Origin of the sequence: Staphylococcus simulans (genome assembly GCF_025561465.1) — a bacterium.
Lineage (GTDB): Bacteria > Bacillota > Bacilli > Staphylococcales > Staphylococcaceae > Staphylococcus > Staphylococcus simulans.
In genome coordinates this window covers 1,153,428-1,614,800 of record NZ_CP095100.1, presented here as the reverse complement: position 1 = coordinate 1,614,800, position 461,373 = coordinate 1,153,428, and the positions used below count along the sequence as shown (strand labels likewise).

The following is a 461,373-nucleotide window of genomic DNA, read 5'->3' as shown; positions in this document are numbered from 1 at the left end:
AAACAAATGTTGCCGGAAGTTCATGAATCAAGTGAGGTTTATGCGAAAACAAAAGATTATCATTTCTTTGGACAAGAAGTACCGATTGCGGGAATCGCAGGGGATCAGCAAGCAGCCTTATTCGGACAAGCATGCTTCGAACGTGGTGAAGTGAAAAACACATATGGTACGGGTGGATTCATGTTAATGAACACTGGTAAAGAAGCGATTCAATCGGATAACGGTTTATTAACAACAATCGCATTCGGCTTAGATGGCGAAGTGAATTATGCATTAGAAGGTTCTATTTTCGTCTCTGGCTCAGCTATTCAATGGTTGCGAGATGGTTTACGTATGATTAACTCAGCACCTGAATCTGAAAACTATGCAAACCGTATTGAATCAAGTGATGGTGTTTATGTGGTACCGGCGTTTGTTGGACTTGGTACACCATATTGGGATGCGAATGCGCGTGGTGCAGTATTTGGTATTACACGTGCGACTGAGAAAGAACACTTTATCAGAGCAACGTTAGAATCTATTTGTTACCAAACACGTGATGTGGTTGAAGCGATGATTCAAGACTCAGGTATTGAAGTGAAGAATATCCGTGTAGATGGTGGTGCTGTTAAGAACAACTTCTTAATGCAGTTCCAAGCAGATATTCAAAACATTACAGTAGAACGTCCTGAAATCAATGAAACGACTGCGTTAGGTGCTGCTTATCTTGCAGGACTTGCGGTAGGTTTCTGGGATAGTAAAGCAGAAATTGCGAACCGTTGGAAATTAGATCAAGCTTTCGAACCTGAAATGGATGAAAAAGAAAGAGAAAAATTATATAAAGGTTGGAAAAAAGCTGTAGAAGCAACACAAGTCTTCAAGCTGGACGACTAATTAGACGACTGATTTCTAACTATGTTATACTAAAGACAAGTTAATATCTATGACTCGAGAATGAGAGAACTGTTCACACCATTTTTAATGTATGGGATAGGTCTCTCATTTTTTAATTTATTTTGCGTTAAATTCGCATCTCGACTTGTCTCATGCATTCATAACAGAATATTTTAGGAGGCGTTGTTCAATGAGTTTATCAACATTAAACAGAGATGTAATTAAAGGAAGATTGAAAGAGGAAGACTATGATGTCGTTATCATCGGCGGCGGTATTACAGGTGCCGGCATTGCGTTAGATGCGGCAGACCGCGGTATGAAAGTGGCATTAGTAGAAATGCAAGACTTTGCGCAAGGAACAAGTTCTCGTTCTACTAAATTAGTTCATGGCGGTTTACGCTACTTAAAACAATTTCAAGTCGGGGTTGTAGCAGAAACTGGACGTGAACGTGCGATTGTTTATGAAAATGGTCCACATGTAACAACACCGGAATGGATGTTGTTACCGATGCATAAAGGCGGTACATTCGGTAAATTTACAACTTCTATCGGTTTAGCAATGTATGACCGTTTAGCAGGGGTTAAAAAATCAGAACGCAAGAAAATGTTGAACAAAAAAGAAACATTAGAAAAAGAACCATTAGTTAAAAAGAAAGGCCTAAAAGGCGGCGGTTACTATGTTGAATATCGTACAGATGATGCGCGTTTAACAATTGAAGTCATGAAACGTGCAGCGGAAAAAGGTGCAGATATTCTTAACTATACGAAATCAATGAATTTCACATACAATGACAACGAAAAAGTGAATGGCATTCAAGTGACTGACATGTTGACGGATGAAGCTTATACCATTCACGCTAAAAAAGTTATTAATGCCAGTGGCCCATGGGTAGATGAAGTCAGAGGCGCTGATTATTCTAGAAACAATAAACAATTACGCTTAACTAAAGGTGTGCATATTGTTATCGATCAATCTAAATTCCCATTACAACAAGCGGTTTATTTCGATACAAAATCAGATGGCAGAATGATTTTTGCGATTCCTCGTGAAGGTAAAGCGTATATCGGCACAACTGACACATTCTATAACAATGACAAAGCGTCACCACTACCAACACAAGAAGACCGTGATTACCTAGTCGATGCAGTGAACTATATGTTCCCAGGATTAGATATTACAGATAAAGATATTGAATCTTCTTGGGCAGGTATCAGACCATTGATTTTAGAAGAAGGTAAAGACCCATCTGAAATTTCACGTAAAGATGAAATCTGGGAAGGTAAATCTGGCCTATTAACAATTGCGGGCGGTAAATTAACAGGTTATCGTCATATGGCAAAAGGCATTGTGGACTTATTAGCAAAACGTTTACAACAAGACTTTGGTAAGAAATTCGGTCCATGCGAAACAAAACATCTGACAATTTCAGGCGGAGATGTCGGCGGCAGTGCGAATTTCGATCACTTTGTAGAAGAAAAAGTAGCTGAAGCAAAGAAATATCAAATTGACGCAAAAACTGCTGAAGATATTGCACAACGTTATGGTTCAAACGCAGATGAAATCTATAAAATTGCGCATACGGCACAATATCAAAACTCAGGATTGCCATTAGAAATCTATGCTGAATTGGTTTATGGTATTCAAAATGAAATGGTTTATAAACCAACAGATTTCTTAATCCGCAGAACAGGTATGTTGTACTTCGATATTGAAGATGTCTTGAAATATAAAGAAGCGGTTGTAGATGTATTAGCACAACTATTAAACTATGACGAAATTCAACGTTCATTGTATACAGAAGAATTAGAAGAAGCGATTAATGAAGCAAGAACTGCGAATAATCAACCTGCTGAATAAAGCAAAATAGAGTATCAAAATGAGTTGGGACGAAGTTCCAGCTCATTTTTGTTATCCTATTATTAAAGAGTGCAGTTTTTTTACTATTTAGGTAAATGAAAGCCTATTTCAAGAATTTGGGGTCTGTTTTATAATAGAAGGGTAAGACATCTAGTGAAGGCATCTTAGAATAATAAAAAGTTAGACGGGAGTGTAGTCAATGTGTCCTAACACATTTAAGGTAACAGTTGAAGATGGTACAAATATTGAAGTTAAATTAGATAAAGCGAATAAAACACGAATTGGTATTGTACATATTTTTCATGGTATGGCTGAACATATGGGACGTTATGATACATTTGTCGAATCGCTCAACCAACAAGGCTATGATGTGATTCGTCACAATCATCGAGGTCATGGTAAGGATATAGACGAAAGCACAAGAGGGCATTATGACAGTATTGAAAATGTTGCGGCGGATGCTTATGAAATTGCGCAAACGTTATATCCAGAAAGAGATGAACTGCCTTATATTGTGCTCGGCCATTCAATGGGATCGATTATTGCACGTAAATATGTTGAAATGTATCCTGATATGTCGCAAGGTTTGATTTTGACAGGTACAGGATTGTTCCCAAAATTAAAAGGGAAAATTTTGGCATCGTTAATGAAAATAATCACGATTGTATTTGGCAAACGCAGAAGACTCAGATGGGTCAACCGTCTAGCTTTCAGACCATTCAATCGAGGAATTCAAAACGTGCAAACTGAGAATGATTGGTTATCAACACAAAGAGAGGAAGTTGATAGATATTGTTCTGATCAGTATTGCGGATTCTTAGTCTCAAATCAGATTATTTATGAAACGCTGAATGAAATGATGAAAACCAGCACACCAAAAGAAATCAAAAAGATGAATGCAGATTTACCAGTCTTATTAATTTCTGGTAAAGATGATGCATTTGGAGACTATGGCAAAGGTATTCGCAGACTGGGTGTGGCAATGAAGAAAAATGGTGTAAAACACATTACGGTACAACTTTATCGTAATAAGCGACATGAAATTCTGTTTGAAGAAGACTATCATCAAACATGGAATAACATGTATGACTGGATTAAGAAAAATATCCTTAACAAATATAAGCAGGGGGATTAATATGAGCAACAATATAAAGCCCTTACTCGTTGTCATTGTAGGACCAACAGCGGTAGGGAAAACTGAATTAAGCATTGAAATTGCGAAAAAAGTTGATGGTGAAATTATCAGCGGTGATTCAATGCAGGTTTATAAAGGCATGGACATTGGGACAGCTAAAGCTACGCCTGAAGAGATGCAAAATATCCCTCATTATCTTATTGATATTTTAAATCCAGATGAATCATTTTCAGCATATGACTTCAAAGTTCGTGCTGAAGCATTAATTAAAGACATCACAGCGCGCGGTAAAGTTCCAATTATCGCTGGAGGTACGGGTCTTTATATTCAATCATTAATTTATAACTATCCATTTGATAAAGAAGAAGTTTCTGAAGAAACAGCACGTGCTGTACGTGAAAAGCTGGAGGAATTAGAAAGCTTGTCTAATGAAGCGTTACATCAATATCTCGCAAGCTTTGATGCGGAGTCTGCAGCGGATATTCACCCGAATAACCGTAAAAGAGTGTTGAGAGCGGTTGAATATTACTTAAAAACGAAAAAAAAATTAAGTAATCGCAAAAAAGTTCAACAATATACAGAAAATTATGATACATTATTAATAGGGGTAGAAACGTCGCGTGAAACTATGTATCAACGAATAAACAATCGTGTTGATCATATGATGAAAGCGGGTTTAATTAATGAAGTAGAGCAACTGCTGAGACAGGGTTTTACAAATTGTCAGAGCATGCAAGCAATAGGATATAAAGAGTTGATTCCTGCTATTGATCAAGACATTTCGATTGAACAAGCAGTTGACAAGTTAAAACAACACTCAAGAAATTACGCAAAACGTCAAATGACTTGGTTCAAAAATAAAATGAATGTGCAATGGTTTGATAGAGAGCAACAGCCACTTCCATTGATTCTAGATGACATTACTGCCCACATAAATAAAAAAAAGGAGAGAATGCAATCATGAATGATAAAAGCATCCAAGAGAATTTTCTACAAGGTTTTAAAGACAGCAAAGAGGAGTTAACTGTTTTCTTATTAAACGGTTTCCAAATGAAAGGAACAATTGTAGAATTCGATGACACCGTTGTGAACTTATTCTCACAAGGCAAAAATCATTTAATTTACAAACATGCGATCAGCACATTCACACAAGAACCATCAGTGGTTGAGTAATTTGTTCGTTTGTTTAATTCTAAAACCCAATCATCAGGAAAAAACATCATGTAACGGTTAGATTGCATATAATCTCACAATAGATGAATCATGTTGAACTGAGTTTTAGTACAAATTTATTTATTTAATTAATTGGTATAGGTAAAAAACACGAAGAGCAGCGTCTGGTATTAAGTGATACAACTTAATGCATAGTCGTTGCTTTTTTAATCATTCAATACATAAAAAGACCGTCTTATAATCATATAGTACATGGTTATAAGACGGTCTTTATTGTTCATTATAATAGTTCTTCGATATCTGATTTGATTTGACTTGGATTTTTTTGTGGTGAGAAACGATTGACTACATTGCCATCTCTATCTATTAAGAACTTAGTGAAATTCCATTTGATTTTACTATTGAAAAATCCATCTTGTTGTTCTGTTAAGTATTGATAAAGTGGATGTTGTTCAGGTCCGTTCACTTTAATTTTTTCGTGCATTGGGAAAGTTACCCCATAATTAATTTTACAATTTTGCATGGCTTCTTGACCGTTACCAGGTTCTTGCTTGCCAAATTGGTTACAAGGGAATCCTAATACGACAAAGCCTTGATCTTGGTATTGTTCGTAAAGCTCTTGCAAGCCTTCAAACTGTGGCGTAAAGCCACATTGACTCGCTGTGTTGACGATTAACATGACCTTTCCTTTGTATTGATCTAGTTGATAGGTTGTGCCATCGGTTTTTGTAACTTCAATATCATATATGCTCATGTTTTCTTCACCTCGATGTCCCAAACTTAACACATTTCGCCTGAATAGTCTTTAGATATGCTCTATGATAAAATGGAATAGATTACTAGTAGATTGAATAAACATTCAAAATGACCGTAAAATGAATTTAAGGAGGATACATTTTTGCCTCAAGAGAGAATATTTGATACAGAAGAAGCGGTAGAAAAAGCATTATTAATCGGGGTCGATGCATATGATGAAAAACAATTCGATTTCCGTGAAACCATGGATGAATTAAAAGCACTTGCTGAAACATGCCGATTAGATGTTTTAGGTGAAATTACACAACAAAAAGACCGCATTGAAGATAAATCGTATGTTGGTAAAGGTAAATTACAAGAAATTAAAGATTATGTAGAAATGTATGATGTCGATGTCGTTGTAGCTAACGATGAACTGACAACTGCACAATCTAAAAGTCTGAATGATAATTTAGGTATTAAAATTATAGATAGAACCCAATTAATATTAGAAATTTTCGCGATGCGCGCAAGCAGTAAGGAAGGTAAACTGCAAGTTGAATTAGCACAACTTGATTATTTAATGCCACGTCTGCAAGGTCATGGTAAAAGTTTATCTAGACTTGGTGGCGGTATCGGAACAAGAGGTCCTGGTGAAACAAAATTAGAAACAGACAGACGTCATATTCGTCGCCGTATGAATGAAATCAAACACCAACTTCAAACTGTAGTCGAACATCGTGAACGCTATCGTTCTAAACGTAGACAAAATCATGTGTTCCAAGTAGCTTTAGTAGGTTATACGAACGCTGGTAAATCAACTTGGTTTAATATTTTAGCGGATGAATCTACGTATGAAAAAGATATTTTATTCGCTACATTGGATCCGAAAACACGCCAAATCCAAGTGAATGATGGTTATCATTTAATTATCTCTGATACAGTTGGTTTTATTCAGAAGTTACCGACTACGTTAATTGCCGCATTTAAATCCACATTAGAAGAAGCGCGCGATGCGGATTTACTACTTCACGTCGTTGACGCAAGTAACGAAGAATATCGTACGCAGTATGATACGGTTAACCGTATCATTGGCGATTTAGATATGGATAAGATTCCACAAGCAGTCATCTTTAATAAGAAAGACTTGAACGAAGGACCAACCCCTGCGTCTCAATTGCCGAATGTATACGTTTCAGCACGTGATGAAGCGGATGAAGAAAAAGTAAGACAGTTATTAATAGACCAAGTAGAAAAACAAATGGAACCTTATGAAGAGACAGTTCCTGCAGATGATGCAGATCGTCTATACTTCTTAAAACGTCATACGTTGATTCATAAACTTGAATTTAACGAAGAAAATGAAAGTTATGAAGTAGAAGGTTATAGAAGAAAAGCAGAAGAAAATGGAGAGAAGTAAGCACCATGGATTTAGAACAAATTATTCAAGAAACAGAAACAGAATTACAACCTTATTTTAAAACAATTGAAGCTTGCGCTTATCGTAATCAAGCGAAAGTGTTAGATGCCTTTCACGCAGTGAAAGCGACAGAATCTGATTTGCAAGGGACAACAGGTTATGGTTATGACGACATCGGTCGTGACCATTTAGAAGAAATCTATGCGCATACGTTTAAAGCTGAAGATGCGTTAGTCAGACCGCAAATTATTTCTGGTACGCATGCGATTACTGTGGCTTTACAAGCCAATCTAAAACATGGTGATGAATTATTATATATTACCGGCAGTCCTTACGACACACTGTTAGAAGTCATCGGTGTCAATGGTAATGGTATCGGCAGTTTAAAAGAGAATGGCGTATTATATAACGAAGTCGCTTTAACAGAAGCTGGACAAATTGATGTTCCTGCAGTACTGAATGCGATAAATGACGATACAAAAGTGATCGCAATACAACGCTCTAAAGGTTATGATCAACGTCCATCGATTATGGTGGATGAAATTAAACGTGCAGTGGCTGATATCAAAGCAGAACATCCTGATGTGATTGTCTTTGTAGATAATTGCTATGGAGAGTTTGTAGAAGATGAAGAGCCGATTGAAGCAGGTGCAGATATCATGGCAGGTTCACTTATTAAAAACCCAGGTGGCGGTTTGGCACGTATCGGCGGCTACATTGTTGGTAAAACAAATTTAATTGAACGTTGCGGTTATCGTTTGACTGCACCAGGTATTGGAAAAGAAGCCGGAGCTTCTTTAACTGAGCTGCCAAGCATGTATCAAGGCTTCTTCTTAGCGCCACATGTGGTTAGTCAAAGCTTGAAAGGTGCATTATTTACAAGTTTATTTCTAACGAAATTAAACATGAATACTGTACCGGCATTTGATACACCAAGAACGGATTTAATCCAAACTGTTCAATTTGATACAGCAGAACAAATGATTCGCTTCTGCCAATGTATTCAAGCCGCTTCACCTATCAACGCACACTTCAGTCCAGAGCCAAGTTACATGCCGGGTTATGAAGATGATGTGATTATGGCAGCGGGAACATTCGTACAAGGTTCATCTATTGAACTTTCAGCAGATGGTCCAATCAGACCGCCATATGAAGCTTATGTTCAAGGCGGCTTAACGTATGAACATGTTAAGTTGGCAGTCACAAGAGCTGTTCAACAAATGAATGAAGAAGGTCTTATCTAAAATAAAGCAACCGACGCAATTTTGCGTCGGTTTTTTAATGAAAACACAGAAAAAATACTATAAAGTATATGAAATTTAAAAAATAAAAGATATAATAATAATGAACATGTGAGAGAAAAAGAAGGTACATGAATCAACGAAGTGGAGGAGAACGTTATGGTTCTGACTTATCGTACCTTATTATTTGTCTTATCATTAATGATGCTGTTGTGCTTTGAAGCAAGTAAATCTTTAGGACCTGTATTTTTCTATTCGGTGTTAGGAATATATATGGTAGCAGTTTCTTTCATTTTGTATAAACTTGGTAAGATAAAACGCAATAAAAGATTAAGATAGCAACAAAAAAGAGGCCAATCGGCCTCTTTTTTTATCCCTATTGTTTAGCACCTGTGTGCGTAGTGATTAATACAATTTCATGTATTGTTCGCGTTCCCACTCAGATACTTGTGTTCTATAGTAATCCCACTCAATTGATTTAGAGTTGATGAATTGATTATAAATGTGTGAACCTAAAGCATCTTTAACAATTTTGTTTTCACGCATTGCTTTTAATGCTGTGTAAAGTGTTGAAGGAAGATCTTCGATACCGATTGCTTCACGTTCGTCACGGTTCATTTCATAGATATTTTGGTTTACAGGTTCAGTAACTTTAAGTTTGTTTTTGATACCGTCTAAACCAGCTTCTAAGATTGCTGCTAAAGCCATGTATGGGTTAGCTGCTGGGTCAACTGAACGAACTTCTACACGTGTAGATAAACCACGTGAAGTTGGAACACGTACTAATGGAGAACGGTTTTTACCACTCCAAGCGATATAACATGGTGCTTCGTAACCTGGAACTAAACGTTTGTATGAGTTTACTAATGGGTTACATACAGCAGTGAATCCACGTGCGTTTTTCAAGATACCTGCGATGAATTGGTAAGCTTCTTCAGTCATTTGGTCACGACCATTTGGATCGAAGAATGCATTTTCTTTACCTTTGAATAAAGAAACGTTGAAGTGCATACCACTTCCGTTTACACCAAATAATGGTTTTGGCATAAATGTCGCATGTAAGTTATGTTTACGTGCAATTGTTTTAACAACAAGTTTGAAAGTTTGGATGTTATCACATGCAGTGATGGCATCTGCGTATTTGAAGTCGATTTCATGTTGGCCAGGCGCAACTTCGTGGTGGCTGGCTTCAATGTCAAAGCCCATGTCTTCTAATTCTAATACGATATCACGACGGCAGTTTTCACCTAAGTCAGTAGGAGCTAAGTCGAAGTAACCGCCATGGTCATTTAATTCTAATGTTGGTTCGCCATATTCATCTAATTTGAATAAGAAGAATTCTGGTTCAGGCCCTAAGTTGAAATCAGTGAAGCCTAATTCTTCCATTTCGTTTAAGACACGTTTCAAGTTAGTACGTGGGTCACCAGCGAATGGTTTACCATCTGTACCGTATACGTCACAGATTAAACGTGCAACTTTACCTTGACTTGCTGTCCAAGGGAAGATAACCCAAGTGTCTAAGTCAGGGTGTAAATACATATCTGATTCTTCAATACGAACGAAACCTTCGATTGAAGATCCGTCGAACATCATTTCATTATCTAATACTTTTTCTAATTGACTTACAGGTACTTCAACATTTTTGATTGTTCCTAAAATGTCAGTGAATTGCAAGCGTAAATATCTTACGTTTTCCTCAGTAGCAAATCTGCGGATGTCATCTTTTGTAAATGTACGTTTTGCCATGTTTTAAATCCTCCAGTGAATTATTTGATAAAACGAGATAGGTCGCCTCGATTTATCGGGATAGCTTCCTGTTGCGGTTTCTGTGTTGCTTCAACGATAACGTGTTTTCTGATGGCTTTTTCATCAGTAGACAAGTGTTGATCATCTTGATAAATGATTTGTTTGATTGCTTTTAGGTTAAACCCTTTTTCTAATAGGTGTTTGATTTCTAACAGGCGATCTAAATCATTCATCGAAAATAATCTTTTGTTACCGGGTGTTCTCTCTGGTTTAACGAGTCCATGTGCTTCGTAATACCGTACCTGTCTTGGTGTTAGCTCAGTCAATTGATTTACGACACTCATAGAGAAGACGGCCATGTTTCTGCGAAGTGCATCATTTGACATTTCTCCATCACCTCTATTTTTGAACTTGTTATTAACTTATCACAAATAAACCGAAATTACAAAAATATGTAAGGTTTCCTGACATCAGTATAAAAAGCCTTATATATCAAGGGTTCAACATGTCTTTTCTGATAATTCTAACAAATTAAAACACGAACCATTCAAAAATATTTCACATTTTCGTTCCGATTTACTGTGTTTTTACTTAAATAAGAGAGAATCTACTATGACTTTCTCTATGTAAAATTATACCTAAGTTGCGTTAGACATAAACATCTGACTAAATGAAATGTGAAATCAGACGTACTCAAGTACTGATATTTCAGTTGTTTATATGATGTCTTAAGCGATTATAAATGTTAAAATAGTTTTATCTTATTTATATTAAATGATAGACGTTTTAACTTACCATTAAATCAATGTAAGAGTTTAAAATGAATCGCAAGAATGGAGTTGAGACAATGATAGCCTTTTACGTACCAGGATTACTAGGTGATATATTGCTAGGCATATTTATCTTATTCACAATCTTGAATTTGATTGTTGCCTTTAATATCATCTTCTTGAAAAATAGGTCGACAAGTGCCACATGGGCTTGGTTGTTTATTTTATTTATCGCACCAGTGTTAGGTTTCTTCTTATACATTTTATTTGGAAGAGGCGTATCAAAGAAAAAGTTATACAAAGATTACAGAAAAGATATAGAACAATTTGATGATATTATCAATGAACAACGTTACCAAGTTCAACAAGATCAGATACAAAGTGATAATGAAATAGTTCAAAAACATCATGACTTAGTAAATATGCTGTTAACGAGACAACCTGCTTTCTTAACAGAAGGTAATGATATCGATGTGTTTGTCGATGGCCATAAATTATACGATCAAATGATTGAAGATATTAAAAAAGCGGAGTCTTTTATCCACTTAGAGTATTATGTATTTGAATTAGATGGTTTAGGCCATCGCATTATTGATGCTTTAGAAGAGCGTTTAGAAGCGGGTGTAGAGGTCTTATTATTATATGATGATATTGGCTCGAAAAAGTTAACCTTGCGCCAATTCAAGCGTTTTAGAAAGCTTGGTGGGCAAGTTGAAGCTTTCTTCGCAAGCAAACTGCCGTTAATCAACTTCAGAATTAATAACCGTAACCATAGAAAGATTGTTGTAATTGACGGTCAAATCGGTTATATCGGTGGTTTCAACGTTGGAGATGAATACTTAGGCTTAAGTAAAAAATTCGGTTATTGGAGAGATACACATGTCAGAATTAAAGGTTCTGCAGTGGATGCGTTAGAATTACGCTTTATGTTGGATTGGAATTCTCAATCTAAACGTCAAACGTTGCCATATAAACCTAAATACTTCCCAGTGAAAGAAGATGTAGGGGAAGCTTCTGTTCAGATTTGTTCAAGCGGCCCTGATGATAACTGGCATGAAATTGAATTCGGCTATACAAAAATGATTAACTCAGCTAAAAAATCGATTTATATGCAGAGTCCTTACTTCATTCCAGATAATTCTTATATCAATGCGTTGAAGATGGCCGCAAATTCAGGAGTAGACATTCACTTGATGATTCCTGATATGCCTGACCATCCGTTTGTATACTGGGCAACATATTATCATGCGGCAGAGCTATTAGACTCAGGTGTCAAAATCTATACGTATAATAATGGGTTTATCCATTCTAAAACGATGGTAATTGATGATGAAGTCGCTAGTGTCGGTTCAGCCAACATGGACTTCAGAAGCTTTGAATTAAACTTTGAAGTCAACGCTTTTATGTATAACAAAGAAATCGCTACAGAGTTACGTAAAGCGTTTGAACATGATATCACACTTTCAACAGAATTAACGAAAGCACGTTATGCGAATCGTTCATTCTGGATTAAAATGAAAGAGGGCTTCTCAAAACTGATTACACCAATTTTATAAGATAAGAAAAACTCGGAAGTGAGCTGTCTCATTTCCGAGTTTATTTATACTGTGTTATTTTCTTTTATTGTGTTTATCTCGATTCTGCTGGATGATAAATAAAATAAAACCGACGAGCATTCCCATTAAGATGCCAATAATTGCTGTGACTAGTAATGGAAACTCATATACATATTGCAAAATCAAGCCGACGATAATTGCGACTGCAACGGCAACAATCGTTACAATATTTTCTTTAATGGCTTGCATAGCGCGCCTCCTCATCAAATTCCTTGTTTCTATCATACCAAATTTTTGTGCATCAGAGAATTGACGCACCTATGAAAAAATAGGTATGATGAGTCGGTGATAACTTTAATCAAAGCAGGTGAAAATTTTTGAAACGTAAGTCTATGTCGTCAATCATTGTAATTGCAGTGATTGCTGTAATTGTTTTAGGTTTCCAATACTTTAATCATTCAGGTCCCTTTAAACAAAGCGGTGGAGAACAAGCGTCGACATCGATGGGGGATAAAGAAGCGGTTACTGTCAAACGTGTTATTGATGGTGACACCTTTATCGCAACAGATAAAGATAATCGTGAAATTAAAGTCAGAATGATTGGTATGGATACACCAGAAACAGTTAAACCTAATACACCTGTACAACCGTACGGGAAAGAGGCTTCAAACTATACCAAGAAGCATTTAAATAACCAAAAGGTTTATTTAGAATTTGATAAAGAGCCGAAAGATCAATATGGCCGCTATTTAGCTTATGTTTGGTTAGATGAGAACCATATGTTTAACGAAGAATTAGTTAAACAAGGACTTGCACGTGAAAAGTACTTTGCGCCGAATGGCAAGTACCGAGATGTGCTTAAAGATGCTGAACGAGAAGCGAAACAAAAACATTTAAATATTTGGAGTTAAAAAATAACGGACAAGCTGAATGTGCTTGTCCGTTATTTTAATTAAGGTTGATTGATGTAGCCCAGAATCTTTTCGCAATCTTGTTCAGTGATTTCATGTTTTGACTGCATAAATATATTGCGAATCGCATCTTTTAAGTCATGCTTAGAAGTTGCGGTCTCAACATATTTTTGACGTTCAGTCGGACCATCAATGATATTTACAGAACCGTCACTAAAGTATACTAAACCGACACTTGAAATTTTTTGATTGAAGTTCTTTTCGTAAGCATCTTTTAGTTCTTTAGAGTTCACAGAAGCTGTAAGGTACGGGTCATAGTCATAGAAATCAAAAGTGACACTGTTGCTTTTGACTTTTTCAGTGAACGTATAAATATCTTCTCTTGTTGACTGGAATTGACTTTGATATTGATCTGCGATGTAATGCCCGATAATTTGATCAATATCTTCTACATTTGTATCAATAGGTTTTTCAGGTTCAGCACTGAAATGATAAAATGTTTTTTCTTTCCAGTTCTTCACGTCGATATTTAACAACCCTTTATCTGTGATGACTACATAATCAAAAGTACGCAAGAAATCGAAGAGTGGATGTTTAACAGCAACATTGCCTGTTGAAACAATATGATAAAACTTAACTTCTCCATTTTCTTTTAAGCTTTGCATAACTTTCTCGATAGATTGTTTAGCTTTGCGTACACCATAATGATGTTGTTGTGTACCATCATTAATGATTTGATTTTTCAATGATGCGACTTCTGTACGTAAGGTGTTGACCTTGCTTACAAGTTGATTTTTTGAATAAATCTCTGTATCTAGTCGGTGCTGCATTAAGCTGCGTGATACAACAAGCGCAATGGCCAAAATCACGATGACAGCAACTAGAAGTAATATTAAATACATACCTATCATTCCTTACTCAATAAAAAGTAGTTAAATTTAAACATACCCTAATAATCTAACTCTTAGTGGTAAAAATCAATAATAAAGTCTTAACAAAATATTAATGTAACATTTATGACATATTATGATAATACTAAAAAAGTTCCAGACGAATATGTAGGAAATGTGTCTGGAACTTTAATCGTTAAATTCAATTTTAAGTGTTTGGTTTCAACTCAGCTTGGGAATCAATGAAATATCTTAAAAACTATTACGCTTTTGTATCTTGTAAGATAGATTTTTGTAAAGCGTCAAATTCCTCAAGCAGTTTCAATGCTTTTTTCGTTTGTGCGCTTGTAATAGTAATGAAAACTTTTCGTTCATCATCGATGCAGCGTTGCTTGCCGATGATTTTCATTTCCGTTAATGTGCTGAACGATTTATGAATTTCCATTAAACTGAAATTCATACCGTGTTTCACTTCAAGAAGAGGAATAAGTTTCTTTTGACGATCTAAAATGTGTTTTAAAAATAATAAATCGTTGAAACGTAAGTTATATTCCTGCTTCAAAGCTTTAATTAATTCTTTTCGATGCAATTCATAGTAAAAAATCGATTCTGTAGACTGTGTTTTTTCAGAATACATGATTTCACCTCGTGTTGTATTTATAATATCTTGCGTCTATATTATTATAATAAAAAAGTTATACTTTGAAAAGAGATATTCTTTAGTTTTAACTTAAATTATTGTATCTATTTTTAAAAATTCAATTAACGAATGAAAATAAAGTTTATAAATCCAATAGGGTTACTTGGTATAACAAAAGGAGTTTAAAAATTGTTCTCTATTATAAAGAATAAAACAGATTTATCAGACTTTTATAATAATATTCCTCCTAATGCAGTTATCGCATTAGATAATCATCCTATTTCTTATTATGTCTTAGACTGTTTGGCTGAACAGGAGAGACATGTTTCTGTTGTCACATTTTCCACTGATATTATGCAGTATGTGTGTCAAAATACTTTTTCAAATATTATTTTTGCGCCAGGTAAAGTGGATTCAAGCTTACATATTATTACTGGTGATACAATGGTGGAATCGTTTAAAACCCTTCAAATAGATGTCTATTTCTGCGCAGCGAGTTATATAGATGAACAAGGTAGTTTATATCAAGTGCATTCACAAATAGGGGCATTGCAAAAAACGTTGATCCAACAAGCGCGACACAGTTTTGTCGTTAATTATCCTGATTTTATAGAATCAAATCAGCGTTATATTCATATCGGATATGTAAATTAAATGATAGACAAGTAGTGAAACACACGCTAAAATGAATATGAATAGAGAGAAAATATAACCATTATTGTAAGCGCTTACTAGTAGGAGGTGTCAGAATGCAAAAGTCTAATAATGAAGATTTAAATTTCTTGGTTGATAGATTAATAGAGAATACCAATGATGAAATCAAATTTTTCGGAGAGACTGCAAAACTTTTATTCTTGAAAAATGAATTTATTATTAACGATACAGTAGATATTTGCGTAAAACGTAAGAACCTTACTAAAGTTTTAAAGAATATCCCAGATAATTATCGTATTCGATACATAGATTCAGAAGGGAATGTCAGTGAAAAATTAAGAGATACGAAATTCTCTCAACTAACACATTTAGAAGTAGAAATACATGGGCAAAGAATTATGACTATTTATATTTATGATGTACATAACAAAGAGTGGATGTTTAGATTCAACCACAACATTCGATTGCCTGAAAAACATATTTATTTCCATTCTTTACCTTGGGGCGTTGATTATATTAAACCAGAAATCGTTCTGATGTATGAGTTGCTGCAACCTTCAGTACATCGCAGTAGTTTTAACAACAAAGCTGTGATTGATGCATTGAGTTATTATCAATTCGTTATGTTACGCGTGGTCGTAGGTGAAGAACGTCTACATGATGCATTATACGCATCGTAAAAAGAACAAGAGCGTTGCTTAGTCGCAACACTCTTGTATTTTTATATCTTTAAATTTTAACTAAATATTGTTTAAATTCAGATTATTTTAATTGTAAATTTTCTTTCGCATGGGCACAACTTCCATCATATACTGCACGTACGGCATCGTCAGCATCCTTAACGCTGATACCGAACATCATTGAAATTTCAGACGCACCTTGGTTGATCATTTTCAGGTTAATATTCGCTTTTGCGAGTGCAGATGTAATCATATTGGCAGTACCGACCATTTGGTTCATACCTAAACCAACAACCATCATCACAGCTAAGTCGTTATCAATACCTAATTCATCAACATCACATTGTTTACGAATTTCATTTAACACTTTTGTTTCTTTGCCGCGAATTTGATGTGTTCGCATGATAATACTGACGTTATCAATACCAGAAGGCATATGGTCAAATGAGATATTGTAGTCTTCAAGTACTGATAATATTTTACGTGTGAAACCAACTTGTCTGTTCATTAAGTATTTACGTACGTTAATGACTGTAAAGCCTTTGTCACAGCTAATACCTGTAATCAAGTGGTCTGGTTTAATTTCACGGTCGTATCTGATGAAAGTACCTGGATCTTCAGGACGATTTGTATTTTTAATTACGACTGGAATACGTTCTTTTTGTACAGGTTGAAGGGCTTCGTCGTGGAAAACACTAAAGCCTGCATATGAAAGTTCACGCATTTCGCTATATGTTACTTCTTCCATAATTTCAGCGTTTTTGATTAAGTTCGGATTTGCACGATAGATACCTGAAACATCTGTAAAGTTTTCATACAACGTTGCGCGTACACCGCGTGCCAAGATTGCACCAGTGATATCAGAACCGCCGCGAGGGAAAGTGACAACATTACCTTGTTTCGAGTAACCGAAGAAACCTGGAACGATAATTTTTCCTTCAATTTTTCTTAGATTGTAAATTTTATCATAAGATTCTTCTAAGATTTGAGCAAATTGAGGCGTGTTGGTTACGGTAATACCTGCGTCTAAAGGAGACACATATGTAGTTGGAACACCTTGAGCGTTATTATATTGCGCGATTAAGCGAGCGTTAAAGTCTTCACCACAAGAAAGTAATGCATCTTTTAAACGAGGCGGATTGCTTTGGTTGGCTTTGATACGCTGTTCAAGAATATCATCGAATTCTGTTAAAATATTTTCGTCCATGTTTAAATCACGGATGATATCTGCATAACGTTCGATAATTTCTTCCTTTTTATTTTGATAATCTAATTTTGCTACACTTTTTTCATAAAGCCTAAGCAACAAATCTGTTGTCTTAATATCTTCAGAATGTCTTTTACCAGGAGCAGACACAACGATTATTTTTCTTTCGTCATCGCTATTGATGATGTTTAACACTTTCTGAATTTGGCTTGCTGAAGCGACGGAACTACCGCCAAATTTAGCTACTTTCATATTTAATCAACCTTTCTATCAATCTTAATAATATACTGCTTTGTTTTTTGGGTGAAAAATGGTAAAATTTCAACATATTCCAAATTTTTTGAACTTTACAATTTTGATGAATGAATTTATACTAAACCATAATCAAGTATTTTTCAATAGTACAGGTGTTTTTTTAGAACGAACAAACGGAGGAATGTAATTATGAAGAAGTTAAACATCGCTTTGCTCGGTCTGGGAACAGTGGGCTCAGGAGTAGTTAAAATTATTGAAGAGAATCATCAACAGATTAAAGATACGATTCACAAAGATCTTCACATCAAACATATTCTTGTTAGAGATAAAAAGAAAAAACGTCCCTTAAATATCAGTAAATACCATCTGACTGAAGATGTGGATGAAATCTTAAATGATGATGAAGTCGACATTGTGATTGAAGTGATGGGCGGTATCGAACCTACTGTTGAGTGGTTGAAAAAATCATTAAAACAGGGCAAACATGTGATTACTGCTAACAAAGATTTATTAGCGGTTCATTTACGCACATTAGAAGATTTAGCAGAAGAAAATGGCGTTGCTTTAAAATTCGAAGCCAGTGTGGCAGGCGGTATTCCAATCGTCAACGCAATCAACAATGGTTTAAATGCGAACAACATCAGTAAATTCATGGGTATTTTAAACGGTACATCCAACTTCATTTTATCTAAGATGACAAAAGAGGGCGCAAGCTTTAAAGAAGCTTTGGATGAGGCACAACGTTTAGGTTTTGCTGAAGCAGATCCAACCGATGATGTTGAAGGTATCGATGCGGCACGTAAAGTAGTCATCGTTACATACTTATCATTCAACCGAGTTATCAGTTTAGACGAAGTTAAAGTAACAGGTATTTCTGAAGTAACAGTAGAGGATATCAAAGCTGCAACAGCGCTTGGTTATAAAATTAAATTAATCGGTAAAGGTACATTTGATAATGGTGTTATTGAAACATCTGTTGCACCAACCTTAATCGATGAAAGACATCAATTAGCATCAGTTGAAGATGAATATAATGCGATTTATGTTATCGGCGACTCTGTTGGAGAAACGATGTTCTATGGTAAAGGTGCAGGTAGCTTAGCTACAGGTAGTGCAGTAGTCAGCGACTTACTAAACGTCTCACTACAATTCGAATCTAACTTGCATACTTTACCGCCGCATTTCGAATTGAAAACAGGTCATGCAAAAGAAATGATCGACGCAGATGAACCGACAAAATTAAAAGAAAAAGGTAGTTACTATGTTGTTTTACAAACAAATGGTGCACCGGTTAAACGAGTGGAAGAAGAGGTTAAAGCACAATTACCGCTTCACAAATCACTCAATGTCATTGAACGAGATGACAACACAGCAGCTGTCATTGTAAAAAGTATCAATGTTCCAGCTGATGAGATTTTAGCACAAGGCAAATATCCAGTGGAAAAAGTTTATCCAGTAGAAGGGGTTTAATTAAAATGAAAAGATGGCAAGGTTTAGTACAAGAATACAAAGCATATCTCCCAGTTAGCGACAACACACCGAATGTAACTTTAAATGAAGGCCAAACGCCGTTGATTCATTGTGATACATTATCAGACATGTTAGGTATTAACTTGTTTGTAAAATTTGAAGGTGCCAATCCGACAGGTTCATTTAAAGACCGTGGTATGGTCATGGCAGTCACTAAAGCAAAAGAAGAAGGTAAAAAAGTAGTGATTTGTGCATCAACAGGTAATACTTCGGCTTCTGCAGCTGCATATGCGGCACGTTCAGGCTTGAAAGCAATCGTAGTTATTCCTGAAGGTAAAATCGCTTTAGGTAAATTATCACAAGCTGTCATGTACGGTGCAGAAATTGTATCGATTGAAGGCAACTTTGATGAAGCGTTAGAAATTGTTAAAGAAGTTGCGAAAGAAGAAGGCGAAATTGAACTTGTTAACTCAATTAACCCATACCGTATCGAAGGTCAAAAAACAGGTGCATTTGAAGTAGTCGATCAATTAGGCGGCAAAGCACCAGATGTATTAGCCATCCCTGTCGGTAACGCAGGTAACATCACTGCGTATTGGAAAGGCTTCAAAGAGTTTAATGATAAACATCAAACAGGCTTACCGAAATTATTTGGATTCCAAGCGGAAGGTGCATCACCAATCGTACAGAACAAAGTCATTAAAAATCCTGAAACAGTCGCAACTGCGATTCGTATCGGTAACCCAGCAAGTTGGGATAAAGCAGTGAAAGCTTTGGATGAATCTAACGGCTTGATTGATAGTGTGACAGATGAAGAAATCTTAGAAGCTTATCAATTACTTGCTTCTAAAGAAGGTGTGTTTGCAGAACCTGCAAGTAACGCTTCAATTGCTGGATTAATTAAATTGCATAGAGCTGGTAAATTACCAAAAGATATTACAGTCACTGCAGTGTTAACTGGTAATGGCTTGAAAGACCCTGATACTGCCATCTCATTATTAGACAACCCGATTAAATCTTTACCAAATGATAAAGCAAGTATTATTAAATATATCAAAGGAGCTATACATTAATGGGAGAAAGTTTAAAACTTAAAGTTCCCGCTTCTACTGCCAATCTTGGCGTAGGCTTTGATTCAATCGGACTCGCATTAAATAAGTTCCTATATGTTGAAGCAGAAGTGAGTGCAGATGATCGATGGCACTTCCATCATAAAGGTGACAACTTGCATGGCTTACCGACAGATGAACACCATCTGATTTATCAAGTTGTACAGTTTCTTGAACAGAAATATGATATGTCAGTGCCGCCATTAGATGTCACTATGCGGAGTGAAATTCCTTTAGCCAGAGGACTTGGGTCCTCGGCTTCTGCTTTAGTTGCAGGTATTTATTTAGCAGATTTCTTCGGTCACTTACAATTATCAGAATTTGAAATGGTCGAAGCCGCAACAGAAATAGAAGGACATCCAGATAATGTTGCCCCTGTGATTTATGGTGGGATGATTGCTGGATTTTATAATCATGAAACAAAAGAAACATACATTTCTTCAATAGAACCTCCATACGTGAACCTCGTGATCACTATTCCAAGCTACGAGTTGAAGACACATGACTCTAGACAAGTTTTGCCGAAAAGCTTTGAACATGAACAAGCGGTTCAATACAGTGCCATCAGTAACACGATGTTAAGTGCATTGATGCAGCATGATTATCAATTAGCAGGTATGTTGATGGAAATGGATGGGTTCCATGAACCGTATCGTCAAGATTTAATCCCAGAATTTCAACGCGTTAAAGCGTTAGGTCGTGAATATCATGCTTATGCGACAGTTATCAGTGGGGCTGGTCCGACGATTTTAACATTAATTGATCCTTCTAAAAGCGGTAAATTAGTCAGAAGATTGAACAAAGAGTTGCCAGATTGTGAATCTGAATTAATTTCAGTCAATAAAAGCGGAATTATCGTTGAAAAAGTTTATGATTAATGAAGAAATGCGATATAATTTGATGGAATACGCTTGAAAGGAGCACTGCACATCAAATGAGCAGCTATAAAATGATAGTAATGGATATGGATGATACTTTGTTGAATTCAGAGAATCAAGTCAGTCCAGATACTGCAAAATATTTAATTGAATTACAAGATAAAGGATATCATGTTGTCTTAGCTTCAGGACGTCCAACAGAAGGTATGTTGCCAATCGCAAAAGACTTGCATCTTCATGAGCATGATAGTTATGTCATCAGTTTTAACGGCAGTCGTACAACACGTGTTAGAGATGGAGAGCTTGAAGCCGAACAAAGTATTTCTAAAAAAGACTTTGACCGTATTGTAGATTATTGTCGCGATAATAATATCTTTGTGTTGACGTATCAAGACGGTCATATTATCTATGAAGGTGAACATGAGTATATGAATATTGAGTCTGAGTTAACAGGGTTACCTATGCATCGCACAGATGATTTGAAAGCATTCATTCAAAATCCTGTTGCGAAAGTGTTGGGCGTAGACTACGAATCACATATTCAAGAACTCTCTCAAGCATTTGGCGGTGTGTTTAACGACCAAATCGATGTGACGACAAGTAAACCCTTCTTCTTAGAATTTGTACCGCATGGTGTGTCTAAAGGTAATGCATTACATGCGTTATGCGAAAAAGTAGGCATCGATATCAGTGAGACTATCGCATTTGGTGATAGTATGAATGATTATTCTATGATGGAAGAAGCAGGGTATGCTGTCGCAATGGGCAATGCACGTGATGCGTTAAAAGAAATCGCTGATTTTGTGACGTTAGATCATAACTCAGACGGTATTGTCTATGCCTTAAAGAAAATTTTATAGATTTAAATACAAAAGGAGACTTTCTGTTCAAGAGAGTCTCCTTTTGTATGCGATACATCTTATTTAGCTGTATGTGTCCATTCATGCATGCCATGGTTTCGTTTTACAAGAGCATAGATATTATCAGCAGAGTAGTCTAAGTTTGTATAGACTGTGATAATAAATGATGATTGTCCAGTTTCAAACGGTTCACTTAGGTAAACATCTTTTAAGTGTTCAAATAGAGGTACCATTTGATCATGTTCTAGACTTGGATACTCTCTTAAAGTTCTTTTGATAAGTCTGCCATTTTTTTCTTCAAGAGACTGAACGACAATCACAAAACGTTCATCTTCCTTCAAAACATCGTCAAATAAATTTGTTTGTCCTACCATGTTGTAACACCTCGATTTCTCGTCTTATTACTCCTATTATACTACATATCCATAAACGTTAAAATCTTAAAAGTTATAAGAAGAAACAAAAAAACAGATTGGCCAAAGCCAATCTGTCAGTGTGAATAATTATTTCACTTTATTAAATTCTTCGAAACTTCTTACATCCATTTCTTTCAATTTAACAGGTTTTGTTTTCTTAATGATTTTATGAACAATGAAAATAATAAAGAGCACTACAATCGGTACGAAGTCTTTAATTAATCCGCCGACATTCAAGTGAATCATATTTTCAAATGAACCACCGAATAACAAGAACACGAGTATAGCTAAAACAAGAATCGGTCCTAGCGGATATAACGGTGTTTTATAAGGTAAACGTTCATTAATATCTATACCTTGTGCTTTTAATCCTTTACGCAATCTGATTTGCGAGAAGATTGCGGCTGCCCATACGAAGATAACAAGTTGCCCTATAATACCAAGTAATGTGAAAATCGCATTCGCATGGAAGTTCGCTAAAATAATGACCGCCACAACAATTACGAAGTTTGTTAAGATGGCTGGAATCGGTAACTTTGTTTTACCATGCAAATAACTTAAGAATTTCGGCGCTTGTCGATCTGTACTAAGTGAGAACAACATACGACTTGTTGAATAGATACCTGAGTTAGCAGCTGATAATAGTGATGTTAAAATAACCGCATTGATGACAGAAGCTGCAAAGGCGATACCGACTCTATCGAACACAATCGTAAATGGACTTTGTGTTACAGATTCACTTTTATTAAGTAATAACGGTTCATTGTAAGGTAAAATCGCTGAAATGACTGCGATTGAAAGAACATAGAATAATAAAATTCTCCAGAATACTGATTTAATAGCACTTGGCATTGATTTTTTAGGATCATCTGATTCACCAGCTGTGACCGCTACAATTTCCGTACCACCGACAGAGAATCCAGCGATAAGCAGAACGCTTAAGAAACCAGAGATACCGCCAACAAATGGTGCTTCACCGACAGTGAAGTTTTTAAAACCATACGTATGACCGCCAAGAATACCAAAGATAGTTAAAACACCTATAATGATGAAAACGATAATCGTCACAACTTTAATAGCTGCTAACCAGAATTCCGCTTCACCGAAGGCTCTTACCGTAAAGATATTCAATAATAGTAAGAACGTGATAAATATTAAACTCCATGTAAGTGGAGAGAAGAACTTAAATGTGTCCCAATAGTACAAGACATTTGATGCGATAATAACATCAACGCTTGTCACAAGTGACCACATTGCCCAGTATAACCAACCGACTGTAAAACCAAGTGAGGGGTCAACGAATCGTGTTGAATAAGAACTGAAAGAACCTGATACAGGATAAAAGGTTGCAAGTTCTCCGACTGATGACATTAAGAAATATAACATGACACCAATAATCAGATACGCTGCAATCGCACCGCCAGGACCAGCTTGAGAAATGACGCCGCCCATTGCGATAAAGAGACCTGTACCGATTGCACCCCCGATAGCAATCATTGATATATGGCGAGAACTGAGTCCTCTATTCATTTTGTTTTCATCCATATGCGTTACCTCTAATCTTTAAATTAAAATATATGTACTCTATTCTAATTGTTTTTATACGACTAATCAATGACCTTTGATGCATTAAATCAAATATTTTAAAAAATTCAGAAAAATGACAGAATTTTGTTCATTGTGTCCGTTAAATTGACATAAATTCTTAGTTGATATAGTAAGAGCGTATTAGACAAAATAGAAGAAGAGGTGTATATTTAGACCCAACAATAAAAAAAGTGAACGTTACCGATTTGAATAGGTAAGTTCACTATCGTAGTTTCAATACATTATTTAGTTTCGCGGTGTAATGTATATTTGTTCAATCTTGGGCAGTATTTTTTCATTTCGATACGTTCAGGATTGTTACGTTTGTTTTTAGTAGTAATATAATTACGATCGCCGCATTCTGTGCAAGCTAATGTTACGTTTACGCGCAATGTAGACACCCTTTCTATTAAGTTATTAGCAATACTTACGCACTTAAATTTACCACAATCATGCATATCGTGCAAGATGGATAAAATAAGCAGCATAAGCTCAATGTATTCTATTGTATAGAAAAATTTACGATTAGTAAATAACTTTGCCTAAAAAATGAGCAAAAAGTATTGATAAAGATGGAAATTGTGTTATGATATAAATCGTAATAATTACGATTATGAACATTTACTATTAAGAAAGGTAGGAACTTTAATGGCAAAAAAATCAAAAGTTGTTAAAGAACAAAAACGAGAAGAACTCGTTGCTAAATATTACGCAAAACGTCAAGAGTTAAAAGCTAAAGGTGACTATGAAGCATTAAGAAAATTACCTAGAGATTCATCACCAACACGTTTAACTCGTAGATGTAAAGTAACTGGAAGACCTCGTGGCGTAATGAGAAAATTCGAAATGTCACGTATTGCATTCAGAGAACATGCACATAAAGGTCAAATTCCTGGCGTAAGAAAAGCAAGCTGGTAATTTCTAGTTTTTAGCAATCAATTTATCATAAAACACATTTCTTGAATGAAATGTGTTCTTTTTTGTGTATTTTTAGAGAGAATACACGCTTTTTTATGGTAAAAGTCGTAATGAGGTAGTATGATGTATATTGGACTTTTTGAGTTAGAGAAAATAAAGGGTAAGGTGTTAGATAGATATGAAAATTTTTGATTATGAAGATATCCAAATGATTCCTAATAAATGTATAGTGAAAAGCCGCTCAGAATGTGATACATCAATCCAATTCGGACCGCGTCGTTTTAAGATGCCGGTTGTTCCTGCAAATATGCAGACGGTTATGAATGAAAAACTTGCAGAGTGGTTCGCAGAAAATGATTACTTCTATATTATGCATCGTTTTGATGAAGCAGCACGTATTCCATTCATCAAAAAAATGCAAGATAAAGGATTATTCGCATCTATTTCTGTAGGTGTTAAAGATAATGAATATGATTTCGTTAAAGAAATTGCTGAACAAGGTTTAAAACCTGAATATGTCACAATTGATATTGCTCATGGTCACTCAGAACAAGTCATTAACATGATTCGCCACTTGAAAGAATATTTACCAGATTCATTTGTGATCGCAGGTAACGTAGGTACGCCTGAAGGTGTAAGAGAATTAGAAAACGCTGGTGCAGATGCGACAAAAGTCGGTATCGGACCAGGCCGTGTATGTATTACAAAAATCAAAACAGGATTCGGTACAGGCGGTTGGCAATTAGCTGCAGTAAACCACTGCAGTAAAGCAGCGCGTAAACCAATTATTGCTGATGGCGGTATCAGAACACACGGTGACATCGCGAAATCAATTCGTTTTGGTGCTTCAATGGTTATGATTGGCTCATTATTTGCGGCACATGAAGAATCACCAGGTGAAACAGTAGAACTTGATGGTAAATTATACAAAGAATACTTCGGCAGTGCTTCTGAATTCCAAAAAGGTGAGCGCAAAAACGTTGAAGGTAAGAAAATGTTTGTAGAACACAAAGGCTCATTAGCAGACACATTGAATGAAATGCAACAGGACTTACAAAGCTCTATTTCTTATGCAGGCGGTAAAGACTTGCTTGAATTAAGAAAAGTAGATTATGTCATCGTAAGAAACTCTATCTTCAATGGTGATAGAGACTAAGCTTTACCTTCTGGAGGTGTAGACGATCAGACGCACATTTTCATTTGTAGTCATCCTGTTACTTGCTGCTTTAATCATTCCTGTTAAAGAGACACCATGGATGATTGACATTCAAAATCAAGCAAAAGCCAAAATACAAGCAATCACTGCACAAGAAAGTGCCAATGAAACAGCACTTAAAGTGCCGGATAAGCAAGATTTTGCTTTAAATAACATTCAAATGAATATGACAAAAGAAGAAGTCGAACAGGCTTTAGGTAAACCTGAGCGTGTCAGCGCAAATGAATATGGTTTAAAATGGTACACATACCATAAGGATTACCATTCATTCGTAATGGTCAGTTATATGAATAATAAAGTGAATGGTATCTATAGCAATCAAAATGTTATCTCTTCTAAATCTAAAATCAAGTATGGTTCGCCGAAATCAGCTGTAAGAGATAGACTAGGCCAACCGATTGATGAAATGACGAAAGGTAATTATAGATACCAAATTACGAGCGATGAATATGATGTCTTTGATAAAGATGGTATTTATACGACCGTCTTTTATGACAAGCATGAAAATAATCAAGTAACAGGTGTCATGCAGATTAGTAAGGAAATGGAACATCGTTTAACTAAACCTTACGGTGCGCCATCGTCTTCACTTGCTCAGAGTTTTGAGATGCAAAACTTTGATATAGTCAATGCAGAGCGTGTTCAAAAAGGCTTATCTGTATTGAAATATAGCGATGCAATCTCTAATACTGCACGAAAACACAGTAAAGATATGGCTGACAACCATTATTTTGATCATACTAATCCAAAAGGAGAATCTCCATTTGATCGTATGAAAAAGGATGGCATTGATTATAATAGCGCGGGTGAAAACTTAGCGTACGGCCATCAAAATAGTATTTTCGCACATGAAGGTCTGATGAATTCAGAAGGACATCGAAAAAATATTTTACAACCAAGCTTTAAAAATTTAGGTGTCGGTGTTGATTTCAATGATGAACGACAGCCTTTCTGGACTGAAAATTACACAAGTTAATCAGCTTTAAAATAAAGGCAAAATTTCTGTATTCAGCAGAGATTTTGTCTTTTGCTTTATAAAGAAAAGATTAATTTATTCAGAAATTATTGATTAATGAATGATTTCTTGATTATAATAAGCACAAGCAGAAAAAAAGGTTAATATTTTATAATACATATTAAATGACTTGAAATCATAAAGGAAGGAGGGTGACTATGAATATTTCAGATATCGCATCTATGGCAAACGTATCAAAAAGCACTGTATCAAGATACTTAAATGGCGGATCAGTCAGCCAGAAAACTAAGGATAAAATAGATAAAATCGTGCAGGAAACAGGCTATTCACCTAATCAATTTGCACAATCTTTAAAAGCCAAACGTACATTCATGATTGGTGCGATTATTCCTAGACTTGATTCCTATGCGGCAAATCAGATTCTTGAAGGTGCAGATACTTACTTACGTGAAATTAAGTACCAAACCCTGATTGTTAATACGAGTCAAAGTATTGAACAAGAAATAGAAGCATTATATACACTAAATAAAAATAAAGTAGATGGTATTTTATTAATCGCCACACAAATCACAAAGCAACACATTGAAGCGATACAAGAAATAAAGGCTCCTGTTATATTAGTCGGGCAGTCAGATGAACATGTACCTTCTGTAATACAAAATGATTTTGAAGCGGGGCGTACTATTGGAGAATTATTTGGACAACAAAACTTTAAACGTATCGCATATTTAAGTGTCGATGAATATGATAAAGCAGTAGGTGTTGAAAGAAAAAAAGGTATATTGTCAGGTTTAAAACGATATAATCAAACGCCTGATGTTTATTACACAACTTTTGATTTACAACAAGCTGTAGTCGCTGCAAAACCGTTAGTGTCTCAATACGATGCATTAATTTGCGGGACAGATAATATTGCGTTAGGAACCTTGAAAGCTGCCCATCATCAACATATTCAAGTTCCAAATCAACTATCAATAGCGGGATTCGGAGGCTATGATACAACCTCTATTGTCACACCATCTCTTGCGACAATCAGCTTTCCCTATAAACAAACAGGTGAGAAAGCTGCCCAAAATTTAATTCGTATTATCAATGGTGAAGTGATTAAACAAATAGAAGTGATGGATTTTGAGTTTATTAAAAATAACAGTATTGACTTATCTGAAAGCAATGAGTAAAATGTTTGTGAAAGCGTTTTACTTTTATAGCGTTTTGGAACCGGTTCCAAATAGAAAGGAGTGATAGGATGGAATGGACACGCGAAGCAAGGTATCGAGGGTTATCTTCAATTACAAATGAAGAATTTGAAAGTATGACAGACAAAGTGCATCAATCGCCTTGGCGACAACACTTTCATGTTCAACCTGTTTCAGGATTGTTAAATGATCCGAACGGCTTCATTTACTTTAAAGGTCAATACCATTTATTTTATCAATGGTATCCGTTAGGTCCTGTTCATGGTTTGAAATATTGGTATCACGTTGTTTCTGATGATTTGATTCATTTTGAAAATAAAGGGCCAGTCGTCTATCCTGATACCACATATGATTCGCATGGTGCTTATAGTGGATCTAGTATACAAATTGAAGACCAGTTGTATTTATTCTATACAGGTAATCATAGGACAAAAGATTGGGAACGTGTACCTTATCAAATGGTAGCGACATTAAATGACGCGTTTCAAGTGAAGGACAAACAGCCACTCATTGAAGGTTCACCGCAAGGTTATACCGACCATTTTAGAGATCCGAAAGTTTGGCAGGAAAATGGAAATTATTATTTCGTGATTGGTGCACAAACTACAGCACAAACAGGGCGTGTTTTAATCTATCAAGGTGATACATCATTCAAGTTTCATTTACTCGGAGAAATTCAAACAGGTTTATCAGATTTCGGATATATGTGGGAATGCCCAGATTTATTTAAATTAGGAAATAAAGATGTGTTAATTTTTTGTCCACAAGGGTTAGAAGCAGATGGGATGAACTATCGTAATATCTATCAATCTGGTTATATCATAGGAGATTTTGATTTAAAGACTTTAGAAATGAAACATGATGGATTTGTTGAATTAGATCACGGTTTTGATTTTTATGCACCGCAAACAACTATTTCTAAAGAAGGCGAACGTGTCTTAATCGGATGGATGGGTTTACCAGACATTAACTATCCAACAGATGTTTATAACTGGGCACATTGTCTGACTTTACCGAGGGTATTGAAAGTTAAAGAGAATACATTAATACAAACGGTACATCCAGATGTAGAAAAGTTGAGAGTTCGCAGTAATGAAACAACAATGGATATCACTAATGACAACACTGTATTAGATTTGATTCAACCAGACCGTTCAGAAATCAACATTTCAATCGTTGAAAATGAAGCGGATGTATTAAGCATAGTTTTTTCTAATCAAGTCGAAGAAGCGGTTAAAATAACGTATGATAAAAATACAGGAGTTTTTGAACTAGATCGCAGCCAGAGTGGTGAATTACCAAACAATCAAGATAATCAAAAGAGAAGTGTAAAGTTATTTGATGCTTTAAAATCATTGAGAATTTTTATAGATACATCAAGTATAGAAATCTTCATTAATGAAGGTACACATGTGATGACGTCTAGACTGTTTCCTGTTGAACCATATCAATATTGTCAACTATCGTCAGAGTCAGGAACGGTCAAAATGGAAACGAAACAATATGAATTGAAAAGAGGGTAATCATGAATAAATTATATGCAGTTGGAGAAGCATTAATCGATTTTATCCCTAGTGAACGTGATGCGAAATTAAAAGAAGTGACACAGTTTTCACCGCAAGTCGGCGGTGCACCTACAAACGTCGCAAGTTGTGTCGCAAAATTAGGCGGCGATGCGGCAGTAGTTACACAAGTCGGTGATGATGCATTCGGCGAGAAAATAGAAGATAAACTCAAGGATGTTGGTGTCGATACGCAGTATTTGAAACAAACATCCACAGCGAATACAGCACTTGCATTTGTCAGCTTAACCGCAGCGGGAGAACGAGACTTTGCGTTTTATCGTAAACCTTCAGCAGATATGTTGTTGGAAGCGGATCAGTTAACAGATTTATCCTTTGATGAGACAGATATTCTGCATTTTTGTTCGGTTGATTTAGTAGATTGTCCAATGAAAGCAACACACCGCATGTTGATCGATCAAATGTTAGAAGCAAAAGGGACTGTTGTTTTTGATCCGAACTTACGCTTCCCGCTTTGGGATGATTTAGATGCATTACACCATACTGTATTAGAATTTATTCCTAAAGCACATATTGTCAAAATTTCAGATGAAGAATTAGAATTTATTACGCGTATTAAAGATAAACAAGCAGCAATCGATTCGCTTTTTAAAGGCAATGTAGAAGCTGTTATTTATACAGAAGGCAAAGCAGGTGCTGCGCTTTATACAAAAGAAGGCTTAATTGCAAAAGAAACTGGTTTTAACGTGGAAGTTTTAGATACAACTGGTGCGGGTGATGCCTTTATCGGTGCCATCAACTATCAGTTATTAACACATGGTAAGCACAAGCTTTTTGAAGAAAGGCATCAATTTTTAAAATTTGCGAATGCGGTCGGCGCATTAACAACTACTGCATATGGTGCGATAGAAAGTCTGCCGACAAAAACACAAACGACAACGTTTATGAGAGGTGAAAAGTAATGAGTGATAAGAAAATAGCAGAAGCGGTCATTCAAGCAGTGGGTGGAGAGGAAAATATTGAATCTCTTGCCCATTGTGCGACGCGTTTAAGAATCATGGTCAAAGATAATGAAAAAGTATATCAAGCAGAAGTAGAAGAAATTGAAAAAGTAAAAGGTGCCTTTTATAATTCGGGACAATTTCAAATTATTTTTGGAACCGGTACCGTCAACAAGATTTATAATGAAATTACACAATTAGGTGTAGAGGGCAGTTCGAAATCAGAGGTTAAAGAAGCGGGTGCCAAACAAGGCAATGCATTTCAACGAGCGATTCGTGTGTTCGGTGATGTTTTCGTACCGATTATTCCAGTCTTAGTTGCGACAGGTCTGTTTATGGGACTACGCGGTGTCGTAATGAACGACCAAATTTTAAGCTGGATGGGCATGACAGCTAAAGATATCCCACAAAACTTTATTTTGTTCACACAAGTGCTGACGGATACTGCCTTTGCGTTTCTGCCTGCATTAGTTGCTTGGAGTGCCTTTAAAGTCTTTGGTGGCAGTCCTGTTTTAGGTATCGTATTAGGATTGATGCTCGTAAACCCAGCATTGCCTAATGCGTATGAAGTAGGTGATGGTTCAGCAGAAGCTATTAAATTCTTTGGATTTATACCGATTGTCGGTTACCAAGGTTCAGTATTGCCTGCATTCTTCGTTGGTTTAATTGGTGCTAAGTTTGAAAAAGCATTGAGAAAACGTATTCCAGATGCGATTGATTTAATTGTGACACCATTCTTAGTCTTACTTGTGATGATTACTTTAGGATTATTTGTGATTGGTCCTGTATTCCATTCAATTGAAACAATTATATTGTCAGGAACAGAATGGGTACTTGCTTTACCATTCGGTATCGCTGGACTTTTAATTGGGTTCTTCCAACAAATTATCGTGGTTACAGGTGTACATCACATCTTTAACTTCATGGAAATTCAGTTGTTAGAAAAATTCCATTATAATGAATTCAACCCGATTATTTCAGCAGCTATGACAGCTCAAGCCGCAGCAGCTGTTGCGGTAGGACTTAAAACGAAAAAGGCTAAATTAAAAGCGTTAGCGTTACCTTCAGCATTTTCAGCATTACTTGGTATTACAGAACCTGCGATTTTCGGTGTAAACTTACGTTACTTTAAACCTTTTGTTTGTGGTTTGATTGGTGGAGCAGTAGGTGGGTTCTTCGCAGCACTTTTCCACTTAAAAGCATCAGGTATGGCGATTACTGTATTGCCAGGTATCTTATTATTCTTAAAAGATATTGGCCAATTGCCACTTTATTTATTAGTGTTAGTAATTTCATTTGCGACAGCTTTTGTATTAACTTGGTTCTTTGGATATAGTGATAAATTAGCTGAGGAGATCAAGGAAGCTAAATAATGGATAAACTGTTAATCACAAATTGTGGTTAACAGTTTTTTTAATAGAAAATGTTCGCAATTTTTGTGAAGCATCATGGCAAAAGAAAAGTTTAAAAGTTATAATCATTTCGAGTATTGAAGAAGATCAAAGGAGTGCAAAGATGCGAAAATTAGTCATTATTATCCATCCAGATATGGAAAACTCAGTAGTTAATCGTATGTGGAAAAATGCTTTGATAAACGAACAAATTGATGTGGTCGATTTATATGAATTGTACCCTGACAGAAACATTGATGTTGCACGCGAACAAGAAAGATTAATGAGTTACGATACAATAGTATTCCAATTTCCATTATATTGGTATAGTAGTCCGCCATTATTGAAACAATATCAAGATGAAGTATTTTTATTTAATTTTGCATATGGTCCAGAAGGAACGAAACTTCGTGATAAAAAATTTGCGATTGCGACGACAGTTGGCAGTTTAGAAGAAGATTATTCAGAAGAAGGTTCGAATCGATTCACGTTAGACACATTACTTTCACCATTCGTTGCGACTTTTAATTATATCGGTGCCCAATATAAAGGACACTTTGAACAATATGGTACAGTGAATCATGCGACGAAAAACGAATTGATTGAAGGCAGCAAGCACTATATAGAATTTGTGAAAAAGTTGTAAATAAAAAAGCTGAGATCGTTTTTTGATCTCAGCTTTCGTTTAATTAGAATAAATACTCTCCAAACTCTAAAGGTTCAATGTATTTGCCGTCTTTATCAAACACACGCATGTTACCGCCAGAGATTTCATCAATAAGTAAAACTTCACCAGTTTTTTCATCGCGACCAAATTCTAATTTAATGTCGTAAAGTTCTAAACCTTTTTGTGCAAGTTCTTCTTTAATGATGTCTGAAATTTTTACTGTTAATTTAGCAATTTCGTCGTATTCACCTGGTTTTAAGATGTTTAACGCTTCAAGACCTGCTTTGTTGATGAGTGGATCTTGTCTTTCATCATCTTTTAAAGTCATTTCTACATATGCGTTAAGTGGTGCGCCTTCTTCGATATAGTCACCGTATCTGCGGATAAATGAACCCACTGCGCGGTATCTGCAAATAACTTCTAATCCATGACCGAATACTGATACTTTTTTAACACGCATTTGACGATCTTCAATGTTTGCGTCGATATAATGTGTTGGAATGCCAGCAGCGTTGATTTTTTCGAAGAAATAACTTGTCATTTTAAGACCAGCTTTACCTGAACCCTCAACAGTTAAGCCAACTTGGTTTTCACCTGGATCAAATTTGCCATCTTTTCCTGTCATATCATCTTTGAAGAAAAGAACAATTTCACCATCTTTGTCTTGATAGACATCTTTTGTTTTACCTTTGTAAATTAAATCCATTTCATCTCACTCCTCAAGTATTACTCATGTTTAGTATAAGTGAATTTCTCTTTTATATAAATACAAAAGTATGAAAATATGATGGCATTGCTGCATTTTAAACTAAAAAGCAAGGTGCATGCAAGGCTAAAGCTGCTTTAAGATGCAAATTGTTTATGCACAGTATAAGAAATAACAGAATGGAGATAAACAGACCAAAATAATTAAAACACCCCATAATGTCTATGAATTTTGGACATTATGGGGTGTTAGTAGTTTACTAATCTAATTTGAATCTAAATAATTTGTCACGAACAAAAATTAAGAAGAGATGATATGCCTATGAACAGATACGATTGCCTACAGCTCTCTAAATAGACCTACAACTTTACCTAAAACAGATACATGTTCTAAATAAATAGGTTCCATTGTACTGTTTTCAGGTTGTAATCTATAACGATGTTTTTCTTTGTAGAAGCGTTTTACAGTTGCTTCATCATCTTCTGTCATAGCTACAATAATATCACCGTTTTCTGCGATAGTCTGACTTCTGACGATGACTTTATCTCCATCTAAAATACCAGCTTCAATCATACTGTCTCCAACAACATTTAAAATGAAAATGTCGCTGTTATGTGTTGATGTAAAGTGTTCTGGTAATGGGAAGTATTCTTCTACATTTTCTACTGCTGTGATTGGGACACCGGCTGTGACTTTACCAATAACTGGTACATGGATAGTACCTTCGATCTCAGCAGCATCTTCAATTTGGTCGCTGACAATTTCAATTGCGCGTGGTTTTGTAGGGTCACGACGAATATACCCTTTGCTTTCTAATCGTGATAGATGCCCGTGTACAGTAGAGCTTGAAGCAAGTCCGACTGCTTCACCGATTTCTCTGACACTTGGCGGATAACCTTTTGTATGAACGACTTGTTTTATATATTCATAAATTTCGCTTTGACGCTTCGTAAGTTCAGTCATTTATATGCACATCCTCTTCTAGTTTGTTCTTATTATATCACGTTAATATAGCCTTTACAAACATTTGTTCGTAAAAGTGTTGACACCGAACAATCGTTCTGATATTGTTTAAATACAAACAAATGTTCTAGGGGTGTTCGAATAATGATTAGGAAATATCAAACTAGTTTTTTACTATATACAGCAGTATTGTTAATGTCTTTTATGTTAGTTTCAGCGTTTTTAATCGGTGCAGAGCAGTCAAGTAATGAGGAACAAGTGTACGAAATGACAGATCATACACTTCCAACTAAGGTAGAACAAAAAGCCGAACATGAGCAACAATATATAGAACAGGGCGAACAAAATAACAGACCTATCGTCGCAACTGTTCACTGATTTAAAAATAAAGTGTATTGATTATACTGCTAACACGATGTGTTCTATGGTGTAAGGTTGCTGTAAGTGGGAATAAGTTTAGTAGAACATATTGATTTTATTTTGAGCGATTGTTTGCTAAGATAAATAATCATCAGACTAATGGAGGTCGATAGCATGGCAGATCAACATAAAGAAACAATTAACCGTATTAATGAACTTTCTAAGAAGAAAAAAGAAGAAGGCTTAACAAAAGAAGAAGCGAAAGAAAGAGCAGAGTTACATCAAAAATATCTTGAAACATTCCGCGAAGGTTTCAAACAACAAATTGAAAATACAAAAGTATTAGATCCTGAGGGAAATGATGTAACACCAGAAAAATTAAAACAAGTACAACGTGAGCAAAATAAAAGACAATAAAACTCAATATACTACAATAAATGTAGAGCTTTTAGAACAGAATAATTGATGTTCTAAAGGCTCTTTTTTCATGAAAATGTATATTTTGATTGTTTTAATCACTTTTATTATATTTGATAGCGATTTCATGAGGACAATAAATGTTAAACTTAACTGATTTAATGTATAATGGCATAAAATCATGCTGTATAGAAAGGAAGTTTTATTGATGTTCGATAAAAGAGATGAGCTTGCAATCAATACAATCAGAGCATTGAGTATTGATGCAATTGAAAAAGCAAATTCTGGTCACCCAGGATTACCGATGGGTGCTGCACCAATGGCATACACATTATGGACAAGACATTTGAACTTTAACCCTAATTCAAATGAATACTTTAACAGAGATAGATTCATCTTATCTGCAGGGCACGGTTCTGCATTACTTTACAGCCTATTACATGTATCAGGCAGCTTAGAATTAGAAGAATTGAAACAATTTAGACAATGGGATTCTAAAACACCAGGACATCCTGAGTTCAGACACACACAAGGTGTCGAAGTAACTACAGGTCCACTTGGACAAGGTTTCGCAATGTCAGTAGGTATGGCAATGGCAGAAAACCACTTAGCAGGTAAATTCAACAAACCAGATGCTGAAGTCGTAAATCATTACACTTATGTTTTAGCTTCTGATGGTGACTTGATGGAAGGTATTTCTCATGAAGCAGCTTCATTAGCAGGTCACTTACAATTAGACAAATTAATCGTGTTATACGATTCAAATGATATTTCACTTGATGGTGATCTTGATAAAGCATTCTCTGAAGACATCAAAAAACGCTTTGAATCATATGGTTGGAACCACATCTTAGTTAAAGATGGTAATGATTTAGAAGAAATTAATAGTGCCATTGAAAAAGCTAAAGAACAAAATGGTCCAACTATGATTGAAGTTAAAACAGTTATTGGTTACGGTTCACCAAATAAATCAGGTACACATGGTGTACATGGTGCTCCACTTGGTGATGATGAACGTACATTAACATTAGAAAACTATAAATTGGATCCAGAAAAACGTTTCTACGTTCCGGATGAAGTTTATGATGTCTTCAATGAAACTATGTTGACACGTGCAACTGAAAACGAAGAAGCATGGAAAGCTTTAGTTGAAAAATACGCAGAATCTTATCCAGAATTAGCACAAGAATTCAAAGATGCGATTGCTGGTAAATTACCTGAAAACTATGAAGCAGAATTACCAGAATTCGAAGTCGGTTCAGAAAGTGCTACACGTGCAGACTCAGGTGAAGTCATTCAAGCACTAAGCAAATCTGTACCTTCATTCTTCGGTGGTTCAGCAGACTTAGCTGGTTCAAACAAATCAAATGTTAAAGATGCACCAGACTATGATCGCAATACACCTGAAGGTAAAAATATTTGGTTCGGTGTTAGAGAATTTGCGATGGCAGCAGCTGTAAACGGTATGGCAGCACACGGTGGAGTAAATCCTTACGGTGCGACATTCTTCGTGTTCAGTGACTATCTAAAACCAGCATTAAGACTTTCAGCAATTATGGGTCTTAACTCAACATTTATCTTTACACATGACTCAATCGCTGTTGGTGAAGATGGTCCAACTCACGAACCGATTGAACAATTAGCAGGTTTACGTGCAATTCCTAATATGAATGTGATTCGTCCAGCAGATGGTAACGAAACACGCGTAGCTTGGGAAGTTGCATTAGAGAGTGAACAAACACCAACTTCATTAGTATTAACACGTCAAAACCTTCCTGTATTAGATGTTTCTAAAGAAACAGTAGAAGAAGGTGTACGTAAAGGTGCTTATGTAGTATATGAATCTGAAGAAAATCCAGAATATCTTGTATTAGCTTCTGGTTCAGAAGTAAGCTTAGCAGTAGAAGCAGCAAAAACTTTTGCGGATAACGGTAACTCAGTACGTGTTGTTTCTATGCCGAACTGGCATGCATTTGAACAACAACCAAAATCTTACCAAGATGAAGTTATCCCACCAACAATTAAAAAACGTTTAGCGATTGAAATGGCTTCTTCATTAGGTTGGCATAAATATGTCGGCTTAGAAGGCGAAGTACTTGGTATCGATCGTTTCGGCGCAAGTGCACCAGGCGGATTAGTTGTTGAAAAATATGGCTTCACTAAAGAAAATGTTTTAAAACTTTTGAATAACCTATAAGTTTTGAATTAAGATAAAGATAAGAGCTATTCTACAATTGAAACACCCAAAATAGCGGTTAGCGTTTCAATGAGCTAGGAATAGCTCTTATTCTTATGTTTTAGTATCGATTCAACTTGAAAAGATGAAATTATTTTAGTAAAATGCTAAAGGATAAAGAAAGTGGGTGAGACAATGGCAACTTGGATAGCAATTTTATTAATCATTGCTGCACTTATCATCGGTTTAGTTGGTGGATTCTTCCTAGCAAGAAAATATATGATGGATTATCTTAAAAAGAATCCTCCTATCAACGAAGAGATGTTACGTATGATGATGATGCAAATGGGCCAAAAACCATCTCAAAAGAAAATCAATCAAATGATGACGATGATGAACAAAAACATGGATCAAAAAATGAAATAATCAGTATCTATAAAAAGAAAGTTGTGTGCAGCGGCATATAGCTTTCTTTTTATTTGTATTTATACTTTTTCAATCGTTTTGATATGGAAATATAGACACAAAATGATATACTATGAAATGATTTCGCAGGATAGACTTAATGTAGAAAAGAAGGTGTCACGGTGTTATATCTTATATTCTCAGTCGGTGTCGCATTTTTAATGAGTATCGGCGTTATTATATTACGAATGAAAGCACAACAATATCCAGTCAATGAGAAGAAACTCATATTGCCGCCGATTTTTATGTCTACGGGTGCGCTGATGTATGTTATTCCTTATTTTAGAATTACAGGACTTGAAGCACTTGAAGCAATGGCAGTTGGGTTGATGTTCTCAATTGTATTGATTTGGACATCTCGTTTCGAGATAAAGGGCAAAGAGATTTATATGAAACGTTCGAAAGCCTTTCCAATCATTTTGATTTCCTTGCTAGTGATTCGTACTGTTATGAAACTTGTCATCAGCAGTCAAATTGATCCAGGTCAACTCGGCGGTATGTTTTTCTTATTGGCATTTTCAATGATTTTACCATGGCGAATTGCGATGCTGATGAAATATAAAAAATTAAGAAAACAAATAGCTGATTGATGGATAATAGTAAATAAAACAATAAATATAATTTAAACGATGTTTTGCAATGATTGGTAAAGCATCGTTTATTTTTATTTTGGGTAAGAAATAAGCATAAAGAGAGGTGACTCGGAGTGAAACTCAAACATGTTATAGGTATTATTTCAGCGATTATTGCTGGGATGGTGTATACCTTTGCGAAATTTCAAAAGCTATATAAGTAGTCAATGATGAACGTCTATTCTCTATAAAGGGATGGACGTTTTGTACTATAATCAATAAAAGAGGTGATTAGATGAAAATCATACATACTGCCGATTGGCATCTAGGTAAAATTTTAAATGGGCAATCTTTTTTAGAGGACCAACGTTACATTTTAAACCAATTTATTGATGCGATGAAAGAAGAACAACCAGACGTCATTGTCATTGCAGGTGACTTGTATGACACGAGCTATCCAAATAAAGAAACAGTTAAATTATTAGAAGAAACAACAAGAACTTTAAACTTAACATTAAATATTCCACTTATCATTATTAGCGGTAACCATGATGGCAGAACACGATTGAATTATGGAGCTAGCTGGTTTGAGCATACGCATTTATATATTCGCACCAATTTAGACCGCATTGCAGAACCGATTACGATTAATGGTGTGAATTTTTATATGTTGCCATACGCAACTTTAGGAGAAATTCAGCATTTCTATCCAGAAGAAAAATTGAAGTCCTACGATCAAGCAATTCAATGTTGTTTAAAACATATGACAGCACAATTAGACTCTAATCAAACTAATATATTAGTCGGTCATCTGACTGTTTCAGGCGGCATAAAGTCAGATTCAGAACGTGAGTTATCTATTGGAACAGTTGAAGAAATATCGGAAAATGTTATGAAGCAATTTGATAGCGTACTCTTAGGCCATTTACATCATCCATTCAGTATTCAATCAGATTTTGTTCATTACAGTGGCTCACTCTTACAGTACTCATTTTCAGAAACGAAACAAGCAAAAGGTTATCGTAAATTAACTGTAGATGAAGAAGGATACATTGAATCTATTTTCATTCCACTCAAACCATTGAGAGAATTAGAAGTCGTTGATGCCACTTATGAAGAAGCAATTCAAGAAAATGCACAAGTTAAAAATAAAGAAAACTACATCCATTTCAATTTAACTCAACTTTCACATGTTAATGATCCGATGATGAATTTAAAACAAATCTATCCTAACGTATTAGCACTATCTAATCAGAGTCGAACGTTTGAAGTACATGAAACACAAAATGCGATTAAACAAATGACAGATAAAGAAATTATTGAGGATTTCTATGAAAGCATGACACAAAAATCATTAAGCAAAGTACAAGAACAAAAAATTAATGACTTGTTAAATCGCATGAATCGAGGTGAAGAAGCATGAGACCATTGACATTACATTTAGAAAACTTCGGGCCTTTCTTAGACGAAACAATAGATTTTTCTAAACTAGAGGATAACGAACTGTTTTTAATCAGCGGTAAAACAGGTTCAGGAAAGTCAATGTTATTTGATGCGATTGTCTATGCTTTATTTGATGAAGCTTCTTTAGAAAGCAGAAAAGGCAAAGAGCTTAGAAGCCATTTCGCAGATGGTAAATCACCAATGGTTGTCACATTTGAATTTCGATTGAAAAATCGTTTATTTAAAGTCGTCCGACAAGCACCCTTTGTGAAAGAAGGAAATAAAAACGAGACAAAAGGCGAAGCACTAATTTACGAGTGGAAAAATGACGGCTATGAACTTATAGAAAGTCGAATCAGACAAGGAAAAGAGTATCTGATCAGATTATTAGGCGTTAATGCCAGTCAGTTCAGACAGTTATTTATTTTACCGCAAGGTGAATTTAAAAAGTTTTTATTCTCTAAAAGTTCTGAGAAACAAACAATTTTACGTACATTATTCAACACAGTACGTTTTGACCACCTAAAAAAGCAACTAGAAGAAGAGATTAAAGATGAAAAACATCAAATTGAATTACGTTATCAAACAATTGCGCAACATTGGCAAAATGTAGATACTTTTGAAGATGAACATTTAGAAAATTTGAAAACAACACCAAGTATTCAAACAGATAAATTGATGTTGTATATCCCAGAATTTGAAACAACAGCTGAAACATTATTAAAACGACTGACAAAACAAAAAGAAAAAGAACAAAATGAATTTGAAAAAGCAGATGCTACGTATCGTAAAGCACTTGAACTGAATCAAAATATCAAAGCATTACAACAAGAACAAGAAAAGTATCAAAACTTAACAAATGAAGTACAACATATTGAATTGTTAGAAACACTTTTAAAACAAATGAGAGAAGTGCGTCCTTTACATCAAATTTTGACGACACTTGAACAATCGCGTGAAGATTACACACAAACGCAAGAAAGATCCGAAAATTTAACTAAACAGTTAAAACAAATTGAAACGCAATTAGAAGAAAGTAAACAACAGTTAAAACAATTACAAGAAAATCAATCACAAATCGAACAAGCACAACATTTTATAAGTGAAACTCAATATTTTTATAAAAATGCATCTCAATATCAAAGTGCTTATAAATTAATCGATGAGCTGACAGTTGAAGTGAAACAACTAGAAGATGCATTAAATGAACAACAAGCACATTTAAAACAACTTGATTCAAGTCATGAAACAGTTCAACCGGATTACGAAAAAGTAAATCAACTAACACAGAAACTGTTTGAAATTGACAATGAAATTAAAGCAGCTGAACAATATCAAACTGCCTTTACGACATATCAAAAGCAAATACAAAATATTGAACGGCTAAAAACAAAGCAAGAAGAAAATCAAACGGCCTTAAATGAACTAGAAGAAAAAATCAAAGCATTCAATACACATCAGTTAGAATTAGACAATCAAGAAACAATGATTCGAAAATTACAATCTATGTTAGAACCTGGTGATCAATGTCCAATTTGTGGTCATGAAATTACATCACTGTCAGATCATGTAGATTACGAACAATTAAGAGCTTATCGACATGAGCTTGAAAACTTACAAAAACAAAGAGATGAATTAAAAGCTAAAGCAGCCGAATTCAATACAGAAATAAAAATCGAGCAACAAGCAGTCAATACGTTTGAAGAAACACATGGCACTGAAAAAATCAAAGTGGATATAGAAGCATTAAGGGAGCAATATAAAGATACAGAAACCATAAAACAACAACAACAAAAAGCTAATGCTGAACTTGAAGAGAAAATAAAGCAAAAACAACAAACTAAAGAAGCAATTCAGTCATTACAGTTAAAAGTAGCCAATCAACAAGCAGAATTGACGAACCAGCAAAAACTGATTAAAGCGTTTGAATCAAATACTGAATATAAAGATGTAGTGGCATTTAAAAATGATTATGAAACTAAAGAAAAAGAAGTCCGTCAATATGAAACACAACAGACAAAGTTAACTGAAAAAATAAGAGAGCTTGAACAAAACTTTGCATTAAAACAAAACTCGCTTCAAAGTGTTAATGAGCGTCTATCAGAACTCTCAGAACAAATCAAAAATCAAGAAACACAGTCTAATAAAGAAATGGAAACGCTAGGTATTCAATCACCAGATGAAGTGAAAAATGTTCTGGAAAAAATGAGTGAGAAAGCATCTATTGAACAAGAAATTAAAGATTTCCGTGATGCTCAAGTTAAACTAGCCAGCCAAATTGAGAATTTAAAACAATTGATACAAGGACAACCTGAACCAGATTTAGAAAGTTTGGAAGCGCAACTTCAAGAGGCGAAAGAGAAGTTAGATGTGCAAACGCGACAAGTGAATGAACATGAATTCAAAATCCAATCTAATCAAAAAGAATTTAAGGCGTTAAAAGAGAATATAACAACGTTACAGCAAGAATTAGCTGATCAAGAAGAGATTTTCAGACTTTCAGAAATTTTATCTGGAAAAAATATTCAAAAATTAACATTAGAAAACTTCGTGTTGAGATATTACTTAAACTTGATTATTGATAATGCGAATAAACGTTTCTTCCAGATGACAAATCAAAGGTATAAATTGGTGAGAAGTGAAGCGGTGTCAGTAGGTTACAGTGGATTAGATATAGAAGTCTTTGACTGGTATTCTAATAAATCACGACCGATTAGTACATTGTCAGGCGGAGAATCTTTCCAAGCTGCATTAGCCTTAGCGTTAGGCTTAAGTGAAGTGGTACAACAAGAATCTGGCGGTATTACGTTAGAAGCTATCTTTATCGATGAAGGATTTGGAACGCTAGACCAAGAAACGTTAGAAACAGCATTGGATACATTGATTAATATTAAAACATCAGGTCGAATGGTGGGGATTATTTCTCATGTCAGCGAGTTAAAACAACGCATTCCAAGTATTTTACAGATTCATTCAAATGGTTATCAAAGCCATGCAGAATTTAGATTTCAATAAAAAAAGCAATGCCACAGTTATTAAAATTGCGGCATTGCTTTTTATTTTGTGCTAAATCTTATTGATCAGATGGGTTATTCTGTTTTTGAAGTAAGTCTCTGATTTCAGTTAATAAGATTGTATTTTCTTCTGGTTCTTCTTCAACTTCTTCTTTCTTCATCATAGTGTTAGCTACTTTGACGAATAAGAATAATGCAAAAGCGACGATTAAGAAATCAATAATCGATTGAATAAATAAACCATATTTAATACCGAACATTGACCAGTTTTTCGCAAAATCTACTGTTCCGAAAATCAAACCGATTAACGGCATAATAATATAAGTGACAAGTGATGTAACAATCTTATTGAATGCAGCTCCCATTACTACTGCGACAGCTAAATCTAATACATTTCCTTTAAACGCAAACTCTTTAAATTCTTTAAACACGAGTATGTCCTCCTAAATTTACTAAAGTTAATTATACATTAATGTTTTAAGTAATAAAATACATTTTTTTAGATGTTGGATTTTTTACTAATAGTAAGCGTTTGCTTAAAAAAAGTTAAAAATTCTTAGTTTTTTATCTGGTAAGAGGGTATGTTAAAGTAATGTATAATTTCAATGTAAGAAATCAAGTTGTTTATTGCTCAATGTATTTTTAATAAAATTGATTTTTATACGATTGTATAATCAATTTTCCTAAATTTGCCTATACAACTTGATTTTGTTATGATTATACTTGGTTTTTCACTAAAATGATATTTTGTTATAAAATATCAAAAGCATATCATTGACAACAAAATAAATCAGAAAGGGAGTAATTGATTATGGATTCTTCTCAAAGAGGTAAGAAGCTCTCACCAGTCTTTATTTACGCTTCAATTATTGTACTTATTGTAGTACTCGCTGGTGCAATCTTCCCATCACAGTTTGATCATGTAACGAATACAATCAAACTATGGATTACCGATAAATTGGGTTGGTATTACTTAATCTTAACTACAATCCTAGTATTCTTCTGTGTTTTCCTTATCTTCAGTCCAATTGGAAAACTGAAACTAGGTAAGCCTAATGACAAACCTGAATTCAATACGATTTCATGGTTTGCGATGTTATTCAGTGCCGGTATGGGTATCGGTTTAGTATTCTATGGTGCAGCAGAACCAATGGGACATTTTGCGGCGCCGCCAAATGCGAAACCTGAAACAGCTCAAGCCTATACTGAAGCGTTACGTTCTACGTTCTTCCACTGGGGCTTCCATGCATGGGCAACTTATGGTGTAGTAGCATTAGCACTTGCTTATGCACAGTTCAGAAAAGGAGAACCAGGTTTATTATCTAAGACTTTACGTCCTATTTTAGGAGATAAAGTAGATGGACCTGTGGGTACTATCATTGACGTATTAGCAGTCTTCGCGACTGTTGTTGGTGTAGCAGTATCATTAGGTATGGGTGCACTACAAATCAATGGTGGTTTACATTACTTATTCGGCCTTCCAAACAATGTTTGGGTACAAGGTATTATTATCGTTGTTGTGACTATCATGTTCATCGCATCAGCATGGTCTGGTATCAGTAAAGGGATCCAATACTTAAGTAACTTAAACATCGGTTTAGGTACAATTTTAATGATTGTTGCATTAATTATTGGTCCAACTGTTCTAATCTTAGACATGTTGACAAGCTCAACAGGTAGCTTGTTGAACACATTCTTAGCCAACAGCTTTGATACAGCAGCATTAAACCCACAAAAACGTGAATGGATGTCAGGTTGGACACTATACTATTGGGGCTGGTGGTTAAGCTGGAGTCCATTCGTAGGTGTGTTCATTGCGCGTGTATCTAAAGGACGTTCAATTCGCGAATTCGTTTCAGGCGTGCTATTAGTACCAGCATTAGTCAGCTTCATTTGGTTCAGTGTGTTTGGTGTACTAGGTATTGAAACTGGTAAAAAACACAAAGAAATCTTTGAAATGTCACCTGAGACACAATTATTCGCAGTATTTAATCACTTGCCTTTAGGCATTATATTATCAATTGTTGCGTTACTATTGATTGCATCATTCTTCGTTACTTCTGCAGACTCAGCTACATTCGTATTAGGTATGCAGACTTCTTATGGTTCATTAGAACCGGCATCATACATTAAAGTAACTTGGGGTGTTGCGCAATCATTAATCGCGTTCATCTTGTTATTCTCAGGTGGAGATACAGGCTTGAACTCACTGCAAAGTGCAGCGATTATCAGTGCCTTGCCATTCTCCATTGTGATCATATTAATGATGATTGCCTTCTACAAAGATGCGAACCGTGAACGTAAGTTCTTAGGCTTAACATTGACACCTAATAAGCATCGTTTAGAAGAATATGTGAAATATTCACAACAAGATTATGAAGAAGATATTCTAGAAAAACGTAAAGTACGTCAACAATCACAAAATCTTGATTCTTAATTGAATTTTAGATGCGTTGTCTTTCAATTATTAAATTGAAAGGCAGCGCATTTTTTATTTTATTTAGGCTAAATAAATGAAAATTATTCTCAATACATAATAGATACTTATTACACGAAGTCGATATGATAAGATATACTTATACATACTGATTATAAAACAAAAACAATGAACATTTGGTTTTTAATGAATATCAGTTGTATTCGCTATCATATCAATATACAATCTAAGTAAAGGCATAATATTAATCAGGGGGGATTTAGATGTCTTCTAACTTAAAAGAGCAAGCAAAGAAAACGTTTACTTTAAACGACAATACGTATACTTTTTACGATTTGCAGTCATTAGAAGAACAAGGTTTAACTAAAATCAACAAATTGCCATATTCAATTCGAGTACTATTGGAATCGGTATTACGCCAAGAGGATGGCTTCGTAATTACTGATGACCATATTAAAGAATTAGCAAAATTCGGTGATGGCGCTGAAGGTGAAGTACCATTTAAACCATCTCGTGTTATCTTACAAGACTTCACAGGTGTACCAGCAGTTGTTGACTTAGCTTCATTACGTAAAGCAATGGATGATGTAGGCGGCGATATTAATAAAATTAACCCGGAAGTACCTGTAGACTTAGTTATTGACCACTCAGTACAAGTAGACAGCTATGCGAATCCAGATGCATTACGTCAAAACATGAAATTAGAATTCCACCGTAACTTCGAACGTTACCAATTCTTAAACTGGGCAACAAAAGCATTCGATAACTACAATGCTGTACCACCAGCAACAGGTATCGTACACCAAGTTAACTTAGAGTACTTAGCTAACGTTGTACATGCAAGAGATGTAGATGGTGAAACAGTAGCATTCCCAGATACATTAGTCGGTACTGACTCTCATACGACAATGATCAACGGTCTTGGCGTATTAGGTTGGGGTGTCGGCGGTATTGAAGCTGAAGCAGGTATGTTAGGTCAACCTTCATACTTCCCAATCCCAGACGTAATCGGTGTTCGTTTAGAAAACCAATTACCACAAGGTGCAACAGCAACTGACTTAGCTTTACGTGTAACTGAAGAGTTACGTAAAAAAGGCGTAGTTGGTAAATTCGTAGAATTCTATGGTCCTGGTGTTCAACACTTACCATTAGCTGACCGTGCTACAATCGCTAACATGGCACCTGAATACGGTGCAACATGTGGTTTCTTCCCAGTTGATGAAGAATCATTAAAATATTTACGTTTAACAGGCCGTACTGAAGAACAAATTGAATTAGTTGAAGAATACTTGAAACAAAACCATATGTTCTTCGATGTGGAAAAAGAAGATCCTTCTTACACAGATGTTCTTGAATTAGACTTATCTACTGTAGAACCTTCTTTATCAGGTCCTAAACGTCCACAAGACTTAATTAAATTAGGCGACATGAAACAAGAATTCGAAAAAGCAGTGACTGCACCAGCAGGCAACCAAGGTTTCGGATTCGACGAATCTGAATTCGATAAAGAAGCAACAATCGAATTCGCAGATGGCCACACTGCTAAAATGACAACAGGTGATATCGCTATTGCGGCAATCACTTCATGTACAAACACATCTAACCCATATGTAATGTTAGGTGCTGGTTTAGTTGCGAAAAAAGCAGTTGAAAAAGGCATGAAAGTACCTGAGTACGTGAAAACATCACTTGCACCAGGTTCTAAAGTTGTAACTGGCTATTTAGATGATTCAGGCTTACAAGAGTACTTAGATGCATTAGGCTTTAACTTAGTAGGTTATGGTTGTACGACATGTATCGGTAACTCAGGTCCATTATTACCAGAAATTGAAAAAGCAATTTCAGGCGAAGACTTACTTGTAACTTCTGTATTATCTGGTAACCGTAACTTCGAAGGTCGTATCCACCCATTAGTAAAAGGTAACTACTTAGCTTCACCACCATTAGTTGTGGCATATGCTTTAGCAGGTACCGTAGATATCGACTTACAAAATGACCCAATCGGTCAAGACAAAGATGGCAACGATGTATACTTAGATGATATCTGGCCATCAATCAAAGAAGTTGCTGATACTGTTGAAAGCACTGTTACACCTGACTTATTCCGTGAAGAATACTCAGATGTATACACAAATAACGAAATGTGGAATGAAATTGAAACTACGGATCAACCATTATACGACTTTGATCCTAACTCAACTTATATCCAAAACCCTACGTTCTTCCAAGGTTTATCAAAAGAACCAGGAAAAATCGAACCGCTTAAAGATCTACGCGTGATGGGTAAATTCGGTGACTCAGTAACAACTGACCACATTTCACCAGCGGGTGCAATTGGTAAAGATACGCCAGCAGGTCAATACTTGCAAGAAAATGACGTACCAATCAGAGAGTTCAACTCATACGGTTCTCGTCGTGGTAACCACGAAGTAATGGTAAGAGGTACTTTCGCAAACATCCGTATTAAAAACCAATTAGCGCCAGGTACAGAAGGCGGCTTCACAACTTACTGGCCTACAGGCGAAGTAATGCCAATCTATGACGCAGCAATGAAATACAAAGAAGACGGTACTGGATTAGTTGTCTTAGCAGGTAACGACTACGGTATGGGATCTTCTCGTGACTGGGCTGCTAAAGGTACAAACTTACTAGGCGTTAAGACAGTTATTGCACAAAGCTACGAACGTATCCACCGTTCTAACTTAGTAATGATGGGTGTATTACCGCTTCAATTCCAAGACGGCGACTCAGCTGACAGCCTTGGATTAGATGGTACTGAAGAAATTTCAGTAGATATCGATGAATCTGTAAAACCACATGACAAAGTTAAAGTAACTGCTAAAAAAGAAAATGGCGAAACAATCGAATTCGATGTAATCGCTCGTTTCGATTCACAAGTTGAATTAGACTACTACCGTCATGGCGGTATCTTACAACTTGTATTACGTAATAAATTAGCAAATGCGTAAGGCATCAACCTTATTTTGATAGAACTTGATGTGAGGCTAAGATGGTGTGAAACTGTCTTAGCCTCTTCATTTTGTGCTATGATAAAACATGGAATGAGAATAGAAAGTGTGGCGTAAAAATGATATACAGTATTACTGAAATAGAAGCAAGATACCAAGAAACTGATAAAATGGGATTTATTTATCATGGGAACTATGCGACATGGTTTGAAGTTGCTCGTACAGACTATATAAGCAAGCTTGGCTTTAATTATGCCGATATGGAAGCGCGTGGCATCATTTCTCCAGTCACGCACTTAGATGTGAAGTTTATTAAACCTGTGACTTATCCTGAAAAAGTAAGAATAAAAACATGGGTAGAACGCTATTCACGTTTACGCTCTTTATATCGTTATGAAATTTATAACGAAAAAGGAGAAATTGCGACAACAGGTTCAACTGAGCTGATATGTATGACAGAAGATACGCATACACCGATTCGTTTAGATCGTTATTTCCCAGACTGGCACGAAGTCTATCAAGAAGTAGAAAAACGAAACAAAGCTGGCGAACAATTTGAAGTGACTGATGGGATTCAATAATTAAATGAACGCAAAAAACTGGGACATATGAATGCCCCAGTTTTATATGTGTTTAGAGATGCTATTAAAATTTGAAAGTAATTTCATCTTTGTCATCAACATCGATAGTTATTGATACATCTTCAAAGTACCATAAGTCTTTTTCGGCAATAATGATGTCTACACCGTCATAGTCTTGTTCAAATCCAATTTCAATGGGTTGATCATTGCGGTTATCAATATTGAATGCAGGGCTGAAACCTTGTTTGATTTGAGGTTCTCCGCCATAACGCACAAAGATGTGAATGGCTTTTCCTTCTTGAGGTAATTCAAACTCATCTTTGAACCAGTTGATTGCTTTATCTGTCAATTTCAATTCCATGGTAAAACTCCTCTCATTATTACCAAATATTATGCTGCATATAAAGATTTATATATAAGAGTATAACCGTTATAACACCATGATTAACCTTAAATGCTCAATTTCTTTAAAAAGTATAGAACGGATTTGACAAAATTTTGTATAGTTATAAAAAAACCGGAACACATTTTGTCCCGGTTTGTGATTTACATCCATTTAATTTTAGGCTCTTCACCTTTGAAGATTCTTATAATATTTGTACGGTGTCTGATAATCAATAAGACAGCAACGATGATGCTGACACCTAATAAGATATAATCTTGAATAATGAGTGATCCGATGACACAGCAAATAGCTGCGACGATACTTGATAAGGATACGTATTTAGTCAGTTTTAATGTAATAAAGAAGATAGCTGCTAAGATTAAGAGTAAAATCGGAGCAACACCTAATACGACACCCGCACTGGTTGCGACAGCTTTTCCGCCTTTGAATTTAAGAAAGACTGGGAAAACATGTCCGACTATCGCAAATACACCGACAATCATACCATGTGTAAAGAACTCACTGATAGGTCCTGTCGTATGGATTGGGAACCATAGTGGAAAGAAAACTACAATAAAACCTTTAAATATATCTAAGAAAGTTACAGCAAATCCGGCTGGTCGTCCTAACACACGAAAACTGTTAGTAGCACCGGTATTACCGCTTCCATACTGTCTTATATCTTTTTTGAAAAATAATTTTCCGATTATGATACCGCTTGGGAATGAACCTACTAAGTAGGCGAGCAGCAGCATGAGTACAATCATCATTGACTTTGACACTTCCTTTATTGACGATAACGTTATTTTACCACACTCCAAGGCTTTGAAGTGGACTGTTCTGTTATTTTCACGACACATTCTCGTTATATATAGTTTAAGCGACAATGTTCGATTTTCATAGTAACAAAATCTTTTATCGAAAGAAATCTTTTTTCGTTAGGTTGTAAAATGTTATCGTATGCAAATCAATTTCTGACTTGCATTTTGATTTGATTTAAGTAAGAATGTTTATTGTAATGTTTTATAAACGAACGTACGTTTGTAGGAGGCGAAGAATCGATTGACAACAAATAAACGACAAAACTATTCGGACGATTCTATTCAAGTACTTGAAGGATTAGAAGCAGTCCGTAAAAGACCAGGAATGTATATTGGGTCAACCGATAAACGTGGTTTACACCACTTAGTATATGAAATCGTAGATAACTCAGTAGATGAGGTATTGAACGGTTATGGTAATGAAATCAAAGTGACTATCAATAAAGATGATAGTATCACAATAGAAGATAACGGACGCGGGATGCCGACAGGGATTCACAAATCTGGCAAACCGACAGTCGAAGTTATCTTCACAATCTTGCATGCCGGCGGTAAGTTCGGCCAAGGCGGCTACAAAACATCAGGCGGCTTACATGGTGTAGGGGCTTCCGTAGTTAACGCATTAAGTGAATGGTTAGTCGTTGAAATTTATAGAGACGGCTCTATTTATGAACAGCGTTTTAATAAAGGGGGATTACCTGCCACTGGTTTAGAGAAAAAAGGAAAAACACGTAAAAAAGGAACGAAAGTAACGTTCAAACCTGATCCAGAAATCTTTAAATCAGCCACATCATTCAATTTTGATACATTAAGCGAACGCCTACAAGAATCAGCCTTCCTTTTAAAAAATCTAAAAATCACTTTAACAGACTTACGTTCTGGTAAAGAAAGAGAAGAAATTTATCATTATGAAGACGGCATCAAAGAATTCGTGTCTTACGTCAACGAAGGCAAAGAAGTTTTACATGATGTTGCGACGTTTTCAGGAGAAGCCAATGGTATCGAAGTCGATATCGCTTTCCAATACAATGATCAATATTCTGAAAGTATCTTAAGCTTTGTCAATAACGTACGTACTAAAGATGGCGGTACACATGAAGTCGGATTCAAAATTGCGATGACACGTGTGTTTAATGATTATGCGCGTCGCATTGGTGAATTAAAAGCTAAAGATAAAAATTTAGATGGTAATGATATTCGTGAAGGCTTAACAGCGATTATTTCTGTCCGTATTCCTGAAGAGTTATTACAATTCGAAGGACAAACGAAGTCTAAACTAGGTACGGCGGAAGCAAGAAGTGCAGTAGATAGTGTAGTCGCAGAGAAACTACCTTTCTATTTAGAAGAAAAAGGACAATTATCTAAATCACTTGTCAAAAAAGCAGTGAAAGCACAACAAGCCAGAGAAGCTGCACGTAAAGCACGTGAAGATGCACGTTCTGGTAAAAAGAACAAACGCAAAGATACTTTATTGTCTGGTAAGTTAACACCAGCACAAAGTAAAAATACAGAGAAGAAAGAACTGTATCTTGTAGAGGGTGACTCTGCAGGCGGTTCCGCTAAACTCGGTCGTGACCGCAAATATCAAGCTATTTTACCATTACGTGGTAAGGTTATTAATACTGAGAAAGCACGTTTAGAAGATATCTTCAAAAACGAAGAAATCAACACTATCATTCATACGATCGGTGCAGGTGTAGGAACTGAATTCAAATTAGAAGACAGCAACTATAATCGTGTCATTATTATGACCGATGCCGATACAGATGGTGCACATATTCAAGTTTTATTATTAACGTTCTTCTTTAAATACATGAAGCCGCTTGTACAAGCAGGCCGTGTCTTCATTGCCTTGCCTCCACTTTACAAATTAGAAAAAGGCAAAGGTAAAGCGAAGAAAGTAGAATATGCCTGGACAGATGATGAACTAGAAAATCTTCAAAAACAATTAGGTAAAGGTTTCAGCTTACAACGTTATAAAGGTTTAGGTGAGATGAACCCTGACCAATTGTGGGAAACTACAATGAATCCGGAAACGCGTACGTTAATTCGCGTTAATGTTGAAGATGAAGTTCGTTCATCAAAACGTGTGACGACGTTGATGGGTGATAAAGTTGCACCACGTCGTGATTGGATTGAACGACATGTACAATTTGGTATGCAAGAAGATCAAAGTATTCTAGAAAATGATGAAATCGAAATTCTAGATCAAGAAGCATACGATGAGGAGGAAGTAAATTGAGCGAAATCATCCAAGACCTTTCGTTAGAAGATGTCATTGGCGACCGCTTCGGCCGCTACAGTAAATACATCATCCAAGAACGTGCCCTCCCAGATGTCAGAGACGGTTTAAAGCCGGTACAACGTCGTATATTATATGCGATGTACTCAAGCGGCAATACATTTGATAAAAACTTCCGTAAGAGTGCCAAAACAGTCGGTGATGTTATCGGACAATTCCACCCTCATGGCGACTCTTCTGTTTATGATGCGATGGTGCGTTTAAGTCAAGACTGGAAATTGCGTCATGTGTTAATTGAAATGCATGGTAATAACGGGAGTATCGATAATGACCCGCCAGCTGCGATGCGTTATACCGAAGCGAAACTCAGTCAACTTTCTGAAGAATTATTACGCGACATCAATAAAGAAACAGTTTCGTTTGTGCCGAACTATGATGACACTACAACAGAACCGATGGTATTGCCTGCGCGTTTCCCTAACTTATTAGTGAACGGTTCCACAGGGATTTCTGCAGGTTATGCGACAGATATTCCGCCGCACAACTTAGGTGAAGTCATTAATGGAACTTTGAAGTTCATTGATAATCCAGATATTACAGTGAATCAGTTAATGAAACACATAAAAGGGCCTGATTTCCCGACTGGCGGCATTATTCAAGGTGTCGACGGTATTAAAAAAGCATATGAAACAGGTAAAGGACGTATTGTAGTTCGCTCTATGGTGGAAACTGAAACGTTACGTAACGGCAGACAAGAATTAGTAGTGTCTGAAATTCCCTATGAAGTGAATAAAAGTGCATTAGTGAAAAAGATTGATGAATTGCGTGCAGATAAAAAAGTGGATGGTATTGTCGAAGTACGTGATGAAACAGACCGTACGGGATTACGTATTGCGATTGAATTGAAAAAAGATGTTAATAGTGAAGCGATTTTAAACTTCTTATATAAAAATACTGATTTACAAATCTCTTATAACTTCAACATGGTCGCAATCAGTGAAGGACGTCCTAAACAAATGGGCATCCGCCAAATTATCGACAGTTACTTGAATCACCAAATTGAAGTTGTGACGAAACGTACGCGCTATGACTTGTTCCACGCTGAAAAGCGTATGCATATTGTTGAAGGCTTAATGAAAGCTTTATCTGTGTTAGATGAAGTCATTGCGATTATCCGCGGATCTAAAAACAAACGTAATGCGAAAGATAATTTAGTCGCAGAGTTTGACTTCACTGAAGAACAAGCAGAAGCTATTGTAACATTGCAATTATATCGTTTAACAAACACTGATATTGTGGCGCTTGAAGCGGAACATAAAGAATTAGAAGAGCAAATCAAAGGCTTACGTCATATCTTAGATAACCACGATGCTTTATTAAACGTGATTAAAGATGAATTGAAAGAGATTCGTAAACGTTTTAAATCAGAACGTTTATCTCGTATTGAAGCAGAGATTTCTGAAATTAAAATCTCTAAAGAAGTGATTGTGCCGAGTGAGGAAACAATTTTAAGTTTATCTAAAGATGGTTACATCAAACGTACTTCAATCCGAAGCTTCAATGCGAATAAAGTAGAAGAAGTCGGATTAAAAGAGGGCGACAGCTTATTACGTTACGTAGAAACGAATACGCAACATATCGCTTTAGTCTTTACAGATAAAGGCCGTTATCTCTACTTACCGGTGCATAAACTATCTGATATCAAGTGGAAAGACCTTGGTCAGCATATTTCACAACTTGTGCCGATAGAAAATGATGAACGTGTCATTGATGTCTTTACTGAACCAGATTTCAAACAAGAAGCGGATTATTTAATGGCTACGAAAAACGGTATGATCAAGAAAAGTGAGTTAGGTCTGTTTAAGACAACACGTTTCAATAAACCGCTGATTGCGATGAAATTAAAAGATGACGATGTAGTGATTAATGTGATGCGTATTGAAACACCGCAATTACTCTCAGTCATTACACATACAGGTATGTCATTAACTTATAGTTCTGATGAATTATCAAGTACTGGTTTACGTGCTGCAGGGGTGAAATCGATTAACCTTAAAGATGAAGACTATGTAGTGATGACACAAGTCGTACATCCTGATAATACGATTTTAATGGCAACACAAAGAGGTGCAGTTAAACGTATCGGCTATCAAGTGCTAACAGAAGCTAAACGTGCACAACGCGGTATTAAACTGTTGAAAGAACTAAAAAGCAAACCGCATCGTATCGTAGGTGCTGATGTGATTGAAAATCCAGCTGCGACGTATACATTGTATTCAAACAAGGATACTTTCACAGGTACTGTCGGAGATGTACATTTAACAGAACAATATACAAATGGCTCATTTGTGGTTGATGTAGATAGCTTCGGAGATGTTGAAGCATTATCTGTATCAGATATGAGTGAACCTGAAGCATAAATTTAATGAAGTAAAGCTGTTCAAAAAAGGGACGTATATCCCTTTAAATTTGAACAGCTTTTCTTTGTGAAGGATAAGGTTTTTCAAAAAAATATAGTCAGATAATTGCTAAGATGATAAAATATAGAGTAAATCAAATGAAATAACAAGTGGTAGCACATTCTTTTAGAATCCTGCCTCTTGGTATTTTTTTTATTTAAGTGGTGTATATTGAAGAAAGCAGTCGATATATTCCATTGTTATGTATCAGATATACATAAATATTTAACAGAATATGAGGTAATAAATGTGAAAGATTTTGATAGTTTAGTACCTGGTTGGTTTAAAGCATTTGTTGAAGTAGGGAATGACCTGATTTGGTCACAATACTTAATCGGTTTACTGCTGACTGCAGGACTTTTCTTTACAATCAGCTCCAGGTTTATACAGTTTACGTCATTTGGAGAAATGTTTAGAGCGTTAGTGGAAAAACCTGAAACATTAGATAGCGGTGAAAAAGGGATTTCACCTTTCCAAGCTTTCGCAATCAGTGCAGGGTCTCGTGTAGGTACGGGTAATATTGCCGGTGTTGCGACTGCAATTGTCTTAGGTGGTCCTGGTGCAGTCTTTTGGATGTGGGTCATCGCGTCTATCGGTGCTGCCAGTGCGTTTGTAGAATCCGTTTTAGCACAAGTTTATAAAGTGCCTGATAAAGCAGGCGGTTTTCGTGGGGGACCAGCGTACTATATGACAAAAGGTTTGAATCAAAAATGGTTAGGTGTCTTATTTGCGGTATTAATTACGATTACATTCGCTTTTGTGTTTAATACAGTACAAGCCAATACCATTGCAGAATCATTGAAAACACAATATCATATCAGCCCAGTCGTAACAGGTATTGTCCTTGCAGTATTAACAGGAATTATCATTTTCGGTGGTGTAAGAAGTATTGCAACATTGTCTTCATATATCGTTCCGATTATGGCAATTATTTATATTGGTGTGGTATTAGTCATCTTAATCATGAACTATGACCAAATCATTCCAATGATTTTAACAATCTTCAAGAGTGCCTTTGGGATTGAACAAGCGACTGGCGGTGCAGTCGGTGCGGCAGTATTACAAGGGATTAAACGTGGTTTATTCTCAAACGAAGCCGGTATGGGTTCTGCGCCGAACGCGGCAGCAACAGCAGCTGTACCACACCCAGTAAAGCAAGGTTTACTTCAGTCATTAGGTGTATTCTTCGATACAATCTTAGTATGTACTGCAACAGCAATCGTTATTTTATTATACGGCGGTTTACAATTCGGTGAAGGTGCACCACAAGGGGTTGCGGTAACACAATCAGCATTGAACGAACATTTAGGCAGTGCAGGCGGTATTTTCTTATCTGTCGCAATTACATTGTTCGCATTCTCATCTGTTATCGGTAACTACTATTATGGTCAATCTAACATTGAATTCTTATCTTACAATAAAACGGTGTTATTTATTTTCAGATGTTTAGTTGTATTATTAGTCTTCTTTGGTGCAGTCGTGAAAACAGAAACAGTATGGAGTACTGCGGATGTCTTCATGGGCTTAATGGCAATCGTCAATATTATTTCTATCATTGCCTTGTCTAACATTGCACTGGCTGTGATGAAAGATTACCATGACCAACGTAAAGCTGGTAAGAAACCGATCTTCAAGCCAGAGAACTTGGAAATCAATTTATTTGGTATTGAATGTTGGGGCGATCCAGCTAAACAATTATCACGTAAAAAATAATAAATAGAGTATGAGTTGAATAAGAGATTCAACCATTTGCTTCCCTTATCACACACATCAGGTGTTGTTGATAAGGGATTTTATTTTTTTAGAAGTATAAAAAATGACAAATTATTGTATTTCTAGAGAAGAAAAACATGAAATAATAAAAAATAGTCCAAGTATGTACAAGGATATGGTAAAATAATTTCTAATTCAGCGCTATCAATAGTGAAATGGGCTATAATGAATAGGATAGAGTATTGAGGAGAAAAGGTGATCTTCATGAGCAGCTACGTGATAGAGAAAGCATTAAATAATAACGTCATCATCTGTAAAGATGAAACACAACAGCACGAAGTCGTTCTTATCGGAAAAGGTATCGGTTTTAATAAGAAAAAAGGGATGCGCTTATCTGACAAAGCAATGATTGATAAAGTTTATAAATTAGAACATAAATCTGAACAAGAACATTATAAAGCATTAGTAGAGATGGCTGATGATGATGTTTTACAATCAATTATTGAAGCGATTGATATCATCACGAAAGCGGATCGCTCAGTTGATGATAATGATTTAGTCGTCGCGTTAACGGATCATATCTTGTTTGCGTATAAACGTATCAAACAGCAGCAATTTATTAAAAATCCATTCTTAATTGAAACGAAACAGCTATACCCTGAATCATATCAAATTGCGGTTCAAGTGATAGAGCATTTAAACGGCTTGTTAGATATTGATTTTCCAGATGATGAAATCGGCTTTATCGCGTTACATATCGCAAGCAGTAAAGATGATTTAACTTTAAGCGAAGTAAGATTGACGAATGAGATTATCAATAAAAGTGTTCAAATTATGGAACATGATTTAGGTTATACAATTGATACAAGTTCGATTATCTATCAACGCTTTATCCGCCATATCCAATTCTTAATCAGACGCTTGCAAAAAGGTGAAACTATTCAAGTCAATGAAGATTTCGGAAACATGTTGAAAGCGCATTATCCCGTGTGCTATAATATAGCTGTTAAAATCATTAAAATGATGCAGCAGCATCTTGAAGTTCCTGTCTATGAAGCGGAACTCTCGTATCTGACGTTGCATATTTATCATTTTGCGAATAAAAATCAAAATCATAACGTGTAACTAATTCGATTAGGCATGAGTCATGAAAGTTGGTCGTACTTCCAGCTTTTATTACTCATGCCTTTTTTCTTTGCTGCTATGTCGCTAGGTGATGTTTACAACTTTATAAATTTAGGAGGAAACTTTTATGTGGAAAAAGTTTTTCGGTCAATTGCAACGTATTGGTAAAGCGTTAATGCTTCCTGTTGCGATCTTACCGGCAGCGGGTTTACTTTTAGCATTAGGGAACGCCTTTCAAGGCGATGCGCTTCAAAGTTTACTGCCTTTTATTAAAGTAGAAGGTGTTCAAAACGTTGCGAAAATGATGGAAGGTGCCGGTGGGATTATCTTTGATAACTTGGCCATTATCTTCGCATTAGGTGTCGCAATCGGGTTGGCCGGCGGAGATGGTGTTGCAGCTATCGCAGCATTCGTCGGTTTTATTGTATTAAACAAAACAATGGGAATGTTCTTAAATGTAACACCTGAAAAAGCAGCAGATGCTGCAAAAGGTTTTGCGACAGTATTAGGAATTCCGACACTGCAAACGGGTGTGTTTGGCGGTATCATTATCGGGGCTTTAGCGGCCTGGTGTTATAACAAGTTCTATAATATCTCGCTGCCAAGTTATTTAGGATTCTTTGCAGGGAAACGTTTCGTACCAATTATGATGGCGACGTTATCATTTATTTTAGCGTTTCCAATGGCGATTGTTTGGCCATTTATCCAAGGCGGCTTAAACGCATTCAGTGAAGGTTTATTAGCATCAAATACAGGATTAGCTGTATTCTTATTCGGTTTCATTAAACGTTTATTGATTCCGTTTGGTCTACACCATATTTTCCATGCACCGTTCTGGTTTGAATTCGGTTCATATAAAAACTTAGCTGGTCAAATCATTCATGGTGACCAACGTATCTTTATCGAACAAATTCGTGATAACGTACCTTTAACTGCAGGTAAATTCATGCAAGGTGAATTCCCAGTTATGATGTTCGGTTTACCAGCAGCAGCACTTGCGATTTATCAAACAGCGAAAAAAGAAAATAAAAAAGTGGTTGCTGGTTTAATGTTATCTGGTGCTTTGACATCATTCTTAACAGGTATCACTGAACCTTTAGAATTCTCATTCTTATTCGTAGCACCATTATTATTCTTCATTCATGCAGTGTTAGATGGTTTATCATTCTTAATTCTTTACTTATTAGATGTGCACTTAGGTTACACATTCTCTGGTGGATTTATCGACTTCTTCTTACTCGGTATCTTGCCGAATAAGACACAATGGTGGTTAGTTATTCCAGTTGGATTAATTTATGCGGTTATTTACTATGTTATCTTCCGCTTCGTCATCCAAAAAATGAACTACAAAACACCAGGTCGTGAAGACAAAGAGATGCAGACATCTACAGTTTCAACAAATGAATTACCATTCAAAGTGTTAGACGCGATGGGTGGCGAATCTAACATCAAACACTTAGATGCATGTATTACACGTCTACGTGTAGAAGTAAATGACAAAGCAAAAGTAGATGTACAAGGTTTGAAAGATTTAGGTGCTTCAGGTGTGCTTGAAGTCGGTAATAACATGCAAGCGATCTTTGGTCCGAAATCAGATCAAATCAAACATAATATGCAACAGATTATGGATGGTAAAATCACATCTCCTGAAGAAACTACAGTGATTGATGAAGGCGATGCAACAACGAAAGTAGCGCAAACAGGTGACGCAGTGATTTATGCACCGATTACAGGTGAATTAGTAGATATTACAGAAGTACCAGATAAAGTATTCTCTGAAAAAATGATGGGCGACGGTATCGCAATCAAACCAGATAATGGTGATGTTTATGCACCATTCGACGGTACTGTGAAAATGGTCTTCCCAACAAAACATGCGATTGGTATTGAATCAGAAGATGGCGTGGAATTATTGATTCACTTCGGTTTAGAAACTGTTAAACTTGAAGGTCAAGGTTTCGACATCTTAGTTAAAGAAAACGATAACTTCGTTTTAGGCCAACCTTTAATGAAAGTCGACTTAGATTACATTAAAGAACATGCTGAAAGTACGATTACACCAATCGTCGTTACAAATTTAAATGATCGCACATTAGAAGTGTTACAACATGGCCATGTTAACCATGGTGATAAAGCAGTCTTAATTAAATAGAAACAGCTACACAGAAACAACACCTTAGACACTTTAATCGATGCGTCATGCACATTGAGCACGAGCTATGAAACTCTAGGAGGTTTCTAGCTCGTGCTTTTTTTATACAAGGAGGTTATCTATGAAACAGTTATTCAAATTCTTTTTTGGACAATTACAACGTATTGGTAAAGCCTTAATGCTGCCAGTGGCGATTTTACCTGCAGCTGGGATCTTACTGGCGTTCGGTAATGCGATGCACAACGAACAAATCTTACACTACGCACCTTGGATGGAAAATCATTATATTCAGATGGTCAGTCAGATTATGGAAGTATCTGGTCAGGTCATCTTTGATAACTTGCCATTACTCTTTGCGATGGGAACAGCACTTGGTTTAGCAGGTGGTGATGGTGTTGCTGGTATTGCGGCACTAGTCGGTTATTTAATTATGAATGCGACCATGGGTAAAGTCGTAGGTATTACAATTGATGATATTTATTCTTATGCTGAAGGGGCTAAAACGTTAGGACAATCAGCAAAAGACCCGGCACATGCTTTGATATTAGGCATACCGACCTTACAAACAGGTGTATTCGGCGGGATTATTATCGGGGCTTTAGCAGCGATATGTTACAACCGCTTCTACAACATTCAACTTCCTCAATTTTTAGGATTCTTTGCTGGGAAACGATTTGTACCGATTATTACATCATTAGTCGCAATCGTGACAGGGATTGTTTTAAGTTTTGTATGGCCACCTGTTCAAGATGGCTTAAATAACTTATCTAATTTCTTATTAGGTAAAAACTTAGCTTTAACGACATTTATTTTCGGGATTATTGAACGTTCACTTATTCCATTTGGTTTACATCATATTTTCTATGCTCCATTTTGGTTTGAGTTCGGACATTATACAAATGAAGCGGGTAACTTAATTCGTGGTGACCAACGTATTTGGATGGCACAATACCAAGATGGTGTGCCATTTACGGCAGGGGCTTTTACCACAGGTAAATATCCATTTATGATGTTCGGTTTGCCAGCAGCAGCGTTCGCGATTTATCGTCAAGCGAAACCAGAACGTAAAAAAGTAGTCGCAGGTTTAATGTTATCAGCAGGGCTTACAGCCTTTTTAACAGGGATTACAGAACCATTAGAATTCTCATTCTTATTTGTAGCGCCGATTCTTTATGTTGCACATGTCATTTTAGCAGGTTCTTCATTCTTAATTATGCATTTATTAGGCGTTAAAATCGGTATGACCTTCTCAGGCGGTTTTATTGATTATATTTTATATGGCTTATTATCATGGAATCGTTCCAATGCGTTATTAGTAATTCCAGTCGGTATTTGTTATGCAGTTGTGTACTACTTCTTATTCACATTCTTAATTAAGAAAATGAACTTGAAAACACCAGGTCGTGAAGATCAAGAAGTGACACAAACGAACGTGTCAGTGAGTGAATTACCATTTAAAGTATTAGATGCGATGGGTGGTAAAAACAACATTAAACATTTAGATGCATGTATTACACGCTTACGTGTAGAAGTGAATGATAAGTCTCAAGTGGATGTTCAAGAATTAAAAGATTTAGGAGCATCAGGTGTCCTTGAAGTCGGCAATAATATGCAGGCGATTTTCGGACCGAAGTCAGATCAAATCAAACATGATATGCAACAGATTATGGATGGCAAGATTACGTCTCCAGTAGAAACGACAGTAACAGAAGATGGTGATGCAGAAACAGCAGAAGTTGTAGCTGAGGGCGGTGCAGTAATTTATGCGCCGATTACAGGTAAAGTCGTTTCGCTTTCAGAGGTGCCTGACCAAGTCTTCTCTGGCAAAATGATGGGAGACGGTTTTGCGATTCAACCATCTAAAGGTGAAGTCTACGCACCATTTGATGGTACAGTGAAGATGATCTTCCCAACCAAACATGCACTGGGTTTAGAATCTAAAGACGGCGTAGAATTATTAATTCATTTCGGCTTAGAAACCGTTAAATTGGAAGGCCAAGGCTTTGATATTTTAGTTGAAGCAGGGGATAAAATTGTACTGGGCCAACCGTTGATGAAAGTAGATTTAGATTATATTGAGAAACATGCGGATAGTACTATCACACCGATTATCGTCACAAATCAAGAACAACCAGAAATAGAGTTGGTTCATGAAGGTGAAGTGACACATGGGGATAAAATCGCTATAGTCAAACCATAGTAAATCAAACACAAACTGGTGTCTAAATTTTTTTTAGGCATCAGTTTTTATTTTTAGGGTTAGGGGTAAAGAGTAGCGTTGAAGGGAATGATAAATAAAAAGTTTCTTTTTTTACAAAATAGCGATAAAATATGATTAATCAATAGCAAGGAATGGTGAAGTACATGGAAAATAATGATAAACCGAAGCGTTTTTCGCTGAGTGAAACACGGTTTATGAGATTTATCGGAGGCAAGAACTTGATGTTCGGTCTTCTGATGTTGATTATGATTGGATTAACAATATTTATATTTGATAAAGTATCGTACATATTCCACCCGTTTGTGATCATATTCAATACGATTGCAGCGCCGGTTATTTTAGGTTTGATCTTATTCTACTTGTTAAATCCAGTTATTCAATTTATGGAACGTTATAATATCCCAAGACTATGGGGGATTATTATTCTGTTTTGTTTCGCTGCAGCGGTGATTGCGTTAGTAGTTAATTTACTAATTCCAGTCATTAGCGACCAAATCAAAACGTTCGCGCATAACTTCCCACGTTATGTAGATAAATTTAATGAAATGGTTGATCAAGTAACCAGCTGGTCGCATTTTGCGGGTATGTCTGATTTCTATACGCAAATTCAAGATCAGCTTGATAAAATAGCGAAGAAAGTACCGACAATGGTTTCAGATTTCTTTGATGGTTTCGGAACGAAGATTATGTCAATCGCTGAAGCGGTTGTGAATATTGGTGTGGTTATCGTCACAACACCATTCGTACTCTTCTTCTTCTTAAAAGATGGTCATCGCTTCAAAGCAGGTTTAACAAAAGTGATGCCACCGAAATATCGTCAAGATGTGCATGAAGTAATTGAAAGCATGAGCTTACAAGTAGGTTCATATATCCAAGGTCAAATCATTGTATCATTTTGTATCGGTATCTTACTCTTTATCGGTTATTCGATTATCGGTTTAGATTACAGCTTAGTTTTAGCGAGTATTGCGGCAGTCACTAGTGTGGTTCCTTATTTAGGACCAACCATCGCAATTTCTCCAGCTATTATTATGGCATTGATTACATCACCGATTATGTTAGTAAAATTAATTGTTGTGTGGACAGCAGTTCAATTTATTGAAGGTCACTTTATTTCACCTAACGTTATGGGTAAAACATTAAAGATTCATCCTTTGACAATTATCTTTGTATTATTATGTGCAGGTAATTTACTTGGTATTGTGGGTGTCATTCTCGCAATTCCTGGTTATGCGGTCATTAAAGTGTTAGTCACACACTTATTCGGTATGTATAAACGTCGTTATAACCGTTATTATGGTCAAGATTCAGGACCTTATGAAGTTGCTGATGATGAGTGGGCAGATAATCCGAATAATCAATTGAAGTAAAGTAACGTATAAGGCATGACACTTTTGTTAGGTGTCATGTCTTATTTTTTTGGTGCTTTGACATATAGTTATGTGGTAACATTTTGGTATATTATAAATCATTTCATGAATTGCTTGAAATGGTGTGAGGAATTGAGGGAAACAATGTCAAAACAATTAAAAGGTCGATTAATCACCGGTGCGAAAATTGTGTTTGCGACTGTTCTTTTTATCTTAGTTGTGACGACTTTATACAAAGAACTCTCAACCATGAACTTTAAAAAATTATTTGTACTGTTTGAAAAATTGAATCGTGTTGAATTAACGAGTCTGTTAGTTGCTGGTGGCTTATCTATATTATTATTAAGCCTGTATGATGTGACGATGGTACGGACTTTAAAATTGAAAATGTCTTTATTTAAAGTATTGCGTGTCAGCTATATTATCAATGCGTTGAATTCTATTATCGGATTTGGAGGCTTTATAGGTGCGGGTGCACGTCTATCAGTCTATAAACCTTACGTGAAAGATACGAAAACGTTATTGCATTATATTTCATTGGTTTTATTATCGATGTTGACTGGTTTAAGCATGCTGTCGATTCTAGTCGTGACCCATGTATTTAATGCGAAACATTTACTGAATGATTATCCAGTAGTACATGTTTTACTCTATGTGGTCGCATGTTTCTTGCCTGTATTTATCTTTATCACAATTAAAAAACCAGTAGAACCGTCTCGTCGTTTTACAGGTGTCTATTTAACACTAGTGTCAGGTGTGGAATGGTTAGCCGCAAGTTTTGTACTCTATTTTGCATTACGGATTGTCAACTTAGATGTGTCATTCACATCATTTGTCGGTATCTTTATTATTGCGGCGATTGCCGGGTTAATCAGTTTTATTCCTGGTGGTTTCGGGGCATTTGATGTCGTGATTTTAGTCGGCTTGAAGCACTTGAATTTACCAGAAGAAAAAATTGTCTTAGCGTTGATGTTATATCGTTTTGCGTATTATATCATTCCAGTGATTATTGCGTTAATCTTATCAATGTTTGAATTCGGTACTTCAGCTAAACGTTATATTGAACAATCGAAGTACTATACACCAGCAAAAGAAGTGACTTCATTTTTATTTTCATATCAAAAATCCATCACTTCTAAAATTCCATCGCTTTCTTTAGCGGTACTGGTCATGTTTACGAGTTTAGTCTTTATCTTAAATAACGTCAGTATTATTTATGAAGGCTTATATGATCCGAACCATATGTTTTATTATATTGTGGTGACGATTCATACGAGTGCTTGTTTAATTCTGATGTTGAATGTTCGCGGTATCTTTAAACAAAGCCGCAGAGCCATATTATTTGCGATGGTTTCTATCGTGTTGATCTTTGTGATTACAGTGTATACGAATACCTCATTTTTATTAATTACGTGGTTGCTTGTGGTATTTGGTTTATTGATTTATGCCTTTATGAAAGCACAAGTCTTAAAACGTCCGATTCGTTTACGCCATATAGTTTCAATGCTGATTATTAGTATTATTATGTTGACACTGAATCACTATATGATTGTCTTTGTATTAGATGCGGTAGATGCTTACCGTATTGAAGTAGATAACTCAATGTTACGTTATTACTTATGGTTGACCATTCTTGTGGTTATTATTATCGTGACGTTTATTGTCTGGTTATTTGAAAATGCATATCGTAAAGATTATCCAGCCAATGATATCGAACAGTGTGAAGCGATTATCGAAAAATTCGGAGGCAACTATTTAAGCCATTTGCTTCATAGTGGAGATAAAACAGTGTATATGGATGAATCAAAAGAAGCGTTTGTGATGTATCGCTTTAAACTTAATTGTATTGTGGTATTAGGTGATCCGATTGGTAACCCTAAACGATTTAATGATTTGTTTGAATCGTTGTACCATTATGCTAGAGATTTGGGTTATGAAGTGATTTTCTATCAAGCGACAAATCGTCATATGCCGCTATATCATGATTTTGGTAACCAGTTCTTTAAATTGGGTGAAGAAGCGGTCATTGATTTAACAACATTTACAACTTCTGGTAAAAAACGCAGAGGATTCAGAGCAACGTTAAATAAACTAGAAGACCAAAATGTCCATTTTGAGATTATAGAACCGCCATATACAGATGAATTCCTTAAAGAGTTGGAAGATATTAGTGATCAATGGTTAGACGGCAAAAATGAAATGCATTTCTCAGTCGGCCGTTTCACACATGATTATTTATCTAAAGCACCGATTGGAATTCTAAAAGAAGAAAATGGCCGTGTCATCGCATTCTGCAGTTTAATGCCGACGTATTACAATGATTCCATTTCAGTAGATTTAATTCGTTGGTTGCCAGATGTAGATTTACCGTTGATGGATGCGCTCTATCTGCATATGTTGTTATGGAGCCAAGAAAAAGGCTACAAAGCATTTAACATGGGTATGGCGACCTTATCCAATGTCGGTCAAAATGAATACTCATATTGGAATGAACGTGTCGCAGGTAAAATCTTTGATAACTTTAATACGTTATATCGCTTCAGCGGTTTAAGACGTTATAAAGACAAATTCAAACCAGAGTGGGAACCACGATATTTAGTTTACTCAAGACACAGTTCCTTATGGCAAAGTATGATTAAAGTGTTGTTAGTGATTCGCTCTAAACACTAGTTGAACCGTTTCATACTGCAAGGTGCATATAAAGATCGAGGCCAAAAAAGGTCTCGGTCTTTTTTTAATGGTTTACGATTAAACGTATGTAAACTTTGTTATCCAAATATTTTATTTTAATCCAAAATTCAGAAAACTAAGAAAAGTCTATTGACATTGTCTGAATTTCAGTCTATACTCTGAATAAATTAATAAAAAAACTTATCAAGAATGGTGGAGGGACTGGCCCTACGATACCAGGCAACCTATTTAAGTTAGGTGCTAATTCCAGCAGGTGAAGACCTGAAAGATAAGCCCGTAGCGAGTCTATCTTTTTCAGGTAGGCTCGTTTTTTACATTTAAGGAGGAAATGAACATGACAAATGATTTTAAATTCGAAACGTTACAATTACACGCAGGACAAGAGGTAGATGAAGCATCGCATTCGAGAGCGGTACCGATTTATCAAACAACATCTTTCACATTTGATGATACACAACATGCGGCCAATTTATTCGGCTTAAAAGAATTAGGTAATATTTACTCACGTTTAACAAACCCGACAGTAGCAGTGTTTGAAACACGTGTAGCAGAACTTGAAGGCGGTGTCGCTGGGGTTGCGGTAGCTTCAGGTATGGCTGCAATCACATATGCGATTCAAACTGTTGCAGATGCAGGTGATCACATTGTCGCAAGCTCTACGTTATACGGTGGTACACATACATTATTTGCACATACGTTACCTAAATTCGGTATTGATGTTTCAATCGTAGACAGCAAAAACTTTGATGAAGTTAAAAATGCGATTAAAGAGAATACAAAAGCACTTTATATCGAAACAATCGGTAACCCTGAAGGTAATGTTGAAGATATAGAAAAGTTAGCAGAAATTGCACATGAAGCGGGTATTCCATTAATTGTTGATAATACATTTGCTTCTCCATACTTAATCCAACCAATTAAATACGGTGCGAACATTGTGGTACATTCAGCGACTAAATTTATTGGTGGTCATGGTACTTCAATGGGTGGTGTTGTCGTTGATGGCGGTAACTTCGATTGGACACAAAACGATAAATTCCCAAGCTTAACAGAACCTGATCCATCTTATCATGATTTAGTGTTCACTGAAGCGTTCGGACCAGCTGCTTTAGCATTCAAAGTCAGAACAACATTATTACGTGATACAGGTGCAGCACTTTCTCCATTTAATGCTTTCTTATTACTACAAGGTTTAGAAACATTATCATTACGTGTTGAACGTCATGTTGAAAACGCAGAAAAAGTTGCGAAATTCTTAGAAAACCATGACAAAGTTGAATGGGTTAAATATGCAGGCTTACCATCAAGCGAATACTATGATTTAAAAGAAAAATATTTACCTAAAGGTGCAAGCTCTATTTTCACTTTCGGTGTCAAAGGCGGTTATGACGCAGGCATTAAATTTATCGAATCTTTAGAACTCTTCTCTTTACTTGCGAACGTCGGCGATGCGAAATCATTAGTGATTCATCCGGCTTCTACAACACACGCACAATTAAATGAAGAAGATCAATTGAAAGCAGGTATTACACCTGAAACAATCCGTGTGTCTATCGGTCTTGAACATATTGATGATATTATCGCTGACTTAGAAAAAGGATTAGACGCGATTTAAGATGTTGTTTATTGATAGCGTTCCGATTCTGCCTGTACTAAAAACAGAGCAAATCGAATTTAAAGAGAAGCGTATACCTGAAGGTTTGAATTTATTGATTGTTAATTTGATGCCGGTGAAACAAGATGCTGAAAGACAGTTGCTGAGACTGCTTGGTTTGACGAGCCACGCAATTAATGTTGACTTCATCTATCCGGTTACTCACAAATCGCAGTCTGCTTCTTATAATCATGCAGAACAGTATTATAAAACGTTTGAAGCTGTCAAACATCGCCATTACGATGGCATGATTATGACAGGGGCTCCTGTAGAACATCTTGATTTCTCTGAAGTCTATTACATCGAAGAATTAAGAAAGATTTTTGATTGGTCGAATACACATGTGAAACAACGTTTGTTTATTTGCTGGGGTGCGCAATTTGCTTTGAATTATCGCTACGGTATTCATAAGCGAATGTTTAAAAAGAAACTCACTGGAATTTATCGCTATCATATTTTACAAGCACATCCTGCGTTATCTGAAATACCAGAATACATTATTCCGCAATCTAGAGGTTCTTATATGGATCCAGGAGAAGTCATGGAAGAAGAAGACTTAAATGTGATTACGTATAGTCCGTATACGGGTATAGACTTTATCTCTAATCGCAATCAAACAGATTTATTTATCGGCGGTCATTTTGAATATGAGAATGATACGTTGTTAAATGAATTTAAACGCGATAGTGATAAGTCTAAAGAAACCGCAGTTAAACCTAAAAACTACTTCAGAGGAGATTCTCTAGACTTGTTGCCAGCCCATTGGATTTCTTATGCGCAACAATTATTCCAAAACTGGACGGATATGATGTATGCATCGCGTTGGTCAAATGCAGACCAAACAGCAGATTCAATTCTAAAACAAAATAAAGCATAGAAAAAATGCGCAAGTCTGTCATCAATCATTATGATGAGCTTGCGCATTTTTATATGATAATCAGCTTATGAGTCTTTTCGTTGTTGTTTGATGGCTTCACGTTGTGCTTGTTCTTCTTGATAACGTTCTGGATTCTTTTTATAGAAGTCTTGATGATATGTTTCTGCTTCATAGAATGTCGCAACAGGTAAAACCTTCGTCGCAACAGCTTTATCTTTGTTGATAGTTGATTTTAATGACTCGATATATTGTTCAGCGGTTTCTTGTTGGTCTTCATTAGTATAGAATATAGCTGTACGGTACTGTGAGCCTCGATCTTGATATTGACCTTCAGCGTCGGTAGGATCGATGACTGAAAAGAAAATCTCAAGTAATTTATTGTATGAAATTAAGGCAACGTCGTACTCTATTTTAACGGTTTCTAAATGACCGGTTTGACCTGTTTTAACTTGTTCATACGTGGGATGATCAACAGTGCCTCCCATGTAGCCGGATGTAACTTTTTCAACACCATCAAAGGTATCGAAAGGTTTAGTCATGCACCAAAAGCATCCCCCGGCAAAATAAGCTGTATTGATATTCATTCAATCTATCCTTTCTTTTTATGGGACCTTAGTACCATTTGCTTAGAAAATACTTGATTTTTAAAAGAAAATTATATAACTTTAGTATGTATTAATTATATTACATAGGCTGTTAATTTTGAAGTATAAGGTTGGTTAAAATGACAAATGAAACGAATAATGACAATTATAAACGAAGCAGTGGCGAACAACCGCTTCCGAAACGCACCAAGAAACGCATGCGCAAACTTCCGTTTGTGATTTTAGGTATCTTAATTGTATTTATTATTATGGTTGTATATGCGGTGTCTGGGTATAGAAGCGGTATTAATTATGCGAAAAAACATAATTCGAATATGAAAGTAGAAAAGTTTAACGGTCCTGTTAAAAACGACGGTAAGATTTCTATTTTACTCTTAGGGGCAGACAAATCAGATGGCGGTAAATCTAGAACAGACTCTATCATGGTAGCACAATATGACTATATTCATAAAAAAATGAAAGTGGTCTCTGTGATGCGTGATACATACGCAAAAATTCCAGGATATAGAGACTATAAAATTAATGCAGCCTATTCATTAGGCGGTGCTGAGCTTTTAAGAAAAGCTTTGGTTGAAAACTATGGTATTAACCCTGAATACTATGCGGTCGTGGATTTCGAAGGTTTCGAGAAAATGGTCGATGAGTTAGCTCCTGATGGTGTTCCGATTGATGTAGAGAAAGATATGTCAGAATTAATTGGTGTCTCACTGAAAAAAGGGCATCATAATTTAAATGGTAAAGAGTTATTAGGTTATGCACGTTTTCGTCATGACCCTGAAGGTGACTTTGGTCGTGTCAGACGACAACAACAAGTGATTCAAGCGTTAAAACAAGAAATGACAAAACCAGGTGCGATTTTCAAATTACCTAAAGTCGCAGGTATTTTACGTGGTTATCTGAATACAGATATTCCAGACTCTGCGTTAATTCAAACGGGTATGAACTTCGGTATCCGCGGTGATAAAGACGTGAAGACATTAACGGTTCCGATGAAAGGGACTTATCAAGATATTCAAACACCTGAAAGCGGCAGTGCGTTAGAAGTAGATAAGCCTGCGAATAAAAAGGCAATTGAAGAATTTTTAAATGACAACAGCAATGATAACAGCAACAAGAAAAAAGAAGGACAAAATTAACAGTGCAGTACTTTGGTTCATATTGATGGAATATATGGATTGAGTAGAAAGCAGTCGGCATATAGGTGTCGGCTGTTTTTTTACGTTTAAAGCGGTGTGGGTGGTCTGTATGTGTGTGTAGAGTGGATAGAGATGTGAAGGTGAGCTATAGGTATAAGGGTGTAGTGAGAAGAGAATTGTTTTGATGTGAAACGAAGGAAGTTAAGTAAAGGAGAGGTAAGTAGTAAAGAGGATAGAAATAGATGAGAAGTAAAGGTGAAAGAGGAGATAGAGAGGTAAAATAAGAAAGGTGAGAAGCGGTTAGTGTTAATGATTAACTGCTTCTCACCTTTTTTTATTATTGGTCTGATTTTCTAACGCCGCCGACACCGTAATGTGTTGGTTTCATTTCTTCTAATACTACACTGATAGCGTTGCGATCAGCATTTGTAGTTTTTTCTACAGCATCTGTTACTTCTTTCACTAATGCTTTTAATTGTTCGTCTGTACGACCTTCGATTAATTTAATGTTTACTAATGGCATGAGAACGCCTCCCTTGTTTGATGTAAGTTTATTATACCACTAATGTATCGAAGAGATTAGGAATATAATAATTTTTAAAATAGAACATTTGTTCTCTTTAGTATTGAATAAGAACAAGTGTTCGTATATACTAAAAGTATCAGAAGCGGGGGTGTTACAATGTATGATTACCATTTATTAGAGGATAGAGATATTTTATGTATTGACCAAAAAAGCTTCTTTGCGAGTGTATCGTGTATCTCAAAAGGTTTAGATCCTTTAAAGACAAAGCTTGCGGTGGTCGCTGATACAAAACGACAAGGTTCTGTTGTATTAGCAGCAACACCGCCATTAAAAGCCATCGGTATAACCACAGGTTCAAGATTGTTTGAAATTCCGCACCGCAATGATATTTATATTATTAATCCCAGTATGCGTAAGTATCTGGACGTTTCGATTATGATTTCTAAAATTGCTTTGCAGTATGTACCACCTGAAGATTTGCATCAGTATAGTATTGATGAATTTTTTATGGATGTGACAGACAGTTATCATCGCTTCAGTAGTACCGTCCATTCATTTTGTATCAAATTGATGAAAGAAATTTATGAACAGACACAGATATACTGTACAATCGGTATCGGTTCAAATATGTTGCTGAGTAAACTTGCGATGGATATTGAAGCAAAACATAATGATAATCGCATTGCGGAATGGCGCTATCAAAATGTGCCAGAGAAGTTATGGAATATCCAACCGTTGCATAAGTTTTGGGGGATCAATACACGTACCGAAAAGAAATTGAATAAGCGTGGGATATTTACGATTGGTGATTTAGCACATTATCCTTATCAATACTTAAAACGAGATTTCGGAATTAAAGGGATTGATTTACATCTGCATGCACATGGGATTGATCAAAGTAAAATACGGGAGAAACATAAAATTACCAATCCATCGATTTGTAAGAGTCAGATATTAATGCACGACTATACGTATGAAGATGCGAAAGTCGTCATGCAAGAGTTAATTGAAGATGTAGCAATGCGCGTTAGATTACGTAAAATGCGTGCACGTACTATTCATTTTTCTTTTGGTTATAAAGATGGTGGAGGCGTGCATAAACAGTTCACATTAGACGAACCGACAAATTTGGAAAAAGAGATTTGGAAAGGCGTAGAAAAGTGGGCAAATCAATTATGCGAAAAAGAGCTGCTTTATCGCACGCTCAGTGTTTCATTAACACAATTTGTGCCTGAAGGTATTCAACAATTAAATCTATTTGTAGATGAGTATGAAAGAAAACGAAGTGAAGCTTTAGCGAAAGCAATTGATCAACTACAAGAAAAATATGGTAAAGGTATTGTTTCAAAAGCCATCTCTTATACAGATGCTGGTACGAAATACGGACGCTTAGGTCTTATGGCAGGCCATAAAATGTAAAGAAAGCTCCCTATAAAGCTTGATGTATGCTTTGAAGGGAGCTTTTAATGATTTATAGACTGTAAGTATCGAATTCATTTAAGGCTTTAATGCCAAGTTCACGATCTTCAGGCGTTTTAAAACTGATGCGTAATGCACCATAGATATCTTCTCTGACTTCCACAATATTAATGTTACTTATAGAAATATTATGTAAACTTAGTATAGATGTTACTTTGCTGATCATACCAGGTTCGTCAGGGATGTCGACGTATAATTCGTAAGAACTAGACACAGCACCTGGTTTTTTCGCAGGTAACTGATTACGGTACTCACGTGCTTGTTCGAAAAATTGATAAATACCTTCGTTATCGTCATTTTTGATTTGTGAAGCGAGTAGGGCGAGTTGTGTTTGCCATTCTTCGATACCAGATAAGATATATGCTTTATTCTCATGCATAATATCGCTCCACATTTCAGGACTGCTGCTGGCAATACGTGTGATATCTCGGAAACCACCAGCTGCTAACTGTTTAATTAACGGGGAATCTTGATCATGATTTAAACTTAAATTGACTAAAGATGCTGCAGCGATATGAGGAATATGACTGACAATACTCGTCACAAAATCATGTTCTTCAGGTGATGTAGCAATGACTTTTGCGCGTGTGGCTTGGAGTAACTGTTTAATTTCTTCTGAAGCTGCATCGTTGTCTTTTTCTGAATGCACCAGCATGTAGTAAGCATTTTCGAATAAATTCTTTTTAGCGTTTAAGATGCCTGATTTGTGGCTGCCGGCCATTGGATGTCCTCCGATCAAGTGAATGTTCTCTGCTAGTAATTGTTTTTCAAAGGCTTGAATTGTCCCTTTAGTGCTTCCAGTATCTGTAATGATCAACCCAGGTTTTGTAGACAAATTTGTAAGAGTCTTTAGATATTGAACGGTTTGTTGGACAGGTGTTGCATAAATGATAATGTCTGCTTTTGCTACTGCTGCTTCATAATCTAATACTTTTTCATCAATAATCCCAATAGATAGGGCTTTATCAAGTTGACTTGGATTAGAATCATAGGCGATGATATTGACATCATCATGAAAGTACTTGAAATTGGTAGCTAAACTGCCTCCGATTAAACCTAAACCAACAAATAAAATATTTTTAGTCAAAAGACTCACCTCTGTCTAAATTTTCAGAATAGCGATATTATAGTGTATATTTTCAAATGGTGCAAGGTCTTTCACTTATCTATTTCGATTTCTATTTGGAAAATTAATCGGTACAATAAGAGTAAGGAGGGGTCTTTTATGTCAAAAAATATTTTTGAAACTATTAAAACATTAACCGAAATTCCAAGCCCATCAGGTGATGCTTATCAAGCTATAGAGTATGTGCAATCTTTTGCGGAGGATTTAGGGTATCCGACTTATGTGACAAATAAAGGTGCATTGATGATTACAGTTAAAGGTGAAAATGATGTAGATCATCGTTGTATTACTGCACATGTAGATACTTTAGGCGCAATGGTCAAAGAAATTAAAGAAGATGGTCGCTTAGGTATTGAGTTGATTGGCGGTTATGCGTTCAACGCAATTGAAGGTGAATACTGTACGATTCATACAGATTCAGGTAAAAACTATACAGGCACTATTTGTTTACATGAAACTTCAGTTCATGTTTATAAAGACAACCATAATATTCCACGAGATAAAGAACATATGGAAATCAGAATTGATGCGGTAACACATAATGAAGAAGATACACGCCAATTAGGTATTGAAGTAGGGGACTTTGTAAGTTTAGATCCTAGAACAATCATTACAGAGAATGACTTTATTAAATCTCGTCATTTAGATGACAAGGCAAGTGTTGCGATGATTATGGATTTCTTAGAAGACTATAGCAACAATGATAAAACATTGCCTTATACGACACACTTCTTTATTTCAAATAATGAAGAAATTGGTTATGGTGCGAATGCGTCAATTCCAGGTAAAGTGAATGAATACATCGCATTTGATATGGGTGCGTTAGGTGATGGTCAAACGTCAGACGAATATACAGTGTCGATTTGTGCTAAAGATGCATCAGGACCATATCATAAAAAATTACGCCAACATCTTGCACAATTGGCGAAAGAAAATAATATTCCATACAAAGTTGATATTTATCCTTACTATGGCTCAGATGCTTCAGCTGCGTTACGCGCAGGAGCAGATATAAAACACGGTTTATTTGGTGCGGGTATCGAATCTTCACATGCGTTAGAGCGTACGCATCTTGATTCAATCAAAGCGACACAGCGTTTACTTGAAGTCTATCTTTATTCAGAAATGGTTGAAGATTAATTCGAAATAATTAGAATTTTTGAATTTATGTGTTGACATCTTAAAAAAGAGCGTGTATTATTCAAAGTACATTGCAAACGACGTTAGAAGTAAACGTAGCTTATATGATTTGTAGCACACAGAAAACTGATGGTTGATGTAAATCAGTACAACATATAATGTGAATTGGGCTTTTAATGTGCAAGATCAACAATTTAAATAATGAATAAGAACATGAAAATGTTGAACTAAGGTGGCACCACGGTAACGCGTCCTTATCGGAAGAGCGTTATTGTGGTGTTTTTATATTGAGTTAAAAAGAAAAAGAGAAATACAGTGAAGAGATAAAATGAAGTAGTTAAGCAGTTAGAGTAAATTCAGAAAGTTAGTGGTTGATGCAAACTAACCTCGCTGCCTAATGAATTGGGTTTTGTTGGAAGCTGACAATTCAATCAAGTATGAGTGGGTCATCAAACTGATGGCTAATAAAGGTGGTACCGCGCCAAAAGCGTCCTTGTTACAACAAACAAGGACGCTTTTTATTATGGGAGGAGAATTAACATAATGGATGTAGTATACAAGAGATTAAATGCTGATATTACCCCTGAAGCATTAGCACAATTAGCAGAGCGAAAAATTATTTTAGAAAGTGCAAGTCAAAATAAAACTAAAGGTCGTTATTCAGTCGTTGCCTTTGATATATACGGTGAGGTGATATTGACTGAAGATGAACTTACAATAAAAACACCAGAACAAACAATCACAGAAACGAAACAACCTTATCAAAGACTTAAAGATTATGTTCAAAGCTATTACGCAGAGATTGAAGAGGACTTATTAAAAGATCTACCATTTATTTCAGGATTTATCGGCTCATGTAGTTTTGATTTAGTCAGACATGAATTTCCAGTACTAAAGAAAAGACAAGTTGCTGATAAACCAAATCAAACTGACGTTCATTTATACATGATTGAAAATGTATATGTATTTGATCATTATAAAGAATACTTGTATGTGATATCTACAAACTTATTCTCAAATGAACCGTCTGAAGCGATTGAAAAAAGAGTAAGCCAACAAATAGATGCTTTACAAAATGTTAAATTGTATCAGCCGGATACTTCTTTTGTGCCAAGTCAAAAAGATATTATTCCGAATATTCCGGATAATCAATTTATTCAAAATATTTCGAAATTTAAACAGTTAATTACTGAGGGAGATATGTTCCAAGTTGTCCCTTCAAGAATTTATCGTTATAAACATGAGTTCGGCGATAAATTACATGACTTATCTTATCAACTGTATCGTAAGTTGAAACGTCAAAATCCAAGTCCATATATGTATTACTTAAATATCGATGAACCGATTATCGTCGGAAGTTCACCTGAAAGTTTCGTCAAAGTTAAAGGTAATGAAGTTGTTACTAATCCAATTGCCGGAACAATCAAAAGAGGACAAACATCTGAAGAAGACGAAGCTAATGCACAGCAATTGTTAAGTGATGAAAAAGAGTTAAGTGAACATCGTATGTTAGTAGATTTAGGAAGAAATGATATTCATCGTGTCAGCAAGACAGGCACATCTAAAATTGAACGTTTAATGGAAATTGAAAAATATGAACACGTGATGCATATCGTTAGTGTCGTAACTGGGCAGCTAAATGAAAAAATGTCACCTATGGACATTATCGCAAGCTTATTACCAACAGGCACGGTATCAGGTGCACCAAAACTCAGAGCAATTGAACGTATCTATGAAGCACATCCGTATAAACGTGGCGTTTACAGCGGTGGTGTCGGTTATATCAACTGCAATCACGATTTAGATTTCGCTTTAGCGATTCGTACGATGTTAATTGATGAGACGTATGTAGATGTAGAGGCAGGATGTGGTGTTGTATATGATTCAATACCTGAAAAAGAATTAGAAGAAACGAAACTTAAAGCGAAAAGCTTATTGGAGGTTACACCATGATATTAATCGTAGATAATTATGACTCATTTACTTATAACTTAGTGAATATCGTAGCAGGTTACACAGATGTCGTGGTGAAATACCCTGATGATCCGACAGTCTTTGACTTACAACCAGATGCGGTGATTATTTCACCGGGACCTGGTCATCCTGAAGATACAGACGACTTAAATCGTATTATTAAACATTTTGAAGACTTGCCGATTTTAGGTATCTGCTTAGGTGCACAGGCCTTGACATGTTACTACAAAGGACATGTTATCCAAGGTGCCAGTGTCTTACATGGCAAGATTGATACGATGCACCAATTAAAACCGACAGTCTTATACGAAGGGTTGCCTGAAGCATTTAAAATCATGCGTTACCATTCGCTCATCAGCGATTCAGAAACATTCCCAGAATCATTAGTTATTACAGGAGAAACAACGGATTGTATTCAATCTTTCGAACATCAAGATAAACCACATTATGGTATCCAGTATCATCCAGAATCTTTTGCGACTGAACATGGAACTGAGATTATTCATAACTTTATTAAACTCGTTGAGAAAGGGGCTAGCAGCCATGACACTTATTCAAAAAATCCAAACACAACCGAACTTAACGCAACAAGACATTAATACATTTATCCAAACGTTAATAAACCCGGATATTGATAATGAAACAAAAGCAGAATTGTTACGTGATTATACTGCTCGCCCATTAAATCAAACAGAAGTCACTTATTTAGTAGCAGCAATGATTCAAACGATGTATCCTGTACAACCGGTTTACCCTGGTGCTATGTGTGTATGTGGTACAGGTGGCGATAAATCAAACAGCTTCAATATTTCAACAACCGCTTCTTTCATCGTCGCTGCAGCAGGTGTCAACGTACTAAAACACGGCAACCGCAGTATCACATCCGCTTCAGGCAGCAGTGACTTACTCAATAAAATGGGAATCGCTAGTTCGCAAGTTGCTGATGTTGAAACAAGAATGCAAGAAACAGGTTTAGCCTTTTTAAATGCGACAGACACGTATCCGGTCATGAAATATATCCAACCGATTCGCAAAATGTTAGAAGGTCCAACCATCTTTAACATCTTAGGACCTATGATTCATCCATACAAATTAGAGTATCAAGTCGTAGGGGTTTACAATCCAGAGTTTGTGAAACCAATGGCTGAAACACTCTATGATTTAGGTCGAAAACGTGCCATCGTGTTACACGGCGCAAACGGAATGGACGAAGCGACATTATCTGGAGAAAACATTATTTATGAAGTGAACCAAGAAACAGGTATTACGTCTTATCATTTAAATGCTGAAGATGTGGGCTTAACACCAGCAAGTAATGAAACATTAAAAGGCGGCACACCTGCAGAAAACTTAGAAATTACCTTAAATATTTTAACTGGCAAAGATCATTCAAGTAAACGTGATGTCGTGGTATTAAATGCTGGTATCGCATTATATGTTGCGGAAAAAGCAGATTCGATTCAAGAAGGTGTGACATTAGCACAACAATTAATCGATGAAGGTAAAGCTTTTGCTCAATATAAAAAAACAGGAGGGCAAGTGTATGACTATATTGGATGACATTGTTGAATATAAGAAATCGTTATTAGAAGAAGGGTACTATGATCGTTTATTACGTACACTTCCAGTAACCAATGTTAAATATAAAAAGAAATTAAGTGAACGTTTAAAAGAACGGAGTCATTTATCAGTCATCGCAGAAATTAAATCTAAAAGTCCTTCAGTTAAGAAATTACCTGATCGAGATTTGACACAACAAGTTAAAGATTATGAAGCCTACGGTGCACAAGCAATTTCTATCCTGACTGATGAATATTATTTCGGCGGCAGTTATGAACGCTTAAATAAACTTACAAAAGAAACGACATTACCTGTATTATGTAAAGACTTTATGATAGAACCGATTCAAATTGATGTGGCATATCGTGCAGGTGCATCCATCATTTTACTCATCGTCAATATTTTAGATGATCAACAAATGCATGAACTTTATCAATATGCGAAATCTTTAGATTTAGATGTGTTAGTAGAAGTACACAGTAAGCAAGAATTAGCGAGAGCTTATCAACTTGCGCCAGATATTATTGGTGTAAACAACCGTGATTTAACACGTTTTGTGACGAATGTCGAACATACTAATGAAATACTAGAGAATAAAAAAGATGGTTATTACTATATTTCAGAAAGCGGCATTCATACACAAGAAGACGTCGAAAAAATTGTGGGTTCAGGTATAGATGGCATCTTAGTTGGTGAATCACTTATGAAGTGTGATGATTTATCCCAATTCTTACCAAGCTTACAGCTAAAAAAGGAGCAGTAAGATGTTCTTAAAATATTGCGGGTTTCAATCAGAAGACGATGTTACACGAGCCATAGAGAATGATATAGATGCGATAGGCTTTATCCATTATCCCAAAAGTAAACGTCATCAAAGTATAGAAGACATTGCACAATTAACAAAACTTGTACCAGAAAAGATTCATAAAGTAGTAGTGGTCGTTAATCCAACAAAGGAAATTGTTGCAAAACTTATAGAAGAAACAAATATTGATACGATTCAATTTCACGGACATGAAGATGTTGCACTATTACGATGGTGCAACTCACAATATCCTGGCATTCAAATATACAAAGCACTTCCAGCAAGTTCTGAACTAGTTGAAGCCATTGAAACTTATCGAAACGAAGTAGATTTATTTATTATCGATACACCTTCCATCCATTATGGCGGCACTGGTCAATCATTTGATTGGCAATTACTGAAACAACTCTCAGATGTTCCGTATTTAGTGGCAGGCGGTATGGATTTAGAGAAGATTCAACAATTCGAACAACTCGATATTCAAACAACAGGATTCGACATCGCAAGTGGCATTGAAGTAGAAGGTCGAAAAGATCCACAAGCAATGAAACAAATTTCAAATTATATTAAGGAGAGAGATAAAAATGACGAACGAAACAACACAACCCATTCAAACTGAAGTAGATGAACTTGGATTCTTTGGTAATTATGGCGGACGCTATGTCCCAGAAACATTAATGCCAGCGATTCAAGAATTAAGACAGGCTTATGATGAAGCTAAAAATGATCCCGAATTCCAACAAGAATTAGATTACTATTTAAAAGATTATGTAGGACGTGAAACACCTTTAACTTATGCGAAATCCTATACAGAAGAGTTAGGTGGCGCAAAAATTTATTTAAAACGCGAAGACTTAAACCATACAGGCGCACATAAAATTAATAATGCTTTAGGTCAAGCCTTACTAGCTAAACGTATGGGCAAACGTAAATTGGTTGCTGAAACAGGTGCAGGCCAACATGGTGTAGCCAGTGCAACCGTAGCAGCACTCTTTGATATGGAACTTGTGGTTTTCATGGGTGAAGAAGATATCCAACGTCAAGCATTGAACGTATTCAGAATGGAATTATTAGGTGCCAAAGTAGTGTCTGTGACAGATGGTCAAGGTACATTATCGGATGCGGTGAACAAGGCGTTACAATATTGGGTCAGCCACGTTGACGATACACACTATTTATTAGGTTCAGCATTAGGACCAGATCCGTTCCCAACAATGGTTCGTGATTTCCAAAGTGTCATCGGCAATGAAATTAAATCACAAATTTTAGAAAAAGAAGGTCGTTTACCTGACGCAGTAGTTGCATGTGTAGGCGGCGGTTCTAACTCAATTGGTACGTTCTATCCTTTTGTACAAGATAAAGACGTAAAATTGTATGGTGTAGAAGCTGCAGGTGAAGGTGAAGACACAGAAAAACATGCTTTAGCAATCGGTAAAGGCTCTGTTGGTGTCTTACATGGTACGAAAATGTATCTATTACAAGATGACAACGGTCAAATCGGTTTAGCACACTCTATTTCAGCGGGTCTAGATTATCCAGGTATTGGACCTGAGCATAGTTACTACCATGATATTGGTCGTGCGGAATACCCAAGTGCATCAGATGAAGAAGCGATGGAAGCTTTAATCAGATTTACGAAAGCAGAAGGCATTATTCCAGCAATTGAAAGTGCACATGCCTTAAGTTATGTAGAAAAATTAGCACCGACAATGGGCAAAGATGAAATTATTGTTGTTACTGTTTCAGGTCGAGGAGATAAAGACATGGATACAATTCGTAAATATACACAAGAACGAGGTGAAGGTCATGAGTAAACTATTTATTCCTTATATTATGGGTAACAAAAAATTTATTGATAATTTAAAAGTCTTACAAGAAGAAGGGGCAGATATTGTTGAAATCGGCCTACCATTTTCAGATCCTGTCGCAGATGGTCCAACAATTATGGATGCAGGCAGTAAGGCAATTAAAGAAGGTATGAGTGCACGCGTGATTTTAGATGAGCTTAAAGCACATAAAGATGAATTACAAGGGTCTAAATATGTCTTAATGACTTACTATAATGTAATTTTACATTATGGAGAAGCAGCATTTTTAGAAGACTGTGAGGCAGCAGGTGTATACGGTTTAATTATTCCGGATTTACCATTTGAACTTGCAGAACAACTCAAAGCACGTTTCCCTGATCGCAAAGTTAATATCATCTCATTAATTGCTATGACCGCTTCAAACGAACGTATTGAACACATCGCAGCACATGCTGAAGGATTCATCTATACTGTAACAATGAATGCGACAACTGGAGATAATGGAACGTTCCACCCAGAATTACAACAAAAAATTGCATTCATTCAAGAAAAAGCAAATGTACCTGTTGTAGCAGGATTCGGTATCAGAACACCAGAACAAGTCGCAGAAGTGACACGTTTCGCTGATGGTGCAGTCATTGGCAGTGAAATCGTCAAACGTTTCGCAAATGACGAAGAAGCAACAACAAGAGGTTACTTACAAAGTATTCGTAAAGCATTAGATGAAAATAAAACAACTGCACAATCATAAAATGTTTTTTTAAATCAGGGTCTGTCTCAGACTCTGATTTTCGCTTTATATATAGTGGTTTTGATAACGGTTTGACACGTGTGCGTGTTATGATAGATAAGCAAGGTTATTACACAAGGTACTTACTTAAAGGCGAACCAGAATAGTTGTAAGAAGTTGAATTCTTGCTTAACATACATAATAAAACAACAGAAATGAAAGGTTTCAATTTTAGTTTTCCTTTTGGGTATTGTATAATAATGAAGATTGAAAATTGATACCAATAAGAAATTAAAAGATAGAGAATACGAATTAGGAGTTATTGAAATTATGAAGTTTACCAATTTAACTACAGCTGAATTTGGAGATTTTACAGATAAAATGCCGTATAGCCATTTTACACAAATGGTAGGCAACTATGAGTTGAAAGTTGCAGAAGGTACAGAAACACATCTTGTCGGGGTGAAAGACAAAGATGACAATGTCATTGCAGCATGTTTACTTACAGCTGTGCCAGTAATGAAATTCTTTAAATATTTCTATTCAAACCGTGGGCCGGTCATTGATTATGATAATAAAGAATTAGTCCATTACTTCTTTAGAGAATTAAAGGCATATGTTAAACAATACAATGCATTATACTTAAGAGTAGATCCATATTTACCATATCAATACCGTAACCATGATGGTGAGATTACAGGAAATGCCGGTCATGATTGGATATTTGATAAAATGGAACAACTGGGTTATATCCATCAAGGCTTTACAACTGGCTTTGATCCGATTATTCAAATTCGTTTCCATTCTGTATTAGATTTAAAAGATAAAACACCACAAGATGTTTTAAAAGGTATGGATAGTCTACGTAAACGTAATACGAAAAAAGTAAAACGTAATGGTGTTAAAGTCCGCTTCTTAGGTGAAGATGAAATGCATATTTTTCGTAAATTTATGGAAGATACTGCAGAAGCGAAAGACTTTGATGATCGTGAAGACGACTTCTATTATCACAGACTAAAACACTATAAAAATCGTGTCTTAGTACCGATGGCTTACATTGATTTTGAAGAGTATATTAATGAATTGAACGCTGAACAAAAGAATTTAGAAAAAGAAATCAATAAAGCTGAGAAAGACTTGAATAAGAATCCTGAGAACCAAAAAGCTGCACGCAAAAAAGAAAACCTTGAACAACAATTAGAAGCACATCATCAAAAAGTTGCTGAAGCGCGAGACTTACAACAAAAACATGGTAATGAACTACCGATTTCAGCTGGATTCTTTATTATTAATCCATTTGAAGTTGTTTATTATGCAGGTGGTACTGCGAATGAATACCGTCACTTTGCGGGAAGTTATGCAGTGCAATGGGAAATGATCAACTATGCGATCAACCATGGTATCGATCGTTATAACTTCTATGGTATCAGCGGCCACTTTACTGAAGACGCTGAGGATGCAGGCGTTGTGAAGTTCAAAAAAGGATTTAACGCAGATGTAATTGAATATGTTGGAGACTTTATTGCACCGATTAATAAGCCGATGTATAAACTTTATACAACGCTTAAGAAAATCAAAGATAGATAAACATAAGGTAGAAGGGAAATAAAGAAATGAAATTTACAGAGTTGACAGTTAAAGAATATGACAATTTTGTGCAGAATCCATCGCTAGAAAGCCATTATTTTCAAACGAAAGAAAATATCGGCACAAGAGAAGCAGACGGTTTTGAAGTTGTATTATTAGGGATTAAAGACATCGACAACCGTGTGATTGCAGCAAGTTTATTCTCTAAAATTCCTACAATGGGAAGTTATGTTTATTATTCAAACCGTGGTCCGGTCATGGACTATAGCGATTTAGGTCTTGTAGAGTTTTATTTACGTGAGTTAGAGAAATACTTACGTCAGCATAATTGCTTATATGTGAAATTAGATCCATATTGGATTTACCAAATTTATGATAAAGACGTAAACCCATTCCCAAGTCGTGAACAAAATGATGCACTTGTGAACTTATTTAAATCACACGGTTATCATCACCATGGCTTCACAACAAAATACGACACTTCAAGCCAAGTGCGTTGGATGGGTGTCTTAGATCTTAAAGACGAAACACCAGCCTCTCTTAAAAAACAATTTGATAGCCAACGTAAACGTAATATCAATAAGTCAATTAATTATGGGGTAAAAGTTCGTTTCTTAGGTGAAGACGAACTAGATAAATTCTTCAAGTTATACCGTGAAACTGAAGAACGTGCTGGTTTCGTTTCAAAAACAGATGAGTACTTCAAAAACTTCATTGAGTACTATGGTGATAAAGTATTAATCCCATTAGCTTATATTGATTTAGATGAGTACATCACATCGCTACAAGAGTCTTTAAATGATAAAGAAGGCCGTCGTGATCAAATGATGGCGAAAGAAAATAAATCTGATAAACAATTGAAGAAAATCTCAGAGTTGGATAAACAAATTGAACATGACCAAAAAGAATTGCTGAAAGCGAGCGAATTGCGTCAAACAGATGGTTCAATTTTAGATTTAGCTGCAGGCGTTTATTTCGCAAATGCTTATGAAGTGAACTACTTCTCTGGTGGTTCTTCAGAGAAATATAATCAATACATGGGACCTTATATGATGCATTGGTTCATGATTAACTATTGCTTCGAACATGGTTATGATCGTTATAATTTCTATGGTTTATCAGGTGATTTCACTGAAGATAGTGAAGACTACGGTGTGTACCGCTTCAAACGCGGCTTCAATGTACAAATTGAAGAATTAATCGGAGATTTCTATAAACCAATTCAAAAAGTGAAATATTGGATTTTCAATACGTTGAATAACATCCGTCAAAAAGTAAAAAAATAAATGCTTTTATAAGAAGCAACCTAACATAATAAAAAACGTGCTTTCCTCATCAAATTTTGAAGAAAGCACGTTTTTTTGAATTAATTAGTGCGCAAATGCGTCAAAGACATAGTTTAAACCGATTAATAGGAAAGTGAAACCAACAAAGAAAGCGATTAAAAATGCACCTATTAATGGATTGAACAATAAAATGATACCTGCGATAATACCAATGATATTAACGAGTAATGAAAAAAAGTGATATACCTTATTTGTACGCTCTACTGGTGTCACAGTAAAGACACCTAATGCAGATGAAAAGATAAACCAAAATGCAAGCATATAAATAATTGCGACTTGACCTACATTAGTAAAAACAATAAATAAAATACCGAAAATAATATTAAGAATACCAAGTATCATTAACCAGCCGCTAGCAATACCTACAAAAGCTTTTGTTAAACGTCTGAAGAATAATTCAGCAATACCATTAAATATGAAGAAAATCCCGAATAACCAAGTGATGACTGTTAAGTTTTCGACAGGGAAGCTCACGCTTAAAATTCCAATCAATGCGAATAATAAACCGATGATTAAACTTGACCATCTAATGTGATTAGTAGACAATTTTAACACCTCTTTCATGAATTATATACATTAGTATATACCCTTTAACGAAAAATTACATGTTAAAAAATTCATAAATAGTTAAAATAAGATGATAATCAACAAAAGAAGTAAATTGTATAATTAAATGGTGTTTAAAGTGAAGTTAAATAGAATACTCCTTACTTAAAATGGTAAGAAGACATGCAAATATACATAGATGCACATAGAGAGAAGGGATAAATAAGCGATACTAGGGAGGTTAAGTGACTTAAAATAAACCTCAAAATATAAAAAAACGTTATATAAAGCAAGTCAATACACCAAGAACTATTAGGTTCATGCTGAGCATAGTTGTCATTAACCATTTGAACTGAGTATTTGAGCTTTTTTGGAAATCGTCAAACTTTGTATCAAGTTTAACAATTCTACCATCTAATGCATTAAATTTATCATCAATTTTTTGATCCAGCATGTTAAACCGTTTATCGATTTTAGCATCAAGTGATTAATGTATACAGTTATTTAGCGATAAATAGCTAAAAATTAAGAGGTTTAGTTGTTTGGAAAGCTAAATGACTGTAAAAGATAGAATTAAATATATTTATGTTATGTAAACTAATTAACGTTATTGTATTTAAAATCATTGCATATAAGGATTGACTGAGTATGTTTAGATATTGGTGTTTAAGCATTATAAATACTGTTATTAGAAAATTTGAATGCTGAGAGAGCTTCTGTATTGCATCGAGAATTAACATTACGGATAATCATACAGATGACGCTAAGTAGTTATAATTAAAATGGTATGATTAACGATGTTTAAACTGGATTGATTTAAGTAATGTCAAAGATGGATAATGTGAACGTAGATAAGGTATTTATTATAAAATAAGATGCTGAGAGACGCTCTGAGCTGCAATGAGAATTAGATATGATGGACAAATACCAATGGCGTTACATAATAGCAATTAGAAATGACTAAGCTGATTTATAATAATGAGATATGCGATTTGAACTTAGATTTGTAGTTTGAATAAATTAATATGAAGATCCACGGTAATTAAGATAAGTCAGTTCAGCTTAAAATGAATTATAGATTTGTTAGTTAATGACTGTATGCAGAAAATAACATAAGTTAGCAAAACTGAATATATGGTAAATATGACCATAAAAGCGAGGTAGCTGTATGTAACTATTCTTTTTGTTCTTTTAGTTTACATAATATATATTATAGGAAGTTATGTATTGAGCAGAAGAAGTGGTTTTACCTATACTCTATTGTGTATGTATTGATACTTTTGTTGTTATGTTTATGTTGCTTGGTCATGATTTGTAACTTGTGTTTGAGTCTTTGTTTGATTTAGTTTGAACTTCCTCAAATTCTAAACCAAAAAAGCTGTTTTTATGTATTTTAATTTAGGTAAATTCGTACATATAGCAAGTTATGGATTTAAGTATGTAAAAAGCTTTGATTAAGCATTGGTCATTAATTGAATCAGCTGATCTGTCTCTAGTTTACATAATCTAAGATATTACATAAATAGTATCCAGATACCTTTTTGTACCTGGATACTATATGAGTAATTTAATCTTCATTATAAGCAGCTATGAGTTCTTTAGTATATGAATGACGTGATTCATCAAATAATTTTTTTGTTTTGAAGTCATCTACAATTTGACCGTTTTGAATGACAATCATTCGTTCAACAATTTGATTTAACATTGCTATATCATGAGAAATAATGATCATTGTTGTTTGTTGTTGGTTATGGATGGCTTTAAGCTTTTCGACTAATTTTTGTTCAGCAACAACATCTAAACTTGATGTGATTTCATCGCAAATTAAAACATCAGGCTGCAACATAACCGTTCTTAATACATTAAATCGTTGTAATTGCCCCCCACTGACTTGATCTGGATAACGCGTTAAGAGTTGGCTATCTAAGTCTAATTGTGACATTAAAGGTAATACAACTTGGTCAAATGAGTGTTCAGCATTCGCATAGTATTTTAAAGGTTCTATTAATGATGCTTTAATCGTTAACTTTGGATTGAAACTCTGTGTCGCTTGTTGAAAAATTGGCAAGATACGAGGCGAATTAATATCTATTGTGCCTTGAACAGGCGTTAATTCACCTAGAATCAAGTTCATTAATGTCGTTTTACCAGAGCCTGATTCACCGATAATCCCTACTAATTCGCCCTTTTGAATATTGAGATTAATGTTATGAAGAATATCTGCTTTGTCATACGCAAAACTGAGATGTTTAATTTTAATCATGCGTATCTTCCTTTCGTATTAAGCGACTTCTCGCATTTAACAAGTGCTTTGTATATCCAGCAATATTACCTTCTTTAAATTGCGATATAGGTCCACTTTCAATGATGGTTCCATCTTTAATAACATTGATTTCATCCGCATATTGAATCACATGTGTTAAGTTATGTGTGATTAACAGTAAAGTTGTATTGTGAGCTTCAGCTAAGTGCTTAATCAGCTTCATAATACGTTGGCCATTTAATACATCTAAGGATGCGACAGGTTCATCCGCAATAATTAAATCAGGTTCTAACATTAAAACACTCGCAATATACAATCGTTCTAACTGTCCACCTGATAACATGAAACGATATTTAGATAAGATATTATTGCTGTCTAAATTCACCCAATTCAAGGCGCGTTCAATATGTTCTAATGCTTCTTGTTTAGAAACAGCATAATGCGTACGATATATGGCACTTAATTGTTTGCCAAGACGGGTGTGATTATTAAAACTATGCGCATAATCTTGTGAGATATACCCAATTTGTTTACCTAATAATGGTTTAATAGATTGAATGGGTTGGTTCTCAAAATAGAATTGATTATAAGATACTTTTAATTCTCTAGGCGTTTGACCGATTAATGCACTTGCGGTTAAGCTTTTGCCTGAACCACTTTCACCGATTAATACATTCACTTTACCTTCTATAATAGACAAGTTTAAATGCTGTATTAAGGGACGTTTCTGTTGATCGGTGATATTCAAATTATTCAATTGCATCAAGGTTTTAGTCATGAATATCCCTTCTTTCTGAGATACGGTCTCGCAATGCATCCCCTGCCAAATTAAAGAGCAAAATAGTAATGGAAATCAATGTTGCAGGTGCTAATAACATAATCGGATGTTCAGTAAAGAAATCTCTACCAGCCGCTAACATCGCACCCCATTCTGGTGAAGGTGGTTGTGCGCCTAACCCTAAGAATGAAAGTGATGAAATATATAGGATGATTTTACCAATATCTACAATCATCAAGACGATTAATGAAGGAAGCACTTGCGGTAATAAGTGTTTAAAGATAATTACATAGCCTGGCACATGGAAATAACGGGCTAGTTTAATATAATTTTTGTCCATCTCTGTATTTACAATCGTACGCGTTACTCTCGTATAAGTCATCCAGTTAATGATTGTAATGGCAATGACTAAATTCCAAATACTTGGTTTAAAGAAACTCGCAAATGCAATCATTAAGACAAAGTCAGGGATACCTAAACCAATATCAATGATTCTCATAATAATGGTGTCTAAGATACCTTTGCGATAACCCGCAATCAAACCTAGCGGTACACCTATTATTACGATTAAAGCAATTGTTAGCAGTGTAATCGCAAGTGTATAACGTGCACCTATCACGAGTCGCGCAAATAAATCTCTGCCATAATCATCAGTCCCAAGCCAGTGTTGTAGGCTTGGATTTTGTAATGCATCGTTTAAATGTACCGTTAATGCTTGGTTACTTGTTACTGTAAATTGAAGAAGAATGAGTAAAAGCAAATAGATAGCGAAAATATAAAAAATGATATTATGTTTCGTCAGTTTCATCATTGTTTCACTCGCCCTTCTCTTCTGCGTGACCATAAAGATTTAGGTTTCAAATGTTTATAGCGTTGTGTCGGGTCTAAGAATAAGATAATGATATCCGCAATCGCATTTCCAATTACCACAAAGGCGCCTATCATTAATACAGCGCCTTGAACGACAGGATAATCTCTCGAACGAATGCTTTCAACTAAGAAATAACCGATACCCGGTATATCGAATAAATTCTCGATTACAACAGTACTTCCGATTAAACCGCCAATAGACATACCGATAATAGAAATCACGGGTATCAAAGCAGGTTTGAAGATGTCTTTAAATAGAATATAACTTTCTGACATGCCACGTGCACGTGACGCTTTCACTTCCCTGCTTCGATATAAATCGATTAAAGTCGAACGCATTAAGCGAATGTGATACGCACTTAAACCGATACTTAACGCGATAATAGGCAAAATATAACCAGCAGGCGTATCAATACCAGCTGCTGGTAATAGCTCTAATTTTTGTGCTACGAAATAAATCAGTAACATTCCTAAAAAGAATGAAGGAATTGAAACAAAAGCTGAAGTTAACACACGAATGGTACGATCAATCCAAGTGTGATAATAAACAGCAGCTAACGTTCCAAGTGTTAAAGATAATAACAACGTAATCAATAATGTACCAAATGCGATAGTGAGTGTGGGTGGTGTGAAGAATAATAGTTCATTCAGTACTGGCTCCTGTGTTTGAATACTCGTGCCGAAGTCCAAACGTAAGATATGTGTAAACCACTCCCACCACTGCACAATTATCGGTTGATTTAATCCTAATTGTGCTCTGGCTTGTTCAATTTTGTCATGAGATACATTCGCAACATCTAAATGCAGCATTTTATTGACTGGATCACCAGGCGAAAGTTTCATCAATATAAATGTAATAGTAGAAAGGACAAATAATACTAAGATCATTTGTCCTATTCTAGAGAGTAAGTGTTTAATTATCATTTTCGTTTATCTACCTTTTCATCAATCAGGTAAATACCTTCTGGTGTCGTTTGAACATTTTCGACTTTTTGGTTCATCGCATTGATTTGGTCATTATAAAGGATATAACTATTTGGAATATCTTGCTTTGATACTTCTAATAATTCATTTGTTAAGTGATGACGCTCATTTTTATCTACAGTATGATTCAATTGTTCAATCAATTGATCTACTTTGTGATTATGATAAGCGCCCTTATTCACTGCACCATCTTTTTTATATGCCATATTAAAGAAGTAACCTGTATCTCCTCTAGGAATCGTACCGAAACTATACATAGAGGCATCCCAATCTTTTTTGTTTTTCAAGAAGCCTTCAATATCATCTACGTTTTGAATTTTAATTTGAATATGTGCTTTTTTCGCATCAGATTGAATGACTTGTAAGATTTTAGTCAGTTCAGGTCTGCCTGAATAAGATGAAACATTCAATTTTAATGGATGTTTCTCTGAATAGCCTGCTTTTTCCATTAGTGCTTTGGCTTTAGAGATATCTTGTTTCGGAATGGCTTTATCTTTAATAAAATCTAGTTTTGTATTGAACGGACCATTGGCTGGTGCTGCATAATGATCAGCGACTTTATCACTGATTTGTTGGCGATTAATCACAGCATCTAATGCTTCTCGCACGTCTTTAGTCATTTTAGGACTTGTGTGGTTGTAAAGTAATAGTGATGTTCTGAAACCTGAAGTATTTTCTAGTTTTGCTTTATCTGATTTTTTGACGCTGTTGATTTTATCTACAGGTACATTAGTAGTGACATCCGTACGGCCAGAGAGTACATGTTCTGTTCTTGAACTGCCATCTTCATTAAAGGTAACTTTCATAGATTTTAATTCTGGTTCACCATGCCAATAATCTTTATTTTGATTTAAATTGATTTGTTGTGTTCGTTTGAAATCTTTAATGGCATATGGGCCTGTGCCGACAGGTGTTTGTTTGATATCTGTTTTGGATTTTGTATCATAAATAGCGGTAAAAGGACTCGCAAGTTCGGAAATCAACTCTGGATACGCACCTTTAGTCTTAATCGTTACTTTTTGGCCTTCAGCTTTAATAGATTCAATAGGTAATGTTGCTTTCAGTAGGTCGCTTTTTTTCAAACCTTGCTCTAAGCTATCTTTGACAGCTTGTCCTGTTAAGGCATGTCCATTTTGGAATTTAATGCCGTCTTTTAAGGTGAAAGTTAATGTATCATCAGATGGTTGGTCGTATGATTTAACGAGGTGTGGTTTAATTTCACCTTTCGTTGTTGTTTTAAATAATGTTTCAGCCGCTCCAATTGTAACAGGAACATCTGTATCATACGGTGCAAGTGTTGTCGTTTTTAGAGGGAGTTCGACTTTTAATTGGTCATCAGCTGATGAGGAACCTCCGCTATTACTGCATCCAGCAAGTATGACTGCACCTGCAGCAAGTGATGTAAGTAATCGTTTCATGAAAGACATCTCAGTTAAAGTTATGTTATGTAAGTTTAAACATCATCTTTTGAGATGCTGTTCACTTCCTTTCTATCTATAGGCATTATTGTTTAATTATAATACGTAAATATTCATTTTAAAAGAAGAGTGCGTTGGCGCTATAGTATAAACAAAATAAAACAAGACTGCTTAGAAAACAGCCTTGTTTGTTATAAATATATTTATTTATTTCTGCGGAAACCATGTATGCGTGAACGTCTGCCTTCATGTTCATGCAGCTCTTTTTGAAGACGTTTTTCTAAACGGCGACGTCTGAAGTCGCGTGTGAAATACCAGACTAAGAAACTTTCAATTAAACTGATAATTGCCATAAACGCAGCATACCCTAATAATGGCTGATAGGTGATATCAAAAAAGTTTGGCAAGAAGAATGCAAGCACGCCTAGTACTACAAATGTTAATACTGCAGGTGCTACCCATTTACTTAAAGCGAGTCCGAAAAAGACAGTTACGATTAATACTGCTACAATCGTAATCCATAAATAATTCGGCATATCAAAAATCGTCATATACTTACTCCTCTCATTTCTATGAGAATTTAATCGTTTGCTTTATACATATTGTACAGTAAAGTGATTAAAACATGAAATAAATCAAAGCTTGTGCTAGATGCTTTCATGAATCGCTTGATGTATAATTTACTCATAACAATTATTAAGATTGCAGGAGGAATTCTATATGAGCCAAGGATTACCATTAAGAAAAGATATTCCTAAGCAAGAGAAATGGGACTTATCGGATTTATTTGAAAGTGATGAAGCATTTTATCAAACATTAGAAGAAGTATTAAGTGATACACTTGCGTTCAATAAGACGTTTGAAAATCATTTAGATTCAGTAGAACAAGTGAAAGCAGCATTACCTCGATTTGTAGATTTATTAGTTCAAATTGATCGTTTAGGTAATTACGCGGAAATGTATCACAGTGTAGATACTACTGATCCGAACCGTCAAAAATTGAGTGCTAAACTTAGTACATCATACGGAAAAATTGCGAGTCAACTTGCTTTTGTTGAGTCAGAAATTCTCGCATTATCTGATGCGCAAATCGACGAATTGATTGCTGATACACCTTATCCGCATTATTTAAAACAATTGAAACGTCGTAAACCACACCAATTGTCATTCGAGGTGGAAAAAACATTAGCAGCTTTATCACCGACATTTAGTGCGGCTTATGATATGTACGGTATCACTAAAATGTTGGATATTCATTTTGAGCCATTTGAAGTAGATGGTAAAACATATCCATTAGACTACCCTACTTTCGAAAATGAATATGAAGATAATCCTGATACAACATTCAGACGTAAAAGTTTTAAACATTTCAGTGAAGCTTTACGTAAATATCAACATACGACAGCTGCGATTTATAATACGCATGTACAACAAGAGAAAATTGAAGCGGATTTAAGAGGCTATGATTCAGTCATTGACTACTTGTTGGAAGAACAAGAAGTGACAAGAGAAATGTATGACCGTCAAATTGATGTCATTATGAGTGAATTAGCACCTGTCATGCAACGATATGCGAAATTACTTCAAAAAGTACATGGTTTTGACCATATGAAATTTGAAGACTTGAAAGTCTCTATTGATCCATCATACGATCCAGAAATCTCAATTGAAGATTCTAAAAACTATATCTATAATGCATTAGGTATTTTAGGCGATGACTACTTGAACATGGTACAAGCTGCTTATGATGATCGTTGGATTGATTTTGCGCAAAATAAAGGTAAAGAAACAGGTGCTTATTGTGCAAGTCCATATGCTTCTCATAGCTATGTCTTTATCTCATGGACTGGTAAAATGAATGAAGCCTTTGTATTAGCACACGAATTAGGACATGCAGGTCATTTCAATCTTGCACAAAGTCATCAAAACTTCTTAGAATCAGAAGCGTCTATGTACTTTGTAGAAGCACCATCTACTACCAATGAAATGTTAATGTCGAACTATCTCTTTGAAAGTAGTAATGACCCTAAATTTAAACGTTGGGTAATCGGTTCTATTATTTCAAGAACATACTATCACAATATGGTGACGCACTTATTAGAAGCAACGTATCAAAGAGAAGTTTATCGCTTAGTAGATGCAGGTGAAACATTAACAGCCTCTACACTTAATGATATTACACGCAAAGTTTATCAAGACTTCTTTGGTGATGCAGTTGAAATTTCTGAAGGAGCAGAGTTGACTTGGATGCGTCAACCACACTACTATATGGGACTCTATTCTTATACGTATTCTGCTGGTTTAACAATAGGTACAGTGATGTCACAACGTATTAAAAACGAAGGACAACCTGCAGTAGAAGATTGGTTGAATACCTTGAAAGCTGGCGGCAGTTTATCACCTGTAGACTTAGCAAAAACAGCAGGTATTGATATTACAACAGATGCCCCACTGCGTGAGACAATCAGTTATATCAGCAGTCTTGTAGATGAACTTGAAGAATTAACAGAAGAAATTAACCAACAATCATAAGAAAAGTTCATATCAAGCATTATATATTGTTTAGATACACAAATAAAACAGGGAGAACGCTCGCATTGAGTGTTCTCCCTGTTTTTATATTTTTAGACCATTGATTCGTAAGCTTCGCCAGTAATATAGTAGTAAATATTTTCAGCGATATTTGCGATATGGTCTCCCATACGTTCTAAATGTCTTGCGGCTAAATGGGCTTGCCCTGCCACAAATGGATCATTATCGATTAAATAAGTTGTATTTACGATGTCTTTATATAAATCGTCAATATCTTTATCTCGTTCGATAATTTCAAGAATTAAAGTTACGTCTTTATTTTTAAATGCTGTATCTAAATCTTTCAGCATAAGCAACCCTAAATCACCCATTGTTTTTAAACGCGTTAAAATGTAATGATCAGTGATTTTTACACGTTTACGGATTTTCGCAATGCTTGCGGCATTATCACCGATTCGTTCAAATTCTGATGCGATTTTTAATGCAGCAATCATCATACGTAAATCTGTCGCAATCGGTTGTTGTTTTGTGATTAACATCACAACTTTTTCATTGATTTCATCTTCTAATTGGTTAATATCCAAATCACCTTTAATGATTTGGCGAGCGAAATTTCGATCTTCTTTATTTAAAGATTGAACCGCTTTTTCGATACTGAAGTAGACTTTAATTCCCAAAGCACGTAAATCTTTGATTAAGTCTTTTAGTTGCTCTTCATAATGCTGACGGATAACAGTCATTAACCGAAACGTCCTGAAATGTAGTCTTCTGTTTGTTTGTCAGAAGGATTAGAGAAGAGCTTATCAGTATCATCGTACTCGTTTACGTAACCATTTAAGAAGAATGCTGTTTTGTCTGAAATACGTGCTGCCTGTTGCATGTTATGCGTTACCATGATGATAGAATATTTTTGTTTTAATTCTTGAACCAATTCTTCAACTTTTAATGTTGAAATCGGGTCAAGTGCTGATGTAGGTTCATCCATTAAGATTACATCAGGTTCGATTGCTAAACATCTAGCGATACATACACGCTGTTGCTGTCCACCTGATAAACCATATGCGTTTTGGTTTAATCTGTCTTTTAATTCATCCCAGATTGCTGCGCCGCGTAATGATTTTTCAACGATTTCATCTAAGACTTTCTTGTCTTTGATGCCGTGGATTTTTGGACCATATGTGATGTTATCATAAATTGATTTCGGGAATGGGTTCGGTTGTTGGAACACCATACCTACGTTTGTACGTAATTTTTCAACAGATTGTTTATTGCTGAAAATATCGTTGCCGCGGTAAAGAATTTTACCTGCTGTTTTAACACTTGGTACAAGTTCTACCATTCTGTTTAATGTTTTGATATACGTTGATTTACCGCAACCTGAAGGTCCGATAATCGCTGTGACATTGTTTTCTAAAATATCTAAGTTAATATTTTTTAATGCGTGGTTTTCACCGTACCATAAGTCTAAATTTTGAGTTGAGTAAACAATTTCTTTGTTTGTATCTGTTTCAATTTTAGACGATTCATTAGAGTATGATTCTACTTTAATTGTACGTTCTGACGCGTGGCTTTGTAACTCTTCATTTAGCTTTGCCTTGTCTTGTCCTTGTTTTCTGTCTTGAACTTTTTCCATTCTGTCAAAACTCCTTTGATCAATTATTATTCGTGAGCTTCAATTTATCAATTAGTATTTTTTACTGAATTTATTTCTTAAGAATATCGCTAAACCATTCATCGCTAGTAACAATACAAGTAAAACGATGATGCCGGCTGATGCGACATGTTGGAATGCTTCTTGCGGCATTTTTGCCCAGTTGTAAATTTGAATCGGCATTGCTTGGAACATATCGAAGATACCAGTTGGTAAGCGTAATAAGATTGTTGGGATACCGATTAAGATTAATGGTGCTGTTTCACCTAATGCACGTGATAACGATAAGATGAATCCTGTTAAGATACCAGGTAATGCAGCTGGTAAAACAATTTTGTAAATTGTTTGCCATTTGTTGCCGCCTAATCCATAACTTGCTTCTCGTACTGATTTAGGTACAGCACGAATTGCTTCTTGGCTTGATACAATGATTACTGGCAAAATCAGTAATGACATTGTTAAAGCGGCTGCAATGACTGATTTACCTAGTGATAAAGATTCAATTCCCATACCACGAACGAAAATCGTAAGTCCTAATAAACCGAATACAACTGAAGGTACACCAGCTAAGTTTGAAATACTGATTTTAACGAAACTTGTGAATGCATTATCTTTCGCATATTCTTCAAGATAAATCGCTGTACCTACACCTAAAATAATTGAGATAGGAATGATTGTAATCATTAACCATAATGTACCAACTAATGCACCTTTAATCCCTGCCATTGAAGGCATTGAAGATGAGAAGTTCGTAAAGAATGATGGTTTTAAATAAGGAACCCCTTTGATTAATGTATCGATTAATAATGCTGCTAGCACAATAAGTCCGATTAAAGTACAAGCGAAGAATACCCACTTCAACACTTTGTTTTTAGTTAAACGAGATGATAATTTCTTTTCAACTTGTTGTTGGTTAACCAGCGCTCTGCTGCTGCCACTTTGGTTTGTAGTTGTTGTAGTCGCCATCTTAATACTCCTCTCTGAAACGTTTTGCAATCCATTGAGAGATTAAATTCATTACAAGTGTGAAAAGGAAAAGCGTAAATCCTACAGCGTAAATACTGTAATACGTATCAGATCCGAATGTTGCATCACCTGTTGCAACTTGTACGATATAACCTGTCATAGTCTGAATTGAACCAGTTAAATTAAATGTTGCATCTGGTGTACTACCTGCTGCTAAAGATACAATCATTGTTTCACCGATGGCTCTTGAGATTGCTAAAACAATTGAAGCGACAATCCCTGAAATGGCTGCGGGTAAAACAACTTTTGTCGCAACTTCAAATTTTGTTGCGCCTAATCCTAATGCACCTTCACGAATTTTGTTCGGTACTGATGCCATCGCATCTTCACTTAAACTTGTGATTAATGGGATGATCATAACCCCTACGACTAAACCTGGTGAAATTGAGTTGAAGCTTCCTAATTCAGGGAAGATACTACGTAACATTGGTGTTACGAATGTTAATGCGAAGAAACCAAACACAATTGTTGGGATCCCTGCTAAAATTTCAAGTACAGGTTTAATAATTTTACGCATTCTGTCTGATGCATATTCGCTCAAATAAATCGCTGCGCCTAATCCGATAGGTACCGCAAAGAGTGTCGCAATGACAGTAACTTTCAACGTACCAAATATTAATGCCCAAATACCGTATTTCGGGTCGCTAGAGAATGGGTTCCACTCTCTTGTAAACAAGAATTCTACGATAGATACACGTGTGAAGAATGTAATAGTTTCTGTTAATAGAGTAAATAAGATACCAATTGTTGTAAGAATCGATATCACTGCGATAACCGCTAAAACAATAGGAACAAGTTTGTCACTGACACCTTTTTTGTTTCTTTGGTTATGAGCAATCATTTCTCTAACGTTGTGTTGAGATTTCATAATTCCCTTCTTCCTTCCCTTGGAAAAATAATAAGTGTTAAACAGTTTGATTGTGTGAATAAGTCTTAAAACAAGCGCACCCGAGACACAGCTCGGGTGGACAAGTGCTTATGAGATGCGAAACTTAAGTTGAAAGTTTCACTGCTAATGGAAGTTTAACTTGAGTACTGCTGTGATTATTTAGTTGAATCTTCTAGTTTTTTAAGTTGATCTTTGTAGTCTTTTTCAGGTAATGCTACATAGCCAGCTTTTTCTGCTGATTTACCTTTATCTTCTAAGATAAATTTGATGAATGTGTTAAGACCTTTATTGTCTTTAAGTTTTTTGTCGTTAGTGTATACATATAAGTCACGGCTTAATGCGTAAGAACCATCTTGGATAGATTTCTTAGTTGGTTCGATTGCTTTACCGTCTTTACCTTTGATTTTAACTTCTTTTAATGAATCTTTGTTTTGCTCGTAGAAGTTGTAACCAAAGTAACCTACACCGTTTTTGTTATTTTTAACTGATTGTACGATAACGTTTGTATCTGCGTTTTTCTCAGCTTTGATATCTTCTTTGTTCATAACTTCTTCACTGAAGAAATCGTAAGTACCATGTGATTGGTCTGGTGAGAATGCTTTGATTTCTTTAGCTGGGAATTTAGGGTTAACATCTTTCCAAGTTTTAGCTTGACCAGAGTAGATTTTTTTCAACTCATCAACTGTTAACTCTTTAACGAAATCGTTATCTTTGTTGACTGCGATTGTTACACCGTCTTTAGCGATCTTCCATTCAGAGTATTTGATGCCTTTTTCTTCTAATTTCTTTTTCTCTTCATCTTTGATTGGACGTGAAGCGTTTGAGAAATCAGTTTCGTTATTGATGAATTTTTCAAAACCGCCACCTGTACCAGAAGTACCTGATGAAACCGTAACGTTCGGATATTTTTGAGCAAATTTCTCATTTAAAATTTCAATAATTGGTCCTACAGTTGAAGAACCGTCACCTTTAACTTCGCCTTTGACTTCTTTATCCTTGCTATCTCCGCTGTCGCTGCTACCGCCGCCGCTGTTTCCACATGCGCCTAATAATAATGAAGCACCAATTACTGTAGTTCCTAAAACTTGCCATTTTTTCATGATAAGAAATCCTCCTAAAATAAACATTTGAGCGTTATGATTTTTTTGTTTGCTCAAGCTGTATGTAATTACTTTCAACACCTATATTACAGACGGATTGTTAATTACAAATAGAGGAATTGTAAATATACAGTGAATGAGAAATCAGATTAAATTTACAATCTTTACAAAGTTTACAAATGCATAATAAACCGCGTCATATCAACGTTTTAATATTTCGTTAATATGCCCTTCATAATTGCTCAATGGAAATTAGATTGAAAATTTCTGTAAAAAAATTTGAAAAAAGGAGAAATAAATTGCGTGGCTTTGATTTTGAATGTAAAAATCGCTCTTTTAGGTGCTTATTTTACAGTGAGATTACAAAAAATAGAAAAAACTAGGATGCAGTGCACCCTAGTTTCAATGTTTTTCATATTATTAAGATTGGTTTTCTGATTCAGCAATCGCTTCCCCTTTTTTGGTTAAGCTGATTTTGCCTGTTTCAATGTTAATGATTTTCTTCTTATATAAATGACCGATTGCACGTTTGAATGACCCTTTACTCATATTGAACACTTCTTTGATTGCTTCTGGACTTGATTTATCCCAAAACGGCAGTTCTCCATCATATTCTACAAGTAAATCAAAAATCACTTGGCCATCATCATCAAGACGTTCATGAGCCAATGGTAAGAATGAACCATTCAACTCGCCTTTTTCATTATGACCAATAATTCTCACATTGACTGCTTCCCCTAGTCTAGGTTCTGATTTTCTTTCGCTTTCATGTACAAAGATTTTATAACCATCTTTAGATAGTAAGAAACTTCCAATCTTTAATACACGATAGGCACGTGCTTCGATAATATTGTTTTGAAGTGAATCATCATGTACAGGTGTGTACATTTGACTGACGATCGTTTCTGAAGCGAGACGCGCAAACATTTGTCTCTCACTATCGATTCTTAATGTCGCAAGCACTTCATCGCCGTTTTGCGGCCATAATGATTTAACTTTTGGTAAATCTTCCCATGGGATTAAAACTTCACGAGGAAGTCCTGCATCTACTTTCGCACCATCGCGATCTGTTTTTAGTACTTTAACATAGTCATATTTGGTTGTTGTGATGTCTGGCATGTTTTGAGTCGCAAATAATTCGCCAGAACGGTTTGGGTAAATAAAGAAACTATATTCTTCACCTATTTCCAGGTCATCCTCTTCATTTACTTCTGATTGATTGAGTTTCACTTCTTCGCCATTTGGGCCTGCTAATTGGTATGTTGAACCATTCAAACCGACTACTTTGAGAAATTCAATTGTACCGATAATATCGTTATCTTTTAAAGCCATAATAACTCCTTCCACTTTCTGTATTAGGCATATTATAACACGGTTAACATTTTTATAGACAGAACTTCTATTGATTCTTTCTATAATATAGATGAATTATGTTTGTTTAACCGCCATATATCGAAAGAAACGTATTTGTGTGGTATAATTCATGCGTTAGAAATATCAATTAATGGAGGAAATTCATGTTACAAGTTACTGATGTAAGTTTGCGATTTGGCGATCGTAAATTGTTTGAAGATGTAAATATCAAATTTACAGAAGGTAATTGCTATGGTTTGATTGGCGCAAACGGTGCAGGTAAATCTACTTTCTTAAAAATACTTTCTGGTGAATTAGATTCACAAACAGGTCATGTTTCAATGGATAAAAACGAAAGACTTGCGATTTTAAAACAGGATCACTTTGCTTATGAAGACGAGCGCGTATTAGATGTTGTGATTCAAGGTCACGAGCGTTTATATGAAGTGATGAAAGAAAAAGACGAAATCTATATGAAACCAGACTTCAGTGATGAAGATGGTATTCGTGCTGCAGAATTAGAAGGCGAATTCGCAGAAATGAATGGTTGGAATGCTGAAGCAGATGCAGCAACATTATTATCAGGTCTAGGCATCCCTGCTGATTTACATGATAAAAAGATGTCTGAATTAGAAAACAACCAAAAAGTAAAAGTATTATTAGCTCAAAGTTTATTCGGTGAACCTGATGTTCTTTTACTTGATGAGCCTACCAACGGTTTAGATATCCCTGCAATCAGCTGGTTAGAAGATTTCTTAATTAACTTTGAAAATACAGTTATTGTAGTTTCCCATGACCGTCACTTCTTAAATAACGTATGTACACATATTGCTGATTTAGACTTCGGTAAAATCAAAGTGTATGTCGGAAACTATGACTTCTGGTATCAATCAAGTCAACTTGCTCAAAAAATGGCGCAAGAACAAAACAAGAAAAAAGAAGAAAAAATTAAAGAATTACAAGACTTCATTGCACGTTTCTCTGCGAACGCTTCTAAATCTAAACAAGCAACAAGCCGTAAGAAACAATTAGAAAAAATCGAGTTAGATGATATTCAACCATCATCTCGTCGTTATCCTTTCGTGAAGTTTTCACCAGAACGTGAAATCGGTAATGACTTATTATTTGTAGAAAACGTATCAAAAACAATTGACGGTGAAAAAGTCTTAGATAACATTTCATTTACAATGTTCCCTAACGATAAAGCTGTACTTGTTGGAGATAGCGAAATTGCGAAAACAACATTACTTAAAATTTTAGCTGGAGAAATGGAACCAGATGAAGGTACAGTTAAATGGGGTGTGACAACTTCACGTACGTACTTCCCTAAAGATAACTCAGAATTCTTCGATGGTGTGAATATGACATTAGTCGACTGGTTAAGACAATATGCACCTGAAGATGAACAAACTGAGACATTCTTACGTGGTTTCCTAGGTCGTATGTTATTCAGCGGTGAGGAAGTGAAGAAGAAAGCAAGTGTCCTTTCAGGTGGAGAGAAAGTACGTTGCATGTTAAGTAAAATGATGCTTTCAAGTGCGAATGTTCTCTTAATGGATGAACCAACAAACCACTTAGACTTAGAAAGTATTACTGCAGTCAACGATGGATTGAAATCATTCAAAGGTTCAATCATCTTCACATCACATGACTTTGAGTTTATTAACACAATCGCAAACCGTGTGATCGACTTAAACCCACAAGGTGCCCTTTCTAAAGAAATCAGTTACGAAGAGTACCTAAAAGAAACTGGTGTATTAAGCTAGAAATTATGCAGAGGTTAGGTGAAAAATCCTAACCTCTTTTTCTATGTTTAATCCCTACAGTTCCGTCTATATAGAGTATATAGCTAAAAAATTGATAATAGACGATGAAAAAAACAAAGTATAAATTACACTTAATTAGTAAATACTTTCGGAATTTAGGCTTTTTTCAGTAAATTTCCAAAAATCATATATTTCTGGTTTACATCTCAATGGTAACTATGTATAATGTGATACATACTAATTAATTGAATAGTTTTTTTGATGAGGCGCATCAATCATAAGTACTTGCCACGCCTACTGTCTGTTGCAGTTGGTAAGGAAAGGGTGAGATGCCGAAATAATCATAAATGCAGAGTTATGATTGTTGGACTTTCAGGTTAAGAGCTAAGGGTCTGTCATTATTATCAAATAATGGAGTGCATCACTTGTATATAAATTTACGAGCAAGTTCGCATTCCGGACTTGCTCTTTTTATATATGTGATTCTCCCCTACTATCGAGGAGGATATGTAAAGCAATGAAGAGAAGTGTTTTAAAATTCGGCGGTTCGTCTGTCAGCGATTTTACGAAAATTAGGAATATTGCTGAAATGCTGAAAAATAGAATTGAAAATGACGAACAACTTATTGTCGTGGTCAGTGCAATGGGAAAAACAACTGACCAATTAATGGAAAATGTAGCTGCGCTGACCAGCGAACCAAAACAACAAGAGCTTGCCCTCTTATTAACAACTGGTGAACAGCAAACTGTTTCCTACTTGTCTATGGTGCTAAACGATATAGGCGTTCAAGCAAGAGCCATGACAGGATATCAAGCCGGAATTAAAACAGTTGGACATCATCTCAAAAGCAGGATTGCAGAAATCAACCCTGATACTTTTGATAAAGCATTTGAAACGCATGATGTACTTGTTGTAGCCGGGTTCCAAGGTATCAATGATGAACTTGAATTGACTACGCTTGGCCGAGGTGGTTCGGATACGACAGCAGTTGCATTAGCAGCAGCCAATCAAACACCATGTGAAATTTATACAGACGTTGACGGTGTCTATGCGACTGACCCTCGTATTTATAAAGATGCCAAACGTTTAAGTGTAGTTTCTTACGAAGAAATGATGGAAATGAGCGCACTGGGTGCTGGGGTTTTAGAAACACGCAGTGTCGAACTCGCAAATAACTATAACATTCCATTGTATTTAGGAAGAACGTTATCAAATGTGGAAGGAACGTGGATTATGTCACAAACAGAAATACTAGAGAAAAAAGCAGTAACGGGCGTAGCTTTAGATAGCAAAATGATGCATGTCACTATCAGCTATCCCCTATCTGATAATAAACTCTTAACAGATTTATTTACTTTACTTGAAGAAGGACAAGTCAATGTTGATATGATTTCTCAAATCGTCAACCTTGAAGGGTTACAGCTCTCATTTACAATTAAAGATACTGATTTGACACAAATCAAAGGTATTTTTAACAAATTGTCAGAAAGTTATCAAGCTTTAGATTATAATTTAAATGATGCCTACGCAAAGATTTCCTTGATTGGATCAGGTATGAGAGATATGTCAGGTGTCGCATCGAAAGCTTTCATCAGTTTAATTAATGCAGGTATTCCGTTCTATCAAACAACGACATCTGAAATCAGTATCTCTTATGTTATCGATGCTGATAACGGAGAACGTGCAGTCAAACAACTTTATGAAACATTTGATATTTAAAAGTTGGAAAGCAGCAAGAATCAGAAACTCAAGAAAGAATTAACGACTTTCTTAAATAATAATATGGAGTGAATTGAATATGACAAAATTAGCAATCGCAGGTGCAACAGGTTTAGTAGGAAGCAAAATGTTAGAGACAATCGATCGTAAAAATATTCCATTTGATGAGCTTGTATTATTTTCTTCAGCAAGATCAGCAGGAAAAGAAATCGAGTTTCAAGGTAAAACATATACAGTTCAAGAACTAACAGAAGACGCTGCAAGCGAACATTTTGATTATGTATTGATGAGTGCTGGGGGCGCTACAAGTGAACACTTCTCACCTATTTTTGAAGAAGCGGGAGCCATTGTTATCGACAACTCAAGTCAATGGAGAATGCACGATGATATCGATTTAGTCGTACCAGAAGTCAATGAACCTAAATTTACAAGAGGTATCATCGCAAACCCTAACTGTTCAACAATCCAATCAGTGGTACCTTTAAAACCATTACAAGATAAATATGGTTTAAAACGTGTTGCTTATACAACATATCAAGCAGTATCAGGTTCAGGTTACGCTGGCCGTGAAGATTTATTAAATGGAGAAAAAGGAGAAGAACCAAAAACTTATCCTCATCCTATTTATAACAACGTGTTACCTCACATTGATGTCTTCTTAGAAAATGGTTATACAAAAGAAGAACAAAAAATGATTGATGAGACACGTAAAATCTTAAACTTACCAGACTTAAAAGTAACAGCAACTTGTGTGCGTGTACCTGTACAAGACAGCCACAGTGTTGAAATGGACGTTACTTTAGATAAACCAGCGACAGTAAAAGAAATTCAAGAACTATTTGAAAACGATGATCGTGTTGTCTTAGTAGACAATCCAGAAAATAATGAATATCCATTGGCTGTTTATTCTACTGGTAAAGATGAAGTCTTTGTCGGTCGTATCCGTAAAGACGATTCATTAGATAATACATTCCATATTTGGGTAACATCAGATAACTTACTTAAAGGCGCAGCATTGAATACAGTCCAAATTTTAGAACAAGTTTTATCAATGAAAGGAGTTTCTTAATATGAGTCGTTTATTTGAAGGAGTTGGGGTAGCTCTTACGACCCCATTCACAAATAATGAAGTCGATTATCAAGCATTAGAGAAACATGTTAATTATTTATTAGACAATAATATTCAAGCGATTATTGTAAATGGTACAACTGCAGAGAACCCTACTTTAACTGAAGATGAAAAAGAAAAAGTATTAGAAGCAGTTATTAAACAAGTGAATGGCAGAGCAACTGTTATTGCTGGTACAGGTACAAACTCAACTAAAAAATCTTTAGATGCTTCATTACGTGCTAAAGAATTAGGTGCAGATGCAATTATGCTGATTACACCTTACTACAATAAAACAAGCCAACGTGGTTTAATCGCCCACTTCACTACAGTGGCAGATGCAGTAGAACTACCTGTTGTTTTATATGATGTACCATCAAGAACAAATATGAGAATTGATGTAGAAACAATGGTTGAGTTAGCGAAAAATCCTTATATTGTAGCATTGAAAGATGCGACTAATGATTTTGAACATCACCGTGCGTTAAAAGAACGCTTAGACTTATCTGAGTTCTCATTATATAGCGGTAACGATGACAATGTTGTACGTTATTACGCTGAAGGCGGCCATGGTGTAATTTCAGTTGTCGCAAACGCGATTCCTGGTGATTTCCAAGCACTTTATGAAAAAGCAAAACGTGGCGAATCTATTGATAAAGATTTCGAACCAATTAACCGTTTGTTAAATGCGTTATCAGTAGATGTTAACCCTATCCCAATCAAAGCACTTACTGCTGTTGAAGGATTCGGTAACTACGAAGTACGTTTACCGTTAGTGACTTTAGAAGAATCAGACCGTAAACAACTTGAAGAAGCATATGCCAAATATAAAGCAGGTGAACTTTAATGAAAATTTTGTTAATCGGATATGGTGCAATGAACAAACGTGTGGCACGTTTGGCTGAAGAGCAAGGACATGAAATTGTAGGTGTTATCGTTCCAGATCCTGAAAATGACTATCCCTACCCTACTTATTCACAAATCAGTGAAGCAAAAGATGCTGAAGTAGCGATTGATTTCTCTAATCCGGAATTATTATTACCGTTATTAGACCAAGATTTCAAATTACCAGTTGTTGTAGCTACAACGGGTGAAAAAGAAAAAATTCAAGAAAAACTACAAGCATTAAGTAAAGACATGCCAGTCTTCTTTAGTGCAAATATGAGTTATGGTATCCATGTCATGACAAAATTATTAGAAGTTGCCGTACCACTTTTACAAGGTTACGATATCGAATTAATCGAAGCACATCATAATAAAAAAGTAGATGCACCAAGTGGTACATTGATTAAATTGTTAGATGTTATCAAAGATATTAAAGAAGTAAATCCTGTCTATGATCGCTCACAAACAACTGAACGTAGAAAACCTGAAGATATCGGAATTAGTGCTGTTCGTGGCGGTACAATTGTTGGTGAACATGAAGTATTGTTTGCTGGTGTCGATGAAACGATTGAATTAACACATCGTGCACAATCAAAAGATATCTTTGCGAACGGTGCAATTACAGCCGCTGAGCGATTGGTTTCTAAACCAAATGGGTATTATACATTTGATAATTTAAATAATTAATTAAACAAAGGAGAGGTTTTTACCATGGCAAAAGATTTAACAGCTGAGGAGATTATTCAATATATTAGTGATGCGAAAAAATCAACACCACTAAAAGTTTATATTAACGGAGCGTTCAAAAACGTAGAATTCCCTGAATCATTTAAAGTATTCGGCGGAGAAGATTCTAAAGTGATTTTCTGTGAAGCAGATGACTGGGATAAATTCTATGACGAATATCAAAACTACATTGAAGATGTAGAAATTGAAATGGATCGTCGCAACTCTGCGATTCCACTAAAAGATTTACGTCATACAAACGCGCGTATTGAACCAGGTTCATTCATTCGTGAACAAGCGATTATCGAAGATGGTGCAGTTGTGATGATGGGCGCAACAATCAACATCGGTGCGGTAGTCGGCGAAGGTACGATGATCGACATGGGTGCGACATTAGGTGGTCGTGCAACAACAGGTAAAAATGTACATGTCGGTGCAGGTGCTGTATTAGCAGGTGTTATCGAACCACCAAGTGCTTCCCCTGTTGTAATTGAAGATGATGTATTAATCGGTGCCAATGCAGTTATCTTAGAAGGCGTTCGTGTTGGTAAAGGCGCAATTGTTGCTGCAGGTGCAATTGTGACACAAGACGTTCCAGCCGGTACTGTAGTTGCAGGTACACCAGCGAAAGTAATCAAACAAACTTCTGAAGTTGAAGATTCTAAACGCGAAATCGTATCTGCTTTACGTAAATTAAATGACTAATCAAAAACCAGACGTTAACAACTATTAAATAAATCAAAAAAGGCGTATCGTGTGCGTTTTGCAGAGCCTCACATACGCCTTTTATACATATTATTAAGTAAGACAAAAGGAAGGATATTATGACACAAACTGAATTAGAATTTGTAACACAACATCGTCGCCATTTACATCAAAACCCAGAACTAAGTTTGGAAGAATACGAAACAACGAATCATATCATCGCTTTTTTAGAATCTATCGGCGTACCTTATGAACGTCCTTTAGAAACAGGTGTCGTTGCACACTTAAAAGGTAACGGTAATCATACAATTGCGTTTAGAGCCGATATTGATGCTTTACCGATTGATGAAGAAAATGACATCGACTTTAAAAGTTCAAAAGCAAATGTGATGCATGCGTGTGGACATGATGGCCATACAACTGCCCTACTCTTATTTGTCAGACGATGCAAAGCTTTATTTGACAAAGGCGAATTACCGCAAAATGTAGTGTTTATTTTTCAACCTGCTGAAGAAACAGGCGCAGGTGCTAACCGTTTGATCAAAGCTGGTGCATTTGATCATCATCCAATCGAAGCGGTTTTTGGTATCCATGTTATGCCGTTTAATGATGAAGGCACTGTAACAATTATGAATGAAGAAATTACTGCGAGCGCTACAGAATATCGCTTCTTCTTAAAAGGACAATCTAGCCACGTTGCGAATAAAGAACAAGGACGCTCATGTGGTGAAGGTTTAATCCATGTATTAAACCAAGTGAGTCAAATTCAACAATATCATTTGAATGGTTTACAAAGAAATATAGTTCATATTGGTCGTTTTAATGCTGGTGAAGCGATTAACACAGTCCCTAGTCAAGGTTACTTAGAAGGTACAATTCGTACGTATGACACAAACGATCTACAAGCAGTAAAAGACCAAATGTCTAAAATTGCACAAAGTGTACAATTATTATTTGGTGTTAATTGCGAAGTGAAGTTTGAAGAAGGTTACCCACCTACTTTTAATGACCCTACTTTACATGATGGTGTCGTTAAAGCTTTAAAAGATGCGGACTTTAATGTAGTAGAATTAGAAAAACCTTATTTATTCGGTGAAGATTTCAGTTTCTATAGCCAAATTGCGCCAAGTTACTTTGCTTTTGTCGGTATTCGTAATGAAGCAAATGACTGGGTACATGGTTTGCATACACCGAAACTTAACTTCGACGAAGCACAATTAATCCGTATTGCGGATTATTATGAAAATCTATTATTCCAATATGGCAAGGAGGTTTCTTCATGACAGCAATTTGGTCGGTAAACCGTCAACAATTTATAGATAATGCGAAAAAAGTACGTCATAACCAAAATTTAATGGCCGTTGTGAAGAACAATGCTTATAACTATGGGTTAGAATTTTCTGTAGAAGCCTTTTTAGAAGCTGGCATTGATACATTCAGCACAACTTCACTTGCTGAAGCTATTCGTGTCAGAAAAATTGCGCCAAATGCGACGATTTTTTTAATGAACGCTGTTTATGATTTTGATGCGGTAAGAGATAATCATATTCACATGACCCTGCCCTCTTTAACTTATTACTATCAATATAAAGAAGAGTTACAAGGTATCCATGTTCACTTAGAATTTGAGAACTTACTTCATCGTTCTGGGCTTAAAACCATACAAGAAATTAAAGAAGTACTTGAAGATCATGCGAATAACCAAAATGAAGATCAGATGATTATCAGTGGTTTATGGACACATTTTGGTTACGCAGATGAATTTGATGTTCCTGAATATGGTATTGAAAAACAAGCGTGGGTTGACGTTGTCGATGCATTACTTTCTGAGGGATATCATTTTGATTTAATTCATGCACAAAACAGTGCTTCATTTTATCGAGAAGAACAACAACTTTTACCGCATCACACGCATGCACGTGTCGGTATTGCTTTATATGGCTCAAGACCTTACAGCAGCTTATCAGAAGACGTTATCAGTCAATCACTTACTGTTAAAGGTAATGTGATTCAAGTCAAAGATGTAAATAAAGGTGACTATTGCGGCTATAGCTTTGCGTATGAAGTCGAACAAGATCATACAAAACTTGCGGTTGTTGATATGGGTTACGGTGACGGTATTTTAAGAACCAGAGCTAAACACGAAGCCATTATTAATGGTAAACGTTACCCTATCAAAGCTTTGATGATGAGTCATATGTTCGTTGCGGTTGATGAAACCGTTACTGCACAAGATGAAGTGATACTATATAATGAAGATATGCGTATTGATGAATATACGTTTAAAGGTGTCGGCGCGAACTCTGAACAATTAAGTGCGCTAAACCATGATTCTTTGATAAAGGAGATTCGATAAAATGGTTGTAGAATATAAAAATGGTAAATTAACAATGGGTGGCACAAGTTTAGAAATGATTGCTCAAAGCTTCGGTACCCCACTGATTGTTTATGATGAGGACCAAATCCGTAATCAAATGCGCAGATATAAAGAAGCATTTGAAGCTAGCGGCCTTGATTATAATATTTCATATGCTTCAAAAGCATTTACTTGCCTACAAATGGTTAAGCTTGTACAAGAAGAAGGATTAAGCTTAGATGTTGTATCTGAAGGTGAACTTTATACTGCTTTAGAAGCCGGTTACGACCCAGCAAACATCCACTTCCATGGTAATAACAAAACAAAACACGAAATTCGTTATGCATTAGAAAGTAAAATCGGTTATTTCGTGATTGATTCTTTAGATGAAATCGAATTAATTAATAGATATGCATCAGAAACAGCTGATGTTGTACTACGTGTAAATCCTGGTGTAGAAGCACATACCCATGAATTTATTCAAACGGGCCAAGAAGATAGTAAATTTGGTTTATCTATTCGCTATGGTTTAGCAGATCAAGCGATTGAAAAAATTCAAAATAGCGATAAATTAAACTTAAAAGGTATCCATTTCCATATTGGTTCTCAAATTGAAGGCACAGAAGCAATGATTGAAACAGCTAAAATTGTGATTAAATGGTTAAAAGATTTGAATTTAGAAGTGGATTTACTAAATATTGGTGGCGGCTTCGGTATCCGTTATGTTGAAGGTGATGTCAGCTTCCCTATCGAGTCAGGTATCAAAGAAATTACAGATGCTTTAAAAGATATTGCGAAAGAAGCAGATTATCCACTACCAACAATTGGTATTGAACCAGGACGTTCTATTGTGGGAGAATCTGGTGTAACGCTTTATGAAGTCGGTACAATTAAAGAAATTCCTGGTATTAACAAATATGTATCTATTGACGGTGGTATGAGTGATCACATCCGTACAGCATTATATGGTGCAAAGTATGATGCCTTATTAGTTAATCGTGATGAAGAAGCGGACGATACAGTCACTATCTCTGGTAAATTATGTGAGTCTGGCGATATTATTGCGCGAGATGTGAAATTACCTTCATCTGTTCATCGTGGCGATTACCTTGCGATATTATCAACAGGTGCATATCACTACTCTATGTCATCTAACTATAACCAAATGCAGAAACCTGCAGTCTTATTTGTGAAAGATGGTAAAGCAAGAGAAGTTATCAAACGTCAATCACTACGTCAATTAATTATTAATGATACAAAAGTAAAATAAATCATAAATGTAAAAAACGAACTGAGATGAGATCAGTTCGTTTTTTGTATTATACGAGATTTACTAAATTAACAGAAGAAAAATCACTCTTTTCCAAGAAACAACAATGTATCATTATCTTAATTTTCCCTTCCGTTTTATATTGGGGATAAAGCCAAAAAAGGAAAAAGACAAAGAAAAAAACACTTTACAAAGTGTAAAGTGTTTAATAATCAATAAAAGCCATCTATTAATTATAGTTTAACAACGTTTGCAGCTTGAGGACCGCGGTCGCCTTCAACTACTTCAAATTCTACTGATTGACCTTCTTCTAATGATTTGTAACCTTCTTGGTTAATTGCTGAGAAGTGTACGAATACATCGTTTTCTCCTTCAACTTCGATAAAACCGAATCCTTTTTCAGCGTTGAACCATTTAACTGTACCTTGTTTCATAATTTGTGAAACCTCCAAGACTAAAATTCAATATGCTTATTCGCATATTACAAAAAATACTTACGATAATTAGAGTATTGTAAAACCACAAAAGTAAATCTTGATATCTATATCATTCTAATCACTTTTCAACAGTCTTATGTATATGCTGCAGGTGGATTAATAACTGTTCATGACTCAATATAAATCTTACGATACCACCCTTAGTTGCAGATCACGCAAAAGCAATGTTATCGGTATGTTCTATATGTGTTTGAGCTAAATATTCTTTGCAATATGGAATAAAACTATTGCTTAAAACCCATTATAGTGCATTCCCCATATCATTGCAATACAAATAGTAAAAAATAATTAGTCAATAATTGGGAGGTCGTAATATACTTCGTTATTATATAATACGATAAAGCTATAAAATATTTGCATATCTTCATCGCAATCTTCACAAAACCCCATATCACAATTATTGTAGAATGCATAAATGTTGTACTTACCTTTTATGAAATTATCAAACTTCATTTTAGACAAACAAATCAGTTCTCTGTATTTTTTAAGCATATCCTCATATTGTTCAAATTGAAATTGTTCATAGATATTATCGCGCCAATCATCGAACAACCACCATCCCTCATAGTCAGCTCTGATTATATTGACTGTCCACACTTTAAAATCCCCTTTTTAGAAAATCATTTCTCTTTATATTCTTAACTATTGAAGAGATAATTTCAAGAAATGTGTTTGTATTTATAGATATTGGGTTGTGTAGTAAATATTAGTTTTTTGCCCTGAAAATTCGTATAATAAAACAAAGAGGTGATCTTATGCAACGTAGAAAAATTCAAGTATTTGGACAAGTACAAGGTGTCGGATTCCGTTATTTTACTGAACGCCTTGCACAAAAATATCATATTACAGGAACAGTACAAAATGTTGAGCAATATGTAGAAATATATGCCCAAGGTGAAGAACAAGAACTCGAACAATTCACACAAGCGATAATCGAGGGTGCTTCCCCTGCTTCCAATGTCACAGACTACAACATTGAACATCTAGATACAGATTCATCTTTAGAAAGATTTAGAACTATTTAAAAAGGAAGATGTAAATTGAGATATTATATTTCTCGAATTTATGGAACACTTGTAGGTGTTCCAGCTGCTATTGTCGCTTGGCTCACAAGTATTTATGCATTCGATATATTATTTGTATATGATTTAGGAATTGGTATTGCAGCATTCTTTGCTTTTTACCTTCCTACTCAATTTTTCACATCCAAAAAATATTTAAATGAAATAGGATTAACACGAAGAGACTTTAGATTTGTGCGTCACCATTTAAATAATGCGCAAACAAAAGTTAGAAAACTACTAAAATCCTTTATCAATGTGCGATCAATAAAAGATTTCAAGCAAGTTAACGAAATTCATAGGTTAGCACGAACGATATATTTTACGGTGAGACAGCAACCACAAAAGTTCTTTATTGTTGATAGCTTTTTCTATTCGCACTTAGACAATGCGTTGAACTTGATTGAAAGCTATACAAGATTGGCAAAAATGCCAGCAAAATCTAAAGAAGAAAAACAAAAGTTAGAACAAACACGTATTACCTTAGATGAAGTTAAAAGAACTTTAGTTGCTGATTTAAAGCGATTAAATGAAGAAGACTATACACGTCTTGATGTTGAAATGGAAATGAATAAAATAGAGCAACAACGTCACTTACAAAGAAAGGAGCATGATTAATGGCTAACGAAAATGAAATGCCGACACATCCAGAGTTACAGAGCCAGATTTCAAATGACCAGACACTCATGGAGGCTAATAAAGATTTCACGCCAGAACAACAAAAGAAAATTCAAGAGTTGGCAAATCAGATTGAACCGATGAATTATGACTCACTGATGAAATTCGGTTCTAATGCACAATCTAGTATGTCGACTTTCGCACATAAAATGCTGACTGAAGTAAAGTCTAAAGATACAGGCCCTATCGGAGATACATTAAATCAATTAATGGTAAAACTTAAAGAAGTACAACCCGATGACTTTAAACAAGAAAAAGATTCTTTCATAAAGAAAATTTTTAAACGCGCTAAAGCTTCTGCGAATGAAATTTTCTCAAGAATGCAATCAGTTGGCTCTCAAGTAGACCGTATTTCTGTTGAATTAAAAAATCATAAAGATGGATTGAACAGAGATATTCAATTATTAAACGGTCTATATGATCAAAATAAAGACTACTTTGAAGAACTTAATCTTTATATTGCAGCGGCACAAGAAAAGAAACAAGCAATCTTAGAACAAGAATTACCTGAGAAAAGACAAAAGGCATATGAATCAGGCAATCAAATGGATATTCAAGAAGTAGCTGATTTAGAACAATTTGCGGATCGTTTAGATAAACGTATCTACGATTTACAGTTATCTAGACAAATATCACTACAAACTGCACCACAAATTCGTATGATTCAAAATGTGAACCAAACACTTGCCGAAAAAATTCAAAGCTCAATTTTGACAAGTATTCCATTGTGGAAAAACCAAATGGCTATTGCGTTAACATTGATGCGTCAACGACAAGCAATGTCAGCCCAACGTGCAGTTACTGATACTACCAATGACCTGTTAACTGCGAACTCAGAGTTGTTAAAACAAAATGCAGTGGATACTGCTGTTGAAAATGAACGTGGAATTGTTGATATTGAAACATTAAAATCAACACACGAGAATATTATTGAAACAGTTGAACAAACATTGCAAATTCAAGCTGAAGGTCGTGAAAAACGTCAACAAGCTGAACAAGAATTGCAACATTTAGAAGCGGATATGAAAGACCGCTTATTAACAATGAAAGAAAATAAAGTACAATAACAAACAAAAACGATTATCTCCCCTACCGTTTTGGTGAAAGATAATCGTTTTTTCTTTTGTATGATTGAACAATATTAATTTTTGGGTAAGTATAACGAGATAAGTTCAAAGGAGTCTGGTAACTAATGACACGACACTTCAATAAAGGTGTTTTGTTTTATCATCAAGCTGCAGGTCAAGGCAACCTGTATAAATCTATTGGACAAGTAACAGAAAGCTTAGTTCAAATGTGTGATGATTTAACAATTAAATTAAGTAAAGAAGAAGGAGATATTAAAAAGTTTTGTGATACTGTAGCACAAAATGATGACCATTCATATGATATCTTCTTTATCTTAGGCGGCGATGGTACAGTTAATGAGTTAGTAAACGGCGTCGTAAAAAATGAGTTGAATATTCCTATCGGCATTATTCCAGGCGGAACGTTTAATGATTTTGCTAAAACATTAAATTTGGCTGCTAGACCTGTACAAGCAGCACAACAATTGCTTGAAGCTAAAGTGAAATCTTTTGATGTATTAGATATTAATGGTCATATTGCGTTAAACTTTGCCGGAATCGGTATGATGGTAGAAAATGCAGAAAATGTAGATTCAAACAGTAAGAAAGTTTTTGGTAAGTTAAGTTATATCTTTACTACTTTAAAAGTAATTGCTGATCCTGAAACCTATAAATATGAAGTTAAAGCAAATGGTGAAAGTTATTCAGGAGAAACATCCATGATTCTCATCGCAAATGGTAATTTTGTCGGTGGAAGCAGAATTCCTTTAGAAGACTTATCCCCTTGCGATGGTAAAATGAATATCTTCCTATTCAAAAATCATAATATGAGTTTAATTAAGGATTTCTTCCACGTGAAAGACAGTATGAATTGGAATGATATCACTGAGAATATCACATTAGTATCCACTGATGAAGCAACTTTAGAAACGACTCCAAATACTAAAATGGACATTGATGGAGAAATATTATTTGATACGCCTGCTGAAATTAAATTGTTAAAAGACAAAGTAAAACTATTGTATGTAGATATAGAAAACGAATAAGAATAGAAAACGGGAGTGTACGTATGGTTTGTACACTCCCGTTCTAGATTTATAGAATTATTCTTTTTCGTAAACGATTGGTTTTTGATTTTTTGCGCCTAAGCTGATTAAGTACCCGATAATTACAGCTACAATCGCAATTGGGAACCATTCTAGGCTGTTGCTAGCAAGTGGTAATTTGCTCCAAGCTCCAAAATGAATCCATTCTTTAGCAACCGCTACACTAATTAATGATGTAATTGTAATCACAATAATTGTAAATTGTTGGACGATTGGTTTCATTGGAACAAATCGTGCCATCAAAATTAATAATACAGTTGTAATTCCGATTGGATATAAAATCATCAATACTGGAATTGAAAGTTGAATAACTTGGTTTAAACCTAAGTTAGCAAGTACTAAACTGATACCAGTAAAGCCTAATACATAAGCTTTGTAAGAGATTTTAGGGAAAATACTATTGAAGTATTGACTTACTGATACTACAAGTCCACATGCTGTTGTTAAACAAGCAAGTGCAACGATGATACCTAATAAGTATTTACCAAATTCACCATAACCAGTTCCGGCAATTGTAGTCAGTAAGTATGTACCGACGTTTTGGTCATGTGCTGCTAAATCTTTTAATTTCTCTGGAGATACAACCATATGGTTACCGATATAACCTAGAGAAATATAAATGAACATTAAACCAGCTGCTGCAATTACACCTGCCATTGCTGTTTGTTTGAAGATTGTATCAGCATGTGTCACTCCTGTTGCTTTAACTGCATTTACTACAATCATAGAGAAAGCAATTGCGGCAATTGCATCCATTGTAAGGTAACCTTGTGTAAAACCTTGAGAGAAACCAGTTAATGTTGATGTATATGCTTCTGTACCATGGCTAGATGGATTACCACCGAAATCCATAAATCCTTTGATAATCATAGCAATGATTGTAATCAACAATGCTGGCGTTAATAATGAACCGATACGGTCTACCATTTTACCGGGACTCAAACAAAGATATAATACTACTGCGAAATAAATAACTGAGAAAATAAATAACGCAATTGGGCTGCTTGTATTAATGATCGGTGTAACAGTCATTTCAAATGATGTTGACGCTGTACGTGGAATTGCGAACAACGGTCCGATTGTTAAATAAATAGCCACTAGGAATACTACTGAGAAAATAGGTGATATTTTATTAAATGATCCGATATAACCTTGTTTATCTAAAGCACCTACTACCACACCTAATAACGGAAGCCCGATTCCCGTTAATACAAATGCGAGAATAGCTGGCCAGAAATAATGACCGCTATCTAGTCCTAAGTTTGGTGGGAAGATAAGGTTTCCGGCGCCAAAGAAGATGGCAAACAAGGTAAACCCGATAATCCATGTGTTTTTATTCATTTTGATGTGCTCCTTCTGTTACTATAAATCTTAAATATTGCTTTATTTTAGCATAATGCACTAGGAATTGCCATATAAACTTTCAGAAAATTTAAAAAGTATCACGCGAAATTTGTTACATAATCAGTGAAATATGTCATTTTACTAATTTTAAAACAAAATAATACGCATACAATCAACAAGATAATGTCTTATTGTGTTTTGTATGCGTATTGTATAAGGTCTTTAGACAGACTTCAATAATAGTTTTTTCAATAAAGGTGAAAGTTGACTCGGTAAGTTCTCAACACCTTCTACAAATAAAGCGTATTGTCCATAAATATTATGGATGGTACGTTCAATATCTTCGGTAATTTCTTCTTGACTTAAGAATACGTTAAATATCTCAACACCATATTTTCTAGCTTCTTCAACAGCTTCGTACGTGTCAATAATACCATCTTGATCGTAATTATATGCTGAAGGTTCACCATCAGAAAAGATGATTAAAAATTGTTGGTGATGCGGTCTGCTTAATAAGCGTTCACTTGCAATTCTGATTGCGACACCATCCCTATTATCATCTTGTGGCGTTAATTCCATTATTCTAGCGCTGTCTTTTGAACCGATAGAATAATTATAATTGATAATTTCATCAATAATATTAGGTTGCGATTTGTCATCAGCATCAAATGCATCCTCATTAAATGCTAAAACTTCATGTTTTACATTCAGTTTTTTCAAGGTTTCATGGAATAATACGACACCTTTGATTGTTTCTTCCATTTTATCAATCATACTTGCTGATGCATCAACAAGTAATGTGAATGTCGCATCGAAGGAACGACTTAAATCTTGTTTTTTATAGAACATTTTATATTGGTCATCAATAAACCAATTGATTAAGTCTCTTTGTAAACGTCCTTTAGTAAGGTTATGACGTTCATCAACTTGTTCACGTTCTATCGTTTTTTCAATGATTTGTGTTAAATCCTTGATTTCGTATTGTACTTCTCGTTCTACTTCGTGATATGCTGCACGATCCTCAGCTGTTATTTCCGGCACATTCCATTTAATTTCCACATTTTCATTGATACCTTTTAAGGCAAAAGGTTGTGATGAAGCACCTGTTTGGCCACCCGACTCATTATCTATGGTCTCATTTGATCCTTTACCCTTTTTAGTCATCATATCTGTCATATCATCAGAAGCATCACCTTCACGTGCGTTGTCATTATCACTGACAGCTTCACTGTTCTCGCCTTCATGGAGTTCCATTTCTAGGTAAGAACCACCTTGCGATTTAGAGTCTTGTGCTTTGGTGTCAGCTTCAGCTGTCTCGATGTCATCATCTTCATCTGTGTCATCTTTACCGTCAACATTTGCTGCATCCACACGTTTAAGGTCATCGAAAGTTTCAGCTTGGATTTCTTTATAAACTTTACGTGGAATGTAATAATACTCATTTAGCATGTCTTCATCTAATAAGTCATCAAGCTGATACATAATACGTTCAGCTAAGAACTTATTGTCTTCTGATGTGTAGTTCATAAAGAAATTAGGCAGATACATATACATACTTTGTAAGATTGGATCTAAATCAGGTCTAATACTAGGCACTTCATAAAAGTCTTCAGTTAATAGTGATTTCTCTAAATATAAGAAGATTAAATCAGTATAAGTTGTTTTTGTGCGATAAACACTGATTTGTGACTCAGTATAGTTAAGACGAATTTGTTTGCGCAAAGCGATTGCATCTTTCATACTTGGGCGAATTTTAACAATCGCATTTAGCACACGCATATCTTCTAATAATTTGAAGACTTGTTTAAAGAAGCTTGGATGTTTAAATTCTTGATTATCTAGTACTTCATTCACAATAAATTCATCCATTAATCGATAACCATAGGTCGCAAGTAAAACATCTGTCTTTAGTCCAGTAATTTCAATATGACTTGGACGGTGTGTCCAGAAGACACTAGCGATTAATTCATTATCAATCGGATCATAATAAGGGAATTTTTGAATTTTGACATGCGTTTGATTATTTTCCAAAAGTAAACGTGCAAGGTCTTGCAACATCATCACTTTTTTAGCGTCTAAGATTTCATCATTAAACTTGATAAATCGATTGGTCATAAAAATCCCTCACTAAAAGTTCAATTCTATTGCATTAATAATCGCTTGTTGTTCACGTTCATCTTCTAACTTGTCAATAATCGCACGTTGGATTGCACGTTCAATCGGCATGACTGTTGCTAAATCACTCATATCAATCAATGCACGAATACTTGCAGCTTCTTCAGAAATTTGCCCTTGTTTTGTCATAGTACGTAAGTCTTCATTAAATGCGACAATTTTTGAAATAAGTGCATCATCGTCTAAGCGGCTTTGTTCTTTAATAACTGTTTTTAATGTTTCGCCATCAATATAGTCGACGTGAATAACAACGAAACGGTTTTTTAATGCTTCGTTCATCGGTAATGTACCTACATAACCTTCGTTAATTGCTGCAATGACATTAAAACCAGGTTTTGCTTTAATAATTTCACCAGTAAACGGATTTGTAAGACTGCGACGATAGTCTAGCACACCGTTTAAGATAGGAAGTGTTTCAGGTTTCGCCATATTGATTTCATCAATGTATAGAATGTGTCCTTCTTTCATCGCTTGGATAACAGGCCCATCAATAAAGACAATTTCTTGATTGCCATCTGGACTTGTTTGGATAGTTTTGAAACCTAGTAAACTTTCAGCGTCTAAATCAACAGAACAATTGACTTGATGCATTGGAATATTAATATCTTCACTTAATGATTCTGCGAGTTTCGTTTTACCTGACCCTGTTGGTCCTTTTAATAAAATGTTTTTATTTAAGCGCATCATTGCATATGCGTCACCAAATACTGTTTTATCGGCATTAATATACTGATGTTGTGCCATTTAAAATTTCTCCTTTTCATACATCAAAAAATAGACCGAGGCACATCATTGTGCCCAAGTCCCTAATCGAATATTTAATTCAAATTGCTTATTAAACTTCTTTAAAATACTCTTTATAATAACCGCCAACTTTACCTGAGTTATCAATGATTTGATAATATTCTTCAGTTTCGTTAACGACATCGTATTGTTTTCCAATAGTCAACATATCAGATACTGTAAATTTTTTAGCGTCTGTATGCAGTACTTCTACCTTTTTAATTGGTTGTTTGTCTTTCCATTCTTCGTGTAACATATGTTCACAATCCTTTCTGTGCAGGTTATGCTTTTTCTAAAGTTAAGATGAATGACAATCCACTATTTTCTGTAATACGAACTGATTCTGAATCTTGTTGTTCAAGTGTTTGATATGGAATGCCAATTGTTTCTAGCTGTTGGACCGCATTGCGATATTCTTGTTTAGATTGCGTACTAAATTCGATTTGTTCGACCGAACCATATTCTGGTAAATTGATTGATTCTGTAGCTTGGAAGATGTGTAATTCTCCACCTAAGCCGCCTTCTCCAATTCGAAATACTTGTACTTTAAAGTCATCATCTGTAGTCGGTGTGTATTCAGCAAAATGATCAAGGCCGAATACTTTAGATAAAATCGATGAAGTCAGCAACATTTCGTTAACTTGAACAATCACTGGTCCAAGTCCTTGGATTTGGTGAAGCGGATTCACCGTACCTTCATCGGTAGGCATACCTAATGGTACACCACTATTATTTTCATTAGAATAGATATCAAAGAATTGTCCGTTACCGTCTTTAAATTCAAAATGTTTATTATTATTCATTTCAGTAACGTCACCATATTTGATTTCATTTTGGTCTAAAATTGATTGATACTCTTCTAATCCTAAATCTGATGGTGTTCTTAAACCGACACTTAAGACATGATTATTTTCTGTCGAATAGTTTGGTACTTCAATAAAGTGTATTCTTGTACCCGGACTTAAAAATGCATCACCAAAACGTACTGCATTTTTTGAACCTTGTCTTTCATAATTCAATCCTAAAATATCATGAAATAAATAAATTGATTGTTCTAGATTTCGAGTACCTATTGTGACACTTCGTAAACCTGCCATTTTACCCACACCTTCTTTTGTGATTTCTCATTCATTATAACTTAAATGAAGTGGTTTTTGTATGATGAAGTGTTCAATGAATGAATTCAGTCAAAATAAGGTATAGTAATAGTATATAGGATTAGAAAAGGCATGTTTGATCTGAAAATTTGGATCAAAGGAGATGATTAATAATGCTTACTTTCTGGATATTATTCGCTTTAACGATACTTGTAGCAGCGTACTCCGGTATTAACTATTTCACAGGTCGAATTAAAGAAAATGCGAAGTTTAAAAAGCAACATTTCGGAGTTTTATGTATCGTATTTGTCATCCTTGCGATTATAGAACTTGTCGTTTTCAATATGTTATAGAATTAAAAGCAGCGATGATTGATTTAACTCATTAAAATCAATCACGCTGCTTATTTTTGTTTCTAAATTCAAAAATCAACATAAAAATACGACGGCAAAACTGCCGTCGTATCAAGGTCTGTAATATGATTTACTTTATAGATTAAGATTCTAATAATAAATCTTCAGGGCTTTCGATAAGCTCTTTGATTGTTTTCAAGAATCCTACTGCCTCTTTACCATCAATAATTCTGTGGTCGTAGCTTAAAGCAAGGTACATCATAGGACGGTTCTCAATTGTATCTTTATCAATCGCGATTGGACGCGTGATGATTGAGTGCATACCTAAAATAGCTGCTTGGCTTCCGTTAATGATTGGTGTAGACATCATTGAACCGAAGATACCACCGTTTGTGATAGTGAATGAACCGTTCATTAAATCACCAAGTGATAATTTGTTGTCGCGTGCTTTAACTGCTAAGTCTGCGATTGAACTTTCGATTTCTGCGAAGTTTTTCTTATCACAGTCACGTACGAATGGCACGATTAAACCATTATCTGTAGATACCGCAATACCGATATCATAGAATTGTTTAGTAATCATGTCTTGTCCATCAATTTCAGCATTCACTGCAGGGTATTTTTTCAATGCTGCAACGGCTGCTTTTGTGAAGAATGACATGAAACCTAATTTTGTTCCGTCATGATCTTTGATAAATTGTTCTTTTTTACGTTTACGTAAGTTCATCACATTTGTCATGTCAACTTCGTTGAATGTAGTCAGCATTGCTGTGTTATTAGATACTTCTAATAATTTCTTAGCTGCTGTTTGTTTACGACGAGACATTTTTTCGCGAATCACTGGTTTGTTTGGTGTGCTGCTTTGTGGTTTAGCTGGTGCTTCTGATTTCGCTGGCTCAGCTTGTTTTTGGTTACCTTGTTGTTGACGATCAATGTCATCTTTACGTACAACATCGTTACCTTTAGAAGCAACTTCTGCTAAGTCGATACCTTTTTCACGCGCATATTTACGTGCAGATGGTGTTGCATTGACGCGTTGGTCACTAGAAGCACTTTCTTTTTCTTCTGATTTGTCAGCTTCTGCTGGTTCAGATTTTGATTCTGATTTGTCTTCAGATTTTGGTGCTTCTTCTTTTTTGTCATCAGATGAAGCTGAAGATGATGAACTGCCGCTGCCTTCCCCTACAGTTGCGATTGCTTGTCCTACTTCAACAGTATCACCAGGTTCTGCTAAGTGTTCTTGTAAAACACCTGCTTCTTCAGATACAACTTCAACGTTGACTTTATCTGTTTCTAATTCGACAACAGCTTCACCTTTGTCTACTGAATCACCTGGATTCTTCAACCATTCAGCTATTGTACCTTCTGTAATAGATTCTGCTAACTCTGGAACTACGATCTCAGACATACTAATTTCCCCCTAATTTTTGTTAAGACTCTCTTCGATAATAGATTTTTGAACGAGTTTATGATTTTCTCCGTCACCTTCAGCTGGCGCAGAACGTTTAATACGACCGCTATATTGCAATTCGTATTGATCGCTAGCGATATCACTTAAGTAAGGATATACGAACAACCAAGCACCTTGGTTTTGCGGTTCTTCTTGAACCCATGCAATTGTTTCAAGGTTTGGTAACTGATCAATAACTGCTTTGATTTCGTCAGCTGGGAATGGATATAAGCGTTCTACCGCAATCAATAAAATCGATTCATCCGGTTCTTTTTGCAGACGTTCCTTCAAATCAATAAACATTTTACCTGAAGCTAAAATCACTTTTTTGACTTTGCTTGCTTCATGCTCTTCTGGCAAGATAGGTTCGAAATGGCCTTGTGTAAATTTATCGATTGTGTCAGCTACAGTTTTATTTCTTAATAAACTTTTCGGTGACATGACAACTAGTGGACGCATTGCATCAGTATCCAAGCTTGCTGCTTGTGCACGTAATAAGTGGAAATAGTTACTTGAGCTAGATAAATTTACGACAGTCGCGTTATTCTCAGCTGAGAGTTGTAAGAAACGCTCTAATCTTGCTGATGAGTGCTCTGGACCTTGTCCTTCATATGAATGTGGTAAGAACAATGTTAGACCTGAGCGTTCGCCCCACTTCGCATAACTGCTGAATAAGAAGTTATCGAACATCATTTGTGCCATATTCGCAAAGTCGCCGTATTGAGCTTCCCAGATATTCATAGTACCCTTGTTTTCAACATTGTAACCGTATTCGAAGCCTACAACAGCTGCTTCAGATAGCGGTGAGTTATGAACATCGAATGATGCACGTTGATTTGGTACATGTTGTAAAGGCACATATTCTTCGCCAGTATCAGGGTTATGCAATACCGCATGTCTGTGACTGAAAGTACCACGTTCACTGTCTTGACCTGTTAAACGAATTGGTGTGCCATCTTGCATGATTGTCGCAAATGCAAGTTGTTCAGCTTGTGCCCAATCTACTAAACCATCTTCTTTTTCAAATGGTTCTCTACGTTTTTCTAAAACTTTGTTCAGTTTTTTCAAGACTTCAAAACCTGTTGGATATGTTAATAATGCATCATTGATTGATTTCAATTCTTCGAAATCAAATTGACGATCATCAGGTTGAAGCGGTAAGTCAACATTGTCCGGTTTAGACATATCTTGTGTTGTTGTTTTATCATTTTTATCGATTTTATCATGTGCTGCACGTAGTTCTTTTTGAACATCATCTAAGATGTCATTCTTTTCATCCTCAGAGATAATGCCTTCTTCAACCAATTGGTCACCATAAATGTGATCTACAGTTGGATGCTTACGGATGGCATGATAAGGAATTGGGTTTGTAATAGATGGTTCATCCATTTCGTTATGACCATAACGACGGTAACCGACTAAATCGATAACAACATCTTTGTTGAACTCTTTTCTGAAGTCCATTGCAATATCAATTGCTTCAATTGTTGCTTCAACATTGTCTGCATTAACATGCATAATCGGTACATCATAACCTTTAGCAACATCAGTAGAATATGTTGTTGAGCGACCATCTTGTGGCTCTGTAGTGAAACCGATTCTGTTGTTAGTAATCAGATGCAATGAACCGCCTGTTGAATACCCCTCTAAGTTGCCTAAGTTCATTGTTTCAAAGTTGATACCTTGTCCTGGATAAGCAGCATCACCATGAATTAAAATCGGCATAGATTTGCTGAAATCTGTTTGTACTTTGCCGCTTTGATGACGGTCATCTTGTACAGAACGTGTTTTACCTAATACAACCGGTGACACGATTTCTAAGTGACTTGGGTTGTTTGCTAATGAAATGCGTTGTTCTATACCATAAGTGTCTGTTGTTTTCGTACCGCCTAAGTGATATTTAACGTCACTTGTCCATGCTGAACCTGAAGTTAATTCTAGACTGCCGTCTTGTGGTAGGAACTTCATTGGATCAGTATGCATGAATTCAGAAATCATCATTTCATAAGGTTTTTCTAACACATGTGTTAAAACGTTGAGGCGTCCACGGTGTGCCATACCTATTTGAATATTTTGAATTTCTTCTTTAGCTGCACGACTTAAGATTTGTTGCAGCATTGGCACAAGGGTATCTACACCTTCAATAGAGAATCGCTTTGCCCCTACAAAGTTTTTATGAAGATATTTTTCGAAACCTTCAACATGTGCTAATGTCTTGAATAATTCTAGCTTTTGGCTTTTATTTAAGTTTGCTTTATATGGCGTTTCAATACGTCGCTTGAGCCAAGCGCGTTCTTTATTGTTGTTAATGTGTGTGTATTCAAAAGCAATCGGCCCTTTATAACGCTTTTCCATGCGTTGGATTGCTTCGTAGGCATTGTCATAAATATCAGAAAAATGATCTGACACAATGCCTGAAGAAATTTGCTCTAAATCTTCTTTTGTTAAATTGAAATCTTCAAGTGTCAATCTAGGAACATTTTTACGTTCTGGTCGATTGACTGGATAAATATCTGCCTGCAGATGCCCATATTGTCTGATGTTATCGATTAAACGCATAACTTGTTTAATTGTCATATCATCAGAACTTGATGAAGGTGCTGCAGCCACCTCTCTGTTGTCATTGTTAATTGTACTAAATAGAATTTGTAAATCTTCAGAGACAGAAGTTGGATCTTGTAGATATTGATCGTATAAATCAATAATTACCCCTAAGTTAGCTCCGAAATTTACAGGTGCTTCACTAACCTGTGTATATTTCGTCATATTACTCCCTCCACAATATATTGAAACGCTTACAAATAAATAATATCATTAAATGTTCACAAATTAAAGGGAGAATGACGATTTGATGGCATGAAAAAGAGCCGATATGACGGCTCTTTATACACATATATAACCTTAAATATAATATTGTACAATAATAGACGAATTATCATTAAAATGTAATTATACGTTGAAGGTAATTTTGAATGTTGTAAACATATCAACTTCACTTTCAACTTGAATCGTACCGCCATGTAAATTCACTATATTTTGAGCAATCGATAATCCTAAACCATTACCTCCACGTTGTCTAGAACGTGATTTGTCTACGCGATAAAAACGGTCAAAGATAAAGTCTAAGTCTTTTTTAGGAATGCCTGAACCATGATCGGTAATTTCAATAGTTGCTTGTCTATTTTTAAGTGCAGTACAAATTTCTATTCTTTTCTCTCTTGTATCATATTTAATCGCATTATCCAAAAAGATAAGCAATACTTGTTCAAGTTGATAACGATTAATATTCAGCCATATTGGTTTCACTGACGGTGTAAATGTAAAACTATAATCAGGATGTAATTGTTTGAGAGATTTTAGTCTAGATTTAATCTCGTCATTCACATCAACAGGTTCTACATCTAAAGCATCTTTATAGGTTGATTCTTTCGTTAATAGTAACAGCTCTTCTACTAACTTGGTAATACGATTCATTTCTTCGATTGTTATATCTAATGATTCTTCTAAAATTGCTGGGTCTTTCTTACCCCATCGTTGGATAAGATTTAAGTGACCTTGAATGATTTGAAGCGGTGTTCTCAGTTCGTGTGAAGCATCTTCTACGAACTGGCGTTGTTGATCAAATAGTTCTTCAATTTGAATCATCATATCGTTGAATGTATCAATCAAGTCAGTTGTTTCATCGTATTCAGTCGGTAGTTCTAATTTTTCCTGGAAACCATCTCTACGGATTTTACGCATTTTGTTAGCCATAATTGTAATAGGTTTTGCGATTTGTGCAGAAAAGATATAACTGATAGTGGCAGTAATAATAATGGCAATAATACCAAATAACACCGATAAGATGATTAATGAATGCATAACACTATCATAACTTGCGAGCGAATGGATAATCACAGAATAACCATGAAACTTTTCAGTTTCGACTGGATGAGAAACGATTAAAAAGTTTGCATCTTTAATACGTTGCACGTAAACACTGTGATACTGAGAAGGTTCAATACCTTTTGTGCTATTAATAAAATCACTCATAGTCGATGTTTCGGTTATCTTTTGTTTGTCATTATCAAACAGAATCACTTTTTGGAAATTACCAAGTGATGCGTTTAAATCTAAAGGTTTAATATCAACCAAAGATTTCGTCGCAAGTAAAGCTGAAACGTTATCAGCACTTTTTTCTGCATCATTAATTTCACTGTCTCTTAAAGTAATGCTCAAAAAGTAAATGATGACTAAGCTGAAAATGAAAACAATCAAAAACGTAATACTCGTAGTAATTAGCATCCATTGAGTTTTTAATTTTCGTTGCTTCATTTGCGTATCACATAACCGACACCACGTACTGTTTCGATTACCTTTTCTTTACCAAACGGTTTCAATTTATTTCTCAGATAACGAATATAAACATCCACTACATTGGTTTCTACTTCGCTGTCATAACCCCAAACATGATTTAATATTTGTTCACGTTGTAAGACATGATTTAAGTTTTCAGAAAGCAATTGCAACAAGTCATATTCGGTTTTAGTTAATTCAACCTCTTGACCATCAATCGTAACACGAAAGGCTTCTTTATTAATTTGAATACCTTTAATGTCGATGATATCTTTAGCTGGTTGGCGTCTTAATGTTGCACGAATACGTGCTAATAGTTCTTCGATATCGAATGGCTTTACGATATAATCATCTGCACCATAATCTAAACCTGCTACTTTATCATATGTATCACCTTTTGCTGTGATGATAATAATTGGAGTAGATTTGACTTCACGTATTCTCTTACATATTTCTAAACCATCCATATGTGGCAACATCAAATCGAGTAAGTACAGATCATATTCTTTTTTTAATGCTGTTTCTAATCCTTCTGCACCATCATTTTCAATATCAACTTCATAATTCTCATGTACTAATTCTAATTCAATGAATCGAGCTAAGTTTTGCTCATCTTCTACGATTAATATTTTTGTCATTGAAAGCACCTCAATCATGATTTTATCATAATCAAAACGTTTAAGAACGAATGAAACGAATCAAATGATTAATTGTGACAAAAATATGGAGTTGAATAAAAAAGTGAAATTATTTTTGATTTCTAATTGACAACCATTCTCACTAATGTATAATAGTAATTGAAAATGATTATCAATCACAAATGAGACATCCCCCCCACATTTCGTTCTTAATTGGATTGGTCATTTTCGATTTATCCCCTTTTATATATGCCCGTAAATACTGACGTTACACTAAAAGTAACGTGACATACTTAACCGATTCTCAATTAAGCAGAATCGGTTTTTTCTATTATAAATTAAAAAAAGTGAGATTAAGCAGCACTTAATCTCACTTTAATTCTCATTTAGCAAAGGCTTTGAATTTACCTTTGAACAATAATGATACAGATAAAATACATACAGCACCTGCAAGCACGCCTGCAATGACATCAGTAGGATAATGTACACCTAAATAAATTCTAGACATACAAATCATCGCAATCATGAAGATGCAGAATGAAGTCATCATCACACGAGGTGTCCCGTGTAAGTAATGGCTTGAAATTGCAATCAAGCTACCGAAGAAAGATGTAGAACCTTGCGCGTGACCACTTGGGAAACTATAGCCGCCAATTTCTACAAGTCTTAATTTAGTAGGACGCTCTCTATCAATTGTGTTTTTCATAATTGGATTAGAGATACTTGAAACTGCCATCACAATCGCAAAGAATAAAGCTTCTATTTGCATTTTACGCATTAATAAAAATGCGACAACACAAAGTGAAAGGCAGATCATTGACCATACTTCGCCTATCCAAGTTGCACCCATAAAAATACTAGTTGTAATGATGCTGTGTGAGGCATAAATAAAATCATAGACTTCTGTATCAATCCAATTACCGATTCTATTTTGATGGAACACAGCAATCGCGCTGAATATCAATGTAAATACTAGAATCAGTGAAATTCTTTTAGCTCGACTCAACTCAGCTTTCCCTCGTTTCCTTTTGGTTTGTATCTTTAAGAATCTTGTCTAATAAATCTTCTTTAGTAAATAGCTGGTGATAGTTCGACATTTGTTGTTCAATAGTTGAACGATTATTTTCAATCTCTTTTAACGCATCCATGAATTTTTGTTGAGAAGCTTTATCTTCTGGTAATGTTTGCGCATACCCTTTAGATTGGAAATATTTTGCATTATCAATCTGATCGCCACGAGACTGGTCTAATCCTAATGGAATCAGCAACATAGGAATGTTTAATGTTAAGAATTCATAAATTGCATTAGCACCTGCTCGGCTGACTACCATGTCTGTAATCGCGAGTAAATCTGTTAATTCACTCGTCACAAATTCAAATTGACGATAACCTTCTTTTTGAATAGATGAATCAAGTAGTCCTTTACCAGTTAGATGAATGATTTGATAATCTTTTAATAATTCGTCAAGATTGCGTCGAATTAAATCATTAATCGTTTTACTGCCTAAACTGCCGCCCATGACTAATAACACTTTTTTCTCAGCGTTAAATCCTGTCAGTTGATAACCTTTTTCTTTGTTACCCTGTTTTAAATCATCTCTAACAGTTGCACCAACAAAATCTGCTTTTGCTTTTGGCAGATATTTTAATGTATCTTCAAATGTTGTATAGATTTTATTTGCGAATTTTAGAGAAATTTTATTCGCAAGACCTGGAGTGATATCTGATTCGTGAATAATCACCGGGATATTTAATGAACGTGCCGCGATGACTACAGGTACAGATACAAATCCTCCCTTAGAAAAAAGTAAATCTGGTTTTTGTTTCTTTAAGATTTTACGTGCGTCTAAAATTCCTTTGAGTACTTTAAATACATCCTTGATATTTTCAAATGATAAATATCTGCGTAACTTCCCGCTGGATATCGGGAAGTATGGTGTATTTGGTAATTGTGATGAAATCATATCTTTTTCAATTCCATTTTTAGAACCTACATAAAAAGTTTGGTAACCTCTTTCATTCGCAATTGGAATCAAACTTAAATTGACTGAAACATGTCCGACTGTTCCGCCGCCAGTAAATGCAATTTTCGTCATGATAAATACCTCTATTCTTATTTTAAAATTCTATAATAGGCATAGAATGATTCTTCCTTATCGTAAGGAGGATAATTTAAATTGGCTTCGCCTGCTTTATGAAAACCAAATTTTTCAAATAAGTTTTGCGCGCGTTGATTCGCAGCATACGTATCAGTGAGTAACACATCAACGCCGTGATCTAACGCGCGTTCAACAGCAAAGTTAAATAATGCTGTTGCTGCGCCTTTATAATTAGCAGAACCTGCAAGTCTATGAATGACATAAGCATTGGTTCTATCTATCGGCCATTCTAGTTCATCATACCATTTTGATTGATTTTGGTCGATAACAATATAACCATAAATTGTATTCTCCTCTTCTAATACAAATAATGATTTATTTGTAATATCTTCCTCAAAATGCTCTAGTAATGGATAGGCTTCATCCCATTGTGGATTATTATCTTCTGCCATAATTTTTTTGGCTTCTTCTGTCAATACGGCTACCGCATTTAAATCTTCTTGTGATGCGTTTCTGATCATAAATTGTGCCCCTTTATTTTAATTTTTTGATTAAAGTATCTAACATTTCATCATCTTTATTCGCTTTATCTACTAACTTTTCTGCGAATTTTTGATTCGTTTCTTTATCAAATTTGCCTGTTACTGGTAATTGATTATCTTTTTGGAAATCTTCAACTGCAGATTTGAGTTTTGCATCATAGTCATTGTTTTCTTTTCCAACTTGATAATTCAAAGCTTTTAAGCCGATTTTTATAGATTTGACATTTTTATCTTGATCGCCTTCTTTAAACACTTTGTCATCAGGAATCATTGATAATGATTGATACTTAGGAGATGCAATTTCGACATCTGGTTTGATTCCTTTACCATGGATATAAGTACCGTGTGGTGTTAACCATTTCATTTCAGTATATTTTAATAACGAACCATCTGAGTATTCTTGTGTGGTTTGTACAATACCTTTACCAAATGTCTTTTCACCATAAACCTTCGCTTTATTATAGTCTTTCATTGCGCCAGTAAAGACTTCAGAAGCACTGGCTGAACCTTCATTGACAAGGATAGATACTTTCATATCTTTTGCTTCTTTTAATGGATCGGTCGGAGTATTCACCGATTCTATTTCTTTCCCTTTTTGCAACTTCACAACCGGTTTATTTTTATCGATGAAGATATTCGACATTTTAACGGCTTCATTTAATAATCCGCCTGGATTATTACGTAAATCTAATACAATTTTTCGTACGCCTTGTTTGTGTGCTTTCATAATATTAGTTTTCAATTCAGCGGCTGTATCTTCTTGGAATTTATTAATCGTGAAGACACCAACATCGCCTTCTTTTTTGTATTCAACACTTTTAACGTGGATTTTTTCTCTTTTGATTTTAATGTTTTGCTCTTGGTTGGCACGCTTAATAGTTAACGTAACTTCAGTACCTTCTTTACCACGTACCATTTTGACTACTTCTGTCAGTGACTTACCTTTAATAGATTTCCCATCTACTTTAGTTAAAACATCTTTGGGTTGTACACCTGCTTTTTCTGCAGGAGATCCTTTCATGGGGCTGGTTACACTGATTTCTTTATTACGTTGCTGCATTTCAGCGCCGATACCTACGAAATCACCTGAAACGTCTTCATTAAATGATTTGGTTTCATCTTTTGTCATATATTGTGAATAAGGATCTTTTAATGATTTAACCATACCGTTAATGGCAGCTTCAGATAATTTTTCTGAATCTTGTTTTTTATAGTAATCATTGGCTAATGTTTGATATGTACTTTCAACTTTACTGAATGATTTTCTTTGTGAGTCGTCTAGCCCTGAAAATTTGTGTGCTATCGCGATTGTCGCAAAGACTGTAAGGATAATCGTTAACAACAATGCGAGTATACTAAATGTGATGAATTTCCATCTTTTAATTTTAAAAAACTTAGGTGCCTTTTTTGAGTCTTGTTCATCTGAAGGTTGATTAGTTTCATCATTATGTTGTGTCACTCGGATATGCCCCTTTCTTAAATTACGTTGATGTGCATAAATAAGTTCTAGTTTGAATGGATAATTCATTTTACCAAATTCAGCACGTTCATCAACTTATATATGGCTATATAAAAAATAAAAGGGCTGGTGCCTCACACCAACCCTACGTCAAAAATTTAAAATTTTAACCATTCCTGATATTCATCAAATAAGTCATCAAATACATACATTGGTGAACTGATAGAAGCTTCAGTCTCTATATAGTCAGACAATGTATGAAAGTCTGACTCATGTTTTGGAAAAGCTAAATCATCAAAAATCTGTTCTGCTAATTGACCTTTTTCATCAGGTCTGCCTCGCACAGTAAGCGCAAATTGATAAAATGAATAATCTTTCATTAACCCATTGTCACATCAATTACTTTTGTTTCACTTTTAACTAATTGATCTTGCGGGTGGATATCGATTTTATCTGCTTGATCTGTATTAGTAATAATAATTGGTGAAATGACTGATTTAGCGTTATTTCCAATATAGTCTACATCAAATTCAACTAGTGGATCTCCAACTTTTACTGTATCGCCGCTTTCAACTAATACATTGAATCCTTCACCATCTAATTGAACTGTATCTAGACCGATGTGAATTAATAATTCTAAACCGTTATCAGCTTTTAAACCTAACGCATGTTTAGTTGGGAAGATATTGTCAACTTTACCTTCAATTGGTGAAACAACGACACCTTCGCTTGGATTAACACCGAAGCCATCACCCATCATTTTTTGCGCAAATACTGGGTCTGGAATATCTTCGATTTTAACGTATTCACCAGAAATCGGTGCATAAACCTCGATTGACTTATCTACTTTATCCTCTTTGCCAAATAATTTTTTAAACATATTATTTCTCTCCTTGGTTCTTGAAATGTGGAATCAAATCACCATATCCAAGTTCTTCTAATTTATCATAAGGAATAAATTGTACAGCAGCTGAATTGATACAATATCTTAATCCGCCTGTTTCTTTTGGTCCATCATTGAAAACGTGACCTAAATGACTGTTTTCAGAACGTACTTCAGTTCTTACCATACCAAATGACTTATCTACAAGTTCAATGATATCATCGTCACTTAGAGCTTTAGAGAAGCTTGGCCAACCACAATCAGAATGAAATTTTTCTTCTGAAGTGAATAGTGGTTTGCCTGAAAGTTTATCGATATAGATACCTTTTTCGAAATGATTCCAATATTCATTTTGGAAAGGAGGTTCTGTACCATTTTCTTGAGTAACAAGATATTCCATATCTGTTAATTCATTTTTACTTTTTTTAAGCATTTTGCTCCCCCCAATGTCTTTCTATAAAGTCTTTTCTTCCTGAACCTTTTTGATACTGTTCATAATGCATTGGATTCTTTTTATAATAATCTTGATGATAAGATTCTGCTGGGTAAAAGTTTTTATATGGTTTTACCGGTGTGATCACAGGTTTATTAAAAATCATTTGTTCGTTTAACTGCTGGATTTTAGATTGTGCAGCTTTTTCTTGTTCTTCGTCATGGTAGAAAATGACCGGTTGGTAACTTTCACCGCGATCGAAGAATTGTCCACCATTATCTGTTGGATCGAACGTCTTGAAATAAACATCTAATATATTTTCAAATGAAGTGATTTCAGGATCATATTCAATTTGTACTGCTTCAACATGTCCTGTTGTGTTCGTACATACTTCTTCATAAGTTGGATTTTCTACGTGGCCGCCACTGTATCCTGAGACAATATTCTTAATACCAGGATATGATGTGAATGGTTTTACCATACACCAGAAACAACCGCCAGCTAATGTTGCATATGCCAAAATATTACCTCCATTCGGCGTTTAGTCAATTCTAAATTTATCATGACTGCACTTTATTTTCTATTAGTTTGCTTTAACCCGATGATTTTCATGAGAATTATCGATTATTGACGCAAGACAACGAATCCTACTGCACCTTGTCCAGTATGTGTTGAAATAACTGGTGTTGTCGTATTGATTTCAACTTCAGTATTATTTTCTTCAATCGCAAATTGTTGTTTAAACTTATCTACAAAATCTAATGCATTTGCATGAGCTAAGCCGATTTTTTTAATCGAATGATTTTCAATGAACTGAGCAAGCTCTTTTTTAATAATTTGAATACTCGACTTTTGCGTACGTGCATTATGAAGGATTTTGATTTGTCCATCATCAAGAATGCCCACTGGTTTTAAACGCATCATATTACCAATCATACCTTTAGCTTTACCGATACGTCCGCCTTTAATCAGTTGGTTTAATTGTCCAATCACTACAAAGAGTTTGATATTGCTTTGTAAATGTTTTAATTTTTTAAGAATTTCTTCTGTTGATAACCCTTCGTTATTCCATTCAACAATATGTTCCAGTTGGAAACCAAGGCCGAATGAAATGGATTTTGAATCAATAACTGTAACTTTTGAATCAGTCATTTGACTAGCTTGATACGCAGTTTGATACGTACCGCTTAATCCAGATGTCATATGAATACTAATGATTTCTGAGCCGTCTTTTCCTAATTCATCGTACATTTCAATAAATTTACCAATAGGAGGTTGGCTGGTTTTGATATCTACATCTTCTTCTATTAACTCAATTACACGTTCAGAAGAAATGTCTTGTTGGTCGATATAAGATTTGCCTTCAATCGTTAAATTAAGAGGAATCACATGAACATCGTGCTCTTTTAGATATGATTGAGGTAAATCTGTTGTTGAGTCTGTGACAATTTTTTTACGCATTTCCATACCTCCTATTACTTTTTACGAACAAGATGTAAGAACGTGTGCGGAATTTTATTGCGTTCATCTTGTTCTCCTTTAACTGAAGATTCAACTTCCCAATCTTCAAAAGTATAAGGTGGGAAGAACGTATCTCCTTGGTATTTATCTTCAATGACAGTGATGTACATGTCATCTACTTTATCGATAAATTCTTCAAACAATGCTTGGCCGCCGAAAATGAAGACATGGCCAGGCAAATCATAAATATCCTCAAAATTGTGTATGACATCTACACCTTCAGGATGAAAAGATTCATCACGTGTTAAAACGACGTTACGTCTGTTTGGAAGCGGTTTGCCGATAGATTCATATGTTTTACGGCCCATTACGAGTGTATTGCCAGTACTTAATTTTTTGACATGTTTTAAATCATTAGGCAAATGCCATGGTAGTTGGTTATCCTTACCGATTACTCTGTTTTGATCATGCGCAACAAGAATAGAAAGCGTCATATTCTTATCCCCTTTCAAAAATTCTAATTGTTTTTATACAGCGATAGGTGCTTTAATACCTGGGTGTGATTGATAATTTACAATCTCCAAGTCTTCATATTGAATATCAAAAATTGAACGATCTGTATTGATTTTTAATTGAGGTGGTTCGTAACTTGAACGACTTAATTGTTTTTTGACCGCATCGATATGATTAGAATAGATATGTGCATCACCAATCGTATGCACAAACTCACCGACTTCTAAGCCGCATTCTTTTGCTACTAAATGTGTTAGTAAACTATAACTTGCGATATTAAATGGAACTCCTAAAAATACATCTGCACTACGTTGATATAATTGGCAACTTAGTTTGCCGTCTTGTACATAAAACTGGAACATCGTATGACATGGCGGTAATGCCATCGTATCAATTTCTGCTGGGTTCCATGCAGATACGATGTGACGTCTAGATGTAGGGTGAGTTTTGATTTGTTCGATGACTGTAGCAAGTTGATCATAATGTTGACCATCTGCACCAACCCAATCTCGCCATTGCTTACCATATACATTCCCTAAATTGCCGTGTTTTTGCGCAAAATCATCATCGTTTAGAATGCGTGATTTAAATTTTTCCATTTCTTGTTGGTAAGCTTCGTTGAATGCTTCATCTTGTAATGCTCGATGTGCGAAATTCGTCATGTCCGGTCCATGATAATCTTCTGATTCAACATAGTTTTCAAATGCCCATTCATTCCAAATATTATTGTTGTATTCTAGTAAATATTTGATATTTGTGTCGCCTTTCATAAACCAAATCAGCTCAGTCGCAATCAACTTAAAGAATACTTTTTTAGTTGTTAATAAAGGGAAGCCTTTACTTAAGTCATAGCGTGATTGATGACCGAATTTTGAAATGGTACCAGTACGTGTACGATCATCGCGTTCGTTCCCGATAGCTAAAATTTCCTTACATAGGTCATGATATGCTTCGTCGAATGAATTCATACCTATCTCCTCCTCAAATCGTATGTATCTCCAATTATAAAAAATGGGACAATTGATGGACTGAGTCAGCCATCAAATATTGTCCCGTACCTTCGATTATGAAATCAATTCAAATTGATTAACAGTTTTCATCAAACATATCTTTGATATCCATACAGATATCTTGAATATCGCGTCCCTCAATATATTCACGAGGCATAAAATGTTTTAATTCTGTACCTTTAAATAAAGCGAAAGAAGGACTTGAAGGTACTTGTTGTATGAACTCTCTCATTTCTTGTGTTGCTTCTTTATCTTGACCTGCAAAGACAGTTACTTTGTGATCAGGCTTTTTATCATTTTGCTCAGCAACTGCTACAGCTGCTGGACGAGCTAATCCAGCTGCACAACCACATACTGAATTAATAACAACAAATGTAGTTTCCTCAGCACCTACATTGTCCATATATTGATCAACTGCTTCTGCAGTTTCTAAACTTTCAAAACCATTTTGTGTTAACTCGCTACGCATACCTTGTGCGAGTTCTTGCATATATGCTTCATACGGATTCATAATATACACTCCTTGTTCATTTATAGTTTATTTTACATGAAATAATCAGAAATGTAATCTAATTAATTTGTTGATTCATCCTAATTCCGCTTATTTATTACGGTTAGCAATTTGTTTCCAAACAGATCCTAGTGCTTCGTCACCTTTTTCAATACGAGAGATGGCCATTTGAATCTGTAACTTCACTTCGTAAGCGTCATCATCTTCATGTGCTTTCAAAGCTGGTAATTGTGCTTCGCCACCTTCATCAAAAATAAACATCGCGGCACGCCAACGCACAATCTTTTGTGGATCATCTAAAGCTTTCTCCATTTCTGGTAAAGCTGCTTTAAATCCTAAATCACTTAATCCATCTCCGGCAGTTCGGCGTACACCAGGATTTTTATCCTGTAAACCTTGGTACATATATGGAAGAACTGACTCATCTTCTACCATACTTGCTAGCACAATAGCTTCGCGTCGAATTGGAATTTTAGGATGGTTTAATGCAGCTTCGATAAGAGGATAATCTTCTTTGGTTGGTGTTGGGAAAGACTTCAACATTCTAAGTTGCGCTTTCCAATCTTCTGCCGCATTAAATTCATCAACTGTCACATGTTGATAGTGTGCTGTTGGAACCACAATATCTGTATTTAATGCTTCTTGTTTTAATTCATTAAGTTTATTTTCAGGATATAGTGCGACAAGTTCTTCTTCAACATTATCCATAACTTCTTCTAGTTCGCCATAACGCGTACCTAAATCTTCCCACTTACGCATAAATACTACATTGTCATCATCTTTTTGTGCTGCTAGCATTGTATCGACAAAGTAGTCTGGTAATTGTCTGCGTTCTTCATCCTTAGTGGTAGTGAGTTTAATCTGATACGGGATACCTTTAAATTTGAGCACTTCCGCTTTAATTTCGCCGAAATGTTCATCAGGTGCAGGTGTATCATTTGTTTCAGTTTCAGATTCATTACTAATTGCAGCTGTAATATTAGGCAATAACGCTTCCCAATCTGCTTTTGGTGCTTTATCCACAGCTAAAAAGTCGATGACATGGAAAATGGATTTAACACCATCAACCTCTAAAAGTCTATTGATAAAATCAGGTTGGCCTTCTTTTACTTTTGTATAAGTGGAGGATTGATTGTCCTCTCTTTTCTTATTCAATACCACTTTCATGGTATTCGGACTTGGTGTCGGTTCAATACGAACGATTTCCATCAAAATAACCCCCAATTATTGTAGTTCATTACCAAATTGCTTGATTTGTTTACCTACTGAACATTCGTAAATACAAAAATGATGTGCATGTGTTTTTCCTTTTGTTTTACGATTATATGTTTTTAATTCACAATTTTTGCAGTAAGTGCTTAATAAATCATCTATGGAATCAAGCGCTCTTTTTTCGGATTTTGAAAAAATAATCGTCACTCCCTTTACATAATTAATAACACCTTAAATGGTTTAAGGACGATTAATTTAGCCTCATTATATCATGCGACACGGTTAACTTCATCTCTCTACTTTGTAGTTGTAACTAAATGGCTATTGCATTTAATGTACGATTTCTATAGAATATATGAGTTGAGTTGCGGTTTCTAAACACCCGCATTAACAAAATTTAGGAGGTTAATTATGTTTTACAATGAAATATTAGGTATTATTGCCTTTCTAGTGACCTTTACATTAATGGTCGCAATGTATCGTTTGTTCGGTAAGCAAGGTTTGATTGCTTGGGTAGCTATCGGAACTGTAATTGCTAACATTCAAGTAATTAAAACTGTAGACATCTTTACGATTTCTGCGACTTTAGGAAATGTAATGTTTGCGTCTATTTATTTAGCGACGGATATTTTAAACGATATCTATGGACGTAAAGTAGCTAAAAGAGCAGTATGGATGGGCTTTAGTTCATCATTAGTAATGATAATTTTAATGCAACTATCATTACATTTTATTCCCGCTCCAGAAGATATGGCACAAAATGCGCTAAGTACAATTTTCAATATAGTACCTAGAATCGCGTTAGGTTCGATTATCGCTTATATCATCGGACAACATATCGATGTCTTTATCTTCAATGCGATTAAAAAAGTATTCAAGTCAGATCGCACATTTGCAATTCGTGCATATGGGAGTACGACATTAAGTTCTATTATTGATACTGCCCTTTTTGTAAGTATCGCGTTTATTGGTTTGCTGCCAGCAGGTGCAGTCTTTGAAATCTTTATTACGACTTACTTCTTAAAACTACTTGCTACAATCTTTAATGTGCCATTTGGTTACTGGGCTAAATCAATGTACCGAAAAGGTAAAATTCAATCCACAGATGAAGGTTACTGATTAAGGGTATAGATAATATAATATTTTGATTAAGGATGGAATGATGTATGGCTAAAATATTTTTTGATGCAGCAGTTAAAGGTAATCCAGGACCAGCATCTATTGCAGCAACAATTATTGAAGAGAGTAACCATCAAACTTTCACGCAAGATATCGCACCTACTGACAATCATTCAGCAGAATGGCAAGCTTTTAATTTTGCCTTAGACTGTGCATTAGAATTAAATGTATCTACAGCATTAATTTATACCGATTCTAAGCTGATCACTGACAGTTTAGATAAAGGCTTTGCTAAGAATGAGAAGTTTAAAGGTTATTTAGTTGAAGCAGCGAAGAAAATGAAAGCATTTGATTTATGTCTGATTGATTGGATTCCTAGAGCACAAAATAAAGAAGCCAATCATCATGCGCAACAAGCGCTCTATCAGCAATTAAAATAAAAGAAGCGGGAGGACGTCTCCACAGTTATTAACTGTGAAACGCCCTCCCGCTTTTGTTTTGAATGATTAAAATGGTAAGAATTCTCTTTCAATAAATTTCTTAGACACTTTCAAATCGTGAGTATCTAAGACATTGAAAATATCAATGAAATCCAGATGATACTGCATTTGATTAAATAATGCTGTTACATCTAATGGTACATTAGTGTGGATTTCTGCAAGTTGTTTTGAAAGTTTCAAATCATCTAATTGGCTGATGATTTTCTTTTGTTGTGCCGGTGTCAATTCGTCAATGTGATTGATAACATTTTCTACAGACTGATATTTTAAGATTAATTTATGTGCTGTTTTTTCACCAATTCCTTTGACGCCAGGATAACCATCAGCGGTATCTCCCATAAACGCTTTGATATCGATGAGTTGAAGCGGATGTAATTGATATTCTTCTTGATAGCGTGTTAAATCATAACGGTTATAAATATTAAATCCTTTTTTAGTCAACCAAACTTCAACATTAGGATTTATACATTGTAAGATATCTTTATCTCCTGTAACGATATAAACTTCGTTATCCTCTGATAAATTTCTGCTTAATGTTCCGATAACATCATCGGCTTCATAATTTTTAACTCCAATATTAACAAACCCAAGTGCGTTTGAAATATCTTGAACTAAATCGAATTGTGGTATCAATTCATCAGGCGGTGCTGGTCTATGTTGTTTATAATCTGCAAACATTTCATTTCGAAATGTTTGTTGCCCCATGTCCCAACATACAGCGATATGTGTCGGTTGAATATCATCTATCGCTGAAAAGATGTGACGAACAAACCCTTGTACGCCATTAGTCGGAACTCCGTTTGAATTTCTCATGAATTGATGATGAATGCTTGTAGCATAGAAATGGCGGAATAATAACGCCATTCCATCTACCAGCAATACTTTGTTTGTCATACTACTTCCTCTTTCTAAGTTAAATAATTTCTTTTAATTGACGGTTAGCCGCATCAATTTGTTGAATCAAGCTATTATCAATTTTAACGCTTAATAATGCGCTTGCTTGTTCATGTATTTCATTTGAAATCTCATTTAATTGTTGATCTGCAATCTTGCCCATCTTAGACACTTGTTGTTCTAACTCTTGTCGTAATTGGTTAATGTTGTTTTGCAACAAGTCAACCGTTTCCATTGTGATTTGCTCTTGTAGTTCTTTTTGTGCTTTCAGTTGCAACAAACGCTTTTTCGTCAATTTTTTCGGAAGATGTTCGAACATTTCATTAAAATCAATATGCATCGTTGTAATTTTATCTTTATCCATTTCAATCTCAAAGTGTGGCTGCAATAAAATATGCAATTGATTCAATTGCTTAACAATAGGTGCAAGTTGATCTTCCAGTTGCTTATTAAAGAATTTTTTAATACGTTCAGCAATTAAAGTTTGTTCCATATACAATCTGCCATGGATTTGTTCAAGATATGTTTTAACTGCATCACGTTTTTCAGCATCAAAGTCATTGTTTTTAGTCATTTGCCCGTTGAATACTGTACGAACTTCATCAAACAATTGAATTTTTAAGCGTTCATTCAAGTGATATACTTGATCTTCAACTTCGTTATAAACATGTTGTTTAGTCGTTTTTAAAGTCGTATTTGGAATCGCGCCTTTTTGTTCAATCTTTCTTACTTCTTGTTGACGCGTTTCCATTTCTTCACGGTTGTTTTGATAGTCTTCTGACATTTGTGTATAAGAGGCACTAATTTGTTCAAGTTGCGCTTTCATTTGTTGTTGTAAAACAACCTTAGATTCGACCTCCGCAAAGTAATCTAGACTATCTTTTAGTTTATTTAGCCCTTCATCGCCCTCTTTTAATGCACGTCGACTAGAAACACTATAAATATCAGCAGGCATATTTACTTGTTGTAATGCATCGCTGACATAATCTTCCACAGCTTCTAAATCTTCTGTTGATTCTGCTAAATCTACTGCATTAATAATCATCTTGAATGTTTGATTTTCATTGAGTTGATTCATCTCTTTCATATACTCAATAAATGCTTTGTCGTTATCAGTGAATGAATGATTGAAATAGCTTACGTATAAAATCAAATCAGATGATGTTAATATTTTTTCTGTTTCATTAGAATGACGTTGGTTATTTGAATATAGACCTAAAGAGTCTACAATAATTTTATTTTTCAACCAGTCTATCGGTAAGTTTAAATGAACAGTTTCCACAAACGCAGCATATTCATCTTGAGCACTCCACTTTTTCACTTCATCCTGACTGATATCGTGATGGTAACCATCTTGAATCATATTTTGGTATAAATCTAATTGTTCTTTAACCGCATTAACAAAAGCAAGTTGTTCTTTCTTCAATGAATGTTTTAACTCTGTTGTATCTGTTGCTTTAAAGTCCTCTAAACTCTCAAAGTGGAATTTTTGAGATTCAACTAATTGATTTAATTCCGCGAGTAATTGAGGTGCTTGTTTTAAAGTGATTGCACTTGAATTACCATATGAGAGCTCTGTTGTTGCTGCTGTAGTAGGATTTGGTGAACTTACTAAATAATTTTCACCTAGTAACGCATTGATTAAGCTGCTTTTACCAGCACTGAATGTACCGAAGACGCCGATTTTCACAATTTGTTGATCCATTCGTTCAATAGCAGCCTTTAAATCAGATTTGGTTTGTTCAAATAAAGGAACAGGATCAATGATAGCGATACCTTGCTTAATTGTTTCAATATCGATATCAGATTTTAACTCAGTTTTTTGTTTAGTTTGGTTCAGTTGTTTTTTCGGTGTTTCTAGCTCTTCTTTTGTATATGTGATTTCTGTACGGTCAATCAATTTATCTAATGAATCATCTAAGTGAATATAATAATGTTGATAATTTCTTGTGATGAGTGATTCACGCAGCTTACGTAACTCAATATATTTTTCATAATCATTTTGATCCGTCTCTTCTTCATCGTCGACATGTTGTGTTTCAGCATTTTCAATAGCACGTTTTAATAGAGGTTCAGATTCTTTTTTAATAAATCGATGAATAGCTTTAACGACATCGTCACAGAAGTTTAATACATAAGCATTACTGATACTCATTTGTTCTTGGTATAAATCTGTGACAAGTGAGGATGGTATTTCATAATGCTGATTTAAAATAGATTGGTTGACGTCTGTTTGGTTGATGAAGCGGGTTAAGAATGACATATCTTCTCGCATAGGCTGTCTGATTTGTTGATTTACAATATCTTGTAACGCTGTCATTACATTTTGTAAACGCTCTTCCCTAGCTTCTTCAGTTTTCTTTTTCTTATTAAAGAAACCGCCAACTTTGAAGGTTTTTACTTGGCTTTCTAAGTAGAGACGAATCTTTTCACGCATTTCATGCGGCATTAAGTATGCGTTTTCTAAAATGTTTTTGCGTTGATAATTTAAATATTTATAGAGCTTATCTGGATCATTTAACAACTGTGCTTCTTCACTAACAGATTGATTCTGTTGGAAGTTTAAATAAGCTTGGTCAAATTGTGAAGCATCAATATCTAAATTTGCTAAAATATCCTGCATTTCAGCTTGAATATATGATTTTTGGTCTTCGGTAATAAACTGTGTGATTCTTTCAATATAGTCTTCCATAGACTCGCGATGTGTATCTTGTTCGATTAAGAAATCAGACAGTGCATTAATTTGATTTTCTGGGTGGTCATACTTAGAAACATAAAATGTTTTCAGAAGTTCTAAGTCCCATTCATCTACCGCGTGCTGAATATTTTGTTTGAAAGCATCGAATGAAAGCTCTTCATCATTATGTTTATCGATTTGATTTATTACGAAGACTACTGGGATGCCTGCATGATTCAAACGTTTCATAAATTGGAAGTTCATTGCGGATTGAACATGGTTATAATCTACTGTATAAAAAATAATATTGCTGGTAAACATGAATTGTTCTGTTGATGCTTGGTGTAATGAAACGTTTGAGTCTACACCTGGTGTATCTTGTAAGGTGAATCCTTTTTTGAATTTATCAGATTCAAAACGAATTTCTACAGACTCTACATCCCCATTTTGTCTGTTTAATTGCTTCACTTCATCATAATTATTCAAGCGTGTATATTTTTGACCTTCTAAGTTTGCGATAATTTCACTTTTATCAGCGACACTGACGATTGCTGTGTTGCTGGTTGTCGGTACAGGTGAACTTGGTAAGATTTCTTGTTCTAGTAGTAAGTTGATTAATGTAGATTTGCCTGCTGAAAAGTGGCCGACAAATGTTAATGTGTATTGATCTAGATAAACTTTTTTAATGACTTGGTTGATAATATGGACCAAATCTTGATGGTTTGATTTTTCGACTTCTTTTTTTAATTTATATAAAATATCTAATTGGTTGTTACTCGTCATAGATTATGTACCCCTTTATAAATAACATTGCTTTAATTGTATACTAAAAGCGCTTTACTCTAAAGGATTAAAATCGATGTTGCGGAGAATAAAAAAGATGCATCTGACTGATATTTAGTCAAATGCATCATAATTTTAAAGACCTGGATTATTCGCATGCTTAATTTGTAAGTAGCGAGATAAGCTGTAAACGATAATTCCAGCCCAAATAAAGATAAAGGTAACGAATTGATTTGTATCAAAAGGTTCTCTGTAAATAAAGATACCTAAAATAAAAATTAATGTCGGACCGATATATTGAATGAATCCCATTAATGATAAAGGAATACGTCTTGCACCTGCAGAGAACGAAATTAATGGAATCGCTGTAATAGCCCCTGAGAACAATAGCCAGAATGTCGGCATGTTGATACCAATGGTTGTTTGATGTGAGATCCATAAATAAACGATATAAATCAAAGCTGCTGGCGTTGTAACGATACATTCAAATGTAATACTGCTTAAAGCATCAATCGGTACAATTTTCTTAAGCAGGCCATAAAATCCGAATGACACCGCTAAAATAATCGAAACAACCGGAAACTCGCCGATTTTTAACGTCATGTATAGCACGCCAATAAAAGCAAGGAAAATTGCTAACCATTCTAACTTATTGAATTTTTCTTTCATAAAGATCATCGCAAGTAAAATGCTGACAAGCGGATTAATATAATAACCTAAACTCGCTTGGAGTACGTGATTATTATTAACCGCCCAGATAAATGTGCCCCAGTTTATTGTAATGATATAGCCGGCTAGAATAATAGCCCAAAGTTGTTTGGTTGTTAAGGCTTTAATGCCACTTATAAATTGTGAACCTTTTCCCATTGCCATGATTAATACAACCATAAAAATCATGGATAAAATAATACGATAAGCGAGAATTTCAAACGGACTGATATCATTGAGCAACGACCAATAAATTGGTAATGTTCCCCAAAGGATATAGGCAATTATGGAGTATACTATGCCGCGTTTAAATTCTTGATTCATCCTAGTCACCCCAATTTTTCAAACTATTTACTTTTTCTTAGCCCAATATTGATAATACGTACATTCTATATAACCATTGAAGAGCTTTCTACGTTTTGTTGCTTTTTGTTGTGTTAAAAATTCAAATTCTTTATTACTTGTTAAAATGTACTCTGATAAGTTTTTGTGCTGACGCATCAACTTACCAAGATAGCGATACATTTCTTCAACTTCTTCTCTATCACCAATACGCTCACCGTATGGCGGGTTACCGATTAATGCGATAGGTTGATCGGTATGGATATCTAAAGTATTCACATCTTTGACACCGAATTGAATGACTTCACTCAATCCTACTTCTTCAGCGTTACGTATCGCAATGTCTACCATTTCAGGATCAATATCATATGCATAGACTTCAACTTCTTTGTCGTAATCTGCTTGTTGATCTGCTTCGTCACGCAATTGTTCGTATAGATCATCAGGCATGATATCCCATTGTTCTGAAACGAATGAGCGGTTAAAGCCAGGCGCAATATTTTGTGCAATTAAGCATGCTTCAATTGCGATTGTTCCTGAACCACAGAATGGATCGATTAAAGGTGTGTTGCCATCCCAGTTAGCTAAGCGAATCAACGCAGCAGCTAATGTTTCTTTGATTGGCGCTTCACCTTGTGCGAGTCTGTATCCGCGTTTGTTTAAACCTGAACCAGAAGTATCAATTGTTAAAAGTACTTCGTCTTTATGAATTGCGACTTCCAAAGGATACTTACTTCCTGTTTCATCTAACCATCCTTTATGTGCGTAGGCATCTTTTAAGCGTTCAACAATTGCTTTTTTCACGATTGCTTGAACATCAGGTACACTATGAAGCGTTGATTTAACACTTCGACCCTGTACTGGGAAATTACCATCTTCTGTAATGATTGTTTCCCAAGGTAATGCTTTGGTTTGTTCGAATAGTTCTTCGAATGTTGTTGCTTTAAAGCGTCCCATGACTAATCGGACTCTGTCAGCAGTACGCAGCCATAAATTACTTTTGGCAATTGCAGTTTCATCGCCTTCGAAAAATATTCTTCCGTTTTCCACTGTTGTTTCGTAGCCTAATGCGTTAACTTCTTTTGCAACGACAGCTTCAAGACCCATTGGACATACGGCTAATAATTGATACATATGCGTTGACCTTCCTTCTATTTTTGTTGATTTACTTTATTATTGTAGCAAATTTTGAAGCGGTAATATATGTGTAGTAAGCGAGATATCAAATAAAAAAGCTCTCCAATCTTGGAGAGCTGAACTAGTGAGGATATTTCTATAAGCCATGTTCTGTACCTTAGTACTGATAACGTGCACTAGTAGTCACTCGTACGCCGGTGGTAACCATCTGTCTGGAATAAGTATTTACGCACACTTATTCCCTCATTTATACGTTGAATTCCGCTAAATAAGTGCTCCTACCAAATTTGGATTGCTCACTCGAGGGGTTTACCGCGTTCCACCCTTTACATTTCTGTAAAGGCTCCGTCACTGTGGCACTTTCAAGCTACTTTAATCATATCCAAAAGACTTAGATTATTTCACTGCCGTCTATTAGCCTTGACTTATTGTTTCATCAAGCACGAACACTACAATCATCTCAGATTGTGTGAGCATGGACTTTCCTCTATATTGCTATAGCGATTACCCGAAATATCACTTCTTAAAATTATAGCATGGTTCTTTGTCTATGGTAAAGCTAATCCGAAAAAGCACAACTTTTCAGACTTCGAGCCATAAACTTAGAATAACTATTTTCCAAATACTGCTTTTTCTAAATTAGAGATACGTTTAAGAATATCTACATTACTAGAATTTGTGTTTGAAGAAAAACTTTTGTTTTCTTGTGGTCTAGAAGTAGCTACACGTAAACGTAACTCTTCAAGTTCTTTTTTCAACTTATGATTTTCTTCATTTAATTTAATTACTTCATTATTCATGTCTGCCATTTTTTGATAGTCTGCGATGATGTCATCTAAAAATGCATCTACTTCTTCCCTTCTATATCCACGTGCAAGGGTTTTTTCGAAGTCTTTCTCATAAATATCTTTTGCTGATAATTTTAAAGATACATCTGCCATTTTTTCTCCACCTCATTCGAAACTTTCTTCAGACCACTGTATATCACTGATGAATGTATTGATTTCATCAAACGTTACAACATCATAAGTATAGTTTGTTTGTTCTGCAAAATCAACTAACATCCGCTTAAAGAACTTTGGACTCGCTTCTTGTTCTTCATCATAAATTAGAACAGTCATATCAGTATGGTCTAGGATAAATTGATCTGTTTGTTTGAATTGAAAGGGCCCTTCGTAGGGTGCGTGATGCACTGAATCATGAAAATCAGCTTTTTCAATAATTTGTTGATACTTCAACTGATTTTGTTCATTCCATCGTTCTGTATGATTTTGAAAAGGTGTAATCACACCGAGCTTTAATTCAGGATACTCTTGTTGCAAGTCAAGCACCACTTCACCTGTCCACATTTCAATTCCTAATTGTCCTTGTATCAATACCCATTCTAAACCTTCCTCAACCAGATTTTGCAATTTATTTTTTAAAAATAATTTAAGGTATTTTACTTCAGGTGCATCATCTTTAAATATATTTAATTCATAGGATTTATAGCCGGTAACATATGCTGTTTTAACCATATTGCGTTTCACTTTCCTTTAAATAGTTTAAGTCATAGTTCACACTTTTCAGTTTATCCATAAAGAGTTTCCGGCTTGCTGAAGCATAATGACATTCGACAGAAAGGCGTTCTAAATTTTCTTTGAGTATTTGATACTTCAACTGATTCATGTATGAAAGCGCAATGATATTTTCTGCATAACCATCCAATTGGTTCAACAAATCATCGATGTGATAAGCAAAAGGCATCACCTCGTTTTTGAAATCATATGCCTTACCTGATCTAGCTTCTTCATATCTTTGTTTCATAATATAGGTTTGTTCTATTAATGTTGAGATAATGGTATACAATCACATTTCGCCTCCCTCACAATTAAATTATCATATATTGATAAGTACGTCATTTCAGAAAACCTTTAAATCCCTATGATAAAAGGGTTCAATATTGTTAAATAGCCTGATTAACGTTAAAATAAGTGACATATACACAAACCAATGTTTGCTTAAATACTAAAGGAAGGTTTTTAAGTAAGCTTTGTATTGATATAAGTTTCGAGAGTTTGCATCTCACTGTAAGTTGTGTATAATTATTACGGTTTAAAAACCTGTTGGTGTGGTGAAACAAATGAATTATCCAAATGGTAAACCATTTAATAGAAATAAGACTAAAGTTGGACGCACAAACCCATTCAATTCAAGTAAAATCAAGTATGGCGGACGTGGGATGACTTTAGAAAAGGAAATCGAATTATCAAACGATTACTACCTTTCTACAGGTAAAGCAGTAATACACAAGAAACCGACACCCGTTCAAATCGTAAATGTTTCTTATCCTAAACGCAGTAAAGCTGTGATTAAAGAAGCATATTTCCGCACCCCATCTACAACTGACTATAACGGTATTTATAATGGCCGTTATATTGATTTTGAAGCAAAAGAAACACAGAGCAAGACGTCTTTTCCATTACAAAATATTCATGAACACCAAGTTGCGCATATGAAATCATGCTATGAACAAAACGGAATTGTATTTTTACTAATTCGTTTTAAAGCATTAGATGAAGTTTATATGCTGCCTTATCGTTCCTTTGAAAACTTTTGGCAAAGACATCAAAATAACATCAGAAAATCAATTACAGTTGAAGAAATAAGAAAAAATGGTTACCATATTCCTTATCAGTATCAACCACGATTGAATTACCTCAAAGCCGTTGATAAGTTGATATTAGATGAAAGTGAGGACCGCGTATGACGGAAAGAAAGAAGACTTCTCATTCTAAGAATGGAAAGTCTGGTAAAAAACAGAATAGGAATATTAAGAGGACAATTATTAAGATTATTGGCTTCATTTTAATTGCGTTTATTGTCTTAGTCTTAGTTGGTGTTCTTTTATTCGCTTACTACGCATGGAAAGCGCCAGCGTTTTCTGATGCAAAATTAAAAGATCCTATACCAGCAAAGATTTATGATAAAGACGGTAAATTAATCAAGACACTTGATAACGGTCAAAGACGTGCGCACGTGGACTTAAAAGATGTTCCGCAAAATATGAAAGATGCCGTTCTAGCTACTGAAGATAATCGTTTCTATAAGCATGGTGCTTTAGACTATAAACGTTTATTCGGTGCGGTCGGTAAAAACATTACTGGCGGATTCGGTTCACAAGGTGCATCAACATTAACACAACAAGTTGTTAAACGTTCATTCTTAACCGATCAAAAGTCGATTGGCCGTAAAGCACAAGAAGCATACTTATCGTATCGTTTAGAACAAGAGTACAGTAAAGATGAGATTTTCCAAATCTACTTAAACAAAATTTACTACTCTGACGGTGTTTATGGGATTAAAGCAGCAGCTAAATATTACTTCGACAAGGATTTGAAAGATTTAAATTTAGCTGAGGAAGCGTACTTAGCAGGTTTACCTCAAGTACCTAACTTATACAATGTATATGATAATCCTAAAGAAGCGGAATCTCGTAAAGATACTGTATTATACTTAATGCATTATCATAAACGTATTTCTGAACAAGATATGAAAAAAGCGCAAGATACACCAATTGAGAAAAACTTAGTTAAACGTAGTGCTGATGATCGTGCAATTAAGCCAGATAATAAAGATCCTGAGTATAACTCATATGTGAACTTTGTGAAGTCTGAATTAATGGCACATCCTGAGTTCCAAGACAAAAATCTTGGCGACTTAATGAATAGTGGTATTAAGATTTATACTAATATGGACTCTAGCGTTCAAAAAGCATTGCAGAACCGTATTGATAACGGCAATTACTATAAGAACGAAGATCAACAAGTTGGTTCAACAATTGTTGACAGTAAGAGCGGTGGATTAGTCGCAATTTCTGGTGGCAGACACTTCAAAGATGTTGTCGACCGTAACCAAGCAACTGACCCTCACCCTACTGGTTCTTCATTAAAACCATTCTTGTCTTACGGACCAGCAATTGAGAATATGCAATGGGCAACAAACCATGAACTTCAAGACGAATCAGAATACATGGTAGATGGTACTACATTCAGAAACTATGATACGAAGAGTCATGGTAATGTCACACTTTATGATGCATTACGTCAAAGTTTCAACATTCCAGCATTGAAAGCTTGGCAACAAACGAAACAAGATGCTGGTCAAGACGCACCTAAGAAATTTGCAGACAAAGTTGGCTTGAAATATGAAGGTGAAATTGGTCCTTCAGAAGTACTTGGTGGTTCATCATCTGAATTCTCACCTACTGATTTAGCTTCTGCTTTCGCAGCGTTAGCTAATGGCGGTGAATACAACCAAGCACACGGTATTACTAAAGTTGTTGATCAAGAAGGTAATACTACAGAGTTTGATCACAAACACCACAGAGCTATGCATGATTACACAGCATACATGCTTTCAGAAGTACTAAAAGGTACATTTGAAGCTTGGGGTTCTGCTTATGGTCATGGCGTATCTGGTGTTAACTTAGCAGCCAAAACTGGTACAGGTACTTATGGTTCAGAAACTTACCAACAATACAACTTACCTGATAACGCAGCGAAAGATGTATGGATTAACGGTTTCACTCCTAAATACTCAATGTCAGTTTGGATGGGCTTCAATAAAGTTAAAGAATATGGTCAAAACTCATTCGTTGGTCATAACGAACAAGAGTATCCACAATACTTGCTTGAAGATGTGATGTCAGATATCAGTCCTAGAGACGGACAAGACTTCCAACGTCCAGCTTCAGTTAATGGTTCAAGCAAATCTGACTTATACGTTGCTAGCAACCCTGACCACAATACTACAAACCGTAAAGTAAACGGTAATGGTACTACTCAAGGCGGCAGCAGTAATAGCAACAATAGTCAACAACAAGGTTCAAATAACAGAAGTCAAAACTTTGGTAACAATAACCAACAAGGACAAAGCAATAATCAACAACAAGGCAACAACAACCAGCAAGGCGATAATCAAAATGGCAATGCATTATCAAGATTCTTTAATCTACATGCCATTTTCAATAATAAAGCTTCATAAATAATAAAAGTGCAGTGACTCAAATTTCTGAGCACTGCACTTTTTTCTATACTTAATAATATGAAAAGACATGTTTGAACAAGAAATTCAAACATGTCTTTTATCATTTTCATTTAAATTATTAGCGTTTTTGATGTGCTTGTCTTGCTTTATACGCTGCGTTCATTTTAATGAGTTCACTGATGAGTGTTTTCATCTGACGATAACCCATAAAGTGATGTTTTCGTTGATGAATATAATCAAATCGTTCTTGGAAATTAATGGGCACAACTGGATAAGTTTCTAATTTATCGTAATCAATTGTTTCAACATTGTTAATCTGACAAAAATAGTGTTCGATTAAAGTTAAATATTCATCAAGTAACGCTTTTCCTTGGTCTGATGTTAATTGTTTCTTTTTCGCAAAGACATCAATTTGGGCTTCTAAAGCTTCAAAATCAGATTTTGTAATCAAAAAATCACCTCTTATGCTTTAGCTTCTTTTCTTAGTTTTTCACGATATCGTTTCTGCCCTTCTCTACAATCATCGAATAAAGGACAAATATCACATTTCGGTGCACGTGCCAAACAGTGATAACGTCCAAAGAAAATCAGTTGATGATGACTTTGATTCCATCTTTCTTTTGGAATAATTGAACACAGGCGCTCTTCTACCTCTTTGACGCTGTCTTTCCATCGATTAATACCTAATCTTTTAGAAACACGTTCTACATGTGTATCAACTGCTAACGCTGGTACACCGAATGCGACACTTAATACAACATTCGCAGTTTTTCGACCAACACCTGCAAGACTTTCTAAATCTGTACGATTATTAGGTATTTTGCCATCAAATTTATCGATAAGTGATCGGCATAGCTTTTGAATGTTTTTGGCTTTATTACGATATAACCCAATTGAGCGAATATCTTGTTCCAGTTCTTCTAAACTGACATCCAAATAATCTTGTGGTGTTTTATACTTTTTAAATAACTCACGTGTTACTTTATTAACTAATACGTCTGTACACTGTGCAGATAGCAACACCGCAATGGTTAATTCAAATGGATTATCATGTTTAAGCTCACATTCTGCATCTGGAAACATTTCATCAATGACATCTATCATACTTAATGCCTTTTTCTTACTTAACATTATGATTCCTCCTGATTCAACCAGTCAAATTTCGGAATGCTTTTGACTGTATGTTTCATTTGCGGTGTATGGTATTGACTACTGATCTTTTTAGAGTCCTCCACTGTTTTAACGTTGTTTTTCTTCCAATTTAATAGGATTCTATCAATGTATTTAAAGCTCATTTTTTCTTGACTCAATGCTTCATTCACCGCAGCTTGAATCACTGAAATATCATGGTGATCAACGTCAATCCACTGATTTAATGTATCAATTTCAATGGGTGATAAAGGACGGCCAAATGCGCTTTCAATCATTTGGAATAATGACTTAAAGGACTCTTGGTTATTCATTTCACGTTGTTGTGTTTCTTGGGATTTTAAAATTTTACTGAAAGATTGATAAAAACCATCTAGATTCATAAATTCAGCAAAACGTCCTTCTTCATCTTTTTGTACTGTTAAATCTAATAAGTCTAATTGAATTAGACGCTGAATAACACCTGTCACTTCACGTTCCTTCATCGTTGTACCTTTACTAAGATATGAAATAGAAGGTTGTTTATTTGAATGCTCATATTCATAAATTAATTTTAATAAGATGATTAAATCAGTTTCTGATAATCCCATGTCAGCATAGTGATCGAGTAATTCTCTTCTAATAACAACGGGGCGTTTTCTAAGTAATTCTATATCCAAAGTGACCCTCCTTTTTTGATATTTTACCTATTGAAATGGTCCAGTCATCGTTTACACACATGACTGGACCCATTTATTTTTCATTCAAATCATAGAATTGTTTATGGATATAAACGGTTTAATAAGCGTGGGAATGGTGCTGTTTCTCTAACGTGTTCTACGCCAGAAATCCATGCCACTGTTCTTTCTAAACCTAAACCGAAGCCGCTGTGAGGTACTGAACCATAACGACGTAAGTCTAAATAGTACTCATAGCTTTCTTTATCTAAACCATGTTCTTCGATACGTGACTCTAATAATTCTAAGTCATTAATACGTTCAGAGCCGCCGATAATTTCACCGTAACCTTCAGGTGCGATTAAGTCAGCACATAAGACTGTGTCTTCATTGTCTGGATTTGGCTGCATATAGAATGGTTTGATTTTTGTAGGATAATTTGTGATAAATACTGGTAAATCATAATGGTTTGCGATCGCTGTTTCATGCGGTGCACCAAAGTCTTCACCCCACTCGATGTCATCAAATCCTTCTTGTTTTAAGTATTCGATTGCATCATCATATGTGATACGTGGGAATGGTGTTTTTACTTTCTCAAGTTTAGAAGTGTCTCTGTCTAAGATTTTAAGTTCTAAGGCACAATTCTTAAGTACAGATTGAACAACATGAGCAACGTATTGCTCTTGTGCTTCTAAACTGTCGTCGTGGTTATAGAAAGCCATTTCGCCTTCAATCATCCAGAATTCGATTAAATGACGGCGTGTTTTAGATTTCTCAGCACGGAATGTCGGACCGAATGAGAAAACTTTACCATATGCCATTGCTGCTGCTTCTAAATAAAGCTGACCACTTTGTGATAAGAAGGCATCTTCATCGAAATATTTAGTGTGGAATAATTCACTTGTACCTTCTGGTGCACTTGCTGTTAAAATTGGTGGATCAATTTTAACGTATCCGTTATCGTGGAAGAATTCGTATGTTGCACGAATAATTTCATTACGGATTTTCATCACTGCATGTTGTTTTTTAGAACGTAACCATAAATGACGGTGATCCATTAAGAATTCTGTACCGTGATTTTTTGGTGTGATTGGATAATCATGTGCTTCATGAATAATCTCAATAGATTTAACTTGCATTTCATAACCTAAATCTGAACGATTATCTTCTGTAATTGTACCTGTAATGTACATTGATGATTCTTGATTTAAGTTTTTAGCTGTCGCAAATGTATCTTCATCTACTTCAGATTTCACTACGACACCTTGCATGAATCCAGTTCCATCACGTAATTGCAAGAATGCAATTTTACCGCTAGAACGTTTGTTTTGAAGCCAAGCGCCAATTGTGACTTCTTGACCAATGTAGTTCTTTGCTTCTTTGATTGTAGTCTTCATTATTCAAACTCCTATACTTCTTTTTGACATTTATTAGAGAATTAATGATTGCTCGAAACTTCTAATTTTATCAAGTTGCTTTGAGCATTTGATTAACTTTTAACCCGTATATATTTTATCAAATAAATGCGTTTTCTTCTAGTTGATAAACTCTATTGTGCGGTTAATCGCTTTAATATTTTACTGAACTTTTGCAGATTACCGATTTGCTGATTGAATGCTTTTAACGTATGCATAAAGAAATGCTGATAATTACTTTTGATTAAGCGGTCATCAAAGGAAACAATGATGCCTTTATCATTTTCGTTTCGAATTAAACGCCCTAATCCTTGTCTGAAACGAATGACTGCATCAGGCAGCACATAGTCTTTAAACGTGGAGACAAACTCTGAATCCATCAACCAGTATTTCGTATTGTTCTGATTCATAAACGGCAGTTTTGCAATCATGACACATTTAATGCCGTCACCTTGAAAATCAAAGCCTTCAAAGAATGTTCCTGTTCCTAATAAGATTGCTTTATCAAAGCTGTTGAATTGTTGCGCTATTTTATAGTTTTGACTATTGTTTTGCTGTGACAAGATAATGTAATCTTCAAAATCAGGTAAGTCATTTAATAATTCTTGAACATGATACATCATTTTGTAACTTGTAAAGAGCACTAAACATTTAGATTCAGTCATATTTACATATTCAGTAATATAACTGACAATCGCGTGCTCATATTTTTCTACATCACGATAATGATAAGGCTCAACATCATTTGGAATAAAGATAGTTGCTTTATTTTGGTTATCAACTACATCGTCAATAATATACGTGTTGAATTCAGCATCTTGGTTAAACCACTTTTTATAAGCTTCAAAGGATCCATTAAAAGTTAACGTGCCTGAAATAAAAGTTAAGGCATTAAACTTGTCTAAAATTTGATGTGAAAGTATATCTTTCACCTTATAATCCTTCACATAAATCGTAATCGTTGATTTCTGTTCTAAATTTTTAATGGATAAAAAGCATGTGTGATCTGCTTTTAAACTTTGTTCAATCGCACGGAAGTGGTCATTGATGTACAGTAAATGTTTACGAATTGATTTGATAGTTTTATGACTCATGCCATTAAAGTATTCTAACGTTAAGTTCAATTTATGGATAATCTCATGGATATCTTTTAATATCGGCGCTTTATCAAATTGATTTACAAAATGAATCTTATGATTATCATCATCATGAATCGTAGAATCATGGATAATATCGAAGATTGTCGTAAATAATTGTTCATTCAATTCATGAATATCATTTACTGCGGTTTTAAGTCCAAAAACATCAATCGGTGGAATATCTAATCTTTCTAAGATACGTTTTTGTTCAAGACGATCTACTGCCTTTAATAGTTTTTCATTTTCAGTCTTACCGATTAAACCTAGTTGATATTTAATATCTGAATAGCTGAGTTCATTTGTGACTTGGTCTAATGCATAATCTGGTAAGCGATGTGCTTCATCGATAATACAGTCTTCAAACAATTGATAAATACTATTTTCTTGAGAAGCATGTATTAAATGCGCATGATTTGTTATACCAATTTGGATATTTTGTGCATTACGTTTTAAGAAATTATAGTAATGAATATCATGACGGACCGGCACATAAGTTTCAGCTTTTTGCTCTAAATACATCTTTTGTCCGCCTTTAAGATTAAGCTCTTGAATGTCCCCTGTTTCTGTGTGGGTAATCCATATCAACAACTGCATTTTAAGTAAAGTTACATCGTAGTTTTGTGTTTCGTCTTTAAGGATTTGACTGATGAGTCCTAAAGAAATATATTCACGTTTACTTTTGATAATCGCCGCATTGATACGGTAACCAAGTACTTTTTCTAGTGTAGGTATTTCATGTTCTAATAACTGATTTTGCAATAACTTAGTATTTGTTGAAATCATGACATGTTGTTTAGTTTCAATATTATACATCAGTGCTGCAATTAAATACGCAATAGATTTACCTGAACCTAAAGGTGCTTCAATCAATGCTTTATCATTATGCATGAGTTGATCTAAAATAATTTCTGTTAAATAAAGTTGCTTTGGTCGATATGTGAACCCCAAAGCGTCAATGACCTTTTTATAAAAGTCTTCAGTTGAACCTTCAAAATCAATGGAAGGTGCTTTGAAATCGACTTGTTTTCTGTAAATGATTTGTTCAAATTGAGCGTATTGATTATCTAATGGCTGATCGCCATGATGTCTAACCATTTCAAACAATACATCATGTAACTGATATTTTAAATCTTTGCTTAAGTAATAAAGTTGTTTCAATGTATCAGTCGGTAATGCGTTCAATACATTAAAAGCTTTAACCATTAATTTTGCTGTAGTAGCCGCATCTTCATCAGCGCGATGAGCATTATTCAGTGGAATATTATGATTTTCTGCTAATTCACTCAGCTGATAGCTTTTATCCATTGGAAATGCAATTTTAAACAATTCTACAGTATCAATCGTTTTTCTAGGATGATAAGTAATATTACATTTTCTAAATGCATTTTTTAAGAAGTTCAAATCAAAAGAGACATTATGTGCAACAAACACACAATCCTTCAAGACTTCATAAACTTCATCTGCAATTTCATGAAAGTATGGCGCTTGTGTTAACATAGCGTCTTCGATTGACGTGAGTGCCTGAATGAAAGGCGGAATTTCTAAGTCTGTCTTTATTAAAGAGTGGTATGAGCCGACAATTTCATAATTACGTACAAATGTAATACCGATTTGGATGATTTCATCATAATCCTTCTGGTTACCTGTCGTTTCTAAATCTACCACTGCATAAGTAGTTTGACTCACACGATCGCCTCCTTTCTATAAATCTATATCTGCACTCATTAAACGGTGGTTTGTACCTGCTTCATCTACGACTAATAAGAAACCATCTTTATCGATATCTATCGCTTGACCACTGAATTGTTCATCATTTTCTGTGAATTTCAATGTTCTATGCCAGATATTCGAGTGTGTTCTATATTCGTCTCTAATAGATTCAAATGGTACGGTTAAGAATTGAATATAACGTTTTTTCATATTTTTTAATAATGTATCTAAAAATGCATAACGGTCTACTTTTTGATCGGCATGTTCAAAAATGCTTGTGGCACGATGTGCAATCTCTTCTGGGAATTCGTCTGCATGTTGATTCATATTGATACCGATACCACATATAACAGCTTCTATACCATCACTGTTTGCGGACATTTCCGTTAAAAAACCACATACTTTTTTCGAACCGATATAAATATCGTTCGGCCATTTGATTTCAACTTTATCGTTTGAAAATGGTTGGATAGATTCGCGAATTGCTAAAGCCATAAATAAATTAAATGTAGTGATTAAAGAAAAAGGAACTTTAGGACGAAATACTGCACTCATCCATAGACCTTTCCCTTTTGCTGAGTCCCAAAAACGGTTGAAACGGCCACGCCCTTTCGTTTGTTCATTACTCAACACTAACATTGCGTTTTGATGGCCAACCATTTTTTGTTTCGCAGCAAGCTGTGTCGAATCAATCGTATCATAAACATAGACATCATCGAAAAAACCTTGTGCATCCACAATTTGTTCTACAATTCCAGGATACCAAGTATCCGCAAGCTGTTCTAATTGATGGCCTCTATGATTAACAGAGTGAATAACACACCCTTCTGCTTTTAATTGATCTATAATTTTTTTAACAGCAGTTCTCGAAATTTGTAAATGTTCTGCTATCATTTGACCAGATATATATTCTGGTTGATTATCATATAACATTTTAACGACATCTTGACTATATTTAGACATTTGCTTTCACCCATTTTATGATTTCACTTTGTTCATTTTGCAACTCATGATTGATAATCGCACATTCTATTTTTCTTAGTATATCTTTTAACCATGGGCCGCCTTTTCGATTTAATGTTTCTAATATGATTTTACCATTGATAGCGATATCACTTCTTTTAGAAATCACTAAGTCCTTGTCAATCTCTTTAATTGATTCTTGATTTATTATTAAAGGATGACCTAAATAAATCCTGTTTTCATTCAGTGTTTCATGCATCGACAATATATAAGATAATACAGGCAAGCCGTAGTCGTAAACTAAAAGACGCAATGCTTTTTTATCTGAAAGTGTTTCTAGCTTTTCAAAAATACTACAATACATTTTTACCTTCTTTTTCATATCGTTACTAATTTTTAGTTTTGCTAAAGCACCATTATTTTCAGGTTGTTTAAACATCATTACCGCAAGCATTAATTCTAATGAAATTGGTTCGCAAATATGAATGTGTGACATCTTATAATTTTTGAAAAATGGCACATAATCAAAGAAATTCAGTTCAAGTAATAATGGATAAACGTGTGCGACATCTTTACCATTTAGTAGTTTCGTTAACTCTACTATGATTCTTTCGATGGACAAATAGGCAGTATCAGCCATACGGTTTTTCATCGCATTGTATGTGGCATCATCTATGTCAAACCCTAATTGCGATTTAAAGCGTAAGCCTCGTAGTATGCGCAAAGCATCTTCAGTAAAACGCTCTTCTGCAGGGCCTACTGTAACAATTCGTTTTTGTTTAATATCTTCATATCCGCCGAAATAGTCTCTAATGGTAAAATCAGTATCCATCGCAATCGCATTCATTGTAAAGTCCCTACGCTCTACATCTTTATATAAATCACGTACAAAATAAACTTCATCTGGCCGTCTATGGTCTTTGTATTCACCTTCGGCACGATATGTGGTTACTTCATAATTTTCATTTTGATAAACAACGTTAATCGTTCCATGTTCTTTACCAATTGGAATCGTATGATCAAATATGGATTCGATTTCATCGGGAGAAGCGCTAGTAGTAATATCAATATCGTGAATAGGACGGTTCATTAAATAATCACGGACCGATCCACCGATAAAATAGGCTTCAAATCCATTCTCTTGTATTTGGTTTAAAATAGGTGCAGCTTTTAAAAATAAGTCTTTATTCATGATTTTCCTCTAACATTTGGTTGTAATAATATTCATATTGATCTGCGATTAACTCAGAGTTGAAACGTTCTGTCACGTCTTTCAACATTTGTTCGCGAACACGTTGATACAACGTATCATCCGTTAATAACTTAATCGCATATTCACTCGCTTTATCGCTATCTCCAATATCAACAATAAAGCCTGTTTCTTCATGTTTAATCACTTCTTTAATACCGCCAGCCGTTGAACCGATGGGTACAACACCTGTTTTCATCGCTTCTAATAAAGTTAAACCAAAACTTTCCTTTTCACTTAATAAGAGTACTAAATCAGACATTTGATAAAATTGATTTACAAATTCTTGTTTTCCTAAAAACATGACATCATCTTCAATATCTAGTTCACGTACTAAACGTTTCATTTCCATTAACTCTGGTCCATCACCTAGTAATAGTAATTTCGATGGTATTTGATCATGCACTTTTTTGAAAGTCTCAATAATCGTATCAATACGTTTGACTTGTCTAAAGTTCGAAACATGAATCAATACTTTCTCATCAGGTTTGATACCATAAACTTTTTTCAATGCATCGTCTCGTTTTGTCGGAAAATCAATTTCTCTGACAAAGTTATAAATCGGTATGATTTCTTTATCAGTACCGATGATTTCTTGCGTTTGATGTGCTAATGATTTACTTACACTTGTTACAACGTCACTATTTTCAATACCGAATTTAATCGCATCTTTAAGAGAATGATCAAAACCAAGCACTGTAATATCTGTACCATGCAAAGTCGTCATGATTTTGACGTCTTTACCAGACATTTGACGTCCTAATATGCCGCAAATCGCATGAGGCACTGCATAATGCATATGTAGGATATCTAAATCATATTCACGAATTACAGATGCGATTTTTGTACTTAAACTGATATCATAAGGTGGATATTGAAAAACTGCATATTGGTTTACTTCTACTTGGTGGAAAGTAATATTTGGAAGTGGTTTTCTAATACGAAACGGTAAGTTTGAAGTGATAAAGTGGACATCATGCCCTCTTTCAGCAAGTGTTATCCCAAGTTCAGTTGCGATAATACCTGAACCTCCCATAGAAGGATAACATGTAATTCCTATCTTCATTTCAAACCGACTCTCCTTTATCTCTCTATATAGTTTTATTTACGTTCAAAACGATCTTTATCTCGTGTATTAAATTTATGCATTGTTTCATCAAAACTTTCGGTCATATCGATATCTAAAGAATTTGCGATACACAATAAAACGAACAGGTTGTCTCCGAGTTCAGCTTTAATCGTATTTTCCTCTTCAGTATCTTTCTTTTTCTTTTCTCCATATACATGGTTGATTTCTCTAGCAAGCTCCCCGACTTCTTCTGTTAAACGTGCTAAATTCGCAAGGGGTGAGAAATAACCAGCTTTAAATTGGCCGATATATGCATCGACTTCTTTTTGCATTTCTGACATAGTTTTCATGCATTTCATCTCCTTACATCTTAACTCCTAGTATATCTTATATTTTTTTATTATGCATTTTAAGTGCAATCTCAACAAAATAAAAAACCTTGCTGCGAGAGCAAGGTTTCATTACTTTATTAAATTAATCGCTTGAGCGTGCAATTAAGATAAATCTTAATAATTCTGCAACTGCAACAGCTGTTGAAGCTACATATGTCATTGCTGCAGCACTCAATACTTTGCGTGCATGTTTATATTCTTTGTCATTAACGATATGCAATGATTTGATATTATTCATCGCACGTTTACTTGCATCAAATTCTACAGGTAATGTGATGATTGAGAACAACACTGCAAATGCCATTAAGAAAATCCCAATCCATAACGCTGTAGAACCGATTGCCATTTGCATCGAAGTTAATACGATACCTGCCATAATTAAAATGTATGACAAGCTGCTACCGATATTAGCTAATGGGAACAATGCGTGTCTGAATCTCAAGTAGAAATAACCTTGAGCGTCTTGAATCGCATGCCCTACTTCGTGTGCCGCAATCGCTGTTGCAGCAACACTTGGACGATTGTAGTTCGCAGGAGATAAACGAATTACTTTTTTAGTCGGGTCATAGTGGTCTGATAAGAAACCTTGACCTTCTAGTACTTCAACATCATTGATACCATTGGCGTGTAATATTTCTTCAGCCACTTCTCGTCCAGTTTTACCACTTGTCGATCTGACTTGTGAATATTTTTCGTAGTTAGATTTAACTTTATGTTGTGCCCAAAGCGGCAAAATCATTAATATTGCAAAATAAATTATCATACTTACTAAAGACAAAATGCTCACTCCTTTATAACATTATTTTACTGAGAACGTAAACTTTGGTCAATTAATTTGCGTCGTATCAAAGGTTTTAAATAAAAATATAAAATGATGCATAGCGTACTTAATATAAACGCAATATATGCAACAAGTTCTAAATGCGTATCGATAAACGGATAGTATGGAAACTGCATAAAGACATAGTCTATTAAGTCATTATGGAATATCCAAATAATCGCAATGAGACCTGCACCTAAAGTGATTTTGAAGCGTGGATAAAATAATATGGCCTCAAATGCCATGATGCCATGTGACACTAATAACATCATCCCGCTGATTGTAATTTCATCGTATTGATAAAATAAAATCAAATTCATGATAACAGCCCATATACCATACTTGTTGAGCGTCATAAATGCTAATGCTTCTATGATAGAACACTGTTTATTCAACAAGAACAACAAAATGACAATACACAAAAAGAGCGAAGCTGTGGGACTATCTGGAATAAATATCCAATAATACCATGCAGCTTCTTTTAACTGACTGCCATACCATATGTAACCGTAAATTGTACCTAAAATATTACAAACTAAAACTAATAAAAGAAATGGGCGTGCATATAACGCCCATTTCCACCACTGCAAGATACTCATCGCTTTCATTCCTTTGTTGGGAAATTATAAGATTTCGCTTTAATCGTATTTAATAAGTGAGACAGTCGATAGAAGTATTCAGGATCATTGATTTGCAAGCTTAAATCTATTGTATTTTGTAGACGGTGAATCAATGATAATTCAGCCTGCGGTGTCGTTGTGACCGCATGCAGATCGCTCAAATGAGACGTATATTCTGGTGAAGTTAACAATTGTGCTAATAAAATTTCATCAATACGTATATCTCTTTTAGGGATATGAATTTTGATATCCAACACAGGCTTATCGTATGCGACAAGACGGAAGATTTCATTGGTATTATGATACTGCTTCTGATCAAGCGTAAGTTTAATTCCAATACTTGAGGTTTCATTCACCGCAAGTTCAAGTGTATTGCGATGTGATAATGGTTCATCTACAAAATATACGCTCTCTAAACGCTGAATATCAGACTTGATTAAATTCAATACCCATACGCTGATCCTAGATTTAAATCCATATTGAAAGAGTAAATAATCAATCAAGTTTTTCTTCTGCAGATTTAAACTTTCATAATCTCTCATTAAAATTCACCAACACCTTAATCGTATTGCAGTCGTTCAGCTTCTTGTTGCCATTCATCATTGTTTGGATCAAGTTCTAATAATTTAGGTAATAATTGTTTAGCTTGTGCAATTTGTCCTGTTTCAATTAAGAAGAAGTAATAATCTCCTAAGAAATCAGGATTATTTTCAAATGTAGGATAAGCGAGATCGAAGAAATGCTGCGCTTCTTTATCACGTTCTTCTGCCCCTAACGCATAAGCTAAGTTCCACATAAAGCGAGGATCTAAATCGTCTTCGCTCGCATATTGTAAGAGTGCGATAATCGATTCATTATCTTCTTTAGTACGATAATAGCTGCTAAGTTCAATTAAAGGTTCTTGATAAGCGTTATCTACTTCTAATGCGTTAAGTAAGAGTTTTACCCCTTTTTCAGCATCTCCTTGATCTAATTCGAGTTTACCTGTTGATAACATTAGCTCTTTGTAGAAAACATTAAGTCGTAAACCTTCGTGACCGACTTCAATGGCTGACTTATAATCTCTTTGATGTAAATAAAGCTGTTGGAGATAAAAATAGCCTTGAATGTAATCAGGGTCTTTTTCCATTAATGTGCTCATAATTTTAATGGCTTCTTGAACTAATTCATTTTTTTCATATGCTAATGCTTTCTTCATATAGTCTTCTGGGGTCATGTCTTGCTCATGAATGTCGTCATATAGTTTAATTGCGTCGTCATAGTTACCGCTTTGTAAAGCACTATCTGCAAGTCGCGCATACAAGTTGACCCCGTTTACCATATATTCACCAGTTTCTAGAACTGTTTCATATTCTGCAGACGCACGTAAATATTGCCCATCGAAGTACATCAATTCAGCAAGGGCGAAATGCAGAACGGGATCATTCGGTTCTAACTCAATCGCTTCTTGGACTTTATCAATGGCTACTTCAAGCATATTAATTTGTTGATATAAATCTGCTTCTAACATTAAACGTTCTGTACTCAGGTCTGCTTGGCTCAAATATTCTAAAGCTTCATCTGTCTTATCCTCAGAAATCAATCCATCAATGAAATAAATCAATAATTCTGGTTCGTTTGGATATTTATTGTATAAGGCTCTGAATACTTCTAAACCTTGAGGAGTTAAACCATAGTTATAGAGTGTTTCTCCTAACATGAATAATGTATCGTCATCAGCTGTTGAAATTGCTTGCTCAACTCTGCTGTCTAAGTTATCTATTTTTTGCAGATGAATATCATCAATTAATTTTTGTGTATCTTCCATACTTTCAAATTATCCTTTCTGTGCTATCGATTTAAGTAAAGGTAAGAATTCTGGGAATGAAGTGTTGACTGAATCGAATCGTTTGATGTGAAGCGGTTCAGTTCCTAATAGTGACGCAATTGCCAAGGTCATTCCAATGCGATGATCAGTGTAAGAACTTACCTCTGCTGCATGTTCGAATGTAGATGGATGAATCACAAAACCATCATTGGTTGGATGAACTTCAAAGCCGAGTAAGCCGAGTTCATCTGAAGTTGTTTCAATTCGATTCGTTTCTTTGTATTTTAACTCTTCTGCATCTTTAATCACGCTTGAACCTTGTGCTTGTGTACATAACAAAGCAACGATTGGAATTTCATCGATTGCGCGTGTAATTAATTCGCCTGATATGTCGAGTGGTTTTAAATCGGGTGTGTATTTGATGCGTAAAGAAGCTGTAGGTTCCGCCCCTTCTGTCACATTGAAAATTTCAATGTTCGCATTCATTTTTTGTACTATATCTATAATACCAGAACGTGTCTCATTCATTCCTACATTATGAATTGTAATATCGCTGTCTGGTGTAATTAATGCTGCAACAATAAAGAAAGCAGCTGATGAAATATCACCCGGCACTTTAAAATCTCTGGCTTGAATAGAATCAATCGCACGTGGTGTCGTTTCGATTGTCATACCATCAGTTTTAATCGGTATTTGATAATGTGCAAACATGGTTTCCGTGTGGTTGCGTGTAATACCTATCTCGTGGATTATAGAAGACGCATCAGAAAATAAGCTCGCAAATAGAATGGCACTTTTAACTTGTGCACTTGCTACTGGCATTTTATAATCGATGCCTTTAATTTGTCCTTTATTGATAATTAAAGGTGTATAATTGCCATCAATACCGCGAATTGCAGCGCCCATCTCAGTTAAAGGATCAATGACTCTGTTCATAGGTCGTTTGCCGATAGATTCGTCACCAGATAATACAGAATCAATTCCTAATCCACTAAGTAATCCAGCCATGATACGTGTCGTCGTACCTGAATTACCCGTATACAAGGTTTGATGTGGTGTAACGAATTTTTGATAACCTGGAGAATTTACAATTACTTTATCATCTTCAACTTTAAACTCAACACCAAGTTGGCGAAATATTTGAATTGTACGTAGGCAGTCTTCTGCCAATAAAGGTTTATAAATAGTTGATTGTCCTTCTGCTAATGAACTTAACATAATCGCACGGTGTGTCATAGATTTATCACCAGGTACTTCTATTTCACCGCGTAAAGGACCTTGAACATTGATTTCTTCAGTTTTACTCATTAGTTTCACTCACTTTAACAGGTTTTGTAGTTGTTCAAATGCATTTTTGAGCACAGTATTATCAATATGTGTCACCACTGGTTTGCCAATTTCAGACAAGAGCACCATCTGAACGCCATTTTGATCGTTTTTCTTATCTTTTAACATTAAATTTAATAAAGGTTGGAATTCAGCATTTAAAACAACATTAAGCGGATATTCCAATTTTTGCATATAATCTACGAAGTGTTGGATATCATAATTTGTGTCTAAAATGAGATTAGAAACAATGAATTGATAAATGATACCAATCATTACTGCGTGACCATGTGGTATTTTCTCATGATATTCAACCGCATGTCCAAAGGTATGACCAAGATTTAAGAATTTGCGTTTCCCTTGTTCATGTTCATCAGCAACAACGATATTCAGTTTTGTTTCAATACCTTTAAGTAAGAAATCATCTAATTGGTTAAGTTCTGATAATGCAGTTATATTTGGATAAGCTGCTTCAATTTCTCTTAGCGCACTTTCGCCGTTCAATAATGCGTGTTTATATACTTCAGCGTAGCCACTGCTGATTTCAACATAAGGTAATGATGTTAAAAAGTCTAAGTCATATATAACAGCTTTAGGACGATGAAAAGCACCTACTAAGTTTTTACCTTGAGGCGTATTGATACCTACTTTACCACCAACGCTTGAATCATGTGCAAGAATGGTTGTTGGTACTTGTATAAAATCTACGCCACGTAATAATGTTGCAGCTACAAATCCGGCAAAATCTCCAACCACGCCTCCCCCGATAGCGACTATACATGTATTACGTGTGATACCTGTTTCTAAAAGTTGTTCAAGCACAGACTCATAAACAGAAAAGGACTTCGTTTGTTCGTTTCCTTTTACTGAAATCATATGTGAAATCTGATTTGATTTGATAGCTGAAGTTGCTTGTTCTATTTTGGTTGGATGAAAACTTGCTACATTTTTATCAACAATGAAAGCGACATCTCTGTATTGTGACAAAAAAGTACTTAAATGAGTCATTGCATCATGCTGAATAATAATAGGATAGTTATTGTCTTGATATGTTGTCATCAGTTGCATCTTAATCACCTTTGATTTTAAAATTCAATGTTACGTTGTCTGCGTTCTTCTACTTGTGCTTGAAGTTGTTCCATATAGTTTGATTGGAATTCTTCTAATAATGATTTCGTAATTTCAAATGCTACTGCATGTTCACAAACGATACTTGCTGCTGGTACGGCGCAGCTGTCTGAACGTTCAATTGTAGCTTTGAATGGCTCTTTTGTTTCAATATCTACAGAAGCTAATGGTTTATAAAGAGTTGGGATAGGCTTCATCACACCGTTGACTACAATCGGCATACCATTGCTCATTCCGCCTTCTAAACCGCCGAGATGGTTCGAAGCGCGTGTATAGCCTGTTTCTTCATTATAAAGAATTGGATCTTGGATTTGACTGCCTGGTTTTTCGGCTGCTTTAAATCCTTCGCCGAAGCTTACACCTTTAAAGGCATTGATACCGACTACTCCTTGAGCAATTCTGCCGTCTAATTTACGATCGTAATGAACATAACTGCCGACACCGACTGGCATATGATCAACAATTACTTGTACGACACCACCAAGTGAATCGCCGTCTTTTTTAGCTTGATCGATTTTATCTCTGATTGCTTGTGCTTTTTCTTCATTGATAACACGAACATCATTACTATCTTCATGAGATTTAATTGTTTCCAAATCATATTCAGCGTCATCTTTGATACCACCGATTTCAACGACACGGCTATATATATCAATACCTAATTGTTTTAATAAAATTTTACATAAGGCACCGACAGCTACACGCGCAGCTGTTTCTCTTGCAGATGAACGCTCTAAGACGTTTCTTAAATCACGATGATTGTATTTAATACCGCCGACAAGGTCTGCATGACCAGGTCTTGGTTTTGAAATTTTACGTTTCATTTGTTCTTGTTCTTCTTCAGAAATAGGAGCAACACCCATAATATTTCTCCAATGTGTAAAGTCGTCGTTTGTCACTACAAAAGTAATTGGGCTTCCTAATGTATAACCATTACGCACACCAGAAACAATCTCTACTGCATCTTTTTCAATTTTCATTCGACGACCACGACCATAACCGCCTTGACGTTTAAACATTTCTACGTTGATATCTTCAGCTGTTACAGCTAAATTAGCTGGAACGCCCTCAACAATTACAGTCAGTTGCGGTCCATGGGATTCTCCAGAAGTTAAAAATCTCATTATGCAATCACTCCATTTCAAATTAGTAATAATAAGTATACCTACTATCATAGCACACGTGAAATATGGACAGAAACAATTAAAATGATTTAATTGTAAAATTTTTCTGACTATTATAGCGGGTAAAAAATAAAACCAGACTGAATAAGTAATTCAATCTGGTTTACATTGGATAAAATGAATTTAATTTGTATACTCTATATTATTATTCGTATAACCATTCTTCATTGTTGGCTGTGTAAACACTTAGTTCATTAGGTTCGAACCATAAGCTGATTTCTCTTTTCGCAGATTCTGGAGAATCTGAACCATGAATAACATTTCTGCCTACAGTTAAGCCTAGGTCACCTCTGATAGTACCTGGTGCTGCTTCAGTTGGATTTGTTTTACCAATCATATTTCTGGTTACTTCTACTACATTTTCACCTTCAACTACCATCGCAAATACTGGTGCTGAAGTAATAAATGAAACAAGACCTTCGTAGAATGGTTTATCAGCATGTTCACCGTAATGTGTTTCTGCTAATTCTTTGGAAACAGTCATAAATTTACCGCCAACGAGTTTTAATCCTTTTTTCTCTAAACGAGTGATGATTTCTCCAACGATATTACGTTGAACACCATCTGGTTTAATCATTAGAAAAGTTCTTTCCATTTCGCAAATCCTCCTGAAAATAGATGTGTATTTTTATGAATCTAAATAAATACATTTTTAGTTTAACAGTTTATTTAAGCGCTTTCAATATTTTGTGATTGTTTTTTATACATTTCTAGATTCCATACGCTTAATTAGTTTTTTAAACCATGTTGTAGCTGTGTTTTCTTCTAATTCATCTAACAAACGTACTGCTTTTTGTAAATAATGACGACTCACTTGCTTAGATTGGTCGATGCTGTCAGATTGTCTAATATAATTAACACAATAAATAAAATCTTCTTTTGGGCTATTTGGTTGTAATGCATCAATCTTTTGTTTGAATGATGGATTATTTCTGATTTCTAATAGCACTGGTAACGTTATATGACCATTCATTAAGTCGCTGCCAACTGGTTTACCTAGTTGTTTCTCAGTACTTGTAAAGTCTAGAATATCATCGACAATCTGAAAACTCATTCCAATATAATGTCCGATTCTTTTCATTTTATTAGCCGTTTTAGTATCTGCATGTGCAGATAATGCACCTAGTTCTGTCGCTAATTGAATCAACAAAGCTGTTTTGCGGTTAATTCGACGTAAATAATTTGTGACAGGTTGGTTGGAGTTGAATTGATCTTGGAATTGGAAGAGTTCCCCACGACATACATCTACAATAGCATGTGATAAAATTGTATGTATTCTTTTGTCTTCAATTGATGCAATGTGTTTTAATGCTAAAGCTAATAAGTAATTCCCTGTTAATATCGCTGTATCTTGATCCCATTTTTTACTGATAGTCAAACGGCCTCTGCGTTTATCACTTTTATCAATCACATCGTCATGCACTAAAGTTGCCATATGAATCAATTCTAACGAAACAGCAATCTTATAAGTATCTTTGTTTCTAGGTGAATCCCCATATTCACTGCTTAAAATAACAAAAGACGGACGCACACGTTTACCGCCTGATGAAAGTAAATGGTGTGCCGCCTCTTCTAATACAACATTATTGCTTTTTATTGTGTCCTTCAGTTGTCTTTCAATTTTTTTAACTTCTCTATTAATGTTCAGCTTATCCACATTAATCACCTTTTGCTGTTTCTTTTTCCTTATACCCTAAATGCATTGCGGCAACTCCGCCAGTGAAACTTTTAACTTCAATATCTCTGAACCCTGCTAATTGGAACAGCGCTTTAAGTTCATCACGATCTGGGAAGTTGAAAGCTGACTGTTGAAGCCATTCATATTCTTCTTTAGATTTAGCGAAAAACTTACCGAAAATCGGCATAACAAATTTAAAGTATAATTGATAAAGTTGTTTGAAAACTGGGATTGTAGGTTGGCTTGTTTCTAAGCAGACCACCATGCCACCTGGTTTTAAAACACGGTTCATTTCTTTAAGTGCAATGACATAATCAGGGATATTTCTTAATCCGAAACCAATTGTTACGTAATCAAATTCATTATCATCAAAAGGTAATTCCATGGCATCGCCTTGTACAAGTTGAATGTTAGCCATATTTTTAGTCTTTTCTTCTCCAACTTTTAACATGTTTTCACTGAAATCTAGACCAATGACTTCACCTGTAGGACCGACAGCCTTGCTTAATGAAATTGTCCAGTCCGCTGTACCGCAACAAACATCTAATGCTTTGCTGCCAGGTTTAACTTGCATTGATTTCATGACGCGTTTACGCCATACTTTGTGCTGTTCAAAACTGATAATATTATTGAGTCGATCATACTTAGTGGAAATGTTTTGAAAGACTTTGTGCACTTTTTCTTTATCTGCTTTATTTTTAGCCATATATATTACCTCTACTTTATTTTATATTACTGCGCAATTCATTAAAAATAGCTTCGAGTTCTGTTTCACTATAATCTTTAAGATACGCTGGATAATTTTCTGAAGCGTATTGAATTAAACTATCTTTTGCGTTGCTTAATTCAACATTTGGATTGAAATGCTGGATGGTAATTGCAGGGAAAATAGTTTCAATATATCGAACTGCGTCTTTTATCGCGTCATGAGAAAGCGTTTTGTAATGCAAAGCGGTTTTTAATTCGTTTACTTTAATGATTGCATTGCTCATAGCTTCTAGATATTCTGAATCATTGATAGATGCTGTCAACGTATAAAAATGTGCACTGATCAAATCCCCTATCAGAATCGCATTTTTAGAAAGATGACTACTCGTGATTGAATCAAGATGACTCATGGATGTATCAATTGCGAGGCATGCTAATTTTGCGTCAGGCAAAATATCTTGCGCATCAAGTACATGAGCCAATTGATGATTATACTGAATTGGTTCATGACTATGTATACCATTAAGCTTACGATCTATTTGGTTTTTTAATGTACTTAATGTTGAATCCATGTCTGCACCTCACGTTATTAATCAATAATCATCTTAACATTATATATAGAAAAATAAAATCACTTTTGTTCAACTGCTTGCAATATCTAGCAATTTCAGTCGTAAAAGTAATTCAATGAAAAAGTATGTAATAAAAAGAAAAGCCCCGAAAAGGGCTTTTCTGTTAAGTATTGAATTCATTATTTAACTGCATCTTTTAAAGCTTTACCAGCTTTGAATGCTGGAACTTTGCTTGCTGGGATGTCGATTTCTTTACCAGTTTGCGGGTTGCGACCTTTACGGGCTGCACGTTCGCGAACTTCAAAGTTACCGAAACCAATCAATTGTACTTTTTCACCGTTTGATAGTGAGTTTTGAATTGATTCGAATACAGCATCAACTGCTAAACCAGCTTCTTTTTTAGTTAATTCAGCTTGTTCTGCAACAGCATTAATTAAGTCTGTTTTGTTCATTATGAGTCACCTCCCAAGGGTTTGCTAATGATAACTTAATATCATTATGCTATGACTTTAACACAACGGCTCTTACTATCGCAATTATTTATAAGCATAAAACCGCGATTTATAAGGTTTTTTAGCCACCTATGTGTAAATATACAATAATAGTAAATTAATTTAATTTCTATTCTGACTTTTTGTCTCTATCCATTAATAATTTTAAACTTTTCTCTAATGGCACATTTTCAAACAATACGCCATATAATGCAGATGTTATCGGCATATCAATGTGTTTTTCTTTAGCTAAATTATGCACAGATTCAGTTGTATAGAACCCTTCAGCAACCATGTTCATTTCTGAAAGTGCTTCTTCTACTGTTTTACCTTGGCCGATTTTATACCCAAGTGTATAGTTTCTTGAATGCGTTGAAGTACAAGTTACAATTAGGTCCCCGATACCGCCGAGACCTAAAAACGTCATCGGATCTGCGCCAAGTGCTTCCCCTAATCTGCTGATTTCAGCTAATCCACGTGTCATTAAGGCTGCTTTAGCATTATCGCCGAACCCCATACCAGCTACAATACCACTAGCCACGGCAATAATGTTTTTTAAAGCGCCTCCTAATTCTACGCCAACCAAATCGTTATTCGTGTATACACGCAGATATTCATTCATAAATAAATCTTGTGTTAATTTACTGATTTCTGGGTCTTTAGAAGAAGCTGCAACAGTTGTTGGTTGTTGAATAACTACCTCTTCCGCGTGACTTGGTCCAGATAATACAGCAACACCGCCATTATGTTCTGGCGCAACAGAATCTTCAATCATTTCTGATACACGTTCGAATGTTGAGTTTTCAATTCCTTTTGCGACATGGATAAACACTTTTTTTGAATCTAATTTCTCATCGATTTGTTTAACTACTTCTCTAATAGCTTTTGTTGGTAGTGCAATCAGATACGTATCTGAAAAATTGACAGCTTCTTCTAAATCAGAAGTGGCTTTAATTGTCTCTTCTAATTTAGCTTCGTTTAGATAGCGTGAATTTGTATGATAAGTATTGATTTCCTCAATGCTTTGTTTATTTTTACCCCACATTAAGACCTCGTGACCGTTTTGTGCGAGTACATTCGCTAATGCTGTACCAAAACTGCCCATACCAAAAACGGCAACCTTACTCATATACTTCATCCTTTCAATACTAATTTCGTTTTCTTGGAATTATTTTGATTGGTGTTCCTTCGAAACCAAATGCATCTCGAATCTGATTTTCTAAGTAGCGTTTATATGAGAAGTGCATTAGTTCTTCATCGTTAACAAATACCACAAATGTTGGTGGTTCAATAGCAACTTGTGTTGCATAGAACACTTTTAATCTGCGACCTTTATCAGTCGGTGTTGGATTCATTGCGATAGCATCTGTGATGACTTCATTCAATGTTGAGCTTTGAACACGTTTTTTATGGTTTTCGCTCGCTTCATTGATTAATGGGAACAATGTACGTAAACGTTGTTTTTCTTTCGCAGAAACAAATGCGATTGGTGCATAATCTAAGAATTGGAAGTTTTTACGAACTTCGTCTTCGAATTTTTTCATGGTTTTACTGTCTTTTTCAAGCGTATCCCATTTATTTACTACTATAACAATAGCTTTACCCTCTTCGTGTGCATACCCTGCAACACGCTTGTCTTGTTCAATAATACCTTCTTCAGCATCTAAGACAACAAGTACGACATTAGAGCGCTCTATGGCCTTTAATGCGCGTAATACAGAGTATTTCTCTGTTGATTCATATACTTTACCTTTTTTACGCATACCTGCTGTATCAATTAAGACATAATCTTGTCCTTCATAAGAATATTCTGTGTCAATGGCATCGCGTGTTGTTCCGGCGATATTAGAAACAATAACACGATCTTCCCCAAGAATTGCATTGACTAAGCTGGATTTACCAACATTAGGACGTCCGATTAAAGATAATCTGATAGTGTCTTCATCATAAAGATCATCGCCTTCATCTTTGAAGTGTTTAGCTACTTCATCTAACAAATCCCCTAAACCAAGTCCATGTGAACCTGAAATTGGGAATGGTTCTCCGAAACCAAGTGCATAGAAATCATAAATGTCTGCTCTCATTTCTGGATTATCAACTTTGTTGACAGCTAAAACGACAGGTTTATTTGTTTTATAAAGCATCTGCGCAATCATTTCGTCAGTTTGCGTTAATCCTTCACGTTGGTTAACCATGAAAATAATAACATCTGCTTCATCAATTGCGACTTCAGCTTGTGCTCTGATTTGTGTTTGGAATGGTGCATCAGATAATTCAATACCGCCTGTATCAATGATATTGAAGTCATGTGTCAACCATTCACCGCTAGAATAGATGCGGTCTCTTGTAACGCCGGGTGTATCTTCTACAATCGATACACGCTCTCCGACAATTCTATTGAATATTGTGGATTTACCGACATTCGGTCGACCTACAATAGCAATAACAGGTTTAGTCATAAGCTAACTTCCTCTCTTTCATATATCTAGTTAATTTTATCACATGGCTTATTTAAAGCAAAAGAAATTTAGGCAATAAAAAAGTCAAGACTGTAAAGTGTGAAGTTAGGACACTTACTACAGTCTTGACTGATGTTAGCGAATTACTTATTAAAATTTAAGGTTTTTCAATTTGTCGCCGAACATTTCACCTAATGTTGGGTTATCATTATCTTCTTCTTCATGTTTACCTTCAACATAGTCACGTGATTCGTCATCGTCGATTTGAAGTACTTCTTCTTCAGCTGGTACAGCTGCTTTGATAGAAAGTGAAATTCTTTCATTTTCTTCATCAACGCTTAGTACTTTCACAGTAACTGTTTGGTTAGGTGCCAGTACATCGCTAGGTTTAGCGATATGTTTGCGACTGATTTCTGAAATATGAACAAGTCCTTGAACGCCAGCAGCAATTTCTACAAATGCGCCGAAGTCAGTTAATCTTACCACGCGACCTTCAATAACTGAATCCGCATGGATTTCACCTTTAATACTTTCGAATGGGCTTGGTAAAGTATCTTTAATTGAAAGTGAGATTCTTTCTGAGTCTCTTTCAACAGATTTTACTTTTACTTTAACTTTTTCGCCCACTGAAACAACGTCTTCCGGTTTATCAACGTGTTCGTGAGAAAGTTCAGATACGTGAACTAAACCATCAACACCGCCGATATCTACGAAAGCACCAAAGTTAGTTAAACGTGCGATTGTACCTTCAATTACATCGCCTTCATTAAGAGATTCTAGTAATTCAGCTTTTTTAGCTTCATTACGCTCTTGTTCAACTGCTTTACGGCTAAGGATGACGCGATTATTTTCTGGATCAAGTTCTTCAACACGTAGTTCTAAAACTTGTCCATCAAAGCTTGAAAAGTCTTCAATGAAATCAGTAGAAATTAATGAAGCTGGGACAAACCCTCTTTGTCCTACGTCTACAACTAAACCGCCTTTAACGACTTCAGTTACTTTTGCTTCGATAATTTCGTTATTTTCTTGTTTCTCTTGTAAATATTGATAAGACTTCTCTTGTTCTAATTGACGAATTGAAAGGATATATGCACCTGTTTCATTTTCTTCGTCATTTTCTACCTTAGTCACATAAGCTTCTACCGCATCTCCTTCTTTGACAACCTCATTTGGGCTATCAATATGATGAGTAGATAATTGACTAATCGGTACAATACCGCTAAATTTGCCACCGTCGACATCAACAATCACTTGTTTTTCTTCGACTTTTTGGACTTGTCCAGAGATTTTATCTCCTTCTTTAATTTCATTAATCATTGATTCATTGAATTCTTCAGTCATCTTGTATGCCTCCTTGTACACTACATAATTATAACATCTTACAAACTGACAGAATTGTCAAGAAATTCACCTCTATTCACAAAAAGTGAAGAATTCTCTCAAGTTCTGCAGTAAAAAAGTATTATTTTTACGTTCCAATGTACGTATTTATTCTCACTATAATATATACCACAAAAACTCATTTATTATTCACAGTATGGCATAATTATTTGAATCTGTTAGCATCGCCATAGAATGATTATGAATTTTTATAATCAAATTAATATAATTAACATCAGCCTAACATCTGAAATTATGACTGCTTGTTTTGTGTTTCACTGATAAGTTGATTAATTACTTCAGCTACTTCTTCGATAGATTTTCCAGTTGTGTTCACAGTAATTGCATCATCTGCTTGACGTAATGGAGATATTTCACGAGACATGTCGTAATCATCACGTGCTTTGATTTCTTTTTTTAATTGATCTAAAGAGGAAGGAATTCCGCTTGCTTCATTTTCTTTTTGTCTGCGTTCAGCACGTTCATCAACAGATGCAATCATATATACTTTTAATTCAGCATCTGGTAACACTACTGTGCCAATGTCACGTCCATCCATCACAATCCCTTTCTCAGCAGCTAATTGTTGCTGTACTTCAACCGCAAATGTTCTAACTGGTTCTTTAGATGCTACGTAAGAAACATTTTGTGTGACTTCGTTAGAACGTAAGAAATCTGTAATATCTTCATCGTTTAACAACACACGTTGACCTTTCACATCATCATAAACCAATTTTAATGTTACATTTTCAATAAGAGATTGAAAGTCTTCTGGTTTACCTTCTTTTAAATATTTATAGGTAATTGCACGATACATCGCGCCTGTATCTACATAGATCATAGAATGGCTTTCAGCAACCTTTCGTGCAATGGTACTCTTGCCCGCTGCTGCAGGGCCATCAATAGCTATATTAATTAAACTCATATCTAGAAAACCTTCCCTTGTCGTTTATTCATATTTATTTTATCATAAAAACGTATTATAGAGATAGGAGCGATGACATTGAAAAAGATTTTAGTCATGCATACCGGTGGTACAATCAGTATGTCTGAAGATGAAAGCAATAAAGTAGTAGAAAATGAAGAAAATCCCATTTCAAAGCACCATGATATTATCAAACAATATGCAGACGTTACTGAGATTAATCCTATTAATCTGCCGTCTCCCCATGTGACAATTGCAGATGTTGTTAAGCTCAGGGATGTTATTGAAGAAAACAGCAAGCATGATCAATACGATGGTTTTGTAATTACACATGGTACAGATACTTTAGAAGAAACAGCATACTTATTAGATTTAATTACACAAACTGACAAACCTATTGTAATCACAGGTGCAATGCGCTCCTCTAACGAAATCGGTTCAGATGGATTGTATAATTTCATTTCAGCACTTCGTGTGGCTGCTTCAGATGATTCATCTGATAAAGGTGTAATGGTTGTATTTAATGATGAAATTCACACTGCGCGAAATGTAACTAAAACACATACATCAAATACGAATACTTTCCAAAGTCCTAACCATGGACCATTAGGTGTATTAACAAAAACGAGTGTACAGTTTCACCATAAACCGTACAGACATAAAATTTTAGATAAAATCAATCCGAAATTAGATGTACCTATTGTTAAAGCTTATATGGATATGCCGAGTGATATTTTCTTGTTTTACAGTGAAAGAGCAGTTGACGGTATTGTAGTTGAAGCCCTTGGGCAAGGTAATTTACCCCCTACTGCTTTAAAAGGATTAATGGCTTGTTTAGATAAAGGTATTCCTGTAATCCTGGTATCAAGATCATTTAACGGTATTGTTGGTCCTATCTATGCTTACGAAGGCGGCGGATACGATTTAGCACAAAGAGGCGTCATCTTTTCAAACGGTTTGAATGGTCAAAAAGCACGTCTTAAGCTCCTTGTTGCGATGAGCAATCATTATGATAAAGAACAACTTAAAGCATACTTTGATGCACAAGTATAATTGGATATAACTAAAAACCGAGAAGAAGCTAGTACTGTTTCTCGGTTTTTTGAGTATTGAATTAAGATTCAAGCGGTGTTTGTTTTTTAGCAACAATATTTTGTGCAATAATGCCACCGTGGAACTTGCCATTTTCAATGAAAATAGTATTTGCATCATTACCAGCTGCAATAACACCTGCAATATAGCAATTTTCTACATTTGTTTCGTAGGTTTCTCTATCATACACAGGTGCAGTACCGAATTCATTTGTATTAATATCGATACCAATCGTTTGTAAGAAGTCATAGTCTGGATGATAACCGATCATCGCAAAGACATAATCGTTAGGAATTGTATAAGATTCGCCTTCTTGTTCAAATGTTAGGCTATCCTCATCAATCTTAGTCACGTTTGCATTAAAATGCATATCGATTTTTTCATGTCTTACTAATGATTCGAAGTTAGGTAAAATCCATGGTTTGATTGCTGATGAATAATCTGAGCCACGGTAAAGTACTGTCACATTTGCACCTGCTTTTTCTAGTTCAAGCGCCGCATCAACTGCTGAGTTTTTACCTCCAATAATCACAACGTTTTGGTCAAAATAAGGATGTGCTTCTTTGAAGTAATGGAAGACTTTTGGCAATTTAGCACCCTCTACTTCCAATTCGTTATGTTGACCGTAATAGCCTGTCGCAACAGTCAAGAAACGACATTGATACGTATCTTTAGTTGTTGTAATTGTGAAGCGTTTACCCATTTTTTTAACTGTAAGCACTTCTTCAAATGCATGAATATTTAATTGATGATACTTAACAACTTCTCTATAGTACACCAACGCTTGATTTCTTCTTGGTTTATACTCTTCAACGATGAATGGTACATCGCCGATACTTAATTTATCACTAGAAGAAAAGAATGTTTGATGCGTAGGGTAATTATAAATAGACTCTACAACATTCCCTTTTTCTATTACTAATGTTTCAATTCCTTTTTTCTTTTGTTCAATCGCAGCACTTAACCCACAAGGTCCGCCGCCGATAATGATACTTTCTACTGTTTGCATACAGTTGACCTCCTTCTTCACACCCCTAATATTATATCAGTCATACAAATTTTTAAAAGGTATTCATCTTTTTTCATCTAAGAAAGATTAGAAATTGTGAAGCATTAATGAAAGAAAAAACCTCACTACCATTTTGTAGTGAGGCTACTATCATTATTGTGGAATAACTAGTTGTTGTCCATTTGAAATATTATTGTTGCTTAAACCATTTGCACGTTTGATTTTTTCAACATTTTCTGGTGTACCTTCACCATAATATTGGATTGCAATTCTATATAAGTTTTCTTTACCGTATACTGTATGTGTTTGGCCACCTTGATTATGTTGTTGTGCTTGTTGCGCTTGTTGGTTTTGGTTGTATTGATTGTTTTGTTGACCTTGCTGATTTTGATTATATTGACCGTTTTGGTTTTGTGCAGCGTTTTGTTGTTGATCATAAGCATTTTGGTCTTGATCTTGTGCTTGTGATTCGTCAGTTGCTTCTGAATCTGAAGCGGCATGATGTTTAGAATGATCGTGTTTTGCTTTATCAGATTTTTTATCTTTGTTTTTGTCTGCTGCTTTTTTATCTTTATCTTCATTTTTATCTTTATTTTTGTCTTTATCCGATTTTTGTGCAACTTTGTTGTCGTCTTGTGCTTTATGACTGCCTTGTTCTGTTAATGCTAAACCAGCAAAAATTGCGATAGCTGCGATTAATAATAAGCCTAAAAGTAAAGGAAGTAATTTTTTTAATCCGCCTTTATTCTTTTTAGGAGGTTCTCCGTCATTGCCAGCACTGCCGTTTCCGGAACTACCATTGCCAGAACCGCCATTACCTGCGCCTCCGTTTCCAGTACCTGCATGCGCTGATTTGCTTGCAGCAGCGCCTCCAGCTACACCAGCCGCACCGGCAGCTGCAGCTTTTTTACCAGAGTTGTCTTTTTTCGCAGTGTCTTTCTCTTTAGGTTGTTCATCAGCTTTTTGTTTTTCGGCCTTTTTCTTATCAGAATGTTTTTGAGCGGCTTTACCAGCAGCAACGCCTCCAGCTACACCAGCTGCACCGGCAGCAGCAGCTTTTTTACCAGAGTTGTCTTTTTTTGTTGTGTCTTTCTCTTTAGGTTGCTCTTCAGTTTTTTGTTTTTCATCTTTTTTCTTATCAGAATGTTTTTGAGCAGCTTTACCAGCAGCAGCGCCTCCAGCTACACCAGCTGCACCAGCAGCTGCAGCTTTTTTACCAGAGTTGTCTTTTTCAGTATTTGTGGGTTCTTCTTTTTTGATATCCTTATCTTTCTTATCTTCTTTAGTTTCAGAAGCTTTTTCATGATTTTTTTCTAAATCTTTACCGATAATACCGCCGCCAACACTGCCTGCTGCTGTACCTGCATCTTTTTTCTTGCCGTTTTGTTGACCTTTTACAGTTTCAGAAATATGACCTTTTGACTCTTTTTTCGTTGGTTCTTCTTCTTGGCTATGTAAGTCATTTGGTTTTTCTGTTTTTTCTTCACGTTGATGTGTTGCAGTAGCACGTCTTCTTTGACGTCTTTTATGCGCGTTTCTCGGTGGGAAATGTTGTTCCTGCTTTTCTTTTATAGGTTCTTCTTGATGATTTGTTTCTGTGTCAACTGACTCGTCTAAATGATCAGGCTTTTTATGAGATGGTTTAGGATCAATCGATTGACGGTTGCGTTCAAAATCATCTTTGAAATTGTTGTTTGACAACGTCATCATCCTTTCTATATTAAAAATATTTTTATTTACATATGTAGTGTTCATACCCTAAATGAAGAGGTTGAAAAACACATCTTGTAAGTTAATTATAACTTGCAATACATACTAAGCAAAGAGAATTATACCCTATCTGCAACTTGTTTTTCAAAATAAAGTATCCATTTAACTACGTTGTCACAAGTTTATATTATTTCTACTAATATCTCTAGGATGTAAGTGGTTATTCACTAACCATAACATTAAATCAAAGGATAATGATTAATATTAAGTAAATATTTGGTTTAATTTTTCTAAATAATCCATTTTTCTTGCGACTTTCTTTTTATTTAATACATTTATAGGTTGAATTGTATTATCATTGTCACAACATTTTTCTGTCGGAGTGATCGTTTCTCCGAAATATGACATTAAATAATGACGTCTGCAAGTTGTTAAGTTTTTGTATCCCATCATGGTTAATAACCCTTCTTTTTTGCGTTGTTCTGAGATTGAGAAAATCGTTTTTATTTGTTCGATTGTATATTGAGTTGCTAAAACATCAAGAATTTCTGCCTTTTGTTCAGGTAAGTTGGCACCTTGATCAAATGCATCAATATCAGCTTCAGTTATGATATCCGCAAAAAGAATAGTTTCTAATAAGAAATAGTCGTCTGGTTGATAAAGACTGATAGCTTGGCTAAGTTGTCCATCCCTTCCGGCACGACCAATTTCTTGAAGGTAACTTGAAGGGCTGACCGGTAAATGATAATGAATGACTGTGCGGATATCAGGTTTGTTAATTCCCATGCCAAATGCACTTGTTGCGACAATCATAGGAATTTTATTTTGTATGAATTGTTGTTGTACAGTTTGTCTTTCTTGATATGATAAATCACCATGGTATATGCCGGTAAGGTAACCTTCATCATAAATCATTTGCGCTAGTTCCCTACACTTTTTCTTTGAAGATACATAAATAATAGTTGGTCCTGAATGTTCTATGAAAGATTTTAACCATTCATTTTTCTCGGCGTTATTTTCAAAGTTGAGATGAGATAACATAATATTATCTCTGCTCATTTTGGTTTTGACCACCTTCAATTTTGTCTGTACGATATCTTCTATATCCTCTTGTAAATGTAATGGTGCAGTCGCAGTCAGTGCGAGCAATGTCGCTTTTGGAAATTTTTTAGTGATTCTGCCAATTAACGCGTAATGCGGTCTGAAATCATAACCCCACTCTGTAATACAGTGTGCTTCATCAAGCACAATCATACCTAAATCTATCGAATCAATCCATTTAATATTATCTTGATGCAAGATGAATTCAGGACTTAAAAAGATAAACTTTGATGATTTCAATTGTTTTAAATTCTTCATCTTTTCTTCATAACTCATACCAGAGTGAATGTAACTGACAGAACGCTCTCCGTTCTTTCGCATCTGCATAACTTGATCATCCATTAATGAAATTAGAGGAGAAATGATAAGTGTGGGTTTTTGTTTAATATAAGTCGGCAGTTGATAGCACAAACTTTTACCACTACCAGTAGGTAAAATGCCTAAAGTGTGCTGATGATTCAATACATTTTCGATAATAGGTTTTTGACCTTCTTTAAATGAATCAAAGCCAAACCATTTTTTTAAAGCTTCTTCCAGCATCAAATCCCCTCCCTCGCTAATATGGTAATCGCAAGTTTAATTTCGAAATAGCTCATATTAGGAAACGCTGCCTTAAAATTTCGTAATCGTTCTTCTTGGCGGTCAATATAAAATGTTTTAAATTCATTTAAATCTTCCTTATCCAAATACAAGCTGTAATCAGTAAAATATCCTTTAATATATAGCTCAATGATATGGTCTTCAATTGTATTTAATTTTACGCCTTCTTTTTGTGCAATTGCTTCTAACGATAAACCGTCATTTACTAACTTTAATGTATCTTTAGTATTGATAGAAAGCGCAGGTAAGATAATAGCTTGGTGCAAGGTAGGAAAAGTCTCTTGATCTTCCAATAAATGCATCATCTCGACTAAATCATTCATTTTAATGATGGCTAACTCTGACATTTTTAAATTTTCGATTAAGCTGACTTGTTGGTTCGTATACATGACTTCATCATAACCTTGTAAGAAATAATGCAATATAGAACGCGGCTGTGCTTGGTTTAATAGTTCGAAAAGCTGATATATCTCTGTTTTAAATGCATCTAAGCTTTGCTGTGCTTCAAGCTTAAAATAAATAGTTTTTACTCGCTTTTGTACTTTACTGATTTCTGAAACGGGTATAAAAGAAAGCGTGTGATGTTGTTTGAATGAAATGGTTTGTATTAACAACTGCAAAACTTGAAAAGTCTGTTGGATACTTTCAAAGGTATAACGTGTTGAAACTTTTAACGGAATTGATGATAAATCTTCGTTATTCTGATGATAGATTCGTTCGAATGACGTATATTTTAAATCAGGTTGACTATGATATAATGATAAAAGTTGTTGGCTACATGCATCAAAGTAGGTTTGATGCGTTTTAGCACCAATCAGTATATTGTAGATACTTTTGTCAGTTTTATAATGAAATGCATGTTTTTTTATGTATTGAATTATTTCGTTCAAATCCATCATCACCTATGACTTATAGTATTGAAAAAAGATAAACTGGTGTTAAAATATAAATTACGTTATCAGTGTAGCATTTTTAGAGAAGGAGGCGAAGTAAATTGGCTAAATATACGATTGTAGATATGGATACATGCATTGCTTGCGGCGCATGCGGTGCTGCAGCACCTGACATTTATGATTATGATGATGAAGGTATTGCTTATGTTATCTTAGATGATAATGAAGGGACAGCGCCTGTTCCAGAAGAATTATACGAAGACTTAGAAGATGCAGACGAAGGTTGCCCAACAGATTCTATTAAAATTGCAGACGAACCGTTTGATGGTGATGCATTAAAATTCGAATAGTATCAATCGTGAGACCAGTTGGCTGTCTTCGCTCAACATAGATTGATAAAACAAGACAGATGATGTCTTAAAAAATCCCCCGGAAAAATATTTCCGGGGGTTTTTTAGTTTGTTATTAATAACGCAGTGCTTTCTTTAATCGTTTATATAACAATAAGAAAACGATAGATACTACGATACCTTTAATAATATTGAACGGTATAATACCAGATACTATTATGATTTTTAAGTTTTTCATGACATCGCTTAAGTTCATAATCATACCGTAAAGCGGTAATAATACGAAGTAGTTTAAAACACTTAATACCAATGTCATGACGATTGTACCTACAATGAGGCCAATGATGATATTGAAGCGGCTTTTAACCGCTTTGCTGACATAGTACGCAGTTAATAATAAACTTACTGCTGCTACAAAGTTTGCTAAAGGCCCAATTGGATCTCCCATGTTAAATAAGAAATTCAATAAGTTTTTAATCAATTCGACGATGATGCCTGCTATAGGTCCAAAAATAAAGGTTGCTAATAAAGCAGGTACATCACTAAAATCTAAAGTTAAGTACGGAGGCAAAAATGGTAAAGGAAATTTGATAAACATCAAAATAAAAGCAATTGCACTCAACATACTTATGACGATGAAACGTTTGTTGTTTTGTTGATTCATAAAGGCTCCTTCCATTCATCTACGTGAATAGGAGGATTTCATTGCACAACAAATAAACCCTCCATCTTCTCCCATCCAGACTATACTGTCGGCTCTAGAATCTCACTAGATCAGCCATATCTATCAATCGATAAATACAGGTCGCAGGCTTAAATTACTGCCGGTTGGGAATTGCACCCGACCCCGAAGATGAATTTCATTAATATTTTATTTTCCTATTTATTGTAGCCGATTTATCTTAAAAGTTCAATCCGATTGCTTAACTAGGAAAATAAAAAAACTTGGGCGTTTCGCCCAAGTTAAATGATTATGCTTCATGATGATGTGGTTTTGGTAATTTAATAATGAAAGTCGTGCCTTTACCTAATTCACTCGTTAAATTAATTGTACCTTCTTGTGCTTCAATAATCATACGACTGATGAATAGACCAAGTCCTGTTCCCTCTTTGCCGCGTTTTCTAGAAGCATCTACTTTATAGAATCTATCGAAAACTAATTCTACATGTTCAGGTGCAATACCACTGCCAGTATCTGAGATATATAAAATATCGTAATTATCATCTTCGCCAGTTGTGATTTTAATGGAATCTCCAGGACCAGTATATCTTGTCGCATTATCGACTAGGTTTGTAAGTACTTGTTCCATTCGATCCGAATCATAGAACCATAATTGGTTGTGTGTCTCTGGCGCGAGATCTATATCAATTTCTAATTCACTTGCTTGTTGACGATATTTCAACTGCATGCGATCAAGCAATTGGCTGATAGGTTGCACTTCTTTGTGAATAGATAAGCCTTCAGCATCCATTCTCGCAACATTTAACAACTCATTGACTAATCGATTCAAACGTTGTGTCTCATCTAAGACAATAGAAAGCGAATCTCTAATTTCTTCAGGTTCTGAAACTACACCGTCTACAATCGATTCCGTATAACCTTGCAATAAGGCAATTGGTGTTCTGAGTTCATGTGAAACTGTCGCAATAAAGTCTTTTTTCATTTGATCCAGTTTGTGTTCATTTGTCATATCTCGAATGATTGCGACAATACCACTGCTGCCGTTTGGTTGGAATTGATCAATATAACTCATAATTACCACATAATAACGGTTATTGACTTCATATTCTTCAAACTGTGTTTCCTTATCTGTGAAAGTATTATTCATTTGTTCAACGAATAATGCTTTGTTTTCTCCATCAAGCTCATTTTCCATTTGCTGAGCGAGTTGGTTAGATAGGATGATTTCCCTATTTTCATTAATACCCAATACACCTTCAACCATCGAATTGATTAAACTTTCTCTAATATTTTTAGAAGCTGAGATTTCATCAATATGACGTTGGATTTCATTGCTCATCAGGTTGAATGAGTGTGCGAGTTCACCTATTTCATCTTTTGTATGAATATCGTTCACTAAAGAATAATTGCCTTTAGAAACGCCGGTTGCTTGGGTTCTGAGTTGGCGAAGCGGTTTTGTGATTCGTGATGATAAGAAGAATGCGAATACAGTGGTCACGATTAAGAAAATAACCGCTGTAACAAGTATGATAATGGTAATAACATTATTTGTATCATCGATGCTTTTTAGGTCTTGGTAAATAAAGACTGCACCATTAGGATGTGTGTTATCAACTTTTGTTGGATATCCTACTAAAACATACGTATGTTTTTGACCATCAACAGTCATTTTAATATGTTCAGATGCTTTTTGTTTATTGTCAAATACTTGCGCAAAGTCTTTATCTTTTTGAATCACATCCATCATTTGTTCTTTGAATTTTGAATGTGAGTTATAATATTCATCCTTTTTATTTTTCATTATAATCAAACCGCTTGGGCCTTCGATAAGCATTTTACTATGTTTGATAGCTAATGATTTATTATCTGACTCCTCTAGCAGATTACTGATACGATGTGCATCGTTGACTAAAGAATGTTCAGTATCTTGCGTATAATACTGTTGGATGAATGTGATTAATGCAGCACTAAGTAAAATTAAAACTGTCGTTACTATTAAAATAATAGTTAACCACAGTTTTATGACGACATTATTGAGTCGTTTCATCGTTGTTGTCGACCTCAAATTTATAACCAACGCCCCATACAGTTTGAATCATTTGAGCTGCATCTTTTGAGACACGGTTTAATTTTTCTCTGAGTCGTTTAACATGAGTATCTACAGTACGCAAGTCTCCATAGAACTCATAATGCCAAACATCTTTTAATAATTGTTCACGGTCGAATACTTTGTTAGGTGTTTTCGCTAAGAAAATTAATAATTCGTATTCTTTAGGTGTTAAATTGACTTGTGTACCATCTGCAAGTACACGGTGTGCATCATTATCAATAACCAAATGCTTAAATTCGATTAAATCTCTAGCATGTGGTTCATTTTGATCTGAAGTTGCTGTTAGCGTGCGTCGTAATAAAGCTTTTACTCTAAGTACGACTTCTCTTGGAGAGAATGGTTTGACGATATAATCATCTGCACCTGATTCAAATCCTTCTACACGGTTCGTTTCTTCCCCTTTTGCAGTTAACATAATGATTGGAGTTTCTTTGTACTCTCTCAAACGGTTTGCAACTTCAATACCATCGATTTCGGGAAGCATCAAGTCTAACAAGATACAAGCATAGTCATGATTTAAAGCTAAATCTAATGCTTCTTTGCCGTCTCGAGCTTCTTCGATATCAAAAGATTCTCGTTCTAAATATAATTTTAATAGTCTGCGAATTCTTTCTTCATCATCAACGACAAGAATTTTTGTCATAATTTTATGTACCTCCCATATGAGCATTCAACAATAGTTGTCCAATAAGATAGACAGACAAGTCCTAAAACATCATAAACATCATGAATGATTTCCTGTATTGATAAAATATCTGTCATAACTTTCTCGGATTTAATAATTTGAGTATCGTCTTCGTATTTTTATTATATATAAAGGTTGTAAAAAAAGACGATTTTTCACTACAAAGCATATTATAACATAAGCATATATCAACAAGTTAATTGTAACCTTGTGAATAAAAATAGATTAACATAATTTGTGCATAATTTCACAAACTTTTATGCTGTTGCTACAAGTTTTAACCATTTGCGGCTAAATTGCGAAGTTTTTTTACTTCATGTGGCGTTAAGACACGTCCTTCTCCAGCGTTCAAGCCTTTTAATGTCAGACCACCCATTTCAATACGCGTCAATTTTGTTACTTCATGACCGAAATGTTCGAACATACGACGTACTTGTCGATTTCTACCTTCTGAAATTGTAATTTCAACAAGTGTTGTATTTTTTTCTTTATCTTGATTTTTAATTTTAACTTCTGCTGGATGTGTTTTTCCGTCTTCTAATTGAATTCCTTTTTCAAGTTGTTTCACTTCATCGCGCATCAAATAACCTTTTAATTTAGCTACATATTTCTTTTTAATTTTATAACGAGGATGTGTCATTAAGTTTGTAAACTCGCCATCATTAGTTAAGATAAGCAATCCAGATGTATCGTAGTCTAAACGGCCAACTGGATAAATACGTGTTTCTAAGTCTTCGAAATAATCAGTTACGACTGTTCTGCCTCGATCATCAGATACACTTGTGATAACTTGTGCTGGTTTGTAGAATAAAATATAAAGTTTGTCTTCTTGTTCTAATTTAACGCCTTCAACTTCAACATTATCTGAAGGTTTTACTTTAGTACCTAATTCAGTTACAGTTTCCCCGTTCACTTTAACTTTACCTTCTGTAATTAATGTTTCTGCTTTTCTTCTAGACGTATAACCGCTATTTGCGATACGTTTTTGTAATCTCTCTAATTCTTTACTCATTATTATCTCCTTTTTGGTTAATTAAATTGTTGAAGAATGATTCTATTTCTTCTTCCTCTTCTTCGGTCGTTGGTAATTCATCTATATTTTTCATGCCGAATACATTTAAGAATAGCGGCGTAGTATATAATTGTTGGCTTCTTGAATTGTCTTCATCTTTAGCTTCGATTAACCCTCTAGCAATCAATGTTTTGGCAGCACCATCAGAATTAATTCCTCGTATGACTTCAATATCACTTCTTGTGACAGGTTGGTTGTAAGCAATGATTGAAAGGACTTCCATGGCTGCTTGAGACAGTTTCATATTAGATTGTTGCTTCACAAGTTGTTCGATATAATCAGCTAATGCTTGTTTAGTTGTCAGAACTAATGTGTTTCCATATTGATGAATCATGAGTCCGGGTGATTCATAGTCAGCTACTAATGCAAGCAATTCTTCCTCAGAGATATCTAATATGTCTTGCAGCTGAGTTATTTCTAACCCCTCATCCCCTGCTGTATATAATAAACCTTCTAATATTCCGATTTGCTTAAGCGCCATAATTTACACCTCGAGTTATATTAATGTCTGCGAATTCTTTATCTTGTGTAATTTGAATAATGCCTGATTTAGACAATTCTAAAATTGCTAGAAAATGTGTAACGACATGCTCTGTTGTCTCTTTAAAAGTGAACAAACTGAAGAAATTAAATGACGTTGCTTTTGCCAAACGTTCAGACACTTGTGTTGACGCTTGTTCAATCGTAAATGTTTCTTTTTGGATAGTAACTTGTCTCGGCGTGTCAAATGAAGCTCTAGTCTTGATACGTTGATACGCCATAATTAATTCAGTCAGGTCAATCGTATGGTTTTCATCCCATAATTCTGCAGTTTCTAAATGACTTAAGTCAGTTGGATGTTTACTATAGTACTGTTCCCTTTGAACTTTCATTTCATTTAGAAATTCAGTATATTCTTTGTAGTTTTGATATTCTATTAATCTTCCTACTAGATCTTCACGAGGATCGTCTAAGTCTTCATCTTCTAGATCTGGTTGTTGCGGCAATAACATTTTGCTTTTAATCATAAGCAGCTCTGATGCTACAACTAGGTATTCACTTGCAATATTAATTTCTAATTGTTTCATCGCATGAATATAATTCATATATTGTTCGGTTAAAGCTTTCATGGGAATATCATAAATATCAATTTCATATTTATGTATCAAGTGTAATAATAAATCGAGCGGCCCATTAAAAGCATCTAGTTTAACTTCGTACATCCATTTGTATCTCCTTTAATTGCAAGTCGCATTTGTCATTCAGTACAATATTATACATCAATCATTATAAGAATTAAACGAGAAACAAGGAGCGCTTAACAGATGAAACAAGCATTAATCGAGTTTTACTATCAGTTCCACACTAAACAACATTATTTTTTGTGCCATGATATTTTAGAAGACGCATGGAAAGCTCAATCTCATTTCACGAAACAAGACGCTGTTGTGAGTTTAATTTTGTGTGCGACCGGATGCTATCACTATAGACGCGCAAATTATAAAGGTGCACATACATTATTTAATCGTGCTTATCGAGTTGCTCATGCGAATTATGCTAAATTAGATCAATTAGGATTAGAAAGCAGAAGTTATCTAATGTTATTACGTGAGTTAATTGAAAGTACTAATCAGGAGCTACTATTTAAACCAGTAGAATTACCTTTACTATCAACAATGAAAAAACAAATCAAACGCATTTATCCTGATTATGCAATTATGCATCAAATTAATACACTTCCTTATATCTGCGACCATCACTTGTTAAGAGATCGTCATGAAGTTGAACAAGCAAGATTAGAAGCATTAAAACAAAACCAATTGAAACATAAAAAATAGTGCATGAACCAAATGATCATGGCTCATGCACGTGGATGGAATTCGTTGTACATTTTTCTGATTTGAGATTTCGAAACATGCGTATAAAGTTGTGTAGTTGAAATATCAGAATGTCCTAACATCTCTTGAACTGCTCTTAAATCTGCCCCATTTTCTAGTAAATGTGTCGCAAATGAATGACGTAATGAATGGGGTGTCAGCTTTTTAGATATATTGGCTTGGACACCGTATTGTTTAATGAGTTTCCATATTCCTTGTCGTGATAAAGGTTTGCCGTGCATATTTAAAAAGAGTACGTCCGTAACTGTACGCTTTAATAATTGCGGACGAACAGTTTCGATATACTTTTTCAAATAATCAATCACCGTTTCACCTAAAGGGATAATCCGCTCTTTGCTTCCTTTACCGAATACGCGGACAAAGCCCATAATCAGATTGACATCCTCGACTCTGACATGAATCAACTCTGTTACACGCATACCCGTTGCATAAAGAAGCTCTAGAATAGTTCTGTCACGATAGCCGTTGTTTTTTCCTAAATTCGGCGTTTCTAACAACGCTAAAACATCATCGACATCTAACACATCTGGTAATCTGCGTTCATATTTCGGAGTTTCAATTAAAACTGTCGGGTCTTTTGCGGCATAGCGTTCTCTGAGCGCAAATTGATGGAAGCTTCGAACAGTGGAGATAAAGCGTGCGATTGATTTTGCGGAATGACCCTCATCGTGTAAATATCCTAAACATTGTTGAATCGTTTCTCTATCAATAAAATCTATATGTTTAACCTTTTTTAATTCTAAATAGGCTTTATATTTATTTAAATCACGACGATAGGCGCCAATGGTGTTAACACTTAAACCTTTTTCAATTTGGATGAACTTTAAATATTCCTCAATAATATTTTGAAAATTCGTTTCCAATCCGTTCACCTTCTAACCTAAACTAACTCTCTTTTTTCTTTTGTTGGCACTCACGACAAATACCATGAAATGTCAAACGGTGGTCTAAAATTTTGAAATGAAATTCAGATTCTACTCTTTCTTCGACTTTTGGCAATAAGTCTTCGACAATTTCTTCAACTTTACCACATTCCATACATACAAGATGGTGATGGAAGTGCTTTTCGCCTTCTTTTTTCAAGTCGAAACGTGAAACGCCATCGCCAAAGTTGATTTTATCGACGATTTTAAGTTCAGCAAGCAGTTCTAAAGTACGATAGACAGTTGCTAAACCAATTTCTGGTGCTTTGTCTTTTACTTTTAAATAGACATCTTCTGCACTGAGATGATCTTCTTCGTTTTCAATAAGCACTCTTAACGTTGCTTCACGTTGTGGAGTTAATTTGTAGGATGATTTTTGTAACTGTTGCTTCACGCGTTTTAAACGTTCTTCCACGGAAGCCTCACTCCTCTACTAATAATTATTATCATTGTAATGTAACTTAATGACTCATTTATAAATTACCAGTATTTGAGGCAAATTGCAACACATTCTCATTTGTTATTTAGAATGATTATAATGTGATAATACGTGTTGTAACGCGATTAAAGTTTTGGCATCTTCAATTTTATGATTTTGTACTAAATCATTGATTTCATCGAGACTCAACTCTACTTGTTCAACAAATTCATCTGGGTCTAGATGGACCTCGCCTTTTACTAAATCGTCAGTGAAATAAATAGCGATTTTCTCATTTGCGAATCCAGGAGAGGTATAAATATCAGCAATTAATTCTAAACTATTCGCTTTATAACCTGTTTCTTCCTCTAATTCTCGTAAAGCTGCTGATTTTGGTTCTTCCCCTTTTTCTAACTTGCCTGCTGGGATTTCTAACAATACTTGTTCAATCGGTTTACGATATTGTTTAACGAAAACTACTTTGTTTTCGTTAGTTAATGCACATACTGCAACTGCACCTGTGTGATTAACAATTTCACGTTTTGAAGTCTTGCCATTTGGTAATTGTACTTCATCTACATCTACTTCAATAATTTTACCTTTGTAGATAGTTTGTTTATTTAATGTTTTCTCTGTTAAATCCATTTGAATCACGTTCCTTTTAACTATATTGAAATACTGATAAACTAGCAGTGTTAGACAATTAAAGTGTATCGAAAGGAGTCACAACATGCAAAAGAATGTTTTGAATAGCGGTTTAGAGATTTCTGAATTAGGTTTAGGGTGTATGAGTCTTGGTACAGAAAAGAAACATGCACAAGCCATTATCGAACGTGCCATTGAATTAGGAATAACATATTTTGATACAGCAGACATGTATGACAAAGGCATCAATGAAAAGTTAGTAGGAGAAATTTTGAAACCGTATCAAAACTCAGAAGATATCGTTATCGGAACCAAAGTCGGTAACCACCTTCAACCAGATGGTACGACATTTTGGGATCCTTCTAAGAAACACATCAAAGAAAGTGTCAAACAATCATTAAAAAACTTAGGTGTCGATCAAATAGATTTATATCAATTACATGGCGGAACAATTGAAGATCCGCTTGATGAAACAATCAGTGCTTTTGACGAATTAAAACAAGAAGGATTAATTCGTGCCTATGGTATCTCTTCTATTCGCCCTAATGTTATTAAATATTATTTAGAGCACAGTCAAATTGACACTTGGATGGCACAGTATAATTTGATTGATAATCGTCCTGAAGATTTAATTCAACAAGCACATCAAAAAGGTGTTAAAATGCTCGCGCGTGGACCATTATTTAAAGGATTACTGACAGCTGAAAGCAATACAGCGTTAGACCAAAAATTTGCGGATGGTATTTTTGATTATAGTTATCAAGAACTTGGCAGTACAGTCGCATCGCTTAAAGAAATTGAAAATAATTTATCAGCACTCACTTTCAATTACTTATTAACACAAGACGTTTTAGGTTCAATTGTGGCAGGTGCTAGTAGTGTTGAACAACTAGAAGAAAACGTGAAGAATTATCAAACACATGTGGATTTAACACGTTTACATGCCGCAAAAGAACGCGTAAAAGATTTACATTATACAAATCATCTCAACTAAACCACTAAATCATAAATAGGAATATAAATGAATAAGACTTGTCATCTCCTCAAAATAACGTCACGTTGTTACTGAGAACTATTTTGGACGGATATGACAAGTCTTTTTATTATGAGTTTTTATTATTAAATAATTGCGGTGCCAACCTTTCAAGTGTTCTTGGTGATAATTGATAGATTTTCAAAAGTTTGTGCAACCATTTAGGGCGATTAACTTCAGCCTTTCCTTTTAACATCGCAGAAATGATATCTCTCGCTAGTACATTAGGATCTAACATAAACTTATCAACTTGTGCAGCATAATTTAGTGTAGGATCTGCTTTAGCATGAAATGGTGTACGTATCGGTCCTGCATTTACTACTGTCACTTGATAATCTGGCTGTTCCAATCTTAATGTGTTTAATACTTGATTAAATCCTGCTTTACTTGCTGCGTAGTGACCACTTGCTGTTTGGATAGAAAAAGCTGCTAAACTACTGACACCGACTATAAAAGGATGTTGTGTAAAATAAGGTGCAAGTTGAGATAATAATAAGTTGAAATGAAGGACATTAATGGTATACGTTTCTATCATTTCCTGTTCACTATGTTGCAGTATAGGTTTAAAATATCCCAACCCTGCACTATGTATAAATCCATCGATTGGTTTTGAAAATGTGAGTTGATGAATATCTGTTGCATCATTTAAATCACAATACTTTGAATCTAATAAGTGTTGATTGACTGGAAAATGTGTTTCATTAAATTTTTCTATGTTTCTTACTAGTAAAGTTACATGAGCACCTTTGGCTAAAAGTTGTTGCGTAAGTGCATAGCCAAGTCCACTCGTGCCTCCTGTTACGATAAAATGCTTTCCTATTATCTGTTGCATTATAATCCTCCGCTCTGTATGAGTTGTATATCCGTTGAAATTATAGCCTCAAATTAACATTGTTGTGCAAAATGATTGATATTGCTATGATAAGTGTATCAATTATCAAAATATAGGGAGTGCTATTCAAAATATGAAAATTGTATTCTATGGTTCAGGCAACATGGCTCATGCTATTTTTGCAGGAATAATTGCATCTGAAGTAATCGATCCTAATGATATTTATATTACAAACCGTTCTAATGAAGCGGTCTTAAAAGGCTATGCTGACGAATTAGGCGTTAATTATAGTTATGATGACGCCGCATTATTAGCAGATGCTGACTTTGTCTTTTTAGGAACGAAACCCTATGATTTTGAAGCATTAGCTGATAGAATCCGTCCATATATTACAGATAAAAATAGATTTATTTCCATCATGGCTGGTATCTCGATACAGTATATCAGAAAACAACTTGACCATGATAACCCAATTGCGCGTATTATGCCTAATACGAACGCACAAGTCGGTCATTCAGTCACAGGTATCAGTTTCTCAGAAAACTATAAGCAAGAAGATAGAAAACAAGTTATTGATATTGTCCATGCGTTTGGTTCAGAAATTGAAGTTCAAGAAGATGCGTTGCATCAAGTCACTGCGATTACTGGCAGCGGCCCTGCTTTCTTGTATCATGTGTTTGAACAATATGTAGAAGCGGGTGTCAGACTTGGTTTAGATAAAGAAGAAGTTGAAGAATCTATACGTAACTTGATAATCGGAACTGGAAAAATGATTGAGCGTTCTGATTTAAGTATGGAACAATTAAGACAAAACGTGACTTCTAAAGGTGGAACGACGCAAGCAGGCTTAGATGCTTTAGCTCAACACGATATTGAAAGTATTTTCGAAGATTGCTTCAATGCGGCAGTAAAAAGAAGTAAAGAGTTATCGAACGACGAATAAGTTAAAATTGATAAAAGAAATGCTGAGACAGTTAAATTATCTGCCTCAGCATTTTTATATTTCAAACGCATCAAAGTCTCTTACGAATTTAAATTTTAAATGTGGATAATGCTCTTGTAATTCAGCATACAACACATCGATATCACTCAGGTTATAACGGTTACTAATATGATTCAACAATGCTTGTTTCGCATGAGAATCTTCTAATAGTTTTAATACATCTGAAATATGGCTATGATGATGACTATCCGCTAATGTTCTATCACCATCAATATATGTAGCTTCATGAACAATCACGTCAACATCTTCAGCAAGTAAATATTCATTTTTACAAGGCATGGTATCGCCGAATATTGCGATTTTAGGACCTATTTTATCTGAACCTTTAAATTGTGATGAGTCATAAGTTTGATTGTTGAATACAAAAGTATTTTGTTCTTTGACTTCTTGGTATTTTGGTCCTGGTTCCATACCGATAGCTTTTAATGCAGCGACATCTATTTTACCAGGTGTGGTTGGTGCTTCAATACGATAGCCGAATGATGGTACACCATGATTCAAAGCATATGCACTGATTGTAAAACCTTCGTGATGGTAATGTAATTGTTCATCAATTTCTATAAATGTAATTGGATAATTTAATTTAGATAATGAGGCTTGTAATGTCATTTCAACATAGCTTTTAATACCTCTTGGCCCAATGATTGTTAAGGGTTTATCTTCCCCGCCTTGGAAAGAACGGCTTGTTAATAAGCCGGGTAAGCCGAATATATGATCACCATGCATATGGGTGATGAAAATATGGTCTACTTTTCCGAGTTTAATCGAATGATGCAAGATTTGATGTTGCGTTCCTTCTCCTACATCGAATAGCCATATTGAATTTGAATAGGGTTCTAAGTTGAGCGCTATTGCTTGTGTATTGCGTTCTTTGGTTGGCAACGCCGCTCCAGTACCTAAAAATGTAATTTCCATTATAACGCTCCTCTCTACACGTTAGTGTACCATATCTAAAATGACAAACACGAAGAAATTTAAGCATAAATGTGTTACATTAATTCTTCATAGTTTATAATAATAGCATATCTAATATAGAATTGAGGTTTTGAATCTTGAGTAATAAAAGAAAGCATATACCATGTTTGATTACAATTTTTGGAGCAACTGGTGATTTAAGTCATCGAAAGCTGTTCCCTTCACTATTCCATTTATACCAACAAGATAATTTAGATGAACATGTTGCAATCATTGGTATTGGCCGTCGTGACTATTCGAATGAGCATTTTCGCAACCAAGTTAAGTCATCTATTCAAGCTCATGTAAAAGATACAAAACACCTTGATCAATTTATGGAACATGTATTTTACTTCAAACATGATGTCAGCGAAGAACAAAGCTATGATGATTTATTGCAGTTTAGTAATCAACTCGATTCAGAATTCGGCTTACAAGGAAATCGTCTATTCTACTTAGCTATGGCCCCTAATTTCTTTGGTTTAGTTACGGATTACTTAAAATCATCTGGTTTAACTAAGACAAGAGGATTCAAACGCCTTGTAATTGAAAAACCATTCGGCAGTGATTTGGCTTCAGCTGAAAAATTAAACAAACAAATTAGAAAATCATTTAAAGAAAATGAAATTTACCGTATTGACCATTATCTTGGTAAGGACATGGTACAAAACATCGAAGTGTTACGATTTGCGAATGCGATGTTTGAACCTTTATGGAACAATAAATACATTTCAAATATTCAAGTGACTTCATCTGAGATTTTAGGTGTTGAAGACCGTGGAGGGTATTATGAATCTAGCGGTGCATTGAAAGATATGTTCCAAAACCATATGCTTCAAATGGTAGCGTTGTTAGCGATGGAACCGCCGATCAGTTTAAATAGTGCAGATATCCGTGCGGAGAAAGTAAAAGTGTTAAAGTCGTTGCAACCATTGGATTCTGAAGCGGTTCGTACAAACTTTGTACGTGGTCAATATGATGCTGGTGAAATTGATGGCAAGTATGTTAAAAGCTATCGTGAAGAAGATCGTGTCAGCGAAGACTCAATCACACCTACTTTTGTTTCAGGTAAAGTCATGATTGATAACTTCCGTTGGGCTGGTGTACCATTCTACATCCGTACTGGTAAACGAATGAAACGTAAATCTATTCAAGTCGTGGTTGAATTTAAAGAAGTACCTATGAATTTATATTACGAAAAAGATAAGCATTTAGATTCCAACTTATTGGTTATTAACATCCAACCTAATGAAGGTGTTTCTATTCATTTAAATGCGAAGAAGAACGTACAAGGTATTGAAACTGAACCAGTTCAACTATCATACTCAATGAGTGCACAAGATAAAATGAATACCGTTGACGCCTATGAGAACTTATTGTTCGACTGCTTAAAAGGTGATGCAACAAACTTTACACACTGGGAAGAATTAAAATCAACTTGGAAATATGTTGATGCAATTCAAGAAGAATGGGATCAAGTTGAACCTGACTTCCCTAACTATAAATCAGGTACTAACGGTCCATTAACAAGTGAATTGTTATTAAGTCGTGATGGATTCCACTGGTGGGACGATATACATTAATATCAGTTTAAATTTATGAAGACAAGACAGTGTCACAACATTGATACTGTCTTGTTTTTTTAACGTCTTTTTGTAGGAAAGTCATAGAAGAATACGGTATAATATAGGACAATAGTTATTTTAGGAGTGAGCAGTTTGGACGTTATCAAGCAAATACAACAGGCCATTGTTTATATTGAGGACCGTGTTTATGAGCCTTTTCATTTGCAAGATTTAAGCGATTACGTTGGCCTTTCTCCCATGCATCTAGATCAGTCTTTTAAAATGGTTGTCGGCTTATCTCCTAGTGAGTATGCAGAAGCTAGAAAATTAACGAAAGCAGCTGAAGATGTGATTGTAGGGGCTTTTCGTTTAGTAGATATCGCTAAAAAGTATCATTATGAAGATACAAATGATTTTGCTAATGCATTTAGTGATTATCATGGCATTTCCCCTATTCAAGCAAAGTTGAAGCAAGATGAGTTGAAAATGCAAGAAAGATTATATTTAAGAATAGCAACAACGGATCGTCCACCTTATACGTATAGATTAGAAAAATCTGAGGATCACGCATTAGTCGGTTATGCTAAATTTGTGAATACAGAGGACTTAAGCAATCCATTTCTTGTTGCTGATTTTTTAGAGGATTTATTAGTAGATGGTAAAATTAAAGAACTTGAACGTTATAACGATGTAAGTCCTCATGAACTATTTGTTGTAAAGTGCCCACTGGAAAATGGTGTTGAATTGTTTATAGGTGTACCAAGCGAACGGTACCCCGCTCATTTAGAAAGTCGATTTTTACCCTCTAGACAATATGCTAAGTTTAATTTACAAGGTGAGATTGATTTTGCGGTCAATGAAGCATGGCACTATATTGAAACAAGATTGCAGCTGACGTTGCCTTATGAAACTGAAGCTTTGTATGTAGAGGTTTATCCATTTGATATTTCTTTCGACAATCCTTTTACAAAAATTCAATTATGGTTGCCTGTTGATTTAGATGAATAATTAAAGTGAAAAGCACACTATCAGAAATGATAATCTGATAGTGTGCTTTTTATAGATTTATAAAATTATTTTTCTTCAGCCCAATGTGTATGGAATGTACCTTCTTGGTCTTTACGTTGATAAGTGTGCGCACCGAAGTAGTCACGTTGTGCTTGAATTAAGTTTGCTGGTAAGTTTTCTGAACGATAGCTGTCAAAGTAATTAATGCTCGCAGCAAATCCAGGTGTAGGAACACCATTTGCAACACTTTCAGCAACAACATCACGTAATGCTGATTGATAATTTGTTACGATATCTTTGAAATAAGGATCTAATAATAAGTTTTGTAATTCTGGATTATTATCATATGCCTCTTTAATTTTTTGTAAGAATTGTGCACGAATAATACAACCTGCTCTCCAAATCATAGCTAAATCGCCAAGTTGTAAGTTCCATTCGTTTTCTTCACTTGCTTTACGCATTTGCGCAAAACCTTGTGCATATGAACAGATTTTACTCATATAAAGCGCCTTACGGATTTTTTCTAAGAACTCATCTTTATTACCTTCAAATTTTGGTGATGGGCCAGTTAATTCTTTAGAAGCAGCGACGCGCTCATCTTTCATTGATGAGATAAAGCGTGCGAATACAGATTCAGTAATAATTGTTAATGGTACACCTAGTTCTAATGCATTAATAGAAGTCCATTTACCAGTACCTTTTTGACCTGCTTTATCCATTACTTTTTCAACTAATGGGGAACCGTCTTCATCAAGTTTGTTGAAGATTTCACCAGTAATTTCAATTAAGTAACTTTCAAGTTCGCCTGCATTCCATTCTTTGAATGTATTTGCGATTTCAGTATGTGACATATGCAATGCATCTTTCATTAATGCATAACTTTCAGCGATTAATTGCATGTCAGCATATTCGATACCATTGTGTACCATTTTAACGTAATGTCCTGCACCGTCTGGACCAATGTATGTTACACAAGGCGCACCATCGTCAGCTTTAGCAGAAATTGCTTCTAAGATATCAGCAACTTTGTCATATGCTTCTTTTTGACCACCAGGCATGATTGAAGGACCAGTCAATGCACCTACTTCTCCTCCTGATACACCTGTACCAATAAAGTTAATGCCGCTTTCTGCTAATGCTTTGTTACGACGAATCGTATCTTGATAGTTTGTATTACCACCATCGATTAAAATATCACCATCATCTAATAATGGTAATAAACCTTCGATTGTCGCATCCGTTGCCGGACCTGCTTTAACCATTAAAAGAATTTTACGTGGACGTTCAAGTGAATTCACAAATTCTTCTAAAGAATAAGTTGGGTGAATATTTTTGCCTTTTGATTCTTCGACCATTGTGTCAGTTTTTTCTTTTGAGCGGTTATAAACTGAGACTGTATAGCCACGAGATTCAATATTCCAAGCTAGGTTTTTACCCATTACGGCTAAACCGACTACACCAATTTGTTGCGTCATATTACTTACCTCTCTTTGATAAAATTTTCTATTTTATTGTATCACAATTAGCGTTCCTGCTCACTTATTCAAGCTTAAAATCAATCGCTAGTTAATTCTACAATTTTAAGTAGTTGTTCAGCTAATAAATTTAAAGATTGAATTTCCATTCTTTCTTCAGTTGTATGGATATTTTGATATCCGATACCAATAATCACAGTTGGAATACCTAATGCGTTGATAATATTTCCATCAGAGCCGCCTCCGGCAACCACTGTATTTCCACTTAATCCTAAACTTTGTGCACTTTTTACTGCATATTGTGTCACTTTAGCATCTTCAGCTACTTTAAAACCTTGATAACTTTTACTTGTAAATACATCAGCACTGCAACCATAAGCTTCGGCAGTTTCCTCAAATACTTGTTTCATATGGTTGATTTGGGCTTCGATTTTGTTATTGTCATGTGATCTGGCTTCTGCATGTAATGTGACTTCGTCAGCGACTATATTCGTTGCTGAACCGCCAGTAAAACTACCGATATTGGCAGTTGTTTCATCATCGATTTTACCTAACTTCATTTTACTGACTGCTTTCGCCGCAATATTAATAGCACTTACACCTTTATCCGGTGTGCTGGCATGTGCTTTTTTACCATGAATTACTGCACTAAGTTTCATCTGTGTAGGTGCGCCCAATACAGTTGTTCCAATTGGTGCACTGGCATCTACTGCGTATCCAAATTGTGCATCTAATAATTCAGGATTAAGCGCCTTAGCACCTAGTAAACCAGACTCTTCACCTACTGTGATAACAAATTGAATTTGGCCATGTGGGATTTGATTTTCTTTTAATACTTGAATTAATTCAAGTAAAGCAGCAATCCCTGCTTTGTCATCTGCGCCTAGTACAGTTGTACCATCTGAATAGATATATCCATCATCTTTGATGATAGGTTTAATGCCAATACCAGGTGCAACTGTATCCATATGACTTGTAAAATAAATTTTTTGGGTTTTATTGTGATTTTCTGTTGCCGCAAGTGTACAGATTAAGTTGTTTGCACCTAAGTCGGGCTGTTTACCTGCATTATCTTCTTTTACTGTTAAACCTAAACTTTCAAATTTTTCTTTGAGAATTGGTTGAATGATTTCTTCATGACCTGTTTCTGAGTCGATTTGTACCAATTCTAAAAATGTTTCTAGTAAACGTTGTTCGTTAATCATGTTCTAACCCCTTCCTATACTATGTTTAGTGTATACGATTTATCTGCTTTGTAAAACATATATGTTCTAAAAAATAGGTTAAAATCATGATATAATAATTTGTAAGCGTCAAGTTGAAAACATAACCATATTGATTTAAAATAAAGTACTATATTTATAATTAAGAAGAAAGTTTATCTGGAGGAGAATAACGTGTTTAAAGGCAAAGTCTCAAAAGTTGTTATCATCGTTATGTTGGTAGCAGTAATCGTTGCACTGATATTATCAAGTTTAGCACCATTGATGCAGTAATAAAAAATGAGGATGATCTGTAAAAAAGATCACCCTCGTTTTTTTATATTTCATCGTATAATTTTAACGATCCAAAATGAGATTTAATTTGTAAATAACGTTCTAGTTCACTAACAATTTGTATTTCGTTTGCACGATTGATTAAGGCTTCTTTCGACTGAGGCAGAGATTGATCATAAAGATCAATATGTAAATCATAAAGTGAATACAGACGCATCGCAGTATAATCATTACTATTAACGTTCTTAGCTATTTCAGCAAACAAATTACCTAAACGGTGCATCATTTTATCTTCTGATTTTATATTCTTCAGTAGGTGTTCAATACGCTCTATTATTTCCAATTGTTCTTCTCTCATATCAAAATAATGATAATAAGAGTTTTCGTTACGAACAAAGTGATTTTTTACGTCTCTGAACGCATAAGATTTCGCTTTTTGGATTTCGAGTTCAATGTTTTTGAGTGGCACATCTACTGGATAATCTAAATCAAAACATGATTTACTGAATGCATTGAAAGTCTCAGTAAACTGTTTCTCTATTTTATGTTTATATTCTTTTAATTGTTTATCTAGACTTGGCATAATTAAGTTCATAATAAAAGCGATACCTAAGCCAACGATTAACAGTAAAACTTCATTGATAAATAAATGTAAATCAATAACTTTAGCATTAAAAACATGTAGCAATATAACGCAACTTGTAATAATACCTTCTTGTACCCCTAATACTACTGTTAAAGGTATAAAGAATAAGACGATTAAACCTAATACAATTGCATTTTGACCAAGCAAACTAAAAACGATAGATCCTAATATCAATATAAGAATACAGGATACAAAACGAGAAACAATTGCTTGTAGGGAATGTACTTTTGTATGTTTAATACATAAAACAACTAAAATGGCACTTGAAGAAAAATTATCTAAACCAATTAATTTGGCAATAATTATTCCAAGTGCCATTCCTACAGCAGTCTTTATCGTTCTAAATCCTATTTTATAGGGATTAAAACGCATCATCTGCTTTACCTCTTATCGTTCTTCACAATATTTTTCGAATAAATTTTGAAGCTGTGTAATAACATCCATAATGTCATGGCCTTCTATTTGATGACGTTCAATCATTTCAGCAATTTTACCATCTTTAACTAACGCAAATGATGGACTTGAAGGAGCATAACCTTCAAAATAATCTCTCGCTTGTTGTGTCGCTTCTTTATCTTGTCCTGCAAAGACTGAAACTAAGCGATCAGGTAGTTTATCATAATGTAATGAATGTTCAGCAGCTGGACGTGCAATACCTCCAGCACAACCGCAAACTGAGTTAACCATAACAAGTGTAGTACCGTCTTGTTTTAATACAGCATCTACTTCTTCAGGCGTTGTAAGTTGTTCATAACCTGCTTTTTCTATCTCGTTACGTGCTTGTTCTACAACATCGTTCATATATAAATCGAAATTTAAATCCATATCGAAATCACCTTTCAGTTCTTAATAACGTTCTATTTTATTCTACTAATTAATTTAGTAATCTTCAACAGGATTAACTTTAACATTAAGAACAGTTTAATAAATATGCGTATGTTCGATTGTAAATTGTTCTACTCTATTTTTGATTGTGTTCATGAAACGACCAGCTTGTAAGCCATCTAAAATACGATGATCAATCGAAATACATAAGTTCACCATATTACGAATTGCAATCATATCATCAATCACAACTGGTTTTTTTATAATGGATTCTACTTGTAAAATCGCAGCTTGTGGGTGGTTAATAATGCCCATCGAAGAGACAGAACCGAATGTTCCAGTATTATTTACAGTAAAAGTTCCACCCTGTAAATCAGCTTGTGTTAATTTATTTTGACGTGCTTTTTGAGCTAATTCATTAACTTCGCGTGCAATTCCCTTAATTGATTTTTCATCTGCATTGTGGATGACTGGTGTATATAATTTATCCTCTACAGCTACTGCAATTGAGATATTGATATCCTTATGAACTTTAATTTCAGAGCCTTGCCAACTACTGTTTAACATTGGAAACTCTTTTAATGCTTCTGCAACTGCTTTAACAAAGAATGCGAAGAATGTTAAATTATAACCTTCTTTTGCCTTAAATTGCTTTTTATGATGATTTCTAGTTTTCACTAAGTTTGTTGCATCAGCTTCTACCATCATCCATGCATGAGGAATTTCTGAAACACTTTGAACCATATGTTTAGCAATCGCTTTACGCACACCATTCACAGGAACAGAATCAGCTGGAACAGTTGATTGTTCTGTAGATGCAGAAGGTTGGATATTTTCTTTTTCAGCAGGTTTATTTTGAATTGGTGTTGACCCAGCTTGAGTTGAGACAGCTTCTGGGTGAGCAATTACATATTCAATATCTTTTTTTGTCACACGACCTTCAAAGCCTGTCCCTTTAACTTGTGATAAATCAATTTGATGTTCAGAAGCTAGTTTAAATACAACAGGTGAATATCTACCATTATTTAGTGGTTTATCAGAGGTAGCGCTCTTAAAATTTTGTTTAGATTCAGATTGGGATTCTGTTGATGTATTTTCATTTTCGGATTTTTCTGTAGTTGCTGTTGATTCTAGTTTTGAATCAGATTCTGAACTCTCATCTGATGAACCTTCAGCTTCAATTTCACAAATTGGTGTCCCGACACTAATAGTTTCCCCAGCTTCAACTAGGATTTTGGTAATTGTACCAGCTTCAGTAGACGGTACTTCCGCTGTTACTTTATCTGTAATAACCTCACAAATAGGCTCGTATTCTTCAATAGTATCGCCGACTTCTACTAACCATTGTTCAATTGTACCTTCATGTACACTTTCTCCGAGTTTCGGCATTTTGATTTCCATTTGATAAGCCTCCTATAATTTAGAAACGCGCAAGTTCTAACATTTTTGCTTTGATTTTATCTGGATTCATCATGAATTCATCCTCTAATGGTGGCGAGAATGGCATAGATGGCACGTCTGGACCAGCAAGACGCATGATTGGAGCATCTAAATCAAACAAGCAATTTTCAGCGATGATTGCTGATACTTCTGACATAATGCTGCCTTCCAAATTATCTTCAGTTACAAGTAAAATCTTACCTGTACGTTTTGCACGTTCAATAATCGTTTCTTTGTCTAATGGATAAACTGTACGTAAGTCGACAACTTCTACATCTATACCTTCTTCTGCTAAAACATCTGCAGCTTGTAAGCTGTAATTAACACATAAACCATAAGTAAAGACTGTAATATCATTGCCTTCACGTTTTACATCCGCTTTACCTAGTGGGACTGTATAATATTCTTCAGGTACTTCCTCTTTAAGTAACCGATACGCTTTTTTATGTTCGAAATAAAGTACAGGATCATTCGATTCAACTGAAGCTAATAGCAGACCTTTCGCATCATATGGTGTAGATGGAATAACGATTGTTAATCCAGGTGTAGATGCAAAAACACTTTCTATACTTTGAGAATGATATAAAGCGCCATGTATACCTCCACCAAAAGGTGCACGAATAGTGATTGGTGAACTCCAATCATTATTTGAACGGTAACGTATTTTTGCAGCTTCACTCATAATTTGGTTAGTCGCTGGTAAAATATATTCAGCAAATTGAATTTCAGCAATTGGGCGCTTACCTAACATAGATGCTCCGATAGCTGTACCAACGATATTTGATTCGGCTAATGGTGTATCGATGACACGTTCAATTCCGAATTTTTCTTGTAAGCCTTGAGTAACACCAAATACGCCACCTTTTTTACCGACGTCTTCTCCTAATACAAATACATCAGGGTCTTTTTCCATAGCCTGATAAATTGCTTGTTTGATAGCTGCTAAATAAGTGAGTTTAGCCATTATTCAAGCCCTCCTTCTTCGTAAACAAATGTATATGTTTCACTTGGATCTGGATAAGGAGAAGCTTCTGCTTCTTTTGTTGCTTTGTTGACGATTGATTTATTTTCTTTTTCAATTTCGTCGAACCAAGCTTGATCCGCAATGCCTAAATCCATCAGATGTGCTTTAAATTTAATATTGCAATCTTGAGATTTTAAGCCTTCTCTAATTTCAGGACTACGATATTGGTCATCATCATCAGAAGAATGTGCAGTCATTCTAGTACACATTGCTTCTAATAAAGTAGAACCCTCGCCACTTAATGCTCTTTCGCGTGCTTCATGCATAGCTTTATACATTGCAATTGGGTCATTTCCATCTACTCTTTCTCCGTGGATACCATATCCAAGCGCACGATCAGAAAGTTTTTCAGCAGCATATTGTAAGTGTGATGGGACTGAGATTGCATATTCATTGTTTTCAATCACACAAATAAATGGTAATTTTTGAACCCCAGCAAAGTTTAGTCCCTCATGGAAATCGCCTTGGTTAGATGTTCCTTCACCTAGTGTTGCCATAGCAATATTAGGTTTGCGATCCATTTTTAATGCTAAAGCTGCACCTACACCTTGTAATACTTGCGTGCCTACTGGTGAACTTTGTGATAAAATATCGACAGATTTTTTACTGTAATGTGAAGGCATTTGTTTACCTCCAGAGTTGATATCTCCTTTTTTACCAAAAGCTGACATCATTGTTTCAGCAGGTGTAATACCGAGATATGTGATTAATGCTAAATCACGATAATAAGGTGCTGAAACATCTCCTTTTTCCATCGCAAACGCCATACCGATTTGTGCTGCTTCTTGACCTTGGCAACTAATTACGAAAGGAATTTTGCCTGCACGGTTTAAGAGCCACATTCTTTCATCTAATTTGCGGCCAAGATCCATCCATTTATACATTTCTTTTAAATCATTTTCGGTCAGACCGGCAGATTTATAATCCATCATTTTCTATTTCCTCCTCATATTACGCATGAACAGAGCGTTTTGCTGCTTTAAGTCCAGCTTCCATTAGAACTTCTGAAAGTGAAGGATGTGCATGTGTTGTTAGTCCTAATTCAAGCGTAGATCCATTCATAAATTGTAGTAAAGCAACTTCGTTGATTAGTTCTGTTACATGTGGACCTATCATACTTAATCCTAATACAGAATCTGTTTCTTGGTCTACTACTACTTCACAAAAACCATCTTGTTGATTAGCATCTTCAATCACAGCTTTACCAATAGCTTTAAAAGGAACTTTAAAACTACGTGCTTTTTTATAATCTGCGGCTTTAGCTTGTTCTACATCCATGCCGATTGATGCGATTTCAGGATAAGTATAAACACATTTTGGAATTGCATTATAATCAACTGGAATTACTGAGTCTTCAAACATTGCTTCTACTGCAGTTGTCCCTTCTTTAGAACCAGCGTGTGCAAGTTGTAATTTACCGATGCAGTCTCCAGCTGCATAAATATGTTGTTCTTGGGTTTGTTGTTTGTTATTAACTTCAATAAAACCTTTTTCGTCTAAATTAATTTTTGTATTGTTTAAGCCGATATCCTCTGTATTTGGTTTGCGACCTACTGCTAATAAAATTTTATCTACTTGCAGTGTTTCATTTTCTAGTTTGATTTCAGCTGAATCATCACTAATTTGAATTTGGTCTTCAGATAATTGAACATTTTCACGAATCTGCACACCTCTATCATTCAGGTGTTTTTTTAATGTTTGTGTAACTGATTTATTTTCACTAGGTAAAATGCGTTCACCTGCTTCTATAACTGTTACATCAACACCAAAATCATTTAATAATGAAGCAAATTCCATACCAATAACACCGCCGCCAATAATAGCAATGGACTGAGGAAGCTCTGTCATTTTTAAAATGTCATTGCTTGAAAGTACAACTTGGTGATCAAATGATAAGAAAGGTAATTCCGCTGGTCTAGAACCTGTCGCGATCAGCACATAATCATTCGGAATAAGTTCAGATGTACCATCTTCGTATTCAACAGATATTGTACCTGGTTGAGGTGAAAAAATTGATGAACCCAGGATACGTCCAGTGCCGTTGTAGATATCGATATGGTTGTGCTGCATTAAGTGCTTAACGCCAGTATACATTTGTTTAACAATATCATTTTTTCGTTCATATACTTTATTATAATTCAAATTAAATTGTTCTGTTTCAATACCATATGCCGCAGCATGTTTAACTGTATGTAATACTTCAGCTGACTTTAACAAGGCTTTAGTCGGAATACATCCTTTATGCAGACATGTACCGCCGAGTAATTGATTTTCAACAATCGCGACTTTTTTGCCCAATTGAGATGCGCGGATGCCTGCGACATAACCTGCAGTGCCACCACCTAGAATAACTAAATCATATTGTTCTTCTGCCATGATTGATCTCCTAACTATATATTTTTACTTCTTCGCGTAAATTAACTGCTTCATAAACTTGATTTGCAAGAGCTTCCATCTCTAACTCGCCTGGATATACACTAACAGGAGCAATCCATTCTACATATTCTTGAATTTTATCCGTGATGAGTTGACTGTGTGCAATTCCGCCTGTTAAAAGAATTTGATCGATATCGCCTTTAAAAATAACAGCCCTTTCGCCAATTGTCTTCGCAATTTGATAAATCATTGCATCTAAAATTAAATGAGTTGTTTTATTTACGCTATATTCATTCACTAACTGTTTCATGTTATTAGTAGAACATAAATTAACGAGTCCTGCTTTCTTGCTAATAAAGTGTTGAAGTGCTTCAGGTGAATACCCACGCTCAACTCCAAATTGATAAAGCATATCATTCGGAATTGTGCCAGCACGTTCCGGACTCATTGGACCTTCGCCGTATAAGCCTTCATTCACATCCACAACTTTACCTTGTAAATGCGCACCTACTGTAATACCTCCACCCATATGAACCACAATAACATTGACTTTGTTATAAGGCTTTTGAATGGACTTTGCATATTGACGTGCAACTGCCTTTTGATTTAAAGCATGAAAAACACTTCTACGCTTAATATCCTTTATACCTGTTATCCTTGCGATATCAATTAATTCATCAACAACTACAGGATCAACAATAAATACAGGTATATTTAGTATTTCTCCTAATTTATACCCTATAATCCCACTTAAATTGGAAGCATGTACACCATATTTGAAAGATCTTAAGTCTTCATACATTTTAGAATTCACTGTATATGTACCGCCAGCTATGGGTTTAAGTAGACCGCCTCTACAAGCTATCGCATCGATACTTTGCATCCCTGGAGTCTTTTCTTTTATAAATGATTTTATGGAATCAATTCGATATGATTCTTGATCAAGTAAAGGCTTTTGTGAGATGTTCAAATCATGATGAATCGTTTCCATTGAAACACAATTTTCATCTTGATAAAAGCCTATTTTTGAAGAGGTACTACCTAAATTTATGACTAAAATATTGGTCATATATTTCACCTGCTTTATATTGCATTCATGATGCAGTATTCATGTTTTCTCAAAACTACCCTTTATATTTTACCTTAATCTAGTATTCAATTAAAAGTAATCCCCTATAAAAGTAATGACTTGTTACCCTCAAATAGTTATTTTGCAGTTTAAATCTCTAAAAACAAAATAAAAATACGACTTTCACTGACAAATGAAAATCGTACTTTTAATTCATTAGCCTTAAACGTTATAGAAACCTGAATATCACATAATAGATTTGTATGTCATGATTTAATTTTGATACAAAAGATTAGTTATGACGAAAACCTAATATGAGTCTGAAAATGATGGATAACATAACTATGGCTATTCCAACAATTGAGAAATTGAATAGATTAGTAGGTTTCATTATAGAAGAAAACACCCAAGTTCCTAACGGCATAAATAGTATTGCAACTGAAAATATAATCCCAAAAACTCTTCCTAAATATATGTCTTCAATATTTCTTTGAGTATATGAAAAAATTTGTATGTTAAACATTGTTAAAAATAAATTGAAAATTAATGGTATGAGTAGAATCACAAAATAGTTATGTAGTAATAAGTATACAATTGGGCAAACACTTAATGAGGTTCCTGAAATTCCTAATAAAGTCATCAATTTCTGAATTGGTAGATCTTTTTTGATATTCTTATTATTTATGCGCCAATTATTTCACCAATAGCTTCAGCAGTTAAAAATGAACCATATAAACCTATTGCTATATCAGGAAATATTTGATTACTAAATGGCAGTAGTAAGTTATAAGCTGCAAGAAAAAGTTTACAAGTACAGAAAGTACAACTATCAAAAAAATCTCTTCATGGTGCAATAAATATTTAAAACCTGAAATTAAATCGTTAAAAGGATTTATTTGAAATATCTTTGCTTTTAAGAAAAATCGTACTATATTCTGAGGAATTGATACTATTATTCATGAAAATAGGAACAGAAATGAATTTACTCATCCTGTTCCTATTTAGTAAAAAGTTAGATTTCAATGGAATTTTTCATATGTCTATTTTAATGTATGCAGTGCCAAAATAGCTGAATTAACTTTGTTTTGTATAGAATCTGCTCGAGACGTTAAAACAATCGGGAATTTCGATCCTAAAATTAAATTAGCCGTTTGGGCATTTGCAAAATAAGTTAATGATTTATAGAGTGTGTTGCCGACATCAAGATGTGGAACAATCAACGCGTCAACATCACCAGCGATTTCAGATTCAATACCCTTTTCAATTGCACTTTCTTTATCAATCGCGTTATCAAAGGCGAATGGTCCTTCAACCTTTAAAAAATTATGTTGTTTAAAGTGTGCGGCAATTTCTGCAGCATCTACTGATGAAGGAATTTTGGTTGTGGGATGCTCTAATGATGATAATAATCCCACATTTAAACATTTATAACCAATATTCTTCGCAAAGCTTTCAATATTTTCAATCATATGAATACGATCATCTATGCTAGGCTTTACATTTAAAGCAACATCACTAATGATTAACATTTTGTGATATGAAGGAATATCGAAACATGATACATGATTTAAGAAACGTCGTTCATCCATAAATGACTTATGTTTTAGTACAAAAGATAAGATTTCTGATGATGGTAAGTTACCCTTCATTAAAACATGAGTTTGTTCTGAGTTTAAATCATCTGCACACTTCTTAAAGACATCCTCACGCTCGTGAAATGTTCGTAAGTGTATACGACTTAATAAGTCCCCTTCTATATTAAAAGAACGTATTAATTCAGTTGGATCTTTAGTACCGTAGAGCGTAACATGGCATTTTGTTTGTTTAAGCAATTGTACAATCGCAGCTATTGTTTTCTCGTCATTCGCAAATAAAACACCAATGTTACCTTGTAACTCTTTAGTATTAGAGATCAATGTTTCGAATTCCATAGTTAATCTCCCCTCATTTCAAATAGATTACAGCGCATGATTTTGCTCTATCATTTCTTTAGCATTTTCTCTTGTCAATTTCGTCACATTAGCACCAGAAATCATTCGTGCAACTTCATCTATACGATTTTCTCCAATTAATTCTTCAACATGTGTTGTTGTTCTATCATCTTGTGATGCTTTGCTGATTAGTAAGTGATGATCACTCATAGATGCTACTTGTGGTAAGTGTGAGATACATATAACTTGAATATATTCAGAAATTGCACGCATTTTTTCAGCCATTTTTTGAGCTGCAATACCAGAAACACCAGAATCAACTTCATCAAATAGTATAGCAGTTTGACCTCTAGATTTAACAAAAATACTTTTTAAAGCTAACATGATACGAGATAATTCTCCGCCCGAAGCAATTTTAGCCAAACTTTTAAGTGGTTCCCCTTTGTTAGGGCTGATTAATATTTCTATTTTTTCTATACCCTCTGCATTCGGTTCATCTAAAGGTTTGAATGAGATTTCGAGATTGGCATCTTTCATTTGTAAATTTTGAATTTCTTCTACAATATGATCTCTTAGTTCACGCGCCACTTTTCTTCTTTCTTTTGAAAGCATTTGACCTTCTTTATTTAATTGTTTTTGTAACTGAATAATCTCTTCTTTTAAGTTTGCTGTACTTTGCTCATAATTTTCTATTTTGTTAATCTCATCATCTAGTTTAGCTTGATACTGAATTAAACTAGAAATATCTTTACCGTATTTTCTTTTAAGATTATTTAGTAAATTCATACGAGATTCTAGTTCATTTAAATACTGTTCATCAAATTCTGTATTTGATAATTCATCATACAACTCATGCTTAGCATCCTCTAACGTATAGTAAAATTGGTCGACTTGCTCTTTAAGTTCGGTGAACTTTTTAGGAATAATTTCATCAATGTTCGCAAGTTGCAGACTCAATTCATATAAACGATCCGGGATAGCTTGTTCATCTGTTAAAGTTGCATGTGCAGCATTTAAAGCCAAACTTAAATTTTCAGAATTCTGAATGCGTTTAATATCAGCTTCAAGTTGTTCAACTTCGCCTTCTTGTAAATTGGCTTCAGATAGTTCATCAGCTTGGAACTTCATTAGATCTAACCTTTGTAATAAAGCTTGATCAGCAGATTCCAACTCATCGAGTTCACGTGTTTTATCTTTAAAAGTTTGATACGTATTTTGATATTGTTTTAAAATATCATCATATTTGCCATCTGAATATGAATCAATCAGTTGAAGATGGTACTTTTGTTTTAACAGTGATTGTGTCTCGTGTTGACCATGGATATCAAGTAATTCTTGCATAATTAAACGTAAATCATGCAATGTTACTGTTTGGTTATTTACTTTGCACAAACTTTTACCTGAACTGAAGATCTCCCTTTTAACGATTAAGAAATCTTCATCAGCATCAACTTCTAATTCGTTCAAGGTTCTAATCACTTCGGGATTATTATCAATATCAAAGATACCTTCTATGGTTGCTTTTTTTTCGCCATGACGAACAAAATCTGAAGATGCACGCATGCCTATAAGTTGTCCAATAGCATCGATGATTATAGATTTCCCTGAACCTGTTTCACCGCTTAATACGGTTAATCCGTTTCCAAAGTTAATTTCTAATTCATCAATGATAGCAAACTGTTTAATTGTTAGTGTTTGTAACATGGCTTATCGCTTCCTTATAACAAATTAAAAATACGTGTTTTGATAGCATTTGCAGCATCCTCATCGTGACAAATGAGTAAGCAAGTATCATCACCACAAATAGTGCCGAGTACTTCATCCCAATCGATTTGGTCTAAGATAGCACCGATTGATTGAGCATTACCTGGAAGTGTTTTTAATACTAATAAATTACCTGTACCCTCAATATTTACAAAGGAATCCATTAAATAACGTCCAAGTTTCTCTAACGGATGGTATTTTCTATCATTTGGCAAACTATAAATATATTGACCTGTCGGTGCAGGTACTTTGATTAACTGTAATTCTTTAATATCTCGTGAAACCGTTGCTTGTGTCACATTCAGATCAAATGAATTTAAACGTTTTACTAATTCATCTTGAGTTTCAACCTGCTCAGTGGATATGATTTCTCTAATTTTTATGTGTCTTACTGATTTTTTAGCCACTTTTCTTACACCTCAAATTACGAATATTTATACATTCATAGTATCACATGTTCAAACAAAATGCTTTTATTTTCTTCTTATATCGCTTATTAATATCCAACAATAGTGCATATTTATAAAAGTTCATAAATAGAAATAAGCTAAGTCTAAATTGAATATTAGGACTCAGCTTATAATTTTAGTGATCACGTTTATAGAACAACTGTGTCAGACTTTCAAGCTCAGTTGTATCATATTGTTTATCAGATAATTGTTTCAAACATTGGTTCGCTTGCTCAACGTGATATTGAAGTCGTTGTTCTGTTTTTTCTAGACCAAGTAAAGTCACATAAGTGCTTTTATGATTTTTCTCATCGCTGCCAACAGGCTTACCTAATTTTTCAGCATCTCCATAGACATCGAGTAAATCATCTTTAATTTGGAAAATTAAACCTAAATGTTCACTATACTTATCAAGAATCTCGGATACTTCAGTATCAACTTTTGCGATTGTTGCTGCGGCATTGATTGCGAAAGACAGTAAAGCACCGGTTTTTTCACGATGGATTTGTTGTAAAGTCTCTAAAGATATTTTTTTATTTTCACTTTCCATATCTAATGTTTGTCCGCCAATCATACCTAAATGACCACTCGCATCAGAAAGTTGGGATGTTAAAGCTACTTTAGTTTCAGCATCAATTGCATTATCTGTGCTTATTAAGTTAAAAGCTTTTGTTAATAACGCATCCCCAGCTAATAATGCTTTCCACTCACCGTATACTTTATGATTTGTTAATTTGCCTCTACGATAATCGTCATCATCCATAGCAGGCAAATCATCATGTATGAGCGAGTATGTGTGCACCATTTCTAACGCTAATGCGGTACGAATACCCTTAGTGTAAGTATGGTTTTTAGACAGCATTTTTAAAGTTTCTAATAATAGGACTGGTCGTATACGTTTTCCTCCAGCTTCAAGAGAATAACGCATACTTTCTTCTAAATTAGTGCCGAGAGCTGAATCAGGAATTGTTTCTAGTAATTGTTGGTTGATTAGTTCAATCATTTTATTCATTTTCATTCTCAGCTGATGTCTCAGCTTGTTCTCCATCATTAGATTTCATGAGTTCATTTACTTTCTTTTCAGCATTTTTCAATGTTTCATCACAAGATGCTGAAAGCTTCATTCCTCTTTGATATAAGTCTAATGCTTCTTCCAAAGAAACTGTTTCATTATCTAATTTTTTTACGATGTTTTCTAACTCTTCCATCATATTTTCGAAACTTTGCTCATTACTCATCTTTATTGCACCTAACTTTCTTAACTATTGCATCAACTTCGCCATCTTTCATGGTTAAACTGATGTGGTCATTAGTTTTTAATGATTGCGTACTTGTAATAACTTGTTCATCTTTATTGACAATCGTGTAACCGCGCAACATTGTATTGGTTGGACTTAAATTATTTAAATTTTCTAATCGCTGTGTCAACATCGTTTTAGCATTACTCAAAATATTATTTATTGATTTGTTTAATACCTTATCAAGTTGAGATTTGTTTAAAATAGCTTGTTGCGTATGTTGTTTTAAATCTCTAACGTTTATGCGACTGTTTAGCAAATCAATACGTTGTCGTAAATGAGTCAAATGATTAGTCATCGCAAGACTTAGTTGTTTTTCTAATTCATCTCGTCGTTGGATTTGTTGATCATACAACAACGATGGCTGTTTAAATTTATAATAAGAAGCTACATGTTCTAAATGTTTTTTCTTATTATTAATTAATTGGACGATGTGTCTGGATAGACTTAACTCTATTTGTTTGATGTATTGTGTCAGCTCAACTTGATCAGGTGTTGCAATGACAGCAGCTTGAGTTGGTGTAGCAGCCCTTACATCAGCTACAAAATCGCTTAATGTGAAATCTGTTTCGTGACCTACTGCTGAGATAACAGGAGTTTGTGTATTAAAGATTGCTCGTACTACATCTTCTTCATTGAAATTCCATAAATCCTCAATAGATCCTCCACCACGTCCTAAAATGATGACATCTGCACCAAGAGTATCAGCATATTGTAATTTTTCTACAATATCATTTTTAGCTTGTTCACCTTGAACTAATGTACTAATTTGAATTTGTTCTACTAATGGAAATCGACTGTTTATTGTAGAGTGAATATCTCGTATTGCCGCACCTGTACTCGCGGTAAGCACTGCAATTTTTTTAGGGAACTTAGGTATCGGCTTTTTGTGGCTCATATCAAATAAACCTTGCTTAGTTAAGGCCTTTTTAAGTTCTTCTAGACGTTGATATAAGTTGCCAATTCCATCTAAATGCATTTTATTTACATAAATTTGATAATTCCCACGTCTTTCGTAAACACTCACGCGTGCTTCTATTAAAACTTCATCACCTTCTTTGGGTGTGAAATCTAGTTTATTAGCTTGTGCTTTAAACATCATAGCGTTTACGACGCTATTATTATCTTTTAAATTAAAATATAAGTGACCGCTACTATGACGTTTAAAGTTAGATAATTCACCTTTTAATAAAACCGATTGCAGATGCGGATCTTGGTCGAATTTATATTTGATATATTTAGTTAAGGCTGTAACGCTTAAATAATCGGACATACTTATCACTCTATCCTATTGATTTAAATTACTTAATACACCGTTGATAAAACGATAATGGTCTTCGTCACTAAATTGCTTAGCAAGTTCAACAGCTTCGTTAATAACCACTTTTGGTGGTGTATCACTATGCTCTAGTTCAAAAGCTGCAATTCTTAAAATGATACGGTCTGATTTCAATAAACGAGAGATTTTCCAATCTTTTAAATTCTCTTGGATTTTTTGATCGAGTACAGGTTCATGATCTTTTACGCCTGATACTAACCAATGAATAAAATCGAATTCTAAATCTGGGTAATCATCTTTAATAAAATTAATGGCTTCATCTATAGATAAATCTGTATTCTTCATTTCAAGTTGAAACAGTGCTTGAAATGCTTGGCTTCTTGATTCTTTACGACTCATTGAGCGTGCTCCTTTGTTACTTATTTCTTGTTATTTTCAACTTCAATATGCGTAATATGAACGTTGACTTGTTTAGGAACTATAGTTGTCATATTGCTGAGGGAATTGAAAATTGTTTGTTGAATTTTCAATGCTGTTTGAGAGATGTTGATACCATACTTAAACTCACAGAATACATCTATATAAATTCCATCTTCTTTTGTTTCAAGTTTAATACCTTTAGTTAAATTTTTACGATTCAACTTTTCAGGTGAAGCATTTTTGATTTCAGCAAAGTGTCCAGTTAATCCATCTATTTCAGATGTTGCAATACTTGCAATTGAGATTAGTACTTCTGGAGAAATTTCTACTCTGCCTAAATGTGCATGTGTATCTTCGGATACTTTAACCATGTGAATGCCTCCTTCTTAATCTTCTTTCATAATATCATTTTGCTCTAAGAATTTAGTGCTATATTGTCCACTATTGAAAATTTCGTTTTCTAATAAACGAATATGGAATGGTATTGTAGTGTCTATGCCTAATACTAAGAACTCGCTTAAAGCACGTAGACCTGCCATAATTGTTTCTTCACGTGTAGGTTCATGCACAATTAATTTAGCAACCATAGAATCGTAATAAGGTGGAATAGTATAGTTTGTGTAACAAGCTGATTCTATTCTTACTCCGTAACCGCCTGGTGCTAAATATTGTGTGATTTTACCTGGTGATGGCATAAAGTTTTTATAAGGGTTTTCAGCGTTAATACGAAATTCCATTGCATGACCATTGATTTTAATATCATCTTGAGTGAAAGGCAATGGCTCACCCATAGCAACTAATAATTGTAATTTGACTAAATCAATCCCGGTTACCATTTCTGTAACAGGGTGTTCAACTTGAATCCTAGTATTCATCTCCATGAAGTAATATTCATCAGTATCTAAGTCATAAATATATTCAATTGTACCTGCATTTTCATAGTTTACTGCTTTAGCAGCTCTGATAGATGCTTGACCCATTTCATGTCTTTTTTCAGGAGTTAATATAGGTGACGGTGCTTCTTCGACAAGTTTTTGCATTCTTCGTTGAATTGTACAGTCACGTTCTCCTAACTGAATCACATTACCAAACTGGTCACCAATAATTTGGAATTCGATATGACGGAAATTCTCAATGAATTTTTCAAGATAAAGTCCGCCATTACCAAAGGCAGTTTCTGCTTCTTGTTGTGTCATTTTGTAACCATTTTCTAATTCTTTTTCATCTCTAGCTACACGAATACCTTTACCACCACCGCCTGCAGTAGCTTTAATGATAACGGGATAACCGATTTCTTCCGCTGTTTTTTTAGCGTCTTCGATTGAATCTACTAGTCCGTCACTACCTGGAACAACTGGTACGTTTGCGTTAATCATTTCATCTTTGGCTACGTCTTTGATCCCCATCTTTTGAATAGATTCGTAACTTGGACCAACAAACTTAAGTTGACACGCTTCGCATAATTCTGCAAAATCCCCATTTTCTGCTAAGAATCCATACCCAGGATGAACTGCATCGCATCCAGTAGAAGTAGCAATAGATAAGATATTTGGAATGTTTAAATATGAATCTTTAGATTGTGTAGGACCCACACAGTACGCTTCATCAGCAATTTGAGTATGTAGTGCTTCTTTATCCCCTTCAGAATAAATTGCAACTGTGTGTAACCCTAAGTCTTTACACGCTCTGATGATTCTAACGGCAATTTCACCGCGATTGGCAATTAAAACTTTTTTCATAATTATTTCACCTTAAATAACGGTTGGCCATACTCTACCATTTGTCCGTCTTCAACTAAGATTTCAGTAATTTCCCCAGAAACTTCTGCTTGAATCTCATTAAATAACTTCATAGCTTCTAAAATACATACTGTTGAATCGTTTGATACAGTATCCCCAACTTTTACATAAGCTTCTTCTTCTGGTGACGGTGATTTATAGAATGTTCCCACCATTGGTGCGTTAATTGTTTTCCCCTGATCAGCTTCTGAATTTGCAGCAGAAGAAGCTTCGCTGACAGCTGAATCATTTTGAACAGGTGCTGGCGCAGCTGCTTGTGCAGGGAAAGCTTGTTGAGAAATTTGTGGTGTAATGATTTCTCTTTCTTTTTCTTTCTTTAAATTAATGATACTTCCCTTGTTATCTTCTATATTAATTTCAGTAAGATTTGAATTATCTAGTATTTCAATTAATTCCTTGATTTCTTTAAAATTCATAGTACTGCTCCTTCAGATTGTTTTTACTCTTCTTGTATATTTTACTTGACTGAAATTATCAATTCAAGCATATCACTGTAACTTTAAACTTTCTCATAGTGTAATTTAACGATAATAAAATAAAAGAACCCCTTTCATTCATCGAATCCATCAGCATAAAATTGCTGATAATCATTAATGGATAGGATGTCAGAAAAGGGGTGATTTAAAATTTAGGCTCTTGAAACGTAACTGCCGTCGCCAGTGTTGATTACGAGAACGTCTCCTTCGTTAACGAATAGAGGTACGTTAAGCGTATATCCAGTCTCTACTGTAGCTGATTTAGTTGCACCAGTTGCAGTATCACCTTTAATACCAGGCTCAGTTTCTGTTACAGTAAGCTCAACAGTTTTTGGTAATTCAACACCAATCGTTTCGCCTTCATAAGTTTGGATTTGAACTTCCATGTTTGCTTTCAAGTATTTTAATGCTTCTTCTAAATAATCTCCAGGCAATTCAGTTTGTTCAAATGTTTGATTGTCCATAAATACATGAGTGTCACCATCTGCATATAAATATTGCATACGGTGGTTTTCAATCATTGCTTGTTCTACTTTTTCACCTGCGCGGAATGTTTTTTCTTGAATTGCGCCAGTTCTTAAGTTTCTTAATTTAGAGCGAACAAATGCTGAACCTTTACCTGGTTTTACATGTTGGAAATCAATAACTTTCCAAATACCATTATCAACAGATATTGTTAAACCTGTTTTAAAATCATTAACCGAAATCATTCAGTTTCCTCCTCATATACGCTTTCATTATAAAATAATAAGGTCTTTTGTGCATTTAGTAAAGACTTCATTACCATTTTCTGTGATTAAGATGTCATCTTCTATTCTGATGCCACCCAGTCCCTCTATATAGATACCCGGTTCTACCGTTACGCAATTATTTGGAACTAATACATAATCAGATTGTTTTGCAAGCATTGGTTGTTCATGAATTTCTAAACCAATACCATGACCTGTTGAATGTCCGAAATTATCTCCATAACCGTAACTTGCGATAATATCACGTGCGATAGCATCTGCCTCTTTACCTGTCATTCCTGCTTTAATTTGTGCGACTGCAGCTTTCTGTGCTTCTAATACAATATTATAAGCTTCTACTAGTTTAGGATCTGGTTGGCCAATTGCAAAAGTACGTGTGATATCAGATACATAACCATTATAATATGCACCAAAATCTAAAGTGATTAACTCGCCTTCTTCAATCACTTTATCGCTTGCTACACCGTGTGGTAAAGCACCTCGATATCCTGAAGCAACGATCGTGTCAAATGAAGGACCGCTTGCTCCTAATTTTAACATTTTACTTTCTAATTCAGCTTTTAATTCTTGTTCAGTCATTCCTGCTTTTGCGATACTTAAAATATGTTCATACGTTTTGTCTACAATATCTGCAGCTTTTTGAATCGTATCAATTTCTGATTGATCTTTAATAGCTCTGATATCTTCAATTACATTACCGACACTTTGATATTCAACGTCTGAATCATTTAATTGTTGGAATGTATCATAGCTTACGATGTGCCCTTCAAATCCTGCATATTTCACTTGGTTTTGTTCGAGAACATCTTTAACTTCGTCAATTAAACCTGCAGAACGATTCACAATTTCAAATTCAGAAGCTTGATTTGTAGCTTGATCGATATAACGGAAATCCGTGATCAAGATGCGACGCTCAGGTGTAATTACTAATGCACCGCTCGTACCAGTAAACCCTGATAAATAACGGCGGTTGTAATCAGATAATACAACTAACGCATCTAAATTTTTTTCTGAAATAATTTGATTTACTTTTTCAATTCTAGACATACATACTCCTCCTATGTCATTCTTAATCATGTAATTTTATGGAGCTGTGATAGTGACTATATCACTTTTATTATAACCAAAGTTTATCACAAAGCGCATAGAACTATAAGCTTTTATACCTTATATCAAAGAAGAATTCCCAAAAAGTATAAGAAAATTAAAGTGCAAACTGAAATATAAGAATCTGAGAACTAAATATGATAAAATATTGCTATAATATTTGCTTTTGAATTAGGAGAAGGTTATGAAAAAGAAATTTATTTCGATTATTGGAGCAACGATTTTACTAACGGGCTGCGGGAGTCAAAACTTAGGTCCACTTGAACAAAAAACTACTAAATTAAGAGATGATAATCATCAATTAAAATTAGAAAACCAAGAACTAGAGCAAAATATCAGTGATTTAAAAGATAAAGAAAAACAACTCGGCGCTGATAAAAAGAATACTAAAGAAGCAGCACAAAATAGCATGAAAACCAAAAATGCTAACGCGACATCAGATTACTATCAAAAAGTGACTGATACATTAAAGGATTATCACAAAATTGAAAGTGATGTCCAAAAGAATAAACGAAAAGAAGCTGTGGTCAGCAAACTCGATAAAATAGTCACTGATTTACAAAGTGCACATGATAAATACAAAATCGATCTTGAAAAAAGTAGTATGTCTGATAAAGATAAATCTGATAATAAAAACATTGAAGAACTTAATAATAAGTTGGTCAGTGCATTTAAAACTATCAGAGATGGTTACTCTACAAAAAGTGATAAGAAAATAAAACAAGGCCAACAAGAATTAGCACAAATTAAAGTTAGTAAAACTAATTCATAAAGCAAGAAGTATTGAAAGGTGAAAACATGCGTAAAGTATTATTTTATCTCATATTATTAATTGCGCTTATCGGGTTAATATTGAACTTAGATTCAATATTATTTTCCCTTGTAAGAACGATAATTAGCTTAGCTATTATCGCAGGTATTGCTTACTTACTGTATTTCTTCTTCTTTTTAACAAAAGATCAAAGGAAATATAAAATAGCAAAATGGAAATATAGAAACCGTCGTAAATAAAAATGAAATCCCCTGACCACCGTTTAAATAGAGGTTCAGGGGATTTTACTTATTTTCTATAAGTCCACTCTTCAGATTTGTATTTTTCTGCAAGTTCTTTTACTTCAGCTTGTTGTTCTTTAGTAAGTTCTAATGGTTTAAAGTTAATATTCAACCCTTTTTGGAATCCTTTTTCAAATGCTACTTCCATTTCTTCAATCGAAATTGTTTTATCCGAAATATCATTTATCGCAACAGCTTTATCTACAAAAGCTTGCTTCATTTTATCTTTTAAGCGGTCATTTTTAAAGATAAACATATCAAATAAGTCATCAATATCAATATCTTTTAAAATAGAACCATGTTGAAGAATAACGCCTTTTTGTCTAGTTTGTGCGCTACCTGCAATTTTTCTTCCTTCTACGACGAGTTCATACCAGCTTGGAGCATCAAAGCAAACAGAACTTCTTGGTTGTTTCAATTTTTCTCTTTCTTCTTTACTTTTAGGAACAGCAAAATAAGCGTCGAAGCCTAATAACTTAAATCCCTCTAATAAACCTTGTGAAATGACTCTGTATGCTTCTGTAACTGTTTTAGGCATATTAGGATGAGACTCAGGAACGATTACGCTATATGTTAGTTCTTTATCGTGTAACACGCCTCTTCCACCTGTTTGTCGTCTTACTAAGCCATAGCCTTTTTCTTTGACCTTTTCAATATCAATTTCTTTCTTTAATCTTTGGAAATAACCAATAGAAAGCGTTGCTGGATCCCATGTATAAAATCTGATGACAGGATCGATTTCACCTCTGGATACAAAGTTTAATAAAGCTTCATCCATAGCCATATTATAAAATGGGTCATGACTGCCCGAATTAATAAAATTCCATGTTTCTGTCAATTTTAAAATCTCCAATCACCTTGTATTTAACTATATGTATGTATATTACCATACATACAGCATATTTGATTAATATTCATGGCTGGATTTTCATCAGTAAATATTAAATCTGATTTGCATTTTTGTACAAAATGAAATCTCGGTTCATTTCTGAGAAAAACTTTTTGATAAATGAGTGAAACAGTCTTATAATTGTAGTATCGGTAAATATAGGAGGAAGCAAGATGAATAGCTTTTGGATAATCATTTTAGCTGTTTTAGTTATTATTGCTGTATATATGTTAATCCAATTTTTCATCAATAAAAGAGCTGTAACAGAATTAGATCAAGAAGAATTCCATAAAGGTTTACGTAAAGCTCAAGTGATTGATGTAAGAGAAAAAGTTGACTATGATTATGGCCATATTATTGGTGCCAGAAACATTCCTATGACGCTTTTTAGTCAACGATTTAAAGGTCTAAGAAAGGATCAGCCTATTTATTTATGCGATGCCAATGGTGTAGCAAGTTATAGAGCAGCGCGTATTTTAAGAAAAAATGGATATAGAGATATCTACATGCTTAAAGGCGGTTACAAAAAATGGACCGGGAAAGTTAAATCAAAAAAATAGCATTATAATTAAAATGTAGCAGCGATGAATTGTCATTGCTGCTTTTTTCATGAAGAAAACCCTCGTTCATTAAAAACGAGGGTTTAATCATTATTGATATTAAAGTTTTTCTTCGTGTAAGTTTTCGAATTTCAAGACTGGATGTCTAGCTGCCTTAGTCTCATCAAGTCTATCGATTACTGTATTATGAGGTGCTTCAAGCACTTTATCTGGATCTTCTTTTGCTTCTTCAGCGATTTGAATCAATGCATCACAGAAGTAATCTAATGTTTCTTTAGATTCTGTTTCTGTAGGTTCAATCATCATACCTTCTTCCACATTAAGCGGGAAGTAAATTGTAGGTGGATGAACACCGAAGTCTAATAAACGTTTCGCCATATCCAATGTACGAACGCCTTCTTTTTTCTGCTTAGATCCACTTAATACGAATTCGTGTTTACAATATTGGTTATATGGAATTTCAAATGCATCTTTCAGACGCGCTTTAATGTAGTTGGCATTAAGCACTGCTGCTTCTGAAACTTCTTTAAGACCAATGTTACCCATTGTTCTAATATACGTATAAGCACGTAAGTAGATTCCAAAGTTACCGTAGAATGGTTTAACACGACCGATAGAATCTTTAATATCGTTGTCATATTTATAAGTATCGCCATCTTTGATTACCATTGGTTTTGGTAAGAAGCTAGCAAGTTCTTTTTTAACTCCAACAGGACCTGAACCTGGTCCACCACCGCCGTGAGGCCCAGTGAATGTCTTGTGTAAGTTCAAGTGAACAGCATCAAAGCCCATGTCTCCAGGTCTTACTTTATCCATAATCGCGTTTAAATTTGCGCCATCATAGTATAATAAGCCGCCAGCATCATGAACAATTTTTCCAATTTCCATAATGTTATGTTCAAAGATACCTAAAGTATTCGGGTTTGTTAACATAATTGCTGCTGTATTTTCATTAACAAGAGTTTTTAAATCTTCTACGTCTACTTCGCCGTTTTCATCAGATTTAACTGTAACTGATTTGAAGCCAGCGAAAGCTGCAGAAGCAGGGTTTGTACCATGTGCTGAGTCAGGTACAATGACTTCATCACGGTGACCTTCACCATTTTTTTCATGATAAGCTTTGAAAATCATTAATGCAGTCCACTCACCATGTGCACCTGCTGCAGGTTGTAATGTTACTTCATCCATGCCTGTAATTTCTTTTAATTCTTCTTGTAAGCTATGAATGATTTCTAAAGAACCTTGAATTTGAGATTCTTCTTGTAATGGATGTGCTTCAGCAAATCCAGGAATACGTGCTACTTTTTCATTGATTTTAGGGTTGTACTTCATTGTACATGAACCTAAAGGATAGAAACCAGTATCTACACCGAAGTTCTTGTTAGATAACTCAGTATAGTGTCTTACTAAGTCTAATTCTGATACTTCAGGGAATTCTGCTTTGTTTTTACGGATGAATTTATCATCTAATAATTCTTCAACTGCATTTGTATCAATCTCTTTTTTCGGAAGAGAGTATGCATATCTTCCTGCTCTTGAACGTTCGAAAATTAATGGACTTGATTTACTGACCATTAATCTCACCCACTTTCTTCACAAAAGTATCAATTTCATCTTTTGTTCTTAATTCAGTGACAGCAACTAGCATTGCATGTCCCATATCGTCATTGATTTCAGTTAAATCGAAACCGCCAATAATGCCCTCTTCTAATAATTGACCATTTACTTCTTTAACAGGTTTGTCCAACTTAATAACGAATTCATTATAAGATGTACCTGGTAATACTTCTACACCTGCTTTTTCAAACTCTTTCTTAGCATAGTTAGCATTTTCAAAGTTTTGTTCAGCAATATCTTGAATACCTTGTTTTCCTAGAGCTGACATAGCAATTGAAGATGCTAGAGCATTTAAAGCTTGGTTTGAACAGATGTTTGAAGTTGCTTTATCACGACGGATATGTTGTTCACGCGCTTGTAGCGTTAATACGAAACCACGGTTTCCATGATCATCATTCGTTTGACCAACTAAGCGACCTGGGATTTTACGCATTAACTTTTTAGTTGTTGCGAAGAAACCACAGTGTGGTCCACCGAATTGACTTGGAATACCAAATGGTTGTGTATCACCTACAACAATATCTGCACCGAATTCACCTGGAGGTGTTAACAAGCCAAGTGAAAGTGGATTTGCATAGACAATAAATAATGTCTTTTTACTTTTAATAAATGATTTAACTTTTTCTAAATCTTCGATAGAACCATAGAAGTTGGGATACTGAACAGCAACAGCTGCTGTATCTTCATCAATAGCTGCATCTAATTTTTCTAAATCAGTTACAGTACCGTCTAGATCAACTTCTACAATTTCATATTCACTTCTAACTTTTGAATATGTGTGAAGTACTTGTAATGCTTGATAATGCAAGCCTTTAGATACAACAATCTTATTCTTTTTAGATTGACTTAATGCTAAAATACATGCCTCAGCAAATGCTGTGATTCCATCATACATAGATGAGTTTGCAACATCCATACCTGTTAATTCACAAATTAAAGTTTGGAATTCAAAGATTGCTTGAAGTTCCCCTTGTGAAATTTCTGGTTGGTAAGGCGTATAAGCTGTATAGAATTCTGAACGTGAAATCATAGCATCTACAACAGCTGGTGCATAATGGTCATAAACACCCGCACCTAAGAATGAAGTATGATCTTCTTTTGTAATGTTTTTATTAGCAACTCTGCTAAGACGTTTGAATAAAGTAGTTTCATCTTCTCCATTTGGAATATCTAACTCTCTATCCAATAAAATTTCTTTTGGCACATCTCCAAATAATTCTTCAATTGAGCTTGCGCCGATTGTTTCTAACATTTCTTTTTTGTCTTTTTCAGTTAATGGTATATAACGATGACTCACCACTGCCACCCCTTCATTAAATTATTTACTGATTTGATTTTTCTTGACAATTTTAGCTTTGACTTGACGTTTTCTTACTTGAACGATGACTTCTTTGCCCATTTCGAATTCATCACGGTCAATCATTGCTAATGCAATGCCTTTTCCAGTTGCTGGCGATTGCGTACCAGATGTAACTTGCCCAATTTTGTTACCTTCTAAGTCTAGCACATCATAGCCAGTTCTTGGGATACCTTTTTCGATCATTTCTAAACCAACTGATCTAAGTTTTGCTCCATTTTCTTTTTGATCTTTTAACACGTCTTTACCAATGAAGTCTGCTTCAATCAATGGTTTAGCAGCAAATGCAATACCACCTTCATAAGGTGTGATATCTTCTGATAACTCTTGTCCATGTAGAGGTAAACCTGCCTCTAAACGTAAAGTATCACGTGCACCTAATCCAGCTGGTTTTAAATCAGCATTTTCTAAAAGACCATCCCAAATATCTACGACGTCTTTAGAGTCGCAATAAATTTCAAAACCGTCTTCACCAGTATAACCTGATTGAGATAAGATAACATTTTTTCCAAAGATTTCAACATCTTTTTTGAATTCGAAAGGTTTCATTTCAGAAACATCTACATCAACCAAGCTTGCAACATAGTCGCGTGCTTTTGGTCCTTGAACTGCTAATTGACCGTATTGATCAGAAACATTTTCAACATTTACATCAAATTTGTCTGAGTGAGATTTAATCCACTCATAGTCTTTATCTGTATTTGCAGCATTAACCACTAATAAAAATTTATTATCATCTAATTTATAAGTGATTAAATCATCAATCACGCCGCCTTTTTCATTGCAAAGTGCAGTATATTGCGCTTTGTTATCTGATAATTGATCTGTATCATTTGAAAGCACATATTGAATGAATTCTGATGCTTCTTTGCCTTCAATTAACACTTCGCCCATATGGCTGACATCAAAGATTCCCATAACTTCCCTTACTGCGTTATGTTCTTCTTTGATACTAGAAAATTGAACAGGCATTGCCCATCCACCGAATTCAACAATTTTTGCTCCGCTTTCAATAAAACGGTCGTATAATGGTGTCTTTTTTAAGTCGTTTGACATCTTGCAACCCCCTATATGTGATTAAATATTAAAAACAGGATAGCAAAGCCAATTGCTATCCTGTAGTTACCTTCAGGAATGCGTCACAGTATTATCCTTTTGCCTGAGAGATTCGATATAACATCTTGCACCTTCGGCGATGAATACAAGCTAAAACACAAATAATGTTTTAGATAATTCATTCTCTCCAATACTGATCATTCGCTATAATGATATTCATCAAATTTTGATGTAATAAACTCAAATCATTGTCTGTATCCATTCTGCTGAATGCGATTTCATTATATCGTGAAACCCTTGATAAATACAACCTTTTTAATTCATCGAATGCTTTATTTGCAGCGTTAGGTCGATTACTATCGTTTTTAATTCTATCGTATATAAGTTGAATGCTTGCATCTAACCAAATTATAAATTTATAGTGGGATAAAATTTCCATAGAATCAGGGCTTTCAATCACACCCCCACCAGTAGAAATGATGTCATATTCATTAATAGCTTCCTGTAAATATTGTGTTTCTAATTTTCTGAAGCCACTCTCCCCTTTTAATTCAAAGATTTCAGGGATTGTTTGATGTGTTCGCAATTCGATAAGTTGATCTAAATCAATAAAGCTCTTACCTTCTTTTTCAGCGATATATTTTCCTAATGTTGTTTTGCCCGTTCCCATAAATCCTATAAAAATAATGGGTTCTTTTTTAACTTCCTTGTTTTTCATATTTCTCATCCTTCTCAACAATTTGTTCTAGTTGTTGTTTGTAGTAGATGTTAAGGTTGTGTATTGTCTTTAATTTTAAGCTATATTGATAGCTATAGGAAGTCAAAATAAGAATAAAAATCATAAAAATTATTGTTGTAAACGGTAACAGGTAACCTTTCAGATTATAAGTATAGTACTTTGTAATATTTTTCTTTGTTTTCAATCAGAGTCATTTCCACCTTTAAGTATTTATCGTCAATTTTTGTTACTTTGAAATCACTTATATCCTGTATCAGCGTTATATTTCCACGTGAATTTATATTTTTATAAATTTTCCGATTAGAAAAGATATACGCTGTTTGTTTGCTATCTTCTTGTAACGTTATGCGTCTATTACTGACATTGATTTTATCTATTGGTATATGTTTAATCTCTCTAGATATGTCTTGTGCAAAAAATTCATAGTGAATCAAAGATGCATCATCCATGTGTTTATTTAATGTTTTTACAGATTTGAATAAAGGTGGTATTAGACTCATTGTAATTGAAAAAATACATAACGCAAAAATCATTTCGATGAATGTAAAGCCCTTAATTCTTTTTTGATTTAACTTTAAAACAGTAGTGACTATCAGTTTCATTGCTTTTAATACAAATAGATTGTTCAATCTTTTCAATGGTATAATGCTCCAGTTGTATCCCTTGTTGAATTTCATTTATGTTAAAACGATTAATTATCGTTATTAATGTGCGATACATATCTGCTTTTTCAATTTCTTTACGAAACTGTAAATGCTGATTAATTAATACAGGTAAGAAAATCAGAAGTAAAGTAATGATAAGAGAAAACGAAGTCAATGCATCAAGCATAAAAAATCCCTTGATATAATTTTTACTACGATGTCTTTTCAATTCTTAAACTTCCTTTCTCAATATGGAAAATAAAGCGAAATGTTGTTTGATTAAACTTAATGTAAACAGATCCAAACCGATTAAACTCACCTTCTGGACTAATAACAACAATATCCATATTGTTACTTCTTACTATTTCTCCTTTTGTGATTGTTATATAACTTACTTGATGATTTTGATTTATTACTTTGATTCTATTGCTGCCACGATTAAAAAATAGTATAACATCATCATGATTTTTAATAGCAGTAGATTTCATGTATATTATTTGCGCAGCAAGATTTTTAGCTAATAATTCATTTTCCACGTCTTTTAAATGTGTTGGGCTTTTAACATTTAAACTTAGATATGTTAAAAGGCTAATAATCGCAAGAACTAGCAAAGTTTCAATCATAGTAAAAGCTTTCATGACTTTTGACTAACGGTAGCTTCGCCGTCGCTGATTGTAATCGTTTTTCCAGATTTACATGTTTTTTGACCTTCTTTTAAAAATCCTTCACTAACTAATTCATCGACTGAAGAAGGCGCTCTATTTTTATTCAGAGTAAAAGCTTCTATTTGGCTATTCACCATTTTTTGTTGTGCTTCACACCCAGTATCTTGAACATGCTTAGATTGTTTAGCGATATTTGGAATAATGAGTATCAATAAAACGCTGATAACTAAAAGAACTAAAAGCATTTCTAGTAAAGTAAATGCTCGTAAATATTTATGTTTTAAGTTTTTGACAAGGTTTTTCATAGGTTTCTCCTTCTTTGTTATTTGATGGATTGAAGCATGTCGAACATTGGCAACATAATGACTAGATAAAGTGAAATAATTAGAAATCCTAGCAATAAAAAGATAACTGGTTGAATAAACTTTATTTGTTTGTTCATTTGACGCTCGATTTGACTTAGAAGAATCTGTGCGTAGATGCTTAATTCTATATCAATTTTTCCGCTCTTTTCACCTTGTTCAATAAAATGAATAAGTTCTTCTTGAAAACAACCAACTGCTTGTAAAATTTCAGGTAATCGCATCCCTTTTTCAATATTTTTAATCATGAAATCACCAAGGTAATTTAAAAACAAATCAATCTTCTGTTTTGTGTAAATATTTGATATCTGCTGTAAAACAATACCATTTCGAAAAAATAACGATAATTCATTTGTAATTTGATAAGTTTTAAAGAGCTTGTAGTAGGTGTTGATGAATGGGAGTTTAATAATAAATTTGATACGTTTTTCTATTGGCAGCTTTCTTATATATTGGAATAGAATTAGGAAAATTATTGATAAAAATGCAATAAGGGAAAGAATGATGTGAGGAAAATGTTGGATTGTATAATTGAGTATCTTTAAAAGCGGAGACAATTGAATGTCCATTGTGGTATATATTTGTTGGAATTCAGGTAGTATAAAATAATTGATACCAAACAGCATGCACATAAATACACCTATTAGTATCACAGGATATTGAATTGTTTTGATCAAGCGCTGTTTTGATTCGCATTTCTGTTTTAGAAATGTATATGACTCAGTTAAGCTGTCAGACAGCCTTCCGAACTTTTCGGAAAAATATATTTGAGTCACAATAGTTTGAGGATAGTTTAGAAACGAGAGGATAAAATGACAATTCTTACCATCTTTTAAAGATTTTATAATCGTATGGCGCGTTTCTTTATCTTTATAATCAATGTGCATATTCAAGAATTCAAATGATTCTATCAAAGTAAATCCATGATCAAGTAATATTTTCAATCTGTTTAATAATATGAGTTGATCTTTGTCACTTATTTGTTTCTTATTACGAATCTTGGAATTAAGTATATCTTTTAAACACTTCTTCACAAATAACGCCTTCTTTGTTCATCTGACTAAGTACTTTGCTTAATTTTATAAAATGTTTGGGCAGCATATGATTGTTTTTAAAAAAGTATTGAATATCTGATTGATATAATGTCTCATATGCTAGTTCACGATGTCCTGATTGATTTGTAACTAGCCTTTGATTTGATATTAAGGCTATGGCTTGTTGCGCCTCTTGCGGTGTTATGCCCATTTCTAGTAAACGTAACAAGGCACCCTCGCAATCATTAGAATGTAATGTAGACAACACCAAATGTCCGCTTAATGAGGCTTGAATAACACATTTAGCAATAGATGCTTCACGAATTTCTCCGATAAGGATAATATCTGGATCACATCGTAAAATAGCTTTGAAAGAACTTTCATAGTTGATACCGGCTTTTTCATTTACAGAGATTTGAGTTATCCCAGGAATCCTCTTCTCTACTGGGTCTTCGACTGTAATAATGTTTAGGTTTAATTTTTCTTTCGCAAAAGAAACCATTTCATACATCATAGTACTCTTCCCTGAACCCGTTGGACCTGTAAATAAAATTAAACCTTGTTTTTTATTCATTAAGTGATGAAAGTGTTTTGGACCTTCACATTCAAATTCTTGAGTAAAATACTGTGGGGAAACTCTAATAACGCAGCTTTCCATTCCTAATGAGAGCGGCAAAGTAGATACTCTTAAATTGTAAAGCATTTGATGCTTGAAAGTTGTTTGGCCACTTTGTGCTTGGTGATAAGTAGAAACATCCAAGCCAGATAAGAACTTCATAAAAGTAAGTAACTTCTGATACGTTGTAATCTCAATGGATTCATAATTTAATAACATATCATTAACTCTGAACTTAATAAGTACGGCATGTTCTATTGGTATAAAATGAATGTCTGATACGCGTTGTGCGATTGCGTCGATTAAAATTTTTTCAAATAGCCTTTTCATAAAAAATCACCTCCTACATATACAAACGTAGGAGGTGAGAATATTACTTTTAAATTTTAGCCGTGTAGATAAGGATTTAATTGTTCACCTTCTACAGTGGTAGAAGGGCCATGTCCTGGATATAACGGTAGATCATCTTTTATAGTGAAAATTTTATCTTGTATAGAGTCTACTAATGTTTCGTAGTCTCCACGATATAAATCTGTTCTTCCGATACCGTTATTAAATAAAGCATCTCCAACTAATGCGAAATCATCAAAGATAAAAGTGAGCCCTCCTGGTGAATGACCAGGTGTATGCATGACTTCGACATTGAATCCTTCGATATCATGTTTACCTTCATCGAGTGCAATAGGTTTTGCATGACTTGTAATAGGCTTTAAACCATATTGACTGAATTTTTCAGAACCATTTTTTGCAGGTTCAGTAAGAAAATCAAATTCTTCTTTATGAAGATAAACAGGCACATCATAGTGCTCCAACACTTCGTCTAATGCACCGATATGATCAAAGTGCGCATGAGTTAAAATGATTGCTTTCAACGGTTTGCCAATAGATTTAAGTTTTGAAATAATCTCTTGTCCATCACTTGATGGATCTACAAGTAAAACACTGTCTTCATTTTCTATAAAATAAGTGTTTGTATCCGCTATACCTAAAGTTAAAAATGAAATTTCCATTATTTTTCACCACTATTTTTGTCTAATTGTTTTTGAACAGAGACCAATTTATCATTCATTTTTCTAGATTTGTCTCGACGGTCATCTATTCTTATATTAGTACATACCCTGTCTAGACCTTTATCAAAAGGCAGTTCATGAATTACTTGAACGACATGCAATAAGTCTTTCAAATCACCTTCTATTAGGGTATTCATAGGTGTTAGTTGGTAATCAATGATACCTTGTTCTTTGAATTCTTTTAATTTTGTTTGAATTTCTGCAATATATTTACTTACACTTGGACCTTCTGTTCCTACTGGAATTACGACTACGTCTACGATAGCCATTATTCAACACGCTCCTCTTCAATCACATATGTTTTTATTAAACCTGCAGCACCAGTAATGCCGGCATCGTTTCCTAATTGTGCTTTCACAATTTCAGTGCCGTTTTGTGCAGGTGTAAAAGTAAGGTTTCTATATTCAGTTTTAATATTTTCAATTAGAATATCTCCTGCTTCAGACATTCCGCCGCCTAGGATAATATATTTCGGGTTGCTCATTACACTGATGATACTGCATGCATAAGCGATATAGTTTGCAACACGTTCAGTAATAAATAAGCAGAACAAATCACCTTTTTTAGAAGCATCGAAAACATCTTTTGCAGTGACTCTATCTTCTTTAATGAGCTCTAAAATCGAAGATTTAATTGTAAGTTTAGGATGATAAAATTTAACTAAGTTAACTACACCTGTTGCTGAAGCAACAGTTTCTAAACAACCATTTTTACCACAATTACAAGCAAACCGTTGATCAAAGTCTACTCTGAAATGACCAATTTCAGCACCAGAACCATTATGACCGTGGACTAACTTACCATTTGAGATAATACCGCCACCTACTCCAGTGCCTAATGTAATGGCTACAACATCATCTGCATCATGACCTGCACCCTTATGTTTTTCACCTAGTGCCGCTGCATTAGCATCGTTGTCAACAAAAATCGGGAAACTTACAAATTGTGAAAGAATCGCTCGCACGTTAACATCCCCAGGCCAGTTTAAATTTACTGCTCCATGAACAATACCTGATTCGAAATCAACAGGTCCTGGTACACCAATTCCCAATCCAATAACATCTTCCATTTTTAGACTTAGTTCATTCATTTTTTGTACAAACGCACTGTAAATAGATTTAAGTAAAACGACACCTGATGGATCACTGATATCAGTTTGTATCGACCATTTAGTGATTCTTTCAAGTTTGTTATCAAAAATTCCTAGTTTACATGTAGTTCCACCGACATCGGCTGCCAATATTAAATTTCTCATTACTTATTCATCCTTCTTTGATTGATTATTAAGATACACTTGATAAATGCGTCCTTAGAGATAAGTTGATATTCAAATAGCTCTCTAATTTCTTGTTCCATCATTTCATACATGTCGTGTTTATCTTTAAAGTAAATTATAAACCCAAATTGTTTAAGTAACTGTTGTACGTCGTAAAACGTGTTAATTTGACGATTCATTTTGTTTTTCCAACTCTTTTTTTAGATACTTATATTTTTCATTATGAGGATTTGATTTTACTGCAACCTTTATATGTTTAAGTGCCGATTTTTTATCTCCTAATGAACGATTAGCAATTGCTAGTTCATAATTTAGAACGCCAGAGTTAGGGTAATGTTTTAATCCGCGTTCCCATGTTGAAATTCCTTCAGCTTTTGAATCTTTTGTTGCTTTTAACAGACCACTTAAATAATATGTATAATCATCTTCGTAGCCTTTATTCATAGTATGTTTAATAAGCTCTTCAGCTTTGTTGTAATTACCATTGCTCATCTCTTCACTTATTAATTTATCATAAATATTATCCTCTTTAATAGTGAATGTTCTTATTAACAAGATAATCAATAGTAAAATACCGACACCAAGTAAAATCCAAAATAACTTTCGATCTTTATTAAAATAATAACCTATAAAAGTAGCTAGTAATCCGCCAATAAATCCACCTAAATGTGCGTAGATATTTACATTAGCCATAAATAATGAAAATACTGTTAATAACGCTAATACACCAACTAATTGTAATAGCATTTTTGGTGTATATTGTTTACTAAGATACATAATTGCGAATAGACTGCCGATCAAACCGAAAATTGCCCCACTAGCACCTACTGAAATCGAGTTTGTGTCCAGTGCTAAAGATACAATGTTACCAAAGATACCAGAGATGAAATAAATCCCTAGCATTTTCCAATGACCAGCAATGGCTTCAACAAGTTTTCCGAAGATAAACAATGAAAGCATATTCATCAATATATGTTCAAAGTTAAAATGAATGAACATAGATGAGATTAAACGGTATATCTCTCCATGAACTACATTAAAATGAACTAAACCGCCCCAATCTAATAAACTTCTGTTTGTAAATGCATTGATGATCAAAAACATAAACAGCCAAATTATTATATTAATAGCAATAAGCGAGTATGTGACTGGAGCAAATTTCAACATATATTTTTCTATAGGATTGTTACTATAAAGTCGTTTCTTGTAGTAGAGTGATGTTTTATCATTTTGACGCGAATAAAGCTTAGCTATAATAGGGTTCGGCAAAGTTTTTAATAAATCTTGTTGGTTTCGAATGACATTAAAATTCATGTGAATAGGATGAACTTCATTCAAGTTCTCATAAGTGAAGATTTTTTCAGTTAAATAATTGAAAGTCACATATTTTGGAATGAATCCTGTGTATTCACTAATTTCGTTTTGATGTTCTAAAACTCTGCTTTTGTCAAAACGTATTTCTTGAGAGCTGCTTACTCCAGTTTTAACAATAATAAGTTTTTTCTTATTTTTATTGGATAGCCAAACTTCTGTATCATTTTTACTGATATGTGCGATTTCGTAGTTGAAGTATTTAACATAATAATAAATTAATTTCCAAAATTGTTTTTCTATATTCATGGTGCCTCCAGTTTAACTAGTTTTAGCAATGATCAGACGTTCAACGACTTCATCATGTGCTTCTGGTTTAAATGTATTATCGATTTGTGTATCATACACTAGGCTTATTGTTTCTGTACGATGTTGATTTAAAAACTTATCGAAATAACCCCCGCCATAGCCGATTCTATAGCCTTCTTGGTTAAAAACAACGCCTGGTACAATTAATAAATCTAATGAATTTGTGCGCTCTGTATCGGCATCAACGTATTGGATACCTTTTTCATCCGTGCTTAATTGGTTTAAATCATTTAGTCTTTGGAATGTCATACGTTTAGTTTCATAATCAGTTGCTGGTACAAAAGGGATTTTTCCTTGACTGATGATTTCTTTAATAATCGGAAATGTATTAACCTCATGTTCCATAGACAATACAATGCCAACCGTTTTTGCGTTTCTAAAAGCGTCAGTCTTTAATAATTGTTCTTTTAACCATTGATCAGCTTTTTCTTTGTTGAGATTGTTAATATTTTTCATCTTCTGCAAAACTTGTTTGCGAAGTTCAGATTTTTTCATGATAACACCCCAATATTTTCTATTTGAATTAATATTTTCATTATAACGTTTATCTGCATAAGTGTCATTAGACTTAATATTTGAAGGTATATAGAAACAAAAAAGCTGATACTCGATGAGTGAGTATCAGCTGAAAAATTATGATTTTGATGATTTCTTTTCTTTACCGAAATAATAATTGATAATGTCGCGACCTAAATCTCCACCTTGTAACCATGGTTCTGGAACGGGTTGATTAGTATAGACAATTGAGAAAGCTAATTTAGGATTATCTTTAGGGGCATAACCGATATAAGTTGAGTTAACTCTTGGCTTTCCGTCTTGGAATACTTCTGCTGTTCCTGTTTTACCAGCAGATGGTACGACTGTGTCATGGAAACTCTTATATCCAGTACCTGGTTCCTTATTAAATGCCATATCAAACCCTTTTTGAACTTGTTTAATTTCATCAGGTGAGTTGTTAAGACGATTCAATACATTACCGCGTATTTTATGTTTAACCGGTCCTAAACTATCTTTATCTGTTGCTTTTCTGATTTCAAGACCAACGTGTGGTGTAATTCTATAACCGTTATTCGCAATCGTAGAAACATATTGTGATAATTGTAATGGAGAGTACGTATCATACTGACCAATCGCAAGGTCTAAGTAGTTACCGCTGTTTGAATCTAATTTTTCTATTTGACCTGCAACTTCATTAGGCAAGTCAATTCCTGTTTTAACACCTAAACCTACTTGATTTAGTCCTTTACGTAATTTTTGACCTGCATCTCTAATATCGTTTGGTAATGCCATATTATAATGATATGGATCTTTCGCTAGTTTTAAAGCTGTTTTAAACATGTATACGTTTGATGAATGCATTAATGCCTCTTTATCGTTAATATCTACTTTTCCATTTTGGTTGAAGTAAGAACGTTTTGTAAGCCCACCTTGGAAATGTAGAGGTTCATCAATCATATGTTCTCCTACATGTATGGCTTTGTTTTGATAACCTGCTAATAAAGTTCCACCTTTAACAGATGAACCAACCGTATATTGAGAAGTAAAGTTACCAATATCATAATCTGTCATGGAACCATCTGGCTTAATTTGCTTACCAGCCATAGCCAAGATATCTCCATTATTTGGATCTTGCACTACAATGAATGCATTATCCATGTTCTTAGCACCTTCACCACGAAGTTTATTAATTTGATGTTCTAAAGATTCTTCTACTTTCTTTTGTAAGTCAATATCTATTGAAAGTACTAAATCATCTCCACGTGAACCTGGATTAACTACTTCTGCATTCGTTATTTCTCCTGATTTATCAGTTGTGTATTTCATTTCTTTCTTTTTACCACGTAATACATTTTCATATTGATACTCTAAATATGATTTACCAACTCTATCATTTCTTGAATAGCCTCTTGATAAATAGTAATCAGTTAGTTCTTTTGGTATACCTTCTTCTGATGTTGAAACACTTCCGAATAAACCTCTGAGTACATCTCCATAAGGATATTTACGATCCCAATCCATAGATGTATTTACACCTGGTAATTTTGAAAGTTGTTGTGACACAGCAGCATATTCTTTATTGCTGACATCATCCTTTTTAATAGTTTGAGGATTTAGTGTTGAACCTGACATCATTTCACGATAAATTGCTAATACTTGTAAGTCTTTGTCAGATAAATCATCAAGTTGTTTTTGCTTGATTTTATTATGCAATTCTTCATCGTACTGTTCTTGTGAAATTTCCCCTTCACTAAGCATCTTATCTTCTTTTTTCATCATGTCTGAAACTTTATCAGGATGTAATTGAATCCAGAAGTCTTGTTTATCTCTTTTGGTAATACGATCAGTATCCATTTTTATTAATTTAGATAAGCGTTCTGCTACGTTGAGTATATCTTTTTGTGAAGTCTTTCTACCTCTAGTATATGTAATAGACTTTTTAGAAGCATTATCAACAAGAATTTTACCATTACGATCTAAAATTCTTCCTCTTGGGACAGATTCATTTACCGTAATATTTTCATCATTTTTAATGAGTTGCTTGTAATGAGAACCTTGTGCAATTTGTAAGTAACCCAATCGTAAAACAATGATTACAAATACTACGACAACGAGACCGAAGAAGAATCCGATTCGTTTATCCATCAGATTCCTGATTTTTTCATCATTCGTTTTTTCCTTTAATCTTTTTAGCAATACAACCTACCTCAATTCAACAGTTCTCTAAACAAATGATATATGAAATCGGAACTTTTTTCTATAATTTGCATAGAAAACCAAACATAAATTTAAGATTTCTTCGTAAAAGAAGTGAAAATCAAATGAAACAATAAAAAAACAGCAATTGGATAACCAATTGCTGTTAAAGTTATAATTTAACTTTTCGTGGGTATTAAGATTATTTAGTTGCAGCGTTGTATAGCTCGTCAACTTTTTCCCAGTTAACAACGTTCCAGAATGCATTGATATAATCTGGACGTTTGTTTTGATATTTAAGATAGTAAGCATGTTCCCAAACGTCTAAGCCTAGGATAGGAGTTTTGCCTTCAGTAATTGGGTTGTCTTGGTTTGCTGTAGTAACGATTTCTAATTTACCGTCTTTATCTACTACTAGCCAAGCCCAACCTGAACCAAATTGTCCAGCAGCTTTTTTAGCAAATTCGTCTTTGAATTCGTCTAAAGAACCCCATTGTTCTTTAATTTTATCAACTACTGTACCTTTCTCTTCAGAGTTAGGTGAAAGGATTTGCCAGAATAATGAGTGGTTTAAGTGACCACCACCATTATTACGGACTGCAGTTTGGATGTCAGATGGTACACTATCTAAGTTAGCAACAATTTCTTCGATTGATTTGTTTTCTAAATCAGTTCCTTCGATTGCTGCGTTTAATTTTGTAACATAAGTGTTATGGTGTTTGTCATGGTGAATTTCCATCGTTTCTTTATCGATGTGTGGTTCCAATGCATCAAACTCATATGGTAAATTTGGTAATTCAAAAGCCATAAATAATCATCCTCCTAAATTGTTTTCATATTTACTATATCAAGTCGTTAGATACCTTACAATTTTTATGCTTATAAAATAAAGAAGTATCTAATTAATATGAACTCTTTCCTCTATATATTTATCCTGAAAGTAAAGAGTTAAACATTATAAACTGATATAGTTACTAAATTTAATGGTTACTGACATTTTTCACAAATGCCATAAACTTCAAGCTTGTGTGTGTGAATTGTAACATTAGGAAGTTGTTTCCTAATTGCGTCCATCGGACAGTAGTCAATTACTTTCGTGTCTCCGCAAATTTCACAAATGAAATGATGATGGTGGTGATGTGTACAAGCAATTCTAAATTTCATTTCACCATCTAGTTCAGTATTTTCGATAATTCCTAAATCTTTAAACAAATACAAATTTCTATAAATTGTATCGAAAGATATTCCAGGATATGCAGTATCCATAGTTTGTTGGATTGTTTTCGCACTTACATATTTGTTTTCCTTCACGAAAATATCGATAATCTTTTTTCGTTTATCTGTATATTTATGACCGTTATCTTTTAATAATTTGATAGCATCAGTCGTATTCATTTAACTATCTCCTTTTTTTACCCTAGTACGTAAAGTCTGAGTGAACATTGTAGCTACTAAAATAAGTACTAATAATACTACAATAACCCCACCTGGTGATAAATTTAAATAAAAAGCAATTACTAAACCACCAATAACAGATACTTCTCCAATGATAATACTATAGAGGATTAATTGTTTAAATCCTTTTGTCATTCTCATTGCTATGGCCACTGGTAAAGTCATCAATGCACTTACAAGTAAAATACCAACTACGCGCATAGATGCTGAAATAACCATGGCTACAATGATAATGAATAAGAATTGAATCCATCTTGGTATACCAATAACTTTACTATATTCTTCATCAAATGAAAGGATAAAGAGTTCTTTATAAAATAACATAATGAAAAGTGTTACAAGTACAGCAATGGTCAAAACAGTAATCATATCACTTAAAGATACAGCACTGATTGATCCAAATAATAAACCTACTAACTCTTGGTTAAATCCGTCTGCAAGTGAAATAAAAATGGCACTTAAGCCAATACCTGCACTCATAATAATCGGTATCGCAATTTCTTGATAGTTTTGATAAGATGTTCTTAATTTTTCTATTAAAAGTGCACCGACTACCGCAAACAATATGCCACCCCACATAGGATTTATAAAGATAAATATCGGTGATAATGTGGTTAAAAACATTCCGAAAGAAATACCGCCTAAAGTTACATGACTTAATGCGTCAGCAATCAAAGAGAGTCTGCGTACTACGATAAATGCACCAATAAATGGTGCAATAAACCCAATCAAGATACCACTTAAAAGAGAATAGCGCATAAAATCGAAATTCATTAATGCTTCAATCATTAGTTACAGCACTCCCTTTCATGTTGATGGTCAACAAATTTAATTGGATAGCCGTAAATTTTTGATATTTCAACTTGATCTAGCGACTTAAACTCTTGTGCAGGACCATGGAAATGTAAATGTCTATTTAAGCAAGCAACTTTTGTTGCAGTATCCACGACAACTCCGATATCGTGTGTAACTAAAATAATAGTGACACCTTCATTTTTTAATTGCTCTAGTGTTTGATAAAACTCACTGACATGTTTAGCATCAATACCATTAGTAGGTTCGTCTAAAATAAGTACTGATGGGTCTGAAATCAATGCTCTTGCGATTAACACGCGTTGTTGTTGTCCACCTGATAATTCAGCAATGTTTTTGTTTAATAAGTGTTCAATATTTAAGCGTTTTAGGATGTTTTTAACTTTTTGTACATCCTTTTTATTAAACCATTGAAAAAGGTGTTTTTGTTTTGTTAATCCACTTAAAACAACTTCTTTTACACTAGCAGGAAAACCTGAATTAAATGCTCTTGCTTTTTGAGATACATAGCTGATTTTCAACTCTGATAATTTTCGTTGGTATTTCTGGCCATCAATATACATCTCACCGCTTTGAAGTGGAAATAAACCTAGCATAATTTTTAATAATGTAGATTTACCTGCCCCATTCGGTCCGACAATTGCCAAGAAATCACCTTTATATATTTTAATGTTTATGTTTTCCAGTACTTGTTTGTTTCCAAAATAGTAATTTATATTTTTTAATTCAAAAACTGGGGTAGACATATCTTCACCTCGCTATAAATATAACCTTGAATAAATAATATGTAAATTGTAATGCTTACGATTGAGCATGTAAAATTAAAAGACAAAGTAAGCTTTGTCTTTTAATTACATAATTACTCTAATAGAATTATTCACTCATAATGATATTCTTCATATCAGGATTGAAAGTTTGACTTTCCAACATTTCAATCTCATGTTTATATGGTGGTTTTTTATTTTTCTTATCTTCGCCTACAAAAGGTGTTTCTAAAATTTTTGGAATGTTTTCGAATACTTCATGATGAACAATATAATTCAATGCATCAAATCCGATATGACCAAAACCGATGTTTTCGTGACGGTCTTTATGTGCACCGACTTCATTTTTACTATCATTAACATGAAGTACTTTAATTCTGTCTAATCCAATTATTTTATCAAATTCCTCAAGTACACCGTCGAAATCATTTTTGACATCATATCCTGCGTCATGTGTGTGGCAGGTATCAAAGCAAATTGATAGTCGTTCGTTATGATTTACGCCATCTATAATTTGTGCTAATTCTTCAAATGTACGACCTACTTCAGATCCTTTACCGGCCATAGTTTCTAATGCAATTCTGACATCATTTTCATTTGTTAGAACTTCATTTAAACCTTCAATAATTTTTTTAATGCCAGCTTCAGAACCAGCTCCTACGTGTGAACCTGGGTGTAAGACGATGTCTTTTGCACCGATTGCTTCGGTACGTTCAATTTCTTTTTGTAAAAATTCAACACCTAAATCAAAGACATGGGGTTTTTGTGTATTTGCAATATTAATAATATAAGGTGCATGTACAACGATATTAGAAAGACCATATTCTTTCATTGCTTCGTGTCCGGCTTCAATATTTAGTTCTGAGATATCTTTTCTTCTTGTGTTTTGAGGTGCACCTGTATAAATCATAAATGTTTTTTCGCCTAATCTATGTGCTTCTTCTGCTGAACCCAGCAGCATTTTTTTACCATTCATCGGAACATGAGAACCAATTAACAATCTGTCCACCTAACCTTTACTTATTTTTTCTTTGTTGTCTGTTTTGACGTTTACTGTATTTCTTACGTTCTTGACGTTTTAAATTTTCTAATTCTCTCTTGAACTTTTTCTTATACCCTGGCTTTACTTTTTTCTTATTACCGCGCTTAACTTGTTGTTTCACTTGAGTAGTTAAGTGATCATCTTTGTTTTTACGTGTTTGTCTTGTATTATGCGCTTTGATTTCTTTTAGTTCACCATTTTTTATATCAACATCTTGGAATTTATAACCTTTTTTCTCAATCTCAGCAATTAAATATTCTTCATCGGGCGTATATAAAGTAAATGCTTCACCTTTATATTGGCCTCTACCAGTTCTGCCGACACGATGAGTGAAGAAATCGATGTCTTTAGGAACATCATAGTTAATTACATGACTGACACCTTCGATATCAATACCTCTTGATGCTAAATCACTTGCGATTACAAACTGAAAGTCTAAGTTGCGGATGCGTTTCATTTGTTGTTTTCTTTCTCTAGGACTTAATCCGCCATGAATCATACCGATTTTTAAGCCTTCTGCAGTTAATGATTCTGCTAATTCATCAGCATTTTCTCTGCTGTTACAGAAAATAAGGCATAGATATGGATTGATAATATCAATCAAAGCTTTAGTTTTATCTAATTTTGATGAACCTTTTGTCGGTATTAAGTAAAAATCAATATTTTTCTTGTTTTGTGTTTTACTATCTACTTCAATAAGTTCTGGTTGATTTAAATATTTATTTAAGAACGGATGTAGAGATTTTGGAATCGTAGCGCTGAATACAGCGATATGTGCACTGTCATCTAAACGTGCTGCGATATGGTCGACGTCTTCAATTAAACCTAAATCAATCATTAAGTCAGCTTCATCTACAACTAAATACTGAGCTAAATGTGCATGTAATGTGCCGTCCTTTGATAAATCATTGATACGTGTTGGTGTTCCAATGACTAATTGAGGTTGCACGTTACAACGTTGTTTGTCACGTGCAAAATCAGTTCCCCCAATAAATAAAGTGACTTTAACTTCATCTTTAAATTGTGCTAAATGATGTGCTGCATTATAAAGTTGTTGTGCTAATTCTCTAGTTGGTGCAACGACAATAGCTTGGGGTTCTTGAATTGAAGTATCAATTTTTTCCATTAATGGTAACAAGAAAGCATGAGACTTCCCAGTACCCGTTTGTGATTGTCCGATAATATTTTGACCTTTGATAATTTTAGGGATTACTCTTTGTTGGATTTCAGTTGGCTGATTAAAATTCAAGTCAGCTACAGCATCTATAAGTTGTGGACTTAAATCAAATTGTTCAAATGGGTGTTGTGTGGCCATTAAAATCCCTCCTTTTTAGTTTTTTATACATAATTAAATGGATCTGTATTTAAAGTTGAAGCTTCAATAGTAAAGTTATCATTACTAATCCATTCTTTAAGTAATGATTTTAAACCTTCTTTCATAACATATTCACTATAATGATTGATATCGATTAAGTTATATCCTTCTGTTTCAGCATCTAATGCGTCATGATGTTTAATATCACCAGTGATAAATACATCTGCACCTTTTTGATGTGCGAATTTTTCATAACCAATACCAGAGCCACCAATAATTGCTGCTTTTGAGATTACTGAGTCTGGATTCCCAGTGAAACGGACGCTTGGTATGTCTAATTGTTTTTTAATAGTCATTGCTAATGATTTTAAAGTTGTTTGTTCTGGTAATTGTCCTATCATACCTAAACCGCGTTTTACCGTTTTAGTTAATGGAATAAAATCATATACCGGTGTTTCATATGGATGTAGTACATTAATACAATCCTCTGCTTTTGTACGTTCGTACTCTTGAATCATGAATTCAACTTTTACTTCTTCTACTGTTTCGATTTGATCCAACTCACCGATATGAGGATGTGCATTCTCGACAGGTTTAAATTGTCCAGAACCTTTAGTAGAAAAGAAACAGTATTCATAATCACCTTCAGATGCAAAACCTTCATCATTCATTTTATTTTTAAATGTCTCTACATTTTCTTCAGGAATAAACACTTGGACTTTATAATAATTTGTTTGTTGAGGTTCTAAAATTTCAGTATGTGTAAGTCCAATTTGCTTTGATAGCATCGCATTGACACCAAAACGATATACATCTAAGTTTGTATGCAAGGCAATTAATTGGATATTGTTTTGTATCAAACGACGAATAATAGCGCCATAACCTTGTTCATTGATGCTTTTAACACCTTTAAAGATAAGTGGATGATGTGCAACAATTGTATTAATGTCTTTTTCTATTGCTTCATTTACCACTTCCATTGTACAATCTAACGCCGTCAGTATACCTGTGATTTCTTGTTGTTTGTCCCCGATTAATAAGCCAACATTGTCCCAACTTTCAGCAGAAGAAAAAGGAACATGCTGATTTAAAATATTTAGTAACTCTGAAGTTTTCATGATAACACCTCTTGAATTAATTTGATCTCATGATTAATTTCTTCTAAGCGGCTTTGATGCTTGTTCTTATCCAAGTGTGATTGGATATTTTTTAAAGCTTCTAATTCTCTATTCCATTTTTTAATGAATAAAGCTGATTTAGAATTCATTAAAATTGGACCGAATTTCAACTCTACTTCTTTTAATTCTTTATGACCATATTCTGCAATAACTATTTCATAAATATGGCCCTTTTCTTCCATAATCTCTTCATCAATAATATGGTAATCCAATTGCATTAATGTACGTCTTAAAGTAGATGTTTGAATATTACTTTGTAACGCTAAACGTGGCTGATTCATTAGCTTTTCTTTTCCATTTTGGAGTATTTCTGCAATTAATGGGCCACCCATTCCACATATTGTAATAGTATTAACGTTATTTGTTTTTTCTAGGACATTTAATCCATCTCCCAGTTTAACATCAATCCTATTTTGCATGCTATATTTTTTAACGTTATCTAAAGCAGCTTGATATGGTCCTTTTACCACTTCTCCAGCAATAGCAGAAGTACATAATTCGTTTTCTATCGCATAGATTGGCAAATATGCATGGTCTGAACCAATATCTGCCAATACATCACCAGTTATATATTTACTCACTGCAGTAAGTCGTTGGTTTAAAATCATCACTTTGGCTCCTCTAATAAAAGAGCGAGACAATAAGCAAGATATTCGATTGACTGTAGGTCTTTACATGATTCCTTGCCTTCGTCAGCCAAACATTATCAGCTCATTGTCTCGCTATTTTTACTTAATTAATCCATAAAGTCTTTAAGGCGTTTGCTACGGCTTGGATGTCTTAGCTTTCTAAGTGCTTTAGCTTCGATTTGACGAATTCGTTCTCTTGTAACACCGAATACTTTACCAACTTCTTCAAGTGTTCTTGTACGTCCATCATCAAGACCGAAACGTAATCTTAATACGTTTTCTTCTCTATCAGTTAGTGTATCTAAAACATCTTCTAATTGTTCTTTCAATAACTCGTACGCTGCGTGATCAGATGGGCTTTGTACTTCTTGGTCTTCGATGAAATCTCCTAAGTGACTGTCATCTTCTTCACCAATTGGTGTTTCTAAAGAAACAGGCTCTTGTGCAATTTTTAAGATTTCACGTACTTTTTCTGGTGGTAAATCCATCTCTTCACCAATTTCTTCTGGTGCTGGATCACGACCTAAATCTTGTAGTAATTGACGTTGAACACGAATCAATTTATTAATTGTTTCGACCATGTGTACTGGAATTCTGATTGTACGTGCTTGGTCAGCAATAGCACGTGTAATTGCTTGACGAATCCACCATGTTGCATACGTAGAAAATTTGAATCCTTTACTGAAGTCGAATTTTTCTACCGCTTTAATTAAGCCCATATTTCCTTCTTGGATAAGGTCTAAGAACAACATACCGCGTCCTACGTATCTTTTAGCAATGCTGACAACTAAACGTAAGTTTGCTTCTGCTAATCTTGCTTTAGCTACTTCATCACCTTGTTCGATACGTTTTGCAAGTTCAATTTCTTCTTGGGCGTTTAATAAATCAACACGACCGATTTCTTTTAAATACATACGTACAGGGTCGTTGATTTTAACACCTGGAGGTGCACTTAAATCATTAGGATTAAGTTTTTCGTCTGTATCAGAACTGTCTTTTTCATTAATAAGATTTATATCATTATCATTTAATTGTTCAAAGAACTCGTCCATTTGATCAGAGTCCATATCGAAGTTTTGCAGTTTTTCTGCTACTTCTTCATGGCTTAAATGACCTTCTTTTTTCCCTTTATCTAATAATTGTTTTTTTACATCTTCCAAAGTTAATGTCGGATCGATGGTTTGTTTTTTTACTACTTTCACTTGGTTTTCAGACATAAAAAGGCCTCCCGAAATTAATATAAGCACACAATGCGTTACTTAAATAAAACTCTTTAAATATATATTAACAATTTTAATACATTCGTTTTTGATTTAAAGCGACAATCTTTTGCAAATAATACTTTTGCAGTTCTGAATCACCAATACGTGTAGCCTCTCGTAACTTCTGGTTTAATGACTCAGAGGTCTCTTCATCTCTACTGCTAACAATAATTTGAATATACTCATCAATCTCATGTTCATATGGATTGTTATTGAGTAAAAGATTGTCTAATGCAATTAAAGTTTCTCTATCTATTTCTTCATCACTATATAATAATGCAGTACTCAGATTATAATATTCATTTTCAGCATAGTAGTCGTGCAAAATATTAAATATACGCTTAAATTGCTGATTTGTAAAGTCATCTGCTTCTACACGCTGACTATGTTCAAGAAAAATGTCTTTATTAAACATAAAATGTTTTAATAGTTTACGTTCAGCATCTTCTTGTTTTGAATATTTTTTTTGATTAACTTCTGGAACTGCAGCAGATATTTGTTGAAATGAATGTTGGTTATGTCTTGACACTTCATTATTTAGACTATCAAAACTTACTTTAAACAATTCAGAAACGTCTTGCAATACTTTTTTCTGTAAAATCCCTGATTGCATTAATGAAACATCGTTCGTTATCTCTTTAAGGTATTGTTCATAAGCCATGTCGTTATTTTCGATTTCGTCTTTATATAAATTGACTTTATACAATACAAAAGCACGTTTTTCATGTTCCACGTATTTTTTAAAAGCATCTTCCCCATATTTAGTAATATACTCATCTGGATCCATTTTAGAAGGAAGTTGAATAACAAAAACATTCAGACCTTGCTCTAGTAAGTGCTGCCCAGTTTTAAGTGTAGCTTCTTGTCCTGCAAAATCGCCATCAAATAGTAATGTGACATTTGATGTTAGTTTTTTGATGAACGCTATGTGTTCTTGGGAAATTTGTGTTCCCATACTTGCCACAACCTGTTTAACCCCAGCATTGTCAGCTTTAATAACATCCATAAACCCTTCTAATAGTATAATTTCATTTTTTTGACGTATAATACGTCTTGCTTTGTCAACGTTATATAAAAGTCGTCTCTTTTGAAATATAGGTGTTTCCGGACTGTTTAAATATTTAGGTTCTTGATTTTTGTATGTTCTTCCCGAATAACCTACAGTTCGTCCTTGTGCATTATGCAAAGGAAACATAATTCTATCTCTAAATCGATCATAATAACTAAAGTTTTCTTCATTGCGAGATAATAAACCGGCTTCATACGCTAGCTCAATATCATAACCTTTCTTTTGCAAGAAATCATGACAAAAGTGAGAGTTGTCGGGTGCAAAACCGATTTTTCTGTCTTTTAACAGTTCTTCAGTGAAACCTCTAGACTTCAAATATTTTAAAGGCTCTTCCCCTTCCACTGTTTTCATCAGTACATAATGATAATATTCTTGCATAAGTTCATGCATTTTAATCATCATTAAGTCATCAGAAGCGATTTGGTTTTGCTCATTATTTTGTCCAACATCTACTTTTATATTTACCCTTTCTCCAAGGGCTTTAACAGCATCGACAAACGAAATACCTTCTATCTCTTGAGTAAATTGAAAAACATTACCGCCCTTTTTACAACCGAAACAATGACAAATTTGTTTGTCCTCCGAAACAGTAAACGAAGGTGTTTTTTCATCATGAAAAGGACACAAACCAATATAATTGCGCCCTCTTTTCTCTAATTTCACGTATTCACTTACAAGGTCAAGAATATCTGTTTTATCTTTTATTTCATTTATTACTGATTGCTCTATTCTCACCATAACCACCTGTATACATTAGTCTTATTATTATATCATTTTCTATAAAAAATAAAAGTTATTAGCTCAATAAGAAATACGCTGAGTTTAAAACACCAGCGTATTGTATTAGGCTTACTTATTCATTTTATTTTGTTCAATTATATACATGATATCATTCGCTGTTTCTTCTATAGCTTTGTCTGAAACATCAATCACAGGACAGCCTATTCGATCAACTATTTTATCAAAGTAATCCAATTCTTCTTGAATACGTTGCCCTGTAGCATAACGTGCTGAATCTCCAAGCCCGAGTTGTTTCAATCTTTCTTTACGGATTTTATTCAACTTTTCTTCACTGATTTTTAATGCAATACATTTTTTTAGATCTACTTCAAATAACCCTTCAGGCGGATTGATTTCAGGAACGATTGGGATATTCATAACCTTATAACGCTTATGTGCTAAAAACTGTGATAAAGGTGTTTTTGAAGTACGTGAAATACCAATTAATATAATATCAGCTTTAGGTAAACCTTTCGGATCTTTACCATCATCATATTTAACTGCAAATTCAATCGCTTCAATTTTTTTGAAGTATGCTTCATCTAGTTTATGCACTATACCTGGTTCATAGTATGGTTTTTCATCGATTTCATCAATTAAAATATTCATTAATGGTCCCATGATATCGACATGTTTTATATTTTTTTCGGCTAATTGCTGTTCCATATATTCTTTAATGTCAGGTTTTACAAGCGTGAAAACAACAATATTCATTTCGTTTTCTTTCGCAACTTCCATAACTTCATCAACATTCTCTAACGTTTCAATATATGGATAACGTACAATCTGACTTTGGAAATTTTTCGAGTTAAATTGAGAAACACAAGCTTTTGCAACTTGTTCGGCTGTTTCTCCCACCGAATCAGATGCAATTATTATTTTTATCTTTTGCATTAAATCCTACTCCTACTCATCGAAAATTGATACAAATAATTTTGTTATCGTGGTTTTTGAAATGCGCCCGATGACTTCCAACTTACCATTATCTTTACCACGAACTATCGGCAGAGAATCAATTTCTTTTTCAATCATAAGCTGTGCAGCTAGTACGACCAAATCATTTTCTAAAACGTGTGTTAAATTCGGCATACGTGTCATGATAACACTGACTGGCATCGTATGTATATCCTCGCCAATCATGGATGCTCTGAGTAAGTCTTTTCTTGAACAAACTCCAACAAAATCATTATTTGTATTCACAATAAATAACGTGCTGACGTCTTCAAGAAAAATTGTACATATTGCCTCATAAACAGAAGTATCGCCTTTTAAGACAATCGGCAAAGATTGATAGTCTTTAACAACATATTGACGTAATTTTTCTGTTAATAATTGATTTGTTGATTTACCAGAATAAAAGTATCCTACTCTAGGTCTAGCTTCGAGAAACCCAGACATTGTCAAAATAGCTAAATCAGGTCTAAGTGTCGCTCTAGTTAAACTTAGTTGTTCGGCAATCTTTTCACCGGTAATCGGCCCATTTTGCTTTACTATTTCGATAATTTCACTTTGCCTACTACTCAGTTCTATATGTCTTCACCCCTTCACACTTACAATTTATATTATAACTGTAATTGTTTTGGTCTACAAATCTATATAAACACTTGCCTTTAATTTTCGGATGCATTAGAATTAGGTTTGAAGCGAGTTAAGGATGGTGCGAGCTTAACAATTAAATTGGCCTAACAACTTTTATAATCTAAGCGAGTGTCTACACTAATTTGGGTGGAACCGCGGGTTATTACGAATTTCAATGAGAAATGAGATAACTCGTCCCAAGATTTCGAAATGTTTATTTCGTTATCTTGGGGCGTTTTTTTATTATTAAAGAGGAGTGTTATTTATGGCAAAAGATATGGAATCAGTAGTTCAGCTAGCAAAACACAGAGGTTTTGTATTTCCAGGCAGTGAGATTTACGGTGGTTTATCAAACACTTGGGATTATGGTCCATTAGGTGTTGAATTAAAAAATAATATTAAACGTGCATGGTGGAAAAAATTTATTTCACAATCACCTTATAACGTTGGCTTAGACGCAGCAATTTTGATGAACCCTAAAGTATGGGAAGCATCAGGTCACTTAGGTAACTTTAATGACCCTATGATCGACAACAAAGATAGTAAAATTCGTTACCGTGCAGATAAATTAATTGAAGAATATATGCAAAATGAAAAAGGTGACGAAAACTTTATCGCAGATGGTTTAAGTTTTGATGAAATGAAACGTATTATTGAAGAAGAAGGTATTAAATGCCCAGTAAGCGGTACTGCTAACTGGACTGATATCCGTCAATTCAACTTGATGTTCAAAACTTTCCAAGGTGTAACTGAAGATTCAACTAACGAAATTTTCTTACGTCCTGAAACTGCACAAGGTATCTTTGTCAACTACAAAAACGTCCAACGTTCAATGCGTAAAAAATTACCATTTGGTATTGGTCAAATCGGTAAATCATTCCGTAATGAAATTACACCAGGTAACTTCATTTTCAGAACACGTGAATTCGAACAAATGGAATTAGAATTCTTCTGCCGTCCTGGTGAAGAAATCGAATGGCAAAATTATTGGAAAACATTTGCTGAAAAATGGTTATTAGACTTAGGTCTTCAAAATGAAAATATTCGTTTAAGAGATCATGACCAAGATGAGTTATCTCACTACTCTAATGCAACTACAGACATTGAATATAAATTCCCATTTGGTTGGGGCGAATTATGGGGTATTGCAAGCCGTACAGACTATGACTTGAAAAAACATAGTGAATATTCTGGTGAAGATTTCAGATACCATGATCCAGAAACAAATGAAAAATTCATCCCATACTGTGTTGAACCTTCTTTAGGTGCTGACCGTGTGACATTAGCATTCTTATGTGATGCTTATGACCGTGAAGGTGTTGAAGGCAGTAAAGATGAACGTACAGTATTGCACTTCCACCCTGCTCTAGCACCGTATAAAGCAGCAATTTTACCATTAAGCAAAAAATTATCTGAAGAAGCAATTAAAGTTTACGAACAATTAAGCGAAAACTTTACAGTTGATTTTGACGAATCGCAATCAATTGGTAAACGTTACCGTCGTCAAGATGAAATTGGTACACCATATTGTATTACATTTGACTTCGATTCATTAGAAGATCAACAAGTCACAGTACGTGAACGTGATACTATGGAACAAGTTCGTATGCCAATCTCTGAATTAAACGATTTCTTAGCTGAAAAAGTTAAATTCTAATATTAAATAAATAAGGGTATATCGCGAAATTGCGATATACCCTTATTTTTCTATCATTTTTTCTGGTTATTGGACTCTAAACGATGCAATTGATTTATTAATTTTTGACTTCTGAAAAACACACCCGCATATTCCCGGTATAACATGATAAGCAAATCAGACATCTCATCTACTATATCCTGATGAATATTAACTGAATTCATTTTATCTATAGGCAGTTTTTGAAGTACATCCAATAAATAAAGCGTTTTATTAGATATAGGAACTGCTCGTTCATCTCTATACAAATTTTCCTGAGCAATCACACCATGATATTTAAAACTGTAGCCACATAAATTTGCTTGGTTTGTATCGCCTGAGATAATATCTTGATTGAATGCGATAGTAAAACCAAAGTCAGGCATTTTTTTTAATAAAACAATAACGGACATCAGTTGGGCGCTGTAACCTTTTTCAACTCTGTTCAAGCAAAAGTGTAAGAGTTGATAATTAAATTTAGAAATTTGTTCTTCGTCCATAGATTTGTCAATGATTTCAGCACAAAGTGCAGCATAACTGCTCTCATAAATATCTAAACGAAGTTGATAATTTTGACTGATAACATCAACTGAATTAAGTATGCCTAGACCACGTAATTTAGCATAGATAAACAGGCCATATACAAATAATTGTGTATTAGCCTGCATACCTGTTCTACTTTTTTTAGCACGTTTGACCATCAAAGGAATCTTCGCGCCACTTTCGCTTAGGATGGTAATAATTTTATCTGATTCGCCATAATCGACTGTTTTAATAATAATTCCTTTTTGTTTTACTAACATAAAAGGTACCACCGACCTTCTAGTTTAATCTTGATCCTCTATATAGCCCATTTGGCGAATAAAGTTGATTTTATTACGCCAATCTTTTTGTACTTTTACCCATAAATCGAGATACACTTTTGAACCTAATAGGTTTTCGATATCCAATCTCGCACGTTTTCCAATTTCTTTTAACTTTTTGCCGCCTTTGCCGATGACAATTCCTTTTTGTGAATCTCTTTCAACAAAAATTGTAGCTTCTATACGAACTTTATCTTCAGATTGTTTAACCATTCTATCAACGTTAACACCTATTGAATGTGGAATTTCTTCGCTCGTTAAGTGAAGAATTTTTTCTCTTATTAATTCACCTACCACAAATTGTTCAGGGTGGTCAGAAATTTGACCATCTGGATAATATTGAGGCCCTTCTGGTAAATATGATTTAAGTACTTCGATAAAGTGTTCAACATTTAAACCTTCTAATGCTGACATTGGAACAGTTTCAGAGAAGTCCATATATTTTTGATATGATTCAATAATAGGCATGATTTCATCAGGGTGTACTAAGTCAATTTTATTGATAACAAGGAATACTGGAGTTTTGACATTTTTCAGCATTTCCATAATATATTCATCACCGCGACCAATCTTTTCATCAGCGTTAACCATGAAAATGACTGCATCTACTTCTGATAAAGTATTTTTAGCAACTTTCATCATATAGTCGCCTAATTTATGTTTGGGCTTGTGAATACCTGGTGTATCAACAAAGATAATTTGTGCATCATCTTCAGTCATAACACCTTGTATTTTATTTCTAGTTGTTTGTGCTTTGTCTGACATAATTGCGATTTTATGCCCAAGTACTCTATTCATAAACGTAGATTTACCTACGTTAGGTCGGCCTATAATTGAAACAAAGCCTGATTTATGTTCTGTCATATATTCAAATCCTTTCCTGAAAAACCTAGCGGCAGTAATTCGGCGACAGTCGTTTCAATCATATCGCCTTTATGGTTTGTTAAATAAATCGGCATGTCGTCATCACATAGTTCATTAATAACTTGACGACATGAACCACATGGTGATGAAGGCTTATCAGCATCTACTGTGACTGTTAAAGATTCAAAGTCACCTGGTCTATAACCTTGACTAATTGCTGCAACTAAACTTGAACGCTCTCCACAAATTGCTTCGCCATACGCAGCATTTTCCACATTTGCGCCGAAAAATTCTTTGCCATCTTTAGTTCTTAAATAAGCACCCACCTTAAAGTTGCTGTAAGGTGAATAAGAACGTTTTTGTGCTTCTCTTACTTTTTCATAATGTTCTTGAGTATAAGCCATTTTTATCTCTCTCCTTTATAATAAGTTAACGATGTAAGGGATAAAGATAATTAGACCTATAATTACTGCTGCGATAGATATTAAAAGCACACTTAGTGCTGCGATATCTTTAGCATATTTAGCAAAAAGTTTATAATCATCCGTTACAAGGTCAACTACATATTCAATTGCGGTGTTAATTGCTTCAAATGCTAACACTAGAAAAATTGTTAAAATAACCGCAATCCATTCCATGCGGGTAATATTGAAGTAAAAAGACGCGCCAATGACTAAAAAGCCAATTGCGATATGCCATAAAAAGTTACGATCTTTTTGTAGTATGGTCAACAACCCTTGAATGGGATACTTAAAACGATTCATAGACTATTCTCTTGTTAAGCCATAAGCATCTAAAATAGATTTTTGTCTTCCAAACATTTCTTTTTCGTCGGCTTCATTCATATGATCATAGCCAAGTAAATGTAAGAAGCCATGCAAACTTAAAAAGCCGAGTTCTCTCTCAAAGGAATGTCCATACTCTGCAGCTTGTTCTTTTGCAACATCTGCGCAAATGATAATGTCACCTAGTACACGAGGGATATCTAAACCCTCAATTTCAGGTTCATCTTCTTCTAACGCAAATGAAATGACATCAGTAACTTTATCTTTATCTCTATAGTCTCTATTAATTTGTTGAATTTCTTCTTTATCAACAAATGTAACTGATAGTTCTGCATCTTCTTCAATATTCTCTTGTTCTTTCGCAAAGTTTAATAACTTTTCAATCTGGTCATACCATTCTTCTTTTACTTCATCCGTATGATTTGAAAAATCAATCGTGAACATGGCGTTTATTCATCTCCTTCATAACGGCTGATAATTTTACTTACTAATGGATGACGTACAACATCACTTTGGTCTAATGTTTGTACACTAATGCCTTTAACGCCTGATAAGCGTTTAACAGCTTGTTTTAATCCGCTTTTAATACCTCTCGGCAAGTCTACTTGAGTCATATCACCCGTTACGACCATTTTTGATCCAAATCCTAAACGTGTTAAGAACATTTTCATTTGGGCATGCGTCGTATTTTGCGCTTCATCTAAAATAACAAATGCATCGTCAAGTGTACGTCCTCTCATATAGGCTAATGGTGCAACTTCAATGATACCTCTTTCAATAAAACGCGCTGTTTGCTCAGGTCCCAGTACCGTATGAAGACCATCGTATAAAGGTCTTAAATAAGGGTCTACCTTTTCTTTTAAGTCGCCTGGTAAGAAACCTAATGATTCGCCTGCTTCTACAGCGGGGCGAGTCAGCACTATTCTTTTTACGTTACCTTGACGCAATTCTTTAGCAGCATAAACAACAGCTAAGAAAGTTTTACCAGTACCAGCTGGTCCAATACCAAAGACTAAATCATTATGCTTCATCGCATTCAGATATAAACGTTGACCCATTGTTTTTGCACGAATTGTTTTACCATAAGCATCTTTAGTAATTGCTTCATCGTATAAATCAACGAGGTGTTGGATAGATCCTTTCTCTGCCATTTTAATTGCTGCTTCTACATCTTTAAGATTAATTGATACGCCTTGATCAATTACTTTTAAAAGGTTTTTTATTACAGCTTCTGCTTTTACAATTTCTTCTTGTTGTTGCCCTTTTACAGCTATTTCTTGCCCCCTAGCATGAACAATAACATTGAAAGCTTCTTCTATTGCTTGTAAGTGTTCATCGTTATTACCTATTAGTGCTTGGGCTTGATTGATATCGTCAATAACTATTATTCCTGGCATACATTAACTCCTTTTCATTATTATCGCTTTTCAGCATATTTTTTAATAAGATGCAGAATATAATGGTTAACGGAAACTACGGACTTAGTTAATAATTTCCACATATTCATACAATCATTATATCATGTTCTCGCTGTTTATTAATCCAATAAAGTTTAGCTTGCATAAAAGAAAAATGGATTGGATGACATAAAATTATGTCCATCCAATCCATTAAATTTATTGTAACTGTTTCGGCTTTTTAAGTACTTCTGACCAAACAAAACCATTTAGTATTTCATCTTCATCAAAGCGTAAATCTTCATTAGTTCGTGTGCTTGTTTGATTAAACTTATTTGCGAATAGTTGTTTGAGTCTTTCTTTTTTAGCACGTTCTGAAAGATATTTATCACTAATGATTGCTTGAGCACGACGTTCTAATATCTCAATTTGCTTTTGTTTCTCTAAATCCATTTGAGAGCGTAAATCATGTAACTCATTATTTAAAGAATCATTCAGTTGTTTTGTTAATACTTGCTCTTTTTGATTTGAATCGAGTCTTGGTTGAGATGATTGCTCGCGCGTTTGTCTCGGTTGAGATGTACGACGGTTCGGACGTGTAGTTTCTTCTGGTTTAGGTGTGTGATCAGGTTGAGAAGATGGCGGCGTACCTTCTAATTCTTTTTGCATTTCCTCAAACTTTTCACCTAATTGTTCAAGAAACCCTTTTTGTTGTTTACGCTCAGTCGTAGGTTGTCTTCTAGGTTGTGATGATTTTGGTTGATTTTGTTGTCTCTTTTTATAATTTTTATCGTTAATTGCTGATATTAATGAGATAACAACACTAACGACAAATATTATTAGACCGATATTCATTTAATCACCTCGTTTACTTGTCTGGTGACTCGTTATCATTTGGTTGCGTACGTTTATTGATAGACTCACGCATACCTGTATCAGCTTCTATGTTCTTCAAATTATAGTAATCTTTAACTCCGATATTACCTTTTCTTAGAGCTTCAGACATTGCAAGTGGAACTTCAGATTCTGCTTCCACAACTTTCGCACGCATTTCTTGTACACGTGCTTTCATTTCTTGTTCAGATGCAACTGCCATTGCACGACGTTCTTCTGCTTTAGCTTGAGCAATATTTTTATCTGCTAATGCTTGTTCAGTTTGTAAGTCTGCACCGATGTTTTTACCGATATCCACATCTGCGATATCAATAGATAAAATTTCAAAGGCTGTTCCTGAATCTAGACCTTTACTTAATACAGTTTTTGAAATATTGTCTGGATTTTCTAAAACAACAGTATGATGTTCACTTGAACCGATTGTTGAAACAATCCCCTCACCGACACGTGCAATAATAGTCTCTTCACCAGCACCGCCGACTAAACGAGAAATGTTTGCACGAACTGTGATTCTAGCTTTAGCTTTTACTTCAATACCGTTCATAGCAACACCTGTAATAAATGGCGTTTCAATAACTTTAGGGTTTACTGACATTTGGACAGCTTCTAAAACGTCACGGCCTGCTAGGTCAATCGCTGCGCCACGTTCAAAAGGTAAGTTGATGTCAGCACGTTGTGCAGCAATATTTGCATCTACAACGCGGTCTACATTACCACCTGCTAAGTAGTGTGATTCTAGTTGGTTAGTTGTAAGGTTTAAACCAGCTTTATGTGCCTTAATTAATGGCGCGATAACTTTACGTGGTGAAACACGTCTTAAACGCATTCCGATAAGTGTGCCAATGTTTACTTTGACACCGGCTGCTATTGCAGAAATCCATAAACCGATTGGTACAAATGAAAATAAGATTAATAGAGCAATGACTGCAATAATAACAATGATTATTAACGGTACTAACATAGTAAGTGCCTCCTAGTATTATGTGTTTTTTGGAATCTCTCTGACAACTACTCTCGATCCTTCAACTTCAGTTACTTTGACTTCTACATCTCTTTGTATAAATGTTCCATCTGACACTGCATCTATGCGTTCATCATTTAATGAAATCATTCCTGCAGGTCGTAATTCTGTTAAAGTGATTGCAGTTTGTCCTACTAGATTAGAGCGGTCATCGTGTGAAGTATAGCCAGCTTCAGACCTTGTCGAATCTCTGAGTATAACTTTTTCAAATAACGAAATCTTTTTGTTATATCCTTTCACTAATATCACCCATTCTATAATAGTCAGTATTAAAGCGATTATAACATTGACTAACATCCAAAGAATGTTTTCACCAAGCATAATCATACTTACTGTGATGAGAATCATGCCTATAATGCCGATTACTGCACCAATAACAAACAATTCAATGACGAGCAGTATCACACCTATAGAAAATAATCCAACAGAAATTAAGGAAACTTCTCCTTGTATCAAATAGCCTAAAAATAGTATTAATAAGGCTAGTGCAGCAAGAATGCCTGGAAAGTTAATACGCTTGGAATAGAGTTGATAAAGAAAACCTAAAAAGATAATACAGGTTAAAATTAATGAAATAAATGGACTTGTTATAAAATCGCTGATTTGATGTAGTGTGGAATTTGAACTTGCCTGAAATACCGAAATATTATGTAGGATTTCAGCTTGGTATGACATAGATTCACCTCGCTCTCAAGGTTCATTATACATGATTACTTAGTGTAATTATAGGATTATCGTTTTATTTTAACATCAATAGAAAAATTATATTATGTAGCATCAAAACATAAGAAAAAACCCTAAGTTTTACATAATTGTAAAACTTAGGGCTGTTTAAACTGCATTATATAATAATTAATTGTTTGTTGAGGGAGTCAACAGACTTAATAATTATTTGAATTTACGTTTACGTGCAGCTTCTGATTTCTTTTTACGTTTAACACTTGGTTTTTCGTAAAATTCACGTTTACGTACTTCTTGAATTGTACCGCTTTTAGAAACTGAGCGTTTGAAACGGCGTAATGCATCTTCAAGTGATTCGTTTTTACGGACTACTGTTTTAGACATCTGTATTTCCCTCCCTCCAAATAACAACGGAACTTTAAAATTCGTTTGCATAGTTTTTTATAAACCATGCAATGCTAATTATAATATATGTGGTTGATGCGGTCAATTAGAATAATTAATTTTTTGAACCTTACACAATAGCTGTAAATTCACTGCTATTTGTTGCATGATCAATCACACGAGTAACATAACCTTTATTTAAAGGATAACCTGCTTCTGTGATTTTCACACGTACAAGTTCTCCGATAAGCGAATCATCGCCTTCAAATTCAACTTTCATGTAGTTATCTGCATAACCCACTAATGTACCTGGTTTTTCACCGTGCTCTTCTGGAATTACTTCTAATACTTTTTGATCAAAGTGAGAAGCATATTCTTTCGCTAATTGGTTACTTAATTCAATTAGTTTATGAACACGTTCATTTTTTACACTTTCATCAATTTGATCATCCATTCTAGCTGCTGGTGTCCCTGTTCGAGCTGAATATGGGAAAACGTGTAATTCTGAGAAGTGATGATCTAAAATAAAGTCATATGTTTCTTGGAATTCTTCCTCAGTTTCACCTGGGAATCCTACAATCACGTCACTAGTGACTGCTAAACCTGGTAAAGCATCATGTAACTTCATCAATCGTTCTGAGAAGTGTGCCATTGAATATTTACGTCTCATGCGTTTTAATACTGTATCTGAACCAGATTGTAATGGCACGTGTAAGTGACGTACGACTTTATTTGAATTTTTGATTACATCAATGACTTCATCAGTTAATTGACTAGCTTCGATTGATGAAATACGAATTCTTTCTAATCCATCTACTGATTCTAAATCACGTAATAATTGTGCTAGGTTATAATCTTTCAAGTCTTGACCGTAACCACCTGTATGAATACCAGTCAACACAATTTCTTTATAACCAGAATTTACTAATGTTGTTGCTTGTTCTACTACTTTCTCAGGATCTCTTGAACGCATTAAACCACGTGCCCATGGAATAATACAGAAAGTACAGAAGTTGTTGCAACCTTCTTGGATTTTTAAAGAAGCACGTGTTCTATCAGTGAAATATGGTACATCTAATTCTTCATATGTACGATTTTTCATGATATTGCCTACACCGTTAATTGGTTGACGTTCAGCTTTGAACTCTTCAATATAACCTAACAACTTCGTTCTATCCTGTGTACCGACTACAACGTCTACTCCAGGGATATCCATGATTTCTGCTGACGATGTTTGTGCATAACATCCTGTAACACAAACGACTGCATCTGGATTTTTTCTGATAGCACGTCGGATGACTTGTCTACTCTTCTTATCTCCTGTATTTGTAACTGTACATGTATTTATAACAAAGACATCGGCATTTGTATCAAATTCAACTCGATCATAGCCGGCATCTTTAAATAATTGCCAAATTGCTTCAGTTTCATAATGGTTTACTTTACAACCTAAAGTATGAAAAGCTACTGTTGACATTTATTTCACCCCATTAATTCTTTTTCATAACTAATTGCACTAAGCGCATAAAGCGGAGCCGTCTCTGCTCTCAAGATTCGATGACCTAGGCCGACTATGTAACTATTATTTTTGAACATTTCAATTTCATCAGGACTTAAACCGCCTTCTGGTCCAAAAATAATTAATACACGATCTCCTTTGCTGAATTTTTCGAGTGCGCGTTTAAACTCACTCATCTCGCCCTCTTTTGCTGCATCTTCATAAGCGATTAGTACATAATCATATTTATCTATATTAACATATACTTTCTTTAAATTCGATACAAATTCAATAGTTGGGATTACAAGACGATAACTTTGTTCAGCTGCTTCTTTGACAATTTTATTCCATCGTGTCAATTTTTTATCTGCTTTACTTTGATTTAGTTTTACAACAGAACGATCCATTTGTACTGCAATAAAGTGAGAAGCACCTAATTCCGTAGATTTTTGCAGCAACCACTCATATTTATCTGCTTTAATTAATCCACTGCATATTGTTACTTCTATAGGTAATTCAGTATCATTTGGTTGTTCTTCTAATAATTTAAATTCAACGCCTTCATTATTTATAGTTGTAATCTCACAGAGATAAACTTTTAAGTCCTCGAAGGTTACGATAATTTTAGCCCCGACTTGACGACGCATGACATTTGAAATGTGATGTATATCGTCTTTGTCAGTAATAAAAAAACGCTGACTTTCATCAGCGTTTTGATTTATAAAATATCTTTGCATATTATTTGCTCTCTTTCTCTCCAACGATACAAACCCAACCGTTGTCGTGATTAATTGAAATGATATTAAAACCAGTACGCTTCATATGTTCTATAATTTCATTGCTCTTCTCTTCAATGATACCAGATGTTATAAATAAACCATCTTCATTTAGAGTATTATAAGCGTCATCTATCATTTCTTCAATAATATGCGCCAATATATTTGCGATTACAATATCATATTTATCTGTTTCGCCTTGTAATAAATTACCGGTTGTTGTTTCAATTGAATCAGCACAAGCATTTTTTATGAAATTTTCTTTTGCTACTTTTATAGCTAGTTCATCCAGATCTAAAGCTTTGATACGCTTAACACCTAATAATGAGCAAGCAATACTTAAGATACCTGATCCAGTACCAACGTCAATCACAGTATGTTTTGGTTTTACATATGTTTCAATCGCTTTTAAACACATGCTAGTTGTAGGATGATCTCCTGTACCAAAAGCCATACCTGGATCTAGTTCAATACATAATTCTTCATTATTTTCTTTATCATATTCTTCCCAACTTGGCACAATAGTAAAGCGTTCTGAAGCTCTGAATGGATGGAAATAATTTTTCCACTCATTCTCCCAATCTTGTTCTTGAAGTGATTGTTCAGAATAGCTAAACATATTTTCATTTAAAGTATCAATCTTCTTGATAGCACTTAAAATATCTTTTTTTAGTTCATCTGAGTATTCTAATTCGTTGAAATATGCTTTAATTCTTACACCACGTTCAGGATAATCACTAGGATTCAATTCATATATTTCGCCAAATTTATCCTCTAAGTTTCCTTTTAAATCTTCTGAGTCTTCTATCACTACACCGTTTGAACCCAAGTCTTCTAAAATGTTTGTACTTGCATCTTGTGCTTCATGATTTACTACAATTGAAAGTTCCACCCAGTTCATTATTGTTATTCTCCTTTAAAGAATCTACGTGCGCGTTCTTTGAAATTAGAAGGTTGTTCTTCAATTTCTTCACCGCTAAGTTCCGCAAATTCTCGCATTAATGATTTTTGTTTTTCACTTAATTTAGTTGGAGTCACTACATTAATGTTCACAAACAAGTCACCATATCCATAGCCATGAACGTTTTTAACACCTTTTTCTTTCATACGGAATTGTTTTCCGTCTTGAGTACCTTCTGGAACTGTTAAAATAACTTCACCATCTAATGTAGGCACTTTAACTTCATCACCTAGAGCTGCTTGTGGGAAGCTGATTTTCAAGTTATAGAAGATATCATCACCTTCACGGATGAATTTATCAGATGGTTTAACTCTGAATACAACATATAAGTCACCTTGTGGTCCACCGTTATGTCCTGGAGCGCCTTCACCGGCTAAACGAATTTGTTGATCAGTGTCTACACCTTTTGGTACTTTGACTTTGATTTTAACGTTTTTAGTTTGTGTGCCTTTACCGTGACAAGTTGGGCATGGTTCTTCAATTTCTTCACCTGTACCATTACATACTGGACAAACTTTTTCAGTTCTTACACGACCAAGTATTGTATTTTGTTCTACAGATACGTGTCCTGCTCCATTACAATAGTGACACGTTTTCTTTTTAGAACCTGGTTTTGCACCTGAGCCGTCACAAGTTTCACATTTTACTTCCTTACGAATTGAAATTTCTTTTTCAGCACCAAAGACTGCTTCTTCGAATGAAATAGTCATAGTGTATTGTAAGTCGTCCCCTTTACGTGGTGCATTTGGATCACGTTGTGCACCACCGCCTCCGAAGAACGTACTGAATATGTCTTCGAAACCGCCTCCGAAGCCACTGAAGTCTTGACCGCCGAATCCTTGGCCGCCAAAGCCGCCTTGTGGTCCGTTATGACCAAATTGATCATAGTTTGCGCGTTTATTCTCATCACTTAGCACTTCATAAGCTTCAGTAATTTCTTTGAACTTTTCATCTGCGCCTTCTTCTTTATTAATATCTGGGTGATATTTTTTGGATAATTTACGGTAGGCTTTTTTTATCTCGTCCTTTGACGCATCTTTACTGACACCTAAGACTTCATAATAGTCTCTTTTTGCCACTGTAATCTCTCCTTATCTTTCTGCTAGTTTAGAATCATTATACCTTTTAAAGTATAGTTGGTTAAATAATAAAAAGTCAAAGCCAATGTACAATTGACTTTGACTTAAATTTTTAAGAAGCCGCTTTTTTCTTTATTTAGTTAAAGCTGCTCTTTTGAGAAAGCATGCACTTATTTATTATCTTTGTTGTCGTCGTCTTTAACTTCAGTGAAATCTGCATCTTCAACATCACTGTTGTTAGAAGCATCTCCACCTTGTTGTTGTTCTTGAGCTTGTTGTGCTTGTTGGTAAACTTTCATTGATAAATCTTGAACGACTTTTTCAAGTTCTTCTTTTTTAGCTTTGATATCTTCTAAATCGTCGCCTTCAAGTGCTTTTTTCAATTCTTCTTTTTTGTCTTCAGCTTGTTTTTTATCGTCTTCGCCGATATTGTCAGCTAAGTCTTTTAATGTTTTTTCAACTTGGAATACTAAGCTGTCAGCTTCGTTACGTAAGTCACTTTCTTCACGACGTTTTTTATCTGCTTCTGCGTTTTGTTCAGCATCTTTAACCATTTGATCGATTTCATCATCTGAAAGTGCAGAGCTTGATTCGATTGTGATATTTTGCTCTTTGTTTGTACCTAAGTCTTTAGCAGTAACGTTTACAATACCGTTTTTATCGATATCAAATGTTACTTCGATTTGTGGTACACCACGTGGAGCTGGTGGAATATCAGTTAATGAGAAGCGTCCTAATGTTTTGTTATCTGAAGCCATTGGACGTTCACCTTGTAATACGTGAATGTCTACTGCTGGTTGGTTATCTGCAGCTGTTGAATAAACTTGTGATTTTGATGTTGGGATAGTAGTGTTACGTTCGATTAATGTGTTCATACGACCACCCATAATTTCGATACCTAATGATAATGGTGTAACGTCTAATAATACAACATCTTTAACATCACCAGAGATAACGCCACCTTGGATAGCTGCACCCATAGCTACAACTTCATCAGGGTTAACACTTTTGTTTGGTTCTTTGCCGATTTCTTTTTTAACTGCTTCTTGAACAGCTGGAATACGAGTAGAACCACCAACAAGGATTACTTCATCGATATCTTTGCTTGTTAAGCCAGCATCTTTTAGTGCTTGACGAGTAGGTTCCATTGTACGACGAACTAAATCATCTGAAAGTTCTTCGAATTTAGAACGAGTTAGAGTTAATTCTAAGTGTAATGGACCACTTTCTCCTGCAGAGATGAATGGTAATGAAATTTGAGTTTGTGATACACCAGATAAGTCTTTTTTAGCTTTTTCAGCTGCATCTTTCAAACGTTGTAATGCCATTTTATCTTGTGATAAATCAATGCCATTTTCTTTTTTGAATTCTGAAACTAGGTAGTCAATGATTACTTGGTCAAAGTCGTCACCACCAAGTTTGTTGTCACCTGCTGTTGATAATACTTCGAACACGCCATCGCCTAATTCAAGGATTGAAACGTCGAAAGTACCGCCACCAAGGTCGAATACTAACACTTTTTCGTCTTGATCAGTTTTATCTAAACCGTAAGCTAAAGCAGCTGCAGTTGGTTCGTTGATAATACGTTCAACTTCTAAACCAGCAATTTTACCAGCATCTTTAGTAGCTTGACGTTCAGCGTCATTGAAGTAAGCTGGAACAGTAATAACTGCTTTATCTACTTTATCTCCTAGATAGCTTTCTGCAGTACTTTTTAAGTTTTGAAGAATCATTGCAGAAATTTCTTGTGGAGTGTATGATTTTCCATCAACGTCTACTTTGTGGTCTGTACCCATTTCACGTTTGATTGATTGAATAGTATTAGGGTTTGTGATCGCTTGTCGTTTAGCAACTTCACCTACTTGAGTTTCACCATTTTTGAAAGCTACAACAGATGGTGTTGTACGTGCACCTTCTGGATTTTGGATTACTTTTGGTTCGTCGCCTTCTAAAACAGACACGCATGAATTTGTTGTACCTAAGTCAATTCCGATAATTTTACCCATAACTAATAATTCCTCCTAATAACATTTGTTGTATATTTCATCAGTTATATTTATTGATTTACTTTAACCATTGAAGGGCGTAATACACGCTCCTTCAATTTATAACCAGTTTGAAGCTCTTGTGTAACTTCGCCTGATTCATATGAATCATCACTATCTTGCATAACAGCTTGATGGAAGTTTGGATCAAATTGTTGTCCTAAAGCTTCTATTTTCTCAAGACCGTTTTCTTCTAATGCGCGTAATAAGCTTTCATAAACCATTTGTACCCCTTTTTGCAGAGATTTAAATGATTCGTCTTCACCTTCTATTTGTAACGCACGTTCAATGTTATCAATAGTCGGCAAGATATCCGTTAAAACACTTTGAGCTTGATATGTTTTTAATGTTTGATTTTCTTTTTGAATACGTCTCTTATAGTTTTCAAACTCTGCATACAGACGTAAATATTTTTCTTCTTGTTCTTTTAACTCATCTTTTAGTTGTTGGATTTCATTCTCTTCTTGATTCTCTTCAGAACCATTTTGAACGTTTTCGGTATTCTCAGTTGATTGAGTATCTTCTTCAGTATTTGAATTTACAGTTGCATTTTCGTTCTCAGCAACTTCTTCATTGTTAACTGATTGATCTTTTTCTGCCATTTTCTGTCCTCCAATACATTTCAAAACTATATTTTATATAGTAATTGAATTACATTTTGATAACGCATAGCGGTCGGTCCAATAACAGCTATGTGTCCTTTAAGATGTTCATCAATATGATAATCACTCATCACAATTGAGATGTCCTCTAGGTCATTATCAATTTCTTTTCCTATTTTAACATCGATTCCAGAATGATTATCTTTTTCGAACAGTTTCAATATCTTATTGGACTCTAAATATTGAAGAATTTGTTGTATTGAATTCACATTCTGCTCATTCAATGTATCAATTAAATTTGATTTACCACCAAGGTAGATGTCTTTCTTGCTATCATTAACTCTTTGATAAAGTAAATCTGTTAATTGATGAATTGTTGTGATGTCGCTCGAATGTTCCATTGCTTCATCAACAAAACTTTTATTGTTATAAAGTTCTTTGATGTAATTCGCTATTTGAATTAAACGCGCTTTAGAAATCTTTTCGTCTACTGCTAATTGAATATGTTCAACATTTCCTGTTTCGAACACAATTACCATAATAACCAAATTAGCGGTTGCGTTAAACAAATGAACATCGCTGATTAAATCTTTTGATTGATTTGGTTTCATTACCAACGTAGTATACTGTGTAAATAATGACAATTCATTCGCATACACACTTAGTGCAGCAGATAAATTAAAGTTATATTCCATTAACAGTTTATTTAAACGTTGGTTATTCGTTTCTTTTAGAGGAGAAGTATTTTCCAACAGTTGGTCTACATAATATCTAAAACCCTTTAATGAAGGTGACCTTCCTGATGATGCATGAGATTTTTCTACTAAACCAAATGATTCTAATTGTTTCATTTCATTTCTTATAGTAGCTGGACTCACATCAACATTATGTCTCTCAATAATTGTTTTAGAACCGACAGGTAGACCATAATCCACATAATCTTCAACAATGGCATTTAAAATGCTCAATTGTCTATCTGTAATCATGTTTCCACCTCATTAGCACTCTCTTCTTCCAAGTGCTAATTATAATTTATCAAATTGGTCAAAGTAAGTCAATGTTAAAGCCTTGACCTCTTAAAATTAATCTAATAAGAATGCTTCAAAGACTTCATTACCAATAACTTTACCTCGATCAGTCAATTTAACAGCGTTATTGTCATTAATAATTAAGCCCTTTTTACTTAGGTCAGTAAGTGCCTCAGCATAGATTTGATCAATGTTTTCATTGAATTTATGATTGAACACAGATTTATTTACCCCTTGATTCATTCTTAAACCTAAAAACATCTGTTCTTCCATTTGTTCGCGATGAGTGGGTGTTGTTTGATGTAAAATAGGACGTTCGCCGTTTCTAATCTTCTTAATATAGTGATTAACAGGATTGACATTTGAGTACCTTATTCCATGAACGTATCCACTGGCACCTGCTCCGAAGCCATAATAACCTTCGTTCATCCAATACACTTTGTTGTGTTCAGATTCATGACCAGGTTGACCAAAATTTGAAATTTCATATTGATGCATTGAAGATTGATTAATTTTATCAAGTAATAGCTCATACATTTCTTCCCCTACATCTTCGTTTGGAAGTTTTAACTTTCCTTTTCTATATAAATTATAAAATTGAGTTTTAGGTTCAAGAATTAGACCGTAACTTGAGATATGATTAATATCCATTGATAACGCAATATCTAAACTGTCTTCAAATTGTTTAAGTGTTTGACCAGGAAGATGATACATCAAATCAAGACTGATAGAGTTAATCTGGTATTGATTAGCGAGCTCGACAGCATTGTATATATCTGCCGTATTATGTGTACGCCCAAGTACTTTTAATAAATCTTGGTCAAACGTTTGAACACCCATTGAAATGCGATTGACGCCGTAGTCTTTTAAAAGTTTAATCTTCGATGGTGTAAGTTCATCTGGATTTGCTTCAAAAGTATATTCTCCTGAAATAGTAAAGTGCTCATTGATAGCTTTTAACAAACGCTCTAATTGTGACTCATTTAACGCTGTAGGTGTGCCTCCTCCTACAAACATTGTTTTTAATGTGCGATTGTCAGCTGTTTTAAATTCTTCAATTAAGCAATCTAAATACTCATCAACTGGTTGATTTTGTATAAAGTATTTATTGAAATCACAGTAAGTACAAATTCTGACACAAAATGGAATATGAATATATGCACTTTTAACTTTCATATTTTCGCCTCGCTTTTAGGACAAAATTCAAAATAAAAAGCTGGGACATTAGAGTCCCAACCTTATTATTAATCTTCATCCATTTTTAATACTGCTAAGAAAGCGTCTTGAGGTATTTCAACATTACCTACTGCTTTCATTTTTGCTTTACCTGCTTTTTGCTTTTCTAATAATTTACGTTTACGGCTGATATCCCCACCATAACATTTCGCAAGTACATTTTTACCCATTGATTTAATATTTGTACGGGCAATGATTTTATGGCCAACTGCAGCTTGTACGGGTACTTCGAATTGTTGTCTAGGGATTAACGTTTTTAATCTTTCAACAAGCGCTTTACCGCGTTCATATGCAAATTCTTTATGAACAATAAAACTTAAAGCATCTACTTTTTCGCCGTTTAATAAGATATCCATTTTAACTAAATCACTTTCTTTATAGCCGATAAGTTCATAATCAAATGAAGCATAGCCTTTTGTATTTGATTTAAGTTGGTCGAAGAAATCAAATACTACTTCTGAAAGTGGAATTTCATAAATAATATTGACACGAATATCATCTAAATAGTCCATATTGATAAATTGTCCACGCTTACGTTGGCATAATTCCATAACGGCACCTACATAATCATTCGGTACCATCATTGTTGCTCTAACGTAAGGCTCATAAATTTCATCAATTTGATCTCTCTCAGGCATTTGTGCTGGATTATCAACGATTTTTTTCTCACCATTTTTTAGAATACATTCATAAATTACAGATGGAGCTGTCGCAATTAATTCGATTCCAAATTCTCGTTCGATACGTTCCTGAATAATTTCCATATGCAGCATGCCTAAGAATCCTGTACGGAAACCAAAGCCTAAAGCTTGAGAAGTCTCAGGTTCGAATTCTAGTGATGAATCATTCAGCTGTAATTTTTCTAAGGCTTCTCTTAAATCATTGTATTTTTTATTATCAATTGGGAATAAACCACAGAACACCATTGGATTCATTTTTTTATAACCTTTTAATGGTTGTGCTGCTGGGCGTTCTGCATGTGTGATAGTATCCCCTACACGTGAATCATCCACATTTTTGATGCTTGCGATGATGTAGCCAACATCTCCAACAGTTAGTTCTTCGACTGGAAGTTGTTTAGGTGTGTTAATACCAACTTCGGTTACCTCGAATTCTTTACCAGTCGCCATCATTTTGATTTTGTCCCCTGCTTTAACTACGCCATCCATAATTCGAATTGAAGAAATAACACCTCTATAAGCATCATATTCAGAGTCGAAAATTAATGCTTTTAATGGTTCAGAAGGATCGCCTTCTGGTGGTGGTACGACTTCAACGATTTTTTCTAATATTTCTTCAATACCAATATTAGATTTAGCACTTGCTAAAACAACATCATCTTGATCTAAACCAATAACATCTTCAATTTCTTGTTTAACACGTTCAGGATCTGCAGCTGGTAAATCAATCTTATTCACTACAGGAAGTAATTCTAAGTCATTATCAAGTGCAAGGTATACGTTTGCCAGTGTTTGTGCTTCGATACCTTGTGCAGCATCTACAACTAAAATAGCCCCTTCACATGCTGCTAAAGAACGAGAAACTTCATAAGTAAAATCGACATGCCCTGGTGTATCAATTAAGTGGAAAATATAATTCTTACCATCTTTAGCTTCGTATTTTAATCTAACCGCATTCAACTTAATAGTGATACCGCGTTCTCTTTCTAAATCCATTGAATCTAATAATTGTGACTGCATTTCTCGTGTTTCAACACTTTTAGTGTTTTCTAAAATTCTATCAGCCAACGTTGACTTTCCATGGTCAATATGGGCAATGATAGAAAAGTTTCTAATATTTTCTTGTCGGTTTAACCGTTCTTCATTATTCATTCTATCTACTCACTTTCATAATATTCAAATAGAGCATTATGTATGATATTCTTTGATATAATAACGTGTTTGCCCCATAATTGCAACTAATGGCAATTTCATGTACATTTTACTGACAGACTCTATTTTACTGTAAATCATCGCTTGTTAAAAGCCTCATTGAAAATAAATGATTGCAGTTTAATAGTACATTTGATAAAATGTTTCTTGTTGTAATCAAATATTTATTTGATGATCATAGATCACTTTTAGGAGGTGACATTCAATGCCAAATATTAAATCTGCTATTAAACGTGTTAAAACAACTAACAAAGCTGAAGCACAAAACATTTCTCAAAAAAATGCTATGCGTACTGCAGTTAAACGTGCGAAAACAGCTATCGCTGAAAACGCTGAAAACAAAAATGAATTAGTACGTATCGCTGTGAAAAAAGTCGACAAAGCTTCTCAAGCTAACTTAATTCACTCAAATAAAGCTGACCGCATTAAATCAAAATTAATGGTTGCAGCTAAATAATGAAAAAGTTCAAGCATCTGCTTGAACTTTTTTTATATGGATAAAATAAAGAGTTCTAATATAAGCTGTTTGTCCATATACGAAGATTTTAATTTATAATCAGTTTCAGCACATGCATTCATAATATTCATCAAGTGCTTCAAATCATACTGTCTAGATGCTCTCAATGCTAATTTCACTCTAAATGGATGGACACTGACAGTTTTAGCGATTTGAGCTTGTGAATAACCTTTTTTAGCTAGAATTTTGCATTGATAATATAACCTGAAATTACTAGCAATCAAAGCCAACAACTTAATTGGTTCTTCTTTTAGAGTAGTTAAATCATTCACTAAATGCACTGCTTCAGTTTTTTTTCCTTGTTGAATATAATCTGTTAATAAGAAAACGTTCTGCTCTAGGCTTCTATTTACAATTGTCTCAACATCTTGTTTAGTTATAGTTGGACGATCTCCTAAATATAAGATAATTTTTTCTAACTCTTGTTTAACTAAGTTAAAATTTATACCTGTTAAATCAATAAATAAGTTCAAAGCATCTTGTTTAATATCCTTATATTGTTCATTTAAGGTATGCTTAATCCAATTTTTAAGCTCATCTTCAGACATTTGCTCGATTTTAACCAGTTTTGTATATTTTTTTAAGCTTTTAACAAGCTTTTTACGCTCGTCTAGCTTAGGATTATAAACTTCAAATATAACCAATGAAGGACCATCATATTTTTCAATAAATTCCTGCAGTTGCTCTATATTATGATTTAAATCTTTATTACCTCTATCACCTGTAAAGATATAAGCGTTTTTCACAATAACAGCCTTCAAGTCAGAGAAGAACGGTAAAGTTAAAGCTTCTTCAATACATACACTGATTTCAGTTTCATTTAAATTAAAACTTGCATAATTGAATTCATCTTTTTCACCTTGCAAATACTGTTGTGTAAGTTCTTGCGTTTTCTTTTCTATAAGCTCTGGAACTTCACCATAAATAGTAATAATATTATTTTCCACAACTTGCACCTCTCAAAATTAGCATACTTAAGTATTATATCATTTGTCCGATAGTCAGACCATTTATAATTATTTTTCAGTTTCCACCTCAATTTCCTTATTTAATTTGAAAGTCACTTCCCCATTGTTTTGCGTATTGTATAACTTAGTACCTACTTTTTTTAATCTATCTACTACAGATTTATTAGGTAATTTATATACGTTGTTTTGCCCGCTCGATATAATACTATAAGTAGGATGAATAGTATTTAAATATACTTCACTATTACTTGTTTTACTGCCATGATGTCCTACTTTCAATATATCTATTTTCGGAAGTTTATAATTCGATAGCAACTTCTGTTCATTTTTTATTGTCGCGTCTCCAGTTGTTAATATGTTATATGTCTTAGTTTGTATCAAAGCTATTATTGAATGATCGTTTAAATCCTTACTTTGAGTGATTGCCGTATTATAAAATTTTATTTTATTATCTCCTAGTTTAATCGAAGAAATACTATTAACATCTAATAGAGTGGTTTTATATTTATGACACAAGTCTTTTAATTGCATTAATGTGTGAGTGGGATAACTTTTAAAATTAATGATTAAGCGTTTAATGTGAACATGGCTAATTATATAATCTAATTCACCGATATGATCAGCATGTGGATGTGTAATAATGACATAATCTAACGAAGAAATACCCCTTTTACGGAGGGTTGGAAGCACATGAAACTTGCTGATAGAATGAGAAGCATTTGCATTCTTGGTACTAAAATCAAAGAGCTCATTTTCGTTTTGTGCCTTACCTCCTGTGTCTATTAATATGCGTTGTCTAGCTCCTGTTTCAAATAAAAAAGAATCTCCTTGTCCAACATTAAGTGCTGTAAATCTTAAATGTGGTAATGATGCTGAATAAGTAATAATGATACTTCCAAGTATAAAAATAACAGTAGATTTTTTTATTTTGCCATTTGTAGTTAACGTAAGCATCAATACGAGCCAAATAAGGGTACCAGCTAAAAGTAAGCTGTTCATTTCCCCTATAAACCATCTATAGCATGTTAAATGCTTGAAAATCGGAATTAAGAGCGTGTCATGTAACCAATAACTAAACGAGATTATTTGATTTAATAACAGATTTGAACCAAAAAATTGATAATAGAAAAAAGTTAAGATAGCAATGGGAAATAGAATGAATGAATAAAATGGTATAAAGATGAAGTTAGCAACAAAACCAATCCACTGAATCTGATTAAAATGAAACGCACTCACTAAAAATGATCCGATTTGTGCTATGAATGTCATTGCATACATAGATTGTATAGTTGTTGATGTTTTTAAAATTGGAGCGCATAACATAATGAAAAAAGTGATTAAGAATGAGAATTGAAATCCAATATCAAAAACGATATCAGGATTGGTAACACATAAAAAAAGGAAGACTGTTGCTAGTATGTCTAATAATGATTGATAGAATCTTTTTGGAATAATCATGACTAAGGACATACAAAGTATTGCTCTTAAAGCGCTCGGTGCAAAATTAGTATAATAAGCAAATAAAAACAATACGAAGATAATAAAAGTCTTTGTAATAAAAAGAGGAATAGAGAAACGATTAAATACAAAGTAAAATATAGATGCTATTACAACGACATGTGAACTACTTACGGCCAATAGATGATAAATGCCGATTTCTTTATCAAGTTCAATTGCACCTTTATCAATATAACTGACATCCCCTGTAATCATTGCATAAGTATTTTGCCAGTATGGAGAATATGATTTTAAGCGAGTTAATGAAAAAGCCTTGTGTTTTTCAATTATTGAATGAACGGAATTTGACTCGATAGCAGTGCACGATTTCGTATTAAATTTATTTACCATAAGTGAAATCGTGTCGTTAAAATCCGAATCAACTTTTAGCTGCCCTTCTACAATACAATTTAAGTTTGAGGGTAACTTTTTCAATTCAATTAAATGACTTTTTTGCTTTGGAAAATAGAAAAGTTTGACTGAATGATTTTGTAATTTTGCTATCCCTTCTACATATTTTTCGTTTTTAACCTTTAATTGAGTAATTTCAATGCGATTATTCAAATGACTATGAATCTTAAACCACTTTAAATCTTGAATATTAGACTTTATATGGCTAGAGAAAATTTCATAACTTATTATAGGTTGACATAATATCAATATGGTTAATAATATTGGTAGCTTTCTTTTGTATAACATTAAAAATAATAAGCCGGCAAGAATGTATGCAAGCGGCTTATTATATATCAATAAGATGCCTTCTAAAAATGCAAGTGCGATATATATCAAATATGAATCACTTCTTCGTTAAGAATTCTGCAACTTGATCGGCATCAAATGGTATTTTTTTATATTCAATCCCTGATTGTTTCAGTAATTTTAAAGCATAATCATGGTTATGGTAATCTTTAGCATAGTAGATTTTCTTAATACCTGCTTGAATAATAGATTTCGTACAGTTCAAACATGGGAAATGTGTGACATATATCGTTGCTCCTTCAGTTGAAACACCCTGTTTTGCACACTGAAGAATCGCGTTCATTTCTGCATGTATTGTTCTTATACAATGTCCATCTTCCATTAAACAACCTTCGTCAATACAATGTACTTCACCTGCAACTGAACCATTATAGCCACCAGCTATGATTCTATTATCTTTCACTATAGTAGCCCCTACAGATAATCTTGTACATGTTGAGCGAAGAGATAACAAATGGCTTTGAGCCATAAAGTATTCTTCCCATTTAATTCTTTCCACACTTTGAACCTCCTTTGTCTTATAACAATACTATTTTATTACAAATCTGCACAGTAATAAATCAATATTGTTAAACTGTAAAATATTCTTTTAACTTCTCGAACGATTTTTCTCCGATACCTTTAACATTTTTCAATTGATCCACACTATTAAAAGGTCCTTTTGTTTCTCTAAATTCAATGATCGCCTTTGCTTTAGAAGGCCCTAAGCCGTTCACAGTAGTTAATTCATTTTCTTTGGCACTGTTAAGGTTAACTTTCGTTTGTGGTGATTTATTAGTGCTTTGTGTACTAGAGGTGCTTATGCTACTATTTGTTGTTAGATTTTGACCTTTTTCTGGTATGAAAATCATTTTTTGGTCAGTTAATTTCTCCGAAAGATTGATAGTTGTTAAATCAGCCTTGCTCGTTAGCTTTGCTTTATTTAACACATCTTTTATACGTTGATTATCTTTCATTTCATAAATATCAGGGTGTTCAACAGCTCCTTTAACATCTACCACTACTACTTTAGTTTTTCTATTTGCTTCAGTTTCTGTGTCGGCCTCTTTGTTTGATTCTCTCTTATTTGAAAAATTTTGTTTGTCATTATCTAAATGAGAGTTGCTCACATTTTGAGCAGTTGATTCTATTTCTTGGTTACTACTATCAGAGTGTAGTTTCATTAAAATAAAAGCAAGCACAATAACTGCAATAACCAATAACCATGAGAAATGCTTATATTGGTTATAGTAGTGTTTTAACTGTTCTAACATAAAAAATTCACTCCTTTATCTTTTAAACGTTTAAAGGAGTGATTTTTCTTCTTTTATTTTTTAACTATGAAGAATAAGCGATCGCTTTGTTCATCATGATTTTTAATATCAAAGTCATAAAATGTATGAATGTGGCTAAAACCAACTTCATTAAGCATTTCAATATATGCTTGTTCGCTGAATGTTTTTTGAAAATGCTCTTCATCAAAACGTCGATAACTTCCATCGTCTTGTTGTTCAAAGAAAGTCATATAATGCCATACACTGTCAGGTAAATCACCTTGAATTGCTTCCCATGCTAAAAAGATATGTTCAGTTTCATCAATATATGTTTGATTTGCAAATAGCGTATTCATTTTAAACTTTGAGTGGACATCAAAGATAAATGTTCCATCAGTATTTAAATGGCGATATACATGCTTAAATGTTTCAATAACATCATGTTGATCAGTAATATAATTTAATGAATCACACAATATAGTAATGACATCAAAATTTTGACCTAATTCAAAATCTGTCATGTCACCCTCAATCCATCTAACTGAATCAGACTTTTGGGAAGCAACTGCGAGCATATCACTACTTAAATCCATTCCTGTTACACTTTTAAAATCAGTTAATAACGTCGTCAAACTACCAGTACCACAGCCAATATCCAATATACTAGTTCGCTTAGAAGTTGCTTGTCGTATAATTTCTAGCCATTGATTGTATGGTTGATCTTGTGTAAGCTCATCATAATATTGGCTAAAGCCTTCATACTGGCTCATTTAATAAGCTTCCTCATATGTTTTCATCGGTGCATCTCTATAAAGTTTTTCAATGTTATAATAGCCGCGTTCATCTTTATGGAAGATGTGTACGATAACACCAGATAAATCTAATAAAATCCATCTTGCTTCGTTTAAACCTTCAAACACTGAAACATTAATACCTTCTTTATCTGCAGCTTCTTTTACCGCTCTACCGATTGCTTGTACTTGACGTTCATTATTACCATGACAAATAACAAAGTAGTCTGCCATATCATGAATACCTTCTAAATTAAGTGAAATAACTTCTTCTGCTTTTTTACTTTCAACTGCTTTAATCGCTATATCTAAAATTTGTTCTACTTGCATTTAATCATCCTTTATTCTTTCATCACTGAAATTATAGTAGTTTAAACAATCAATCGTCGCTTTGTACACACTGATATCTTTACCAATTAAAAATAGCACTGTTCTTTTAGAGATTTCATAAATTGTTTGATCTAAGTTGCCTGGTTGTTCTGCCATTCCTCTAATTTCTTCAACGCCTGGTATTTCTCTTTTTGGTTCAATATAGTCCGCAATAAAAACCAATTTTTCTGTTTTTGTCATTTGTGCACGACCAGTCGTATGATAGTGAATAGCAGCTAATACTTCTTCATCAGTAATACCATACTTCTCTTTCATAATAACCGCACAGACTGGGCCATGTAAAATTTCTGAACCATAACTTAATAAATCTGGGTCTAAATTATGCTGACCTACAATTTGATACATATATCCTAAATCATCATATTTTGAAAAGTCATGTAAAACACCAGCAAGTTCAGCTTTTTCCACGTCCCCTTTATGGATTTCAGCTAAATGTTTTGCTGTCTCAGCTACTCTTAATGAATGTTTATATCTTTTCTTTGGCAGTTTTTCTTCAACTAGTTTGATAGCTTCTTCAATTTTCATATAATCGCTCCCTTCTGATATATGATTCAACCTGTTTAGGAACTAGAATTTGTATTGATTCACCTGATTGTACACGGTGACGAATCAATGATGAACTGATATCAATTCTAGGTATCCTTACAGCTATCATGTCTTCTGATACTTCCTGTACTTCTTTTCCTCGATTGACAACAACAAATGTAACAATTTGTTTAAGTTCATCAATACGATACCAACGTTCTAATTGTTCGTATTGGTCTGTGCCGATAATAAAGAAAAGTCTTGAATCAGGATGTTCAGATTTAATTGCATTTAGTGTGTCGTAAGTATAACTTTGACCTTGTCGTTCTATTTCATCCAAGCATACCTCACCAAATCCTAATTCTTCTGTAGCGATCTCTAACATCTTTAGACGATGTGTTGTGTTTAATTCAGAATTATGGCTTTTAAGTGGTGACATGTAACTGGGTAAAAATAAAAAACGATCTGGTTTTAATTGATGATACACTTCACTTGCTACAGCTAAATGTGCTGTATGAATTGGATTGAATTGGCCCCCGTATAATACTATTGATTGCGTCATTAATTAAGGTAATTCAATTTGCTTATTTTCTTTTGATTCTTTGTATAGAACAATCATAGACCCAATTACTTGTACCAATTCACTATTTGTTGCTTCACTTACAGCTCGTGCAAGTTCACTTTTATCATCCATATTATTTTGTAAGATATGAATTTTTATTAACTCTCTATTTTCTAAAATTTCATCTAGTTGCTCAATCATATTTTCATTTAAACCAGCTTTTCCAATTTGAAAAGTAGGGTTCACATGATGCGCTTTACTTCTTAAAAATCTCTTTTGTTTTCCTGTAAGCATTTAATTTCTCCTTTTTAATTGTTCGATTACTGCCGTTTTCATCGCCTCAGTATCAGCTGTTTGACCTGTCCAAATTTTAAAACTTTCAGCACCCTGATTAACAAACATATCCAAGCCATTATATATAGGATTACCTTTTTCTTCAGCGAGTGCTAATATCGGCGTTTTGGATGGAATATAGACGATATCACTAACAAGTGTGTGAGGTGCTAGGTTGTCTAATGATATCACTACATCTTTATTTTTATTCATTCCAGCAGGTGTAGTATTTATGACAATATCAAAACGATCCAACATTTTTTCAGCATCACTTAGCGTTAATTGTTCTACAGATAAATCCCAAGTATCGAATCTGCTCATTGTACGATTCGCAACAGCTAAAGGTGTTGTAACAATCTCATTCAATGCGGCTGCTAAACCTTTACTAGCGCCACCTGCTCCTATTAGCAATATTTTTGCATTTTCTAGTTTTGGATATACTTCTTGCAACCCTTTAACATAACCAATGCCATCAGTGTTATAACCTAACCAACGACCATTTTCAATCTTCACTGTATTAATAGCGCCAATTGTTTCGGCATGTGAATCTATTTCATCAAGGTAAGGTATAATGTTTTCCTTATGCGGAATAGTAATATTAAAACCATCCAATTGTTTTTCATTTATAATTTCTTTGATTAAATGAAAATGTTTTGGTGGAATGTTTAATGCTTCATACGTGTCATTTCGCTTTAACGCTTTAAAATTTGCGTCGTGCATAATTGGAGATAACGAGTGGTCTATAGGATGACCGATTACTGCAAATTTCATAACTATCACCTGCTACATGATTGAATTTCTCAATACAACATCAACTGATTTCGGAACTCTGACAATAACTTTTGCTCCAGGTCCAATTGTTATAAAACCTAACCCTGCAATCATTACGTCTCTCTTCTCTTTACCCGTTTCCAAGCGTACTGCTTTCATTTCGTCTAAATTAAAATCATCTTTATTACTTGGTGGTGCTAATAATTTACCGAGCTGAGTACGCCATAACTCATTGGCTTTTTCAGTTTTAGTCCGATGAATCGGCAAATTATTAGAAAAATAACAAACCAGTGGGCGTTTACCTCCAGAAACGTAATCGATTCTTGCTAATCCTCCAAAGAAGAGTGTTTGTTCTTCGTTTAATTGATAAACACGTTGTTTTACTTCTTTATTAGGCATAATTTGTTTAAGTTCTTTTTCAGAAACATAATGTGTCATTTGATAATCTTGTATGACACCAGGTGTATCGTACATAAATGAATGATCGTCTAATGGAATATCTATTAAATCTAAAGTTGTTCCTGGGAATCGTGAAGTTGTTACTACATTCTTTTCACCAACACTTTGTTCAATCAGTTTATTGATTAATGTAGATTTTCCAACGTTGGTTGTGCCTACGATATAAACATCTTCTTGTTTTCGGTGTTGTTGGATAGCTTCTAATAAATCTTGAATGCCGTATCCTTTTTCTGCAGAAATTAAAACAACATCTTCCGCTTCCAGCCCATATTTTCGCGCGGATTTTTTCAACCAATCTTTAACACGGCGTTTATTAATTTGTTTAGGTAATAAATCAATTTTATTCGCTGCAAGAATCACTTTTTTATTCCCTACAATACGCTTTAAAGCATTTATGAAGGAACCTTCAAAATCAAAGATATCTACAACATTGACTACAAGTCCTTTTTTATCTGCAAGATGATTTAATAAGTCCAAGAAATCTTGGCTATCCATACCCACATCTTGAATCTCATTATAATTTTTTAATCTGAAACAGCGTTGACATATCACATCTTCTTTATGCAGATTGTGCGCTGGCACATAACCTGGTTTCTTTGGATCATCGGCTTGTAAAGTCGCACCGCATCCAATACATTTCGTTTCTGTCAATCAATTTTCCTCCCATTTAATATAGCCTTTTCTTTTGTATCTGTGTAATAAACGTCTTTCAATAATTCGATTGAATTTCGTGATAAATCCATCAGTTTTTTTAACAGGAACAACCATAACAGTATACATGCCACGTCTATTACCGCCAAAGACATCTGTCATCATTTGATCGCCAATAACAACAGTCTCTTCAGGTTTTAATCCCATACGTTCTGATGCATGTTTAAAGGCTTTTCCCATCGGTTTTTTAGCTTCAAAGATATAGTTGACTTTGAGTGGTTGGCAGAAACTAGATACTCTGCCTTGATGGTTATTTGAAACCACTGTCACTTTGATACCTTTTTCATTCAACATATTAAACCAATGAATGACTGCCGGTGTCGGATCAGCTTCGTCCCAACCTACTAATGTATTGTCCAAATCCGTAATAACGCCTTTGATTCCGTTTTCTGCTAACTGATCAAAGTCTATTTCATGGATTGATTTAACATAAGCATTCGGCATAAAATTCCTACTTAAAATTCCCATTACATTAATCCACCTTATCTTTATAATGATTTTAACATTTGGAGTACAGTTTCACTTGATGTTTTCGCTGCTTCTCCAATGAATTCATCAAACGTAATATTTGCTTCGCCATTCGCTAAATCTGATACTGCTCTTGTAATAATAAACGGTGTGTTAAATTGATAACATGTTTGTGCAATTGCTGCAGATTCCATCTCTACAGCCATAGCTTTAGGGAAATGTTCTTTAATGTATTCACGTTGTTTAACTTCACCGATAAAACTGTCGCCGCTGACAATCATACCTAAGCGACCTGTTAAGTTTTGTTTCTCAATAACAGCTTGTGCTAATTCTGCTAAGTTATCATCCGCTTCATACTCAATCGGCATATTCGGAATTTGTCCCAATTCATAACCAAATGCCGTCGCATCCGCATCATGATACATCGCTTCTGTTCCAATTAAGACATCACCCACATTCAACGAGTGATCCAGCGCCCCTGCAGAACCTGTATTCAAAATTGCCTCTGGGGAGAATTGTTGAATAAGTAAAGCAGTGGAGATACTTGCGTTAACTTTACCGATACCGCTTAACGTCAAGACGACTGCTTTATCATTAATTTTACCTTTATAAAATTTTACATGAGCAATGGTAACTTCTTCTAAACCCTCAATATGTTCTTTTAATATCATTATTTCTTCTTCCATTGCGCCAATGATTCCTATCATTGCCATTTCCCCTTTCAAATGAACTATCAGTGATATTTTATCATAATTTGTCTAGTGCAACGACCAAAGACCATGTTCACCACGATCATCACATAAAAAAGGTTGGCGCTTTACTTTTGTCCATTTGAAGCAAGCTTCAAACAAAAGTATCACCAACCCTTTGTTATCTATTTATCATAAAGCGATATCAGCCTTTGTGATAAATGATTATTGTGATTGAATATTAGTAATTTTCACTTTCATTTCTGCACCGTTTGGAAGTGGTACACGAACTTCGTCTTCTAGGTGTTTACCGATTAAACTTTTTGCAATCGGTGATTCGTTTGAAATTTTGCCATTGAATGCATCTGCTTCTGCAGACCCAACAATTTGATACACTTCTTCATCGCCATCCGGCAGTTCAACAAATGTCACAGTTTTCCCGATTTGTACCACATTGTTATCGCCTGTATCTTCAATAATCAATGCATTGCGAATCATGTGTTCAATACGTTGGATATCTTGTTCAATGAAGCCTTGTTCATCTTTCGCTGCATCATACTCAGAGTTCTCAGATAAGTCCCCGAAAGAACGTGCAACTTTGATTTTTTCTACGACTTCAGGTCGTTTGACAGTTTTTAATTCTTCAAGTTCTTGTTCTAGCTTTTCAAAACCTTCTTGGGTCATTGGATATTGTTTTTGGTTTTCCATATTTTCATCTTCCTTTACTCAAGTGTTACTGTTGATTTTGTATTAATGATTGGATTTTTGTCGTCATTATATCGATAGCAACTTTATTGCTGCCGCCTTCAGGGATAATAATATCCGCATAACGTTTAGTCGGTTCGATGAATTGATTATGCATCGGACGTACGACAGACATATATTGATCAATGACAGATTCCATAGAGCGACCTCGCTCTTTCGTATCACGCATCAAGCGTCTTAAGATACGTAAATCTGCATCGGTATCGACATAAATCTTAACATCCATTAAATCACGTAATGTTTTGTTTTCTAGTGCAAATATTCCTTCTACGATAATAACATCTTTCGGTTGAAATGCAATGGTTTCAGGGCTTCTCGTATGATTGACATAATCATACGTGGGTACCTCTACAGGTATACCATTGCGTAAATCGATTAGATTTTGAATCAATAAATCATTATCGAACGCAAACGGATGGTCATAATTCGTTTGTAAGCGTTCTTCAAATGTTAAATGTGATTGGTCTTTATAATAGTAGTCTTGTGCAATTAATGCAACACTATGACCTTCTAAATTATGCAGAATTTCGTTTGTGACTGATGTTTTACCTGATCCAGAACCGCCTGCAATGCCTATAATGGTAGTGGCTTTCATTATCCTATTTCCTTTCGCATCATGTTGTTTGGATAAATATCATGATCCACTTTAAATTGAACAATTTGAAGTGGGTGACGTGCAGCATCTAATGCATTGCCTTCTTCGTCATAAATCGCTTCGACGACTTGTGTAAAGTTATCGATTTCAGGACCGAAGAATTCAATTTCTTGTCCAGGTTTAAAGTGATTACGCTGCTGAATTGTCGCCATTTTTGTTTCTTTGTCATAGTCTAACACTAAACCGCAGAAATCATATGGTGTTTTCTTATTAGATTCATTACCGAACATTTGTTGTTGATAACCTGGTGTGCCTTCAAAGAATGAAGAAGCAGTGTCTCTGTTAGCACATTTATCTAATTCTATTAACCACTCTGGTTTAATTTTAAAGTTGTCAGGGTCTGCTGCATAAGCATCAATCACTTTACGATAGACAGAAACAACAGTCGCAATATAGTGAATTGATTTCATACGTCCTTCGATTTTAAGTGAATCAATACCGATATCCATCATGTTTGGAATAGATTCGATTAACTTCAAGTCTTTAGGACTCATCGCAAATGGAACGACTTCTTCTTCTTTATAAAACAAGTCTAAGTCGCCATCTTCATCGACTTCTAATAAGTCATAATCCCAACGACAGCTTTGGCAGCATCCGCCGCGGTTAGAGTCACGTGCTGTCATATGATTACTTAAAGTACAGCGGCCGGAATATGCGATACACATTGCGCCATGGATAAAAGCTTCGATTTCGATATCTACTTTTTCTTTCATCTCTTTCATTTCCATTGCGCCTGTTTCACGTGCAAGTACAACACGATCTAAACCTTCTTCTTTCCAATACTCTACTGCTTTATAGTTACTTAGTGATTGTTGTGTTGATAAATGAATTTCAAGTTTAGGTGCGACACGTTTACATGTTTCAATAATCAATGGGTCCGCAACAATAATTCCTGTTGCGCCTGTGGCTTCTAAATTTCTTAAATAATCTTCTAAACCATCCATATTTTCATCATGCGCGATGATATTTGTTGTGACATAAATTTTTGCACCGTATTGTGATGCGAATTCAACGCCTTCTTTGATTTCTTCCATTGTGAAGTTATCAGCATTAGAGCGGAGTCCATACTCTTGTCCGCCTAAAAAGACTGCGTCTGCCCCATAATGTACAGCAATTTTCAGTTTTTCCAAGTTACCTGCAGGTGCAAGCAACTCTGGCTTTTTCACTTGGCGTTTAGGTTGTGTTTTTACTTCTTTAACTTGAGTAACCAAGATTTTTCCTCCTTAATAAACGGTATGTTTGAATAAGAATCCTTCATCGAATGGTCGATGGTCTGGTTGAATGGCTTCAATCGGATCAACGAGCATGAATTTTTCATCTTCATAAGCTTCAGGGTCTTCATGATATAAATCAATGGCTTCTCTATATTGTTCTGTACATACGTTAATATATTCTTCTGTATGTAATACACCATCAATTTTCAAGCTGTCGATGCCCGCTTCAAGCAACGGCTCTAACTCTTCAATCAAACAGATATCATTCGGTGACATAATATGTGTGCCGTTATAATCTTCAAACACAGGATATTGATTTTCGCGTTCTTCATCGTATAACAATAAATCCTTGTCTGTTTCATTACGTTTTATCTTCATTTGTCTGTCTTGGAATGTATAATAATTGCCGAGCAGCATACGTTTTGATTGGAACATACATGTCATACCATGGACTTGTACTTCAATTTCAACATCCGCATGTGCTTTAATGTTCAAGATTTCTTCTAAATTCAATTCGCGCGCAAGTACAGCACGTTTCGCACCACGTTTACACCAGTAATTGCACTGGAAGTAGTTTGTGACTAATGCTTCAGCGTCCCAGTTCAAAGCAATCGGGTCTTGTTGTGCTTTAACATACATCACGACTGCCGGGTCACCGAAGATAATGCGATCTACTCTGATTTCGTGTAAGAAATCAATATAATCTTCTACAGCGTTTAAGTGATAGTTATGAAAAATACCGTTAACAGCCGCATATGCTTTTTTACCATGTGCATGAATGATATCGACCGCTTCTCTCATCGCAGTACGATCAAATTCACCTGCTAAGCGTAAACCGAACTTTTGTTCGCCTATTACAAAAGCATCAGCACCTTTTTCAATTAAAGTCTCAATATGTGCGACTGATTTAGGTGTCACGAGTAATTCTGTCATTTCGAGTCTCCTTTTACGGCTATTGCTAAACCGTCTTCTATATCTAAAAAGTTTGTTTGATATGCTTCGTTATCATTTAACCATGCGTTGAACTTTTGAATCTTCTTCACCATTTGTTTAATATTCCTGCTGCGAACCACATCAATATCAGCAACAAAATCATGATATAAAATGTTATCAATGACGACTAAACCGCCTTCTCTAAGCATGGGGGTATACAGTTCAAAGAATTTCTTTGTTTGTGCTTTTGCCGCATCGATAAATATCATATCGAACAGTGTATCAGAGACTTGGTCAAATGTTTCTCTCGCATCTCCATAAATCATATGAATTTGCGTTTGATATCCAAAGTCTTCAATGTTTTGTTCAGCTTGTTGATACATGTTTTTATCACGTTCAATCGTCCATATATGCACAGAAGGATCAACAGACGCAAAATGCATAGCGCTATAGCCAATAGCAGTACCGATTTCTAAAATACGCTTAGGCTGATGGATGCGTATCAACTGTTTGATCATATCTAATGATAAAGGATGAATAATCGGTACCTCATGTTCTATCGCATAAGGTCTTAATCTTTCTAATGGATGGGAATGCTTTTGTGATAACGCAACTAAATAACTTTCATTTTTGCTCATATTTCTCTTCCTTTATCCATACAATGTACAAAAGAATAAAAATAAATCAGTCGCAGTTTGACTGATTCTTATATCGCTGTTGCACATATCATTATTTAACTTTACATATTTTACCATAAAACCTATTGAATATTAAGTACTCAGAATGAATATCTGCAAAATACTTTGTTATGAGTCAAGTGAAAATTGGATTTCGAGGCACGAAAAAAGCGGAGGATAACCTCCGCTTCATAACTGCTCATTTATTCCATTTCAGTGTTAACGATTTCTTCAATCATGTCCCACTCTTCTTCAGTTTCAACTGGTAAGAATTTACCGCCGTCACCAGACTCATCTGGGACATTGATCATCGGAATTAATTCAATCATATCATCGTCGTCTGACGCTTCGCCTTCTTCAGCTAAAATGACATATTCTTTGTCAAATTCAGGATGATAAAATTCTAATACTTTACGATAAAGGACTTCATTGCCTTCTTCATCGAATAAAGTTAATAATTCCTCATCGTTATTGATTTGTAATTCCGCTTCTTGATTTTGATTTTTCTCTGACATAAATAACGCTCCTTTTACGGTAAATTAAAGTGAATCTAAATAGCCTTGCAAGATAAACACAGCTGCCATTTTATCGATGACCTTGCTGCGTTTTTTTCTAGAAACATCTGCTTCTAACAATGACCTTTCAGCTGCCATTGTACTTAGGCGCTCATCCCACATTACCACTTTAAGATCTGGTAATGCTTCAAGGAGTGCTTCTTTGTATTTTAACGAAGCTTCGCCTCTAAATCCAATAGAATTATTCATGTTCTTCGGTAATCCTATCACGACAGTATCTGCATCCTCTTGTTTGATGATAGCTGCCAAGCGGTCTATACCTAATTCATTTTCTTCTTCATTGATTCGGAGTGTATCTAAGCCTTGAGCAGTCCAACCCATTAAGTCGCTCACAGCAACGCCGACTGTTTTGCTGCCAACATCTAATCCGATAATTTTATGTGATAACATTGATTATTCTTTATCTGATACCTTCAAATAATTAGAAACAAGTTCTTCCATGATATCATCACGATCGATACGTCTGATTTGATTTCTTGCTTCGTTATGACGTGGGATATACGCAGGATCTCCTGAAAGTAAATATCCTACAATTTGGTTTACTGGATTATAACCACGTTCTTCAAGGGTACGATACACATTAGTCAGCACGGATTTAACATCATCTTTTGGTACTTCTTCAATATTGAAACGCATTGTTTTATCAAAATTGTTCATTTTACTACACACTCCTTCTACTATAGTAGGCTGATACATCCTCTATTCTACATGAGAGTGCAAGGAGATTATAGTGATTTAATGTAGTTTTTAATGAATTGTAATGCATCTGTTATCTTACTTGGCTCGCTGCCGCCGCCTTGTGCCATATCTGGACGACCGCCGCCTTTACCGCCGACAACAGGTGCCATTTCTTTAATAATGTCGCCTGCTTTGACTTTATTTGTCTCTGATTTCGGTACCGTCGCAACTAAAGCAACTTTACCACCGACATCACTTGCTAAAATAATGACCGCATCTTGTAATTTAGATTTGAAATCATCCATAGTTTGTCTTAAGGCTTTCGCATTGTCTGCTTCTACTTGTAACGCTAATACTTTCAACCCGTTAATGTCTTCAACTTGATCATCTAAGCTGCCCATTTTTAGTGCAGTGATTTCTTGGTTACGTTGTTCTAATTGTTTGTGTAATTGTTTTTCGCTGTCAATCACGTGCGTTACTTTTTCAGCCACTTGTGTATCGTCTTTAGCTTTCACTAAGTGTTTCACTTCATTGAATTTATCTTGGATACCTTCAAGGTATAAGAATGCTGCTTTACCTGTTAAGGCTTCAATACGTCTGACACCAGCACCTGTACCTGATTCGCTGACAATTTTAAATAAACCGATTTCTGATGTGTTTTGAACATGAATACCGCCGCATAATTCAATTGAGAATGGTTTCATATCTACAACACGGACAATATCGCCATATTTTTCACCGAATAATGCCATTGCACCTGAAGCTTTGGCTTCTTCAATCGGCATTTCTTTGATTGAAACATTGATGCCGTTCCAGATTTGTTGATTGACACGACGTTCAATTTGTTCTAATTCTTCTTTAGTCACAGGACCGAAATGTGAGAAGTCAAAACGTAAACGTTCGCCTTCAACGAGTGAACCTGCTTGATTGACATGGTCACCTAACACTTCTTTCAGCGCAGCATGTAATAAGTGGGTTGCACTATGGTTTTTCGTAATAGCACGGCGTTCTTCTTGGTTAACTGAAGCGTCGACTTGTGCGCCTTTTGTGACTTGACCGAATTGCACGATACCTTTATGCAAGTTTTGACCATTTGGTGCTTTCGTTACTTCAGTCACTTCAATTTCGAAGTTGTCATTGCCGACTGTACCTTGGTCAGCCACTTGACCACCTGAAACAGCGTAGAATGGTGTTTGTCTTAAAATAAAGTAAACTGTTTCACCCGCATCTGCTTGTTCTACCGCTTCGCCATTATAAATTAAGTCTGTTAACTCCGTTTGATAATCTGTATGTGTATAACCGACAAATTCACTATCTGTCGTAATATTTTTCAACACTTCACTTTGAATCTGCATTGATTGTGAATTTTGACGTGCTTGACGTGCACGATCTCTTTGTTGCTGCATTTCTGTTTCGAATGTCACCATATCGACACTTAAACCTTCGTTACCAGCGATTTCTTCAGTCAATTCAACTGGGAAACCATACGTATCATATAATTTGAACGCATCTTCACCTTTAATCATTTTATCGCCTTTTTTAGCTGTTTTGATAAATTGATTTAAAATTGCTAAGCCTTCTTCTAATGTTTCGTGGAAACGTTCTTCTTCAGATTTAATGACACGTTTAATGAAATCTGCTTTTTGTTTTACTTCTGGATAGTAAGGTTCCATAATGTCTGCCACTGTATCGACAAGTTCATACATAAATGGTTTGTTGATATCTAAAGATTGGCTGAAACGAACTGCACGACGTAATAAACGACGTAAGACGTAACCGCGGCCTTCATTTGCTGGTAAAGCGCCGTCACCGATTGCGAATGCGATGGTTCTGATATGATCCGCAATGACTTTGAATGCAACATCTTGCGTAGCATCTTGTTGATATTTCTTACCTGAAATTTGTTCAACTTCTTCAATGATTGGGATAAATAGGTCAGTTTCATAGTTAGTACGTACATTTTGCGCAATCGATGCCATACGTTCTAGACCCATGCCGGTATCAATGTTTTTATTTGGAAGTGGTGTATACGTATGATCTGGATTATGGTTGAATTCACTGAATACTAAGTTCCAAACTTCTAAGTAACGTTCGTTTTCGCCACCTGGATACATTTCTTCAGCCGGATCATCTTGACCATAGTCTGGACCACGGTCATAGAAGATTTCTGTGTTCGGACCTGATGGACCTTCACCGATATCCCAGAAGTTGCCTTCAATACGAATAATACGGCTTTCATCTAAACCGATGACATCGTGCCATAAATCGAAAGCTTCCATATCTTCAGGGTGAATGGTCACGTATAATTTTTCAGGTTCCATACCCATCCAACGATCACTAGTTAAGAATTCCCAAGCAAATTCAATCGCTTCACGTTTGAAATAATCACCAATAGAAAAGTTCCCTAACATTTCAAAGAAAGTATGGTGGCGTGCAGTAAAACCAACGTTTTCAATATCGTTTGTACGAATCGCTTTTTGCGCGTTCACGATACGTGGTTTTTTTGGAATTTCTCGTCCATCAAAGTATTTTTTTAATGTCGCAACACCTGAGTTGATCCATAATAATGAATCATCATCAATCGGTACTAAAGGTGCAGAAGGTTCGACCATATGTCCATTTTCTTTAAAGTAATCAATGAAATTTTGTCTGATTTCACTCGCTTTTAATCGCTTCATAAATAACTCACTCCTAATATACATATTTAAAACATTGCCGTATAGGTTCTTTCACAAAATAAAAATGCATTCATCCTCAAAGGGACGAATGCATCGCGGTACCACCCTAGTTATGCAGCAAATTATCCTGCATCACTCTTGTTCTTATACGGACTGACATAAAGTAGCGTTCAGCAAATGATGCGATACCTTACACCACCCGGTACCTCTCTTAGGCATAACGATTTGCTTACTCGGCTTTATGCGAATTAATTTTATTTTAGTCTGACAGACTTTAAAAGTCAACATATATCATACTTCACACAACACTTTATTCATGATTAAAAGTATAAGGTGTGACCTTACCCATACCAATCATCGGGTCAATTTCATAAATCGTTGCTTCTGTTAATTCTACGAGTTGTTGTGCAGGTGCTGAGGTTGTTTTGTCATTTGTTTGTTCATCTGCTTGTTCCTCATTTGTTTCACTCTCATGACCGAAGTAATCTCTGAGCAATTGTGCGAGTCTCGTCATACGAACTTGGCCATGGGTCTTCATACCGATGTCAAAGGCTTGGCTGTCACCAAGAAAAACTAAAGATTGTTTGGCACGTGTAAGTCCTGTATAGATAATCGGACGCTGCAACATGCGATAATATTGTTTTACAATCGGCATAATAACAATTGGAAACTCTGAACCTTGTGCTTTATGAATGGAAGTGCAATAAGCATGTGTTAACTCCATCATATCTTGTTTGGTAAATGTAATTTCATTGCCTTCAAAATCGACGACAAGTATATCTTTATTTAATTCGTTTTCACGTGCCCAGAAGATACCGACAATCACACCGATATCGCCATTGAAAATATTATCATTAGGACGATTCACAAGTTGTAAGACTTTGTCGCCCTTTCTAAAGACCGCTTCTCCGAACTCAATCTCTCTTGCATCTTCAGCTTTAGGATTCAAGATATCTTGTAATACTTTATTTAAACGCTTAATGCCGGCACTGCCGCGATACATCGGAGCCAAGACTTGAATATCGCTCATATCGTAGCCTTTTTTAACAGCAGAACTCACCACTTTATTGACTACATCTGGTATTTGTTCAGCTGTACAAGGAATAAAGCTGCGATCGTGGAATCGCTCAGTAATGTCTATCGGCTGACCTAATTTCATTTTATGTGCGAGTTCAATGATACTAGAACCATCTTGTTGACGGTAAACTTCAGTTAAATTAACACGTGGAATGACTTTCGCATCAATTAAATCTTTAAACACTTGTCCTGGGCCGACTGATGGTAATTGGTCTTCATCTCCGACTAAAATGATTTGTGCATCAATCGGTACTGCATTCAAGAACTGATGAAACAACCATGTATCTACCATTGACATTTCATCAATAATGATGAGCTTAGCAGTAATTTCATTTTCTAAGACATCTTCAGGCTTGGTATCTTGACTCCAGCCGATTAAACGGTGGATAGTCATTGCTTCAAGTCCAGTCGATTCTTGTAAACGTTTGGCTGCACGTCCTGTAGGTGCAGCAAGCGCTATCGGATAATCATCTTCTTGGTAATCGTCATAGGATAAGGATAAACCATGCGTTTCCGCATAGAGTTCAACGATGCCTTTGATAACCGTTGTTTTACCGGTACCTGGACCACCTGTCAGCAGCATGACTTTTGAATTAATCGCTGTTTCAAGTGCTTCTTTTTGAGAAGATGCGTAGTTGACTCCATTCATTTCCTCGATTTCACCAATATTGATTTGTAAGTCAGATTGTTCAATATTCTCTAATTTAGCTTGATGTGACGCAATACGATACAGGTTCTGCACACTTTTGACTTCTGAATAATATAAGCTTGGGATAGAAAGTGTTTCATCCGCTTCCACCAACTTACTTTCTTCTGTCAATTCAAGTATCATTTTTTCTAACATACTGGCATCTATCGTTTGGTCATATCCCTTGCTTAACATCTCTAACGAAGTTTCTAATACATAATCTTTAGGTAAAAATGTATGACCTTGTTTAATACACTCTTCTTCTATCGTATAAAGCAGACCTGCTTTTAAGCGTTCAGGGGCATTATATTCTATGCCTAAATTCTTAGCTAAAGTATCTGCTTTATGGAAACCGACACCACGTACATCATAGACAAGATCATATGGATTTTTCTCTATCGTTTGTAAGGTGTCACTTTGATAAACTTGATAGATGCTCATCGCTAATTTCGGACCGAAGCCTAAATCATGAAGTCTGATCATAATTTTTTCTACTTCTTGATTACTGTAGATTTGATCTGCGATTTGACTTTGTTTCTTTTTAGATAAATTCGGTACATCTTCTAAGACTGAACGATCATCTAAAATTTTATTGATGGTATTTTCACCAAGTGTATTTACGATATTTTCAGCCGTTTTCTTACCGACACCTTTAAATAAATCACTTGATAAGTAACTGATAATCGCATCTTTTGTTTGCGGTACTTCTTTTTCGAAAGTTTCAGCTTTTAATTGTTTGCCGTATCTAGGGTGTGTCACAGCTTGACCTTTGAAGGTATAAACATCGCCTTCAGCAATTTCAGGAAAGAACCCCACAATTGTAGGCATATTATCAAAATCTTCATTGGTTTCAATCGGATCTACTTTTAATACGGTATAGAAATTATCTTTATTTTGAAATAAGATTGCTTCTACTGTTCCTTTGACCATCGAATAGTCAAACAATGTAGGGTTCTCCAAATTTATTCCTCCTCTGCATCAAATTGGGTGAATGTTTTAAGTGCATGCTGACTTAATAAATGTTCTGGATCAATCTCTATTGCTTTTTCAAAGTATGGGATTGCTTCATAGATTTCTTCAGTAAACATATAACCCGCTAAACCACGGTTATATAATGCGTCTGTATGTTTGGGATTTATATTTAACACGGTATCTAACTGTTTGACAGCTTGATCAAACAATTCTAAATGGCATAGGACTAAACCGTATTGGAATTGAATTTCTTCATCTTTATTTTGATCTAATTCTGCAGCACGCATAAGGAAAGGTAATGCAGATTTATAGTCACCTAAGTTATTAAATGACATCCCTATCATATAATTGGTATCCGCTTCATCGACACCTGTTTTGAGTGCTTGTTGATAAAGTTTAATCGCATCATTAAAACTTTCTGCATTATAATAAACATTAGCTAAATTATAATAAATCGCACCGTTGTTCGGATCGATAGTTAAAGCTTTTTGGAAAAATTTCTCAGCTTTTTCAATTTCACCTGCTTCCGCAAGCAGAATACCTGAATTAATGTAGTTTTCAATGTCTTCAGGATGTGCATCAATATTTTCAAACAGTGCTTTTAACGCTGTTTCAAATTGACCTTCTTTAATTAACTGATAAATTTCTTCTTGTTTCATGCTTAGTCCTCATTTCTTTCTTATTCAACTCTTTATTTTATCAGAAAAACTTGAAACTATGTAAAAAAGAGACTAGGAAAGTCCTAGTCCCTGATTAAAATTTAGACAACATATGTGAGTTGACCTTCATTTTTATAAACATCATCAATTGTTGCGCCACCTAAGCAAACGTCGCCATCATATAATACAACGGCTTGTCCAGGTGTGATTGCACGTACTGGTTCATCAAAATCAACACGGATTTGATCATCACCGATTTGTGTCACTGTCACCCCTGTATCTTTTTGACGATATCTAAATTTTGCGGTACAACGATAACCTTGTGATAAGTCGATATCGTTCACAAGTGAAACGTCAGAAGCGATCAAATAATCACTGTACAATGCATCATGATGGAAACCTTGTTCTACATATAACACATTATCTTCAAGGTTTTTACCTACAACAAACCATGGATCTCCATCGCCGCCGATACCTAGACCATGACGTTGACCGATTGTGTAATACATTAAACCGCCGTGTGTTCCCATTTTTTTACCGTTTAATGTGCGCATATCACCAGATTGTGCTGGTAAATAATTAGATAAGAAATCTTTGAAGTTTCGTTCACCGATAAAGCAGATTCCTGTCGAATCTTTTTTCTTCGCAGTTGCTAAATCTTGTGCTAACGCGATTTCTCTGACTTCTGATTTCTCCATGCCGCCAAGTGGAAACATTACTTTTGATAGTTGTTCATGTGTCAGTTGATTTAAGAAATATGTTTGGTCTTTATTATTATCCACACCACGCAGCATTTCTACTGTGCCATCTTCATTGCGTCTTACTTGTGCATAATGGCCTGTCGCCACATAATCTGCACCGAGTTTCATAGCATGGTTTAAAAATGCTTTGAACTTAATTTCTTTATTACACATCACATCAGGATTTGGTGTGCGTCCTTTTTTATATTCATCTAGGAAGTAAGTAAAGACTTTATCCCAGTATTCTTTTTCGAAGTTTACCGCATAATACGGTATACCGATTTGGTTACAAACAGCAATCACGTCATTGTAGTCTTCTGTCGCGGTACAAACGCCATTTTCATCAGTGTCATCCCAGTTTTTCATGAAAATACCGATGACGTCATAGCCTTGTTCTTTTAAAAGATAGGCAGTCACTGAGCTGTCTACGCCGCCAGACATTCCTACTACAACACGAGTATCTTGGTTGCTCACGCTTATTCCTCCTTAAATTTCAAATAAATTTTCTGTATTTCTGCTACGATATATTTAATGTCACGTTCAGTTGTTAATTCGTTAAAACTGAAGCGGATAGATTGTTTTGTTCTAGGGTCGTCATCACCATACATGGCTGCTAAGACATGTGATGGTGTAGTTGAACCTGCAGTACATGCAGAGCCTGATGAGACTGCAATATTCGCTAAATCAAGCAAAGTTAACATCGTTTCCACATCGATGAATGGGAAGTACAAGTTCAAGATATGTCCTGTTGTATCGGTCATTGAACCGTTCACTTCAAATGGAATACTGCGTTCTTGCAAGTTAACTAAAAATGTTTCTTTAAGATTCATTAAATGAATGTTGTTTTCATCACGATGTTCTGTAGCTAATTTTAATGCTTCAGCCATTCCCGCAATTTGCGGTACATTTTCTGTTCCTGCACGACGTTTTGTTTCTTGTTCACCGCCAAGTTGTGAAAATTGAATAGGTGTCTTCGGTTTAACTAACAATGCACCGACACCTTTAGGTCCACCGAATTTATGTGCTGTTATACTCATTGTATCGAATTTAAAATCATCAAATTCAATCGACAGATGTTCAACTGCTTGTACAGCATCCACATGTAAATAAGCATCATGTGCTTTAACGATGTCTTCTATATCATACATCGGCTGTACGGTACCTACTTCATTGTTCACAAACATGATAGAAACAAGAATAGTTTCATCACTCATAGCTGCCTTTAATTGTTCTAAATCGATGATACCTTCACGATCAACATCTAAATACGTAACGTGAAAGCCTTCACGCTCTAGTTGTTCAAATACATGCAAGACAGAATGATGTTCAATTTTTGATGTAATTAAATGCTTTCCTTTATGTTGATTAGCATATGCTAACCCTTTAATCGCAGTATTATTAGATTCAGTTGCCCCACTAGTGAAAATCACTTCATTAGGCGTTGCGCTTAATAATGACGCAATTTCTCTACGTGATGCATCTAAATATTGTCTGGCATCTCTACCTACACGATGAATGGATGAAGGATTGCCATAATGCTTCGCATACAATTCCATCATCTTATCAATTACTTCTTCTTTTACTGGAGTTGTTGCTGCATAATCTGCATATACTTCCATTTGTCAGACACTTCCTCACAATTTTATCAATGTTCCAATTCTAGCACCAACACTACAATTTTTCTAGTACTCTGTTCCACAAATATTATAACATGCAAAGCACATGCTTTAAGCAATAAAATTCTTTCTAATATTTGTTCTTGTTATAATTAATATATCATTCAAAACGAGGAGGTCTTTATGTGAGTGAAATTAAAGTTTCTGCACTCAATTTAGTACCTGTTAAATCAGGTGAAGATGAGAAGCAAGCCATCGATAATATGGTGGACTTAGCTCAACATCTAGATGAATTAGGATATGAACGATATTGGATTGCAGAACATCATAACGCTCCGAATTTAGTGAGTTCTGCGACAGCGTTATTGATTCAACACACATTAGAGCATACGAAAAACATCCGTGTCGGTTCAGGCGGTATTATGTTGCCAAACCATGCACCATTAGTCGTAGCTGAACAATTCGGTACATTAGAAACAATGTTTAAAAACCGAGTCGATTTAGGCTTAGGCCGTGCACCGGGTACAGATATGATGACAGCGAGCGCATTACGCAGAGATCAACATAATGGTGTTTATGCGTTCCCTGAAGAAGTTGCACAACTACAAAAATACTTCGGACCAGAAAACCAACAAGGCTACGTACGTGCATATCCTGCTGTTGATAAAAACGTTCCGTTATATATTTTAGGTTCTTCTACAGACTCTGCACATCTCGCTGCAAGAATGGGCTTACCTTATGTATTTGCTGGTCACTTTGCACCGCAACAAATGAGAGAAGCTATGTCCATTTATAAAGAATTATTCGAACCATCTGAAGTATTAGACAAACCATATATGATTGTATGCTTGAATGCGATTGTTGCTGAAACAGATCAAGAAGCTGAAAAATTAGCAACAACATTAGCACAAGTTACAGTGAGCATTACACGCGGTAGAATGGAACCGCTGCAACCACCAATTGATAATTTAGCAGATGTGCTTACTCCTGCAGAATTACAAATGGCAAAAGGTCGCTTAGGCGTTTCATTAGTAGGTTCAGAAGAAACTGTTAAACAACAAATCGAAAAATTCATGGATATCTACGGCGAGTTTGATGAATTGATGGCAATTAGTTATATCTATGATCAAGAAAAACAAAAAGAATCATTCGAACGCTTGCAACGTGTTATGAAACAAGTTCGTAAATAAATATATATACGTTGATTAGTATTTTGGTTAAAACACAAATAACGGGCAGAACCATTTAAGATTCTGCCCGTTATTTCTATTTATTGATTGATAATTATTTATCTTTATTGAATTTATCTTTTAATTTGCCAGCTGCATCTTTTGCTTTGTCTGCAGCATTGTTAATTTTTTCATCAACTTTACCTGAAGCTTTATCTGCTTTACCTTCATTTTCTAATTTTTTATTATCAGTAGCATTACCTACTGTTTCTTTAACGTTGCCTTTTGCTTGTTCTAATTTGTCTTCACCTTTATTTGCCATAATCGATTCCTCCAATTATTTCAAATCTAGTTATATTATATGAATACCACATGTGAATTTGAATAAACATATCCATATTACGCATTAAAAAATGCAGTCCAACAACCTGTAGTTGAACTGCAATACTTATTAAATATAGAACATGTAATTATCGCGTTTATCAGTATCGTTAAAGTCTGCTAAATATTTTAACGTTGTGCCATCTAATACTTCTCTGACTGCGTCTCTCATGCGCAACCAAAGTTCTTGTTGTGCTGGCGGTTCTGAATCTATACTTTCAACGAATGAAATCGGACCTTCAAGCAGGCGAATAATATCTCCGGCTTTAATTTCATCAGCTGGGACACGGAGTTGGTATCCACCTTTAGCACCGCGTACACTACGAATTAATCCGGCATTTCTTAAAGGTCCTACTAATTGTTCTAGGTATAGATCACTTAATTTATTTTCTTCTGCAATAGTTTTTAACGATACGCAACCTTGACCTTCCCTCTTAGCAAGAGAAATCATTAAGGTTAAGCCATATCTCCCTTTTGTTGAAATTTTCATTTTATTACCTCGCTTAATCCGATTTTATTTTATTCAATTCTAGCATTTTTTACGTTAATATAGTAATAGAAAGGTGTGACTCTATCTTGACTAACGAACCTTTAGCATCTAGAATGCGTCCGCAAAACCTAGATGAAATCATATCACAACAACACTTAGTTGGTCCAAAAGGTATCATTAGAAGAATGGTTGAATCCAAACGACTGACTTCAATGATTTTTTATGGACCTCCTGGTATTGGAAAAACCAGTATTGCGAAAGCCATCGCAGGTTCTACACAGTTTAAGTTCAGACAATTAAACGCTGTGACAAATACCAAAAAAGACATGCAAATGGTGGTTGAAGAAGCGAAAATGTCTGGTCAAGTCATTTTACTGCTTGATGAAATCCATCGTTTAGATAAAGCTAAACAAGATTTCCTGTTACCTCACTTAGAGAACGGAAAAATTGTACTTATTGGTGCGACAACATCCAATCCGTACCATGCGATTAATCCTGCTATTCGTTCACGAGCACAGATATTTGAACTCTATCCTCTGACAGAAGAAGATGTTGCTGTAGCATTAGAACGCGCTTTAGCTGATGAAGAACGCGGTCTTGCTTCCTATCATGCAACAGTTGATCATGATGCAATGCAATACTTCTCTACTCAAAGTCACGGTGATGTGCGCAGTGCTTTAAACGCCTTAGAACTTTCAGTACTAAGTGCTAAACCTGATGAGAATGACAAAATTCACGTTTCTTTAGAAGATGCCAAAGATTGTATGCAAAAAGGCAGCTTTGTCAGTGATAAAGATGGTGACATGCACTATGATGTCATGAGTGCTTTCCAAAAATCAATTCGAGGCAGTGATACTGATGCCGCATTACATTATCTTGCACGACTGATTGAAGCAGGAGATCTCCCAACCATCGCGAGAAGATTACTAGTGATCAGCTATGAAGATATCGGTTTAGCATCCCCTGGTGCCGGGCAACGTACACTCGCTGCCATTGAATCTGCAGAACGTTTAGGATTTCCAGAAGCACGCATTCCGCTCAGTCAAGCAGTTATTGAATTATGCTTATCACCTAAATCAAATTCAGGTATCAAAGCCATTGACGCTGCTTTATCTGATATTAGAAAAGGTCATGTCGGCCAAGTGCCTAATCATCTTAAAGATGGTCATTATAAAGGCGCTAAAGAATTAGGTCATGCAATTGGTTATCAATATCCGCATGATTCTGAGAATGGCTTTATACCACAGCAATATCTGCCGGATAAACTTAAAAACAGACATTATTACCATCCTAAAACAACATCTAAAACTGAACAGCAACTTAAACAAATCTATGACAATATTACTAAGCAGCAAAACAAGCGTTAATTAAGGTTGATAGAAGAATCGTAGTCAGTCTACGATTCTACATCAGCCTTTTTATTTTTGGTTTTTATCTTTGATTCTAGTCACAGGTATATCTTTTAAGACATCGTTGATGACATAACTTGCACAAATTAAGCCTACTACACTTGGCACAAATGCATTTGAAGATGGTGGCATTTGACCTTTACGCGTTGCCGCATTTTTATCGCCGACTGTTTCTTTAACATCTTCTCTGATGACGATTGGACTTTCATCTGAAAAAACAACTGGAATCCCTTTTTTAATACCTTCTTTTTTCAATTTTTGTCTAATTATTTTTGCGATAGGATCTGTATTCGTTTTAGAAATATCGGCAATTTGGAAACGTGTTGGATCTGTTTTATTTGCAGCACCCATACTAGAAATGATTTTAATGCCGCGTTTCAAACATTCCTTCATCAAATGCACTTTATAAATAATTGTGTCGCTCGCATCAATAATGTAATCAATATCATAATCATTGAACAGTTGTTCATACGTTTCTTCGGTATAGAACATATGTAAAGAAGTTACTTTACAATCTGGATTGATTAATTTGATACGTTCTTCCATCAATGTCACTTTACTTTGACCGATAGTCGTTGTAAGTGCGTGTAATTGACGGTTCACATTAGTAATGTCCACATCATCTTTATCAATTAAAATGATATGGCCGATATTTGTCCTAGCTAAAGCTTCTGCTGCAAAAGACCCAACGCCCCCAACGCCAAGTACTGCAACTGTTTGTTGTTTTAATAAATCAAGTCCCTCTTTACCGTATGCCAATTCATTACGTGAAAATTGATGTTTCATCAAATCTATACTCCTTTAATCTAACTTTACTACCATATACCATTATAACAAATTTAGATAATATTATTTCGTGAAAAAAGCCAAACTTTGAAAAGAAAATAAAAAAAATACGTAGGACCGAAGTCCTACGTACGATAGAATCCGTTGTACCGTAGTTATTAGAGCTTGATCATTTTGGCCTGCTAATTACAGGTGGGTGCCCTGTTTCTTGTTTTGCAAGTCCTCCTTAAGAGGCGTGTGCGCTGCAAGAAAACCTATTGGACTCCCTGATCAAAGAGTGTTAGGTCAAAATACATACAGCAAACTACGAGTATTTCAGACGACTATCTTATACTTAGATATTACCACATAAAATGGTAATTGCAAATATAAACACTCTCAAAGTGTAATTTTTCTATTAATGACGAATGCGCAATGCTAATTCTTCTAATTGTTTATTAGAAACTTCACTTGGTGCTTGTGTCATTAATGATACAGCTGACGCAGTTTTAGGGAATGCGATTGTATCACGTAAGTTTGTACGTCCTGTTAATAACATGACGAAGCGGTCAAGACCTAATGCGATACCGCCATGTGGTGGTGCACCATATTTGAATGCATCAAGTAAGAAGCCGAATTGATCTTGTGCTTCTTCTTTTGTAAAGCCTAAGACTTCAAACATTTTTTCTTGAATATCACCATTGTGGATTCTGATTGAACCGCCGCCTAATTCATAACCGTTTAATACGATATCGTACGCTTTCGCTTGTGCTTTTTCTGGTTCAGAATCTAATTTGTCTAAATCTTCATCTTTAGGTGATGTGAAAGGATGGTGCGCTGCTACATAGCGTTTTTCATCTTCATCATATTCAAGTAACGGCCAATCTGTTACCCATAAGAAGTTTAATTTATCTTCATCAATTAAGCCTAACTCATGCGCTAATTTTACACGTAATGCACCTAAACTTTGTGCGACAACACTTGGTTTATCTGCAACAAATAATACTAAATCTCCTGCTTCTGCATCTGTTAAAGATTTTAATGTTTCAACATTTTCATCTTCAAAGAATCTTGCGATTGGTCCGCTTAAGCCATCTTCAACAACTTTGACCCAAGCTAATCCTTTTGCGCCATAGATATTCACAAACTCAGTTAATTTATCAATATCTTTACGTGTATATTTGTCTGAAGCACCTTTCGCAACTAATGCTTTTACTTCTCCGCCTTTTTCTACTGTATCTTTAAAGACTTTGAAGTCCATTGTTTCTCCTAGTTTTGAAACATCCAATAACTCCATGTCAAAACGTGTATCTGGTTTATCAGAACCATAACGTGACATAGCTTCTGCGTATGTCATACGTGGGAATTGTTCAGTCAATTCAACACCTTTAACATCTTTTACAACACTTTTCAGCATGTCTTCACCAAGTTCCATAACATCTTCTTGATCTACGAAACTCATTTCAATATCGACTTGCGTGAATTCAGGTTGTCTGTCTGCACGTAAGTCTTCGTCACGGAAACATTTTACGATTTGGTAATATTTATCGAAGCCGCTGATCATCAATAATTGTTTGAACAATTGTGGTGATTGCGGTAGCGCATAGAATTTACCTTCATGCACACGAGATGGTACTAAATAGTCACGTGCACCTTCTGGTGTTGATTTAGTTAAGAAAGGTGTTTCGATATCTAAGAAACCTTCTTTATCTAAATATTCATGAATTGCGCGTGTAATGTGGTGACGCATTTTAATTGTTTGCGCAAGTTCTTGTCTTCTTAAATCTAAATAACGATATTTTAAACGGATATTTTCATCCACTTGTTGTGAATCATCATTTATTGAAAATGGCGGAGTTTGTGCTTTGTTGATGATATTGATTTTATCAACTTGTACTTCAACATTACCTGTTTTAATTTTAGGGTTTACAGTTTCAGGATCACGTTTTGTTACTGTACCTTCAACTTCAATCACGTATTCAGAACGGATAGATTCTGCAACTTCTAATGCCTCTTTAGAAAAGTCTGGGTTGAAGACGATTTGTACATAGCCTTCACGGTCACGTAAATCAACAAAGATTAATCCACCTAAGTCACGACGATTGTGTACCCATCCTTTTAAAGTGACGTGTTGTCCTAAAAGGTCTTCCGTTACAAGACCACAATAAGTTGTTCTTTTACTCATAATTACTCTCTCCTCTTATTTCGCTTTCTTCTCTTCAAAATATGAAACTAAATCCGTGAGTTGAATCGCTTCTGATTCTCCGCTCTCCATATGTTTGATATTGATATTTCCATCTTCAAGTTCTTGGTCGCCGATTACAATCGTATATTCAGCTCCTACACGGTTCGCTTGCTTCATTTGACCTTTAATTTTACGTTTCAAGTAATCTTTATCTGCTTTAATACCGTGATGGCGTAAATCATTTAATAATTTAACTGCGTAACGGTCCGCTTTCTCACCCATCGTTACAATAAATAAATCTAAATGATCTTCATCTTCGATTTCGATACCTTCTTCTTCTAACGCCAGTAGTAAACGTTCAATGCTTAATGCGAAACCAATACCTGTTTGTTTTGGTCCATCTAGTAATTCTAATAAACCATTGTAACGTCCGCCGCCGCAAAGTGTTGTGATTGCACCATCATAATCTGGACTGTCAATCATTAATTCAAAAGCCGTGTGTGTATAATAATCTAGACCACGAACTAAGTTTGGATCTTCCACATAAGGAATACCTAATTCATCTAAATAACTTTTAACTTGTTCATAATAAGCTTTTGATTCTTCGTTTAAATATTCTGTGATGCGTGGTGCAGTTTTAACCGCTTCTTTATCTCTATCCACTTTACAATCCAAAATACGCATTGGATTCGTATACAAGCGAGATTGGCAGTCACTACAGAACGTATCAATGACAGGTTCAAAGTGCTTAATTAACGCTTCGTTATATTCCTTACGAGAATCAAAGTCACCCACACTATTAATCACAAGTTTCAAGTGTTTTAAACCGAATGATTCATAGATATGCATTACCATTGCTAAAATTTCAGCATCAATACTTGGATCTTCGGCACCGATTGCTTCTACACCGAATTGATTAAATTGACGATAACGCCCTTTTTGTTTACGTTCATATCTGAACATCGGACCATTATAGTAAAGTTTAATCGGTTGGTTCGGATCACCTTGCATTTTATTTTCAATGTATGAACGAACTACTGCTGCAGTACCTTCTGGTCTTAATGTAATACTGCGATCACCTTTATCTTTGAATGTATACATTTCTTTTTGTACAACATCTGTTGAATCGCCGACACCTCTTGCGAATAAGTCAGTGCTTTCAAAAATAGGTGTGCGAATTTCTTTATAATTATAAAGTTCCATTAATTCATCTAATTTTGTTTCAATATATCTCCATTTTCTGCTTTGATCAGGCAGAATATCTTGTGTACCACGTGGGATTTTAATCATATCGTCACTTCCTTTTAGAAATAAAAAAGCCCCTTGTATGATATCACTATCACACAAGGGACGAATTTTCCGTGTTGCCACCCTAATTGAACTGTATAGCACAGTTCCACTTTAAACATTTAACGTATGTTGTACGGAAGATAAACAGTAACTATTTACCTTCACCTCTTCTTGTGTTCAATAATGACAAAATTACTCTGAATAATCTTTCAGCCTAGGATTATTTCTCTTGTATCATTTCGTAATGTCTATTCAAGAATCGTAACGGTTTTAATTATTTTATTCAGATACTATCATAACGATTTTAAGCATTGATTGCAACTATTTAAGCTGAAAAATACATACGCAAACCATCAACAATAGACTGTTCTAATATTTGACGATGCAATTTATCTCGTATCATCATCTCATCTGTTGGATTACTGATATACCCTAGTTCAATTAACACAGCTGGTATTTTAGATTGACGCAATACTTGATAATTTTCCTGTCTTGCACCTTTTGGTGACAGCAAACCTTTTTTCTGTATACTCATACTTAAAACTTGTGCTAAATCTTCTTGTTTTTTCTTGTACCAATATACTGTTGCGCCATTTGCTTCAGGAGACTCCAAAGCGTCATTATGTAAGCTGATAAACGCATCACCTTTAAGATTTCTATCTTTCAGTTTGACGTAATTATCATTGTCACGCGTCATTTTAACAGTTGCGCCTTCTTGCTCAAGTTTCTTTTTTAACTCCAATCCAGTTTTTAAAGTATAAACTTTTTCTAAAGATTTATACTTAGTGCCACTGGCTGCTCCCTGGTCACCACCGCCATGACCAGGGTCCAGTACAATCACTTTGCCTTTTAACGGCTTAGCATTCGGATCATTATCTGGCGGAATATCTAAATCCGTATGCCATCCAGCCACCCATCCTTTTTGCTTGCCATTACTCGTTTCAACATAAATCCATTTACCTTTTTTATCAAGTTTATGGAATGTTTCACCTTTTTCAGCAGGAAAAATCTCAGGATAAACGGCGTTAGGACCCGTTCTTAATTCTGCATCTTCTTTCATTGTTACACTATCATCATGTTTATCTTGATAATTGGCAACGAGAATTATCGTAAATACAACAATAATAATTAAGAGTGCAGCAATGAGTACGGGAATCGGTTTAAGTCTATGCTTTTTAAACCACCGTTCTATTCGGTTCATATCACTTTGCCGTCCTGACTTTCATAAATAATCGTCACAGAACCGTCATTTGCGATATCCACTAACATATCAGTACCGAATTCACCTGTCTTAACTTCTAAGTCATAAGTACGTAATGTATCGTTCAATGCTTCGTATAAGCGATTTGCTTCATCTGGAGATTTAGAATTTGAAAAGCCAGGTCTATTGCCTTTTTTAACATCAGCATATAACGTGAATTGAGATATAGATAATATCTCACCCCCGATTTGCTGCACATTCAAATTCATTTTTCCTTCTTCATCTTCAAAGATTCTTGCATTGGCTATCTTTTTTGCCACTGCTTGCACATCTGCTTCAGTCGAATCTTTACCTACACCAACTAACAAACATAAACCTTTTCCAATTTGATTATTTAACGTTTCATTTGTTACAGATGCTTGTTTGACACGTTGTACTACTACTCTCATTTATATACACCTCAGTTAGTTCCAAACTCTTGTTACTGTATAGACGTCTCCTAGTTGTTTAATACGTTCTACGACTTTAAATACTTCGTTGACGTTTTTAACCATCACACTTAAATTAATAATAGCATTTTTTTCAACATCAGATTTACCTGATACTTTAACTAAATTACTGTCAGTTGCGTTAACCGCTTGTAGTACTTCATTAAGTAATCCGTTGCGGTCATAGGCAGTGACTTCTAAATCAACTTGATAACGTTGTGTAGAGTCTTTAGATTTCACCCACTCTACGCTGATCAAACGTTCTTTTTCATTTCGGATATTCGGACAATCTGTACGGTGTACTTTAATACCATGTCCTTTAGTAATATAACCTACAATATCGTCACCTGGAATCGGATTACAGCATTTAGATAATTTGATCAATACGTTTTCAATACCTTCAACATAAACACCGCTGTCTGTGGTGATATTGTCTTTAATCGGTACAGATTTTGTGACTTCTTGCGCTTCATTCAATGCACGTTGCTTGTCAAGAATACGTTGTTTTTCCGTTAACTTGTTAACGATTTGTGATGATGTCACACCGCCAAAACCTACTGCCGCAAATAAATCATCTTCATTTGAGAAATTATATTTTTGATTGACGATATCTATATTCGCTTCTGTCAATACTTCATCAACTTTAAAGCCTTGTTCCTTAATTTCCGCTTCTACCATAAACTTACCTTTTTCAATGTTTGAAGAACGGTCTTGTTTTTTGAAGAAGCTTTTAATTTTGCTTTTTGCACTGGAAGAACGAACAATTTTCAACCAGTCTCTGCTTGGTCCATAGGAATGTTTGCTTGTTCGTATTTCAACAATATCTCCAGTTTGCAATACGTAATCAATCGGTTCGATTTTACCATTGACCTTTGCACCGATCATTTTGTTGCCGACTTCACTGTGTACGGCATAGGCGAAGTCAATCGGAACTGCACCATAAGGTAATTCAATCACATCACTTTGTGGTGTGAAGGCATATACTTTATCACTTTGTAAATCGAACTTCAATGATTCCATAAATTCTTGTGCATCATTCGCTGTTTTATCCGCTTCTGCCAAGTCTTTCAACCATGATAGTTTCTTAGCATAACTTGAATTATCATCAGTGACTTTCTTGCCTTCTTTATAAGCCCAATGCGCCGCAACCCCGTGTTCAGCAATTTCATGCATTTCATGTGTTCTGATTTGAATTTCTAAAGGATCGCCATTAGGACCTACAACAGTGGTATGCAACGATTGATACATGTTTTGTTTAGGCATCGCAATATAGTCTTTGAATCTGCCAGGCATCGGTTTCCATAAAGTATGTACTAAACCTAATACCGCATAACAATCTTTAATTGAATCAACAATAATACGCACTGCTAATAAATCAAAGATTTGATCGAATTGTTTCTTTTGTTTCATCATTTTACGATAGATACTGTAAATATGTTTAGGACGGCCGTTAATCTCACCTGAAATATGCATTTTATCCATTTCAGCACGTATATTGTCTATCGCGTTCGCAATATAAGCTTCACGCTCACTACGTTTTTTCTTCATGAGATTGACGATACGGAAGTACTGTACACCATCGATATAACGAAGCGCTATATCTTCAAGTTCCCATTTGATTGTATTAATCCCTAAACGGTGTGCAAGCGGTGCGTAAATCTCTAATGTTTCTTTAGAAATTCTAATTTGTTTTTCTCTCGGCATCGCTTTTAAAGTACGCATATTATGCAGTCTATCTGCTAATTTAACTAAGATAACACGTACATCTTTGGCAATCGCAATAAATAACTTTCTATGGTTCTCAGCTTGTTGTTCTTCTTTAGAACGATATTTGACTTTCTTTAATTTCGTAACCCCTTCAACAATCATGGCTACTTCATCGTTAAACATCGCTTTTACGTCATCAAATGTGTAAGGAGTATCCTCAATTACATCATGTAAGAAGCCTGCAACAATAGTCGGTCCGTCAAGATGCATCTCAGTTAAAATACCAGCTACTTGAATCGGGTGCATAATATAAGGCAAACCATTTTTTCTGAATTGGCCTTGATGCGCTTCATATGCGATATGATAGCTTTTCAAGACATGTTCATACTCCTCTTTGGATAAGTAGGATTTTGCTTTATATAAGACTTCATCTGCGCTGTATGGATATTCATTATTCACATTAGACACCCCCACATCTTCTTTTTAAGTACATTTTATTTTATAAACTGCTTGTCAGTTTGTTTGAATATTTCGTATTTCGACAATAGTTATATAGGTTACCAGCCTATTTTCAACTCGTTCCTTTTATCACAACTTACATTTATATTAAATAATATATCTATTCTACTATACATTGACAGATAATTGAACCACTATACTTCGACGTATTGTGTGAACTTTCGCAATTATCTTGTCAGTGTCGTTTACAAGCTTACCTTGTAGAATTAACTTTTATTTTAAAAACAAAAAACAAATTTTGCAAATAAATAAATGTATCGCTTACCCTTCACTAGTAAGCGATACATTATTTTACTCATCATATGAAATTAAGCTTAATACTTCGTAGTCTTTAATCTTTTCATAACCATGTAAATATTTTAATTCGATGATAAAGGCAATACCAGCCACAATACCTCCTAGTTCTTCAACGAGTTTGATTGTAGCTTCAATCGTGCCGCCTGTCGCTAGCAAATCATCAGTAATTAAGACGCGTTGTCCTGGTTTAATAGCATCCTTATGCATAGTTAAAACGTTAGTACCATATTCCAAGTTGTACTCATATTTGATGACTTCTCTAGGAAGTTTGCCTTCTTTACGTACTGGTGCAAACCCAATTCCCATTGAATACGCTACAGGACAACCGATGATAAAGCCACGTGCTTCAGGACCTACAACGATATCTACTTCTTTTTCTCTAGCAAATTCAACGATTTGATCTGTCGCATAACCATAAGCTTCCCCATTATCCATAATCGTTGTGATATCTTTGAAATTGACGCCTTCTTTAGGCCAATCTTGTACTTCTGAAACATATTGTTTTAAATCCATTTATTTATTTCCTCCTAATTACTTAGCTAGCTGTTCTTTAATCCAAAGTTTCACCTTTGAAAAGTCATCATATAACAAGAATTTCTCAACATCTATCCGTTTAAGTCTTGCTTGATAAAGCTTACTAGAAGTAATGTCCTTTTTATCTACATTTTTATTCACTTTAATTATACCATGATTATTCTCAATAAAATCTAATTCATTAAAGACTTTGAGCATAAATATCAATAAAGGCGGTTTGATTTTTAAATAGTTGCATAACTGCATTCCATCTTGTTCTAAGTTGATTTCATCTTTCAAAAATAAGGCTTTATAGCACGCCTTAAAATGGTTCATTTGCGGCATGCCGTCAAAATAAATAGAGTGTTGATGGTTCAACTCTAAAATAATTTGACTGGCTTGAATTGACTTTAATGTTTGTGCCATGGTTTCTAAATCCAATGGTAACTCTTTAAAGATATATCTGTCATAAACTTGTTCAATTATATCTCCATAGAAATATTGATGTTCATGTGCTTTTTCAGCCTGTGCATTGATAATTTCTGCAGTCGATGCATTATCATGCATCTCATGTTGACGTGCTTTGCCTCTGAAGTCTAAAATTTGCAGCTGTTCTGAAGCCATATCTTGTACCATGAATTGAGGTGATTGATTACCATTCCATTCATTTATTTGTAAGGTCCCGATTAAATTTAAGGGCTCGTTCGGTTCTAGTTGGTGTGCATATGCACCATTTTGCCAATAAAGGGCTTGTAACTTAGAATCACCTAGTGTCATTTTTAAATGTTTGCCTTCTTGACCAATCCCTTTAGATTGTTTGACTTGAATCCCATCTAATTCAAACACAGGACTAGTAAAGTCTGTACCGAATGGTCGTAACTTTTCAATATCTGAAATATTTTTAACCGTAATATCAGATTCGCTTAATACTAAATCTACTTTTTTCCTAGGTGTTAAATCTTCGTGTTTTGCGAGTTCTGCCATATGAGCATTTAACGCTGTTTTAAGCTTTTCTATATTTTCAATTGGTAAAGTCATTCCCGCTGCCATATGATGCCCACCGAATTTTGAAATCAATGGTCTTTCTTTATCTAGCATCTCATACATTGAAACTTGTTCAATACTGCGTGCAGAACCTTTCGCAAAATCTTGTGCAGTATCAATGTTTAGAATGATCGTCGGCAAGCCATATGTTTCAACAATTCGTGAGGCAACGATGCCAAGAACACCTTCATGCCAATTTTCTTGGGCAAGGATTAAGAAGCGGTTTCCAGCTTCTACTTCCGCTTGTGCCATTTCAAGTGCTTCGTCTGCAATCTCATGAACAATATCTTTTCGTTCTTGATTAAAATGTTCAACTTGCTCAGCTAAGAATTCCGCTTCTTCCGCACTTTCACACATTAACAATTCCGCTGCTAAACTTGCATCATCTAGACGGCCTACTGCATTCAAACGCGGTCCTATTATAAAACCAATCGTTTCTTCGTTTATCGCGTCGTTATACCCTGCTTGACTTAGCAGCGCTTCGATGGCAACTGATGGATGATTGTTCATCACTTTTATACCTTGTTGTACAATAGCTCGGTTTTCATCTGTTAATGAGACCAAATCAGCAACTGTACCGATGGCTGCCAAAGCTGTAAATTCAGGTGCAGGATGATCAAGTAATGCTTGAGCAATTTTTAATGCGACCCCTGCACCGCTTAAGTATTTAAATGGATAGTCAAAATCTGGATGCATCGGATGCACAATCGCATAAGCTTCCGGTAACGTTTCACCAATTTCATGGTGATCTGTAATAATCACATCTATGTCTAATTCTTTAGCCACTAGCATTTCATGATGACCTTGGATACCATTATCAACTGTAATAATCAAATCGATACCTTCATCCGCCGCATTTCTAAAGGCTGCTTCATTTGGTCCATATCCTTCAGTAAATCGATTTGGAATATACCATCCGACTTCTGCACCAAGTTCTCTTAATGCACTGACTAATATAGATGTAGATGTTACCCCATCAGCATCATAATCTCCATAAACTAAAATACGTTCTTTTTTATCAAGTGCTTGATTGATACGTTCGATAGCTTTCTTCATATCACTTAACGCATAAGGGTCATGCTGAATTTGAGATGGTTCTAGTAATTGTTTGATTTCAGAAGACGCTATTACACCTTTGCTTTGTAATATTTTTTGTACGATAGGTGTAAGCTTTAATGCTTTAGCGTCATCTGATGTGATTTCTGATATATTCGATTGTAAATCCCATTTATACTTAGCTTTAATCATATAACGACTTCCCTCTTTTCCAAATGTCATTATACAGAAGAACTCATAAAATAAAAAGCAACTTCTACCAAACATAGCGTTTTACATCATAAAAAAACTCCCAGACTAAAAAGTCCAGGAGTTAATACTCTCGTTCTATTAAACCAGAATTTTATCTTCGTTTTTACGTTTTTCACGATAAACGACAAGTTTATGATTTGGTGCTTTTTTAAGCTGTTGTTTTTTCATCATGCCCCATAAAGGTACAGCGATGAACACAGATGAGAATACACCAGAAACTAAACCAATTAATAATGCAAGTGCAAAGTTGAAGATACTTGATGCACCGAAGATTAATAATGCGACTACAACAATCACAACTGTTAATACAGTGTTGATTGAACGTGTCAGTGTTTGTCTGATTGAACGGTTTACAATTTTGTCAATCTGTTCTGGTTTAGTAATCACCCTGATTTTATGCAAGTTCTCACGTACACGGTCAAATGTAACGATTGTATCGTTAATAGAGTAACCGATAATTGTTAGAACTGCTGCGATAAATGTTACATCTACTTCAATTCTGAACAAGCTGAATACCGCAACAATCATAAAGGCATCATGCAGTAATGCGATGATAGATGATAAGCCCATTCGCCATTCGAATCGTAATGAAATGTATATAATCATACCGATTGATGCGTAAATCAATGAAAGTAATGCGTTTTTCGCAATTTCTTGACCAATCACCGGTGAAACTGTGTTAACAGTAGGTTCATTACCGAATTCTTTTTTCATCACATTTTTAACTTTAGCAACTTCGTCTTTGCTCAAATCATTTTTAAATTGAACAGAAGCGCTATCGTTATTACCAGATAATGAAATACGGTCAGGCTTCATATGCGCTTTGTCTAATTGTTTTGTAACGTCTTCTTGTGTAATCTTATGATCTGCTTTCATATCAACACGTGTACCACTTGTAAAGTCGATACCTAAGTTTAATTTGAATATAAACAGAATCACTACACCAGCAGCAATCACAATACCACTGAACCAGAATAATGGTTTCGCAAGTTTCATGAAGTTCCAATGATCATAAGGTGTTTTTAATTGATACACATCAATACCTTCATTGATATCATGTCTATCTTTCTTCTTAATACCAAATAACCAGAAACTTTTCTTGAAGTAATTTGATTGTACTAACAATGATAATAAGATACGTGTTAAGAATACTGCTGTCACGAAACTCATTAAGATTGCGAGTAATAACATCGTAGCGAAACCTTTAACCGCACTTTCACCAAAGAAGAATAACACAGCTGCCGCTAAGACAGTTGTTAAGTTCGCATCTAAAATCGTAATAAAGGAACTCTTATTCGCTTTGTGGAAAGCTTGTTTCAATGTTCGTCCGATTCTCAACTCATCTTTAATCCGTTCATACATGATGATGTTCGCATCAACCGCCATACCGACACCAAGTACCAGTGCCGCTAAACCTGGCAATGTAAGTACACCATGAATGAAGTTGAAGGCTACTAAAGTTAAGTAGATATATGTTGTTAATGTAATTACGGCAATAATACCAGGTAATCTGTAGAATCCTACCATAAATAAGTAAATGACTCCGACACCTAATAATGAACCGAAGATTGTTTTATCTAATGCATCTTGACCGAACTGTGCACCTACAGAGTTAGAGTAAATTTCTTTAAGATGTACTGGTAAAGAACCAGAGTTCAATAAGTCAGCAATTTGTTTTGCTTTTTGAACGCCTTCTTCGCCATTAAATCCACCAGAAATTTCTACACTGTCAGAGTTGATAGGTTGATCAACTGACGCTGCTGAAACATATTTCGGGTCTTTTTTCTCTTTTTCTTTTTGGTAACTATCGCCTTTTTCGTAGTCTAACCAAACAACCATCACGTTTTCTTTACGTTTTGAAATCTCTTCTGTGACTTTCTTGAATTTTTTACTATCTTTCAATTTGAAAGTAACAGCCGGTTGGTTGGTATTCTGTTTAAACTCTTGTTTTGCAGAACCTTGAACTAAATCCTTACCTGTTAATTTAACGTTATCGTCTGAGTCACGAATCGTTAAATTCGCTTGTGAAGATAAAATGTCTCGAGCTTCATTTTGGTTTTTAACACCAGCAAGTTGTACTCGAATACGGTTATTATCTTCAACAGTAATCTTAGGTTCAGATACCCCTAAGACGTTGACCCTGTTTTCTAACGTTTTGGCTGTGGCTTGAACAGCCTTATCGTCTATCTTATCACCCTTTTGTAATGGATTAACTTGGTAAAGTACCTCAAATCCACCTTGAAGGTCCAAGCCTAAACGAACGTCTTTAATTACATTCTTGTAAGTTGCTGCCATGCCAGCAAAAAGCAACACAACAAGTAACAAGAATGCAATTATTCTACTGTTTTTCTTCACATGAACACCTCATTATTTACTTATGTAAATAGCATACTTGATTTTTCAAATGAACTGCAAGCTAAAACCAAACGTTTCGGTTTGTTCTTACACTGCACTTCAATTGAATGAACCTATATAGCTTACTACATCCTTACTCAGCTTTCAAAAATTCGAACAATACTTTGTGTGATGCATAGCGTGTACAATTGATTAAAATCAACATTAAATCACGTTAATACTATGCAAAACCTTATAAAATCGTATTCCAATATTGAATTATACACGCTCCTACACTAATTTAAAACAACTTTTCATGCATTTAAAGTAATTCAAACAAAATTAAAACATCCTAAAACAATCTATATCGGATCGCTTTAGGATGTTTATTGGGTTAATCTATGTACAGGTAATTCGCTTACGCTTGCCTATACTATGTCATACTAACATTAATTAGTCTGGATTAACTTGTTTTACAGCACCTTTTTCAAATGTGATTTGAGTGCCTTTGTCGTTAACTGAAATGACAACTGTTGTTTCATCAACTGCACGTACGACACCTTTGATGCCGCCGATTGTTGTAACGTGTTGTCCTGATTCCAAACGGTTCACCATTTCACGGTGTTCCTTTTGACGCTTTTGTTGTGGTCTGATCATGAAGAACCACATTAAAGCTAATAATGCAATAGGTAAAATAAGACCGGTTAAATTCACAAACATTACTCCTTTAATTAAAAGTTTTTAGGATTTTCTTCATTCAATCCATATTGTTCAAAGAATTCCTCTTTAAAATCTAAAAGACGATCCTCCCGAATGGCCTGTCTGATATCCTCCATTAATTTTAACAGAAAATATAAGTTATGATAAGTAGTTAGGCGTATACCAAAAGTTTCTTCTGCTTTTATTAAATGACGCAAGTAAGCTTTTGTATAGTTACGACATGTATAACAATCACAATTTTCATCAAGCGGACTTAAATCGTCCGCATATTTTGCGTTTTTAATAACCACACGACCATTAGAAGTCATACATGTACCATTTCGTGCTATACGTGTTGGTAATACGCAATCAAACATATCCATACCACGAATACTACATTCGATTAAAGCATCTGGTGAGCCGACACCCATTAAATAACGTGGTTTATCCTTAGGCATGAATTGTTCAGTAAATTCAACCATGTCATACATGACTGGTTTAGGTTCACCCACAGATAATCCGCCAATCGCATAGCCAGGAAAATCTAACTTCACTAATTCTTCAGCGCTTTGCTGACGTAAATCTTTATATTCTCCACCTTGGATAATTCCGAATAAAGCTTGGTCTTCTGGTCGTTTATGTGCTTTCAGACAACGCTCTGCCCATCTTGTTGTTCTTTCGATAGAGTCTTTGACATATTTATATTCAGCAGGCATTGGCGGACATTCATCAAATGCCATCATAATATCTGAACCTAAATCATTTTGAATCTCTGTCGCTTTCTCAGGACTCAAGAATAATTTAGAACCATTTTTATGATGTCTGAAATGAACACCTTCTTCTGTGATTTTACGTAAATTACTTAAACTGAATACTTGGAAACCACCTGAATCGGTCAGAATTGGGCCGTTCCAATTCATAAATTTATGCAAACCACCCGCGCGTTTAATAATGTCATTACCGGGTTGCAACCATAAATGGTATGTGTTGCCTAGAATGATTTGTGCATTAATTTCCCTTAGTTCTTCAGGACTCATAGTTTTAACGGTAGCTTGTGTTCCTACTGGCATAAACATAGGTGTTTCAAATGAACCGTGCGGTGTATGCACGATTCCTAACCTTGCACCGGATTGTTTACATGTTTTGATATGTTCATAAGTTACTGCAGGCATAACTTTTTCACGACTCCCTTAAATAATTAACATTGCATCACCAAAGCTGAAGAATCGATATTTCATTTCGACAGCTGTTTGGTATGCATTTAAAATATATTGTTTTGAACTGAATGCTGAAACTAACATGACAAGTGTGGACTTCGGCAGATGGAAGTTCGTAATTAAAGCATCAATAGCTTTAAACTCAAAGCCTGGATAAATAAAGATATCCGTCCATCCGCTTTGTGCTGTAAATTGGTCATGGTCTCTGCGAATCGTTTCTAATGTTCTTGTTGATGTGGTACCAACTGAAATAATACGATGTCCTTTTTGTTTTGTTTCATTTAACAAATCAGCTGTAGCTTGAGACATCTGATAATATTCACTATGCATTTTATGATCATCTATATTATCAACGCTGACAGGTCTGAAGGTACCTAAACCGACATGCAATGTTACAAATGCAAGGTTCACTTGTTTCGCTTTTAATTGTTCTAACAGCTCATCTGTAAAGTGTAAGCCGGCTGTTGGTGCAGCGGCAGAACCTGTTTCCTTCGCATAGACTGTTTGATAGCGATCTGGATCATCTAAACGTTCTTTGATGTAAGGCGGTAATGGCATTTCACCTAGTTCATCTAAACGTTCTTGTAAAATACCTTCGTAATATAAACGCATAATGCGTCCGCCTTGTTCTAATTCCTTAATACATTCTGCGATGATTTTCCCTTCACCAAATGATAATTTTTGACCCACTTTGATACGTTTCGCAGGCTTCAATAATACTTCCCAATCATTACCTTCGATTTGTGTCAGCATCAACATTTCTACTTTAGCTTTTGTATCTTCTTTTAAACCAAATAAGCGCGCAGGCATGACTTTAGTATCGTTTAAGACAAGCGTGTCACCTGGATTAAAATATTCAATAATGTCTTTAAAATGACGATGTTCAATGTCGCCATTCTTTCTATTTAATACTAATAAACGACTTGTATCTCTATCTTTTAACGGCGTTTGTGCGATTAGTTCTTCCGGTAAATGATAATCAAACTCTTCAATATTCAAAATTGTCCCTCTTTCCATGTTCAGTGCCAAAGTGTTCATAAGCTAGGGGTGTCGCTTTTCTTCCTCTCGGTGTGCGTTCTAAAAAGCCTTTTTGAATTAAGAAAGGCTCATAGACATCTTCGATTGTAATGCGTTCTTCACCGATAGAAACAGCGATTGTGTCTAAACCGACAGGTCCCCCATTATATTGATTAATAATACAGCGCATCATTTTATGGTCGATATAATCTAAACCATAATCATCCACTTGTAGAAGTTGTAATGCACGTTTTGTTGTTTCAATATATATTTTGTCGTCTTCATTGACTTGTTGGAAATCTCGAACGCGTTTAAGAAGACGGTTGGCAATACGTGGTGTACCTCTACTACGTTTCGCAAGTTCTGCAGCACTCTCTTCATCAATTTCTGTACCTAGTACTTCTGCAGTTCGCTTAATAATATCTTCTAGTTCACCCTCGTTATAAAACTCCAAACGTAAATGAACACCAAAGCGATCACGTAAAGGGCCCGTTAAGCTGCCGGCTCTTGTCGTTGCACCTACTAATGTAAATGGAGGCAAATCAATACGAATACTGCGCGCTTCTTCTCCTTTGCCGATCACGATATCTAAATAGAAATCTTCCATTGCAGGATATAAAACCTCTTCAACTACACTGCTTAAACGATGAATTTCATCAATAAACAAAACATCACCTGGTTGCAAACCTGAAAGGATTGCCGCTAAATCACCAGGTCGTTCTATTGCTGGTCCAGTGACTGTTCTGATGTTTACACCCATTTCATTCGCAATGATGTTTGACAAGGTTGTTTTACCAAGTCCAGGGGGGCCGAATAATAAAACATGATCTAATGGCTCCTCACGCATCTTTGCTGCTTTTATAAAGACTTCTAAATTAGCTTTAATTGATGCTTGACCGATATATTGTCTTAGTAAATGTGGTCTCAATGATAATTCAAAAGAATATTCATCATCATGGACCGTTTGATCTACCATTCTGTCATCCATTGTGTCCCCTCCTTTTGACTTATTTTTAAGAAACTAATATTTTCAAACCTGCTTTAACCGCTTCATCCACTGATTCAAACTGCTCTGTACTCAATTTCTTTTCAACTTTTTTCAATTCACGCTTAGAATAACCTAATGCTTCTAATGCAAGCAAGGCTTCTTCTAGGACTGGTGAATTGCCGGATACAGTTGTATCAGGTTGCTGTAATAAAGTATCTGCACTTTCATCTGTGATTTGAACTTTACCTTTTAAATCTAAGATGATTTGACGTGCGGTCTTCTTACCGATACCTGGGAATTTTGTTAAATACGCTTCATTTTCATTTTCTATACCGATTTTCACTTCATTAGGCGTACTTGCAGCTAAAATTGCCAATGCCGATTTTGGACCAATACCTGTCACTTTATTCAAGCTTAAAAACATTTCTTTTTCTTCTTCTGATATAAAACCATACAACAACTGTGCATCTTCTCTAACAACTAAAGACGTGTAAATTACTACTTCTTGTTGAAATGAAGATTGAAAACGATAAGAGTTCGGTGTTTGGATTTCATAACCGACACCATTCGTTTCCACCACCACGTGTGTTGGGAACAATTGTGTTAATTGACCTTTAATATATGCGTACACGCCGTCACTTCCTTACATTGACATACTGATTATTTCTACTTTATAAACATTTTCAATGTTTCGTAATGCAAAAATCACATCTTCAATCGAAGTCTGACTGCCTGCAGTATTTAAAGACAATGTGATTGTTGCTTTATCTTCCATCGGAATACTTTGATGAATCGTTAAAACAGACATGTGAATTTGAGAAATCGTATTAAGAACTTGTGCAAGCATACCAACCTTATCATGTACATAAAGAATGATAGTGAATTCTCTTGTATCTTCTACCTTTTCATCAATTGGAAAGATAGTATCTTTATACTTGTAAAAGGCACTACGAGATAAACCGTATTGTCTGACTGCTTCATAAATAGACAAATGCGGATTTTCTTTTAATGCATCTTTAATTTGCAATGTTTTAATGACAGACTCTGGAAGTACATCTTCTCGTATCAGATAGAACTTTTTCACTTGTTTATCGTTCACTTAGACACCTCTATTCAACGAATTCAAATTCTCCGCCTAAAATTCTTACGATATCTCCATTTTTCGCACCACGTTCTCTTAATGCATCATCAATACCCATTGAACGCATTTGACGCGCAAAACGTCTAACTGCCGGGTCACTATTGAAATCAGTCATATGGAACATTCTTTCAATTGCTTTACCGCTGACCACAAATGCTGCATCATCATCACGTGTAATTGTGAATGCATCTTGTGATGGTGTGTGTTTGTATAATACACGGTTCACACCTAATGCTTCATCATCTTCTTTAGAGAAATCAACATCTTTATACTCTTCTAGTTTATCAGCAATCGCATAAAGTAATTGATCAAGGTTTTCTCGTGTATAAGCAGAAATTGGAATAATCTCTACATCGTCACCAACTTCAGACTTAAAGAGTTCTAAATTATTTTGTGCGTCTGGCAAGTCCATTTTATTTGCGACGATGATTTGTGGACGATCTTCTAAACGTTGACCGTAAGATTTTAATTCATTGTTAATAGTTTGGTAATCTTCATAAGGATCTCTGCCTTCTGATCCACTCATGTCAATCACATGTACAATGACTTTAGTTCTTTCGACATGACGTAAGAATTGATGTCCTAAACCAACACCCTCTGAAGCACCTTCAATTAATCCAGGTAAATCAGCCATAACAAAGCTACGACCGTCAGGTGTTGAAACAACACCTAAATTTGGTTTAATCGTTGTGAAATGGTATGCTCCGATTTTAGGCTTTGCTTTTGAGACTGTTGAAAGCAATGTAGATTTACCCACACTTGGGAAACCAACTAAGCCAACATCTGCCATTAATTTTAATTCTAATGTGACTTCAATTTCTTCACCAGGTTCACCATTTTCACTGAAATCAGGTGCTGGGTTTCTTGGTGTTGCAAATCGAGAGTTGCCTCGACCGCCACGTCCACCTTTAGCGACAACGGCACGTTGTCCATTTTCTACTAGGTCAGCGATGACTTCATCCGTTTCAACTGCTTTAATAATTGTGCCTGGTGGGACTCTTAATACTAAATCTTCCGCATTTCTACCATGCATGTTACTACTTTGGCCGCCTTCACCACGTTTGGCTTTGAATTGGCGTTGATATCTGAAATCGAGTAATGTACGTAACCCTTCGTCTACTTCAAAAACTATAGATGCACCGCGACCGCCGTCTCCGCCTGCCGGGCCTCCGAAAGGAACATATTTCTCTCTTCTATATGCAGTGATACCGTTACCGCCATCGCCTGCTTTTAATAATATTTTAACTTGATCGACAAACATGTTTCTCACCTCTTTTATATATATTTTCTAATGCAATATCTAGATTATTATATCATTCTTTATGTACGCTTAGAAATAAAGACAAAAATAAAACACCAGAAGTTAAACTTCTGGTGTTGCGTCAACAAAAATTACTCAGCTGCAGCGTATACTGAAACTTGTTTTTTGTTACGGCCTTTGCGTTCGAATTTAACAACGCCGTCAATTTTAGCGAATAATGTGTCATCGCCGCCGCGACCTACATTTTCACCAGGGTAGATTTTAGTTCCGCGTTGACGGAATAAAATTGATCCACCTGTTACGAATTGTCCGTCAGCACGTTTAGCGCCAAGACGTTTAGATTCAGAGTCACGTCCGTTTTTAGTAGAACTTACCCCTTTTTTCGATGCGAAGAATTGTAAGTTTAATTTTAACATCTGGATACACCTCACTTATAATTTAATTTTATATTATCGTGGTACTCGTCTTCAATAGTTTGAAGTGATACGAGCATTGCTTGCAAAATCAATTGCGCTTGTTCATCGTTTACGTTTACACTTCTGAGATGGAAATAGCCTCCATCATCGTCATAATCTATGTCAGGTCTTTCAGATGTTAATCCGAGGATAGCATTGACACTTCCGAATAAAACCGCTGAAGCGCCAGCACAGACAATATCATGACCATACTCGCCATGTTCAGCATGACCATCCATGATGACATCTGTTACTTGACCCTCTTCATTAAACGAAACGTCTATCTTAATCATGATTAAGCGTTGATTGCGTCGATTGTTAATTTAGTGTATGGTTGACGATGGCCTTTTTTACGTTTATAGTCTTTACGACGTTTGTAAGTAAATACAGTGATTTTCTTACCGCGACCTTGTTTGTTTACTGTAGCTGTTACTGTCGCACCTTCAACTGTTGGCGCACCAACTTTGACTGCGTCTCCACCTACAAATAAAACTTTGTCAAAAGTGAAAGTGTCACCTTCGTTTACATCTAATTTTTCAACGTAAATTTCTTGACCTTTTTCTACTTTAATTTGTTTACCGCCTGTTTCGATAATAGCAAACATACTTTGCACCTCCTATAAAATAAGTCACGCCATATATAGGTGATACACTTGGTATACTTAAACCTATATTTGAGCGGTTGTATGTAGCTATAAACTACTCAACTGCTAAAGCTTACCATCCCTAAGCTTTCCTGTCAATTGGCAAATCTAATTTTTTGATTAATTTTTTAATCAAGCTAAAAACAATCACCAATAACAGTAAATTTACGAAAGCGGTTGGTAATAATCGGAATAATAAAAAGTCCCAAAGATTAAATTTAATTAATCCTAACAAACCATAAATTAATGCTTGGTAAATTTCAAAGATGATTGTAAACAGCCAAACACCAATGAATACCATCGTATGATCTCGATAGTATACTTTGAAAAAGAAATCCATCAAAATCACAAACAATAAATAACCAAATGTATTTAAACCATAGATTGTTCCATAATATAAATCAGTAGTTAATCCGAAAATTATCGCAAGTACAACTGCGATACTTGGTTTTTTATAGATGGTAATAATCAACAAATACATCAGCAATAAATGCGGTACGAAGATAATCCCTCTTCCACCGATTTGCATCGGTATCACTAAAGCGATTAATGAATCAAGATAGAACAATACAGCCCCAATTAAAAAATAGTAAAACGCACGCATTATTCATCACCGCTTTCATCAGGAAGTGTTTTCGGATCGCGTTGTGCAACATAAACATGATCTAAGTCACTTAAATCTGCCGCTGTTTTTACTCTCACTTCTTTTGAAAGCCCATATTGATCATTTTCTACTTTAGTAACTTCACCGATATATAAGTTGCTTGGTATTTGATTCGCTAAACCACTTGTCACAACTTTATCGCCTTTTGCGATTTTATCCTTATTATCAATATCACTGATAACTAATTCATTTGTTTTTCTATCATAATGGTTAATCAACCCGAAGATTTTTTTAGAATCATGTTGAATATTAACTGAAAGTTTACCATTACGAGATGAAGTTGAAAGCAAATCTACTTGAGCAGAAAACTGATTGACTTTGACAACTCTGCCGACTAACCCTTCAGCTGTAATAACAGCTTGGTTTTGTTTGATTCCGGCTTTTTTCCCTTTATCAATAATCGCTTTATTCATCCATTGGTCTGGATTTCTAGCAATCACTGTTGCGCTGAGAGGTTCGTATTTAGAGATGTCTTTAATATCTAATTCTTTACGAAAACCTTCATTTTCCGCTTTCAATCTCTCATTTTCTGCCTCTAATTGTTTGATTTTATTTTTATCCTCTTTTGATGTTTTTCCATTGAATAAACCGTCAATTGAACCTGTTACTATATGTAATGGATAAGATAGTACGCGTTGAGGAACGGACACGGTATCACCGACATATTGTTCCACAGGCGATTGGTGATGTGATCTGATCGATAACCCTATTAACGATATAAATAGAATCAGGGAACAGAAAATAACAATCAATTTGTTATTTTTAAAAAACTTGGACAACCTGAACACCTCTATTAACTCAATTTTTCATATCTCACTATATTTTATATTATTATACACCTTAGTTAAAGTGCCAACTGTACCTGGCAAAAAATACTTAAAAAAAGAGCATCAGCAATTCATTTGAAATCGGCTGATGCCCAAAAAATATCTTCATTTTATTTTAATTAAAAATCAGCTGTAAATGTTCATATACACTATCTAAGTCTGAATCATTATTTCTTGTTGCTGTCTTCTTTTTCATCTTCTTTATACAGGGTTTCTTCTTTTCTCCAGTTCTCAAACAGCTTTTGCGCTTTTGATTGTTCAGCAGCGTTTTTTCCATTTGTTTGTTTACTCATTAAAGAACACCAAACCTCTCTATCAATGATTCAACACAAGGGTAACGTAAGACTGTATTATTTTCAAGATAATGCACTATAGAAACAACTCGATTTATTTAAAATAAGCTACAGGGTGCATTTGTATATTTTGCTGCATCGCTTGTAAGTCTTGATGCAGTTCAATTTCTGTTGCGTAAATACGTAATTCATCAGAACCGAATTTGTACATGATAAATTGATTGCCACGTTGCCCAATTAAATAATTATCATTATAGCCCATTCTGCTTAATCCGCTGACATCCATAAACTCTTCTTTATTCAACATGTTAAAGATGTTCTTAGTCTGACTTGCGGGCATATTATTCAAAATATCATTTTTTTCTACAACATAACGTTGGCCAGGTTTGAAATCTTCAATTGGTACATTACCGCCTTGATAAGATGAATAGGTAGTTTTATTGCTGATTGGATTCCATTCTTGTTCTTTTAAAAACGGTGCATATTTCAACGCAAAAAAGACAATTACAATGATGCATCCGACTGCTATAATATTTTTAATGATGTTAAATAGAAAACGCATCCTCACACCGTCCCATTCTTAATGATTTCATTGTACGCTTTTTTACGAGAATTTTCATCAGACTAGAGAACGACACTTGATTTAAATCCCAAGACCGATGCATCCACAATACATTTCAGTTACACTATATGTAAAGGAGTTGCAGCCATGTCAATTTTAACAATTATTTTACTCGTATTATTGATTGGTCTACTCTTCAGAGTAGGTGTTTCATTACTACGTTTTATCATAAAAATTGCGATTTTCGCTTTAATTATTTATTTAGCTTATCAAGGGATTATGTGGATTCTGAACTATTTTCAAATGCATCCATTTTAAATCAAAGCATATTTACTACATTCCGATAACACCTTCATGTCGTGTTATCGGTTTTTTAATCATCAAAATACCCCGCTTCAACCAAACTCAAATACTTCGCATCTCCAATAATTATATGATCAAGCAATTCAATGCCAAGCACTCTGCCACACTCTTGCAATCGTTTTGTTGTATGAATATCTTCTTTTGAAGGTGTCACATCACCAGACGGATGATTATGTACCACAATAATCGCATTGCTCGACCACTTAATAGCTGCTTTAAATACCTCTCTAGGATGCACCACAGAAGAATTCAAAGTTCCTACAAAGATGACTTCATGACGAATTACAATATTCTTTGAGTTCAAAAATAATACCTCAAACTGTTCATGTGTTAAATGCATCATCCTCGATAAAAAATAATCCGCCGCATCTTGGGGTGAATTAATTTTTACTTTCTCTTTTTGATCCGGCGCATTCATTCGTTCACCTAGTTCAAACGCTGCCTTTAAAATCACCGCTTTATACATGCCGATACCTTTCACATCCATCAAGTCATTTAAAGACAATAGTTTTAAATCTTTAAGCTTTGTTGTTAAATTTAATAAATCTTGCGCAACTTCGACACTAGACCGCCCTTTTCTGCCAGTATTAATCAATATGGCAAGCAACTCGGACTCAGATAAGTGTTGCGCTCCTTTAGCTATAAGCTTCTCTCTAGGTTTATCACAATCAGGTAAGTGTTTTATATTCAAAACGAAACCTCCGTTTAATAAAAGTGAAGTATAAATAATAAGTTAGGATAAAAGATAGAAATAGTTAAAAAGCTGATAAAAATAAAGGGGATAAGTGGCTCTTCTAATATTGTACGCTTCGTGAACAAACGAAACATTATCATAAATAAACCACCAATAATAAAAGTCATACAGAATATCATGAGGAAAAATAAATAAGGAAAGACGAGACTGAGTAAAGTGAAAATTAAAATGTCTCCGTACCCTATCGCATGAGGTGCAAGTATAAATAAAATGTGAAGCAAAATTACAATAACAATTTGTGTTATAAACACCTTTGGCGCTAAGGCTATGACAACTATAATAAAAATTAAAACAAAGTGGACGGGAATCGTATGTGTATGCATATCATACAGTGCAGCAACGAGCAGAAATAAATATAAAGCAAGAAATAATGCAGAAGATGGGTAAATTACATTGAAAACAAGCAAACCGATTGGCAATAACGCAAATAATTCACCAATAACATGTAATTTAGAGAGTTTGTGCCTACAATACCGGCATTGACCTTTTAATATCACAAAACTAATAATCGGAACTAAATCATACCATTTTAAATCACGATAACACGTTTCACATTTTGAACGTTGTTTCATATAACTGAAGTTTAACGTTTTAACAAAACACAGTTGATACAAAAAACTTTCAAGCACTGAAGTGATTAGGACAGCTACAATAACGTGCAGAAGCTTCACCTACTTTCTGAAATATCAACGTTATTATACGTGCTAGGAAGGTCATTTTCAAATAGTATGTATAAAATATTTTATTTTAAGTTTTTACGAACAAACACCATATATAATTGTCATTTTTACATGCAGAAAACATTAAAAACTCCTTCTGAAATGGCCGTGAATAAACGTCATCTCAAAAGGAGTTTAGTATTTAATATTTAATTAAAGCCATTAAGCTTCAAAGTTCACTTTTGCTTTCACTTCACTGATGAAGTATAAGCTGCCAGTAATAACCAATGTATCGCCTTCATAATTCTCTACAAAGTCTACATAGTCATCAATTAAAATTGGATCAAAATGTTCTGCTTCATTTGCGATTTCTTCTTTTGGCTTCGCACGATAGAAATCAAAGTCTGTGATATAAACATGATCTGCAATTTGTCCTAAATCTTCTAACATATGATGAATTGGTTTGCCGCTTACAGCTGAGAACAAAATATCAACCTTATCTTTATGATAATAATTTTGAATTGTACTCACTAATGCATCGATGCTTTCATTGTTATGAGCGCCATCAATAATCATAAGCGGTTTTTCTTTAACTTCTTCAATACGCCCTGTCCAGCTGACTTCTTCCATAGCTTTAATCATTTTATTGAAGTCTAACTGAATTTGTCCCGCTTCAAACATCACAATTAACGCTGTAATCGCTAAAGCTGCATTTTCTTTTTGATGTTCGCCAAGCATATGCAACGCTATGTTTTCTAATTCATAATCTTTAAAGCGATACGTAAATTCATCTTCTTCTGAAACAACAGAAATATCTTTATCCAACTCATAAGCAGGCGCTTGTTGTTTTTCTGCATATTCGCTTAAGTATTTTAAAGCATCATCTTCTTTAACAGAATAAACAAACGGCGTATCCGCTTTAATGATATCACCTTTATCTTTAGCAATATCCAAATAAGTTGAACCTAATAAATCTGTATGATCTAAACCAATGCTCGTTAGAATTGTCAAAATAGGTGAAAATACATTTGTCGAATCATTTTTAATACCAAGTCCTGCTTCAACAATCACAAAGTCTACAGGTCGGATCGCGCCGAAGTATAAGAACATCATCGTTGTTATAATTTCAAATTCAGTCGCTGTTCCATATTCAGTTTCCGCTTCCATCTCTTCACTTACCGGCTTCACACGAGCAACCAGGTCAACGATAACATCATCGCTGACTGGCGACCCGTTTAAGCTGATTCTCTCATTGAACGTTTCAATATAGGGTGAAGTAAATGTACCGACATCATAACCATTCTCGACAAGTGCAGCACGTAGATATGCGACTGTAGAACCTTTGCCATTTGTTCCGCCGACATGGATGCCTTTAATGTTTTGTTCTGGATGACCTAGGCGTTCTAGCATCCACTCCATGCGTTTTGTGCCTGGTTTGATACCAAACTTATTTCTTTCGTGTATCCAATATAAGCTGTCTAGGTAATTCATTATCAGGACTCCTATGCTTTTAATTGTTCAATTCTAGCTTTGACGCTATCATATTTTTCTTGATAATCTTCTTTTTTGGCACGTTCTTCATTGATAATTTTTTCAGGCGCTTTATTAACGAAGTTTTCGTTTGATAATTTTTTATCGACACGATCAAGTTCGCTTTGCCATTTATCTAATTCTTTTTCTAAACGTGCAATCTCTTTATCCATATCGATTAAACCTTCTAATGGTAAAATCACTTCACCTGCACCGACTACAGAAGTCATTGCTTTATCAGGTGTTTCGATATCTGTTGAAATGATTAACTCGCTTGGGTGGCCGAAGCGGTCAATGTAATGTTTATTTTCTTCAAGCATTTGAGTGATTTCCGCATTTTTCGTTTTAATATAAATCGGAATTGCTTTTGAAAGCGGTGTGTTCACTTCTGAACGAGCTTGACGGACAGCTTTAATAATTTCTACGACATATTGCATCGCTTGTTTACTGTCTTCATACATAAATTCAGTTTGAACTTGTGGCCAAGCGCTTGTCACAATTGTTTCACCTTCATGCGGTAAGTTTTGCCAAATTTCTTCTGTCACAAATGGCATATAAGGATGCAACATACGCATTGTACGGTCTAATACATAAGATAAGACTGAACGTGTAACTTGTTTTTGCGCTTCGTCTTCACCATTCATTGGAATTTTACTCATTTCGATATACCAGTCACAGAATTCATCCCAAATAAAGTTATATAAAGCACGTCCAACTTCACCAAATTCATATTTATCACTTAAGTCAGTTACCGTTTTAACTGTTTCGTTTAATCGCGTTAAAATCCATTTATCAGCAAGTGATAAGTTTTGAGATAAGTCGATATCTTCAAATTTGAAGTCTTCACCAATATTCATCAAGCTGAAACGTGCAGCGTTCCAAATTTTGTTAATGAAGTTCCAAACTGATTCTACTTTTTCAGTTGAGTAACGTAAATCGTGACCTGGAGATGAACCTGTAGCTAAGAAGTATCTTAAGCTGTCTGCACCATATTGGTCGATAACATCCATAGGATCTACACCGTTACCTAATGATTTACTCATTTTACGGCCATCTTCCGCACGAACTAAACCATGTAATAATACATCGTTGAAAGGACGTTGATCTGTAAATTCTAATCCTTGGAAAATCATACGTGCAACCCAGAAGAAGATAATGTCATAACCTGTAACTAATGCATTAGTTGGATAGTAGCGTTCAAAATCTTTTGCTTCAGTATCTGGCCAACCAAGTGTTGAGAATGGCCATAAAGCACTAGAGAACCATGTATCTAGTACATCTTCATCTTGTGTCCAATTTTCAATATCTTCTGGTGCTTCTTCTCCTACATAAATTTCGCCTGTTTCATTATGATACCAAGCTGGGATTTGATGACCCCACCATAATTGACGTGAAATTGTCCAGTCACGGATATTTTCCATCCATTGATTAAATGTATGTTCAAAACGTTCAGGTACAAAATTCACACGATTATCTGTTTTTTGATTATCAAGTGCACGTTTTGCTAGAGGTTCCATATTTACGAACCATTGTGTAGATAAGTAAGGTTCTACGATGGCACCGCTTCTTTCAGAATGTCCAACAGCATGTGTGTGATCTTCAATTTTAATCACTAAGTCTTCTGCTTTTAAGTCTTCTACTAATTGGTCTCGACATTCGAAGCGGTCCATACCTTCGTATTTACCAGCTTTGTCGTTCATTTTACCTGATTCATCCATGACGATAATAGATTCAAGGTTATGTCTTTTACCTAATTCAAAGTCATTAGGGTCATGTGCTGGTGTTACTTTCATAGCACCACTACCAAATTCAACGTCTACATATTCATCCGCTAAAATTGGCAACTCACGACCGACAATCGGCAAAATAACTTTTCTGCCAATAACATCTTTATAACGTTCATCATTAGGGTTAACGACAATTGCAGTATCCCCTAACATTGTTTCAGGACGTGTTGTAGCAATTTCAATATATCCTTCGCCATCAGCGTAAGGATATTTAAAATGATAGAATTTACCTGGTGTGTCTTCGTGAATAACCTCAATATCTGAAATCGCTGTTTTCGCAACAGGGTCCCAGTTGATAATACGTTCGCCACGATAAATTAAACCTTTGTTATACATATCTACAAAGACTTTTTTAACCGCTTTACTTAAACCTTCATCTAATGTGAAGCGTTCTCTATCATAATCAAGTCCAAGACCTAATTTTGCCCATTGTTGACGAATAAATGAAGCATATTCTTCTTTCCAGCTCCAAACTTCTTCTAAGAATTTCTCACGACCTAAGTCATGTCTTGAAATACCTTGTTCTTGTAATTTTGCTTCAACTTTTGCTTGTGTCGCAATACCCGCATGGTCCATACCAGGCAGATACAATGTATCGTAACCTTGCATACGTTTCATACGTGTTAAAATGTCTTGTAACGTTGTATCCCAAGCATGACCTAAATGTAATTTACCAGTTACATTCGGAGGTGGGATAACAATCGTATACGTTTCTTTTGATGTGTCTCCGTTAGGTTTGAAATAGCCTTTCTCTACCCATTCTTGATAGCGTCCAGCTTCAACCTCATTCGGATTGTATTTTGGTTTCATTTCCATAGGACAATTCCTCCTTAAAATAAAAAACACCCGTTCCTATACATAGGACGGATGTTCCGTGGTACCACCTAAATTCAACATAGTTCATCTATATTGCACTTCATAATGATTAACGCTCAATACACGCTTTAACCTACTGTACTGTTCAGCTAAAGATCTAAGCGGGCTACCTTCAACAGCATCAATTATGTATTTTCACCAACCATACATTCTCTTTGAAATTAATCAACTGTCTACTCTTCCCGAAATCATATTCTCTACTAATTTATAGTATAATAGAACTCTAAAATAAGTCAATGCGAAGGAATGAAATTTTATGAATGAATGTGCATTCAACACAACTGATCCACTCTATATTGAATATCATAATAAAGAATGGGGTCAGCCGCTTTATGATAGTCAAAAATTATTTGAACTAATGGCTCTAGAATCACAACATGCGGGACTTTCTTGGTTAACGATTTTAAAGAAACGTTCTGCATATCGTGATGCTTTCTATCAATTTGACCCTCATAAAATTGCACAAATGACAGAAAAAGATATTGATGAACTCATGGAATTTCCTAATATCGTTCATTATAGAAAGAAGTTAGAAGCAATTGTCAGCCAAGCAAAAGGCTATATTCAAATTGAAAAAGAACATGGCAGTTTTAGTGATTTTCTGTGGTCATACGTTGATAATCAGCCGATTGATTTGCGTTATCGTTCATCTAAAGACCGTATCACCGTTGATGAACGTGCTAAAAAAATGTCTAAAGACTTAAAGAAATATGGCTTTAAATTTATGGGTCCTGTAACGATGTTTTCATTTTTAGAAGCAGCAGGTCTCTATGACGCCCACTTGATTGGTTGTCCTTATAAGCCATCAAAACAGTAGGAACACGGTTGTGTTCCTATTTTATTTTAAAATTTAAAATTGTCGTAAAATTCTCTCTATTTTATGCTAGAATATCAACTATATTAAATTTTAAGGGGGCATTTTATGGAATGGTTAAAATTAATAGGTATTCTAGTTATTATTATCGGATTCCTATTTAAGTTTGATACGATTGCGGTTATTTTAGCTGCTGCAATTGTAACCGGACTTGTATCCGGTATGGATTTCTTTGAAATATTAGACGTCCTCGGCAAAGCTTTTGTCGATAATCGCCTGGTATCTCTTTTCTTATTAACCTTACCTATGGTTGGTTTAATTGAACGATTTGGATTAAAAAAACAAGCAACCGTATTAATCGGAAAGGTTAAATCCATGACCAGCGGACGTTTATTATCCTTATATTTATTAATTAGAGAAATTGCAGGACTCGCTTCCATTCGGATCGGAGGTCATCCTCAATTCGTACGTCCGTTAATTAATCCGATGGTTCAAGGGGCATTGAAAACAAAATATAATTTAAAACCTGAACAAATCGATGAAAAAGATGTGGAGAAAATTAAAGCAGAAGCTTCGGCTATGGAGAACTACGGTAACTTCTTTGGCCAGAATTTATTTGTAGGTGCTGCTGGCGTACTTTTAATGGTCGGTACATTTAATTCACTTGATATTAAAGTCAATGCGGTCAGTTTAGCGCTTGCTTCTGTACCAATCGCAATCATCACAATTCTGATTGTCGTAGTTAAAAATATTTTGTTAGACCGTTACTTAGAACGTAAATACAGAAACAAGGAGGATCAAGCATGAGTCAACATACATTAGATACTATCCTTGAGTTCTTTTATATTTTAATTGGTATCCAATTACTTTATACAGCCTACCGTGTATTGCGAGATCCAAACAAAGAAAAACGTATTGGCACTGCACTCTTTTGGGTATTGCTTGCGATAACATTTATTTTTGGACCGTATATACCAAACGTAATCAATGGTGCACTTATCTTGTTAATGGGACTATTAACATTAACGCGTCAGGTTACTATCAAAAACATTGTGGACGTTACTGAGGAACAAGGTAATCAAGGCGCTGAACGTTTTGGCAATAAACTCTTTTGGCCAGCAGTTGTTTTAGCTGTTGTAGCTGTCATCATTTCAAACTGGACACCTCTTGGTGGCGCTATTGGCTTAGGAATTGCTTCAGTTGTCGGTTTGATTGCTGCGTATTTCATTATCAAGCCTAAAGCAAAATACATGTTATATGACAGTGATAGATTGACACAACAAGTTGGAACAGTTGGTATCTTACCGCAATTCTTAGCAGCATTAGGAGTACTATTTACAGTCAGCGGTGTTGGAAAAGTGATTTCTAACGGTATTTCAAGTTTCTTACCTGAAGGCAATCACTTAATTGGCGCCACTGCGTATATATTAGGTATGGTCATTTTCACAATGTTGATGGGTAATGCATTTGCAGCTTTTACTGTTATTACCGCAAGTATTGGTATTCCTTTCGTCATTGCACAAGGTGCTGATCCTGCAATTGCTGGTGCACTAGCGATGACTGGTGGTTTCTGTGGTACTTTATTAACGCCAATGGCCGCAAACTTCAATACATTACCTGTTGCTTTATTAGAAATGAAAAATGAATTCAGTGTCATCAAAGCACAAATCCCAGTGGCTTTCATATTAATCTTAGTACATATCGGATTAATGTATTTCTGGGCATTTTAATAAACAGATAAAGGAGAAGATAACATGAATATTTTAGTTACAGCTTTTAATCCGTTTGGTAAAGAAAAAACAAATCCAGCTTTAGAAGCAGTGAAGTTATTACCAGAAACAATCGGTGAACATACGATTACGAAATTAGAAATCCCTACTGTATTCAACGAATCCGTTGAAGCTATTAAACAACAACTTAAAATTGAAACATATGATGCGGTACTTGCTATTGGACAAGCTGGCGGCAGATTTGATTTAACACCCGAACGTGTCGGCATTAATGTAGATGATGCAAGAATTGCAGATAATAAAGGTAATCAACCCATTGATGAAGTTATTCAAGAAGATGGCGCACCTGCTTACTTTTCAAATATGCCAGTAAAACGCCTGACACAAGCGATTAAAGATGCAGGTGTTCCTGCTTCACTTTCAAATACTGCAGGAACTTTTGTATGTAATCATGTACTCTATCAATTAGGATATTTGCATGCGACTACTTTCCCTTATATTCAATTTGGTTTTATTCATGTACCGTTCATTCCTGAACAAGTCACGAATAAACTGAATACACCTTCTATGGCGCTAGATACTATTGTTAAAGGGTTGGAAGCGGCAATCTCAGAGTTATCAGCAGATAATCGTGATGAAACTATCGCATTAGGTGAAACACATTAATTTAATAAGATGTATACAAAATAACCGCCTCATCGGGCGGTTATTTTCATGTGCTACTTATTCAGTTTACGCTCAGTATAGCTTAAGAAATATTTTATGATTGGCGCGATTAAGAATAAAATGAAGAAAATTCTAAAGATATGGAAACTAGAAATGATGGCTACATCAGCATGTGTTTCCATCGCAACCAAGACAATTTGACTCATACCTCCGGGTGCTGCACCTAAGAATAAATCATTTAACGGCATATGATTAAAGAGTGATATTAAATAGACCATGACACCAGCTAATAAGATGAGCATTACATTTTGGAAAGCAATAGCAACTGCCACGCGTCCTTTTAAATCATTCATTAATTTAGAAATTTGAATACCGATTCTAATCATATAGGCAATCTGTGCTGCCGCAATTAAATAGTTATCCAGTGAAAATGTTTCATTCGTAAACATGTTCCAAGCAATTAATACCACAATTGGAGCCAGCAATTGCTTCGTTGGAAAATTAATTTTTGCCATTACAAAGTAAACGATCGCAATAGCAACAATCAACAATACGATTTGTCCAATATTCAACACGTGAGTGAGCGGTTCAAGTTCCACCAATTTACTGCTAGATGCTTCTCCGCTTCCACTCGACATAAAATAAGACATCATTGGAACCAAGATGACTACGAAGATAACACGTGAAGTCTGTGTTAAACTCACTACTAATATATTGGCACGCTTGTCTTCCTCAGCCATAATTAACATCTGGCTTAATGCTCCAGGAATAACACTTAACAATGCTGTTTCATTATTTACTTTTGCAATCTTTTTAAAGAAATATGCAATCAGTATTGCCATCCCCAACAGCAACACTGTTACTAAAACAATAGATAACCAGTTTTGCGTAATATCATTTAAAACCGTCCGTGTAAATGTGGATCCAATTTGTACCCCTAGTAAAATTAAACCCAACTGACTGAGCCAAAACGGCCATTCTACTTCCAACTTGAAGACTCGGATACAAATGATACTTGCGATTATAGGACCAAACATATAAGGCAGCATGATATTCATTGCAGATAGAATCAAACTGATAACGATTGCTAGTAATAATACGATAATATTATTACGCAATTTTTTATTCATTGATTACCACTACCCTTATCCCACTACTTTTCATTCATTATCATCATAACACGCTTTATACGAAAGTTATAAGAATTGATTTCTAACCGATATTATAATCGTTCACAAAAATAATTTATACAAAAAGAGAGTGAGACACCTAGAATTTGATGTCTCACTCTATAATTAAGTGAATTTATATTATTTATTTGTGACGCGTTCAAATGCTTTATCAAACGCTTCAATTGTTCTCTCAATATCTTCTTTTGTATGCGCAGTAGATAAGAATGTACCTTCGAATTGAGATGGTGGTAAGAAGACGCCTTCTTTAGCCATTTCACGATACATTTCTGAGAAGAGTTTCAAGTCACTTTGGTTTGCTTGAGCAAAGTTAGTCACTGGACCTTCATTTAAGAAGTAACCAATCATTGAACCTGCTCGGTTAACTGTTAATGGTACATTATGTTTTTTCGCAACTTTTTTCAAACCTTCTTCTAAAATATCTCCAAGTTCATTGAAGTATTCGTAGCTTTCTGGTGTAAGTTGACTCAATGTTTCATAACCACTTGTCATTGCTAATGGGTTACCTGATAATGTACCTGCTTGATAAATTGAACCAACTGGCGCAATTTTATCCATAATTTCCGCTTTACCGCCGAATGCACCGACTGGTAAACCGCCACCGATTACTTTACCTAAGCAAGTTAAGTCAGGCATAACATCGAAGTAACCTTGTGCACAGTTATAACCAACTCTGAAGCCAGTCATAACTTCGTCAAAGATTAATAATGAACCATACTCATTCGTGATATCTCTTAATCCTTGTAAGAAACCTTCAATTGGTGGAACAACCCCCATATTACCTGCTACAGGTTCTACAATCACGCCGGCAATGTCATCGCCATACATTTCAAACGCTTGTTTAATCGCATCTAAATCGTTATAAGGCACTGTAATCGTACTTTTTGCTGTTCCTTCAGGTACGCCAGGAGAATCTGGTAAACCTAAAGTCGCAACACCAGAACCCGCTTTAATTAAAAGTGAGTCACTATGACCATGGTAGCAGCCTTCAAACTTCACGATTTTATCGCGGCCTGTGTAACCTCTAGCCAAACGAATTGTATCTTGAGTTGCTTCTGTACCTGATGAAACCATTCTGACTTTTTCAATTGATGGTACACGGTCGATTACAAGTTCTGCCAATTTAATTTCTTCTAATGTAGAAGCACCAAAACTTGTACCTTTATCGACTGCTTTATGCAAGCTGTCAATCACTTGTTTGTTTTCATGACCTAAAATTAAAGGTCCCCAGCTTAATACATAATCAATATACTCATTTCCATCGATATCATAGATTTTAGAACCTTTACCATGATCCATAAAGATTGCTGGCATATCTACAGATTTAAATGCACGAACTGGACTATTCACACCGCCGGGCATTAATTGTTCTGCTTTTTTAAATGCTTCAATAGACTTTTCGTAACTCATTTATTTGTCCTCCTTATCTAAATAACGACAAACATCTTTCGCGAAATACGTAATAATCATGTCTGCACCTGCACGTTTCATTGAAACCATTTGTTCCATAACGTTACGTTCTTCGTCAATCCATCCTTGTAATGCAGCTGCTTTAACCATACTGTATTCACCGCTGACATTATATGCGATAACTGGAACATTCGTTCTTTCTTTAACATCTCTGATAATGTCTAAGTAACTTAACGCAGGTTTCACAATCATCATATCTGCACCTTCTTTTAAGTCACTTTCAAGTTCAAGTAGTGCTTCACGACGGTTAGCTGAATCCATTTGATATGTTCTGCGATCACCAAATGATGGTGTTGATTCAGCAGCATCACGGAATGGACCATAGAAACTTGATGCATATTTAATACCATAGCTCATGATTGGAATATTGTAGTAACCTGCATCATCTAAACCTTTACGAATTTCAGTCACAAAACCATCCATCATATTACTTGGCGCAATAATATCAGCACCCGCTTCTACTTGAGAAATTGCTGTTTTCACAAGCAATGGTAATGTTTTATCATTATCAACATCATGTGTATGATCATCAATTAAACCGCAGTGGCCATGATCTGTATATTCACATAAACATGTATCTGCTAACACTAACATGTCTGGATAAAGTTTTTTAGATTTTCTAGTTGCCTGTTGAATGATACCTTCATGTGCATAAGCACCTGTACCCACTGAATCTTTTTCATTTGGGACACCAAAGAACATCACCGCTCTGATACCTAAATCATAAGCTTCTTGCAATTCTTCTTCTAGGTGATTCAAGCTGATTTGATAAATCCCTGGCATAGATGGAATTTCTTGTTTAACATCGTCTCTTTCTACGACAAAGATAGGATAAATCAAATCTTCTTTACGTACGTGATTTTCTCTTACAAGACTGCGCATTGATTCATTAATACGTAATCTTCTGTGTCTATCAAAACTCATTTAAGATTCCTACTTTCTTTTATTGTATAGATTAAACCATCAATTGTTTGTTTTCGTGCTATGACAGCATCATAACCATTTTTACGAACTGTTTCATAAGTTGGTAGACCAATAGCATAACACTCAAAATCAGGTTGTACTTGGCATCGTTTCAATGCTTTAAAAAAGTTCTCAGCGGAAGATGAACTCGCAAATGCAATACCATCAGCTGACTGTTCTTTTAACAACTTAATCGCATAAAGAATATTCTGTTGATGCTCAACAGGTTCATATAAATCAATTTTTACCACATCTGCCCCACGTTCTTTTAATACCTCTTCTAATATAGGTCGTGCTGCTTTACTGCTGGGTATAAAAATAGAGGCTCCTTTTTTGAACGTAAACTTATCTAGAAATCCTTCTTGTGAAAAATCTTCAGGACAAAAATCTACTTCTATACCATGTTGTTCACAAAAGCGTTGTGTTTTTTCACCTATAACTGCTACCTTTTCATAGCGTAATAGTGAAAGATACGGTAAAAAATATCGCACTGCATTTTTAGAAGAAAATACAAGCCAAGTATAAGAACGATTTAATACAGAATCATCAAAAGCGAGTGGTTCTAATTTAATAAAAGGCAAATGTATCCATCCTTTATCTTCTGTTGGCATTGAACTAGATTGCGTCATTATGACTGATGCACTCATAGCAATTCATCTCCGACTTATAGATTAGGCTTCATCATTTAATGCTTTAATGATTTCATATGCACCTTGTTCTTTCAAGACATCACTTGCTGCTTTGCCAAGTTCAACTGGGTTTTGTCCGTTAACTGTATGTTCAAAGCGTTGTTTACCGTCAGGTGACATGATCAAGCCTGTAAATGTTAGCTGTCCGTCATTATCAACAGTTGCGTAACCTCCAATAGGGACTTGGCAACTACCGTTCATTTCTTTAAGAAACGTACGCTCTGCAGTAACGCATTCTGCTACGCTTTGATTATGCACTTTTTTCAACAGATCTAAAAGTTCTTCGTCATCACTACGACATTCAATTCCTAGTGCACCTTGACCGATTGCTGGAATGAGTAAATCTGGTTGTAAATACTCGGTAACGATATCATCAGACCAACCCATTCTACGTAGGCCTGCAGCTGCGAGAATAATCGCATCATAATCTTCAGTTTCTAGTTTATTAAGTCTTGTATCGATATTACCTCTAATCCATTTGATTTCAAGATTAGGGTATTTTGCTAGAATTTGTGCGCCACGTCTTAAAGAACTTGTACCAACAATGCTACCATCCGGTAAATCTGCAAGTTTCACATGATTTTTAGAAATAAATGCATCAAATGGAATTTCTCTATCAGGAACACAGCCAAGTGTTAGCCCTTCTGGTAATTCACTTGGCACGTCTTTTAAAGAGTGAATGGCTAAATCAATCTCATGGTCAAATAAGGCTTGTTGTATTTCTTTAACAAACAAACCTTTACCCCCAACTTTAGAAAGTTGTCTATCTACAATCTGATCACCTTTTGTGACGATTTCTTTGATTTCAATATCTAAATCTGGTTGTACCTCTTTTAACTTTTCAATAAATTGACGACTCTGAGTCAATGCCAATTTACTTCTTCTTGAACCAACGACAAGCTTACGCATGCCAACGTCCTCCTCTGCATAAGGTTATACTTTATCCGAAGAAATTCGGAAAATGAGAAATAAACAATAAGTTGAACATACTGAAAAGATAAATCAGCATATTAAATAAAACATGATTTAAAGGGCTTACCCATTTTCTTGTTCGTAAGAGAATGTAGATACCATAACAAATCATTACAATTATTGAAGATACCACTTTAGGATCTAGCAAAATATTGAAACCTATTGTCTGAAAACCCCATTGTGCGCCTAAAATTACTCCGATAATTAAAATAACTAATCCGATGACTGTTGAATAAAACGTCATCTTTTCTAAGCTGTACACACTACCTATTCTAAAATATTTTTGATCGAAATGCTTGTGTTTAAGGTTACGATACTGCAATACATATAACACACCATTTACAAATGCGAGTGAAAATAATGCATAACTGATAATGGCCAGCGAGACATGTATAATCAACAATTCATGATTAACATTGAATTCTGCATCTCGAATATATGTTTCATTTGGTCTGAAGGTATGTATCGACATCACAACAAACCCAATGGCATTAAACAAAAATATAGAAAAGTCTAAATGTTTTACAACACTGATGACTATAGAAATCGATAAAATCATCCAGTTCAAAAAATAAAACACATCAAAGACCGAACCGAGCGGAACCGCTCTGGCCATATTGATATATAAAGACAAAGAGATTGTTTGCAGTAACCAAACAATCCCTAGTGTGTAGAACCCTAAGGTTCTAATTTTATGATTCTTTTTAAAAAAATCATAAAAATAGCAAGAAATACTGAGTAAATAAATCAGCAAGGTTACTTCATGGAAACGCACGAAAAATATATCTTGCATATCATCACCATACTATGGCTGTTTAATCAAAACCTAAGATTTGTCTTGCTGAAAGTCGGCGTTCTTTTTTTGCAACACTCTTTTCATATTCGCTTTCAGCTTCAATATCAAAGATATTTTGGAACAGCTCTAATTTTTCACTGCTATTTTTATCATTACTCAATTCTTTAGCTTGTTTAATCGGATCTTTCAACATTTGATTAATGATACTTTTAGTATGTTTAGAAATCACTTTACGTTCACGTTCACTTAAATCAGGTAATTTACGGTCAATGCTATCCATAGTTTCTTGTTGGATATGCATTGCTTTTTCGCGTAAAGCTCTGATAACAGGAACGACACCTAACATGTTGACCCAATCGTTATGCGTTGCGATTTCATGTGGAATTTGTTCAGCGATTTGCGCTGCTGCCGCTTCTCTTTCACGTAAATTAGCATCAACAAGTCCTTTTAGGTCATCGATATCGTAGCTGAAAATGTTCATGTCGGATTCAATAGCTGGATCAATATCTCTAGGTACCGCAATATCGATTAAAACCATTGGCTCTTGTTTACGTTGACGTTTTACAGATTCCATCATATTTCGAGTAATAATATAGTCAGATGCACTTGTTGAACTAATTACTATATCCGCATTGACTAATAAGTTTTCTAATTCTTCCATAGTGGCATAAGAAGCTTGATGCTTCTCTGCTAATTGACGTGCACGCTCAGCTGTTCTATTCACAACCGTAACATGTTCGATACCTGAACCCATTAGGTTCAGTAATGAGAGTTCACTCATTTCGCCGGCACCAATAATCACAGCGTGTTGTGATTTAAGATTGCCGAATACTTTTTTAGCTAATTCTACGGCTGCATATGAAACACTGACAGCATTATCAGCAATATCAGATTCATGATGTGCACGTTTCGCAAATGTGATTGCTTGTTTAAATAAATGATTGAAAATCGTACCTGTTGTACCAACTTCTTGTGCTGTAAAGAATGCATCTCTCATTTGGCCAAGAATTTGTGTTTCCCCTAACACAATAGAATCTAAGCCTGAAGTTACATTAAATAAATGTTCTACAGCTTCATCCCCCACCAATGCTTCAGACATTGATTTGATTTCTTCAACTTCTAAACCGAATTTACGCGCTAAAAAGCGTTGGATGTAATAACGTCCAGTGTGAATCTGGTCTGCTACTGCATAGACTTCTGTTCGGTTGCATGTTGATAAAATCACGTTTTCTAATATTGATTTAGTTTCAAATAAATCAATATGCGATTCTTGTATGGCATCAGCTTTGAAAGCAACTTTCTCTCTCAGTGCTACATCAGCGGTACGATGGTTGATGCTTATCGCAATTATATGCATTTTTAACGCCCTCCATACTATTGACAATACACTAATTATAACACACAAATTTAAACCTTAAAGTCATCAAACCTTTTTAATTAGAAATATTCTAATCTAGAAAAGGTCTAGTCATAATTTTGTCATATTTCACTTTAAATGCTAACTACATCCATATTATTGACACATTTGCTAAAAAGTTGATACTCACAGTCTTTATCATGATTCATAGGTTTCATAAATAATAAAGGTCATCTTTTTACATAAAACTCATTATAAATAACTTTGAATCGCATTCCATATCACTTGTTGATTCTTATTATTTATCGATGAATAACTGATAATTGTATCTTCACTTTCCATTTCAAGTTTTTCTCTGATCACTTTAAGATGCTTTTGAATCTTACCTTTGGCGATTTTATCTTGTTTCGTCGCAATGATTAAAACCGGCAGATCATAATACTTTAAAAAATCATACATCAGTACATCGTCTTGAGTCGGCGCATGTCTAATATCAATTAATTGGATTACCAGCTTCAATTGTTCACGTTCAGTAATATATTTTTCTATCATTTTACCAAACTGTTCTCTCTGTTTTTTACTTACTTTCGCATAGCCATAACCTGGTACATCCACAAAAACAAGTTGTTGATCTATATCATAAAAATTCAATGTTTGTGTTTTCCCTGGCTGTTGTGAAGTTCTTGCCATATTTTTACGTCCAATCATACTATTGATGAACGTTGATTTGCCTACATTTGAACGCCCGCTTAACGCCACTTCATCAAGTCCTGTTTCTGGATACTGATCGGGTTTGACTGCACTGATTAACAGTTCTATATTATTTGGGTTGATATTCATATTCGACCTCTTTTCTACTACTTTTAGATTGATTCGCGTTTCATTATATCAAATTTTAATTTTAAAAGTGAATCTATTATCAAAAATGCCCATAAAAATAGCACTCTCCTACTCTCAACAGAGTAAAAGAGTGCTTGATTTATCTAAACTATGCAGAAGTTTTTTCTAAATTCACTTTGTTTCCTTCCGCATCGTACAATTCTGGTGTAGATTCATTATTGATTGTATCAGCAGTGATAACCACTTTTGCTACATCATCAGTAGATGGAATATCATACATGATTTCAATTAATGACTCTTCAATGATTGAACGTAAGCCACGTGCACCAGTTTTACGTTCGATAGCTTTTTCAGCAATCGCTGATAAAGCTTCTTCAGTAAATTCTAGTTCAACATGATCTAGCTCAAGCATTTTTTTGTATTGTTTAACTAACGCATTCTTAGGTTGCGTTAAGATATTTTTCAATGCTGAAATATCTAATGTTTCTAAGTTTGCGACAATTGGAATACGTCCGATAAATTCTGGAATTAATCCATAAGATTGTAAATCTTCTGGACGAATGTGTTCTAATAGTGCACTTTCATCAACTTTCGCCGCTTCATTGCTTGCGAAGCCGATTACTTTTTCACCTAAACGACGTTTGATGACATCATCGATACCATCAAAGGCACCACCAAGGATAAATAAGATATTCGTTGTATCAATTTGAATAAATTCTTGGTTAGGATGCTTACGTCCGCCTTGAGGTGGAACACTTGCAGTTGTACCTTCTAGAATTTTAAGCAATGCTTGTTGAACACCTTCACCTGACACATCACGTGTAATTGAAGTGTTTTCTGATTTACGTGCAATCTTATCAATTTCATCCACGTAAATAATACCTTTTTCAGCTTTATCAATATCAAAGTCAGCTGCTTGGATTAAACGTAGTAAGATATTTTCTACGTCTTCACCAACATAACCTGCTTCAGTTAAACTTGTTGCATCCGCAATCGCAAATGGAACATTCAATGTTTTAGCTAAAGTTTGTGCAAGTAATGTTTTACCGCTACCTGTAGGTCCGATTAAAGCAACGTTACTTTTTTGTAGTTCTACATCGTCATCATTCGGTCCTAGTTGTTGGATACGTTTGTAGTGGTTGTATACAGCAACAGATAATGATTTCTTAGCTTTTTCTTGACCAATTACATAGTTGTTTAATTGATCCATAATCTCTTTCGGGGTCGGTAAATCTGTAAATTCTTCTGTAGCAGTTTGCGCAAGTTCTTCTTCAACAATCTCTGAACATAATTCAATACATTCATTACAAATGTACACGCCGCTACCAGCTACAAGTTTCTTAACTTGGTCTTGGTCTTTACCACAGAAAGAACATTTCAATTTTTCTTCATCTTCATTGAACTTAAACATTTATTATTTACACCTCTATTCCATAAAGACTATACTAAAACACTTTATAGTATGCAATAAATGTGTTTATAGACTTTATCGTTTCTTTTAAAACCTGTATATATCCGACATTTTTGCAGGTTTTAGTTCATTTACAATTATTTTTATTTTATCTATGGTGATTTCATTACTTTATCAACTTGTATATTGAATATATCATTTTGTAAAGGTTATGCAACAAAATTGCTTACAAACAATATAGCACAAGCATATCTAAAACGAAATGATTTCGACCGTAAATCACTGTAGAGGATGAAATCACATGTTTTAATTCATATGATGCACATGCATCTCAGTATGAATCAGTTATCATGCAACTTCACCCTCTACCTATTCATTTATTCAATTGGAAATGAATGAATTATTTTTCTTCTTTTTCTTCTTCTTTGTTATCTTCTTTACCTTCAACAAATTTAGCATTGTCTACTAATAAATCGATAACTTTTTTAACACGTACATCACCTTTAATTAAGTCAGTGTTGCCTAATGTTTTCTTGATATCTTCAGCAGAGATACCGAATTGTGTACTCATTGCTTCTAACTCTTTATCAACATCTTCTTCAGATGCTTCTACGTCTTCAGCATTCGCAATCGCAGTTAATGTTAAGTTAGTTTTAACACGTGCTTCTGCGTCGTCTTTCATTTGTTCTCTTAATTGAGATTCATCTTGACCAGAGATTTGGAAGTAAGTTTCTAAGTTAAGACCTGATTGTTGAATACGTTGTTCGAATTCTTGCATCATACGGTTTAACTCAGTGTTAATCATAGCTTCTGGAATATCTACTTCAGCATTTTCAACTGCTTTGTTGATTGCTTCTTCTTTTTCAATATTTTCAGCATTGACTTTCTTTTCTTCTTCAAGACGTTTGCGAAGATTTTCTTTATATTCATCAACGCTATCTGCATCTGAATCTAATTCGTTCGCAATTTCATCGTCTAATTCTGGAACATTTTTGTATTTGATTTCATTGATTTTTACTTTGAATGTTGCTTCTTTACCAGCTAATTCTTCAGCGTGGTATTCTTCTGGGAATGTAACTTTAACGTCTTTTTCTTCACCAGTTTTTAAGCCAACTAATTGTTCTTCGAAACCAGGGATGAACATACCTGAACCGATTTCTAAATCGTAACCTTCAGCTTGTCCGCCTTCAAATTGTTCACCATCAACATAACCATCGAAGTCTAAGTTTACAGTATCGCCTTCTTCAACTGCACCATCTTCTTTGATTACCATTTCAGCTAAGTGACCTAAGCTGTGATCAATTTGTTCTTGTAATTCTTCGTCTGTTAATTCAGCATTTTGTCTTTCAATTTCAAGACCTTTGTATTCACCAAGTTTTACTTCTGGTTCAACTGTAACAGTAGCGTTGAATTTCAAGTCTTTACCTTTTTCGATTTGTGTTACTTCGATTTCTGGTTGATCAACTGGTTTGATACCAGTTTCTTCGATAGCTTCACCATAAGCTTCTGGTAATAAGATATCTACTGCATCTTGGTAAAGTGCTTCTACACCAAAACGTTGTTCAAAAATTTGGCGAGGAACTTTCCCTTTACGGAAACCAGGAATATTTACTTGTTTAACTACTTTCTTGAATGCTTGATCGATTGCTTGATCTACTTTTTTAGCAGGAACTGTAACTTCTAAAACGCCTTGGTTACCTTCCTTTTTTTCCCATGTTGCTGTCATGTATAAAAACCTCCATGATAATCCTTTTTTAATTTTTCAACTTTTTCATTATAGCATACGTATAAATTGGTTACAAACCTGGTGATTAGAACGTATACGCAATGTTAAAACAAACTAATTTTTCATTTTCTATCAAGGTCAATAATATCATATTACCCCAATTATTGAGTGATATTCTGTTCTATCGCATGAATCCACTTCAAAACAGGTTCACTCATATGTTTCTCTGCTGATTCTGATAGATTCAACATATCTTCTATATAATTGAAGAATGTGTCAATCCATGCGTCTACAGGTGCTTCTTGTTCGATTTCCAATGGATAAATACCAATTGCAAAACCTTGCAACATCTGTGAAATTTCACTTCGCATCTGACTGCCGAATTGGTCTTCAAATTGTTGCATCACCGCTGGAATTACCTTTTGTGTAAAAGATGCATATTCAAGTCCTGGCAGAGCTTTCGGTACGACTTTAAATTCTGCATTATTTTTAACAAAATTGATTTCGTGTTGATACTGCGCTTTTTTCAAATATTCTAAGATAATTGTTTGCACATGCGAATGAAGTCGTTCTTGATTTAAAATTTCCGCAAAAGTTTCCGCAAAGCCATATTGGCCTTCATGCATCATATCGAATAATAAATATAACTGTTGATCAATAGTCAGCGTTGTAAAGCGACTCATTTTTGAAATATAGTGCTTTTTATTTTGATTCAGCTGCATTTGTGCATCTTCTTTAATAGGAAACAACTGCATGCGTATATCATGATCTTTTACTTGATCAATAATCTGATTGAACAGGTTAACACATTCATAATATTGGCCTAACCCATGCAGACTTGTCATATAATACACCATTAAGCGATTATATGCATCGAAGCCTTGTTTCAACAAAATAATCGCTTCTTCACGCAATTCTAAGTATTGTTCCATTCTCAGAAGCATTTCACACTTCAATAAAGCCAAGTCAGTATCGAGTTCAAAATCTTTTTCATACTTCATAAAAAGATCATACATCTTATCATACTGTTCATGCTTAAAAGATGTTTTAATATCATTAATCAATTTGGATTGATTTTGTGGAAATGGGATTATGTCAGTCATTATTAACACCCGCTTCTAATTAAATGCTTGTAAGATTAATGCACTCCATGTTTCAAAATCATCGTAATTTTCAATTTTACCTTGATTCATCCATTTGATTTTAAGTGTGTCAGTTTCTTTTGCTTCTACACTATTTGAATCTACTCTGATTTTAAATACGACACCTAAATGAACTTCTCCTACTTCGTTCGTATCATCGTTAATAAAACCAATGTATTCCATGTTTTGTGTTTTGCTGCTGTTAAGACCGACTTCTTCTTCTAGTTCACGTTGTGCGTTCACACGTAAGACTTCATTAATAGATTGTGCATCCATAACATCATTCATATGACCGCCGACACCAATTGATGACTGTCCATGCAGACGACTTTCACCGCCACCAGAAAGGCGTTCATATACTAATATTTCGCCCTTTTCGTTCTCTAATAAACAATATGAAATTAATTGTTTATATGTCGGATCTTCTTCCATATCACCGCGACGTTTCACTTCGTACTTGTCTAAGTTATCGAAAATCGCTTCCCCTGACGGATCATTTTTTGATAAGAAACCATTAAATGCGTCTTTTTCTTTGTTAAAAACAATTTCTCTTGGTACTACAATTATTCTTTCATCAAATTTCGACATGTGTTTCTCCTTTACTTTGGGTTTATGTACTTGTCTGTATTCTATCAAAGTTTTAAAATCAACGTAAAGTTGTATTAAAAAAACTCAATCATCAGTACGCTTATCTACCAATGATTGAGTATTGTAAATGAATTATTTTAAAGCTGCTTTAGCTTTTTCAACTAATTCGCCGAAAGCTTTGTCGTCTGAAATTGCAATTTCAGAAAGCATTTTACGGTTAATGTCGATGTCAGCTTGTTTTAAGCCGTTCATTAATTTTGAGTAGCTTAAGCCGTGGTTACGAGCTGCTGCATTGATACGAGTAATCCATAATTTACGGAAATCACGTTTTCTTTGACGACGGTCACGGAATGCGTATTGACCTGATTTCATTACTTGTTGTTTAGCTACTTTATATAAAGTATGTTTAGAGCCGAAGTAACCTTTAGCTAATTTGATTACTTTTTTACGACGCGCTCTTGTTACTGTTCCACCTTTAACACGTGGCATATTGAATTCCTCCTTGGTTATATCTATAACTCTGATTATTTTTGATTTGTTTCAGGCGCTTTCTTTATTTCAAAGCTAAAGCTGACCTGTGTGTTTATCTCGTTAATAACTTATTTTTTGTAAGCTAATAATTGTGCTACACGTTTCATATCACTTTTAGAAACTAAAGCTGATTTACGTAATTGACGTTTTTGTTTAGTGCTTTTGTTTGCGAATAAGTGAGAAGTATAAGCTCTTGAACGTTTTAATTTACCTGAAGCAGTTCTTTTAACACGTTTAGCTGCTCCGCGGTGTGTTTTCATTTTAGGCATAATGAAATTCCTCCTGTAATATCTTTAAAAATTATTTTTCTGCTAGTGGTGCTAGCATAATAAACATTTGACGGCCTTCCATTTTAGGCTTTTGTTCAACTGTAGCGATATCTTTGCATTCGCCTGCAAATTTCTCTAATACACGTTGACCAATTTCCTTATGAGTGATGGCACGTCCTCTGAAACGAATTGAAACTTTACATTTATCGCCTTTAGTTAAGAATTTGCGTCCTTGTTTCAACTTAGTTTGGAAATCATGTTCCTCAATTGTTGGACTTAAACGAATTTCTTTAACATTGATAACTTTTTGTTTTTTCTTCATTTCTTTTTCTTTTTTCTGTTGCTCGAATTTGTATTTACCGTAATCCATAATACGAGCAACAGGTGGTTTAGCGTTAGGCGCTACTACGACTAAATCTAAACCAACACGATCAGCCATTTCTAATGCTTCACGTTTTTGTTTAACACCGATTTGTTCACCGTCTTGACCAATGACACGAATTTCTCTTGCGCGAATTCTATCGTTAACTTGCGTTTGATCTTTTGCTATGGTTAACACCTCCGTTATATTTACGAAATATCCCAAGTAAAAAAGAGCGGACACAGAAGTGCCCGCTCTTTTCCATAAAGTCAACGTCATCATTGTAACGTTGTTTTGGACCTGCCAACAGCCTTAAGCGTCGCTACAGGTGAGAAGCGGGAAGCTTCTACTTGGTTCGTTTCGTATTCAACATATACAATCATATCAACATTACAAGACAAAGTCAATTAAAATTTTTAACTTTATTTAAATTGGCTCATATCCACGTCTTGACTTAAGTCAACTTGTTTCAATGGAATTTTTTTAGTTTTATATCTGATTTTATGATACAAGAAGAATGCTAAGAAAACTGGAATACCCATGTAAGTGATAATGAAGCGATTTGGATCAAAATCACCTGTTTTAATGAAATCAACATCTTGGCCGATAATAACAATCACACATAAGATACCTGCGAAAATCGGACCGAATGGGAACCATTTAGCTTTGTATTTCAATTCATGTTTATCATAATTTTGGACTTTAAAAGCACGTCTGAATCGGTAGTGACTGATTGCAATACCAACCCATGCGATAAAGCCTGTCATACCACTTGCTGCAACGATGTATTCATATGCATCACCGCTTAAGCGTTGTATTAAGAAGATTAATACTGTTACGGCGCCAGTTGCGATTAATGCTAAGAATGGCACACCATGCTTTGTAGTTTTACCAAATGCTGATGCTGCAAGTTTATCTTTACTCATAGAGTACAACATACGTGTTGATGCGTACATACCAGAGTTACCTGCTGATAATACTGAAGTTAAGATAACTGCGTTCATAAATGATGCCGCAAACGCTAAACCAGCATTTTTAAATACTAATGTAAATGGTGATGTCGCGATGTTATCTTCTCCGCCCATCAATGCTGGATGAGTATAAGGAATAATCATACCAATTACAAAGATAGCTAAGATATAGAATAATAAAATTCTCCAGAATACTTGTTTAATTGCTTTTGGTACAGCACGTTCAGGATTTTCTGATTCCCCTGCTGTAATACCGATTAACTCTGTTCCTTGGAATGAGAAACCAGCAATTAAGAATACACCTAAGATTGATAATAAGCTTCCGCCTAAATTACCACCTAAAATCGGGCCGTCACCAGAAGTAAATGTTTCAAATCCGATGAATTTACCGCCCATGATACCGACAATAGTAAGTAAACCGATACCAATAAAGACAATAACTGTTATTACTTTAATTAATGCAAACCAATATTCACTTTCACCATACACTCTAACTGATAATGAGTTTAAAGCGAAGATGATGATAAGGAAGAGTACACTCCATGCCCATGCAGGAATGCCTTTCATTGGATCCCAGTACTGAATCACTTGCGCTGCAATAGTTACGTCAGCTGCTACAGTGATAACCCAGTTAAACCAATAGTTCCATCCTAAAGCAAAGCCTAATGATGGGTCTACAAATCGTGTTGCGTACGTACTGAATGAACCAGATACTGGTAAGTACGTTGCCATTTCTCCTAATGATGTCATCAAGAAGAACACCATAATACCGATAACTGCGTAGGCGATTAATGCGCCGAGTGGTCCAGCATCATGAATTGCACCGCCAGATGTAACGAATAATCCTGTTCCGATACATCCCCCGATGGCGATCATGGAAATATGACGGTCTTTCAGACCTCTTTGGATGCCTGCATCCTGATTAGATTGATTGTTCATAATCGATTCCTTTCTTTAGTATAGAGGCTTGCATGAATACAAAAAATGATGGCCGCTACAGATATGCGACCATCACTTGAAATTTATCATATACGGTAGCACATCACATTATGTGACAGTCCAGTTCCTATTCGGAAACTGACCCAAAATACAATAGTTATGGCTATTGTAAATTTCGGCATCTTTGCCTTTAACTTATTCAACATACGCTCCAATAAAGCTTCTGATAAGCAACTCATCAAAGATGCAACCTCTAACACTTTTTTAATATTTAATTAACTACATTGTAATATACCTTAATTCCAGACTGATTTCAAGGTCTTAATTCGAACGTTGTTTTTTTAGACGAATTTCATCGACTAAATTCCAGATGAATTCATCTTTTTCTACAGTTTCTTGATCTTTAGAACCATATTTACGCACGTTCACTTCATTGTTTTCAATTTCTTTGTCTCCAATTACAAGTTGATATGGGATTTTATGCATTTGTGCTTCACGGATTTTATAACCCATTTTTTCATTACGATCATCAATTTCTACACGCACACCTTGTGATTTTAATTCATCTTGGATTTGACGTGCATAATCATAATGTAAGTCCACATTAACTGGGATGATTTCAACTTGCATTGGTGCTAACCAAGTTGGGAAAGCCCCTTTAGTTTCTTCAGTTAAGAATGCTACGAAACGTTCCATAGTTGATACCACACCACGGTGGATAACTACTGGACGGTGTTCTTCACCATCTTTACCGATATAAGCTAAGTCGAAACGTTCTGGTAATAAGAAGTCAAGTTGAACTGTTGATAAAGTTTCTTCTTTACCCATAGCTGTTTTAACTTGAACGTCTAATTTAGGACCGTAGAATGCCGCTTCCCCTACCGCTTCTTCATACGGTAAGTTCATTTCATCTACTGCTTCTTTCAACATTGCCTCAGCTTTGTTCCACATTTCATCATCATCGAAATATTTCTCTGTATCTTCTGGATCACGATAGCTTAAACGGAAGCTGTAGTTTTCGAAACCAAAGTCTTTGTAAACTTCTTGAACTAATTCAACTACACGTTTGAACTCTTCTTTAATTTGATCTGGGCGTACGAAAATGTGGGCATCATTTAAAGTCATACCACGTACACGTTGTAAGCCTGATACCGCACCACTTGCTTCATAACGATGCATTGTACCTAATTCAGCAATACGAATTGGTAATTCTCTGTATGAATGTGGTTTATTTTTATAAATCATCATATGGTGTGGGCAGTTCATCGGACGTAAAACCATTTCTTCAGTTTCGTCCAATTTCATTGGCGGGAACATGTCATCTTGGTAATGATCCCAGTGTCCTGAAGTTTTATATAAGTCAACATTAGCTAAAACAGGTGTATAAACATGGTCATAGCCTAAACTAACTTCTTTATCTACGATGTAACGTTCAATTTCACGACGAATTGTTGCACCGTTTGGTAACCATAATGGTAAACCAGCGCCTACTAATTGACTGTTCATAAATAAGTCTAATTCTTTACCGATTTTACGGTGGTCACGTTCTTTACGTTCTTCAAGCATTTTTAAATGTGCTTTTAATTCTTTTTTATCAAAGAACGCTGTACCATAAATACGTTGTAACATTTTATTGTTGCTGTCACCGCGCCAATATGCACCTGCTGTAGATAATAGTTTGAACTCTTTGATTTTTGAAGTAGATGGTACGTGTACACCACGGCATAAGTCAGTGAATTCACCTTGTGTATATAGTGTCACATTTTCATCTTCAGGAATTGCATCGATTAATTCTTGTTTATACGGATCGTCTTTAAAGAAGTCTTTCGCTTCATTACGGCTGACTACTTTACGTTCAATTTTATGATTTTCATTTACAATTTGTTTCATTGTTTTTTCGATTTCAGGGAAATCATCTGAAGAGATTTTAGCATCAGTATCGAAATCATAGTAGAAACCGCCTTCAATGACAGGACCTACTCCGAATTTCACGTCGCCATACAAACGTTTTAATGCTTGTGCCATTAAATGCGCTGTAGAGTGACGTAACACTTCAAGTGCTTCTTCACTGCCAGGAGTTACGATTTCAATTGATCCATCTTCTTCAAGTGGACGAGTCAAATCAACCATTTGTCCATTAAATTTACCTGCTACTGCTTTTTTTCTTAACCCAGGACTGATTGATTGTGCGATTTCTTCAGTAGTAATGCCTTTATCAAATTCAGAACTGTTGCCATCTGGAAATGTAATACTAATTTTGTCCATTCATAAACGCCTCCATTTATAATCTTCACGTAAAACAAAAAGAACCCCGCCCTATAAAGGGACGAGGTTCTCGTGATACCACCCTAGTTTAAGAAACAGAACATTCCCATGATACTGTTTCTCATCTCTGCATAAGATAACGGTCTTGAGCCGGATATCCATTACGAATATCATTTATCTAAAAGGGAGTAACATATTAGTATGTTAACTGCTTTCTCATCACCAGCAATTTTCTGTATAACAGTGAAAAACATGTCATATCCTTTAATGTTTACGTTGATTTAGATTTAATTCTATTATAACTCATTTTCAAAAAATATCAATCATCACGATAATTCTCGCCGACTAATTCATAGGGTTCTGCTAAAGATTTAATACGTTCCATAATTCTAGCAGCTTTTGTCTGTTCAGAGCCATCTCGCGTCATCGCTAAATGGTGTTCTAAAGCTTTGAAATCAAAGTTTGAGCTAAAGAATGTCGGCAACTCTTGTACCATTCTATAATGCAGTAATGGTCCGATGACTTCGTCACGCACCCAAGGTGTGACTTCTTCTGCACCGATATCATCTAGCATGAGGATATTCGCTTCTCTGACCACTTGTAATTTACGTTCAAATGAACCATCTTTAAATCCATTTTTTAACGTACGGATGAATTCAGGTAGGTATACAATCGTTGAAGGAATCAGTTTGGACTTCAATTGATTGGCAATCGCACCTAAAATAAAGGATTTACCTGTACCAAAAGAACCATATAGATATAAACCTTTAACACTTTCTCCTCTTACGATTGCTTTACATAATTCATCAGCTTTCATAGCTACATTTAAACGTTCACGATTATCCATATAAATATCTGCTAATTTAGCATCTAACGTATCTCTCTGCATATGATGTGAAGTGATTAAATGTGCTTCTCGTTGTTCTTGATCGTGTTTGATTTTGCATGGACATGGAAGGTATTTGATTTTAATTCTGTTATGTTCAATATAGAGTTCAGGTACATGACCTTTAACAAAGTTAGGACAATCTTTGAATTCATGGCCATCATAATGTTTTTGCTGGTCTTTATATTCTTGCAAAATATTCAAGTCTTCTTCAATCATCCGATTCGTTACTTCAGATTGATGTTCTTCTAGGAAGCGTTTAACGTCAGGATCATTAATTACATCTCTTTTGATTTTCTCAAATCTTTTTTGAAAATCTGGAGATGTCTGCATGATATTGCTGAAACGTTTCATATTATTCATCCTCCTTCCATGTTTCTTTTAAGTGTTGTAAAAAGGCTGCACTATCTTGCGCGAGAGATTGGTCGGTTGAAGCGGATGAACGTTTTTCACCTTTCTTACGACGTTTTTCATGTTCTCGATTCAACAGCCAATCAGGTGTAATCTCTTTTGATACAGGATTTCTTCTATTATTAAAGCGTTTTGGACCGCTTTGTTGTTGATAACTTTTAGTTTGACGTGCTTGTTCATCCTTTTTCAACTTCATCACATGATGATAGGCTTCTTCTGCAGAACTGATTTCCAATTTTTTCCAGTTTGATGCAATCTCTAATATATACTTTTTAGTCAATTTCATCCCACTGTTTAACATGGCGTATTGTAATAACATATTAATTACACCAAACGGTAATTGTTCTCGCACGATTATGTCTTCTATCATATATTTTTGTTGAGGTGTCGGTTCTGAACCCGACCACCCTGTCAACATATCAATCGGACTTAAATTATCCATTAATTTAAACCATTGTTTAAACTCTTCATCTGTTTGAGGAATAGAATTGATTTCTATTTGTGCCTCTTCTGCAGTTTCTGGTCGAACAGGTTCTGCTTGCGCCTCTAAAGACGGCAATTGATTTTCGTGTTCAATCGCATAAAACGCACGCGCTTGTTTACGCAATTCTTCAAACGAAATTTTTTGTGCACTTGTCAGCGATTTTAAAATCAAATTCTTCATCCCTTCCGGCGTTATACCGTATAGCACAGCGAGTTGTGTAATGAGATGTTTCGTTTTTTCTTCTATTATTTCTGCACTGACAAAATGATTGCTTAGTAATTGATACAACAATTCGAAGTCAAAGTGAACACGGTCTAAGTTCATACCATCGTATTTTTGTGTTTCTGTTATTTGATGTGTCGTATCTACCTTATCTAACGCATGATTGGGTACTTTAAAAACATCTGTAAAATTTCTTGTCACTTCATGATAATTTGATAAATCAACTTGTGTCGATTCAAAATAACGACGTAATTCATGGAAACGTTTACCCTCAACTTCTTTATAGAGATAAACAGATAACATAGGATCATTGAAAAATGTTTTAGGTGATGGCGGATCGACTAACAAATACACAAATTGTGATTGATTTTCATCATGTTTTGCATAGGTTTTAATCAGTCCAATCGCTTCCAAACGATTCATTTCTTCTCTGAATTGACCTAGGTTTAATTTCAACTCACTCATAATCACATAATGTGTATAGTCTTTTTGTTGTTTAACCTCTGCAAACTGAGAAAGATAATGATACACACCGATGGCTGTTGTGCCAATAAGTGGTGTAAACAAACGGTTCAATACTTCGAGTTGAGATGCAGAAAGTTTTTGTGCTTGCAGCACTTTGAATGGATCTTGCGGACGTAATCCAAAGTCATTTTGACTCAACTTCATCAAGATTCACTCCGTTTATTCTTTTCTTGTAAGATGCCTTGCATAGATTCAAGCAATTGATCGACATCTTTAAATTCTTTATATACAGAGGCGAATCTTACATAGGATACTTGATCCACATGCATTAATAAATTCATCACATGTTCGCCAATTTCTCTTGAAGAAACCTCTGCATGGCCTTCATCTCTTAAACGCCATTCTACTTTACTTGTAATATCTTCAAGCTGTTGATAACCGACTGGTCTCTTTTCACACGAACGAACGAGCCCATTCAATATTTTGTCACGTGAAAACTGCTCACGTGTGCCATCTTTTTTCACTACGATAAGCGGACTCATTTCAATATGCTCAAATGTAGTAAAACGAGTGCCGCAATTTTCACATTCACGACGTCTGCGAATGGCATTGGCTTCATCAGCATGTCTAGAATCTATCACACGAGAATGCGTAGAATTACATTTAGGGCATTTCATTCATTTTCACCTCTTTAATTGATTACGCCTATTATACTATAAAAGTGCAAGTCACAAAAGAAAGGAAGCCAGCACATAAAAAAACCAGTTAATCAGAGCCCTACTTCTGATTAACTGGTTAAAAATTTATGACAGCAGTTTCAATTAAGCTGTTGCTTTTTCTTTTGTTTTTAACAATTCACCAATTTGAACTGCAATATCAACAACGCGGTTAGAATAACCCCATTCATTGTCGTACCATGCAATCACTTTAACTTTCTTGTCATCCATTACAAGCGTTGACATTGAATCAACGATTGCTGAGTTAGGGTTTGTGTTAAAGTCAACTGATACTAGTGGCTCATCTGAAACAGCTAATACACCTTCTAAGTCAGCATCTTCAAATGCTTTGTTGACTTGCTCAGCTGTTACATCTTCTTTTAAGTCTACTACTAAGTCTACTAATGAAACGTTTTTAGTAGGAACACGAAGTGCCATACCATGTAATTTACCTTCTAATTCAGGTAAAACTTCTTTCAATGCTTTTGCAGCACCTGTTGAAGTTGGGATAATACTTTCGTTACAAGAACGCGCACGGCGTAAATCTTTGTGTGGGTTATCAATATTTTTTTGGTCGTTTGTAATCGCATGTACTGTAGTCATTAAACCATTTTCGATTCCAAAGTTGTCGTTTAATACTTTTGCTACTGGACCGATACAGTTTGTCGTACATGAAGCATTACTAAAGATATCGAATTCTTCAACATCTAAGCTGTCATCGTTAACGCCTTTAACAACCATTTGTACGTGACCGCCTTTTGAAGGACCTGTTAATAAGACTTTTTTAGCGCCTGCTTTAATATGTGCATCCGCTTTGTCTCCGTGATTAAATTTCCCAGTCGCTTCTATGACAATATCAATATCTAAATCTTTCCAAGGTAAATTTTCTGGATTACGATCTGAAACTAATTTAATATCATGACCATCAATACGAATACCATTTTCTGTCGGTTCTACATCACCGTCATATTTACCATGTGTTGTATCGTATTTTACTAAATGTGCAATCGTTTCTGGAGGATAACTCGCATTAATTGCCACTACATTTAAATCATCATTTTTAGAAGCAATACGCAAAACCATGCGCCCAATGCGTCCCATTCCATTAATTGCAATATTCGTTGTCATAAAAAGCACCCCTCGTTTTATATGTGTTATACTTTATGGAATCAGTATAACATATTCACGTTAAAATGAAAGCGTTTTAGCAAAATAATTAAAAAAATTACTTATCACTAATGATAAGCAATTTTTTGTATTCATGTTCAGATTAAAATCATATTCACATTAAACCTCTTCAGAACTTTGAATATAACCTTCCTCCATCAACAATGCTTCAAGGTTTTGTTTAAGCTCTAGCAACGTACCGCGATTATCAATAACACGATCTGCCATACGACGTTTTTTGTCGATAGAGATCTGACTATATACACGCGCTTTCGCTTCTTCTTGTGTTAAGTCATTACGTTCCATTAAACGTTCCACTTGAATACTTTCAGAAGCATAGACTAACCATGTTTCATCAACAGTATCTTGAAGGTTATTTTCAAATAATAATGGAATATCCATAATTACATTGAAGCCTTCTTTTAAATAAGCTTCTTTTTGTCTTTCCATTAAATCTCTCACGATAGGATGTATGATTTGGTTTAATTTCTCTCGCATTTTGTCATCATTAAATACGATTTCACCGACGTATTTGCGATTCATTTCACCATTTTCATCTATCGCTTCATCGCCAAATACTTGGCGGACTTGTTCTAAACCTTCAGAACCTTTTTCTACCGCTTCTCTTGCCGCAATATCCGCATCCACAATTTTAAAACCATGGACTGCAAGCAATTCAGATACAGTAGATTTACCTGTTCCGATTCCGCCTGTTAAACCAATTACTTTTTGCATAATCTAATCTCCCTCGTTCAATTTATTTATTTTTGACAGTTTGGACAAAAGTGACTGTTTCTGCCACCTATCACTTCTGTCTCAATCGGACCGCCACATACAGGACAGATTTTCTTTTTATATACATTTAAATACTCCTGCATATGTCCAGTTTGACCATCTGCATGGCGATAATCAGAAATGCTGGTTCCGCCTTGTTCAATACCTAATGTTAGAACAGCCACTACTTCATCAAATACACGCTTTTGCTCTTGTTTCGTTAAAGTATTAACTTTGCGTTTTGGATGAATACGTGCATTAAATAAAGCTTCACAAGCATAAATATTACCGCAACCTGCAATAACATGATGATCTAAGATAACTTGTTTAATCGGCTTATTCTGATACTTCGGCAATGCTAATTGTTTTTGATAGTGTGTGTATGCATTGTCATCAAAAGGCTCTGGAGCCATCTTTTCAAATGACGTGTATGCTGTAATATCATCAACATTTTTAATTTCACCAAAGCGTCTAATATCAGAAAAGATTAATTGTTTGCCGTTACTAAGTTTGAAATTGACGTGCCAATGTTTTTGATAATTCGGTACAATAATCTCCGTTAAGTCATTGACTACGAAATAGCCACCAGTCATTCCTAAATGACTGACTAATACTCTTTTATCTTCATCTTTCTCTAAATATAAAAGAATATATTTACTTCTGCGTTCCACACGTGTAATTTTATAGCCTTCTGTACGATTTTTAAACATCGGCAAATCAATTTGTTTAATAATTGTGTCTCTACCGCTCGCTTTTCCATCGATGACTTTATCCGAGAACTCAACACTTTCAATAATTTGATTGATCACAAAGGGTTCAATCCCTCTTTTAACGTGCTCTACTTCTGGTAATTCAGGCAATTTGCGACCTTCTTTCTATTTTGCATCGTACCATGTTGGACCATAGTTAGTATCCACTTGTAATGGTACTTTTAATTCAATGGCATTATCCATAATATCTTCAATAAATTCACTGAAAGCTTCTACCTCATCTTTTGGCAGTTCAAAAATCAACTCATCGTGTACTTGCAGTAATAAGTGTGCATTGAAATCTGTTTCTTTCACAGCTTTATCATAATTAACCATTGCTAGTTTGATAATATCTGCAGCACTGCCTTGAATTGGTGTATTCATAGCTGTTCTTTCTGCAAAACTGCGTTGATTAAAGTTTCTGCTTGTAATATCAGGGATATATCTGCGACGGTGTAATAATGTTTCTACATAACCTTTTGCTTTCGCATCTTTAACGATATCACTCATATATTGTTTAACGCCTGGGAAACTATCTAAATAATCATCAATAAATTTCTTCGCTGCTTTTCTCGTAATACCTAAACTTTGGCTTAAACCATAATCACTAATGCCATATACTATTCCGAAGTTTACAGCTTTAGCTTGTCGACGCATTAAACCATCTACTTCGTCTGCTTCTACACCAAAGACTTTCATGGCTGTAGCTGTATGAATATCTCTTCCTTCTCTGAAGGCATTCATCATGCTTTCATCTTGCGTAATATGAGCAAGTACGCGTAATTCAATTTGAGAATAGTCCGCTGAAAGAATAACGTTATCCGCTTCTGCAGGTTTAAAGGCCTTTCTAATGCGGCGACCTTCTTCTAAACGTACAGGAATATTTTGCAAGTTAGGATCGACAGATGACAGACGTCCTGTTTGTGCAAGTGTTTGGTTAAAGTGTGTATGAATGCGATTATCATCTTGTATCACTTTTTGTAAGCCTTCTACATAAGTAGATTGTAATTTAGATAACTGGCGATATTCTAAGATATCTTCGATAATCGGATGTTCGCCTTGTAGTTGTTCTAAAACATCTACTGCAGTTGAGTAACCCGTTTTCGTTTTCTTGATAACTGGTAACTTCAAGTTTTCGAATAATACGACACCCAATTGTTTCGGTGAATTAATATTGAATTCTTCACCTGCTGCTTCATGAATACGAGCAATTAAAGTATCAAGCTTACCTTGAATTTCTCTTTCCATTTCTTTTAGCTCTTCAATATCCGTGTAAATGCCCATTTCTTCCATTTGTCCTAAAATGCGCGCAAGCGGCAATTCTAAGTCATTGAATAAATCTAATTGATTGTACTCTTTCAATGCATCAATCATTACAGGTGTACTCGTATCAATCGCATCCAAAATCGAAGCAATATAAGGATTCAACACATCATCTTCTGGCACTTGTCGTTTTTTGCCTTTACCAAAAACGTGTACTGCTTCAGGTACATAACCTTGGCCATAATCGACAACTACTGAATGAACATCATCAATTGAGCGAGATGGATTTAAAATGTAGCTTGCTAACATAATATCAAACGTAATATTTTTAATATCGATATTCATGCGATGTGCTTCTGCATATGTTTTTTTCGCATCATAGACATACTTTTCTGTTTGTTCGTCTTCTAACCATTTTATTAACTCAGGATAATTTTGAATCTCATCCGCATTAATCACTACAAAGTGTTCATCTGCTTTAAAGCCGAATTTCAAAATATCTGCAGTGAGATAGTCACCTTCATCTACTTCAAAGTGAAGCGCTGCTTGTTTTAATTGATCAAAGTCAATTGAGTTGAAATCTGTTTCAATATCATATGTTCGATCAGATTCAGTTTCAGTATCGGCATCAACATCGATTTGGTTCAACATTTGTTTAAAATCAAGTTCTTTAAACAGTTCAATTTTTTGTGTTTGATCCACTTCATCAGGCAACTTCGTTTCTTCAAGTGTAACTTCAATTGGACTTTCTCTATTAATCGTTGCTAACTCTTTACTCATCAACGCATCATCATGACCGTTTTCAAGTTTTTCTTTTAACTTTTTACCAGATACTTCATCTAAATGATTATAAAGATTTTCAACTGAATCAAATTGATTTAAAAGTTTAATAGCTGTTTTTTCACCGACACCCGCGATACCTGGGATATTATCTGAGCTATCTCCCATTAAACCTTTCATATCAATAATCTGTGACGGTGTTAAACCATTATATTTTTCCGCGATGAATGAAGGTGTGTAATGGTCAACATCTGTCACACCTTTTTTCGTATAGTATATAGTCACGTTATCAGAAGCGAGTTGTGTTAAGTCTCGGTCACCCGTTACAATTATTGTTTCAAAACCTGCTTTATCTGCTGCTTGACTTAACGTTCCAATAATATCATCCGCTTCATAATTTTCTAGTTCATAATGCTTAATATGATATGCATCCAATAATTGTCTGATTAACGGAAATTGTTCACTTAATTCTGGTGGCGTCTTTTGTCTGCCGCCTTTATATTCTTTAAATGTTTGATGTCTGAATGTCGTTTTTCCAGCATCAAATGCGACTAAGAAATGGGTCGGTTTTTCTTCTTTGATAATTTTTTCTAATAACATCGCAAATCCATAAGTGGCATTTGTATGAATTCCTGCACGATTCGTTAAAAGAGGCAATGCATAAAATGCTCGGAAACTTAAACTATTCCCATCAATTAACACTAATTTTTCCACACTATAACCTCCAGAATTGATTTGTTTCTATTTTATCATATGTGACATAGCCACTCATAAAAATAGCGCCGGAATTCCATCCGGCGCATATATTAAGATAACTTAATTGATTTATTTTTATTATCGAAAAATATCACTTTAAACGTTGTACCTACGCCAACTTGACTGTCTATTTGAATACGTCCGTGATAAGCTTCGACAATATGTTTCGTAATAGACAAACCAAGTCCTGTACCGCCTGAATCACGGCTTCTAGCTTTATCTACACGATAAAAACGTTCAAAGATATGTTTTTGATCTTCTGGAGCGATTCCAATCCCAAAATCTTCGACCTCTAAGACACGTTTTTCTCCATCTTTATAGACACGCACATGAATACGACTATCTTGAGGTGAATAGTTAATCGCATTGCTGACGATGTTCACCACAACCTGAGCAATTTTCGATGTTTCGGCATCGATAATCACGTAATCTTCAATATCCGTTTCCAACGTAATATTTTTCTTTTTACCATTTGTATATAAAGTTTTTACGGTGTTTCTCGTTACATCAGATAAATCCACAGGTTCTGTTTCAATTTCTTTTTGTTGTTCAATATGTGATAAGTCTAATAAATCTTCGACCAATGACTCAATACGATTAGACTCTTTCAAAATAATATTTAAGAATTCATCCAACGTCGTTTCATCATTCTTCGCCCCATCAATTAAAGTTTCCGCAAATCCTTTAATTGAAGTGATAGGTGTTTTCAGCTCATGTGAGACATTTGCGACAAATTCACGACGCAAATTCTCTAATTTCTTCAAGCTGGTAATATCGTGAAGAACGACAACCATCCCTTGCATTCTTTTCTTTTTACGAGATAAAATCGGCACACAGACGGTATCAAAATAACGTTCGTGAACATTATTCAAATATACTTTGACTTGTTCATTCATCGTTTTCTCGGTTTTAAAGGCATCGATAATCAATGTATTCAATTTACCTTTGATCACACGATTGTAATTTTGATTCACGACATTTGTTTCAGGATTAAACATTTCATAATATGCTGTATTTGCGATAACAATTTTACCGTATTTATCAATCATTAAAACTGAACTTGGTATATTTTCAAGTGTTGTTTTCAAACGATTTGATTGAATTTTTTGTTCATTATACATTTTTTGTAAACGACGTGCTAATTCATTCGTTGTTACGAATAAGTCTCGCGTTTCTTTCACATTGCTTTCAGGTACTCTGATATGATAGTGCCCTTGTGCTAAGAGTTTCGTCGCATAAGTTACATCATTAATCGGTCTGATATATGTGCGGTTAATGTTTCTAACAATTAAGAAGACTAAGGCAATAATGAATAAACCAATGATCGCAATATATTTCCAAGCTTCAAATTGTAGTTGTGTAATTTCATTATCGTAACCTGTAATTATAATAAAATGATCATTACTAATATATTTATAAGTAAATCTACGATTGTCATGATGCGTATCATAAAGCAGATTAGATGGATTTCCAACTACATTGATGTTTGGATTTGCGGGAACTTTTTTATCTGATTTAAATAATGTTTTACCTCCATCATTGCTATGTATGGATATTGTAAAATTATTTAAGTGTGCGTATTCTTTTAAAGCCTCTTCATGATGTGCTTTGTATGTCTTGTTGATACGCTCAGCATCATGCTTCAAGTTTTCAGCATCTCTCGATGAAATCGTTGTATAAATCGCATGATTAATCAATAAACCTAAAGCAACAAGACAAGAGATAATCAAGATGGCTAACGTCAGCAGTAATCTTGTGTAAAACTTCAATTTGCAGATTTAGGTCTTTCTAGTTTATAGCCTAATCCACGAACAGTTTTAATAAGCTTCGGCTGCTTAGGGTTTTCCTCTAATTTATCTCTTAAATGACTGATATGCACATCAACAATTCTTGAATCACCAGTAAATTCATAATTCCATACAGAGTTCAACATGTGCTCTCTTGTAATAACACGACCTTGGCGCTCGATTAAATAAAGAAGTAACTCAAATTCTTTAGGGGTCAATTCTAACAGTTCATTATTTTTATATACTTCAAAGTATTCAGGTCTGATTTTGATTGAACCGATGATTACATCTTCACTATCTGTTTCTTCTTCTTTTTGACTGTGAACTTGTTTAGATCTGCGTAAAATAGCTTTTACGCGTGCTACAACTTCTCTTGGTGAGAATGGCTTAGTCATATAGTCATCTGCACCGAGTTCCAAGCCTAATACGCGATCAAACTCATCATCTTTGGCAGTCAACATTAAGATAGGAACAAGATTTCGGTCTGAACGAATCGTTTTACAAACTTCAATGCCATCCAACTTCGGCAACATTACGTCTAATACGACTAAATCTGGTTGTACGGCATTCAGTTTTTGAAGTGCTTCTTCACCGTCATAAGCAACTTCTACTAAATAACCTGCTGTTTCTAAATTGTATTTCAGCAAAGTTACAATGGATTGTTCATCATCGACTACTAAAATTTTTTGTGTCATAGTCTTACCCCCTGTGTATTTTTCATCTTAATTATAACTTATATTTTCAAAAAGATAACATACTACGAAACATCTTTACATAAACTTAACATTCACTTAACAAGTTCAATCATTCAAAAAAATAAAGCTATACCGCCCTTATCAGAGCAGTATAGCTTGAAATCAATTAAGTCTTATAGATTTTTGATTAACTCGTCAGCGAACTCAGAAGTTTTTACTTCTTTAGCGCCATCCATCATACGTGCGAAGTCATACGTTACAACTTTAGATGCAATTGTTTTTTCAATTGAATCTGTAATTAAGTCAGCAGCTTCTTGCCAACCTAAGTGTTCTAACATTAATACTGCACTTAATAATTCTGATGATGGGTTTACTTTATCTTGGTCTGCATATTTAGGTGCAGTACCGTGAGTTGCTTCAAAGATAGCGTGGCCAGTATCATAGTTGATGTTTGCACCAGGTGCAATTCCGATACCGCCGACTTGTGCTGCTAATGCGTCAGAAATGTAGTCACCATTTAAGTTCATAGTTGCTACTACATCATACTCAGCAGGACGCGTTAAGATTTGTTGTAAGAAGATATCAGCAATTGAGTCTTTGATAATGATTTTACCATCTGCAACTGCTTGATCTTGGATTTTGTCCGCTTCTTCTTTACCTTTTTCATCTACTAAGCGATCATGTTGTTGCCAAGTGAATACTTTATCACCGAATTCACTTTCAGCTAAATCATAACCCCATTGTTTGAATGCACCTTCAGTAAATTTCATGATATTACCTTTGTGCACTAATGTAACTGATTTACGATTGTTATCAATCGCATATTGGATAGCTGAGCGTACTAAACGTTCAGTACCTTCTTTAGATACAGGTTTTACACCGATACCAGAAGTTTCAGGGAAACGAATGTTTTTAGCACCCATTTCATCTTGTAAGAAATCGATTAATTTCTTAGCTTCTGGCGTACCTTCTTTAAATTCGATACCTGCATAGATGTCTTCAGTATTTTCACGGAAGATAACCATGTCAGTGTCTTCTGGACGCTTAACAGGAGATGGAACACCTTTGAACCAACGTACTGGACGTAAGCAAGCATATAAGTCTAATGTTTGACGTAATGCTACGTTTAATGAACGAATACCGCCACCGATTGGTGTAGTTAAAGGTCCTTTGATTGCGATTAAATACTCTTCAATCGTATCTAAAGTTTCTTGTGGTAACCATTCGCCAGTTTCATCATATGCTTTTTGACCAGCTAAGATTTCTTTCCATTCGATTTTTTTCTCGCCATTATAAGCTTTTTCAACCGCTGCATCTAATACACGGCTTGCTGCTCTCCAGATATCTGGTCCAATACCATCACCGATGATAAATGGAATAATAGGATTATTCGGTACTAATAAACCGTCTTCTTGTTTAACAATTTTTTCTGGTGCCATTCTAAATTCCTCCGTTAATATAAATTTTGTGATTAATGATTCAAGAATGTCGCTGTTAAAAATTAGCGCTCTTCAATTGGTAAATACTTACGATTTGTTTCACCGATATATTGAGCACGTGGTCTCATAATACGATTATCTCTATATTGTTCGAAAATATGTGCTAACCAACCTGCAGAACGACTGACTGCGAAAATTGGAGTAAATAAATCATGTGGAATATCCATGCTGTGATAAACAGTCGCACTATAGAAGTCAACGTTAGCAATAATGCCTGTACGTTCTTTCATTAAGTCTTCAATCGCTACTGAGATATCATATAAATGTTTTCGACCTGTCTCATCCGTAATTTTTTTACTCATTGTTTTTAAATATTTCGCACGTGGATCTCCGTCTTTATAAACACGGTGTCCAAAGCCCATGATTTTCTCTTTGTTTTTCAATTTATTATCAATATATGGTTCAACTTCATCCACTGAATGAATTTCAGATAACATGTTCATAACACGTTCGTTTGCTCCACCGTGTAAAGGCCCTTTTAATGAACCTACAGCTGCAACAATACCTGAATACATATCTGATAAAGATGATACTGCACAACGTGCTGTAAATGCTGATGCATTCAATTCATGGTCAGCATGCAATACCAATGCTTTGTTAAATGCTTCAACTTCAATGTCTGTTGGCTCTTCACCACGTAACATATATAAGAAGTTAGCTGCATAGCATAAGCCTTGTTTAGGATAAACTGGCTCTTTTCCTTGTCTTACACGTTCAAATGACGTCACAAGTGATGCCATTTTTGCTTGGATTCTAATTGCACGTTCTAATTTTTCTTCATCCGTTTCTGACTCTGCATTTTCATCAAAGTGTGCAATATAAGAAACTGAAGTTCTTAATGCTGTCATTGGATGAACGTCGTCTGTTGCATAATCTTCGAAATGCTCATAAACTTTTTGGTCTAGTTTTGCATACTCATATAATTTTTCTTGCAACTTGTTCAATTCGTCTTTCGTCGGAAGTCTGTAATTCCATAGTAAGAATACAACTTCTTCAAATAATGCGTTTTCTGCTAAATCATCGATGTCATAACCAGCATATGTCAATTGGCTATCGATAATTGAGCTTACCTTTGTTTCAGCTGCAATTACCCCTTCTAAACCTTTATGCAATTCTGCCATATTAATTTCCCCTTTTCTATAACAAATTGAAATGGCTTTCATTTAGTATTATATCCAATATTAACGGTTTTGTGAACAATTTCGAAACTTTGTATAAAGCGGTTACATTGCTCAAACAGCTAAAACAACCTGTTCAGACCATATCTCATTGCCTTTATTGGTATTATATTACATTTTTATAGTTTTAAGTAACGAAAACCCATGCAAATTAACCGATTATTTTTAATTTATTATCATTCATCATAACTTAAATTCATTGATAATTGCATGAAAATTCTCAATATTTTTAAAAACCATTTGTCATATTCTATGGATATGTGCATAATATTATTAAGGTGCAAAAAGGGAGTTGAATTAATTTATGTCAAACAATTTACAAAGAGAATTAAGCAATCGGCACATACAGTTAATCGCAATTGGCGGTGCGATCGGTACTGGATTGTTCTTAGGGGCAGGACAAACGATTGCGATGACGGGACCTTCGATTTTATTAACGTACATCATTATTGGTTTAATGTTGTTTATGTTTATGAGGGGTTTAGGGGAAATCTTAATTACAAACACAAAATTTAAATCATTCGCAGATGTGACAAATGAATATATCGGACCCTTTGCTGGGTTTGTGACAGGTTGGACATATTGGTTATGTTGGATTATCACAGGGATGGCAGAAGTTACAGCCGTAGCGAAGTATGTCAGTTTCTGGTGGCCTGAAATTCCTAACTGGGTCAGCGCTTTAGTCTGTGTACTTGTTTTAATGGCATTCAACTTATTAAGCGCAAAACTTTTTGGAGAATTAGAATTCTGGTTCGCAATTATCAAAGTTACGACAATCATCGTGTTAATCGTTGTCGGATTAGGTATGATATTCGTTGCTTATGAAACTAAATTCGGTCATGCGAGTATCACACACCTTTATGACCATGGTATTTTCCCTAAAGGTGTATCAGGTTTCTTCATGTCTTTCCAAATGGCACTCTTCTCATTCGTAGGGATTGAGTTGATTGGTGTAACAGCTGGTGAAACAAAAGACCCTGAAAAGATTATTCCTAAAGCAATTAACAGTGTACCTGTACGTATCTTACTATTCTATGTAGGATCACTTGCAGTAATTATGTCAATCATTCCTTGGTATAAAGTAGATCCTTCTGACAGTCCATTCGTAAGATTGTTCGCGTTAGTCGGAATACCTTTCGCAGCAGGTATCATCAACTTTGTTGTACTGACAGCTGCTGCATCATCTTGTAACAGTGGTATTTTCTCAAACAGCCGTATGTTATTCGGTTTATCAAGACAAGAACAAGCACCACCTGTTTTCAACAAAACAAATAAAAATGGTGTGCCGCACATTGCGATCTTTGTTTCATGTGCATTATTACTTATCGCAGCATTATTGAACTATATTTTCCCAGATGCAACATTAGTATTCACATATGTAACAACAGTATCAACAGTTTTATTCTTAGTAGTTTGGGCATTGATTATCGTTGCTTATATTAACTATCATAAACGTAATCCAAAAGCACACAAAAATTCAATTTATAAATTGCCAGGTGGACGTTTCTCAGGATACATGATTTTATTTTTCTTCATCTTTGTATTCGCATTGCTATTCGTCAACCCGGTAACAAGAACTGCAGTATTTTTATCTCCAATCTGGTTTATCCTTTTAGGATTAATGTACTGGAGATACACACAACAACTTAAGAAACATCAATCATAAAAATTAAAAATACGCACCCTAACAAAATGCGTTTACTCACTTTTAGAGTAAGCGCATTTTGCTTTGTCTAAAACCTATCCTATCCTCTTCTATCCCCTATATGAGCCCCATAGATTAACAACACTCTCTTTATTATAAATATCATATCCGGTGTTATATCATGCTTAAAACAATGCATAGACTGCTTTTAAATGCTACATGAATTATAAGGTGATACATTCACTTCCCAAATCAAAATAAAAAACTGTCTGCTCCTGAGGAACAGACAGCTTGTCTATTTAAAGTTTAATATTGATACTTTAGAGATGATTAAAGTACGTTTGCATAACCGTCATATACACGGCCAGTGTTTGCATCAACTGTGATTGTAACATCATCAGCGATTAATTTAGTTGCGTTTTTAGCACCAACGATTGTTGGGATACCTTGTTCTAAACCGATGATCGCACTTGGTGATGTGATACCAGCTTCTTCAGCAACTAAACCAGCAGCTTGTTCTACATAAGGTACGAATGTTTCATCTGTAGAATGAGTAACGATTACTGAGTTTGAAAGATCTCTGCCTTCTAATTCAGAAGCTTCATTTACAACTACTGCGTTACCTACTACTGAATTACGTCCAACACCTTGACCTTTAACAAGTTCGTCACCTACTAAGTGTAATTTCATCATGTTAGTTGTACCTTTTTCACCAGTTGGAACACCAGCAGTGATGATTAATAAATCACCATTTTGAACGCGACCAGTTTCGATTGCTGTTGCTACTGCATTGTTAAGTAATGCGTCAGTAGTTTTGCGTCCTTTTTTAACAACTGGGAATACGCCCCATACTAATGCTAATTGACGAGCTGTTTCTGGGTTTGGTGTTACAGCGATAATGTCTGAATGTGGACGGAATTTAGAGATAGTTCTTGCAGTTGAACCACTTTCAGTGGCAGCAACGATTGCTTTAACTTTTAAGTTAAGGGCAGTATGTGCTACAGAAACACCAATTGCATTTACTAAGTTAGTTTCTTCTAATTTAGTACGGTCATTTAATAATTTTTTGTAGTTTTGAGCGGCTTCAGCTGCAACTGCAATGTTTCTCATTGCTTTAACAGCTTCTTCAGGATATAAACCTGCAGCAGTTTCACCAGATAACATAACTGCATCTGTACCATCATAGATAGCGTTAGCTACGTCACTTGCTTCGGCTCTTGTTGCACGTGGGTTACGTTGCATAGAGTCTAACATTTGAGTTGCTGTGATAACTGGTTTACCTAATTTGTTACATTGTCTGATAAGGTCTTTTTGGATTACAGGTACATTTTCAGGTGGAATTTCAACACCCATGTCACCACGAGCTACCATTAAACCATCAGAAACTTCAAGGATTTCTTTAATGTTGTCGATACCTTCTTGGTTTTCGATTTTAGGAAGAATTTGAATGTTAGTATTACGTTCTTCTTCTAAAATTTTACGGATATCTAATACGTCACTTGGACGACGTACAAAGCTTGCTGCGATTAAGTCGATGTTTTGATCGATACCGAAGCGGATATCATCAGCATCTTTATCAGTAATACCAGGTAAGTTAACTTTAACGTTTGGTAAGTTAACACCTTTTTTATTTTTAATTTCACCTGAGTTGAGGACTTCACATAAAACTTCGCCTTTATCTTTATTGATTTCTTTAACTTCTAATTCTACTAAACCATCGTCTAATAGAATATAAGAACCAATTTCAATGTCGTTGATTAAATCTGCATATGTTACAGAAAATTTCTCAGCTGTACCTAAAACTTCTTCCATGCTTACGATAACTTCTTTACCTTTTTCTAAGAAAATCACACCGTCTTTCATGTTGTGTGTTCTGATTTCAGGTCCTTTTGTATCAAGCATGATTGCAATAGTTTTGTCTAAACGTTGTGCAACTTCTCTGATGCGGTCAATACGAACTTTGTGTTCAGCGTGATCACCGTGTGAGAAGTTCAAACGGGCAACGTTCATGCCAGCGTTCATTAATTTTTCTAACATTTCTTCAGATTCTGATGCAGGTCCAATCGTACAAACGATTTTAGTTTTTCTCATTATAAAAGCCTCCTAAAAATTTCACTAAATCTATCATTAAATTGATAATTCTTGTGCTAACTCATACATATCAAAATTAAACTTACTACCTTTATTACTGAAGATATCATCAAATGGTGTTTGAGTTAATTCATTTTGTTTAATGCCAACTCCCAATGCTGTTTTACCTTCAATTAATAATTCTACGGCATGACCGCCAAGTCTTGATGCCAACACTCTGTCTTGTCCAGTTGGGCTACCACCACGTTGGATATGACCGAGTACAGATACACGTCCATCTACATGGATGTATTTTGCTAATTCTTCTGCACAATCTTGTCCTGACATAACACCTTCAGCTACCATAACGATAGAATGTTTTTTACCTCTTTTAATACCGGCTTCTATTTTTTCTGCGATATCTTTGATATCTGTTTTTACTTCTGGAACGAGGATTGTTTCTGCACCGACAGCTAAACCAGCCCACAATGCAAGGTCACCACAATCGCGGCCCATAACTTCAATAATAAATGTTCTCGCGTGACTTGAAGCAGTGTCTCTGATTTTATCGACAGAATCAATAATTGTATTGAGTGCTGTGTCAAAACCAATTGTGAAGTCTGTACCTGGAATATCATTATCGATTGTTCCCGGAATACCGATAGTTTGAATTTCAGGGCATTCTTCACTGATACGTTGAGCACCACGATAACTTCCGTCACCGCCGATTACAACTAATCCATCAATACCATGACTTCTTAAGTTTTCAATTGCTTTGGCACGTACTTCTTTGTCCTTAAATTCTGGGCAACGTGCAGAGTAAAGGAATGTACCTCCTCTTTGAATTGTATCTCCCACTGATCCTAGTTCAAGCTTTTTAAGATCATCATTTATCAATCCGAGGTAGCCTTGGTACACACCGTAAACTTCAATCCCATTATAAATGGCAGTACGCACAACTGCTCGAACAGCAGCGTTCATTCCCGGAGCGTCTCCACCACTAGTCAAAACTGCAATTTTTTTCATGACAACTGACCTTCCTAACTTGTATGATTTACATTAAAAATACCATAAAATAGCGTGGTTATCCATAAAAATACCATGCAATCCATAATGTAAACGTTTTATATTTCTATTTTCGAAATATAGCCACACTTTTTATTTAATATGGATACGATAGACATATTTTTACAGTCTAATTTTTTCAATTTCTGCTATTTTTAACCATCATAACCGGATTAATTCTCAAATACAAAATGAAAAGGATTCTACACTCTTCCCTAAAAAAGAAGTATAGAATCCTTTTCCCTTATTGTTCTTTATATTCACCCATTTGACGGAATTTATCAAAACGATCGTCAGCTAACGCTGGTCCATCTAATTTTTTCAACGCATCTAAATGAGAAACAAACGCCTGTTTAATACTGCGCGCTTGTTGTTCAATATCTTTATGTGCGCCGCCAAGTGGTTCTGTAATAACTTCATCAATCACACCTAATTCTTTTAAATCAGGTGCTGTGATTTTCATTGTTTCAGCAGCAATTTTTGAAAGGTTGCTATCTTTCCATAACAACGCTGCTGCACCTTCTGGTGAAATCACTGAATACGTACTGTTTTCAAGCATTAATACTCTATTTGCAATACCAATACCTAAAGCTCCACCGCTTCCGCCTTCACCAATAACTAAAGTGATGACAGGCACTTTCAAGCTAGACATTTCTATTAAGTTTTTAGCAATAGATTCACTTTGACCACGTTCTTCAGCAGATTTACCAGGGTATGCGCCTTTAGTATCAATAAATGTAAAGATAGGTCTGTTGAATTTCTCAGCTTGTTTCATTAAACGTAACGCTTTACGGTACCCTTCTGGATGAGCCATTCCGAAATTACGATAAATATTATCTTTTGTATCTTTACCACGTTGTTGACCAACTACAGTGACTGGCTGACCATTTAAATATCCAATGCCGCCTATCATTGCTGGATCATCTCTGAAATTCCTATCCCCATGTAATTCCATGAAATCATCAAAGATGTATGGAATATAATCTAAAGTTGTAGGTCGTTCTTGCATTCTAGCTAATTGAACACGGTCCCAAGGTTTAAGATGCTTGTATATTTTTTCAGTTTCACGCTCTAGAGAAGCCTCTAACATATCGATTTCCTCTTGCAAATCTACATCATTTTTCTCTTGTGATTCTTTCAAAGCATCTATTTTATTTTTTATATCAAATAACGGCTTTTCAAAATCAAGCATCTTTTTTCACCTCTTGTCCTGTATGCATTTTCAATAATTGACTTAAAGTAGCACGCATATCTTTACGATGAACTACTTTATCTAATTGGCCGTGTTCTAATAAGAATTCCGCTGTTTGGAAATCATCCGGTAATTTTTCATTAATTGTTTGTTCAATAACACGACGACCTGCAAAACCGATTAAAGCACGCGGTTCTGACAAGTTGATATCACCAACTGATGCAAAGCTGGCAGAAACACCACCTGTTGTAGGATGTGTAATATAAGAAATATATAATAAACCAGCATCAGAATGACGTTTCAATGATACGCTTGTTTTACCCATTTGCATTAATGAAATAATACCTTCCTGCATTCTGGCACCGCCACTTGCAGAGAAAAGGATAAACGGCAGACGTTGTTCTGTACAATAATCTATAATACGGCAGATTTTCTCACCGACAACAGAACCCATACTCCCCATTCTGAAACGTGAATCCATAACTGCAACGCCGTATTTTGTACCATCTAATTCGGCTGTTCCAGTTACTACCGCTTCATTCAAGTCTGTTTTGCTTTGATCTTTTTGAATTTTTTCTTCGTAACCAGGAAAGTCTAAAGGATTGGCAGATGTCATTCCTTTATCAAACTCTTTAAATGTTCCTTCATCTGAAATTGCTTCAATTCGTTTATATGCAGTCAAAGATAAGTGATGATCGCAATTAAAACACACATTGAGGTTTTCAGATAGTTCTTTTGTATACATGATTTTTTTACATTTTGGACATTTAGTCATGATACCTGATGGAACGTCATTCTGTTTTGAATCTTGGACAGTTACATATTTTTTCTTTTTACTGCCTCGATTGAAAAAATCTTTAAACATTGGTCAACCTCCACATCACTATTATGTTAATTTAAAGACATAACAGTACATTGTAAAAATAATCTATTTAATATCAGTTAATCTCATCGTTTTATTGTATATTTCATCTGGGTCAACTTCAACCCTAGCAACTCCAGATTCCATAGCTGCTTTCGCTACATTGCGTGCAACCGATGGTGCTACACGTTTATCAAATGGTGCTGGAATACAGTATTCCGGTGACAACTCATCCGGCCCAATTAAATTAGCGATAGCTTGTACAGCAGCTTGTTTCATTTTCTCATTAATATGTGTTGCACGTACATCTAAAGCCCCTCTGAAGATGCCTGGGAATGCTAACACGTTATTAATTTGGTTCGGATAATCTGAACGGCCCGTTCCGATTACTCTTGCTCCAGCCGCTTTTGCGTCATCTGGATTAATTTCTGGATTAGGATTTGCCATCGCAAAAATGATACTGTCTTTATTCATTGATTTTACCATATCTTGAGATAATGCATTAGCAACAGAAACACCGATAAAGACATCAGCACCTTGGATAACATCAGCTAACTTACCTTCTTGTTTATCCTTGTTCGTCCATTCTGCCACAAATTCTTTGGTTTCATTCATGCCATGCGGGCGTCCTTTATAAATAGCACCTTTAGAATCACACATAATCATATTGCGCACACCGTATGAATATAATAACTTCACAATCGCAATACCTGCAGCGCCTGCACCATTCAATACCACTTTGATATCTGATAGTGATTTATCAGTAATTCTTAAAGCATTAATCAATCCAGCCATTGTCACGATTGCTGTCCCATGCTGATCATCATGAAAGACTGGAATTTTAGTTTCTTTTTTTAATCGGTTTTCAATTTCAAAACAGCGCGGCGCAGAAATATCTTCTAAGTTGATACCGCCGTAATTAGGTTCTAATAATTTAACTGTTTTGATAATTTCTTCTGTATCTGTTGTATTCAAAGCTATTGGTACACCACTTACCCCAGCAAAGCTTTTGAATAGAACTGCTTTACCTTCCATTACAGGAATACTTGCTTCAGGACCAATATTACCTAATCCTAATACTGCAGTGCCATCTGTTACTACAGCTACAGTATTGCCTTTAGATGTATAATCATAGACTTTACGGGGATCCTCATAAATCTCTTTACATGGTTCTGCAACACCAGGAGAATAAGCTAAACTTAATTCTTCTTTATTTGTAACTTTTACTTTGGGTGTAACATCAAATTTACCTTGATTTCTTTTATGCATTTCTAAAGCATCGTCTCTTAATGACAAACCAATCGCTCCTTTGTTCTGTATCTTAATATCGAAATAAATTCACGCATATTATGTTCAATCTATTACTGAGTTGTTTTATTATTTTTACCGAAAATTTACAATAAACTTTTGGTTTTAGTACTACTCTGAATTTTATGTACTGATTATAACACAGATGTCACTGTTTCACTGATTCTCATGGGTCAAATTATTAATTTCCTTAATTTTGTCGATGAATTGCTTAAAAGTTTTAAAAGTCTGTAACTAATGCAATCCATTGTCACAGACTTCTATTACATTAAGCGAATATTTTCAGGATCAATTTGTTCAACCAATCTTTCAATCGTGTCAACATCACGTTCAATTCTTCCAACTTGCCGCATTTGGTTTGACTGTTCATCATAAAAATATATTGGAAGTTGTTGATGTGTTTCAGATGGTTCAGTATCAAATTCTAAATCATCAACATTAATTTTTCTGAGTATAATACGTGTTGCTTTTTCAAACATCGTTTTTTCATATGCATCTAAATCTTGTATTTCATTAATAATTAATTGATGCTTTTGATTTCTATTTTCGAATTTCCCTTTTACAATAAACGGTTTTTCTTCTAATAGAAGTGTTTCATAACGTTGAAAAGTATCAGGGAAAATAACACCATCTAACGTGTGCTCACCATCATTTAAAGTCGCAAAAGCCATCTGTTGCCCTTTTTTTGTACGAATACGTCTCAGTGTGTCCATTTGTACAAGTACAGGTTGATGATTGTTCGCATTGTTTAATTTATAAATGCCTAAAAACTGTTTTGAATCAAACAATTTTTCCATTGGATGTTTTGTAATATAAAATCCTAAGTATTCTTTTTCAAAGTTACTTAATGCTAAATCAGGCAACTCTTCTTTTTGTTGGTACTCTAATTTCGGTGTCACAAAGTCAAAAATCAAAGCATCTTGTTCGACTTGACTTGATGAATCTAAAACCTCATCTAATGTTCCTAATAAGGTTGCACGTGTTTCACCGAATTGATCAAATGCTCCCACTAATATGAGCGCTTCTAATAACTTACGTGTTTTAACACGCCCAGATAAACGGCGTGTAAAATCAAAGAAATCTTTATATCGACCATTTTGATAACGCTCATCTACAATGGCTTTAACACTTTGATAACCGACACCTTTGATGGTACCTAAAGATAAATAAATACCTTGTTCAGCTGCTTTATAATACCAATGACTTTCATTGATGTCTGGAGGTAAAATCTTTAAGTTCATCGTTTTAGCTTCAGCAATCATCTGTTCAGTCTTTTTCTCACTGCCAATCACATTCGTTAAAATATTGGCATAAAAATAATTAGTATAATGTACTTTTAAATACGCCATCGTATAGGCGACTTTAGAATAACTCACCGCATGAGCACGTGGGAAACCATAATCTGCGAATTTAAGAATTAAATCAAAGATTTGTTTACTTAATTGTTCTGAGTAGCCATTTCGACTGGCACCTTCTACAAAGTGTTGACGTTCATTTTCCAACACAGCCCGATTCTTTTTACTCATTGCTCGACGTAAAATATCCGCTTCTCCATAACTGAACCCTGCGAACTTACTTGCAATCTGCATGATTTGTTCTTGATAAATAATAACACCGTATGTGGATTTTAATATCGGTTCTAAATCAGGATGAAGATAGGCCACTTTAGATGGGTCATGACGTCTAGCAATATATGTCGGTATTTCTTCCATTGGACCTGGGCGATATAAAGAAGTCATTGCGACAATGTCCTCAAAATGTTGCGGCTGTAAACGTCTTAACGCATCTCTGACACCGTCTGATTCTAATTGGAATAATCCGGTTGTTTCCCCTAATGACAACATTTTAAATACTTTCTCATCATCAAAAGGAATAGATTCTATATCAATATCGATATTTAAATCTTTCTTTACTTGATTGATGATTTGGTGAATGATGGATAAATTTCTCAGACCTAAAAAGTCGATTTTCAACAAACCAAGTCGTTCGTCTTCAGTCATTGTCCACTGTGTTAATAGACCCGTATCTCCCATTAATAATGGTACATATTGATATAATGGGCGTTCGTTAATAATAATGCCTGCCGCATGCGTTGATGTATGTCTCGGCAATCCTTCTAATTTCCTACTGAGTTTGAACCACATTTCATGCCTATGATTGCGATGCACAAAGTCTTTAAATGCTTGTGTGTCATAAGCTTCATTTAAAGTTATACCTAATTTAGACGGAATTAAATGTGAAATTTCACTGAGTGTTTTTTCTTCAAACCCCATAATACGTCCTACATCTCTTGCGACTGCTTTCGCTTGTAAATGTCCGAATGTCACAATACCTGAAACATGGTAATCTCCATATTTTTGTTGTACATATTCAATCACACGTTCACGTTTTGTATCTTCAAAGTCGATATCAATATCTGGCATTGTGACACGTTCGGGATTTAAAAATCGCTCAAATAATAAGTTATATTTTAATGGGTCAATCGTTGTGATATTCAACAAGTAACTGATTAGAGAACCTGCAGATGAACCACGACCTGGACCGACCATGACATCTTGTGTTTTCGCGTAATGAATCAGATCGCTTACAATTAGGAAATAATCTTCGTACCCCATTTTCGTAATGACATCGAACTCATAATCTAAACGTTTTCTATACTGAGGAGTATCTAAGTTCATACGTTTAATAGCATTATCTAATAATTGGTATAAGTATTCTTTAGATGAAGTACCTTCAGGTGTATCATACTGTGGTAACAGTGATTGATGATATTCAATCGTAATATTACATTGATCAGCAAGGTCATTTGTATTATCAATAATGTCTTGAGATAAACTCAAGCTATCTATATCAGCTTGGCTATATAAATGGGCATGCTGTTCGCTACCTGTATTTACCAAGTCTAACGCTTTATTATTTTTAATTGCTTGCAATGCACTGACAGTTTCAGCATCTGCTTCATCAAGATATTTTGCTTCTTGCATCCACACTTGATTTAAATCTAATTGTTCTGCTGCACCGCTGCTTAAATGATCCGTGAATACATCTGCGTGTTCACTAAACATTTCCGCTAAATTCATTTGTTCAGCATTGATACGCTTAAAAATAATGACTAAATCATTTTGGTAATGTTTTAGCCATTCTGTAGAAATCGTACGTTTATCTTGTATTTTAATTGCTGAAGAAAGTTGATATAACGATTTTAATCCTTGATTATTTTTAGCTAATAATACTGTTTCTAACTCTGTTAAGCCATCACTTAAATCTACAGTCATACCGATAATGGGTTTGATGTCTGCTTGTCTACATGCATCATAAAATTGAGGGACAGCATACAAGACATTTCTATCAGTCAGTGCCAACGATTGATAGCCTTCTGCGACTGCTTTTTCAACAATGTCAGAAACACGTAGACTAGATTCTAGCAAATCATACGCAGTGTGGATATTTAGATGTGCCTTCATAATTTTGTCCCTCCCTTTTTAATATTGTGCAGTTAGTCTATTAATTTTTGATTTAAGGCTTCTGCTAAACGATCAAATTCTTCCCAACTATAAACTGTAACACCAGATGCATTCGGGTGTCCGCCGCCTCCAAATTGTTGTGCGACGTCATTGATAACAACTTTTTTAGAACGCAGACGACAACGAATATCTTCGCCTTCATCAACTGCAAAGACCCAAATTTTTAAACCGCGTAAATCAGCAATTGTATTTACAAATTGAGAAGCTTCGTTCGGTTTAATATCAAATTGTTTTAAAACATCTTGTGTAATTTGAACTTTCGCAAAGCCGTTGTCATTCATTTCAAAGTTTTGTAGCACATAGCCTTGGAATGGCATAAGTTTAGGATCTTTTTCAGCCATTTTATTCAATTCTGCAGTGTGGTCAAATGGATATTTTAAAAGTTGTGCCCCAACTTCCATTGTATGCGCACTTGTATTGCTGAATAAGAAACGACCTGTATCGCCAACGATACCTAAATACAGTAAGCGTGCTGTTTCTGCATCAATGATGGATGTATCATTAAAATGCGCAATGATATCAAAGATGATTTCACTTGTTGATGAAGCTTCAGTGTTCACATAATTTAACTCGCCATATTGATCTAATGCAGGATGGTGATCAATTTTGATTAAACCTTTACCATTAGCAAAACGTTGATCATCAATACGAGGCGCATTAGCTGTATCACATACGATGACTAATGCTTCTTTATAAGTATCATCACTTACTGCATCAAATGTTCCCATAAAATCTAAAGAAGGCTCACTTTCACCTACAGCATAGACTTTTTTATCTGGAAATTTTAATTGTAAATAAGATTTTAAACCTAATTGAGAACCATAGGCATCTGGATCTGGTCGCACATGTCTATGGATAATAATTGTATCTTCTTGTTCAATTCGGTTCATAATTTCATTAAATGTATTCATATCATTACTCCTTCATTATCTGTTGATGCAGTACATCAGCTTTCTAGCATTTGACAAATAATCAATGCTTTAGCTACATCTTGTTGTCCTTCACGCATGCTGACCTCAATTTTAGCAAAGTGTCTCCCAACATCTAACATGTCATAATTAATTTCAAGTTCTGTTTCAATAGAAACTGTCTTCATATAAATAATACTTAAACTTTCAATCATAACTTCTTGTTTTTTTATTTGACGCATTTTATAGCGAATCGTTTCTTCAATAATTGCGACAAAAGCACCTTTACTTAACGTCCCGTATTGGCTTGTCAGTTGGGGTGCAACATCTACAGTAATTTTATCTTTATTAATTGAAATGTACTTGCCGACTTGATCATTGATAGTTTCCCCTACTTGCGGTTGACGTCCTAATAATTGCATAGCACGCAGAACATCTTCACGTGATACTACGCCAAGTAATTTCTTATTGATTGTCGTGACCGGCAGCAATTCAATACCTTCCCATATCATCATATGCGCACATGTCGCAACAGTTGTAGACACTTGCACATTTAATACCGGTTTTGTCATTACTTTATAAAGATATTCTTCTGAATCTTTTGCAATAATATCTTTACTTGTCACAATCCCCACTAATTTAAAGTCATCATCGACAACTGGAAATCTTGAATGTCCTGTCTCTTGCGAACGACTTTTAACATCTGCAACTTTCATTGTTTCTTTCAATACAGTCTCTTCAGTGACAGGTTTAACAATATCTTCAACAATTAAAATTTCTTTACGAATGATCTGATTATACATCGCACGGTTAATCATATTCGCAACTAAATATGAATCGTAATTAGACGATAAGATAGGCAAATCATGTTGATCTGCATAACGTTTAATTTCAGGTGTTGTACTAAAACCACCTGTAATCAACACTGCACTGCCATGTCTCAATGCTTCTAATTGTACATCCGTCCTATTACCGACAATCAACAAAGTATTTTTAGTCAGATATTTAACCACATTTTCTAATTTCATGGCACCAATAGCAAACTTAGTCAGCGTGTTATGAAGACCGTTACGACCTGCAAGTACCTGACCATCAATAATTTTAACAATTTCACCAAACGTTAAATGTTCGATTTCTTCTCTAGTTTTCTTTTCTATTCTCACAGTTCCGACTCGATCTATGGTAGCGACGAGTCCAAGTTGTTCAGCATCTTTAATTGCACGGTAAGCTGTTCCTTCAGATACCTCTAAATCTTTTGCTATTTTACGGACAGATATTTTCTGACCCACAGCGAGTGATTCAATGTGTGCAAGAATCTGTTCATGTTTTGTCATTACTTACTTCCCTCATTCTCTGCTTACTCTTCTTATTAATTATAACTTGATTCAGTCTAAAAATCGAAGTTAATCTCTCTTGAATTTTAACATGTTATAGGTGGAGTACCTAACTCAATAGTTGACATTTTGTAATTTAAATACGGTTTGTTAAGTTGACAATAAATTTAATTGGAAAAGTTGACACATTTTTATTAGAATATGTATTAAGGAGGGATTGAGAATGTATAAAAATATTTTACTCGGCGTTGATACTGATTTAGAAAACAAAAAAGCATTAGCTAATATCAGAAAATTGTCTGGTGAAGGCACAATTGTCACATTATTAAATGCGATCACTGAACAAGATGCACAAGCATCTATTAAGGGCGGCACACATTTAAACGATTTAACAAAAGCGCGTAGTCAAGAATTACAACCAACACGTGATATTCTTGATGAATACGGTATCGAATACGATGAAATCATTGTACGCGGTAATCCAAAAGAAGAACTTGTTAAGTTTGCGAACAGTGGTGATTATGACATTTTAGTAGTAAGTAACCGTAAAGCACAAGAGCAAAAGAAATTTGTGCTAGGCAGCGTCAGCCATAAAGTCGCAAAACGTGCTCATATCCCAGTATTGATTGTAAAATAATGAAAAATGCTTGTACATTGAGTTGTACAAGCATTTTTATTATCTGTGTTATTAGAATTCTACAGCTTCACCTGGTTTTAAGATTTGTACTTCGCCTTCTTTAACCAATTTCTTGAATTCTTCAGGATCTTGTTCAATATATGGGAATGTGTTGTAATGCACAGGTACAGTGATTTTCGGTTTGATAAACTCGTTGATCGCGTAGCTGGCATCTTCAATACCCATTGTGAAGTTATCACCGATTGGTACAAAGCATACATCCACTGGATGACGATCTGCGATTAATTTCATATCACTGAATAAGCCAGTGTCACCGCAGTGATAAATCGTTTTGCCTTCAATTTCTAAAATCAAACCAGTTGAAGAACCTAAATAAACTGGAATACCGTTTTCATTTGTGATACTTGAACTATGGAACGCTTGTACATACTTAACTGTTCCAAAGTCAAATTCCCATTTACCTCCGATATTCATTGGGTGTACATTTTCTACACCTTGTGCAGTTGATAAATAATCTGCAACTTCCGCAAGGCCGACAACTGTCGCATTATTTTTTTGCGCAATTTTCACAGTATCACCGAAGTGGTCTGCGTGACCATGCGTTAAAATAATATAATCTACCTCTAAATCTTCTGCATTTAAATCTGATAAATCATTACCAGTAATAAATGGATCTACGATGACTTTCTTGCCGTTTGCTTCAAAATAGATTGTTGATTGTCCATGAAATGATAATTCCATTTTAAAAAGCCCCCTTATGCTTCAATCTCAACTCTAGTATAACATTTACCCCACTTTAGTCTAAATGACACCATTGCCTTTTGAATTCTGAACCGCTTTGACTTAAAATAAAGTTAATCATACGAATGGAGGTTGAAGAATTTTGAAAACAGAAGAAATTGTTAATGAAATACGTAATCAAGATGCAGGGGCTGCTTGGATTACGACACCGCTTAACGTATTCTACTTTTCTGGCTACTTAAGCGATCCCCACGAACGTTTATTAGCCTTGCTAATTACTGCTGAGGGTGAAGAAGTTTTATTTGTCCCTAAATTAGAAGTAGAAGAGGTTAAAGCCTCTCCGTTCACTGGTAAAGTTGTCGGTAATGCTGATGGTGAAGATCCATTTAAGCTTGTAGATTACAACTTTGATAAAATTCTTGTGGAAGAAGATCATCTGACATTAAAACGTCAAAAAGAATTAATTGAAGGATTTGGTGTTGAAACATTCGGTTCAATTGACCAAACAATCAAAGATTTACGTAATGTCAAAACTCCTGAGGAAATTGACAAAATCAAAGAAGCTGCAAGACTTGCTGATAAATGTATTGAAATCGGAGTAGATTTCTTAGAAGAAGGCGTAACAGAAAAACAAGTGGTACGTCATATTGAGTATGAAATTCAAACAAAATACGGTGTCAGCGCAATGAGTTTCGATACAATGGTCTTATTTGGTGACCATGCTGCTTCACCACATGGTATTCCTGGTGATCGCCAACTTCAAAAAGATGAATATGTCTTATTCGACTTAGGTGTTATTTATGAAAACTATTGCTCAGATATGACACGAACAGTAGCTTTCGGTAACCCAAGCGAAAAAGCACAATCTGTTTATAATGTTGTATTAGAAGCTGAAAAAGCTGCAATTGACATGATTAAACCGGGCGTAGTTATTGGTGACGTAGACAGAAAAGCACGCGGTATTATTGCTGATGCTGGTTATGGTGAATACTTCGTACACCGTCTTGGCCACGGTTTAGGCTTAGAAGAACATGAATATCAAGATGTTGCTGGATTCAACACAAATCAATTTGTTCCAGGTATGGTTGTCACAGTTGAACCTGGTGTTTATGTTCCTGGTGAAGTGGGTGTCCGTATCGAAGACGACATCTTAGTCACTGAAGATGGAAATGAAGTCTTAACACATTATGATAAATAATGAGAGAGAGTATTGATTTAAGGTGGAGTACGAATACTCCACCTTTTTTATGAGCTGAAAAATTTTTAAGTATAGAAAAACGCCACCCCATCGCTGTTTATACCCCAAACAGCAATGAGATGGCGTCATTTTTGATGTTTTCAGAGCTTTATACGCTCCTTACATCCCATTAAATTAATAATTAATTTAATGCTTGATCTACTGGTGTATACGGAAGATCAAACGTGTTAGCTACACCTTCATTTGTAACTTTACCGTCGTACACATTCAATCCTAAAGATAATGGTTGGTTATCTTTCAATGCTTGTAAATAACCTTTGTTTGCGATTTGTAGCGCATAAGGTAATGTCGCATTGTTTAAACCAATTGTAGAAGTACGTGGTACCGCACCTGGCATATTTGCTACTGCATAGTGAACCACACCATGTTTAACATAAGTTGGATCATCATGCGTTGTAACGTGGTCAGATGTTTCGAAGATACCACCTTGGTCGATAGCGATATCTACCAATACAGCACCGTCTTTCATGTCTTTAACCATTTGTTCAGTTACAAGTTTTGGTGCTTTAGCGCCTGGAATTAATACCGCACCGACAACTAAATCACTTTGCGTAACATTTTGTTCGATATTAAGCGGGTTAGACATAACTGTATGCACACGTCCGCCGAATAAATCATCAAGTTCTTGTAAACGTTTTGGATTAACGTCTAAGATTGTTACGTCGGCACCTAAGCCTAAAGCGATTTTCGCTGCGTTTGTACCTGCTTGGCCGCCACCGATAATTGTGACTTTACCTTTAGGTACACCAGGAATTCCTCCTAGCAATACGCCCATACCGCCATAGAATTTTTGCAAGAATTGCGCACCGATTTGTGTCGCCATTCTACCTGCAACTTCACTCATTGGCGTTAATAATGGTAATGATCTATCTGGTAATTGCACCGTTTCGTATGCAATCGCAACGACTTCATTATCAACAAGTTCTTTTGTTAATGTTTCGTCGTTTGCTAAGTGTAGATAAGTGAATAAGATTAAATCTTTCTTGAAATATTTGTATTCTGGTTCAATTGGTTCTTTAACCTTGATAACCATTTCAACATCCCAAGCTTCGCCAGGTCCATCAACAATTGTTGCACCTGCGTCTTTATAATCCTCATCTGTAAAGAATGAACCTTCACCTGCGCTGCTCTCTACTTTAACTGTGTGCCCTGCTTCAACTAAAGCATGAACACCGCTTGGTGATAAACCTACTCTGTTTTCATTATTTTTTATCTCTTTTGGAATACCTATTTTCATTCCGTACACCTCCCATCCTTATCCTAACGCTTATATGCTGAAAGCGCAATCATTACGGTTGGAAAAGGATGATAAGATTAAGTTATCATGAAAGATAAGATATTCATAAAATTCAATCAATTATAAAAATTCAATCGCTACTTTTATTTCTAATATTCTGTCAATGTGGTAAAATATAAGTGAATAGAAGAAGGAGGTCATGTACGATGTTAACTTATAAAAATATTTTAATCGCAGTAGATGGATCACAAGAAGCTGAATGGGCATTCAATAAAGCGGTGGAAGTAGCGAAACGTAACAACGCTAAACTTATCATCACTAATGTTATTGACTCTAGAACATATACTTCATACGAAGTTTATGATGTTCAGTTCACTGAAAAATCTAAACAATTCGCTGAAGAATTACTTAGAGGTTATAAAGATTTTGCCCAAAAAGAAGGCGTGGAAGACGTTGAAACACTCCTTGAATTTGGTTCACCTAAAGCAATCATTCCTAAAAAAATCGCACAAGAAGTCAAAGCAGACTTAGTTATTTGCGGTACTTCTGGTTTGAATGCGGTAGAACGCTTTATCGTAGGATCTGTTTCAGAAGCTATTGTTCGTCATTCACCTTGTGATGTTCTAGTAGTTCGTACAGAAGAAATGCCTGAAGATTTCGAACCTCAAGTAGCAACTGAAGAATTACGTAAACAATATCAAGCAAGATAATTAATTTGCTTTTACTATGAGTGTTTAACCGGTCAGTTAATAACTGATCGGTTTTTTTATTACTTTAAAAATTATCATTACGCAAAAAAATCCAGTTAACAAGGTTATCTCCCCTATTAACTGGATGAATTTTATCAATTATAAACTACCGAATTTAACTGCATCACGTGCAATCATAACTTCTTCGTTTGTTGGAATAACTAATACTTTAACTGGTGAATGTGGGTAGTTGATAAATCCTTCTGAACCATGAATTTGTTCGTTTTTCTTAGGATCCCAATAAACACCCATGAATTCTAAACCTTCTAATACACGACCACGCACTTCGTCAGAGTTTTCTCCGACACCTGCAGTGAAGACAATAACATCTACACCGTGCATTTTCGCTGTATAAGAACCAATATATTTGTGGATACGTGAAGCAAATACATCTAGTGCTAATTGTGCACGTGTTTTACCTTCATCTGCATCTTGTTCTAAGTCGCGTAAGTCACTTGAAGTACCTGAGATACCTAATAAACCTGATTCTTTATTTAGGATATCTAACACTTCTTCAGCGTTTTTACCTGTTTTTTCCATAATATATGGAATTAATGCTGGGTCAATATCACCAGAGCGTGTACCCATTGTAACACCTGCTAATGGTGTGAAGCCCATTGAAGTATCTACTGATTCGCCGCCATCGATTGCCGCAATAGAAGCACCGTTACCGATGTGACAAGAAATAATACGTAATTCCTCAATTGGACGATTTAAAATTTCAGCAGCACGTTGTGATACATATTTATGGCTTGTACCGTGGAAACCATATTTACGGATGCCATAGTCTTTATAGTAATGGAATGGCAAGCTGTATAAATATGCTTGTTCTGGCATTGTTTGATGGAATGATGTATCAAACACTGCAACATGTGGAATATTCGGCAATAATTTTCGGAATGCACGAATACCCATTAAGTTTGCTGGATTGTGAAGTGGTGCTAATTCTGTCAATGATTCAATTTGTTTCTCTACCTCGTCTGTAACTAACGCAGATTCAGGGAATAATTCCCCACCATGAACAACACGGTGTCCTGTACCATCAATGTCATTGATGTCACGAATAATACCGTGGTTAATCAAGCTATCCAACATTAAATCAACAGCTTTTACGTGGTCGCTGATTTCTTTTTCATCAGTATACTTTTGACCATTAAATTCTACTGTGATTTTTGAGCCTTTAAGGCCGATACGCTCAATTAAACCTTTACTTATTAATTTTTCTTCAGGCATTTCTATAAGTTGGAATTTCAGTGATGAACTACCTGCGTTAATTGCTAACACTAATTTTGACATAAAACTATGCCTCCAATATTTACATTTTCTTTTACCATATCTATTTAACCATTAATACAGTTCAATTTCAAGATTATTACAGTTTATTTTTTGTGATGATTTTGTTGCAGCCATTCTGACAATTCTTTTAAAAATCCTTGAAACTGTTGCGGAGATTTAAAATCTGGTATATTGGCCAACAACACTTCAACAGCATGCGTTACCTCGCGTTCTTTTTTCTGTAAAATCAGGATTGATTTGCGAGATTGCTCAGTTTTGAACAAAGTTTTCGGTAAGTTCAAGAATGCTTGCATTTCTGTATCTGTTGCAATGAATTTTTCGAGCTGTTTTACATGTTCACCTTCAAAAATATTGCTAGGCACAATTAAAAATGCAAAACCTGCACCTCTTAACGCTTCAATTGCTTGTTCAATTAATAAGAAATGCGCATAACTATGTCCTTCTTCAAATCCCAATTTCATTTCATGACTGCGATCATCTACTGGATAATAACCTACAGGCAAATCTCCAATCACGACATCCGCTTCTTCAAACGGTAAAGGCAATATCGCATCTTGTGGGTAAACATCAAAAGGAATTTCCAAGAAATTCGCTAGATGTACACTGACACGAGATAACACTGGATCCACTTCAACAAGATGATGCATTAATGTCTGCTCTGTTAACACTTCATGCACAGTTGCACTTAAATGACCACTGCCGCTGGTTAAATCAACAATGTTCAGTTCTTTTTTATCTTGTGTAAACTGTTGTACTAAGAATCCAAGAATCAAGCCGATCGAGTCAGGAGTAATTTGGTGATTTGCCTGAATATCTTGTTCTTGCAACAAGCTTAAATATGCAAATTGGAAAGCTTTACGTCGGTCTGCTAGTGTTGCTTGTTCTAATAAGTCACGGTCATTACGATAAATCTGTTCCATCGCAAGCCCTAAGTTCTCAATAAAACTTTGACCATTTTCTTTATTGAGTTCTTTTGTTTTAGTATCTAATTCATGAAACAAACGTTCCATAATTGTTTGTTCTTCAGCCATTTTAAAATCCTTCCTAAAAAGACTGCTCATAATCAATGAATCTAAAATCCTTACACTAATTATGAGCAGTCTGGTCTAAATTTATTAACTTAAAATTACTTTAAATACTTGCTTTACTTTAGTCTAATTCTCTATATGCTTTTAATGCAGATTCGAAATCAGGGAAGTCTGTTCCTTCATTCACGATTTCTTTATAAACAACTTTGTTATTTTTATCTAATACGAATACTGAACGCGCTAATAATTGTAAGTCGTCCATTAATACGCCAAAGTTTTTACCAAATGAATGTTTTTGGTAGTCACTTAATAAAATAACATTGTCTAAACCGCTTGCTGCACACCATCTTTTTTGAGCGAACGGTAAGTCTTCAGAAATAGTAAGCACTACGCCACCTTCTTCTGATGCTGCTTCTTCGTTGAATTTACGTGTTTGTTTATCACAAACCCCTGTATCAATAGATGGTACTGCACTGATTAGTTTTTTCTTGCCTTCGTAATCTGCAAGTGTAACTTCTTCTAAATCATTGTTTACTACTGTGAAGTCTGGTGCTTCTTGCCCTTCTTCTACTGCATTACCTACTAATGAAACGGGATCTCCGCCGAATGTAATTTGTACCATATTAATAAACAACCTCCTGAGATTTTGTTAGTACTTTTTCTTTACCCCATTATACCGATATCAACACGTCAACTCCAATATTTATCCTTCGATTGAATGAACTATTTACTATTTTTCATGTAGAAGATGCCTTGAATTGAAAGATTTATCGTCATAAACAAAAAGTAAACTGCGTACAGTTTAAGACGCAGTTTACTTTAATTAAACCATTGCTGCATATAATCATAGATATTTTTAAGAATTAATGCACTCGTTACGATGACAAACAATACTCTGACATAACCGACACCTTGTCTCAGTGCAAATTGCGCACCTGCATAGGAACCGACAATCATACTGAAGGCCATAATCAAACCGATCCCGTAATCGACTTTGCCTAGCAACATAAATAGCAATAATGCACCGATATTTGAAGCGAAATTAAGGACTTTCGCGTTACCAGCAGCACTTAAGAAATCAAATCCGACTATCAGTAAAGTGAACAACATGAACGAGCCTGTGCCTCCACCTAAAAAGCCGTCATAAAAACCGATCAGTAATAGTACACTTGTAAAGAGAATCGCTTTTTTAGTTGAAAGCTTTTGATATGTTCGTATACTGCCCCAATCTTTACGCACGAGTGTATAAATCATCACAATCGTTAAGATGATTATGACAAGCGGCTTTAAGACTGAAGCTGGTAAAAAGGAAGCCAAGCTCGCACCACCCACTGCCGCTAAAAAGACAAATGGGAAGAGCTTGCCTACAATTTTCAAATCGACCTTGCCGGAACGTATAAACTTAATCGCACTGGTTAAAGAACCAAATGAACTTGCTAGTTTATTTGTTCCAAGTGCAGTTGCTGGCGGGAGACCTATGGCAAGTAGAGCCGGTGTAGATATTAAACCACCGCCACCAACTACTGCATCAATAAACGCAGCTAAAAATCCAAATACAATTATGATTAATATCAGTGTCAAATCCCATTCCACGATGTTTACCCCTTTTTACTCACATATTACTTAGAATAAATCTTCCATTAACGCTTCTGTTGTTTTGTCTTTTTGACTTTGATAATTTTTAGTGACTTCAATAGTTTCAATACCTTCTACAGCACGATCAATCATTTCACTAAAGTCATATACACTTTCATAGCGTTCTACCTTTTCAAAATCAGGTTCTGTAACCGGATTTTTAGGAGTGAAAATTGTACAGCAATCTTCAAATGGTTGAATTGAAGTTTCAAACGTACCATATTGTTTTGCTTTAATGACAATTTCTTCTTTATCTAAAGTTAATAATGGACGTAAGACTGGCGTTGAAGTAACATGGTTAATCGCATACATACTTTTAAGTGTTTGGCTGGCAACTTGTCCTAAGTTTTCACCATTAACAATCGCATCTGCGCCAATTTGATGTACCACTTTATCAGCAATGCGCATCATCATTCTTCTTGTAGATGTCATAGTATAGCGTTCATGGACTACTTTATGAATTTGTTTTTGAACTTCTGTAAATGGAACGATGTGCAATTTGATCGGCCCTACACGTTCAGCTAAGATACGCGTTAGTTCAATGACTTTTTCTTTAGCTTTTTCACTTGTAAATGGCGGACTATGGAAATGAATGGCTTCTACTGTTACACCACGACGCATGATTTCCATACCTGCTACTGGTGAATCAATACCGCCTGACAACATTAATAATGTTTTACCGCCTGTACCAACTGGTAATCCGCCAACGCCATCAATCACACGGTCATAAATATAAATTGCATCTAAGCGTACTTCTGTTTTAATGACATGATCTGGTTGTTTAACATTTACATGGACTTGTTCATTGTTTTCTAACACTGCCCCGCCAAGCATACGTTGTAATTGATACGTATCATATGGAAATTGCTTGTCCGCACGTTTCACATCGATTTTGAATGAATCTCCGTCTGCATAGGCTTTCGCAAATTCACTTGCTTGTTTTTTCACTACTTCTAAATCTTTTTCAAGCTTCATCACAGGACTGATGGACTTCACACCAAATACTTGGCTAATACGACGCATAATTTCTTCGATATCCGCTTCAGGTGTGACTTCAATATACATTCTGTCTCGGTTTGCTTTAACATGGTAGCCTTGAAGTGGCATTAAAGCCTGTTTGACATTTGAACGTAAGCGGTTCACAAACATTTTTCGGTTCGCACCTTTAAGCGTTAGTTCACCATAACGCACTAAAATATGATCATAGATCATTTCTTTAACAACTCCTTCATTTCTTCATAAACAATTTTAAACGCTTCTTTAAATCCTTCAATGTCTGATTCAGTCGTTATTGCACCCATAGAAATACGAATACTGCCTTCAATTCTTGATTCACTGATCCCCATCGCTAGTAACACTTCATTTAAACGACTATGTTTTGATGAACATGCACTTGTTGTAGATAACATGATACCTTGTTTTGAGAAAGCATTGACTAATACTTCCCCTTTCACGCCATCAAAGCCAACATTTAGAATATGTGGTGCACTTTGATGTGGTGAATTCACATGTACCCCTGGATACGCTTTAAATAAGTTTCGTAAGTCTTCATTCCATTCAGTCAATCTTGAATTCAGTTGTTCTTGTTCGCTTACAGCATGTTTCAACGCTTTAACAATCGCAATATCTACCGGTAAATTAACTGTTCCGCTTCTTAAACCATATTCTTGGCCACCGCCATGAATCACAGGTTCAAGGTTATGAATATTACGTACTAATAATAATCCCTGTCCTTTTAAGCCATTAAACTTATGACCGCTAAAACTAACACTGTCTACACCATTAAAGTGTAAAGGAGTTTTTCCGATAGCTTGCACAGCATCCACATGAAAATGTGCTTTTGGATACGCTTCAAGTATTTCCGCAATCGCTTCAATCGGTTGAATTTGGCCAGTAATATTATTAACGTGCATACATGTGACAAGACCAACATTCGGATTCATCAATGATTTTAAGTGTTCTAAATCAATGGTGCCTGCTTTTGTCACATTCACATAACGTAATTTAAACCCTTCTTCTTCTAAGTAACGCATCACTTCTAACACTGATGGATGTTCTAAAACAGAAACAATAATTTCATCAGCATAAGGTTTTCGGTTATAAGCAGCACCTTTTAATGCCATATTATTGGATTCTGTCGCACCACTTGTAAAAATAATATCGTATCTATCTTCTAAGTTCAGAATTTGGTTGATTTGTAACTTCGCTTGTTTCAACAATTGTTCAGCTTGCAAACCTGCTTGGTGTGGACTATTCGGATTAAAATATAAATCTTGGTTGACTTTAACAAAGGTGTCTAACACATCTTGTGCAGGTTTTGTAGTCGCTGCATTATCTAAATAAATCACATTTCGTCACTTCCACTTAATGAATTCTATCTTTTTGAGTCTTTTGTTCCAATTTTAATATTTTACCACAAATCAATGAATTCTCAATAAGCAAAAAGAAGGCGAGAACAAAATACTGCTCTCGCCTTCTTGTATAAAGTACTAAATTTGACTTTGTGAAACAACTTCATCTTCAATACGTTGTGAAATCCCTGGATCTACTGAATCTAAAGCTTGTTCTGCAATTTCAATCGCACGTTTGTATCTATTATTTTTAAATAGACGTTCTGCTTCATTCAAGCTCTTATCAATGCTGCTGTCATCTTTACGGTAACGGTTACCATACTGGATTAATTTTTCAGCAAGAACTGCATTGACTAAAACATCCATTGCTTCATTTTCGAAATTATTCATTTGTAAGACAACTTTTGTAACTTTATCTTTCAAATGCTTCACATGGATTGGACGTTCATCAAACTGACTATTGATTTCACGTACTTCATGGTCAATTTCGTTTTTCATAATAATGAAGCGTTCTGGAACACTTGTTAAGTTAGAAGCTAATAACTTACGATAAATTTCTTCTTTCTTACTTTGTACACGTAACAAGTTATCTTCTGCTTCAGCTTCATCTTCACGTAATTGAATTAAATGATTTTGAAGTTTTTCTTGTTTTTCATTAATCACTTTAACGTGATCTTCGATATACGCTAAGTTGTCTTGAACTTCACTGTAACGTACTGTCGATTTTGACATTTCTCTTAAAATTTCATCATAAACAGAAATCAAGTTTTGAATTTCATTTTCAAATTGACGTACATTTTGAATGTCTGTCTCATTGATATAGTAATTTTCACGTACATATTCAATTTCCGTTTGTAATGTATAATTTGTATCTTTCGCACGGAACAAGTCATTTGTGATAACTTCTTTCGTTTCATCTACTTTATTTTTCGATTTCACTTCATGCTCGATTAAATCATACATTTCATCAAGTTGATCATTGATAGCGTTTAATTTGTCGTTTGCTTCTTCAAGTTCTAAACGACTGATCATCGGCTCAACAAAGCTCAACTCTGTTTTCATTGATTGTAAGTTACTGTCGACTTTAACATGGTCTAAATCATAGCCTTCAACTTTCAAGTCTCTGCAACCATATTTCAAGTCTTGGAATTGACCTGGAAGTTCTTTTTGCGCTTCTCGGATTAATTCTGGAATTTCTTGCATATCTTTTTGTAAGTAATTGATGTCTTCGTTAAGCGTTTTAATATGCTCATAAGCTTGTTTGTAGTTCCCCTCTTCTTTTAACTCAGTATACTTAACAAGCTCTGGTTCGAACAACTCAATTTCTTTTTCTAATGGTGCTGCCGCTTCACCGAATTGATGACGGTTTGCTAAAACATCACGTTTCATTTCACGGTATGCAACTTTGCTTTCTTCAAATAAGCGGTCACTTTCTTTATGCAAAGCTAAAATGTTTTCAACTTCTTCAGTTAATTTTGCATGTTGACTTTCATAACGATCCATTAATGCGTTTGCATCGTCTAACTCAGCTTGTGCTGCAGCAAATTTGAATTTATCAAAGTTTTCTTCCGCATTATGAATTTTCTCTTCAACCGGACTTAAATTATCATTAGTATTTTTTAATGATTCGCGCTTTAAGCGGTCATATTCTAGTTGTGTTTCACCCTCAAGGGTTAAATCGTCCAACTCTCTCAGACGATCGTCTAATGTTAGTTTCTCAACCTCTATCTTGCGCTCTTCGGTTTTTTCGACCACTTGACGTTTTGAAGAACGGAGATAGAACATGATACCGACAATTATAAGTGCAATAATTATAATTGCTAAGATGATATACAGTGCCATTGTTTTCTCCTCCTATTTAATCACTTCTCATTATAGCGTAATTTCTTGCCTCATTAAAATAAAATATTAATTTTCTTTATACGAATTGCTGATTAAGCACCTTAAATTGAAGTCTTATAGATGTCCATATTATAATATGGAAAATGCTAGACAGAAAAGAGGTCATTATTTATGAAACAAACGACGACAAACTACCAATCAATTGCACAACAAATGAAAGGTTTAAATGCAGATGAAAAATATTTAATCACTTTGCTAAGTAACACTTCTGCCCTTTTAAACGAAAACTTAGATAATATTAATTGGATTGGTTTTTATTTAATGGAAGCAGGACAACTCATTTTAGGGCCCTTCCAAGGCAGACCTGCTTGTACACCTATTCAAGTCGGCAGTGGTGTTTGCGGAACATCTGTTGAAAAAGATATCGTTCAACGTGTAGAAGATGTTCACCAATTCCCTGATCACATCGCATGTGATGCACGTAGCCGATCAGAAATTGTCATTCCATTGCATCGCGACGGTGAAGTCATCGGTTTATTAGATATTGATGCACCGATCACAGGACGCTTTACTCAAACTGATGAAGAAGGCCTAGTCTCATTAATGAAAATTCTTGAAGAACAAATTGCACGAACAGTGAAATAATTGTTTTGCATGGAAATATAGATAAACCCTTGACTTTATTCGTCATAATGGTACAATACTCTTTGTGTGAAATAACGAAAGTAGCAATTGTATATTAATAGGCTCTATGTTGTTCCCAACGCGGACGTGCCGTGTAACCGGAGCTATGAGGCGAGGACACACAAAACAATATATCCTATTAAGCATACAATACTCTTCTTTGTTTTTTCATAACAACTACAAAAAACAAAAGGAGGAGTCTTAACATGGCTCGATTTACAGGTTCAAACTGGAAAAAATCTCGTCGTTTAGGTATCTCTTTAAGCGGTACTGGTAAAGAGTTAGAAAAACGCCCTTACGCACCAGGTCAACATGGTCCAAACCAAAGAAAAAAATTATCAGAATATGCGATTCAATTACGTGAAAAACAAAAATTACGTTATTTATATGGAATCACTGAAAGACAATTCCGTAACACATTCGATATCGCTGGTAAACAATCTGGTGTTCACGGTGAAAACTTCATGCGTTTACTTGCTCGTCGTTTAGACGCAGTTGTATATGCTTTAGGTTTAGCACGTACACGTCGTCAAGCACGTCAATTAGTAAACCACGGACACATCGAAGTAGATGGTGGACGCGTTGATATCCCATCATACACTTTAAAACCAGGTCAAGTGATCTCAGTTAGAGAAAAATCTCAAAAACTAGACATCATCCTTGAATCAGTTGAAATCAACAACTTCGTACCAGAATACTTAGAATTCGACGAAGAAAAATTATCAGGTACTTTCGTACGTATTCCAGAACGTAGCGAATTACCAGCTGAAATCAACGAACAACTTATCGTTGAGTACTACTCAGGTAAATAATAATTTCGAGATTTCGATACTGCATCTTTTCAAAAGGTGCAGTATTTTTTTATGTTAATTTTCCCCTTCCCTTTTATAAGCGCTAGTATTATTCAGTTGTTTGCGTCATAATATAATTACTAAATAGAAGGAGATATGCAACGTGAAAAACTGGTTGAAAAATAATAGATTGATTATGATACTGGCAGGTGTTTATCTTGTTTCTGGTTTCATCTTCTTACCAAGTTTTACTGAATACTTTGATAAAAGTTATTTTGAAAAATCAATATTAAAAGTGATCATTGATGCTTTTATAGCCAACTTCGGCTTTGCATTATCTTTATCCCTTGCGATTTCTTTTGTACTTTCAGCTATTATTATGACGTATCAATATTTTAAAAATGACGAAGTAGATAACGTAATAAAAAGTTTTGCGTTTATCGTTTTAGTGGTTAACGTGTATGTATTTGTTAGTACTTTGATTTTATTATCAATTACCCAAGATAATGGTGAAGCGATTTTTGCGTTATTTGGATTCTTTTATGGTTTCACAAAGTATCTGCCTTGGGCTTATAACATGATTAATGAACGATTCAATATATCAGACATAAAAATGAATAAAAAATAAAGGATGCCTGTAAAATCAGACATCCTTTTATTATGCACGATGCGCTTTGGCTTTTTTTCGTTTTACTACTCTATAGATAGTAACTCCTATAATGATGATTACCCAGCTTAATAACTCTTTTTTATCCAGTCTTTGGATGGGTTTGAGGTTAAATTTCATCGTTGTTCGAGAAAAACAGATATGAGTTCTCAATCGTTCTTCTCTTATCTTCCCTTCTGTTAATTAGATAATTTAATTATACAAGTGGTATTCTAATTAATCAATCTAATTCAAAATAATGATTTGGGCCATCTGTAATGATGCCATCTACCCCATCAATCATTAGTTTTCTAATATCATTGATATCATTGACTGTATAAGGCAATACTTTTAAGTGATGCAAGTGGGCTCTTTCTATAAACTTTTGGTTAACGAGTTCATAATTAGGATTAGCATATTCACAAAATTTAGCTAATTTATTAAAATTCGGCATTTTAAACAAATATTTTTTCTTACTTAACAACACACCAAGAGAATACTTTCGTGTAAGTTTAGAAATTTTCTCTATACTTCTTTCATCAAATGATTGGATAATGACCTTATCTGCATCTAAATGGGCATCTTCTATTTCTTTTAATAATTGTTCTTCTATATTTGGATATTTACTTGGCTTCTTAATCTCAATCAGTAAAGTCGTATCATGTGGTTCAACTAACTTTGCGACTTCTTTAAATGTCATAATCTTTGCGCCTATAAATGTCGCATCTTTCCATGAACCGAAATCATAGCTTTTTAATTCATCTCGCGTATAATCTTTAACATACCCACTTCCATTAGAAGTTCGATCTATTTTATCATCATGGATAACAACGAGTTGATGATCTTTAGTTAAATGCACATCTATTTCTAGCATATCTACTGAAGCGTTCAATGCTGCTTTATAAGCCAGTAACGTATTTTCTGGATAGTCTAATGAAAATCCACGATGTGCAATAATTTGAAAATCCTCACTCGGAATGACTTTTTCCATGTTATTCACCCTTTTAATATGATTGTAAAAACAATCTATCATAATTTAAACGGAGGTCAAAGAGATATGGCAGAACATGATTTTATTGTGACAACACAATGGAGCGGCGGCAGAGATGAAACTGGCACTGTTAAAGGCGATGTTTTAAACGAGTCTATTTCTATTCCAAGCTCACTTGGAGGTGTTGGCGAAGGTACAAATCCAGATGAAATGTTGATTGCTGCTGCCTCTTCTTGTTATATCATTTCATTAGCAGCAACTCTAGAACGTGCGCATTTCACTGATATTTCTATTAACCAATCTTCAGTCGGGACCGCTTCTCTCAATAACGGTAAATTCAAAATGGAGAAAATTACGCATCATCCTAAAATTACTGTTGATGCTGATCAAAAAGAAGCACTCGAAAAAAGATTAGATAAACTTTTAAAAATTGCTGACAATAACTGCATGATATCTAATTCAATCAGAGGTAATGTTGAGATTGAAATCGATGCAGTCATTCTATAACAGTGACCCAACTTTGGTTGGGTTGCTTGTTACTTTATATTAAAACGCTTACAATATCAGTTTAATATAAAATCATCAATTTTAAGTAAAAGTATACTTAAATTGCCTTTATTATTTTCAGAATATTTGGTAAGATTAATGAATCTTACATTAGGGGGAAATCTATATGTATCATCATCCATTGTTATTGACACCTGGACCAACTCCGATTCCTGAACGCATTCAACGCGTCATTCAAGAACCGATGATTGGTCATCGCACAAAAGAATTTGAAGCAATTGCAGAAAAAGCATATAAAGGGTTAAAACCTGTATTCGGGGCTGAAAACGACGTTTTAATCTTTACTTCCAGTGGGACAAGTGCTTTAGAAGCAAGTATGGTTAATCTGTTAAATCCGAATGACCATGTGGCTGTAATTGTTTCTGGTGCCTTTGGTAATCGTTATAAACAAATCGCTCAAACATATTTTAAAAATGTACATGTCTTTGAAGTAGCTTGGGGAGCAGCAGTAGACGTTGAGGCATTTATTCAATATCTAAAAGCATTACCAGAACCTGTAACTGCCGTTTACAGTCAATATTGTGAAACATCGACTTCTGTCCTTCACCCTATTCATGAATTGGGTAAAGCGATTCACAAAAACTTTCCAGAAACATACTTTGTAGTAGACGGTGTAAGCTGTGTCGGGGCTGTAGATGTCAACTTAAAACGTGACTACATTGATGTCTTAGTGTCAGGAAGTCAAAAAGCAATCATGTTACCACCAGGCTTGGCATTTGCTGCTTATTCTGATCGTGCTAAAGCACGTTTTGCAGAAGTTAAAACACCTCGTTTTTATTTAGACTTCAATAAATATATTGCTTCTGCTGAAAAAAATTCAACACCATTTACACCGAATGTGAGTCTGTATAAAGGTGTCGCTGCCTATGCAGATTGGATTGAAGAACAAGGCTTTGAAAACGTAATTGAACGTCATAACGTCATCAGAGATGGTTTAAGAGCTGCATTAAAAGCTTTAGACTTGCCATTACTTGTTAAAGATGAATTTGCTTCACCAACTGTAACCGCATTTGTGCCAAATTCTCCAAGCGAAGTCACAACGATTAAAAATGAATTACTAGACCGTTTCAATATCACAATTGCTGGCGGTCAAGGTAAATTAAAAGGTCAAATTCTACGTATTGGTCATTTAGGTCAAATCGATACTGCCGACATTTTACAATGCATCAGCGCATTAGAAATTGTACTTTCAGAAATACGTCATCAAACATATATCGGCAAAGGTACTACAGCATATTTAGAGGTGGTAAAAGCTTATGTATAAAATTTTAGTATCAGATCCCATCGCTAAAGATGGTTTACAAACTTTATTAGACGATCCAGATTTCGAAGTAGATATTGATACAGGACTTTCTCCTGATGAACTAATAGAAAAAATTAAAGCATATGACGGTTTAATCATACGAAGCCAGACACAAGTAACACCTGAAGTCATTGAAGCTGCTGAAAATTTAAAAATCATTGCACGTGCAGGTGTCGGTGTCGATAATATTGATAGAGATGCAGCTACAAAGCATGGTGTATTAGTGATTAATGCCCCTGATGGAAATACCATTTCAGCAACAGAACATTCAATGGCAATGATACTTGCGATGGCGCGTCAAATACCTGATGCCAACCAATCATTAAAAGAAGGTAAATGGAATCGTTCTCAATTTAAGGGTACAGAGTTGTATCATAAAACACTTGGTATCATCGGTACAGGACGTATTGGTCTAGGTGTCGCTAAACGTGCGAAAAGTTTTGGTATGAAAATTATCGCATTTGATCCTTACTTAACTGCTGAAAAAGCAAAAGAACTAGATATCGAGCGTGCCACAGTTGATGAAATTGCACAACGTGCTGATTTTGTAACAGTCCATACCCCACTGACACCTAAAACGAAAGGTTTAATCAATGCTGATTTCTTTGCTCAAGCAAAACCTAATTTACAAATCATCAACGTTGCACGTGGCGGTATTATTGATGAACAAGCTTTAGTTGATGCTTTGGATAAAGGTTTAATTGCACGGGCTGCTATTGACGTATTTGAACATGAACCTGCAACTGATTCACCTTTAACTAAACACGATAAAATTGTTGTAACACCGCACTTAGGTGCTTCAACAGTTGAAGCTCAAGAAAAAGTGGCCGTCTCTGTTTCAAATGAAATAGAAGAATTCTTCCACACAGGTAATGTCCGACATGCGGTCAATGCACCAAAAATGATTTTTGGCGAAGAAGATAATGAGTTACAAGAATACTTGAACTTATGTGATATGGTCGGCAAAGTATGTATCCAATTATTAGGTAAAGCACCACGTGAATTGAAAATTAAATTCAGCGGTGAATTAGTTAAAGAAGATACAAATATTTTAACACGTACGATTGCTAAAGGAATTTTATCTCAAGATCTAGCTGAACGTGTAAACTTGGTTAATGCCCTCTTCTTATTAAATGAACAAAACGTTGTTTATAATGTGGAAAAAGATGCGAAATCACGTTCATTCAACAACTATATTGAATTAACAATGATTAACCGTGATCGTAAAGTAACAGTCGGTGCCACTGTCTTAAACGGCTATGGTCCACGTATCGTTCAAATCAATGACTACCCTGTTGATTTCAAACCAGAAAAATATCAATTAGTCATTCATCACCAAGACCGTCCAGGTATCGTAGGACGCACAGGACAAATTTTAGGTGAATATGATATCAACATCGCTTCTATGCACTTAGGACGTACTACACAAGGCGGTAATGCGATGATGATTATCTCAGTCGATATGCCTGTTTCTGACGAAGTTATCGCTGCATTACATCAAATCGATGGATTTGAATCTATTCAATTTGTAGACTTAAATAAATAATAATCACAAAAATACCGGCAAACTGGAAATAATATCCAAGTTTGCCGGTTTTTCATTACAATAAAATTGAACGAATATCTAATACATTATCCACAATATAATCTGCGTGATATGATTCTAATTCTTCTTTTGCTTTTTTACCTTTTAAACCGGTTAAAGTACCGATAAACGTTGCACCTGTCTTTTGTGCACTGAATAAATCTGCAAGAGAGTCACCGACTATGTATATCTCTTCTCCAGCAAATACCTGTTCTTGTTGTTCGGCATAATTTTGATAATCCGCTTCATTATTACCGTTATATGCGGCAACATAACAAAACGGGTTCGGTTTACCTAATGGTTTAAGTTCAGGGAACATTTCTTCTGCCTTTAACACTTCACTCGCTGATACAATGTGTGACTCATCAAAGTATTTTAAAAAGCCTTTATCTTCAAATGGCACTAACGTTTCCGTTCTTGGTCGACCTGTCGCAACTGCGAGCGTATAGCCAGCTGCTTTTAAGTCACTTAATAAAGTTTTGAGTTGATCCGCTTCAGCCAATTCTTCTTCATGATAAATATAACCTGTTTTAAAATCGCTTCTCGGTATTTTTTCTTCAACTTTTCGATATAAACGATGACCTAAATACCATTCTTGGAATACTTCTTGTGCAATTTCCCATAAAGGACTGCGGATTTCAAATAACTCAGTATGTTTTGTATCAAGTTGTTCTGCCGCATAGATGCGTAAATCACGGTAAATTTTTGTTTTACCTGATTCTGCGTTTTCGATAAAGTGAAGCGGCTTCATAAAGTCGACTTGTTGACGACCGACCAAATCTCCTACTTCTTGAATGGTCACATCTGTAAAAGGATGTGCTGTTAAAAAGGCTTCCCTGTCCTCTTTCGATAACGTTTTGAGTAAATCTATCAAATGAATGGATAACACAATAAACAACATATCCCAGTTGGAATTCAAACCACGAGATTTCATCGCATTTAAAATGTTATCTTGATCAAAAACAACTTGGCGAATCAAGTTGATTTCGCTGTCATTAATAGAATTAAATGTCACAGTCGGCATTAATTTTAAAAAGTGCTGACTCATCAGCATTTCGTATACCGTTAATGCTGAAACATCAAAACATCTTTCTTCACTTAAAAATACACCATCAACATCAAATAATACTGCTTTCATTTCTCCACCTACTTCGGAAAATTCAGAATAATTAATATTATACAAAGTTATACATAAATAAGCAATAGAACGGAGACAACTCTTCTTAAAGCGTCTCCGTTCTTATGACTTTATTCTGATTCTAATTGTCTTTCTACTTCATCTGCGACTTGTTGAACTTGTGTTCCGATAATGACTTGAACATTATGTTGGCCGCTTGTTGTTACACCCGCAGCACCGGATTGTTTAATTTGCGCTTTATCGATTTGATCGATATTTGCCACTTCTAAACGTAAACGTGTAGCACAGTTCGTTAGTGAAGTAATATTTTCTTTACCACCTAATCCAGAAATAATTTGTGTAGACATTGCGCTATATTTGCCACCTTTGCCCGTCTCACTTGATACACCTTCTTCATCCACAGGGTCAGCAATCTTTTCATCTCCACGACCAGGAGTATTTAAATTAAAGACTGAAATAGCCACTCTGAACACTACATAATAAATTACAAAGAAGACAACACCCTGTACCATCAACATCCATGGATGATTAGAAACCGGATTAATTAATGATAATAAGAAGTCAATCAGTCCTGCACTAAATGAGAAACCTGCAGTCCAATGGAAAAGTGCAGCGATGAATAAAGATAAACCTGTTAACAATGCATGAATTACAAATAATACTGGAGCTGCAAACATAAATGCGAATTCGATCGGTTCAGTTACACCTACAAAGAAGGCTGAAATCGAACCAGCGAGCATTAAACCAGCAACACGTTTCTTTTGTTTAGAATCTGCTGTTTGATACATAGCAAGAGCAGCTGCTGGCACACCAAACATCATCACTGGGAAGAATCCAGCCATATATCTGCCTGTGATACCTTTAACCGCACCTTCTCCTGTTTGGAATTTCGCAATATCATTAATACCTGCTAAATCAAACCAGAATACTGAATTTAATGCGTGGTGTAATCCAGTTGGAATTAATAAACGGTTGAAAAATCCGTACAGGAATGCACCGAATGCGCCGAAATCCATAATCCATTTACCAAATGAAATAATACCACTATACACGAATGGCCATACAAATAATAAAATAATCGTCAAAATAACCGATAAGAATGCTGTCATAATAGGTACTAAACGCTTACCACTAAAGAATGACAAAGCAGTCGGTAATTCGGTCCCACTGAATTTGTTGTAACAAAATGCCGCAATTAAACCGATAATTAAGCCGATAAATACGTTTTGGTTATTCATAGCGGTAAAACCGATGTTTAAGCTATCTTCTTTTACACTTAAAATTTTTGCTAAAGTTTCTGTTTTTAATACTGACGTCACAACAAAGTAACCAACAACTGCCGCAAGTGCCACAGAACCATCGTTCTTTTTGGCCATACCTAATGCCACACCAATCGCGAAAAGTAAGCCGAGTTGTTCTAAAACTGCGATACCACTTTGGAAAATAAATTCAGCTAAAGTCGGTGTAACCTCTAATGCCTTTAATAAATTTCCGATACCAATAATAATGGCTGCTGCTGGCAAGACGGCAACGGGAAGCATTAATGAGCGTCCAAGACGTTGTAAAAAGTTATACATTGTTCATCCTTCTCTCTCTATATAAAATGATTGAAAACACATAAAAATAAAGTCAGATGCGGTGAAGGAGCTGCGTTCTCTACCATCATCTGACTTTGATGTCATGTTATTATTTAGGTAACTGTTTTAATTCTTGTTGTAAGGCTCTTGTACGTTTAGTTAATTCTTGTGTAATATAGTCCACTTTTTCATGACGTTTTTTTAAATGGTCTGGTAAAGCGTTCGTATCAATCGGTTCACCGAAAATAATTTTAGCTTTGCCTGTTACTAGACCAATAATTTTATCTGGACCTTCATAAGCTGCAGGTACAATAGGTACTTTTGCCATCATAGCAATCGTAGCTGCACCACGTTTTAATGGTGTTTCTTCAGAAGTACGATGTCCTGCTGGGAACATACCGATTGTTTTATTTTTCTTCAATAAATTCACAGGTGTTTTAATAGTACTTGGTCCCGGATTTTCACGATCCACTGGAAAAGCATTTAATGATTTTAAGAAGTTGCCGAAAGCCGGGTTATAAAATAACTCTTTCTTAGCCATATAATGGATTTGATTTGGGTAAAGCGCCATACCAAGCATAATCACTTCGTTATAACTTTCATGGTTGCAAGTGACCACATAACGATTTAGTTGCGGTACATTTTCTCGTCCATAAACTTTAAGCGATTTACTTAGTTTGACAATAATCCAATATAAAATACTGCTGATAAATTTATACATTCTGTCACCTACTAAATTGTTTATTTAACTATACAAATTCTATCACTTCCGCCCCTTGGCAACAAGCCTATTTCAAGCTTCTATTGATTCTGTCATCATCTTATAAAGTTTGTCATAGCAAAATAGTAGAAATTATGTACTAAACATATGATAATAATAAAAAGAAACATATTGGGAGGAATTCAATGACTGAATACTATAACGAAAATTATCAACCGCCTAAGCGTTCGTTCCCATGGTTACGTGTGATTCTCATCGCTTTGCTTTCGGGAATCGTCGGCGCTTTAATTGTCTTCGGTGCCACAAAATTGATGAATTCATCAAATGACGGTGCGACTGTACAAGAAGCCTCAAATAGTAAAGGCGGTAATGTCTTAGACGGTAAAAGTTCAAAGTATAAATCTGTTAATCAAATGATCAATGATGTCTCACCTTCTATTGTTGGTGTAATCAATATGCAGAAAGCACAAAGCTTAGAAGATTTCTTCAATGGCTCTGCTGGTAAATCACAAGAAGCGGGTATCGGTTCTGGTGTAATTTATCAAAAATCCGGTGACAGTGCGTATATCGTTACTAACAATCATGTGGTGGATGGTGCAAGTGAAATCAAAGTTCAATTACATGATACAAAAAAAGTCGATGCTAAATTAGTCGGCAAAGATGCATTAACTGATATCGCGGTATTAAAAATCGAAAATGCACCGGGCACTAAAGCTATCCAATTCGCAAACTCATCAAAAGTTAAAACAGGAGACAGCGTTTTTGCGATTGGTAACCCATTAGGATTAGAATTTGCGAATACTGTGACATCAGGTATCATTTCTGCAAATGAACGTACGATTGAAACACAAACATCTGCCGGTAATAATAAAGTGTCAGTGCTACAAACCGATGCAGCAATCAACCCTGGTAACTCAGGCGGTGCTTTAGTCAATTTAGATGGCGATCTTGTCGGCATCAACTCTATGAAAATTTCTATGGCACAAGTTGAAGGTATCGGATTTGCGATTCCAAGTAATGAAGTGAAAATTACAATCGAACAACTTGTAAAACATGGTAAAGTCGAACGCCCTTCTATTGGTATCGGTACAATCAACATGAGCGACATTCCTGAACGTTATAAACGTGAATTAGATACTGATCGTAATGATGGTGTCTATGTGGCGAAAGCTTCAGGCAGCAGCGAACTTAAAGAAGGAGACATTATCATCGAAGCAGATGGTAAAGCAATTAAAGATGATAGTGATTTAAGATCTTACTTATATGAAAATAAAAAGCCGGACGATACATTGAAAGTTAAAGTTATCCGTGATGGCAAGAAACAAGATTTAGATGTACGTCTAGGTAAAAAATAATCGTTTGAACACATATTAAAACGCTTGAAGCAGGACATTCCTCTTCAAGCGTTTTATTTGTTTATATTCATTTCTGAAATAATAATATTATTGGTATTTCACCATGAAGTATTTCTTTTTACCGCGACGTACTATTGTAAATTCATTATCAATTTTATCTTCGTCAGTAATTTCATATTTTAAATCCTGTTGACGTTCACCATTAATGTAAATCGCACCGTTTGATACATCTTCACGTGCTTGGCGTTTAGAAGAAGAAATACCCGCTTCTACAATGAAATCAACAATATTTATTGTATCATGGCCGACTGCAGCTTGTGGTACATCTTTAAAGCCTTCACGTAATTCTTGACTGCTCAAAGCTTTTAAATTACCGCTGAATAATGCTTCTGAAATACGAATCGCATCATCTAAGGCAGCTTGACCATGAATAAAGCTTACAACATTTTCAGCAAGTGCTTTTTGCGCTTCACGTTTATGAGGTGCTTCATTTTTAGATGCTTCTAATTGTTCAATTTCTGCTTTATCTAAGAACGTAAAGTATTTTAAGAACTTGATAACATCTTCGTCAGATGTATTGATCCAGAATTGGTAAAGTTCGTATGGGCTTGTTTTTTCAGCATCTAACCAAACTGTACCTGATTCGGATTTACCGAATTTCTTACCATCTGCTTTTGTAACTAATGGAATTGTGAAACCAAACGCTTCTGTTTGACCGTACATACGGCGCATTAATTCGATACCACTTGTGATATTACCCCATTGGTCAGAGCCGCCGATTTGAACTTTACAGTTAAATTCACGGTTTAAATGACCGAAATCAATTGCTTGTAAAATCATGTATGTGAATTCAGTGTAAGAAATACCTTTTTCTAAACGTGATTGCACTGAGTCTTTACCTAACATGTAATTCACGCCTACATGTTTACCGTAATCACGTAAGAAATCAATTAATGAAATTTGGCTTAACCAATCTTTATTGTTAACAAGTTGTGCTGCACCTTCACCAGAGAAATTAAAGATTTTATCCATTTGTGCACCGATACCACGTACGTTATCTTCAACTTGTGATTCTGTTTGTAAAACACGTTCGTCCGTTCTGCCTGATGGGTCTCCAATCATACCTGTACCGCCGCCGATTAATACAATCGGTTTATGACCGTATTCTTGGAAACGACGTAAAGTTAATAATGGTAATAAATGACCGATATGCATACTGTCAGCAGTTGGGTCCACACCACAGTATAATGTCACTTGCTCTTTATCTAATAATGCTTTTAAACCTTCAGCATCTGTTTGTTGATAAACTAGGCCACGCCACTCTAAATCTTGTAATAATTCATTTGTCATATCATATTCCTCCTCATATTTTGTGTTTGCTGTGTTTTAGAAATTTGGAAAATAAAAAACCCTTACAGAAAAATTCTGTAAGGGCGCATCTATTGCACGGTACCACCATACTTAAAAAGGTTACTTTCATTAATGATACGTTCATTAAGTCAAACGTTGGATACTTTTTATTAAGGCAACAGGTGTATTCACTGATTTGTTGTTACTGGTTCGCAGCATCCACCAGTTCTCTGAAAACAATCAAATGAGTTACTTTTCCTTATCCAAAACATATTAATTTGTATTCATTATAATCAACTGTTTTTTAAAAGTCAACTTGAATTCAATTATGCTATACTATGTTTAATTAACGGAGGCGAAACATGAAACCATTCAAACTTAATGAACCCTTAGCTTCTACCCCGCTTCGTATCTTTGAACAATGGTATAAGCGGATTAAATATTCTTTTGTTTGGCTGTTCATTATTATTTTGCTGACTTTGAGTTTAGCAACCGGTTTATTAGTCGGTTTCTTTATGAGTATGACAGCGCAGTCAGAAAATATTACAGATACAGAATTACGTGAGGCTGTACTGAATGTACCTGGTGATGAACAAGTCAATTATGCTAAAAAGGATTTCTTATCACAATATGATGAATCACAAAACCCATTGTTAGTTGGACCGAAAAGCGTGAATGCTTTAATACCTAAAGCTTTAATAGCTTCTGAAGATTCACTGTATTATAAACATGATGGAATCTTACCTAAGGCATTACTGAGAGCTATTTATCAAGATATATTTGAAACAGAGGTCTCTTCAGGCGGCAGTACCATTACCCAACAAGTGATTAAGAATCAGGTGTTGAATAATGATAAGACCTATAACCGTAAAGCAAATGAAATTGTATTGGCACTCAAACTTGAACGGATTATGACTAAAGAAGAAATCTTATATACGTATTTGAACATCGTTCCTTTTGGACGTGATTATAATGGCGACAACATTACAGGTATTGGATCCGCTTCATTTAGTTTATTCGGGAAACCGCCAAGTGATGTGAATTTGCCGGAAGCGGCTTATCTTGTCGGATTAGTTCAAAGTCCTTATTATTACACACCTTATGAAGCAGACGGCACACTTAAACCTAAAGATGAACTCGAAATCGGCTTACAGCGCCAACATTATGTACTATGGCGTATGAGAGTAGAAGGATTGATTTCTGAATCTACGTATGAAAAAGCAGAAAAATATAATATAGAAGCACATTTAATGACAAAAAGACCCTGAAGTCATGAGTAATATACTCACACTTCAGGGCCTGTTTTAGTTATAGCTTAAATTAGAATAAACCTTTCGCATGGCCGTCTTCTGTAACGTCCATATTTAATGCAGCTGGTTTCTTAGGTAAGCCAGGCATTGTCATAATCGCACCTGTTAAAGCAACGATAAAGCCAGCACCTGTTTTAGCTTGTAATTCTCTGATTGTGATTTCGAAATCATCAGGCGCACCTAATAAATCTTTATCATCTGAGAATGAATATTGTGTTTTAGCCATACATACTGGGTAATTATCCCAACCGTTATCTTTAATTTGTTTCAATTGTTTTTGTGCTTTGCTTGTAAATGTTACTTTTTTACCGCCGTAGATGTTTTTAACAATTTTTTCGATTTTTTGTTCAATTGGTTCATCAAGTTCATAAGTATTTTTGAAATCATGTTTTTCATTTAATACTTCTTTCACTTGTTCAGCTAATTCAATGCCGCCTTTGCCGCCTTTTTCCCAAACTTCAGTTAAGGCAATACGTATATTGTTTTCTTTTGCCCAGTCTTCAACTACTTTAGTTTCAGCATCTGTATCTGCTACGAATGCATTTAATGCTACGACTGGTTCTACACCGAATGAACGGATGTTTTTGATATGACGTGCTAAGTTTTCTAAACCGTCTTTAACTGCTTGAACATTTTCTTCTTTCAAGTCATCTTTTGCTACGCCGCCATGCATTTTCAATGCACGGATTGTCGCAACAACTACAGCAGCACTTGGTTCGAATCCTGCTTTACGTGATTTGATGTTCATGAATTTTTCAGCACCTAAGTCTGAACCGAATCCAGCTTCAGTCACCACAACATCAGCTAGTTTACGTGCTGTTTCAGTTGCAAGAATTGAGTTACAACCATGTGCAATATTTGCGAATGGCCCACCGTGAATTAATGCTGGTGTACCTTCGATTGATTGCACTAAGTTAGGTTTGATTGCGTCTTTAAGAATCATCGCAATTGCACCTTCAACTTCTAAATCAGCAACCGTAACTGGTTTGCGATCACGTGTATATGCAACTGTAATGTTAGCGATACTTTCTTTTAAGTCTTTCAAGCCAGTGCTTAGACAAAGAATCGCCATAATTTCAGATGCTACTGTGATGTTGAATCCATCTTCACGCGGAACACCTTGTGTTGGTCCACCAAGACCTACTACAACTTGTCTTAACGCACGGTCGTTCATGTCTAACACACGTTTCCATTCGATACGACGTTGGTCAATGCCTAACGCATTACCTTGATGGATGTGGTTATCAATAAATGCTGATAACGCGTTGTTTGCTGTTGTAATCGCATGGAAGTCACCGTTGAAGTGTAAGTTGATATCTTCCATTGGTAATACTTGTGCGTAACCGCCGCCAGTTGCGCCACCTTTAATACCGAATACTGGACCTAATGCTGGCTCACGTAATGCCATAATGACATTATCTCCTAATTCATGGAAGGCATCTGCTAAACCAACAGTTACAGTTGATTTACCTTCACCAGCTGGTGTTGGACTCATTGCAGTAACAAGAACAACTTTCCCTTTGTCCCCATTGTCTTTTAATTGGTTAATGTCAATTTTAGCTTTATAGTGACCATATGGTTCTAAAGCATCTTCCGAAATACCAATCTTTTCTGCAATGTCTTTAATTGGTTGTAATGTAGCTTGATTCGCGATATCCAAATCTGATAAATGACTCAATTCATTCAGCCCCTTATTTAGTAATTGAATTACAGTCTCAGCAACCATCCGTTCACTTTATTTACCACGTATTTTTATGCCCTCAACGCTTTTAAAATACGTTTAGATAAATGCAGTAAATAGAGACTTGCTTCAACTGTTTTTAAAACCTTTTACATCATTCATCATATCGAAATATACATTTATTGTCGAACATATTCATCATTAATTTTTAAGTATTCTTACTTTTATGGTAATATTACAAAAATAGATGATAAAATTTTATGTAAAACCTTTATTTTGCAATAATGAAAGCGATACCAAAACATTGATTTTATTTTGATATCGCTCATATGATCAACCTATTTTATTGTTAGTTTTTTATATACAATTAGTCTTCCATTGTACTTAAATCACCTTCAGGAAGATCAAGTTCCCAAGCTTTTAATACACGTCTCATAATTTTACCTGAACGTGTTTTCGGTAATTTATCTTTGAATTCAATTTCTCTTGGTGCAGCGTGCGCAGATAAACCGTGTTTGACGAATGTTCTGATATCTTCTTTCAATTCATCATCTGGTTCATAGCCATGATTTAAAGCAACGAATGCTTTAATAATTTCACCACGTACTGGGTCTGGTTTACCAATAACACCTGCTTCTGCGACTGCAGGATGTTCCACTAATTTAGATTCCACTTCGAATGGTCCGACACGTTCACCAGCAGTCATAATCACATCATCAACACGACCTTGGAACCAGAAGTATCCATCTTCATCTTGATATGCTGAATCTCCTGATACATACCAATCACCAATAAAGTAAGAATCATACTTTTCTTGGTTTTTCCAAATTTTACGCATCATGGATGGCCAGCCTTTTTTAATGGCTAAGTTACCCATTCGATTCGGTGGTAACTCATTACCTTGGTCATCCACAATAGCCGCTTCAATACCAGGTAATGGTTTACCCATAGAACCTAGTTTTACATCCATAGAAGGATAGTTGACAATCATATGACCGCCTGTTTCTGTCATCCACCAAGTATCTAAAACAGTGTGTTCTAATACTTCTTTTGCCCATTTAATTACTTCTGGGTTTAATGGTTCACCTACAGAATACACTTCTCTTAATGATGATAAATCGTATTTCTTCACAACGTCGTCTCCTGCACTCATTAACATACGTAATGCTGTCGGTGCTGTATACCAAATTGTGACTTTAAATTCTTCAATCATGCCATACCATGCTTCAGGAGAGAAACGTCCCCCAGCGATACAGTTTGTCACACCGTTTAGCCAAGGTGCGAAAATACCGTATGAAGTACCAGTTACCCAGCCTGGGTCTGCTGTACACCAATAAATATCGTCTTCTTGTAAATCAAGAACATATTTACCTGAAATATAGTGTACAATCATGGCATCTTGAACATGTAACACACCTTTAGGTTGTCCTGTAGAGCCAGAAGTATAATGTAAAATCAAACCGTCTTCACGATCTAACCATTCGATATCAAATGAATCGCTAGCATCTTCCATTTCTTGTTGAAAATCTACGTATTCATCGTCTACCCCATCATTATCGACGATGACAATTTTCTCTAAGTTTGGTAAGTCGTCTTTTGGAATACGGTCTACTAAATCTTTCGTTGTTACAATTACTTTCGCATCACTATTATCTAAACGGTCAGCAACTGCTTTTTCCATAAACGCTTCAAATAATGGTCCGACAATCGCACCAATTTTTAAAATACCGAAGAACGCAAAGTATAACTCTGGTGTTCTTGGCATAAAGATAAAGACACGATCCCCTTTTTCTACTTGTGCTTTATCTTTTAGTACGTTTGCGGCTTTATTCGATAATTGCTGCATTTCTTTATAAGTATAACTTTCTTTACGTTTGGCATCTTTGTAGTTTAAGGCCACTTTATCCCCAAGGCCATTATCTACGTGACGATCAATACATTCATATGCCATATTGATCTTTCCTGTTTCATACCATGAAAAAGCTTTTTCTACGTCTTTCCAATCAAAGTTCTGATACGTTTCGTCATAGTTTTGAAGGTTATAATTACCTTCTCCCCCTTTATAAATATCAACTTTCATTTGAATTGCCCCCTTTGTTTGAAATCGCTTTCAAAAACCATTATACAAAAATCATAGTAAATTTTCAAAAATAATTGCGATAATTCTGATTTGTGTGTAAATTGATGTTAAAACCATTATAATTAAATTAATACGTGGAAACATATCATTTTAGTGAAAAAGTAAATTTGAGCACTCTCATCTTAGGAGAATATGAAAAAGGATGTGGCAAGATGGAACATGTCAAAACGTATGTAAAACAAACATACACACGTCACGATACAACTTATGTTATTGAAGGTCCTGTACCACGTAAACAACTTGAACAAATGGATTACGATGATGGTTTGGATGCATTTAGAAGACCTATCGAACAATTTGAAGCGATTCAAGAAATTAGTGAATTGCCAGAAGGTCGTATTTACGTCTTACGACATGAAAACACCATTGTCGGATATGTCACTTATCATTATCCTGATCCATTAGAACGTTGGTCTACAGGCAACCTGCCCTATTTAATTGAGCTTGGTGCCGTTGAAATAGCCTTACCGCATCGCGGTACAGGATTAGGTAATGAACTCATTAAAACGAGCTTAAGTGAAGATGAATTTGAAGATTATATTGTGTTAACAACTGAGTATTATTGGCACTGGGATTTGAAAAACTCTAAATTAGATGTCTACGAATATAAAAAATTAATGCAGAAGTTGATGTCTCATGGGGGTTTAGAGATTTTCGCAACTGATGATCCTGAAATTACAGGACATCCAGCAAACTGTTTAATGGCAAGAATCGGTGCACGTATCACATTAGACCAGATGGAGGCGTTTGATGATATACGTTTTATGAACCGCTTCTTCTACTAAAGGGGAGATTTTATGAGTCAAAACAAAAAACAAACGGGGTATGTTTATTCAAATCAATTAATGCGCTATCGGTTCAGTAATGAACATCCTTTTAATCAAATGCGCTTAAAATTGACGACTGAACTGTTAATCGATGCAGGATTACTGAGTTCAAGTCAAATTATTACACCAAGAATCGCCACAGATGAAGAATTAACACTTATACATTCTTATGACTACGTAAATGCGATTAAACACGCTTCTCGTGGAATTTTAAGTGAGGTAGAATCCAAAAAATATGGTTTTGCGAACGAAGATACATCACAGTTTAAACATATGCATCAACATAGTGCACGTATTGTAGGCGGTGCTTTAAAACTTGCTGATATGATTGTACAAGGAGAAGTTAAAAACGGGTGTCATTTAGGTGGTGGATTACATCATGCATTGCCAGGCCGCGCAAATGGCTTCTGTATTTACAATGATATCGCCATTACCGCTAAATACCTATCTGAACGCTATAACATGAAAGTGATGATTATAGATACAGATGCACATCATGGGGACGGTGTGCAATGGAGCTTCTATACACAAAATGAAATTCTGAATTATTCCATTCATGAAACGGGTAAATTTTTATTTCCAGGTTCAGGTCATTATACAGAACGAGGCAAAGAACAAGGATTCAGTTATTCTGTCAATGTCCCGCTTGAACCTTATACAGAAGATGATTCATATATTGATTGTTTTAAACGCACAGTCACACCTGTCGTTAAATCATTCAAACCTGATATCATTTTAAGTGTACACGGTGTTGATATTCACTATCTCGATCCACTTACTCATATGAATTGTACTTTAGATTCACTCTATGCTATTCCCTATTATATTAAAGCGTTGGCAGATGAATATACAGATGGGAAAGTCATGATGTTCGGTGGCGGTGGATATAACATTTGGCGCGTTGTTCCAAGAGCTTGGAGTCATGTCTTCTTGAGTTTGATGGATGTGCCGATTCAACATGGAGATTTACCGAAAGAATGGGTAGAAAAATGGAGAACATATGCGCCGACTGATTTGCCAACGACTTGGGAGGATAAACGTCTAGATTATATGGAAATTCCACGTACTGCAGAAATTACTGCTAAGAACTTAAAACATGCGAACCAGGTTGCGAGTTGGTTCTGATTAAATGAAGGAAAATAAAAAAAGTCTGGAGGAAAGTAATGTGACTTTCTTTCAGACTTTTAAATTTATACATCTTATTTTGTTGTACCGCGATACTCTATACGATATGGTAAAATGACCGTTGAATCTTCAATCGTTTCATTATTCATATATTTAGTAAGTAAACGCATACCTACTGCACCGATGTCATAAAGCGGTTGAATGACACTTGATAGTTGCGGACGTACCATTTCAACTAAACGTGTATTATTAAAGCTTACAATTTGTAAATCAGATGGAATGTTGATATTCGCATCTTCAGCAGCATGGACAATACCAATAGCTTGTTCATCACTGATAGATAAAATTGCATCTGGTTGATACGCTTTAATATCTTCAAAAGCTTTAATACCATCGCGATATGTTTCTTTACCTCTGAAAGTCAGATTATCTTCTAAAGATAAACCATGTGATGCTAGTGTATCTCTTAAACTAGATAACACATCGTTTTCTGCTTTTTCAGAGTTATTGCCGCCAACAAAGGCAAAGCGTTTTGCGCCAGAATTGATTAAATGATTAGTCACTTCTTCAGCAGCTTGTTTATAGTCGATATTTACAGAAGCAACTGTATTATCATCATCACTTGTTCCTGAAACTACAACAGGTACAGAAGAGTTTTCAATTAAACTTTCCAATTCTGCATCGAGTGTTCCGCCTAAGAAAATAATACCATCTACTTGTTTGCTGAGTAGATTGTTAAAAATTTCTTTAGCTTTTTCTAAATCATTGTCAGAGTTAGAAATAATTGAATGATATTTATACATCGTTGCAATATCTTCTAACCCTCTTGCGAGTTGAGAATAGTATACATTCGAGATATCTGGAATAATTACCCCGACTGTTGTTGTTTTTTTACTTGCTAACCCTCGTGCAACAGCATTAGGTCTGTAGTTAAGCTTTTTGATGACTGCATTTACTTTATCTCTAGTTTCTGGTTTGACATTTTGGTTGCCATTTACCACACGAGAAACAGTTGCCATGGAAACACGCGCTTCTCTTGCAACATCATAAATAGTAACGGTCATAATATCACCCTTTCTGAAAGCGTTTCAAACACTATTATAGTAAGTTTTCACAACATTTTCAAAGTGTACCATAATTTGTCACAAACTCAAAACAAAACTTTCTGCTGTCACTGTTTTGTCACACATATGATATTTTGCAAAACACAAAAAAGCCCTTTAAATCAAAGGTTTGAATACTTTAATTTAAAAGGCTTTCAATTAACTATATATTAGCGTAATTGCTTGCTATCGTACATATCAGCAAGTGGTTTTAGTTCATCATAGAATTTGTTGAATTGTTCAATATCCATTTGTTGTCCGCTATCACTTAATGCAACAGCTGGATCAGGATGTACTTCTGCCATAACACCATCTGCACCTACTGCTAAAGCTGCTTTAGCTGTTGGAAGCATAATATCTTTTCTTCCTGTACTATGTGTTACGTCTACCATTACTGGTAAGTGTGTACCTTGTTTAAGGATCGGTACTGCTGAGATATCTAAAGTATTACGTGTTGCTTTTTCGTATGTTCTGATACCGCGTTCACATAAGATAATATTTTGGTTACCTTGTGATGCGATATATTCTGCTGCGAAAATGAACTCTTCAATTGTCGCAGATAAACCACGTTTTAATAAAATTGGTTTGTTTGTACGTCCTGCTTCTTTTAATAATTCGAAGTTTTGCATGTTACGTGCACCAATTTGGAACACATCTAGGTAATCATCTGCCAATTCTAAATCAGCTGGTGTTACGATTTCACTTACAACATTTAAATTATATTTGTCTTTAACGTTTTTAAGAATTTTCAATCCTTCTAATCCTAGACCTTGGAAGTCATAAGGAGAAGTACGTGGTTTGAAAGCACCGCCACGGATGAATTTTAATCCTTTACTTTGTAAGTCTTGAGCAACTGCATCGACTTGTTCTTGTGATTCTACTGAACATGGACCGAAAATGAATGACTTGTTGCCATCACCAATAACTCCACCATTATCAAAGCGTACAATTGTATCTTCTGCTTTTAATTTTCTTGAAACAATTAAATGTTTTTCACGATCAGATTTTTGTAAGTCAGTGGATGCTTTAAATATTTCTTTGAATAATTGTTTAATTACATTATCGTTAAATGGACCATTATTTTTTTCGATTAAAGCATTCAACATTACTTTTTCACGTTCAGGATCATAAACCTTAGTACCTTGTTTACGCTTTTCATCCCCTATTTTCTGTGCTAACTTACCACGCTCTACTAGTAAGTCTAAAATCTTTTCATTAATGTCTTGAATTTCATTTCTGTACTGTTCTAACTTATTCATTATTTGGTCACCTCTATGTAATTTTTGCATCCAATTTATCACGCTTTAAAGCGATAAAAATATTGAATTTAACAGTTATTCTAGCAAGAACTTTATCATTAATCAAGAGGAAAAGCGAAATAAATCGAATTGTTTCGATTATTATTAATTTTCTCACAATTCCTTAACTAGATTTAACCAAAAGTAAAAAAGAAAATCAACCTCAAAAAGAATAAGGTTGATTTCTTTTAGGTACAATTAGTCATTGAATGTTTTCTTTTCAATTTTCTTCGTAGTTGTTTCACCTTTTGGTTGTGTCTTTGTAGTGTTATTCGTTGTTTTCTTATTCGCTGGTGTTACACTAGGTTTCTTTGTTGATTTGTTTGCAGCTGATTTTGTTGTCTTTGTTGTTGTTTTTTGTGTCGTTGTTTTGTTTCCTTTTGCTGCTGGTTTTTGTGTTGTTGTTTTTGTAGTTTTTGTCGCATCTTTCGGTGAAGTAGCTTTCGCTGTCTGCTTAGTTGTTGATGCATTTTTCTTAGGTGTGTTTGTCGTTTTAGTTGTTTCTGTTTTCGTTGTTTTTGTATCATTAACAGTCTTAGATTCTACTTTACCTGAAGCTTCTGGTGTTTTGTGTGCTTCTGAATGATTAGCAGTTGCTTTATCATGCGTAATAACACCTTTATTGAATGAAGCTTTCTCATGTGTTTGTGCTGTACGTTTTTCAGCATCTGCAGGTTTTGCTGCTTTAGCATCCGCAGCTTTTTTGCTTCCTGCTGCTGTTGCTGCAGCTGCAACTGTAACTAATACTGGAACTGTTTTAAAACCACTTGATTTTACTGGTTTAGCTTCAAATAGTTCAGCTACTTTAGTTGCTACTGTATTATCATTTTCAATTAATTTAGCTTTTTCTTTCGCTGCTAATGCATTTCCTGTTGCTGTAAATTCATGGAAAGGCACTGTATCTGGTTGTGAAGATTTTAAAGGATTGTTGTCTGTTTGAACATCTTGAGCTTGCGGAGAAACATTTGCTAAATCATGTGCTGCTGCTTCATTACGAATTGCTTCACGTTGCGCTCGTAATGCTTTTGGATCTGTTTCTTGTTCATCATTGTTGAATTTTTGTTTTACATCAGATTTAAGCTGTTGTGCTTTATCTTTAATATCTTGAATTTGACTTTGTGCATTTGCTTTAAGCGCATCTGTCTGTGCAGACACTTTTTCTTTCACTGATGGTTTCTTTGCTTCTGCTGGTTGATTTTGCTTTTCAAGTTGTTTACGTTTTTTCACTTGATTAATCACAAAACCACCTGCTGTACCAATAAATATTCCTGCGATGAACCCATAAACGAAATCTTTACGGACAGTATCAGACATAGCTTCAACTTCGTAAATTTCTAATCTAGCTTCGTCGTTCTTTCTCATGTATTTGCCTCCTATAAAGTAAAAGCACTTAAACAAAGTTGATTCAACCTCATTTAAGTGCAGTTAGTACGTCTTATAATTGATAATGTAGCCTACAGATGAGGTACACAGTTCCAATTAGAACTGCATTTAACCATTATCCTCTGTAGTTTGCACTTTCTCTACGTTGTTTTCTGTATTGCCATTTATCAGCAATTTCCATCGCAACGTTTGACCATTGGATGACTTGTGAAATTTTATCTTCGTTTTGAGAAATATTATGTGCAATTGAGTTAGTTACTCGGTCCACTGATCCATCTAAATCTTGGATAGAGTCACCGATACCTTTTACTCCATCAACTACAGAATTTAAGCGGTCCACTTTATCTTGAATATCTTCAGTTAAGCGGTTTGCTTTATGAAGTAAATCTGTTGATTCTCTTGTAATCCCTTGAATTTGTCCTTCAATTCCATCAAGAGTCTTAGCCACGTAATCTAAGTTTTTCTTAACAGATAAAAGAACAACTACAATTCCGATTACTAATACTAAAAATGCTATAGCTGCAATTAGACCTGCTATAGGTAAAATCCAGTCCATTAAAAACGCCTCCTAAATTGCTTATGTCTTATTTTTACTTAATACCCATACATATTTTAACATAAACATATTAAAATTCATTAATTACTCCGTGATTGTCTAAATAGGCACGTTCAACTTTTTGAATATCCCCTGCACCCATAAATAAAATCACAGCATCTTCATATGATTTCAATATATTTACATTTTTTTCACCGATTAATTGCGCACCTGGAATGCGATCAATTAAATCTTGAATTGTCAAACTGCCTTCATGTTCACGGATAGATCCGAAAATATCACATAAGAAGACACGGTCTGCTTTATTCAAGCTTTCAGCAAACTCATTCAAGAACGCTTTTGTTCTAGAATACGTATGCGGTTGAAAGACAGCGATAACCTCTTTATGCGGGTATTTTTTACGTGCTGTCTCAATTGTAGCATTAATTTCGCGCGGATGGTGGGCATAATCGTCAACAATTACTTGATTATGTACTTTTGTTTCATTAAATCTACGTTTCACTCCGCCGAATGTTTCTAACGCTTCTTTAATATTTTTTACATCAAGACCTTCTAAATGACAAACCATAATAACCGCAAGTGTATTTAAAATATTATGATCCCCGTATTGCGGTGATAAGAAATGGTCGAAGAATTTACCGTCAATGTACACGTCAAACGATGTACCATGTTCTGTAATTTGAAGGTTATCAGCATAAATATCTTCATCTTTTTCTAATCCATAGTAATAAACAGGAACATCTGCTTTAATTTTTCTTAAATGGTCATCTTTACCCCATGCGATAATCGCTTTTTTGACATTATGCGCCATTTCTTGGAACGCACTTGTAACGTCATCAATATCTTTAAAATAATCAGGATGATCAAAGTCGATGTTCGTCATAATCGCATAATCCGGATGATAACTTAAAAAGTGACGTCTATATTCACATGCTTCAAACGCAAAATATTCACTTTGAGGAATACCTAAACCTGTGCCATCACCAATTAAGAAAGAAGTTCTTTTATCTCCATTCATTACATGTGATAAAAGGCCTGTTGTAGATGTTTTGCCGTGTGCACCTGTCACAGCTACAGACGTATACTGCTCAATGACATGGCCTAAGAATGTAGGATAATCAATAATTTCTAATCCTAATTCTTTTGCGCGGACAATTTCTTCATGTTCATCTGAAAAGGCGTTTCCTTGAATAACAACCATGCCTTTTTGAATATTGTCTGGGTTAAATGGCAAAATTTTAACCCCTTTATTTCTTAATGCATCTTCTGTAAACACATATTGGTCGATGTCGGAGCCCTGAACTTCATGGCCTAAATCATGCATAATTTGCGCCAATGAACTCATACCAGAGCCTTTAATACCGACAAAATGATAGTGTGTCATACTTAAACTCCTTCTTTCTTATTCCTCATTTATTTCAGCTGCAGTCAAATAAACTTCTCTTGGTTTCGAACCGTTCGAACCTGAAATATAACCCAACGCTTCAAGTTGGTCAACAATTCGTGCAGCTCTATTGTAACCAATTTGGAAATGACGCTGAATGAGTGATGTTGAGATATTGCCCTCTGCAACCATAAATCGACATACATCATCAAACAACTCATCTTTAGGTTGTGCTTTTGTTTGTTTTAACAATTCTTTTTCTTCAAATAAATATTCCGGTTCACGTTGTGCCTTAATAAAATCGACAACTGCATCGATTTCTTCATCAGACACAAAGCTGCCTTGAACGCGAATTGGTTTATTCATACCATTACCTAGATACAACATATCACCGTAACCAAGTAAGCGTTCTGCACCGCCGCTATCTAATATAGTTCTTGAATCCACACTAGATGATACCATAAATGCGATACGAGTTGGAATATTCGCTTTGATTAATCCTGTAATAACGTTTACAGATGGACGTTGTGTTGCTACAAGCATATGAATACCGCATGCACGTGCTTTTTGTGCAATTCTCGCAATAGATTGCTCTACATCTTGCGGTGCCATCATCATTAAGTCTGCAAGCTCGTCGATTACAATGACAATTTTAGGCAAACGTTGCTCGTATGAAGCTTTTTTATTGAAAGCTGTAATATTTCGCACATGATATTGCGCAAATAATTTATAACGTCTTTCCATTTCATCAACAGCCCACTTCAAGCTTTGTGTTGCTGCTTTGACATCTGTAATCACAGGTGATACTAAATGCGGTAAACCATTGTATGGTGCTAACTCTACCATTTTCGGATCAATCAGCAAGAGTTTCAACTCTTCTGGATGATTTTTATATAATAGTGAAAGTAATATGCTGTTAATACAAACAGATTTACCTGAACCCGTAGCCCCTGCTATCAGTGCGTGTGGCGTTTTCGCAATATCCATTAATAACGGTTCATTATTGATGCGATTACCCATCGCAACTGTTAATTTAGATTCTGCATTCTTAAATTGAGGACTCTCAATAATAGATTTTAAGTTCACTTTTGTTGGCGATATATTTGGTACTTCTATACCTACTAAACTTGTACCTGGAATCGGTGCCTCAATTCGAATATCTTTGGCGGCTAAAGCCATTTTCAAATCATCATGTAATGCAGTGATTCTAGAAACTTTTACCCCTTTTTCAACAGATAATTCAAAACGTGTCACACTAGGTCCTTCTGTAACATTCTTAACCTCTGCAGGTACATTGAAGTAATAAAATGCATCATTCAGCTCTTCTTTTTTCTCATCTATCCACTCTTGGTCAACTTCATGTACTTCTGGTTCATCTAATAAACCTAGACTTGGCAGTTTTAAATTAGGCCCTTTTCGAATACCTTCGTGATGTGCTTGAACAGGTTCCTTTTGTGCAGTTACAGGTTGCTTAACTTCCTCTTGTGCATTAGATTGTGTCGTTTTTGCTGTCTGTACGCTTGTTGTGATATGTCCTTGTTCAGCTTTTGGTTGATCAGAGTTTTGATTTTCTTGTTGTGATGATTGTGGTTCACTGTCGTCATGAGTCGAAACTTCAGTCGTTTGTGAAGCCACGCTTTGTTCAGGCTCTGAAGAAACCGCAGAATCATTTGTTTGTGTTTTTGATGTTTGTGCAGCTTTACGTTTTTGTGCATCCATCATACGACGTTTGTCTGATGGTGTCATCATCACATTGAACGGCTTAGCACCTTTACGAATTGGACGAGAAATTTTCGGTTGTTCAGTTTTAACTTCTTCTGCCTCTGCTTTATTTTCTTCTTGTTCTTCATTATTAGAGTCAGGTGTAGAAACTTTTTCAGTAGTTTCTTCTTGTTCAACTGATTCTTCTTGTTCCTCTTTTATTTCTGTTTTTGACTCTTCTTTTTCTGCATCATCAGATTTTGGTTGATCTGGTTTCAATTGAGGTTCAAGGCTCGATTTTGCTTTTTCTTCTGTGACTTCTTCTTTAGTCTCATCAGTTTTCGTTGCCTCTGATTTAGATGTATTACTATCTGGTGCTAACACAGGTTCTTGAACCTCCGTAGAATTATCTTCTTGTAGTTCATCCTGTTCATCTTCAGGTTCTTCTGATGTTTCTTGTACTGGTTCTGATTCCTGTTCGTCAGTACTTTCATGCATTTCAGTTCCATTTACAGGTTCTTCTGGTACTTCTTCCTGTTCACTTTCAACTGGTTCTTCTTCATCTTCAATTTCGGTATATTGTGCTTCAGAAACTTCTGGTAAAGGCTCAGGAGACTCTGTTAGATTTTCTGTCTCAGATTGAGGTGATTCTGATTCAAGTTGTTGTGTTTCTTCAGGAGCATCTTCTACAACTTTAACGTCTTGTTCGTCTAATTGATGCATGTCTTGAACTTGGTTTAAATCTACTTCTTCATAGTCAAAGTCGTTTTGTGGTTGTGTTGACGTTTCTTCAGACGTTTCTGTTTGTATGTGTTCTGAGGTAGGTTGTTGTGTTTCTTCGCCTTCTTGGTCTTCAGCAGCTCTGGCTTCTTTTTCTTTTTCAAAGCCATTTTCTTGGAAGACTGGATCTTCTACATACTGTTTGGCTTGTTCAGCATACATTTCATCAATAGCCTTTTGAATTGAGCTGACATCTTCTTGTTCACGTTTTTGTTGAAGTGCTTCTTTGAATTTTTTGCGTTGTAACACTTTACGTTCGCGTTCACGTCGAATTTCTTCAACAATTTGTGAAGCATAAATATTATTAATATTAATTGTATTATCCGCTTTAGAATAATTAGGTGTTTGTTTCACTTGGTGTTGTGAATCTTTAGAAGACAGTTGTTCTGTTTCATTTTTTGTGTCTTCGGATTCTCTTGTTTCAACTTCATGTGCTTTTGAAGCTTGTTTACGTGAACCATTTAATGGATCTGTCGGTATTTTTTCTTGTTGCTTTTTAGGTTCTTCAGTAACACCCTCTGAACGTTGAATAACACCATTTTCTAAAGGATGACGTTTTTTCGTACCGAAAATGGCTGAAGGTACTTCTTCAGCTCTGAATTCACCACTTTTATAATAAATATCTTTCGTATCATAGCGTGTCGAATAATTCTGTACACGTCTATTTTGATGTTCTCTTTGATGCGTTTGTTCTGGAGCACGTTCTTTTGATTCTGATTGCTTACGTGTGTTGCGTGAAGAACGAAATGATGGTGTATCGTCATCATAAAACGTACGTCTTCTTCTATGACGACGGTCTGGTTTTTGATACGAAGAAGTTTCAACAAATTCTTCTGACTCATAAGTTGGTTCAGAATGATTGGATTCTGAATCTGATTCTGTTTGTTGGTCAGAATCATTCACATGAAGTGGAAATCTAAAATTACCTTTTGGACGTTCGTAAATATCATTATTTTCTGGTAGTAATGCATGACGACGACGTTCTTTTTCTTCTAATTTTTGTCTGCGCTGACTATATTTTCTTTGATAAACTTCTTCTTCGTCTTCATCACTAAACAATTTATCAAACCAGTTCATAATGTCACTTCCTTCCAATCATTTTATTCTTCGAAAAATGGTTGTCCTGTTTGGTAATCCTCAGATAATACCATAATTCCTTTTTCTTGCGGTGCGTTCGGTAAATTTAATTCTTTCATTGAGCAAACCATACCGCTTGATGGTACACCACGTAATTCAGCATCTTTAATAACCATACCGCTAGGCATTACAGCGCCTACTTTTGCGACTACAACCTTTTGATCTGCTTCAACATTTGGCGCACCACATACAATTTGTAATGTTTCATTTCCAACATCTACTTGTAAAATGCTTAATTTATCCGCATTTGGATGTTTTTCTTTAGTTTTAACATAACCTACTACAAATTTTGGTGATAAGTCAGAATCTAATTGATCGTCAATACCTGATTCTTTTAAAACGTTTTGTAAACCATCTAATAATTCTGGTGTAAGTTTAATATGTCCATTACCTTCGATTGGTAAATGCTTAGAAGCATTGAAGATATTATATCCTACAGCTTTACCATCTAACGTAATTCTCACTACGTCACCATGTGTTGTATAGTCGAACTCTCCTTCAGCAGGTTCTACTTGTAAGAATGCTACATCTCCTACGCCGTTTAAGTTGTAAAATAAATTCATTATCTATTCTCCTTATTTCTTATCGTTTTTCTTTTGATTTTTTACTGTGCTCAATTCTTGGACCACATTTGGACTCTTATCTTTTTTGTTTTTATTATTTTTAGCCAAGATAAAGATAGGTTCTAAGTGGCCATTATCGTATCCGAATGATAGCGATGTAATTGGTACAAGACCTTTCGTGAAGAATTCCATGGTTAAATGAGCCATCACATCGTAACCCGTTTTATTTCTGATATCTGCCACAACTAAAACATCTTGATGCGGAACAGCTACTAACATTTCACCTTCACAGTTTTCTTCAAATTGATTTAATAATGGCGTGTTTAAAATTCTACTCGCATCGTACCCATCATTCGTATTAATAAAATAGAACAGATTGCCTTTAACTTCATCTGTTTTGTATGGGTTATCTAATTTTCTGATATTGAATAATGCCATTTCTTTAATTTGTTGTGCAGTCACATTTAATTGTTTCAGCATTGATTCGTCAATGAGTCGATAAGACTTTCCTAAATCTAATGCATAATAGATATTTGTTTCTGCTGTATGTGCATCAATCACAAACGGATGCCCCTCTTTAGTTTCCTTATCGAAACTTGCTGCACGCATCACTGGCATCACTTTGATATTGTCCATTTGTTGCAGTGCATCATCACTCATTTGTTGAATTGTTTCATTGACATAGTAAACAATCTCATCAACAATTTTTTCTTGTTGATCGTTATATTTCGCGACGATGGGTGTTAATCTAATCGTTACACCTTTACCATTATCTTTACGTGCAATGCGCAAGGTATCTTCTTCTCTATTAAATGTAAAATTAACATCTAAATGATTTAAACGTTCTTTTAGTTTATCTCTCATTTGAAAGACATTCATATTAACACTCCTAATTACATACCTTTTTATAGTTTACCGTAAAAATACCCTTAGGAACAGAAAAAATGTGAATTTCCTAAGGGTATTTTTATTTAAATATTCGTAATAAATTCGCTGATTTGTTCAATCGTTTTTCTATCTTTGCTGACATAACTTCCGACTTGTTCGCCGTTATCGTAAACTAAAAAGCTTGGAATCCCCATAATTCCTAAGTCCGCTGCTAAATCAATAAATTTATCGCGATCTACTGACACAAATGTATAGTCCGGATGTTTTTCTTCTAATTCAGGAAGTCTCGGTGCGATAAAACGACAATCTACGCACCAATCTGCTGTAAACATAAATACAGTTTTACCTTGTTTAAGTTGTTCAAACGCTTCTACTGATTCTAATTGTTTCATATTTATCCACTTCTTTCTTCTTATTTATGAATATTGTAAATATGCAATGGTTTCATCATCTAATCCTAAAATAGATGCTTCAAGTAATGCTCTTGCTGAATAATAATCTCTGATATCAAATACTGAATCGGAGCTATGAATATAGCGTGCACAAACACCAATGACTGCAGTTGGGATACCTATGTTCGCTTTGTGAATCTCTCCTCCATCAGTGCCGCCTGGTGAAATATAATATTGTGTATTAATATCATGTTGTTGTGCTTGTTCTAATAAATAATCTCTGAATGCTGGTTTAAGAATCATGGTACCATCTTTAATACGGATTAATGTTCCTGCCCCCAGTTTACCAGAAAGTTGTTGTACACCTTTCATATCGTTAGCTGGTGAACAATCGACTACAAATGCTACATCTGGATCAATTTGTTCTGCAGCTGCACGTGCACCTCTTAAACCGACTTCTTCTTGGACATTTGCACCTACATATAAATCAACATCTAGTTCTTTGTCTTTAAATAATTTTAAAATTTCAATCGCTAATAAACAACCATAACGATTATCCCATGCTTTACCCGCAAAACGATGTTCAGATAATTGAATTAAAGAGGTATCAGGAACAATTGAATCTCCAATCTCTACACCACGTGCTCTGACTTCATCTGCAGAGTCACTACCGATGTCTAACATTAAATCTTTAATTTGCGGTTGACCTTCATTACCTGTTCTGAAATGTTTAGGAATGCTTGCAACAACACCTGTAATAATTTCTTGTTGTCTTGTTTTGACTTTTAAACGTTGACCTTGCCATATATCTGCAGCAACGCCACCTAAGTTCGTAAAGTGCAGCATACCATTTGATGTAATGTCAGTAATCATAAAACCGACTTCATCCATATGTGCTGCTACCATCACTTTTTTCGCATTTTCTTTTTTAGATTTTTTTACCGCGTAAAATCCACCCATACGGTTATAGATGAACTCGTCAGCGTATGGTTCCATTTCTTTTTTTATGTACGCTCTTAAATCTTGTTCAAAACCTGGTGCACCATGAAATTCTGTTAAAGCTTTAATATGTTGTAATGTTTCATTTTTCGCAATTTCCACTGTTCATCGCTCCTTAATAATTCATTATCCTCCTAATGTTATGGTAGAATATTGTTATAACGTAAGTGGAGGTATAAATTGAGATGTCTCGAAGAAAAATTTTGTTATTGATAGTATTACCAATCACAGTTTTATTGAGTAGTTTACTAGCTTACCTCACATTTTTAGGCACTAAAAAGTATAACCCGCAAAAGTTAATTGAAGAAGTGAAAAGCTACTTTATGAACGTGACAGGGTCATACATTGTCTCAGAACCTCAACCATTCGAACAAGACGGTATTCATTATGAAATATACCGTGGCGGTGTTACAACTAAAAACCACGGCAAAATCAGTAATTATGAATTTATCGCCGATGCGACAAATGGTAAAATCATTAACATAAAAGAAGTTTAATGATATTGGTATGCATACTTATTCTAACAATGTTTCCGTATAACGGAGACATTGTTTTTTTGTTGCATTTGTTTTAAGTTATTGATTTCTTTTTATTTCTGCTTTGATAGAATGATCTTCTTTATCAAATTTAAGCACAAAGTATGTCGCATCATGATAAAACAAGAACCAATAATCCTGCATAATCAACCAAGGCAGCCATCTTTCTTTCTCTCTGATTGATTGCATTGGATAATCATCATATGATGTTACCCATAATGGGTTCATATGCGCATGTGAAGGAAAAATATCTGCCATATGGACTGCTTTTTCTCCATCACTTTCAATAGTAATTATACTGTGTCCAAAACTATGGCCACCCGTATGATACATATGAACACCTGGCACAACCTCAATCTCATCTTCAAATAAAATTAAATGCTTTTGATAATCACCGAGATTAAGTTCAGGCCAATATGTTGCTTTACTGCGTAGATTAGGTGCTAAAAATTCATGCCATTCATCTTGTTGTATATAATGAACTGCATTAGGGAATTTCGCATGACCTTCTACATCAGATAAACCTGAAGCGTGATCATAATGCATATGGGTCATCAAGACAATATCAATGTCCTCTAATGTTAAACCGAGCTTTTGCAACCCTTCTTCAATTAATCCTTCATTTTCAACACCAAAGTTACGTTTTTGTTTTTCAGTAAGCTTGCCTTCACCTAAACCTGTATCAATCAAGATATTGTGTTCTTCTGTTTGAACTAAAATCGGAGATACACTCATGGGTACTTGGTTCTTTTCATTTGCTGGTATTTTTCTATCCCATAAGGGTTTCGGAACCGGACCGAACATCGTGCCTCCGTCCATGTGCGTCATACCACCGTTCAAATCATGGATTTTAAATTTTCCTAGTTTCAAAAGCCTCACCCTAACGTTCAGATATATAACTAAGTATAGGTTGATATAGACATATTTTCAAACTTTAGAAACGCAAAAAAACTGCATTCTATTGAATGCAGTGATTAATGATGAAACTTTGCTTCCATTCGGTAAATACGTGAACCTTTATCCGCAAACTTTCTTTCATATTCAGTTTCAATATTATCCTCATCATCTTCATCATGAAGATTGAGATTAATCTTAGTAAAATACATACCAAACTGAGACATACTTTCTAAACTATAAGCAAATAATCCTCGATTATCAGTCTTGAAATGGATTTCTCCATCTTCTTTCAAAATCGTTTTATATAATGCAAGGAACGTGTGATACGTTAGTCTTCGCTTCGCATGTCGTTTTTTCGGCCATGGATCAGAAAAATTTAAATAAACACGATCAATTTCGCCAGGTTTAAAGTAATCAGTTAATTCCATTGCATCATTACAAATTAGTTTGATATTCTGCAAATCCTTTTCCAACACTTTATCTAACACACGAATCATCACGTTTTTATCTCTTTCTAAAGAGACAAAGTTGACTTCAGGATGTTGAGCAGCGAGTTCTGTAATAAACTGCCCCATTCCAGAACCGACTTCAATATAAATCGGTTGTGATTTATCGAACCATGCTGACATCTTGCCAGCATGCGTTCCATCCATATCTACAACTGTATTATGTTTGCGCAAATAATCCTCTGCCCAAGGTTTATTTCTTAATCTCATTTGCTTATTCTCCTCAAATAAATACGTTGCTGTTCATCACTTCATTTAAAAATTTCAGCCATATATTCATATCTTTATAACGTTTCTGTTCTTCAGACCACTCTACAAGACCAATCGCTTGAATAACGGTATACCATTTCATTCTTTTACTTAAATCTAATGATTCTTTGCAACCATATTTTTCAAGCCATTCTGACCACTCATTTTGAGGAACGTAATTGTAAAGCAGCATTCCGATATCGATGGCAGGATCTGCTAACATTGCACCTTCCCAGTCGACTAAATAAAGTTCATCACGATCAGATAGCAACCAATTATTATGATTTACATCTCCATGAACGACTGTATAAAAGCGAGGGTCCAAATGAGGTTTATGCTCTTCAAGATACGTCAAGGCTTTTCTGACTACATGGTGCGTCAGTACCTGTCTGGAAAGCGAGGTATTGATTTTATTGTATAGAATATCTGGTGTAATAGGTTCCATTTCCATTCTTTTCAACATGGTCAATAATGTTTTTGAGCTATGAATTTTTTTCAATAACTTAGCCACTCTTGTCTGAGTCATTTCTTCGAAAGTTAATTCTCTGCCATTTTTCCAATGTTGCGCTGTGACAACTTCCCCTGTTTCTATTCGTTTTGTCCAAACTAATTTAGGGACAATACCTTCAGCTGATAATGCCGCTATAAATGGATTAGAATTTCTTTTCAAAAATAGCTTTTGACCATCTTGTTCGGCCATATAAGCCTCTCCGGATGCGCCTCCAGCAGAATCTAAAGTCCATCCTAACTGATAGAACTGCTCCAACACGTTCACCTCGCTTTCAATTAGAAAATGGCTCTAGAAGTGTATTTCAAGAGCCATATTTTATATTTCTTTAAAAAGTTTAATACTTTTACGTCCTTAGCACTCATTGTTAATTTTATAATTTTTAACCTTGGTTTTCAACCAAAAATGAGAAACAAAAAGACACATTTTACTTTCTAGAAAGCTATTGAAAATAATTAAATTTTCAGTAGCGACAAAATAAAATTATAACACATTTTCAAGGTAAGTTGGAGAAAATCATGCAATTAATGACTTTCCTCAATTTTTTGTTCGAAGCCTTTTTGTAATTGGCGAGTAATTGGACCGACTTCACCATTGCCGACCGCTTCACCATCCAATTTAATTACAGGCATCACTTCAACAGACGTACTAGAGACAATAATTTCATCTGCTTGTTTTAAGAAATCCACTGTAAACGTTTCTTCTTTAAATGGGATTTCTTGTTCTTCAGCAACTGCTTTAATAACTCGTCTCGTAATACCATTCAAAATATAATTATTCGTAGGATGTGTATAAACAACACCGTCTTTAATTGCGTAAACGTTACTTGACGCTCCTTCAGTAACTGTTTCGCCACGATGTTGGATTGCTTCATCAGCGTTATATTTCACAGCGTATTCTTTCGCAAGCACGTTGCCTAATAAATTTAAGCTTTTGATATCACATCTTAACCAACGAATATCTTCTACAGTAACAGCATTGATACCATTTTCTAGTTTTTCCACAGGTCTGCCGTAGCTTCTTGTAAATGCCATCATCTGAGGTTTAACATCTGGTCCAGGGAATGCATGATCTCGTGGTGCTGCACCACGAGTAACTTGGATATACACCCCACCATTTTCAACATTATTTACTTCTGCAAGTTTTTTTACTTTGTCAGTTAGTGATTCTATTGTTTCATCTAAATCAATATTTAATTCTGACGCACTTCGTAAAAATCTTTCAAAGTGTTCTTTTACAGTAAATAATGTATTGTCATAAATACGAATGTATTCATAAATACCGTCACCAAAGTTATAACCTCTGTCATTGTATGGTACATTTGCATCCTGTTCATCTACAAATTGGCCGTTCAAAAATACCTTGTTTGTCATACTCATTCCTCCACACATAATGCGTATAGCGCTTCTAAATAAATGCTAGTAGCATTGAAAAGTTGTTTTTTCGTAATATATTCATTTCTTTGATGCATTAAGTCCTCTGAGTCGCTGAACATTGCTCCGAATGCTACGCCTTTATCTAGATTACGTGCATAAGTACCTCCGCCAATTGTATAAGGCTCAGTCATGTCACCTGTTTGATTACGATAAGCTTGAACTAATGATTGTACAAATGGATCTTCTTTATCTACATAGTGCGGACGTTGAACTTTCCCAAGTTTAAGTTCGAATCCTAAATCATTCACTTCATGCTTGAATCCTTCAATTGCTTCATCAAATTCAAATCCCTCTGGATAACGTAAGTTCACACCGAATCTTCCGCCTTCAGGCAATGTATATGAAATAATACCGATATTTGTTGTTAAGTCTCCCATTTTATCAGTATGGAATTTCATACCCATTTTTTCACCGAAGTGAGATTCGAATAAGTAACGTTCACTTAAATCAACGAATTTAGCTGCTTGAGTATCTAATTCTAATCCACGTAAGAAGTGGAGTAAGAACAAACCGGCATTTAAACCGATAGATGGGTCCATACCATGTACCGCTTTACCTTTTAATCGTAAAACCAGCTTATCGTCTTCTAATTCACTGTTACCTACAAGTTCATGTGCTTCTAGATATTGTTGGTAACGTTCTGTTACTTCTGAATTGTTATTTTTAACTTTGAGATGTGCAACTGCTTCATCTGGAACCATGTTATAGCGTTGTCCAGATTCAAATGATAAAAGTGTAACTTCTGAATTTGTATCAGTAGAATCTTTTGCTTCGCCAGCTAATTCAATATCGAATGTTGTAATACCTTTTTCACCATGGATTGCAGGGAATTCTGCATCAGGTGCAAAGCCTAGTTCAGGCATTTCTTCTGTTTTGAAATAACGATCTACACAAGTCCAGTCTGATTCTTCATCTGTGCCAATGATAATGTGTACACGTTTTTTCCAGTCTACATTCATTTCATTTAAGATTTTAACCGCATAGTACGCAGCAATTGTTGGACCTTTATCATCCAATGTACCACGTGCAATAATTGCATCTTCAGTTACAGTCGGTTCAAACGGTGGTGTATCCCAACCTTCACCTGCAGGTACCACGTCAACATGACAAAGAATGCCGAATAAGTCTTCACCTTTACCTGCTTCAATTCTTCCTGCAACATGATCGACATCGTGGACATTAAATCCGTCACGTTCTGCAATTTGATACATATAATCAAGCGCAGCTCTAGGACCTGGACCTAGCGGTGCATCAGGTGTAGCTTTGCTATCATCTCTGACACTTTCAATTGAAAGTAAGCCGTTTAAATCAGCAATAATTTGATCTTGGTATTCTTGCACTTTTTCTTTCCACATTCGTGATCAACTTCCTTCTCAAATTTTAGTTCACTCTATATTTTACCCTAACTGATTCTTAAACAACAGTGGGAACCTACTTAATTTTCTGACTTAATCTCAAAATGTTGTCATCACAGTCATCTCAGAATGAAATTTTTAAATAAAAAAAGTACCTTAGCTATTCGCTAAGGTACTGAAAGTTCAATTGCTATTATTTAGTATCGTTTGAACCTTTATTGTCATTTTGTTTTAAGTCTTCTTCAGTCACAATTCTGATATTATTTTGTGCTTCATCAGATTGTTTAACATCATCTAAAGTTGGTGATGCTGCATCTTCTGAATTAGAGAAGCGAGCTTTTTGCTCTTGTAAGAAACCTTTAGGGTCTTGTTTTACTTTTTCAGCATAGCCTTTAGGATCTTGTTTTACTTCGTTGAACGTTTCAGTTGCTTTAGACGCAACTTGGTTTGCTAATTCTTTAGCATTTTCTTTGTATGATTCTGGATTTTCTTTGTATTTATCATACTCTTGTTTTAGACGATCTCTGCTTTCTTTTCTTGATAATAATACTGCTGCAGTTGCTGCACCAATACCTAGTACTGCTTTAAAAAAGTTACTTGATTTTGCCATAATAATCACCTTGTCCTTTAAGAAATTAGTTTTTCACTAGTTCTAATTCTGCTTCCGTCAAAGTACGATATGCACCTTTTGACAGATTATCATCTAGTTTTAAGCTTCCGATTTGAACTCGCTTTAATTTAGTTACCTCATTTTCAATTGCGTGAAACATCCTTTTTACTTGATGGTAACGTCCTTCTTGAATTGTAACGTACACAATCCTTGGATTTTCCGTTAGTTCAAGCTTTGCAGGTTTAACCGGTCCATCTGATAATTCAATACCTTGTTCAAACTTTTGTACATCTTCCTCTGTTACAGGCAGTGCTGCTTCAACACGATATACTTTCGATACGTGTTTATTCGGACTCATTACATCATGATTAAATTGCCCATCATTCGTAATCAATAATAAGCCTTCAGTATCTTTATCAAGACGACCTACCGGAAATATGTCTAAATATTGGTAGTCTTCAATTAATCCGATAACCGTTAAGTGTTCTGCATCCTCTACAGCAGACACATAGCCTTCAGGTTTATTGAGCATCAGATAAATCTTATCAATATAAGTTATTTGTTCTCCATTGACTGTAATGATATCTGAATTCGGATCAATTTGTCGTTTGCTTTGTTTTTCTTTTTTGTTATTCACTTCAACAGCGTTCTGTTTAAGCAATTGTTTTACCTCACTGCGTGTTCCGACACCCATGTTCGATAAAAATTTATCCAATCGCATTATGAGATTCTCAACTTTCTACGTAACTTGCTTGGCAATTCACCTAAAAATTGGTCAGCAAGTCTTGTTTTCAGCGTGATACCGCCATAAACAACCATGCCGATAACAACCCCCACAATTAAGATAATCAGACTTCCGATTTTAGTTTGCGGTGACACAATCAGTTGCATTACCCAATATGCTGCTTCAACACAAAGCATCATGATAAAGCCATAGATAAAGATTTTCGCAAACTGTATCCAAGTTTCTGTAAATGTAAACTTAGCATACTTTTTCAAAATATAAAAGTTACATATGTTCGCAAACAATAATGCGATACCTGTACTTAATACCGCACCTGCTGTATGGAATGCGACAATTAATGGGAAGTTCAAGACAACCTTAACGACGACTGCTGCTAATATAACAAACACTGTCAATTTCTGTTTATCAATTCCTTGCAGCATTGATGCTGTAATACTTAATAAAGAAATCAGCATCGCGACGGGTGCGTAGAAGAATAATAAACGACTTCCGTCAAAGTTACTGCTATAGAACACTGTATATAACGGTGCTGCTAAAGCCATAATACCTAAACTTGCTGGAACAGTGATGAACATCAATACACCTAATGATGTTCTGATTTGACGATGCATTTCTGATAATTCCCCTGACTCATAAGTTTTAGTGATATAAGGGATTAAACTAATCGCGAAACCAGCAGCTAAAGATGTTGGTATCATCACAATTTTATTTGTTGTCATATTCAAGATTGTAAAGAAGTAGTCATGCAATTGTTGCGGTACTCCTGCCATACCTAACGCATTGTTATGTGTTAATTGGTCTACAATATTGAATAATGGGAAGTTCAAACTCACAATGACAAACGGGATACTATAAGAAATAATTTCCTTATACATTTTTGAATATGGTACATCTAAACCAGTGGTATCAGACGCTACCATTTTATCAATATGCGGTTTACGCTTACGCCAGTAATACCATAGCGTAAAGATACCGACGATAGCACCGATTGCTGCCGCGAACGTAGCGACACCATTCGCCATCAATACTGATCCACCCATCACATTTAACACGACATAACTGCCGCCTAAAATGAAAATAATACGTGCAACTTGTTCAGTTACTTCAGAAACAGCTGTAGGTCCCATAGATTTAAATCCTTGGAACACACCTCGCCAAGTTGCAAGTAACGGAATGAAGATAACAACTGTACTGATAATACGAATAATCCACGTGATGTCTTCGACAGTCCAGCCGCCCTCTATGTTTGATTTATGCGCAAGTGTCACATTGGCAATCAATGGTGATAATGCATATAAAATAATAAAACCGATAACACCGCTGATTGACATAACGATAAAACTTGATCGATATAACTTTTGACTGACATGATATGCACCGATTGCATTATATTTCGCAACATATTTTGATGCGGCCAATGGCACACCAGCAGTTGCTACCGCAATCGCAATGTTATAAGGTGCATATGCATAGTTGAACGGGGCCAAGTTTTCTTCTCCGCCGATAATGGCATAAAACGGAATGATAAATAGCACACCTAGTATTTTAGTTATTAAAATACTTACCGTTAGAAGAAAGGTCCCTCTTACTAATTCTTGACTTTCATTCATTACAATCTTCCTATCTGAAAATAATTTTAATCTTATCCTACTACCAACAATTGTCAGCAGTTACTTTTTTTCATTAGTATTATAGCTTAAAATAGTGTTAACAGGAAAGATTATATAAATAATTTCACAACAGTGTCAGAGAAATATATCGCAGACACTGCAAAACAAGCAAATGACTTACCTAAGCTTTCACAATAACCTAAATACAATACAGAAATCAAATTTAAAGGAGGCAGACGCGCTTATACATTTCAGCGCGTACCGATTATATGTATCAATCGATTATTATCGGCGGCGGACCCAGTGGTTTAATGTCTGCAGCAGCCGCAAGTCAAAACAAACAAAAAGTATTATTAATAGAAAAGAAAAAAGGACTCGGCAGGAAATTAAAAATTTCAGGCGGCGGACGATGTAATGTCACAAATCGACTGCCCTATGATGAAATTATTCGCCACATTCCAGGTAACGGAAAATTCTTATACAGTCCTTTTTCAGTCTTTGATAACGAATCCATTATTGAGTTCTTCGAATCTCGCGGTGTGAAACTTAAAGAAGAAGATCACGGCAGAATGTTCCCGGTTTCTAACCGTGCTCAAGACGTCGTAGATACTTTAGTTCAAGAACTCAAAAATAATAATGTTGAAATTAAAGAAGAAACTGCAGTCAAACATATTAAGCTAGATGAGGACGGCCATTTTATTGTGACAGATCAAAATGATCAAGTTTATCATAGTAAGACCGTTGTTATTGCGACGGGTGGGACAAGTGTTCCGCAAACAGGATCAACTGGAGATGGCTATACGTTTGCTGAGTCTCTCGGTCATACAATAACTGAACTCTTCCCTACTGAAGTCCCAATTACTTCTAAAGCACCTTTTATTATCAGGAAGACTCTAAAAGGATTGAGTTTAAAAGATGTCGCATTATCAGTGCTTAGAAAAAATGGCAAACCGCGTATCACACATCAAATGGATATGATTTTCACTCATTTTGGAATCAGTGGTCCAGCCGCATTACGATGCAGCCAATTCGTCTACAAAGAACAAAAATCTCAAAAGAAACAAGACATTCAAATGCAATTAGATGTGTTCCCTGACGAAAAAGAAAATGAGGTTCAAGCGCGTATCAAATCTTTAATTAAAGAAACACCAGATAAACTTGTTAAAAACAGTCTGCGTGGGATTATAGAAGAACGCTATCTCAACTTTATACTAGAACAAGCTGGTGTAGCTGAAGACACTACAGGTCATCATATTTCCAACCAACAAATCCTGACGCTTGCACAACTGTTCAAAGGTTTTACATTTACAGTGAATGGTACGTTACCTATTGAAAAAGCATTTGTGACAGGTGGCGGTGTTTCTATTAAAGAAATTGAACCGCATACAATGATGTCAAAAATTACACCTGGCCTATTTTTATGCGGTGAAGTTTTAGATATTCATGGTTATACTGGTGGTTACAATATTACAAGCGCATTGGTTACAGGCCGTGTATCAGGTATCAATGCCGGACAGTTTGAATAGTTTTTCACATAATTTAATCAACAAAATGAAAAATAGCCGAAACTGCATCGTAATTTTACGACCAGTTTCGGCTATTATCATTCAATTTAGATACTATTAATTTCTAAACCTTCATCGCCCCAAGCTTTCATACCGCCTTCTACATTAACCGCATGAATATTAGGGTTTTGTTCTTTCAAGTAATTCACTACATTCGCACTGCGAACACCTGCAGCACAGATAATGTAATACGTATCGTTCTCATTGAATTCATTAAGGTTATCAGGAATTTCATTCATTGGAATAGTTGTTGCTCCTGGAATAATACCTTTCGCTGTTTCTTCGTTTTCTCGGACATCAACGATATGAATTGGTTCATTATCGAACATTTTCTTTTTCAATTCATCAGTTGTGATTGATTCCATAACTTAATCATCCTCCTTTATTATTTAGCTACAATATTAACTAATTTTTGCGGAACTGCGATGACTTTCTTGATGTCTTTATCCCCTATATCTAATTTAACATTCTCATTGTGTAACGCAATATCTTCCATTTCTTCTTTTGACGCATCTTTTGGAATGAAGACTTTTGCTCTTACTTTGCCATTAACTTGGACAACGATTTCAACTTCGTCATCTACTAACAATGCTTCATCGAAATCTGGCCAAGGTTGGTAACTGATTGTCTCATTATGACCTAATTTAGCCCATAGTTCTTCACCTAAGTGTGGTGCAATTGGTGATAACATTTTAACGAAACCTTCAACATATGGTTTGTATAATTGATCAGCTTTATAACCTTCATTGATGAAGACCATCAATTGACTGATTGCTGTGTTGAAGTTCAATGTATCAAAGTCTTCTGTCACCTTTTTAACAGTTTGGTTATAAACTTTTTGAAGTGACTTATCATCTGTATCTACAATTTTAGAAGATAATGAGCCATCTTCATTCACAAACAATCTCCAAACACGGTCTAAGAAACGTCTTGAACCATCTAAACCTTTTTCACTCCATGCGATTGCCGCATCTAAAGGTCCCATAAACATTTCATATAAACGTAATGTGTCAGCACCGTGAGAACGGATGATATCATCAGGGTTTACAACGTTACCACGAGATTTACTCATTTTTTCGTTACCTTCACCTAAGATCATACCTTGGTTGAATAATTTTTGGAATGGTTCTTTCGTTGGTACAACGCCTAAATCATAAAGCACTTTATGCCAGAATCTTGCATAGAGTAAGTGAAGTACAGCGTGTTCTACACCACCGATATATAAATCAACCGGTAACCAATGTTTTAATTTTTCTGGATCTGCTAACATTTCATCGTTATGCGGATCAATATAGCGTAAGTAGTACCAGCAACTGCCTGCCCATTGTGGCATCGTATTCGTTTCACGACGACCCTTCATACCAGTTTCTGGATCTACAACGTTTACGAATTCATCAATATTCGCAAGTGGAGATTCACCAGTACCAGAAGGTTCGATAGAATCAGTTTCTGGTAATAATAATGGTAATTCATCAGTCGGAACAGTTGTCATAGTGCCATCTTCCCAATGAATAATTGGAATAGGTTCACCCCAATAACGTTGACGGCTGAATAACCAGTCACGAAGTTTATAATTGACTTTTTTCTCGCCGGCACCTTTTTCTTCTAACAATTCAATTGCTTTTGTAATGGCTTCAGCATTATGCAAGCCATCTAAAGCACCAGAATTTACATGTGGACCATCGCCAGTGTATGCCGCTTCTGAAATATCTCCGCCTTCAATAACTTCTTTGATTGGCAAATCAAATTTTTGTGCGAATTCATAGTCACGTTCATCATGCGCAGGAACAGCCATCACAGCACCTGTACCATAAGATGATAAGACATAGTCCGCAATCCAGATTGGTAATTTTTCACCAGATAATGGATTAATCGCATAAGCACCAGTAAATACACCTGTTTTGTCTTTTGCTAAATCTGTACGTTCCAAATCAGATTTCATAGAAGCATCTTTTTGGTATTTTTCCACTTCTGCTTTATGATCTTCTGTTGTAATTTGAGAGACTAACTCATGTTCTGGACTTAATACTGCGAAAGTCGCACCATAAATAGTGTCTGGACGTGTCGTAAACACATCAATTTTACCGCCATGATTTTCAACTTCAAACGTAACTTTTGCCCCTTCAGAACGACCAATCCAGTTACGTTGCATATCTTTAATTGATTCAGGCCAATCTAAATCTTCTAAGTCTTCTAATAAACGGTCTGCATATTCTGTAATACGAAGTACCCATTGACGCATAGGACGACGATATACTGGGAAACCACCACGTTCTGAAACGCCATCTACAACTTCTTCGTTAGATAAAACCGCTTTAAGCTCAGGACACCAGTTCACAGCTACTTCATCAACATAAGCTAAACCTTTATTGAACAGTTGGATGAATACCCATTGTGTCCATTTATAATAGTCAGGATCTGTTGTGCTTAATTCTCTATCCCAGTCATAACTGAAACCTAATTCTTGAATTTGGCGTTTAAACGTTTGAATATTCTTTTTAGTGAATTCACGTGGATCATTACCTGTATTCAACGCATATTGTTCTGCTGGTAAACCGAAAGCATCCCATCCCATAGGATGTAACACGTTGTACCCTTGCATACGTTTGTAACGTGAAATAATATCTGTTGCTGTATAACCTTCAGGGTGCCCAACATGAAGTCCAGCACCTGATGGATACGGGAACATATCTAAAGCATAAAATTTCTTTTGACCCAAGTTATCGTTCGTTTTGAACGTTTTGTGTTCTGCCCAATAATCTTGCCATTTCTTCTCAATTTCTTGATGATTAAAACTCACTTTGCTTTCCTCCTAATAAAAAAATACAACTCAAACTATTATGCTTTGCTTATGAAGGACGACATTGTGCCGCGGTACCACCTTCATTCGTATCTTCTACGCACCTCATACATAATAGCTCGAGCTGTATTATTCTTAATATAATCGTTGGTAAGTTCATTTAAATGACTTAACTGGTTTGCACCGAACACCAGCTCTCTTGATAAGTCCATTAAATTACTACTCCATATACACTTATAACTATATTTTATTCTAACTCTTAATGCAAGTCTTAAATTCCTAGTCACCGCTTCTATTCTCATTGATATATAAATGAAGTTTTTCTACGTCCCTGCTTATCCATAAAAAGAAAAAACAAGATATACCACGTATACCTTGTTTAAACATCAAATTCATCTGGTGATAAACGTTTATCATATATAAATAAGAAAAACATCGAAATAAACAATAAGCCCATCATCGTTAAGAACATGGCTTGCATATTGAAACTGTCAACTAAAATACCGCCGATTAAAGGTCCGAATGCTTTACCGACCGTCGCTGCTGAATTAACAATACCTTGATAAGCACCTTGTTTACCTTCAGGCGCTAATTGATTCGCAATAGTTGGAACGGCTGGCCATACGAACATTTCACCAAGCGTTAAAATAATCATCCCAATCACAAATACTGAGAATTGCTCCGCAAAGCTTGTCACAAAGAATGACACGATGAATACGCAAATTCCGACAAACATCTGTTTCTTCAAATTACCTCTAAGTAAGCGAATAACCGGATAAATTAATGGTTGGGCTACTAAGATCATAATACCGTTAATTGTCCATAGAACACTGTATTGAGACAATGAAATATTCATTTCTTGAGTGAATGAAGCGATAGTACTTTCCCATTGAATATATGCAATCCAACAAATTGAAAACATAACACAAAGTAATAACAAAGCCACAAAACGTTTGCGATATTTCTTTTGTGCCCATTGATTTGCATCGGGTATTTTAACTTTACCGCGATATTGTAAATTAAATTGTGTCACTGCTACGATAAAGAATGCGACATACATTAACAAGTTTGCGATGAAAATGTAATTAAAGCTGAGTTCAGCTACATACCCAGCAATAGCAGCACCAAATGCGACACCTAAGTTTTGTGCTAAATAGATGGCATTAAAAGTTTGGCGTCCACCATTCGGCCAAACTGCACCTGCCATCGCATAAATTGCCGGGATAATGATACCACCCCCAAATCCTAACATGACTAACCATACCGCATATAAAGGCCATCCATGATAGAAATTCAATAATGTCGTTGCACATAAACAAATCACTGCACCGCTCATAATCGTAATAAAACCACCGAGCTTATCAAAGAAAAAGCCACCTAATAAGTTCCCGACAACCATACCTAAAGAGTTGATCATTAAAACCATTCCGGCAGTCGTCAAACTCTTCCCTAATTCCTGACTCATATAAATCGTATTTAAAGGCCATAAAAAACTAGCACCCATAATATTGATGGCCATACCAATAACTAACCACCAAATGGATTTAGGCATATTCATACTGTTCCACCCGCTTTCTATTCTTTTTATCTTTTTCTCAGGCAAAAACGTTCTGTATTTTTACCAATAAAAATTTCGCAAACAGAGACAAATAACTGTAAGCGAAACGTGTTTAGGATTTATATTGAATTGAATTTTGGATTTTGCAACCAAATCATCTTACTATAATTTTCAAATGAATAAAAGACCTAATTCGGATTTTCTCCTCAACATGTCCCTTCAATTTATGGTAAAATCTTACAATGGATTAATTTAAGAAAGGAAAATGTCATATGGGTCGATATTTTACGTATGCATTTGAAGATAAACGTTATCATACATGGAATTACCATTTAAAAAATAGATTCGGACAAAAGATATTTAAAGTCGCATTAGATGGAGGCTTTGATTGCCCAAACCGAGACGGCACTGTTGCACATGGCGGTTGCACATTCTGCTCAGCTGCAGGAAGTGGTGACTTTGCGGGAAATCGTGCAGATCCGATTGATGTACAATTTAAAGAAATTAAAGAACGCATGCATGAAAAATGGCATGAAGGTAAATATATTGCTTATTTCCAAGCCTTTACAAATACACACGCACCTGTCGAAGTGTTAAAAGAAAAATTTGAACCTGTGTTGAAAGAACCTGGTGTTGTCGGCTTATCCATTGGAACAAGACCTGACTGTCTTCCTGACGATGTGGTTGAATACTTAGCGGATTTAAATAAACGTACGTATTTATGGGTGGAATTAGGATTACAAACCGTACATCAAGAAACTTCCGATTTAATCAACCGTGCACATGATATGCAGACATATTATGATGGTGTTGCTAAATTGAGAAAACATAATATTAACGTGTGTACCCACATTATTAATGGTTTGCCTGGTGAAGATTATGACATGATGATGGAAACAGCAAAAACTGTCGCACAAATGGATGTTCAAGGTATCAAAATCCATCTATTACACTTACTTAAAGGCACACCGATGGTAAAACAATATGAAAAAGGCATGTTGAATTTTATGTCACAAGAAGAATATGTCAACTTAGTTTGTGATCAATTAGAAATCTTACCACCTGAAATGATTATTCATCGTATTACAGGCGATGGTCCAATTGATTTAATGGTTGGACCAATGTGGAGTGTTAATAAGTGGGAAGTGCTGAATGCGATTGATGCAGAATTAGCACGTCGTCATTCCGCACAAGGTGAACATTATCAACCTGTAGAGAAAGTAGAACAATCATGAAAGTAGAACGTATTTTACCTTTTGCGAAGTCATTAATTATCTCTCACATCAATGAAGCTAGCACAGTAGTAGATGCTACGTGCGGCAATGGACATGACACATTATTTTTAGCCCAGCATGTTCCAAAGGGGCATGTGTATGGGTTTGATATACAGGAAGCGTCTATCAAAGCAGCACGAGAGAAAGTAAAAGATTATAACAACACTACTTTGATCTTAGATGGACATGAACATGTATCACGCTACATCAAACAAGAAGATTTGCCGATTGATGCGGCAATCTTTAATTTAGGATACTTGCCTAAAGGTGATAAACATATTGTGACGACTTCTGAAACTACTATACAAGCCATTGAGTCACTTTTTGAAATGTTAGCACCAGAAGGTATTATTGTAATTGTGGTTTACCCTGGCCATCCTGAAGGTCGAATAGAAAGCAATGTTGTCTTTGAATATCTTCAACAATTCGATCAACAAAAAGCACATGTCTTACAATACGGTTTTATTAACCAACAAAATAATCCACCTTATATTTGCGCGATTGAAAAAAGATAATATCTGAGTATAAAAATAAGAGCAGTTACCGCATAATGCGATAGCTGCTCTTGTATTTAAACTTAGTTAAATAATTTATCTACACTTTTAGTTGTTTCTTTTAATACTTCTACAGAGTGGCTAAACTCTTTAGTTTCTCTTTCATTTAAAGGTGTTTCATAAATTTTCACTGCACCTGCACGGTTTACAAGTGTTGGTACACCGATGTAAACATCTTTATGACCGTATTCACCTTCTAAGTAACTTGAAACTGTTAATACAAGATTTTGGTTACGTAAAATGGCTTTAGAAATGTGTAATAAGCCCATTGCGATACCATAATAAGTTGCGCCTTTAGCTTTAATGATGTCATAAGCTGCATCACGTGTATTTAAGAAGATTTCTTCAATACGTTTTGCACGTTCAGGATCACCATTTAAAATATCATATAAATTTTGACCTGCAATACTTGCTTGTGACCATACTGCTAATTCTGAATCACCATGTTCACCAATAATGCTAGCATTAACACTTTCAGGTGCTACACCGAATTCTGCACCTAATTCATATTTGAAACGTGCTGTATCTAGAATTGTACCAGAACCGATAACACGTTCTTTTGGTAAACCAGAAACTTTTTTAGTGACATAAGTAAGCACATCTACTGGGTTAGCAGCAATTAAGAAAATACCATCAAAACCGCTGTCCATAATTTGACCCACAATTGATTTGAAGATTTTAGTATTTTTTTCTACTAAATCTAAGCGTGTTTCACCAGGTTTTTGGGGTGCACCTGCAGTGATAACAACTAAATCAGCATCTGAACAATCAGCATATGAACCTGCTGTAACGATAGATGGTGATTCACCATAAGGCATACCATGGTTTAAGTCTAGTATATCGCCTTTTACTTTTTCTTCTACTAAATCAATAATTACTAATTGATCAGCAACACCTTGTGCTACCATAGCGAATGCATAACTAGAACCTACTGCACCATCGCCTACTAAAACTACTTTATTCGCTTTTACATTACTCATATTACTTACCCTCTCCAATTTAGAATCGCTTCTATGTGATTTATTTCACATATACAAGATACCAATTTCAGCCTATAAAATCAATGCGAAATGCTTGGAAATTTTACACATTGTAAACATTTACCGACAATACAAAAGACGCTGTAATGGTAAAGGTTATTACAGCGCCTTTTTGATTAAATTTCAATTTGATCATCAATGTCATTTGGTATAAAACCTAATGCATTGACTTTGTTATTTAAATAACTAAGGATATAATGCATGACTAGCGGACGCTCTGGTTCATTATGAATTTCATGGTAGAGTCCTTCCCATGCTTTATAATAAAGTTCGTCTGTTTTTACACGTTTTTTGATTTCTACAATCGCATCGGTGTCTAAAATTTGATCTTCTTTCCCATACATTAAGCACATTGGGATACTTTGGATGTCTTCTAAATGTTCTAAAGTCTTTTTCATGACATGAACAACTTCTTTATACCAATGGTAAGATACTTTTGTCAGCATCAAACCATCTTCTTTAGTTTCTCTTATAACTTCTTCATTTCTTGTTAAATGCTCTGGTTCAATGCCTACATTAAAGCGCATATCTTTAACGCCTGCACCAATATTAGATGTAAATAGATTTTTGCGTGTTTTAGCATTTGTCTTAAACGCAACTAATGGCGAAAGTAAAATAATACCTTCAATCGGCAACTCAGTTCTTTCCATTAAATTTAATGTAATCAAACCGCCTAAGCCGACACCCATTAAAAATGTAGGTAATTTATATTCACTCGCTATTCTCAACCATTCCAAGATATGTTCGTGATAGACTTCAAAGTTGTCGATTTGACCTTTATTAGATCTTGAAGTTTGGCCTTGTCCAGGCAAATCACCCATAATCACATGATATCCATTTCGTCTGAGTGATGTAATCACATAGGCATATCTGCCTGTATGTTCTAATATATTATGAGCAATAACTATGACACCTTTTGCTTCACTTTCTGTTTCCCACTTCCACATATCAACGACTACCCTTCTACTGAATTAATTACTATTATTGTATCAAAACGAACCGATTAAAATCTATTTAGAACTGACATATATACTCAACTGAATTAAGGATAACCTTTTTAGTATTGTGTTCTTTTCTCATATCGATTACATAATTTACTATTAGTGTTATTTATAAATAAATAAGTATATTTGTATATTGTTAACGTTTTCATACATTTATGAAACATGATACACTATTTTTAACAGAGTTGTATGGGAGGAATTTACATGCCATTAGTCAAAGATTTTTTTATCAGTTTATCAAATAACACTTTTTTGAACCAAGCAGCACGAAAATACGGACCTATGTTAGGTGCCAGTAAAGTAGTTGTTGGTAACTCGATTGATGAAGTTATTAAGACAATCCAAACACTTAATGATAAGGGGATTACGGTGACTGTCGATTGTCTTGGTGAATTTGTAGATTCAAAAGAACAAAGTATTAAAGAAAAGAAAATTATTTTAACTGTACTACAAGCAATTTACGACAACAATTTAGACGCACATATTTCTCTTAAAATCAGTCAATTAGGCGCAGAGTTCGATGTAGATTTGGCAGAACAGAACTTAAGAGAAATTGTAGAAAAAGCAAAGTCACTTGGTAATATTCATATCAATATTGATACCGAGAAATATGCAGGCTTATCAAATATCCTCTACGTATTGGATGAATTATCAAAAGATTATGATAACATCGGAACAGTAGTTCAAGCTTATTTATATTCAGCCGACAATATGATTGAAGATTACCCGCACATTCGATTACGTTTAGTCAAAGGTGCTTATAAAGAAAATGCGTCTATCGCCTACCAAACTAAAGAGGACATCGATGAGAATTACATTAAGCTTATCGAAAAAAGACTGAAAAGTGCGAAGAATTTTACATCTATCGCTACACATGACCACAAAATCATTGATCATGTTAAAAAATTCATTAAAGAGAACAACATAGATCGTGATAATTTCGAATTTCAAATGTTGTATGGTTTCCGTTCAGAGTTAGCTTATGAAATTGCCGAAGACGGTTATCATTTCTGTATCTATGTTCCATTTGGCGAAGATTGGTTCGGATACTTTATGCGACGTTTAGCTGAACGTCCGCAAAATTTAAATTTAGCTGTCAAAGAATTTGTGAAACCTAAAACACTTGCTGTAGGCGCTGGCGCAATTGCTGCAGTTATTGGTTTAAGTTTCGGTCTCAAAGGCTTAAAGAAACGCAAGTAAATACTGTATTCATGAAAAAGGCAAGACCACTATCGGCCTTGCCTTTTGTCTGTTATTTTTAATTCAAAAACACTTATTGAATTGATTTTAATAAGTTTGCCATTTCAATTGCAGCCATTGCTGATTCTGCACCTTTATTGCCTGCTTTTGTACCTGCTCGTTCGATTGCTTGTTCAATTGTCTCAGTTGTTAGTACACCGAAGACTACTGGCAACCCTGCTGTATCACTCACTTTTGATACGCCTTTTGCAACTTCATTACATACATAATCATAATGAGATGTTGCTCCGCGAATGACACAACCCAATGTAATCACTGCATCATACTTATTTGTTTCTGCTAATTTTTTAGCAGCTAGTGGAATTTCAAATGCACCTGGTACATATGCTACATCAATATTATCATTTTCTACTTCATGACGAACTAATACATCTTTAGCCCCTTCTAATAAGCGACCTGTAATAAAATCATTAAAACGACTCACAACAATACCGATTTTTAAATCTTTACCTAATAGTTTACCTTCAAAGTTCATGTTAATTCCTCCAATAATATCGTTAAAATTTATTAAATCATGTGTCCCATTTTTTCTTTTTTCGTTTGCATATAATCATGATTGTGACTACATTCAGGTACAATCAGTTCAATTCGCTTTTCAACTTCAATACCATAATGTTTTAACCCTTTGAATTTTTCTGGGTTATTACTTAACAAGTTCACTTTTTCAATGCCGAAGTGTTTTAAAATTTCAGCAGCATGATAATAATCTCGTAAATCTTCTTCAAAACCTAATGCTAAATTTGCAGTGACTGTATCGTGACCTTGTTCAATCAGTTCATAGGCTTTCAGTTTATTAATTAAGCCAATGCCTCGACCTTCTTGTGGTAAGTAAATCACCATACCGTCGTGTTCATCGATGTATTTCATTGCTGCTTCTAATTGAGCACCACAGTCACAACGTTGACTATGGAAAATATCACCTGTCAGACAAGATGAATGAATACGTACATTTTCAACGTTTTGAATGTCACCTTTAACAATTGCTACAATTTCATCATGTGAATAATCTGATTCAAATCCATACATATCAAATGTACCGAAATCTGTAGGTAGTTTTACTTTAGCTTTTGCATGCATGTGCTGTTCATGCAATTTACGGTAATGAATCAAAGATTCAATGGTAATCATTTTTAATTGATGTTTTTCTTTAAATGCTTGGAGTTGCTCACCTTTAGCCATTGTGCCGTCTTCATTCATGATTTCACAAATGAGACCTGCTGGTTTTGAGCCTGTCATACTTGCTAAATCTACAGCCGCTTCCGTATGTCCTGGACGTACTAGAACCCCGCCGATTCTAGCAATCAATGGAAATAAATGACCTGGTCGATTAAAATCTGCACTTGTACTCTCATCATTAATCAAAGCTTTAGCTGTCAGCATTCTCTCAGCAGCGCTGATACCTGTCGTAGTATCGATATGATCAATACTTTCAGTAAATGCTGTACCAAATGCATCGCTGTTATCTTTAACCATCGGCTCTAAATTTAATGAGCGTGCGATAGAAGGAGCTAGAGGTGCACAAATTAAACCACGTGCTTCTCGTGCCATAAAATTGACTGTATTTTCATTCATCAATTCCGTTACAGCTACTAAGTCCCCTTCATTTTCTCGGTCTTCATTATCCACAACAATAATACTTTCACCTTGTTTTAGTGCTTCAACTGCACTTTCGATATCATCAAATTGCATTTCTGAACACTCCTCTTAGAATCCGAATTGCGCTAATTTATCTGGCGTTAATTCAGTATTTTGATTTGAAATTGCTTTTTGTACATATTTAAATAACATATCCGCTTCCAAATGCACGGTATCACCGACACGCTTTTGACCTAAAATCGTTGCGCGTTTTGTTTCTGGAATTAAATGAATATCAAATTGGCCTTCTGCTAATCTGAAAATCGTTAAACTTGTTCCATCAACCGTGATTGAACCTTGTTGAACCATTTGGTCAGTAATAGATTTAGGACATTGTATGGTCATGATATTAGAATTAGATGACGGTCTGATTTTTAGTACTTTTCCGACTTCATCGACATGACCTAACACAAAATGGCCACCAAATCTGCCCTGACTCGGCATAGCACGTTCAAGATTGACCGAGCTGCCTTTAGTCAGTTGATTGAGATACGTTTTATTTTCTGTACCTTTGATAACATTCACATCAAAGGATTTCTGATTAAAGGAAGTTACTGTTAAACATGCACCATTGACACTGATTGAATCGCCGATATGCATATCTTCTAAAATTGTTTCACATGCTATCGAGAGTTTTATGACATTTTGTTCTGTCACAAGGCGATCAACCGTACCGATTTCTTCTACAATACCGGTAAACATGAAATCACTTCTTTCTTAATACAACTTTGATATTTTGATCGATGATTTCAGAATGGTCAATTTCAAATTGAGGAGTTTGTTCTAAAGGAAGTACATTGTCAGTTTGATAAAACTGATACTTGCCAGAACCTCCAATTACTTTCGGGGCGTAGTAAATAATCAGTGTTTGGACACACTGTGATTGGAGAAATTGTGAAGTCACTTTAGGTCCGGCTTCTACATAGACTGAGCCGATACCTCTTTGATATAAATCTTTTAAAATAGTTTCAATAGAACAATCATCTAATACAATGATTTGAATATTAGACCCATGCTCTTTTGTTTTTAATTGTGTATTTTCTGTATACACAAGCACAGGTGTCAGTTGATCAGTAAATAAAGTTTGTGTGAAATCCAAATGACCGCTTCTCGCTAACACCACACGTACAGGCTGTCTTTCTCCTTCTAACCTTACCGTTAAACTCGGATTGTCAGCTTGTACAGTACCTGCACCGGTTAGAATAGCATCATGTCTTGCTCGATGTTTAAACACATCCTGTTTCACACCTGGATTTGTAATCCATTTACTTTGACCGTTATCTGTCGCTTGCTTTCCATCTAAACTGACACTCACCTTTAAAGTTACTTCAGGTATCTGTGCTTGTTTAGCTTTGAAAAAATCTGTATACATAGCTTCTGCTTGTGCATCATGCTGATATTCCACTTCTATACCTGCTTCAGTTAAAATCTCATCACCAGGTGAATCTAAAGTTATATCTTTCATCGCATATACAACTTTTGAAATACCTGCTTCAATGATTTTATTGACGCAAGGCGGTGTAGAACCAAAGTGTGTGCAAGGTTCAAGCGAAACATAAATCGTTGCGCCTTCTGCATCTGCACCTGCCATATCTAAGGCTTGTACTTCCGCATGACGTTCACCTTGTTTTAAATGCGCACCTAAACCGACAATTCTGCCTTCTTTAACCACGACAGAACCAACAGCAGGGTTCACACCCGTTTGGCCTTCAGCCATTTTTGCTAATGCAATCGCATTTTGTAAAAATCGATTCAAACAATCACCTCATTAAAATAAAAAAATTCCGTCACCTAACTAAAGAGGCAACGGAAAAATGTATCATCACCGTATTTAAACAGAGTCCACCCATGTTAAAAATCGCTAACACAAACTAGACTTCACTTAAATACGCGTTTTAAATCATATTTAATGACGTCTTGATTCTTTCTCCCATCCAGACTTTCACTGTCGGCTCTAGATTCACACTAGATCAGCCATACTCTAAAATAGAGTACAGGTCGCAGGCTTATGTTTTTACTGCCGGTTGGGAATTGCACCCTGCCCCGAAAGAATTTTATGAAATTGTTTCTGAATCGAACGAGCAATACTTTGCTCATATATTTATCATAGCTTATTTTAATTTAACTGACAATAATTATTACTTAATGATTATCTATTCTCCGAATGAAATTCATATAAACTATTAACCGCTTGTACAGATTGACGCACAATCATATTGACACCATTTCGTGCTTGGTTGATGCCATTGGTAATCTGACCAATCGCAATTAAGTGTGGCAGTGTTCCGTATCTCGGGCTGATGACTTGATTTGTTTCAGGCACAATTTGAATGCCGCCCATCGGATGCGCTTGCACAATTTGTCTATTCGCAATATCAATTAAAAAGCCGTCATCTTCATCTAAATCTTTTAATTGTGTTCTAGGTCCAGTCGCATTAATCACAACATTATATTGTTCAGTTTCGTTTGAATCTTTATATTTGAAAACAAAGGTATCATTTTCTTGTACAACTTTTTCTAAATCTTTTTTGATTAACAAGTGTCCCGCTTCTATCTCTTCTATAAGCAAACGTGCTGTGCGTGGCGGCATTGGGTTGGAATTCGCTTTTAAAATCGGCATGTAGCGTTTCATAAACTCCCTTTGATCTTCAATGCTTAAACTATTCCAAATCCAGTTCATATTTTCTTTTATCGTTTCTAATAAACTTTGGAATACACCTAATATTTCTGGGTGAGCTAAATCATATTTTAAATCTTTAATTGGGTCGCCGACTTTTCGATTGATAAGCTGTTGAAGTGGGATATTCAAATCCTCACACTCTTGCTTAAAGAGATGAATAGCAGTCTCTAGTGGAACTACACCAAAATGAGATTTAATAATCTGATTAAAGTTTTCTTTAGTTAGATACTTTAATGTAATTTCTGGCATTTCCCCTCTGACACTTGGCAACTCTCCACGTCGACTCACAGCCGTCAATGGCAAGTTAGGATGATGCTTCACAACATAACGAATAACATCAAGACTAGATAAACCTGTTCCGATTACTGCGATATCATCCGTATCTTCCACTGTATTTAATGTTTCATATGTGGGATAAGGTGATTTAATAAATCCTTTTAATCCTTTTAACTGGTATGGGTCATGATACGCCATCGTACCGACTGTCAAAAAGACATAGTCATATTGACGACATGCCTCTTGTTCATGATTGGTACAAATAAAGTATTGAATATGCGCATCTTTTTCAAAACCTTTTTCCAAGTACATTTCAGTCGCTTTTTCAGTAATAATATGAATATTGTCATACATGTCATTAAATTTATCGAGGTAACTTTTCATATAATGTCCAAAGACAAATCTTGGTAAATAAGTCGCATTCTCAAATTTAAAATCATTTTGTTGTTGATACCAACGATAGAATTCTTCCTGATCTTTAGAATTTAATGACATATCCTTACTTGGTAAATTAATTAGTAATTGTGAGCTGTCATTTTGAAATGGTACACCTTGTCCCATATTTTTAGCATTGTCATAAACATCAATGTTTAGTTCTTTGAAATATGGGTGCTGTTCTAATTGTCTTAAAATACTGACACCTGCAGTGCCCATTCCGATTATTGCAACACGCATACAAATAACCTCCTACTCTTCCTACATAACTACCCTGTTTATTGCTTCACCTTCTATTATGCAACAAACAAAAATAAAGCGAAACAATTAAATCACATTCATTTAATCATTTCGCTTTAAACTATATATTATATTGAATTATTATTGATGTTCTTTGTCATCTTTATAAACAAATAACTTGTAGTATTTACCTTCAGTATTAATCTTTTTATAGAAATCTGCAATAAGTGATGCGTTGCTTTCTGCCCATTTGATATCTGTTGCATATTGGTGTTCACCAGGATTCTTAGGATTCCATCTCATACTATATAACGTATTTTGATCTGGATTTGATAAGAAGTGCTTATGAATAAATTCTGCACCACCATCAATCGCTTTTTCTGGTGTATCCCAACCATGTTTTTTAGCATATTCAGCACCCGTTTTAATCGGGTCTTCATCTAATGCGCCGACACCATAGAAGTTGTAGTATTTTTTACCATCAATTTCTACACCTTTTGATAATTCACTTTTTACAGCACCTGTTTCCAAGATAGCATGTGAAATTAAGTATACTTCATTTACTTGTCGTTTTTTAGCTGCATGAATAAAGTCTTCAGTATGTGCTAATAATGTAGGTCTGTCAGCAAGCATACGCTTGATTCTATTTTTATCGATACCTTGATATTTAGATAAATCTAAGAATTGATACTTTTGAGTTTTATCATCGATAAATTTTTCACTGTCCATGGCTTTCTTGATCTCTGTTCCTGTAGCATCATGCCATCTATCATTTTTGTCGGAAACTTGTTGGCTTGTATAGTTATTAATTTGTTTTTTAGCTGCTTGATTCAGAGTTACGTCCAAATGTTCAACTGTTTCTTCTTTTTTAACATGTTTAAACAATATTTGGTCGGAAATCATAGAAAAGAAAATATAACCTGTCACAGCCAAAATAACAAGCAGCCCTATTATTGCGAAGATAGAGCCTTTCTTGTGTTTCGTCATAATTACACCTCTTAGGTCAAGTTAAAGTGAACTGCTTAACACTATGTAACACGGTGTTAAAGCTTCTCGGCGCATTCATGATGACTGATTTATTTCTTACCGAGCTATCCCCATAGTTCCTACGGTTTTATAACACTTAAAAATTATTTCGTTTTGATTCTAAATCTTAACACTTTTTGCAGTGTATCACAATTTAGAGTTATCCAACCACCATTCTATCATATCTTATTCCATAGAACGTGCTTGAAGTCAGAATGTAATATTGCTGTATTCTTTCAATAACATTTCTATAACCTCAGTACATGATTCGTGCAAAATAACATCCTTCAAATAAAAAACAGCCTATTTATCTACAGACATTTCTGTAATAAACAGGCGAATACTAGCTTTCGTTTTTAATTATTCCGGGCGTTTGTACTCCATAATTATAAAACTAGCTGCTTCTGATCTATTCTTATAGTAGTAACGGTTCAAATCGATTGTACCTTCAATTTTGCCATCACGATACATCATTTCATTTGTCATATTATTAATCATTACAAAATCTGAACTATCTTTAATCATATCCAATTCATCATGGCGTGCGAAAAAGTGTTCTAAATTCAAGTGTGCGTAATCCATGGAATCCTCCCATCTATTAGTAAATTATGTTTAATCATGCTTATTATGTCGAAAACTACAATTTATTTTGTTAAATTATTTAATTCTACCCTTCTATTTAACACCTATTTTGTACATTTAGCAAATGAAAGAATTAATCCGCTTCGTTAAACTCAAACCAACCAGAAATAATATGTTATGTACAAAGATTGAAAGTGTGAAGTGATGAACATAGAGACATTAATCATCCGACACCAGGGTATCATTTATGCTTTATTAAAAAGATATAATATTAAGTATGATATTGACGAATATGCCCAACTTTTATCCATCAAAATGTGGTCATTATTACGACAATTTGATACGTCCATTCATAATAGCATGAGCGGTTATTTATTTCAAAGGCTGAACTACTATCTCATCGATTTATTTAGAAAGAAAAGTAAAGTTTTAGAAGAGAGTAATCAAGCAATCATCTCCGATATTAAAGATGCAAGTGATTACTCAGATTACAATTATCTCACGCAGTTGATCGCATCTGAATATTACTTGCTGCTTAATGACTATGAACGCATGTGGTTGAATTTAAAATTATGTGGTTATAAACAGTTCGAAATACAAACTTTGATGAAGAAGTCAGCGACTACAATCAGAAAGTATCAAATGCAAGTTCGCCATAAACTTGCACCTTTAAAACACTTTCTTAAAGGAGAGATGTCATAATGGTTGTTTGTGAACGTCCAAGAATTTTATATTTCACTTCCTACCCTCATCACACTTTCCAAATAGAATGTGTTTACAACATGTTTCATGGTTTAACGAAAGTGCCGTTAAAATCTTATATGAATGCATTATTAAGACGTGAATCACCTCAATCTAAATATGCATCATATGAATTGAAACAAATGCTCAATATTCGTAAACACTTGCCATTAATCGTGAATCAACAAACCATTTTATTCCCTATACAGAATAAACGTGCACCTATCCAGTACTTTGTAAATGGTTTGGAAATCATAGGTCTAAAACAAGAACGCTATACGACAAGACTGATCTTTAAAAATGGTGTGCAGTTAGTCGTAAACGCCCATTACTCATTTGTGCATCGTAAGTGGTTAGAATGTATCTTCTTACATTTTATGACTTTTCATGACGCTGATTAAAGCGATTTTCTAACAACTTTTTTGTAAAGAATGCTGTAACGATTTTCATTAAAATACTTGCGACGATCAGCGATATAATGCCACCTATTAGAATTAATGCTAATTGTACAAGTGATAAATCGACTTGTGGATTTACAAAATATTGAACGACACTTAAACTCGTTAGTAAACCAAATAAAAATAAACCTAGTAATAATGCATTGATAAGTAGCATCCCAACAATAATTAAGAATAGTGAGGCTGTCCCTTGATGACGCTTTTTAAAGATATGCGTTCTTAAAAATTGATTTGAAAACTTGATAGGCTGTTTATAAGTTAATGTATCAGTCTGATCGTTTTCTAAATCCTTTAAAACTTGGTTCAACTGATCTTTTTCTTTCTTATTTAGGAACCAAAGTTGCTTTTTTACTTTAGTTTCAAATTGCTCTTTTTTCACGACATCTATACACCTGCCTGGTAAAATTTTAAAAAGAGGCAGAAATAACTTTACGATAAGGACTGATACCTTGGTAAAGATTATTTCTGCCTTTATTTTATACTAGAATCAATTATCATGATACTAGATTTCTCATTTAATTATAGAATTGAAAGTCCTGATTTTTGAATATCTTTCGCAAATCCTTCAACAGTATCTACTGATAATTCATTGATATCTCTGCCGATATTTGGAATTTTGCTGATAACGCCTGCTGGGCATGTGATAATATCTGCACCAATTTCATCTGCTTGAATGACATTAAATAATTCACGACAACTTGCCCATAATAATTTTACGCCTTTTTTAGAATGTGTTACTTCTACAGATTCTTTCATTAGTGGTAATGGATCCACACCAGTGTCCGCAATACGTCCTGCAAAGACAGAAACATAAGTTGGAACACCTTCTGTGACTGCATCTGTAATTTCTTTAACTTGTTCTAAAGTGTATACTGCAGTTACGTTTAATTGTACGCCGTCAGCTGATAATCTTTTAATTAAAGGAATTGTAGACTCACCTTTTGTATTCACAATTGGAATTTTAACGAAAACATTTTTACCATATTGTTTTAAAATTTCCGCTTCTTTTTCCATTGTTTCTAAATCATCCGCAAATACTTCAAATGAAATTGAAGCATCTGGAATTTCTTTCACAGCTTCCTCAGCGAATGCTTTATAATCTGTAACACCTGCTTTAGCCATTAAGCTCGGGTTTGTTGTGAATCCGTCTACCTCGTTATTTTTGTAAGCTTTTTTCATTTCTTCAATATCTGCACCATCCGCAAATACTTCTACATTCAAATCTGCTTTTACCATAAAATAAGTGCCTCCTTATTACTGTTAACTTTCAATGCTGTCTAAAGTAACTTGATTATAACATTCCCCCGTTTAAATCGCGATTGATTAACTCACAGCAGAATTGTTAATAAAGGTTTAAAAAAGAAACCACAACCCTCTAAAATTTTATGATATTATAAAAGAATGTACAGAAACGGAGGTCATCATGTCACGGTCAAAACTTTATTTTTACCTTACTATAATCCTTATTATCATCAGTTTTAACTTTAACATGTATAATCCACTGTTAAACGAGCAGTTTCATTCAATTGCGAAAAAAATAATTACAAGCAGTGTTGTTAATGCAATTATCCTAATTATTGCGATCATTTTAGCAGATAAATCTATTAAACATTCAAAAGAACGTACAGATTGGATTCGTAAAGCCAGTAAAATATTACCTATCATCTTATTTATAGTGATTGTTATTCATATCGTTACTTCTTTAATCTCATTTGGTATGATTAAATTTTAATTGACAATCCACTATAACAGTAGCATTATTTATATATTAAAAATGTAACGAGGCGATATTTTGCAGTATTTATATGTGTTCGTAGGAGGCGCACTAGGTGCCTTGCTGCGATTTGTCTTTTCACAATTAAATCATGGCCAAGGATTCCCAATCGGAACTTTTATTGCTAACTTAGCGGGTGCCTTTTTTATGGGTTTAGTCTCCGTCTTGGTAATTCAAACTTTTAAATCTAATCCTTTACTTAAAAAAGGAATTACAACTGGATTTTTAGGTGCATTAACCACGTTCTCTACATTTCAATTTGAACTGGTAAAAATGTTTGAACATCAGCAATATATTTTACTTTTTGTCTACGCGATTTCAAGCTATATTCTTGGTTTAGCAGTATGCTATATCGGTAGTAAAGCTGGAGGTGCCTTAAGTCATGAGTAACCTTTTATTAGTAATGCTTGGTGGCGGTTTAGGCGCTGTAGTCCGTGCAGCTGTCACAAATAGCTGTTCAAAACTATCTACTCAGCTGCCAATAGCAACGCTTATTGTCAACTTAGTAGGCAGTTTCTTAATCAGCTTGCTATCAGGTATCGCAATTGCACAAGCTTGGTTGTCTCCATTGATTATTGTAGGATTTTTAGGTGGTTTAACTACATTCTCTACCCTATCACTGGAATTAACCAATATGTTGACCACTAAGTCACAACGTATGCTTTTTATTGCGTATAGCTTTTTACAATATGGATTATGCTTTATCGCATGCCTAATCGGTTATGTTATCGCATAAAAGAAGCGTTATCTTTTACAACTCACTGTAAAGGGTAACGCTTCTTTTTGATTAATATGATTTATAAGATGGTACATCTGCGTCTATACTTTTATTTTGATTTAATAGATCTATACGTTTCATTTGGTCATCGGATAGCTCAAAGTCAAACACGTTGATATTTTCTTTAATGCGTGAAGGTGTAATGGATTTAGGAATCACAATAACATCATGTTGAATATGCCATCTCAATACAACTTGCGCAGGTGACTTCTCTACTTCGTCAGCGATAGCTTGAATTGTTTCATCTTTTAAGATGTCGCCGTTCATAAATGGTGACCAAGCTTCTGCTTGAATACGTTGCGCTTTAAGATACAACCTTAAATCATTTTGTGTTAAATAAGGATGAAATTCTATTTGATTAATCACTGGTTTAATCGATGCATGTGACAACAAACTTTCTAAATGATGCGGTTGAAAGTTGCTGACACCAATATTTTTAACTTTATTTTGTTTTAATAAATCTTCCATGCCTTTCCATGTATCAATCATTTCTTCTTCATTAGAGCCAGGCCAATGCATTAAATATAAATCTAAATAATCTAAATCAAGTTTATCTAAAGTTCGTTGATAAGCTTCTTCTACATTCATTCTGCCGTAATCATCTAACCATAGTTTTGAGGTAATGAATAAATCTGAGCGGTGTATGCCAGCGGCTTGAATACCTTTTTTAATGCCTTCTCCTACTTTTTCTTCATTTCCATAGCGTGCAGCTGTATCTATACTGCGATAACCGTGTTCTATCGCAAATGATACACGTTGTGCTAATTCATCACTATTTTCAATTCTATATGTGCCAAGTCCCAATTGTGGCATCGTTTGTCCATTATATAGCGTAAATGTATTCATTTTCTCTCTCCTTGCATTGTTGCTTTACCTTTATGCTATGCACAATGAATAAAACTGTAAAACATTTTGAATTAAAAATGCACTGCTAACTGTAAAATTACAGTCAACAGTGCATATTGTATTAATTAAATGATTCAATTTCTTCCATAACACGTTGTAAGTCTTCAACATTATATTGAATACGTCCATGGAAAACGAATTTATTAAAGTATTCATCTAATTGTTCTGGTCCAACTAGTACTTTAGTATTTGTTGTTTGTGCGTAATTTGAAATTGTCACTGCACCTTCATTTTTAGGATTGAAATAAAGTAATGCCATTGGTGTATATTTCAAATTCAATTCGCGCTTCAATGTATCTGCTAAGTGCTCAACTTCTTTTAATTGATTTGAGTAGTTTACAAATGAAGCTGATTGCTTATCATCATTTTCATCTAACACTAATGTTTGAGGATGACGTTTATCTAAATCCAACACATCAAAGACTTGTTCAATGGTTGGTAATGTACCGAATTGTTCTTGACTGATGCCATTATAAACATGTCCTTTAAGTAATTGAGAATCGATAATGTATAAGCCTGTACGTGTTAAGACTAAATGACTGATACGATCAATCGCATTAAAATCATTTTTAGGTAAGAAGATATTCGCCATAATATGCATATCTTCTGGTCGAATACGTTTTTCTTTAACCAAACGATCTCTGATACCGATTAAACGCATGTCTGTCACATACTCACTATGATTTTTCGAGAAGAGCTTCAGCGCATCGATTTCACGATCTTTTGCTGTCACTGTTTCATCGAAATCAGCGCGTTGTTTTGTGACCGCTTTTTTATGTTCGACGCGTTCTTTTTCAAGCTCGTCTTCATAATTTTCTTTTATACTTCTTTCTTTTGCCTCATATTGTTCCTCTGCTTTCAACTTAGCCTTTTTCTTACTGTTTAAGACAACTAAGAATAAGACAAAGAAGATAACAGCGACGACAATTGCTGCAATCAAACCAATTTCTAATGGTCCCATAACATATTCCGCTCCTTTACATATCTTACTCCCAATTATAAAGGAAAATATCGAATGTATCGATAATAAAATGTCACAAATTCAAAAACTGTATAGTTATGCTTGAACAGCTTCTTTTAATGCATCTACTTTATCTACACGTTCCCATGGTAAAGCAACATCCGTACGGCCAAAGTGACCATAAGCTGCTGTTTGTTTATAAATAGGACGTTTTAAGTCTAACATTTTAATGATACCTGCTGGACGCAAGTCAAAGTTAGCTCTTACCGCTTCTACCAATTTTCCTTCAGAAACTTTACCAGTTCCAAATGTATCAATTGAAATAGATACAGGTTCTGCTACACCGATAGCGTATGCAAGTTGTACTTCACATTTATCTGCTAATCCTGCTGCAACAATATTTTTAGCCACATAACGTGCTGCATATGCTGCTGAACGGTCTACTTTTGTAGGATCTTTACCACTGAAGCAACCACCGCCATGACGTGCAAGACCACCATAAGTATCTACAATAATCTTACGTCCTGTTAAACCAGCGTCACCTTGAGGTCCGCCAATCACAAAACGACCTGTCGGGTTAATGAAAAATTTAGTTTCTTCATCTAATAACTCAGCTGGTACGATTGGATCAATCACATGTGTTCTGATATCACGTTGAATTTGATCTAATGACGCATCTTCAGCATGTTGTGTTGAAATAACAATCGTATCAATACGTGCTGGTTTATCATTTTCATCATACTCAACAGTAACTTGTACTTTACCGTCTGGTCTTAAGTAAGTTAATGTACCATCTTTTCTGACATCTGATAAACGTTTCGCAAGTTGGTGTGAGAAGTAAATAGGTGTCGGCATATACGTATCTGTTTCATTCGTCGCATAACCAAACATTAAACCTTGGTCACCTGCACCTGTACTTTCAATTTCCTCTTCCGTAATTTCATTTCTATATTCTAAAGCAGTGTCTACTGCTTGTGCGATATCTGGTGATTGCTCATCAATTGCTGACATCACAGCCATTGTTTGACTATCATAACCATATTTCGCTCTCGTATAACCGATTTCTGCTACTGTATCACGGACAACCTTAGGAAAATCAACATAAGTTGCTGTAGAAATTTCTCCGACAATCATAGCCATTCCCGTAGTGACTACTGTTTCGCAAGCTACTCTTGCATCCGGATCTTTCTTTAATAATTCATCCAGAATAGCGTCTGAAATTTGGTCCGCTATTTTATCAGGATGCCCTTCTGTAACAGATTCTGACGTAAACAATTTTCTATTATTCGACATAACTGACTCCTTTTGATTTTGATTACGAAAATTCTCTATCTACGAGCTCAAATAAAAAAGGACTTTCAAACTATATAAACATAGAGAGAAAGCCCTTAAACGTCCTTTCGCTCTTATCGTTCAAACATCTTTAATGACATTTGCAAACGGTTTGGCACCTTTCTCCGATAAGGAGAGGTTGCTGGGCTTCTTTGGGTCCATGTCCCTCCGCCACTCAGGATAAGAGAATCCGTTAATCACAATACTACCCAAACTCTTTAGGCTTGTCAATTCTATATGTCTAAAATCTTAAATCTGTTATGGAATAATCGGCATATTATGTTATACTATGAAAATGTAAAGGCTTACAATTATTAACAATACTTACGCGCTGGAGGGGTTTTTAAAATGGCAGTAGATGCACAAACTAACCGTAATAAGTTGGATCATTTGATTGGAAAGTCTTCATCACTTTTCCAACTCACAACTACACAATTGTACAACAAGATTCTGGACAACAACGAAGGGGAACTGACAGAGCTTGGGGCTATCAATGCACTGACAGGTCAATACACTGGACGTTCACCTAAAGACAAATTTATTGTAAATGAACCTTCTTATAGAGATACGATTGACTGGGGTTCAATCAACCAACCTATTGAAGAAGATACATTCTTAAGACTTTACGACAAAGTTTTAGACTATTTAGATCAAAAAGATGAACTTTATGTCTTCAATGGTTATGCAGGCAGCGACGAAGATACACAACTACGTTTAACAGTAGTGAACGAAATGGCATGGCATAATTTATTCGCGAAAAATATGTTCATCCGCCCTTCTTCAAAAGAAGAAGCTCAAAAAATCAAACCAAACTTCACAATTGTTTCAGCACCACACTTCAAAGCTAATCCTGAAGTAGATGGTACAAAATCAGAAACATTCGTGATTGTTTCATTCAAACACCGCGTTATCTTAATCGGGGGAACTGAATATGCGGGTGAAATGAAAAAAGGTATTTTCTCAGTCATGAACTATTTATTACCACAACAAGACATCATGAGTATGCATTGCTCAGCCAACGTTGGCGAAAAAGGTGATGTTGCTTTATTCTTCGGTTTATCAGGAACTGGTAAAACAACATTATCTGCAGCACCTGACCGTAAATTAATCGGAGATGATGAACACGGTTGGAACCAAAATGGTATTTTCAACATTGAAGGCGGCTGCTACGCTAAAGCAATCAACCTTTCAAAAACGAAAGAACCTGAAATTTTCAACGCAATCCGCTACGGTACAATTTTAGAAAACGTAGTCGTTGCTGATGATGGTTCAGTTGATTTCGATGATAACGAGCACACTGAAAATACGCGTGCTGCTTATCCGATTGATTACATTAAAAACATTGCTAAACCATCTAAAGCTGCACACCCAAATACAATCATCTTCCTTACTGCAGATGCATTTGGTGTGTTACCGCCAATCTCTAAATTAAACAAAGCACAAGCACTGTATCACTTCTTAAGTGGTTTCACATCTAAGCTTGCAGGTACTGAACGTGGTATTACTGAACCAGTTCCTTCATTCTCAACTTGCTTCGGTGCACCGTTCTTGCCATTAAACCCTAAAGTTTATGCAGAATTATTAGGTGAATTAATCGATAAACACGATGTGGATGTTTACTTAGTGAATACAGGCTGGACTGGTGGAAAATATGGCGTAGGTCGTCGTATCAGCCTTAAATATACACGTCGCATGGTAGACGCTGCGATTAAAGGCGACTTAAAAGATGCTGCATTCGAAAAAGATGAAGCATTCGGTTTAAGTATTCCAACTGAAATTGAAGACGTACCAAATTCAATTCTACAACCAATCAACGCTTGGAGTGATAAAGACGCATACCGTGAACAAGCTGAAGACTTGAAATCACGTTTCGTTGAAAACTTTAAGAAATTCGGTGAAGAGAACGATGAAATCGGTGAAAAAGGCGGATTCCAAGCCTAATTAAATATAGAAATAAAAAATTCCGAGAGAGGTCACCCCTTTCTCGGAATTTTTATATCTTTTTTGCTTCAACATCGTTCATCCATTGATGTATCACTTGTAATACTTGTTTTAATGCTTTCGGTCTCGGAATATGTCCTTCCTTAGGTTGATAATACGTTTGATAACGATGTCCGATTTTTTTCAAGTAATTTTCTAAATAATAAGCTTGATGAATACCAACTTGAATATCTTCACCGCCATGAATAATTAAAATCGGTGGACTATTTGCGTCAATATATTGTAAAGCTTCTCTTTCTTGATAAGCAGCTAAATCTTTTTTAGGATGCCCTACCATACGACGTAACATCCCTCTTAAATCCACTCGCTCTTCATACATCAAATGCAAGTCAGATACACCGCCCCAAGTAATATAGCTGTCTGCTGGTAAATCTTGGAATGTTAATAATCCTTGTAATCCACCTCGAGAGAAACCAATTATATGCACAAAAGCTTCTGGATATAATATTTTTAATATACGGATCGCTTGTGTCACATCATGCAAATCATCACCACTGAATTCATCTCTGCCTTCACTGCCATTGTTACCGCGATAGTAAGGTCCGAAAACTAACGTATGATCATTCGCAAACTGTAATAGACGTCCAGTTCTGACACGCCCTACTTTTCCTTTACCGCCACGTAAATAGACTACAATGCGCTTTACAGACTGTTTAGGTGTAATCATAAGTCCTTTGACTCGTAAATCATCTACAAGGTAAGTTACTTCTTCACCACGATGCGTTGTGAGATCAATCGGCATCCTCTTTCTTTTGATAAAGTCCAAGTTCTATCACTCTTTCTACACATTTTAATATCGCTTCGTCTTCTAATAAGAAACTCTTTTCTTCATCCGAAATTTCATCTAAATGTTTACACGTCACAGGGCCTGCTGTTTCTAAATAATCGTTTTTACTTTCTAAAGTGTCTACTTGCACCGCAAAGACATCTTTCGTAAACCATTTCGTCCCTTCTGGGTGATATACGGTATATTGCGCAACATACGTCATCTCAGCAACAATCCCGCCAGTTTCTTCATAGACTTCACGAACAATTGCTGATTCGCTACTTTCACCCTGTTCTATTTTCCCACCTGGAAATTCTATCCCTCTTTTTTTATGTCTAGTTAAAAGATAACTATCATTGAGAAATGCGATCGCAAGAACGTGTTCCCCATTTGGTTTATCTTGTGGTTGTGTAAAATTCAACCGAATTTCTTTATCAAATTGATCATGTATAATCACGTTCTATCACATCCTTTTATTATATATGCTAAAATAGATTCGTTACGAATTGAGACAAATCAGTTGGAGGGATTAATTTGAAGAAGCTCTTACTCGGCTTAATATGGATATATCAACATTTTATTTCACCGTTGACACCTCCTACATGCCGCTTCTACCCTACATGTTCAAACTATACAAAAGAAGCTATTGAAATCCATGGCCCAATCAAAGGAACATGGCTTGGTATCAAACGCATTTCAAAATGTCATCCGCTTCATAAAGGTGGATTTGACCCAGTGCCATTAAAGCATGACAAACATCAACATTGTCATCATCACCATCATAATGAATAAATTTTTAATTGATCCACATCAATTTCAGGGGGCGCAAAGTATAAGTGTCCCCTTTTTAATATGCCGTTTTCTTGTGTAAACTCCTGATCAAAATAATAGCCATAAGGCGTTACATCCCCAGGATAGTCAGCATACTGACTTAGATAAGCAGTAAAATAGCGGCTTAATCCATATTCATACATACCGCCGATCACTACTTTAATGTTTTGTCGATGCAAGCTGTCTATCGCATCTAATATTTTATCTATGCCGCCAAGTCTGAAAGGCTTTAAAATCACTGTATCAATCGGATATTGTTCAATCAAGGTTAAAATGCTTGAGACATCTCTTGCTTTCTCATCTATTGCTACAGGTGGGATAACTTTTGGAGATAAGGTTTTCAACATTTCTAAATCCTTAAAAGGCTCCTCGATATACAAGATATCTTCAAGGTTTTGAACTTTTTTTAAAGTTGCTATATCTTGATTCGTTAAAGATTCATTCGCATCTAATGCGATCCATGGGTTAAATGGTAAATTTTGTAGCTGTTCGATGTCAGCAATAACTTTTGGCGACCACTTTAATTTAATACGCTTTGGTTTTGTTTCTAATAGTTGCTGATAATTTTCAGTTGATAAACCACTTATCGTTGCACCATACTGAACCTCGAATGAAGGAAGATGATGGAAAACTTGATATAACGCCATCGCAACAGTACTTCTCGCTGCAGGTGCGTGATTCAAGTGGTTCAACAATACTTTAGCTTCATCAAAGGTTTCTATCTCTTTATCTTTGAGGACTGTATTAAACCATTGTTTCAATGTTTCATACACACTCTCTATTGTCTCTTTATCATACCAATCTGTTTCAAAGGCATTACATTCGCCGAAATAAGTTTGTCCGTGCTCATTTTTCAATCCGATCACTAAGACTTTTCTTGTTTCTAGAGTGACTTTAGGCGTTTTAATCTGATGCTTAAATGCTACTTCATACGTATAAAATAGAATCGATTCAAAACGCATGCTTATTCCTCTAGCTTTCCACGTTTTAATTTACCTGTAGATGTATAAGGCAATATTGTCACTTGTTGATAGTATTTCGGCACTTTATATTTCGCTAATTCCTCTTTTAAAAAGGTATCTAATGCGTCATGATTTATATCTTTTTCACTCGTATAAAATAATGCCGGCACTTGTCCCCAAGTATTATCATCTTTGGCATAACACATTGCATCTGTAATACCGTCAAAACGTTTCGCAACTGTTTCGATTTCATAAGGATAAATGTTTTCTCCACCGCTGATAATCAAATCTTTTCTGCGGTCATAAACCATCACAAAGCCATCCATATCTACACTTGCGATATCACCTGTTTTAAAGTAGCCATCTTCAAATACATCTGTCAGATTTTCAGGATATAGATAACCTTCCATAACGTTGTCACCTTTTAATAAGAGTTCTCCATGTCCTTCATGGTTTGGATTGATAATCTTAACTTGAACGTTAGGGCTCGGTTTCCCTACTGTGTTAGGATTTTGTTTAAGCATGGATGGAGAAGCGGTTAAAAATTGTGAACACGTTTCTGTCATACCAAATGAATTATAAATCGGTAAATCCGCTTTCAAGGCGTTATGAATTAAATCATCAGATAATTTCGCACCGCCAAGCAGTATTTTTTGAAGTTGATAAGGTTGTGTTAAACCTGCGTCCATCATCCAACCTAAAGTTTGCGGCACGAGTGAAATGTGGGTAATCTGTTCACTTTGAATCGCTTTTAATACCGTTTTTGTTTCAAATTTCTGCATTAATCTGACTGTAAAACCTTCAATGATACTGCGCAGTAACACACTTAAACCTGAAATGTGATAAATCGGCAAGACAGATAACCATTTCGTATTACTATCAAAACCTAAGCTTTCTCTGCATCCATTCGCACTTGCTAAATGGTTATTAAAAGTTTGGGGTACTGCCTTTTGCGGACCTGTCGTTCCTGAAGTAAACATAATCGAAGCGATACGGTTTAAATCCAGTTCAGTCTCATAAGTTTGTGTTGAGCGACGTTGTTCAACTTCACTCCAATTTATAATGGTAAAATCATCTAATTCTAATGGTAATGTGGCAATGATTATATCTGTGTGTACAGATTTAAGTTGCGCTTTAATTTCTTTGTATGTAAGTCGTGTATTAATCATGACTGCTTCTATACCAGCTAACCATGCACCATAAATCATTAAAGCCGCATCTATACGATTATCTATATAAAATGCAATTCTCTTTTGATTTAGTTGTTTAAATACATATGCATATTGTTTTGCTGATTGATACACGTTCGCGTATGTAAGTTTTGTTGCTCCATCGTCTAATGCGATATTTTCAGGAACACGCTCTGCGCTTTGTTTTAACCAAAAATCCATACTATCTTCCTCCCATAATCTCTACCTATCTATCATAACAAAATTCAAGTAGTTTCCCTTAATTTTCGAATTGAAAAAGAGGATGCGCGTTGCACCCTCTCATTTCTTTCATATTTAATTGAACAGTTGACTTAGTTTATCTTTAATCGTTTGTAGTTTACTATCGATATCATTTAATAAACTATCTACTTTAGATTGATTTTCACCATTTTGTTGCGCTTGGTTTGCTTGTTTTAATTTATCAACCGCATTTTGATATTGGTCAGTGACATTTTGATCTGTCGCATTTGAAGCTTTATCTTTTAATTGGTTAACTTCATTTTGTGCAGATTCAATCGCATTCTGGCTATTTTGACCATTTTGAATGTTGTTTTTAGCACTTTCAATTTTTTCTTTAATGACTGTTTCTTTCTCACGAATGATTTCTTTATAGTTATTTGTCACTGGTTTTTGAGTTTGTGAGCTATTAGGTTGTGTTTGCGCATTTTGATTTGCGGTTTCTGTGCTATCTTTTGGCTGCATCATATTTCTAACTATAAATATTGCTACAACAATCAATAAGATAACTACAATGGCGGCCAAACCTTTTTTCCATTTACTATTTTTACGATTCTCATCTTCCAACATACGTTCACGTCTGTAATCACGTTCATTATAATAACGACCATCTTCATCAGAACGTCTGCGGTACTCTTCTTCACGTGTATCACGATATCTTGGATCGTGTCCATCTCTTGAGTCACGTGGGTCTCGATTATAGCGGTCATAATCAGGTTGATTTCTATCTGAGCGTTTCATGTCTATCACCTTATTTCGAAATAATGTTAAAGTTTTTCTTATATTACTCTTACCACTATTGTACCACGCGTATTCATCATGCACCTCGTATAAAAGTCGTATCTATTTCTGTATTTCTATTGTATTCAATATAGAGTTATAAGATAATAATAGAAATTGCATGAAATGAGGGAATTGTTTTGCGCCAATCATCTAATAAAATGCCACGCACTATCATGAAATATTGCGGCTCAATTATATTATTACTACTTATCGTTTACTATTTATACAAAAATTACGGTAGTAACTTATTCAGACTAGATATTCCAACTGATTCTTCTATGTATTATATTATTCATCTTGATTGGAATAGATATGCTGAAGCTTATGTCGCAACTTTGACTACAATCATTATCCCCTTATTTCTAATCGGGATAATCCTGTTCATACTGACTCGCCTAACTAAAGGTACAGTTAAAAATATATTAATCAAAATACTGCCATTGATATTATTCATTGCACTTTTTGTCTTAATTTTTGTGCCGATGTTATTCGTACTAAACGTGACACACTTTTCATTCTTAGCAACATTTTTATCATTCTTGGCATTATCCAAACCAGCAATGGTAAAAATCTATCGTTTCAGCCAAAAAAGTGTTGATGAGATCAATCATCCAGAGATCAATACAACAGAAAAAGAAAATAAATCATAAGATGCATCCACTTCATATCGGAGTGGATGTTTTTATTTCTTTAACTATCTACTACTTAGCGTTATATGAACCTATATAGCTCATAACAAAATAAGCAAACGCTCTTTGAATGAACATAATTGCTATTGATTGAAACGTAATTCTGAGTGGATGATTGCTTAGCGAAAAAGAAACATAATTGCATATACTCTATACCCCTATACCGTATATGTTATACTAAAGTTGTATTTACTATATCAATATATTTAGGAGGTATTATTTTGTCGAATCATGAACATACACATAAAAATGGACAACATAAACACCATGAGCATACGACTGATAACGGTCACGATCATCACATGCATCATCATGGGAATTTTAAGCGTAAATTCTTTATTTCTTTAATTTTCACGATACCGATTATTATTTTATCGCCTATGATGGGTATTCAATTACCATTTCAAGTTACTTTTTCTGGATCAGACTGGATTGTTTTAATTCTATCGACCATTTTATTCTTTTATGGGGGTATGCCCTTCTTATCAGGCGCTAAGGATGAAATCGCTTCTAAAAAACCAGGCATGATGACATTAGTAGCACTTGGTATTTCAGTAGCTTATTTCTATAGTTTATATGCATTTTACATGAATAACTTTAGTGATTCATCGTCGCATACAATGGATTTCTTCTGGGAGTTAGCAACTTTAATTATAATTATGTTATTAGGCCACTGGATTGAGATGAACGCAGTAGGCAGTGCTAGTAGTGCCCTTAAAAAAATGGCCGAACTACTACCCAATACTGCAGTTAAGGTAACTGAGGATGGTCAACGTCAAAAACTTAAAATCTCGGATATTCATAATGGTGATATTGTAGAAATCAAAGCTGGTGAAAGTATTCCAACAGACGGAATAATTGTTGAAGGTAAAACATCGATTGATGAATCATTAGTAACTGGAGAATCTAAAAAAGTTCTAAAAAACAAGAACGATAAAGTTATCGGTGGTTCAATGAATGGTTCTGGTACAATTCAAGTTAAAGTAACTGCAACTGGAGAAGATGGCTATTTATCTCAAGTTATGGGGTTAGTTAGCCAAGCACAAAATGATAAATCAGATGCAGAACTTCTCTCTGATAAAGTCGCAGGTTACTTATTTTATTTTGCAGTAATTAGTGGATTAATTGCGTTTATTGTTTGGATGCTGATACAAAACGATATTGATTTTGCGCTTGAACGCTTAGTAACTGTATTGGTCATTGCTTGTCCGCACGCTTTAGGTTTAGCTATACCCTTAGTTACAGCACGTTCTACTTCTATAGGTGCACATAATGGATTAATTATAAAAAATAGAGAATCTGTAGAAATCGCACAACACATCGATTATATTATGATGGATAAAACAGGTACATTAACTGAAGGAAATTTTTCAGTTAACCATTATGAAAGTTTTACTGACGAATTTAGTCATAAAGAAATATTAAGTTTGTTTGCTTCATTAGAAAGCAGCTCTGAACATCCGCTCGCTGTTGGAATTGTCGAATATGCAAAAGAAGAAAACATTTCTTATTCATATCCTGAAGATGTTAATAATATTTCAGGTGTGGGATTAGAAGGCAGTGTTGATGGTAAAGAAATTAAAATTGTAAATGCCT

Annotated in this window: 440 protein-coding genes, 2 other RNA genes, 1 pseudogene, 7 riboswitches and 4 other annotated features (2 of these 454 running past the window's edge); of the genes and pseudogenes, 121 read left to right on the top strand and 322 right to left on the bottom strand. The window is 35.0% G+C overall.

Features of this window, described 5'->3' with window-relative positions:
* The 5 genes from glpK to hfq form a co-directional block, all read left to right on the top strand.
* Positions 1-873: the 3' portion of a glycerol kinase GlpK gene (glpK, locus tag MUA87_RS07560; RefSeq protein ID WP_105978070.1), read on the top strand. Its footprint begins 627 nt before the window's first position; the window shows 873 of its 1,500 coding nt (coding positions 628-1,500); the start codon falls outside the window, past its left edge; it ends in the stop codon at positions 871-873.
* A gap of 190 nt (positions 874-1,063) precedes the next feature.
* Entirely contained in the window at positions 1,064-2,731 is a 1,668-nt protein-coding gene (locus MUA87_RS07555; protein ID WP_103364089.1) for a glycerol-3-phosphate dehydrogenase/oxidase, read from the top strand.
* A gap of 199 nt (positions 2,732-2,930) precedes the next feature.
* Positions 2,931-3,866, top strand: coding sequence for an alpha/beta hydrolase (locus MUA87_RS07550; RefSeq protein ID WP_002480756.1), 936 nt, complete (start codon positions 2,931-2,933; stop codon positions 3,864-3,866).
* A gap of 1 nt (position 3,867) precedes the next feature.
* On the top strand, positions 3,868-4,830 hold the full coding sequence (gene miaA, locus MUA87_RS07545) for a tRNA (adenosine(37)-N6)-dimethylallyltransferase MiaA (protein WP_262550414.1): 963 nt from the start codon (positions 3,868-3,870) through the stop codon (positions 4,828-4,830).
* A complete protein-coding gene (gene hfq / locus MUA87_RS07540) occupies positions 4,827-5,039 on the top strand; it encodes an RNA chaperone Hfq (protein WP_244968292.1) in 213 nt (70 codons plus the stop codon). The genes miaA and hfq overlap by 4 nt, the downstream gene beginning before the upstream one ends.
* Positions 5,040-5,319: 280 nt before the next feature.
* On the opposite strand, the gene MUA87_RS07535 is transcribed toward hfq, so the two are convergent.
* Positions 5,320-5,793, bottom strand: coding sequence for a glutathione peroxidase (locus tag MUA87_RS07535; RefSeq protein ID WP_002480822.1), 474 nt, complete (start codon positions 5,791-5,793; stop codon positions 5,320-5,322).
* A gap of 144 nt (positions 5,794-5,937) precedes the next feature.
* Here MUA87_RS07535 and hflX point away from each other — a divergent pair, with 144 nt between their 5' ends.
* Together hflX and MUA87_RS07525 are read left to right on the top strand one after the other, a co-directional pair.
* Positions 5,938-7,194: a GTPase HflX gene (hflX, locus tag MUA87_RS07530; RefSeq protein ID WP_060804252.1), complete on the top strand. Its 1,257-nt coding sequence runs from the start codon at positions 5,938-5,940 to the stop codon at positions 7,192-7,194.
* A 5-nt stretch (positions 7,195-7,199) separates the two neighbouring features.
* Positions 7,200-8,438: a methionine gamma-lyase family protein gene (locus MUA87_RS07525; RefSeq protein ID WP_103364085.1), complete on the top strand. Its 1,239-nt coding sequence runs from the start codon at positions 7,200-7,202 to the stop codon at positions 8,436-8,438.
* Between the two features lie 402 nt (positions 8,439-8,840).
* On the opposite strand, the gene glnA is transcribed toward MUA87_RS07525, so the two are convergent.
* Positions 8,841-10,181, bottom strand: a complete 1,341-nt coding sequence (gene glnA, locus MUA87_RS07520; RefSeq protein ID WP_002480826.1) for a type I glutamate--ammonia ligase — start codon at positions 10,179-10,181, stop codon at positions 8,841-8,843.
* Between the two features lie 20 nt (positions 10,182-10,201).
* A complete protein-coding gene (locus tag MUA87_RS07515; protein ID WP_002480827.1) occupies positions 10,202-10,567 on the bottom strand; it encodes a MerR family transcriptional regulator in 366 nt (121 codons plus the stop codon).
* A gap of 461 nt (positions 10,568-11,028) precedes the next feature.
* On the opposite strand from MUA87_RS07515, the gene cls reads away from it, so the two are divergent.
* Positions 11,029-12,507 carry a cardiolipin synthase gene (gene cls / locus MUA87_RS07510; RefSeq protein WP_023015266.1) on the top strand — a complete coding sequence of 493 codons (1,479 nt, stop codon included), beginning with the start codon at positions 11,029-11,031 and terminating at the stop codon, positions 12,505-12,507.
* Positions 12,508-12,561: 54 nt separating this feature from the next.
* On the opposite strand, the gene MUA87_RS07505 is transcribed toward cls, so the two are convergent.
* Positions 12,562-12,756: a hypothetical protein gene (locus MUA87_RS07505; RefSeq protein WP_023015265.1), complete on the bottom strand. Its 195-nt coding sequence runs from the start codon at positions 12,754-12,756 to the stop codon at positions 12,562-12,564.
* Positions 12,757-12,884: 128 nt separating this feature from the next.
* Here MUA87_RS07505 and nucI point away from each other — a divergent pair, with 128 nt between their 5' ends.
* Positions 12,885-13,418 carry a thermonuclease NucI gene (gene nucI / locus MUA87_RS07500; protein ID WP_002480830.1) on the top strand — a complete coding sequence of 178 codons (534 nt, stop codon included), beginning with the start codon at positions 12,885-12,887 and terminating at the stop codon, positions 13,416-13,418.
* Positions 13,419-13,459: 41 nt separating this feature from the next.
* Here nucI and MUA87_RS07495 read toward each other — a convergent pair whose 3' ends face one another.
* Both MUA87_RS07495 and MUA87_RS07490 read right to left on the bottom strand, forming a co-directional pair.
* The gene (locus MUA87_RS07495; protein WP_002480831.1) at positions 13,460-14,320 is read right to left on the bottom strand and encodes a hypothetical protein; all 861 of its coding nucleotides are present in this window, start codon (positions 14,318-14,320) and stop codon (positions 13,460-13,462) included.
* A gap of 250 nt (positions 14,321-14,570) precedes the next feature.
* A complete protein-coding gene (locus MUA87_RS07490) occupies positions 14,571-14,945 on the bottom strand; it encodes a transcriptional regulator, SarA/Rot family (RefSeq protein ID WP_002480832.1) in 375 nt (124 codons plus the stop codon).
* Positions 14,946-15,137: 192 nt separating this feature from the next.
* Here MUA87_RS07490 and MUA87_RS07485 point away from each other — a divergent pair, with 192 nt between their 5' ends.
* Both MUA87_RS07485 and MUA87_RS07480 read left to right on the top strand, forming a co-directional pair.
* A complete protein-coding gene (locus tag MUA87_RS07485) occupies positions 15,138-15,602 on the top strand; it encodes a sugar phosphate isomerase family (protein ID WP_262550411.1) in 465 nt (154 codons plus the stop codon).
* Between the two features lie 95 nt (positions 15,603-15,697).
* Complete coding sequence (locus tag MUA87_RS07480) at positions 15,698-16,282, top strand: hypothetical protein (protein WP_002480834.1); 585 nt, start codon at positions 15,698-15,700, stop codon at positions 16,280-16,282.
* Between the two features lie 82 nt (positions 16,283-16,364).
* Here the strand turns inward: MUA87_RS07480 and MUA87_RS07475 are convergent, their stop codons facing one another.
* Positions 16,365-17,741 carry an aspartate kinase gene (locus tag MUA87_RS07475; RefSeq protein WP_002480835.1) on the bottom strand — a complete coding sequence of 459 codons (1,377 nt, stop codon included), beginning with the start codon at positions 17,739-17,741 and terminating at the stop codon, positions 16,365-16,367.
* 192 nt (positions 17,742-17,933) lie between these two features.
* Here MUA87_RS07475 and MUA87_RS07470 point away from each other — a divergent pair, with 192 nt between their 5' ends.
* The 4 genes from MUA87_RS07470 to MUA87_RS07455 are packed head-to-tail and all read left to right on the top strand — an operon-like array spanning position 17,934 to position 22,061.
* Positions 17,934-19,214 (top strand): homoserine dehydrogenase, encoded by a 1,281-nt coding sequence (locus MUA87_RS07470; protein WP_002480836.1) that lies wholly within the window; start codon positions 17,934-17,936, stop codon positions 19,212-19,214.
* A 5-nt stretch (positions 19,215-19,219) separates the two neighbouring features.
* The gene (gene thrC / locus MUA87_RS07465) at positions 19,220-20,287 is read left to right on the top strand and encodes a threonine synthase (RefSeq protein WP_105978063.1); all 1,068 of its coding nucleotides are present in this window, start codon (positions 19,220-19,222) and stop codon (positions 20,285-20,287) included.
* Positions 20,287-21,201, top strand: coding sequence for a homoserine kinase (gene thrB / locus MUA87_RS07460; protein ID WP_002480838.1), 915 nt, complete (start codon positions 20,287-20,289; stop codon positions 21,199-21,201). Before thrC ends, thrB begins: the two co-directional genes overlap by 1 nt.
* Before the next feature lie 56 nt (positions 21,202-21,257).
* On the top strand, positions 21,258-22,061 hold the full coding sequence (locus MUA87_RS07455; RefSeq protein ID WP_002480839.1) for a Cof-type HAD-IIB family hydrolase: 804 nt from the start codon (positions 21,258-21,260) through the stop codon (positions 22,059-22,061).
* 59 nt (positions 22,062-22,120) lie between these two features.
* Here the strand turns inward: MUA87_RS07455 and MUA87_RS07450 are convergent, their stop codons facing one another.
* The 3 genes from MUA87_RS07450 to rpmG all read right to left on the bottom strand — a co-directional run bounded on the left by MUA87_RS07450 (position 22,121) and on the right by rpmG (position 24,456).
* Positions 22,121-22,435 (bottom strand): hypothetical protein, encoded by a 315-nt coding sequence (locus MUA87_RS07450; protein WP_002480840.1) that lies wholly within the window; start codon positions 22,433-22,435, stop codon positions 22,121-22,123.
* A gap of 129 nt (positions 22,436-22,564) precedes the next feature.
* Positions 22,565-24,022, bottom strand: a complete 1,458-nt coding sequence (locus tag MUA87_RS07445; RefSeq protein ID WP_262550409.1) for an amino acid permease — start codon at positions 24,020-24,022, stop codon at positions 22,565-22,567.
* A 284-nt stretch (positions 24,023-24,306) separates the two neighbouring features.
* Positions 24,307-24,456 carry a 50S ribosomal protein L33 gene (rpmG, locus tag MUA87_RS07440; protein WP_001265708.1) on the bottom strand — a complete coding sequence of 50 codons (150 nt, stop codon included), beginning with the start codon at positions 24,454-24,456 and terminating at the stop codon, positions 24,307-24,309.
* A 256-nt stretch (positions 24,457-24,712) separates the two neighbouring features.
* Between rpmG and rpsN the strand changes: the two genes are divergently transcribed.
* From rpsN to MUA87_RS07400, 8 genes are all read left to right on the top strand, one after another.
* On the top strand, positions 24,713-24,982 hold the full coding sequence (gene rpsN / locus MUA87_RS07435; protein WP_002480842.1) for a 30S ribosomal protein S14: 270 nt from the start codon (positions 24,713-24,715) through the stop codon (positions 24,980-24,982).
* Positions 24,983-25,160: 178 nt separating this feature from the next.
* The gene (gene guaC / locus MUA87_RS07430) at positions 25,161-26,138 is read left to right on the top strand and encodes a GMP reductase (RefSeq protein WP_002480843.1); all 978 of its coding nucleotides are present in this window, start codon (positions 25,161-25,163) and stop codon (positions 26,136-26,138) included.
* A 100-nt stretch (positions 26,139-26,238) separates the two neighbouring features.
* Entirely contained in the window at positions 26,239-27,174 is a 936-nt protein-coding gene (locus MUA87_RS07425) for a CAP domain-containing protein (protein ID WP_002480844.1), read from the top strand.
* A gap of 197 nt (positions 27,175-27,371) precedes the next feature.
* The gene (locus MUA87_RS07420) at positions 27,372-28,352 is read left to right on the top strand and encodes a LacI family DNA-binding transcriptional regulator (protein ID WP_262550407.1); all 981 of its coding nucleotides are present in this window, start codon (positions 27,372-27,374) and stop codon (positions 28,350-28,352) included.
* Between the two features lie 68 nt (positions 28,353-28,420).
* Positions 28,421-29,893, top strand: a complete 1,473-nt coding sequence (locus MUA87_RS07415) for a glycoside hydrolase family 32 protein (protein WP_262550406.1) — start codon at positions 28,421-28,423, stop codon at positions 29,891-29,893.
* Positions 29,894-29,895: 2 nt separating this feature from the next.
* Complete coding sequence (locus MUA87_RS07410) at positions 29,896-30,855, top strand: carbohydrate kinase family protein (protein WP_262550404.1); 960 nt, start codon at positions 29,896-29,898, stop codon at positions 30,853-30,855.
* A complete protein-coding gene (locus MUA87_RS07405; protein ID WP_262569067.1) occupies positions 30,855-32,267 on the top strand; it encodes a sucrose-specific PTS transporter subunit IIBC in 1,413 nt (470 codons plus the stop codon). Before MUA87_RS07410 ends, MUA87_RS07405 begins: the two co-directional genes overlap by 1 nt.
* Positions 32,268-32,409: 142 nt before the next feature.
* Positions 32,410-32,931 (top strand): NAD(P)H-dependent oxidoreductase, encoded by a 522-nt coding sequence (locus MUA87_RS07400; RefSeq protein WP_262550401.1) that lies wholly within the window; start codon positions 32,410-32,412, stop codon positions 32,929-32,931.
* 43 nt (positions 32,932-32,974) lie between these two features.
* Here the strand turns inward: MUA87_RS07400 and MUA87_RS07395 are convergent, their stop codons facing one another.
* Together MUA87_RS07395 and lexA are read right to left on the bottom strand one after the other, a co-directional pair.
* The gene (locus MUA87_RS07395; protein WP_002480850.1) at positions 32,975-33,658 is read right to left on the bottom strand and encodes a phosphoribosylaminoimidazolesuccinocarboxamide synthase; all 684 of its coding nucleotides are present in this window, start codon (positions 33,656-33,658) and stop codon (positions 32,975-32,977) included.
* A gap of 339 nt (positions 33,659-33,997) precedes the next feature.
* Entirely contained in the window at positions 33,998-34,621 is a 624-nt protein-coding gene (gene lexA, locus MUA87_RS07390) for a transcriptional repressor LexA (protein ID WP_023015256.1), read from the bottom strand.
* Between the two features lie 144 nt (positions 34,622-34,765).
* Here lexA and sosA point away from each other — a divergent pair, with 144 nt between their 5' ends.
* From sosA to sbcC, 7 genes are all read left to right on the top strand, one after another.
* A complete protein-coding gene (gene sosA / locus MUA87_RS07385; protein ID WP_002480852.1) occupies positions 34,766-34,999 on the top strand; it encodes a DNA damage-induced cell division inhibitor SosA in 234 nt (77 codons plus the stop codon).
* Positions 35,000-35,155: 156 nt separating this feature from the next.
* Positions 35,156-35,398, top strand: a complete 243-nt coding sequence (locus tag MUA87_RS07380; protein WP_002480853.1) for a DUF896 domain-containing protein — start codon at positions 35,156-35,158, stop codon at positions 35,396-35,398.
* A 208-nt stretch (positions 35,399-35,606) separates the two neighbouring features.
* Positions 35,607-37,595 (top strand): transketolase, encoded by a 1,989-nt coding sequence (gene tkt / locus MUA87_RS07375; protein ID WP_002480854.1) that lies wholly within the window; start codon positions 35,607-35,609, stop codon positions 37,593-37,595.
* 174 nt (positions 37,596-37,769) lie between these two features.
* Entirely contained in the window at positions 37,770-38,000 is a 231-nt protein-coding gene (locus tag MUA87_RS07370) for a YneF family protein (RefSeq protein ID WP_023015255.1), read from the top strand.
* Between the two features lie 161 nt (positions 38,001-38,161).
* A complete protein-coding gene (locus tag MUA87_RS07365; RefSeq protein ID WP_002480856.1) occupies positions 38,162-38,629 on the top strand; it encodes a CcdC family protein in 468 nt (155 codons plus the stop codon).
* Positions 38,630-38,906: 277 nt separating this feature from the next.
* Positions 38,907-40,034, top strand: a complete 1,128-nt coding sequence (gene sbcD / locus MUA87_RS07360) for an exonuclease subunit SbcD (RefSeq protein ID WP_262550399.1) — start codon at positions 38,907-38,909, stop codon at positions 40,032-40,034.
* A complete protein-coding gene (sbcC, locus tag MUA87_RS07355) occupies positions 40,031-43,069 on the top strand; it encodes an exonuclease subunit SbcC (RefSeq protein WP_262550397.1) in 3,039 nt (1,012 codons plus the stop codon). The genes sbcD and sbcC overlap by 4 nt, the downstream gene beginning before the upstream one ends.
* Positions 43,070-43,127: 58 nt before the next feature.
* Here sbcC and mscL read toward each other — a convergent pair whose 3' ends face one another.
* Positions 43,128-43,499 (bottom strand): large conductance mechanosensitive channel protein MscL, encoded by a 372-nt coding sequence (mscL, locus tag MUA87_RS07350; protein WP_002480859.1) that lies wholly within the window; start codon positions 43,497-43,499, stop codon positions 43,128-43,130.
* A 380-nt stretch (positions 43,500-43,879) separates the two neighbouring features.
* Here mscL and MUA87_RS07345 point away from each other — a divergent pair, with 380 nt between their 5' ends.
* The 3 genes from MUA87_RS07345 to menI all read left to right on the top strand — a co-directional run bounded on the left by MUA87_RS07345 (position 43,880) and on the right by menI (position 49,055).
* Positions 43,880-45,505, top strand: coding sequence for a BCCT family transporter (locus MUA87_RS07345; protein ID WP_002480860.1), 1,626 nt, complete (start codon positions 43,880-43,882; stop codon positions 45,503-45,505).
* 263 nt (positions 45,506-45,768) lie between these two features.
* Complete coding sequence (acnA, locus tag MUA87_RS07340; protein ID WP_002480861.1) at positions 45,769-48,474, top strand: aconitate hydratase AcnA; 2,706 nt, start codon at positions 45,769-45,771, stop codon at positions 48,472-48,474.
* Between the two features lie 119 nt (positions 48,475-48,593).
* A complete protein-coding gene (menI, locus tag MUA87_RS07335; RefSeq protein WP_002480862.1) occupies positions 48,594-49,055 on the top strand; it encodes a 1,4-dihydroxy-2-naphthoyl-CoA hydrolase MenI in 462 nt (153 codons plus the stop codon).
* 64 nt (positions 49,056-49,119) lie between these two features.
* On the opposite strand, the gene MUA87_RS07330 is transcribed toward menI, so the two are convergent.
* Together MUA87_RS07330 and plsY are read right to left on the bottom strand one after the other, a co-directional pair.
* A complete protein-coding gene (locus MUA87_RS07330) occupies positions 49,120-49,416 on the bottom strand; it encodes a HesB/YadR/YfhF family protein (RefSeq protein WP_002480863.1) in 297 nt (98 codons plus the stop codon).
* A 185-nt stretch (positions 49,417-49,601) separates the two neighbouring features.
* Positions 49,602-50,210: a glycerol-3-phosphate 1-O-acyltransferase PlsY gene (plsY, locus tag MUA87_RS07325; protein ID WP_023015251.1), complete on the bottom strand. Its 609-nt coding sequence runs from the start codon at positions 50,208-50,210 to the stop codon at positions 49,602-49,604.
* A 292-nt stretch (positions 50,211-50,502) separates the two neighbouring features.
* Between plsY and parE the strand changes: the two genes are divergently transcribed.
* From parE to MUA87_RS07275, 10 genes are all read left to right on the top strand, one after another.
* A complete protein-coding gene (parE, locus tag MUA87_RS07320) occupies positions 50,503-52,503 on the top strand; it encodes a DNA topoisomerase IV subunit B (protein WP_262550396.1) in 2,001 nt (666 codons plus the stop codon).
* Positions 52,500-54,923 carry a DNA topoisomerase IV subunit A gene (gene parC / locus MUA87_RS07315; protein WP_262550394.1) on the top strand — a complete coding sequence of 808 codons (2,424 nt, stop codon included), beginning with the start codon at positions 52,500-52,502 and terminating at the stop codon, positions 54,921-54,923. The genes parE and parC overlap by 4 nt, the downstream gene beginning before the upstream one ends.
* Positions 54,924-55,211: 288 nt before the next feature.
* On the top strand, positions 55,212-56,675 hold the full coding sequence (locus tag MUA87_RS07310) for a glutamine transporter AlsT (protein ID WP_002480867.1): 1,464 nt from the start codon (positions 55,212-55,214) through the stop codon (positions 56,673-56,675).
* Positions 56,676-56,939: 264 nt separating this feature from the next.
* Positions 56,940-57,800, top strand: a complete 861-nt coding sequence (gene glcT, locus MUA87_RS07305; protein ID WP_037556387.1) for a glucose PTS transporter transcription antiterminator GlcT — start codon at positions 56,940-56,942, stop codon at positions 57,798-57,800.
* 127 nt (positions 57,801-57,927) lie between these two features.
* Complete coding sequence (gene ptsG / locus MUA87_RS07300; RefSeq protein ID WP_023015247.1) at positions 57,928-59,952, top strand: glucose-specific PTS transporter subunit IIBC; 2,025 nt, start codon at positions 57,928-57,930, stop codon at positions 59,950-59,952.
* 121 nt (positions 59,953-60,073) lie between these two features.
* Positions 60,074-62,152 carry a glucose-specific PTS transporter subunit IIBC gene (gene ptsG, locus MUA87_RS07295; protein ID WP_262550392.1) on the top strand — a complete coding sequence of 693 codons (2,079 nt, stop codon included), beginning with the start codon at positions 60,074-60,076 and terminating at the stop codon, positions 62,150-62,152.
* A 164-nt stretch (positions 62,153-62,316) separates the two neighbouring features.
* Positions 62,317-63,543 carry an AI-2E family transporter gene (locus MUA87_RS07290; protein WP_031262556.1) on the top strand — a complete coding sequence of 409 codons (1,227 nt, stop codon included), beginning with the start codon at positions 62,317-62,319 and terminating at the stop codon, positions 63,541-63,543.
* 144 nt (positions 63,544-63,687) lie between these two features.
* On the top strand, positions 63,688-66,213 hold the full coding sequence (gene mprF / locus MUA87_RS07285) for a bifunctional lysylphosphatidylglycerol flippase/synthetase MprF (protein WP_002480872.1): 2,526 nt from the start codon (positions 63,688-63,690) through the stop codon (positions 66,211-66,213).
* Between the two features lie 198 nt (positions 66,214-66,411).
* A riboswitch (SAM riboswitch) is annotated at positions 66,412-66,509 on the top strand.
* A 59-nt stretch (positions 66,510-66,568) separates the two neighbouring features.
* A complete protein-coding gene (locus MUA87_RS07280) occupies positions 66,569-67,849 on the top strand; it encodes an O-acetylhomoserine aminocarboxypropyltransferase/cysteine synthase family protein (RefSeq protein WP_002480873.1) in 1,281 nt (426 codons plus the stop codon).
* 1 nt (position 67,850) lies between these two features.
* Entirely contained in the window at positions 67,851-68,765 is a 915-nt protein-coding gene (locus tag MUA87_RS07275; protein ID WP_105979706.1) for a homoserine O-acetyltransferase/O-succinyltransferase family protein, read from the top strand.
* Positions 68,766-68,830: 65 nt separating this feature from the next.
* Here MUA87_RS07275 and msrA (MUA87_RS07270) read toward each other — a convergent pair whose 3' ends face one another.
* On the bottom strand, positions 68,831-69,349 hold the full coding sequence (msrA, locus tag MUA87_RS07270; protein WP_002480875.1) for a peptide-methionine (S)-S-oxide reductase MsrA: 519 nt from the start codon (positions 69,347-69,349) through the stop codon (positions 68,831-68,833).
* Positions 69,350-69,489: 140 nt separating this feature from the next.
* Here msrA (MUA87_RS07270) and MUA87_RS07265 point away from each other — a divergent pair, with 140 nt between their 5' ends.
* Complete coding sequence (locus tag MUA87_RS07265) at positions 69,490-70,506, top strand: LCP family protein (protein WP_002480876.1); 1,017 nt, start codon at positions 69,490-69,492, stop codon at positions 70,504-70,506.
* A 337-nt stretch (positions 70,507-70,843) separates the two neighbouring features.
* On the opposite strand, the gene MUA87_RS07260 is transcribed toward MUA87_RS07265, so the two are convergent.
* Positions 70,844-71,029 (bottom strand): 2-hydroxymuconate tautomerase, encoded by a 186-nt coding sequence (locus MUA87_RS07260; RefSeq protein ID WP_002480877.1) that lies wholly within the window; start codon positions 71,027-71,029, stop codon positions 70,844-70,846.
* Positions 71,030-71,188: 159 nt separating this feature from the next.
* On the opposite strand from MUA87_RS07260, the gene MUA87_RS07255 reads away from it, so the two are divergent.
* Complete coding sequence (locus MUA87_RS07255) at positions 71,189-72,451, top strand: Y-family DNA polymerase (RefSeq protein WP_002480878.1); 1,263 nt, start codon at positions 71,189-71,191, stop codon at positions 72,449-72,451.
* A 52-nt stretch (positions 72,452-72,503) separates the two neighbouring features.
* Here MUA87_RS07255 and MUA87_RS07250 read toward each other — a convergent pair whose 3' ends face one another.
* On the bottom strand, positions 72,504-73,598 hold the full coding sequence (locus MUA87_RS07250) for a prephenate dehydrogenase (protein ID WP_002480879.1): 1,095 nt from the start codon (positions 73,596-73,598) through the stop codon (positions 72,504-72,506).
* Between the two features lie 138 nt (positions 73,599-73,736).
* Between MUA87_RS07250 and MUA87_RS07245 the strand changes: the two genes are divergently transcribed.
* The 10 genes from MUA87_RS07245 to MUA87_RS07200 all read left to right on the top strand — a co-directional run bounded on the left by MUA87_RS07245 (position 73,737) and on the right by MUA87_RS07200 (position 84,527).
* Complete coding sequence (locus MUA87_RS07245; RefSeq protein ID WP_119563871.1) at positions 73,737-74,777, top strand: M42 family metallopeptidase; 1,041 nt, start codon at positions 73,737-73,739, stop codon at positions 74,775-74,777.
* 543 nt (positions 74,778-75,320) lie between these two features.
* Positions 75,321-76,730: an anthranilate synthase component I gene (locus MUA87_RS07240; protein ID WP_262550390.1), complete on the top strand. Its 1,410-nt coding sequence runs from the start codon at positions 75,321-75,323 to the stop codon at positions 76,728-76,730.
* Positions 76,727-77,350, top strand: a complete 624-nt coding sequence (locus MUA87_RS07235) for an anthranilate synthase component II (protein ID WP_262550388.1) — start codon at positions 76,727-76,729, stop codon at positions 77,348-77,350. The genes MUA87_RS07240 and MUA87_RS07235 overlap by 4 nt, the downstream gene beginning before the upstream one ends.
* Entirely contained in the window at positions 77,295-78,311 is a 1,017-nt protein-coding gene (gene trpD / locus MUA87_RS07230; RefSeq protein ID WP_060804263.1) for an anthranilate phosphoribosyltransferase, read from the top strand. The genes MUA87_RS07235 and trpD overlap by 56 nt, the downstream gene beginning before the upstream one ends.
* Positions 78,295-79,074, top strand: a complete 780-nt coding sequence (gene trpC, locus MUA87_RS07225) for an indole-3-glycerol phosphate synthase TrpC (protein ID WP_002480885.1) — start codon at positions 78,295-78,297, stop codon at positions 79,072-79,074. Before trpD ends, trpC begins: the two co-directional genes overlap by 17 nt.
* A gap of 1 nt (position 79,075) precedes the next feature.
* Positions 79,076-79,735 carry a phosphoribosylanthranilate isomerase gene (locus tag MUA87_RS07220; RefSeq protein WP_070863779.1) on the top strand — a complete coding sequence of 220 codons (660 nt, stop codon included), beginning with the start codon at positions 79,076-79,078 and terminating at the stop codon, positions 79,733-79,735.
* Complete coding sequence (gene trpB / locus MUA87_RS07215; protein ID WP_023015235.1) at positions 79,701-80,930, top strand: tryptophan synthase subunit beta; 1,230 nt, start codon at positions 79,701-79,703, stop codon at positions 80,928-80,930. Before MUA87_RS07220 ends, trpB begins: the two co-directional genes overlap by 35 nt.
* A complete protein-coding gene (gene trpA / locus MUA87_RS07210) occupies positions 80,923-81,675 on the top strand; it encodes a tryptophan synthase subunit alpha (protein WP_262550384.1) in 753 nt (250 codons plus the stop codon). Before trpB ends, trpA begins: the two co-directional genes overlap by 8 nt.
* A gap of 309 nt (positions 81,676-81,984) precedes the next feature.
* Positions 81,985-83,241: an aminoacyltransferase gene (locus tag MUA87_RS07205; RefSeq protein ID WP_070863777.1), complete on the top strand. Its 1,257-nt coding sequence runs from the start codon at positions 81,985-81,987 to the stop codon at positions 83,239-83,241.
* A gap of 26 nt (positions 83,242-83,267) precedes the next feature.
* Positions 83,268-84,527 carry an aminoacyltransferase gene (locus MUA87_RS07200; RefSeq protein ID WP_262550381.1) on the top strand — a complete coding sequence of 420 codons (1,260 nt, stop codon included), beginning with the start codon at positions 83,268-83,270 and terminating at the stop codon, positions 84,525-84,527.
* 84 nt (positions 84,528-84,611) lie between these two features.
* Here MUA87_RS07200 and MUA87_RS07195 read toward each other — a convergent pair whose 3' ends face one another.
* The 7 genes from MUA87_RS07195 to MUA87_RS07165 all read right to left on the bottom strand — a co-directional run bounded on the left by MUA87_RS07195 (position 84,612) and on the right by MUA87_RS07165 (position 91,997).
* A complete protein-coding gene (locus MUA87_RS07195; RefSeq protein ID WP_233650834.1) occupies positions 84,612-85,142 on the bottom strand; it encodes an HdeD family acid-resistance protein in 531 nt (176 codons plus the stop codon).
* A gap of 1,558 nt (positions 85,143-86,700) precedes the next feature.
* Positions 86,701-87,396, bottom strand: a complete 696-nt coding sequence (locus tag MUA87_RS07190) for an ABC transporter ATP-binding protein (protein ID WP_262550379.1) — start codon at positions 87,394-87,396, stop codon at positions 86,701-86,703.
* The gene (locus MUA87_RS07185; RefSeq protein WP_070626737.1) at positions 87,389-88,174 is read right to left on the bottom strand and encodes an ATP-binding cassette domain-containing protein; all 786 of its coding nucleotides are present in this window, start codon (positions 88,172-88,174) and stop codon (positions 87,389-87,391) included. Before MUA87_RS07185 ends, MUA87_RS07190 begins: the two co-directional genes overlap by 8 nt.
* Entirely contained in the window at positions 88,167-88,985 is an 819-nt protein-coding gene (gene nikC, locus MUA87_RS07180; protein ID WP_002480894.1) for a nickel transporter permease, read from the bottom strand. Before nikC ends, MUA87_RS07185 begins: the two co-directional genes overlap by 8 nt.
* Positions 88,982-89,965 (bottom strand): nickel ABC transporter permease, encoded by a 984-nt coding sequence (gene nikB, locus MUA87_RS07175; RefSeq protein ID WP_372514638.1) that lies wholly within the window; start codon positions 89,963-89,965, stop codon positions 88,982-88,984. Before nikB ends, nikC begins: the two co-directional genes overlap by 4 nt.
* The gene (gene nikA, locus MUA87_RS07170) at positions 89,965-91,446 is read right to left on the bottom strand and encodes a nickel ABC transporter substrate-binding protein (protein WP_262550376.1); all 1,482 of its coding nucleotides are present in this window, start codon (positions 91,444-91,446) and stop codon (positions 89,965-89,967) included. The genes nikB and nikA overlap by 1 nt, the downstream gene beginning before the upstream one ends.
* A 203-nt stretch (positions 91,447-91,649) precedes the next feature.
* Positions 91,650-91,997 carry a hypothetical protein gene (locus MUA87_RS07165; RefSeq protein ID WP_002480897.1) on the bottom strand — a complete coding sequence of 116 codons (348 nt, stop codon included), beginning with the start codon at positions 91,995-91,997 and terminating at the stop codon, positions 91,650-91,652.
* Positions 91,998-92,166: 169 nt separating this feature from the next.
* Between MUA87_RS07165 and pepF the strand changes: the two genes are divergently transcribed.
* Positions 92,167-93,978 (top strand): oligoendopeptidase F, encoded by a 1,812-nt coding sequence (gene pepF / locus MUA87_RS07160; protein WP_002480898.1) that lies wholly within the window; start codon positions 92,167-92,169, stop codon positions 93,976-93,978.
* Between the two features lie 92 nt (positions 93,979-94,070).
* Here the strand turns inward: pepF and phoU are convergent, their stop codons facing one another.
* The 6 genes from phoU to cvfB all read right to left on the bottom strand — a co-directional run bounded on the left by phoU (position 94,071) and on the right by cvfB (position 99,976).
* A complete protein-coding gene (gene phoU / locus MUA87_RS07155; RefSeq protein WP_002480899.1) occupies positions 94,071-94,718 on the bottom strand; it encodes a phosphate signaling complex protein PhoU in 648 nt (215 codons plus the stop codon).
* A complete protein-coding gene (gene pstB / locus MUA87_RS07150; protein ID WP_002480900.1) occupies positions 94,718-95,611 on the bottom strand; it encodes a phosphate ABC transporter ATP-binding protein PstB in 894 nt (297 codons plus the stop codon). The genes phoU and pstB overlap by 1 nt, the downstream gene beginning before the upstream one ends.
* A gap of 51 nt (positions 95,612-95,662) precedes the next feature.
* Positions 95,663-96,595, bottom strand: a complete 933-nt coding sequence (pstA, locus tag MUA87_RS07145) for a phosphate ABC transporter permease PstA (RefSeq protein WP_002480901.1) — start codon at positions 96,593-96,595, stop codon at positions 95,663-95,665.
* A 1-nt stretch (position 96,596) separates the two neighbouring features.
* A complete protein-coding gene (gene pstC / locus MUA87_RS07140; protein WP_002480902.1) occupies positions 96,597-97,523 on the bottom strand; it encodes a phosphate ABC transporter permease subunit PstC in 927 nt (308 codons plus the stop codon).
* Positions 97,524-97,699: 176 nt separating this feature from the next.
* Complete coding sequence (locus MUA87_RS07135; protein WP_002480903.1) at positions 97,700-98,644, bottom strand: phosphate ABC transporter substrate-binding protein PstS family protein; 945 nt, start codon at positions 98,642-98,644, stop codon at positions 97,700-97,702.
* A 420-nt stretch (positions 98,645-99,064) separates the two neighbouring features.
* The gene (gene cvfB, locus MUA87_RS07130; RefSeq protein ID WP_023015224.1) at positions 99,065-99,976 is read right to left on the bottom strand and encodes an RNA-binding virulence regulatory protein CvfB; all 912 of its coding nucleotides are present in this window, start codon (positions 99,974-99,976) and stop codon (positions 99,065-99,067) included.
* A gap of 185 nt (positions 99,977-100,161) precedes the next feature.
* Between cvfB and MUA87_RS07125 the strand changes: the two genes are divergently transcribed.
* The 9 genes from MUA87_RS07125 (at position 100,162) to lysA (ending at position 110,533) form a co-directional block, all read left to right on the top strand.
* The gene (locus MUA87_RS07125) at positions 100,162-101,763 is read left to right on the top strand and encodes an ABC-F family ATP-binding cassette domain-containing protein (RefSeq protein WP_262550374.1); all 1,602 of its coding nucleotides are present in this window, start codon (positions 100,162-100,164) and stop codon (positions 101,761-101,763) included.
* 253 nt (positions 101,764-102,016) lie between these two features.
* Positions 102,017-102,193, top strand: a riboswitch (Lysine riboswitch).
* Between the two features lie 87 nt (positions 102,194-102,280).
* A complete protein-coding gene (locus tag MUA87_RS07120; protein WP_002480906.1) occupies positions 102,281-103,483 on the top strand; it encodes an aspartate kinase in 1,203 nt (400 codons plus the stop codon).
* A 79-nt stretch (positions 103,484-103,562) separates the two neighbouring features.
* Positions 103,563-104,552 (top strand): aspartate-semialdehyde dehydrogenase, encoded by a 990-nt coding sequence (locus MUA87_RS07115; RefSeq protein ID WP_023015223.1) that lies wholly within the window; start codon positions 103,563-103,565, stop codon positions 104,550-104,552.
* A gap of 1 nt (position 104,553) precedes the next feature.
* Positions 104,554-105,438: a 4-hydroxy-tetrahydrodipicolinate synthase gene (gene dapA, locus MUA87_RS07110; RefSeq protein WP_023015222.1), complete on the top strand. Its 885-nt coding sequence runs from the start codon at positions 104,554-104,556 to the stop codon at positions 105,436-105,438.
* Entirely contained in the window at positions 105,438-106,163 is a 726-nt protein-coding gene (gene dapB / locus MUA87_RS07105) for a 4-hydroxy-tetrahydrodipicolinate reductase (RefSeq protein ID WP_002480909.1), read from the top strand. The genes dapA and dapB overlap by 1 nt, the downstream gene beginning before the upstream one ends.
* Before the next feature lie 24 nt (positions 106,164-106,187).
* Complete coding sequence (gene dapD / locus MUA87_RS07100) at positions 106,188-106,907, top strand: 2,3,4,5-tetrahydropyridine-2,6-dicarboxylate N-acetyltransferase (protein ID WP_002480910.1); 720 nt, start codon at positions 106,188-106,190, stop codon at positions 106,905-106,907.
* A 119-nt stretch (positions 106,908-107,026) separates the two neighbouring features.
* Positions 107,027-108,190 carry a M20 metallopeptidase family protein gene (locus MUA87_RS07095; protein ID WP_103363804.1) on the top strand — a complete coding sequence of 388 codons (1,164 nt, stop codon included), beginning with the start codon at positions 107,027-107,029 and terminating at the stop codon, positions 108,188-108,190.
* Positions 108,187-109,263, top strand: a complete 1,077-nt coding sequence (locus MUA87_RS07090) for an alanine racemase (protein ID WP_262550370.1) — start codon at positions 108,187-108,189, stop codon at positions 109,261-109,263. Before MUA87_RS07095 ends, MUA87_RS07090 begins: the two co-directional genes overlap by 4 nt.
* Before the next feature lies 1 nt (position 109,264).
* On the top strand, positions 109,265-110,533 hold the full coding sequence (lysA, locus tag MUA87_RS07085; RefSeq protein WP_156666571.1) for a diaminopimelate decarboxylase: 1,269 nt from the start codon (positions 109,265-109,267) through the stop codon (positions 110,531-110,533).
* Between the two features lie 233 nt (positions 110,534-110,766).
* Here the strand turns inward: lysA and cspA are convergent, their stop codons facing one another.
* A complete protein-coding gene (cspA, locus tag MUA87_RS07080) occupies positions 110,767-110,967 on the bottom strand; it encodes a cold shock protein CspA (RefSeq protein ID WP_001831260.1) in 201 nt (66 codons plus the stop codon).
* Positions 110,968-111,318: 351 nt separating this feature from the next.
* Complete coding sequence (gene msaA, locus MUA87_RS07075) at positions 111,319-111,627, bottom strand: regulatory protein MsaA (RefSeq protein WP_023015218.1); 309 nt, start codon at positions 111,625-111,627, stop codon at positions 111,319-111,321.
* Between the two features lie 158 nt (positions 111,628-111,785).
* On the opposite strand from msaA, the gene MUA87_RS07070 reads away from it, so the two are divergent.
* From MUA87_RS07070 to MUA87_RS07055, 4 genes are all read left to right on the top strand, one after another.
* Positions 111,786-112,055, top strand: a complete 270-nt coding sequence (locus tag MUA87_RS07070; RefSeq protein ID WP_002480918.1) for an acylphosphatase — start codon at positions 111,786-111,788, stop codon at positions 112,053-112,055.
* 15 nt (positions 112,056-112,070) lie between these two features.
* The gene (locus tag MUA87_RS07065) at positions 112,071-112,709 is read left to right on the top strand and encodes a 5-bromo-4-chloroindolyl phosphate hydrolysis family protein (RefSeq protein ID WP_002480919.1); all 639 of its coding nucleotides are present in this window, start codon (positions 112,071-112,073) and stop codon (positions 112,707-112,709) included.
* Positions 112,709-113,836, top strand: coding sequence for a toxic anion resistance protein (locus MUA87_RS07060; protein ID WP_156666573.1), 1,128 nt, complete (start codon positions 112,709-112,711; stop codon positions 113,834-113,836). The genes MUA87_RS07065 and MUA87_RS07060 overlap by 1 nt, the downstream gene beginning before the upstream one ends.
* 125 nt (positions 113,837-113,961) lie before the next feature.
* Positions 113,962-114,882, top strand: coding sequence for a diacylglycerol/lipid kinase family protein (locus tag MUA87_RS07055; RefSeq protein ID WP_262550369.1), 921 nt, complete (start codon positions 113,962-113,964; stop codon positions 114,880-114,882).
* Positions 114,883-114,939: 57 nt separating this feature from the next.
* Here MUA87_RS07055 and brnQ3 read toward each other — a convergent pair whose 3' ends face one another.
* The 5 genes from brnQ3 to MUA87_RS07030 all read right to left on the bottom strand — a co-directional run bounded on the left by brnQ3 (position 114,940) and on the right by MUA87_RS07030 (position 120,341).
* Positions 114,940-116,283 (bottom strand): branched-chain amino acid-like transporter carrier protein BrnQ3, encoded by a 1,344-nt coding sequence (brnQ3, locus tag MUA87_RS07050; RefSeq protein WP_070463438.1) that lies wholly within the window; start codon positions 116,281-116,283, stop codon positions 114,940-114,942.
* A 225-nt stretch (positions 116,284-116,508) separates the two neighbouring features.
* On the bottom strand, positions 116,509-118,401 hold the full coding sequence (locus tag MUA87_RS07045; RefSeq protein ID WP_262550366.1) for a vWA domain-containing protein: 1,893 nt from the start codon (positions 118,399-118,401) through the stop codon (positions 116,509-116,511).
* A gap of 12 nt (positions 118,402-118,413) precedes the next feature.
* Complete coding sequence (locus MUA87_RS07040; protein WP_002480924.1) at positions 118,414-119,205, bottom strand: ATP-binding protein; 792 nt, start codon at positions 119,203-119,205, stop codon at positions 118,414-118,416.
* Positions 119,206-119,296: 91 nt separating this feature from the next.
* A complete protein-coding gene (locus MUA87_RS07035; protein WP_002480925.1) occupies positions 119,297-119,500 on the bottom strand; it encodes a DUF6501 family protein in 204 nt (67 codons plus the stop codon).
* Between the two features lie 25 nt (positions 119,501-119,525).
* The gene (locus MUA87_RS07030) at positions 119,526-120,341 is read right to left on the bottom strand and encodes a VOC family protein (RefSeq protein WP_105978039.1); all 816 of its coding nucleotides are present in this window, start codon (positions 120,339-120,341) and stop codon (positions 119,526-119,528) included.
* Positions 120,342-120,514: 173 nt separating this feature from the next.
* Here MUA87_RS07030 and MUA87_RS07025 point away from each other — a divergent pair, with 173 nt between their 5' ends.
* Positions 120,515-120,694, top strand: a complete 180-nt coding sequence (locus MUA87_RS07025; RefSeq protein WP_002480927.1) for a hypothetical protein — start codon at positions 120,515-120,517, stop codon at positions 120,692-120,694.
* Between the two features lie 142 nt (positions 120,695-120,836).
* Here MUA87_RS07025 and sucB read toward each other — a convergent pair whose 3' ends face one another.
* From sucB to MUA87_RS06930, 19 genes and pseudogenes are all read right to left on the bottom strand, one after another.
* Positions 120,837-122,102, bottom strand: coding sequence for a dihydrolipoyllysine-residue succinyltransferase (sucB, locus tag MUA87_RS07020; RefSeq protein ID WP_023015213.1), 1,266 nt, complete (start codon positions 122,100-122,102; stop codon positions 120,837-120,839).
* A gap of 12 nt (positions 122,103-122,114) precedes the next feature.
* The gene (locus MUA87_RS07015; RefSeq protein ID WP_057510512.1) at positions 122,115-124,910 is read right to left on the bottom strand and encodes a 2-oxoglutarate dehydrogenase E1 component; all 2,796 of its coding nucleotides are present in this window, start codon (positions 124,908-124,910) and stop codon (positions 122,115-122,117) included.
* A 183-nt stretch (positions 124,911-125,093) separates the two neighbouring features.
* On the bottom strand, positions 125,094-126,458 hold the full coding sequence (locus tag MUA87_RS07010; RefSeq protein ID WP_262546010.1) for a HAMP domain-containing histidine kinase: 1,365 nt from the start codon (positions 126,456-126,458) through the stop codon (positions 125,094-125,096).
* Positions 126,455-127,117 (bottom strand): response regulator transcription factor, encoded by a 663-nt coding sequence (locus MUA87_RS07005; RefSeq protein ID WP_002480931.1) that lies wholly within the window; start codon positions 127,115-127,117, stop codon positions 126,455-126,457. Before MUA87_RS07005 ends, MUA87_RS07010 begins: the two co-directional genes overlap by 4 nt.
* Positions 127,118-127,177: 60 nt before the next feature.
* Positions 127,178-127,343 (bottom strand): annotated as a pseudogene (locus MUA87_RS07000) (hypothetical protein).
* 156 nt (positions 127,344-127,499) lie between these two features.
* A complete protein-coding gene (locus MUA87_RS06995) occupies positions 127,500-128,123 on the bottom strand; it encodes a phosphatase PAP2 family protein (protein ID WP_002480932.1) in 624 nt (207 codons plus the stop codon).
* A gap of 1 nt (position 128,124) precedes the next feature.
* Positions 128,125-129,213, bottom strand: coding sequence for an undecaprenyldiphospho-muramoylpentapeptide beta-N-acetylglucosaminyltransferase (locus tag MUA87_RS06990; RefSeq protein ID WP_262550363.1), 1,089 nt, complete (start codon positions 129,211-129,213; stop codon positions 128,125-128,127).
* A gap of 17 nt (positions 129,214-129,230) precedes the next feature.
* Positions 129,231-129,737 (bottom strand): GNAT family N-acetyltransferase, encoded by a 507-nt coding sequence (locus MUA87_RS06985; RefSeq protein WP_262550361.1) that lies wholly within the window; start codon positions 129,735-129,737, stop codon positions 129,231-129,233.
* A 13-nt stretch (positions 129,738-129,750) separates the two neighbouring features.
* Positions 129,751-131,286: a S41 family peptidase gene (locus MUA87_RS06980; protein WP_002480935.1), complete on the bottom strand. Its 1,536-nt coding sequence runs from the start codon at positions 131,284-131,286 to the stop codon at positions 129,751-129,753.
* Positions 131,287-131,375: 89 nt separating this feature from the next.
* Positions 131,376-131,597: a YozE family protein gene (locus MUA87_RS06975; RefSeq protein ID WP_002480936.1), complete on the bottom strand. Its 222-nt coding sequence runs from the start codon at positions 131,595-131,597 to the stop codon at positions 131,376-131,378.
* Complete coding sequence (locus MUA87_RS06970) at positions 131,597-132,097, bottom strand: PTS sugar transporter subunit IIA (protein ID WP_070463445.1); 501 nt, start codon at positions 132,095-132,097, stop codon at positions 131,597-131,599. The genes MUA87_RS06975 and MUA87_RS06970 overlap by 1 nt, the downstream gene beginning before the upstream one ends.
* Position 132,098: 1 nt before the next feature.
* Entirely contained in the window at positions 132,099-132,533 is a 435-nt protein-coding gene (gene msrB, locus MUA87_RS06965) for a peptide-methionine (R)-S-oxide reductase MsrB (RefSeq protein ID WP_002480938.1), read from the bottom strand.
* Entirely contained in the window at positions 132,526-133,053 is a 528-nt protein-coding gene (msrA, locus tag MUA87_RS06960) for a peptide-methionine (S)-S-oxide reductase MsrA (RefSeq protein ID WP_002480939.1), read from the bottom strand. Before msrA (MUA87_RS06960) ends, msrB begins: the two co-directional genes overlap by 8 nt.
* A 104-nt stretch (positions 133,054-133,157) precedes the next feature.
* Entirely contained in the window at positions 133,158-133,994 is an 837-nt protein-coding gene (locus MUA87_RS06955) for a DegV family protein (RefSeq protein WP_002480940.1), read from the bottom strand.
* Positions 133,995-134,008: 14 nt separating this feature from the next.
* Positions 134,009-134,488 carry a dihydrofolate reductase gene (locus tag MUA87_RS06950; RefSeq protein ID WP_002480941.1) on the bottom strand — a complete coding sequence of 160 codons (480 nt, stop codon included), beginning with the start codon at positions 134,486-134,488 and terminating at the stop codon, positions 134,009-134,011.
* 33 nt (positions 134,489-134,521) lie between these two features.
* Entirely contained in the window at positions 134,522-135,475 is a 954-nt protein-coding gene (locus tag MUA87_RS06945; protein ID WP_262550359.1) for a thymidylate synthase, read from the bottom strand.
* A gap of 118 nt (positions 135,476-135,593) precedes the next feature.
* Positions 135,594-136,028 carry a bacilliredoxin BrxA gene (gene brxA, locus MUA87_RS06940; RefSeq protein ID WP_002480943.1) on the bottom strand — a complete coding sequence of 145 codons (435 nt, stop codon included), beginning with the start codon at positions 136,026-136,028 and terminating at the stop codon, positions 135,594-135,596.
* Between the two features lie 90 nt (positions 136,029-136,118).
* Positions 136,119-137,237, bottom strand: a complete 1,119-nt coding sequence (locus MUA87_RS06935) for a conserved virulence factor C family protein (RefSeq protein WP_023015206.1) — start codon at positions 137,235-137,237, stop codon at positions 136,119-136,121.
* A 15-nt stretch (positions 137,238-137,252) separates the two neighbouring features.
* Positions 137,253-137,447 carry a zinc-finger domain-containing protein gene (locus MUA87_RS06930; protein ID WP_082709474.1) on the bottom strand — a complete coding sequence of 65 codons (195 nt, stop codon included), beginning with the start codon at positions 137,445-137,447 and terminating at the stop codon, positions 137,253-137,255.
* A 204-nt stretch (positions 137,448-137,651) separates the two neighbouring features.
* Between MUA87_RS06930 and MUA87_RS06925 the strand changes: the two genes are divergently transcribed.
* Together MUA87_RS06925 and MUA87_RS06920 are read left to right on the top strand one after the other, a co-directional pair.
* Positions 137,652-138,359, top strand: coding sequence for a queuosine precursor transporter (locus tag MUA87_RS06925; protein ID WP_262550356.1), 708 nt, complete (start codon positions 137,652-137,654; stop codon positions 138,357-138,359).
* A gap of 47 nt (positions 138,360-138,406) precedes the next feature.
* Positions 138,407-138,799, top strand: a complete 393-nt coding sequence (locus tag MUA87_RS06920) for a ribonuclease HI family protein (RefSeq protein WP_023015205.1) — start codon at positions 138,407-138,409, stop codon at positions 138,797-138,799.
* 66 nt (positions 138,800-138,865) lie between these two features.
* Here MUA87_RS06920 and MUA87_RS06915 read toward each other — a convergent pair whose 3' ends face one another.
* The 8 genes from MUA87_RS06915 to MUA87_RS06880 all read right to left on the bottom strand — a co-directional run bounded on the left by MUA87_RS06915 (position 138,866) and on the right by MUA87_RS06880 (position 147,248).
* Positions 138,866-139,753: a 5'-3' exonuclease gene (locus tag MUA87_RS06915; protein ID WP_023015204.1), complete on the bottom strand. Its 888-nt coding sequence runs from the start codon at positions 139,751-139,753 to the stop codon at positions 138,866-138,868.
* Between the two features lie 19 nt (positions 139,754-139,772).
* Positions 139,773-143,213: a dynamin family protein gene (locus MUA87_RS06910; RefSeq protein WP_070463447.1), complete on the bottom strand. Its 3,441-nt coding sequence runs from the start codon at positions 143,211-143,213 to the stop codon at positions 139,773-139,775.
* A 135-nt stretch (positions 143,214-143,348) separates the two neighbouring features.
* Positions 143,349-144,245 carry an EamA family transporter RarD gene (rarD, locus tag MUA87_RS06905; protein WP_107540486.1) on the bottom strand — a complete coding sequence of 299 codons (897 nt, stop codon included), beginning with the start codon at positions 144,243-144,245 and terminating at the stop codon, positions 143,349-143,351.
* 27 nt (positions 144,246-144,272) lie between these two features.
* Positions 144,273-145,397 carry a THUMP domain-containing class I SAM-dependent RNA methyltransferase gene (locus MUA87_RS06900; RefSeq protein ID WP_002480950.1) on the bottom strand — a complete coding sequence of 375 codons (1,125 nt, stop codon included), beginning with the start codon at positions 145,395-145,397 and terminating at the stop codon, positions 144,273-144,275.
* Between the two features lie 137 nt (positions 145,398-145,534).
* Positions 145,535-145,916, bottom strand: an RNA gene (rnpB, locus tag MUA87_RS06895) — RNase P RNA component class B.
* Between the two features lie 95 nt (positions 145,917-146,011).
* Positions 146,012-146,341 (bottom strand): cell division regulator GpsB, encoded by a 330-nt coding sequence (gpsB, locus tag MUA87_RS06890; protein WP_002480951.1) that lies wholly within the window; start codon positions 146,339-146,341, stop codon positions 146,012-146,014.
* 12 nt (positions 146,342-146,353) lie between these two features.
* Positions 146,354-146,917, bottom strand: coding sequence for an SLOG family protein (locus MUA87_RS06885; protein WP_262550353.1), 564 nt, complete (start codon positions 146,915-146,917; stop codon positions 146,354-146,356).
* A complete protein-coding gene (locus MUA87_RS06880) occupies positions 146,910-147,248 on the bottom strand; it encodes a DUF1798 family protein (protein WP_002480953.1) in 339 nt (112 codons plus the stop codon). The genes MUA87_RS06885 and MUA87_RS06880 overlap by 8 nt, the downstream gene beginning before the upstream one ends.
* 274 nt (positions 147,249-147,522) lie before the next feature.
* Between MUA87_RS06880 and recU the strand changes: the two genes are divergently transcribed.
* Positions 147,523-148,149, top strand: a complete 627-nt coding sequence (gene recU, locus MUA87_RS06875) for a Holliday junction resolvase RecU (protein WP_023015200.1) — start codon at positions 147,523-147,525, stop codon at positions 148,147-148,149.
* Entirely contained in the window at positions 148,146-150,425 is a 2,280-nt protein-coding gene (locus MUA87_RS06870) for a transglycosylase domain-containing protein (protein ID WP_262550351.1), read from the top strand. Before recU ends, MUA87_RS06870 begins: the two co-directional genes overlap by 4 nt.
* Positions 150,426-150,546: 121 nt before the next feature.
* Here the strand turns inward: MUA87_RS06870 and MUA87_RS06865 are convergent, their stop codons facing one another.
* From MUA87_RS06865 to cmk, 25 genes are all read right to left on the bottom strand, one after another.
* Positions 150,547-150,879, bottom strand: coding sequence for a YpoC family protein (locus MUA87_RS06865; protein ID WP_002480956.1), 333 nt, complete (start codon positions 150,877-150,879; stop codon positions 150,547-150,549).
* A gap of 11 nt (positions 150,880-150,890) precedes the next feature.
* Positions 150,891-151,559 carry an endonuclease III gene (gene nth / locus MUA87_RS06860; RefSeq protein WP_002480957.1) on the bottom strand — a complete coding sequence of 223 codons (669 nt, stop codon included), beginning with the start codon at positions 151,557-151,559 and terminating at the stop codon, positions 150,891-150,893.
* On the bottom strand, positions 151,559-152,236 hold the full coding sequence (locus MUA87_RS06855) for a DnaD domain-containing protein (RefSeq protein ID WP_002480958.1): 678 nt from the start codon (positions 152,234-152,236) through the stop codon (positions 151,559-151,561). Before MUA87_RS06855 ends, nth begins: the two co-directional genes overlap by 1 nt.
* 101 nt (positions 152,237-152,337) lie before the next feature.
* Positions 152,338-153,630: an asparagine--tRNA ligase gene (gene asnS, locus MUA87_RS06850; protein WP_002480959.1), complete on the bottom strand. Its 1,293-nt coding sequence runs from the start codon at positions 153,628-153,630 to the stop codon at positions 152,338-152,340.
* 152 nt (positions 153,631-153,782) lie between these two features.
* A complete protein-coding gene (locus MUA87_RS06845) occupies positions 153,783-156,473 on the bottom strand; it encodes a helicase C-terminal domain-containing protein (protein ID WP_262550349.1) in 2,691 nt (896 codons plus the stop codon).
* Positions 156,474-156,488: 15 nt separating this feature from the next.
* Entirely contained in the window at positions 156,489-157,460 is a 972-nt protein-coding gene (locus tag MUA87_RS06840; protein WP_061054718.1) for a biotin--[acetyl-CoA-carboxylase] ligase, read from the bottom strand.
* Positions 157,453-158,652 (bottom strand): CCA tRNA nucleotidyltransferase, encoded by a 1,200-nt coding sequence (locus MUA87_RS06835; protein WP_002480962.1) that lies wholly within the window; start codon positions 158,650-158,652, stop codon positions 157,453-157,455. The genes MUA87_RS06840 and MUA87_RS06835 overlap by 8 nt, the downstream gene beginning before the upstream one ends.
* The gene (gene bshA, locus MUA87_RS06830) at positions 158,645-159,775 is read right to left on the bottom strand and encodes an N-acetyl-alpha-D-glucosaminyl L-malate synthase BshA (protein ID WP_105967080.1); all 1,131 of its coding nucleotides are present in this window, start codon (positions 159,773-159,775) and stop codon (positions 158,645-158,647) included. The genes MUA87_RS06835 and bshA overlap by 8 nt, the downstream gene beginning before the upstream one ends.
* Before the next feature lie 35 nt (positions 159,776-159,810).
* Complete coding sequence (locus MUA87_RS06825; RefSeq protein WP_002480964.1) at positions 159,811-160,128, bottom strand: nucleotide pyrophosphohydrolase; 318 nt, start codon at positions 160,126-160,128, stop codon at positions 159,811-159,813.
* A 124-nt stretch (positions 160,129-160,252) separates the two neighbouring features.
* A complete protein-coding gene (locus MUA87_RS06820) occupies positions 160,253-160,933 on the bottom strand; it encodes a zinc metallopeptidase (RefSeq protein WP_096754697.1) in 681 nt (226 codons plus the stop codon).
* A gap of 41 nt (positions 160,934-160,974) precedes the next feature.
* The gene (locus MUA87_RS06815; protein WP_262550344.1) at positions 160,975-161,589 is read right to left on the bottom strand and encodes a DUF1405 domain-containing protein; all 615 of its coding nucleotides are present in this window, start codon (positions 161,587-161,589) and stop codon (positions 160,975-160,977) included.
* Between the two features lie 5 nt (positions 161,590-161,594).
* On the bottom strand, positions 161,595-162,152 hold the full coding sequence (locus MUA87_RS06810) for a YpiB family protein (RefSeq protein WP_156666590.1): 558 nt from the start codon (positions 162,150-162,152) through the stop codon (positions 161,595-161,597).
* Between the two features lie 17 nt (positions 162,153-162,169).
* Positions 162,170-163,417: a tetratricopeptide repeat protein gene (locus tag MUA87_RS06805; protein ID WP_207021196.1), complete on the bottom strand. Its 1,248-nt coding sequence runs from the start codon at positions 163,415-163,417 to the stop codon at positions 162,170-162,172.
* Between the two features lie 9 nt (positions 163,418-163,426).
* Positions 163,427-164,725, bottom strand: a complete 1,299-nt coding sequence (gene aroA / locus MUA87_RS06800) for a 3-phosphoshikimate 1-carboxyvinyltransferase (RefSeq protein WP_070625925.1) — start codon at positions 164,723-164,725, stop codon at positions 163,427-163,429.
* Between the two features lie 9 nt (positions 164,726-164,734).
* Complete coding sequence (aroB, locus tag MUA87_RS06795; protein WP_262550339.1) at positions 164,735-165,811, bottom strand: 3-dehydroquinate synthase; 1,077 nt, start codon at positions 165,809-165,811, stop codon at positions 164,735-164,737.
* Positions 165,812-165,828: 17 nt separating this feature from the next.
* Positions 165,829-166,995: a chorismate synthase gene (aroC, locus tag MUA87_RS06790; protein ID WP_023015191.1), complete on the bottom strand. Its 1,167-nt coding sequence runs from the start codon at positions 166,993-166,995 to the stop codon at positions 165,829-165,831.
* Positions 166,996-167,200: 205 nt separating this feature from the next.
* Entirely contained in the window at positions 167,201-167,650 is a 450-nt protein-coding gene (ndk, locus tag MUA87_RS06785; RefSeq protein ID WP_002480972.1) for a nucleoside-diphosphate kinase, read from the bottom strand.
* A 105-nt stretch (positions 167,651-167,755) separates the two neighbouring features.
* Positions 167,756-168,712 carry a polyprenyl synthetase family protein gene (locus tag MUA87_RS06780; RefSeq protein WP_002480973.1) on the bottom strand — a complete coding sequence of 319 codons (957 nt, stop codon included), beginning with the start codon at positions 168,710-168,712 and terminating at the stop codon, positions 167,756-167,758.
* 1 nt (position 168,713) lies between these two features.
* Complete coding sequence (locus tag MUA87_RS06775; RefSeq protein ID WP_023015189.1) at positions 168,714-169,439, bottom strand: demethylmenaquinone methyltransferase; 726 nt, start codon at positions 169,437-169,439, stop codon at positions 168,714-168,716.
* Between the two features lie 16 nt (positions 169,440-169,455).
* The gene (locus tag MUA87_RS06770; protein ID WP_002480975.1) at positions 169,456-170,013 is read right to left on the bottom strand and encodes a hypothetical protein; all 558 of its coding nucleotides are present in this window, start codon (positions 170,011-170,013) and stop codon (positions 169,456-169,458) included.
* Positions 170,014-170,192: 179 nt separating this feature from the next.
* Positions 170,193-170,465 (bottom strand): HU family DNA-binding protein, encoded by a 273-nt coding sequence (locus tag MUA87_RS06765; RefSeq protein ID WP_002480978.1) that lies wholly within the window; start codon positions 170,463-170,465, stop codon positions 170,193-170,195.
* 169 nt (positions 170,466-170,634) lie between these two features.
* The gene (locus MUA87_RS06760; RefSeq protein ID WP_023015188.1) at positions 170,635-171,633 is read right to left on the bottom strand and encodes an NAD(P)H-dependent glycerol-3-phosphate dehydrogenase; all 999 of its coding nucleotides are present in this window, start codon (positions 171,631-171,633) and stop codon (positions 170,635-170,637) included.
* Positions 171,634-171,652: 19 nt separating this feature from the next.
* Complete coding sequence (der, locus tag MUA87_RS06755) at positions 171,653-172,963, bottom strand: ribosome biogenesis GTPase Der (protein ID WP_002480980.1); 1,311 nt, start codon at positions 172,961-172,963, stop codon at positions 171,653-171,655.
* A 150-nt stretch (positions 172,964-173,113) separates the two neighbouring features.
* Entirely contained in the window at positions 173,114-174,304 is a 1,191-nt protein-coding gene (gene rpsA / locus MUA87_RS06750) for a 30S ribosomal protein S1 (protein ID WP_023015187.1), read from the bottom strand.
* 292 nt (positions 174,305-174,596) lie between these two features.
* A complete protein-coding gene (cmk, locus tag MUA87_RS06745; protein WP_002480982.1) occupies positions 174,597-175,268 on the bottom strand; it encodes a (d)CMP kinase in 672 nt (223 codons plus the stop codon).
* A 78-nt stretch (positions 175,269-175,346) separates the two neighbouring features.
* Here cmk and MUA87_RS06740 point away from each other — a divergent pair, with 78 nt between their 5' ends.
* On the top strand, positions 175,347-176,321 hold the full coding sequence (locus MUA87_RS06740; protein ID WP_105967085.1) for an asparaginase: 975 nt from the start codon (positions 175,347-175,349) through the stop codon (positions 176,319-176,321).
* 61 nt (positions 176,322-176,382) lie between these two features.
* Here MUA87_RS06740 and ypdA read toward each other — a convergent pair whose 3' ends face one another.
* From ypdA to MUA87_RS06720, 4 genes are all read right to left on the bottom strand, one after another.
* On the bottom strand, positions 176,383-177,369 hold the full coding sequence (gene ypdA / locus MUA87_RS06735) for a bacillithiol disulfide reductase YpdA (protein WP_002480984.1): 987 nt from the start codon (positions 177,367-177,369) through the stop codon (positions 176,383-176,385).
* A 153-nt stretch (positions 177,370-177,522) separates the two neighbouring features.
* A complete protein-coding gene (locus tag MUA87_RS06730; RefSeq protein ID WP_449452786.1) occupies positions 177,523-179,076 on the bottom strand; it encodes a LysM peptidoglycan-binding domain-containing protein in 1,554 nt (517 codons plus the stop codon).
* A gap of 267 nt (positions 179,077-179,343) precedes the next feature.
* Positions 179,344-180,720 carry a RecQ family ATP-dependent DNA helicase gene (locus tag MUA87_RS06725; RefSeq protein WP_002480986.1) on the bottom strand — a complete coding sequence of 459 codons (1,377 nt, stop codon included), beginning with the start codon at positions 180,718-180,720 and terminating at the stop codon, positions 179,344-179,346.
* Complete coding sequence (locus tag MUA87_RS06720; RefSeq protein ID WP_216733624.1) at positions 180,720-181,676, bottom strand: helix-turn-helix domain-containing protein; 957 nt, start codon at positions 181,674-181,676, stop codon at positions 180,720-180,722. Before MUA87_RS06720 ends, MUA87_RS06725 begins: the two co-directional genes overlap by 1 nt.
* 98 nt (positions 181,677-181,774) lie before the next feature.
* Here MUA87_RS06720 and MUA87_RS06715 point away from each other — a divergent pair, with 98 nt between their 5' ends.
* Positions 181,775-182,023 (top strand): ferredoxin, encoded by a 249-nt coding sequence (locus MUA87_RS06715; RefSeq protein ID WP_002480988.1) that lies wholly within the window; start codon positions 181,775-181,777, stop codon positions 182,021-182,023.
* Between the two features lie 115 nt (positions 182,024-182,138).
* Here MUA87_RS06715 and MUA87_RS06710 read toward each other — a convergent pair whose 3' ends face one another.
* From MUA87_RS06710 to MUA87_RS06685, 6 genes are all read right to left on the bottom strand, one after another.
* Positions 182,139-182,687, bottom strand: a complete 549-nt coding sequence (locus tag MUA87_RS06710; RefSeq protein WP_002480989.1) for an ECF transporter S component — start codon at positions 182,685-182,687, stop codon at positions 182,139-182,141.
* Positions 182,688-182,746: 59 nt separating this feature from the next.
* Positions 182,747-182,882: riboswitch (FMN riboswitch) on the bottom strand.
* Between the two features lie 112 nt (positions 182,883-182,994).
* Positions 182,995-184,752 (bottom strand): ATP-binding protein, encoded by a 1,758-nt coding sequence (locus MUA87_RS06705; RefSeq protein ID WP_002480990.1) that lies wholly within the window; start codon positions 184,750-184,752, stop codon positions 182,995-182,997.
* Positions 184,736-185,458: a response regulator gene (locus tag MUA87_RS06700; RefSeq protein ID WP_002480991.1), complete on the bottom strand. Its 723-nt coding sequence runs from the start codon at positions 185,456-185,458 to the stop codon at positions 184,736-184,738. Before MUA87_RS06700 ends, MUA87_RS06705 begins: the two co-directional genes overlap by 17 nt.
* A gap of 319 nt (positions 185,459-185,777) precedes the next feature.
* The gene (locus MUA87_RS06695) at positions 185,778-186,512 is read right to left on the bottom strand and encodes a pseudouridine synthase (protein WP_023015179.1); all 735 of its coding nucleotides are present in this window, start codon (positions 186,510-186,512) and stop codon (positions 185,778-185,780) included.
* The gene (gene scpB / locus MUA87_RS06690) at positions 186,505-187,053 is read right to left on the bottom strand and encodes an SMC-Scp complex subunit ScpB (protein WP_057510490.1); all 549 of its coding nucleotides are present in this window, start codon (positions 187,051-187,053) and stop codon (positions 186,505-186,507) included. The genes MUA87_RS06695 and scpB overlap by 8 nt, the downstream gene beginning before the upstream one ends.
* Positions 187,043-187,774, bottom strand: a complete 732-nt coding sequence (locus MUA87_RS06685; protein WP_023015178.1) for a segregation and condensation protein A — start codon at positions 187,772-187,774, stop codon at positions 187,043-187,045. The genes scpB and MUA87_RS06685 overlap by 11 nt, the downstream gene beginning before the upstream one ends.
* 102 nt (positions 187,775-187,876) lie before the next feature.
* Here MUA87_RS06685 and MUA87_RS06680 point away from each other — a divergent pair, with 102 nt between their 5' ends.
* Entirely contained in the window at positions 187,877-188,389 is a 513-nt protein-coding gene (locus tag MUA87_RS06680) for a DUF309 domain-containing protein (protein ID WP_002480995.1), read from the top strand.
* Positions 188,390-188,412: 23 nt separating this feature from the next.
* On the opposite strand, the gene xerD is transcribed toward MUA87_RS06680, so the two are convergent.
* From xerD to MUA87_RS06665, 3 genes are all read right to left on the bottom strand, one after another.
* Positions 188,413-189,312, bottom strand: coding sequence for a site-specific tyrosine recombinase XerD (gene xerD / locus MUA87_RS06675; protein ID WP_002480996.1), 900 nt, complete (start codon positions 189,310-189,312; stop codon positions 188,413-188,415).
* Between the two features lie 22 nt (positions 189,313-189,334).
* Positions 189,335-189,787 carry a ferric iron uptake transcriptional regulator gene (gene fur, locus MUA87_RS06670; RefSeq protein ID WP_002480997.1) on the bottom strand — a complete coding sequence of 151 codons (453 nt, stop codon included), beginning with the start codon at positions 189,785-189,787 and terminating at the stop codon, positions 189,335-189,337.
* A 105-nt stretch (positions 189,788-189,892) separates the two neighbouring features.
* Complete coding sequence (locus MUA87_RS06665) at positions 189,893-190,435, bottom strand: NUDIX hydrolase (protein WP_023015176.1); 543 nt, start codon at positions 190,433-190,435, stop codon at positions 189,893-189,895.
* 85 nt (positions 190,436-190,520) lie between these two features.
* Here MUA87_RS06665 and MUA87_RS06660 point away from each other — a divergent pair, with 85 nt between their 5' ends.
* Positions 190,521-191,429 carry an aldo/keto reductase gene (locus tag MUA87_RS06660; RefSeq protein ID WP_002480999.1) on the top strand — a complete coding sequence of 303 codons (909 nt, stop codon included), beginning with the start codon at positions 190,521-190,523 and terminating at the stop codon, positions 191,427-191,429.
* Positions 191,430-191,538: 109 nt separating this feature from the next.
* Here MUA87_RS06660 and MUA87_RS06655 read toward each other — a convergent pair whose 3' ends face one another.
* Positions 191,539-192,300, bottom strand: a complete 762-nt coding sequence (locus MUA87_RS06655; protein ID WP_199183487.1) for an SDR family NAD(P)-dependent oxidoreductase — start codon at positions 192,298-192,300, stop codon at positions 191,539-191,541.
* Between the two features lie 133 nt (positions 192,301-192,433).
* Between MUA87_RS06655 and proC the strand changes: the two genes are divergently transcribed.
* Positions 192,434-193,243, top strand: coding sequence for a pyrroline-5-carboxylate reductase (gene proC, locus MUA87_RS06650; RefSeq protein ID WP_002481001.1), 810 nt, complete (start codon positions 192,434-192,436; stop codon positions 193,241-193,243).
* Between the two features lie 54 nt (positions 193,244-193,297).
* Here proC and rnz read toward each other — a convergent pair whose 3' ends face one another.
* Positions 193,298-194,218, bottom strand: coding sequence for a ribonuclease Z (rnz, locus tag MUA87_RS06645; RefSeq protein ID WP_002481002.1), 921 nt, complete (start codon positions 194,216-194,218; stop codon positions 193,298-193,300).
* A 137-nt stretch (positions 194,219-194,355) separates the two neighbouring features.
* Here rnz and zwf point away from each other — a divergent pair, with 137 nt between their 5' ends.
* Together zwf and MUA87_RS06635 are read left to right on the top strand one after the other, a co-directional pair.
* Positions 194,356-195,840 (top strand): glucose-6-phosphate dehydrogenase, encoded by a 1,485-nt coding sequence (zwf, locus tag MUA87_RS06640; RefSeq protein WP_002481003.1) that lies wholly within the window; start codon positions 194,356-194,358, stop codon positions 195,838-195,840.
* 135 nt (positions 195,841-195,975) lie between these two features.
* Positions 195,976-196,830 (top strand): effector binding domain-containing protein, encoded by an 855-nt coding sequence (locus MUA87_RS06635; RefSeq protein ID WP_156666983.1) that lies wholly within the window; start codon positions 195,976-195,978, stop codon positions 196,828-196,830.
* Between the two features lie 65 nt (positions 196,831-196,895).
* Here the strand turns inward: MUA87_RS06635 and gndA are convergent, their stop codons facing one another.
* From gndA to MUA87_RS06530, 21 genes are all read right to left on the bottom strand, one after another.
* On the bottom strand, positions 196,896-198,305 hold the full coding sequence (gndA, locus tag MUA87_RS06630; protein WP_002481005.1) for an NADP-dependent phosphogluconate dehydrogenase: 1,410 nt from the start codon (positions 198,303-198,305) through the stop codon (positions 196,896-196,898).
* Positions 198,306-198,385: 80 nt separating this feature from the next.
* On the bottom strand, positions 198,386-199,510 hold the full coding sequence (locus MUA87_RS06625) for a M20/M25/M40 family metallo-hydrolase (RefSeq protein ID WP_262550324.1): 1,125 nt from the start codon (positions 199,508-199,510) through the stop codon (positions 198,386-198,388).
* 334 nt (positions 199,511-199,844) lie between these two features.
* Positions 199,845-200,822, bottom strand: a complete 978-nt coding sequence (locus MUA87_RS06620) for an aromatic acid exporter family protein (protein ID WP_057510485.1) — start codon at positions 200,820-200,822, stop codon at positions 199,845-199,847.
* A gap of 12 nt (positions 200,823-200,834) precedes the next feature.
* Positions 200,835-201,272, bottom strand: coding sequence for a bacilliredoxin BrxB (gene brxB, locus MUA87_RS06615; protein ID WP_002481008.1), 438 nt, complete (start codon positions 201,270-201,272; stop codon positions 200,835-200,837).
* A gap of 96 nt (positions 201,273-201,368) precedes the next feature.
* A complete protein-coding gene (locus MUA87_RS06610) occupies positions 201,369-202,673 on the bottom strand; it encodes a dihydrolipoamide acetyltransferase family protein (RefSeq protein ID WP_107540536.1) in 1,305 nt (434 codons plus the stop codon).
* Positions 202,674-202,692: 19 nt separating this feature from the next.
* Positions 202,693-203,676 (bottom strand): alpha-ketoacid dehydrogenase subunit beta, encoded by a 984-nt coding sequence (locus tag MUA87_RS06605; protein WP_156666980.1) that lies wholly within the window; start codon positions 203,674-203,676, stop codon positions 202,693-202,695.
* A complete protein-coding gene (locus tag MUA87_RS06600) occupies positions 203,676-204,668 on the bottom strand; it encodes a thiamine pyrophosphate-dependent dehydrogenase E1 component subunit alpha (protein WP_002481011.1) in 993 nt (330 codons plus the stop codon). Before MUA87_RS06600 ends, MUA87_RS06605 begins: the two co-directional genes overlap by 1 nt.
* Positions 204,669-204,687: 19 nt before the next feature.
* Positions 204,688-206,112, bottom strand: a complete 1,425-nt coding sequence (gene lpdA / locus MUA87_RS06595; protein WP_216733620.1) for a dihydrolipoyl dehydrogenase — start codon at positions 206,110-206,112, stop codon at positions 204,688-204,690.
* Positions 206,113-206,122: 10 nt separating this feature from the next.
* A complete protein-coding gene (gene buk / locus MUA87_RS06590; RefSeq protein ID WP_057510481.1) occupies positions 206,123-207,181 on the bottom strand; it encodes a butyrate kinase in 1,059 nt (352 codons plus the stop codon).
* 1,040 nt (positions 207,182-208,221) lie between these two features.
* Complete coding sequence (locus tag MUA87_RS06585; RefSeq protein ID WP_262550319.1) at positions 208,222-209,112, bottom strand: phosphate acyltransferase; 891 nt, start codon at positions 209,110-209,112, stop codon at positions 208,222-208,224.
* 27 nt (positions 209,113-209,139) lie between these two features.
* Entirely contained in the window at positions 209,140-210,816 is a 1,677-nt protein-coding gene (gene recN, locus MUA87_RS06580) for a DNA repair protein RecN (RefSeq protein WP_156666978.1), read from the bottom strand.
* A 14-nt stretch (positions 210,817-210,830) separates the two neighbouring features.
* Positions 210,831-211,283, bottom strand: coding sequence for a transcriptional regulator AhrC/ArgR (gene ahrC, locus MUA87_RS06575; protein ID WP_002481017.1), 453 nt, complete (start codon positions 211,281-211,283; stop codon positions 210,831-210,833).
* A gap of 178 nt (positions 211,284-211,461) precedes the next feature.
* Entirely contained in the window at positions 211,462-212,337 is an 876-nt protein-coding gene (locus MUA87_RS06570) for a polyprenyl synthetase family protein (protein WP_031262522.1), read from the bottom strand.
* Entirely contained in the window at positions 212,330-212,563 is a 234-nt protein-coding gene (locus MUA87_RS06565; protein ID WP_002481019.1) for an exodeoxyribonuclease VII small subunit, read from the bottom strand. The genes MUA87_RS06570 and MUA87_RS06565 overlap by 8 nt, the downstream gene beginning before the upstream one ends.
* Entirely contained in the window at positions 212,556-213,896 is a 1,341-nt protein-coding gene (gene xseA, locus MUA87_RS06560) for an exodeoxyribonuclease VII large subunit (RefSeq protein WP_002481020.1), read from the bottom strand. Before xseA ends, MUA87_RS06565 begins: the two co-directional genes overlap by 8 nt.
* Positions 213,897-213,911: 15 nt before the next feature.
* A complete protein-coding gene (nusB, locus tag MUA87_RS06555; RefSeq protein WP_002481021.1) occupies positions 213,912-214,301 on the bottom strand; it encodes a transcription antitermination factor NusB in 390 nt (129 codons plus the stop codon).
* A 20-nt stretch (positions 214,302-214,321) separates the two neighbouring features.
* Positions 214,322-214,693 (bottom strand): Asp23/Gls24 family envelope stress response protein, encoded by a 372-nt coding sequence (locus tag MUA87_RS06550; protein WP_023015159.1) that lies wholly within the window; start codon positions 214,691-214,693, stop codon positions 214,322-214,324.
* A gap of 15 nt (positions 214,694-214,708) precedes the next feature.
* Positions 214,709-216,061, bottom strand: a complete 1,353-nt coding sequence (accC, locus tag MUA87_RS06545) for an acetyl-CoA carboxylase biotin carboxylase subunit (protein WP_002481023.1) — start codon at positions 216,059-216,061, stop codon at positions 214,709-214,711.
* A gap of 2 nt (positions 216,062-216,063) precedes the next feature.
* The gene (gene accB, locus MUA87_RS06540) at positions 216,064-216,537 is read right to left on the bottom strand and encodes an acetyl-CoA carboxylase biotin carboxyl carrier protein (RefSeq protein WP_002481024.1); all 474 of its coding nucleotides are present in this window, start codon (positions 216,535-216,537) and stop codon (positions 216,064-216,066) included.
* Between the two features lie 212 nt (positions 216,538-216,749).
* Positions 216,750-217,307: an elongation factor P gene (efp, locus tag MUA87_RS06535; RefSeq protein WP_002481025.1), complete on the bottom strand. Its 558-nt coding sequence runs from the start codon at positions 217,305-217,307 to the stop codon at positions 216,750-216,752.
* Between the two features lie 27 nt (positions 217,308-217,334).
* On the bottom strand, positions 217,335-218,393 hold the full coding sequence (locus tag MUA87_RS06530; RefSeq protein ID WP_057510476.1) for a M24 family metallopeptidase: 1,059 nt from the start codon (positions 218,391-218,393) through the stop codon (positions 217,335-217,337).
* Positions 218,394-218,637: 244 nt separating this feature from the next.
* Here MUA87_RS06530 and MUA87_RS06525 point away from each other — a divergent pair, with 244 nt between their 5' ends.
* Positions 218,638-219,225 (top strand): hypothetical protein, encoded by a 588-nt coding sequence (locus MUA87_RS06525; protein ID WP_002481027.1) that lies wholly within the window; start codon positions 218,638-218,640, stop codon positions 219,223-219,225.
* 26 nt (positions 219,226-219,251) lie between these two features.
* Positions 219,252-219,464 carry an SA1362 family protein gene (locus MUA87_RS06520; protein WP_057510475.1) on the top strand — a complete coding sequence of 71 codons (213 nt, stop codon included), beginning with the start codon at positions 219,252-219,254 and terminating at the stop codon, positions 219,462-219,464.
* Positions 219,465-219,513: 49 nt separating this feature from the next.
* Here MUA87_RS06520 and MUA87_RS06515 read toward each other — a convergent pair whose 3' ends face one another.
* Positions 219,514-220,344 (bottom strand): lipoate--protein ligase family protein, encoded by an 831-nt coding sequence (locus MUA87_RS06515; RefSeq protein ID WP_002481029.1) that lies wholly within the window; start codon positions 220,342-220,344, stop codon positions 219,514-219,516.
* 224 nt (positions 220,345-220,568) lie between these two features.
* Here MUA87_RS06515 and MUA87_RS06510 point away from each other — a divergent pair, with 224 nt between their 5' ends.
* Complete coding sequence (locus MUA87_RS06510) at positions 220,569-220,955, top strand: rhodanese-like domain-containing protein (RefSeq protein WP_002481030.1); 387 nt, start codon at positions 220,569-220,571, stop codon at positions 220,953-220,955.
* 99 nt (positions 220,956-221,054) lie between these two features.
* Here MUA87_RS06510 and gcvPB read toward each other — a convergent pair whose 3' ends face one another.
* The 28 genes from gcvPB to MUA87_RS06370 form a co-directional block, all read right to left on the bottom strand.
* On the bottom strand, positions 221,055-222,530 hold the full coding sequence (gene gcvPB, locus MUA87_RS06505; protein ID WP_002481031.1) for an aminomethyl-transferring glycine dehydrogenase subunit GcvPB: 1,476 nt from the start codon (positions 222,528-222,530) through the stop codon (positions 221,055-221,057).
* Positions 222,520-223,869 (bottom strand): aminomethyl-transferring glycine dehydrogenase subunit GcvPA, encoded by a 1,350-nt coding sequence (gene gcvPA / locus MUA87_RS06500; RefSeq protein ID WP_057510473.1) that lies wholly within the window; start codon positions 223,867-223,869, stop codon positions 222,520-222,522. The genes gcvPB and gcvPA overlap by 11 nt, the downstream gene beginning before the upstream one ends.
* A 21-nt stretch (positions 223,870-223,890) precedes the next feature.
* Complete coding sequence (gene gcvT / locus MUA87_RS06495; protein WP_023015155.1) at positions 223,891-224,985, bottom strand: glycine cleavage system aminomethyltransferase GcvT; 1,095 nt, start codon at positions 224,983-224,985, stop codon at positions 223,891-223,893.
* 81 nt (positions 224,986-225,066) lie between these two features.
* A riboswitch (glycine riboswitch) is annotated at positions 225,067-225,186 on the bottom strand.
* Positions 225,164-225,703, bottom strand: a complete 540-nt coding sequence (locus tag MUA87_RS06490; protein ID WP_002481034.1) for a shikimate kinase — start codon at positions 225,701-225,703, stop codon at positions 225,164-225,166. It overlaps the preceding riboswitch by 23 nt.
* 164 nt (positions 225,704-225,867) lie before the next feature.
* Entirely contained in the window at positions 225,868-226,362 is a 495-nt protein-coding gene (gene comGF, locus MUA87_RS06485; RefSeq protein WP_262550314.1) for a competence type IV pilus minor pilin ComGF, read from the bottom strand.
* Positions 226,363-226,580: 218 nt separating this feature from the next.
* Positions 226,581-227,006 (bottom strand): competence type IV pilus minor pilin ComGD, encoded by a 426-nt coding sequence (gene comGD, locus MUA87_RS06480; protein WP_002481037.1) that lies wholly within the window; start codon positions 227,004-227,006, stop codon positions 226,581-226,583.
* Positions 227,003-227,338 carry a competence type IV pilus major pilin ComGC gene (comGC, locus tag MUA87_RS06475; protein WP_262550312.1) on the bottom strand — a complete coding sequence of 112 codons (336 nt, stop codon included), beginning with the start codon at positions 227,336-227,338 and terminating at the stop codon, positions 227,003-227,005. The genes comGD and comGC overlap by 4 nt, the downstream gene beginning before the upstream one ends.
* 17 nt (positions 227,339-227,355) lie before the next feature.
* Positions 227,356-228,429: a competence type IV pilus assembly protein ComGB gene (comGB, locus tag MUA87_RS06470; RefSeq protein WP_262550310.1), complete on the bottom strand. Its 1,074-nt coding sequence runs from the start codon at positions 228,427-228,429 to the stop codon at positions 227,356-227,358.
* Complete coding sequence (gene comGA / locus MUA87_RS06465) at positions 228,401-229,375, bottom strand: competence type IV pilus ATPase ComGA (protein ID WP_002481040.1); 975 nt, start codon at positions 229,373-229,375, stop codon at positions 228,401-228,403. The genes comGB and comGA overlap by 29 nt, the downstream gene beginning before the upstream one ends.
* Before the next feature lie 56 nt (positions 229,376-229,431).
* On the bottom strand, positions 229,432-230,055 hold the full coding sequence (locus MUA87_RS06460; RefSeq protein WP_057510470.1) for an MBL fold metallo-hydrolase: 624 nt from the start codon (positions 230,053-230,055) through the stop codon (positions 229,432-229,434).
* Positions 230,055-230,384, bottom strand: a complete 330-nt coding sequence (locus MUA87_RS06455; RefSeq protein WP_002481042.1) for an MTH1187 family thiamine-binding protein — start codon at positions 230,382-230,384, stop codon at positions 230,055-230,057. Before MUA87_RS06455 ends, MUA87_RS06460 begins: the two co-directional genes overlap by 1 nt.
* A complete protein-coding gene (locus MUA87_RS06450; RefSeq protein WP_002481043.1) occupies positions 230,384-231,370 on the bottom strand; it encodes an ROK family glucokinase in 987 nt (328 codons plus the stop codon). Before MUA87_RS06450 ends, MUA87_RS06455 begins: the two co-directional genes overlap by 1 nt.
* The gene (locus MUA87_RS06445) at positions 231,370-231,570 is read right to left on the bottom strand and encodes a YqgQ family protein (RefSeq protein ID WP_002481044.1); all 201 of its coding nucleotides are present in this window, start codon (positions 231,568-231,570) and stop codon (positions 231,370-231,372) included. Before MUA87_RS06445 ends, MUA87_RS06450 begins: the two co-directional genes overlap by 1 nt.
* Positions 231,554-233,011 (bottom strand): rhomboid family protein, encoded by a 1,458-nt coding sequence (locus MUA87_RS06440; protein ID WP_103364379.1) that lies wholly within the window; start codon positions 233,009-233,011, stop codon positions 231,554-231,556. Before MUA87_RS06440 ends, MUA87_RS06445 begins: the two co-directional genes overlap by 17 nt.
* A 12-nt stretch (positions 233,012-233,023) precedes the next feature.
* Positions 233,024-233,566 carry a 5-formyltetrahydrofolate cyclo-ligase gene (locus MUA87_RS06435; RefSeq protein ID WP_002481046.1) on the bottom strand — a complete coding sequence of 181 codons (543 nt, stop codon included), beginning with the start codon at positions 233,564-233,566 and terminating at the stop codon, positions 233,024-233,026.
* A 138-nt stretch (positions 233,567-233,704) separates the two neighbouring features.
* A complete protein-coding gene (locus MUA87_RS06430; RefSeq protein ID WP_037556407.1) occupies positions 233,705-235,765 on the bottom strand; it encodes a peptidoglycan D,D-transpeptidase FtsI family protein in 2,061 nt (686 codons plus the stop codon).
* 202 nt (positions 235,766-235,967) lie between these two features.
* Complete coding sequence (locus tag MUA87_RS06425; RefSeq protein WP_002481048.1) at positions 235,968-236,573, bottom strand: superoxide dismutase; 606 nt, start codon at positions 236,571-236,573, stop codon at positions 235,968-235,970.
* A gap of 179 nt (positions 236,574-236,752) precedes the next feature.
* Positions 236,753-237,160 carry a Fur family transcriptional regulator gene (locus MUA87_RS06420; RefSeq protein ID WP_023015147.1) on the bottom strand — a complete coding sequence of 136 codons (408 nt, stop codon included), beginning with the start codon at positions 237,158-237,160 and terminating at the stop codon, positions 236,753-236,755.
* Positions 237,161-238,009, bottom strand: a complete 849-nt coding sequence (locus MUA87_RS06415; RefSeq protein ID WP_002481050.1) for a metal ABC transporter permease — start codon at positions 238,007-238,009, stop codon at positions 237,161-237,163. It lies immediately after the preceding gene.
* Positions 238,009-238,779 carry a metal ABC transporter ATP-binding protein gene (locus MUA87_RS06410; RefSeq protein WP_002481051.1) on the bottom strand — a complete coding sequence of 257 codons (771 nt, stop codon included), beginning with the start codon at positions 238,777-238,779 and terminating at the stop codon, positions 238,009-238,011. The genes MUA87_RS06415 and MUA87_RS06410 overlap by 1 nt, the downstream gene beginning before the upstream one ends.
* A 127-nt stretch (positions 238,780-238,906) precedes the next feature.
* On the bottom strand, positions 238,907-239,797 hold the full coding sequence (locus MUA87_RS06405) for a deoxyribonuclease IV (protein WP_023015145.1): 891 nt from the start codon (positions 239,795-239,797) through the stop codon (positions 238,907-238,909).
* A gap of 16 nt (positions 239,798-239,813) precedes the next feature.
* Positions 239,814-241,154, bottom strand: a complete 1,341-nt coding sequence (locus tag MUA87_RS06400; RefSeq protein WP_103363668.1) for a DEAD/DEAH box helicase — start codon at positions 241,152-241,154, stop codon at positions 239,814-239,816.
* 23 nt (positions 241,155-241,177) lie between these two features.
* Positions 241,178-242,272: a Nif3-like dinuclear metal center hexameric protein gene (locus MUA87_RS06395; RefSeq protein ID WP_262550308.1), complete on the bottom strand. Its 1,095-nt coding sequence runs from the start codon at positions 242,270-242,272 to the stop codon at positions 241,178-241,180.
* Entirely contained in the window at positions 242,269-242,943 is a 675-nt protein-coding gene (locus MUA87_RS06390; RefSeq protein WP_031262513.1) for a tRNA (adenine(22)-N(1))-methyltransferase, read from the bottom strand. The genes MUA87_RS06395 and MUA87_RS06390 overlap by 4 nt, the downstream gene beginning before the upstream one ends.
* A 125-nt stretch (positions 242,944-243,068) precedes the next feature.
* Positions 243,069-244,178, bottom strand: a complete 1,110-nt coding sequence (gene rpoD / locus MUA87_RS06385) for an RNA polymerase sigma factor RpoD (RefSeq protein WP_002481056.1) — start codon at positions 244,176-244,178, stop codon at positions 243,069-243,071.
* 76 nt (positions 244,179-244,254) lie between these two features.
* Entirely contained in the window at positions 244,255-246,027 is a 1,773-nt protein-coding gene (dnaG, locus tag MUA87_RS06380; RefSeq protein WP_002481057.1) for a DNA primase, read from the bottom strand.
* A gap of 114 nt (positions 246,028-246,141) precedes the next feature.
* Positions 246,142-246,966, bottom strand: a complete 825-nt coding sequence (locus tag MUA87_RS06375; RefSeq protein ID WP_262550306.1) for a pyruvate, water dikinase regulatory protein — start codon at positions 246,964-246,966, stop codon at positions 246,142-246,144.
* A gap of 12 nt (positions 246,967-246,978) precedes the next feature.
* A complete protein-coding gene (locus MUA87_RS06370) occupies positions 246,979-247,602 on the bottom strand; it encodes a transcriptional regulator CcpN (protein WP_081705407.1) in 624 nt (207 codons plus the stop codon).
* 313 nt (positions 247,603-247,915) lie between these two features.
* Here MUA87_RS06370 and MUA87_RS06365 point away from each other — a divergent pair, with 313 nt between their 5' ends.
* Positions 247,916-249,307, top strand: a complete 1,392-nt coding sequence (locus tag MUA87_RS06365) for a glycine--tRNA ligase (RefSeq protein WP_002481060.1) — start codon at positions 247,916-247,918, stop codon at positions 249,305-249,307.
* Positions 249,308-249,360: 53 nt separating this feature from the next.
* Here the strand turns inward: MUA87_RS06365 and recO are convergent, their stop codons facing one another.
* The 19 genes from recO to lepA all read right to left on the bottom strand — a co-directional run bounded on the left by recO (position 249,361) and on the right by lepA (position 267,271).
* Positions 249,361-250,128, bottom strand: a complete 768-nt coding sequence (recO, locus tag MUA87_RS06360; RefSeq protein WP_023015139.1) for a DNA repair protein RecO — start codon at positions 250,126-250,128, stop codon at positions 249,361-249,363.
* Between the two features lie 24 nt (positions 250,129-250,152).
* Entirely contained in the window at positions 250,153-251,052 is a 900-nt protein-coding gene (era, locus tag MUA87_RS06355) for a GTPase Era (RefSeq protein WP_023015138.1), read from the bottom strand.
* Positions 251,049-251,456, bottom strand: a complete 408-nt coding sequence (gene cdd / locus MUA87_RS06350; protein ID WP_002481063.1) for a cytidine deaminase — start codon at positions 251,454-251,456, stop codon at positions 251,049-251,051. The genes era and cdd overlap by 4 nt, the downstream gene beginning before the upstream one ends.
* A gap of 15 nt (positions 251,457-251,471) precedes the next feature.
* A complete protein-coding gene (locus MUA87_RS06345; protein ID WP_057510461.1) occupies positions 251,472-251,816 on the bottom strand; it encodes a diacylglycerol kinase family protein in 345 nt (114 codons plus the stop codon).
* Positions 251,817-251,819: 3 nt separating this feature from the next.
* Entirely contained in the window at positions 251,820-252,281 is a 462-nt protein-coding gene (gene ybeY / locus MUA87_RS06340) for an rRNA maturation RNase YbeY (RefSeq protein ID WP_057510460.1), read from the bottom strand.
* A gap of 5 nt (positions 252,282-252,286) precedes the next feature.
* On the bottom strand, positions 252,287-253,234 hold the full coding sequence (locus MUA87_RS06335; RefSeq protein WP_023015136.1) for a PhoH family protein: 948 nt from the start codon (positions 253,232-253,234) through the stop codon (positions 252,287-252,289).
* 219 nt (positions 253,235-253,453) lie between these two features.
* Positions 253,454-254,089 (bottom strand): superantigen-like protein SSL4, encoded by a 636-nt coding sequence (locus MUA87_RS06330; protein WP_023015135.1) that lies wholly within the window; start codon positions 254,087-254,089, stop codon positions 253,454-253,456.
* Between the two features lie 13 nt (positions 254,090-254,102).
* On the bottom strand, positions 254,103-255,089 hold the full coding sequence (gene floA, locus MUA87_RS06325; protein WP_002481068.1) for a flotillin-like protein FloA: 987 nt from the start codon (positions 255,087-255,089) through the stop codon (positions 254,103-254,105).
* Between the two features lie 18 nt (positions 255,090-255,107).
* Positions 255,108-255,824: an NfeD family protein gene (locus MUA87_RS06320; RefSeq protein ID WP_262550302.1), complete on the bottom strand. Its 717-nt coding sequence runs from the start codon at positions 255,822-255,824 to the stop codon at positions 255,108-255,110.
* A 213-nt stretch (positions 255,825-256,037) separates the two neighbouring features.
* Positions 256,038-256,214: a 30S ribosomal protein S21 gene (gene rpsU, locus MUA87_RS06315; protein ID WP_000048060.1), complete on the bottom strand. Its 177-nt coding sequence runs from the start codon at positions 256,212-256,214 to the stop codon at positions 256,038-256,040.
* Positions 256,215-256,344: 130 nt separating this feature from the next.
* The gene (gene mtaB / locus MUA87_RS06310) at positions 256,345-257,691 is read right to left on the bottom strand and encodes a tRNA (N(6)-L-threonylcarbamoyladenosine(37)-C(2))-methylthiotransferase MtaB (protein WP_002481071.1); all 1,347 of its coding nucleotides are present in this window, start codon (positions 257,689-257,691) and stop codon (positions 256,345-256,347) included.
* 5 nt (positions 257,692-257,696) lie between these two features.
* Positions 257,697-258,449, bottom strand: a complete 753-nt coding sequence (locus tag MUA87_RS06305) for a 16S rRNA (uracil(1498)-N(3))-methyltransferase (RefSeq protein ID WP_262550300.1) — start codon at positions 258,447-258,449, stop codon at positions 257,697-257,699.
* Between the two features lies 1 nt (position 258,450).
* A complete protein-coding gene (gene prmA, locus MUA87_RS06300; protein WP_060804765.1) occupies positions 258,451-259,389 on the bottom strand; it encodes a 50S ribosomal protein L11 methyltransferase in 939 nt (312 codons plus the stop codon).
* Between the two features lie 5 nt (positions 259,390-259,394).
* Positions 259,395-260,528 carry a molecular chaperone DnaJ gene (gene dnaJ / locus MUA87_RS06295; RefSeq protein WP_002481074.1) on the bottom strand — a complete coding sequence of 378 codons (1,134 nt, stop codon included), beginning with the start codon at positions 260,526-260,528 and terminating at the stop codon, positions 259,395-259,397.
* A 170-nt stretch (positions 260,529-260,698) separates the two neighbouring features.
* Positions 260,699-262,534 carry a molecular chaperone DnaK gene (gene dnaK, locus MUA87_RS06290; RefSeq protein WP_002481075.1) on the bottom strand — a complete coding sequence of 612 codons (1,836 nt, stop codon included), beginning with the start codon at positions 262,532-262,534 and terminating at the stop codon, positions 260,699-260,701.
* Positions 262,535-262,584: 50 nt separating this feature from the next.
* The gene (gene grpE / locus MUA87_RS06285; RefSeq protein WP_262550298.1) at positions 262,585-263,175 is read right to left on the bottom strand and encodes a nucleotide exchange factor GrpE; all 591 of its coding nucleotides are present in this window, start codon (positions 263,173-263,175) and stop codon (positions 262,585-262,587) included.
* A gap of 26 nt (positions 263,176-263,201) precedes the next feature.
* Entirely contained in the window at positions 263,202-264,161 is a 960-nt protein-coding gene (gene hrcA / locus MUA87_RS06280; RefSeq protein WP_002481077.1) for a heat-inducible transcriptional repressor HrcA, read from the bottom strand.
* 96 nt (positions 264,162-264,257) lie between these two features.
* Positions 264,258-265,379, bottom strand: a complete 1,122-nt coding sequence (gene hemW / locus MUA87_RS06275; RefSeq protein ID WP_107548356.1) for a radical SAM family heme chaperone HemW — start codon at positions 265,377-265,379, stop codon at positions 264,258-264,260.
* A gap of 68 nt (positions 265,380-265,447) precedes the next feature.
* Positions 265,448-267,271 (bottom strand): translation elongation factor 4, encoded by a 1,824-nt coding sequence (lepA, locus tag MUA87_RS06270; protein WP_002481079.1) that lies wholly within the window; start codon positions 267,269-267,271, stop codon positions 265,448-265,450.
* Positions 267,272-267,536: 265 nt separating this feature from the next.
* On the opposite strand from lepA, the gene rpsT reads away from it, so the two are divergent.
* Positions 267,537-267,788 carry a 30S ribosomal protein S20 gene (gene rpsT, locus MUA87_RS06265; protein ID WP_002481081.1) on the top strand — a complete coding sequence of 84 codons (252 nt, stop codon included), beginning with the start codon at positions 267,537-267,539 and terminating at the stop codon, positions 267,786-267,788.
* Positions 267,789-267,820: 32 nt separating this feature from the next.
* On the opposite strand, the gene holA is transcribed toward rpsT, so the two are convergent.
* From holA to MUA87_RS06135, 26 genes are all read right to left on the bottom strand, one after another.
* The gene (gene holA, locus MUA87_RS06260) at positions 267,821-268,795 is read right to left on the bottom strand and encodes a DNA polymerase III subunit delta (RefSeq protein WP_262550296.1); all 975 of its coding nucleotides are present in this window, start codon (positions 268,793-268,795) and stop codon (positions 267,821-267,823) included.
* Between the two features lie 69 nt (positions 268,796-268,864).
* Complete coding sequence (locus MUA87_RS06255) at positions 268,865-271,102, bottom strand: DNA internalization-related competence protein ComEC/Rec2 (RefSeq protein ID WP_262550294.1); 2,238 nt, start codon at positions 271,100-271,102, stop codon at positions 268,865-268,867.
* Between the two features lie 7 nt (positions 271,103-271,109).
* A complete protein-coding gene (locus tag MUA87_RS06250) occupies positions 271,110-271,571 on the bottom strand; it encodes a ComE operon protein 2 (protein ID WP_002481084.1) in 462 nt (153 codons plus the stop codon).
* Positions 271,572-271,641: 70 nt separating this feature from the next.
* Positions 271,642-272,325: a ComEA family DNA-binding protein gene (locus MUA87_RS06245; RefSeq protein ID WP_262550292.1), complete on the bottom strand. Its 684-nt coding sequence runs from the start codon at positions 272,323-272,325 to the stop codon at positions 271,642-271,644.
* 53 nt (positions 272,326-272,378) lie between these two features.
* Positions 272,379-273,095: a class I SAM-dependent DNA methyltransferase gene (locus tag MUA87_RS06240; protein ID WP_103363659.1), complete on the bottom strand. Its 717-nt coding sequence runs from the start codon at positions 273,093-273,095 to the stop codon at positions 272,379-272,381.
* Positions 273,096-273,446 carry a ribosome silencing factor gene (gene rsfS, locus MUA87_RS06235; protein ID WP_002481087.1) on the bottom strand — a complete coding sequence of 117 codons (351 nt, stop codon included), beginning with the start codon at positions 273,444-273,446 and terminating at the stop codon, positions 273,096-273,098. It lies immediately after the preceding gene.
* Entirely contained in the window at positions 273,447-274,031 is a 585-nt protein-coding gene (yqeK, locus tag MUA87_RS06230) for a bis(5'-nucleosyl)-tetraphosphatase (symmetrical) YqeK (protein WP_002481088.1), read from the bottom strand. It abuts the gene before it with no gap.
* On the bottom strand, positions 274,021-274,593 hold the full coding sequence (locus tag MUA87_RS06225; protein ID WP_002481089.1) for a nicotinate-nucleotide adenylyltransferase: 573 nt from the start codon (positions 274,591-274,593) through the stop codon (positions 274,021-274,023). The genes yqeK and MUA87_RS06225 overlap by 11 nt, the downstream gene beginning before the upstream one ends.
* A gap of 3 nt (positions 274,594-274,596) precedes the next feature.
* Positions 274,597-274,887: a ribosome assembly RNA-binding protein YhbY gene (gene yhbY, locus MUA87_RS06220; RefSeq protein ID WP_002481090.1), complete on the bottom strand. Its 291-nt coding sequence runs from the start codon at positions 274,885-274,887 to the stop codon at positions 274,597-274,599.
* Positions 274,888-275,697: a shikimate dehydrogenase gene (gene aroE / locus MUA87_RS06215; protein ID WP_262550289.1), complete on the bottom strand. Its 810-nt coding sequence runs from the start codon at positions 275,695-275,697 to the stop codon at positions 274,888-274,890.
* Between the two features lie 12 nt (positions 275,698-275,709).
* Positions 275,710-276,807, bottom strand: a complete 1,098-nt coding sequence (gene yqeH, locus MUA87_RS06210) for a ribosome biogenesis GTPase YqeH (protein ID WP_262550287.1) — start codon at positions 276,805-276,807, stop codon at positions 275,710-275,712.
* Positions 276,808-277,335 (bottom strand): YqeG family HAD IIIA-type phosphatase, encoded by a 528-nt coding sequence (locus MUA87_RS06205; RefSeq protein ID WP_002481093.1) that lies wholly within the window; start codon positions 277,333-277,335, stop codon positions 276,808-276,810. It lies immediately after the preceding gene.
* 20 nt (positions 277,336-277,355) lie between these two features.
* Positions 277,356-278,042, bottom strand: a complete 687-nt coding sequence (locus tag MUA87_RS06200) for a 5'-methylthioadenosine/adenosylhomocysteine nucleosidase (protein ID WP_262550285.1) — start codon at positions 278,040-278,042, stop codon at positions 277,356-277,358.
* 207 nt (positions 278,043-278,249) lie between these two features.
* Positions 278,250-278,732 (bottom strand): transcription elongation factor GreA, encoded by a 483-nt coding sequence (gene greA / locus MUA87_RS06195; protein WP_002481095.1) that lies wholly within the window; start codon positions 278,730-278,732, stop codon positions 278,250-278,252.
* Between the two features lie 25 nt (positions 278,733-278,757).
* On the bottom strand, positions 278,758-279,384 hold the full coding sequence (gene udk / locus MUA87_RS06190; protein ID WP_002481096.1) for a uridine kinase: 627 nt from the start codon (positions 279,382-279,384) through the stop codon (positions 278,758-278,760).
* A complete protein-coding gene (locus tag MUA87_RS06185) occupies positions 279,384-280,655 on the bottom strand; it encodes a peptidase U32 family protein (protein ID WP_107540091.1) in 1,272 nt (423 codons plus the stop codon). The genes udk and MUA87_RS06185 overlap by 1 nt, the downstream gene beginning before the upstream one ends.
* A 12-nt stretch (positions 280,656-280,667) precedes the next feature.
* A complete protein-coding gene (locus tag MUA87_RS06180) occupies positions 280,668-281,591 on the bottom strand; it encodes a peptidase U32 family protein (protein ID WP_262550283.1) in 924 nt (307 codons plus the stop codon).
* Positions 281,588-282,229 (bottom strand): O-methyltransferase, encoded by a 642-nt coding sequence (locus tag MUA87_RS06175; protein ID WP_156666496.1) that lies wholly within the window; start codon positions 282,227-282,229, stop codon positions 281,588-281,590. The genes MUA87_RS06180 and MUA87_RS06175 overlap by 4 nt, the downstream gene beginning before the upstream one ends.
* A gap of 242 nt (positions 282,230-282,471) precedes the next feature.
* Complete coding sequence (locus MUA87_RS06170) at positions 282,472-282,783, bottom strand: DUF1292 domain-containing protein (RefSeq protein ID WP_002481100.1); 312 nt, start codon at positions 282,781-282,783, stop codon at positions 282,472-282,474.
* Positions 282,784-282,807: 24 nt separating this feature from the next.
* Entirely contained in the window at positions 282,808-283,233 is a 426-nt protein-coding gene (gene ruvX, locus MUA87_RS06165) for a Holliday junction resolvase RuvX (protein ID WP_002481101.1), read from the bottom strand.
* A 3-nt stretch (positions 283,234-283,236) separates the two neighbouring features.
* Positions 283,237-283,500 carry an IreB family regulatory phosphoprotein gene (locus MUA87_RS06160; protein ID WP_023015119.1) on the bottom strand — a complete coding sequence of 88 codons (264 nt, stop codon included), beginning with the start codon at positions 283,498-283,500 and terminating at the stop codon, positions 283,237-283,239.
* Positions 283,501-283,568: 68 nt separating this feature from the next.
* On the bottom strand, positions 283,569-286,199 hold the full coding sequence (gene alaS / locus MUA87_RS06155) for an alanine--tRNA ligase (protein ID WP_262550281.1): 2,631 nt from the start codon (positions 286,197-286,199) through the stop codon (positions 283,569-283,571).
* A 310-nt stretch (positions 286,200-286,509) separates the two neighbouring features.
* Positions 286,510-288,924 (bottom strand): SF1B family DNA helicase RecD2, encoded by a 2,415-nt coding sequence (gene recD2 / locus MUA87_RS06150; RefSeq protein ID WP_262550279.1) that lies wholly within the window; start codon positions 288,922-288,924, stop codon positions 286,510-286,512.
* Between the two features lie 2 nt (positions 288,925-288,926).
* Entirely contained in the window at positions 288,927-289,595 is a 669-nt protein-coding gene (locus MUA87_RS06145) for a tetratricopeptide repeat protein (RefSeq protein ID WP_002481105.1), read from the bottom strand.
* 101 nt (positions 289,596-289,696) lie between these two features.
* Positions 289,697-290,809: a tRNA 2-thiouridine(34) synthase MnmA gene (gene mnmA, locus MUA87_RS06140; protein ID WP_002481106.1), complete on the bottom strand. Its 1,113-nt coding sequence runs from the start codon at positions 290,807-290,809 to the stop codon at positions 289,697-289,699.
* A 2-nt stretch (positions 290,810-290,811) separates the two neighbouring features.
* The gene (locus tag MUA87_RS06135) at positions 290,812-291,954 is read right to left on the bottom strand and encodes a cysteine desulfurase family protein (RefSeq protein ID WP_023016059.1); all 1,143 of its coding nucleotides are present in this window, start codon (positions 291,952-291,954) and stop codon (positions 290,812-290,814) included.
* A gap of 182 nt (positions 291,955-292,136) precedes the next feature.
* Here MUA87_RS06135 and MUA87_RS06130 point away from each other — a divergent pair, with 182 nt between their 5' ends.
* Complete coding sequence (locus MUA87_RS06130; protein ID WP_057510444.1) at positions 292,137-293,141, top strand: LLM class flavin-dependent oxidoreductase; 1,005 nt, start codon at positions 292,137-292,139, stop codon at positions 293,139-293,141.
* A gap of 94 nt (positions 293,142-293,235) precedes the next feature.
* Here MUA87_RS06130 and MUA87_RS06125 read toward each other — a convergent pair whose 3' ends face one another.
* Positions 293,236-293,442: a CsbD family protein gene (locus tag MUA87_RS06125; protein ID WP_023016061.1), complete on the bottom strand. Its 207-nt coding sequence runs from the start codon at positions 293,440-293,442 to the stop codon at positions 293,236-293,238.
* Between the two features lie 129 nt (positions 293,443-293,571).
* Positions 293,572-293,991, bottom strand: a complete 420-nt coding sequence (cymR, locus tag MUA87_RS06120) for a cysteine metabolism transcriptional regulator CymR (protein WP_002481110.1) — start codon at positions 293,989-293,991, stop codon at positions 293,572-293,574.
* An 86-nt stretch (positions 293,992-294,077) separates the two neighbouring features.
* Here cymR and MUA87_RS06115 point away from each other — a divergent pair, with 86 nt between their 5' ends.
* Positions 294,078-295,358, top strand: coding sequence for a replication-associated recombination protein A (locus tag MUA87_RS06115; RefSeq protein WP_060804777.1), 1,281 nt, complete (start codon positions 294,078-294,080; stop codon positions 295,356-295,358).
* Between the two features lie 51 nt (positions 295,359-295,409).
* On the opposite strand, the gene MUA87_RS06110 is transcribed toward MUA87_RS06115, so the two are convergent.
* From MUA87_RS06110 to MUA87_RS05995, 24 genes are all read right to left on the bottom strand, one after another.
* A complete protein-coding gene (locus tag MUA87_RS06110) occupies positions 295,410-296,186 on the bottom strand; it encodes a tRNA threonylcarbamoyladenosine dehydratase (protein ID WP_023016063.1) in 777 nt (258 codons plus the stop codon).
* A gap of 134 nt (positions 296,187-296,320) precedes the next feature.
* Positions 296,321-296,511: non-coding RNA, 6S RNA (gene ssrS, locus MUA87_RS06105), on the bottom strand.
* A gap of 72 nt (positions 296,512-296,583) precedes the next feature.
* Positions 296,584-298,350, bottom strand: a complete 1,767-nt coding sequence (gene aspS / locus MUA87_RS06100; protein ID WP_057510442.1) for an aspartate--tRNA ligase — start codon at positions 298,348-298,350, stop codon at positions 296,584-296,586.
* A gap of 15 nt (positions 298,351-298,365) precedes the next feature.
* Entirely contained in the window at positions 298,366-299,640 is a 1,275-nt protein-coding gene (gene hisS / locus MUA87_RS06095) for a histidine--tRNA ligase (protein WP_107587334.1), read from the bottom strand.
* A 325-nt stretch (positions 299,641-299,965) separates the two neighbouring features.
* Positions 299,966-300,841: an N-acetylmuramoyl-L-alanine amidase family protein gene (locus MUA87_RS06090; protein ID WP_002481115.1), complete on the bottom strand. Its 876-nt coding sequence runs from the start codon at positions 300,839-300,841 to the stop codon at positions 299,966-299,968.
* Positions 300,838-301,290 (bottom strand): D-aminoacyl-tRNA deacylase, encoded by a 453-nt coding sequence (gene dtd, locus MUA87_RS06085; protein ID WP_262550272.1) that lies wholly within the window; start codon positions 301,288-301,290, stop codon positions 300,838-300,840. The genes MUA87_RS06090 and dtd overlap by 4 nt, the downstream gene beginning before the upstream one ends.
* A 15-nt stretch (positions 301,291-301,305) precedes the next feature.
* Complete coding sequence (locus MUA87_RS06080) at positions 301,306-303,495, bottom strand: RelA/SpoT family protein (RefSeq protein WP_002481117.1); 2,190 nt, start codon at positions 303,493-303,495, stop codon at positions 301,306-301,308.
* A gap of 351 nt (positions 303,496-303,846) precedes the next feature.
* Positions 303,847-304,365 carry an adenine phosphoribosyltransferase gene (locus tag MUA87_RS06075; RefSeq protein WP_023016066.1) on the bottom strand — a complete coding sequence of 173 codons (519 nt, stop codon included), beginning with the start codon at positions 304,363-304,365 and terminating at the stop codon, positions 303,847-303,849.
* A gap of 18 nt (positions 304,366-304,383) precedes the next feature.
* Entirely contained in the window at positions 304,384-306,657 is a 2,274-nt protein-coding gene (recJ, locus tag MUA87_RS06070) for a single-stranded-DNA-specific exonuclease RecJ (protein WP_262551390.1), read from the bottom strand.
* 138 nt (positions 306,658-306,795) lie between these two features.
* A complete protein-coding gene (secDF, locus tag MUA87_RS06065; RefSeq protein WP_002481120.1) occupies positions 306,796-309,072 on the bottom strand; it encodes a protein translocase subunit SecDF in 2,277 nt (758 codons plus the stop codon).
* A 432-nt stretch (positions 309,073-309,504) separates the two neighbouring features.
* Positions 309,505-309,765, bottom strand: a complete 261-nt coding sequence (yajC, locus tag MUA87_RS06060) for a preprotein translocase subunit YajC (RefSeq protein WP_002481121.1) — start codon at positions 309,763-309,765, stop codon at positions 309,505-309,507.
* 17 nt (positions 309,766-309,782) lie between these two features.
* Positions 309,783-310,922 (bottom strand): tRNA guanosine(34) transglycosylase Tgt, encoded by a 1,140-nt coding sequence (gene tgt, locus MUA87_RS06055; protein ID WP_002481122.1) that lies wholly within the window; start codon positions 310,920-310,922, stop codon positions 309,783-309,785.
* An 18-nt stretch (positions 310,923-310,940) separates the two neighbouring features.
* Positions 310,941-311,966 carry a tRNA preQ1(34) S-adenosylmethionine ribosyltransferase-isomerase QueA gene (queA, locus tag MUA87_RS06050; RefSeq protein ID WP_002481123.1) on the bottom strand — a complete coding sequence of 342 codons (1,026 nt, stop codon included), beginning with the start codon at positions 311,964-311,966 and terminating at the stop codon, positions 310,941-310,943.
* A complete protein-coding gene (gene ruvB, locus MUA87_RS06045) occupies positions 311,956-312,972 on the bottom strand; it encodes a Holliday junction branch migration DNA helicase RuvB (protein ID WP_002481124.1) in 1,017 nt (338 codons plus the stop codon). Before ruvB ends, queA begins: the two co-directional genes overlap by 11 nt.
* 25 nt (positions 312,973-312,997) lie before the next feature.
* Positions 312,998-313,603: a Holliday junction branch migration protein RuvA gene (gene ruvA / locus MUA87_RS06040; protein WP_002481125.1), complete on the bottom strand. Its 606-nt coding sequence runs from the start codon at positions 313,601-313,603 to the stop codon at positions 312,998-313,000.
* A gap of 12 nt (positions 313,604-313,615) precedes the next feature.
* Positions 313,616-314,071 (bottom strand): ACT domain-containing protein, encoded by a 456-nt coding sequence (locus MUA87_RS06035; protein ID WP_002481126.1) that lies wholly within the window; start codon positions 314,069-314,071, stop codon positions 313,616-313,618.
* Positions 314,072-314,081: 10 nt separating this feature from the next.
* Positions 314,082-315,374, bottom strand: coding sequence for a GTPase ObgE (gene obgE, locus MUA87_RS06030; protein WP_262551389.1), 1,293 nt, complete (start codon positions 315,372-315,374; stop codon positions 314,082-314,084).
* A 131-nt stretch (positions 315,375-315,505) separates the two neighbouring features.
* Positions 315,506-315,790: a 50S ribosomal protein L27 gene (gene rpmA / locus MUA87_RS06025; protein WP_002481128.1), complete on the bottom strand. Its 285-nt coding sequence runs from the start codon at positions 315,788-315,790 to the stop codon at positions 315,506-315,508.
* An 11-nt stretch (positions 315,791-315,801) separates the two neighbouring features.
* Complete coding sequence (locus tag MUA87_RS06020; RefSeq protein WP_002481129.1) at positions 315,802-316,122, bottom strand: ribosomal-processing cysteine protease Prp; 321 nt, start codon at positions 316,120-316,122, stop codon at positions 315,802-315,804.
* Between the two features lie 2 nt (positions 316,123-316,124).
* Positions 316,125-316,433, bottom strand: coding sequence for a 50S ribosomal protein L21 (rplU, locus tag MUA87_RS06015; protein ID WP_002481130.1), 309 nt, complete (start codon positions 316,431-316,433; stop codon positions 316,125-316,127).
* A 12-nt stretch (positions 316,434-316,445) separates the two neighbouring features.
* Positions 316,446-316,522: a sequence feature (ribosomal protein L21 leader region), on the bottom strand.
* A gap of 32 nt (positions 316,523-316,554) precedes the next feature.
* On the bottom strand, positions 316,555-317,076 hold the full coding sequence (mreD, locus tag MUA87_RS06010) for a rod shape-determining protein MreD (protein ID WP_060804784.1): 522 nt from the start codon (positions 317,074-317,076) through the stop codon (positions 316,555-316,557).
* A complete protein-coding gene (gene mreC, locus MUA87_RS06005) occupies positions 317,076-317,915 on the bottom strand; it encodes a rod shape-determining protein MreC (protein ID WP_002481132.1) in 840 nt (279 codons plus the stop codon). Before mreC ends, mreD begins: the two co-directional genes overlap by 1 nt.
* A gap of 215 nt (positions 317,916-318,130) precedes the next feature.
* Positions 318,131-318,256, bottom strand: coding sequence for a hypothetical protein (locus tag MUA87_RS06000; protein ID WP_002481133.1), 126 nt, complete (start codon positions 318,254-318,256; stop codon positions 318,131-318,133).
* Between the two features lie 94 nt (positions 318,257-318,350).
* Positions 318,351-318,818 (bottom strand): DUF4930 family protein, encoded by a 468-nt coding sequence (locus tag MUA87_RS05995; RefSeq protein ID WP_107578817.1) that lies wholly within the window; start codon positions 318,816-318,818, stop codon positions 318,351-318,353.
* 147 nt (positions 318,819-318,965) lie between these two features.
* Here MUA87_RS05995 and MUA87_RS05990 point away from each other — a divergent pair, with 147 nt between their 5' ends.
* A complete protein-coding gene (locus MUA87_RS05990; RefSeq protein WP_002481135.1) occupies positions 318,966-319,136 on the top strand; it encodes a hypothetical protein in 171 nt (56 codons plus the stop codon).
* 55 nt (positions 319,137-319,191) lie between these two features.
* Here MUA87_RS05990 and radC read toward each other — a convergent pair whose 3' ends face one another.
* The 4 genes from radC to MUA87_RS05975 form a co-directional block, all read right to left on the bottom strand.
* Positions 319,192-319,872, bottom strand: coding sequence for a RadC family protein (gene radC / locus MUA87_RS05985; RefSeq protein ID WP_002481136.1), 681 nt, complete (start codon positions 319,870-319,872; stop codon positions 319,192-319,194).
* Between the two features lie 14 nt (positions 319,873-319,886).
* Entirely contained in the window at positions 319,887-320,564 is a 678-nt protein-coding gene (locus MUA87_RS12870) for a prepilin peptidase (RefSeq protein ID WP_394356888.1), read from the bottom strand.
* Between the two features lie 252 nt (positions 320,565-320,816).
* Positions 320,817-322,085 (bottom strand): bifunctional folylpolyglutamate synthase/dihydrofolate synthase, encoded by a 1,269-nt coding sequence (locus MUA87_RS05980; RefSeq protein WP_023016075.1) that lies wholly within the window; start codon positions 322,083-322,085, stop codon positions 320,817-320,819.
* Between the two features lie 11 nt (positions 322,086-322,096).
* A complete protein-coding gene (locus MUA87_RS05975) occupies positions 322,097-324,727 on the bottom strand; it encodes a valine--tRNA ligase (protein ID WP_060804786.1) in 2,631 nt (876 codons plus the stop codon).
* Between the two features lie 40 nt (positions 324,728-324,767).
* Positions 324,768-324,981 (bottom strand) — a binding site (T-box leader).
* A 62-nt stretch (positions 324,982-325,043) separates the two neighbouring features.
* Between MUA87_RS05975 and MUA87_RS05970 the strand changes: the two genes are divergently transcribed.
* The 4 genes from MUA87_RS05970 (at position 325,044) to pcp (ending at position 327,997) form a co-directional block, all read left to right on the top strand.
* On the top strand, positions 325,044-325,604 hold the full coding sequence (locus MUA87_RS05970) for a DNA-3-methyladenine glycosylase I (protein ID WP_002481139.1): 561 nt from the start codon (positions 325,044-325,046) through the stop codon (positions 325,602-325,604).
* A gap of 105 nt (positions 325,605-325,709) precedes the next feature.
* Entirely contained in the window at positions 325,710-326,408 is a 699-nt protein-coding gene (locus MUA87_RS05965) for a DUF969 domain-containing protein (protein ID WP_023016078.1), read from the top strand.
* Positions 326,405-327,331: a DUF979 domain-containing protein gene (locus MUA87_RS05960; protein WP_023016079.1), complete on the top strand. Its 927-nt coding sequence runs from the start codon at positions 326,405-326,407 to the stop codon at positions 327,329-327,331. The genes MUA87_RS05965 and MUA87_RS05960 overlap by 4 nt, the downstream gene beginning before the upstream one ends.
* Positions 327,332-327,355: 24 nt before the next feature.
* Entirely contained in the window at positions 327,356-327,997 is a 642-nt protein-coding gene (gene pcp / locus MUA87_RS05955; protein ID WP_262551388.1) for a pyroglutamyl-peptidase I, read from the top strand.
* Between the two features lie 53 nt (positions 327,998-328,050).
* Here pcp and MUA87_RS05950 read toward each other — a convergent pair whose 3' ends face one another.
* The 28 genes from MUA87_RS05950 to MUA87_RS05815 all read right to left on the bottom strand — a co-directional run bounded on the left by MUA87_RS05950 (position 328,051) and on the right by MUA87_RS05815 (position 360,252).
* Positions 328,051-329,127, bottom strand: a complete 1,077-nt coding sequence (locus MUA87_RS05950; RefSeq protein ID WP_002481143.1) for an AbrB family transcriptional regulator — start codon at positions 329,125-329,127, stop codon at positions 328,051-328,053.
* Between the two features lie 180 nt (positions 329,128-329,307).
* On the bottom strand, positions 329,308-330,597 hold the full coding sequence (hemL, locus tag MUA87_RS05945; protein ID WP_107540378.1) for a glutamate-1-semialdehyde 2,1-aminomutase: 1,290 nt from the start codon (positions 330,595-330,597) through the stop codon (positions 329,308-329,310).
* Positions 330,598-331,581, bottom strand: coding sequence for a porphobilinogen synthase (gene hemB / locus MUA87_RS05940; protein ID WP_262551387.1), 984 nt, complete (start codon positions 331,579-331,581; stop codon positions 330,598-330,600).
* The gene (locus MUA87_RS05935; protein ID WP_262551386.1) at positions 331,578-332,267 is read right to left on the bottom strand and encodes a uroporphyrinogen-III synthase; all 690 of its coding nucleotides are present in this window, start codon (positions 332,265-332,267) and stop codon (positions 331,578-331,580) included. The genes hemB and MUA87_RS05935 overlap by 4 nt, the downstream gene beginning before the upstream one ends.
* A 24-nt stretch (positions 332,268-332,291) precedes the next feature.
* Entirely contained in the window at positions 332,292-333,218 is a 927-nt protein-coding gene (gene hemC, locus MUA87_RS05930; protein ID WP_002481147.1) for a hydroxymethylbilane synthase, read from the bottom strand.
* A gap of 31 nt (positions 333,219-333,249) precedes the next feature.
* Positions 333,250-334,074, bottom strand: coding sequence for a cytochrome C assembly family protein (locus MUA87_RS05925; protein WP_002481148.1), 825 nt, complete (start codon positions 334,072-334,074; stop codon positions 333,250-333,252).
* Positions 334,075-334,096: 22 nt separating this feature from the next.
* Positions 334,097-335,434 carry a glutamyl-tRNA reductase gene (gene hemA, locus MUA87_RS05920; protein WP_060804790.1) on the bottom strand — a complete coding sequence of 446 codons (1,338 nt, stop codon included), beginning with the start codon at positions 335,432-335,434 and terminating at the stop codon, positions 334,097-334,099.
* A 252-nt stretch (positions 335,435-335,686) separates the two neighbouring features.
* Complete coding sequence (gene yihA, locus MUA87_RS05915; protein WP_023016081.1) at positions 335,687-336,274, bottom strand: ribosome biogenesis GTP-binding protein YihA/YsxC; 588 nt, start codon at positions 336,272-336,274, stop codon at positions 335,687-335,689.
* A 148-nt stretch (positions 336,275-336,422) separates the two neighbouring features.
* On the bottom strand, positions 336,423-337,685 hold the full coding sequence (gene clpX / locus MUA87_RS05910; protein ID WP_023016082.1) for an ATP-dependent Clp protease ATP-binding subunit ClpX: 1,263 nt from the start codon (positions 337,683-337,685) through the stop codon (positions 336,423-336,425).
* A 400-nt stretch (positions 337,686-338,085) separates the two neighbouring features.
* Positions 338,086-339,411: a trigger factor gene (gene tig / locus MUA87_RS05905; protein WP_023016083.1), complete on the bottom strand. Its 1,326-nt coding sequence runs from the start codon at positions 339,409-339,411 to the stop codon at positions 338,086-338,088.
* Positions 339,412-339,572: 161 nt separating this feature from the next.
* A complete protein-coding gene (locus tag MUA87_RS05900; RefSeq protein WP_156666379.1) occupies positions 339,573-340,514 on the bottom strand; it encodes a hypothetical protein in 942 nt (313 codons plus the stop codon).
* A 15-nt stretch (positions 340,515-340,529) separates the two neighbouring features.
* Positions 340,530-341,141 carry an NUDIX domain-containing protein gene (locus tag MUA87_RS05895; protein WP_023016085.1) on the bottom strand — a complete coding sequence of 204 codons (612 nt, stop codon included), beginning with the start codon at positions 341,139-341,141 and terminating at the stop codon, positions 340,530-340,532.
* A 132-nt stretch (positions 341,142-341,273) separates the two neighbouring features.
* Complete coding sequence (rplT, locus tag MUA87_RS05890) at positions 341,274-341,630, bottom strand: 50S ribosomal protein L20 (protein WP_002481155.1); 357 nt, start codon at positions 341,628-341,630, stop codon at positions 341,274-341,276.
* Between the two features lie 110 nt (positions 341,631-341,740).
* Positions 341,741-341,941 (bottom strand): 50S ribosomal protein L35, encoded by a 201-nt coding sequence (gene rpmI, locus MUA87_RS05885; protein WP_002481156.1) that lies wholly within the window; start codon positions 341,939-341,941, stop codon positions 341,741-341,743.
* 31 nt (positions 341,942-341,972) lie between these two features.
* On the bottom strand, positions 341,973-342,500 hold the full coding sequence (gene infC, locus MUA87_RS05880) for a translation initiation factor IF-3 (RefSeq protein ID WP_031262802.1): 528 nt from the start codon (positions 342,498-342,500) through the stop codon (positions 341,973-341,975).
* A 23-nt stretch (positions 342,501-342,523) separates the two neighbouring features.
* Positions 342,524-342,660, bottom strand: a sequence feature (ribosomal protein L20 leader region).
* Between the two features lie 64 nt (positions 342,661-342,724).
* Positions 342,725-344,212, bottom strand: coding sequence for an amino acid permease (locus tag MUA87_RS05875; protein WP_002481158.1), 1,488 nt, complete (start codon positions 344,210-344,212; stop codon positions 342,725-342,727).
* 88 nt (positions 344,213-344,300) lie between these two features.
* Positions 344,301-344,476: riboswitch (Lysine riboswitch) on the bottom strand.
* Positions 344,477-344,533: 57 nt separating this feature from the next.
* Positions 344,534-346,477 (bottom strand): threonine--tRNA ligase, encoded by a 1,944-nt coding sequence (gene thrS / locus MUA87_RS05870; protein ID WP_002481159.1) that lies wholly within the window; start codon positions 346,475-346,477, stop codon positions 344,534-344,536.
* 319 nt (positions 346,478-346,796) lie between these two features.
* Positions 346,797-347,717, bottom strand: a complete 921-nt coding sequence (gene dnaI, locus MUA87_RS05865; protein WP_002481160.1) for a primosomal protein DnaI — start codon at positions 347,715-347,717, stop codon at positions 346,797-346,799.
* Between the two features lies 1 nt (position 347,718).
* Positions 347,719-349,149, bottom strand: coding sequence for a replicative helicase loading/DNA remodeling protein DnaB (locus MUA87_RS05860; RefSeq protein ID WP_105977980.1), 1,431 nt, complete (start codon positions 349,147-349,149; stop codon positions 347,719-347,721).
* The gene (gene nrdR / locus MUA87_RS05855) at positions 349,149-349,622 is read right to left on the bottom strand and encodes a transcriptional regulator NrdR (RefSeq protein WP_262551385.1); all 474 of its coding nucleotides are present in this window, start codon (positions 349,620-349,622) and stop codon (positions 349,149-349,151) included. The genes MUA87_RS05860 and nrdR overlap by 1 nt, the downstream gene beginning before the upstream one ends.
* A gap of 144 nt (positions 349,623-349,766) precedes the next feature.
* A complete protein-coding gene (locus MUA87_RS05850; RefSeq protein WP_002481163.1) occupies positions 349,767-350,789 on the bottom strand; it encodes a glyceraldehyde-3-phosphate dehydrogenase in 1,023 nt (340 codons plus the stop codon).
* A 159-nt stretch (positions 350,790-350,948) separates the two neighbouring features.
* On the bottom strand, positions 350,949-351,563 hold the full coding sequence (gene coaE / locus MUA87_RS05845) for a dephospho-CoA kinase (protein WP_023016089.1): 615 nt from the start codon (positions 351,561-351,563) through the stop codon (positions 350,949-350,951).
* 26 nt (positions 351,564-351,589) lie between these two features.
* The gene (gene mutM, locus MUA87_RS05840) at positions 351,590-352,462 is read right to left on the bottom strand and encodes a bifunctional DNA-formamidopyrimidine glycosylase/DNA-(apurinic or apyrimidinic site) lyase (RefSeq protein WP_070626030.1); all 873 of its coding nucleotides are present in this window, start codon (positions 352,460-352,462) and stop codon (positions 351,590-351,592) included.
* Positions 352,463-352,477: 15 nt separating this feature from the next.
* Positions 352,478-355,108, bottom strand: a complete 2,631-nt coding sequence (gene polA / locus MUA87_RS05835) for a DNA polymerase I (protein WP_207021167.1) — start codon at positions 355,106-355,108, stop codon at positions 352,478-352,480.
* Between the two features lie 92 nt (positions 355,109-355,200).
* Entirely contained in the window at positions 355,201-356,919 is a 1,719-nt protein-coding gene (gene pnpS, locus MUA87_RS05830; protein WP_002481167.1) for a two-component system histidine kinase PnpS, read from the bottom strand.
* Positions 356,916-357,632 (bottom strand): response regulator transcription factor, encoded by a 717-nt coding sequence (locus MUA87_RS05825; protein ID WP_002481168.1) that lies wholly within the window; start codon positions 357,630-357,632, stop codon positions 356,916-356,918. Before MUA87_RS05825 ends, pnpS begins: the two co-directional genes overlap by 4 nt.
* A 173-nt stretch (positions 357,633-357,805) precedes the next feature.
* On the bottom strand, positions 357,806-359,071 hold the full coding sequence (icd, locus tag MUA87_RS05820) for an NADP-dependent isocitrate dehydrogenase (RefSeq protein WP_002481169.1): 1,266 nt from the start codon (positions 359,069-359,071) through the stop codon (positions 357,806-357,808).
* A 62-nt stretch (positions 359,072-359,133) separates the two neighbouring features.
* Entirely contained in the window at positions 359,134-360,252 is a 1,119-nt protein-coding gene (locus MUA87_RS05815) for a citrate synthase (RefSeq protein WP_262551384.1), read from the bottom strand.
* A gap of 361 nt (positions 360,253-360,613) precedes the next feature.
* Here MUA87_RS05815 and MUA87_RS05810 point away from each other — a divergent pair, with 361 nt between their 5' ends.
* Positions 360,614-361,975, top strand: a complete 1,362-nt coding sequence (locus tag MUA87_RS05810; protein ID WP_002481171.1) for an amino acid permease — start codon at positions 360,614-360,616, stop codon at positions 361,973-361,975.
* Between the two features lie 309 nt (positions 361,976-362,284).
* Here the strand turns inward: MUA87_RS05810 and pyk are convergent, their stop codons facing one another.
* The 8 genes from pyk to MUA87_RS05770 all read right to left on the bottom strand — a co-directional run bounded on the left by pyk (position 362,285) and on the right by MUA87_RS05770 (position 374,217).
* Entirely contained in the window at positions 362,285-364,045 is a 1,761-nt protein-coding gene (gene pyk, locus MUA87_RS05805; RefSeq protein ID WP_002481172.1) for a pyruvate kinase, read from the bottom strand.
* A gap of 36 nt (positions 364,046-364,081) precedes the next feature.
* Positions 364,082-365,050 carry a 6-phosphofructokinase gene (pfkA, locus tag MUA87_RS05800; protein WP_002481173.1) on the bottom strand — a complete coding sequence of 323 codons (969 nt, stop codon included), beginning with the start codon at positions 365,048-365,050 and terminating at the stop codon, positions 364,082-364,084.
* A gap of 283 nt (positions 365,051-365,333) precedes the next feature.
* On the bottom strand, positions 365,334-366,281 hold the full coding sequence (locus MUA87_RS05795) for an acetyl-CoA carboxylase carboxyltransferase subunit alpha (protein WP_023015968.1): 948 nt from the start codon (positions 366,279-366,281) through the stop codon (positions 365,334-365,336).
* Complete coding sequence (gene accD, locus MUA87_RS05790) at positions 366,274-367,146, bottom strand: acetyl-CoA carboxylase, carboxyltransferase subunit beta (protein ID WP_002481175.1); 873 nt, start codon at positions 367,144-367,146, stop codon at positions 366,274-366,276. Before accD ends, MUA87_RS05795 begins: the two co-directional genes overlap by 8 nt.
* Before the next feature lie 63 nt (positions 367,147-367,209).
* Positions 367,210-368,439 carry an NADP-dependent malic enzyme gene (locus MUA87_RS05785; RefSeq protein ID WP_002481176.1) on the bottom strand — a complete coding sequence of 410 codons (1,230 nt, stop codon included), beginning with the start codon at positions 368,437-368,439 and terminating at the stop codon, positions 367,210-367,212.
* A 275-nt stretch (positions 368,440-368,714) separates the two neighbouring features.
* The gene (locus MUA87_RS05780; protein ID WP_107578840.1) at positions 368,715-371,915 is read right to left on the bottom strand and encodes a DNA polymerase III subunit alpha; all 3,201 of its coding nucleotides are present in this window, start codon (positions 371,913-371,915) and stop codon (positions 368,715-368,717) included.
* Between the two features lie 32 nt (positions 371,916-371,947).
* Positions 371,948-372,886 carry a DHH family phosphoesterase gene (locus MUA87_RS05775; RefSeq protein ID WP_060804803.1) on the bottom strand — a complete coding sequence of 313 codons (939 nt, stop codon included), beginning with the start codon at positions 372,884-372,886 and terminating at the stop codon, positions 371,948-371,950.
* Between the two features lie 35 nt (positions 372,887-372,921).
* The gene (locus tag MUA87_RS05770; protein WP_002481179.1) at positions 372,922-374,217 is read right to left on the bottom strand and encodes a DRTGG domain-containing protein; all 1,296 of its coding nucleotides are present in this window, start codon (positions 374,215-374,217) and stop codon (positions 372,922-372,924) included.
* A 223-nt stretch (positions 374,218-374,440) separates the two neighbouring features.
* Between MUA87_RS05770 and MUA87_RS05765 the strand changes: the two genes are divergently transcribed.
* Positions 374,441-374,854 (top strand): universal stress protein, encoded by a 414-nt coding sequence (locus MUA87_RS05765; protein WP_002481180.1) that lies wholly within the window; start codon positions 374,441-374,443, stop codon positions 374,852-374,854.
* 51 nt (positions 374,855-374,905) lie between these two features.
* Here the strand turns inward: MUA87_RS05765 and MUA87_RS05760 are convergent, their stop codons facing one another.
* Positions 374,906-375,595, bottom strand: a complete 690-nt coding sequence (locus tag MUA87_RS05760; protein ID WP_002481181.1) for a metal-dependent hydrolase — start codon at positions 375,593-375,595, stop codon at positions 374,906-374,908.
* A 142-nt stretch (positions 375,596-375,737) separates the two neighbouring features.
* Between MUA87_RS05760 and MUA87_RS05755 the strand changes: the two genes are divergently transcribed.
* Positions 375,738-376,793, top strand: a complete 1,056-nt coding sequence (locus MUA87_RS05755; RefSeq protein ID WP_002481182.1) for a M24 family metallopeptidase — start codon at positions 375,738-375,740, stop codon at positions 376,791-376,793.
* Between the two features lie 181 nt (positions 376,794-376,974).
* Here the strand turns inward: MUA87_RS05755 and ald are convergent, their stop codons facing one another.
* Positions 376,975-378,090: an alanine dehydrogenase gene (gene ald / locus MUA87_RS05750; protein WP_023015972.1), complete on the bottom strand. Its 1,116-nt coding sequence runs from the start codon at positions 378,088-378,090 to the stop codon at positions 376,975-376,977.
* 206 nt (positions 378,091-378,296) lie between these two features.
* On the opposite strand from ald, the gene MUA87_RS05745 reads away from it, so the two are divergent.
* Positions 378,297-378,800 carry a universal stress protein gene (locus tag MUA87_RS05745; protein ID WP_002481184.1) on the top strand — a complete coding sequence of 168 codons (504 nt, stop codon included), beginning with the start codon at positions 378,297-378,299 and terminating at the stop codon, positions 378,798-378,800.
* A 138-nt stretch (positions 378,801-378,938) separates the two neighbouring features.
* Here MUA87_RS05745 and MUA87_RS05740 read toward each other — a convergent pair whose 3' ends face one another.
* The 7 genes from MUA87_RS05740 to ezrA all read right to left on the bottom strand — a co-directional run bounded on the left by MUA87_RS05740 (position 378,939) and on the right by ezrA (position 386,991).
* Positions 378,939-380,135 (bottom strand): acetate kinase, encoded by a 1,197-nt coding sequence (locus MUA87_RS05740; protein WP_002481186.1) that lies wholly within the window; start codon positions 380,133-380,135, stop codon positions 378,939-378,941.
* 83 nt (positions 380,136-380,218) lie between these two features.
* Positions 380,219-381,166 carry a class I SAM-dependent methyltransferase gene (locus MUA87_RS05735; protein ID WP_002481187.1) on the bottom strand — a complete coding sequence of 316 codons (948 nt, stop codon included), beginning with the start codon at positions 381,164-381,166 and terminating at the stop codon, positions 380,219-380,221.
* A gap of 118 nt (positions 381,167-381,284) precedes the next feature.
* The gene (gene tpx / locus MUA87_RS05730) at positions 381,285-381,785 is read right to left on the bottom strand and encodes a thiol peroxidase (RefSeq protein WP_002481188.1); all 501 of its coding nucleotides are present in this window, start codon (positions 381,783-381,785) and stop codon (positions 381,285-381,287) included.
* A gap of 197 nt (positions 381,786-381,982) precedes the next feature.
* The gene (locus MUA87_RS05725) at positions 381,983-382,756 is read right to left on the bottom strand and encodes a TSUP family transporter (RefSeq protein WP_002481189.1); all 774 of its coding nucleotides are present in this window, start codon (positions 382,754-382,756) and stop codon (positions 381,983-381,985) included.
* 30 nt (positions 382,757-382,786) lie between these two features.
* Positions 382,787-384,010 carry a tRNA uracil 4-sulfurtransferase ThiI gene (gene thiI, locus MUA87_RS05720; RefSeq protein ID WP_023015973.1) on the bottom strand — a complete coding sequence of 408 codons (1,224 nt, stop codon included), beginning with the start codon at positions 384,008-384,010 and terminating at the stop codon, positions 382,787-382,789.
* On the bottom strand, positions 384,007-385,146 hold the full coding sequence (locus tag MUA87_RS05715; RefSeq protein ID WP_262551383.1) for a cysteine desulfurase family protein: 1,140 nt from the start codon (positions 385,144-385,146) through the stop codon (positions 384,007-384,009). The genes thiI and MUA87_RS05715 overlap by 4 nt, the downstream gene beginning before the upstream one ends.
* A 141-nt stretch (positions 385,147-385,287) precedes the next feature.
* Positions 385,288-386,991 (bottom strand): septation ring formation regulator EzrA, encoded by a 1,704-nt coding sequence (gene ezrA / locus MUA87_RS05710; protein WP_002481192.1) that lies wholly within the window; start codon positions 386,989-386,991, stop codon positions 385,288-385,290.
* Positions 386,992-387,162: 171 nt separating this feature from the next.
* Between ezrA and MUA87_RS05705 the strand changes: the two genes are divergently transcribed.
* The 3 genes from MUA87_RS05705 (at position 387,163) to MUA87_RS05695 (ending at position 389,094) form a co-directional block, all read left to right on the top strand.
* Positions 387,163-387,636: a GAF domain-containing protein gene (locus tag MUA87_RS05705; protein ID WP_107540277.1), complete on the top strand. Its 474-nt coding sequence runs from the start codon at positions 387,163-387,165 to the stop codon at positions 387,634-387,636.
* A gap of 245 nt (positions 387,637-387,881) precedes the next feature.
* Positions 387,882-388,487, top strand: coding sequence for a 30S ribosomal protein S4 (rpsD, locus tag MUA87_RS05700; protein ID WP_002481194.1), 606 nt, complete (start codon positions 387,882-387,884; stop codon positions 388,485-388,487).
* Positions 388,488-388,629: 142 nt separating this feature from the next.
* Positions 388,630-389,094, top strand: coding sequence for a hypothetical protein (locus MUA87_RS05695; protein ID WP_002481195.1), 465 nt, complete (start codon positions 388,630-388,632; stop codon positions 389,092-389,094).
* A gap of 259 nt (positions 389,095-389,353) precedes the next feature.
* Here MUA87_RS05695 and MUA87_RS05690 read toward each other — a convergent pair whose 3' ends face one another.
* Positions 389,354-390,103 (bottom strand): glycerophosphodiester phosphodiesterase, encoded by a 750-nt coding sequence (locus MUA87_RS05690; protein ID WP_002481196.1) that lies wholly within the window; start codon positions 390,101-390,103, stop codon positions 389,354-389,356.
* 66 nt (positions 390,104-390,169) lie between these two features.
* Between MUA87_RS05690 and MUA87_RS05685 the strand changes: the two genes are divergently transcribed.
* From MUA87_RS05685 to serA, 3 genes are all read left to right on the top strand, one after another.
* The gene (locus tag MUA87_RS05685) at positions 390,170-390,610 is read left to right on the top strand and encodes an OsmC family protein (RefSeq protein ID WP_070863811.1); all 441 of its coding nucleotides are present in this window, start codon (positions 390,170-390,172) and stop codon (positions 390,608-390,610) included.
* Positions 390,611-390,776: 166 nt separating this feature from the next.
* Positions 390,777-391,934, top strand: a complete 1,158-nt coding sequence (locus tag MUA87_RS05680; RefSeq protein ID WP_023015977.1) for a pyridoxal-phosphate-dependent aminotransferase family protein — start codon at positions 390,777-390,779, stop codon at positions 391,932-391,934.
* A complete protein-coding gene (gene serA / locus MUA87_RS05675; RefSeq protein ID WP_262551382.1) occupies positions 391,927-393,519 on the top strand; it encodes a phosphoglycerate dehydrogenase in 1,593 nt (530 codons plus the stop codon). Before MUA87_RS05680 ends, serA begins: the two co-directional genes overlap by 8 nt.
* 55 nt (positions 393,520-393,574) lie before the next feature.
* Here the strand turns inward: serA and MUA87_RS05670 are convergent, their stop codons facing one another.
* The 3 genes from MUA87_RS05670 to MUA87_RS05660 all read right to left on the bottom strand — a co-directional run bounded on the left by MUA87_RS05670 (position 393,575) and on the right by MUA87_RS05660 (position 396,994).
* A complete protein-coding gene (locus MUA87_RS05670) occupies positions 393,575-394,696 on the bottom strand; it encodes an HAD family hydrolase (RefSeq protein ID WP_119563827.1) in 1,122 nt (373 codons plus the stop codon).
* A 110-nt stretch (positions 394,697-394,806) separates the two neighbouring features.
* Positions 394,807-396,273: an N-acetylglucosamine-specific PTS transporter subunit IIBC gene (gene nagE / locus MUA87_RS05665; protein ID WP_060804810.1), complete on the bottom strand. Its 1,467-nt coding sequence runs from the start codon at positions 396,271-396,273 to the stop codon at positions 394,807-394,809.
* A gap of 109 nt (positions 396,274-396,382) precedes the next feature.
* Complete coding sequence (locus MUA87_RS05660; RefSeq protein ID WP_002481202.1) at positions 396,383-396,994, bottom strand: lysophospholipid acyltransferase family protein; 612 nt, start codon at positions 396,992-396,994, stop codon at positions 396,383-396,385.
* Between the two features lie 185 nt (positions 396,995-397,179).
* Here MUA87_RS05660 and MUA87_RS05655 point away from each other — a divergent pair, with 185 nt between their 5' ends.
* Positions 397,180-398,349, top strand: coding sequence for a S1C family serine protease (locus tag MUA87_RS05655; protein WP_002481203.1), 1,170 nt, complete (start codon positions 397,180-397,182; stop codon positions 398,347-398,349).
* Between the two features lie 87 nt (positions 398,350-398,436).
* Here MUA87_RS05655 and tyrS read toward each other — a convergent pair whose 3' ends face one another.
* Positions 398,437-399,699 carry a tyrosine--tRNA ligase gene (gene tyrS, locus MUA87_RS05650; RefSeq protein ID WP_107540281.1) on the bottom strand — a complete coding sequence of 421 codons (1,263 nt, stop codon included), beginning with the start codon at positions 399,697-399,699 and terminating at the stop codon, positions 398,437-398,439.
* 362 nt (positions 399,700-400,061) lie between these two features.
* Between tyrS and MUA87_RS05645 the strand changes: the two genes are divergently transcribed.
* Positions 400,062-400,967, top strand: a complete 906-nt coding sequence (locus tag MUA87_RS05645; protein WP_107540282.1) for a biosynthetic peptidoglycan transglycosylase — start codon at positions 400,062-400,064, stop codon at positions 400,965-400,967.
* A 52-nt stretch (positions 400,968-401,019) separates the two neighbouring features.
* Here the strand turns inward: MUA87_RS05645 and MUA87_RS05640 are convergent, their stop codons facing one another.
* On the bottom strand, positions 401,020-402,687 hold the full coding sequence (locus tag MUA87_RS05640; protein ID WP_105978464.1) for a formate--tetrahydrofolate ligase: 1,668 nt from the start codon (positions 402,685-402,687) through the stop codon (positions 401,020-401,022).
* Between the two features lie 370 nt (positions 402,688-403,057).
* Positions 403,058-404,770 (bottom strand): acetate--CoA ligase, encoded by a 1,713-nt coding sequence (gene acsA, locus MUA87_RS05635; protein WP_002481207.1) that lies wholly within the window; start codon positions 404,768-404,770, stop codon positions 403,058-403,060.
* Between the two features lie 212 nt (positions 404,771-404,982).
* Between acsA and MUA87_RS05630 the strand changes: the two genes are divergently transcribed.
* Both MUA87_RS05630 and MUA87_RS05625 read left to right on the top strand, forming a co-directional pair.
* Positions 404,983-405,615 carry a GNAT family N-acetyltransferase gene (locus MUA87_RS05630; protein ID WP_002481208.1) on the top strand — a complete coding sequence of 211 codons (633 nt, stop codon included), beginning with the start codon at positions 404,983-404,985 and terminating at the stop codon, positions 405,613-405,615.
* 12 nt (positions 405,616-405,627) lie between these two features.
* Positions 405,628-406,782, top strand: coding sequence for an acetoin utilization protein AcuC (locus tag MUA87_RS05625; protein ID WP_023015983.1), 1,155 nt, complete (start codon positions 405,628-405,630; stop codon positions 406,780-406,782).
* Between the two features lie 74 nt (positions 406,783-406,856).
* Here the strand turns inward: MUA87_RS05625 and ccpA are convergent, their stop codons facing one another.
* The 10 genes from ccpA to MUA87_RS05575 form a co-directional block, all read right to left on the bottom strand.
* On the bottom strand, positions 406,857-407,846 hold the full coding sequence (gene ccpA / locus MUA87_RS05620; RefSeq protein WP_002481210.1) for a catabolite control protein A: 990 nt from the start codon (positions 407,844-407,846) through the stop codon (positions 406,857-406,859).
* Positions 407,847-408,055: 209 nt separating this feature from the next.
* Positions 408,056-409,147: a bifunctional 3-deoxy-7-phosphoheptulonate synthase/chorismate mutase gene (locus MUA87_RS05615; RefSeq protein ID WP_031262773.1), complete on the bottom strand. Its 1,092-nt coding sequence runs from the start codon at positions 409,145-409,147 to the stop codon at positions 408,056-408,058.
* Between the two features lie 234 nt (positions 409,148-409,381).
* Complete coding sequence (locus MUA87_RS05610) at positions 409,382-410,545, bottom strand: hypothetical protein (protein ID WP_002481212.1); 1,164 nt, start codon at positions 410,543-410,545, stop codon at positions 409,382-409,384.
* Positions 410,546-410,681: 136 nt separating this feature from the next.
* Positions 410,682-411,122, bottom strand: a complete 441-nt coding sequence (locus MUA87_RS05605; RefSeq protein WP_002481213.1) for a DUF948 domain-containing protein — start codon at positions 411,120-411,122, stop codon at positions 410,682-410,684.
* A 70-nt stretch (positions 411,123-411,192) separates the two neighbouring features.
* Positions 411,193-412,506 (bottom strand): UDP-N-acetylmuramate--L-alanine ligase, encoded by a 1,314-nt coding sequence (murC, locus tag MUA87_RS05600; RefSeq protein ID WP_002481214.1) that lies wholly within the window; start codon positions 412,504-412,506, stop codon positions 411,193-411,195.
* A gap of 18 nt (positions 412,507-412,524) precedes the next feature.
* Entirely contained in the window at positions 412,525-416,064 is a 3,540-nt protein-coding gene (locus MUA87_RS05595; protein ID WP_262551381.1) for a DNA translocase FtsK, read from the bottom strand.
* Positions 416,065-416,087: 23 nt separating this feature from the next.
* A complete protein-coding gene (ytpR, locus tag MUA87_RS05590; RefSeq protein ID WP_002481216.1) occupies positions 416,088-416,687 on the bottom strand; it encodes a YtpR family tRNA-binding protein in 600 nt (199 codons plus the stop codon).
* A 12-nt stretch (positions 416,688-416,699) separates the two neighbouring features.
* The gene (locus MUA87_RS05585; RefSeq protein WP_002481217.1) at positions 416,700-417,566 is read right to left on the bottom strand and encodes a DUF1444 domain-containing protein; all 867 of its coding nucleotides are present in this window, start codon (positions 417,564-417,566) and stop codon (positions 416,700-416,702) included.
* Between the two features lie 92 nt (positions 417,567-417,658).
* The gene (locus MUA87_RS05580; protein WP_262551380.1) at positions 417,659-417,967 is read right to left on the bottom strand and encodes a thioredoxin family protein; all 309 of its coding nucleotides are present in this window, start codon (positions 417,965-417,967) and stop codon (positions 417,659-417,661) included.
* A 24-nt stretch (positions 417,968-417,991) separates the two neighbouring features.
* Positions 417,992-419,068 carry a M42 family metallopeptidase gene (locus tag MUA87_RS05575; protein WP_262551379.1) on the bottom strand — a complete coding sequence of 359 codons (1,077 nt, stop codon included), beginning with the start codon at positions 419,066-419,068 and terminating at the stop codon, positions 417,992-417,994.
* 83 nt (positions 419,069-419,151) lie between these two features.
* Here MUA87_RS05575 and MUA87_RS05570 point away from each other — a divergent pair, with 83 nt between their 5' ends.
* A complete protein-coding gene (locus tag MUA87_RS05570; RefSeq protein WP_002481220.1) occupies positions 419,152-419,463 on the top strand; it encodes a hypothetical protein in 312 nt (103 codons plus the stop codon).
* Between the two features lie 78 nt (positions 419,464-419,541).
* Here MUA87_RS05570 and MUA87_RS05565 read toward each other — a convergent pair whose 3' ends face one another.
* The 8 genes from MUA87_RS05565 to MUA87_RS05530 all read right to left on the bottom strand — a co-directional run bounded on the left by MUA87_RS05565 (position 419,542) and on the right by MUA87_RS05530 (position 427,418).
* The gene (locus MUA87_RS05565; RefSeq protein WP_262551378.1) at positions 419,542-420,372 is read right to left on the bottom strand and encodes a YtnP family quorum-quenching lactonase; all 831 of its coding nucleotides are present in this window, start codon (positions 420,370-420,372) and stop codon (positions 419,542-419,544) included.
* Positions 420,373-420,476: 104 nt separating this feature from the next.
* Positions 420,477-421,115: a tRNA (guanosine(46)-N7)-methyltransferase TrmB gene (gene trmB, locus MUA87_RS05560; RefSeq protein ID WP_103364047.1), complete on the bottom strand. Its 639-nt coding sequence runs from the start codon at positions 421,113-421,115 to the stop codon at positions 420,477-420,479.
* 13 nt (positions 421,116-421,128) lie between these two features.
* A complete protein-coding gene (locus tag MUA87_RS05555) occupies positions 421,129-421,920 on the bottom strand; it encodes a phosphotransferase family protein (RefSeq protein WP_023015987.1) in 792 nt (263 codons plus the stop codon).
* Between the two features lie 266 nt (positions 421,921-422,186).
* Positions 422,187-423,035, bottom strand: a complete 849-nt coding sequence (gene dat, locus MUA87_RS05550) for a D-amino-acid transaminase (protein WP_023015988.1) — start codon at positions 423,033-423,035, stop codon at positions 422,187-422,189.
* A gap of 2 nt (positions 423,036-423,037) precedes the next feature.
* The gene (pepV, locus tag MUA87_RS05545) at positions 423,038-424,453 is read right to left on the bottom strand and encodes a dipeptidase PepV (protein WP_002481225.1); all 1,416 of its coding nucleotides are present in this window, start codon (positions 424,451-424,453) and stop codon (positions 423,038-423,040) included.
* A gap of 193 nt (positions 424,454-424,646) precedes the next feature.
* Positions 424,647-425,063, bottom strand: coding sequence for a YtxH domain-containing protein (locus MUA87_RS05540; RefSeq protein ID WP_057509789.1), 417 nt, complete (start codon positions 425,061-425,063; stop codon positions 424,647-424,649).
* 25 nt (positions 425,064-425,088) lie between these two features.
* The gene (locus MUA87_RS05535) at positions 425,089-425,784 is read right to left on the bottom strand and encodes a pseudouridine synthase (protein ID WP_023015990.1); all 696 of its coding nucleotides are present in this window, start codon (positions 425,782-425,784) and stop codon (positions 425,089-425,091) included.
* On the bottom strand, positions 425,784-427,418 hold the full coding sequence (locus MUA87_RS05530) for a putative polysaccharide biosynthesis protein (protein ID WP_002481228.1): 1,635 nt from the start codon (positions 427,416-427,418) through the stop codon (positions 425,784-425,786). The genes MUA87_RS05535 and MUA87_RS05530 overlap by 1 nt, the downstream gene beginning before the upstream one ends.
* A 269-nt stretch (positions 427,419-427,687) precedes the next feature.
* On the opposite strand from MUA87_RS05530, the gene MUA87_RS05525 reads away from it, so the two are divergent.
* The gene (locus MUA87_RS05525; protein WP_070626319.1) at positions 427,688-428,944 is read left to right on the top strand and encodes a BaiN/RdsA family NAD(P)/FAD-dependent oxidoreductase; all 1,257 of its coding nucleotides are present in this window, start codon (positions 427,688-427,690) and stop codon (positions 428,942-428,944) included.
* Between the two features lie 86 nt (positions 428,945-429,030).
* On the opposite strand, the gene MUA87_RS05520 is transcribed toward MUA87_RS05525, so the two are convergent.
* From MUA87_RS05520 to MUA87_RS05510, 3 genes are all read right to left on the bottom strand, one after another.
* Entirely contained in the window at positions 429,031-429,348 is a 318-nt protein-coding gene (locus MUA87_RS05520) for a rhodanese-like domain-containing protein (protein ID WP_002481231.1), read from the bottom strand.
* Positions 429,349-429,368: 20 nt separating this feature from the next.
* A complete protein-coding gene (gene leuS, locus MUA87_RS05515) occupies positions 429,369-431,783 on the bottom strand; it encodes a leucine--tRNA ligase (protein WP_107552219.1) in 2,415 nt (804 codons plus the stop codon).
* Positions 431,784-431,834: 51 nt separating this feature from the next.
* Positions 431,835-432,025, bottom strand: a binding site (T-box leader).
* A 137-nt stretch (positions 432,026-432,162) separates the two neighbouring features.
* Positions 432,163-433,341: an MDR family MFS transporter gene (locus tag MUA87_RS05510; RefSeq protein WP_002481234.1), complete on the bottom strand. Its 1,179-nt coding sequence runs from the start codon at positions 433,339-433,341 to the stop codon at positions 432,163-432,165.
* A 272-nt stretch (positions 433,342-433,613) separates the two neighbouring features.
* Between MUA87_RS05510 and MUA87_RS05505 the strand changes: the two genes are divergently transcribed.
* The gene (locus MUA87_RS05505; RefSeq protein WP_002481235.1) at positions 433,614-434,576 is read left to right on the top strand and encodes a tRNA modification radical SAM protein MnmL/YtqA; all 963 of its coding nucleotides are present in this window, start codon (positions 433,614-433,616) and stop codon (positions 434,574-434,576) included.
* A complete protein-coding gene (locus MUA87_RS05500) occupies positions 434,573-435,130 on the top strand; it encodes a tRNA 5-(aminomethyl)-2-thiouridylate-methyltransferase MnmM (protein WP_262551377.1) in 558 nt (185 codons plus the stop codon). The genes MUA87_RS05505 and MUA87_RS05500 overlap by 4 nt, the downstream gene beginning before the upstream one ends.
* Positions 435,131-435,192: 62 nt before the next feature.
* Here MUA87_RS05500 and MUA87_RS05495 read toward each other — a convergent pair whose 3' ends face one another.
* The gene (locus MUA87_RS05495) at positions 435,193-436,149 is read right to left on the bottom strand and encodes an L-lactate dehydrogenase (protein ID WP_262551376.1); all 957 of its coding nucleotides are present in this window, start codon (positions 436,147-436,149) and stop codon (positions 435,193-435,195) included.
* A gap of 176 nt (positions 436,150-436,325) precedes the next feature.
* Positions 436,326-437,156, bottom strand: a complete 831-nt coding sequence (locus MUA87_RS05490; protein WP_262551375.1) for an alpha/beta fold hydrolase — start codon at positions 437,154-437,156, stop codon at positions 436,326-436,328.
* Between the two features lie 261 nt (positions 437,157-437,417).
* On the opposite strand from MUA87_RS05490, the gene MUA87_RS05485 reads away from it, so the two are divergent.
* Positions 437,418-438,413: a proline dehydrogenase family protein gene (locus MUA87_RS05485; protein ID WP_262551374.1), complete on the top strand. Its 996-nt coding sequence runs from the start codon at positions 437,418-437,420 to the stop codon at positions 438,411-438,413.
* Positions 438,414-438,486: 73 nt separating this feature from the next.
* On the opposite strand, the gene ribH is transcribed toward MUA87_RS05485, so the two are convergent.
* From ribH to MUA87_RS05450, 7 genes are all read right to left on the bottom strand, one after another.
* Complete coding sequence (ribH, locus tag MUA87_RS05480) at positions 438,487-438,948, bottom strand: 6,7-dimethyl-8-ribityllumazine synthase (protein WP_002481240.1); 462 nt, start codon at positions 438,946-438,948, stop codon at positions 438,487-438,489.
* 32 nt (positions 438,949-438,980) lie between these two features.
* Complete coding sequence (locus tag MUA87_RS05475; protein ID WP_023015995.1) at positions 438,981-440,162, bottom strand: bifunctional 3,4-dihydroxy-2-butanone-4-phosphate synthase/GTP cyclohydrolase II; 1,182 nt, start codon at positions 440,160-440,162, stop codon at positions 438,981-438,983.
* A 15-nt stretch (positions 440,163-440,177) separates the two neighbouring features.
* Positions 440,178-440,810 carry a riboflavin synthase gene (locus MUA87_RS05470; protein WP_057509781.1) on the bottom strand — a complete coding sequence of 211 codons (633 nt, stop codon included), beginning with the start codon at positions 440,808-440,810 and terminating at the stop codon, positions 440,178-440,180.
* A gap of 4 nt (positions 440,811-440,814) precedes the next feature.
* Positions 440,815-441,864, bottom strand: coding sequence for a bifunctional diaminohydroxyphosphoribosylaminopyrimidine deaminase/5-amino-6-(5-phosphoribosylamino)uracil reductase RibD (ribD, locus tag MUA87_RS05465; RefSeq protein WP_057509780.1), 1,050 nt, complete (start codon positions 441,862-441,864; stop codon positions 440,815-440,817).
* 162 nt (positions 441,865-442,026) lie between these two features.
* Positions 442,027-442,163, bottom strand: a riboswitch (FMN riboswitch).
* Between the two features lie 94 nt (positions 442,164-442,257).
* Positions 442,258-443,739, bottom strand: a complete 1,482-nt coding sequence (locus tag MUA87_RS05460; RefSeq protein WP_262551373.1) for an FAD/NAD(P)-binding protein — start codon at positions 443,737-443,739, stop codon at positions 442,258-442,260.
* 141 nt (positions 443,740-443,880) lie between these two features.
* The gene (locus tag MUA87_RS05455) at positions 443,881-444,726 is read right to left on the bottom strand and encodes a peptidoglycan release complex glucosaminidase SagB (protein ID WP_002481245.1); all 846 of its coding nucleotides are present in this window, start codon (positions 444,724-444,726) and stop codon (positions 443,881-443,883) included.
* 399 nt (positions 444,727-445,125) lie between these two features.
* A complete protein-coding gene (locus tag MUA87_RS05450) occupies positions 445,126-445,347 on the bottom strand; it encodes a hypothetical protein (RefSeq protein WP_023016000.1) in 222 nt (73 codons plus the stop codon).
* Between the two features lie 204 nt (positions 445,348-445,551).
* On the opposite strand from MUA87_RS05450, the gene MUA87_RS05445 reads away from it, so the two are divergent.
* Together MUA87_RS05445 and MUA87_RS05440 are read left to right on the top strand one after the other, a co-directional pair.
* Complete coding sequence (locus tag MUA87_RS05445) at positions 445,552-446,049, top strand: sigma factor (protein ID WP_002481247.1); 498 nt, start codon at positions 445,552-445,554, stop codon at positions 446,047-446,049.
* 80 nt (positions 446,050-446,129) lie between these two features.
* The gene (locus MUA87_RS05440; protein WP_142397401.1) at positions 446,130-446,489 is read left to right on the top strand and encodes a hypothetical protein; all 360 of its coding nucleotides are present in this window, start codon (positions 446,130-446,132) and stop codon (positions 446,487-446,489) included.
* Here MUA87_RS05440 and MUA87_RS05435 read toward each other — a convergent pair.
* A complete protein-coding gene (locus MUA87_RS05435) occupies positions 446,464-446,925 on the bottom strand; it encodes a hypothetical protein (protein WP_023016003.1) in 462 nt (153 codons plus the stop codon). The genes MUA87_RS05440 and MUA87_RS05435 overlap by 26 nt on opposite strands.
* Before the next feature lie 140 nt (positions 446,926-447,065).
* Positions 447,066-447,782: a transaldolase gene (locus MUA87_RS05430; RefSeq protein WP_002481250.1), complete on the bottom strand. Its 717-nt coding sequence runs from the start codon at positions 447,780-447,782 to the stop codon at positions 447,066-447,068.
* Between the two features lie 187 nt (positions 447,783-447,969).
* On the opposite strand from MUA87_RS05430, the gene MUA87_RS05425 reads away from it, so the two are divergent.
* Genes MUA87_RS05425 through MUA87_RS05415 form a run of 3 tightly spaced genes read left to right on the top strand, consistent with a single transcriptional unit; the run spans position 447,970 to position 449,056 of the window.
* Entirely contained in the window at positions 447,970-448,278 is a 309-nt protein-coding gene (locus tag MUA87_RS05425; protein ID WP_002481251.1) for a hypothetical protein, read from the top strand.
* A gap of 60 nt (positions 448,279-448,338) precedes the next feature.
* Positions 448,339-448,710 (top strand): fluoride efflux transporter CrcB, encoded by a 372-nt coding sequence (crcB, locus tag MUA87_RS05420; protein ID WP_023016005.1) that lies wholly within the window; start codon positions 448,339-448,341, stop codon positions 448,708-448,710.
* The gene (locus MUA87_RS05415) at positions 448,703-449,056 is read left to right on the top strand and encodes a fluoride efflux transporter FluC (RefSeq protein ID WP_002481253.1); all 354 of its coding nucleotides are present in this window, start codon (positions 448,703-448,705) and stop codon (positions 449,054-449,056) included. Before crcB ends, MUA87_RS05415 begins: the two co-directional genes overlap by 8 nt.
* Before the next feature lie 51 nt (positions 449,057-449,107).
* Here the strand turns inward: MUA87_RS05415 and MUA87_RS05410 are convergent, their stop codons facing one another.
* From MUA87_RS05410 to metK, 3 genes are all read right to left on the bottom strand, one after another.
* Positions 449,108-449,944, bottom strand: a complete 837-nt coding sequence (locus MUA87_RS05410; RefSeq protein ID WP_002481254.1) for an aldo/keto reductase — start codon at positions 449,942-449,944, stop codon at positions 449,108-449,110.
* A 121-nt stretch (positions 449,945-450,065) separates the two neighbouring features.
* Positions 450,066-450,965 (bottom strand): NERD domain-containing protein, encoded by a 900-nt coding sequence (locus MUA87_RS05405; RefSeq protein WP_002481255.1) that lies wholly within the window; start codon positions 450,963-450,965, stop codon positions 450,066-450,068.
* A gap of 96 nt (positions 450,966-451,061) precedes the next feature.
* Positions 451,062-452,258 (bottom strand): methionine adenosyltransferase, encoded by a 1,197-nt coding sequence (gene metK, locus MUA87_RS05400; protein WP_057509773.1) that lies wholly within the window; start codon positions 452,256-452,258, stop codon positions 451,062-451,064.
* A gap of 110 nt (positions 452,259-452,368) precedes the next feature.
* Positions 452,369-452,484, bottom strand: a riboswitch (SAM riboswitch).
* Between the two features lie 161 nt (positions 452,485-452,645).
* Here metK and pckA point away from each other — a divergent pair.
* Positions 452,646-454,238, top strand: coding sequence for a phosphoenolpyruvate carboxykinase (ATP) (gene pckA, locus MUA87_RS05395; RefSeq protein WP_262551372.1), 1,593 nt, complete (start codon positions 452,646-452,648; stop codon positions 454,236-454,238).
* A 52-nt stretch (positions 454,239-454,290) separates the two neighbouring features.
* Here pckA and MUA87_RS05390 read toward each other — a convergent pair whose 3' ends face one another.
* Together MUA87_RS05390 and ytkD are read right to left on the bottom strand one after the other, a co-directional pair.
* Positions 454,291-455,064, bottom strand: coding sequence for an alpha/beta hydrolase family protein (locus MUA87_RS05390; protein WP_070626290.1), 774 nt, complete (start codon positions 455,062-455,064; stop codon positions 454,291-454,293).
* Entirely contained in the window at positions 455,030-455,521 is a 492-nt protein-coding gene (gene ytkD / locus MUA87_RS05385) for an RNA deprotection pyrophosphohydrolase (RefSeq protein WP_002481259.1), read from the bottom strand. The genes MUA87_RS05390 and ytkD overlap by 35 nt, the downstream gene beginning before the upstream one ends.
* A gap of 77 nt (positions 455,522-455,598) precedes the next feature.
* Between ytkD and yidD the strand changes: the two genes are divergently transcribed.
* Positions 455,599-455,856, top strand: a complete 258-nt coding sequence (yidD, locus tag MUA87_RS05380) for a membrane protein insertion efficiency factor YidD (protein WP_262551371.1) — start codon at positions 455,599-455,601, stop codon at positions 455,854-455,856.
* Here yidD and menC read toward each other — a convergent pair.
* The 3 genes from menC to MUA87_RS05365 all read right to left on the bottom strand — a co-directional run bounded on the left by menC (position 455,844) and on the right by MUA87_RS05365 (position 459,046).
* Entirely contained in the window at positions 455,844-456,857 is a 1,014-nt protein-coding gene (menC, locus tag MUA87_RS05375) for an o-succinylbenzoate synthase (protein ID WP_262551370.1), read from the bottom strand. The genes yidD and menC overlap by 13 nt on opposite strands.
* Before the next feature lie 2 nt (positions 456,858-456,859).
* Positions 456,860-458,248: an o-succinylbenzoate--CoA ligase gene (gene menE, locus MUA87_RS05370; protein ID WP_262551369.1), complete on the bottom strand. Its 1,389-nt coding sequence runs from the start codon at positions 458,246-458,248 to the stop codon at positions 456,860-456,862.
* A gap of 114 nt (positions 458,249-458,362) precedes the next feature.
* Entirely contained in the window at positions 458,363-459,046 is a 684-nt protein-coding gene (locus MUA87_RS05365) for a hypothetical protein (RefSeq protein ID WP_262551368.1), read from the bottom strand.
* A gap of 179 nt (positions 459,047-459,225) precedes the next feature.
* Between MUA87_RS05365 and MUA87_RS05360 the strand changes: the two genes are divergently transcribed.
* Both MUA87_RS05360 and MUA87_RS05355 read left to right on the top strand, forming a co-directional pair.
* Entirely contained in the window at positions 459,226-459,738 is a 513-nt protein-coding gene (locus MUA87_RS05360) for a hypothetical protein (protein WP_002481264.1), read from the top strand.
* Positions 459,739-459,998: 260 nt separating this feature from the next.
* Positions 459,999-461,373: the 5' portion of a heavy metal translocating P-type ATPase gene (locus tag MUA87_RS05355; RefSeq protein WP_262551367.1), read on the top strand. The gene runs 668 nt beyond the window's last position; the window shows 1,375 of its 2,043 coding nt (coding positions 1-1,375); its start codon is at positions 459,999-460,001; its stop codon lies off the right edge, out of view.

What these genes read in the sequence shown, in the direction of transcription:
- glnA (WP_002480826.1), bottom strand. Translation starts at nt 10,181, where the DNA reads ATGGCAAAACGTACATTTACAAAAGATGACATCCGCAGATTTGCTACT.
- MUA87_RS05980 (WP_023016075.1), bottom strand. Translation starts at nt 322,085, where the DNA reads ATGAATTACCTAGACAGCTTATATTGGATACACGAAAGAAATAAGTTT.
- msrB (WP_002480938.1), bottom strand. Translation starts at nt 132,533, where the DNA reads ATGCTTAAAAAAAGTAAAAATGAATTAACAGATATGGAATATCTTGTT.
- MUA87_RS06950 (WP_002480941.1), bottom strand. Translation starts at nt 134,488, where the DNA reads ATGACGCTTTCTATTCTTGTTGCGCATGATCAAAACAGAGTAATCGGT.
- MUA87_RS05795 (WP_023015968.1), bottom strand. Translation starts at nt 366,281, where the DNA reads ATGCTTGATTTTGAAAAGCCGTTATTTGATATAAAAAATAAAATAGAT.
- MUA87_RS07095 (WP_103363804.1), top strand. Translation starts at nt 107,027, where the DNA reads ATGACACAAACTGAATTAGAATTTGTAACACAACATCGTCGCCATTTA.
- MUA87_RS05895 (WP_023016085.1), bottom strand. Translation starts at nt 341,141, where the DNA reads ATGTCGAAATTTGATGAAAGAATAATTGTAGTACCAAGAGAAATTGTT.
- MUA87_RS06870 (WP_262550351.1), top strand. Translation starts at nt 148,146, where the DNA reads ATGACGGAAAGAAAGAAGACTTCTCATTCTAAGAATGGAAAGTCTGGT.
- dnaI (WP_002481160.1), bottom strand. Translation starts at nt 347,717, where the DNA reads ATGAAACGTTTCAGCAATATCATGCAGACATCTCCAGATTTTCAAAAA.
- MUA87_RS07455 (WP_002480839.1), top strand. Translation starts at nt 21,258, where the DNA reads ATGAGCAGCTATAAAATGATAGTAATGGATATGGATGATACTTTGTTG.
- MUA87_RS06320 (WP_262550302.1), bottom strand. Translation starts at nt 255,824, where the DNA reads ATGTCATACCAAGCTGAAATCCTACATAATATTTCGGTATTTCAGGCA.
- MUA87_RS07420 (WP_262550407.1), top strand. Translation starts at nt 27,372, where the DNA reads ATGAATATTTCAGATATCGCATCTATGGCAAACGTATCAAAAAGCACT.
- menE (WP_262551369.1), bottom strand. Translation starts at nt 458,248, where the DNA reads ATGGATTTTTGGTTAAAACAAAGCGCAGAGCGTGTTCCTGAAAATATC.
- MUA87_RS06680 (WP_002480995.1), top strand. Translation starts at nt 187,877, where the DNA reads ATGAAACAAGCATTAATCGAGTTTTACTATCAGTTCCACACTAAACAA.
- MUA87_RS05475 (WP_023015995.1), bottom strand. Translation starts at nt 440,162, where the DNA reads ATGCAATTTGATGATATCGAAAGTGCAGTTGAAGCACTAAAACAAGGT.
- rpoD (WP_002481056.1), bottom strand. Translation starts at nt 244,178, where the DNA reads ATGTCTGAAAACCAAGTGAAAGTAGTAAAAAAACAAACCATCGATCCG.
- MUA87_RS06365 (WP_002481060.1), top strand. Translation starts at nt 247,916, where the DNA reads ATGGCAAAAGATATGGAATCAGTAGTTCAGCTAGCAAAACACAGAGGT.
- MUA87_RS07015 (WP_057510512.1), bottom strand. Translation starts at nt 124,910, where the DNA reads ATGACGAAATATACACAGGTTAGTGAAGCACCTGTAAATTTCGGAGCT.
- MUA87_RS05405 (WP_002481255.1), bottom strand. Translation starts at nt 450,965, where the DNA reads ATGGGACCATTAGAAATTGGTTTGATTGCAGCAATTGTCGTCGCTGTT.
- MUA87_RS05685 (WP_070863811.1), top strand. Translation starts at nt 390,170, where the DNA reads ATGGCAGAACATGATTTTATTGTGACAACACAATGGAGCGGCGGCAGA.
- ypdA (WP_002480984.1), bottom strand. Translation starts at nt 177,369, where the DNA reads ATGCAAACAGTAGAAAGTATCATTATCGGCGGCGGACCTTGTGGGTTA.
- grpE (WP_262550298.1), bottom strand. Translation starts at nt 263,175, where the DNA reads ATGGCAGAAAAAGATCAATCAGTTAACAATGAAGAAGTTGCTGAGAAC.
- MUA87_RS06175 (WP_156666496.1), bottom strand. Translation starts at nt 282,229, where the DNA reads ATGAGCAAAAATGAAAGTTATTTAGTTGCGTTATCACAAAAGCATTCC.
- pstB (WP_002480900.1), bottom strand. Translation starts at nt 95,611, where the DNA reads ATGGAAAAAGTTCAAGACAGAAAACAAGGACAAGACAAGGCAAAGCTA.
- MUA87_RS06525 (WP_002481027.1), top strand. Translation starts at nt 218,638, where the DNA reads ATGAAAAAGAAATTTATTTCGATTATTGGAGCAACGATTTTACTAACG.
- ruvX (WP_002481101.1), bottom strand. Translation starts at nt 283,233, where the DNA reads ATGTTATCACATAAAATTATCGGATTAGATGTTGGCAGCAAAACAGTC.
- MUA87_RS05415 (WP_002481253.1), top strand. Translation starts at nt 448,703, where the DNA reads ATGAGTAACCTTTTATTAGTAATGCTTGGTGGCGGTTTAGGCGCTGTA.
- rpsU (WP_000048060.1), bottom strand. Translation starts at nt 256,214, where the DNA reads ATGTCTAAAACAGTAGTCCGTAAAAACGAATCACTTGAAGATGCATTA.
- MUA87_RS05455 (WP_002481245.1), bottom strand. Translation starts at nt 444,726, where the DNA reads ATGACGAAACACAAGAAAGGCTCTATCTTCGCAATAATAGGGCTGCTT.
- sbcD (WP_262550399.1), top strand. Translation starts at nt 38,907, where the DNA reads ATGAAAATCATACATACTGCCGATTGGCATCTAGGTAAAATTTTAAAT.
- MUA87_RS06720 (WP_216733624.1), bottom strand. Translation starts at nt 181,676, where the DNA reads ATGGATTTGAACGAAATAATTCAATACATAAAAAAACATGCATTTCAT.
- MUA87_RS06240 (WP_103363659.1), bottom strand. Translation starts at nt 273,095, where the DNA reads ATGAGCCAGTATGAAGGCTTTAGCCAATATTATGATGAGCTTACACAA.
- MUA87_RS06205 (WP_002481093.1), bottom strand. Translation starts at nt 277,335, where the DNA reads ATGGGAATTTTAAGTAGGAATTTTATGCCGAATGCTTATGTTAAATCA.
- MUA87_RS06935 (WP_023015206.1), bottom strand. Translation starts at nt 137,237, where the DNA reads ATGGAAATCGTTCGTATTGAACCGACACCAAGTCCGAATACCATGAAA.
- MUA87_RS07400 (WP_262550401.1), top strand. Translation starts at nt 32,410, where the DNA reads ATGCGAAAATTAGTCATTATTATCCATCCAGATATGGAAAACTCAGTA.
- brnQ3 (WP_070463438.1), bottom strand. Translation starts at nt 116,283, where the DNA reads ATGAATAAAAACACATGGATTATCGGGTTTACCTTGTTTGCCATCTTC.
- MUA87_RS05580 (WP_262551380.1), bottom strand. Translation starts at nt 417,967, where the DNA reads ATGAAACAATTAGAATCAGTAGAAGCGTTTGAACAACTTAAACAAGGT.
- hrcA (WP_002481077.1), bottom strand. Translation starts at nt 264,161, where the DNA reads ATGATTACAGATAGACAATTGAGCATTTTAAATGCCATTGTTGAAGAT.
- rarD (WP_107540486.1), bottom strand. Translation starts at nt 144,245, where the DNA reads ATGAATCAAGAATTTAAACGCGGCATAGTATACTCCATAATTGCCTAT.
- sosA (WP_002480852.1), top strand. Translation starts at nt 34,766, where the DNA reads ATGATTAGGAAATATCAAACTAGTTTTTTACTATATACAGCAGTATTG.
- MUA87_RS06090 (WP_002481115.1), bottom strand. Translation starts at nt 300,841, where the DNA reads ATGAACCGAATAGAACGGTGGTTTAAAAAGCATAGACTTAAACCGATT.
- MUA87_RS05670 (WP_119563827.1), bottom strand. Translation starts at nt 394,696, where the DNA reads ATGAAAGCAGTATTATTTGATGTTGATGGTGTATTTTTAAGTGAAGAA.
- MUA87_RS07505 (WP_023015265.1), bottom strand. Translation starts at nt 12,756, where the DNA reads ATGCAAGCCATTAAAGAAAATATTGTAACGATTGTTGCCGTTGCAGTC.
- MUA87_RS07120 (WP_002480906.1), top strand. Translation starts at nt 102,281, where the DNA reads ATGAAGAGAAGTGTTTTAAAATTCGGCGGTTCGTCTGTCAGCGATTTT.
- MUA87_RS07555 (WP_103364089.1), top strand. Translation starts at nt 1,064, where the DNA reads ATGAGTTTATCAACATTAAACAGAGATGTAATTAAAGGAAGATTGAAA.
- MUA87_RS06335 (WP_023015136.1), bottom strand. Translation starts at nt 253,234, where the DNA reads ATGCCAGGAATAATAGTTATTGACGATATCAATCAAGCCCAAGCACTA.
- MUA87_RS06815 (WP_262550344.1), bottom strand. Translation starts at nt 161,589, where the DNA reads ATGAGTATCTTGCAGTGGTGGAAATGGGCGTTATATGCACGCCCATTT.
- MUA87_RS07090 (WP_262550370.1), top strand. Translation starts at nt 108,187, where the DNA reads ATGACAGCAATTTGGTCGGTAAACCGTCAACAATTTATAGATAATGCG.
- MUA87_RS07240 (WP_262550390.1), top strand. Translation starts at nt 75,321, where the DNA reads ATGGATGTAGTATACAAGAGATTAAATGCTGATATTACCCCTGAAGCA.
- MUA87_RS07515 (WP_002480827.1), bottom strand. Translation starts at nt 10,567, where the DNA reads ATGTCAAATGATGCACTTCGCAGAAACATGGCCGTCTTCTCTATGAGT.
- ptsG (WP_262550392.1), top strand. Translation starts at nt 60,074, where the DNA reads ATGAAACAGTTATTCAAATTCTTTTTTGGACAATTACAACGTATTGGT.
- MUA87_RS05825 (WP_002481168.1), bottom strand. Translation starts at nt 357,632, where the DNA reads ATGACACAAAAAATTTTAGTAGTCGATGATGAACAATCCATTGTAACT.
- MUA87_RS06245 (WP_262550292.1), bottom strand. Translation starts at nt 272,325, where the DNA reads ATGTTAGAACAGTTAAAACACTACTATAACCAATATAAGCATTTCTCA.
- MUA87_RS07495 (WP_002480831.1), bottom strand. Translation starts at nt 14,320, where the DNA reads ATGTATTTAATATTACTTCTAGTTGCTGTCATCGTGATTTTGGCCATT.
- brxB (WP_002481008.1), bottom strand. Translation starts at nt 201,272, where the DNA reads ATGGATTTAAATTTCGATTTATATATGAACGATGTTGTAGAACAAGCA.
- mprF (WP_002480872.1), top strand. Translation starts at nt 63,688, where the DNA reads ATGTCAAAACAATTAAAAGGTCGATTAATCACCGGTGCGAAAATTGTG.
- MUA87_RS06710 (WP_002480989.1), bottom strand. Translation starts at nt 182,687, where the DNA reads ATGAATCAACAAAACAACAAACGTTTCATCGTCATAAGTATGTTGAGT.
- MUA87_RS07185 (WP_070626737.1), bottom strand. Translation starts at nt 88,174, where the DNA reads ATGACTAAAACCTTGATGCAATTGAATAATTTGAATATCACCGATCAA.
- thrS (WP_002481159.1), bottom strand. Translation starts at nt 346,477, where the DNA reads ATGGACAAAATTAGTATTACATTTCCAGATGGCAACAGTTCTGAATTT.
- rpsN (WP_002480842.1), top strand. Translation starts at nt 24,713, where the DNA reads ATGGCAAAAAAATCAAAAGTTGTTAAAGAACAAAAACGAGAAGAACTC.
- MUA87_RS05490 (WP_262551375.1), bottom strand. Translation starts at nt 437,156, where the DNA reads ATGTGGAAGTGGGAAACAGAAAGTGAAGCAAAAGGTGTCATAGTTATT.
- MUA87_RS06980 (WP_002480935.1), bottom strand. Translation starts at nt 131,286, where the DNA reads ATGAATTATCCATTCAAACTAGAACTTATTTATGCACATCAACGTAAT.
- MUA87_RS07370 (WP_023015255.1), top strand. Translation starts at nt 37,770, where the DNA reads ATGGCAACTTGGATAGCAATTTTATTAATCATTGCTGCACTTATCATC.
- MUA87_RS06440 (WP_103364379.1), bottom strand. Translation starts at nt 233,011, where the DNA reads ATGAATATAGAAAAACAATTTTGGAAATTAATTTATTATTATGTTAAA.
- MUA87_RS06490 (WP_002481034.1), bottom strand. Translation starts at nt 225,703, where the DNA reads ATGAAAAACAAGGAAGTTAAAAAAGAACCCATTATTTTTATAGGATTT.
- MUA87_RS07220 (WP_070863779.1), top strand. Translation starts at nt 79,076, where the DNA reads ATGTTCTTAAAATATTGCGGGTTTCAATCAGAAGACGATGTTACACGA.
- MUA87_RS05965 (WP_023016078.1), top strand. Translation starts at nt 325,710, where the DNA reads ATGGAATGGTTAAAATTAATAGGTATTCTAGTTATTATTATCGGATTC.
- MUA87_RS06020 (WP_002481129.1), bottom strand. Translation starts at nt 316,122, where the DNA reads ATGATTAAGATAGACGTTTCGTTTAATGAAGAGGGTCAAGTAACAGAT.
- MUA87_RS07395 (WP_002480850.1), bottom strand. Translation starts at nt 33,658, where the DNA reads ATGGATTTAATTTACAAAGGTAAAACAAAAGATGTCTATCAAGACAAA.
- MUA87_RS06200 (WP_262550285.1), bottom strand. Translation starts at nt 278,042, where the DNA reads ATGATAGGAATCATTGGCGCAATGGAAGAAGAAATAATGATATTAAAA.
- MUA87_RS06620 (WP_057510485.1), bottom strand. Translation starts at nt 200,822, where the DNA reads ATGATGCGTTTTAATCCCTATAAAATAGGATTTAGAACGATAAAGACT.
- hfq (WP_244968292.1), top strand. Translation starts at nt 4,827, where the DNA reads ATGAATGATAAAAGCATCCAAGAGAATTTTCTACAAGGTTTTAAAGAC.
- lepA (WP_002481079.1), bottom strand. Translation starts at nt 267,271, where the DNA reads ATGAATAATGAAGAACGGTTAAACCGACAAGAAAATATTAGAAACTTT.
- MUA87_RS05780 (WP_107578840.1), bottom strand. Translation starts at nt 371,915, where the DNA reads ATGAAGGCACATCTAAATATCCACACTGCGTATGATTTGCTAGAATCT.
- phoU (WP_002480899.1), bottom strand. Translation starts at nt 94,718, where the DNA reads ATGACTGTTATCCGTCAGCATTATGAAGAGCAACTAAAAGACTTAATC.
- bshA (WP_105967080.1), bottom strand. Translation starts at nt 159,775, where the DNA reads ATGAAGATAGGAATTACATGTTATCCTTCTATGGGAGGTTCAGGTATT.
- menC (WP_262551370.1), bottom strand. Translation starts at nt 456,857, where the DNA reads ATGCGTTTTGAATCGATTCTATTTTATACGTATGAAGTAGCATTTAAG.
- ccpA (WP_002481210.1), bottom strand. Translation starts at nt 407,846, where the DNA reads ATGACCGTTACTATTTATGATGTTGCAAGAGAAGCGCGTGTTTCCATG.
- MUA87_RS06945 (WP_262550359.1), bottom strand. Translation starts at nt 135,475, where the DNA reads ATGAATTCATTCGACGAAGCATATCATGACCTATGTAAGGAAATTTTA.
- brxA (WP_002480943.1), bottom strand. Translation starts at nt 136,028, where the DNA reads ATGAATCCGTATGAAGCATATATGCAAGAACTCGCACAAGGTATGCGT.
- MUA87_RS05740 (WP_002481186.1), bottom strand. Translation starts at nt 380,135, where the DNA reads ATGTCAAAATTAGTGTTAGCAATTAACGCAGGTAGTTCATCACTGAAA.
- pepF (WP_002480898.1), top strand. Translation starts at nt 92,167, where the DNA reads ATGAGCCAAGGATTACCATTAAGAAAAGATATTCCTAAGCAAGAGAAA.
- MUA87_RS06450 (WP_002481043.1), bottom strand. Translation starts at nt 231,370, where the DNA reads ATGAGAAATTTAATATTGGCAGCCGATGTCGGTGGAACTACATGTAAA.
- xseA (WP_002481020.1), bottom strand. Translation starts at nt 213,896, where the DNA reads ATGTCCGATTATTTAAGCGTTACAGCCTTAACTAAATATATCAAATAT.
- comGD (WP_002481037.1), bottom strand. Translation starts at nt 227,006, where the DNA reads ATGAAAGCTTTTACTATGATTGAAACTTTGCTAGTTCTTGCGATTATT.
- MUA87_RS07480 (WP_002480834.1), top strand. Translation starts at nt 15,698, where the DNA reads ATGCAAAAGTCTAATAATGAAGATTTAAATTTCTTGGTTGATAGATTA.
- MUA87_RS05365 (WP_262551368.1), bottom strand. Translation starts at nt 459,046, where the DNA reads ATGAAACGCTCAGATAGAAATCAACCTGATTATGACCGCTATAATCGA.
- MUA87_RS05520 (WP_002481231.1), bottom strand. Translation starts at nt 429,348, where the DNA reads ATGGAATCAATCACAACTGATGAATTGAAAAAGAAAATGTTCGATAAT.
- coaE (WP_023016089.1), bottom strand. Translation starts at nt 351,563, where the DNA reads ATGCAAAAAGTAATTGGTTTAACAGGCGGAATCGGAACAGGTAAATCT.
- dapD (WP_002480910.1), top strand. Translation starts at nt 106,188, where the DNA reads ATGGCAAAAGATTTAACAGCTGAGGAGATTATTCAATATATTAGTGAT.
- MUA87_RS05570 (WP_002481220.1), top strand. Translation starts at nt 419,152, where the DNA reads ATGTCTCGAAGAAAAATTTTGTTATTGATAGTATTACCAATCACAGTT.
- MUA87_RS06760 (WP_023015188.1), bottom strand. Translation starts at nt 171,633, where the DNA reads ATGAGTAAGGTTGCCGTTTTTGGTATGGGCAGTTTTGGTACAGCATTA.
- ptsG (WP_023015247.1), top strand. Translation starts at nt 57,928, where the DNA reads ATGTGGAAAAAGTTTTTCGGTCAATTGCAACGTATTGGTAAAGCGTTA.
- MUA87_RS06520 (WP_057510475.1), top strand. Translation starts at nt 219,252, where the DNA reads ATGCGTAAAGTATTATTTTATCTCATATTATTAATTGCGCTTATCGGG.
- obgE (WP_262551389.1), bottom strand. Translation starts at nt 315,374, where the DNA reads ATGTTTGTCGATCAAGTTAAAATATTATTAAAAGCAGGCGATGGCGGT.
- nikC (WP_002480894.1), bottom strand. Translation starts at nt 88,985, where the DNA reads ATGATGAAACTGACGAAACATAATATCATTTTTTATATTTTCGCTATC.
- icd (WP_002481169.1), bottom strand. Translation starts at nt 359,071, where the DNA reads ATGGCACCAGAAAAAATTGTTAAACAAGAAGACGGTTTATTAGTACCG.
- prmA (WP_060804765.1), bottom strand. Translation starts at nt 259,389, where the DNA reads ATGAACTGGGTGGAACTTTCAATTGTAGTAAATCATGAAGCACAAGAT.
- trmB (WP_103364047.1), bottom strand. Translation starts at nt 421,115, where the DNA reads ATGAGATTAAGAAATAAACCTTGGGCAGAGGATTATTTGCGCAAACAT.
- accD (WP_002481175.1), bottom strand. Translation starts at nt 367,146, where the DNA reads ATGTTTAAAGATTTTTTCAATCGAGGCAGTAAAAAGAAAAAATATGTA.
- MUA87_RS05735 (WP_002481187.1), bottom strand. Translation starts at nt 381,166, where the DNA reads ATGGCTGAAGAACAAACAATTATGGAACGTTTGTTTCATGAATTAGAT.
- ruvB (WP_002481124.1), bottom strand. Translation starts at nt 312,972, where the DNA reads ATGGATGACAGAATGGTAGATCAAACGGTCCATGATGATGAATATTCT.
- MUA87_RS06400 (WP_103363668.1), bottom strand. Translation starts at nt 241,154, where the DNA reads ATGGCCACACAACACCCATTTGAACAATTTGATTTAAGTCCACAACTT.
- rsfS (WP_002481087.1), bottom strand. Translation starts at nt 273,446, where the DNA reads ATGCAAGTAGAACAAATTTTAGATATAGCGATTAAAGCAGTTGAAAGT.
- MUA87_RS07380 (WP_002480853.1), top strand. Translation starts at nt 35,156, where the DNA reads ATGGCAGATCAACATAAAGAAACAATTAACCGTATTAATGAACTTTCT.
- aspS (WP_057510442.1), bottom strand. Translation starts at nt 298,350, where the DNA reads ATGAGTAAAAGAACAACTTATTGTGGTCTTGTAACGGAAGACCTTTTA.
- MUA87_RS05660 (WP_002481202.1), bottom strand. Translation starts at nt 396,994, where the DNA reads ATGTATAAATTTATCAGCAGTATTTTATATTGGATTATTGTCAAACTA.
- menI (WP_002480862.1), top strand. Translation starts at nt 48,594, where the DNA reads ATGATATACAGTATTACTGAAATAGAAGCAAGATACCAAGAAACTGAT.
- cvfB (WP_023015224.1), bottom strand. Translation starts at nt 99,976, where the DNA reads ATGGCTTTAAAAGATAACGATATTATCGGTACAATTGAATTTCTCAAA.
- tig (WP_023016083.1), bottom strand. Translation starts at nt 339,411, where the DNA reads ATGACAGCAACATGGGAAAAAAAGGAAGGTAACCAAGGCGTTTTAGAA.
- MUA87_RS06425 (WP_002481048.1), bottom strand. Translation starts at nt 236,573, where the DNA reads ATGGCTTTTGAATTACCAAATTTACCATATGAGTTTGATGCATTGGAA.
- aroB (WP_262550339.1), bottom strand. Translation starts at nt 165,811, where the DNA reads ATGCAACTGATGACAACATATCAAGACAATAACTATCCTATTATTATT.
- thrB (WP_002480838.1), top strand. Translation starts at nt 20,287, where the DNA reads ATGGGAGAAAGTTTAAAACTTAAAGTTCCCGCTTCTACTGCCAATCTT.
- MUA87_RS06885 (WP_262550353.1), bottom strand. Translation starts at nt 146,917, where the DNA reads ATGGTTAAAACAGCATATGTTACCGGCTATAAATCCTATGAATTAAAT.
- MUA87_RS07025 (WP_002480927.1), top strand. Translation starts at nt 120,515, where the DNA reads ATGCTTACTTTCTGGATATTATTCGCTTTAACGATACTTGTAGCAGCG.
- pstA (WP_002480901.1), bottom strand. Translation starts at nt 96,595, where the DNA reads ATGGCGACTACAACAACTACAAACCAAAGTGGCAGCAGCAGAGCGCTG.
- MUA87_RS06125 (WP_023016061.1), bottom strand. Translation starts at nt 293,442, where the DNA reads ATGGCAAATAAAGGTGAAGACAAATTAGAACAAGCAAAAGGCAACGTT.
- nrdR (WP_262551385.1), bottom strand. Translation starts at nt 349,622, where the DNA reads ATGAAATGCCCTAAATGTAATTCTACGCATTCTCGTGTGATAGATTCT.
- MUA87_RS06000 (WP_002481133.1), bottom strand. Translation starts at nt 318,256, where the DNA reads ATGAGTAAACAAACAAATGGAAAAAACGCTGCTGAACAATCAAAAGCG.
- yhbY (WP_002481090.1), bottom strand. Translation starts at nt 274,887, where the DNA reads ATGCTTACAGGAAAACAAAAGAGATTTTTAAGAAGTAAAGCGCATCAT.
- MUA87_RS07470 (WP_002480836.1), top strand. Translation starts at nt 17,934, where the DNA reads ATGAAGAAGTTAAACATCGCTTTGCTCGGTCTGGGAACAGTGGGCTCA.
- recO (WP_023015139.1), bottom strand. Translation starts at nt 250,128, where the DNA reads ATGTTAGTAAAACAAAAAGGAATTATTATTAAAACAGTCGATTATGGC.
- MUA87_RS06600 (WP_002481011.1), bottom strand. Translation starts at nt 204,668, where the DNA reads ATGATGGATTATAAATCTGCCGGTCTGACCGAAAATGATTTAAAAGAA.
- rpmI (WP_002481156.1), bottom strand. Translation starts at nt 341,941, where the DNA reads ATGCCTAAAATGAAAACACACCGCGGAGCAGCTAAACGTGTTAAAAGA.
- miaA (WP_262550414.1), top strand. Translation starts at nt 3,868, where the DNA reads ATGAGCAACAATATAAAGCCCTTACTCGTTGTCATTGTAGGACCAACA.
- serA (WP_262551382.1), top strand. Translation starts at nt 391,927, where the DNA reads ATGTATAAAATTTTAGTATCAGATCCCATCGCTAAAGATGGTTTACAA.
- ribH (WP_002481240.1), bottom strand. Translation starts at nt 438,948, where the DNA reads ATGAACTTTGAAGGTAAACTATTAGGTAAAGATTTAAAAATCGGTATT.
- MUA87_RS06705 (WP_002480990.1), bottom strand. Translation starts at nt 184,752, where the DNA reads ATGAAACGACTCAATAATGTCGTCATAAAACTGTGGTTAACTATTATT.
- trpC (WP_002480885.1), top strand. Translation starts at nt 78,295, where the DNA reads ATGACTATATTGGATGACATTGTTGAATATAAGAAATCGTTATTAGAA.
- gcvPB (WP_002481031.1), bottom strand. Translation starts at nt 222,530, where the DNA reads ATGGTCAGTAAATCAAGTCCATTAATTTTCGAACGTTCAAGAGCAGGA.
- mreD (WP_060804784.1), bottom strand. Translation starts at nt 317,076, where the DNA reads ATGCGTGCGTTTTACTATTTTTTAATTGGGGCTGTATTGTTCTATCTT.
- MUA87_RS06605 (WP_156666980.1), bottom strand. Translation starts at nt 203,676, where the DNA reads ATGGCTAAACTCACTTATTTAGCAGCTATCAAACAAGCAATTTATCAG.
- recJ (WP_262551390.1), bottom strand. Translation starts at nt 306,657, where the DNA reads ATGATTAAAGCTAAGTATAAATGGGATTTACAATCGAATATATCAGAA.
- MUA87_RS07535 (WP_002480822.1), bottom strand. Translation starts at nt 5,793, where the DNA reads ATGAGCATATATGATATTGAAGTTACAAAAACCGATGGCACAACCTAT.
- MUA87_RS07115 (WP_023015223.1), top strand. Translation starts at nt 103,563, where the DNA reads ATGACAAAATTAGCAATCGCAGGTGCAACAGGTTTAGTAGGAAGCAAA.
- MUA87_RS07005 (WP_002480931.1), bottom strand. Translation starts at nt 127,117, where the DNA reads ATGACAAAAATATTAATCGTAGAAGATGAGCAAAACTTAGCTCGATTC.
- MUA87_RS06660 (WP_002480999.1), top strand. Translation starts at nt 190,521, where the DNA reads ATGCAAAAGAATGTTTTGAATAGCGGTTTAGAGATTTCTGAATTAGGT.
- MUA87_RS06075 (WP_023016066.1), bottom strand. Translation starts at nt 304,365, where the DNA reads ATGGATTTAAAACAATATGTTTCAGAAGTACAAGATTGGCCTAAAGAA.
- MUA87_RS07200 (WP_262550381.1), top strand. Translation starts at nt 83,268, where the DNA reads ATGAAATTTACAGAGTTGACAGTTAAAGAATATGACAATTTTGTGCAG.
- MUA87_RS07030 (WP_105978039.1), bottom strand. Translation starts at nt 120,341, where the DNA reads ATGGCAGGTTTACGAAGTGTCACAATAGGTACTCGAAATCTAGAACAA.
- der (WP_002480980.1), bottom strand. Translation starts at nt 172,963, where the DNA reads ATGACTAAACCTGTTATTGCTATTGTAGGTCGACCGAATGTCGGTAAA.
- MUA87_RS06305 (WP_262550300.1), bottom strand. Translation starts at nt 258,449, where the DNA reads ATGCAAAGATATTTTATAAATCAAAACGCTGATGAAAGTCAGCGTTTT.
- floA (WP_002481068.1), bottom strand. Translation starts at nt 255,089, where the DNA reads ATGTTAGTACCGTTAATAATCATTGTTATTATTGCAGTCATTGCTCTA.
- MUA87_RS05950 (WP_002481143.1), bottom strand. Translation starts at nt 329,127, where the DNA reads ATGAATAAAAAATTGCGTAATAATATTATCGTATTATTACTAGCAATC.
- MUA87_RS06730 (WP_449452786.1), bottom strand. Translation starts at nt 179,076, where the DNA reads ATGACGTTGTCAAACAACAATTTCAAAGATGATTTTGAACGCAACCGT.
- MUA87_RS06550 (WP_023015159.1), bottom strand. Translation starts at nt 214,693, where the DNA reads ATGGTTAAAGTATCCGAAGATACACATGCACATTTAGGCAGAGTAGAA.
- MUA87_RS05770 (WP_002481179.1), bottom strand. Translation starts at nt 374,217, where the DNA reads ATGACAAAACATGAACAGATTCTTGCACACATTGAATCACTCGCTGTG.
- clpX (WP_023016082.1), bottom strand. Translation starts at nt 337,685, where the DNA reads ATGTTTAAGTTCAATGAAGATGAAGAAAAATTGAAATGTTCTTTCTGT.
- scpB (WP_057510490.1), bottom strand. Translation starts at nt 187,053, where the DNA reads ATGGCGCTTAAGCAAATCGGAATATTAGAAGGTTTATTATATACAGCA.
- MUA87_RS07125 (WP_262550374.1), top strand. Translation starts at nt 100,162, where the DNA reads ATGTTACAAGTTACTGATGTAAGTTTGCGATTTGGCGATCGTAAATTG.
- hemL (WP_107540378.1), bottom strand. Translation starts at nt 330,597, where the DNA reads ATGAGTTACGAAAAGTCTATTGAAGCATTTAAAAAAGCAGAACAATTA.
- comGA (WP_002481040.1), bottom strand. Translation starts at nt 229,375, where the DNA reads ATGAAAAGGCTATTTGAAAAAATTTTAATCGACGCAATCGCACAACGC.
- MUA87_RS06445 (WP_002481044.1), bottom strand. Translation starts at nt 231,570, where the DNA reads ATGAATCGTCAAATTAACACGTTTTACGACGTACAACAGTTACTTAAA.
- MUA87_RS05975 (WP_060804786.1), bottom strand. Translation starts at nt 324,727, where the DNA reads ATGGAAATGAAACCAAAATACAATCCGAATGAGGTTGAAGCTGGACGC.
- plsY (WP_023015251.1), bottom strand. Translation starts at nt 50,210, where the DNA reads ATGATGATTGTACTCATGCTGCTGCTCGCCTACTTAGTAGGTTCATTC.
- MUA87_RS06700 (WP_002480991.1), bottom strand. Translation starts at nt 185,458, where the DNA reads ATGACAAAAATTCTTGTCGTTGATGATGAAGAAAGAATTCGCAGACTA.
- rpsA (WP_023015187.1), bottom strand. Translation starts at nt 174,304, where the DNA reads ATGACTGAAGAATTCAATGAATCAATGATTAATGAAATTAAAGAAGGA.
- MUA87_RS07345 (WP_002480860.1), top strand. Translation starts at nt 43,880, where the DNA reads ATGGATTCTTCTCAAAGAGGTAAGAAGCTCTCACCAGTCTTTATTTAC.
- MUA87_RS07525 (WP_103364085.1), top strand. Translation starts at nt 7,200, where the DNA reads ATGGATTTAGAACAAATTATTCAAGAAACAGAAACAGAATTACAACCT.
- MUA87_RS06420 (WP_023015147.1), bottom strand. Translation starts at nt 237,160, where the DNA reads ATGAATACGACTGATGCTATCAAATTATTAAAAGATAACGGTCATAAA.
- MUA87_RS06695 (WP_023015179.1), bottom strand. Translation starts at nt 186,512, where the DNA reads ATGAGTAAAGAATTAGAGAGATTACAAAAACGTATCGCAAATAGCGGT.
- MUA87_RS06180 (WP_262550283.1), bottom strand. Translation starts at nt 281,591, where the DNA reads ATGACAGAATTACTCGTGACACCTAAATCAGTCGCACATATTGAGACT.
- cdd (WP_002481063.1), bottom strand. Translation starts at nt 251,456, where the DNA reads ATGGCTTATACTCAAGAACATTATGAAAAAGTAAGAGAAGCACAAAAA.
- MUA87_RS05535 (WP_023015990.1), bottom strand. Translation starts at nt 425,784, where the DNA reads ATGCGATTGGATAAATTTTTATCGAACATGGGTGTCGGAACACGCAGT.
- MUA87_RS05500 (WP_262551377.1), top strand. Translation starts at nt 434,573, where the DNA reads ATGAAAGTAGAACGTATTTTACCTTTTGCGAAGTCATTAATTATCTCT.
- msrA (WP_002480875.1), bottom strand. Translation starts at nt 69,349, where the DNA reads ATGAATATCAATACAGCTTATTTTGCCGGGGGATGCTTTTGGTGCATG.
- MUA87_RS05430 (WP_002481250.1), bottom strand. Translation starts at nt 447,782, where the DNA reads ATGGTAAAAGCAGATTTGAATGTAGAAGTATTTGCGGATGGTGCAGAT.
- tyrS (WP_107540281.1), bottom strand. Translation starts at nt 399,699, where the DNA reads ATGACAAATGAATTATTACAAGATTTAGAGTGGCGTGGCCTAGTTTAT.
- buk (WP_057510481.1), bottom strand. Translation starts at nt 207,181, where the DNA reads ATGACCAATATTTTAGTCATAAATTTAGGTAGTACCTCTTCAAAAATA.
- yqeK (WP_002481088.1), bottom strand. Translation starts at nt 274,031, where the DNA reads ATGAAAATTGAAGAAGCTATCAAACTAGTTGAAGAAAAACTGCCAAAG.
- pfkA (WP_002481173.1), bottom strand. Translation starts at nt 365,050, where the DNA reads ATGAAAAAAATTGCAGTTTTGACTAGTGGTGGAGACGCTCCGGGAATG.
- comGC (WP_262550312.1), bottom strand. Translation starts at nt 227,338, where the DNA reads ATGAAAAACCTTGTCAAAAACTTAAAACATAAATATTTACGAGCATTT.
- MUA87_RS05960 (WP_023016079.1), top strand. Translation starts at nt 326,405, where the DNA reads ATGAGTCAACATACATTAGATACTATCCTTGAGTTCTTTTATATTTTA.
- MUA87_RS05610 (WP_002481212.1), bottom strand. Translation starts at nt 410,545, where the DNA reads ATGAGAAAGAACGACGAAGCTAGATTAGAAATTTACGAAGTTGAAGCT.
- nth (WP_002480957.1), bottom strand. Translation starts at nt 151,559, where the DNA reads ATGTTAAGTAAGAAAAAGGCATTAAGTATGATAGATGTCATTGATGAA.
- lysA (WP_156666571.1), top strand. Translation starts at nt 109,265, where the DNA reads ATGGTTGTAGAATATAAAAATGGTAAATTAACAATGGGTGGCACAAGT.
- MUA87_RS06570 (WP_031262522.1), bottom strand. Translation starts at nt 212,337, where the DNA reads ATGAATAAAATGATTGAACTAATCAACCAACAATTACTAGAAACAATT.
- MUA87_RS05410 (WP_002481254.1), bottom strand. Translation starts at nt 449,944, where the DNA reads ATGAATACATTTACGCTATATAATGGACAAACGATGCCACAATTGGGA.
- recN (WP_156666978.1), bottom strand. Translation starts at nt 210,816, where the DNA reads ATGTTACAAACACTAACAATTAAACAGTTTGCTATCATTGATGAATTA.
- MUA87_RS06725 (WP_002480986.1), bottom strand. Translation starts at nt 180,720, where the DNA reads ATGCTGGAAGAAGCTTTAAAAAAATGGTTTGGCTTTGATTCATTTAAA.
- MUA87_RS07265 (WP_002480876.1), top strand. Translation starts at nt 69,490, where the DNA reads ATGACAAATGAAACGAATAATGACAATTATAAACGAAGCAGTGGCGAA.
- MUA87_RS06665 (WP_023015176.1), bottom strand. Translation starts at nt 190,435, where the DNA reads ATGGATTTAACAGAGAAAACATTAAATAAACAAACTATCTACAAAGGT.
- guaC (WP_002480843.1), top strand. Translation starts at nt 25,161, where the DNA reads ATGAAAATTTTTGATTATGAAGATATCCAAATGATTCCTAATAAATGT.
- MUA87_RS06775 (WP_023015189.1), bottom strand. Translation starts at nt 169,439, where the DNA reads ATGGCTAAAAATAAAGCAGATAAAGAAAAAGTGCACAAAGTCTTTCAA.
- hemB (WP_262551387.1), bottom strand. Translation starts at nt 331,581, where the DNA reads ATGAGTTTTGATAGACACAGAAGATTACGTATTAATGAATCAATGCGC.
- MUA87_RS05595 (WP_262551381.1), bottom strand. Translation starts at nt 416,064, where the DNA reads ATGAACTGGTTTGATAAATTGTTTAGTGATGAAGACGAAGAAGAAGTT.
- MUA87_RS07010 (WP_262546010.1), bottom strand. Translation starts at nt 126,458, where the DNA reads ATGAAGCAACGAAAATTAAAAACTCAATGGATGCTAATTACTACGAGT.
- MUA87_RS07330 (WP_002480863.1), bottom strand. Translation starts at nt 49,416, where the DNA reads ATGGAATTGAAATTGACAGATAAAGCAATCAACTGGTTCAAAGATGAG.
- MUA87_RS05605 (WP_002481213.1), bottom strand. Translation starts at nt 411,122, where the DNA reads ATGGACTGGATTTTACCTATAGCAGGTCTAATTGCAGCTATAGCATTT.
- MUA87_RS05760 (WP_002481181.1), bottom strand. Translation starts at nt 375,595, where the DNA reads ATGGAATTATCATTTCATGGACAATCAACAATCTATTTTGAAGCAAAC.
- pcp (WP_262551388.1), top strand. Translation starts at nt 327,356, where the DNA reads ATGAATATTTTAGTTACAGCTTTTAATCCGTTTGGTAAAGAAAAAACA.
- hemW (WP_107548356.1), bottom strand. Translation starts at nt 265,379, where the DNA reads ATGAAAGTTAAAAGTGCATATATTCATATTCCATTTTGTGTCAGAATT.
- hemC (WP_002481147.1), bottom strand. Translation starts at nt 333,218, where the DNA reads ATGCGTAAGCTTGTCGTTGGTTCAAGAAGAAGTAAATTGGCATTGACT.
- mtaB (WP_002481071.1), bottom strand. Translation starts at nt 257,691, where the DNA reads ATGTCAACAGTAGCTTTTCATACTTTAGGTTGTAAAGTAAACCATTAT.
- hemA (WP_060804790.1), bottom strand. Translation starts at nt 335,434, where the DNA reads ATGCATATAATTGCGATAAGCATCAACCATCGTACCGCTGATGTAGCA.
- MUA87_RS05860 (WP_105977980.1), bottom strand. Translation starts at nt 349,149, where the DNA reads ATGAAGTTGAGTCAAAATGACTTTGGATTACGTCCGCAAGATCCATTC.
- MUA87_RS07490 (WP_002480832.1), bottom strand. Translation starts at nt 14,945, where the DNA reads ATGTATTCTGAAAAAACACAGTCTACAGAATCGATTTTTTACTATGAA.
- MUA87_RS06395 (WP_262550308.1), bottom strand. Translation starts at nt 242,272, where the DNA reads ATGAAAACTTCAGAGTTACTAAATATTTTAAATCAGCATGTTCCTTTT.
- MUA87_RS06805 (WP_207021196.1), bottom strand. Translation starts at nt 163,417, where the DNA reads ATGGAAGATACACAAAAATTAATTGATGATATTCATCTGCAAAAAATA.
- MUA87_RS05815 (WP_262551384.1), bottom strand. Translation starts at nt 360,252, where the DNA reads ATGGCAGAATTGCATAAAGGTTTAGAAGGGGTAATTGCAGCTGAAACA.
- MUA87_RS06565 (WP_002481019.1), bottom strand. Translation starts at nt 212,563, where the DNA reads ATGAGTAATGAGCAAAGTTTCGAAAATATGATGGAAGAGTTAGAAAAC.
- acnA (WP_002480861.1), top strand. Translation starts at nt 45,769, where the DNA reads ATGTCTTCTAACTTAAAAGAGCAAGCAAAGAAAACGTTTACTTTAAAC.
- MUA87_RS07165 (WP_002480897.1), bottom strand. Translation starts at nt 91,997, where the DNA reads ATGACGATTTTTGATATGCCGAATTATTTATGGATTACGATTGTAGCA.
- MUA87_RS07290 (WP_031262556.1), top strand. Translation starts at nt 62,317, where the DNA reads ATGGAAAATAATGATAAACCGAAGCGTTTTTCGCTGAGTGAAACACGG.
- gndA (WP_002481005.1), bottom strand. Translation starts at nt 198,305, where the DNA reads ATGACGCAACAAATTGGTGTAGTCGGTTTAGCCGTAATGGGTAAAAAC.
- rpmA (WP_002481128.1), bottom strand. Translation starts at nt 315,790, where the DNA reads ATGTTAAAATTAAACTTACAATTCTTCGCATCGAAAAAAGGGGTAAGT.
- MUA87_RS06330 (WP_023015135.1), bottom strand. Translation starts at nt 254,089, where the DNA reads ATGAATATCGGTCTAATAATATTTGTCGTTAGTGTTGTTATCTCATTA.
- MUA87_RS07405 (WP_262569067.1), top strand. Translation starts at nt 30,855, where the DNA reads ATGAGTGATAAGAAAATAGCAGAAGCGGTCATTCAAGCAGTGGGTGGA.
- MUA87_RS05505 (WP_002481235.1), top strand. Translation starts at nt 433,614, where the DNA reads ATGGGTCGATATTTTACGTATGCATTTGAAGATAAACGTTATCATACA.
- lpdA (WP_216733620.1), bottom strand. Translation starts at nt 206,112, where the DNA reads ATGGCAGAAGAACAATATGATTTAGTTATTCTAGGTGGTGGCACTGCA.
- MUA87_RS07550 (WP_002480756.1), top strand. Translation starts at nt 2,931, where the DNA reads ATGTGTCCTAACACATTTAAGGTAACAGTTGAAGATGGTACAAATATT.
- tkt (WP_002480854.1), top strand. Translation starts at nt 35,607, where the DNA reads ATGTTCGATAAAAGAGATGAGCTTGCAATCAATACAATCAGAGCATTG.
- nagE (WP_060804810.1), bottom strand. Translation starts at nt 396,273, where the DNA reads ATGTATAACTTTTTACAACGTCTTGGACGCTCATTAATGCTTCCCGTT.
- tgt (WP_002481122.1), bottom strand. Translation starts at nt 310,922, where the DNA reads ATGCCTGCAGTAACTTATGAACATATCAAAACATGTAAACAATCCGGT.
- MUA87_RS05935 (WP_262551386.1), bottom strand. Translation starts at nt 332,267, where the DNA reads ATGAGTGCATCAGTCATAATGACGCAATCTAGTTCAATGCCAACAGAA.
- accC (WP_002481023.1), bottom strand. Translation starts at nt 216,061, where the DNA reads ATGAAAAAAGTTTTAATTGCCAATCGCGGTGAAATTGCCGTTAGAATC.
- MUA87_RS06460 (WP_057510470.1), bottom strand. Translation starts at nt 230,055, where the DNA reads ATGGAAATTTCATTTTTAACTTTAGGTATAGCGGATACAAACACTTAT.
- aroE (WP_262550289.1), bottom strand. Translation starts at nt 275,697, where the DNA reads ATGAAATTTGCAGTAATCGGTCATCCTATAGACCACTCGTTATCTCCA.
- MUA87_RS06145 (WP_002481105.1), bottom strand. Translation starts at nt 289,595, where the DNA reads ATGAAACAAGAAGAAATTTATCAGTTAATTAAAGAAGGTCAATTTGAA.
- MUA87_RS06455 (WP_002481042.1), bottom strand. Translation starts at nt 230,384, where the DNA reads ATGGCTATCGTAGACGTAGTCGTAATTCCAGTAGGAACAGAAGGTCCA.
- MUA87_RS06835 (WP_002480962.1), bottom strand. Translation starts at nt 158,652, where the DNA reads ATGAATAAAGACTTATTTTTAAAAGCTGCACCTATTTTAAACCAAATA.
- hisS (WP_107587334.1), bottom strand. Translation starts at nt 299,640, where the DNA reads ATGATTAAAATCCCACGTGGTACACAAGATATTCTGCCTGATCAAAGC.
- MUA87_RS07255 (WP_002480878.1), top strand. Translation starts at nt 71,189, where the DNA reads ATGTATGATTACCATTTATTAGAGGATAGAGATATTTTATGTATTGAC.
- ndk (WP_002480972.1), bottom strand. Translation starts at nt 167,650, where the DNA reads ATGGAAAGAACTTTTCTAATGATTAAACCAGATGGTGTTCAACGTAAT.
- glcT (WP_037556387.1), top strand. Translation starts at nt 56,940, where the DNA reads ATGAGCAGCTACGTGATAGAGAAAGCATTAAATAATAACGTCATCATC.
- era (WP_023015138.1), bottom strand. Translation starts at nt 251,052, where the DNA reads ATGACAGAACATAAATCAGGCTTTGTTTCAATTATAGGCCGACCTAAC.
- asnS (WP_002480959.1), bottom strand. Translation starts at nt 153,630, where the DNA reads ATGAAGACTACAATCAAAGAAGCAAAGAACTACATTGGTCAAGAAGTC.
- MUA87_RS05460 (WP_262551373.1), bottom strand. Translation starts at nt 443,739, where the DNA reads ATGCGTGTTGCAATAATCGGAATGGGCACTGCAGGTGTCAGTATTTTA.
- MUA87_RS06810 (WP_156666590.1), bottom strand. Translation starts at nt 162,152, where the DNA reads ATGAGAGATTATGAAAGTTTAAATCTGCAGAAGAAAAACTTGATTGAT.
- nikA (WP_262550376.1), bottom strand. Translation starts at nt 91,446, where the DNA reads ATGAAACGATTACTTACATCACTTGCTGCAGGTGCAGTCATACTTGCT.
- alaS (WP_262550281.1), bottom strand. Translation starts at nt 286,199, where the DNA reads ATGAAGCGATTAAAAGCGAGTGAAATCAGACAAAATTTCATTGATTAC.
- MUA87_RS05530 (WP_002481228.1), bottom strand. Translation starts at nt 427,418, where the DNA reads ATGAATGAAAGTCAAGAATTAGTAAGAGGGACCTTTCTTCTAACGGTA.
- MUA87_RS05445 (WP_002481247.1), top strand. Translation starts at nt 445,552, where the DNA reads ATGAACATAGAGACATTAATCATCCGACACCAGGGTATCATTTATGCT.
- MUA87_RS07275 (WP_105979706.1), top strand. Translation starts at nt 67,851, where the DNA reads ATGTTGTTTATTGATAGCGTTCCGATTCTGCCTGTACTAAAAACAGAG.
- MUA87_RS07410 (WP_262550404.1), top strand. Translation starts at nt 29,896, where the DNA reads ATGAATAAATTATATGCAGTTGGAGAAGCATTAATCGATTTTATCCCT.
- MUA87_RS07450 (WP_002480840.1), bottom strand. Translation starts at nt 22,435, where the DNA reads ATGGTAGGACAAACAAATTTATTTGACGATGTTTTGAAGGAAGATGAA.
- MUA87_RS07445 (WP_262550409.1), bottom strand. Translation starts at nt 24,022, where the DNA reads ATGGATGAAAACAAAATGAATAGAGGACTCAGTTCTCGCCATATATCA.
- MUA87_RS05900 (WP_156666379.1), bottom strand. Translation starts at nt 340,514, where the DNA reads ATGACTGACATAATCCCATTTCCACAAAATCAATCCAAATTGATTAAT.
- ald (WP_023015972.1), bottom strand. Translation starts at nt 378,090, where the DNA reads ATGAAAATAGGTATTCCAAAAGAGATAAAAAATAATGAAAACAGAGTA.
- MUA87_RS06530 (WP_057510476.1), bottom strand. Translation starts at nt 218,393, where the DNA reads ATGTCTAGAATTGAAAAAGTAAATCAAATTATTTCAGAAAAAAATTTA.
- thiI (WP_023015973.1), bottom strand. Translation starts at nt 384,010, where the DNA reads ATGATCTATGATCATATTTTAGTGCGTTATGGTGAACTAACGCTTAAA.
- MUA87_RS06225 (WP_002481089.1), bottom strand. Translation starts at nt 274,593, where the DNA reads ATGACGCAATCAATAGTATTATACGGGGGCCAATTCAATCCAATTCAT.
- rplU (WP_002481130.1), bottom strand. Translation starts at nt 316,433, where the DNA reads ATGTTTGCTATTATCGAAACAGGCGGTAAACAAATTAAAGTAGAAAAA.
- cls (WP_023015266.1), top strand. Translation starts at nt 11,029, where the DNA reads ATGATAGCCTTTTACGTACCAGGATTACTAGGTGATATATTGCTAGGC.
- MUA87_RS06655 (WP_199183487.1), bottom strand. Translation starts at nt 192,300, where the DNA reads ATGCAACAGATAATAGGAAAGCATTTTATCGTAACAGGAGGCACGAGT.
- cmk (WP_002480982.1), bottom strand. Translation starts at nt 175,268, where the DNA reads ATGAGTTTAATTAATATAGCTATTGATGGCCCTGCAGCAGCGGGCAAG.
- udk (WP_002481096.1), bottom strand. Translation starts at nt 279,384, where the DNA reads ATGAAAGCCACTACCATTATAGGCATTGCAGGCGGTTCTGGATCAGGT.
- nusB (WP_002481021.1), bottom strand. Translation starts at nt 214,301, where the DNA reads ATGAGTCGTAAAGAATCAAGAAGCCAAGCATTTCAAGCACTGTTTCAA.
- MUA87_RS05765 (WP_002481180.1), top strand. Translation starts at nt 374,441, where the DNA reads ATGTATAAAAATATTTTACTCGGCGTTGATACTGATTTAGAAAACAAA.
- MUA87_RS05485 (WP_262551374.1), top strand. Translation starts at nt 437,418, where the DNA reads ATGCCATTAGTCAAAGATTTTTTTATCAGTTTATCAAATAACACTTTT.
- MUA87_RS07475 (WP_002480835.1), bottom strand. Translation starts at nt 17,741, where the DNA reads ATGAAAGTAGCTAAATTTGGCGGTAGTTCCGTCGCTTCAGCAAGCCAA.
- greA (WP_002481095.1), bottom strand. Translation starts at nt 278,732, where the DNA reads ATGGAAAACCAAAAACAATATCCAATGACCCAAGAAGGTTTTGAAAAG.
- MUA87_RS06160 (WP_023015119.1), bottom strand. Translation starts at nt 283,500, where the DNA reads ATGAACAATTTTGATAAAACAATGCGTTTCAATATTGAAGAAGTACCA.
- MUA87_RS07070 (WP_002480918.1), top strand. Translation starts at nt 111,786, where the DNA reads ATGCAACGTAGAAAAATTCAAGTATTTGGACAAGTACAAGGTGTCGGA.
- MUA87_RS07060 (WP_156666573.1), top strand. Translation starts at nt 112,709, where the DNA reads ATGGCTAACGAAAATGAAATGCCGACACATCCAGAGTTACAGAGCCAG.
- MUA87_RS05440 (WP_142397401.1), top strand. Translation starts at nt 446,130, where the DNA reads ATGTTTCATGGTTTAACGAAAGTGCCGTTAAAATCTTATATGAATGCA.
- MUA87_RS05810 (WP_002481171.1), top strand. Translation starts at nt 360,614, where the DNA reads ATGTCAAACAATTTACAAAGAGAATTAAGCAATCGGCACATACAGTTA.
- dapB (WP_002480909.1), top strand. Translation starts at nt 105,438, where the DNA reads ATGAAAATTTTGTTAATCGGATATGGTGCAATGAACAAACGTGTGGCA.
- MUA87_RS06820 (WP_096754697.1), bottom strand. Translation starts at nt 160,933, where the DNA reads ATGATAATTTATTTTGCAATATTAATGATTTTGCCGCTTTGGGCACAA.
- MUA87_RS06770 (WP_002480975.1), bottom strand. Translation starts at nt 170,013, where the DNA reads ATGGATTCAACATTAAGTACATTAAAAAACCAAATAGATCGTAAGCTT.
- MUA87_RS06410 (WP_002481051.1), bottom strand. Translation starts at nt 238,779, where the DNA reads ATGTCTACCCCAGTTTTTGAATTAAAAAATATAAATTACTATTTTGGA.
- MUA87_RS05875 (WP_002481158.1), bottom strand. Translation starts at nt 344,212, where the DNA reads ATGAACAATCAATCTAATCAGGATGCAGGCATCCAAAGAGGTCTGAAA.
- rpsT (WP_002481081.1), top strand. Translation starts at nt 267,537, where the DNA reads ATGCCAAATATTAAATCTGCTATTAAACGTGTTAAAACAACTAACAAA.
- rplT (WP_002481155.1), bottom strand. Translation starts at nt 341,630, where the DNA reads ATGCCACGTGTTAAAGGTGGAACAGTAACAAGAGCGCGTCGTAAAAAA.
- MUA87_RS06610 (WP_107540536.1), bottom strand. Translation starts at nt 202,673, where the DNA reads ATGGAAATCAAAATGCCGAAACTCGGAGAAAGTGTACATGAAGGTACA.
- MUA87_RS05775 (WP_060804803.1), bottom strand. Translation starts at nt 372,886, where the DNA reads ATGAATACATTTAATGAAATTATGAACCGAATTGAACAAGAAGATACA.
- MUA87_RS05625 (WP_023015983.1), top strand. Translation starts at nt 405,628, where the DNA reads ATGAGTCAAAACAAAAAACAAACGGGGTATGTTTATTCAAATCAATTA.
- MUA87_RS07245 (WP_119563871.1), top strand. Translation starts at nt 73,737, where the DNA reads ATGTCAAAAAATATTTTTGAAACTATTAAAACATTAACCGAAATTCCA.
- pckA (WP_262551372.1), top strand. Translation starts at nt 452,646, where the DNA reads ATGGCAGTAGATGCACAAACTAACCGTAATAAGTTGGATCATTTGATT.
- MUA87_RS06135 (WP_023016059.1), bottom strand. Translation starts at nt 291,954, where the DNA reads ATGGAAGTATATGCAGATTATGCAGCAACAACTCCAGTAAAAGAAGAA.
- MUA87_RS06375 (WP_262550306.1), bottom strand. Translation starts at nt 246,966, where the DNA reads ATGCAAAAGATAAAAATAATAATTGCATCTGATTCGGTGGGAGAAACA.
- MUA87_RS06510 (WP_002481030.1), top strand. Translation starts at nt 220,569, where the DNA reads ATGAATAGCTTTTGGATAATCATTTTAGCTGTTTTAGTTATTATTGCT.
- MUA87_RS05630 (WP_002481208.1), top strand. Translation starts at nt 404,983, where the DNA reads ATGGAACATGTCAAAACGTATGTAAAACAAACATACACACGTCACGAT.
- MUA87_RS05540 (WP_057509789.1), bottom strand. Translation starts at nt 425,063, where the DNA reads ATGGCAAAATCAAGTAACTTTTTTAAAGCAGTACTAGGTATTGGTGCA.
- gcvT (WP_023015155.1), bottom strand. Translation starts at nt 224,985, where the DNA reads ATGTCAAACGACTTAAAAAAGACACCATTATACGACCGTTTTATTGAA.
- MUA87_RS05995 (WP_107578817.1), bottom strand. Translation starts at nt 318,818, where the DNA reads ATGCGTTTTCTATTTAACATCATTAAAAATATTATAGCAGTCGGATGC.
- MUA87_RS06415 (WP_002481050.1), bottom strand. Translation starts at nt 238,009, where the DNA reads ATGATTGAAGCATTAATGAATTTCGATTTTATGCGCTATTCTCTTTTA.
- MUA87_RS06915 (WP_023015204.1), bottom strand. Translation starts at nt 139,753, where the DNA reads ATGACAAACAAAGTATTGCTGGTAGATGGAATGGCGTTATTATTCCGC.
- MUA87_RS06990 (WP_262550363.1), bottom strand. Translation starts at nt 129,213, where the DNA reads ATGACGAAAATTGCATTTACTGGCGGCGGAACAGTCGGACATGTTTCA.
- MUA87_RS05510 (WP_002481234.1), bottom strand. Translation starts at nt 433,341, where the DNA reads ATGAATATGCCTAAATCCATTTGGTGGTTAGTTATTGGTATGGCCATC.
- MUA87_RS05925 (WP_002481148.1), bottom strand. Translation starts at nt 334,074, where the DNA reads ATGCAAGATATATTTTTCGTGCGTTTCCATGAAGTAACCTTGCTGATT.
- aroC (WP_023015191.1), bottom strand. Translation starts at nt 166,995, where the DNA reads ATGAGATTTTTAACTTCTGGAGAATCCCATGGACCGCAACTGACTGTA.
- MUA87_RS05680 (WP_023015977.1), top strand. Translation starts at nt 390,777, where the DNA reads ATGTATCATCATCCATTGTTATTGACACCTGGACCAACTCCGATTCCT.
- MUA87_RS05690 (WP_002481196.1), bottom strand. Translation starts at nt 390,103, where the DNA reads ATGGAAAAAGTCATTCCGAGTGAGGATTTTCAAATTATTGCACATCGT.
- MUA87_RS05645 (WP_107540282.1), top strand. Translation starts at nt 400,062, where the DNA reads ATGAAACCATTCAAACTTAATGAACCCTTAGCTTCTACCCCGCTTCGT.
- murC (WP_002481214.1), bottom strand. Translation starts at nt 412,506, where the DNA reads ATGACACACTATCATTTTGTCGGTATTAAAGGCTCTGGTATGAGTTCA.
- MUA87_RS06975 (WP_002480936.1), bottom strand. Translation starts at nt 131,597, where the DNA reads ATGAAAGATTATTCATTTTATCAATTTGCGCTTACTGTGCGAGGCAGA.
- MUA87_RS06345 (WP_057510461.1), bottom strand. Translation starts at nt 251,816, where the DNA reads ATGAATCGTTTTAAGTATCCCATTCAAGGGTTGTTGACCATACTACAA.
- MUA87_RS07040 (WP_002480924.1), bottom strand. Translation starts at nt 119,205, where the DNA reads ATGGCACAACATCAGTATATTAATGCCGATAAAACAGTATTTGGTGAC.
- rnz (WP_002481002.1), bottom strand. Translation starts at nt 194,218, where the DNA reads ATGGAAATTACATTTTTAGGTACTGGAGCGGCGTTGCCAACCAAAGAA.
- tpx (WP_002481188.1), bottom strand. Translation starts at nt 381,785, where the DNA reads ATGGTACAAATTACATTCGGCGGAGATCCCGTTTCATTAGTAGGTAAT.
- MUA87_RS06110 (WP_023016063.1), bottom strand. Translation starts at nt 296,186, where the DNA reads ATGAAACATCAATTTTCACGTAATGAATTGGCATACGGTAAAGAGGGA.
- MUA87_RS05655 (WP_002481203.1), top strand. Translation starts at nt 397,180, where the DNA reads ATGACTGAATACTATAACGAAAATTATCAACCGCCTAAGCGTTCGTTC.
- MUA87_RS05970 (WP_002481139.1), top strand. Translation starts at nt 325,044, where the DNA reads ATGAATGAATGTGCATTCAACACAACTGATCCACTCTATATTGAATAT.
- dnaK (WP_002481075.1), bottom strand. Translation starts at nt 262,534, where the DNA reads ATGGGTAAAATTATCGGAATTGACTTAGGTACAACAAATTCATGCGTG.
- MUA87_RS06435 (WP_002481046.1), bottom strand. Translation starts at nt 233,566, where the DNA reads ATGAAAAAATCTGAACTTCGCAAACAAGTTTTGCAGAAGATGAAAAAT.
- MUA87_RS06825 (WP_002480964.1), bottom strand. Translation starts at nt 160,128, where the DNA reads ATGAAAACTATGTCAGAAATGCAAAAAGAAGTCGATGCATATATCGGC.
- MUA87_RS05425 (WP_002481251.1), top strand. Translation starts at nt 447,970, where the DNA reads ATGTCACGGTCAAAACTTTATTTTTACCTTACTATAATCCTTATTATC.
- trpA (WP_262550384.1), top strand. Translation starts at nt 80,923, where the DNA reads ATGAGTAAACTATTTATTCCTTATATTATGGGTAACAAAAAATTTATT.
- MUA87_RS07055 (WP_262550369.1), top strand. Translation starts at nt 113,962, where the DNA reads ATGACACGACACTTCAATAAAGGTGTTTTGTTTTATCATCAAGCTGCA.
- MUA87_RS07415 (WP_262550406.1), top strand. Translation starts at nt 28,421, where the DNA reads ATGGAATGGACACGCGAAGCAAGGTATCGAGGGTTATCTTCAATTACA.
- MUA87_RS06765 (WP_002480978.1), bottom strand. Translation starts at nt 170,465, where the DNA reads ATGAACAAAACAGACTTAATTAATGCTGTTGCAGAACAAGCTGAATTA.
- pepV (WP_002481225.1), bottom strand. Translation starts at nt 424,453, where the DNA reads ATGTGGAAAGAAAAAGTGCAAGAATACCAAGATCAAATTATTGCTGAT.
- MUA87_RS07280 (WP_002480873.1), top strand. Translation starts at nt 66,569, where the DNA reads ATGACAAATGATTTTAAATTCGAAACGTTACAATTACACGCAGGACAA.
- MUA87_RS07260 (WP_002480877.1), bottom strand. Translation starts at nt 71,029, where the DNA reads ATGCCATTAGTAAACATTAAATTAATCGAAGGTCGTACAGACGAACAA.
- MUA87_RS05525 (WP_070626319.1), top strand. Translation starts at nt 427,688, where the DNA reads ATGTATCAATCGATTATTATCGGCGGCGGACCCAGTGGTTTAATGTCT.
- lexA (WP_023015256.1), bottom strand. Translation starts at nt 34,621, where the DNA reads ATGACTGAACTTACGAAGCGTCAAAGCGAAATTTATGAATATATAAAA.
- MUA87_RS05990 (WP_002481135.1), top strand. Translation starts at nt 318,966, where the DNA reads ATGTCAATTTTAACAATTATTTTACTCGTATTATTGATTGGTCTACTC.
- MUA87_RS05850 (WP_002481163.1), bottom strand. Translation starts at nt 350,789, where the DNA reads ATGACAACGAATATTGCAATTAATGGAATGGGACGCATTGGGCGCATG.
- MUA87_RS05450 (WP_023016000.1), bottom strand. Translation starts at nt 445,347, where the DNA reads ATGGATTACGCACACTTGAATTTAGAACACTTTTTCGCACGCCATGAT.
- ytpR (WP_002481216.1), bottom strand. Translation starts at nt 416,687, where the DNA reads ATGAATTTATTTTACAACTTAAACGGCGTAGGAGATGTAGCATTCTTA.
- ybeY (WP_057510460.1), bottom strand. Translation starts at nt 252,281, where the DNA reads ATGTTCACGATTGATTTTTCAAATCATACGGATGAAGTAAAAGAAGAA.
- MUA87_RS05745 (WP_002481184.1), top strand. Translation starts at nt 378,297, where the DNA reads ATGTTAACTTATAAAAATATTTTAATCGCAGTAGATGGATCACAAGAA.
- pyk (WP_002481172.1), bottom strand. Translation starts at nt 364,045, where the DNA reads ATGAGAAAAACTAAAATCGTTTGTACGATTGGACCTGCATCAGAATCT.
- MUA87_RS06925 (WP_262550356.1), top strand. Translation starts at nt 137,652, where the DNA reads ATGTTTTACAATGAAATATTAGGTATTATTGCCTTTCTAGTGACCTTT.
- MUA87_RS07045 (WP_262550366.1), bottom strand. Translation starts at nt 118,401, where the DNA reads ATGACCAATCGATTTATCAAGTTTAATGATGAAATCTTAGACGCTAAA.
- MUA87_RS06955 (WP_002480940.1), bottom strand. Translation starts at nt 133,994, where the DNA reads ATGCGTAAAAAAATTGTCACAGACTCAACAACAGATTTACCTCAATCA.
- efp (WP_002481025.1), bottom strand. Translation starts at nt 217,307, where the DNA reads ATGATTTCGGTTAATGATTTTAAAACAGGTTTAACAATATCTGTTGAT.
- accB (WP_002481024.1), bottom strand. Translation starts at nt 216,537, where the DNA reads ATGAATTTTAAAGAAATCAAGGAATTAATTGAAATACTAGATAATTCA.
- rpsD (WP_002481194.1), top strand. Translation starts at nt 387,882, where the DNA reads ATGGCTCGATTTACAGGTTCAAACTGGAAAAAATCTCGTCGTTTAGGT.
- MUA87_RS07205 (WP_070863777.1), top strand. Translation starts at nt 81,985, where the DNA reads ATGAAGTTTACCAATTTAACTACAGCTGAATTTGGAGATTTTACAGAT.
- MUA87_RS06970 (WP_070463445.1), bottom strand. Translation starts at nt 132,097, where the DNA reads ATGTTTAAAAAATTATTTGGCAAAGAGGATAAAGTAGATAAGTCAATC.
- acsA (WP_002481207.1), bottom strand. Translation starts at nt 404,770, where the DNA reads ATGAAAGTTGATATTTATAAAGGGGGAGAAGGTAATTATAACCTTCAA.
- MUA87_RS06910 (WP_070463447.1), bottom strand. Translation starts at nt 143,213, where the DNA reads ATGACGAGTAACAACCAATTAGATATTTTATATAAATTAAAAAAAGAA.
- MUA87_RS05470 (WP_057509781.1), bottom strand. Translation starts at nt 440,810, where the DNA reads ATGTTTACCGGTATTGTAGAAGAAATCGGTACGGTTGATCGCCTTGTG.
- cspA (WP_001831260.1), bottom strand. Translation starts at nt 110,967, where the DNA reads ATGAAACAAGGTACAGTTAAATGGTTCAACGCTGAAAAAGGATTCGGT.
- trpB (WP_023015235.1), top strand. Translation starts at nt 79,701, where the DNA reads ATGACGAACGAAACAACACAACCCATTCAAACTGAAGTAGATGAACTT.
- trpD (WP_060804263.1), top strand. Translation starts at nt 77,295, where the DNA reads ATGACACTTATTCAAAAAATCCAAACACAACCGAACTTAACGCAACAA.
- MUA87_RS05705 (WP_107540277.1), top strand. Translation starts at nt 387,163, where the DNA reads ATGAAACAAACGACGACAAACTACCAATCAATTGCACAACAAATGAAA.
- MUA87_RS06685 (WP_023015178.1), bottom strand. Translation starts at nt 187,774, where the DNA reads ATGTACGAAGTTAAACTAGATGCTTTTAATGGGCCGCTCGATTTATTA.
- MUA87_RS05495 (WP_262551376.1), bottom strand. Translation starts at nt 436,149, where the DNA reads ATGAGTAATGTAAAAGCGAATAAAGTAGTTTTAGTAGGCGATGGTGCA.
- aroA (WP_070625925.1), bottom strand. Translation starts at nt 164,725, where the DNA reads ATGAGTAAAACTGAAGAAATCAATGTTCAAGGTCCTTTACGCGGTGAA.
- MUA87_RS05585 (WP_002481217.1), bottom strand. Translation starts at nt 417,566, where the DNA reads ATGAATGTCTTTCAAATGAGAGATAAACTAAAAGAACGTTTAAATCAT.
- MUA87_RS07035 (WP_002480925.1), bottom strand. Translation starts at nt 119,500, where the DNA reads ATGTTACACGAAGAATGGAAAGACAAACAACCAATTAAAAAGGTAGAA.
- MUA87_RS07135 (WP_002480903.1), bottom strand. Translation starts at nt 98,644, where the DNA reads ATGAAAAAATGGCAAGTTTTAGGAACTACAGTAATTGGTGCTTCATTA.
- MUA87_RS06170 (WP_002481100.1), bottom strand. Translation starts at nt 282,783, where the DNA reads ATGTCAGAGAAAAATCAAAATCAAGAAGCGGAATTACAAATCAATAAC.
- proC (WP_002481001.1), top strand. Translation starts at nt 192,434, where the DNA reads ATGAAAATTGTATTCTATGGTTCAGGCAACATGGCTCATGCTATTTTT.
- MUA87_RS06840 (WP_061054718.1), bottom strand. Translation starts at nt 157,460, where the DNA reads ATGTCTAAATATAGTCAAGATGTCGTTAAAATGTTATATGATAATCAA.
- MUA87_RS06900 (WP_002480950.1), bottom strand. Translation starts at nt 145,397, where the DNA reads ATGTATCAATTATTAGCCGTATGTCCAATGGGTCTTGAAGCTGTCGTT.
- dapA (WP_023015222.1), top strand. Translation starts at nt 104,554, where the DNA reads ATGAGTCGTTTATTTGAAGGAGTTGGGGTAGCTCTTACGACCCCATTC.
- gpsB (WP_002480951.1), bottom strand. Translation starts at nt 146,341, where the DNA reads ATGGCAGATGTATCTTTAAAATTATCAGCAAAAGATATTTATGAGAAA.
- sucB (WP_023015213.1), bottom strand. Translation starts at nt 122,102, where the DNA reads ATGTCTGAGATCGTAGTTCCAGAGTTAGCAGAATCTATTACAGAAGGT.
- thrC (WP_105978063.1), top strand. Translation starts at nt 19,220, where the DNA reads ATGAAAAGATGGCAAGGTTTAGTACAAGAATACAAAGCATATCTCCCA.
- ezrA (WP_002481192.1), bottom strand. Translation starts at nt 386,991, where the DNA reads ATGGCACTGTATATCATCTTAGCAATTATAATTATTGCACTTATAATT.
- dtd (WP_262550272.1), bottom strand. Translation starts at nt 301,290, where the DNA reads ATGAGAGTAGTAGTACAACGTGTCAAACAAGCATCTGTAACAAATGAA.
- MUA87_RS07425 (WP_002480844.1), top strand. Translation starts at nt 26,239, where the DNA reads ATGATTGACATTCAAAATCAAGCAAAAGCCAAAATACAAGCAATCACT.
- MUA87_RS06985 (WP_262550361.1), bottom strand. Translation starts at nt 129,737, where the DNA reads ATGATCAGAAACGCATCACAAGAAGATTTAAATGCGGTAGCCGTATTG.
- dat (WP_023015988.1), bottom strand. Translation starts at nt 423,035, where the DNA reads ATGACAAACAAGGTATTTTTGAACGGCCAATTTGTAGATGAACAGGAT.
- MUA87_RS06920 (WP_023015205.1), top strand. Translation starts at nt 138,407, where the DNA reads ATGGCTAAAATATTTTTTGATGCAGCAGTTAAAGGTAATCCAGGACCA.
- MUA87_RS06585 (WP_262550319.1), bottom strand. Translation starts at nt 209,112, where the DNA reads ATGGAATTCGAAACATTGATCTCTAATACTAAAGAGTTACAAGGTAAC.
- pstC (WP_002480902.1), bottom strand. Translation starts at nt 97,523, where the DNA reads ATGAAATCTCAACACAACGTTAGAGAAATGATTGCTCATAACCAAAGA.
- MUA87_RS07190 (WP_262550379.1), bottom strand. Translation starts at nt 87,396, where the DNA reads ATGATTAAAATTAAACATCTCAGTTTTGCGTATGACAAAGCAGATATT.
- metK (WP_057509773.1), bottom strand. Translation starts at nt 452,258, where the DNA reads ATGTCGAATAATAGAAAATTGTTTACGTCAGAATCTGTTACAGAAGGG.
- cymR (WP_002481110.1), bottom strand. Translation starts at nt 293,991, where the DNA reads ATGAAAATTTCAACAAAAGGGAGATATGGCTTAACCTTAATGATTTCT.
- yihA (WP_023016081.1), bottom strand. Translation starts at nt 336,274, where the DNA reads ATGAATATCAACCCAAATAATATAGAACTGTTAATCAGTGCAGTCAAA.
- sbcC (WP_262550397.1), top strand. Translation starts at nt 40,031, where the DNA reads ATGAGACCATTGACATTACATTTAGAAAACTTCGGGCCTTTCTTAGAC.
- MUA87_RS06625 (WP_262550324.1), bottom strand. Translation starts at nt 199,510, where the DNA reads ATGATTAACGAACAACGTTTACTAGAAACATTTTTAGAATTGGTACAA.
- recU (WP_023015200.1), top strand. Translation starts at nt 147,523, where the DNA reads ATGAATTATCCAAATGGTAAACCATTTAATAGAAATAAGACTAAAGTT.
- MUA87_RS07235 (WP_262550388.1), top strand. Translation starts at nt 76,727, where the DNA reads ATGATATTAATCGTAGATAATTATGACTCATTTACTTATAACTTAGTG.